Raw genomic sequence first — 461,373 nt, forward strand, 5'->3', positions numbered from 1 at the left:
GGAGGCGCAGATCCGCCAGGTGCTGGACCAGCTGGTCCAGGCCGCGGAGCAGCAGTTCGGCATCGTCGGCGCCCCGGCCGAGGCGCCGGCGGAGGACGCCGGGCAGGAGGCCCCGGAGGCGCCCGCGGGTCCGTACGACAGCGCGCTGGCCGCGGCCCATGAGGCGCTGGACGCGGGCGACCTGGGCGGTGCCGTCCGCGCGTATCAGAACGTGCTGAACGACGACCCGGCCAACGCGGAGGCCAAGCTCGGCCTGGCCCAGGCCCAGTTGCTGGAGCGGGTGCAGGGCCTGGACGCGCAGCAGGTGCGCAAGGCGGCCGCCGACAGCCCTGCGGACTCGGCGGCGCAGATCGCGGCGGCCGACCTGGATCTGGTGGGCGGTCATGTGGAGGACGCCTTCGGTCGCTTGGTCGACGCGGTGCGGCGCACGGCGGGGGAGGACCGCGAGGCGGCCCGGCTCCATCTGCTGAGCCTCTTCGATGTGATCGGCGGTGACGATCCCCGAGTGGTCACGGCGCGTAGCGCGTTGGCGCGCGTCCTGTTCTGACCTCGCGGCTCTCAAACGGAACAGCGGCCGCGCTTTACCAAAACTTGGTAAACGCGGCTGCTGTTACTGCTAGTAAGGCCGGGACGGGGCTTTGTCCGTTCTTGCCGTTAAATCTCCCCGTCTTTCCGGGCGTTGAGCGGCGACCCTGCGTGCCCGGGCTCGACCGACCTGCCGCAGATCGGTTATCAGCCCGTTACTCGCTAGTAACGAACCCCTTGTGCCCCGGCCGTGAATGGACCACGATCGGCCAAGCTCGGTCCATCTTCAACGAAGCCCGGCAACCGGTCGGTGCGGTGCTGCGGGTGGGTCCCCACCGGGCAGGCCGGCGGCAGTGGCGTCGGCCGTGGACAGGGGGGTCTCTGCCCAACGGGCAGGGCCTGTCCAGGAGGTTGCGCGAGAAGCGTGGCCAGTGGTTGTCGCTCGGGGGTGATCGCCGGTGTTTCGGCGGGTGCAGTTCGCGCCTGTGAGACGTGGGCGCTCTCCTTCCCGAGGACGTAGCACTTCTCCCATCCCAGTTCGGGGCCGCGGCCCCGGCCGGAGATGTACGTCCGAGAAGGAGGAAAGTCATGGAGTCCCTGGCTCGTGGCGGGACCAGATGGAAGCGGTTCGCCGTTGTCATGGTCCCGAGCGTTGCTGCCACGGCCGCGATCGGCGTCGCCCTGTCACAGGGTGCGCTCGCGGCCTCGTTCAACGTGTCCGGCCAGCAGTTCAAGGTCGCGGTCGACCGGCTCGACGGTACGGGCTTCGCCCAGTACGGCGCGATAGACACCCAGCACGGCGGGAAGAACATCCCCGTCGCGGTGTCCGCGTTCAAGAGCGCCAAGCTCAAGGGTCTGTGCCAGTCGGTGGTCGTCCCGGTCCCGGTCTTCGGCGACGTGTCGCTGAAGCTGTCGGCCGGTAACGGCAGCAAGACGGTGGAGGCGAAGAACCTCTTCATCGACCTCGACCAGCTGGACGCCGACGCGACGTTCCGCGGCATCGACATCGGTGTGGCGGCGGGCGACGCGAACAAGGGTCCCGGGATCAACAAGGGTGACAAGGCCCTTCCCGGCTCCTTCGCCCAGCAGGCCGATTCGGCGACGCTGACCGGTGTGAAGCAGACCGCTTGGGCGACCAGTGCGGGCACGTTCAAGCTCTCCGGCCTTTCGATGAAGGTCAGCAAGGGCAAGAACGAGTGCTTCTAGAGCGCTGAGCTGGAAGGGTGGGGGGCCGCGGCGCTGCCCCTCACCCGGCATCGCCCAGCAGCGCTTAGGCGCCACGCAGTTCAGTACCGCAGTAGAACACTTGCGATCACCTAGATCGCCAGCCCCAGGGAGCTGTTTTCAATGAGTGCCGAGTCGCCGGGGGCGCGTGACCGTACCAGCCATTGGCGCAAGTCCTTCAGGGCATGGCGCTGGCAGCGCCCGTTCTGGGCGGGGCTGCTCACCACCCTGGCCGGGCTGCCGATCATGTACTTCCCGTACAACAGCCTCAACGCGGGCGGGTTCACGATCAACCTGTCCACCACCGCCGGATCCGCCTCGCTCATCATCGGTGTACTGCTGGTGATGCTGGGTCTGACCATGTGGTTCCAGCCCATGGTGCGGGTGTTCGCCGGGGTCGCCTCGATCCTGCTCGGCCTGGTGTCGCTGCCCGTGTCCAACATCGGCGGCTTCCTGATCGGATTCCTCCTCGCCCTGTTCGGCGGTGGCATGGGGGTCGCCTGGGCGCCGGGCGAGACCCCCACGGCACAGCCGGCCGAGGGGCCGGGAACCGCGCCCAAGGACGGCGCTGACGATGGCGGTGTGCCGGAGCCGGCCGGGGCCGGACCCGCACCGGACCAGGAAGCCACGAATGGGAGGCACCGTGCGGGGTGAAGAGGAGCAGGCCGCGGACGGAAGTCCGCGCCGGGCCAGAACCGGACCGCGGCATGCGGCGCCGAGGAAGTCGATGCTCACTCGCCTTCAGGTGCCCGCGGGCAAGGCGATAGCGCTGGCCGCCATGCCGACGGCCGTGCTCATGGGCATGGGGCTGACCCCGCAGCTCGCGTCGGCCAACACGCGGGCCGAGGACCGGTACAAGGCCGGACCGTGCGTCTCCCAGCCCGACGAGGCCGACAAGGACGACGCCGAGGGCAAGAAGGACGCGTCCGACGGCAAGGACAAGAGCGGCCAGGACGGCACGGACGGTAAGGACACGGACGGCAAGGACCAGGGCTCCAAGGCCCCGTCCGGCTCGTCCGGCTCGTCTGGGGGTGGGGACACCGCACCCGCCAAGCCGACCCCGACCACCCCGACCCCGAGCCCGTCCGGCTCGTCGGGTTCCGGGGACGAGGAGGAGTCCGAGGAGCCGAGCGCGTCACCGAGCCCGTCGGAATCCGAGACCAAGAACCCGCTGGACCCGCTGGGCATCGGGGACAAGCTGCACGACATCTTCACCCCGGACAAGGGCGACGAGGCCGAAGGCGACGACGCCTCGGCCGAGCCCTCCGCCACGCCCAGCCCGTCGGCGTCCTCCGCCACGCCCAGCCCCTCCCCGTCCACCGAGGAGAAGGCCGACAACCCGGTCAACGACACGGTGGACAAGGTCGGCGACGGCGCGAAGGACGCCGTCGACAAGGCGGAGAAGGCGGCCGAGGACGCCAAGGACAAGGCCGACAAGGCCCTGCCGAAGCCCTCCCCGTCCGGTTCCCCGTCCGACGGCGCGGACGGCGGCAAGGTGGGTTACCCCTGCCCCGAGTTCGACGCCGACGCGTACAAGAACGCCGAGGACGAGCCGACCGCCAGCCCGCTGCCCGACGACCCGTGGGTCCTCAAGACCACGATGCTTTCCCTGCACGGCCTGGACTACAAGGGCATCGTCGACGTCAAGACGCACAACGGCCAGTCGAAGAAGGTCCTCAAGTTCACCGCCGAGGGCGTGGACATCAAGGACCTGCACCAGCTGGTCAAGGGCCCGGCCGGGACCACCACCAACGTGGCGGCGCGCGAGGGTTCCACCTCGACCTTCCGCAACGGCACGGTGACGATGTACACGGAGGAGCTGAAGGGCAACCTCCTGGGCATCATCCCGATCACCTTCAGCCCGAAGAGCCCGCCGCCGGTGAACATCCCCGAGGTGTTCTTCACCGATGTGACGGTCACCCAGGCCGGTCAGTTCGGCGGCGAACTGACCATCCCGGGAATGCACGTGTACAAGACCGGGGAATAACCCCGGAAAACCACAAACCTGTTCGGGAGCCGCAAGCCCCTCTTCGGAGGGCACCGCCCGCGGACACCAGGCCGATCGCCCGGTGTCCGCGGGCGCGTTTGTCCGTGCCGGGCTCTATCATTACCTTGAGTGTTCGCATGGACGCGCACCATGCCGCTTGGCGCGCGCCGGGGGAGACGGGGGCAGCGGTGGAGAGCCACATTTCGGTCGACGGCCCGGAGCCGGACGAAAGCTTGGAGCAGCTTGCCGCATGGCTGCGCGACGAGCCCGAACTGGCGGGCCGGGTGAGGCCGAAGACGGCCCCGCCGCGCGACGGCGAGATGGGCGCGGCCGTGGAGCTGCTCGTCGTCTCGCTGGGTGCGGGCGGCGCCCTCTCCGTCCTCGCGGGCTCGCTGCGGGCCTGGCTGTCCCAGCCGCGCCGCTCCGGCATCAAGGTCACGGTCCACCGCCCGGACGGGCAGCGGCTGGAGATCGACGCCCGGCACGTGACCAAGGAGTCCGTCGAGGAGATTCTCCGGCAGGCGCTGCGCGCAGAAGAGGAATAGCCATGCGGTTGCCCGATTCCGAGCGTTCCCGGGCGGTCCTGATCGGCACAAGTCGCTATTCCGATCCAAAACTTCCGGACCTTCCGGCGGTGCGGGACACCATCGAGGATCTGGCCGCAGCCCTCACCCACCCCGCGTACGGGGGCCTTTCGGACCGGCATTGCACCGTGTTGCTGGACCAGGGCGACATTCAGCAGGTGGGCCGTTCCTTACGGGCGACCTCGGCCGGGGCGGAAGACCTGCTGCTGGTCTATTACGTCGGACACGGCCTGATCGCGCCCAGGCGGCAGGACTTGTATCTGTCGCTGGCCGACAGCGAATTCGAGGACCCCGAGTTCGGCTCCCTGGAATACCGCAAACTGCGCGACGTCGTCCTCGACAGCCGCGCCACCTCCAAGGTCATCATCCTCGACTGCTGCTTCTCCGGCCGCGCGCTGAGCGGCACCATGGCCGGGCCGGAGGCCGCCGTGCTGGGGCAGGTCGATGTGGCGGGCACCTATGTGATGGCGTCCTCCCAGGGCAACGAGGTCTCCCTCATCCAGGACGGCGAGAAGAACACGGCGTTCACCGGCCGCCTGATCCGGCTGCTGCGGGACGGCGTGGCGGGCGGGCCCGAACTGCTCAGCATCGACGAGGTCTACCGGCGGCTCCAGACCACCATGACCGCGGAGGGCCTGCCCGCGCCCCTCCAGCGCGGCTCGCGGAACGCCGCCCTGCTCGCCCTCGCCCGCAACCGCGCCCACCGCCTCCCCGACGACCCCGCCCGGCACGAGGCCGCGGTGGCGCTGTGCGAGGCGGGGAAGTACGCGGAGGCGGCCGAGGCGTTCAGCGCCCTGCTGGAGGAGCAGGAGAGCCTGCTGGGCGCCGACCACGTGGCGACGCTGCGCACCCGTCAGTGGCTCGCGCACACCCGCGGCGGGGCCGGGGCGCCCGCGGAGTCGGCGGACCGGCTGCGGGAGGTCCACGCCCGGCAGACCCGGCTGTTGGGCCCCGACCACCCCGACACCCTCCGCAGCCGCCAGTTCCTCGCCGTCAACCTGGGCGAGTCGGGGCGGCGGCCCGAGGCGATACGGATGCTGCGGCTGCTGCTGTTCGACCGGCGGCGCGTCCTGGGCGACGACCACGCCGCGACGCTGCGCACCCGTCATGTCCTGGCCCACAACCTGGCCCGGACGGGCGAGCGCGACGAGGCGGTGGCGCTGCTGCGCGAACTGGCCGCGGACCGGGAGCGGGTGCTGGGCCCGGACCATCCGCACACGCTGCGGGCGCAGCGGGATCTGTCCGAACTCGTGGCTGCGGGGTGAGAGATGTTCGAGCGCTTCACCGACCGGGCGCGGCGGGCGGTGATCCTGGCGCAGGAAGAGGCCCGGGACCACAACCACAACTGGATCGGCACGGAGCACATGCTGCTCGGCCTCGTTCGCGAGGGGGAGAGCCTCGGCACCGAGTTCTTGGCGAGCATCGGGGTGCCCGCGGCCGGAATGCGGGAGCGGGTAGAGCGCACCCTCACCAGGGGAACCACGACCCCGAGCGGGCACATCCCCTTCACCCCGGCGGCCAAGCGGGTGCTGGAGGACGCGGACCGGGAATCCACTGAGCTGGGCATGCACCACGTCGGTGTGGAGCACCTGGTGCTCGGCCTCCTGTGCGAGCAGGACGGCATCGCCACCCGGGTTCTGGGGGCGTACGGCCTCGATCTGGAAGCCGTGCGGGAGCGGGTTCGCAAGCCTGCCGTCTCGGGGAGCGAGTTCTTCGGACGGTTCACCGACCGGGCGCGCCAAGCCCTGATGGCGGGCCAGGAGTCCGCGCGGAAGCTCAACCACAACCACCTGGGGACCGAGCACATCCTGCTGGGCCTGTTCGCGGTGGAGGGCGTCGCCGTCACCGCTCTGCACAACCTCGGCATCTCGCATGACGCGGTCCGCGAGCAACTGATCAGGACCGCCGGTTTCGGTACGAAGCCGCCGACCGATTCCATACCGTTCACGGTCCGGGCCAAGAAGGCGCTGGAGCTGGCGCTCAAGGACGCCTTGACGCTGGGCCACAACTACATCGGTACGGAGCATCTGCTGCTGGGCCTGATGCGGGAGGGCGAGGGGACCGGGGCGCAGCTGCTGCGCGGGTTCGCCCCCCAGGAGCGGGTGCGGGGCGAGGTCATCCGCCTCCTCGCCGCGCCCCCGCCCGCACCGGCCCCCGCGCCCGCACCGGCCCCGGAGCCGCCGCCCGTGGTCGTCGGCCGCGAACCGGAGATCCAGCGCATCATGCAGATCCTGATGCGCAAGTCCCGTAACAGCGCCCTGCTGGTGGGGGAGCCGGGCACCGGGCGCACGTCGATCGTCTCGGGACTGGCCCAGCGCATCGCCCAGGGCGGCGTACCGGCGAGCCTGGCCGATGTGCGGCTGCGGGCCGTCGACGCCACGACGGCGGGGGAGGCGGTGGAGGACCCGGACCGCACGGTGCTGTTCCTGGACGACGTCCGGCCGGGCGACGCCGATGCGCTGCGCGCGCTCGGGCGGGGGAAGCCGCGGGTCATCGCCGTCACCGACCCGGACACCTTCGCGGAATTCCCGGACCTCGGCGCGTACTTCCAGGTGGTCCCAGTCGGTGAACCCACCCATGCCGAGGCCGTCGGCATCCTGAAGCAGCTGCGCCGCGAGTACGAGGCGCACCACCAGGTCACCATCACCGATGACGCCCTCGACGCGGCCGTCGCCCTGTCCGCGCGGCACATCACCGACCGCGTGCTGCCGGGGAAGGCGGTGGAGGTCCTGGACGAGGCGGGGGCCAGGGTGCGGATGACCGACGGAGCCGCGCAGACCGTGGACGCATGCCACATCGCGGAGCTGTTCGCGGACCAGACGGCAGACCAGGCCGCGGACGAGCCGTCCGTCGACGACCGCTACATCTGGGCCATGAGCTGAGCGGCCGGGCCCCGAAGGGACCCGGCCGCTCAGCTGTTCAGCAGGTGCCGGCGGTTACCGGTTCTCGCCGCCCAGGTGGTGCACCCGGACCATGTTGGTGGTGCCGGGGACGCCGGGGGGCGAGCCCGCCGTCATGATCATGATGTCGCCCGCGCTGTAGCGGCCGAGCTTCGACAGCTCGGCGTCCACGAGGTCCACCATCGCGTCGGTGTGCTCCACGTACGGCACCACGAAGGACTCCACGCCCCAGCTCAGCGTCAGCTGGTTGCGGGTCTCCGGGTCCGTGGTGAACGCCAAGATCGGCTGCTGGGCGCGGTAGCGGGAGAGCCGCCGCGCGGTGTCGCCGGACTGGGTGAAGGCGACCAGCGACTTGGCGCCCAGGAAGTCGGCGATCTCGCACGCCGCACGGGCCACCGAACCGCCCTGGGTACGCGGCTTCTTGCCGGGCACCAGCGGCTGGAGGCCGCGCGAGAGCAGCTCCTCCTCGGCGGCCTGGACGATGCGGGACATCACCTTGACCGTCTCGATCGGGTAGGAGCCGACCGACGACTCGGCGGAGAGCATGACCGCGTCCGCGCCGTCCAGGATCGCGTTGGCGACGTCGGACGCCTCGGCGCGGGTCGGCCGGGAGTTCTCGATCATCGACTCCATCATCTGGGTCGCCACGATGACCGGCTTGGCGTTGCGGCGGCACAGCTCGATGAGCCGCTTCTGGACCATCGGGACCTTCTCCAGCGGGTATTCCACCGCCAGGTCGCCGCGGGCCACCATGACGCCGTCGAACGCCGCGACGACGTCCGCCATGTTGGCGACCGCCTGCGGCTTCTCGACCTTGGCGATCACCGGCACCCGGCGGCCCACCTCGTCCATGATCCGGTGCACGTCGCGGACGTCGGCCGCGTCCCGGACGAAGGACAGCGCGACCATGTCGCAGCCCATCGTCAGCGCGAACCGCAGGTCGTCGATGTCCTTCTCGGACAGCGCGGGCACGTTGACCGCCGCGCCCGGCAGGTTGATCCCCTTGTGGTCGGAGATCACCCCGCCCTCGATGACGATCGTCCGGACCCGGGGGCCCTCGACGGCGGTGACCCGCAGCTCGACGTTGCCGTCGTTGATCAGGATCTGGTCGCCCTTGGAGACGTCCCCCGGCAGCCCCTTGTAGGTGGTGCCGCAGATCGTCCGGTCGCCCTCGACGTCCTCGGTGGTGATGATGAACTCGTCGCCGCGGACCAGCTCCACCGGGCCGTCCGCGAAGGTCTCCAGCCGGATCTTGGGGCCCTGGAGGTCGGCGAGGACGCCGACCGCGCGCCCCGTCTCCTCGGATGCCTTGCGAACGCGGTGGTAGCGCTCCTCGTGCTCCGGGTGGCTTCCGTGACTCATGTTGAAGCGGGCCACGTTCATCCCGGCCTCGATCAGCGACTTGAGCTGGTCGTAGGAGTCGACGGCGGGGCCCAGCGTGCAGACGATTTTGGAACGGCGCATGAGGCTGATCCTATCGGTTTGTTTCGGAGCGGAATATTTCTGAGCGAGTCGAAGCCGAGTCGAAGGCTAGTCGCTGACCAGATCGAACGTCTGGCTCGCGATCTCCAGCTCCTCGTCGGTCGGCACCACCGCCACCGCGACCCGGCTGCTCTCGGCGGAGATCAGCCGCGCCGCGGAGCCGCGCACCGCGTTGCGCACCGCGTCCACCTCGATGCCGAATGCGGGCAGATCGCGCAGCGCGGCCTCCCGCACCGCCGCCGAGTTCTCCCCGACGCCGGCCGTGAACGCGATGGCGTCCAGCCGCCCCAGCACCGCGGTGTACGCGCCCACGTACTTCCGCAGCCGGTGGATGTAGATGTCGAACGCGAGCTGCGCGGCCGGGTCTCCCTCGCCCATCCGGCGGCCGATCTCGCGCATGTCGTTGTCCCCGCACAGCCCGATCAGCCCGCTGCGCTTGTTGAGCAGGGTGTCGATCTCGTCCGTCGACATCCCGCCCACCCGGGACAGATGGAAGATCGCCGCCGGGTCGAGGTCACCGGAGCGGGTGCCCATGACCAGACCCTCCAGCGGGGTCAGCCCCATGGAGGTGTCCACGCACACCCCGCCGCGCACGGCGGAGGCGCTGGCGCCGTTGCCCAGGTGCAGCACGATCGTGTTCAGCTCGGTGACGTCCTTGCCCAGCAGCTTCGCCGTCGCCCGGGAGACGTACGCGTGCGAGGTGCCGTGGAATCCGTACCGCCGCACCCCGAACCGGTCGGCGGTCTCGGTGTCGATCGCGTACCGGGCCGCCGACTCCGGCATCGTGGAGTGGAACGCGGTGTCGAAGACCGCGACCTGCGGCAGGTCCGGGCGCAGCGCCCGGGCCACCTTGATGCCGGTGACGTTCGCAGGGTTGTGCAGCGGGGCCAGCGGGACCAGCTTCTCGATCTCCTCGACCACCTCGTCGGTGATCAGGGTGGGCTCGGTGAACCGGGTGCCGCCGTGCACCACCCGGTGGCCGATCGCCGCCAGCTCGGGCGAGTCGAGCCCCAGGCCCTGCCCCGCCAGCTCCTCCGCGACCTGCTTGAGCGCGGCCGTGTGGTCGGCGACGGGGCCTTCCCCGATCCGCTCCACCAGGCCGGAGGAGAGCCGGGCGCCGTCCGCCATGTCCAGCAGCTGGTACTTGACGGACGAGGAGCCGGAGTTGAGGACGAGGACGCGGGAGCCGTTCACGCGGTCTGCACTTTCTGTGGCGGGGTTGTCGGGGTTGTCGGGGCTGTCAGGGCCGGGGCCATCGGGGCGCCGGGTCACCCGGTCGCCGGGGTGGTCGGGGGCGTCTGGGACTGGGCCTGGACCGCGGTGATCGAGACGGTGTTCACGATGTCCTGCACGAGTGCCCCGCGGGACAGGTCGTTCACCGGCTTGCGCAGACCCTGGAGCACCGGGCCGACCGCGACGGCGCCCGCCGAGCGCTGCACGGCCTTGTAGGTGTTGTTGCCGGTGTTGAGGTCCGGGAAGATCAGCACGGTCGCCTTGCCCGCCACCTCGGAGTCCGGCAGCTTGGTCGCCGCGACGGCCGCGTCCACCGCGGCGTCGTACTGGATCGGGCCCTCGACCATCAGGTCCGGGCGGCGCTCGCGCACCAGGTCGGTCGCCTTGCGCACCTTGTCGACGTCCGCGCCGGAGCCGGAGGTGCCGGTGGAGTACGACAGCATCGCGATCCGCGGCTCCACCCCGAACCGGGCGGCCGTGGTCGCCGACTGGATGGCGATGTCGGCCAGCTGCTCGGCGTCCGGGTCCGGGTTGACCGCGCAGTCGCCGTACACCAGCACCCGGTCGGCCAGGCACATGAAGAAGACGGACGAGACGATCTGCGCACCCGGCGCGGTCTTGATGATCTCGAACGCGGGCCGGATGGTGGCCGCGGTGGAGTGCACCGCGCCCGAGACCATGCCGTCGGCCAGGCCCTCCTGGACCATCAGGGTGCCGAAGTACGAGACGTCGGACACCACGTCGTACGCCTCCTCCTGGGAGACGCCCTTGTGGGCGCGCAGCTTCGCGTAGATCTCCGCGAAGCGCTCCCGCAGCGGCGAGGTCTCCGGGTCGACGATCTGCGCCTCGGCGAGCTGGATGCCCAGCTCGGCGGCGCGCTTGCGGACCGTGTCCTCGGCGCCCAGCAGTGTGAGGTCGCACACATCGCGGCGCAGCAGGACGTCGGCGGCGCGCAGCACCCGCTCCTCGGTGCCCTCGGGGAGCACCACCCGGCGGCGGCCGGACCGGGACCGTTCGATCAGCTCGTGCTCGAACATCATCGGGGTGACGCGGCCGGAGCGGGCCACCGCGATGCGGTCGGTCAGCGCGGCGGTGTCCACGTGGCGCTCGAAGAGGCCGAGGGCGGTCTCGGCCTTGCGCGGCGCGCCCGCGTTCAGCTTGCCCTCGATGGCGAACAGCTCGGCCGCGGTCGGGAAGGAGCCGCCCGCCACCGCCGCCACCGGGGTGCCGGGGGCCAGTCGGGAGGCCAGCGCCAGGATGTCGGGTCCGGGCCGCTCGTCCAGGGTGAGCAGCACCCCGGCGATCGCGGGGGCGCCCGCGCTGTGCGCGGCGAGCGAGCCGACGATCAGGTCCGCGCGGTCGCCGGGTGTGACCACGAGACAGCCCTCGGTGAGCGCGGGCAGGAACTTGGGCAGCATCGCGCCGCCGAAGACGAAGTCCCGGACGTCCCGGGAGAGTCCGGCGTGATCGCCGAGCAGCACATCGGCGCCGAGGGTGCGCACGATCTGGGAGACGGTGGGCGCCGACAGCGACCCGTCCTCGGGGAGGACGTAGCCGGGCACCGGGAGCCGGGAGGCCAGCCGCTCGGCGATCTCCGCGCGGTCGTCCGGCACGGCCCGGTTGACGACGACGGCGACGACGTCGCAGCCCTGCGCCTCGTACGCGCGGTAGGCGTTGTGGGCCTCGGCGCCGACGGCCTCGGCGTTCTGGTCCTGGCCGCCGACGACGGTGATCACCGAGGCGCCGAACTCGTTGGCGAGCCGGGCGTTCAGCCCCAGCTCGTCCGGGAGGCTGGTGTCGGCGTAGTCGCTGCCCAGGACGAGGACGTACTCGTACTCGCGGGCCACCTCGTGGAAGCGGTTGACCAGTCGCGAGACCAGCTCGTCGGAGCCCTGCTCGGCCTGGAGGGCGGCGGCCTCCTCGTAGCTCATGCCGCTCGCCGAGGCGGGCGGCTGGCTGAGCCGGTAGCGGGCCCGCAGCAGGTCGAAGAGGCGGTCGGGGTTGTCGTGCACCAGGGGACGGAAGACGCCGACCCGGTCGACATGGCGGGTCAGCAGCTCCATGACCCCCAGCTCGACGACCTGGCGGCCGTCACCCCGTTCGATCCCGGTCACGTACACGCTGCGCGTCACGCGTGCTCTCCGTTTCCTCGGCGTTTTCCTTACATGCATCCTTCGGATACAAATTGGCCGCTTTCGGTGGCCCAGTCCTCTTGACAATACCTTTGGCCATGGTTAAGGCGCTCGGCAGCATGGGATACAGCACTACCCCGCCCATGAAACAATCGGACTGGCTCACATCTACCCGTAGGGAGCAGGAGACACAGCACGATGCGCATCGGAGTTCTCACCGCAGGCGGCGACTGCCCCGGCCTCAACGCTGTGATCCGGTCGGTGGTGCACCGTGCGGTCGCCGGCCACGGGGACGAGGTGATCGGGTTCGAGGACGGCTTCAAGGGGCTCCTCGACGGCCGTCACCGCAAGCTCGACCTCGACGACGTGAGCGGCATCCTGGCCCGCGGCGGCACCATCCTCGGCTCCTCCCGCCTGGAGCGTGCCCGGCTGCGCGAGGCCTGCGAAACCTCCAAGGACCACGCCCGGGACTACGGCATAGACGTGCTGATCCCGATCGGCGGCGAGGGCACCCTGACCGCCGCCCGGATGCTGTCGGACGCGGGACTGCCCATCGTCGGCGTCCCCAAGACCATCGACAACGACATCTCCTCCACCGACCGCACCTTCGGCTTCGACACCGCCGTCGGCGTCGCCACCGAGGCCATGGACCGCCTCAAGACCACCGCCGAATCGCACCAGCGGGTCATGGTCGTCGAGGTCATGGGGCGGCACGCGGGCTGGATCGCCCTGGAGTCCGGCATGGCGGGCGGCGCCCACGGCATCTGCCTCCCGGAGCGGCCCTTCGAGGTCGACGGGCTGGTCAAGATGGTCGAGGAGCGCTTCGCGCGCGGCAAGAAGTTCGCGGTCATCTGCGTCGCCGAGGGCGCGCACCCCGCCGAGGGCGCGATGGACTACCAGAAGGGCGAGATCGACCAGTACGGGCACGAGCGGTTCGCCGGTATCGGCAACCGGCTCGCGGCCGAGCTGGAGCGGCGGCTCGGCAAGGAGGCCCGCCCGGTCATCCTCGGCCACGTCCAGCGCGGCGGCACGCCCACCGCGTACGACCGCGTGCTCGCCACCCGCTTCGGCTGGCACGCCGTCGAGGCCGCCCACCGCGGCGACTTCGGCATGATGACGGCGCTGCGCGGCACCGACATCTCCATGGTGCCGATCGCCGAGGCGGTCACCGAGCTGAAGACCGTCCCGGCGCACCGCATGGACGAGGCCGAGTCCGTCTTCTGAGCCACCACCTCGTACGGTCCCCGCCTGATCCGGTGGTCCGGGGGGACGGAGTCGATCAGGGGGGTAGGGAGATACCGGCGGGATGGGCGGGTTAACGGACCGTGTGTGGCTGCGCTACGCGATCCTCTTCGTACTGATCACGGCGCTGGTCACCGGTGCCGTCATCGCGATCGGCGGCAAGGGCGGCGGCCATCTCGCCGCCAACCGCGACCAGTTACGGAGGGCCTGCGACGGCGCCCTGCCGTACGGCGACCTCGAACGGCTGGTGCGGGACGCCCGGCCCGGTGAGCTGAGACAGCACGGCACCATGCTCGCCCCCGGCCGGGAGAGCCGCTCCCTGCTCGACTGCTCGCTGTCCTGGGGCGGCGGCAACGCGGTCACCGTCCACGCCGAGGCGCTCGTCTCGGACGTGCCCCAGGGCATGGAGACCCGCCAGATCGTGGACCCGGGCCCCGGCGGCACCTTCACGGCGCCCGGCACCACCGGCCGGTACGGGGCGCGGGGCGCCTGGCTGGTCGCCGACTGCCTGGGCGGGCTGGACGGCCGGGTCCGGCCGACGACCGATCTGTACGTCACGGCCAGGGTCACCGACGGACGCACCGGGGCCGACCGTACGACCGCGCTCACCGGCTTCCGTACCGCCGTCCACGTCGCCAACGCCATCACCAGGGCGCAGCGCTGCGGCGGGCGCCCGCTGGACCCGCCGTCCCAGGTCGTGGCCACCGCCCGGACCGCCGGGGACCAGGGCGGGGGCGGCGTCACCGGCCCCTCCGCGCGGCGCTGCGACTGGATCAGCCCGTCCTCGGTGCCGGGGCTCCGGCCCGGGGCGTGGACCACGCGCGGCGACGCACAGGACTCCACCTCCTTGAGCGCCTGCACCGGCGACTGGGACCCGGGCGCCCCGCGGAACGAGGGCGTGACGCCGCAGGACTGGCAGATCACCGGGGTCGAGGCGGCCAGTTGGGCGGGGATCCTGGGCCGGTCCGCGTACGACTCGTACGAACGCGAGGGCCATGTGCCCGGCTGGGGCGCGGACGAGGAGAACCGGCTCGCGAAGGCCGGATCCCCCGACACCGACGCATCGGATGCGGTGGACCGGGTCCCCTCCTACCTCACCCATCCCCAACTCGCCCTGTGGGCCCAGTCGGTGTGCGGCGGCCGGGTCACCTACCACCGCGTCTCCGTCCTGCCCCGGCTGCACATACCCGATGGCGAGACGGTCCCGCTCGGCCCCGGGCAGCGCGCCGCGCTCGCCGAGACCGCGCACACGCTGCTGGCCCGCTATCTGGGCGCCGAGGACGGCTGGCCGAAGTCGGCGGGCTGCCGTGACACGAAGGTGCTCGGGGAGGTGGAGGAGTGGCACTGACGACCGGGCCGCGGTCGCTGCTCACCCGGCGGCAGGTGCGGGGCATCGCGGCCGCCGCGCTCGCGCTGGCCGTCCTCACCGGCGTGATCGTCTGGTTCGCGGGCAGCGACGAGAGGGCACTGGACGAGGCGTGCGGCGGGGCGCTCGCGGCCGACGAGGTGCGCGCGGTGCTCGGCGACAGCGGCGTGGACGTGACCAGCAGCACGAAGGGCGCCTTCGGCGGCGGCCATGGCACGTCCCTCGACGTGCGCTGCCAGGTGACCGCCGAGGGCAGGGGCCGCGTGGGCGTCACCATCTCCGGGGCGCCGCGCCCCCGCGCCGAGTACGGGACCGGCGAGCTGTACACCGCCGTACCCGCCCGCGACACCCTCCCCGTACCCGTAGGCCACGGCTGGTCCGGCCTCCTCGCCACCGACAACGCCCGCCAGGGCGACCCCGGGGACGGCAAGGCCACCGCGGCCGTGCTGCTCGACTGCGCCGGGAGCGGCCGCAGTCTGCTGATCACCGTCGAGACCACGCTCGGCGGCGCCACCCTGGACGACCCCGCCACCCGGCCCGCCTTCGTCCGCACCGCCACCGCCACCGCGCAACGGGCCGACGACCGCTGGGACTGCGGCGCCCGGCTGGGCAAGCAGGTCTATGACGTGGACCTGCCGGTGAACGAGGACGAGTACGAACCGCTGCTCGGCGCCACCGGCACCTGCGCGACCGTCCCCACCGCCGCCCGCTCCGCCGTCTCCACCGCCCGCGAGACCGCCCGGGCCCGCGCCCCGCGCGAGATCTGCGCCCTCGGCGCCCGCGACGGTTCGCCCCGCTACCGCCTGGACGCGTACTACGGGCCGTACGCGGAGGACGCCCGCGCCCAGTACACCCGCAACGACGGCGAGGACGTCACCCCCGCCGAGAAGCCCGCCGGGCGGCTCGGCCAAAGCGCCTACTGGGCCGGGGCGGACTGCCCGGACGGCGCCCCGCGCGCCCTGTACCTGATCCGCGCCGACGACGCCGACGGCGACGCCCGCGCCCGCCCCGACCTCGGCTACGAACGCGCGGCCCTGTCCGCCTTCGCCGCCCGCTCGGCCGAAGACCACGGCTGTGCCAAGCCCGTCACCCCTTGACGGCACCGCCGAGTGTGAAGCCGCCGCCCAGCCGCCGGGAGATGAGCACGTACAGCAGCAGCACCGGGGTGGAATAGAGGATCGAGAACGCGGCGAGCTGCCCGTAGACGATCTGCCCGTGGTTGCCGAAGAAGGTGAAGATGGAGACGGACGCCGGGAGTTGTTCGGGGGTGAGCAGCAGCATGAAGGGGACGAAGAAGTTGCCCCACATCATGATGAAGCTGTAGATCGTCACGACCGTGATGCCCGGGCCCATCAGCGGCAGGATGACCCGTGTCAGGCTCTGCGCCCAGGACGCGCCGTCCGTCCAGGCCGCCTCCTCCAGGATCACCGGCACGCCGTCCATGAAGTTCTTCATCAGCCAGATCGCGAAGGGCAGTTGCGAGGCGGCGAGGAAGAGCGCGGTGCCGGACATGGTGTCGATCAGGTCGACCTGGACGAAGAGCCCGTAGACCGGGACCATGATCGCGGTGATCGGCAGACACGTCGTGAACAGCACGGTCATCAGATACGGCCGCACCAGGCGGGAGCGGAACCGGGACAGCGGATACGCGGCGAGCGCCGCGCACGCGACGGTCAGCGCGGTGGCGCCGCCGCACAGCACCAGGCTGTTGAGCATCGGCGTGAACGTGATCTCGTCCGTCCACACCGCCGAGAAGTTGTCGAGCGTCGGGGTGCCGGGCGCCGACACCCGTAACGTCGCGTCGCCGTCGACCGAGGCGAGCACCAGCCAGGCCAGCGGGAGGACGAAGGCCGCCGCGACGACCAGCAGCGCGGCGTCGGCCGCCAGCCGTCGGCGCAGCCGGGGCGACCAGCGGCGGGGAGGGCGGAGCCGGGGCGACCGGAGCCCGGGGGACCGGAGGGGACGGGACCGCGGGCGGGCGGAGAGCACGGACAACCTCGGACCTCCTCGCGCGCTTGCGAGCGCAGTCGATCGGCGCCGTCGATCAGCGTCCCGTCCATGAAACCGTTCGCCCCGCCGGGAGGGGAAGACGGCGGTGCCGCGGAAACGTCGACGGGGGTGCCGCGGAAAAGCGGCACCCCCTCCCGGCTACTGTGCCGCCGCTGCCGGGCGGCCGGGCAGCGACGGGGGCACGTCCACCGGCTGGTCGTTCTGGAGTTGGCCGAAGAGCCGCTTCGCCTGCACGGTGTCCCACTGCACGGCGCTGCCCTTGGACGTCTTCAGGTTGGTGTTGGACACCGGGACGTTGAGCTGTTTGCCCGCGCCGGAGGTGACGCCCTTCATCGCCTGGAACAGGGACATCAGGGTCTGGAGGTTCATCTTCTTGTCCACGATGAGCGTGTCCAGCCCCGCGCTGACGGTCGGGAACGCCGCGAAGGGGTTGGCCAGAACGCCCGGTGTGGCGGCCTTCTTGGCGAGCGCGGCCAGGAACTTCTGCTGGTTCTGGGTGCGTCCCAGGTCGCCGTTGGCCTCCTGCTTGCGCTGCCGGACGAACGAGAGCGCCTTGCCGCCGTCGAGGGTCTGGCAGCCCTTCTTCAGGTCCAGGCCGGACTTCTCGTCCTTGATGTCGCGGTCCACGCACATCCGCACGCCGCCGACCGCGTTCACGATGTCCACGAAACCGCCGAAGCCGATCTCCGCGTAGTGGTTGATGTGCAGTCCGGTGTTGCGCTCGATGGTCTGGACGAGCAGATCGGGACCGCCCCGCGAATAGGCCGCGTTGAGCTTGTTCTGCTCCTCGCCGTAGCGCTTGCCGGTCTCGGGGCGTACGTACGACGGCACCCTCACCCAGGAGTCGCGCGGCAGGCTCATCATCGTGGTGCCGTTGGCGCCGGTGTGCAGCACCATCATCGAGTCGGTGCGGCCGCCCTCGGCCGAACCGGTGCGGAGGCTCTGCTTGGCCTCCGCGGACAGGCCCGCCCTGCTGTCGGAGCCCACGATGAGGTAGTTGGTGCCCTTGCCGAGCGGCGGGCGGTTCGCGGCCTTGTCGAGGTCGACGTCGCGGTTCATCTGGGTGTCCACCCAGATGTAGGCGCTCCCGGTGGCGACCAGCAGCGCCGAGACCATGACGATCGCCAGCCGGGTGAGGCGGCGGCGCCTGCTGAGCGGCTCCTTGGGGGCGCGCCGCCGTACGACGAGGGGCTCGGCGGCGTCCTCGTCCCGGAACAGGGGCCGCTGGTCGGGGACGTCCGGCCGCATCGGACCGGGCCCGCCCGGGCCCCTGACACCGCCCGGACCTCCGCCGGGGAGACCGCCCCCGCCCGGAACCCCGGCGCCGCCCGGAACCCCGGCGCCGCCCGGAACCCCGGGGCTGCCCGGAACCCCGCCCCCGCCCGGAAACCCGGGGCTGCCCGGGACCGGCGGCGGGGGCGGCGGCGGGTTGGGCGCGGGCGGCACGACGGGGAACGACTCGGTCGGCGCGTTGGCCGTCTCGTAGGCCCGGGCCGCCCCCGCCTGACGCGTCGGCTGCTGCCGGAGGTACGCCGCCGTCCCCTGCCGCTGCTGCTCTCCCTCTGCCCGCCCTTCCCGCCTATCACTCATGGGGGCAGCCTCCCTTCGGGTGGAAACGTCCGTATGCCTGCGCCTGCTGACTACTGATACGGCTGCGGCCGCCCGTTGTCTCGATGTCAGGCTCTCTGGTACGCGGCCGGGTCGCCGATCGTTTCACCGGCCGTCCCCGAGCGCTGGATGCGGTGCCACTTCAGCCGGGCACCGAGCAGCAGGGCGACCACGGACTGGATGACCACCAGATACATCAGCTGCCGGTAGGCGAAGAGCTGGAACGGCAGCGACCACAGGGTCCGCATCCGTTCCCCGTCCAGCCGCAGCGCGTATCCGGCGCACACCGTCTGGATGCCGAGGTACGCGAGCCACACCCCGGCCGACTCGGTGGGGTTCTGGAAGAGGATCCCGTACAGCGCGAAGAGGTCGATCACGGGCGCGAGCAGCGGCAGCACGACCTGGAAGAGCGTGAGGTAGGTCAGCCCGCGGCGGCCGAACCGTCCCACCGAGCCCAGCTCGATCATGGCGCGGCGGTGCTTCCACATGGACTGGAGCGTGCCGTAACCCCAGCGGTAGCGCTGCCGCCACAGCTGGCGCAGCGAGGTGGGGACCTCGGTCCAGGCGACGGCCGTCTCCTCGTACACGACCTTCCAACCGGCCCGCCACAGGGACATGGTGAGGTCGGTGTCCTCGGCGAGGGTGTCCTCGCTGACCCCGCCGACCGCCAGCAGCGCCTCGCGCCGGAAGGCGCCGATGGCGCCGGGGACGGTGGGCATGCACTCCAGCACCTCGAACATGCGGCGGTCGAGGTTGAACCCGAAGACGTACTCCAGGTGCTGCCACCGGCCCAGCAGGCTGCGCCGGTTGCCGACCTTGGTGTTCCCGCTCACCGCGCCGATGGCGGGCTGCGAGAGCGGCTGGATGAGCTGGCGGATGGCGTCCGGTTCGAAGACGGTGTCGGCGTCGACCATGACCACGATGTCGTGCTTGGCGTGCGCGAGACCGGTGTTGAGCGCGGTCGGCTTGCCCGAGTTGGGCTGACGTATCACCAGCACCCGGGAGTCGTTGCTGGCGGCGGCGATCTCGGCCGTCCGGTCCGTCGACCCGTCGTCGATCACGATGATCTGGAGCTTCTGGTGGGTGGAGGCCAGCAGCGACTTGATGGTGCCCTCGATGCCCGCCTCCTCGTTGTACGCGGGGACGAGCACCGTCACCGGGGCGTTCACCACCGGAAGCTCGGGGGCGCCGGGACGGTAGCGGGTCAGCCGCCGGACATGGGCGCGGGCGAACACGACGAGCAGCACCAGCCGCAGCACCCCCAGCGCGCCCGCGATGCCCAGCACCCACGTCATGATGGTCACGAAGGCGCGGCCCACGGCCGCGAGCGAGATCAGGGCGGTGCCCTCCCAGCGCTCCATGGTGGAGGACCGGGTCTCGACCGGCGGCACCCCGAGCCCGCCCGTCACCGTGGTGAACCTCTGTACCCGCGGGTTCTTCAGCAGTCTTTCCGTCTCCTGGTACGCCGTGTCCGTCAGCGAGAGCTGCCGGATCATCCCCTGCGAGGGCCGCCGCGACGGCTTGTCGGCGGCGACCAGCGCGTACCCCTGCGCGGCGACCTTGCGCGCCGCCTGCCACTCGACGCCGCACAGCGTCTCCACGTCGGTGGTCAGCGGCATCCGCATCAGCCGCGGCTCGGCCCCCACGGTGCCCGCGAGCGCCGATTCGGTCAGCGACAGCTCCATCTTGGAGCGGACGGACGACGCCGTGCCCATATCGGCGCCGGTGTAGGTGTTCGAGCCGATCTCATGGCCCTCGGCTCTGATCCGCCGCACCAGATCCGGGTGCTCGGCCGCCTTGGCGCCGTTGAGGAAGAACGTCGCGCGTGCGTTGTTCCTGCGCAGCAGGTCGAGGATGCGCGGCGTCCACTCCGGGTCGGGCCCGCCGTCATAGGTGAGCGCCACCGTTCCGGCGGGCATCCTCACCGTCTTCACCTGGCCGTTGTTGATCTGCACCACCGGGCCGCCGCCGACGATGTCCTTCGGCACCGGGCTGGTGCAGGCGGGCCGCGATTTCGCGGCGTCCACCTCGTGGGTGGTCCAGCCCTGGAACATCAGCAGGCCGAACATGAGGGGAAGGCTCAGGGAAAGCAGCAGCCAGTGCGCGCGCGGGTCACGGGACCGCTTGTGTCGGCCTCCTCGGATCGGGTGGCTCATCGGCTGGATCGTCCCCCAGGGGTCAGGGTCGCATGAGCCACGGCCAAACGTGGCACGTCTTCGGTCGAGGTCGGAGGATGCCGGAGCCGCGTTGGGGCGACCCACGCGGCATCAGACGGGTCTCACCGTAGTGAGGGCGGCTCAGCGCCCCGGCCCAACCGGCGGTAACGGATAAGAATCCGCCGACGCCGCCCTGTTGGGCTGCCGGATCACGTATCGTCTGTCGGCGGCCCACCCATGGCTGTGACGCGCGCACGCAAAAACGGTCCGCCGGTGGAACCGGCGGACCGTCAGGCGCGATCGAGGTTAGGCGACGGCTGTGGCTGTCGCCTTGTGGGCGGTGTTGTTGCCCCAGTATTCGTAGACGACGATGCCGACGGCCGTGTCCTCCAGGAAGAAGTTTCCTTCGATGGATTCGCAGCGTCCGTTGTTGGAGGGGTCGGACGTGAACACCCACACCGAGCCGGAACCGTCCCGACCGCTCACCTCGACCGTGATTCCGCGGCCGTCGGATCTGTTGTCGCAGACGGTGACCTTTTCCACGCCGGGGTGACCGTTGAGGTCGGCGTCGAAGAAGGCGGCGCCGCTCTGGTTACTGGTGTAAATCCAACCGCTGTTCTGCGACGCCTGTGCCTGGGTGGCGAGGCCCATCGTCGACATCATCGCGATGCCGGCCACGATCGGGGCCGTTCGTATTGCTCGCATGGGTTCCTCCCGTTGTTGACGCGCCTCCTGATGAGGGCGACGGCGAGCCACCTTAAGCACCCGGCTTGCCCCAAGGCCAGATCTTTTTTCCCAACTCCTCCTGGCGAGGGGAAAGTTCGGGCTGGCTTCTTCGAGTGCAGGCCCCCGGGTTCAACGGCGCAGGGCGGTTTCCTGTCGCATGTGGGACAGCTTCTCGGGGTTGCGCACGGCGTACAGGCCGGTGATCAGGCCGTCGTCGATGCGCACCGCCAGGACGGTGTCGACCGCGTCGTCCTGCCGGAGGATCAGCGCCGGGTGGCCGTTGACCTGCGCGGGGCGCAGCGATCCCACCTCGGCCATCCTGCCAAGACCGGCGGCCAGCAGGCGGCCCACCTTGTCGGCGCCCACGATGGGCCGCGGGACGGCCTGCTTGATGCCGCCGCCGTCGCCCAGGAAGACGACATCGGGGGCAAGGATGTCGAGCAGGCTCTGAAGATCGCCCGTGTCGGCCGCCCGCTGGAACGCGTCGAGCGCGTCGCGGGTCTCGGCCGGGGACACGGCCCCGCGCGGTCGGCGAGCCGCGACGTGGGCCCGTGCCCGGTGCGCGATCTGGCGGACCGCGGCCGGGCTCTTGTCGACGGCGTCGGCGATCTCGTCGTACCCGAGGTCGAACACCTCGCGCAGTACGAACACCGCCCGCTCGGTCGGCGTCAGCGTCTCCAGGACCAGCAGCATCGCCATCGAGACGCTTTCGGCCAGCTCGATGTCCTCCGCCACGTCCGGGGCGGTCAGCAGCGGCTCGGGCAGCCAGGGGCCGACGTAGGACTCCTTGCGGCGGCCGAGCGTCCGCAGTCGGCTCAGCGCCTGGCGCGTGGTGATCCGGACCAGGTACGCGCGCTGGTCCCGTACGGCGCCGAGATCGACGCCCGCCCACCGCAGCCAGGTCTCCTGGAGGACGTCCTCCGCGTCGGCGGCCGAGCCGAGCATCTCGTAGGCGACCGTGAACAGCAGATTGCGATGGGCGACGAACGCCTCGGTGGCCGTGTCCTGGGTGCGCTCACTGTTCACCGGCTGCTCCTGCCTGCTCGCTCTCGACGATGCCACGCGCACAAGACGCCGGTCGCGGCGATTCTGTGACACCTCCGGCCGGTGGCGCACGTCACACGGCCCGAGGTGTCACAGGGAGCGGGCCGTCGGCATCTCGTGTTCGTCCAGTGCACCACCACGAGAGACGCACGAGAGACCCACACGAGAGGACACCGTCATGGACGCACGGTTCAACCTGTTCGAGAACGAGTTCGGCGCCAGGTTCTCCAAGCGGTTCGCAGGCGCCGGGCTGCTGATCCACCAGTCGTCGCTGCCGAAGTCCACGCAGGAGCTGGTGTCGCTGCGCGCCAGCCAGATCAACGGCTGCGGCTGGTGCATCGACATGCACACCAAGGAGGCCGCGGCCGCCGGAGAGACCGCGGTCCGGCTCAACCTGGTCGCCGCGTGGCGCGAGGCCACCGTCTTCACCGAGGCCGAGCAGGCCGCGCTGGCGCTCGCCGAAGAGGGCACCCGGCTCGCCGACGCCCACCCCGGCGTGTCCGACGAGACCTGGGCCCAGGTGCGCAAGCACTACGACGACGACCAGATCGCGGCCCTGGTCTCGCTGGTCGCCCTGATCAACGCGGCCAACCGGCTCGCCGTGATCGTCCACCAGCGGGGCGGCTCCTACGAGCCCGGCATGTTCGCCGCCGCGGTCGGCTGACCGGCGGGCGTGCCCGGCCCGGGATCATCCGAACCGGGCCGGGCGCCCCGCCCTAAAGGCCCCCTCGCGTCACTTCCGCCAGAACAGGTGGTGCGTCACGCCGCTGCTCGGGCTCGGCACGACGTCGAGGTGGAACCGGTCGCGCAGCTCATCGGGCGATTCCCACAGCCGTACCCCGGATCCCAGCTCCACCGGCGCGACCGCCACGTGCAGGGTGTCGACGAGGTCGGCGTCGAGGAACTCGCGGATGGTGGTGGCCCCGCCGCCGAGCCGGACGTCCTTGCCCTGCGCCGCCTCCCGCGCCCGCGTGAGGGCCGTGGCCGGGTCGGCGTCGACGAAGTGGAACGTGGTGTCGGAGAGCGTGAACGAAGGACGCGGGTGGTGGGTCATGACGAACACCGGAGTGTGGAACGGGGGCTCGTCACCCCACCAGCCGAGCCACTCATAGTCCTGCCAGGGCCCGCGCTGCGGCCCGAACTTGTTGCGGCCCATGATCTCGGCGCCGATGTTGCGGTCGAAGTCTCGCGTGAAGTAGTCGTCCAGACCGCGGCTCCCACCGGCGTCGGTGCGCATGGGCCAGCTCGCCGTGGCCCCGGCCCAGGCGAACAGGGCCCCAGGATCGGCGTCGCCGAACGGCCGCTCCAGGCTCTGGTGCTCACCGGCACCGAATCCGTCCCGCGAGACGGTGAAGTTCTGGACTCTCAGCAACTGCGTCATGTTGCTCCTCCTGTAGGGGGTGACGACAGTTGGACCGCCCGGCCCCGGCAAACTCATCGCCGCGGTCAAAAATGCTGGCTTTCACGGCGTGACGATGCGCTCGACCGCGGCCGCGACGAGGGCGCCCCGCTCGGCCTCCGAGAACATGTCCGGCAGCGTGAGCTGCTCGACGATCAGCCAGTTGAGCGCCAGATGCAGCAGCCGGACCGCCGTCGCGTCGCCGGGCAGGCCGGACTCCTCGTGGTAGGCCAGGTTGGCCGCCATGTCGGCGCGGACGCGCTCGGTCAGCACCGCGCGCAGGGCGGGCCGCCGGGTGGCCTCCAGGCGCAGTTCGAGGAGCGCCAGATAGCCGGTGCGGAAGGCGCTGATCCGGCCGACCAGCTCGCGCATCAGCGCCGTGTACCCCTCCCGGTCGCGGGTGCTCGCCCGCTGCCGGGCGATGGTCGCCTCGTCGGGCTGGAGCCGTTCGTAGACCCGGGCACCGGCCTGGGTGAGCAGGTCGTCGCGGTTGGCGAAGTAGTTGGAGGCCGTCCCCGGCGGCACGGCGGCCTCGGTGTCCACCGCCCGGAACGTCAGCCCTCGCGCGCCCTCCGCGGCCAGCACCTCGATGGCGGCGTCCACGAGGGCCGCCCTCCGCTCGTCGTTCCTGCGGACCATTGACACCACTCCAGTTGTAGTACTACGTTCACACCGCCTCAGTCAGAGTACTACGTATGGAGTGGTTTACGGATGCGAGAACTCGTCTACTACGTCGCCGTCAGCATCGACGGCTATATCGCCGGGCCCGGCGGGGAGTACGACTTCTACCCCGGGGGCGACGAGGCGCAGCACGCCGCCTACATGGGGTCGATGAACCAGCGCTACCCCGAGACCGTCCCCACCGCCATGCGCCCCGCCCACGGCCTCACCGACGCGCCCAACCGGCACTTCGACACCATCCTGATGGGCCTCGGCGCCTACCGCCCCGCGCTGGACGCGGGCATCACGAGCCCGTACGCCCACCTGCGCCAGTACGTCATCTCCACCACCCTCGGCGCCGCCCCCGACCCGGACGTGACGGTGGTCGACGGCGACCCCCTCGCCCTGGTCCGCGACCTCAAGCGGGAGGAGGGCCAGGACATCTGGCTGTGCGGCGGCGGCCGGCTCGCGGGGACGCTGCTGCCCGAGGTCGACCGCATGATCGTCAAGAGCTACCCGGTGGTCGCCGGAGCCGGAATCCCCGCCTTCCACGGCGCGTTCAACCCGACCGTCTTCCGGGTGACCGACCGCGAGTCGTTCGACAACGGCGTGACGGTCACGTCGTTCGCGCGCCGGTGACCGATCTCGTGGCCCTCGGCGGGACACGTCTCAGCCGGTCGGCGTGGCGGGCAGGGGCTTGCCCAGCATGGTGCAGACCGCGGTGTCCACCAGAGCCTTGTTGGCGGCGGCGGCCTTCGCCTCCTTGACACCGAAGTTGGTGATGGTCAGGACCGCGACACTGCGGCGGCCGCTCCCGTCGGTGTAGACCTCACTGGAGTAGCCGGGCTGACCACCGGTGTGGCCCCAGACGGTGCCGCAGGGAGTGTCCACCTTCATCAGGCCCAGTCCGTAAGCGCCGCGCTCCTCGGGCGCGGTGACCATCGTCCGCATCTGCTCCATCTGCGCCTCGGGCAGGAGCCTGCCGGACATCAACGCGGTCTGGAACCGCTGCCAGTCCCGCGCCGTGGAGACCATCCCTCCCGCCGCCCACGCCCAGCTCGGGTCGATGTCGGTGGTGTCGACATTGTCGTGTGGGCGCCCGGGGCCCGCGAACCCGGTGCCCTCGGGCAGTTCCACCGTCGGAGCGAGGATGCGCCGGAGGCGTTCGGAGTCCGGCTCGTAGCCGGTGGCGTGCTTCTTCCCGGAGCCGAAGTCGGCGTTCGCGGCCAGGAAGGAGTCGTTCATCCCCAGCGGCCCCGTGATCCTCTGCTCGATCAGGCGGGCCAGGCCCTTCCCGGTGGCCTTCTCGAGGATCAGCCCGAGGGCCGCGTAGTTGGCGTTGCTGTACGAGTACTTCTCGCCGGGAGCGGCCGGGGGATCCTGCGGAGGCGTGATCGCGAGAAGCTCCTCGGGCCGCCACGTGCGCCGCTCCTGCCCGGTCAGGGTGGGCAGGAATTCCGGTGTCAGCAGGTAGTCGCCCAGCCCGCTGGTGTGGTTGAGGAGCATCTTCACGGTGATGTCCTGCCCGCCCTCGACCAGCCCCGGCAGCCACTTCTCCACCGGGTGGGCCAGATCGACCTTGTGCTCGGCGACCAACTGGAGGATGAGGGCCGCGACGACCGTCTTGGTGTTGGACGCCATCCTGAAGCGGTCGTTCACGGCGAGACGGTGATCGGCCTTGGTCCAGGCGGTCTGACGGGCGATCTCCACGGGCTTCCCGCGGCCCCGGTCCACTCGGACGATCACGCCTAAGGAGCCGGTGTCCGCCGCGGTTTGCGCGAGCCCCGCCAGCTGCCCGTCGGCCGCTGCCGTCACCCTCGTCGTGCCCGAGTCCGCTTCCGAGCAGCCGACGAGTGACCCGCTGATGCCGGTCACCAAGGTCAGCGTGAGTGCCCCACGCAGGATCCGGCGGCTCGATGCCCTGTATGACGACACGGTCGTTCTCCCTCGCAGCTCTCGCCCGGTTGCGGATGGCGATGGTGCTCATCCTTCTCCGCGGGAGATCACAAGGGGATCCGGCCAGCCCGCCGGATCACCGGGGGTTATCCCCCTCCTCATCGGGAAGTGCGGCTTCCCCCAGCACGGCGCTGAGGGAAGCCGCGTCGAGGCTAGAGCACGGCGACGGTGAACGGCCTGTCCGCGGGGGTGCCGCTGCTGTTGCTGGTCACGACCGTGATGGTGTCGGTGGCGTTGCCGCAGTAGCCATGCGGTGCGCCGATGGCGGTGATCTCGCCCCGGTAGTTGTTGAGCGTGGCGACGATCGCCGCGTCGTCCAGGTCATCGCTGACGTTGGGGTCCGAGACCTGGACGCAGTAGACACCCGCGGCGCTCGTGCCGGTCCCCCGGGTGACCGATGCGACGTTCTTGGACGCGAGGACCGTACCGTCCGAGGCCACCTTCGCGGCGGCGCGGGCGTACGGGGCGTCCATGTCGTCGGCCGAGGCCATGCCGGACAGGGCGGTCAGTGACGTCACGGCGCCGAGGACGAGCGCGAGGACGCGGCTGGTGCGGCGTGCTGAGGTGCGCATTGCCTGCTCTTTCTCGGCCCTGGGCGCGCTGTTGAGGCAGCGGTGGGCCGGGATAGCGGATGGGGCTGGGCGGTGTCACCGCCGGAGAAGAGCAGAGCAGAGGGGGGACGTGTTCTCGTCGAGTGCCGGTGGAGGGGCGGCCGGCAAGAAAGCTCGCGGCCTGCGCCCGGCACGGAGCGCCGCGCGCAGGCGCGGGGCGGGCGCCGGGGCCGCCTGCGCCTTCGCACGCGGCCGGCTCGAAGATCAACGGCATGCGACGATGACCGCCATGTCTGGTCAGGTCTGGGTGTCACTCATATCGTTGGGCGGCGTCGTCCTCGGCGGCTTGTTGTCCTACCTCGTCCAGCACAGGACCCAGCTGTCGGCGGAACGCGCTGAACAGGAACGGCAGCACATAGCGCTCTCGGAGACCCGGCGCGCGGAACGGCTGGCGCTGCTGGAGCGGTTCATCGAGGTGTCGGCGGAGGCGGAACGCTGCGCCTACACCCGCCCGTCCGAATGGGAGGACACCGACGACTGGTACCTCACGACCCGAGACGTCATGTACAGGCTGTGGGTCGCGGATCGGCTCATCCGTATCCAGTTCCCCCTGTCCGTGCACGATGCCGCGCACAAACACTTCCTGGACCTCAACCGCACCGTGTGGCACGGCTTGCCCGACGGGGAGAGTGTGCGGGACTACCTGGAGGACAACCGGGCGGCTTTTCTCGACGCGGCTCGCGCGGTGATGAGCGGCCCTGGGGGGTGACCCGGCCGGTCGATGGGACGCAAACTCGCCACTACAGAAGGTGCGTCGGATATGGAACAGCCCGGCCCGGGTCCGCTTGCCCGTACGGCGCCGGCCGGGCTCCCATGCGTTCATCAGGCTCGCGTCCGCGTCGATATCTCCGCGTCCTGTTCCCGCTCGAACGCTGAGCCGTGTCGTAGCGCGCCCCTCCGCTTCCCATCATCGGAGAAGCGGAGGGGCGTTCGTGCCAGCCCGGGTGACGCCGGGACTACGCGTAGACGGTGACGGGGGAGAGGCAGGATTCCCAGTCGCCCTTGACCACGCAGACCTTCATGGAGTGCTTGGAGTCCTCGCCCAGGTTGCCGGTTTTCCAGGGGCTCCAGTAGGGCGCGCCGTGACCGCGAGTCGAGGCCACGCGACCGGTGTCGAGGCGGGCCTCGACGCCCAGACCGTCGCCGGCGCCGTCGTAGGCGATGAGGGCGTCACCAGGGTCGGTCTTGCCGTCCCCGTTGATGTCCCCGCCCGGGTTCTGGCTCCAGATGCCCGTCCCGGCGTAGACGCCGCCGTAGTAGATGTCCACCCCGGTGTACGGGCTCTGGACGCTCTGCTGTCTGAGGACGTAGCTGAGCTTGGGCTTCCCGTCGTCGGCCTGGGCAGTGGCCTGGGTGGCCGCCACGGCACCGAGTGCGAGCAGACCGGCGACGCCCGCCTTCAGAATCTTTCGAGTCATATATCCCCCTTGTGTCTCGAAATGCCTACTGAGTATCAGGGGCACCATGCTTAACCGGGCGTTGACGTGCAACAAGCCTGATTCCGGCCGCCAGTGACAGAGGTATAGGCCATTCCGGTGCGGTCGCGCTCGGTCCGTACTGTGTGTGGCGGCGTGTCACCAGATGTCCGGAGTCGGGATCGCCCGGGTGAAGTCCCCGGCCCGCAGTGCCTCGGTGGGAATCGACCAGTGCATCCAGCTGCCGTCGCCGCCGATGTACCACTCGCCCTGCCCGGACAGTTGGAGCAGGTGGTGGTAGAGGTTCGGGTCTTCGCCGTTCGACAGCATCGGGGAGCTGCCCGTCGGGAATTCCGGTCGGCCGAAGGCGATGTCCTCGGAGTCCAGCGCGCCCGGCCGCTCCGACCAGTCGGTCAACAGTCCGTGTATGTACGTGTCGGGCATGGCCCGGGCTATGTCGTCGGCGTCCGGCCCCAGGTCGAGGGTCTTCCAGGCGGGGTCATAGGTGTCGGGGAACGCGAACCCGGGCGAGGCCGCCCACGGCACCGGATCGAAGACGCTCGCCCGGGCGGGCGGGGCCGTCTCGACGGCGTGCGTGGTGCGGGCCGCGATCACCCGCCCCACCTGCGGGGCCATGAAGTCGTACTTCAGCGACAGCTCCATGGCGGCCGGGTCTGCGTCCTCGGAGTCGCTGTCGAGGGAGAAGAAGTTGAGCAGGCCCGTCCCGGTCGGGAGTACGCCGTCCAGCCAAGGCGCCAGGGCATCGGTGTCGAGGACGGCGATCAGGCTCAGCGGGAGGCCGTCGCAGGTCGGCCACGGCGTGCCCGGTTCGAGCATCGCCCGCCCACCGAAGCGGCTGTGGCCCGCGGCCTCGCCGGGCCCGGCTTCGGTGAGCGCGAACCCCGGCCGGGCGAGGCGGACGAAGCGGGCCGCGAGGTCCGCGCCGAGACGTTCGGCGCAGAAGTCGCGCAGGGCGGTGAGCGTGGTGTTCGGGTCCATGCGGAGGATTCAAGCAGCCGGGTGTGACACCGCGGTCATGGCGAGAACGCGACCGCAGCAGGCGTCGCTTCCACCACCGCGACGTATAGAGGCCCCGGCTACGCCGGGGGCCTCGCCGTGCACACTGCGTCGATCAGGGCAGGAAGTTCTTCTGCCACTCCAGCGAGTTCATGCTCAGTGCGGCGTCGGCGAGGGCCTTCGCCGACGGCGTTTTCAGTGAGGCGAGGCTGGTGTCGATCCAGTTCTGGGTGAGGCTGTAGCCCTGCTCGCGGTACTCCACCGCCTGGACCAGGCACTCCAGCTTGTCCGCGTCGCGGGCGACGATCGCCTCCGGCGTCTGGCCGGCCTCGTACTCGTCGACAGCGCTCTGCACGCCCTCGCGGACAGCCGGGTGGGCGTTGGCGACCTGGTCGGCGGTCACCTCCTGGTTCGGGGCGGCCCGCAGGTACTTCCGGCCGATGTGCGGGATGTCCCCGACACGGGTCTCCTGGCTGTCATGGAACAGGCACATCAGCGCGACCCGCGAGGGGTCGGCGCCTTCCATCATCGCCAGCACCGAGCCGATCACCCCGACCCGGAAGGAGTGTTCGGCGACGGACTCCGGGGCCTTGTTGCCGGTGAACCACCAGCCGGTACGTGCGACGCGCTTGAGCACGCCCATCTCGGAGATGAAGCTCGCCGTGCCCCTGGTGGTGTCGTCGGCCATGCGGTCCTCCGTCGTCAGCAGTTGTGATCGAAAACGTAGTGGACGCGGGCGAGTTCGCGCCGCGACCTTGCTGAGAGCGGCACCTCGTCCAAGAGTGTTGTGAGCTCTGCACCCCAGCGCAACGCGCCCGGCACCGCATGCCGACCCGGGGTACGGCCTGCTGCGCCGCACCAAGAGGCACGCGGGAGGCCCGCCCGGCCGGGAACGCCACACGTGCTCGCGAGGTAGCGCCGGACCGAGTGCAGACACAAGGGAAGTAGCGTCAAGTAGCAGGACAGATGCGGTACGTGTCCCTATCGTGGGCCGTGAGGGACGGTCGGCGCCGTGTACGGCCGGGTTCTGTACGGATGCTGTGTCCGGATGCCGAGCGGAGAGGACGTATCACGATGTGGGGGAACGGGCATGACGGCAACCGCACCATCGGACGGCACATCGGAACCGCGGCCGAGCGCTGAGGGAAACACCGCTTCGGAGCCGAGCGGGCAGGGCGGCGGCTCGGACGAGCCATCGCCGCCCGTCCCCGCGCAGTCCCCGCCGCAGGGGCCTGCCGACGCCGGAAGCGGAGCCAGCCAGAGCTTCGAGGCGATCGCCTCCCAAGCGCTCGGCGTGGACCCCGGAGCCTCCCGGCGCAAGAGGACCCTGTGGCTGTCGGTCACGGCTACGGTCGGTCTCCTGAGCGCCCTGAGCGGGACGCTCCTTGCCTACTACATGATCAAGCCGAGCGTGACCAGAGAGAATGATTCGAACAAGGGGTACGACGCCTCCCAGGCGCCCTTCACGGTGTCCGTGCGGCCGGAGGAGGGCGAGCCCCGTGAGTGGGCCATGGTCCTCGACCGGGAACTGACCGCCGACGAGACGCAGAGACTGACGTCCAGCACGGCCAGTTCGCCCGCCTTCGCCTACCTGAAGAAACTCGGCGGACATCCGCTCGCGTACGCGCCCTTACTGGAGCATGCCCCGAAACGGTACACGCAGCAGCAGACGGCGTCCGGCCGCCTGGAACTCTCCGACACGTTCAAGATCAATGTGCTGAGCGCCCGGGCCTACGGTGTGGTCATCAACGACTGGAAAGTCACCGATGTCACCTGCCGGAAGAGCACCGCGAAGACGGTCGTCTTCTTTCCGCCGCAGGGTGGAGCGGCCTACCAGGGGATCCGCCTGCACATTCCGCCCCGGGCCGACGAGCCGGTGCTGACCGACGAGACCGAGGGGCAGGGTGGTCCCTACTTCGACGGCAACTACATCGAGGTCGGAGGCGGCCAGTCTTCGGGCGGCCTCAGAGTGGAGGCGATCCCGCGGCAGGGACAGTCATGCGAGTGGGGGATCAAGGTCCACTATTCCGACGTCCATCAGGACGGCCGATGGGTCCAACTCAAGGACAGGGGCGGCAAGCCGCTGCGCGTCCGCACGGAGTCCGTCCCCACGGAACCCCAGCAGAAGTGGGTATTCGGCTCCGTGCCCTGGACGCCGTGCCACCTGAAGCCCAAGGGGGAGCTATGCGACCTGGCGTAGTGGGCAAGGCCGTGGCCTTGCTCGTGGTGGCTGCCCTGTGCGTCCAGGCGTGCAGTCAACCGGACAAGGAGAAGCCCGACTCCCGAACTTCCGCCTCCTCGGCGCCGTACCTGGGCAACCGCGGGTACGCCCTACCGGACAGCCCGTTCACCCGCAGGGGCACGGTGGTCACCGCCACGTGCGGCATGGGCGCACGCTGGGCCAGTGTCTCGGTCCAGGCGTGGGATCCCGAGACGTGGCAGATACGCGCGGAGCGGACGTTCCCCATTCCGAGTGACGCCGCGTTCAGCAACGTTCCCGGCCACAAGGCGGTCAACAGCCCTCTCGTAGAGCTCTGCGGAGTGGACCTGTACACCCCTTCTCCCTATGGCGTGTCCACTTCGGAGTACATGGCTCCCCGGATCCGCGCCCTCTTCGACCTGGCGTTCACGCGCATGGCGGTGGTCCTCCGCGACCCCCGGAACAAGAAGGTTTCCCACGTCGGTTACGTCGTGAACGGCGCCAACCTGGGAGAGGTCGTGCGCCTGGGAGGCGCGGCGGGTGACGACGAGCAGAACGCGGTGATGTCGCCGGACGGGCGCAGCGTGTGGTTCACGTACACGGCCTCTGACGGCAAGCAGAGGATCGGATCCCGGTCCGCCGTGGGCGACCACCATCTGACGGACGAGGGCCCGGCCGCCGGACACCGTCTGCCCCTGACCGTCACGGGCAAGCCGGCGCGCGCCGTCCAGGCGAACATGGTGCACTTGGCGCCGAACGGCCGTCGGCTCACGGCGACCGCACCCAAGGTCTTCGGCAGCGTCTTCGACACCTGGAACTCCTCGGGTCCGCTGGACAGGACGTCGGCGCGTGGCGCCGCGCTGCTCCGCCGATGCGTCGGTATCGTGGGCTGGGTCGGTGAGCACCGGGTGCTGTGCCGCACCTCTTCCGGCGTGTTCCGAACCATGGACGCCAGCAGCGGTCGCGCCATCGGCGCCCCGATCAGCGTGGTCGGGCCCCAGGAGGGGATGGCGGCGGACGGGATGCTGGTGTCGGCGGACGGGAAGAGGTTCATCGTCTCCGTCCACCTGCCCAATGCCCAGCAGAACGACGACGATTACAGGTTCTCGGACCCCGACTTCAGAGTCGTGCCGACCACGCCGGGAGGATCGGCGACCCGCCTCGCCGCCCCTTTCCTGGACAGGCAGACCGCCTTTGTGAGCTGGCTGTAAGGGGAGCAGTTTCGCGTATTCCTCTACCGCGTCGGCGACCCCAAGCGCTGGGCACGCAGCCGACCCCGCTCCCCTCCGGCACCACTGACCTGGTCAAGGGTTGGCAGAAGCGGAGAGTAGGGCGAGCCCCGCTGGGGTGGCGGTGTGGCGGGCGTTCTTGCCGTCGCGGAGGAGAGCCGTGAGGCCGGCATTGCGCAGGATGGTGGCGTGTTCGCTGGCGCTGGCCAGGGAGATACGGGCATATTCGGCGAGCTGGGTAGTGGTACCACCGGGATGGTCGGCAATCACGCTCATTACGGTGGCACGGGTACGGCCGAGCAGCGCGGTCAGAGACTGGGACGGTTCTGCTAGCGCAGCTGCGGTGACGCTGGCCGGCTCCGCCGAGAGCCGATGATCTGAGCGGATAGGAAAAGTGATCCACGGCTGTGGCTCCGCCCTGTCACAAAGAGCGGGGTAGTGCGAGCCGAACAGGGTGGGAATGAGCAGCAACCCGCGGCCGTCGAGGTAAACATCGCCACTGCGCCCGGAGGCCATCGTTACGTGCAGCACGGGGGGCTTCCAGATGATCCGGCGCGGGTTGAGCTCACGCAGGAGGCGCTCCACTCCTTGTTCGCTCAGATGCCTCAGACGAAGGGCCCGGTCCGCGTGGGCAAGCCGGTCGATCTGTGGCCAGTATGGTGCGATAAAGCGTTCGTGAGCCTCCTCGACCAAGGCAGCGAGTTGTTGAACGAACAGGGGTTCCTGGCTGGCCCGGTATGTGTCCGGTGACAGTCGCGCAGCGCCCTGCCGGGCCCATTCCTGCAAATCCTTGCGTACACGCTCTATCGGAGTGGAACGCAACTGCTCCACAAGATCGGCCGTGCTCCCTTCGCCGACCAGGCTGAGGAATTCCACCCCCGCACCAGTCGGCGGAATCAACTCGAACAGAGGTCGGAAACGTGGGCGGAGCTGCCTGGCCGCGCGATCTCGCCAGGCGTCAAAGTGCACAGGATGCGATCTCTCCTGCAACAGCCGGATCCCGATGTCCAGCTCAACCAACGGACGAGGACCCGAGGCCAGACGAGTACGGGCCAGGTCCTCGGCGGTGAAATGGATACGCAACGCCACGCCCCATGATTCTTCCCGGTGGCCTCGCTTCGGACGAGACCGAAACGAGTCGACGTGACCACGCCATCAGGCAAGCCTGTAGGTGCAACACGACGACCCGGACGGAACACCAAACGGGTCTGGTCACATCTGGCCCTCGGTCATAGACGGCGCAGCGATTCCCCGTGCCACGCTCCGAGGCTAGGCAAGGGCCACCGCTTATCGCTCAACAGGGTTCAGAAATGCAGTCACATGACGAAGCAACGAAGGAGAAAACATATGCGCGCACATCTGTTGCTCACCAGCGCCGCCATCGGGGCCACCCTGCTGGCCGGCGGGGCCACCACCGCGCAGGCAGCTCCTGTGCCCTCCCAGACCAGCACGACATCGACCGCCACGGCGGCTGCGGGTCGCTGGGTGCACGACGGCAACCGCGGGGAGACGTCTCAGAGTGCGGTGGCGGTGCCCTCCTGGTGCGCTCGCGGCGAGGTGTGGAACACAGACGGGCGAACGGTCGGTGTCCGCTGTGACGTGACCTTCGCGTACTACGCGAAGGTCACGTGCACCAACGGAACGACGAAGAAGGTCGCCCGGGGGGTCACGACGAACGACAACCGCTGGTCGTATGCCTACTGCACCTCGTTCGGAAGCTCGTACCGCGTCGTTGCCGGAACGGCCGGCCCCGTCCGGGCCTGAGCAGAACATCCGGCGTACTGCCATGCACCACCTCTGGCGCAGAGGCTAACGCCCAAGAGGTCCCCGAAGCCGGGGGCCTCTTGGTTGCGCGAGGGAGCCGCCCGAAAGTATCGATCTTCGCTCACCAGGGCGGGCAGCCGCCTCCGCCCAAGCCGGTCAGGCTACTGCCCAGTCGAGCCCGAGGTCGGCGAGCTGCTGCCGCTTCTCGGCGGTGAGTTTGGCGTACGTGGGAGCGGCTGACGGGCCCTGCAGTCCCCGTACGCGCCTTGTACCGCGCCAGACCGCAACACCCCGAAGGCCCCAGAGACCGCCTTGGGCGGCTTCCTACTCGGGAGAACATCGGGGTGAGGCCGAGCTGCGCCAGGCGCCTGGGAGCCGCCCTGGTCGACGACTGCGACCTGCGGCTGACCGAGTTCGACGGCGGGAAGTACCGCACCTTTGGCGAAGACCTCGACGGCAAGTAGCCGCATTCGGGTCATACCTCGGTCGGGGAGTCGGCCAGGTCGAGTTCGGCCCAGATCTCCTTGCCGACGGTGCGCTCCCGTACGCCCCAACGCGTGGCGAGCGCGCGGACGATGAGCAGGCCACGGCCGTGCTTCTCGTCGGGCGACGGCTGTCGGGGCTGGGGCAGGCGTTCGCCCCTGGGGTCGGCGACGGCGATGCGCAGGCTGGTCTTGGTGAGGGTGAGGTAGACGCGGAACAGTCGCCCGGCGACCCGGCCATGCCGTACGGCGTTGCCCGCCAGCTCGGAGACGATGAGTGCGGCGTCGTCGGAGAGGGCGGGGTGCCCCCACTCCGCGACCACCCGCGCGGCGTGCCGCCGGGCGCGGGTCACGTTTATCGGCGTCGGGACGTAGTCGATGCGGTCCTCGTGGACGACGGGGTCTTGGGGTGCGATCGGCATCGCGTACCTCCGTGCGGGCAGGGCGGAGCGAATCCGCCAACTGGTGCCCCTGTGCGAGCGGTTCATCACGGAAGGTAGTCCCAGTGGCTTGTTCGTTGCAATCGAAGCGGGGAAATTTGTAACCGATCTTGCGTGCGGACGGTGTACGGGCACACACTGGGCGTGAAATAGGGAGGGTGTCACGGTGGCAGGGGAGCAGCCCGCTGAGGGGAACCGGGTCTCAACGGTTCTGGGGCGCAAGCTCGGTGGCGAGCTGCTGATGTTGCGGACCGCAGCCGGTTTGACGCAAGGTCAAGCCGCGAAGGCCATCACCGCGTCCACCGGCAAGGTGGCCAAGATGGAGAGCGGCTGGGTTCCCATGCGTGACCCGGACATCCGAGCCTTGTGCGCGTTGTACGGCGCCAACGACCCCGCGACCGTCGGCGGGCTGCTGGAGCTGGCACGCATCGACCGCGAGCGCCGTAAGGCCAAGGGCTGGTGGAACGACGTCGCGCTCAGCAGCGCCATGAGGCAGTACGCGCCACTGGAAAGCGTCGCGACCGAAATCAAGGCGTGGCAGGTGTCGTTCGTTCCGGGCCTGCTCCAGACGGCTGGCTATGTTCGGGCGATGCGTCGCTCCTGGATGCCCGATGAGTCTCCGGAGGATGCCGAAAAGTTCGTGGCTTCCCGGATGGCGCGCCAGCGAAGACTCTCGGGCGAGTCGCCCCTCTCGCTCCGGGTGGTCATCCCAGAGGCCGCATTGCGCATTCCCGCAGTCCATGCCGAGATGCTTCGGGAGCAGTTGGCGAGCCTTCTCGACTGGGGAGAACGGCCCAACATCACCATGCAAGTGCTCCCGTTCAGCACAGGCTTCGTCCCTGGGCTGACCGGTTCCTTCAACGTTCTCTCGTTCGGCGAGCCAGGGGCCATGGACGTGGTGTACGTGGAGTCGTCGCACACCCATGTGTGGGTCGAGGGTGGCGATGGCGCTGCTGAACACGTGAGAATCTTCGAGAAGACAGCGCAGTGTGCCCTGTCCGAGGCCGATACCCGAGCGTTCATCGAGGCGCTGATCAAGGAGCTGTGAGCACGTGACGGCTTTCGTTTTTCGCAAGTCAAGCCACAGCAACCCTTTCGACGAGTGCGTTGAGGTGGCCACCAACATGCCCGATGCCGTGGCGATACGCGACTCCAAGCACCCCGGCGGCCCGATACTCCGCCTGGCCCCCGCCGCCTGGGCGGACTTCCGGGACGCCCTCGTCGGCGGGCGGATCGTGGCGGCACCTCGGGCGTGAGCGAACGGAAACCCGGGCCGGGGGTCCGGCCCCGCTCATGGGGCCGGTGATGGTCGGGCGGCACGGCCCACGCCGCCCGACCATCACCGGGTCGCGATCAGGCCGTGGCGCGGAACGGCCCGGTGACCTCGTAGGTGATGCCCCCCGAGGAGCTGCCCGTCGTACCGCGCTGGCTGGAGAAGTACAGCCGCTTGCCGTCGGGGGAGAAGGCCGGTCCGGTGATCTCCGAGCCCGACTGGCCGGTGATGCGCAGGAACGGCGCGACGATGTCGTCCGGGGTGATGACGCAGATCTCCATGTTGCCGCCGTCCTCGGCGATGAACAGGTCGCCGGAGGAGGAGCCGGTGACGTTGTCGACGCCGGTCAGCGGGGCGGGGCCAGGGTTGACCAGGCTGTCGTCGTAGGCGAGTTCGTAGGTGCTGTTGGCCAGGTTGAGCTGCCAGACGCGGTTGTCGCCCTTGGTGGTGAACCAGACGGTGTCGTTGGCGTAGTGGCAGCCCTCGCCGCCGTTGAAGATCTTGGCGGCCGAGACCTGGTCGCGGGTGGCGGTGGGTGAGCCGTCGGGGTCGGGCACGTTCGCCCAGCGATACGACCCGGAGGTGGCGGCGCCGGCGACCAGCACCTGGAGTTGGCCGGAGGACAGGTTGCCCCAGGTGGTCGGGATGAACCGGTAGAAGCAGCCGTCCGTCTCGTCCTCGGTCAGGTAGATCACCCGGCGCACCGGGTCGGCGGCGGCCGCCTCGTGCTTGAACTTGCCCATGGCGTCGCGGCGGACGGCGGCGTTCACGCCCCACGGGTCGGTCTCGTAGACGTAGCCGAGGGACACCTCCTCGCAGGACAGCCAGGTGTTCCATGGGGTGGCGCCGCCCGCGCAGTTCTGCCGGGTGTTGGACAGGACGCGGTAGGCGCCGGTGATGGTGCCCGAGGAGTTGAACTTGACGGCGCTCGCGCCGCCACTGGGGTTGATCTCCGAGTTGGAGACGTAGATCCAGCCCGTGCCGTCGGCGAAGCAGGCGCCGCCGTCGGGGGCGCTGTGCCAGGCGTACGAGGTGCCCGGCACTGTCTGGCCGGAGCGGGCGATCACCCGGCTGGTGAAGCCGCTGGGCAGCGCGATGCCGTTGGCGTCGGCGGCGAGCAGAGCACCGTACGGGCCCGGGCCCTTCTGGGCCGGGGCCGCGTAGGCGGCGCCGCGCATGAGGGTGCCGCCAAAGGCGGCGGCGGACGCTCCGATGACTGCTCCGCGCAGGAAGACGCGACGTTCCACAGCTACTCCTTCACCAAAGAAGGTCGATGGATGGCTAATTGAGCGACGCCGACTGGTCACGGGGAAGAACCTAGGACCATCGCACCTGGCCGATCAGGCCCCTGTAGGCGAACTCTTCACGGCCAACCGGTGAGTCGGGTGCCGAGTGAGCGCGCAAGGCCCGTGGCGTCTGCTCCGGCAGACACCACGGGCCACAGGGAGAGGTCACCACCACCTGGTGCAGGCGACATCCGGATAGTTGCTTGCCTTACCGCAGGCCCGCATCAGGTTGCCCTTGTTGTTGAACGCGTCGGTGTGGTTGCTGCCGCCCGTGTTGATTTTGGTGATGCTGAGCTGCGTCCAGGTCCGGCCGCGGTCGAAGCTGCGGTCGACCCACACCAGGTCGCCGGGGGAGCCGAAGATCCGGCCCCAGGCGCAGGTGCCGTTGTACCGCAGCTCGATGCCGCGGGAGTGGGTCGAGGCGGACGCGACCGTCCTGGCGTTGTTGGTGTTGCAGCCTTCGGCGGCCTGAGCCGGGGTCACGGTGGTGAGCATGGTTCCGGTGAGCCCGGCTGCGGCGATGGCTCCGAGTACGGCGTTGCGCGTGCGCATGTCTGACGTCCTTCCGGTTGCGTGAATCGCTCATCCAGCGATAAACCGGGTATAGCGTGAGCCCGCCGGGACCGGTCCCGCCCCGCGGAATCCGATGGCGCGACGCCGCGCAGGCGTCAAGAATCGCCGGATGCAGGAAGTGAAGCTGTCCGACGGGTTCGTCACGCTGTCCCCGCTGCACCTGGAGGACGCGGAGGCGCACCTCGCGGGGGAGGACGAGGCGCTGGTGCGCTGGCTCAGCGGCGGTCCCAGCACACCCCAGGGCGTCGCAACCTACTTCCGGCACTGCCGGGAACAGTGGGACACGGCCGGACCGCTCCGCGCCTTCGGCATCCGAGCAGGCGCAGGCGCAGCCGCAGGCGCGGCACTCGCGGGAACGATCGACCTGCGGTTCACGGCCGAGGGCTTGGCACCGGGCCAGGTGAACGTCGCCTACGGCCTCTACCCGTCCTGGCGGGGACGCGGCCTGGCCACCCGCGCCGTCCTCCTGGCCTCCCGGTACGCGGCACGCGAGGGCGGGAAGGAGGCGGTGATCCGGGTGGAGCCGGAGAACACCGCGTCTGCCGCGGTCGCCCGGCGAGCGGGGTTCACCCCCGGCAGGCACACGCGCGGCGGGGACGGGACGCGGCTCGACTGGTACGTACGGGACCTGCGCGCCCAACCCTCGGAGGGATCCCACTGGCTCCGGCGGCACACCGCCCGGTGGCGCCGTTTCGCGCGGGTGACGGTCCGGGTCGTACCGGCGGCGGGGGAGACGACCGTCGAGATCGGGGACGATCCGTACGCCTGGCTCCGGACCGTCTACGGGCCGGACGCCCGGCCGTACGCCAATGATGGCGGCCTTCGTCAGGAGGCGGTCGACGGGGTCCGGTACGCCGTGGAACGGCTCGCCGACCCGGTGCCGCCGGTGCGGGTGATCGTCACCGAGATCATGGACTACCTCGTGGACACCGGGCCCGGCGACGTGAAGTACGCGGCGGCCTACGCGCTCTGGGACGCCCTGGGCGTCGAGCCTCCCGTCCATCCGTACATCGACGAGGACGGGACGCCCGTCTTCCCGGACTGATCGCGCACGGGCCGCCGCATGGCGTCAGAGTGGGGTGAGGACGCAGAACTCGTTGCCCTCCGGGTCGGCGAGGACCGTCCACGACACATCGCCCTGGCCGATGTCGAGGTCGGTGGCGCCGAGGCCCCGCAGCCGGGCCACTTCCGCCGCGTGATCGTCACCGGGGTACGGCCGGAGGTCGAGATGGACGCGGTTCAACCCGGACTTCGCGTCGGGCGTGCGGAGGAACTCAAGATACGGGCCGACATTCTTGGCGGAGCGCAGCACCGCCTGTTCGTCGGTCACCTCGTGCAGGGTCCAGTCCATCGCCTCGCCCCAGAACCGGGCCATGGCCCGCGGGTCCACGCAGTCGACCACCACCGCGGCGATCGGTCCGGTGTCCCGGTAGATCTCGCGCGGCTCCAGCACGCAGAACTCGTTGCCCTCCGGGTCGGCGAGGACCGTCCACGGGACGTCGCCCTGGCCCACGTCGGCGGGCGTCGCGCCGAGCGCCTGGAGGCGCGCGACCAGTTCCGCCTGATGGGCCGCGGAGGTGGTGGCGAGGTCGACGTGCACGCGGTTCTTCACCGTCTTGGGGTCCGGGACGGCAAGAATGTCGATGTAGATGGCGCTGGGGTCGGGATAGGTGACGCCTTCGGGTTCCAGATTGGTCACGCCGGGTTCCTCGCTGGCAATACCCCAGCCGAGCGCCTCCGCCCAGAACCGGCCGAGGGCGGAGTCATCCCGAGCCTTCATCGCAATCTGCACCAGCCGCGTCGCCATGGCGCCGATCTTATGTCCGTGCCGTGCACTTCGGGTTTGATTTTCGGGCCGGAGCGTCAGCCGTTGGCCAGGGCGCGGCCGAGGCTCGCCTTCAGCACGTCCGCCAGGGTCACCGTGGGCCGTCCGAGCAGGCGGGCGAGCGTGGGGTCGGCCGGGGCGAAGTCGCCCCGGCGGCTCGCCGCGAACAGGCCGACGAGCAGGTCGGCCCGAGCCTCCGGCAGGCCGCGGTCCAGCAGGTGCGCGCGGTAGTCGGCGTCGGAGACGACGACCCTGCGGACCGGGCGGCCCGTCAGCCGCGTGACGAGCGCCGCGACACCGGCCAGGTCGATCGCCTCGGGGCCGGTGAGCGCGGGGGTCGGTCCGTCGAGGTCGTCGCCGCCCGCGGTGAGGGCGAGCACCGCCGCGTCGGCGAGGTCGGCGTGGTCGGTCCAGGCGACCGGCCCGTCCTCGGGCGCGACCAGTTCGCCCGTGTCGAGCGCGGCGCCGAGCAGCATCACGGCCGAGGAGGCGTAGAACCCGTTGCGCAGCGCGGTGAAGGGGACGCCGGACGCGCGCAGCGCGGCTTCGGTGGCGGTGTGGTCGGGCATCGGGGCGAAGGGGGAGGCGGGGTGCGCGCCCAAGTGGCTGGTGTAGAGGATGCGGCCCGCTCCGGCCGCCGCCGCGGCGTCAACGGCCGTGCGGTGCGCGCGTAAGGCCGTCTCGCCGGAGGCGTCCGTGGAGACGATCAGGACCTGCGAGGCGCCCTCGAAGGCGTGGGCGAGGCTCGACGGGTCGGCGAAGTCGCCCCGGCGGACGCGTATGCCCCGGGCGCCGAGGTCGCGCGCCTTCTCCACGTCGCGCACGCTGACGCCGATCTCCTCGGCGGGGACGCGTTCCAGCAGCCGTTCGGTGACCGCCCGGCCGAGCCTGCCGTTGGCTCCGGTGACGATGATCATGAGGTTCTCCCCGATCTAGAGGGTGTTTCCAGCGATAACGCGTGGAGCGTATCACTGGAAACGAACAGGCGGTAACGCGATCCTGTTATCGTTGGAAACATGGAGAACGACGACGTCACCGCAGCGAACGGGCACCGGGAGCGCATCGTCGCGGCGGCCGCCCGACTGCTGGCCGAGGGCGGGACCGACGCGGTGTCGACCCGGGCGGTGAGCGCCGCGGCCGGGGTGCAGCCGCCGACCATCTACCGGCTCTTCGGCGACAAGCAGGGGCTGCTCGACGCCGTCGTCGCCCATGGCTTCGCGGCCTACCTGGCCGACAAGACCGCCGCGGAGCCCACCGACGACCCGGTCGCGGACCTCCGCGCCGGATGGGATCTGCACGTCGGCCTCGGCCTGGCCAACCCGGAGCTGTACCTGCTGATGTACGGCCAGCAGCGCCCCGGGGCGTCGTCGCCCGCGGCCCTCGACGCCTTCGACGTGCTCGCCGGGCACATCCGGCGCATCGCCGAGGCGGGCAGGCTGCGCGTCCCCGAGGAGCGGGCCGCGGCCCTCGTGCACGCCGCCGGATCCGGTACGACGCTCGCGCTCATCGCCACGCCCGAGGAGCGCCGCGACCCGGAGCTGTCCCACACCGCCCGCGAGGCCGTCCTCGCGGCGATCACCACCGACGCCCCTGCCGCCCCCGAACCCGGGCCCGCCGCGGCCGCCGTCACCCTCCGCGCCGCACTGCCCCGGACCGACGCCCTGACCGCGTGCGAAAGCGCCCTCATGCGGGAGTGGCTCGACCGGATCGCCGAACAGGCCCGCTGATTCCGCGCTGTGACGCGCATCACCGGAACTCACCTGTCCCCGGCGGCCAGTTGAGAGTGTGACCACAGATACGCGAACCCGGGTACGGGCCGGGGATCCTGACGCCTTCGCGGAGTTGTTCGACACCTACGCGCGCGCGGTGTACAACCACGCCTTCCGGCTGACGGCCGACTGGTCCGTGGCCGAGGACGTCATGTCGGCCACGTTCCTGGAGGCGTGGCGGCGGCATGCGTCGGTCGAGGCCGAAGGGGGTTCGCTGCGGCCCTGGTTGCTGGGGATCGCCACCAACGTCGCCCGGTCGCACTGCCGCGGCAACCGGCGCTACCGGGCCGCGGCCGCGGCTGCCGCCGAGGTGGGGCCCGCGGCCCAGCGGATTCCCGACCACGCCGAGGAGACGGCGGGCCGGGTGGACGACCGGCGGCGCATCAACGCCACGCTGACCGCCCTCGCCTCGCTGAAGCGCGCCGAACGCGAGGTGCTGGTGCTGTGCCTGTGGGAGGGCATGGAGTACGCCGACGTCGCCCGCACCCTCGCCATCCCCCTCGGAACCGTCCGCTCCAGACTGTCCCGCGCCCGTACGAAGCTGCGCAAACTCGCCGATGCCGAACTCGTCAAGAAAAAACGGGAACCCACCTCCCCCGTCCGGCAGATAAGAGGCGATCGCGGCTACGCGATCCGGTCCGCAGAGGAAGGAAACCGATGAACGCCAGCCCCTCCCAGTCGCACCCGGCTGAGTGGCCGGAGACCCAAGCGCTCCGGGACACCACGGAGCGGGGTCTGCCGGCGGGCCGCCACGCGTTTCACAGGGAGCAGCTGATGGCCCAGATCCGTGACGACATCCGCACCACCGCCCCGGTAGCCCTCACGCGGCAGCGCAACCCGTTTCTCCGGAAGGCGGTCCTGCTGCCCGCCGCGGCCTGCGCCCTGGCCGGGGCGATCGTGGGCGGCGTCGCCCTGTCCGGGGATGACGGTGACGGCACGACCCCCCTGGCCACCGGCCCCGCGCTGACCACCCGGCTCGGCACCGTCGACGCCGAGGGCGGCCCCCAGCTGCTGGACCGCATCTCGCTGGCCGCCGCCGACGCCTCCGGGCCCACGGTGCGCGACGGCCAGTTCATCTACATCGCCTCGAAGGTGGCCAGCACCTATCCCAAGACGGTGGACGACAAGACCACGGTGGTCAGCCAGGAGCTGCACGCCCGTCAGGTCTGGCAGTCCCTCGACGGGAAGGACGGCTGGCTGATCGAGCCGGGCGAGACCGATGACGCGGGCATCACCCTGGCCGGTCCGCATGCGAGCAGCGCGGCGTACGACCACCTCGCCACGCTGCCCACCGACCCCGACGCACTGCTGAAGAAGATCGACCGGGAGCTCGACCCGGACCGGGAGGTGCCCCGCGACCAGGCGGCCTTCGTCGCCCTCGGCGATCTGCTGACCGAGAGCTATCCGCCCGCGAAGCTCACCGCCGCCATCTACAAGGCCGCGGCCAAGATCCCCGGGGTCGTCAAGGTGGACGACGCCGTCGACGCCACGGGCCGTCACGGGGTCGCGGTGGCGCGGCTGAACGAGCAGGACGGGCAGCGCACCGAGTGGATCTTCGACAGGAAGACCCTGGCCTTCCTCGGTGAGCGCAGTGTGCAGGTCGAGCCCGACGAGAGCGGGCTGTTCAAGGTCGGCACCGTCACCTTCACCAGCGCCATCATGCAGCGCGCGGTCGTCGACGGCAACAAGCAGATGCCCGCGGAACAACAGGCGGGCTGACGCGATGCCGTCGAAGATGCCGTCGAAGACCGCCACGGCGGCGGTGTGCACCCTGCTGATCTCGGCGGTGCTGACGGGGGCCGCGCTCGCGGCCCCCGGGTCCGGCCTCGGCGTACGGACGGAGGGCCCTGCCACCGCCGACAGCGGGCTCAGACCTCCTCGCGCATCAGCCGCAGATACACCACCGAGAACGCCGCCCCCACCAGCAGCAACAACAGCGCCACCGCCGTGCCGTAGCCGATCAGGGACTTGTTGAACGCCTGGTCGTACATGAACACCGGCAGCGTCTGGCTGCGGTTGCCGGGGCCGCCGCGGGTCATGGCCCAGATGAGGCCGAACACCGACAGCGTCTGCAAGGTGTTGAGCATCAGATTGGTGCCGATGGAGCGGCGGATCATCGGCAGGGTGACGTGCCAGAAGCGACGGAGACCGCCCGCGCCGTCGACCTCCGCCGCCTCGGTGATCTCCTGGGGGATCTCCGACAGGGCGGCGGAGTACACGAGCATCGAGAAGGCCGTACCGCGCCAGACGTTGGCGAACGAGACGGCGAGGATGGGCAGGGTGTACAGCCAGTTCTGGGACGGCAGGCCCAGCCCGTCCAGGAGTGCGTTGAGCGTGCCCTCGCGGCGGAAGAAGGCGTACAGCAGGAAGCCCGCGACGATCTCGGGGACGACCCAGGCCGCGACCACGACCGCCCCGATCAGCGTGCGCACCGGCCTGGACGCGCGCCGCATCAGGGCGGCCAGGGCCAGGCCCAGGGTGTTCTGGCCGAGGAGGGAGGAGACGACCGTGAAGACGAGGGTGAGGACGACCGCGTTGCGGAAGTCGTCGTCCCCGAAGGCGCGGCGGAAGTTGGCGAGGCCGGTGAACTCCGTGGTGGAGGTGCCGGTCAGCTGCATGTCGGTGAAGGCGATGTAGCAGCAGTACGCGATGGGCCCGCCGAGGAAGAGCAGCAGCAGGACGGTGGCCGGGGCGAGCGGGAGCCAGCGCAGGGGGCGGCGCCCCGCCCCCAGGCCCCGGCGCGGCACCCCCACGGCTGGCGCCGCCTTGGTCGCGGTGGTCATCCGCCCACGGCGCCGTCGGTGATGGACTTCAGCTGCTCGTCGTACGCCTTCGCGGCGCCGCCCGGCGAGGAGTCACCCGCGGTCGCCGCCTCCATGGCCTCGCCGATGGCCGAGGAGACCTGGGGGTAGACGGGGAGCGCCGGGCGGTAGTGGGTGTACTTCACCAGGCCGGTGAAGAAGCGGATGCCGGGCATGGAGGAGAGGTATTCCGGGTCCTGCGCGACGTCCTTCCGGACGGCGATCTGGGCGTTGATGATGTCCCACCGGACCGCGTTCTCCTTGGTCTGGAACTGTTCGATGAACTTCCAGGCCAGGTCGGGGTTCTTGGACTTCGCGCTGATCGCCAAGGTCCAGCCGCCGGACATGCTGACCTTGCCGGGCGCCTGGCCGTGCTGGGTCGGCATCGGGGCCTGGCCGAGGGTCTTCGACCACTCGGGCCACGGCTTGCCGCCGGTCTTCAGCCAGTTCTGGCCGAGCCAGGAGCCGTCGAGGGCGATGGCGAGCTTGCCTTCGGGGAGCCATTCGCTGAAGACGGTGGTGCCGACGTTGGGGTCGAGGGCGTCGGAGATGTCCGGGCCGAGCTTCTGGCCGTACACGGTCTTCAGGAACGCCAGGGAGTCCCGGAAGCCCTGGCCGCCGGTGACCCACTTCTTCGTCTTCGGGTTGTAGAGCGGCTCGTCGCCCGCCGCACCCGTCCCGTACAGCAGCATCTCGAAGCCCTGCATGACGGAGGTCTCGCCCGGCGCCTTGCCGGTGTACACGTTGAGCGGGGTGACACCGGGGACCTTCTTCTTGATCGTGCGGGCGGCCTCCAGGATGTCGTCCCAGTTCTTCGGCGCCCAGTCGGCGGGCAGCCCGGCCTTCGCGAAGATGTCCTTGTTGAACCACAGCCCGCGGGTGTCGGTGCCGTCCGGGACGCCGTACGTCTTGCCGTCCTCGGCCTTGGCCGCCGTCTTGGCCGTGTCGACGAACTGGTCCCAGCTCTTCCACTTGGCCAGGTAGTCGTCGAGCGGCCGCAGATAGCCCGCCTTGATGTCCGCGTTGATCCGGAAGGTGTCCTCGTAGACCAGGTCGGGGGCGGTCTTCGGGGACCGCATCATCTGCTGGACCTTGGTGGCGTAGTCGTTGTCCTGCGCCTGGATCGGGAGCAGCTTGACCTTCTTGCCGGGGTTCGCCTTCTCGAACTGCTTCTTCACCGCGGCGAGGTGGTTGTCCTTGAAGCGGATCTTGTTGTCGGTGCTGCGGTTGTACGCGACCTTGACGGTGTCCGGGTCGCTGCCCGAGCCGCCACCGCAGGCGGTGAGCCCGGCGGTGGCGACGAGGGCGGCGGCGGTGAGGATCAGTGGGGCGGTGGTGGGGCGCACGGCACGACCTCCTTGCTGGCCTCTATGGCCTGCGGGCCGACCGTAAGGTCGCCTTCAACGCAAGGTCAATCCCCGTGAAGCGGGATGTGGTTGGCGTGCCGGGCGCTCGAAAGCGGGTTCCATGGAGGGAAGTTCAGCCCGTGTAGCCCGCGAGCGCCTTGGTGAAGTCGTACGTCCCCTGGTTGATGCCGCTGCACGCGTCCGCGTCCGTGCCGGAGCCGCACTTGCGGTCGCGGTTGAGGGACCAGAAGCTGACCCGGGCCAGGTGGTGGCTCTTGGCGTACGAGATCATGGAGTTGAAGTTCGCCAGGGTCACCGTCTCGCCCGCGACGTCCGTCTTGCCGTTCATCGAGGAGAAGCCGACCTTGCGGTAGGCGGCGTCGGAGGAGAGGCCGTAGGCGCTCGCGACGGTGTTCTTCAGGCCGTCGACCGCCGTCCTGGTGGCCGCCGCCATGTCGACGGAGCCCTGTCCGAAGTCGAACGGCATGACCGCCCAGCCGTCCACGTCGAGCCCGGCCTTGGCGCCGCGCTTGACCAGGTCCTTGCCGTTGGCGTCGGGCCCGGTCGTGGTGGTGCCGAAGGTGACGTAGACCTTGATGCCGCTGTTCTTCTGCTTGACGGTCTTCAGCGCGTCGATCACCCGCTGCCGGACCGTCGCGTTCTCGAACTCGGTCGACTCGATGTCGATGTCGATCGCCTTGAGCCGGTACGCGTCGATGACCTTCTGGTACGCGGCGGCGAGCGCGGAAGCGGACGAGCACTTCTCGCCGAGCTTGTTGCCGCTCCAGCCGCCGAAGGAGACGGTGACGTCGCCACCGGCCGCGCGGATGGCGTTGATGGTCGACTGGTCGGTGCCGCCGGTGAGGGCGCGGGAGCCGTCCCACTTGGGGGTGCAGCCGCCGTCGGAGAGCATGAACGCCATCGTGAACTGCCTCGTGCCGGTCGCCGACATCACGTCCGTGGCCTTGGGCGGACTGCCCCAGCCGAGGTAGAGGTACGGGCCGGTCTGGCCGATGGCCGCGGCCGCCGCGGCGTGGGGCGAGGGGGTGGCCTGGGCGGTGGTGGCCGCGCCCGTGGTGAGCAGGGCGACCAGTCCGGTGGCCGCGGCCAGGGTGCGTCTGTGGCGGCGCCGGGGGAGCTGATGCATGACGGACATCCTCCTGGGGGTGAGGGGAGGGGTGCGGCTGAACGCTAGCGAGCCGCCATGACCACGACAAGATGCGGATAGGAAACTTTCCTAATGATCGCCCGGGAGGCTTGCTCGGCGACCGCAGAGGCAGGCGTTCAGTGCTCGCCGAGGCAGGCGTTCAGTGCTCGCTGAGCCAGCGGTAGACCAGCTCCGGGCGGCCGATCGCTCCGTAATGCGGCGTGCGGGCGGCGCGGCCCGCCTCCACCAGGTGCTCCAGATAGCGGCGCGCGGTGATCCGTGAGATCCCGACCGCCTCCGCCGTCGCCGCCGCCGAGACGCCGTCCTCGGCGCCGCGCAGCGCCTCGGTGACCGCCTGGAGGGTGGCCTGGGTGAGCCCCTTGGGCATCGCGGCGGGCTGCGGCGCGCGCAGGGCGGCCAGCGCCCGGTCCACCTCGTCCTGCCCGCTGGCCTCGCCCGCGGTCGACCGGAACTCGGCGTACCGCTGGAGCCGGTCGCGGAGGGTGGAGAAGGTGAACGGCTTCAGTACGTACTGGACGACCCCGAGCGAGACCCCGTCCCGGACCACGGCGAGGTCCCGGGCCGAGGTGACGGCGATGACGTCCGCCCCGTTCCCGGCCGCGCGCAGCGCCCGCACCAGCTGGAGGCCGTGCCCGTCGGGGAGGTAGAGGTCGAGCAGGATCAGGTCGGTGGGGGTGCGCTCCAGCAGCCGCTGGGCGTCACCGCCGGTGCGCGCGGTGCCGACGACGGCGAATCCGGGGACGCGCTCGACGTACATCCGGTGCGCGTCCGCCGCGACGGGGTCGTCCTCGACGACGAGCACCCGGATCGGCTCCGGGGTCGGGGTCGCCGAGTTCGCCTGCGGCGGGCTCATGGCGGGTTTCCTCTCGGGGACAGGGCGGGGCGTGGCCGGGCATGCCGGGGGACGGGCAAAAGCTCGGGGGCCCAATTTACGGAGCGTAATGAAGAGTGGCCAGGGTTACGGCCCTGTGAATCCGCCGTGCGTGGTCATCGGTGCCCGCCCGGCCCGGGTGCTCATGATGCGGGGGCCGCCGTGGCGAGCGGCAGGCGGACGGTGAACTCGGCGCCCGAGCCGGGCGCCCCGGCCACGTCCACGGTGCCCGCGTTGCGCCGTACGGCCTGCTGGACCAGGGCCAGCCCCAGCCCGCGGCCCGCCGACTTGGTGGACCAGCCGCGGCGGAACGCGTCCTCGGTCGCCCCCGGGTCGAGCCCCGCGCCGGTGTCCGCGATGTGCAGGGTCAGCTCGCCGTCGTCCGCGCGGACGGTGACCGTGACGCGGGCGCTGCGGGCGGCGCCGCTGCCCACGCCCTCGGCGGCGGCGTCGATCGCGTTGTCGACGAGGTTGCCGACGATGGTCACCAGGTCGCGGGCGGCGAGGCCGGGCGGCAGCAGGCCGTCGTCGATGCGGCTGTCGGGGGTGAGGACGAGTTCGACGCCGCGCTCGCTGGCCTGGGCCGCCTTGCCCAGCAGCAGCGCGGCCAGCACGGGTTCGGCGACGGCCGCCACCACCTGGTCGGTGAGCGCCTGGGCCAGCTCCAGTTCCGCGGTCGCGAACTCGACCGCCTCGTCCTCCCGGCCCAGCTCGATCAGCGAGACGACGGCGTGCAGCCGGTTGGCCGCCTCATGGGCCTGGGAGCGCAGCGCCTCGGCGAAGCCGCGTACCGAGTCCAGCTCGCCGGACAGCGCCTGGAGCTCGGTGTGGTCGCGCAGCGTGACGACCGTGCCGCGCTGTTCGCCGCTGCTCACCGGGGAGGTGTTGACCACGACGACCCGCTCCGCGGTCAGGTGCAGTTCGTCCACCCGCGGCTCGGTGGCCAGCAGGGCGCCGGTGAGCGAGCTGGGCAGGCCCAGCTCGGAGACGTAGGCGCCGACCGCGTCCCCGGACAGCCCGAGCAGTTCCCGGCCGCCGTCGTTGATGAGCGCGATCCGCCGCTGCCCGTCCAGCATCAGCAGCCCCTCGCGCACCGCGTGCAGCGCCGCCTCGTGGTAGTCGTGCATGCGGCTCAGCTCGGTGGCGTTCATGCCGTGGGTGTGGCGGCGCAGCCGGGCGTTGATGACGTACGCGCACAGGCCCCCGGCGGCGAGCGCGCCGACCGCGACGCCGAGCAGGGCCAGCAGCTGGCGCCGCACCTGGGCGCTGATGGTCTCCACCGTGATCCCGGCGCTGACCAGCCCGGTGATCCGCCCCCCGGCCCGCGCGTCGCGCACCGGGGCGACCACCCGCACCGACGGGCCGAGGGTGCCCGTGTACGTCTCGGGGAAGATCCGGCCCCGCAGCGCGGGCTCGATGTGGCCGAGGTAGCGCTCCCCGATCCTGTCCGGATCAGGGTGTGTCCAACGGATACCGCGCGGGTTCATGATGGTCACGAAGGTGACGCCGGTGTCCCGGCGCACCTTCTCCGCATACGGCTGGAGCCGGGCACTGGGGTCGTCGGACCGTACGGCGTCGGCCACCGAAGGGGAGTCGGCGACGGCAGCGGCGGCGGCCGTGGCCTGGCTGCGCGCGGCGGCCGTGGCCTGGTCGCGGTCGGTGATGTACGCGAAGACGGCGCATCCCGCCACCAGGGCGGCGACCAGCACGACCTGCATCGCGAAGAGCTGGCCGGCCAGGCTCCGCGGGTGGGGGATGCGCATGTCCATCAGTCTGCACACGAATCTTTGTGTGAACGAAATGAACGGAAGGGTGACCCCCGTCACAGCCGTGGGGCATAGTCGCCGGAACCGTTCAAGGCGGTGTGCGAGCCGCACACGGTACAGCGCCGGGACAGTTGGACGGCCGAAGAGAAGGAGGCAGCACCGTGGCTGCGGAGATCACGCCGCCCGCATCGGGACGTACAGAGCCGGAGCGGCCGAAGGCGAAGAAGAAGGAAAGGATCCACTACCTCTACCTCGCCGTGATCGGCGCGGTGGCGCTGGGGATCATCGTGGGCTTCGCCGCCCCCGACACGGCGGTCGAGCTGAAGCCCATCGGCGAAGCCTTCGTGAACCTGATCAAGATGCTGATCTCGCCGATCATCTTCTGCACGATCGTGCTCGGCGTCGGATCGGTACGGAAGGCCGCCAAGGTCGGCAAGGTGGGCGGGCTGGCGCTCGGCTACTTCATGGTGATGTCGACCGTCGCGCTCGGCGTCGGCCTCATCGTCGGCAACATGCTGGACCCCGGCAGCGGGCTGCACTTCACCCAGGAAGTGGCGAAGGAGGGCCAGAGCCAGGTCGAGAGCGGCGCGAGCGAGGGCCTCTCCGAGTTCGTGCTGGGCATCATCCCCACCACCCTGATTTCCGCGTTCACCTCGGAGCAGGTGCTCCAGACCCTGTTCGTCGCCCTCCTCGTGGGCTTCGGCCTCCAGGCCATGGGCAAGTCCGGTGAGCCGGTGCTGCGCGGCATAGGCCACATACAGCAGCTCGTCTTCAAGCTGCTGTCGATGGTCATGTGGCTGGCCCCGGTGGGTGCCTTCGGCGCGATCGCCGCGGTGGTCGGCGAGACCGGTCTGGACGCGCTCAAGGCGCTCGCCGTCATCATGATCGGCTTCTACGTCACCTGCATCCTCTTCGTGTTCGTCGTGCTCGGCGCGATCCTGCGCCTGGTGGCGGGCGTGAACCTGTTCCTGCTGCTGAAGTACCTGGCGCGGGAGTTCCTGCTGATCCTGTCGACGTCCTCCTCGGAGTCCGCGCTGCCGCTGCTGATCGCCAAGATGGAGCACGCGGGCGTCAGCCGCCCGGTCGTCGGCATCACCGTGCCGACCGGCTACTCCTTCAACCTGGACGGCACCGCGATCTACCTGACCATGTCGTCGCTGTTCATCGCCGACGCCATGGGCAAGCCGCTCGCGATCGGCGAGCAGATATCCCTGCTGCTGTTCATGATCGTCGCCTCCAAGGGCGCGGCCGGTGTCACCGGCGCGGGCATGGCGACCCTCGCGGGCGGTCTCCAGTCGCACCGTCCCGACCTGGTCGGCGGTGTCGGCCTGGTCGTCGGCATCGACCGCTTCATGAGCGAGGCGCGCGCCCTCACCAACTTCGCGGGCAACGCGGTCGCGACCGTCCTGGTCGGCACCTGGACCAAGGAGATCGACAAGGACCGGATGACGGAGGTCCTCTCCGGACGGCTGCCCTTCGACAGCGAGGCATTCGCTTACCAGGGCGGCGGCCACGGCCCGGCCGCCGAGGACTCCGAGGGCGCCGACACCAAGGCGTTCCCCGAGCAGCGTGACGGTGACACGGCCAAGGAGCACGTGCCTGCCTGACACCCCACGCCCCTGCGGCCCTGCCCTCCTGAATCGGGGCAGGGCCGCGGTCGTGTTTCCGCCCGGGGCACTTCGAGGAGTGGTGTCCCGCGTCCTCCCCCCGTGGCAGGACACGGGACACCGGCACAGGGAAGGGCGGGTCAGCCCTCTCCGTCCGCCGCCGGACGAAGCTGTTCCGGGAGCGCGGTCCATTCGGGGCCGCCGTGCCGGGGTTTGATCCACGCGATGTTGCCGCCGGCGTCGATGTACGCGACGCGGCCGATGGTCTCGCGCTCGATGTCGTAGACGAGATCGCCTATCCGGGGTCTGCGGCGGGTGTGTCCGGCCGTGGTCATGACGCCAGCGTCCTACGAGCCGCTGATGTACGGCTGATGCCTCGCTGACCTGGCCCCGTGGGTAGGCTGCGGGATTGTCACATGAATCTCTGGTACCGACGGGGGCAGCGCGTGGACGGGACCGGGTTACGCCTCTTGGGGCCCGTGGGGATATGGCGGGACGACCAGCTGCTGGGCCCGACCGCCGCGCAGCAGCGTTCCGTTCTGGCGATGCTGCTGATGGAACCGGGCCGGGTGGTCTCCGTCGACCGGCTGGTCATGGCCATATGGGGCGAGGACCCGCCGGGCTCGGCGCGCAACGCCGTACAGGTCCAGATCTCCAAGCTGCGCCGCATCCTCGCCGCCCTGCCCGAAACCGAACTCACCACCTCCGCCAAGGGCTACTGCCTCACCACCCCGCGCACGGCCGTCGATCTGCACAGGTTCCGGGATCTGGTGCGCGAGGCCCGCACGGAGAACGACGACCGGGCCGCGGAACTGCTGCGCGCCGCACTCCAGTTGTGGCGCGGACCGGCGCTCGCCGACGTGGCGGGCGGCTGGCTGTCCGACACCGTCGGGGCCGGTCTCGAGGAGGAGCGGCGGGCCGCGGTGGAGGAGTGCGCCGCGCTCGACGTACGGGCCGGGCGCCACCACGAGGCCGTCGCGCAGCTGTCCGCGCTGGTCGCCGAACACCCGCTGCGGGAGCGCTCGGTGGCGCTGCTGATGGAGGCGCTGTGCCGGTCCGGGCGGCGGGCCGACGCCCTCGCGCTGTTCCGCGCCACCCGGCAGCGGTACGCGGAGGAGCTGGGCATCGAACCGGGGGAGGAGCTGCAACGGCTCCACCACGAGGCGCTCGAGGCGCGGAGCGGATTCGGGCTCGTGCCCGCCCCCGGGTCGGGGACCGGGCCCGCGCCCGAGGGCCGCGCCGGGTCGGGGCCCGGGTACGAGCCTGGGGATAGCGCCGGTTCTGGCGCCGGGCGCGCCGCCGGAGCCGGACACGAGCCCGGGGCCAGGGCCGGGGACGGCGCGGGGTCCGGGGCCGAGCATGCGTCCGGGGCCGGGCACGGAGCCGGGGCCCGTACCGTTCCCGGACCCGGGCACGCGCCCGGGTCCCGGCCCGCGTCTGGCGCCGGGGGCGCCGCCGGTGCCCGCACCGGTCCCGGGGCCGGGCATGCAGCCGGGGAAGGTGCCGGGTCCGAGGCCGGGCATGTGCCTGGAGCCCGCGGCGAGTCCGGAGCCGGGCACGCGCCCGGGGACCGTACCGCCCCCGGGGCCGGGCACGCGGCCGAGCCCCGTGCCGCGGCGGAGGCGGCCGGGAGCGCGGCCACCGCCCCCGAGGCCGCCCCCGTCGCCATCCCCCAGCAACTGCCGCCCGACGTCGCCCACTTCAGCGGCCGCGAGCGCGAACTCGCCGGGCTGGACGCCCTGCTGCGCACCGGCGCCGCCTCCACCACCGGCCGGTCGCCGACCGCCGCCGTCATCGGGGTGATCGCGGGAAGCGGCGGCCTCGGCAAGACCACCCTCGCGGTGCACTGGGCGCACCGGGTCCGCGACCGCTTCCCCGACGGGCAGCTCTACGTCAACCTGCGCGGCTTCGGCCCCACCGGCTCCGCGATGACCGTGGCCGAGGCGGTCCGCGGTTTCCTCGACGCCTTCCAGGTGCCCGCGCACCGCATACCCGCCACCGTGGAGGCGCAGACCGCCCTCTACCGCAGCCTGCTGGCCGACCGCCGGGTGCTGATCCTGCTCGACAACGCCCGCGACGCCGAGCAGGTACGTCCGCTGCTGCCCGGCTCGCCCGGCTGTCTGGTGGTGCTGACCAGCCGTAACGAACTCACCGGCCTGGTCGTCGCGGAACAGGCCCGGCCGCTGCCGCTGGATCTGCTCGGCCGCGCCGAGGCGCGCGAGCTGCTCGTCGGCCGCATTGGAGCCGAGCGCGCCGCCGCCGAACCGCAGGCCGTGGAGGACGTCGTCACGGTGTGCGCGGGGCTGCCCCTCGCGCTCGCCATCGTGGCCGCCCGGGCCGCCACCCATCCCCGCTTCTGCATCGCGGCGCTCGCCGATGAGCTGCACGACGCCCGCGGCAGCCTGGACGCGTTCGAGGGCGGGGACGCCACCACCGATGTCCGGGCCGTGTTCTCGTGGTCGTACCACACCCTCGGCGACGACACCGCCCGGCTGTTCCGGCTGCTCGCCGTCCACCCGGGCCCGTACATCGCCGCCCCCGCCGCGGCCTCCCTCGCCGGGGTGGACGTACCGCAGGCGCGCAGGCTGCTGAGCAGGCTCACCCGGGCCCATCTGATCGCCGAGCGCAGCCCGGGCCGGTACGCGTTCCACGATCTGCTGCGCGCGTACGCCATGGAGCTGACCCAGGAGTATGACCCGGAGGACGACCGGCGGTCCGCGCTGCACCGGGTGCTCGACCACTATCTGCACTCCGCCATCGCCGCCGGGCGTGCCTTCACCCCGCACCGGGAGCCGGTCGCCGTCGCCCCGGCGCGGCCCGGTGTCACCGTCGAGACGTTCGGCGAACACGCCCAGGCGCTCACCTGGTTCACCCTGGAACACCCGGTGCTGATCGCGGCCCTCCAGCGGGCCGCGGACGCCTCGTTCGAGACCCACGCCTGGCAACTGGCCTGGTCGCTGATGGAGTACCTGGACCAGCTCGGCCACTGGCACGACCAGCGCACCGTCCACCGCATCGCCCTGGGCGCCGCCCACCGCACCGCCGATCCGGCCGGGCAGGCGTACGCCTGCCACGGGATGGGCCTCGCCGATCTGCGGATGGGGCGGTACGACCGGGCCCGCGGCCATCTGCTGCGCTCGCTCAACCTGCACGGCGAGGTCGCCAACCACATCGGCCAGGCCCGCATCCATGTCGCGCTCAACATGACGGCCGAGCGCCAGGGCCGCGACGAGGAACTGCTGTACCACGCCCGGCGCTCGCTGGAGCTGTACCAGGTGGCCGGACACCGCAAGGGCGAGGCGTACGCCCTCAACAACCTGGGCTGGGCGTACGCCAGGCTGGGCGACTTCCAGCAGACCCTGGTGCACTGCGCCCAGGCGCTCGCCCTCCTGCGGGAGGCGGGCGACGGGCGCGGGGAGTCGGCCGCCTGGGACAGCCTCGGATACGCCCACCACCACCTCGGCGACCACCAGCAGGCCATCACCTGCTACCGGCACGCGGTCGCGCTGCGCCGCACCCTGGACGAGCGGGTGCGGGAGGCCGAGTCGCTGCACCGGCTGGGCGACGCCCAGCGGACCGCCGGGGACGTGGCCGGGGCGCGGATGAGCTGGTGCGCGGCGCTGAGCCGCTTCGACGCCCTCGGCCACCCGGACGCGGACCGGGTGCGGGACGAGCTCGCCCGGCTGGGCGAGCCCGGGCCCGACTCCGGTTCCGGAACCGCTAGTTGAAGGGGATGCGGACGAAGGACTGGTTGCCGGTGCCGAGGGTGCTGGCGCCGTTGCCGATGGCGTTCCACACCTCGACCCGGACCTTGCCGCCGCTCATGTTGCCGAGCGAGCCGGTGGCGGATTTGAGGCCGCGGGCCTGGGTGTAGTGCTCGTAGCCCCGGACCGGATCGGTGGCGAAGTACTGGTAGGTCTCGGTGCGGTCCCAGCTGCCGTCGCCCGTGAGGTCGTAACTGACCCTCACCTGCTGCCCGTTGGCGACGGTCGTGCCGGCGTCCACGAACAGGTCGAAGGCCGTCGAGCCGCCGCTGTACGTCCGGGTGATGCCGGACGAGGTGAAGGTCTGCGGCTGGTACGGCGTCCCGTCGTGGTTGGTGCCGCCCGCCGAGGCCAGGGTCGTGGCGCTCGCGGACGAGGAGGCCGCGCCGAGGGCGCCGCCCGTACCCGGGTAGAGCGTGGCGGAGCCGGTGCCGGGGTCGGTGCCGCCGCCGCCCCGGGTCCAGACCGCCACGTAGTCGACGAGCAGGGGGTGGCCGGGGACGGTGGCCGCGGTGGGCGTGGCCGAGCCGTGGACACCGTTCGGGAACGCGCCGCCCATCGCCACGTTGAGGAGCAGGAAGTAGCCCGCGTGGTCGGTCATGTTCGACCAGGTGGTGGCGTCGACCTGGCTCTGGCTGATGCTGTGGAACTGCTGGCCGTCCACGTACCAGCGGAGCTGGTTCGGGGTGGTCGAGCGGTCCCATTCGAAGCGGTAGGTGTGGAACGCGGACTGGCAGCTCGACCCCGGGCAGGCGCGGCTGGCGCCGAGGCCGGTGCTCTCGTTGCAGGCGCCGCCGGGGTTCACCCCGCAGTGCAGCACGCCCCACACGGAGTTGATCCCGTTGACGTTCTCCATGATGTCGAACTCGCCGATGCCGGGCCAGTTCTGGTAGTTGCCGCGGTACGGGCTGCCGAGCGCCCAGAAGGCGGGCCAGTAGCCGAGGGCGGCGGTGCCGGTGACGTTCGGCATCTGGATCCGGCCCTCCATGCGCAGCACACCGCCGGCCGGGGCCTTGAAGTCGGCGCGCTTGGTCTCGATGCGGGCCGAGGTCCAGTTGCCCGCGCCGTCGCGGAGCGGCGTGATGCGGAGGTTGCCGCTGCCGTCGAGGGCGAGGTTGCTGGTGGAGTCCGTGTAGCGCTGGATCTCGCCGGTGCCCCAGTTGCCGGGGCCGCCGGGGTAGCTGAAGCCGGTGTCGATCTGCCAGTTGGTGGCGGAGGGGAGGGTGTTCGCCGCGCCGGTGAAGTCATCGCTCCACTGGAGGGCCCAGCCCGACGGCGTGGGTGGCACATCGGCCCGTACGGACGTGGCGCCGAGGAGGGCGACGGCGGTGGCGGCGAGTGCGGCTAACGCCGATCGGAGGGCGGACCTGAGGGGGGATCTGCGTCTGCGGGGGCGCATGGACGTACCTCCTGAAGGGGGGGTGAGAGCGCTCTCACCCCTCTTTAGGCGTGTCCACGTCAGTCGTCAACCTCTTGAACGCACCCTTGTGCGCCGTGGGTCAGGCCGGGCGCAGCCAGATCGTGGCCAGCGGCGGCAGCACCGGCAGGAGGCTGGCCGGGCGGCCGTGGGCGGCCGTCGGCTCGGCCTTGAGCGGTTCCGGATTGAGGACGCCGCTTCCGCCGTACCGCTCGTCGTCGGTGTTCAGCACCTCCCGCCACAGCGGGACCGTGTCCGGTACGCCCACCCGGTACGCATGCCGCACCACCGGTGAGAAGTTGCTGACCGCCAGCAGCGGGGAGCCGTCCGCGTCGAACCGGAGGAACGCGAACACGTTGTCCTCGTGCCCGTCCCCCTCCACCCACGCGAACCCCTCCGGCACCGTGTCCCGCTGCCACAGCGGCGGCGTCGCCGCGTACACGCGGTTCAGGTCGCGGACCAGGTCGCGCACGCCCCGGTGGTCGGGTTCGGCCGAGTACGAGGGGTCCAGCAGCCACCAGTCGGGGCCGTGCCGCTCCGACCACTCCGCGCCCTGCGCGAACTCCTGCCCCATGAACAGCAGTTGCTTGCCCGGATGCGCCCACATGAAGCCGAGGTACGCCCGGTGGTCGGCGCGCTGCTGCCACCAGTCGCCCGGCATCTTGCTCACCAGCGCCCGCTTGCCGTGCACCACCTCGTCGTGCGAGATGGGCAGGACGTAGTTCTCGCTGTACGCGTACACCATCGAGAACGTCATCTCATGGTGGTGGTACTTCCGGTGCACCGGCTCGTGCGCCACGTACCCCAGCGAATCGTGCATCCACCCCATGTTCCACTTCAGCCCGAAGCCGAGCCCGCCGAAGCCGCTCGCCCCCACGTGGTGGGTGGCCCGGGTGACGCCGTCCCAGGCCGTGGACTCCTCGGCGATGGTCACGACGCCCGGGCAGCGGCGGTAGACCGTCGCGTTCATCTCCTGGAGGAACGCCACCGCGTCCAGGTTCTCCCGGCCGCCGTGCGCGTTGGGCGTCCACTGGCCGGGCTCGCGGGAGTAGTCGAGGTAGAGCATGGACGCCACGGCGTCGACGCGTAGACCGTCGATGTGGAACTCCTCGCACCAGTAGACCGCGTTCGCGACCAGGAAGTTCCGCACCTCCGTGCGGCCGTAGTCGAATTCGAGCGTCCCCCAGTCCGGGTGCGCGGCCCGCAGCGGGTCGGACGGCTCGTACAGCGGCCGCCCGTCGAACTCCGCCAGCGCCCACGCGTCCCGCGGGAAGTGCGCGGGCACCCAGTCCACCAGCACCCCGATCCCCGCTTGGTGCAGCGCGTCGACCAGGTACTTGAAGTCGTCGGGCGGGCCGAGGCGGGCCGTCGGCGCGTAGAAGCCGGTCACCTGGTAGCCCCAGGAGCCGCCGAAGGGATGCTCGGCCACCGGCATCAGCTCGACATGCGTGAAGCCGAGATCCTTGACGTACGCGGGCAGCTGCTCGGCGAGCTGCCGGTAGGTCAGCCCGGGCCGCCACGACGGCAGGTGCACCTCGTACACCGAGAACGGCAGCTCGTACACCCGCCCGCCGTCCCGCCGCGCCATCCAGTCGCCGTCGCCCCAGCGGTGGTGCGAGGCGTGCACGACCGACGCCGTCGCGGGCGGGCACTCGGTGCGCCGCGCCATCGGGTCCGCGCGCAGCGTGCGGCTGCCGTCGGGACGGGTGATCTCGAACTTGTACAGCGCGCCCTCGCCCACACCGGGCACGAACAGCTCCCACACGCCGCTGGAGCCGAGCGAGCGCATGGGGAACCCGGTGCCGTCCCAGTAGCAGAAGTCCCCGGTGACCCGGACCCCGCGCGCGTTCGGCGCCCACACGGTGAACCGCGTCCCGGCCACCCCGTGGTGCGTCATCGGCTGCGCGCCGAGCGCCCGCCACAGCTCCTCGTGGCGGCCCTCGCCGATGAGGTGCAGATCGAGTTCGCCGAGGGCGGGCAGGAAGCGGTACGGGTCGTGGACCTGCACTTCGGCGTCGTCGTACGCCACGAGCAGCTGATAGTCGGGGATGGCGGTCAGCGGCAGCACGCCCGAGAACAGCCCGTCCCCCTCGGCCCGCAGCCGTGCCCGCAGCCCGTCGGCGGTGACGGTGACGGCCCGCGCGTACGGGCGCAGCGCCCGGAACCGGACGCCGCCGCGGACGGGGTGCGCGCCGAGGAGCGCGTGCGGGTCGTGATGCGACCCGGTCAGCAGCCGCTGCCGGTCGCCCTCCCCGAGCGGACTCGCGGCCCGCACCCCGTGGTCGTCGTACGGCCCGGGGTCGGGCGCGGGAGCGGGCGGCCGCGGCGCGGCGGCGGGCGCGGGCTCCGCCGCCCGCGGCGCCCGCGGCTCGGGCGGCGCCCCGTACGACGGCCGCGAGGCGGGCTTGATGCCCGCGGACTCCGGCGAACGGGGATCCCGCCGCGGGGACGCGGACTCCCTCAGCCCGGCTTCGACGTCGGGGCCGGTGGCCGGGGCCGCGGGTCCGGGCGCGTCCGCGCGCGGGCGCTCCGCCCGGGCGGCTCGGCCGGGGAGGAACGTGGGCGGGACCGCCGGGCCCGTCCTGGTGCCGGTGGCGGCCGGGTCGGGGCCCGGGCCCTCGTCGGACGGGTGCTGGCCGGACGGCGGTCGTGCGGTCACGGGGTGGTCCTCCCGGGGGTGTCGGAGGCGGGGTATTGGAGGGGTATCGGCGGGGGGTCAGCGGACGGCGGCGGCCAGTCGGCGGATCGCGGTCATCGGGACCGGCAGCCAGTCGGGGCGGTGACGGGCCTCGTAGAGGACCTCGTACACCGCCTTGTCGGTCTCATGGGCGCGCAGCAGCTCCGGCTCGTCGCGCGGATCCGTGCCGGAGGCTTCCGCGTACCCCGCGCAGTAGGCGTCACGCATGCGCCCGGCCCAGTCCTGCGGGGTGTCGTGGCCGCCCACGGCCGCCGCGTAGTCGAAGGAGCGGAGCATTCCCGCGATGTCGCGGACCGGCGGCTGCGGGCGGCGGCGTTCGGCGAGCGGACGGGACGGCTCGCCCTCGAAGTCGATGAGCGACCACTGCCGTTCCGCCGTCAGCAGGGCCTGCCCCAGGTGCAGATCGCCGTGGATGCGCTGGGCCGCCCAGGTGCGCCCGGTGCGGCCGAGGGCGGCGACGTCCTCGTACGCGGCGTGCAGCGCGGCCCGGTACGGCTGGAGCGCGGGCACCGCGGCGGCGGCCGAGTCGAGGCGTTCGCTCATGGCGGCCGCGAGGTGTTCGATCTGCGGGCGGCGCAGTACGGAGACGGGGAGCGTACGGGCCATCGCGAGGTGCACCTCTGCGGTGGCGTGACCGAGGGCGTGCGCGGCGTCGGTGAAGTCGGCGCGCACGGCGAGGGCGTCGAGGGCGAGCTGCCAGCCGTCGGTGGAACCGGCGAGGTAGGGCTGGAGGACGCCGAGGGTGAACGGCTCCGAACGCGGACCGGGGCCCTCCGGCGGTGGGGCGGCCTCGAACCAGGCGGCGGGGGCGGGCACCCGGGTGCAGCCGGTGCGGGCGAGGGCGAGGGGGAGTTCGAGGTCGGGGTTGGTGCCGGGGCTGACCCGCCGGAAGAGCTTGAGGATGAACGTATCGCCGTACACCACCGAGGAGTTGGACTGCTCGGCCGTCATCAGCCGGGGCGGCAGGATGGAGGGGATGGCGCTGGAGGGTTCGCGTACGAAGCGCAGCGGGTCCAGACGGCCGGGGACGCGGAGCCGCTCCAGGAGGAGCGAGGCGAGGCGGGGGTCGGCCAGCGCCTCGTACACGGTACGGCCGTCCAGCGGGCCGCCGCTGGGGCGGCCGATGAGCGCCGGGGCGAGGGAGGGCGGCAGGGTCGTGCGGACGCCGAGCAGGATCTGGTAGCAGTCGCTGGCGGCCGCACCGCGGCGGTGACCGCAGCCGAAACCGTGGCGGTGGCCGGGCGGTTCCGGCTGCTGGGCGCGGATGAGCAGATGGAGTAAGCCGGGCGTCGTGCCGCCCGGCGGGCTGGGCAGTATCTCGGTCGCGGAGACGAGGGCGAAGCCGGTGACGGGGCGGCCCTTGCCCGCGAACCAGCGCTGTCGGGGGAGCCACTCGGCGAGCAGCGGCGCGAGCGAGCCGAGCAGCCCGGCCCCCGGCCCGTCCGGGCCCCGGGCCGCCGTGCTGGCGGCGGCGGTTGATGCGGTAGCGGTCGGCGGGTGGTGTGCCCCCCGGGAGAATGAAGCTTCCGGCATGGCGTCGCGTCCTTTCCCCGGGCACACGACAGATCAGGGCAAAGTGTCCCGGATTGCGGCATTGACTGTGCGACGGTGCGGGACGTGTCGGGCGAGGATCGTCCGTACGGTGAGTACGGAGTACGCGATCGGCTCCGCCGGTGGCGGTAGTAGTCAGAGTGCCCATGAACCCATGACGAAAACGCCGCCCCCACCCAAAGGGCCACTTTCCCCCACCCCACCCCTCCCCGAACCGGGGCTGTCGCCCCCGCCCCCACCGTGGCTCCGCCCCGGACCCCGCCTGAGGGCTGCGCCCCCGGCCCCGTGGGGCTGCGCCCCTGGCCCGTCCCGGGCCCCGGAGGCGCGGGGGGCCGGGGGTGGAGCCACCGGGGTCGGGGAGGGGCGGGGTGGGGGACAACTCCCCCGGACCCCCGGAGAGGCCGGGGTCAGAGTGGCGGGCGGGTGGGGGTGGGGTCGGCGCGGCGCAGGCGGAACCAGTAGAAGCCGTGGCCCGCCAGGGTGAGCAGGTAGGGGAGTTCGCCGATGGCGGGGAAGCGGACGCCGCCGATCAGCTCGACCGGGTGGCGGCCCGCGAAGGACTGGAGGTCCAGCTCCGTGGGCTGGGCGAAGCGCGAGAAGTTGTGCACGCACAGCACCAGGTCGTCCTCCCCGTCCCGGGTCCGCGGGGCCTCGCGGAGGAAGGCGAGGACGGCGGGGTTGGAGGAGGGCAGCTCGGTGAAGGAGCCGAGCCCGAAGGCCGGGTTCTGCTTGCGGATCTCGATCATCCGCCGGGTCCAGTGGAGCAGCGACGAGGAATTGCTCATGGCGGCCTCGACATTGGTGACCTGATAGCCGTACACCGGGTCCATGATCGTGGGCAGGAAGAGCCGCCCCGGATCGCAGGAGGAGAAGCCCGCGTTGCGGTCGGGGGTCCACTGCATGGGGGTGCGCACGGCGTCGCGGTCGCCGAGCCAGATGTTGTCGCCCATGCCGATCTCGTCGCCGTAATACAAAATCGGCGACCCGGGCAGCGACAGCAGCAGCGCGGTGAACAGCTCGATCTGGTTGCGGTCGTTGTCCAGCAGCGGGGCGAGTCGGCGCCGGATGCCGATGTTGGCGCGCATGCGCGGATCCTTGGCGTACTCCGCGTACATGTAGTCGCGCTCTTCGTCGGTGACCATTTCCAGGGTCAGCTCGTCGTGGTTGCGCAGGAAGATGCCCCACTGGCAGCCGGACGGAATCGCGGGGGTCTTGGAGAGGATCTCCGAGACGGGGTAGCGCGATTCGCGGCGCACCGCCATGAAGATGCGCGGCATGACGGGGAAGTGGAAGGCCATGTGGCATTCGTCGCCGCCCGCCTCGTAGTCGCCGAAGTAGTCGACGACGTCTTCCGGCCACTGGTTGGCCTCGGCCAGCAGCACGGTGTCGGGGTAGTGGGCGTCGATCTCGGCGCGGACGCGCTTGAGGAGCTGGTGGGTGCGGGGGAGGTTCTCGCAGTTGGTGCCCTCCTCCGCGTACAGATACGGCACGGCGTCGAGCCGGAATCCGTCGATGCCGAGGTCTAGCCAGAAGCGCAGGGCGGCCAGTACTTCTTCCTGGACGGCCGGGTTCTCGAAGTTGAGGTCCGGCTGGTGCGAGAAGAAGCGGTGCCAGTAGTACTGCTTGCGTACCGGATCAAAGGTCCAGTTGGACGTCTCGGTGTCGACGAAGATGATGCGGGCGTCCTGGTACTGCTTGTCGTCGTCGGCCCAGACGTAGTAGTCGCCGTACGGTCCGTCCGGATCGGTGCGGGACTCCTGGAACCACGGATGCTGATCGCTGGTGTGGTTCATGACAAAGTCGATGATGACGCGCATGCCGCGCTGGTGCGCGGCGTCCACGAACTCGACGAAGTCGGCGAGATCCCCGAACTCCGGTAGCACGGCCGTGTAGTCCGAGACGTCGTAGCCGCCGTCGCGCAGCGGGGAGGCGAAGAAGGGCGGCAGCCAGAGGCAGTCGACGCCGAGCCACTGGAGGTAGTCCAGTTTGGCCGTGAGTCCCTTGAGGTCTCCGACGCCGTCGCCGTTGCTGTCCTGGAAGGAGCGCACCAGGACCTCGTAGAAGACGGCGCGTTTGAACCAGTCGGGGTCACGGTCCTTGGCGGGGGTGTCTTCGAACTTGTCCGGTACGGGCTCGTTGACGATCATGTTGTGGGTGACCCTCCGATCGGTGAGGACGGTCGCAGGGAGAGCACGTGCGCGGGAGCCATGTCACGCCCAGGCTCCAGGCGTACGTAGTTGTCCCTGCCCCAGTGATAGGTCTCGCCGGTGAGCTCGTCGCGCACCGGGACGGACTCGTGCCAGTCGAGGCCGAGTTCCGGCATGTTCAACGAGACCGTCGCCTCCTGGGTGTGGTGGGGGTCCAGGTTGACGACGGTGAGCACGCACGAGTCGCCCGTGCGCTTGGAGTAGGCGATGACGGAGTCGTTGTCCGCGTGGTGGAATCGCAGGTTGCGCAGCCGGCGCAGGGCGGGGTGCCGCCGGCGCAGCCGGTTGAGCCGGGTGATGAGCGGGGTGAGCGTCGTTCCCGTACGCTCCGCGTCCGCCCAGTCGCGGGGGCGCAGCTGGTACTTCTCCGAGTCCAGGTACTCCTCGCTGCCGGCGCGCAGCGGGGTGTTCTCGCACAGCTCGTAGCCCGCGTAGACACCCCAGGTGGGGGAGAGGGTGGCGGCGAGGACGGCCCGTACCGCGAAGGCCGGGCGGCCGCCGTCCTGAAGGTAGGCGTGCAGGATGTCGGGGGTGTTGACGAAGAAGTTGGGCCGCATCCAGGCGGCCGCGTCCCCGGACAGCTCGGTGAGGTAGTCGGTCAGCTCCTGCTTGCCGTTGCGCCAGGTGAAGTACGTATACGACTGCTGGAAGCCGATCATGCCGAGCGTGTTCATCATCGCGGGCCGGGTGAACGCCTCGGCGAGGAAGATGACGTCGGGGTCGGTGCGGTTGATGTCCCCGATCACCTTCTCCCAGAAGGCCACGGGCTTGGTGTGCGGGTTGTCGACCCGGAAGATCCGCACGCCGTGGGACATCCAGAACCGCAGCAGCCGCTCGGTCTCGCGGACGAGGCCGGGGAAGTCGGCGTCGAAGGCGATGGGGTAGATGTCCTGGTACTTCTTGGGCGGGTTCTCGGCGTACGCGATCGTCCCGTCCGCGCGCCGGTGGAACCACTCGGGGTGCTCGGTGACCCAGGGGTGGTCGGGCGAGCACTGGAGCGCGAAGTCGAGCGCCACCTCCATGCGCAGCTCGTGCGCCCGGGCGACGAAGTGGTCGAAGTCGTCCAGGGTGCCGAGGTCGGGGTGGATCGCGTCGTGGCCGCCGTCCGGGGAGCCGATCGCCCAGGGGGAGCCGACGTCGAAGGGGCCCGCGGAGAGCGTGTTGTTGGGGCCCTTGCGGAAGGCGGTGCCGATGGGGTGGACGGGCGGCAGATAGACGACGTCGAACCCGGCGGCGGCGACCGCGGGCAGCCGCTCGGCGGCGGTGCGCAGCGTGCCGCTGACCGGGCGGCGCCCCTCGATCACCTTGGCGCCCTCGGAGCGCGGGAACAGCTCGTACCAGGAGCCGAACAGTGCGCGCTCCCGCTCGACCTGGAGCGGCATCGGGCGCGAGGCGGTGACCAGTTCGCGCAGCGGATGGCGGTCGAGGGCGGCGGTGACGTCGGGGGCGAGGGCCGCGGCGAGCCGGTCGGCGACCTGGCGGCGCTCGTCGCGCAGCCCGTCGACGGCGCCGAGCACCGCCTCCCGGCCGTCGTTCTTGGGCACTCCGGCCGCGGCTCTCTCGTGCAGCCGGGCGCCTTCCTCCAGCACCAGGTCGGTGTCGATCCCGGCCGGGACCTTGATCCGGGCGTGATGGCGCCAGGTGGCGACGGGGTCGCTCCACGCCTCGACCGTGTACGACCAGCGGCCGGGCGCGGTGGGGGTGACCTCGGCGCCCCAGCGGTCGGTGCCGGGGGCGAGTTCGCGCAAGGGGGTCCACGGCCCCGACCGTCCGGCCGGGTCGCGGAGGACGACGTTGGCGCTGACCGCGTCGTGGCCCTCCCGGAACACGGTGGCACTGACCTCGAAGGTCTCGCCCACCACCGCCTTGGCGGGGCGGCGGCCGCAGTCGATCAGCGGACGGATATCCAAAAGGGGAATACGACCGATCATAGGATCACCTGACGGCGTTGCGGGCTGATGTGCGGAGGGCGCTTGATGGTCGGCGGCGGCCTTTGTCCTTTGTATAGGCTTTACCGCCGGGCGATGGGTTGCGGGCATGACAGCTCCTGTCCGCGTTCACTCTGGTGGGCGGATGGGGTCGGCCATGGGGGGCGCGTTCGGGAAGCCTTCCCACCGGACACCGGGAGACAATCCGGGTTCCCGTTAACTACCGGTTCGTAACGCGGGGTGCATGGCTCGGCCCCGCGCGTATCCGTGCGGGGCCGATGATATGAACGCAATCTCGGGTTGTGTCAGATGCTCCGTTCACCAGATGCTCCGTCAGTCGCCCGCGCGCAGCAGCCGGTTCGGCGAACCGCGGCCCGCGTTCCGTACCGCGCCCTTGGCCGCCTCGGCCGCGAGCGCCGCGCTCACCCGGGCCGGGGTCGCCGAGCGGTGGGCGGCGAGGTAGAGCGCCGCCGCGCCCGCGACATGGGGCGCCGCCATCGACGTGCCCGACAGCGTCGCCGCCGCCGTATCGCTCGTGGGGGACGCCGACACGATCCGGTCGCCGGGCGCGAACAGGTCAACCGCCGGGCCCCAGTTGGAGAACGGCGCGCGGCGGTCGGCCCGGTCCGTCGCGCCCACCGTGATCGCCTGGGGCACCCGGCCCGGCGAGAACGAGCCCGCGGACCGGCCCGCGTTGCCCGCCGCGACCGTGAAGGTGAGACCGGCGCGCACCCCGGCCCGTATCGCGGCGTCCCACTCCGGGACCGGCCCCGCGATCGCCGACCCCAGGCTCAGATTGACCACCGACGGCTTCCGGGCGTGCCGCAGCACCCAGTCCAGACCGGCCAGCACCTCGGCGCTGGTGCCCTCCCCGCGGTCGTCCAGCACCCGTACGGCGACCACGTCCGCCCGCTTCGCCACCCCGTACTGCGTGCCCGCGGCGGTCGCGGCCACATGCGTGCCGTGGCCGTTGCCGTCCTGCGCCACCGGGTCGTCGTCCACGAAGTCCCAGCCGGAGCGGGCCCGGCCGCCGAAGTCCCGGTGACCGGTGCGCACACCGGAGTCGATGACGTAGATCGTCGTCCCGCGCCCGCCGCCGGCCGGTGCCGTGTACGCCCCGTCCAGCGCCGCCCCGGCGGGCTGGTCGATGCGGTCCAGGCCCCACGACGGCGGATACGGCTGGGTCGCGGTGGCGGCGGTGCTGCCGCGCAGGGACACCTCGGCGTCCCGCGTCACCGAGGCGACGCCCGGGTCTGCCGCGAGCCGTCTCGCCTGTGTCTCGTCCGCCCGTACGGCGAAGCCGTTCAGCGCCCTGCTGTACGTACGGCGCACCATCGCCCCGTACCGCTCGACGATGCCCCTGCCCTGCCCGGATTCCGCCGATGCCCCCCGTTGCAGCGTCACGATGTACGTGTGCTGCCCCGCCGCGCCCGCGGCCTGTGCGGGCAGCGCCCCGCCCGCCAGCACCACCGCGGCGGCGGCCAGCGCCCCGGCCGTGCCGAGGCGGCCTCTGCTTCTCCTGTGCGCCATGGACGTTCCCTCCCCGGCCCTCCCCGTACGCGAGGGCGCCAGGGTCTCGTGGGGCGGGGACCCCGACAAGTGCGCATCGGGGGGCGGAACCGGCGCTGTTCCGCCCCATGGGGACGCGCCGCGCCCGTCCCCGGTGAGGGGCGGGCACGGCGCGCGGTGGACCCGTTCCGACGCCTACTTGTAGGAGATGTCGGACTCCTTGTAGATGCAGGTCTTGCCGTCCGGGCCGGAGCCGGTCTCCTCGGGCTCCGCACCGGTGTCGTTGCCCTTGAAGCGGACGCAGGGGTCGATCTTCTTGCCGCTGTCCCCGATGATCGTGATGTTGCTGAGCTTCGCGGTGTCCCCGAAGTTCTCGTTGACGCCGACGAGCGATGTGCCCGGAGCGGTCACCTCCACGCCGTCCACCACCACCGCGCGCTTCTGCTGCTCGGAGCAGTTGCCGCAGGAGCGGTAGAGCTTGCCGAAGTCCTGCACGGCGAAGTCGCGGATGGTGAGGGTGCCGCCGCCGTTGTGCTGGAAGACCTTGTCATCGGCCTTGCGCGCGCCGCCGCCCTCGATGGTGTATTTGGCGTTGGCGCCGCCCAGGAAGGTCGCGGCGTCCTCGCCGACGTCCTCCCACCAGACGTTCTGGAGCGTGCAGCTGCCCTCGCAGTGGATGCCGTCGGCGGCGGGGGAGCCGATGACGACGTTCTTCAGCGTGGCGCCGTCGGCCAGTTCGAACATCGCGGGCTGGCCCTCGTCCTGGCCGCCGTCGCCGAGTTCGCCCTCGCCGATGAAGCGCTGCATCTTGCCGTCGACGACGCCGGAGACCTTCTGGGTCGAGCTGACCGGCTTGTCATCGCCCGGGGTGGGCCACTCGGCGGACGCCGAGGCCGAGGAGAGCATCGTTCCGGCCGTGATCGCGCCGATGGTGAGGGCGGCGGCGCCGAGGCCGCCGATCAGGGCGCGCTTGCGGGTGGGACGCGGTCTGTGGTGCTGCCGTGCCATGTGTATCCATTCCGTGGGGGGAGTGGGGGGATCATGTACGCCCTGAAGTCGCCGCCGCGCCGGAAGACGTTGCCGCCCGGCTCAGAAAAAAATCACCGCAAAAAATCACCGCCCGGCCCGCAAAGAATCACGGACCGGGCGGCGGACCCTCACCTACGCCTCACGTGCGGGCGATGCCTACTTGTAGGTGAGGTCGGAGCTGCTGTACTTGCAGTACGTGCCGTCGGCGTTGCTGCCGTTCTTGGTCGGCTCCTTGCCGGTGTTGTTCCCGATGTACTTCTGACACGGGACGATCTTCTTGCTGCTGTCCCCGACGATCGTGATCTTGCGCAGGGTCAGCGAGTCGCCGTAGTTGGTGTTGATCCCGCCGATGACCTTGCCCGGCGCGGTGATCTCGGTGTTGGTCACGTTGATCGTGCGCTTGTACTGGCTGGAGCAGTTGCCGCAGGAGCGGACGAAGGTCGAGAAGTCCTGTCCGGCGAAGTTGGAGATGTTGAGCGTGCCGCCGCCGTTGAACTGGAAGATCTTGTCCTCGGCCTTGCGGGCGCCGCCCCCGATGACGTTGTACGTCTCGCCGGTGCCGCGGAAGGTGGCGGCGTCCTCGCCGACGTCCTCCCACCAGACGTTCTGGAGCGTGCAGCTGCCCTTGCAGTGCACGCCGTCGGCGGCCGGGGCACCGAGGATGACGTTCTTGAGGGTGGCGCCGTCGGCCAGCTCGAACAGCGGGCCCTGGTCCTCGCCCTGGTTGTCGCTGCCGAGGTCGCCGTCGCCGTAGTAGCGCTTCATGCCGCCGTCGGTGGTCCCGCTGACGGGGATCGTCTTGGTGACCGCCTGCGGGGTGCCGCTGGGCGTGGGCCAGGTGGCGGCCGACGCGGCCGACAGGGACAGCCCGGTGGTGATCGCACCCGCGGTGAGGGCGATGGCGCCGAGGGCGCCGCCGATCGCCCGCCGTCTCATGCGTAATTCAGCCATGTCACAGCTCCTTGTGCGGAAGGGGGTGATGGTGAAGGGGGAAAGTGCTCAGGGGGTCAGGGGGGATCAGGGGGTGGTGATGGTCGGCCGCGGAGGGGTCGCCATCTTGTTGCCGATGAAGAAGCTGGGGTGCGGCGGCTGGTTGTAGCCGGTGTTCTGCCAGGCCAGCGCCTCGCGGTACTGCCGGTCGTGCAGCAGCGTGGTGATCCGCCGGTCGGTCTCGTGGGGCGTGGAGTAGATCCGCAGCGCCTTGTTGTCGCTGGTCGGCCAGATCACCTCCTCGCGCCAGTCGCCGAGGACGTCGCCCGCCAGCGACGGGTTGGCCTTGGTGCCGTTGTTGGAGTGCACCCCGGAGGCGGTGAGCTGCCGGGTCTCGCCCGACGTCCCGTACTTGTCGATGCGCGTACCGTCCAGCAGCTCGCGCACCGGGTCGCCGTCCCACCAGGACAGGAAGTTCATGGACGACGGCTTGCGGCCCTTGGTGGCGCCGGAGGCCGAGCGGATCTGGTCGTCCTTCGCGGACCACATCTCGGCGCCGTCGTTGCCCGCCCAGATGTCACCGGCCACGCCGCGCCCGTTGTCGCCGTTGACCGCGGTCGTCCAGAGCACCTGGCCGGTCTTGGCGTCGGCGAGGTACGAGGACGGCTTGGACGAGTCCTCGTCCACCTTGAAGTACTCCAGGCCCGCCCGGGACGGGTCGAGGTCGCCGAGGTGGGCGGCGTCGCCGTGGCCGTTCTTCGTCGTCCACAGCCCGGAGCCGTTGTCGTCCACGGCCATCGAGCCGTAGACGATCTCGTCCTTGCTGTCGCCGTCCACGTCGCCGATGGTCAGCGCGTGGTTGCCCTGCCCGTCGTAGCCCTTGCCGCTGTTGGTGGAGCTGTTCGTGTCGAACGTCCACTTGCGGGTCAGCTTGCCGCCCTTGAAGTCCCAGGCGGCGATGACGGTGCGGGTGTAGTAGCCGCGCGCCGAGATCAGGGACGGCGTGGAGCCGTTCAGGTACGCCGTCCCGGCCAGGAAGCGGTCCACCCGGTTGCCGTACGAATCGCCCCACGAGGAGACCGTGCCGCGCGCCGGGACGTAGTCCACGGTGTCCAGCGCGGCGCCGGTGCTGCCGCTGAACATCGTCAGGAACTCGGGGCCGCTCAGGACGTAGCCGCCGGAGTTGCGGTGGTCGGCGGACGCGCTGCCGATCGTCTTGCCCGCGCCGTCGACCGTGCCGTCCGCGGTCTTCATCGCGACCTCGGCCTTGCCGTCGCCGTCGTAGTCGTACACCTGGAACTGGGTGTAGTGCGCGCCGGAGCGGATGTTGCGGCCCAGGTCGATGCGCCACAGCCGCTTGCCCTCGAGGGTGTATCCGTCCACGATCGTGTTGCCGGTGACGCCGGACTGCGAGTTGTCCTTCGCGTTCGTCGGCTGCCACTTGAGGACGAGGTCGAGGTCGCCGTCGCCGTCCAGGTCGCCGACCGAGGCGTCGTTGGCCTCGTACGTGTAATCGGAACCGGCGGCCGGGGGCGAGATCGGGACATCGAGGTAGCCCGAGCGGAACTGGAGGGCGGCGGACGAGGCGGACTGCTCGGTGCCGTTCACCACCGCGCGCACCGTGTACGTGTCCGAGGCCGCCGCGCCCTTGTCCAGGTAGTTCGTCGAGCCCGTGATCGGGGACGCGTTGACCTTGGTGGAGCCGCGGTAGACGTTGAAGGCGACATTGGCCGGGTCGGTGGCGAGCCAGCGCCAGCTGACCAGGTTGTCGTTGCCCGAGCGGACGCTGACCAGGCCCCGGTCCAGCTTCTCCAGCTGGGCGGCCGCGGCCTTCGCCTTGGTGGTCGCGCCCTTCGCCGCCGTCGCCCCTTCGGCCTCCGGCTCCGTCTCGGCCGCTCCCGAGATGCTCGCCAGGCCGGTGACGGCCAGCGCGCCCACCGCGAGCGCCGCGACCAGCGTCCGGGGGCGGCCGAGCCGCTCGCGCGCGGCGTGTCTGGGCGGGTGACCGGGTGGGGGCTGCGATCTGTCCCGGATACGCACGGGGCCTCCAAGGCATGGGGGGAAGTGAACGCCCCCTAGTGGTCGCCCTGGCCGGAAAGGTTGCCGCCTCCCGACCGAACTTCGCGAGGCTCGGGCGAAACAGCCGAAACGGGGGCGCGTCGGCCGCTACCGTCGAAGGCGTGAAGGCCATCCGTCGCTTCAGCGTGCGTCCCGTGCTCCCGGAACCCCTACGACCGCTCCACCGGCTGGCGCGCAATCTGCGCTGGTCGTGGCATCCCGAGACCCGCGAGCTGTTCGAGGCCGTGGACCCCGAGCGCTGGCGGGCGTGCCGAGACGACCCGGTGCGGCTGCTGAGCGCCGTGCCCGTCGCCCGGCTGGCGGAACTCGCCGCGGACCGCGGGTTTCTGCGGCGGCTCGGGGCGGCTGCCGAGGATCTGGACGACTATCTGACCGGCCCCCGCTGGTACCAGGGCCGCACGGCCGCCGCGCCGGACCGGACGGACCGGTCCGAGGATGCGGCCCGTTCGGACGGTGCGGTCCCGTCGGACGACGCGGTCCCGGACCGTACGGGCGGGGGCGCGGGACCCGAAGGGCCCCCAGGACTCCCCGCCGCCATCGCCTACTTCTCACCGGAGTTCGGCATCACCGCCGCCCTGCCCCAGTACTCCGGCGGACTCGGCATCCTCGCCGGTGACCACCTCAAGGCCGCCAGCGACCTCGGCGTCCCCCTCATCGGCGTCGGGCTGCTCTACCGCCACGGCTACTTCCGGCAGTCGCTCTCCCGCGAGGGCTGGCAGCAGGAGCAGTACCCCGTCCTCGACCCCAACGAGCTGCCGCTCACCCTGCTGCACGAGCACGAGCCCGGCGCGGGCATGGGCCGCCCGGCCAGGGTCACCCTCGCCCTCCCCGGCGGCCGTCCGCTGCACGCCCAGATCTGGCAGGCCCAGGTCGGCCGGGTGCCGTTGCTGCTCCTCGACTCGGACGTCGAGGGCAACGGCCCCGGCGAGCGCGACGTCACCGACCGGCTCTACGGCGGCGGCAGCGAACACCGGCTGCTCCAGGAGATGCTGCTCGGCATCGGCGGCGTGCGCGCGGTGCGGGCGTACTGCCGTATCACCGGGCACACCGCGCCCGAGGTGTTCCACACCAACGAGGGACACGCCGGGTTCCTCGGCCTGGAGCGGATCCGCGAACTCATGGACACGGCCGGGGCGGACTTCGACGCCGCCCACGAGACGGTGCGGGCCGGGACCGTCTTCACCACCCACACCCCGGTCCCCGCCGGGATCGACCGGTTCGACCGCGAGCTGGTGGCCCGCCACTTCGGGGACGACGGCGAACTGCCCGGCATCGGCGTCGAGCGCATCCTCGCACTCGGCCGGGAAACCTACCCCGGCGGCGACCCCGGCGTCTTCAACATGGCCGTCATGGGGCTGCGGCTGGCCCAGCGCGCCAACGGGGTCTCGACCCTCCACGGCCAGGTCAGCCGCGAGATGTTCGCAGGGCTCTGGCCCGGCTTCGACGCCGACGAGGTGCCCATCACCTCCGTCACCAACGGCGTCCACGCGCCCACCTGGCGCGCCCCCGAGGTCACCCGGCTCGGCGCCCGCCAGTTCGGCCACCTCCCCGCCGGTGAACTGTGGGAACTGCGCCGCACCCTGCGCAAGCAGCTCGTCGCCGAGGTGCGGCAGCGGCTGTACGCGTCCTGGCGGCAGCGCGGCGCGGGCACCGCCGAACTGGGCTGGATCGACTCCGTCCTCGACCCCGACGTCCTCACCATCGGCTTCGCCCGCCGCGTCCCCTCGTACAAGCGGCTCACCCTCATGCTGCGCGACCCGGACCGGCTCACCGAGCTGCTGCTGCACCCCGAGCGGCCCGTCCAGATCGTCGTCGCGGGCAAGGCGCACCCGGCCGACGACGGCGGCAAGCGCCTCGTCCAGGAACTCGTCCGGTTCGCCGACGACGCCGGGGTGCGGCACCGCCTCGTCTTCCTGCCCGACTACGGCATGGGCATGGCCCAGAAGCTCTACCCCGGCTGCGACGTCTGGCTCAACAACCCGCTGCGCCCGCTGGAGGCGTGCGGCACCAGCGGCATGAAGGCCGCCCTCAACGGCTGCCTCAACCTCTCCGTCCTCGACGGCTGGTGGGACGAGTGGTACGAGCCCGACTTCGGCTGGGCCATCCCCACCGCCGACGGCTCCGCCGTGGACGACGACCGCCGCGACGACCTGGAGGCGGCAGCCCTCTACGAGCTGCTGGAGAACCGGGTCGCACCGCAGTTCTACGACCGCGGCCCCGACGGGCTCCCCGGCCACTGGATCGACATGGTGCGCCAGACCCTCACCACCCTCGCCCCCAAGGTGCTCGCGGGACGCATGGTGCGGGAGTACGTCGAGCGGCTCTACGCCCCGGCCGCCCGCGCCCACCGTGCGCTCGACCCCGCCACATCCCGTGAACTGTCCGCCTGGAAGACCCAGGTCCGCGCGGCCTGGCCGCAGGTGGCCGTCGACCACGTGGAGACCCGGATCACCCCACCCGCCCCCGGCGGCGCCGCCGAACTCGGCTCCGCCCTCTCCCTCCGCGTCGAGGTCCGCCTCGGCGGCCTCGACCCCGCCGACGTCGAGGTCCAGGCCGTCGCGGGCCGCGTCGACGAGGCCGACCAGCTCACGGACACCACCCACATCCCCCTCAAGCCCACCGCGGGCCCCGACGACCAGGGCCGCCACCTCTACGAAGGCCCCCTCGCCCTCGACCGCACGGGCCCCTTCGGCTACACCGTCCGCATCCTCCCCACCCACCCCCTCCTGGCCTCCCCGGCCGAACTCGGCCTCACCGCCCTCCCGTCGGAATCCACCTCCGAGGCGGCGGGAGTGCTGATGCGCTGAGCCTCGCCCGGCGTCAGGACAACACGTCACGCGGTGGTCGCTGAACGGACGGCGAACAGTGCGGGATGTTTTGGCCACGGCCGCCCGATGTCCGTTGTGGGCTCGTACATTCGCCCCCCAACACATGCGTCTGACGGGGGAAAAGGCATGGGGTGGCTGGAACGACTGCTGGCTCCGGAGAACTTGCTGGCGCTCCTCGGTGTCGTCGTCACGCTCGGAGGACTGTCGTACGAGCGGCTGATCCCGGGGCGGAAGCGCATCGGGTACCGCGTGCAGATGGACACGCTGATAGACGACAGCGCCGAGGACGGGCAGATGCACCAGCGGCTGCGGATGCTGGAGAACACCCCGGATCTGGCCGGGGCCTCACTGGTGCTGCTGCGCATCGAGAACGACGGCTTCCGCAGCATCGACGTGGACGACTACATCACTGCGCCGTCGACGGAGCCCCGCGGGCTCACCGCGACCTTTCCGAACCGGACCGTCCGGGACGTGGCGGTGACCGAGCCCAGCCATCCCGATCTGCTGCGCCATCTGCCGCAGAACGGCACCGACGAGCGGCCCGGGCTGATCTGTGCGGGCCATGAGATCTCCCTGCCGCGGGTGCCGCTGAACAAGGGGGACCACTTCAAGCTGCTGGTGCTGCTGACGGGGGACGGGACCGACAAGCCGCCGCATGTGGGCGGGCGCATCAAGGAAGGCAGGATCCGGAACAACGAGAAGTTCCGGCGGCCCAGCAACCGGGTGCTGGGGCTCATCGGGAGCCTGCTGGCCCTGCTGATCCTCCAGCCGTTCGGCACGCGGCTGTGGCAGGACGATCCGTTGCCGCGCGGATGCGCCGAGGGGACGCTGACGATCGTCGGCTCGACCGCGTTCAGCCCGGTGGCGCGGGATCTGGGCGGGGCGTACGGGAGCGACTGCCGTGGTGCCCGCATCGAGGTGCGGGCCGAGGGCAGCGGGCGCGGTACCGGCACGCTGCGCGAGGCGGGGGAGGCGGCGAAGGGCGCGTTCCCTTCGTACGTCGCCTTCTCCGACGGCCCGGACGGGGAGGGGGACCCGAAGCTCAAGGAGCATCTGGTGGCGCTGTCCGTCTTCACCATCGTGGTGAACAAGGACGTCCGGCTGCCGGATCTGTCGCTCGACGATCTGCGCGGGCTCTACGCGGGCCGGATCACCAACTGGAGGCAGCTGCCCGGCGGCCCCGATCTGCCGGTGAGGCTGGTGAGCCGGGACGCGAAGTCGGGGACGCGCGGGGTGTTCGAGGGCCGGGTGCTGGGCGGCAACGAGATCTCGCGGACCTCCGACAACTGCCGGACCCCGAAATTCGCCAAGGACACGGTCGTTCGCTGCGAACTCGACAGCACCCAGGAGGTGTTGAAGACGGTGGCCCGGACGCCGGGCGCGATCGGCTACGCCGAACTGCGTTCCGCCGAGGGGAGCGCCACCGGGGGCGATGTCCGGCTGCCGCGGCTGGACGGGCGGGCGCCCTCCATCGAGGCGGTGCGGACGCGGACGTACCCCTTCTGGGAGCCCGAGTACGCGTACACCTACACACGGCCGCCCGCGAACTCCCTGACCTCGAAGTTCCTCGACTATCTGGCGGGGGACACCGGACGGAACGTCATCGAGAAACACGGCCATCTGCCGTGCTCCGTGCCGGAGAACCAGGGGGCGTGCCAGCTGGCCGCCGGGACCCGCTGAGTTAAATGCACGTGCAGAAGGTCGTGCAACCGCACGGTCGCGCCGTATCGTCCTGCACATCGACACGCAACACGTGCGACGAAAGCGAAGAGGGATGACAGCGGACGACGGGTTCCTGGGCCACCTCGAACAGCACCTCGGGGAGATCCGGCACATCGAATCGGGTCACTACGACCTGGTCGAGTTCCACCTGCCGGATCCCGGGATCAGCACGGTGATCACCAATGGGCTGCGCTTCCAGTCCCTCACTTCGACGCGCCCGCAGGAACTGGTGTGCAGTCTGTGGGAGGGGCAGCGGGACATCGCCCGCTACTTCGTCGACAGCATGGCCGGTGTGCTGCTGGAGCAGGGGCGCGGACTGGAGTACGGGGCGGTCGTCGTGAACGACCGGCCGGTCCTGGAGGGCACGGAGATGCACGGCGTGCTCGCGCATCCGAGCCCGTACTTCGGAAGCGACTTCGACCTGTTCCTCGACGCGTCGGGGGAGCCCGCGGTGCAGATCATCACGCTGATGCCGGTGACGGCGCCCGAGGCCGCCCTGGTCGAGGCGGAGGACGCCGACGAGCTGTTCGAGCGCTTCTGGGCGAAGCGCCCCAACCTGCTGGACGTCACCCGCCCGTCCGCCGTCTGACGTCCGGGACGGACGGGCCGGGCCGGACGGACGGGCCGGGCGGGTTCCGGCCGGGCGGGTCACGGGGCCCGCCCGGCCGGAGGCCATCTCAGGGCGTTACTTCACGTTGACGCCGCCCCAGGCGTTGTTGACCGCCTTGTACTCGGTGCTGTTCGCGCCGTACAGCTTCTTCGCGGCGTTGAGCGTCGCGGTGCGGGCCTTGGCGTAGTTGGTGGTCGAGGTCATGTACGTGGTCAGGGCCTTGTACCAGATCTTCTCGGCCTTGGCGCGGCCGATGCCCTTGACGACCCGGCCGTCCTTGGTCGGGCTGTTGTACGTGACGCCACCGATCACCTTGCGGCCACTGCCCTCGGCCAGCAGGTAGAAGAAGTGGTTGGCGATGCCCGAGGTGAAGTGCGGGTCGTCCTCGCCGACGCCGCTCTTCCAGTAGTCGTAGGACAGGCCGTCCTTGCTGGGCTTGTCCATGTAGCGCAGCGGGGTGCCGTCGCCGTTGATGTCGATCTTCTCGCCGATGAGGTAGTCGCCCGGGTCCTTGGCGTTCTTGGCGTAGAACTCGACGGCGGTGCCGAAGATGTCGGAGGTGGCCTCGTTGAGGCCGCCCGACTCGCCGCTGTACTCGAGGTTGGCGGTGGCCGAGGTGAGGCCGTGGCTCATCTCGTGGCCCGCGACGTCGAGCGAGGTGAGCGGCTTCTTGTCGCCCTCGCCGTCGCCGTAGGTCATGCAGAAGCAGTCGTCGTCCCAGAAGGCGTTGACGAACGCCTTGCCGTAGTGGACGCGGGAGTAGGCCGCCTTGCCGTTGTTCTTGATGCCGTTACGGCCGAGGACCTTCTTGTAGTAGTCCCAGGTCATGGCGGCGCCGTAGTGGGCGTCGACGGCGGCGGTCTGGGCGATGGTGGGCTTGCCGTTGCCCCACACGTTGTTGGCGTCGTAGAACGCCGACCCCTTGCCGCTCTCCTTGTGCTTGAGGTTGTACGTCTGGTGGCCACCGCGCGCGGTGTCCTTCAGCAGCCACTGGCTGCCGCTCTTGACCGACCCGACGGTGACCTTGCCGTTGTGCTGGCCGGTGCCGGTGCCGTTCTCGATGGCCTGGTACTCGTACAGCTTCGTGCCGGTGTCGGCGTCCGTGATGACGTGCAGCCGGTTCGGCGTGCCGTCCTTCTGGACGCCGCCGATGACGGTCTCGTACGCGAGGACGGGCTTGCCGGTGGCGGCCCAGATCACCTTGCGCGGGGCGCGCTCGGTGGCGGCGCCGGAGACGTCGGCGGCCTTCGCGGCGGCCAGGGCGGTCCGCTGGGCGCCGGTGGCGGCGAGGGAGGCGCGGGTGTCGGCGACCTTGATGTCGGCGTCGGTCGCCTTGGTGACGCCGTCCTTGGCGCCGCTCGGCGTCTGGTGGACGACCAGGTCGCCGCCGAGGACCGGCAGTCCGTCGTAGGTGCGCTCGTAGCGGGTGTGGGTGGAGCCGTCGGCGTCCTTGACGACATCACGGACGATCAGCTTCTCCTTGGCGCCGAGCCCGAGGGACTTGGCGGCGGAGACGGTGGTCGACCCGGCCTCGCGCAGCAGCTCGGCCCGCGCGGAGGGGGAGAGGCTGACGGCCTGGGCGCCGGTGGAGCCGGACTTCGGAGTGGCCGCGCCCGCGGGGCCGGCGGTGGCACCGGCGGCGAGCAGGGAGGCGGCCAGGGTGGCCGCTCCGGCGGCGAGGGCGGTACGCGAGCGTCTGTGACGGGATATGCCGGATATGGCAGACGTCGAGCGTGAATCCACGCGTATCTCCTGTTGTCATGGGAGGTTGGCCGACGTATCGGTCAACCTGGCAAAGATGTGTCTTTGCTGTGAAGAAAACATACCGGTGCCCGGGGACAAACCCCGGGCACCGGCCGCATGTTGTGCGTTACGCATCGGTAACGCTGCCTGCTCTACTTGACGTTGACCCCGGCCCAGGCGGCGTCCACGCCCTTGGACTCGGCGCTGTCCTTCCCATAGATGTCGTTCGCGGCCTTCAGGGTTGCCTCACGCGCCGCGTGGTAATCCGTGGTGGACGTCATGTACGTGGTCAGGGCCTTGAACCAGATCTTCTCGGCCTTGTCCCGCCCGATGCCCTCGACCTTCTTGCCGTCCGAGGTCGGGCTGTCGTACTTGACGCCGCCGATCTCCTTCGCGCCGCTGCCCTCGGACAGCAGGTAGAAGAAGTGGTTGGCGACACCGGAGGAGTAGTGGACGTCGAGGTCGCCGACCTTGTCGGACCACTCGTCCGCGGACTGGCCGTCCTTGCTGGGCTTGTCCATGTAGCGCAGCGGGGTGCCGTCGCCGTTGATGTCGATCTTCTCGCCGATGAGGTAGTCACCGGCGTCGGTGGAGTTCTTGGCGTTGAACTCGACGGAGGCGCCGAAGATGTCCGAGGTGGCCTCGTTGAGACCGCCGGACTCGCCGCTGTACTCCAGGCCCGCGGTCTTGGAGGTGACGCCGTGGGTCATCTCGTGCGCCGCGACGTCGAGAGCGGTCAGCGGGGCCTTGTTGCCCTCGCCGTCGCCGTACGTCATGCAGAAGCAGGAGTCTTCCCAGAAGGCGTTGACGTAGCTGTCGCCGTAGTGGACGCGGGACGTGGCGGCCTTGCCGTCACCGCCGATGCCGTCGCGGCCGTGCACCTTCTTGTAGTAGTCCCAGGTCGTGGCGGCGCCGTAGTGGGCGTCCACGGCGGCGGTCTGCGGGTCGTCGCCCTTGCCGTTGCCCCAGGCGTCGTCCTCGTCGGTGAACGCCTTGCCCTCGCCGTCCTCCTTGTTCTCCAGGTTGACGGTCTTGTGGCCGCCGCGGTCGGCGTCGGTCAGGGTGAAGCCGCTGCCCTCCTTGGAGGTGCCCAGCTCCACCTTGCCGCTGTACTGGCTCTGGCCGCTGCCGGTTTCGACGCCCTGGCGCTCGTACAGCTTCTTGCCGGTGGCCGCGTCGGTGATGACGTGCAGCTCGTTCGGGGTGCCGTCCTTCTGGACGCCGCCCACGACCGTTTCGTACGCCAGGACCGGCTTGCCGGTGGCGGCCCAGATCACCTTGCGCGGGGTCTGCGCCTTGGCGCCCTTGCTGTCGTCCGCCTGAGCGGCCTTCACCGCGGTGCGCGCGGCGCTGCCGGGGGCGGCCTCGGCCTTGGTGGTGGCGACCTTGACGGTGGCCTTCGTGGCCTTGGTGACGCCTTGTACCTTGCCGCTTCCGGCCTGGTGGACCACCAGGTCGCCGCCGAGGACGGGGAGTCCGTCGTAGGTGCGGTCGTAGCGGGTGTGGGTGGTGCCGTCGGCGTCCTTGATGACGTCCTTGACGACCAGCTTTTCCTTCGCGCCGAGGCCGAGGGTCTTCGCCGTCTCGGCCTTGGTGGCGTTCGCGTCGCGCAGCAGTTCCGCGCGGGCGGACGCGGTGAGCTTGGCGGGCTGGGCGCCCGCCCTGGCGTCCGCGTCGGCCGGTGCGGCACCGGCCGATCCGGTGGTCAGTCCGGTGGCCAGCAGCGCCGCGGTGGCGACCGCGGCACCGGCGGCGATCGCCGAACGGCGCCTTCCGCCCCCGGATATGGGCATGCTGAAGGTCTTGCTCACGCTTACTCCCTCGTTGCTGTGGGGGGTCAGTGCCGGGGCAGCGGGAAGCGCGGCGCGGCACTGAACAAGAGGTACTGGTGCGTAATGCGTGGGCAGACTGTCATACAAGCCGCGGACATGTCACGGGTTTCCTGGCGGGTCTGGCAGAAAATGTTCATGGAGACGCCGCCAGGAGGAGTCGGGTCACCCCTGGCGGCGCCTGGTTCTCGGTGAGTTGGGCTTCCGGCGTTACATCAGAAGGTCAGCTTCCAGCCGTTGAGGGTGCCGGAGTCCTGCGAGTAGATGTCCTGGACCTTCAGGTTCCAGGTGCCGACGGCCGTCTCGGACGAGGCGTCCACGGTGTACGTGGCCTTCACGTCGTCCGCCGAGTCGAAGATGCTGGAGCTCTTGAGCCGGTAGGCCGTACCGTCCGGGGCGACCAGGTCGATCACCAGGTCACCGCGGTAGCTGTGGGTGATGTCCACGGTCACCTGGAGGGCGGACGGGGCGTTCCCGGCCCGGCTCACGGTGATCGGTGAGGTGACGGCGTTGCCCCCGTCCGGAATGGCGACGTCCGCGGTGTTCTCGAAGACGTTGCCGCCGGTGGTGTTGACGGTCCAGGTGAACGACACGGTGGCGGTCCTGCCCACCGAGTCGGTCACCTTCACGGTCACCGCGCTGGAGCCCTCGGTGGTCGGGGTACCGGAGATCACGCCGGTGGCGGAGTCGATCGACAGGCCCGCCGGCAGCCCGGTGGCCGCGTAGCTCAGCGCGCCCGCGTTGGAGCTGGTGGCCTTGATCTGCACGCTGGTGGCCTGGCCGACGATGCTGGTCTGGTCGCCGGGCGGGGTGACGCTGACGCCGTCGACGATGCGGGCGCCGACGTTGACCCCGGCCCAGGCGTTCGCCACCGCGTTGTACTGGGCGCTGCCCTGGCCGTACAGCTCGCCCGCCGCCCACAGCGTCGCCTCGCGCGCGGCCGCGTAGTTGGTGTTGGACGTCATGCGCTGGCTGAGCGCCTTGAACCACACCTTCTCGGCGGCGTCCCGGCCGATGCCGGTGACCGGCAGGCCGTCGGAGGTCGGGCTGTTGTAGCTGACGCCGTTGATGACCTTGGCGCCGCTGCCCTCGGAGAGCAGGTAGAAGAAGTGGTTGGCGACACCGGACGAGTAGTGCACGTCCACGTTGCCGACGCCGGAGTACCAGTTGTCCTTGGACGCGCCGTCCTTGCTGGGCTTGTCCATGTAGCGCAGCGGGGTGCCGTTGCCGTTGATGTCGATCTTCTCGCCGACGAGGTAGTCACCGACGTCGGACGCGTTGTCCGCGTAGAACTCGACCGCCGCGGCGAAGATGTCGGAGGTGGCCTCGTTGAGGCCGCCGGACTCGCCGCTGTAGACCAGCTTGGCGGTCGCCGCGGTGACGCCGTGGCTCATCTCGTGCGCCGCCACGTCGATCGAGGTCAGCGGCTTGGCGTTGCCCGAGCCGTCGCCGTACGTCATGCAGAAGCAGGAGTCCTGCCAGAACGCGTTGACGTAGTTGTTGCCGTAGTGGACCCGGGAGTACGCGCCCACGCCGTCGCCCCGGATGCCGCTGCGGCCGTGCACGTTCTTGTAGTAGTCCCACGTCTCGGCCGCGCCGTAGTGCGCGTCGACCCCGGCGGTGGCGGCGTCGGAGGTGGTGCCGCTGCCCCAGACGTCGTCGGCGTCGGTGAACAGGGTGCCGGTGCCCGAGGAGCCGCGGTTCAGGTTGTACGTCTTGTGGCTGCCGCGCTCGGTGTCGGTCAGGCTGTACGAACCCGCGCTGCCCGAGGTGCCGAGGGTGACCTGCCCGCTGTACTGGCTGTTGCCGGTGCCGTTCTTGACGCCCTGGTACTGGAACAGCTTCTTGCCGGTGGCCGCGTCGCTGATGACGTGCAGCTCGTTGGGCGTGCCGTCCTCCTGGAGGCCGCCGACGACGGTCTCGTACGCGAGCGTCGGCGTACCCGCCGCCGCCCAGATCACCTTGCGCGGCGCCCGCTCCGCCTCGGTCTTCCGCGACCCTTCCGCGTTCGCCGCCTTCACGGCGGCCTTCTCGACGGTGGCGGGCTTCACGGCGGCGTCGGTCGTCGCGACCGCCAGCCGCGCCTTGGTCGACTTCGCGACCGTCTCCACCGCGCCGCCCTTGGCGCGCTCCACGACCAGGTCGCCGCCGAGGACGGGAAGCCCGGCGTAGGTGCGCTCGTAGCGGGTGTGGGTGGTGCCGTCGGCGTCCTTGACGACGTCCCTGACGACCAGCCTTTCCTTCGCGCCGAGGCCCAGCGTCTTCGCGGTGGCGGCCTTCGCGGAGGCGCTGTCGGCGGCGCGGATCAGCGCGGTACGGGCCGCGGGCGACAACTGCGCGGGCAACGCCCCGGGCCGGGCCTTGGCGGCCATCGTGCCGCCCGCGGCCGCGTCACCCGCGCGTGCGGTGGCGGGGCCGGTCTGCACACCGACGACGATCATCGCGGCGGCGGCCACCAGGGCACCGGTCGCGGTGGCACGCCGGTGGGGTCTGTGGGGTCTGAGATGCCGTTGGGGGAAGGGTCTCACGCTGACTCCTTCTGCGCTGGCCGCGCGGTGGCACGGCCGGGACGACCGGACGGCTGGTTCGCCGCCCGGGCAGGGCATGGCGGAGCAGGATGTGGGGGGTTGGGGGGGGGGGGGTGGCCCGAGGTGATGAGCTGTGGAGTTGCTGCACCTCGGTCGAGGGAAGAGTGCCATCATTGGACTCAACCTGTCAGGGGCGCGACAACAAGTTGACCGGAAAGCGTCCGTTGACACGTGTGCTGTATCCGCATACCGGATAGGAAAGTTCAGTCCGAGCCAGCCCGATGCCGGGGCCGACTCGTACCCGCACCGCATGACCCGAGCCGCGCACCCCGCCGACGAGCCGCCCCATTCACCCCGGCTGGACCCCGCGCACCAGGCTCTCCCGCCACGCCTGGTGCAGCGCCGCGAAGCGGCCCTCGCCCGCGGTGAGTTCGGCCGGGGTGCCGTCCTCGACGATGTGGCCGTCGGCCATGACCAGGACGCGGTCGGCGATCTCCACCGTGGAGAGGCGGTGGGCGATGACGACGGCGGTGCGGTCGCGGAGGACCGTGTCCATGGCGCGCTGGACGGCGCGTTCGCCCGGGATGTCGAGGGAGGACGTGGCCTCGTCGAGGATGAGGACGGCGGGGTCGGCGAGGAGGGCGCGGGCGAAGGCGACCAGTTGGCGCTGGCCCGCGGAGATGCGGCCGCCGCGCTTGCGGACGTCGGTGTCGTAGCCGTCGGGCAGGGCGGCGATGAAGCCGTGCGCGCCGATCGCCTTGGCGGCCTGCTCGACCTCGGCGCGGGTGGCGTCGGGGCGGCCGATGGAGATGTTGTCGGCGACCGTGCCGGAGAACAGGAACGCCTCCTGGGTCACCATGACCACGCCGCGGCGCAGGTCGGGCGTGGCCAGGTCGCGCAGGTCGATGCCGTCGAGCAGGACCCGGCCGTCGGTGGGGTCGTAGAAGCGGGCGAGCAGTTTGGCGAGGGTGGACTTGCCCGCGCCGGTCGCGCCGACCACGGCGACCGTCTGCCCGGCGGGCAGGGTGAGGTCGAAGCGGGGCAGCACCTCGCCGCCGGTGCGGTACGCGAAGCGCACCCCGTCGAAGACGACCTCGCGGCCGGGGGACCGGGAGGGGCGCGGCGGCAGGGGGCGGGGGTCGGAGGGTTCGGGGACGGACGGGCGCTGGGCCAGCAGGCCCGCGATCTTCTCCAGGGAGGCGGCGGCGGACTGGTAGGAGTTGAGGAACATGCCCAGGCGGTCGATCGGGTCGTACAGCCTGCGCAGATACAGCGCGGCCGCGGCCAGGACCCCGAGCGCCAGATCGCCCGCGGCGACCCGGTAGGCGCCCCACAGCACGATGACGGCGACCGCCGTGTTGGCGGTCAGCCGGGAGCCGACCACATAGCGGGCCATCTCCAGGATCGCGGTCCCGTTGACCTGCTGGTGGTGGCCGTTCAGCTCGTCGAAGCGGGTGTTGTTGGCGCGCTCGCGGCGGAAGGCCTGCACCGGGCGGATGCCGTTCATGGTTTCGGTGAAGGCGACGATGACCGCGGCGGTGGCCGTCGACCGCTTGCGGTAGACCCGCATCGAGCGGCGCTGGAAGGAACGGATGAGCAGGTACAGCGGCCAGAAGGAGAGCACGGCCGCGGCGCCGAGCCCCCAGTCCAGGTACAGCAGGGTGAGGGCGATGTAGACGACGGACAGGGCGATGCCGAGCAGCTCGTCCAGGCCCTCGTTCAGCAGCTCCCGCAGCGATTCGACGTCCGTCGTGGCGCGGGAGATGAGCCGCCCCGAGGTGTACCGCTCGTGGAAGTCCACGCTGAGGGCCTGGGCGTGGCGGTAGATGCGGCCCCGCAGGTCCAGCAGCACGTCCTGGTTGATGCGGGCGGAGGCGCGGATGAACGCGAACTGGAGGGCGCCGGAGGCGAGCGCGCAGCCCAGGTAGCCGGCGCCGACGGCGATGAGCGGGCCGTGGTCGCCGTCCCGGAAGGCGGGCACGGCGCGGTCGATGGCGAACGCGACGAGCAGCGGGCCCGCCTGCACCGCGGCCTGTTGCAGCAGCAGGAGGACGGCCGCGACCCAGACGCGGGCGCGGCGCGGCGCGAGCAGGGAGCGCAGCAGGGAGAGGGAGGCACCCTTGGGGGCGGGCAGTACGTCGTGGTCGAAGGGGTCGCCCTCGGCGGGGCGCTCCTCCTCGGCCGTGCGCGCCTTTTCGGCCGGGCGTTCCTCCTCGGCCGTCGTCATGGGCCCTCCTCCCCGTCGTTCTCCCCGTCGTGTCCCGACATCAGCGACCGGTACGCGGCGCTGTCCCGCAGCAGTTGGTGGTGGGTGCCGACGGCGGCGATACGGCCGTCCTCCAGCAGCGCCACCCGGTCGGCGAGCAGCACGGTCGACGGCCGGTGCGCGACGACCAGCGCCGTCGTGGTCGCGAGGACCTGCCGCAGCGCGGCCTCCACGCGCGCCTCGGTGTGCACGTCCAGCGCGGACAGCGGGTCGTCCAGCACCAGGAAGCGCGGGGCGCCGACGACGGCGCGGGCCAGCGCGAGCCGCTGCCGCTGCCCGCCGGACAGGCTCAGCCCCTGCTCGCCCACCTCGGTGTCGGTGCCCTTCGGCAGGGCGTGCACGAACTCGGCCTGGGCCACCTTCAGGGCGCGCGCCAGTGCGGCCTGATCGGCGCCGTCCGCGCCCATCAGCACGTTCTCACCGGCCGTCGCCGAGAACAGCGTGGGCTCCTCGAAGGCGACGGCGACCAGGGCGCGCAACTCGTCGCGGGGGAGTGCGGTGATGTCCCGCCCGTCGAGGGTGATCCGCCCGCGCGTCACCTCCAGCAGCCGCGGTACGAGGGCGGTCAGCGTGGTCTTCCCGGAGCCGGTCGCGCCGACGAGCGCCATGGTCTCGCCGGGCCGTATGTGCAGGTCCACCCCGCGCAGCACGGGCGGGGCGTCCGCCGGAGCGTCGTCGTACCGGAACTCCACCCCCTCGAACCGCATCCCGCCCTCGCCCCGCTGCCGGGGCAGCGCGGACGCCCGGTGGAGCACCTCCGCCGGGCCGTCGGCCGCGTCCGCCGGGGTGGCGTCCATGACCTCGAAGAAGCGGTCGGTGGCCGTCGCCGAGTCCTGGCTCAGCGCCAGCAGGAAGCCCAGCGACTCCACCGGCCAGCGCAGCGCCAGGGCCGTGGACAGGAAGGCCACGAGCGTGCCCGCCGAGAGGTCGCCGTCGGCGACCTGGATGGTGCCGAGGATCAGGGCCGCGCCGATCGCCAGCTCCGGCAGCGTCATGATCAGCGCCCAGATGGTGGCCAGCAGCCGCGCCTTGCGCAGCTCGGTGGCCCGCACCCGCTCCGACAGGGCCCGGAAGGCGCGGGCCTGGCTGCGGTGGCGGCCGAAGCCCTTGACGATACGGATGCCGAGCACGCCCTCCTCGACGACCGTCGTCAGATCCCCGGTCTGGTCCTGGACGGTTCGGGTCACGGCCGCATAGCGCGTCTCGAACAGCGAGCAGAAGATCATCAGCGGCACGGCCGGGACCAGGAGCACCAGCCCCAGCGTCCACTGCTGCGCCAGCAGGATCGCGAAGCCGACCAGGATGGTGACCCCGTTGACCACCAGGAAGGTCAGCGGGAAGGCCAGGAACAGGCGCAGCAGCATCAGATCGGTGGTGGCGCGCGACAGCAGCTGGCCCGAGGCCCAGCGGTCGTGGAAGGAGACCGGCAGCCGCTGGAGATGGCGGTAGAGGGAGGCCCGCATCGAGGCCTCGACGGACGCCAGCGGCCGCGCCACCAGCCAGCGCCGCAGCCCGAACAGCCCGGCCTCGGCCAGCCCGAGGGCGAACAGCAGCGCACCGCCCAGCCACACCCCGCCCGGGTCGCGGTCGGCGACCGGCCCGTCCACCATCCACTTGAGGACGAGCGGGATGACCAGGCCCAGGCAGGAGGCGACGACCGCCACCCCCGCGGCCGTGAACAGCCGGGCCCGCACCGGGCGCACATAGGGCCACAGCCGCAGCAGGGAGCGCGTGGTGGAGCGGTGCCGCGGGGCGGCGCCGCCCTCCTGGGCGCGGGGTGGTGTCGTCGTCACAGCCATCAGTGGCGAGACTACGGTCCGCCACCGACAGTGCTCACTCGGTTTTTTGGCGTAGGTCCGCGGTGGTATCCGCGGTGGTGAGAGCGCGCAGCAGCAGAACCGAGCGTTCCGGTAGCTCGATCGACGCACCGGCCGCGTACCGCACGCCAGGTGGCGCGTCCTGGTCCTCCCGCGCGGTGTCCAGGAGGAGTTCGTAGCCCGCGGCCCACGGCGGCCCGGGCAGCGTGAAGGACAGCGGCGCGGGGCCCGCGTGGAGCAGCGCCAGGAAGGTGTCGTCGGTGACCGGCGCGCCGCGCGGATCCCGCTGCGGCAGGTCCTTGCCGGAGAGGTGGACGCCGAGGGCGGTCGTCGGCGCGTACCAGTCGGATTCGGTCATCTCCTCGCCGCGCGGCGTGAACCAGGCGAGGTCGCGCACGCCGTCCGGGGGCCGGGCGCTGCCGGAGAAGAAGGCGGGCCTGCGCAGCACCGGGTGGGCGCGGCGCAGCCGGATCAGCCGGGCCGTGAGGTCGGTGAGCGCCTGCCAGCCGGGGTCGTCCAGCAGCGACCAGTCGACCCAGCCGGTGGCGTTGTCCTGGCAGTACGCGTTGTTGTTGCCGCCCTGGGTGCGGCCCATCTCGTCGCCCGCGACCAGCATCGGGACGCCGGTGGACAGCAGCAGGGTGGCGAGCAGGCCGCGCAGCCTGCGGCGGCGCAGGGCGTGGATGTCCGGGTCGTCGGTCTCGCCCTCGGCGCCGGAGTTCCAGGAGCGGTTGTCGTGGGTGCCGTCGCGGTTGCCCTCGCCGTTGTCCTCGTTGTGCTTGCGGTCGTAACTCACCAGGTCGCGCAGGGTGAAGCCGTCGTGCGCGGTGATGAAGTTGACCGAGGCGCACGGGCCGCGGCTGCCGTGTCCGTACAGGTCGCTGGAGCCGGAGAGCCGGTAGCCGAGGTCGCGCACATCGGGCAGGGCGCCGCGCCAGAAGTCCCGTACGGCATCCCGGTAGCGGTCGTTCCACTCCGCCCACGGCGGCGGGAACGCGCCCACCTGGTAGCCACCGGAGCCCACGTCCCAGGGCTCGGCGATCAGCTTGACGCGGCGCAGCACGGGGTCCTGGGCGATCGCGGCGAGGAACGGGGAGAGCATGTCGACGCCGTGCGTCGCGGTGCGGGCCAGCGCACTGGCCAGGTCGAAGCGGAAGCCGTCGACGCCCATCTCGGTGACCCAGTAGCGCAGCGAGTCGGTGATCAGCCGGAGTACGTGCGGCCGGACGGTCTGGAGGGTGTTGCCGCAGCCGGTGAAGTCGGCGTAGCGGCGCGGGTCCTGCTGGAGCCGGTAGTAGCCGCGGTTGTCGATGCCGCGCAGCGAGAGGGTCGGGCCCAGCTCGCCCGCCTCGGCGGTGTGGTTGTAGACGACGTCGAGGATCACCTCGATCCCGGCGGTGTGCAGGGCGTGCACCATCCGCCGGAACTCGCCCACCTGCTGGCCCCGGGTGCCGGTCGCCGCGTACCCGGCGTGCGGTGCGAAGTAGCCGATGGAGTTGTAGCCCCAGTAGTTGCGCAGGCCCCGCCGCAGCAGATGGTCCTCGTGCGCGAACTGGTGCACCGGCAGCAGCTCCACCGCCGTCACCCCGAGCCGGGTGAGGTGCTCGACCGCGGCGGGGTGCGCGAGCCCGGCGTACGTGCCGCGCAGCTCGGGCGGGACGCCGGGGTGGCGCATGGTGAAGCCGCGCACATGGAGTTCGTAGATCACCGACTCGGCCCAGGGGGTCCCGGGACGGCGGTCGTCGGCCCGCCCGTCCGGCGGCCCGCCCGGGGCGTCGTCGCCCACGACGACGCCCTTGGGGACGTACGGGGCCGAGTCGCGCTCGTCCCGCACGGTGTCGGCGACGTGCTGCTGCGGCCAGTCCCGCACATGGCCGTAGACCTCGGCGGGCAGCGGGCCGCCGTCTGGTGCGAAGTCGCCGTCCACGGCGCGCGCGTACGGGTCCAGCAGCAGCTTGGCCGGGTTCCAGCGGGCGCCGGTCCACGGGTCCCAGCGGCCGTGTACGCGGTAGCCGTACCGCCGCCCGGGCAGCACCCCGGGGACGAAGCCGTGCCAGACCTCATCGGTCTGCTCGGCCAGGGCGTGGCGGACCTCGGTGCCGTCGTCGTCGAACAGGCACAGCTCGACGGCCTCCGCGCCGCCCGCCCACAGCGCGAAGTTGGTGCCGGGCAGCCCGTCGGGCCCCTGGCACACGCGCGCGCCGAGCGGCTGCGGGCTGCCCGGCCAGGCGGCGGGCCCGGTCACGGGTCCTGCGGTGGGTCCGGCGCCGGGTCCGGCTGCGGGGGAGCCGCCGCGCGGGGCGGGCAGCGGCGCGGGCGCGGCGGGGCGGCGGACGGCCGGGCCGCCGGCGGCGGGCGGGGCGGGTAAGCCGTCGGAGGGCTCCAGGGTGTGCTGCTCGACTGCTTTCGACACATGCGCCTCCGGCGGCTCGCACGGACCGGGCTCCGCACCTCCCGTCCGGAGCCCGACGGACCGGGCGGCACCGCCCCGCGGCGTCCCGACCGCGTCCGGCTGTGCCCCGTAGCCCTGTTGTGCCCGCAATCCTGCCGCCCCTCACGTTTCCGCGCCCCGGCGCGGCGGCGGGCGCGCGGGGAGGGCCCGCCGCCGGTCACGCGGGTGATCACGGGCCCGGTCGCGGGGACCGCTCCCACCTGGGACTGAACCGTAACCATCGCAAATGATCCCGCTGTCAGTGCGATGTGATTACCTATCGACAGGCGCGCCTGTGCGCGTCGGTGCGTGTCGGAGCTGCCGCGGGGGGCTGCGGTTCCGCAGAGGGGAGAGAGCTGTGCTGAGGATGCAGCCGATATCGGGGGTGGCGACCGTGCGGGGCGGCAGGGGACTTCTCGCGCTGCTGCTCGGGGCGCTGCTGGCGCTGGTGACCGCATGCGCCGGAGGCGGCGGTTCCGGCGACGACGGCGAGAAGGGCGACGGCACCGAGGCCGCCAAGCCGAGGCCGTCCCGGGCCCGGGTCACGGTCGAGCCGGGGGACGAGGCGAAGGACGTCGCCACCAGCGGCGCGCTCAAGGTCACCGCCGCAAAGGGCAAGCTGACCTCCGTCAAGGTCGAGGACGAGAAGGGCCGGGCGGTCGCCGGGAAGACCGCCGAGGGCGGCGCGAGCTGGAAGCCGGACGGGCGCCTGCGCGCCGACACCACGTACACGGTGGACGCCCTCGCGAAGGACGCGGACGGCCGCGCGACGCGCAAGCACACCACCTTCACCACGCTGAAGCCCGACGAGACCTTCGTCGGCGTCTACAGCCCCGAGGACGGTTCCACGGTCGGCGTCGGCATGCCGGTCTCGCTCCGCTTCAACCGGGGGATCACCCACCCGGGCGCCGTCGAGAAGGCCGTCAAGGTCAGCGCCTCGCCGTCCGTGCCGATCGCGAGCCACTGGTTCGGCAACGACCGGCTGGACTTCCGCCCCGAGGAGTACTGGAAGCCCGGCACCAAGGTGACGCTGAAGCTGGACCTCGACGGCGTCGAGGGCCGCCCGGGGGTGTACGGGGAGCAGGACAAGACCGTGAAGTTCACCATCGGCCGCAGCCAGATATCCGTCGTGGACGCCAAGGCGCACACGATGAAGGTCAAGCGGGACGGCAAGACCATCAAGACGCTCCCGATCACCGCGGGCGCGCCCGGCAACGAGACGTACAACGGCACCATGGTCATCAGCGAGAAGCTGGCCGTGACCCGGATGGACGGCGCGACGGTCGGCTTCAAGGGCGAGTACGACATCAAGGACGTGCCGCACGCGATGCGGCTGTCGGACTCCGGCACCTTCCTCCACGGCAACTACTGGGCGGGCCGCTCCACCTTCGGCTCGGCCAACGTCAGCCACGGCTGTGTCGGCCTCTTCGACCAGCGCGGCGGAGGCGATCCGTCCACCCCGGCGGCGTGGTTCTTCGGCCAGTCGCTCATCGGGGATGTGGTCATCGTGAAGAACTCGGACGACGAAACGATCCAGCCGGGCAACGGGCTCAGCGACTGGAACATGTCCTGGGAGCAGTGGAAGGCGTAGGGGGTGTCCGCCGGGGCGCTCCGCGTCCCGGGCCCACTAATCTGCGGCGTATGACTGTGAATCTTGAGGTCGCCGACGGCGTGGCCACCTTCCGCCTCGACCGCCCCCCGATGAACGCGCTCGACGTCGCCACCCAGGACCGGCTGCGGGAACTCGCCGCAGAGGTGACCCGCCGCGACGACGTACGGGCCGTGGTCGTCTGGGGCGGCGAGAAGGTGTTCGCGGCGGGCGCGGACATCAAGGAGATGCGGGACATGGACCACGCCGCGATGGTGGCCCGCTCCCGCGACCTTCAGGACGCCTTCACCGCCGTCGCTCGCATCCCCAAGCCCGTGGTCGCCGCCGTCACCGGTTACGCGCTCGGCGGCGGCTGCGAGCTGGCGCTGTGCGCCGACTTCCGGATCGCCGCCGAGAACGCCAAGCTCGGCCAGCCCGAGATCCTGCTCGGGCTGATCCCGGGCGCGGGCGGCACCCAGCGGCTGGCCCGGCTGGTGGGCCCGTCCCGGGCCAAGGACCTCATCTTCACGGGCCGTCAGGTGAAGGCCCACGAGGCCGTCGCCATCGGGCTGGTCGACCGGGTCGTACCGGCCGACGAGGTGTACGAGCAGGCGCACGCCTGGGCGGCGCAGCTGGCCAAGGGCCCGGCGATGGCGCTGCGCGCCGCCAAGGAGTCGGTGGACGCGGGTCTGGAGACGGACATCGACACCGGGCTCGCCATCGAACGCAACTGGTTCGCCGGGCTGTTCGCCACCGAGGACCGGGAGATCGGAATGCGGAGCTTCGTCGAGGACGGCCCGGGCAAGGCCCGCTTCTCCTGACCCAGTCCTTGTGCCCGGGTCGGGCATGCCCCGTGCGAGCGAATTTCTTCGCCTGCCGGGCGGCCGCCCGATGGCCGGTTCCGGTACGCTGGGTGATCAGCTGTACGCGCGGTGACACCGCTGGTCAGGTGGGGTGTTTTGACTCCCTGCGCTGCCAATGGCATAGCTGGGATCGGTTTGTGGAGCCTGGGGCTCCGGTGTTCGGAATCCCCTGGTTCCGCCCCGGACGGCCTTTCGGGCGGCCATCATGGGGGGCATGGCGGGCTTGGAGGGAATGGAGCAGCCGCAGCAGCGCACGGGTACGGCTGCGGTCCGGCGGCTGCCGTCCGCCGAGGAGGATCCGGCTCTCAGGGCACTCGAACTGTTCGGGAATCCTGCGGACGAAGAGGTACGGCTGCCGTCCCGGCCCGAATCCGCGGCCACCGCCCGCCGGTTGACCGAATTCGTGGTGCTGCGCGACTGGGGGCTCGCCTGTCAGCTCGCCGAATACGCGGTACTGCTCGTCTCGGAGCTGGTGGGCAACGCCGTACGGCACACCGGTGCCCGCACCTTCGGACTGCGGATGCTGCGCCGCCGCGGCTGGATCCGGGTCGAGGTGCGCGACCCGTCGCGCGGGCTGCCGTGTCTGCTGCCGGTGGGGGCGCTCGACACCAGCGGGCGCGGCCTCATGCTGGTGGATCAGCTCTCCCAGCGGTGGGGCGTGGACCTGCTGCCGTGCGGCAAGACGACGTGGTTCGAAATGCGGGTCACGGAGAGCGCGTGAGACGACCAAGGGCAGAGGTCCCGACCGTCCTCGTGTGACGGTCCGGGGACCTCTGTCCGCCCCGCCGCGGAGCGGAAGGGGTGTGGCTCCGCGGCATTCGGGGAACGACCAGGCCCGGGTCAAAGGGGGTCGCGGTCCTGACTATTGCAGACCCGGCAGATCACCACCAACTCAATCCAAGGTGAGCTGTAACACCTGCCTTGTTAATGGCGGGTAGAGGTGTGAGTTTCCTTTGTTGTTCAACTTGTGCCTGTCGGTTCTTGGCATGGCCCTGCCGACGCTTCACCATGGAACCCGCGCTACGCGCGTCACATCCCGTCAGATCCCTTGTACCGGCACTGCATTCGGGAGCCCCCCATGGAAGCGCACGGCCCTGCCCCCACCCGACGCACCCTCCTCCGATCCGGCGCCGGTCTCGGCGCCGCCGCCCTCGGACTCGCCGCCACCACCGCCACCGCCCACGCCGGTGACAGACGCCCCCGCCGCGCCGCCGCCTATCCCCCCACCCACTGGATCCCGGCCTCCACCTCCAACTACCGCGTCTCCAGCCGCCCCACGGCGTACCCGATCGAGGTCGTCGTCATCCATGTGACGCAGGAGACCTTCCAGGACGCGGTGAAGATCTTCCAGGACCCGGCCCGACAGGTCTCCACCCACTACATGGTCGCCTCGGCCGACGGCTACATCGGGCAGTTCGTCCGCGAGAAGGACGTCGCCTGGCACGCGGGCAACAAGGACTACAACAACCGCAGCATCGGCATCGAACACGAGGGCTGGGTGGACGACCCCGCCTGGTTCACCGACGAGATGTACGCCTCGTCCGCCGCCCTCACCGCCGCCGTCTGCGACCGCTTCGCCATCCCCAAGGACCGCGACCACATCATCGCCCACAGCGAAGTCCCCGGCTCCGACCACACCGACCCCGGCCCGCTGTGGGACTGGGACCGCTACATGGAGCTGGTCAACCAGGGCTGAACGGACGCTCGCCGGACCTCTGGCCAGGGGCCGCTAATCTGTGCGGGTCAGACTCACGCACGAAAGGGGCGGAACAGGTGGCGGACATCGAGGCGGCGCGCAAAGCGTTCGAGCGGTACGACCTCAACGGGGACGGGCTGATCACGGCGGCCGAGTACAAGAGCGTGATGGCGCAGCTGGGGGACCCGTATGTCACGGAGCCCGTCGCCCAGGCCGTGATCAACGCCCACGACGGCAACGGTGACGGTCTGCTCAACTTCGACGAGTTCTGGGCCGCTCAGAACAAGGGCTGACCCATCGGGGTCGGCCCGGGCCGCACGGCGGCGCCGCCGGCGCGTCAGCGCCAGCCGCGCCGCTGTGCGCTCGCCCGCCGCCGGCGGTCGTTGCACAGCAGGCAGCGGCCGTAGCCGGGCGGCAGCGGATCGTCCGGATCCCCGTACAGCGGGTCGACCGCCCCGCGCGGATGCTGGGAGCATCCGGTCGTCCCGTGCTCGGCGGTCAGCGCACCGGCCGCGGCGAGCGCCCGGCGCAGGGCGTCGGTGAGCAGCTCGGTCTCCTGGCCCGACGGCGCGGCGTCGAGCGAGAAGGCGATATCGGACGCGGTCGTGAGCGCGCTGCGGAGTTCGCGGAGGTCTGCGTAGCTCATACCGGAAAGCGTAGGCGCCCCCACCGACAACGCCCCTGACCAGCCCGGACGACGGCCGTCACGCCTCGCTCTGCGTGCGCTCCTCCTCGTCGTCGTCGCCGTCCAGGAGGTCCTCGACCGCGTTCGCCACCCGGGTGACCGTGGCCCAGGTCTTCAGCGACGCCTTGCTGGAGAAGTCCGCCACGTTCTTGTCCACCGGCCGGTCGGTGTACTGGTGGATCCGCCACTTCGCCTTGATCCGCGGCTTGCCCGCCGAGACGTAGTCGGCGATCCACAGCCCGTCTCCGGCGTAGGACGTGGTGTCGTGGTTGAGCCAGAAGTTCCGGTTGCAGTACAGCATCACGCGGTGCGTGGGCCGCAGCTTCTTGACCTCCCGGATGAACCGGTCCTTCTCCGCGTTGCTGGCATACGTCCCCGAGCCCGTGGTCTCCCAGTCCACGGCGAGCAGATCGTGCTTCTGGGAGGCGCACTTCTCGACGAAGTACCGGGCCTGCGCGGCGATGTTCCCGGGCCACAGGAAGTGGTAGAAGCCGACGACGCACCCCGCCTTCCGTGCCTTGGCCGCCTGGGAGGACTGCTTCGGGTTGATGTACGACCGGCCCTCGGTGGCCTTGATGAAGACAAAGGCCAGTCCGTCCGTGTCGAAGCTGGACTGGTGCGAACTCACGTCGATGCCGTGCAGCATGGTTCCTGCCTCAGGGGAGAAGTTGAAAAGGGGAACGGGCGTCTCCCTTGTCATGCCCGGTCCAGAACCCTACGCAACGCTGTCGGGGTCACGCAGGGTATTTGCACGTGCGACTGATTTGGCCGGGAAATGTGTGTTTCTCCCCCGCCGTCATGCTATGCCGCCGCCCCGGACTCACCCTTGCACATGAGTCTGGAGAACATCGCAGGTGTACTGGAACTCCTCCGTCAACCGCGTCGCCTCGATCACCAGCACCCCGTACGGACGGGTGGGGTCGCCCAGCGGCAGACCGTCGCTCTCCGCCTGCTCGGTGACGGTCCGGCGCTGCTCCTGCATGTCCTCGGCCAGCTCGCACAGCTGCGCGGCCTGGTCCCGCAGATGTGTCTCGTCCAGCTGGGCCAGCACCCGCACGATCTCCTCCAGCGCGCCGAGAAAGGTGCCGTAGCACCGCAGGAACTGCCGGTACGTGTCGTCCCGCTCCTCCTCGCGCCACCGCTCCAGGCTCCTGGTGAGCGACGCCAGCTGATACGCGGCCCGCTCCAACGCGTCCAGCACGGCCCGGTAGTTCGCGAACGACGTGCGCCCCCGGTGCTGCGGCAGCAGCCGCCGCGGATTGAACGGAACACTCTCCTCCGCGGTCCGCAGACCCGACCTCGCCTGGGTGACCAGCGCCTGGGCGTGGTTGGACCGGGAACGCCAGTGCCGTGCGTGCTCCTCGGCGAACTCCCCGTCGCGCATCGCCGGTCCCATGTCCGCGAGCAGCGACTCCAGCGCCCCGGCCAGGGCCCGGATCCCGTGCTCCGCGCTCCGGTACCGCAGCGGCGGTACGAGCACCACGTTCACCAGCAGCCCGAGCGAACACCCGATGAGGACGAGCAGCACGATCTGCCCCAGCTGGGTCGCCCGCTCCGTATTGCTCGTCGCGGAGACATACGTGGAGAACGCGAAGAACGCCGCCGTCGCGACCTGCGACCGCTGCGCCCCCAGCGCCCTCCACTGCCCGATCGTCAGCGCGATGGCGGCGACCAGCACGAACGTCACCAGATCCGGCCCCGCCAGAAACCCCAGCGCCGCCTGGACCGCCACCCCCGTCACCACCGCGGCGACATAGCGCAGGGACTGCGTGATCGACTGGTACACCGTCACGTTCATGATGAGGACGGCGGAGAAGGGCGCAAACGCGGGCGACTGCGCGTGCAGCAGGTCTGCCGCCGCGAACCAGGCGAGGGTGGCCGCGAGCGTGCACTTGCCGATCAGCAGCAGCGTGTGCCGCTCGAGGCCGTGCTCCACCGCCGCCCGATGCCCCCACTCCCACAGCCGCCCCCACCTCGTCCGATCCTCGTCATGCCCACCACCTGCGCTCGTCTGGCCGTCCATTCGCCTATGGGTTCCCCCTCGGCGTGATCTCTCACCTGGTCAGACGCCCCGGGCCTCTAGCCTCGCCATCCGGATCGGACACGCACCCGGCGGGCGGCTGGGCCATCCCGGACAGCCTCCGGGCGCCGTACATCCCGGGCCCGAGCAGGTCTTCTCCGCCTGGTTCCCCGCCCCGCAGGGCGCGTTGGAGCTCGGTGACCGCGCTCCCGACGTGGGCGCGCCGGGCGGTCGCTGCTCTACGGGATGGCGCGCGGCGGCCCGGAGCCGAGTCGCTGCACCGTACGGTCGCCTGGTCCGCCGCCCAGATCGACGCCTCGGACCGCGAACACGCCTGCATTCGCCATCACCCGGGAAGCCGCCGTGCACCCCGGGGGAGATGCTTCAGCGGCGTCATCGGGGGAGATGGCTCCTATATCGCGGTGGGCGGACCTGCCAAGGCCCTGAACCTCGCCCGGAAGAGTCTCGGAAACGAGAACGTCCACATCCTTGTTAGGTGAGCAATGAGTGACGGATTTATCTATTGGTACCGGCAAGGATGGGGCACCTCTGATGCCCGGGAGACCATTGAGGCATTGGAAGGCGCCGGGTTTCTGCTCGGCAATCCCGGAAACGGACTGATCACTCTCGTGACGAACGGCCCCGACTCCTGGGGCGAGCAGATGCCTGTTGCGCGGCAGGAACTGATCGAGTCCGCCGGCCTGGTGGCTGCGGACGAAGTGAACTTCCAGCTCTGGCTCAATGCGGACACCGATGTCTTCACCAGGATTCGTCGTGGGGAAAGCCGGAGCGCCGTCCTCGAATTCGGTCTCGACGGTCTCACGGTGGCCGAGCGGGAGTGGGCGATCGGCGCGGTCGCACGCGTGCTCCGTGGCGACCTCGACCATTGCGTCGGATTCGTCGTGGATCGGCGCGGTGTCACGGAAGAGGAAGACTGGGATTCGGTCGTATGGAGGAGGGCGCCGCTGACGTGCGGTTGGCCCGACATTCTCGGAGTGCGATCGGAAAGCGTGGCAGCGCATATACAGCTGGCGCAGGCGGAAGGCTACGCCGAGCCTCCTCTGACGTTCTTCGGCCAACGATTCGGCGAGCTGTGAGCCCGCGCCCCTACGGACCGCGGGCGTGACACCCCGGCCGACCTGTCCGAGCAGGCGGGTGCCTTCGGGGATACAGTCCCGCCAGGGACCGGGTCGGGGCCACGGGAGGGGCTGGTGTGATCGAGATCGTGACGGTGAGTGCGCTCACCGCATTCCTCACGGCGGTGGGCAACGGCGCCGCCGGGGAGGTCGGCAAGCAGGTGCTCGTCTCGACGGGCGCTCTGGTGCGGCGGACCCTGGGGCGGGAGACGCCGCTGCCGGCCAGCCCGGAGGGGTGGGAGCTGCTGGCGCGTCAGATGCATCCGCGGCTCAGCGAGGACCCACGGCGGAACGATGAGCTGGCCCTGCTGCTGCGGAGCCTGCCGGAGGTGGGCTTGCGTCCGGGGGCGGGACTGCCGCCCGCCACGCGGGACTTCACCGACCGTCAGAGCGTGTTGCGGCAGCTGAGGCGCGAGGCGACGCGGGCCGCCGCGGGGCGGCCGCGGGCCGCGCTGCTGTACGGGCCACCCGGCATCGGCACCAGCGCGGTGGCGCTGCACTGGGGCGCCGACCGGATCGCGCAGTACCCCGACGGGCAGTTCTACGTCGACGTGCGCGATGCCCCCGGGGAGAACGGGCTCGAACCGGCCGCCGTCCTGCTGCGCCTGCTCCGGCAGATGGGCGTCCAGCCCGACGACATGCCGCCCACGGAGGTGGGACGCGAAGAGCTGTACCGGCGGTTGACGGCGGGCCGCCGGGCGCTGGTGGTGATCGACCACGCGTCCTCGGCCGCGCAGGTCCGCGGGCTCATCCCGGCCACACCGGAGGTGTTCCTGCTGGTCGTCGCGTCCGGCCCGGCGTTCCTGCTCGAGGCCGAGCGGATCGCCGTACCTCCGCTGAAGGACCGGGACGCGATGGCGCTGCTGCGCAAGGTAGCGGGCCCGGAGCCGGTCGCGCGCGCCAAGCCGCAGATGCCCGCCCTCCTCGACGGCTGCGCGGGCAACGCCTTCGCGCTCAAGGCCGCGGCGGTGCGCCTGCTGACCGGCGAACCGCCCCTCGCCGACGCGACGGACCGGCAACCGGTGCGCGGCATGGCCCGGGACGCCTGCCGCCGTCTGCGGCCGGAGGCGGCGCGGCTGTGCCGGTTGACCGCGCTGGGCGGCTGGCCCGCGTTCGACGCCCGCCTGGCCGGGCACGCCGCGGACGTCGCCCCGGAGGACGCCGCCCGCATGCTCGCCGAGGCGGCGGACGTCCAGCTCATGGAGCCCATGGGGGACGCCCGCTACCGCTTCCGGCCCGAGGTGCGCCGCCATCTGGCCGACGCCGCGGGACCGGAGCACGGGATCGCGGAGTGCGCCGCGGCGGTGTCCCGGGCTCTCGACGGCCTGCTGAACCTGGCCCTCCACGCCGCACACGCCGCCCTGCCGCAGAGCTGGCGCACCGAGCCCGCACCGGCCGAGGGAACCCCGTACGCGGATGAGGCCGACGGCATGGCAGCGCTGCTGGCCGAAGCGGGCAACCTGGTCCAGGCGGTCTCCGTCGCCGAGGAGTACCAGGACATCGACACGGCGCTGCGCCTGGCCCGCGCGCTGTGGCCGCTCCAGCTGAAGGCCGGGAAGGTGGACGACGCGCTGCCCGCCCTCCGCATCGCGGCCCGCTGCGCCGACGAGCACCACCCCCGCACCCGCCTCGCGGGCGCACTGCACTTCCAGCTCGGCCACTGCCTGGGCGAGCTGAGGCAGTGGGAGGCGGCCGAGCGCGCGGTTCGGGCCGCCGTCGACTGCGAGCGCGCGGCGGGGCATGCGCGGGGCGAGGCGTCGTCCGTGGAGATGCTGGGCCTGCTGTGTCTGTACCAGTGGCGGTACCCGGAGGCGTACGAGCGGTTCTCCGAGGCGGAGCGGATCTACGGACGCATCGGCCCCGACCAGGAGGGCGCCCCGGACCTTCCGCGCGCCCTCGCCCTGATCAAGCGCCACCAGGGGCGTGCCCTGCGCGGTATGGAGGAGCTGACGGAGTCCCGTACCCGGCTGGAGGCCGCGCGGGACTTCTTCGCGGAGCGGGGCGAGGCGTACAACCTGGCCCGCACCCTCACGGACCTCGCCGAGACGCTGCACGACGCCGGGGACGACGCCGACGCCCTGACGAAGATCACCGAGGCGGAACGCCTGCTCACCCCGGAGAAGGCGGCTCCGCACCTGGGCTACCTCGCGCGCCTGCGGGAGCGCTGCGAGACGTAACGCCGGCGCCGGCACCCCGGGCCCCGGCCTGGTTGGGGTTTCGCCGCCGGGTGCGGGCCGGTGGCCGGGTTGTGCCCACCCGTTCCGCCCTGCGGAACGATTGCCCACAACCTGGGGAGGGGGCGGGGTTGCGCCCACCCCCGCCCAGCACCACGCCACCGGGCGAACCGGGATCGATTTGGGGGCCGGGGCCACCGGCGGGAGGGGGCGGGGTCGCAGGGGTGGGGTCCTGGACGCTGCCGTGTATTTGTGGCGCCAATTCATCGTTCACCACACGCTCTACGGCACCGGCGCCAAAAATATACGGTCCAGGGCCCCGCCCCGGAGGCCCCGCACCCGGCACCCACACCTCACCCCGGCACCACCCGCACCTCGTGCACCCCACCCGCCACATGCACCCGCAAGGCCCCCGGCACCACCCCGCCGCCCACGCGCCACGCGTACAGCGACGACGCGTACGCCGCAGGATCCGCATCCGCGCCCGCGCCCGCCGACAAACACAGCACGCCATCCCACCCCCGCACCCGCACCACGCACCGGTCCGGGCCGGTCACGTACGCGGCCAGCGCACAGTGCGGGTAGCGGCGCAGGACCTCCGCCGTCCAGCCCTCCGCGCCGCCGAGGCGCGGGTCGTCCCGCGGGCCCTCGCGCACGATCACGTCGGCCCGGGTCAGGTCGCCGGGGTCGCGGGTGTCCTCGTGGACGGCGAGGTGGGCGTCGCCGATCGCGTCGTACGGGTGGCCGGTGGTGCGTTCGATCCAGACGTCGGCGCCGCTCACGCGCGTACGGACGTTCAGGGGTGCCGTGCGCCGCGGCGGGTCGTAGTGCGGCAGGGGCAGCGGCTCCAGGAGGGCGGGGGCCGGGGGCTCGGGCAGGTCCATCTGGGCGTAGAAGTGACGCCGCAGCAGTGCCGCCGACGCGCCCGGGGCCGAGCTGGTGAACTCCGCCGGGCCCGCGGCCGGGTGGTGCCGTGCCAGCAGCCGTTCCACCTGATCCCGCAGCGGGCCGTGGGGATCGAGCCGGGGCGCGTCCCGGACGAAGGCCGCGAGCGGCGCTTCCGGGTCCAGCCGGTCCTGTGCGGCGGACGCCAGCAGTACGGGGGTGCCGAGGGCCGCCGCGTAGTACGAGACCGCCCCGAAGTCCCCGACGACGGCGTCGGCCGCGAGCAGGGCCTGCCGCCAGGCGTGGACGGGGTCGATCAGGGTCAGCCCGCTGCGGAGGGCCCGGTCCAGCCAGACGCGGATCTGGCCCGGTCCGTGGCCGTACCAGATGTTGGGGTGCAGCACGGCCGCCAGCCGGTAGTCGTCGGCGGGCAGTTCGGCGGCGAGGCGGGGCAGCAGCCCGGGCAGGACGTCCTGGTCGCCGCCGTTGCCGAAGAAGCCCTCCGGGTTCCAGGTGGAGTTCAGGACGACGAGGCGTTGGCCCCGGCGCACGCCCAGGGCGCGCCGGAACCGCTCCCGGTGCGGTACGGCGGCCAGCATGCGGTCGAAGCAGGGGTCCCCGGCCAGGACGGACGCGGCCGCGGCCTCGGGGCAGACCCGCCGCAGCCGCTCCAGCTGCTCCGGGTGGGACAGCACGAGCCCGTCCACGAACGGCTGCCCGTCCACCAGGAGCCATTCCGGCGACAGACCGAAGGTCGGCTCACGGCTCCTCACCTCCGGCAAGGAAAGCTTCTTCGTGTAGCCGACACCGTGCGACAAGACGGTCAACTTGCCGTGGAGGTCACTCAGCTGGCCCCCGAAGCTCGCGGAGACGGCCAGATCCACCGGTGTCGCCAGGGCCTGTTCCCACGGCAGCACCGGCAGCCCGAGGTCCGCGAACAGCTCCCGTATCCCGCCCTGGAACGCGGACGACTCGGTCGAGGTGACCAGGAGCTGCACCCGGAAGTCGTCGTGGAAGAGCGGCAGCACGTCCAGCAGCCGCCCGGCGGAGGTGACGTTGTGCACGACGAGCAGGACGCGCCGGTGCGCCGCGCGGCTCGCCCAGCGCTCCGCGTCGTCCCCGACCGGCACCCGTATCGCCGGAGGATCAGCCGACGTCACCGGTCACGCCACCTCAATCCACCTCAATCCACCTCAATGCGTCAGCACTCGATGACGTTGACCGCGAGGCCGCCGCGCGCCGTCTCCTTGTACTTGACCTTCATGTCGGCGCCGGTGTCCTTCATGGTCTTGATGACCTTGTCGAGGGAGACATGGTGGCGGCCGTCGCCGCGCAGCGCCATCCGTGCGGCGGTGACGGCCTTGACCGCCGCCATGCCGTTGCGCTCGATGCAGGGGATCTGGACCAGGCCGCCGACGGGGTCACACGTCAGGCCGAGGTTGTGTTCCATGCCGATCTCGGCGGCGTTCTCGACCTGTTCCGGGCTGCCGCCGAGCACCTCGGCGAGGCCGCCGGCGGCCATGGAGCAGGCGGAGCCGACCTCGCCCTGGCAGCCGACCTCGGCGCCGGAGATGGAGGCGTTCTCCTTGAAGAGCATGCCGATGGCACCGGCCGCGAGGAGGAAGCGGATGATGCCTTCCTCGTCGGCGCCGGGGACGAAGCGGGTGTAGTAGTGCAGGACGGCCGGGATGATCCCGGCGGCGCCGTTCGTCGGGGCGGTGACGACACGGCCACCGGCCGCGTTCTCCTCGTTGACCGCCATCGCGTACAGGGTCACCCACTCCATCGCGCGGGCGGCCGCGTCACCCTCGGAGCGCAGGGCGCGGGCGGCGTTGGCGGCGCGGCGGCGGACCTTCAGACCGCCGGGCAGGATGCCCTCCTGGGAAAGGCCGCGGGAGACGCAGGCCTCCATGACCTGCCAGATCTCCAGCAGACCCGCCCGGATCTCCTCCTCGCTGCGCCACGCCTTCTCGTTCTCCAGCATCAGGGCGGAGATGGACAGGCCGGTCTCGCGGGAGAGCCGCAGGAGCTCGTCGCCGGTGCGGAAGGAGTGCTTCAGGACGGTGTCGTCGAGCTTGATGCGGTCTTCGCCGACGGCGTCCTCGTCGACCACGAAGCCGCCGCCGACCGAGTAGTAGGTCTTCTCCAGCAGCGGATGCCCGGACTCGTCGTAGGCGAAGAGGGTCATGCCGTTGGCGTGGTACGGCAGGGAGCGGCGGCGGTGCAGGATCAGTTCGTCGGACTCGTCGAAGTCGATCTCGTGACCGCCCTCGATCTCGGCGGCGAGCAGCCGCAGCCGCTTGGTGGTGCGGATGCGCTCGACCTCGCCGTCGGCGGCCTCGACGTCGACGGTGCGCGGGGAGTGGCCCTCCAGGCCGAGCAGCACGGCCTTGGGGGTGCCGTGGCCGTGGCCGGTGGCGCCGAGGGAGCCGAACAGCTCCGCCCGCACCGCGGCGGTGGGGGCCAGCAGCCCTTCGTTCTTCAGCCGGCCGACGAACATCCGTGCCGCCCGCATCGGGCCGACGGTGTGCGAGCTGGACGGGCCGATGCCGATCGAGAAGAGATCGAATACGGAGATGGCCACCGGGGACTCCTTTGTCTGCACGCGGGGCGCGTGCGGGTGGTGCGGTGCGGGGGGCGCGCCGGGCGGGCGCGCCCCCCAGGGCGGCGCGCCGGCGGGCGCGCCCCCCGGGGTCCGGGCCCCAGGAGGCCGGACCCGGGTTACTTCGACAGGTGCGGGTACAGCGGGTGCTTGTCGGCGAGGGCGGTGACCCGCGCCTTCAGCGCCTCGGCGTCGTACGAGGGCTTGAGCGCCTCGGCGATGATGTCCGAGACCTCGCGGAAGTCCTCGGCGGTGAAGCCGCGGGTGGCGAGCGCCGGGGTGCCGATCCGCAGGCCCGAGGTGACCATCGGGGGCCGCGGGTCGTTCGGGATGGCGTTGCGGTTGACCGTGATGCCGACCTCGTGGAGGCGGTCCTCGGCCTGCTTGCCGTCCAGCTCGGAGTTGCGCAGGTCGACCAGGACGAGGTGCACGTCCGTGCCGCCGGAGAGGACGGAGACGCCGACCTCGGTCACGTCGGCCTGGGTGAGCCGCTCGGCGAGGATCTTGGCGCCCTCGACCGTGCGCTCCTGGCGCTCCTTGAAGGCGGAGCCTGCGGCGACCTTGAAGGACACCGCCTTGGCCGCGATGACGTGCTCCAGCGGGCCGCCCTGCTGGCCGGGGAAGACCGCGGAGTTGATCTTCTTGGCCAGTTCGGCGGTGGACAGGATGACGCCGCCGCGCGGACCGCCCAGGGTCTTGTGGGTGGTGGTGGTGACGACGTGGGCGTGCGGCACGGGGGAGGGGTGGAGCCCGGCCGCCACCAGGCCGGCGAAGTGGGCCATGTCGACCATCAGGTACGCGCCGACCTCGTCCGCGATGCGGCGGAAGGCGGCGAAGTCCAGCTGGCGCGGGTACGCCGACCAGCCCGCGATGACCAGCTTGGGGCGGTGCTCCTTGGCCAGGCGCTCGACCTCGTCCATGTCGACCAGACCGGTCTCGGCGTCCACGTGGTAGGGCACCACATTGTAGAGCTTGCCGGAGAAGTTGATCTTCATGCCGTGGGTGAGGTGGCCGCCGTGCGCCAGGTTCAGCCCCAGGATGGTGTCGCCGGGCTGGAGCAGCGCGAACATCGCGGCCGCGTTCGCCTGGGCGCCGGAGTGCGGCTGGACGTTGGCGGCCTCGGCGCCGAAGAGCTCCTTGACGCGGTCGATGGCGATCTGCTCGACCACATCGACGTGCTCACAGCCGCCGTAGTAGCGGCGGCCGGGGTAGCCCTCGGCGTACTTGTTGGTCAGGACCGAGCCCTGGGCCTCCATGACGGCGGCCGGAGCGAAGTTCTCCGAGGCGATCATTTCGAGGGTGGACTGCTGGCGGTGGAGTTCGGCGTCGACAGCAGCGGCGACGTCCGGGTCGAGCTCGTGGAGGGAGCTGTTCAGAAGCGACATCAGGGTCCCGATCGAGTAAGGAGGGTCAGTTGTTGGAGAAGGAGGCGTATTCCTCGGCGGAGAGCAGGCCGTCCGGCTCGTCCGTCACCTTCACCTTGAACAGCCAGCCGCCCTCGAAGGGGGCGGAATTCACCAGCGCCGGGTCGTTCACCACGTCCTCGTTGATCTCGGTGACCTCACCGGAGACCGGCGCGTACAGGTCGCTGACCGACTTCGTGGACTCCAGCTCACCGCAGGTTTCACCGGCGGCGACGGTGGAGCCGACATCCGGGAGCTGGACGTATACGACATCGCCGAGCGCGTTGGCCGCGTATTCGGTGATGCCGATCGTCGACACGCCGTCCTGGTCGGCGGCCGACAGCCACTCGTGCTCCTTGCTGTAGCGCAGCTGCTGGGGGTTGCTCATGGTCCGATTCTCCTGGATAGAGGGGAGTGCTTGGGAAACGGGTCTTCAGTGGTGAGACAGACGGGTCACGGGAGGTTTCGGCGCGCGCGGTCGCAGAAGGGGAGGTTTCGGCCCCCGCGGCGCCCGCGGCGGCAGAAAGGGAGGTTTCAGCGTTCGCGGCGGTAGAAGGGGAGCGCGACCACGTCGTACGGCTCCCGGGTACCGCGGATGTCCACCGACACTCCCGGGCTGCCGGGCGCGGCGTGCTCCGCGTCGACGTACGCCATGGCGATCGGCTTCCCCAGCGTCGGGGACGGGGCGCCCGAGGTGACCCGGCCGATCTCCGAACCATCGGGGCCCAGCACGGCGTAACCGGCGCGCGGCACCCGGCGGCCCTCGGCGACCAGGCCGGTCAGCGTGCGCGGCGGCCGGGCCTCGGCCTCGCGCGCCGCGGCCTCCAGCGCCCCGCGGCCGACGAAGTCGCCGGGCTTGGCGAACTTCACCACCCGGCCGAGCCCCGCGTCGAACGGGGTCGTGTCGGTGCCCAGCTCGTGCCCGTACAGCGGCATCCCCGCCTCCAGCCGCAGCGTGTCCCGGCAGGACAGCCCGCACGGCACCAGGCCCGCCGGGGCGCCAGCCTCGGTCAGCGCCTGCCAGACCCGCTCCGCGTCGTCGGGCGCGACGAACAGTTCGAAGCCGTCCTCGCCGGTGTAGCCGGTGCGGGCGATCAGGGCGGGCACGCCCGCGACGGTGCCCGGCAGCCCCGCGTAGTACTTCAGCCCGTCCAGGTCGGCGTCGGTCAGGCCCTTCAGGATCCCGGGGGACTGCGGCCCCTGGACGGCGAGCAGCGCGTACGCGTCGCGGTCGTCCCGTACGGCGGCGTCGAAGCCGGTGGCGCGCTCGGTCAGCGCGTCCAGCACCACCTGGGCGTTCGAGGCGTTGGCCACGACCAGGAACTCCTGCTCGGCGAGCCGGTAGACGATCAGGTCGTCGAGGATGCCGCCCTCGCTGTCGCAGATCATGGTGTAGCGGGCGCGGCCCACGGCGAGCGCCGAGAGATGGCCGACCAGGGCGTGATCGAGGGCGTCGGCGGCCTGCGGCCCGGTGAGAGCGATCTCACCCATGTGGGAGAGGTCGAAGAGCCCGGCGCGGGTGCGCACCGCGGTGTGCTCGTCGCGCTCGCTGCCGTACCGCAGCGGCATGTCCCAGCCCGCGAAGTCGGTCATGGTGGCGCCGAGCGCACGGTGGACCGCGTCCAGCGCGGTGCGGCGGGGCGTGGGCGGGGCGTCGGTCATGGTGCGGCTCCCAGGGTCATGGTCACGGCGATGACGTGCGGGTGGGGCGGATGGGACGACAAGGACGGCACAGCGTCCTCCCCATCTGTCATCGGAACCTGAGAGGTTCGCCGTGACCATTCCCGCGCGGCGGGACTGGCCGGGCTTGCACCTTGGGTGGGGCCACGGACAGCGTGACCCGCTTTTCAGATCTGCCTCATCCGTGCGGTATCGGGGCCTGAGAGATTCAAGGGAGGGCTTGCTCCTTCGGCGCCTCGGACAATTCGGCGGAGCCGGTGACCGAGGACTCTCCCGCGCGGATTCAAGCGGCCGGTATGCAGTTGGCGTATGCGGTTGGCGCGGACATCATCGCACGTCCGCTCCGGAAGGGAACCCCCACTCTGTGAGCGGGGTCGCGCCGGGGCCTCCTTGATGGCCATTACCTTTTCTTGACACTCTCGGGGTACGGAGCCGCTTGACCGACCTTGGAGGACGATCACGGTGCACGGGCAGGGAACATACGCGACAACCCGAGGAACCCTGCCCGCGCGGCAGGAGCGGACGCCGCACGAGCGGACGCCGTCGGGCGGCACGGTCAGACCGGATCGCCGCGCCGCCGTCCACGACCTGCGCGGCGGGGTGGGGGCGGAGCTGCGCTACCCGGCGCGTGACCTGATCATCGCCTCGGGGCTGCCCGGCAGCGGCAAGTCGACCCTGATCAGCCGGGTCGTCCCCGGGTGCGACCCGGGCGGCAGGCCCGTGGTGCGGGTGGACTCGCAGAACACCCGGGAGACCTGGGAAAGACGCATGCCCCGCTGGCTGCCGTACGCCGTCTACCGGCCGCTGGTCCGCTGCGCCCACTACGTGGGGCTGCACCGGGCGGTCCGCTCGGGCGCCAGCGTCGTCGTCCACGACTGCGGCTCACAGCCCTGGGTGCGGCGCTGGCTGGCCCGGGACGCCCGGCGCACCGGCCGCGGTCTTCATCTGGTGCTGCTGGACGTGGACCCCGCGGTCGCCCTGGAGGGCCAGGCCGCCCGCGGCCGGGGCGTCTCCGGCTTCGCCTTCGCGCGGCACCGGCGGGCGATGGACCGGCTGGTGACGCGGGTGGAGGGCGGGCTGCCGCCCGAGGGCTGCGCTTCCGCCGTTCTGCTGGACCGGGCAACCGCGAGCCGGCTGCGGGGCATCTCCTTCGAGTGACATGCGAGTCGGGCACCAGTAAGAAACAAGCCACCGGAAGGTGACCGAACGTAACGGCGCCTTCCGGGGGCATGCCCCCCCGCGCGCTCCCGATGTGCCCCCGGCGTGCCCCGGCGTGAGGAAGTGCTGTGGAGATGCCCGGGCGGCCCATGGCCTTTCGCCGCGCAGCCGTTAGGGTGCTGGTGCAGGTCGGACGAGATGGCGGTTGGACGAAGATGAGTATCCCGGAGCACCAGGGCATAACCCCCGCTCACGGAGGATTTCCCGACGGCGCTTATCCCGCGTTTCCCGGCAATGAGCTGGAAGAGGTGCTCGCCGCCTCGATCGGGGTCGCGGGTGCCGGAGCGCGGATCGTCGAGACGCTCGCCCGCAGCCATGTCTGGATCCCGCTGCCGAACGGGGGCGGCCCCGACAGCCGCAGCCTCGACCTGCCCACCGTGGAGATCGAGGGCCAGGCGTACGTGCCGGTCTTCAGCTCCGAGCAGCAGTTCCTCCAGATCGTCGGCGCCCATATGTCGTTCACGGTCGCCCCGGCCGTCGAGTTCGCCCGCGGGCTGCCGCCGCAGCTCGGCATCGTGATGAACCCGGACGGGCCGGTCGGCGTCCCGCTGCCGCCGTCCGCGGTCGAGGAGCTGTGCAAGGCCGGGCGCAGCGCGCTGGACGGCCCGGCGCGCGGAGGCCGGGTGCGGCTGTTCGAGCCCGACTGGCAGGAGGAGCCGGTCGACTTCCTGGCCGCCGCCGGGATCGAGTTCACGAAGGAGCCCGGGGTACGCACCGCGCGGCGCGCGCTGGCCAGCGTCGAGGGCGATCAGCCTGCGCTCTTCGTCGGTGTCCAGCTGGACGCGTTTGGCCCCGAGGGGCAGGCCCTCGCGGTGGAGGCGCTCGGCCGGGCGCTCGGCGCGGTGCCGGTGCCGTGGACCGTTCAACTCGTCGCGCTGGACGTCGCGCAGGGTGATCCCGTGGCCACGTGGATGCTGGAGCGCGTACGGCCGTTCTACGACCGTGACCTGTGACGCACTCCGGGGACGGTCACGGGGGCCCGTAAGCTGGTTGGATGACCAGGCGGGGCGGCGCGCGTCCCGGTGAGTGCGGGCAAGGCCGAGAGAGGGGCGGACCCAGGTGAGCGCGGGCGCGGATTGGGGGGCGGCTGCCGGTCAGGTCGAGCGGATGCTGGAGCAGGTCGCTCCCGGCCGGTACGACGCCTACGAGGCGCTGCTGCGCGCCCTCGCCGAGGGCCAGGTCTGGATGCTGCTGTGGCACGGTGCGCCCGGCGATCCCGACGCCCAGTACGGCAACATGGACATGGACGGCCACGGTTACGCACCGTGTGTGACCTCCGCCCAGGAACTCGCCGCCAGTGGCTGGAATCGTGCGCATGAAGTGGTGGACGCGCGCCGGATCGCCGACTCCCTCTACCGCGACCACTACGGCCTGTGGCTCAACCCGCACGCCCCCGGCGGCGGCGTCGGCATCCCCTGGCTCGACCTGCGGCGGATCGCGGGCGGGCTGGACCGGCTGCCCGCCGGTCCGCTGCGGGTGACCGATCCGGTCATCGAAATCCCGCAGTTCTACGCCCTGTTGGGGCAGAACGCGCATCGCACCGTCGCGGTGCGCTCGCTGCGCCGGGCCTGGGTGCAGCCCGCGCTGGGCGCCCCGTATCTGGCCATCGGGCTCGATCTGTACGACAACGGCCAGCAGGCCGTGGAGTCGGTGCGGCTGATGATGCAGCAGTCCGTCGGCGTGGTGCCGGAGGGGCTGCCGGTCTCCACGGTCGAGCTGTCGGACGAGCACGACCCGGTGGCGATGTGGATGCGGGCCAACGCCCGGCCGTTCTTCGACCGCGACGCCTACAACGCCGCGCCCGCGCCGCCGCCCCCGTCGTACGGGTACGGCTATCCGCCGCCCCGGCACGCGTACTGAGCCGCCCCGGCACGCGTACTGAGCCGCACCGGCACGCGTGCTGAGCCGACTTTCGCCAACCGCCCCACCGCGAACTTCCCGCGGTGGGGCGTTTGTTACTGATGCGTTCTCGGGTCACAACTGTCCGTATACCGGAACCGCTTACTGCACATCACGGTTAGGCATCCATTGCCCGTGGGTACTGGCGGGTGATCACAAACGCGATGAAGACTCCCGCTCCAAGGGGCGCGGTTCCGTAAAACGACCCCTTTCGCTCACCTTGTGAACTTAAGCCGCCACAGCGGCGAGTCGTGGGCCGGTCACCACCGGTCGAGAGGGGTCCCCACCGCGATGACGGCACCATTGCACGGCACGAGCACCGACGCAGAGCCGGTCGCGACTGCCGATGTGGCGGCGGATGTGGTCAAGGCATCGGTCGAGGGAAGATCGCTGCGACAGATCGCCTGGAGACGCCTCAAACGCGACAAGTTGGCGCTTGCGGGCGGAGCCGTGGTCGTCTTTCTCGTGCTAGTGGCGATCTTCGCGCCGCTGATCGTGAGTCTGCTGGGCCACCCGCCCAACGAGTTCCACCAGGAGGAGATCGACCCCCTCTTCGGCACCCCCAAGGGCAGCCTGGGCGGCATCAGTTCGGACTTCCTCTTCGGTGTCGAGCCCTCCAACGGCCGCGACGTGTTCAGCCGCGTCGTCTACGGCGCGCGGATCTCGCTGCTGGTGGCCTTCCTCGCGGCCCTGGTCGCCGTCGTCCTCGGCACCGTTTTCGGCATCATCGCCGGATATTTCGGTGGCTGGGTGGACTCGGTGATCAGCCGGGTGATGGACATGCTGCTGGCCTTCCCGCAGCTGCTGTTCATCATCTCCCTGGTCTCGGTGCTCCCCAACGACCTGCTGGGCCTGACCGGCAGCGGGGTGCGCATCGCGGTGCTGGTCTCGGTCATCGGCTTCTTCGGCTGGCCGTACGTCGGCCGCATCGTGCGCGGCCAGACGCTGTCGCTGCGCGAGAAGGAGTACGTGGAGGCCGCGCGCAGCCTCGGCGCCGGCCGCCGCTACATCCTCTTCCGGGAGCTGCTGCCCAACCTGGTGGCGCCGATCACCGTCTACGCGACGCTGATGATCCCCACCAACATCCTCACCGAGGCGGCGCTCAGCTTCCTGGGGGCGGGCGTGAAACCGCCGACCGCGTCCTGGGGGCAGATGCTCTCCAAGGCGGTGGGCACCTACGAGGACGATCCCATGTTCATGATCATCCCGGGTGCGGCGATCTTCGTGACCGTGCTGGCCTTCAACCTGTTCGGCGACGGCGTCCGCGACGCCCTCGACCCCAAGGGCACCCGATGAGGCGCCCCGGCCGCGGATGTCAGGCGGCTCCCCGAAGCTTTCCCCGCGCCATGCCACGTACCGCTATCCCGGAGGTTGCAGGAACCATGAAACCCCTACGTTCGTCGAGAAGCAGGCGGATCGTCGGCGCGACGGCTGTCGTCTGCGCCCTGCTGGCCACCGCGGCGTGCGGCGGCGGCAGCGACGACGAGAAAGGCTCCGGTGCCGGATTCAACGCGGGGGCGAAGGGCGTCGCCAACAAGTCCACGAAGAAGGGCGGCACCCTCAAGTTCATCAACAAGCAGAACTTCGACTCGCTCGACCCGCAGCGCCAGTACTACGGCTTCGCGTGGGACTTCTCCCGCTTCTACTCGCGTCAACTCATCACGTACGCGCCGAAGCCGGGCGAGGCCTCCAACGAGCTGGTCCCCGACCTGGCCACCTCTACCGCCAAGATCAGCGACGGCGGCAAGACGTACACCTACACCCTGCGCGACGGGATCACCTGGGAGGACGGCTCGGCCATCACCTCCAAGGACGTCAAGTACGGCATCGAGCGCATCTGGGCCAAGGACGTCGTCTCCGGCGGCCCCGGCTATCTGCGCCAGGTCCTCGACCCCAAGGGCGAGTACCCGGGCCCGTACAAGGACAAGTCCAAGGACAAGCTCGGGCTGAAGGCGATCGAGACGCCGGACGACAAGACCATCACCTTCCGTCTCGCCCAGCCCAACGGGGACTTCGAGCAGATGCTCGCCATGCCCACCGGCTCCCCGGTGAAGCGGGAGAAGGACACCGGCGCCCAGTACACCAACCGGCCGTTCTCCTCCGGCCCGTACAAGGTCAAGTCGTTCACCCCGGGCAAGAGCCTGGCCCTGGTGCGCAACGACAAGTGGAAGAAGTCGTCCGACCCGGTCCGTGCCGCCCTGCCGGACCAGGTCACGGTCACCTTCAACTCCAACCTGGAAGCCATCGACAAGCTGCTCATCAAGGGCGACTACGACGTCTTCCTCAGCGCCACCGGCATGGGCCAGTCCGGCCGCGCCGCCGCGCTCAAGGAGCACAAGGGCAACGTCGACAACATCGAGACGAACTTCGTCCGGTACGTCGACCTCGCCACCAAGGTGAAGCCGTTCGACAACATCCACTGCCGCAAGGCGGTCTTCTACGCGACCGACTACACCCAGCTCCAGACCACCCGCGGCGGCCCGCAGGCCGGTGGTGCCCTCGCCCCCAACATGCTCCCCAAGAGCGTCAAGGGCGCGGACGACTACGACCCGTACGGCGTCCTGAAGCGCAAGGGCAAGCCGGACGTCGCCAAGGCCAAGGACGAGCTGAAGCAGTGCGGCAAGCCGGGCGGCTTCTCCGCCAAGATCGTCTCCCGTGTCGACCAGCCCAATGAGACGGCGGCCGCCGAGGCGCTCCAGGAGTCGCTGGGCAAGGTCGGCATCAAGCTCGACATCAACGAGATCGAGGGCGGCTCGTCCGCCGGTATCACCGGCTCCCCGTCCGTGATGCACAAGCGCGGCTACGGCCTCAACATGACCGGCTGGGGCCCCGACTTCCCGACCGGCCAGGGCTTCTCCCGCCCGCTGTTCGACGGCCGCTTCATCGAGCAGACCGGTAACTACAACGTCTCCGAGACCAACGACGCCGCGATCAACAAGGACTTCGACGACGCGCTCAAGGAGACCGACCCGGCCAAGGCCGGTCAGATCTACACCGACATGAACCACAAGGTCGCCGACCTGGCCATCGCGATGCCGTTCCTCTACGAGAAGAACATCACCTGGCGCAGCTCCCGGCTGACCAACGCCTACTCGTCCTCGGCCTACAACGGCCGGTACGACTACGTGTCCCTCGGGGTCAAGTGACGGTCGGCCACCGGCCACCCCACCCCCACCGTCGCTTCATCCGATAGGCCCGAAGGGCAGGTGATGGCCGCGCGTGGCGGTCCCGGAACCCCGCACCCCGGGGTTCCGGGACCGCCACCGGGCCGCGCACAGTGCTTGCTTACGTCATCCGGCGCTTGTTCGCCGTCGTCATGATGCTGCTGGTCGTCACCCTGACGACCTTCGCCATCTTCTTCGTGATCCCGAAGTGGGCCGGTTCCGACCCCGCGCTGCTCTTCGTCGGCAAACAGGCCGACCCCGCGGCCATCGAGGGCATCAGGACGAAGCTGGGGCTCAGCGATCCGCTCCTGGTGCAGTTCTGGCACTTCGTCGAGGGCCTGTTCGCAGGCCGCGACTACGCCAACGGCTCCGATGTCACCCACTGCGCGAGGCCCTGCTTCGGCTACTCCTTCCGCACCGAGCAGGCGGTGTGGCCGCAGCTGACCGACGCCATGCCGGTCACCCTCTCGCTCGCCGCGGGCGCGTGCGTGCTGTGGCTGGTCGGCGGCATCACCACCGGCGTCGTCTCCGCGCTGCGCCGGGGCACCCTGTGGGACCGCTCGGCGATGACCACCGCGCTCGCGGGTGTCTCGCTGCCGATCTACTTCACCGGTCTGCTCTCGCTGGCGATCTTCAGTTACCAGCTGAAGTGGGTCGACGTGGACTACAAGGGGCTCGGCGACGACCCCGCCAAGTGGTTCGAGAGCCTGATCCTGCCGTGGATCACGCTCGCCTTCCTCTACGCCGCCATGTACGCCCGGCTCACCCGCGCCACCATGCTGGAGATCATGGGCGAGGACTACATCCGCACCGCCCGCGCCAAGGGGCTGCGGGAGCGGACGGTCATCGGGCGGCACGCGATGCGCTCCACCTGGACCCCCATCCTCACCCTGCTCGGCCTGGACCTGGGCGCGCTGCTCGGCGGCGCGGTGCTCACCGAGAGCACGTACAACCTGCCCGGCCTCGGGCGGCTCGCGGTGAACGCGATCAGCGACAAGGACCTCCCGGTCATCCTGGGCGTCACCCTGATCGCCGCGTTGTGCATCGTGGTCGCCAACCTCGTCGTGGACCTCCTGTACGCCGTCATCGACCCACGAGTGAGGCTCGGATGACCGACATCGACAAGCCCGCCACCGCCGCCGTGGGGGAGGTGGCCGCGGCGGGTTCGCCCGCCCCGACGGCCTTCCTCGAGGTGCGCGACCTGCGGGTCCACTTCCCGACCGACGACGGCCTGGTGAAGTCCGTGGACGGGCTCAGCTTCCGGCTGGAGAAGGGCAAGACCCTCGGCATCGTCGGCGAGTCCGGCTCCGGCAAGTCCGTCACCTCGCTCGGCATCATGGGGCTGCACACCGCCGGGCAGTACGGCCGCCGCAAGGCCCGGATCTCCGGGGAGATCTGGCTGAACGGGCAGGAACTGCTGGGCGCCGACCCCGACGAGGTGCGCAAGCTGCGCGGCCGCGAGATGTCGATGATCTTCCAGGACCCGCTGTCGGCGCTGCATCCGTACTACACGATCGGCCGCCAGATCACCGAGGCGTACCAGGTCCACCACGAGGTCACCAAGGAGGTCGCCCGCAAGCGCGCGGTCGAGATGCTCGACCGGGTGGGCATCCCGCAGCCGGACAAGCGGGTGGACAGCTATCCGCACGAGTTCTCCGGCGGGATGCGCCAGCGCGCGATGATCGCGATGGCGCTGGTCAACAACCCCGAGCTGCTGATCGCCGACGAGCCGACCACCGCCCTCGACGTCACCGTGCAGGCGCAGATCCTCGACCTCATCCGGGACCTCCAGAAGGAGTTCGGCTCGGCGGTCATCGTCATCACCCACGACCTCGGCGTGGTCGCCGAACTCGCCGACGACCTGCTGGTGATGTACGCGGGCCGGTGCGTCGAGCGCGGGCCCGCCGAGAAGGTGTTCTACGAGCCCCAGCACCCGTACACCTGGGGGCTGCTCGGCTCGATGCCCCGCATCGACCGCGACCAGACCGACCGGCTGATCCCGGTCAAGGGCTCCCCGCCCAGCCTGATCAACGTGCCGTCCGGCTGCGCCTTCCACCCGCGCTGCCCGTACGCCGACGTCCCCGAGGGCGGCATCACCCGCACCGAGCGGCCGGAGCTGCGCGGGGTGCCGGGCGCGGACGGGCACTTCTCCGCCTGCCACATGGCGCAGGAGGACCGTACGCGGATCTGGACCGAAGAGATTGCGCCGAAGCTGTGACCGACACGAAGGATCCGAAGATGACGGTCCCGGAGCAGGCGACCACCAGGCCCGAGCCCCTGCTCACGGTGTCCGGCCTGGTCAAGCACTTCCCCATCAAGAAGGGGCTGTTGCAGCGGCAGACCGGCGCGGTGCAGGCGGTGGACGGCCTCGACTTCGACGTGCGCCAGGGGGAGACCCTGGGCGTGGTCGGCGAGTCGGGCTGCGGCAAGTCCACCATGGGACGGCTGATCACCCGGCTGCTCGAACCCACCTCCGGGAAGATCGAGTTCGAGGGCAAGGACATCACGCATCTGGGCACCGCCGCGATGCGGCCGATGCGCCGCGACGTTCAGATGATCTTCCAGGATCCGTACTCCTCGCTGAACCCCCGGCACACGGTGGGTGCCATCGTCGGCGCCCCCTTCCGGCTCCAGGGCGTCAACCCGGAGGGCGGCATCAAGGCGGAGGTGCAGCGGCTGCTGGCGCTGGTCGGCCTCAACCCCGAGCACTACAACCGCTATCCGCACGAGTTCTCCGGCGGCCAGCGGCAGCGCATCGGCATCGCCCGGGCGCTCGCCCTCAAGCCCAAGCTGGTCGTGGCGGACGAGCCGGTCTCCGCGCTGGACGTCTCCATCCAGGCCCAGGTGGTCAACCTGCTGGACGACCTCCAGGACGAGCTGGGGCTGACGTACGTGATCATCGCCCACGACCTGTCCGTCATCCGGCACGTCTCGGACCGGATCGCGGTGATGTACCTCGGGAAGATCGTCGAGCTGGCCGACCGCCGGGCCCTGTACGAGACCCCCATGCACCCGTACACCACGGCGCTGCTCTCCGCGGTGCCGGTGCCCGACCCCCGGCGGCGCGCCCGGCGCGAGCGGATCCTGCTCAAGGGCGATGTGCCCTCGCCGATCTCGCCGCCGTCCGGCTGCCGCTTCCACACCCGGTGCTGGAAGGCGACCGAGGTGTGCAAGCGGGAGGAACCGCCGCTGGTCGCCCTCGCCACCGGCCACCAGGTGGCCTGCCACCACCCGGAGAACGCTCCCGGCCAGGCACCCGGTCAGGTGGCCGGACCGGTGCGGAGCGCGACGAAGAAGACCGAGAGCTGAGACGGGGCGGGCGCGGCGGCCCCGTCGATTAACAATGTCGGGTGCTCATCGAACTGGTCACCCCGTCCGTCCAGCACGCGTTCGAGGTCGTCGGGATCTTCGTCTTCGCGATCTCGGGCGCGCTGCTCGCGGTGCGCAAGAACTTCGATGTCTTCGGCATGGCGGTGCTCGCCGAGGCCACCGCGCTGGGCGGCGGGGTGTTCCGGGACCTGGTGATCGGCGCGGTGCCGCCCGCCGCCTTCGTCGACCTCTCCTACTTCTTCACCCCGCTCGTCGCCACCGTGCTCGTCTTCTTCCTGCATCCGCAGGTCGAGCGGATCACGGCGGCGGTGGGCGTCTTCGACGCGGCCGGGCTGGGGCTGTTCTGCGTCGAGGGCACCGTGAAGGCGTATCAGCACGGACTCGGCCTCACCTCGTCCGTCACCCTCGGCATGGCGACCGCGGTCGGCGGCGGTGTGCTGCGCGACGTCCTCGCCCATGAGGTGCCCTCGCTGCTGCGCTGGGACCGGGACCTGTACGCCGTCCCCGCCATCGTGGGCGCGTCCATAGCGGCGCTGCTCCTCCACTTCGACGCGCTGTCCGCGGCCACCAGCGCGCTCGCGGCGGTGGTGGCGTTCACCGTCCGGCTGCTGGCGATGCGGTTCGGATGGCGGGCGCCGCGGGCGTGGAACCGGCGCAGCACGGCGACGGAGGAGATATGAGCCCTTCTTCATTCCCTTGCGGTTATATAGCCCGCGAAGTATGTTCAGGGTCATGCCCATACCGTTCGACGTGCTCGCGGAGCCGAGCAGACGGCAGATCCTGGACCTCCTCCTGGAGCGCCCCCGCCTGGTCGGCGAGCTGACCGACCGGCTCGGGCTGACCCAGCCCGGCACCTCCAAGCACCTGCGCGTGCTGCGCGAGGCCGGGTTGGTGCGGGTGCGCCGGGACGCCCAGCGGCGGTGGTACGAGCTGTGCCCCGAACCGCTGGCCGAGATCGACGCCTGGCTCGCTCCCTACCGGCGGCTGTGGACCGACCGCCTCGACGCGCTCGAACGGCACCTCGACACCATGCCCGAAGTCCCTGACGGATCTGACGGAGAAGAGCCATGAAGGACACCCTCAGCCAGACCGGCGGCGGCCGCTCCGCCCTGCGCCTGGAGCGGCGGATCGCCCACGCCCCGGAGAAGGTCTGGCAGGCCCTGACCGACCCGGCCGAGCTGGCCCACTGGTTCCCCTCCGAGGTCCGGGTGGACCTCAAGGTCGGGGGCCGGATGGGGTTCGTCTTCCCCGGCCGGGAGGCCCCCGACATGGAGGGCGTGATCACCGAGCTGGACCCGCCCCATGTCTTCGCCTTCACCTGGGGCGACGACCACCTCCGCTGGGAGCTGCACCCCGAAGGCGAGGGCTGTCTGCTGATCCTCACCCACACCTTCGGTGACCGCTTCGGCGCCGCGAGCTTCGCCTCCGGCTGGCACGCCTGCATCACCGCCCTCGCCGCGCTGCTCGACGGCGAGAAGGCGAGCCCGGGCGACATGGCCGAGCTGCACGAGTCGTACGTCGAGGCGTTCGGCCTGGCCGAGGGCGCGGTGGAGACCACCGAGGACGGCGGCTGGCGGCTGCGCTTCGAGCGCCAGCTGGTCCGCCCCGCCGAGACGGTGTGGCAGGCGCTGGCCGGACAGACCGGCGCGGCCGGGCTCACGGCCGGCGGCCCCGTCCCCTTCGGATTCCGCACGGACGGCGTCCCGGCGGGCCCGATCACCGAGGCCGAGGCGCCCCGCACGCTGTCCTACGACTGGGAGCGCGCCGGACGCCCCGCAGGCCAGGTCCGCTGGGAGCTGGCCCAGGGCACAGGCCACGGCGCCCGCCTCATCCTCACCCAGACCGGCCCGCCGGACACGGAAGCGGAGCGAGCCCAGTCCCTCACCGCCTGGCGCCGCCACATCGCCCTACTGGCCGCCAAACTGCTCCGCATGCGGGGGTGATCTTGCGGCGCACGGTGCCGCGATAATCCAGCCCGTCCGGCGTTTGAGGACCGGGGTCCGGGGCGGAGCCCCGGCGGGGGTACGGGGGCGGAGCCCCTGGCCGGGGCCGGGGCGGAGCCCCGGTTCGGGAAGGGGCGGGGTGGGGGAGTAGCCCGCCGCAGGCGCACGCTCACCCCTCCGCGAGGAACCCCGCCACCGCGGCCATCAGCTCCGCAGGCGCATCCTCCTGCACCAAATGCCCCGCACCTTCGATCAGCCGCAACCGCGCACCCGGAATCCGCGCCACCATCTCATGCGCATGCGCGACCGGAATCCACGCATCATCCGTGCCCCAGCACACCAGCACCGGCCCGGAAACCTCCCCATACCGCCCCTCGACCTCATCGATGAACCGCTGATCGTTCTGCGCGATCTGCCGATAGAACGCGGGCTGCCCCTCCTCCCCGCACCACGGCTCGACCAGCCGCTCCCACACCGAGGGATGCAGCCCCGGCCCGCTCGCCGAGCCGACGTACTCCCGCACCAGCGCCCGGTGCAGCGCGGGCGGCAGCTGCTCGAAGATCTCGGGGTGGCCGCCGAACAGCTGGTAGGCGGCGGAGCCGAAGGGCGGGAGGGCGACGGGGTCGACCAGGGCCAGCCGCCGGTAGCGCGCACCGTGCAGCAGATGGGCGCGCAGCGCGACGCAGCCGCCGAAGTCATGGGCGACGAGGGCCGGTTCCGCCCCGGCGCCGGTCAGCCCCCAGTGGTCGAGCAGCTCGCCGAAGACCCGGCCCTGGGCGGCGAGGGAGACGTCCTGTCCGGCGCTCTTCTCGGACGCCCCGTAGCCCGGCATGTCCCAGACGAACACCCGGTACCGGTCGGCGAGGCCGCGGGCGAAGGCCCGCCAGACGTACGAGGAGAACGGCGTGCCGTGCAGCAGCACGACCGGCGGGGCGTCGGGCGCGCCGAGGGCGGTCCAACGGACCTCGCCGGAGGCGCTGCGGTAGGTGCGGTCCAGTTTCCAGTCAGCTGTCATGAGTAAAACCCTAGACGCTCCTTACCGAAGAAAAAAAGGGGTCGCGCGCAGTCCGCGCCCACGCGCCCGGTACGGCCCGGCCCTACGGCTCGTAGAATCGAGCCCACCATGGTTTATCTCGACCACGCCGCCACCACCCCGATGCTTCCGGAGGCGGTGCAGGCGATGACCGCCCAGCTCGCCGTCACCGGCAACGCCTCCTCGCTGCACGCCGCCGGCCGGCGCGCCCGCCGTACCGTCGAGGAGTCCCGCGAATCCTTCGCCGAGTCGCTGGGTGCGCGCCCCAGCGAGGTCGTCTTCACCTCGGGCGGGACCGAGGCCGACAACCTCGCCGTCAAGGGGCTCTACTGGTCCCGCCGCGATGCCGACCCGGCCCGCACCCGGGTGCTCGCCAGCCCCGTCGAGCACCACGCCGTGCTCGACGCGGTCGACTGGCTCGCCGAGCACGAGGGCGCGCGGGTCGAATGGCTGCCGGTCGACGCGTACGGGCGCGTCCACCCCGACGCGCTGCGCGAGGCGATCGCCCGCGACCCCGCGGACGTCGCCCTCGCGACCGTCATGTGGGCCAACAACGAGATCGGCACCATCCAGCCGGTGCGCGAACTCGCCGACGTGGCCGCGGAGTTCGCCATCCCACTGCATGCCGACGCGGTCCAGGCGGTCGGCCAGCTCGACGTGGACTTCACCGCCTCGGGCCTGTCCGCCATGACCGTCAGCGGCCACAAGATAGGCGGCCCGTACGGCATCGGCGCGTTGCTGCTGGGCCGCGAATACGCCCCCGTACCCGTCCTGCACGGCGGTGGCCAGGAGCGTCAGGTGCGCTCCGGCACCCTCGACGTCCCCGCCATAGCGTCCTTCGCCGTGGCCGGTGCGCACGCCACCGCGCACCGCGAGGAGTTCGCGCGCGAGATCGGCGCCCTGCGCGACGCGCTCATCACCGCCGTCCGCACCGCCGTCCCCGACGCGGTCCTCGGCGGCGACCCCGATCCGGCCGGGCGCCTCCCGGCCAACGCCCACTTCTCCTTCCCCGGCTGCGAGGGCGACTCGCTGCTCCTGCTGCTGGACGCGCGCGGCATCGAGTGCTCGACGGGCTCGGCCTGCACTGCCGGGGTCGCCCAGCCCAGCCATGTCGTGCTGGCCACCGGCACCGACGCGGACCTGGCGCGCGGCACCCTGCGCTTCTCGCTCGGGCACACGTCGACCAAGGCCGACATCGAGGCGGTGGCGGAGGCGATCGGCCCGGCCGTGGAACGAGCACGCAGCGCGGGGCTCAGCTGACGACCGGACTCAGCTGACCGGCGGCACTCGGCTAACCGAATAGTAACCGAAGAATTCTCGGTGTTCTCCCGGCCATTTCAAATAACCCACGGAACATCAGGCTCCGCTTGAAATCGCGAAGAGCGGTCGGCAAAGATCTACCCCGTCCACGGGCCCGGCATGCACGGAAAAGTGCACGGGCCTCTTAAACGGGGAAAACGGGAGAATCGATGTCGCAGCGTTCGGGCCGACTGGCCATGGCGGCCCTGGTGGCGGGCGGTCTCGTGCTGCTTTCCGCATGTGGGGACAGCGACGACGGGGGGAAGGACGGCGGATCGTCCTCCCAGGGTGCCCAGGCGAAGACGCTGGGCAAGGTCAGCATGCCGAAAGTCACCAAGGACACCAATGCCATGGGTATGTGGGTGACCGGCAAGAATTTTGTGAAGGGCGATATCGACAAGATCGTCGGATATTCCCCGGACGGTGCCAAAACCGACTGGACGATAGAACTCGACGGGGAAATCTGCTGGGCCTCGCCGCACACCACCGAGGACGGTGCTGGTCTGGATCTGAACAAGGGCAAGCTGGTCTGGCAGAAGGAGGGGACGGACACCGAGGGCAACGACGGCGTCGACTTCGACGAGGTCACGATCAGCGGTAACACCATCGCCGCCGGAGGCACCAGCGGCGGCGGTGCCTGGTCGCTCGAGGGCAAGCCGCTGTGGAAGCCGGAGTACATCGCGGACTGCGACGACGACGGCTACGCGGGCGGCGACGGCAAGCTCGTCGCGCTGCGCGGATGCAGCAGCGTGGGCTCCAGCACCGAGACGCTGGAGATCCAGACCGTGGATCCGACCACGCGGAAGGTGCTGTCGTCCTACAAGCTCGACGGGGAGTTCGAGCGCGCCCACGTCCTGTCCACCGCGCCCCTCGTCGTGGCCGCCGACACCGGCGACTCCGACGGCGGCTCGAGCGTCACCGACATCCTGACCATCGACGACAGCGCCAAGCAGGGCAAGCTGGTCAACTCGATCGACGTCCTGGCCAAGGGTTTCCAGCCCGACTGCCCCGCGGTCAACGTGGAGGGCTGCAAGGACCTGGCTCTCGACAAGAAGAGCAGCACGGTCTACCTCTCCTCCGAGGTGGACGTGGACGACGGCGGCCCCGGCGAGAAGATCACCGGCGTGAACTTCAAGACCGGCAAGCAGACCGGCCGGACGAAGATGGCCGAGAGCAGGTCGCTGACCCCCATCAGCACCGAGAAGGACGGCTCGCTGATCGCCTACCAGGGCAGCATGTACAGCGAGGCCGGCGGGGTCGTGCGCATCGACCCCAAGACCTTCGAGGTCACGCAGATCCAGAAGAACCCCGACGCCATGAAGGACGCGGAGTCGGGCATGGAAACCTACGGCGACGCCCGGATGGTCTTCACCGACAAGAAGCTCTACCTCGGCAGCGACACGGCCACGCGGCCCACCAGCGACAGCAGGGGCCGTCCGCTCGCCGTCGTCTTCGGCACCGCGTAAGCGGTCACGCTCATTTCGCGACACGCACCGCCCGCACCAGCTCCAGATAGCGGTCCCAGTCCCAGTGGCGGCCGGGGTCGGTGTGGTCGGTGCCCGGCACCTCCGAGTGGGCCACGATGTGCTCGCGGTCCCTCGCCATCCCGTAGCGCTCGCAGATCGCCGCGGTCAGCCGGGCCGAGGACCGGTACATGGCGTCCGTGAAGTCCTGGGGCCGGGTGACGAACCCCTCGTGCTCGATGCCGATGCTGCGCTCGTTGTACGAGCGGTTGCCCGCGTGGAACGCCACGTCCAGCTCGCGGACCGTCTGCGCTATATGCCCGTCGCGGCGCACCACATAGTGCGCCGCGGCGCGGTGTCCGGGGTCCCGGAAGACCCTCAGCGCGTCCTGGTAGGACCCCTGCACGACATGGATCACCACCCGGTCCACCGCGTAGTCGTACGGCCGGTCGGCGCGCCGGTAGTTGGCCCCGGAGGCCGCCACCCAGTCCGCGCCCGGGTGGTCGACCGCTCCCTCCTCGCGCGGCTGCTCCACCCCCGGCACGCGCCACCACAGCCGCTTCAGCTCGTCCCGCGCGGCGTATCCGCCGATTCCGGCCGCGCCCAGCCCGGCCGCGGTACCGCCCAGCAGCAGGGTGCGCCGGCTCACAGGGCGGCGCACGCCGCCGTTGGTTTCGCTCACGCAGGCTCAACGCGCGGGCCCATGCGTGCGGTTCCGCCGCGGCGGATCATGGCGCGAACCGTATGCCGACGGGTAGCTGAATATTGAACTAACGGCGAGGATTGCCGCCAGCCCAAGGACATCGAGACCCGAGGACGACGAGAACCACGAGGAGCCGCCGTATGCGCATCGGGTTCACCCTTCCCCAGTTCGGTGAGCTGGCCCACCATCCGCAGCACGCCGCACGGTTCGCACGCGAGGCCGAAGCGCTCGGCGCGGACAGCCTGTGGGTCGGCGACCGGCTGCTCGCCCCGGTCGACCCGAAGGTCGGTTACGCCGGTACGGATGTGATCCCACCGGAATTCCGCTCCGCCCTGGACCCGTTCGCCCTGCTGGCCACCGCCGCGGCGGCCACCCGACGCGTCCAGCTCGGCACCAATGTCATCAACGCGCCCTGGTACGCGCCCGCGCTGCTCGCCCGCTCCTTCACCAGCATCGACCTGCTGAGCGAGGGGAGGCTGCTGGTCGGCCTGGGCACCGGCTGGTCGCCCGAGGAGTACGAGACGACGGGCATCCCCATGGCCGAGCGCGGCGGCCGCCTCGACGAGTGCCTGGACGTCCTCACCGCCTGGTGGACCCGGAACCCCGTCGAGTACCGCGGCGCCCACTGGACCGTGCCCGCCAGCCACATCGACCTCAAACCCGCGGCCCGCCCCCGCCCGCCGCTCTACCTGGGCGCCTTCGCCCCCGCCGCCCTCGCCCGGGTCGCCCGGCGCGCGGACGGCTGGCTGCCCATCGCGCCCGTCGGCCGGAAGTACGCCGGGACCGACCCCATCGCCGCCCTCGCCCAGGGCCTGGCCGGGCTGCGGGAGACGGTCGAACGGGAGGGGCGGGATCCGGCCCGCTTCGACGCGATCCTCCGGGTCAACCCCGACGCCGACGCCTCGGTCGAGGACATCGCGGCCACGGTCGTGCGGGCGGAGCGGGAGGCGGGCGTCGGGCACTGTTTCGTCGAGCTGTCGTATCTCGCCAAGGATGTCGATCAGGCCCTTGACCTGGCCCGGCGCGTGCTGCATCGGGCCCACGACCGCTGAGCGGCTAACCCGTTATTCGTTCCCCGCCGAGCGAATTATGCTGGCTGGGTTATGACTGAATTCCCCGGTGCGCCCACAGGTCCCCGCGACGGCCGTCGCCTGCGCGTCCTCGCCGCCATGTCCGGCGGCGTGGACTCGGCGGTCGCCGCCGCGCGGGCGGCCGAGGCGGGCCACGATGTGACCGGCGTCCACCTCGCGCTCTCCGCCAACCCGCAGTCCTTCCGCACCGGCGCCCGCGGCTGCTGCACGATCGAGGACTCGCGCGACGCCCGCCGGGCCGCCGACGTGATCGGCATTCCGTTCTACGTGTGGGACCTGGCCGAGCGGTTCCGCGAGGACGTGGTCGAGGACTTCATCGCCGAGTACGAGGCGGGCCGCACCCCCAACCCCTGCCTGCGCTGCAACGAGAAGATCAAGTTCGCCGCGCTGCTGGACAAGGCGCTCGCGCTCGGCTTCGACGCCGTGTGCACCGGTCACTACGCCACGGTCGTCCGCGGCGACAACGGCGTTCTGGAGCTGCACCGCGCCAGCGACATGGCCAAGGACCAGTCCTACGTCCTCGGCGTCCTGGACGAGCGGCAGCTCGCCCACGCCATGTTCCCCCTGGGCGACACGCTGACCACCAAGGACGAGATCCGCGCCGAGGCCGAGCGGCGGGGCCTCGCCGTCGCCAAGAAGCCCGACAGCCATGACATCTGCTTCATCGCGGACGGCGACACCCAGGGCTTCCTCTCCCGCCACCTCGGCACCGCCGAGGGCGACATCGTGGACGAGGGCGGCCAGAAGCTCGGCACCCACGAGGGCGCGTACGGCTTCACCATCGGCCAGCGCAAGGGGCTGCGCATCGGTCACCCGGCGCCCGACGGCAAGCCGCGGTACGTGCTGGACATCTCCCCGGTGAACAACACGGTCACCGTCGGCCCCGTCGAGGCCCTGGACGTCTCGGCGCTCACCGCCATCAAGCCCCGCTGGTGCGGCGCCGCCCCCACCGGCCCCGGCACCTACACCGCCCAGCTCCGCGCTCACGGCGGCGAGACCGAGGTGACGGCCGAGCCGGTCGGCGGCGAGCTGCGGGTTTCCTTCGCCGAACCGGTCCGCGGGGTGGCCCCAGGCCAGGCGATCGTGCTCTACGACGGCACCCGCGTCGTGGGCTCGGCGACCATCGCGGCGACGGAGCGCTCCCGCCCGGCCGCCCGGCAGTCATAACGCCGGACTCGTGTCCGTTCCGCACTGTTTTGGCGCCCAGAATTCCCCTAAAGTATGACGTTGGACGTCCAGGGGGGATGCTGTGGGGTCTCGACGGCGCACCGCGCACACGATGGTCTTTCTCGCGCTGACCGGTGTCATGATCGGCGGCTGTGCGCGTTCGGGGCCGGACAGACCGGGGCCGCCCTCCCAGGCCGTGTCGTCCGCCGCGACCGGGAGCGCTTCCGCGTCGTCAAACGCCGGGGAGACGGGGGAGTCCGAGGAGAGCGTCCCCGAGTCCGGTGCCACGGAGGCCGGTGCTTCGAGCGATACCGGCGAGGGGGACCCCGGAGTGCCGCCGGTGGCACCGCCGCCGTCCGACACCGGCAAGGACGACCCGTACAACCCCAGCGCCCAGCCCACCGTGGAGGAGCCCACCGGGCCCGCGTGCGAAACGGGCCCGGACTGCAACGGGGGTCAGCCTCCCGTCGAGGAATCCGCCGGCGCCGGGAGCCCGAGCGTTTCGGACAGCGGTTCTCCCGGTCCGACGCCCTTGCCACCGGCCTCATAGCCCGCCGTGACGCGCACCGGGTCACCGGAACCCCGGAGTACCGATTCCCTTGAATGGGTCAACACGGTCGTCGCCACGGGGTCGGTTTTCACGGCCCTCATGTTCTACGCGGGCGCGATGTACAACAGTGCCTACTATTCCTATTTCCGTCTGCGGTCCCTCTCCCTCGGGCTGAGCTTCACCGACATCGCCCTCAAGAGCCTGCAACTCATCACCATGCCGGTGCTCATATCGATGGCCCTGGCGGTGATCCTGCCCGAAATGCCCAGGCTCCTGGTCTCATCAGGGGTGCCCGCGCGGGCCATCCGGCATCTGCGGCAGGCCGGGGGGCTGCTGGCCCGGTGGCATTCGCTGATCGTGCTCGCGGGAGTCTGCCTGATGGCCCTGTGGCCGTACGTCCAGCCCTACGGCTGGACCGCGCCCCTCGTCGTGGCGTGCGGTCTGCTGCTCGGGCACACCGCGACCGCCCCCTCCTGGCGCCGCGGCCTCGGCGCCACCGTCGCGGGGCTGATGCTCGTCTGGGCGGTCGGCATGGCCGCGGGCCAGCAGGGCAGGCGGGCGGCCGAGGGCGTCGAGGAGCAACTGGTCCGCCGCACGGCGGTCGTGCTGCTCAGCACGGACCGCCTCAGCATGTCCGGACCGCCGGGCCCGCTGGTCGAGGACCTCGGCAAGGGGCGCCACTACCGGTACCGCTACAGCGGGCTGCGGCTGCTCGTCGAACGGGACCAGCGCTACTACCTGCTGCCCCTGGGCTGGCGCCATCGCACCGACCCCACCTACGTCATCGCCGACGACGACAGCGTGCGCGTCGAACTCTTCCCGGGTACGCAGTCATCCCACTGAGGAGTGGGAGGCACCCCACGGTGCATGATGGGAAACTCGTTCCGCCATGAGCTACGACTCGCCGCCGTCCCGACGCGGATACGACCGCCTTTAGCACGAAGAAACACCAAAAACAGCATGAAACGGTGTATTCCGGATTGGCCGGTCCGTGTTGCTTTGTATTTACATACAATTTGGCATCGCAGGTGGCATAGATCACGCGAGTTCGGGGAGGCGCACATCCGGACACGGGTGCCGTCGTCCGCTGTCTCAGCACCGGAGGTTTCGCTATTTCTGCGCGATCGGTCCAGAAATTCGGAGACAATCCATTCGAGGTCAGGGACACCGATCACTACACCGAGGAGTACGTACCAAGCTTCGTTGAAAAATGGGACTCACTGATCGACTGGGAAAAGCGAGCAGAAAGTGAGGGCACGTTCTTCATCGACCTCCTTCGGGAGCGTGGCGTAAAAAAGGTCCTCGATGTGGCCACGGGGACCGGCTTTCATTCCGTACGGCTCCTGGAAGCCGGGTTCGAGACCGCGAGCGCCGATGGAAGCGCCGAGATGCTCGCCCAGGCGTTCGACAACGGCCTCAAGCACGGCGAGCACATCCTCCGCGTCGTCCAGGCCGACTGGCGCTGGCTCAACCGCGACCTGCACGGTCCGTACGACGCGATCGTCTGCCTCGGCAATTCCTTCACGCACCTCTTCTCGGAGCGTGATCGGCGCAAGGCCCTCGCCGAGTTCTACGCGATGCTCAAGCATGACGGCGTCCTGATCCTCGACCACCGCAATTACGACGCCATGCTCGATCGCGGCTACTCCAGCAAGCACGTGTACTACTACTGCGGGGAGGACGTCGCAGTCGAGCCGGAGCACGTCGACGAGGGGCTGTGCCGCATGCGCTACAGCTTCCCCGACGAATCCGTCTACCACCTCAACATGTTTCCGCTGCGCAAGGACTACACGCGCCGGCTCATGGAGGAGGTCGGATTCCAGCGGATCGAGACGTACGGCGACTTCCAGCACACCTACCGGGAGGAGCAGCCCGACTTCTTCATCCACGTCGCGGAGAAGGAGTACATCGCGACGGACGAGACGGCCGCCGAGTACTCCCCGGCCGTCGGTACCGCCCGCGACTACTACAACTCCACGGACGCCGACGAGTTCTACTGGCGCGTCTGGGGCGGCGAAGACATCCACATCGGCGTGTACGACCGGCCCGACGAGCCGATCGCCGAGGCCAGCAGGCGCACCGTGGCCCGCATGGCGGGCCGCCTCGACCTCACGCCGGACTCCCGCGTCCTCGACCTCGGAGCGGGCTTCGGGGGCTCCGCGCGCTATCTCGCCGAGACGTACGGCTGCCGCGTCACCGCCCTCAACCTCAGCGAGGTGGAGAACGAGCGGCACCGTGCGATCAACGCCGAGCGCGGGCTCGGCGAGACCATCGAGGTGCTGGACGGCTCCTTCGAGTCCATCCCGCTGCCGGACAACAGCGTCGACGTCGTCTGGTCCCAGGATGCGTTCCTGCACAGCGGCAACCGCCGCCGCCCCCTGGAGGAGGCCGCCCGCGTCCTGCGCCCCGGCGGTCAGATCATCTTCACCGACCCCATGGCGGCGGACGGCTGCCCGTCCGACACCCTGCGGCCCATCCTGGACCGCATCCACCTGGACACCATGGGCTCCCCGGACTTCTACCGCCACGAACTGGCCCGCCTCGGCTTCACCGAGGTCGGCGGTGGCTTCGAGGAGCTGCGCGAACACCTGGTCACGCACTACGCCCGGGTCCTGGAGGAGACCCGCCGTCAGGAGGACCAGGGCCTGTCGGAGCACGTCAGCGCCGACTACCTCGCCCACATGAAGAAAGGTCTCACCAACTGGGTCGAGGGCGGTAAGAGCAACCATGTGACGTGGGGAATCTTCCACTTCACCCGGTAGCCCGGTCCCTCCGGTAACCCGGTAACGGCCGGTGGCAGGCCCCAGCCTGCCACCGGCCGCCTGTTACTTCCGCTTACGGAGCTGGACTCCCAAAGCGATGAAAAACAGTATGGCGATTCCGATCGGCACCCAGAGAGGAACAATGCCAAGCCCTTTGTAGGCTAAGAGAGCCATCATGAATTTCGGGTGTCCCCAGATTCCTGGTTGAACCCGTGTCCACGCCGCTTGTGCTTCGGGGGCGGTCTGTCCCTGCTACTCCGGCCCCTCCCAGGGATTGATGACGAGGGCCCCGGTGCGCAGGACGTGCTTGGTGTTGCGGCTGGCCACGGTCCAGCCGTTGGCGACCCCCCGACTCACCCATCCGCGCTTGGACCAATTACCCCGCCAAGGTCCTGACGAGCCACTAGGATAAGAAGGCAGCGGGCCGAGAACGGCCCGCCCGGTTTCACCGCCGCGCAGAGGTGTCTTTCCCGAGGGAACGGCTGAATGGGCACACATCACGGGCGAGAACTCTGGAGGCGACCGGTGCTCCGGGCCCCCAGCCGCTCCGCCGTGCCCCGAGTTCCGAGGCCGGGCCGCACGAGGCGCATGGCCACCGCCGCGACCATCCTCGCGCTCGCCTGCGGCCTTGCGACAACGGGCTGCGGCGGCGGCACAACGGCCGGTCCCACGGCCACCACGGGGGTGGTCGGAGTGATCACTCCGAAGACCACGCCATTCTGGCGAGCCTACAAAGCCGCCGTCCCTTCGCAGGCCAAGGCGCACGGCGTCAAAATGCTCCCCACAGTGAATTCCCAATCCGACATCCACAAACAGATCTCCGATATCCACACCCTGCTGGTCCAGCAGGTCAAGGGCCTCGTCGTCGGGCCGCTGGATTCTGCGGCGATCCGGCCCGGCTTGCGCGCGGCCGAGCAGGCGGGGGTGCCGGTGGTCGCGGTGGACGTCGCACCGGACAGCGGCAAGGTCGCCATGGTGGTCCGGGCGGACAACCGCGCCTTTGGCCGGAAGTCATGCCAGTACCTCGGCGATGCCGTCAAGACCGGCAAGGTCGTGCAGATCCAGGGCGGCCTGGCGTCGGTCAACGGCCGAGACCGCACGGAATCCTTCCTTGCCTGCATGGCCAAGCACTACCCGCGCATCAAGGTTCTGAACATCCGCGCGGACTGGCAGGCCGGCAAGGCCGCGGTCGGCCTGGATTCGCTGTACCACGCCAATCCCGATATCAAAGGCATCTACCTGCAGGCAGGCGGCGATTATCTGGTACCGGCGCTGTCGATCCTGGAACGAAACAACGCCCTCTTCCCGGTCGGCAACCCCAGACACATCACCATCGTCGCCAACGACGGCATCCCGCAGGAACTCGATGCGATCCGCAAAGGAGAGATCGACGCCACCGTCTCCCAGCCCATCGATCTCTACGCGAAATACGCCATGAGCTACATCAAGAAGGCCATGGAGGGACAGAAGTTCGCACCGGGGCCGACGGACCACGGCAGCACCATCGTCCGCCTGCCCAGCGGACTCCTTGAGGACCGGCTCCCCGCCCCCGTGGTCACCAAGCGAAACGTGAACGACCCATCACTGTGGGGCAACCGCGTGTAGTGGCTCGTCAGAACCATGGCGGGGTAATGGGTTGTTGCGGCGAGACTAACCCGGCGGGCGCGACCACACCGGCGGTCGGCTCCCCGGCACCTGGCTCCACCCCACCGGCTGTCGGTCACCCGGCAACCGGTGGGGCGACTGCGCTAGTTGATCGGCTGTCCGGCCGCGAAGCCGACGAAGGATCGCCAGGCGGGGGCGGTGACGGTGAGGGCCGGTATCGCCGTGTCCTTGGAGTCGCGGACGTGTACGGCGCTGGGGCACGCGGCGATCTCGATGCATGCCTGGCCTTCACCGCCGCTGTAGCTGGACTTGCGCCATTCGATGGCGACTTCGACGCAGGCGTTGCCCGAGCCGCCGCTGTAGCTGCTCTTGAACCAGGCCAGTTCGGTGCTCATAGCTCTCCTGCCAGGAGTCGTTCGATGAAGGCGACCGACGCTTCGGGGTCCAGGGCTTGCGACTGGATCGTGCCATACACGTGGTTCAGCTCGCTGATGTCTTCAGGGTCCGAGAGGAAGTAGCTGCCTCGCTGCCCCTCGACGTACCCGACGATGCAGTGGTTCGGAGTCTCCAGCAAGACCATGGGGCCATCGACGCCAGCGTTGGTCTCACGGGAGTTTGGCATGACTTGTAGCTGCACATTGTGCAGGGCCGCGCACTTGAGGAGATGGCGCAGTTGGCCCTCCCATACCTCCCTGCCGCCGATCATCTTCCGTAGTACGGCCTCTTCCAGGACGAACGCCAGCCTGGGGGCGGGCTTGCGGTAGAGGAGCTGCTGCGTCGCCAATCGCCTTTGGACCGCTCGCTCCACCTCCTCCTCGTCCAAGCTGGGACGCAGCGACTGGAAAACCGCTCGGGTGAAGTCCTCGGTCTGGAGCAGTCCGTGCAGGATGTGGGTCGAGTACACATGGAGTGCCAGGGCATCGGCCTCAAGCTCCAGATACTCCTGCGTCCACTCCGGCGGGCCGTCCTCCCACAACAGCTTCGCCGCCTCCATGAGTAACCCCTGCGCGGCCAGCGCCTCATCCACCGCCACCACATACGGCGGCTTCGGCACCCGCTCGCCGCGCTCCACCTTGGCGATCATCGATTCGGTGTAAGGGACCCGTTTCTCCAGGTCCTTCATCGTCCATCCGAGTCGTTCCCGCATCATGCGGGACTGCGCCCCGAATACCTTCGCGGCCGGTGACGTCTTCTTCTTCCGCTGGGTCAACGTTGCCCCCTCCGCCATCGCACAGATCGCACCGTCGTGGCGCCATCACGCACCGTTACGTCGATTCTGTGACCAGGCTAGACGCGACCTGTGACAGTAGGCACATGTCACGCGAAGTCACCCCAACAACCGGTCTCCGCTTGCTACCCTGGACGACTCCCGACGGCCGCCCCTGCTATCTCTCCACCGACGGCGACGGTCCCGTGGCCGCCCTGGCGGACGAGGTCGAGGACATGCAGCTCTCCACCGGAGACGAACTGCTGACCCACGCCCGCGCGATGCTCGCCGATCCGAAGATCCCACTCGGCGAGTTCCGTTTTCTCTCCGCCCGCCTCGCCGAGGCGCTGCACGATGCGATCCGCGTGGCGCGGAGCCGCGAAGGTGTCCGACCCGGCTCGTAGAGTGACCGCCATGAATATCTGCGTCTTCTGCTCCGCCGCCGACCTCGACGACCGCTACACGGCCCCCGCCCGGGAGTTCGCCGAGCTGATCGGTAAGGGTGGGCACACCCTGGTGTGGGGCGGGTCGGACGTCGGGCTGATGAAGGTCATGGCCGACGGGGTGCAGGAGCACGGCGGGCGGCTGGTCGGGATCTCGGTGGAGTTCCTCGCCGCAAAGGCCCGGGAGGGCGCCGACGAGATGGTGGTCACCAAGGATCTCGCCGAGCGCAAGGCGCAGCTCCTCGCCCGGGCCGACGCGGTCGTGATCATGGTGGGCGGGACCGGGACGCTGGACGAGGCGACGGAGATCCTGGAGCTGAAGAAGCACGGGCTGCACATCAAGCCGGTCGTGCTGCTGAATGCGGCGGGGTTCTACGACGGGCTGAAGCAGCAGTTCCAGCGGATGGAAGCGGAGGGCTTCCTGCCGCGCCCGCTGAGCGACCTGGTGCACTTCGCGGAGAACGGCGTGGAGGCGATGACTTACCTGGAGTCGGTCTGATCCGCCTCGGCGGTGGCCTTTAGGTCGCGCAGCCACTGTTCGAGACCCGCACCGAGGGCCTCGGTCGCCATGGGGACGTTGGACTCGACCTGGTCGCCGGTCCACGTCTCCTCGGTGTGTACGCGCACCCCGCCCTTGATCTTGGTGAACGTCCACAGGTGGACGCCCTCGTCGATGCGCAGCCCGTCACCGATCGCGGGTCCCTTCCACAGGATGCAGGCGCCGTGCCGGAGTTGGCGGACGGTCGAGGTGATGGTCAGGGTGGTTTCGGGCGTGGTGGGGGTGGCCTGCGCCGGGGTGGTCCACCGGAACTGCGAACCCCTCCGCAGGGGGCCGGGGTCGAGGCGCTTCATGGTGAGGACGGGCGCCTGCCAGGCGGGCCAGCGCTCCACATCGGTCTGGAGCTTCCAGATGGTGCTCAGCGGCGCCTTGATCACGGTGTCGGTCCGGTAGCGGATCTGCGCGGCGGGGTCGACGCCTTCTCCACGGCACGTGGACGAACCGCCGGGGGTGGCCTGGGCGGACGGGGCGGCCATCCCGAGGGTGGCGGCGACGGCGAGCGGGATCGCGAACGCTAACGGGCGCATGCTCGGCATGAGGTCTCTCCCTGTTCGGTTATGTGCTCTCGTTGTCGTAATAAGTTCTAACGGGATGCCGGTCGGAGTGTCAATCGCTTTCGTGATAGCCTCAAACTCAATCTTGAGGGTGTAGTTACGCAGGCGCGGGAAGGCGGCAGATCATGGCGGAACCGGGCACACAGACCCCGCGCGAGCGCTACCGCACCCAGGTGCGTGCGGAGATCAAGGAACGCGCGTGGGAGCAGATCGCCACGGCGGGAGCGTCCGCCCTCTCCCTCAACGCGATCGCCAAGCACATGGGCATGAGCGGCCCCGCGCTCTACCGGTACTTCGCCGGGCGGGACGAGCTGATCACCGCACTCATCAGGGACGCCTACCGAAGCCTCGCCGACACCATCGGTGCCGCCGCCGAGCCGGGCGCCGACGTGACCGCGCTGGCGCACGCCCTGCGCGCCTGGGCCCTGGCCGACCCCCAGCGGTACTTCCTCGTCTACGGCACGCCCGTCCCCGGCTACCACGCGCCCGACGACGTCACCACGATCGCGTCCGAGATCATGGCGACCCTGCTCGACGCCTTTGCCGCGACTCCGACGGACGCCCCCGCGACACGGCTCGACGCCCACCTCGAAAAGCACCGCCAGTGGGCGGACCCCCATCCCGCCCCGCCCGCGGCCCTCCGCCGGGCCCTGGCCTTCTGGACCCGGCTGCACGGCGTGCTGTCCCTGGAACTCGCGGGCCACTTCACCGGGATGGGCATCGATCCCGCCGAGCTGTTCGCGTCCGAACTCGACGACCTGCTCGCACACTGACGCGATTCCCTGCGGCCGGAGCAGGTGCGGCAAGCTGGGGGCATGGGAACGCATCTGATCACTGGGGCAGGCTCGGGCATCGGCACGGCGGTCGCCGAGCGGCTGGCCGAGCGGGGCGACGAACTGTGGCTGCTGGCGCGGGACGCCGGGCGGGCGAAGGAACTGGCCGGGCGTTTCCCGGGGGCGCGTACGGTCGTCGGTGACCTGGCGGACCCCGAGAAGCTGTCGTGGGCGCTGAGCCACCAGTCGCTGCCCGACCGGCTGGACTCGCTGCTGCACATCGCGGGCGTGGTCGACCTCGGCGAGATCGGCGAGCTGACCCCCAAGGCGTGGAACCGGCAGCTCGCCGCCAACCTCGTCGCACCCGCCGAGCTGACCCGGCTGCTCCTGCCGCAGCTCCGGCTGGGGCAGGGCCACGTCATCTTCGTCAACTCCGGCGCGGGCCTGCGCGCCAACGCCCAGTGGGGCGCGTACGCCGCCAGCAAGCACGGGCTGAAGGCCCTCGCGGACGCGCTGCGCTGGGAGGAGAGCGGCAACGGCGTGCGGGTGACGACCGTCTACCCGGGCCGCACGGCGACGCCGATGCAGGTGAAGGTGCATCAGCAGGAGGGCAAGGAGTACGACGCGGAGCGCTGGATCGCCCCGGAGACCGTCGCGACGACCGTCCTCACCGCCCTCGATCTCCCGCGCGACGCGGAGATCACCGACCTCCAGGTCCGCCCGCGCGGCTGACGACCGCCGGTCGGGCACGTGCCCGCTCACATAGGCTTTCGGGGTGAGCGAGAAGACCAACAAGCACAGCTGGGGCGCGGCGGCCGCGACCGGGGTCGGGTCGATGCCGGGGGACGACGCGCGGGAGGCCGCGAAGACCGTCACCGGGTCGCTGGAGGCGCTGCCGTATCTGCCGGAGCTGCCCGCGCGGGGGCCCGGTGCGGACATGATCGGGCGGACCGCCGGGATGCTCGTCGAGGTGTACGCCCATGTGGAGCCGAGCGGCTGGCGGATCAGCGACCGGCCGGGGCGGGACACCCGGCGGGCGCGGTCCTGGCTGGGGGAGGACCTGGACGCGCTGGAGGAGTTCACCCAGGGCCACCGCGGGGCGCTCAAGGTGTCGGCCGTCGGGCCGTGGACGCTGGCCGCGGGCCTGGAGCTGCGGAACGGAGAGGTCGCGCTGAGCGACCCGGGCGCCTGCCGCGATCTCACGGCCTCGCTGGCCGAGGGGGTGCGCGCCCATCTGGCGGAGGTGCGCCGCCGGGTGCCCGGCGCCGAGGTGGTGCTCCAGCTGGACGAGCCGTCGCTGACGGCCGTGCTGACCGGAACCGTCCGTACCGCCAGCGGCTACCGCACCCACGCCGCGGTGGACCGGAGCGTGGTGGAGGGCGCGCTGCGGGATCTGGTGGCGGCGGCGCAGGCGCCGGTGGTGGTGCACTCGTGCGCGCCGGGGGTGCCGTTCGGGCTGCTGCGGCGCTCGGGGGCGAGCGGGGTCTCGTTCGATTTCTCGCTGCTCACGGAGCGTGAGGAGGAGGCGATCGGGGAGGCCGTGGAGGGCGGGACGTCGCTGTTCATCGGCGCCGTCCCCGGCACCGACACCGCGTTGTCGGACCCTGCCGGTAGCGTCAGGGGTGTCAGGACGCTGTGGCGCAGGCTGGGGCTGTCACCGGGGACTCTCGCGGAGTCCGTGGTGATCACGCCGTCGTGCGGGCTCGCGGGCGCTTCGCCCGCGTACGCGCGCGCCGCGCTGGCCCACTGTGTCCGGGCGGCGAGATCGCTCGCGGACAACCCTGAGTGACGGGAGGACGACACGGTGGCCGGCGAACAGCAGTCGACGGTGCCCACGGAGGCACGGGATGAGCACGCCAAGCTCGCTGAGCAGGTCGAGGAGCACCGCTTCCGGTACTACGTGAAGGACGCCCCGATCGTCAGCGACGCGGAGTTCGACAGGCTCCTGCGCAGACTCGAGGCGCTGGAGGAGGACCACCCCGAGCTGCGGACCCCCGATTCGCCCACCCAGAAGGTCGCGGGGGCGTACGAGACGGAGTTCACCGAGGTCGAGCACCGCGAGCGGATGCTCAGCCTGGACAACGCGTTCGACGACGACGAACTGGGGACCTGGGCCGACCGCATCGCCAAGGAGCTGGGCACCGGCGCGTACCACTTCCTGTGCGAGCTGAAGGTGGACGGCCTCGCGGTCAACCTCACCTATGAGCACGGGCGGCTGACCCGCGCCGCGACCCGTGGCGACGGGCGCACCGGCGAGGACATCACCCCCAACGTGCGGACCATCGCCAAGATCCCCAACCGGCTGACGGGCGACCGCGTCCCGGCGCTGGTGGAGGTGCGCGGCGAGGTCTTCCTGCCCCGCAAGGCGTTCGACGAGCTGAACGCGCGGCTGGTGGAGGCGGGCAAGCCGCCGTTCGCCAACCCGAGGAACGCGGCGGCGGGTTCGCTGCGCCAGAAGGACCCGAAGATCACCGCCAGCCGTCCGCTGGACATGGTGGTCCACGGGATCGGCGCGCGCGAAGGCTTCGCCATCGACCGGCTGTCGCAGGCGTACGAGCTGCTGCACGAGTGGGGGCTGCCGACCGCGGCCCACTTCAAGGTGGTGGACTCGATCGAGGGCGTGCGCGAGTACATCGCGCACTACGGGGACAGCGAGCGCCGGCACTCGGTGGAGCACGAGATCGACGGCGCGGTCGTCAAGCTGGACGAGATCCCGTTGCAGGGGCGGCTCGGCTCCACCTCGCGGGCGCCGCGCTGGGCGATCGCCTGGAAGTTCCCGCCCGAGGAGGTCAACACCAAGCTGGTCGACATCCGGGTGGGTGTGGGGCGCACGGGGCGGGTGACGCCTTATGCGGTGGTTGAACCGATCACAGTCGCGGGCTCGGAGGTCGAATTCGCGACACTGCACAACCAGGACGTGGTCAAGGCCAAAGGTGTGCTGATCGGTGACACCGTCGTGCTGCGTAAAGCGGGCGATGTCATTCCGGAGATCCTGGGTCCGGTCGCCGATCTGCGGGACGGCAGCGAGCGCGAATTCGTGATGCCCGCCGAGTGCCCGGAGTGCGGGACCCCGCTCCAGCCCGCCAAGGAGGGCGATGTCGATCTGCGGTGTCCCAACAGCCGGTCCTGCCCGGCGCAGCTGCGCGAGCGGATTTTCTATCTCGCGGGGCGGAAATCCCTGGACATCGAGAACCTCGGTTATGTCGCCGCGGCCGCCCTCACCCAGCCGCTGGAGCCCGCCGAGCCGCCGCTGAGGGACGAGGGCGACCTGTTCGATCTGAAGATCGAACAACTGTTGCCCATCCGGTCGTATGTGATGGACCCGGACAGCGGGCTGCCCAAGCGCGATCCGGAGACGGGCGAGGAGAAGGTCGTCACCTTCTTCGCCACCCAGAAGGGCGAGGCGAAGAAGAACGCCCTGGCGATGCTGGCCAATATCGAGGCCGCCAAGCAGCGCCCGCTGGCCCGGATCATCACCGGCCTTTCGATCCGTCATGTCGGCCCGGTCGCGGCCGCCGCGCTGGCCCGGGAATTCCGTTCGCTGGACCGGATCGCCGAGGCCGACGAGGAGGAGCTGGCGGCCACCGAGGGCGTCGGCGGAATCATCGCCGCCTCCGTGAAGCAGTGGTTCGCCGTGGACTGGCACCGCGAGATCGTGGAGAAGTGGCGGCGCGCCGGGGTGCGGCTGGAGGAGGAGGCGGGCGAGGACGAGGGCCCGCTGCCGCTCAAGGGGCTGACCGTGGTGGTCACGGGCACGCTGGAGTCGCACACCCGGGACGGTGCCAAGGAGGCGCTACAGAACCGTGGTGCGAAAGTCACCGGCTCTGTTTCGAAAAAGACCGATTTCGTAGTCGTCGGCGACAATCCCGGATCGAAGTACGACAAGGCCATGCAGTTGAAGGTCCCCGTGCTCGATGACGACGGATTTGCCGTCCTCCTCGAACAGGGCCCCGACGCCGCACGCGAGGTCGCCGTAACACCTCCGGAGGAGTCCGAGGAGGGGGCGGAGGAGAAGCCCGCGGAGAAGCCCGAGGAGTAGTCGAAGACCGCGCGAGGGGCTTACGAGGAGTAGTCAAGCCACCCGTCCGGCGCAGTAGTCCGGCCATCTTCGGCGCCATGACCGCGCAAAGCTGGCCGGAATACGACTGGGAGCACTTCCCGGGCACAGCCAGCGGGCATCACCCTTACAGCGCATACCAGAAGGTTATGGATCGTCGGGCGGCATTCGGGCAACCGCTGCCGATCGCCGCCCACCATGCCCTTCTGCCGCCTACTGTTGAGGTGTGCGCCTGCCGTGGCGCTGGCACCGCCGGCTGTGAGAGGGACGGGTATGAAACCGACCGAAAGCGCCGCACCGGCGTCGCGGCTGCGCCGGGTTCTGCTGCCCGCGTTGCCCGCCGCCGCGGTCGCCATGGCCGCTTTCGCACTCGGCATCGGAGTATTCCGAGTGCTCGACGCGGGCCATGCGCTCTTTCCCGACGGCACCGTGGGCTGGTCGCTCGCGGTCCTCACCGGAATCATCGTCGGCCATCTGGTCGCCCTCGGCCGGGACCGCTGGTGGGGCGGCACCGGATCGGGCGCCGCGTTAACCCTGGCCGCGCTGCTGCTCTACGGCTGGATGCCCGCCGTGCTCGTCAGCCTCGCCGTGGTGGTCCTGGTCGGCGCCGCCCGACGGCACCGCTGGCGGCAGGCCGCCCTGCACGGCGCGGTCGACATCCTCGGCGTCGGCGCGGCCGCCCTCACCCTCGCCGCCTTCGGCACCACCCCCTCCGTCGAACAGCCCTGGCACACCGACACCTGGCACGTCTCCGCCATCCCCCAGACGATCCTCGCCGCCTTCGTCTACCTCGTGGTGACCCGCGCCCTGCTGTGGTACTCCCTCGCCCCACCCGGCGCCGGACTGCCCACCGTCGCCCGCACCGCCCTCTTCCGGCAGGCCCTCGTCGGCATCGCGCTGCTCGGCATCGCCCCGCTCATCGTCGTCGTCGCCGGGGACACCCCGCTGCTGCTCCCGCTGTTCGCGGTGCCGCTGGTCGCCCTCGACTCCACGCTGTGGATCGCCCGGGTGCGGGCCGAGGAGCAGCTGCGCGACCCGCTTACCGGGCTGCCCAACCGCCAGTGGCTGCTGGAGCGCACCTGGACCGCGCTGGACGAGGCCGAGCGGGCCGGGGCCCGCACCGCCCTCGTCCTGCTGGACCTCGACCGCTTCCGCTCGGTCAACGACACCCTCGGCCACCTGGCGGGCGACCGGCTGCTGCTCCAGATCGCCGAGCGGCTGCGGCTGGCGCTGCCCCGCGGGGCCGAGGTCGCGCGGCTCGGCGGCGACGAGTTCGCCGTACTGCTGCCCACCACCGACTCGCTCACCAGCGCCCAGCGCAGCGCCCGCGCCCTCGTCGGCGACCTCGGCTCCCCGCTCGACCTGGACGGGCTGACCCTGGTGCTGGAGGCCAGCGCCGGGGTCGCCGTCTACCCCGACCACGCGCTCGACGCCGAGGGGCTGCTGCGCCGCGCGGACGTCGCCATGTACCAGGCGAAGCGGGACCGCAGCGGCGTCGAGCTGTACGAGGCGCGGCGCGACGGCAACACCCCCGACCGGCTCGGCCTGCTCGGCGATCTGCGGCGCGCCCTGGACGCGGGCGACGTCGAGCTGCACTACCAGCCCAAGGTCGGCTTCGACGGCCATGTCGCCGGGCTGGAGGCGCTGGTCCGCTGGGTGCACCCGGACCGGGGTAAGGTGCCGCCGGACGAGTTCATCTCCATGGCCGAGAGCTCCGGGCTGATGCCCCGGCTGACCGAGTACGTCCTGGAGACCGCGCTCGGCCAGGTCGCGCGCTGGCGCGCCGACGGTCTTGAGGTGCCGGTCGCCGTCAACGTCTCGCCGCGCGATGTGCACACCCCCGGCTTCGCCGGAGCCGTCGCCGGGCGCCTCGCCCGGCACGGGGTCCCGGCCGGGGCGCTCCAGCTGGAGATAACGGAGCACGTGCTGCTGGAGGACCCGCAGCGGGCCGCCGACACCCTCGCCGGGCTGACCGGGCACGGGGTGAAGATGTCCCTGGACGACTTCGGCACCGGGTATTCGTCGCTGGTCCATCTGCGGCGGCTGCCGGTGAGCGAGCTGAAGATCGACCGCTCGTTCGTGGCCCGGCTCGCCGTGGACAACGAGGACGCGGAGATCGTGCGCTGCACGGTCGATCTCGCGCATTCGCTGGGGCTGCTCGTCGTGGCGGAGGGTGTCGAGGACGACGAGACGTGGGAGCGGCTGCGGGATCTGGGCTGTGACGCGGTGCAGGGATGGCTGGTCGCCGCCGCGATGCCGCCCGAGGAGACGACGGCGTGGTTGCGGGCCCGGGGCGAGAGCGGGTGGCGGCGCGAGGAGTCCACGGCCGCTCCTGCGGAGAAGGACGCCGATCAGCCCGTGACGTAGTGCGGCAGCGGTGCTGGCCCTTGCGGTTTCGCTGCCGGGTGCGGGCCGGTGGGTGGGTCGTGCCCACCCGTTCCGCCCCGCGGAACGATGCCCACAACGCGTGTGCATCAAAGCGTTTCGCGCCTCGTGGTGGGGGCGCCATAGGATTGGGCCGAAAACACTTCACACTCACCCTGAGGATCGCTGCATGCCTGGCATCACGCGCGAGGAGGTTGCCCACCTCGCACGGCTGGCGCGTCTGGAGCTGAAGGCCGAAGAGCTGGATCACTTCGCCGGACAGCTGGACGACATCATCGGCGCGGTGGCCCGCGTCTCCGAGGTCGCCGACCAAGACGTACCGCCGACCTCCCACCCGCTGCCCCTGACCAACGTCATGCGGCCGGACGAGGTCCGTCCGTCGCTGACCCCGGACCAGGCGCTGTCCGGCGCCCCGGCCCAGGAGCAGCAGCGTTTCAAGGTGCCGCAGATCCTGGGGGAGGACTGACCCGCATGACCGATCTGATCAGGCTCACCGCCGCGGAGATCGCCGCCAAGGTCGCTTCCGGCGAGCTGACCGCCGTCGAGGTCACCGAAGCCCATCTGGCCCGTATCGAGGCCGTCGACGAGAAGGTGCACGCCTTCCTGCACGTGGACCGCGAGGGCGCGCTCGCGCAGGCCCGCGCCGTCGACGAGAAGCGGGCGCGCGGCGAGGAGCTGGGCCCGCTGGCCGGGGTTCCGCTCGCGCTCAAGGACATCTTCACCACCAAGGGGATCCCGACCACCGTCGGTTCCAAGATCCTCGAAGGGTGGATTCCGCCGTACGACGCGACGCTGACCCAGCGGCTGCGGGACGCGGACGTCATCGTCCTCGGCAAGACCAACATGGACGAGTTCGCCATGGGGTCCTCGACCGAGAACAGCGCGTACGGGCCCACCGGCAACCCGTGGGACCTCACCCGCATCCCCGGCGGCTCCGGAGGCGGCTCCTCCGCCTCCCTCGCGTCGTTCCAGGCCCCGCTGGCCATCGGCACCGACACCGGCGGCTCCATCCGCCAGCCCGCCGCCGTCACCGGCACGGTGGGCGTCAAGCCGACGTACGGGGCGGTCTCCCGGTACGGCATGGTCGCCTTCTCGTCCTCGCTCGACCAGGGCGGCCCCTGCGCCCGTACCGTGCTGGACGCGGCGCTGCTGCACGAGGTGATCGCCGGGCACGACCCGCTCGACTCGACCTCCATCGACGCCCCCGTTCCGGCGGTCGTCGAGGCCGCCCGCAACGGCAGCGTGCGCGGCATGCGCGTCGGCGTGGTCAAGGAGTTCGCGGGCGAGGGCTACCAGGCCGGCGTCATGCAGCGCTTCGAGGAGTCGGTGGAGCTGCTGCGCGAGCTGGGTGCCGAGGTCGTGGAGATCTCCTGCCCGTCCTTCGACAAGGCGCTGGCCGCGTACTACCTGATCGCGCCGTCGGAGTGCTCGTCCAACCTGGCCCGCTTCGACGCCATGCGCTACGGCCTGCGGGCGGGCGACGACGGCTCGAAGTCCGCCGAGGAGGTCACCGCGCTCACCCGCGCCGAGGGCTTCGGCGCCGAGGTCAAGCGCCGGATCATGCTCGGTACGTACGCGCTCAGCTCCGGCTACTACGACGCGTACTACGGCTCGGCGCAGAAGGTCCGCACCCTGATCACCCGGGACTTCGAGAAGGCGTTCGAGCAGGTCGACGTGCTGGTCTCGCCGACCACCCCGACCACCGCCTTCCCGATCGGCGAGCGCGCCGACGACCCGATGGCGATGTACCTCGCCGACCTGTGCACGATTCCGGCGAACCTGGCGGGGAACGCGGCCATGTCACTGCCCTGCGGTCTGGCGCCGGAGGACGGTCTGCCGGTCGGATTGCAGATCATCGCTCCCGCCATGGCCGACGACCGGCTCTACCGGGTCGGTGCCGCGGTCGAGGCCGCGCTCACCGAACGGTGGGGCCACCCGCTGCTTGAGGAGGCACCGTCGCTATGAGCGCGATCAAGAAGGCCAAGGGCTTCAAGAAGTCCAAGCCCGGCACCTACCTGTCCATCGCGACCTCGCTGTTCGGCGCGGTCAGCGTGATCAAGCAGGCCAAGAAGGCCCGCTTCGAGAACGACAAGCTCCAGCTGGCCGACGCGGTGGTCTCCGCCGCCGCCATCGCCACCGGCGTCGCCCTGCTCGTCCGCGAGCTGAAGCGCATGGGCGACGACGACGTCCTCGCGGGTTGAGAGGTTAGTTTTCCGTGACCGTCACTGAACTGGTGTCGTACGAGGACGCCCTGGCCGCCTACGAGCCCGTGATGGGGCTCGAGGTCCACGTCGAACTCGGCACCAAGACCAAGATGTTCTGCGGGTGTTCGACGTCGCTGGGCGCCGATGCCAACTCGCAGACCTGCCCCACCTGCCTCGGCCTGCCCGGCTCGCTGCCCGTCGTCAACGCGACCGGCGTCGAGTCCGCCATCAAGATCGGTCTCGCGCTGAACTGCGAGATCGCCGAATGGTGCCGCTTCGCCCGGAAGAACTACTTCTATCCGGACATGCCGAAGAACTTCCAGACCTCGCAGTACGACGAGCCGATCGCCTTCAACGGCTACCTGGACGTCGAGGTCGACGGCGAGATCTTCCGCGTCGAGATCGAGCGCGCCCACATGGAGGAGGACACCGGCAAGTCCACCCACGTGGGCGGCGCGACGGGCCGCATCCACGGCGCCTCGCACTCCCTCCTGGACTACAACCGGGCCGGGATCCCGCTCATCGAGATCGTCACCAAGCCGATCGTCGGAGCCGGGGAGAAGGCCCCCGAGGTCGCCCGGGCGTACGTCGCCGAGCTGCGCGAGCTGATCAAGGCGCTCGGGGTCTCCGACGCGCGCATGGAGATGGGCCAGATGCGGTGCGACGTGAACCTGTCGCTGCGGCCGCACGGCGCCGACAAGTTCGGCACCCGCTCCGAGACGAAGAACGTCAACTCGCTGCGGTCCGTCGAGCGCGCCGCCCGCTTCGAGATCCAGCGCCACGCCGCGGTGCTGGGCGGCGGCGGGACGATCGTCCAGGAGACCCGTCATTTCCACGAGGAGGACGGCTCCACGACGTCCGGCCGGGTCAAGGAGGAGGCCGAGGACTACCGGTACTTCCCCGAGCCGGACCTCGTGCCCGTCGCGCCCTCGCGCGAGTGGGTCGAGGAACTGCGGGCCACGCTTCCGGAGCTGCCGCGGGTGCGGCGCACCCGGCTGCGGGAGGAGTGGGGCATCTCGCAGCACGAGATGCAGTCCGTCCTCAACGCGGGTGCGATTGAGCTGATCACCGCGACCATCGACGCGGGCGCGGACGCCGCGTCGGCGCGCAAGTGGTGGATGGGCGAGCTGGCCCGCCGCGCCAACGAGGAGGGCGTCGAGCCTGCCGCCCTCCCCATCACCCCGGTCCAGGTCGCCCGGGTCTGCGCCCTGGTCGACGAGGGTTCCCTCAACGACAAGCTGGCCCGCCAGACCATCGAGGGCGTGCTGGCGGGTGAAGGCGGCCCGGACGAGGTCGTGGCCGCCCGCGGCCTGAAGGTCGTCTCGGACGAGGGTGCGCTGGGGACGGCCGTGGACGAGGCGATTGCCGCGAATGCCGCCATCGCCGACAAGATCCGCGGCGGCAAGGTCGCGGCGGCCGGTGCCCTTGTCGGTGCCGTCATGAAGGCCACGCGTGGCCAGGCCGATGCGGCGCGCGTGCGCGAGCTGATCCTGGAGAAGCTGGGCGTCGAGGGCTGAGGCGCTTTCCGCTGGATGCGGTCGGCGGCGGGGTGCGCGGCTCGCACCCCGCCGCCGTCGCGTGTGCGGGGCCCTTGGGTCTCGTTGCCGGGTGCGGCTCGGTGGGTGGGTGCGGGCTGCGCGGCGGGTCCTTGGGTGTCGCTGCCGGGTGCGGGCTGCGCCGGGGCCCTCGGGTTTCGTCGCCGGGTGCGGCCCGGTGGCCGGGTTGTGCCCACCCGTTCCGCCCTGCGGAACGACTGCCCACAACCTGGGGCGCATGCAGCGCCTCACCTTCGGCCCTGGCGGGGGAGCCGGGCCAGGGCGGATGGGCCCTCACTTCCCAGCCCCTCCGGGGGAGTGGCCGCGGGGGCGGAGATGTCCCACCCCCAGCCCCTCCGGCGTTTGAGGAGCGGGGGCCTGGGGCGGAGCCCCGGCGGGGGTGCAGGGGGCGGAGCCCCCGCAACGGGGGCCGGGGCGGAGCCCCGGGTTCGGGAAGGGGCGGGGTGGGGAACGAGCCGCCGCAGGCCCCGGGCTACAGCAGTACCGGGGTCAGGTCCGGTTCCGGCATCTCCTCGTCGAACGGGTACAGCGGCCGCACCACCCGCCGGTGCCCCAGCCGCAGCAGGTCCTGGTCCACCCCACCGGGGGTCAGCGCGAGGCGCCAGTCCGCCGCCATCTCGTACAGCTCCGGCTCCAGGTAGCCGATCTTCACCACCACCAGGTCGTACGTCCGCGGATCCAGCTCCCCGAAGTCGGCCAGCCGATGGAACGGCTTGCGGCGGCTGGTCAGGATCACGGTGACCCCGCCGCACCGCACCGCCGCGAGGTCGCCGCCCACCTCGTCGTCCCGGCGCACCGCGACCACCTCGCCGACCAGCTCGTACGGGCCGCCGTGCGCCGCGGCACCGCTGAAGTGCCCGCCGACCGAAACCGTGACCGTGGCACCGACGCCCGCGGCGAGGCAGCGCGCGACCGCCGCCGGGTCGGTGAGGCCGGGGTGGAGGGCGGTGGCACGACCGGCGGCCAGGTCGTCGTGGGCGAGCAGGCGGCGCAGCATGTACGCGAGGTCACCGGCCCCGCCCGCGGTGGGGTTGTCGCCGGAGTCGCTGATGAGGAAGGGGCGGTCGGGCGAGGCGAGGGCGTCGGCGATGCATGCGTCGGCGCTGCCGGTGGGGCCGACGAAGGCGAAGTCGCGCCGCACCTCCCAGTACTCGCGGGCCAGCGACCGCGCCTGTTCGACGACGAGCGCGGGATCGTCGCCGGTGACGACCACGGTGGCCCGGCAGCGCGGTTCGTCGGCCCAGGCGTAGCCGACCCAGATGGCCGCGTCCACGACCCCGTCCAGCGCCTCGACGGCGGCCAGCCGTCCGTAGAGCGAGGTGGCGGGCTCCAGGCGGGTGCTGGTCTTCTCGCCGGGCAGCAGCACCGGGATCTGCACCCAGGCGATGTGGGGGCGGCCCTTGCCGGAGACGAGGCGTTCGACGAGTTTGCGGGCGGCGCGTTCGCGCGTCTCCCAGGCGTCCTCGTGCGGGGCGAGGCGGTGGGCGGTGAGCAGGTCGAGGCGGTCGGCGAAGCGGCGTGAGACGTTGCCGTGCAGATCCATGGCGGCGGAGATCAGCGCGTCGGGCCCGATGGCCTCCCGTACGGCGTCGGTGAGATCGCCCTCGGCGTCCTCCATGCCGACGACGCTCATCGCGCCGTGGATGTCGTACACCAGCCCGTCGAGGGGACCGGCCGCCCGGATCCGGTCGGTGAGTTCGGCCTTGAGGCGGGCGTACGTCGCGGGGTCGACGGGCCCGCCCGGGAGCGAGACGGCGTGCACCAGGGGCACCCATTCGACGACCTCGCCCAGGTCGCCGTCCGGACGGGTCCAGCCGTAGCGGTCCAGCAGGTCGCCGCCGCGGGTGACCCGGAAGTCGTCGTAGGCGGCGCGGTGGGGGCTGAAGGTGCTGGATTCGATGTGCATGCCGCCGATGCCGATCCGCAGGCGACGGCCTCGGGGGGTGGTGGGTGCCATGCTGCCTCGCTTCCGGTCGGTCCGCGCTCACCTTATGCGTTGGCCGAATGAAGACGGTGTCACAACGGGCCTTCCGTGGTTACCATCCGTGGGTTCCCGTACCAGACGTAACAGAGCCTTGATGTGGTTTCACCGGCGTCCGTACGCGGAGGCAGCATGGGTCGGTCCGAAACGCGAAGACGCTTACGCACCCTCCTCGCCGGGCTGCTCGCGGCCCTGCTGACCGGCGGCTGTTCGGCCGGTTCCGGGCGGGTCACGGACGTGGGCGCGACCGGTGGGACCAGGGTCGAGGGCGGTACGGCGACCATGGCGCTGCCGCCCGCCGCCGGACCCAACTGGATCTTCCCGATCGGCGCCCCCGGCTATCTGGCCTCGTACAACGGCGCCCTCCAGAACCTGCTGTATCCGCCGCTGTACCAACCGGTGCGCAAGGGCGGGAAGCTCACCATGGACAACCCGCGCAACCTCGCCGAGCCGCCCCGCTACGGCGACGGCGACGGCGACACGACGGTGACCGTCACCCTGAAGAAGGGGTACACCTGGTCCGACGGAAGGCCCGTGACCACGGGGGACGTCAGGTTCTGGTTCGATCTGATCAAGGGCAACAAGAAGGAGTGGGGCGGCTACTCGCCCGGCCTCCTGCCCGACAACGTCAAGCGTTTCGAGACCGTCGACGACCGCACCTTCCGGCTCCGGCTGATCCGCGCGTACAACCCCGCCTGGTTCACCGCCAACCAGCTCGGCCAGAACGTCGTCCCGCTGCCGCGACACGCGTGGAATCCGCGGAACGAAAGCCCCCGGAAGACCTTCGCCCGGCTGCTCGGGCACGCCAAGCGGCTGTCGGCGTTCGCCACCGATCCGCTGTGGAAGACCGTTTCCGGACCCTGGAGGATCGAACGGTGGAGTACCTCCGGTCAGGTCTCGCTGGTCCCCAACCGGCGTTACACCGGCCCGGACAAGCCCCACCTCGACCGCGTCATCTTCAAGCCCTTCACCACCGCCGACTCCGAATTCAACGTGCTGCGCTCCGGCGGCGTCGACTACGGCTACATCCCGCCCTCGGTCATGGCCCAGGCCGGGCGGTTCAAGGAGCGGGGCTATCGCGTCGATCCCTGGGAGGGCTGGGCGATCACCTACATCGTCCTCAACCTCAACCACCCCATCACGGGCCCGATGCTGCGTCAGACCTATCTGCGCCAGGCCCTCCAGTACCTGATCGACCAGCGCTCCATCGCCCGGGTCGTCTGGCACGGCACCGCCGCCCCCACCCGCGGTCCGATCCCGGCCGGGCTGCTCGCCCGCGAGCCGTATCCGTACGACCCTGCCCGGGCGCGGCGGCTGCTGGCCGCGCACGGGTGGCGCGAGCGCGGCGGCGTGCTGCGGTGCGTACGGCCCGGGACGGGGCCGGACGCCTGCGGCCAGGGGATCGGGGAGGGGCAGCGGCTGAAGCTCTCGCTGCTCTCCCAGTCCGGCTCGACCGAGACGTCCAACCAGATGCAGGAGATCAAGTCCTCGTACGACCGGGCCGGGATCACGCTCGACATCCGGCAGCAGCCGCTCAACACCGTCCTCGGCACGACCGTCCCCTGTCAGCGGACCGAGCCGCTGTGCTCGGCGTGGGAGCTGGGGTTCTTCGGCACGGCGGGCAGCTGGTACTTCCAGCCCGCCCCCAGCGGGGAACAGCTCTTCGCCACCGGCGCCCCCTCCAACATGGGCAACTGGTCCGATCCGCGCGCCGATGAGCTGATCAAGGCCACCGAGTACTCCGGTGATCCGGCCGCCATGCGGCGCTACGGGGAGTACGTCGCCCGGCAGGTCCCCGTCCTGTGGACCCCCAACCCCGCCTACCAGGTCTCCGTCATCCGCAACGACCTGCGCGGCATCGACCAGAACCCGACGCTCACCCTCGCGCCCCAGGACTGGTACTTCGTCAAGGCGGACAAGAAGAGAGCGGGCCGCGGATGATCCGCTTCCTGGCCACCCGGACCGCACAGGCCGCCATCGTCCTGCTCCTCGTCTCCGTCATCGTCTTCGTGCTGCTGCACCAGCTCCCCGGCGGCCCGGCCCGCGCGATCCTCGGCCCGAAGGCCACCCCGCAGGCCGTCGAACACTTCAACCACCAGCAGGGCTACGACCGCTCGCTGCCCCTCCAGTACGTCCACTACCTGCGCCGCCTGCTCACGGGCGACCTCGGCGAGTCGTACAAGCTCAACCAGACCGTCACCGCCCTGCTGGCCGACCGGCTCCCCAAGACCCTGGTGCTGACCGGGCTGTCGATCGCGCTCGCGGCCGTCCTCGCCGTTCCGCTCGGCATCCTCCAGGCCGTACGCCGCGGCCGGATCGCCGACTACCTGCTCACCGGGGTCGCCTTCCTCGCGTACGCCACGCCGGTCTTCTTCCTCGGCCTCGTCCTCATCCTCGTCTTCAGCCAGCGGCTCCAGCTCTTCCCGGCCGAGGCACCGCAGGCGGACACGGTCGGCGGCATCCTGTCCGACCCGCTCGCCCTGGTGCTGCCGGTGGTCACCCTGGCGCTCGGCATCGTCGCCGCCTTCAGCCGCTACACGCGCTCGGCGGTGCTGGACAACCTGAGCGAGGACTACGTCCGCACCGCGCGCGCCAAGGGCCAGTCCAACGCCCGGATCATGGCCCGGCACGTGCTGCGCAACGCGCTCATCCCGCTCGCGAGCCTCCTCGGCCTCTACCTCCCGACGCTGCTCAGCGGGGCGCTCGTCGTGGAGTCGATGTTCAACTACCCGGGGATGGGGCTGCTGTTCTGGAACGCGGCCCAGGGCTCGGACTTCCCGGTGCTGCTCGGGGTGACGCTCCTCGTCGGCGTCGCCACCGTCCTCGGCTCGCTGATCACGGACGTCGCGTACGCCGTCCTCGACCCCCGGATCAGGAGCGTCCCGTGACCGCCGCGGGGTCCGTGAGCCCCACGGCCGCCACCCCCGGCACCGGCCGCCGCGCGCTGGCCGTCTTCACCCGCGACAAACTGGCCCTGGCGGGCGCGGTGGTGCTGGTGGCGCTCATGGCCTTCTGCTTCCTCGGCCCGCTGATCCGCCCCACCGACCAGGTGCACACCGACCTCGGCCGGGCCAACCTCCCGCCCGGCAGCCCCGGCCACCCGCTCGGCACCACCGACCTCGGCTACGACATGCTGGGCCGGCTGATGACCGGCGGCCAGACCTCCCTGGAGGTCGGCCTCGCTGCGGGGCTGCTGGCCACCCTCATCGGCACCGTGTACGGCGCGGTCGCGGGCTACTTCGGCGGCTGGCTGGACGCCGCGATGATGCGGATCACGGATGCCGCGCTCGCCATTCCGGCGCTGTTCCTGCTGGTCGTCGTGGCCACGATCGTCACCCCGAGCAAACCCGTGCTGATCCTGATCATCGCCTCCGTCGCCTGGCTGTCCCCGGCCCGCCTCATCCGCGGCGAGGCGCTGGCGCTGCGCAGCCGCGACTACATCCACGCCATGCGGCTCATGGGCGGTGGCGGTGCCCGGGCCGTCTTCCGGCACATCGTGCCGAACGCCATCGGCACGGTGATCGTCAACGCCACGTTCCAGATCGCCGACGCGATCCTGTACGTCGCCTATCTGTCGTTCCTCGGCCTGTCCATCCCGCCGCCCGCCGCCGACTGGGGCTCCATGCTCAGCACCGGCATCACCTACACCCAGGTCGGTTACTGGTGGCTGATCTTCCCGCCCGGTATCGCGATCGTGCTTGTCGTCGCCGCGTTCACCTTCCTCGGGGACGGCCTGCGGGACGCCTTCGACGTGCGGCTCCAGAGGCTCCAGAGGATCCGGAGGAACCGCCGATGACCGATTCCCTGCTGCGCATCGACGACCTCCACGTCGAGATCCCGGCCCGTGACGGCGACCGCCGCCGCGCCGTGCACGCCCTCGACGGGGTGTCCCTGGACCTCGCCCCGGGCGAGGCGCTGGGCCTCGTCGGCGAGTCCGGCTGCGGCAAGACGATGACCGCGCTGAGCGTGCTGGGGCTGCTGCCGGGCGGAGCCCGCATCACCGGCGGCTCCGTCGCCTTCGCCGGTACGGTCCTGGCGAGCGCGCCCGAACCGGTGCTGCGGGGCGTACGCGGCAACACCATCGGCATGGTCTTCCAGGACCCGCTGACCTCCCTCAATCCCACCATGGCCATCGGCGCCCAGGTCGCCGAACCGCTGCTGCTGCACAAGGGCGTGGGGAAGGCGGAGGCGTGGCGGCGGGCCGAGGAGATGCTGCGGCTGGTGGGCCTGCCGAAGCCGGGGGAGCGGCTGCGGAGCTATCCGCACCAGCTCAGCGGCGGCATGCGGCAGCGGGTCGCCCTCGCCATGGCGCTGATCTGCGAACCCGCGCTGCTGATCGCGGATGAGCCGACGACGGCGCTGGACGTCACCACGCAGGCCCAGATCCTGGAGCTGATCGACGAGTTGCGGGCGCGACTGGGCATGGCGCTGATCCTGGTCACCCACGACCTCGGGGTGATCGCCCGGCGGGTGGACCGGGTGGCGGTGATGTACGCGGGCAGGACCGTGGAACGGGCCGGTGTCCGCGCCCTGTTCGCGGCCCCGCGCCACCGCTACACCCAGGCGCTGTTCGCCGCCCTCCCGGAACGCGCCGCCGACGCGTCCCAGCCCCTGGCCACGATCCCGGGCCTCCCGCCGTCGTCGGCGGCCCGCCCCGCGGGCTGCCCCTTCGCACCTCGGTGCGGGTTCGCGGGCGAGCGGTGCGAGGCGGAGGAGCCGCCGCTCTCGACGGCTGAGGGGGCGTCCCGCGACGCGCACGCCTTCGCCTGCTTTCATCCCGTACCGCCGGATGCCGACCCCGTCGCCGAGGTGGTCCCGGCCGCCCCGGCCCCTGCCCCGGCCCGTAGCGATGACGTCCTGCTGCGGCTCACCGGCCTGACCAAGGACTACCCCCTGCGCGGCGGCCCGTTCGCCCGCCGCGGGGGCGCGGCGGTGAGCGCGGTGGCCGGGGTCTCGCTCTCCGTGCGGCGCGGGGAGACGTTCGGGATCGTGGGGGAGTCCGGCTGCGGGAAGTCCACGCTCGGCAGGCTCGTCGTCGGCATGGAACCCCCGACCGCGGGCTCCATCCGCTTCGGCGAGCGCGACCCCGCCACGCTGGACCGCCGCGCCCGCAAGGCGCACCGCCGCCAGGTGCAGCTGATGTTCCAGGACTCGTACGCCTCGATGGACCCGCGGATGCGGGTGGCGGCGATCCTGCGCGAGCCGCTGGTCATCCAGGGCATCGGGGACCGTGCCGGGCAGCGCGCGCGGATCGCGCGGCTGCTGGACGACGTGGGGCTGCCGCGCGGTGCGGTGGACCGCTATCCGCACGAGTTCTCCGGCGGCCAGCGCCAGCGGCTCGGGCTGGCCCGGGCGCTCGCGCTGTCGCCCTCGCTCGTCGTGGCGGACGAACCGGTCTCCGCGCTGGACGTCTCCGTACAGGCGCAGATCCTCAACCTGATGCGGGAGCTCCAGCGCGAGAAGGGGGTGGCGTATCTGTTCATCTCGCACGACCTCGCCGTGGTCCGGTATCTCGCGGACCGGGTCGGCGTGATGTACCTGGGCAAGCTGGTGGAAACCGGACCCGCCGCGACCGTGTTCGCCTCGCCCCTCCACCCGTACACCCGGGGTCTGCTGGACACGGCGGAACATGCCGATCCGGGCGTACGGCCGTCGGCGGCGCCGCTCGGTGGGGAGACGCCGTCGGCCGCCGATCCGCCCTCCGGCTGCCGGTTCCGCACCCGCTGCCCGCACGCCCGGGACATCTGCGCGCGCGAGGAGCCGCTGCCCGCCGAACCGGCCGCTCCGGGGCACACGGTGGCCTGCCACTTTCCCCTGGCCCCGGGGGCCGTCTGAGCCGGGCTGCCATGCCGCCGTCATGCCGCGGATGTTCACCGGCCACCTGCCCTTGTTAGCTTCCCCGGCGGACGCACACGGACAGGGGAGGCACAGGTGGCATCGGACATCGCACGCCGGAAGCTGGTCGCACTCGGTGCCGGGGCGACGGGCGCGGCCGCGGCGGGTTCGCTGCTGCCGCCGTCGCTCCAGGCCGTCCTCGCCGCACACCCGGCCCCGCCGCCCGGCGGTCTCGACGCCATCGAGCATGTGGTCCTGCTGATGCAGGAGAACCGTTCCTTCGACCACTACTTCGGCACGCTCCGGGGCGTCCGCGGCTACGCCGACCCGGGCGCCGTCACCCTGCCCGGCGGGCAGAGCGTGTTCGCGCAGCCGAAGCCGGGCGGCGGCCACGTCCTGCCGTTCGGGGCGCGTGAGGCGGCCGAGGCGCAGCGCGAGGACCTGCGGTTCGTGGGCCAGCTCGACCACTCGTGGGACGGCGGGGCGAAGGCGTGGCACGGCGGCTGGATGGACAACTGGATCGCCGCCAAGTCCCCGGCCACCATGGTCCACTTCGACCGTGCGGACATCCCGTTCCACTACGAACTGGCGGACACGTTCACCATCTGCGACGCGTACCACTCCGCCATCCACTCCTCCACCAGCCCCAACCGGAACTACTGGGTCAGCGGCACCACCGGCTACGAGCCGGGGCCGGGCGGCGGGCGCGCGGTCGGCAACGACGCGTACGAGGAGGACAGCCACCCCGGCTACGACTGGACCACCACCCCCGAGGTGCTGGAGCGGGCCGGGGTGAGCTGGAAGGTCTACCAGGAGTGGGACAACTTCCAGGACAACAACATCGAGTTCTACCGGCCGTTCAAGGCCGTGGCCCGCAAGGCGCTGGCCGGGCTGGGCTTCACCAGCACGAACGCGTTCTACACCAAGGTGCGGGAGGCGTCCGGCGCCGAGCGGCGACGGCTCCTCGACGGGCTGGAAGCGGGCCTGGACCAGTTGACGGACGACGAACGGCGGCTGTTCGAGCGGGGCTTGCGCCGGGCCCCGGAGGGCCGCTTCGAGGAGGCGTTCCGCGCCGACGTGGCGGCCGGGCGGCTGCCCTCGGTGTCGTACCTGGTGCCCTCCCCGCTGGACTCCGAGCACCCCGACGTCTCCACCCCCGCGCACAGCGCCACCGTGACGTACGCGGTGCTGGACGCGCTCGCCGCCCACCCCGAGGTGTGGCGCAAGACCGCGGTCTTCCTCACCTACGACGAGAACGACGGCTTCTTCGACCACGTGGTGCCGCCCAACCCGCCCGCCGACGTGACCGAGGAGTGGTGGCAGGGGCGGCCGCTGGGCCTGGGGATGCGGGTGCCGATGCTGGTGATCTCGCCCTGGACGGTCGGCGGCTACGTCTGCTCCGAGCTGTTCGACCACACCTCCGCCAACCGCTTCCTGGAGAAGTGGCTGGGCATCGAGGTGCCGAACATCTCCGCCTGGCGCCGGACCGTGTGCGGCGATCTGACCGGCGCCTTCGCCTTCGGCAGCGCCGCCGCCCCGCAGCCCCTGCGCCACCCGGGGCCGCCCCCGGCGGACCGCGCGCACTGGACGCCGCGGCCGCCCGCCGACCAGCGGATGCCGCGGCAGGAGGAGGGCACGCGTCCGGCCCGCCCGCTGCCGTATCAGCCGGAGGTGTCCGGCGTGTTCGAGCCGCGGGCGGGGGTGATGCGGCTGGCGCTCGCCAACGCCGGGGTGCGCAGCGCGCACGCCATCCTCTTCCCGTACGCGGGCGAGTACGAGGCGCCCCAGCACCGCGACCTGGCGCCCGGGACCCTGTCCACCTGGGACGTTCCGGTGCGGGACGGGGAGTATGACTTCGTCGTCACCGGGCCGAACGGCTTCCGCCGCGAGTTCCGGGGCACGGCCGATGGCGCCGCGGCGGGGCTGCGGGTGCGCGGCGGCATCGACGGCCGTCGTCGGCAGCTGACGCTCACCATCACCAACAAGGGGGAGCGCGCGATCGAGGTCACCGTGCGCCCGCGCGCCTATGTGGCGGACGCGGACGCGCGGCAGCGGACGGTGAGCGTGCGGGCGGGCTCGACGCGGGCCGTGGAGTTCTCGGCGAAGGAGGGCCGCGGCTGGTACGACCTGGTGCTGTCTGCCGAGGGCGACGCCTCCTTCCACCGCCGCCTGACCGGGCACATCGAGAACGGGCGCCCTTCGGTCAGCGGCTGAGTCGGCGACTGACCCGACGGCGATCGGAGGCACTCACTCCGCATGTGGGGAAGCCCACAAAGGGGACAAAGGATCTTTTCCGGCTGACACAGTGCTTTGGTCACAAGCACATCACGCCGCACTTGGTGCACAGACCGGAAAGCAGCCATGGCCGCACTCGCACGATGGTGTATCAGGCGCAGCGCCGTCGTGATCGTGCTCTGGCTGGCCGCCTTCGCGGGGGTAGCGACCGCGGCGGCCGTGACCGGATCCGCGTACTCCAACGACTACGACATCCCCGGCACCGAATCCTCCACGGTCTCGCGCCTGCTGGAGCAGCGGTTCCCGGACCGGGCCGGGGACACCGACACCATCGTGTGGCACACCGCCGACCAGGCCGGAACCGTGCGCTCCGCGGACGTCGAGCGGCGGATGACGGCGGCGCTGGGGCGCGTCGCCGAACTGCCCGGCGTCGGCTCCGTCACGGGCCCGTACGGCACCGACGACACCAGCCGCATCAGCGCCGACCAGCACACCGCCTACGCCACCGTCGTCTTCCGCGAACCCGCCGCCGACCTGGGCGAGGACGAGGTGCGCCGGGTCCTGGACACCGCCCGCTCGGCCGCCGTCCCCGGGCTGGAGATCGAGATGGGCGGCGCGGGCGCCGGGCTCACCGAGACGGCCGGGCCCGCCCATCTCAGCGAGGCCATCGGCGTCGCCGTGGCCGCCGTCGTGCTCTTCCTCGCCTTCGGCTCGCTCGCGGCGACCCTGCTGCCGATCGCCACCGCGCTCGTCGGTGTCGGCACCGCGTACGCGGCGATCGGGCTGCTCGGCCACGCCATGAACGTCGCCGACTTCGCGCCCATGCTCGGCATGCTGATCGGGCTCGGCGTCGGCATCGACTACGCCCTGTTCATCGTCACCCGGCACCGCCGGGGGCTGCGGCAGGGGCTGCCGGTCGCCGAGGCCGCACAGCGCGCGGTGACCACCTCGGGCCGCGCGGTGATCTTTGCGGGCGCGACCGTGTGCCTGGCCCTGCTCGGCATGCTGGTGCTGCGGCTGAGCTTCCTGAACGGCGTCGCGGTCGCCGCCGCGCTGACGGTCGCGCTCACCGTCGCCGCCTCCATCACCCTGCTGCCCGCGCTGCTCGGGCTGATGGGGATGCGGGCCCTGAACCGCCGCGAACGCCGACGGCTGGCCGAGGACGGGCCGCGGACCAGGACGGTGCCCGGCCTCGCCACCCGCTGGGCGTCCTTCGTGGAACGCCACCCCAAGGCGCTGGGCGCGATCGCCGTCGCCGTCATGCTGGGCCTCGCCCTGCCCACCCTCTCGCTCCGGCTCGGCACCTCCGACCAGGGCAACAACCCCGAGACCTCGACCACCCGGCAGGCGTACGACCTGCTCGCCGAGGGGTTCGGGCCCGGCTTCAACGGGCCGCTGACGCTCATCGGCAGCATCGACGGCGCCGAGGACCGGATGGCCCTCACCCGGCTGACCACCACCCTGCGCACCACCGAGGGCGTCGCCTCGGTGAGCGCCGCGGACCTCGGCGGCGGGGGCGACACCGGCGTGATCACGGTCGTGCCCACCACCGCTCCGCAGTCGCCCGACACCTCGGGGCTCGTCGAGCGGCTGCGCACCGACGTCCTGCCGAAGGCCGAGGAGGGCACCTCGCTGCGGGTGTACGTCGGCGGGCTGACCGCGGGCTACGACGACTTCGCGGCGTTGATCGTCTCCAAGCTGCCGCTGTTCGTGGGGGTGGTGGTGGCACTCGGCTGTGTGCTGTTGCTGCTCGCGTTCCGCAGCATCGGCATCCCGGTCAAGGCGGCGGTCATGAATGTGGCCGCCGTCGCTGCGTCCTTCGGTGTCGTGGTCGCGGTCTTCCAGTGGGGCTGGGGGAGCGAACCGCTGGGGCTCGGCAGGGCGGGCCCGATCGAGCCCTTCCTGCCGGTGATCATGGTGTCGGTGCTCTTCGGGCTCTCCATGGACTATCAGGTGTTCCTGGTCAGCCGGATGTACGAGGAGTGGCAACACACCCGCGACAACCGGCTCGCGGTCCGGGTGGGCCTCGCCGAGACCAGCCGGGTCATCAACTCCGCGGCCGTCATCATGATCGCCGTCTTCTCGGCGTTCGTGCTCAGCGGCGACCGGATCATCGCCATGTTCGGCATCGGGCTGGCGGCCGCGGTCGCCCTGGACGCCTTCGTCCTCCGCACGCTGCTGGTACCCGCCCTGATGCATCTGCTCGGCGGCGCCAACTGGTGGCTGCCGGGCTGGCTGGAGCGGATGCTGCCGCGCATCAGCATCGAGGCGCCGGATCCGGACCCGGACCAGCGGCCCCTGCCCGTGCCCAGGCCGCGCGCGCCCGAGGACGACAAGGCCCGCACGCCCGTGCCGTAAGGCACGCCTTCCGGGGTGGTCGGCGCCGTCAGCCCTCGCGGGGGCGGATCACCACATGGCCGGAGTCGAGGTCTATCGGACCCTTCCACGGGGGGTCGCTGTTGCCGACGTCCTCCAGCGTGAACTCCAGCCGGTTGCGCTCCTCTTCGGTGTGCTTGCGACCGGGCGCGAACAACTCCTCGATGAGGTTGAACATGGCGACCCCCGTAGGTGTGGGATGAGGGGGTGTCTTGCCGATCATGCCGGGCTCCCGACGCCTGGCACGGCACCTCGCGGCCCCGCGCTCGTCGCGCGCAGCGCCGCTGCGCTCTCCTCACGCGGGTTGCGATGTACCGCACCAGACGCCGCTCGCTGATCCGGCCTGATCGGCAAGACACCCCCTTGGGCCAGTGTAAGCAGACCGCCCGAAAAGGGGCCGGAACCGCCCGCGTCAGCTGATGTCCAGCCGCAGGATCCGGTCATCGTCCTTGCCCGGCTCACCCCGCCCGTCCGTATTGCTCGTGATCACCCACAGCCCACCGTCGTCCGTGGCGACCACGGTGCGCAGCCGCCCGTACTTTTCGGTGAGGAACGCCTGTGGCTCGGCCACCGGCTTGGTGCCCCGCAGCGGAATCCGCCACAGCCGCTCACCGCGCAGCCCCGCCATCCAGATGGAGCCCTTGGCGAACGCGATACCGCTCGGCGAAGCGTCCTCGGGCTTCCACTGGTCGACCGGATCGATGAACCCCTTCTCCCCGGCCTTGCCCTCCGCCTCCGGCCAGCCGTAATTCTTGCCCGGCCGGATCAGATTCAGCTCGTCCCAGGTGTCCTGGCCGAATTCCGATGCCCACAGCCGCTTCTGGGTGTCCCAGGCCAGCCCCTGCACATTGCGGTGGCCGTAGGAGTAGACGACCGAATCGGCCGACGGATTGCCGTGCACCGGTTCACCGTCCGGGGTCATCCGCAGGATCTTGCCGCCGAACGAGTCCATGTCCTGGGCGAGCCCCCGCTCACCGCTCTCGCCCGTGCCCGCGTACAGCATCTTGTCGGGGCCGAAGGCGATCCGGCCGCCGTTGTGGATCGTGCCCTTGGGGATGCCCTTGAAGATCGTGTCCGGGGCGCCCAGCTGATCGCCCGCGGGGCGCTTGTCGTCGTAGACCATCCGCACGATGCGGTTGTCCGAGTCGGTGGTGAAGTACGCGTACACCATGTGGTCCGTGCCGAAGTCGGAGGAGACCGCCAGCCCCAGCAGCCCGCCCTCGCCCGCGGGGGAGACGCCGGGCACGGACCCCAGCTCGGTCTTCTTCCCCGAGTCCGCCGAGACCTTGAAGATCTTCCCGGTGTCCCGGGAGGACACCAGCAGGTCCCCACCCGGCAGCGGGGCCAGCCCCCAGGGCGATTTCAGCTTGGTGGTGAGCGTGCTCACCACCTTGGCCGACCCCTTCTTCGGTGCCGCCGATTCACTCGCCGAGGGTGCGGCCGACGACGGGGAGCCGCCCTTGGACCCCTCCTTCCCGGGCGGGGGCGAACTCGACTCCTCGAAGGGGGACCGGCCGTCGCCGGTCGAGCAGCCGGTGAGCAGCAGCAGGGCGGCAGTGGCGGCGAGAGCGGGGGCGGCGAGGACAGGGGTGAGGCGAGGACGTCGCACGGTCGGGTTCCTCTCGGTGGGGCACGTGTGCCGCGGCACGGCACTGATTCTTATACACCGCAGCCTCGCGGCGGGTTCCCTTCCCGGAACCAGGGCCCACGCGCCCCCACGGCACCTTCAGTCCCACGACCCCCGGGCGGGCGGCAGCGTGGCTATCTCGGCCAGGTCCTCGGCCGTCAGCATCACCGCCGCCGCCGCGGCGTTCTCCGCCGCCCAGTCCTCCCGTTTGGTCCCCGGCACCGGCACCACGTGCGGTCCCTGGGCCAGCAGCCACGCCAGCGCCACCTGAGCCGCCGTCACCGACTCCCCGTGCCGCCGCGCCACCCGCCGCAGCCCGGCCACGATGGGCTGGTTCGCCGCCATCATCTCCGCCGTGAAGCGCGGGTGCCGGGCCCGCATGTCCTCCGGCTCGAACCCCTGCCCCGGCGTGAGCGTCCCGCTCAGGAAGCCGTTGCCCAGCGGCATCGCCGCCAGGAAGCCCACCCCGCGCGAGGCGCACCACGGCACCAGCGCCTCCAGCGCCTCGGGCGACCACACCGACAGCTCCGCCTGTACGCAGCTCACCGGGAAGACCTGCTGCACCCGCTCCAGCTGGCGCACCGTCGCGTCGTGCATCCGGGCACCGGCCCGCCGCTGGGCCCGCGCCCCTACCGCGCACAGCCCCAGCGCCCGCACCTTTCCCGCCGCGACCAGCTCCGCCATCGCGCCCCAGGTCTCCTCTATCGGCACCTCGGGGTCGGCCCGGTGCAGCTGGTAGAGATCGATCACATCGGTCTGGAGCCGCCGCAGCGAGGCGTCGCACGCCCGCTTCACATAGCCGGGCCGCCCGTTGGCCACGATGTGCTGCTCACCGACCAGCAGTCCGCACTTGGTGGACACGAAGGCGTCCGCGCGCCGCTCCTTGAGCACCCGGCCCACCAGCAGTTCATTGGTGAAGGGTCCGTACATGTCGGCGGTGTCGAGCAGGTTCACGCCCGCGTCGAGCGCGGTGTGCACGGCGCGCAGCGAGTGCTCGCCGTTGCGCTGCGAAGCGGTGTACGCCCAGCTCATGGGCATGCACCCAAGGCCGATCGCACCCACTTCGAGCGCCGCCGCTCCGATTGTCCTGCGCTCCACCTGGTCTGACCCCTCCCGTTTCTCGCACCAAACTAACCTCTGCGGAGAGCCTCACTTCGCATAGCCTCCTGGCATGAGTGCAGATGACAGCGATACGTTCCGGCACCACGATTCGTCTCATGCCGCGCCCGGCGACTCGGCCCGCCCCCTCGCCTGGCTGCCCATCGCGCCGGACGAGATCGAGGGCCTGCCCGAGAACCTGGAGTACGCCCACTGGGACGGCGGCCCCGACTACCCCACCGACCCCGCGCGCGTCGCCTTCTACTGCGCGCCGTACATGAAGAGCCCCGAGGTGCTGGCCCGTCCGCTGGAGGCCATGACGGGCCTGCGGGTGATCCAGACGCTCACCGCGGGCATAGACGGCCTACTGCCCGCCATGTCACGTGTTGTCCCCAATGTGCAGCTGTGCAATGCCCGGGGGCTGCACGACGCGAGCACCGCCGAGCTGGCCCTGACCCTGATCCTCGCCTCGCTGCGCGACATCCCCAACTTCGTCCGCGCCCAGGACGCCGGGGAGTGGACCCCCGGTTTCCGTCCGGCGCTCGCCGACAAGTCCGTTCTGATCGTCGGGTACGGCTCGATCGGCAGCGCGATCGAGGACCGGCTCGAACCCTTTGAGTGCGAGCGGGTGGCGCGCGTCGCGCGCTCCCCGCGTACGACCGAGCGCGGTCCGGTGCACCCGATCGACACCTTGCCTCAACTGCTTCCGGACGCCGATGTCGTTGTCCTGGTGACCCCGCTGACCGACCGGACCCGGGGGCTGGCCGGAGCGGACTTCCTGGCGAAGATGAAGGACGGAGCGCTGTTGGTGAACGTCGCACGGGGCGCGGTGGTGGACACCAAGGCCCTCCTCGCCGAGGTGGAGAGCGGCCGGCTGCGGGCCGCGCTGGATGTGACCGACCCCGAACCACTGCCCGCCGGGCATCCGCTGTGGCACGCTCCAGGAGTGCTCATCACCCCGCATGTGGGCGGTCCCTCGTCGGCCTTCCTGCCCCGCGCCAAGCGGCTGTTGCGCGCCCAGCTGCACCGGTTCGCCGCGGGCGAGCCGCTGGAACATCTCATGATGACCACGGGGTAGACGAGGGGGCAACATGCCCCTGGCAGTACATACAGGCATCGATTGAATGCACTCCGTATACACAACGCCGTAGTCGATTACGGTGAGTAGATGGTCTATGTCCCTGAGTGACCAGTCTGGTGTATCGTCCCGAGCGGGGGCTGCGCCAATGACCTGACGGCGTCAGCGATGGACCGGAACTCGAGGGGGGCGACGGGCGATGTATGGCCAATGGACCAACGACCCGACGCAGCTCAGGCGTCGACCGCGACTTTTCCGCGCAGCCGCGCGGCTCTCGATGACGAGGCTCACGGGGATACGGCTCGCGGAGCCGCGCCCCTTCACACGACGGGCGGCAGTGCGGTGAGCGCCACCGGAGCGGTGCTCGCCCGTCCGGCGGTCTCCGGCGGCGCCCGGCTGCTGCCGCAGGTCGTCCTGGCCCTGGTCTGCGGCGGATACGCGGTGGGCGCGGTGCTCGGCTGGGGATCGTCCGAACTGGCCGTCTTCATGGGCGACTTCGGCCTCGCCGCGGCCGCCCTCGCCGCCGCGGCCTCCTGCCTGTGGCACGGGCGCCGGAACTCGGGGCGGATGCGCCCGGCCTGGCTGCTGTTCGCGGCCTCGTCCGCCATGACCGCGCTGGGCAACGGCACCTGGGGCTGGTACGAGGTGGTGCTGGGCCGCCCCGTGCCCACCCCCTCGTTCGCCGACGTCTGCTTCCTCCTCTTCGCGCCGCCCGCGATCGTGGGGATGCTGGTGCTCGCCAAGCGCCCGGAGAACCGGGCCGGATGGATCTGCCTGGGGCTGGACGCCTGGCTGATCGCCGGATCCCTGATCACCCTGTCCTGGAGCCTCGCCCTCGCCCACACCGGGCCGTTCGGCGGGGACGCCGAGAGCGTGGCCCGCAGGGCCTTCTCGCTCGCCTATCCGCTGCTGGACATCGTGCTGGTCAGCATGGTGATCGTGCTGCACTTCCGGCGCTCGTCGTCGGCCAGTCGGCCGGCGGTCAACACCGCGATCGGCGCGTTCGCCCTGACCGTGCTGTGCGACGCGCTGTTCACGTCGCCGCTGCTGCACGACCACTACCGCTCCGGCCAGATCCTGGACGCGGGCTGGTTCGCCGGGTCGATGCTGCTGGCGTACGCGCCCTGGGTGGCCCGGCGGGACGCCGCCGAGCCCCCGCCGCCCGCTGCGCGCCGCCCCGAGGGGCGGAGCCGTCCCACCGCGGGTGCCTTCGCCGCCCTGGCGCCGTATCTCGCCGCCGCCGTCTGCACCCTGGGCATCCTGTTCAACCTGATGGACGGCCGCCCGGTCGACGGGGTGGTGCTCTTCACCGCCTGCGCGGTCGTGCTCGCCCTCCTCGTCCGGCAGGCGATCATGCTGATGGACAACATCGCGCTCACCCAGGAGCTGGCGCAGGCGGAGAACCACTTCCGCTCCCTGGTGCAGAGCTCCAGCGATGTGATCATGATCGCCGCGCCCACCGGCATCCTGCGGTACGTCAGCCCGGCCGCCTCCGGCGTCTACGGGCGGGACGCGGGCGAGCTGGAGGGCTCCGAACTGGCCTCGCTCATCCACCCCGAGGACCTGGGCCCGGTGGTCCACGAGGTGCGCCGGTTCCTGGCCGCATCGCCGTGCGAGGAGCCCACCACCCGTATCGAGTGCCGCTTCCGCTCCGGCTCCGGCGACTGGCTCAACGTGGAGTCGACGGTCAACCGCCACCACGGCGGCCTGATCTTCAACAGCCGCGATGTCACCGAGCGGGTCCGGCTCCAGGCCCAGCTCCAGCACAGCGCCGAGCACGACCCGCTCACCGACCTGCCCAACCGCGCCCTGTTCACCAAGCGCGTCCGGCACGCGGTCGGCGGGCGCCGCCGCACCGACGCGGGCACCGCCGTACTCTTCATCGACCTCGACGGCTTCAAGGCCGTCAACGACACCGTCGGCCACCAGGCGGGCGACGAGCTGCTGGTCCAGGCCGCCCGCCGGCTCCAGGAGTCCGTGCGGTCCGGCTCCGGCGACTGCGCCGCCCGGCTCGGGGGCGACGAGTTCGCCGCCCTCATCGTGGGCGACGGCGCCGATGACACCAGCACCCGCGAATGCCGCATCCTGGAGATCGCCGACCGGCTGCGGGCCCGGCTCTCCCAGCCGTACCGGGTGGAGGGCGGCACCGAGGTGCGGGTCGCCGCCAGCATCGGCGTCGCCTTCGCCGAGCCCGGCACCAGCCCCGGCGCCCTGATGCGCAACGCCGACCTGGCCATGTACCGGGCCAAGGCCGCCGGGAAGAACCGGGTCGAGCTGTACGCCCCGCAGATGCAGGCCGAGGTGGCGCGCCGCGCCGAGGTCCAGACGCGGCTGCGCGCAGCCCTGCACGACGGCGAGTTCGTGCTGCTGCACCAGCCCGTCGTGGAGCTGGCGACCGGCCGGGTCACCGCCGTCGCGGCGCAGCCCCGCTGGCGCTCGGCCCAGGGCATCCTGTTCACCCCGGCCGAGTTCCTGAGGGTCGCCGACAACAACGGGCGCGGCGGCGACCACGGCCGCGCCGGCGAGGAAGGCGCCCGCACCGCCGAGCTGACCCGCTGGACGCTGGAGGCCGCCGTCGAACAGGCCGCCCAGCGCCGCCGCGACGGCCATGTGCTCCCCGTCTGCGTACGGCTGCCCGCCGGGCGGCTGGTCGACAAGTCGATGCCGCCCAAGGCCGTCGAGACCCTGCTCGCCCGGCACGGGCTGCCGTCCGGTGCGCTGATCCTGGAGCTGACCGACAGCGACCCCAGGGTGCCGCTGGACGAGCTGGAGCACCGCCTCGGCGCGCTGCGCCGACTGGGGGTGCGGATCGCCCTCGACGGGTTCGGCAGCGGCTATGCCGCGATCAGGGCGCTGCGCAGGCTTCCCATCGATGTGCTCAAGCTGGATCAGGGGCTGGTCGAGGGGGTGGTGGAGTCGTCCCGGCTGCACAAGATCACCTCAGGGCTGCTGAGGATCGGCGGCGACCTCGGGATGCAGTCCATCGCGGAGGGCGTGGACCTGCCCGAGCAGCTGGTGACCCTGCGCGGCATGGGGTGCACCCACGCCCAGGGCATGGCCTTCAGCGGGCCGCTGGACGAGCACCGGCTGCGCCGGGCGCTGACCCGCGGCAGCTATCCTGTGCCGCGCTCGGACGCTCCGGTGCTGGTCGGCGGCGGGTTGCCGGTGCGGCACGGCGGATACGGCGGGCATGGGCCCCGCCGCCCGGAGGCGGCGCACACCCACCCGCCGACCCGCTCAAATACTGAGACTCCTGTCCCACCCACTTGACACCTGATACGCGCGGGGGGGAGGGTCGGAGCCATGCGCACCCGAATTCTCGTACTTGGACAGCGCGTCGGCTGAGCAGGCTCATGTTGCAGACCTGCGGACCCTCACCGGCGCGCTCCCCTCGCTTGCCTCACGGCACGAGGGGTTTTTTGTTGCACTGACGCCTGTGCACCGCCTTCCTCCCCGCATCACACCTCATTCGAGAAGAGAATGCCGATGACCGAGCAGGCCTCCGGGGCCCATCATCCCCAGCCGCGGGCCCGTAACGGCGGACCGCAGTCCGCCACCGTCGAGCACGTCACGGGCGCGCAGTCCCTCATCCGTTCGCTCGAGGAGGTGGGCGCCGACACCGTCTTCGGGATTCCCGGCGGTGCGATCCTCCCCGCGTACGACCCGATGATGGACTCCTCGAAGGTCAGGCACGTACTCGTCCGCCACGAGCAGGGTGCGGGCCACGCCGCCACCGGTTACGCCCAGGCCACCGGCAAGGTCGGCGTCTGCATGGCGACCTCGGGCCCCGGCGCCACCAACCTGGTCACCCCGATCGCCGACGCCCACATGGACTCGGTCCCGATCGTCGCGATCACCGGTCAGGTGGCCTCCAAGGCGATCGGCACGGACGCCTTCCAGGAGGCGGACATCTGCGGCATCACGATGCCGATCACCAAGCACAACTTCCTGGTCACCAAGGCCGAGGACATCCCGCGCACGATCGCCGAGGCGTTCCACATCGCCGCCACCGGCCGCCCCGGCCCGGTCCTGGTCGACATCGCCAAGGACGCGCTCCAGGCCAAGACCACCTTCTCCTGGCCGCCGCAGACCGACCTGCCCGGCTACCGCCCGGTGACCAAGCCCCACGCCAAGCAGATCCGCGAGGCCGCCCGGCTGATCAGCCAGGCCGAGCGCCCGGTGCTGTACGTCGGCGGCGGCGTCCTCAAGGCGCATGCCACCGCCGAGCTGCGGGTGCTGGCCGAGCTGACCGGGGCGCCGGTCACCACCACCCTGATGGGGCTCGGGGCCTTCCCCGACAGCCACCCCCTGCACCTCGGCATGCCGGGCATGCACGGTACCGTCGCCGCCGTCACCAGCCTCCAGAAGGCGGACCTGATCGTGGCGCTCGGCGCGCGCTTCGACGACCGGGTCACCGGCAAGCTCGATTCGTTCGCCCCGTACGCCAAGATCGTGCACGCGGACATCGACCCGGCGGAGATCGGCAAGAACCGCGCCGCCGACGTGCCGATCGTCGGTGACGCCCGCGAGGTCATCGCGGACCTGGTCGTCGCGGTCCAGGCCGAGCACGACGCGGGCCACACGGGTGACTACACCGGCTGGTGGGAGGACCTGAACCGGTGGCGCGAGACCTACCCGCTCGGCTATGACCTGCCCGAGGACGGCAGCCTGTCGCCGCAGCAGGTCATCCAGCGGATCGGTGAGCTGGCCCCGGAGGGCACGGTCTTCGCCGCGGGCGTCGGCCAGCACCAGATGTGGGCCGCCCACTTCATCCAGTACGAGAAGCCCGCGACCTGGCTGAACTCCGGCGGCGCCGGGACCATGGGCTACGCCGTCCCGGCCGCCATGGGCGCCAAGGCCGGTGCGGAGGACCGTACGGTCTGGGCGATCGACGGGGACGGCTGCTTCCAGATGACCAACCAGGAGCTGGTCACCTGCGCGCTGAACAACATCCCGATCAAGGTCGCGATCATCAACAACGGCGCGCTGGGGATGGTCCGCCAGTGGCAGACCCTGTTCTACAACCAGCGCTACTCCAACACCGTGCTGCACTCCGGCCCCACAGCGTCCAATAGCGGCTCCGCCGCGGGGGCCACCGCCCAGCCCAGCGCGGGCACCAGGGTCCCGGACTTCGTGAAGCTCGCCGAGGCCATGGGCTGCATCGGCATCCGCTGCGAGGACCCGGCCGACCTCGACGCCGTGATCGAGAAGGCCAACGCGATCAACGACCGGCCGGTGATCGTGGACTTCATCGTCCACGAGGACGCCATGGTCTGGCCGATGGTCGCGGCCGGCACCTCCAACGACGAGATCCTGGCGGCGCGCGACACCCGCCCGGACTTCGGCGACAGCGAAGACGACTGAGGCCCGGGGCCGAGAGAAGAAGAGAGACGCACCGCATGTCCAAGCACACGCTCTCCGTCCTGGTGGAGAACACCCCCGGCATCCTCGCCCGGATCGCCGCCCTGTTCTCCCGCCGCGGCTTCAACATCGACTCGCTCGCCGTGGGCGTCACCGAGCACCCCGACATCTCCCGCATCACCATCGTGGTCAATGTCGAGGAGCTCCCGCTGGAGCAGGTCACCAAGCAGCTCAACAAGCTCGTCAACGTCCTGAAGATCGTGGAGCTGGAGGACGGCTCGGCCATTCAGCGGGAACTCGTTCTCGTGAAGGTCCGCGCCGACAACGAGACCCGCTCCCAGATCGTCGAGATCGTCCAGCTGTTCCGCGCCAAGACCGTGGACGTCTCCCCGGAGGCCGTGACCATCGAGGCCACCGGCAGCAGCGACAAGCTCGAAGCCATGCTCAAGATGCTGGAACCGTACGGCATCAAGGAGCTGGTGCAGTCCGGCACGATCGCCATAGGGCGCGGCGCCCGCTCCATCACCGACCGGAGCCTGCGCGCGCTCGACCGGTCCGCCTGACGAGACCCCCGAACCTTCACCCGCCCGCCCGTCATACGGTGGGACGCACAACCCACACGCTAGGAGAAACCCGAAGTGGCCGAGCTGTTCTACGACGACGACGCCGACCTGTCCATCATCCAGGGCCGCAAGGTCGCGATCCTTGGCTACGGCAGCCAGGGCCACGCCCACGCGCTGTCGCTGCGCGACTCGGGCGTCGACGTCCGCGTCGGCCTGCACGAGGGCTCCAAGTCCAAGGCCAAGGCCGAGGAGCAGGGCCTGCGCGTGGTGACCCCCGCCGAGGCGGCCGCCGAGGCCGACGTCATCATGATCCTGGTCCCGGACCCGATCCAGGCCAAGGTCTACGAGGAGTCCGTGAAGGACAACCTCAAGGACGGCGACGCGCTGTTCTTCGGCCACGGCCTCAACATCCGGTACGACTTCATCAAGCCGTCGGCCAACGTCGACGTCTGCATGGTCGCCCCCAAGGGCCCGGGCCACCTGGTCCGCCGCCAGTACGAGGAGGGCCGCGGCGTGCCGTGCATCGCGGCCGTCGAGCAGGACGCCACGGGCAACGCCTTCGCGCTCGCCCTCTCGTACGCCAAGGGCATCGGCGGCACCCGGGCCGGTGTCATCAAGACCACCTTCACCGAGGAGACCGAGACCGACCTCTTCGGTGAGCAGGCGGTGCTGTGCGGTGGCACCGCGGCGCTGGTCAAGGCCGGGTTCGAGACCCTGACCGAGGCCGGCTACCAGCCGGAGATCGCGTACTTCGAGTGCCTCCACGAGCTGAAGCTGATCGTGGACCTCATGGAGAAGATGCGCTGGTCGATCGAGACCGCCGCGACTACGTCTCTCATCAACGACTCCACCAAGGCCGAGATGAAGAAGATCCTCGGCGAGATCCAGGACGGCACCTTCGCCAAGAACTGGATGGCGGAGTACAACGCCGGCCTGCCGAAGTACAACGAGCTGAAGAAGGCGGACGAGGACCACCTCCTGGAGACCACGGGCAAGGAGCTGCGCAAGCTCATGAGCTGGGTCGACGACGAGGCGTAAGCGCCCGGACGGCGCGGCGGCCGTGCCCCGGGTGTGGCGGGGGTTCCGTGGAACCCCCGCCGCACCCGGTTCGGCTTTGTCCGCCGCGCACCACCACGTGCGGGTGATCCTGCCGCATTGGCGCATTACACAGGCCCGAGCGCTACTACACTTTCCTGCAACAAACGCGTCAGGCTCACAGCGTCGTGCGTCTTCCACGCGGCTGGAACCCTTCACCGCCTGCGGCCGTCGGGACGGCCGTCCGCTGAGGACTAGTGAGGACTGAAGACCACGTGAGCACTGCTTCCCCCGGTAAACCTGTCGTACTCATCGCCGAAGAGCTGTCGCCCGCCACGGTCGACGCCCTGGGCCCGGATTTCGAGATCCGGAGCTGCAACGGCGCGGACCGAGACGAACTGCTTCCCGCCCTTGCCGACGTGGACGCGATCCTCGTCCGCAGCGCGACCAAGGTCGACGCGGAAGCCATCGCCGCGGCGAAGAAGCTGAAGGTGGTCGCCCGCGCGGGCGTCGGCCTGGACAATGTGGACGTCTCCGCCGCCACCAAGGCGGGCGTCATGGTCGTCAACGCGCCGACGTCCAACATCGTCACCGCCGCCGAGCTGGCCTGCGGCCTGCTGGTCGCCACCGCCCGCAACATCCCGCAGGCGAACGCCGCCCTGAAGAACGGCGAGTGGAAGCGCAGCAAGTACACCGGTGTGGAGCTGAGCGAGAAGACCCTCGGCGTCGTCGGCCTCGGCCGCATCGGCGTCCTGGTCGCCCAGCGCATGTCCGCCTTCGGCATGAAGGTCGTCGCGTACGACCCGTACGTGCAGCCCGCGCGCGCCGCTCAGATGGGCGTGAAGCTGCTCACCCTCGACGAGCTGCTCGAGGTCTCGGACTTCATCACCGTCCACCTGCCCAAGACCCCCGAGACGGTCGGCCTGATCGGCGACGAGGCGCTGCGCAGGGTCAAGCCGGACGTCCGCATCGTCAACGCCGCCCGCGGCGGGATCGTCGACGAGACGGCGCTGGCCGCGGCCCTCAAGGAGGGCCGGGTGGCCGGTGCCGGTCTGGACGTGTTCTCCAAGGAGCCGTGCACCGACTCCCCGCTGTTCGAGTTCGACAACGTGGTCGCCACCCCGCACCTGGGCGCCTCCACCGGCGAGGCCCAGGAGAAGGCGGGCATCGCGGTCGCGCGCTCGGTGCGGCTGGCCCTCGCGGGCGAGCTGGTCCCGGACGCGGTGAACGTGCAGGGCGGCGTGATCGCCGAGGACGTCCGCCCCGGGCTGCCGCTGGCCGAGAAGCTGGGGCGGATCTTCACCGCGCTCGCGGGCGAGGTCGCGGTCCGGCTCGACGTCGAGGTCTACGGCGAGATCACCCAGCATGACGTCAAGGTGCTGGAGCTGTCCGCGCTCAAGGGCGTCTTCGAGGACATCGTCGACGAGACCGTGAGTTACGTGAACGCCCCCCTGTTCGCGCAGGAGCGCGGCGTCGAGGTGCGGCTGACCACCAGCTCGGAGTCGACCGAGCACCGCAACGTGGTGACCGTGCGCGGCACCCTGGCCGACGGTGACGAGGTCTCGATCTCCGGCACGCTGGCCGGTCCCAAGAACCTCCAGAAGATCGTCGCGGTCGGGGAGTACGACGTCGACCTGGCGCTCGCCGACCACATGGCCTTCCTCCGCTACACGGACCGTCCCGGCGTCGTCGGCACGCTCGGCCGCATCCTGGGCGAGGCGGGCATCAACATCGCGGGCATGCAGGTCTCGCGTGCCGCGGTGGGCGGTGCGGCGCTGGTCGCGCTGACCGTGGACGACACGATTCCGCAGAGCGTGCTCACCGAGATCGCCGAGGAGATCGGCGCCACGTCGGCCCGTTCGGTCAACCTGGTCTGAGCCGTGTAGCGCCTGCGCGTTCTCAAGGGCCCGGCCTCCGCTTCCCGCGGGGGCCGGGCCCTTTTCGGTTCCCCGGCGAGTTCTTTTTCATCGCCTGTTGAATAAGGTGGCGAGCGGCGCTACGCTCTCAGCTATGTGGAGAAAAAGTCTCCACATAGCTCTGTGTGTGCCCTTCGCAGGAGACCCCCCGTGTCCGATGACGCTCCCCGCATGCGCGCCGACGCGCGCCGCAACCGCGAGCAGATCCTGCGCGCCGCCCGTGAGGTCTTCGCCGACCAGGGGCCGGACGCCCCGCTCGACGAGATCGCCCGGCGCGCCGGGGTCGGCATCGCCACCCTCTACCGGCGGTTTCCCACCCGCCCCGACCTCTGCCGCGGCGTGGCCGCCGAGGTCTTCACCGCGGTGGACGCGGCCGCGCGGCACGCCGCCGAGACGGAGGGCGACCCGGCCGACGCCCTGCGGCGCTTCATGCACGCCGCCCTCGACCTCAAGATCGGCTCGGTGGTGCCGGCGCTGCTGGGCCACTTCACCGCCGACGAACTCTTCGGCCGGATGCACGGCGACGCCGCCGACCCCGTCGAGACCGTCGACCGCCTCCTCGCCCGCGGCCGCGCGGCCGGTGCGATCCGCCCCGATGTCGTCTTCGGCGACATCGTCCTGATGATCATCCGGCTGACGCGGCCGCTGCCCGGCGGGGGCCGCATCCCGGACGATGACGCCCTCGCCCACCGCCAGCTCGATCTGTACGTGGACGGGCTGCGCCCCAGCGGCTCCCCGCGGCCCACCACCGCCCTCGGCGGCCCGGCCGTGGACGCCGCCGCCTTCACCCACATCCGGGAGCGAGTGATCGACGACGCCCGTGCCGCCGTCGACTGATCACCGCCCGACGCCCGCACCGCACGACCAGAAAGGCACCCTCATGTCCGAGCCCTCAGCCATACCGCCCGAGGCCAACCCCCGGCGCTGGCTCGCCCTGCTCTTCATCGGCCTCGCCCAGCTGGTGATCGTTCTCGACATCACCATCGTGAACATCGCCCTGCCCTCCGCCCAGCGCGATCTGGGCATCTCCGCCGGTGACCGGCAGTGGGTCATCACCGCGTACACCCTGGCCTTCGGCAGCCTGCTGCTGTTCGGCGGCCGGATCGCCGACTACACCGGCCGCAGGCGCGCATTCCTGGTCGGTCTGATCGGCTTCGCCGGGGCCTCCGCGCTCGGCGGCGCCGCCCAGGGGCTCGGCATGCTGCTCGGCGCCCGTGCGCTCCAGGGCGCCTTCGCCGCGCTGCTCGCCCCGTCGGCGCTGTCGCTGCTGGCCGTGAACTTCACCGAGGCGCGCGAGCGCGCCAAGGCATTCGGCATCTTCGGCGCGATCGCGGCGGGCGGGGGTGCGATCGGCCTGGTCGTCGGCGGGCTGCTGACCGAGTACCTGGACTGGCGCTGGTGCCTGTACGTCAACGTGCCGATCGCCGTCCTCGCGGCGTTCAGCTGGTCCGTCCTGCCCGCCGACCGGCCCGCGGCGGAGCGGGCGCGCTTCGACATCCCCGGAGTGGTGCTGGCCGTCGCCGGTCTGGTGTCGCTGGTCTACGGATGCAGCGAGGCCGAGTCCGAGGGCTGGGACTCCCGGCTGGTGACCGGGCTGCTCATCCTGGGCGTGGTGCTGCTCGCCGCCTTCGCCCTGGTGGAGCGGCGCACCGCCCATCCCCTGCTGCCGATCCGGGTGGTCGCGGACCGTACCCGGGGCAGCGCCTATCTGGCGGTCGGCCTGTCGGTGGTCGGCATGTTCGCGATGTTCCTCTTCCTCACCTACTACATGCAGATCGTCAAGGGGTACTCGGCGCTGGTCACCGGCGTGGCCTTCCTGCCGATGACCGCGGCGGTGCTGGCCGCCGCGGGCGGCGTCGCGGCCCGCCTCATCCCCAAGGTGCCGCCGCGGGCGCTGGTGGTGCCCGGTCTGCTGATCGCGGCCACCGGGGTGGCGCTGCTGGTCCCGCTGGACGCCACCAGCTCGTACGCGGCGGGCGTGCTGCCCTCCGAACTCCTCGTCGGCTTCGGCATGGGCCTGGTGATGGCCCCCTCGATGAACTACGCGACCCACGGCGTGCGGCCGCAGGACGCGGGCATCGCCTCCGCCACGGTGAACACGGCCCAGCAGATCGGCGGTTCGATCGGCACGGCGATGCTCAACACCATTGCCACCAGCGCGACCTCCGACTACCTGCGCGAGCACGCCCGCCGCATGACGCCGGAGACCGCCAAGGAGGGACTGGTCGAGGGCTTCTCACACGCGTTCGTCTGGTCGTCGGTGATCCTCACGGCGGCAGCGGTGGTGGTGGGCGTACTGATGAACACCCCGCGCCCGCCCCGCGACAAGTCCGCCCACGCCGCCCCGTCCGCCGCCGTACACCTGGGCTGACGCAGGTACGTCAACGCCGGGCCGTCCGCGTGAGGGCCGGTCCCGCCTCGCGCAGCACCGTTCGGATGACCGCCCGCGGCGAATGCTGCGGGCGGTAGCGGTAGACGTCGGCGGGGGTCCAGCCGGGGTCCGTCGTGAAGGTGCGCAGGGCCCACTCGGGTGGTGGGGTGCCCGCGGACTCGGCCTCCGCTCGGGCCTTGGCCGCTTCGGTCTCGAACTTCGCTCGGGCGATGCGGTTCAGGTCGACGCGGCGGCCGTTGTACGAGGCGCCGGTGGCCGAGAACTGGTGGCCGTGGAGGGTGGTCACCGTGATGTCGGGGGAGGCGCCCGGGCCGGTGTGGGTGAAGACGTCGTGTTCGGAGACGATCTTCGACTCGAGCCCGGCGCCCAGGAAGTAGGAGCTGCCGCCGAGGGCCTGACCGCGCATCGGGTAGTCGGGGTCGTCGGTGGAGCCGCGGAAGTAGTTGTTGTACGTGTGCACCTGCCCGAACCGGACGCGGGGGCTGCGCTGGGCGGTGTCGGAGAACAGGTTGTGGTGGAAGGTGATCCGCAGATGGCCGCGGTCGCGGTCGCCCTTGCCGTCGCCGGAGCCGATCAGCAGGGTCTTCTCGTGGTCGCTGAAGCGGTTGTAGGAGACGGTGACGAAGTCCGTGCCGTCCTCCATGTCCAGGAGCCCGTCGTGGTGTTCGACGCGCTTGCCGTGGAATCCGACGGTGGCCCGGCTGGTGGGGTAGCGGCCGTCGGAGAAGGCGCAGTGGTCGATCCAGATGTTGCGGCCGGTGACGATCGACAGCGCGTCGAAGCGCGCGTTCCAGGCGCCGGTCGCGCCGTCGCCCGGGTCCCAGCTGGGGAAGTGGTCGGTGGGGGCTTCGAAGCGAAGGTCGCGGATGACGATGTTCCGGCCGGTGTTGATGGTCAGATGGACGCCGAGCAGGGCCGCGTCCCTGCCCGTGCCCAGGAGCGTGGTGTTGCTGGGCACGGTGAGCTGGATCTGCTGCTTCTGGGCGTTCGAGCCGGTGACGCGGAGCGTACGCATCCGCTTGCACCACTCGTAGCGGTCGTCGCTCCAGGACGTACCGTCGGGACCGAAGCAGTCCATGTAGCGGCGCAGGTCCCAGCCGGGGGCGTAGTCCTGGGCGCCCAGGAGACGGCCGTCGTCGGTCTCGTTGCCGCCCAGGTGCCCGCGCACGCGGATGACCTTGGGCGCGGTCGGATCGCCGTGGTTGGCGAGGGCGGCCTTCAGTTCGGCGCGGGTGCGCACCACATGGACGCTGTCGGGGGCGGCGCCCGCGCCTCCGGTGGTGCCGGGGCCCGCAGTGGCCCAGCCGGTGGGCCGGTCCGGTACGGCCGAAAGGGCTGCGGTGACAGGAGCGCGGCCGTCGCGGCGTACGCGAATCGGCGCATCCGGTGAGGCACCCTCAGCCCGCCATCTCGTACGCGTAGTCCGGTGAGAACGCGCCCGCCGCCCCCGCGCAGCCGTCCAGTTCGCCCGGCGGCTTGACCCACAGGTAGGCGTCGATGGCCGCGTCGCCGGTGGTGGCCGTGGGGTTCTCGCCGACCTTGCGGCCGCGCGGGTCGCACCAGGCGTTGTCGGGCGCGGGACCGTTGCCGTTGCGGCTGGTGTCGATGACCGCGGTGAGGCCCGAGGAGCTGCCGAGCTGGGCGAGCACGCTCTTGGCGAAGGCCACCTCGTCGCCGGTGCGGCGGTAGTTGGAGACATTGCTGTAGATGCCGTCGCCGCTGCTCAGCAGGCCCGCCGAGCGCAGCCGGGAGGCCTGGACGGCGGGGCTGTTCCAGGCGGAGTGACCGGCGTCGAAGTACACCCGGGCCTTGGGCGCGGCGGCGTGGATGGCGGCCGAGGCGCGGGCGAGCGAGGCGTAGCGGCCGCTCAGTTCGGCGGGCGACAGACAGCTGATGAGCGCGATCGAGTCCGGTTCGAGGATGACGATCGAGGGCCCGCTGCCCAGCCCGGCGGCGAAGCCGCGCACCCAGGCGTCGTAGCTCGCCAGATCGGGGGCCCCGCCGGCGGAGGCGCCGCCACAGTCGCGGTTGGGGAGCTGGTACGCGACGAGCACGGGGACCTGGCCCTTGGCGGAGGCGGCCGAGGTGATCTTGCGGACGTCCTCGGTGACGGTGCCGGGGGAGTACCGCGAGAACCAGACGGCCTGGGGCTGGGAGGCGATCCGCGAGGCGATGCGGGCCCGGCGGGAGTCGTTCGGGTTGGCGGCGACCCACTTGTTGACGAGCGACTCGGGGTGGTTGAAGAAGGCGGTGGCGGAGGGGAGTTCGCCCGCGGCGGCGCGGGGTGCATGGCCCGCGCCGGCCAGGATGGTGGTGGCGAGTGCGGCGGCCGCCAACGCTCTGATGAGGCGCACGGTGCATCAGTCCTCTCGCGGACCGGGGGACGGGGACCGGGACTACCTCCTGGTTGCCGCCGCACGCGGGAAGGTTGCCGTCCCCGGCGTCCCGCCATACGGGCGTCTTAGACGCTTGTATGGGGCCGGGATAGGCTGACGCCATGGGACATCGAGAGGATCTGCTCGCCGGGGCGAAGCGCTGCCTGCTGGAAAAGGGCTGGTCACGCACGACCGCGCGGGACATCGTGGCCGCCTCGGGGGCCAATCTGGCGTCCATCGGCTACCACTACGGTTCCAAGGACGCCCTCATGCGGGAGGCGCTGTTCGCGGCCATGAGCGACTGGGCCGACGAGGTCCAGGCGTCCCTCGAGGACGCGGCGGTCGGCGGCGAGTTGACGGAGCGTTTCGAGTCGGGCTGGTCCCGGGCCCTCGAACTGTTCGGCAAGCACCAGGCGATGTGGCGGGCCCAGCTGGAGGCCGTCATGCAGGCCGAGCACGATCCGGCGCTGCGGGAGGCGTTCGACCGCGCCCAGCCGGAGGCACGTCAGGCGCTGGTGGGGCTCTTTCACGGCATCGACGAGCGCGAGGTCGACGAGGAGAGCTCCCGGGTGCTGGGCTCGTTCTACATGACCCTGGTGAGCGGGATGGTCGTCCAGCAGGCCCTGAACCCGGGACTCACCCCCGACGCCCGGGAGCTGATCGAGGCGATGCGCCGCGTCCTCGGCGGCGGGCCGCCGGATCCGTCTGCCTGAGCGAGCGGCGTCAACCCTGAGCCACGGTCCGGAGTCCTTCCCCGTGCCGGAATCCATCCGACGACGGAGGACCCGCATGGCCCCGTACGCCTTATCCCGCCCGCTCCGCCTACCCCGTCTGCCCCGCGCCCTGGCCGTCCTCGCACTGGCGGGAGCGGTCGTCGCGACGGCGGTCGTCCCGGCCGCCGCGGCACCGCGCGCCGCCACCCCCCGTTCCCCTCACTCCGCGACTCACCCCGCGACTCACCCCGCGACTCACTCCGCGACGCAGGACGCCCTCGACGCGATCACCCGCGCGGGCACCCCCGGCGTCCTGGCCCGGGCCGACCGCGCGGACGAGGTCTGGTACGGCGCGTCCGGCGTGGGGGACCTTCGCACCGGCCGCCCGCGGCTGCCGCAGGACCGGTTCCGCGTCGGCAGCGTGACCAAGCCCTTCACCGCCACCGTCCTGCTCCAGCTCGCCGCCGACCCCGCGTACGGCCTGTCGATCGACGACACGGTCGAGAAGTGGCTGCCGGGCCTGGTGCGCGGCAACGGCAACGACGGGCGCCGCATCACCCTGCGCCAACTGCTCCAGCACACCAGCGGGCTCTACGACTTCCTCGACGACGCCGCCCTCCGCGCCAAGTACACCGGCACGGCGTTCTTCGCCCACCGGTACGACGGCGCCACGCCCAAGAACCTGGTGCGGACCGCCCTCGCGCACGAGCCGGTCTTCGCCCCGAACGGTGGCTGGGACTACTCCAACACCAACTACATCCTGGCCGGAATGGTCATCGAGAGGGCCACGGGCCACGCCTACGCCACGGAAGTGGAGCGCCGCATCATCAAGCCGCTCGGCCTGCGCGGGACCGCGCTTCCCGGCACCTCGCCGTGGCTGCCCGGCCCGCACCCGCGGCACTACTCCACGCTCTTCGTCGCCGGCCCCGACGCCCGGGTCCACGACGCCACCGAGTTCAACCCGTCGGTCTCCGGATCCGCGGGCGAGATCATCTCGACCGCCCGCGACCTGAACGTCTTCTTCCGCGCCCTGCTGCGCGGCGCACTGCTGCCTCCTGCCCAGCAGAAGGAGATGTTCACCGGCCGCGACCTGGGGGACGGCAAGGCGTACGGCCTCGGCATCAGGTCGCAGAAGCTCACGCCGTGCGGCGTGACGGTCTGGGGGCACTCGGGCGAGATCCTCGGCGCGGTGAGCCGGACGGCGGCCACCGCCGACGGCGAACACGTCATCACGCTCAACCAGAACGGGGACTGGGGCGATGACGCCCTCGAACAGGCGGCCATCGAGGCGGAGTTCTGCGGCTGAACCCCGCGGCTACCGGAGCCGGGCCGCCTTGAGGGCCATGTGGAGGAGCAGCCGGTCGTCGCCCGCGTCGAGGTCCAGGCCGGTGAGCTGGCGCACCCGGGAGAGGCGGTAGTAGAGCGTCTGCCGGTGGATCCCGAGGATCTGGGCGGTACGGCTCGCCTGGCCCGCGCAGTCCAGGAACGTTTCGGCGGTGCGGGCCAGTTCCGCGTGCGTGCGCTCCAGCAGGGGGCGTACGGCGGCGTCGGGAGCGGTCGGGGGGAGCGTGGCCAGCAGCCGGTACGGGCCGATGGCCGTCCACTCCGCGATCGGGTCGAGCCGGGCGTCCGCCCGCGCGGCCCGGGCGGCGGCCAGCGCCTCGCGCCAGGCGGCGGGCAGCTCGTCCAGCCCGCGCCGCGCCTCGCTGACCCCGGCGGAGCTCTCCCGGCCGCCGCCGCACGGCAGGTCGGCGCCGTGCGGCTCGGCGGCCCGGGCCGCCCCTGCGGCGCCGGGCGCGTGGAGGGGATGGGCGGGCGGCGCACTGTCGGGGGCGGCCGTGCGGGGCGAGCGGAGGAGCTGTTCGGCGGTGGCCCGGGCGGGGGCCAGGGAGGTGGGGGCGCGCAGCCGGACGAGGGCGGCCAGCGCCGTCTCGTCGGGGATCACGCAGGCCGCGGCGATGCCCGGCAGATGCGGGAGGCCGGGGTGGTCCTGGTCCTCGCCCGTGTCCGGAACCCACGGCAGGACGGCCACGAGCGCCAGCGGCCCGTCGGCCGCGCCGCGCAGCGCGGTGTGCAGGCCCGAACAGGCCGCGTCGCGGGTGGCCGGTGGCCCGGTGAGCAGTTCGCGCAGCAGCTCGCCCAGTTCCTCGCCGGCCCGTGCCTCGGCCGCCAGCAGGGCGCCGATCCGGGCCGTGGTCTCCATCGCCCGGACCAGCCGCGGGTCGGGGGGCGGCCCGGCGGGGCCGCCGAGCTCCAGGTCGGAGAGGTGGCCGTCGTCCAGCAGCCAGACATAGCCGTGGACGACGCCGCGGTGCCGCACCGGCAGGCAGATGCGGCCCATGAAGACCCCGGCCCCCGGGTCCGGCGGGATCCGCAGCGGGGCCTGTGCCCGGGCGATCCCGAACGCCTCGAACCAGGCCCGCACCGCCGCCGTGGAACGGCGCTGGAGGATGGAGCGGGTACGGACCGGGTCCAGCGTCGGTTCCTCCGCGTCGTCGCTGTCCTGCGCCCCGAAGGCGATCAGCGCGAAGTCGCGGTTCTCCAGGGTCGCGGGCGCGCCGAGCGTCGCGGTGATCTCGTCCACCAGCTGCTGATAGTCCTCGCGCATGGCGCCCCGGCCTCCTTCCCAAACGGTGACCTCAGCCTCTCATACAGGTGTCTGAGATCCCGGACACGGATGCGTGACAGCTGTCGATGGCCCCGATTCCGCGCGATCCTTAAGTTTCACGGTGAGTTGTTGAAGCCGTTCACCGGCCGTCATCGTGGAGGTGCCCTGTGCTGGGACCCGTGCTGCTCGCCGCTTCGCGCAGCGCTGCCATCCGTCGGATCGTGAGCGGCGCGCCGGTCACACGCCCCATGGTGGATCGGTTCGTCGCCGGGGAGCGGCTGGCCGAATCCATGGCGGCGGTACGGGGGCTCACCTCGCACGGCCTGGAGGTCACCCTGGACCACCTGGGGGAGGACGTTACCGACCGGTCCGAGGCGCTGCGCAGCCGGGACGCCTATCTGGCGCTGACCGAGGCGCTCGCCGGGGAGGGGCTCGGGGCCCGCGCGGAGATGTCCGTGAAACTCTCGGCCTTCGGCCAGGCGCTGCCCGGCGGCCATGACCTCGCGCTCGCCAATGTGACCCCGGTCGTCGAGGCCGCCGCGGAGGCCGGCACGACGGTCACCCTCGACATGGAGGACCACACCACCGTGGACTCCACCCTCGCGATCCTCGGCGAGCTGCGCACCCGGTTCCCGCAGACCGGCGCGGTCGTCCAGTCGTATCTCTTCCGGACCGAGGACGACTGCCGCGCGCTCGCCGGGGAAGGCTCGCGGGTGCGGCTCGTGAAGGGCGCGTACAACGAGCCCGCCTCGGTCGCGTACCAGGACAAGCGCGAGGTGGACCGGGCCTTCGTGCGCTGTCTGAAGATCCTGATGTCCGGCGAGGGCTACCCCATGATCGGATCGCACGATCCGCGCATGGTCGCCATCACCCAGGACCTGGCGCACCGCCTGGGCCGCAAAAAGGACGAGTACGAGTTCCAGATGCTGTACGGGATCCGTCCGGCCGAGCAGGAACGGCTGGTCGCGGAAGGCCACCGTATGCGGGTTTACGTCCCGTATGGAACAGACTGGTATGGGTACTTCATGCGGCGGCTCGCCGAGCGCCCCGCGAACCTCGCGTTCTTCCTGCGCTCGCTCGTCGGCCGCGGCTGACAGCCCTCGGCTCACGACCACCACGACGACCCTCACGACGAAGGAGACAACGGCCATCATGGACGCTGTGACCCAGGTCCCCGTGCCGGTGAACGAGCCGGTGCACACCTATGCCCCCGGCAGCGCCGAGCGCACCCGTCTGGAGGCCAAGCTCAAGGAGCTGGCCGACAACCCGATCGACCTGCCGATGACCATCGGCGGCGAGAAGCGCCTGGGTGGCGGGGAGCGCTTCGACGTCGTACAGCCGCACAACCACGCGGCCCGTCTCGGCACCTACGGGAACGCCACCAAGAAAGACGCCCAGGACGCGGTCGACGCGGCGCTGGCCGCCGCCCCCGCGTGGCGCGCGCTGAGCTTCGACGACCGCGCCGCGGTCATCCTCAAGGCCGCGGACCTGCTGTCCGGCCCGTGGCGCGAGACCATGGCGGCCTCCACCATGCTGGGCCAGTCGAAAACCGCGCAGCAGGCCGAGATCGACACGCCCTGTGAGCTGATCGACTTCTGGCGCTTCAACGTCCACTTCGCCCGCCAGATCCTGGCCGAGCAGCCGGTCGCCAACTCCCCGGGCGTCTGGAACCGCACGGACCACCGGCCGCTGGAGGGCTTCGTCTACGCGATCACGCCCTTCAACTTCACGGCCATCGCGGGCAACCTCCCCACCGCCCCCGCCCTGATGGGCAACACGGTCGTCTGGAAGCCCTCCCCGACCCAGACCCACGCCGCCGTGCTGCTGATGCAGCTGCTGGAGGAGGCCGGGCTGCCCAAGGGTGTGATCAACCTGGTCGCGGGGGACGGCAAGGACGTCTCCGAGGTGGCGCTGACCCACCCGGACCTCGCGGGCATCCACTTCACCGGCTCCACCCGCACCTTCCAGTACCTGTGGAAGACGGTCGGCAACAACATCGAGAACTACAAGACGTACCCGCGGCTGGTCGGCGAGACCGGCGGCAAGGACTTCATCGTCGCCCACCCGTCCGCCGACCCGGCGGTGCTGAAGACGGCGGTGACCCGCGGCGCCTTCGAGTTCCAGGGCCAGAAGTGTTCCGCCGCCTCGCGCGCCTACATCCCGCGCTCCCTGTGGGAGAACGGCTTCAAGGAGGAGCTGGCCGCGGAGGTCGACGGCCTGGCCATGGGCCCCGTCACCGACCTCGGCAACTTCATGGGCGCGGTCATCGACGACCGGTCCTTCGCCAAGAACAAGGCGGCGATCGACCGGGCGAAGTCCGACCCCACGATCGAGATCGTCGCGGGCGGCACGTACGACGACAGCGAGGGCTACTTCGTCCGCCCGACCGTCCTCGTCTCCACCGACCCGGAGAACGAGATCTTCAAGGACGAGTACTTCGGCCCGATCATCGGTGTGTTCGTGTACGAGGACGCCGAGTACGACGCGATGCTGAAGCAGATGGAGTCGGCGTCGGCGTACGGCCTGACCGGCGGCGTCATCGCCCAGGACCGCGCCGCGGCCGCCGCCACCTGCGAGGCGCTGCGCTTCGCGGCCGGCAACTTCTACATCAACGACAAGCCCACCGGTGCCGTGGTCGGCCAGCAGCCCTTCGGCGGTGGCCGCGCGTCCGGCACCAACGACAAGGCGGGCGCGAAGCAGAACCTGATGCGCTGGACCTCCACCCGCTCCATCAAGGAGACGATGGTCCCGCCGACGGACTACCGCTACCCGCACATGGGCTGACCCGCCCGGCGCACCCGCGCCCCCTGGGCCCCGCCCTCGACCTGGCTGCGAGCCGGTCGGGGGCGGCGTGCTGTCAGGGGGTGCAACGGCGGGGCGCAACGGCGTAAAGCTGTGGACGCCCAGGGCATGCCGGTGCTAGCGTCTTGCATTCAAGTCAGCGTTATTTACCGCAGTTTACGTGGGTAACCAGGCAAGTGATCATCCACGAAGCGATGGCTGCGGTCAAGGTGATCGAGGTCGGACGGGGGTCGGCCTCGATCATCACCACGCTTGCGACGTCCCACCCGTGAAGCCGCCGACGGCCGGCTCCGCCCTGCCCGCGTCTCAGATAGTAGGACGTCCGACTAATTGTGCAGACACTGACGCTCCGCTCCCTTACTTTTGTGGAAGCCGAACGTCCCGCTCCATCGAGCGACGGCGGAAGCGGCCCGGTGCAACCGCGCAGGTGACCCCTGCCGCACCCAGGCCCCCGCCCCTTTACGGCAGCCACCTTCTCGGGGATTCCTCCCGGCCGTGCGCCGGGGTTCAGCAGAGGAGACGTGAACCATGGCCGAGCAGACCATCCGCAGGGTCCGCCGCAAGAACGACGACACCGACCGGCGGAACGCCGCCGCCGCGCTCCAGCGCGCGCTCGACCGCCGCGACAACGGCGGCTCCACCGGTCACTGAGCCGCGGGGCGGCTTTCCGGGCCGCTTCTCACATCCCCCGGGGCCGGGTGATGTCGAAGCGGTCCACCCGCTCACCGGACTCCGCCAGCGCCGTGACCATCATGCGCGGAACCGGCCCCGGATCGACCTCCACCGCGAGGAACGAGAAGCCGGTGTAGCGGACCCGTGACCACTCCACGGTGTCCTTGTTCTTCTCGCCGTCCTTCGTCCAGTGGTAGCTCTCCACCTCGTCGAGGTCCTTGACGTGCCCCTCGTAGCTGTCGGGGACCGGGAACTCGTACAGGTCCGCCCCGGCGCCGCCCGCCGTGACGTACACGATCCCGTCCCGCGCGGGGTTCACGTGCTCGCCGATCGGCACCCTCTTGGCCACCTTGCCGCCGCGGATGGCATCGGTGCGCTCGTAGACGTGGTTGTGGCCGTTGATGACCAGGTCCACATCGTGCTTCTCGAAGATCGGCACCCAGGCGTCGCGCACCCCGCCGTCCGAGGCGTGCGAGCTGGTCGTGGAGAACGCGCAGTGGTGGAAGAAGACCACCAGGAAGTCGATGCCGGACCGCTTGCGCAGCTCTCCCAGGCGGCGGTCCAGCCAGCGGGTCTGGTCGCCGCCCGTGTAGCCCTTGTTGGCGGGGATCTCGTAACTGACGTCATTGGCGTCCAGCGCGACGACGCCCACGTTCCCGTAGGTGAAGGAGTAGACGCCGGGCGCCTTGCGGGGGTCGGGCCCGTTGTCCGGCAGGGACCAGCGGGCCAGCTGCCCGCCGTAGCCGTCGGGGGAGTACCACGCCTCCATGTCGTGGTTCCCGGTCGTCACCATCCACGGCACGCTCGCCGCGACCGAGTCGGTCTGGGCGAGGAAGGAGTCCCAGACCCGGGCGTCGTACAGGTCGGACTTCTTGCCGTGGCCGGTGGTGTCCGCGTAGCAGATGTCCCCGGCGTGCAGGTGGAACGACGGATCCTGACCCAGGATCAACTGGTCGTTCGCGAGCGCCTCATAGCTCACCCCCTGGTCGCCGAAGGCGGTGAAGACGAACTTCTCCGGCCGCTTGGGCGCGGTGCTGAACGTGCCCAGCGAGGAGAAGTGACGCGGGTCGGCGGGGTCGTAGCCCTCGTGGCCGACGCCGTAGTAGTACGTGACACCGGGGCGCAGCCCGTCCACCGCGGCGTGCAGGTAGTACTGGTCGACCGCGGGCAGCTTGTCGCCGAGCGAGGGCGTGTGCAGATGGCGGACCTCGGCCTCGACCTTCCGGGTCAGATCCGTCGGCCGCAGCCCGATCCGCAGATACGGCCGCTTCACCGCGAACGGCACCTGCCAGGAGACCCGCATCTGCGTCGTCGGGTCGGCGCCGAGAGCAAGGTGGCGGCCGAAGGGGGCCACTTGGGCGCCGCTGACATTCGGCGTCTTGGAGCGGGGGGCCGCGGCGGGCGCCGGGTCGGGCTTGACGGCGGGGGCGCAGCCCGCGCCGCCCAGCGCCACCGCGGCCGCCCCGGCCGTCGCGGCGCCCCCGCGCAGCACCCGTCGGCGGGGGAGGGCGTCGCGCAGGTACTCGTGCTGCTCCGCCATGGTCATCCGGCTCGCTAGTGGCTCCGGAATGCCGAACCGTGGTGTATGCATGAGCCGGAATCTCCCCCGCGCGGGCGACTTCACGCCGTACTCCGGGTGAACGCGGCCTGACCGATGGACGATCTGTCCGTATGGCGGACGACCGATGTCATGTGATGGGACGAGGAGTAGGGTCCTGGTATGTCTCGCAGCATTCGCCTCGCAGTGATCCCCGGTGACGGTATCGGCCAGGAAGTCGTGGCCCAGGGCCTCAAGGTCCTCGGCGCCGCCCTTCCCCAGGACGTGAAGCTGGAGACCAAGAGTTACGACCTCGGCGCCCGGCGCTGGCACGCCACCGGCGAGACCCTGACGGACGCCGAGCTGGAGTCGCTGAAGGACCACGACGCGATCCTGCTGGGCGCGATCGGCGACCCGTCGGTCCCGTCCGGGGTGCTGGAGCGCGGGCTGCTGCTCAAGCTGCGCTTCGCCTTCGACCACTACGTCAACCTGCGTCCGTCGAAGCTCTTCCCGAACACCACGACCCCGCTGGCCGGGCGCCCCGACATCGACTTCGTCGTCGTCCGGGAGGGCACCGAGGGCCCGTACGTGGGGAACGGCGGCTCGCTGCGGACCGGTACCCCGGCCGAGGTCGCCACCGAGGTCAGCCTGAACACCGCGTACGGCGTCGAGCGCGTCGTCCGGGATGCGTACGAGCGCGCCAACAGCCGCCCGCGCAAGAAGCTGACGCTCGTGCACAAGAACAACGTCCTGGTGCACGCCGGTCACCTGTGGAAGAACATCTTCGACAAGGTCGGCGCCGAGTACCCCGACGTCACCACGGACTACCTGCACGTCGACGCCGCGACGATCTTCTTCGTCACCCAGCCCGAGCGGTTCGACGTGATCGTGACCGACAACCTCTTCGGTGACATCCTCACCGACCTCGCCGCCGCCGTCACCGGCGGCATCGGGCTCGCCGCGAGCGGCAACATCAACCCCTCCGGCGCCTTCCCGTCGATGTTCGAGCCGGTCCACGGCTCCGCGCCGGACATCGCGGGCACCGGCAAGGCCGACCCGACCGCGACCATCCTGTCGGTGGCCCTGCTCCTCCAGCACCTCGGCTACGCGGACGAGGCGGCCCGCATCGAGGCCGCCGTCGCCGAGGACCTCACCGAGCGGGACGCGGCGCGGACCACCGACGAGATCGGCGACGCGCTCGCCACCCGAGTATCCGGCTGACCCCAGCCTGTGCCAGTGCGCGGCTGGGTGCGACCATCGACCTTGGGCCGCGCACTTTCGCACGCATCCGTAACTGACGGCCCCACGTCGGCGATAATCGCTCGTGGGGCCGCCGTGTGCAGGGAAGCTTGGACGTCCTAGTACCGATCACGGGCAGGATGGTGTGAGCGCGGTCCGCCACAACGGAAGTGAAGGACTACCACGAATGACGACGCCCTCGATCGAGCTCAAGCCCTCCTCGCACCCGCTCTCCGACGCGGAGCGGGAGGAGATTCTGGCCAACCCCGGATTCGGCCGCCACTTCACCGACCACATGGTGACGATCAAGTGGACGGAGGGCCGCGGCTGGCACGAGGCCCAGCTCGTGCCCTATGCGCCGCTGTCGCTCGACCCGGCGAACATGACGCTGCACTACGCGCAGACGATCTTCGAAGGGCTCAAGGCGTACCGCCAGCCCGACGGGACCGTGGCCACCTTCCGCCCCGAGCAGAACGCCGAGCGCTTCCGGGCCTCCGCCCGCCGCATGGCGATGCCGGAGCTGCCGGTCGACCTGTTCCTCGCGGCCTGCGACGCCCTGGTCATCCAGGACCGGGCGTGGGTGCCGGGCAGCGGTGAGGAGTCCCTGTACCTGCGGCCGTTCATGATCGCGACCGAGGTGGGTCTGGGCGTCCGGCCCGCCAACGAGTACCTGTTCGTCGTGATCGCCTCCCCGGCGGGCGCCTACTTCCCCCGCGGCGTGCACCCGGTCTCCGTCTGGCTGTCCGAGGAGTACGTGCGGGCGGCCCCCGGCGGCACCGGCACCGCCAAGGCGGGCGGCAACTACGCCGCCTCGCTGGTGGCCCAGGCGCAGGCCGCCGAGCAGGGCTGCGACCAGGTGGTCTGGCTGGACGCCATCGAGCGCCGCTGGATCGAGGAAATGGGCGGCATGAACCTGTACTTCGTGTACGGGAACCGCATCGTCACCCCGGAGCTGTCCGGGGCGCTGCTGCCCGGCATCACCCGCGCCTCGCTGCTGCGGATCGCCGCCGACCTCGGCTACGAGGTGGCCGAGGGCCGGATCTCGGTCGACGACTGGCGCGCGGGGAACGAGGACGGCAGCCTGACCGAGGTCTTCGCCTGCGGCACCGCGGCCGTGATCACCCCGGTCGGCTCGGTCAAGTCCGCCCGCGCGAGCTGGACGGTGGCCGACGGGCAGCCCGGCGAGGTCACGACGAAGCTGCGCAAGGCGCTGCTGGACATCCAGACCGGCGCCGCCCCCGACCCCCACGGCTGGCTGCACCGCGTGGGCTGAGCCTTTTAAGGGCGGAAAGCCCGCATCCTGAGACGGATGGGAGCACGGGGGCAGAATTGTGCTTGACTGCCTCCGTGCTCTCGTTCGCCATGATTATTGGCAGCAGGCGCGCCGGTCCGCAGTGATCGCCCCGTACGACCCGGTACGACGCGACCACCGTGCCCCAGACCCGCGCGCAGACCTCTCGCACCCGCGAGGGGTCTTTTCGTTTTCCGGACCATCCCACCGGATGCGGAGCGTGCGGGACCATGGGAGGGCGCGGAACCGGTTATTCCGGTAGCCCCAGATCCATCCGACAGGAGCCAGACCACCATGAAGGATCGGCCCGACGACAGCTTCCACGTCTTCGACACCACGCTGCGCGACGGCGCGCAGCGCGAGGGCATCAACCTGACGGTCGCCGACAAGCTCACCATCGCCCGTCACCTGGACGACTTCGGCGTGGGCTTCATCGAGGGGGGCTGGCCGGGCGCCAACCCGCGGGACACGGAGTTCTTCGCCCGTGCCCAGGCGGAGATCGACTTCAAGCACGCCCAGCTCGTCGCGTTCGGCGCCACCCGCAAGGCGGGCGTCAGCGCCTCGGACGACCCGCAGGTCAAGGCGCTGCTCGACTCTGGCGCCCCGGTGATCACCCTGGTGGCCAAGTCCCACGACCGCCATGTGGAGCTGGCCCTGCGCACCACGCTGGAGGAGAACCTGGCGATGGTCCGCGACACCGTCGCGTACCTGCGGTCCCAGGGCCGCCGGGTGTTCCTCGACTGCGAGCACTTCTTCGACGGCTACCGCGCCAACGCCGACTACGCCAAGCGGGTCGTCGCCACCGCGCACGAGGCGGGCGCCGACGTGGTGATCCTCTGCGACACCAACGGCGGCATGCTCCCGGGCCAGGTCGACGCCGTGGTCCGCACCGTCCTCGCCGACACCGGCGCCCGCCTGGGCATCCACGCCCAGGACGACACCGGCTGCGCGGTCGCCAACAGCCTGGCCGCGGTCGACGCGGGCGCCACCCACGTCCAGTGCACCGCCAACGGCTACGGCGAGCGGGTCGGCAACGCCAACCTGTTCCCGGTCGTCGCCGCCCTGGAGCTGAAGTACGGCCGCCGGGTGCTGCCGCCCGGCGCGATGGAGGAGATGACCCGGATCTCGCACGCGATCGCCGAGGTCGTCAACCTGACGCCGTCGACCCACCAGCCCTATGTGGGTGTCTCCGCCTTCGCCCACAAGGCCGGGCTGCACGCCTCCGCGATCAAGGTCGACCCGGATCTGTACCAGCACATCGACCCCGAGCGGGTCGGCAACACGATGCGCATGCTGGTCTCCGACATGGCGGGCCGCGCCTCGATCGAGCTGAAGGGCAAGGAGCTGGGCATCGACCTCGGCGGCGACCGGGCGCTGGTGCAGCGGGTGGTCGAGCGGGTCAAGGAGCGCGAGCTGGCGGGCTACACGTACGAGGCCGCCGACGCCTCGTTCGAGCTGCTGCTGCGCGCGGAGGCCGAGGGCCGGGCACGCCGCTTCTTCCGGGTCGAGTCCTGGCGCGCGATCGTCGAGGACCGCCCGGACGGCACCCACGCCAACGAGGCGACCGTGAAGCTGTGGGCCAAGGGCGAGCGCATCGTCGCCACGGCGGAGGGCAACGGCCCGGTCAACGCGCTCGACCGGGCGCTGCGCGTGGGCCTGGAGCGGATCTACCCGCAGCTCGCCTCGATGGAGCTGGTGGACTACAAGGTCCGGATCCTGGAGGGCAAGCACGGTACGGACTCCACGACCCGGGTGCTCGTCTCCACCGCGGACGGCAAGGGGGAGTGGTCCACGGTCGGCGTCGCCGAGAACGTGATCGCCGCCTCCTGGCAGGCGCTGGACGACGCGTACGCGTACGGGCTGCTGCGGGCCGGAGTGGAGCCGCAGGAGTAGCCGCCGGTACGCGAGATTCCGCGGCCCCGACAGAAGTTTTCAAGGGGTGTGGCCCTGCCGGGGTCGCGGAGTGTGCGGGGGTGAACCGAGCCCTGAGAGGCGGATTCAGCCCTGTGCGGTGTTCTTGATCGCGGAGATGTCGAAGGTCAGCTTGGCCTTGTCGCTGACCATCACCCCGCCGGTCTCCAGTGCGGCGTTCCAGGTCAGGCCCCAGTCGGAGCGCAGCAGCTCGGCGCGGCCCTCGAAGCCGACGCGCTCGTTGCCGAACGCGTCGGTGGCCGAGCCGTTGAATTCGAGGTCGATGGTGATCGGGCGGGTGACGTCCCTGATGGTCAGGTCGCCGGTGATCCGGTAATGGTCTTCGTCGACCCGCTCCGCGGCGGTACTGCGGAAGGTCATCAGCGGGTAGGTCTCGGCGTCGAAGAAGTCGGCGCTGCGCAGATGGGCGTCGCGGTCCGTCTTGCCGGTGTCGACGCTGGCGATCGTGACGTCGATCGAGGCGGTCGAACGGGACGGGTCGGCGCCGTCCAGATGGAGGGTCCCCTCATGTTCGGGGAAGGCCCCGCGGACGTTGGTGACCATGGCATGCCGCACCGTGAAGCCGATGCTGCTGTGCGCGGGATCGACGGTGTAGTCCCCGGTCAGTGCGGTGAGATCCCCCATGGCTCCTCCTTGGACACGTACTTTTTTGTTCAATCTTGAACAAGGGTGAGAATAGACCTCTTCGGTTCAAACCTCAACATCCATGGCGTATGGAAGACGGAGAACCCGGGCATCACCCCACCGCCCGTCCGTCCCCGCTGGAGGTCCCATGCCACCGCGCCCGCTCAGACCCTGGTCCCGGCGAGGCTTCCTGGCCGCGGCAGCCACCGGAGCGTTATCCCCGGCCCTCGCCGCGCCGCCCGTGCGCGCCGCTCACGCCGCCGCGCCGGACTTCGCCGCCCTGCGGCGCCGCTGGACCGACCTCACGCTCGGCACCGGCTACGACCCCGCCGCCGAGCCGTACGCCGCCCGCCTCGCCGAGACCGGCCGCCTGGCCACCCGGTTCCGGACGAGCATGGCGCCCGCCGCCGCCTCGCTCTGGCCCGACCAGCCCTTCGACCCGCCCGCGGGCATCACCCAGAGCTACCAGCGGCTGACCACCATGGCCCAGGCGTACGCCCAGCCCGGCACCGGCCTCACCGGCGACCCCGGTCTCGCTGACGACGTCGCCCGCGGCATCGACCACCTCGACGCCACCGTCTACAACCCCGCCACCACCCGCTACGGCAACTGGTGGGAGTGGCAGATCGGCAGCCCCCGGCTGCTCCTGGACATCCTCGCGGTCCTGTACGACCGGCTCGGCGACGAGCGGCGGGAACGCTGTCTGGCCGCCGTCGACCACTTCGTCCCCGACACCATGCTCGGCGACTACACCGGCACCAGCACCGGCGCCAACCGCGTCGACCTGTGCCGCGTCGTGGCCCTGCGCGGCATCCTCGGCGCGGCGCCCGCCAAGGTCGCGCTCGCCCGGGACGCGCTCTCGCCCGTCTTCCCGTATGTGACGAAGGGCGACGGGCTCTACGCCGACGGATCGTTCATCCAGCACACCTGGGTCGCCTACTCCGGCACCTACGGCTACGTCCTGCTCGACGGCCTCGGCCGGCTCTTCGCCCTGCTGGCCGGGTCGGAGTGGGAGGTCACCGACCCGAACCGGCGGATCATCCTGGACAGCGTGGAGCACGCGTACGCCCCGCTGCTGCACGACGGGCTGATGATGGACGCCGTCTCCGGCCGGGCCGTCAGCCGCGGCGTCCAGGTCAACGACCCGCGAGGGATCGTGCAGAGCGACCATCAGCGCGGCCATCTGTTCCTCGCGGCCATCGCCCTGCTCGGCGCGGGCGCGGACGCCGCCGCGCGGGAGCGCTGGAACGGCATGGTCAGGGGCTGGATCGCACGCGACACCAGCAACCCCGTGCTGACCGACCCGCAGTTCGGCGTCGCGGACCTGGCGCGGCTGGCGGCCGTGGCCAAGGGGCCCGGCCCGGCACTGCCCGAGCCCGTGGGCCACACGCTGTTCCCGGCCATGGACCGGGCCGTGCACCGGCGCCCCGGCTGGACCGCCGCCCTGGCCATGGCCTCGGACCGGATCGCGTACTACGAGAACGGCAACGGCGAGCACCCGCGCGGCTGGCACACCGGCGCCGGAATGCTCTCCTGGTGGGCCGGTGAGGGCACCGCGACCCAGTACACGGACGCCTTCTGGCCCACCGTCGACCCCTACCGGCTGCCCGGAACCACCGCCTCCGCCCGGCCGCTCGCCGACAACGAGGGCGGCGGCTGGGGCGAACCCAAACCCGCCGCACGCTGGGTCGGCGGCACCACCGACGGCGAGTTCGCCGCCATCGGCCAGGACCTACGCGGGCTCGGCTCCACCCTGCGCGCCAAGAAGTCCTGGTTCTGCGTGGCCGACGCGGTCGTCTGCCTCGGCGCGGACATCACCGCCCGCGACGGCGCCCCCGTCGTCACCGTCGTCGACAACCGCAACCTCGGCGCCGACGGCACCCCCACCCCCACCCTCACCGTCGACGGCGTCCCCCAGCCCGCCGCACCGGAGCGGACCCGCACGTTCCGCCGGGCGCGCTGGGCCCATCTCGCCGGGCACGGCGGCTATGTCTTCCCCGGCGGCGCCGCCCTGCACACCCGGCGCGAGGCCCGCACCGGCTCCTGGCGGGACATCAACACCGGCGGCTCCCCGGACCCCCTCACCCGCCGCTACCTCACCCTCTGGCACGACCACGGCACCGACCCCGAGGGCGGGGGTTACGCCTACCTCCTGATGCCCGGCGCGGGCCCGGCCGCCCTCGCCGCCCGCGCCGCCGACCGCCGCTGGCTGACCGTGCTCGCCAACTCCCGCGCCCGGCAGGCCATCGCCATCCCGTCGCTCGGCGTCACGGCGGCCAACTTCTGGGCCCCGGGCACGGCCGGTCCGCTGACCGCGGGCGCCCCGGCGAGCGTGCTGCTGCGCCGTACCGGACGGCACACCGCACACCTCGCGATCGCCGAGCCGCTCCGGACCGGGGAGCCGTTCGACGTCCTCTGGGCGCATCCGGTGCGCGCCGTGACGGCCCACGACGCCGCGGTCGAGGTGCTGGCCACCGGCGGTGCCCTGCGGCTGCGCATCACCCCCGGCACGGCCTGCGCCACCCACCGCTGCGAGGTCGCGCTGCGCTAGGGGATGTCTTGCCGATCATGCCGGGCTCCCGGCGCCTGGCATCCGCCCGGCTGCCGACCATCCGGGTGGTAAAGCCCACCGGTTACGGGGTGTCGCCCACAAGATTGTGGGGTGCCGACAGGGCTCCTCACCCTTGCGGGTCCCGGGTAAGGGGAAATCCGCTGTCCAGTTCTGTTCCGCCTGCCCACGAAAACGGGCCCGACGTTGTATGGAATTGACATGCGTTTCCGGGGGTCGGGGAACGTACCGTCGTTCCATGACCAATCTCGAAGGTGCGCCCGTAGAGGCGAGTGACGTCCGCGGGCGCGTCGCCGAGCTGCACGCGATCCGCGAGCAGGCTCGGCGCGGCCCGAGCGAGCGGGCGACCGAGGCCCAGAAGGCCAAGGGCAAGCTGACGGCTCGCGAGCGGATCGATCTCCTGCTGGACGAGGGGTCCTTCAACGAGGTGGAGCCGCTGCGGCGGCACCGCGCGACCGGATTCGGGCTCGAGGCGAAGAAGCCCTACACCGACGGGGTCGTCACCGGCTGGGGGACCGTCCACGGGCGGACGGTGTTCGTTTACGCACACGACTTCCGGATCTTCGGCGGGGCGCTGGGCGAGGCCCACGCCACCAAGATCCACAAAATCATGGACATGGCCATCTCGGCCGGGGCGCCGCTGGTGTCCCTCAACGACGGCGCCGGGGCCCGCATCCAGGAGGGCGTCTCGGCGCTCGCGGGCTACGGCGGCATCTTCCAGCGCAACACCAAGGCGTCCGGCGTCATCCCGCAGATCAGCGTGATGCTCGGCCCGTGCGCCGGTGGCGCCGCGTACTCCCCGGCGCTCACGGACTTCGTGTTCATGGTCCGCGAGACGTCCCAGATGTTCATCACCGGACCCGATGTGGTCCAGGCGGTGACCGGGGAGAAGGTCACCCAGAACGGTCTGGGCGGCGCGGACGTGCACGCCGAGACCTCGGGCGTGTGCCACTTCGCGTACGACGACGAGGAGACCTGCCTGGAGGAGGTGCGCTACCTCCTCTCGCTCCTGCCGCAGAACAACCGGGAGAACCCGCCGGTCGCCGAGGCCGACGACCCGGTCGACCGGCGCGGCGAGTCGCTGCTCGACCTCGTCCCGGCCGACGGCAACCGCCCGTACGACATGCGCAAGGTCATCGAGGAGATCGTCGACGACGGCGAGTACCTGGAGGTCCACGAGCGCTGGGCGACCAACATCATCTGCGCGCTGACCCGGCTCGACGGCCAGGTCGTGGGCATCATCGCCAACCAGCCGCAGTCGCTGGCCGGGGTGCTGGACATCGAGGCGTCGGAGAAGTCCGCGCGCTTCATCCAGATGTGCGACGCGTTCAACATCCCGCTGATCACCTTCCTCGACGTGCCCGGCTTCCTGCCCGGCGTCGACCAGGAGCACGGCGGGATCATCCGGCACGGCGCCAAGATGCTGTACGCGTACTGCAACGCGACCGTGCCGCGGATCTCGGTCATCCTGCGCAAGGCGTACGGCGGCGCGTACATCGTCATGGACTCCCAGTCCATCGGCGCCGACCTGACCTACGCCTGGCCGACCAACGAGATCGCGGTGATGGGCGCCGAGGGCGCCGCCAACGTGATCTTCCGCCGTCAGATCGCCGACGCGGACGACCCCGAGGCCATGCGCGCGCGCATGGTCAAGGAGTACAAGTCCGAGCTGATGCACCCCTACTACGCGGCCGAGCGGGGCCTGGTGGACGACGTCATCGACCCGTCCGAAACCCGTGAGGTCCTGATCCGGTCCCTGGCGATGCTGCGCGACAAGCACGCCGACCTGCCGTCCCGCAAGCACGGCAACCCGCCGCAGTAACGCCCACGAGGGAGACGAAGACACCGTGAGCACGCCCACCGACATCGCCGACACCGCCTCCGCGGCGGCCACCCTGGTCCGGGTCGAGAAGGGCCACGCCGACGCCGAGGAGCTGGCCGCGGTCACCGCCGTGCTGCTCGCCCGCGCGGCCGCCACCGCCGGTCATTCCCGTGACGGCGCCGCGGCCCGCCCGCGCCCCAGCGCCGCGCGCTGGCGCCGGCTGGAGCGCCGCCCGGCGTTCAGCGCCCCGCACAGCTGGCAGGGCTGACGCCCGCACGGCACACGCGAAATCCCCCGCTCTCCGATGGAGGGCGGGGGATTTTCCGTATCCGATACCGGTGGGTACCGGCGCGTTCCGGCTGGTTCCGGCGGGCCGGGGCCCGCCGGAACCGGGCGCGGCTAACGCGCCGGCCGGAACCGGGCGCGGCTAACGCAGCCGGGCCATCAGCGCGTGCTCGACCAGCGTGATCAGCGCGCTCTTGGCCTCGCTGCGGTGGCGCGCGTCCGTGATGATGATCGGCGCGTCCGGGCCGATCTGGAGGGCCTCGCGGACCTCTTCGGGACTGTACGGCTGGTGTCCGTCGAAGCCGTTGAGGGCGATGACGAAGGGCAGGCCGGAGTTCTCGAAGTAGTCGACGGCGGGGAAGCAGTCGGCGAGTCGGCGGGTGTCGACGAGGACGACGGCGCCGATGGCGCCGCGGACCAGGTCGTCCCACATGAACCAGAACCGGTCCTGGCCGGGGGTGCCGAACAGGTACAGGATCAGGTCCTGGTCGAGCGTGATGCGGCCGAAGTCCATGGCCACCGTGGTGGTGGTCTTGTCCGGCGCGTGGGTGAGATCGTCGATGCCCGCCGAGGCGGACGTCATCACGGCTTCGGTGCGCAGCGGGTTGATCTCCGAGACCGCGCCGACGAACGTGGTCTTGCCCACGCCGAAGCCGCCCGCCACCACGATCTTCGCGGAGGTGGTGGAGCGGGCTGCACCGCTAGAGCTTGCGAAGTCCACTGAGCACCCTTTCGAGCAGTGTCACGTCAGGCTGGCCGCCGGCGGACTCGTCGCCGCCGGGCTGGTGAATGGCGACGAGCCCGGCCTCGGCCAGGTCGGCTACGAGGATCCGGGCGACGCCGAGGGGGATGGTGAGCAGTGCGGAGATCTCGGCGACCGACTTGATCTCGCGGCACAGTTGGCAGATCCGCTGGTGCTCGGGCAGCTGGCCCTGGAGCTGGGTGGGATCGGCCGTGGTGTGTACCAGTGCCTCGATGGCGAGCTGGTACCGGGGCCGGGTACGGCCCCCGGTCATGGCGTACGGGCGCACCAGGGGGTTATGCGCGCCTCCCGTGGGGGAAGGTTCCGGTGCGAGGCGCTGAGGCGGCTGTACGGGCTGGATGCGGGGTGGCTGCGGTGGTTCGTACATCGGACTCTCGGGAGGCGCGTAGGAGGGCGCGTAGAGGTCCTGCTGGCCCTGTGGGTTCAGGGGCTGCGGGGGCATCGGCTCCTGGGGCTGCTCGCCGGGGTAATCCCAGGACTGTTCGCCCGGGTAGGGGGAGCGTGCCTGGCGGCTCGGCGCGGAGGGGAAGTTGAAGCGCTTCATCGGGGCTTCTCCGCGCGGTTCGGACGGCTGCCCATGGCCGTACGGATATCCGCTAGGGGGCGTTGCCACGTTTCCTCCTCCAACTCCAACGTGCCTGTCGGCCGGTCGCGCCACCGCACCCTATGGCGCGGTGGCGCGAAACGCACTCCATGTTTGCTAGTTGAGAAGACTGCCTTGCAATTCGGCGCGCAGGTCGGGGGTGAGGACGTTGCCCGCGCGATCGACGAGCAGGGCCATCTCGTAGCCGACGAGGCCGATGTCGCACTCCGGGTGGGCGAGTACGGCGAGGGAGGAGCCGTCGGAGATGGACATGATGAAGAGGAAGCCTCGTTCCATTTCGACGACGGTCTGGTTGACCGCGCCGCCTTCGAAGATGCGGGAGGCTCCGGCGGTGAGCGAGGTCAGGCCGGAGGCGACCGCCGCCAGTTGATCGGCTCGGTCACGGGGGAAGCCTTCGGACATCGCCAGAAGGAGTCCGTCGGCGGAGACCACCACGGTGTGGGACACCCCGGGGGTGTTGTCCACGAAATTGGTGATCAACCAGTTCAGGTTCTGCGCCGCCTGGCTCATCGGGCTCACACTAACGCTCCTGATCGTAGGTGCTGCCGGGGCCGAAGCCCTGTTGGTCATGCTGGTCACGCGGGGTGATCCCGGATCCCGCATCGCGTCCCCGCTGGATGCCGCGGCGCAGGTTGCTGAGCCTGCCGCGGACGTCCTCCGGGGCCCGGGAGACCTGGGGGCCGCCCTGTCCGGTGGGCTCCGCGGCACCCTCGACCAGGTTGGCCTTGGGCACCCTCCGGGGCAGACCGGAGGAGGTGACCCCGCCGGCCTTCGGCTCGCGGAGCTGTTCGGCACGGTGCCAGCGCTGGTCGTTCTCCGACTGCCACCGGTTACCGTCCTCCTGCGGGGACTGCCGCGGCCGTTCCGGCGCCGCAGCCGCCGCCGGCTCCCCGACTGCCGCCTGTGCCCCTGTCTCCTCGATCGGCTGCCACTGCTTGTCGCGGCGCGGGAGCCCCGCGTCGGTCATGGAGTGGACGCCACTCGGAGAGGGGCCCGGACGGTGGAACTCTACGCGGTCCCGCGAAACTTCGGGACCGCCGGGTCCCGATTCCGTTTGCGTCCCGAACTGCGACGCGAAGGGCATTTCAAAAGATCCGGAATCGCCCCACTCTCCCTGCTGGGAAGGTGAGTTGTAGCCGACGTACGGCTGTTGTCCCGGCTCTGTCTGGCTTGTGAAGTCCGCTTCCGGTTCAGAAAAGGCGGAATCCTGGTACTGGGGACCGGCCGGTGCCGGACCGGGCTGGGCCAGCAGATCGGACTCGGCCGGGTCGTGCCGCGGCTCCTGCTCGTGCTGCATGGCCTGGAGCCCGCCGTACTGCCGCGGGGGCTGCTCCTGCCGCTGGAACTGCTCCTGCCTCTGGAGCTGCTCCTGGGCGTACGAGGAGTCGTCGAAGCCCAGCTCGGCGGCCGTGCGCGAGGACAGGGCGGCGTCCTCGGCGGTGTACGTGGGCTGCGGCTCCGGCTCCGGGACGAGCCGGGAGACCGTGAACTCGTCCTGGGGCAGCTCCTCGCCGCCACCGCCGTGGGTGATCGCCTCGGGCAGCATCACCAGCGAGGTGGTGCCCGCCTGCTCACCGGCCGGGCGCAGCTGCACCCGGATGTTGTGCCGGTCCGCGAGGCGGCCGACCACGAACAGGCCCATGCGCTGGGAGACCGCGGCGTCCACGGTCGGCGGCTTGGCCAGCTTGTGGTTGATGTCGGCGAAGTCCTCGGCGGTCAGGCCGATGCCCTTGTCGTGGATCTCGACCACCACCCGGCCGTCCGGCAGCCGGGTCGCGGTGACCCGCACCTTGGTGTGCGGCGAGGAGAAGGTGGTGGCGTTCTCCAGCAGCTCGGCGAGCAGGTGGACGAGGTCGGTCACCGCCGTGCCGTGGATCTCGCTCTCGGAGATCCCGGCCAGTTCGATCCGCTCGTACGACTCCACCTCGGACGAGGCGGCGCGCAGCACGTCGATCAGGGGCACCGGCTGGTTCCAGCGACGGCCCGGCTCCTCGCCCGCGAGGATCAGCAGGTTCTCGCCGTTGCGCCGCATGCGGGTGGCCAGGTGGTCCAGCCGGAAGAGGTGCTCCAGCTGGTCCGGGTCGGCCTCCCGGCTCTCCAGTTCGGAGATCAGGGTGAGCTGTCGCTCGATCAGGCCCTGATTGCGACTGGAAAGGTTCGTGAAGATCGCGTTGACGTTGCCCCGCAGCATCGCCTGCTCGGCCGCGAGACGGATCGCCTCGCGGTGCACCTGGTCGAAGGCGCGGGCGACCTCGCCCAGTTCGTCCCGGGTGTTGATCGGGATCGGGGTGACCCGCGTGTTCACCCGGCCCGGGTCGGTGCGGGAGAGTTGGTCGACCACCATGGGCAGTCGCTGCTCGGCGACGTCGAAGGCGGCGTTGCGCAGCTGGAGCATGCTGTGGCTCATCGAGCGGGCCATCCGGCCGGCCACGATGAACGCCACGAGCAGCGCGACGAGCACGATCGCGGAGTTCACGATCGTGTCCTGCTTTGCGTTCGCGGAGATTTGCGATGCCTCGTTCACGGCCTTGTTCACGAGGTTCTGCTCGGCGTCGCGGTAGGCGTCGAACTTGACCGTGGACGCCGCGAACCACGCGTCCGGAGTGATGCCCTGGTCCGCCAGGTCCTCGGGTGCCGACCCACCGGCAATGGCCTGGACCATCCGGTCCATGGAGGGCGGTTCGGTGTACGTCTTCCCCGCGGCCTCGGCCTTCTGCTTGGCCGCGGCGCTCTGTTCCTCCGCCCGCTTCTTGGCCGCGGTGAGGGTGTCCTCCAGCCGGGTCACGTCCTCCGGGGTGCCCGCGGCGTTGAACTCCCCGAGGGCGATGCCCTCCAGGTAGACATAGCTACCGAAGGCGGTCAGCTGGGTCTTGCGGTCTGCCGCCGACGGACCCGGCTTGACCAGCAGATGCGTACCGATGGAGCGCTGGAGCGACTCGGCGCCCTTGGCCAGCGAGACCGCGTAGACGGTGCGGCCGTAGGAGGTGATGTTGCCGGTGCCCAGGCCCAGTTCGTTGGCGAACTCGATCAGTGAGTGCTCGACGCCGACGTATCCCTCTTCGGTCTTCACCGCGCCCAGCCGGTCGGTGTAGGCGTTCCGCCGCAGCGCCGCCAGCTGGGGTTCGGCCGAGCGGAACGCCTTGAGGCGGCGTTTGAGGGTCGCCGTCTGCGGCATGTCCGCGGCCGCCTGGTCGAACTGCTCCTTCATCGCGTCGGTCGTCGCCCGGACCTTGCGCACCACGTCCTCATTGGTGCCGGTCAGCAGCGGTCCCGCGGTCCGGTCGCGCTCGTCGACCAGCGCGTGGGCGTAGGACTCGGCGGCCCGGACCAGCCTGGCGGTGCGTTCCGCGTCCTGCGCCTCGTTCCAGGTGGCGACCGACGACGACACCTGGAAGCCACCGAAGACCAACGCCACCAGCACGGGGATGAGCAAAATGGCGTACAGCCGCGTGCGCACCCCCCAGTTCCGCGGGGTGATCCGGCCACCGGTGGGGGCGGGCGGATCCGATGCATCTGCGGACGGTGCCGCTGTGCGTGTACGCGGCGGCGGGGTGAAGTTCCCTCGCGCTTCTTGCGCGGGGTCCGGCGTGCTTCGCCTCACTCGACCAACAACCTCTCGGCGTCGGCACCGATCTCGTGCCGTTCCCAGTTGAGCCCTTACTGCCCAGTTCAGCGAATTCCAGCACGCCCCGCAGGTGCTTTCCAAACAGTACGCAAACCGATCAGTCTGTTGTCTAGACCAGAGATAAAACGGGCGTTACGGGTGAGCCATGTCAAATACCGAACTAATTGAGTGCACACCGGAGTCGATCACGTGCGCTCCGTGTCGACGAGCCATGTTTTTCTCTGTCGAAACGTTATGAAGGCAAGAGCGGGCCGTGTCGTTGGACACAGCCCGCTCGTACCTCAGCTGCCGGACAACTTCCGGCGGTCTTCCCCTACTTGAGCCGGGCCATCAGCGCGTGTTCGACCAAGGTGATGAGGGCGCTCTTGGTCTCGCTGCGGTGGCGCGCGTCGGTGGTGATGATCGGAGTGTCCGGGCCGATCTGGAGGGCCTCGCGGACTTCCTCCGGCGCGTACGGCTGGTGTCCGTCGAAGCCGTTGAGGGCGATGACGAAGGGCAGGCCGGAGTTCTCGAAGTAGTCGACGGCGGGGAAGCAGTCGGCGAGTCGGCGGGTGTCGACGAGGACGACGGCGCCGATGGCGCCGCGGACCAGGTCGTCCCACATGAACCAGAACCGGTCCTGGCCGGGCGTGCCGAACAGGTACAGGATCAGGTCGTCGTCCAGCGTGATGCGGCCGAAGTCCATCGCCACGGTCGTCGTGGTCTTGTCCTGCACATGGCTCAGGTCGTCGATGCCCGCCGAGGCGGACGTCATCACGGCTTCGGTGCGCAGCGGGTTGATCTCCGAGACCGCGCCGACGAACGTGGTCTTGCCCACGCCGAAGCCGCCCGCCACCACGATCTTCGCCGAGGTGGTCGCGCGGGCCGGCGGGGCGCCGCCGCTAGAGCTTGCGAAGTCCACTGAGCACCCTTTCGAGCAGTGTCACATCCGGCGTGCCGCCCGTCTCCGAGCTGCCCCCCGGCTGGTGGATGGCCACCATGCCGGCCTCCGCCAGGTCGGCCACCAGAATCCGCGCCACCCCGAGGGGTATGTTCAGCAGCGCCGACACCTCCGCGACGGACTTGACCTCCCCGCAGAGATGGCAGATGCGCTGGTGCTCGGGGAGCAGTCCCGCCAGATGCGCGGGGTCGGCCGTGGTGCTGACCAGCGCCTCGATGGCGAGCTGGTAGCGCGGCCGGGTCCGGCCTCCGGTCATGGCGTAGGGACGCACCAATGGCTGGTCGCCTTCACCCCCGTACGGCGAGTGGTGATGGCCGCCGTACGGGCCGGTCGAGGCAGGGGGCGGGGTCATGGGTCCTCCGGTCGGACAACAAGGTGACGACGTGTGCCGTCGGTCGGTGCCGGTGGGGGGCGCCCGGCCGTACGGCCGGGCGGGCGGTCGGGGGGTCAGTTCAACAGGCTGCCTTGCAATTCGGCGCGCAGGTCGGGGGTGAGGACGTTGCCCGCGCGATCGACGAGCAGGGCCATCTCGTAGCCGACGAGGCCGATGTCGCACTCCGGGTGGGCGAGTACGGCGAGGGAGGAGCCGTCGGAGATGGACATGATGAAGAGGAAGCCTCGTTCCATTTCGACGACGGTCTGGTTGACCGCGCCGCCTTCGAAGATGCGGGAGGCTCCGGCGGTGAGCGAGGTCAGGCCGGAGGCGACCGCCGCCAGTTGATCGGCTCGGTCACGGGGGAAGCCTTCGGACATCGCCAGAAGGAGTCCGTCGGCGGAGACCACCACGGTGTGGGACACCCCGGGGGTGTTGTCCACGAAATTGGTGATCAACCAGTTCAGATTCTGCGCCGCCTGGCTCATCGGGCTCAACTAACGCTCCTGCTGGTAAGTCGGGCCTACGCCGCGATCGTGATTGCCGTCGAGGCCGGTTCCGGCCCGACGACCCTGCTGAATCCCCCGGCGGAGGTTGGTCAGCCTCCCGCGTACATCGTCGGGCGCGCGAGACACCTGGGGCCCCACCTGCTCGGGCTGCTGTGACGGCTGCGCGGCACCCTCCACGAGATTGGCGCGGGGCACGCGCCGTGGCAAGCCGGACGCCGTGATACCGCCGGCGGCGGGCTCGCGGATCTGCCCCGCGCGCCGCCAGCGCTCGTCGTTGGCCGACGACTGCCACGTGGATCCCGGACCACCGCTCAGCCCGTGGAAACCGGCGCCGTTGGTGCCGCCGCCGCGCTGGGCTCCGTTGGTGTCGCCCATGCCGCCGGTTCCGCCTGCCGCGGTTCCGCCCGACCCGGCGGTGTCGTACTCACCGGTGTTCCAGGACGGCTGCTGCGGTTCGCGGCCCCGGGCGGGCGGCACGGCCGAGGCGGGCTGCCCGGGCGCGGGCGGCTCGGGAGCCTGGGCGGGCGGCTCGGCGGGGTACCGCCCGCCGTCGCCCTGGCCGCCCGAGGGCTCGGCCTGGGGGTGGAGCCAGGTGGATTCGATGGTGTCGAATATCGGCGTCCGGCCGTCGCCGGGACCGGCGGGCGGCAGGGCGTCGTCCGTCTGGCGGCCGCCGCGCTCGTTCCGGTCGTCCCGCACCTGCGGGAACTCCCCGGTGTCGCCGGGCCCCTGGCCCAGCTCCGGCCGGGCGAACTCGCCGGTGTCGCCGGGCCCGCGCCCGTAGTCGGGGCGGTTGAACTGCGCGGTGTCGCCCGGACCGCGGCCCTCCTGACCGGGTACGGCGAACTCGCCGGTGTCACCGGGTCCGCGGCCGACGTCGGGGCGCTGGAACTCACCGGTGTCCCCCGGCCCGCGGCCGAAGTCCGGTCGCTGGAACTCGCCCGTGTCGCCCGGTCCGCGGCGCGGCTCGAACAGGTTGGGGCCGTCGCTCAGCTGGGGCAGCTCACCGGTGTCGCCGGGGCCGCGGTTGCCGAACGGGTCGCGGCGCTCGCCCGGGGCGGAGCCGAGGTCCGGGCGGGCGAACTGGTCCGTGGTGTCGGGCTCCTCGTGCCCGCGCGGCCGGTCGCCCGCGTCCCGCCGTCCCGCCGGTCCCGCCGCCCAGTCGTCCTGGGGGCGCGCACCCCAGCTGGTGCCGGGCGCCTGCTGCGGGCCGGGAAGCTCACGTGCCGGGTCGCGCGACGGCAGCTGCGGACGGTTGCCCTGGTCGCCGGAGTCGGCACGGCCGGGCGCACCGGTCGGCGGGGCGACCGTCGGACCCTGGTCGCCGCGCGTGGGCAGCGGGGGACGGTCCGAGGAGGAACCGGCACCGCTGCCGGGCCCGGCCGGGGGTTCGTTCCGCTGAGCCGACCGCCCGGGCGCCTCGAAGAGGTTCGGGCTGGAGGGGGCGCCGCCGGAAGGACCCGATCCGGCACCCGCACCCGCACCGGCACCGGCACCGGCCGGGCGGGTCGGAAGGCCGCCGTTGCCGGGCAGCGCGGTGCGCGGCCCCGCGCCGGGGACCTGCCGCCGCGAGGGCGCAGAACCGAGCAGCCCCGCCGAGCCGTTGCCCGGCCCGCCCTGGCCGCCCGGACCACCCTGGCCGCCGGGCCCGCCGGACTTGCCCCCGGCGCCCTGCGGCGTCGGCTTGCGGCCGCCCTGGGCGACGTCCACCGGCAGCATGACCAGCGCCGTCGTACCGCCCGAGTCGGACGGCCGGAGCTGGATGCGGATGCCGTGACGCAGCGACAGCCGGCCGACCACGAACAGGCCCATGCGCCGGGACACCGACACGTCGACCGTGGGCGGCGAGGCCAGCCGCTCGTTGATCGCGGCCAGGTCCTCCGGCGAGAGCCCGATACCGGTGTCATGGATCTCGACCAGCACCCGCCCGTCGGGCAGCGCGTGGCCGGTGACCTTGACCTTGGTCTGCGGCGAGGAGAAGGAGGTGGCGTTCTCCAGCAGCTCGGCGAGCAGGTGCACGAGGTCGTTGACGACCCGGCCCGCGACCTCGGTCGCCGGGACCGAGCTGAGTTCGATGCGCTCGTACTGCTCCACCTCGGAGGCGGCCGCGCGGAGCACGTCCACCAGCGGGACCGGCCGGGTCCAGCGGCGGCCGGGCTCCTCGCCCGCGAGGACCAGCAGGTTCTCGCCGTTACGGCGCATGCGGGTCGCGAGGTGGTCGAGCTTGAACAGCGAGGACAGCTGGTCCGGGTCGGCCTCGCGGCTCTCCAGCTCGGAGATGAGCGAGAGCTGACGCTGGATGAGGCCCTGGCTGCGGCGCGAGAGGTTGGTGAACATCGCGTTGACGTTGCCCCGCAGCAGCGCCTGTTCGGCGGCCAGCCGGACCGCCTCGCGGTGCACGTCGTCGAAGGCCGCGGCCACCTTGCCGATCTCGTCCCGGCTGTGCACACCGACGGACTCGACGGAGGTGTCCACGTCCTGCGGGTCGGACTCGGACAGCTGCTTGACCAGCTCGGGCAGCCGCTTCTCGGCGACGTCCTGCGCGGTGTCCTGGAGCCGGCGCAGCGAGCGCACCATGGACCGGGCCACCACGAACGCGCCGACCAGCGAGACACCGAGGACGAGAAGGATCAGCGCACCGTTGAGGATCGCGTCCTGCTGGGCGGAGTCGCGCAGCTCACGAGACTTCTGCGTCATCTCGCTGAGCAGCGTCTGCTCGATCTTGCCCATCTCGTCGATCTTGATACTGTCCTGGTCGTACCAGTCCAGGTAGGTGCGCTTCTCGGCCTTGAGGCCGTCCGGGTCGCGCACCGCCCGGTCGGCGTACATGGTCGCCGCCTTGATGTCCGGGCGGCTGTCCAGCGGCTCCAGCAAGTCCTCGGAGTTGCCCTGGCGGATCTGCTTGAAGCTGCCCAGGGCCTCGTTCTCCTTGTCGACCGCGGTCCTGGCGAACCGGCTGTCGTTGGCGGAGAACTCGGCGCCCTTGGGGTCGGCGAGGGCGGCGCTGATGAGCGCGCGCTGGATGGAGGCGTACTCCTTGGCGGAGGAGAAGGTGGCGAGCGCGCGGGTGTTGTTGATCATCGCGCGGTTGCTGGTGGCCTGCGCCATGTCCTGCGACAGCGACAGCAGGGAGTTGATCAGCTCGTTGTAGTCCTGGACCGTCAGCGAGTAGTACTGGCTGTTGCCGTACGCCGTGTCACGGATATCGTTGATCTTGCCGAGCTGGCGGTCGATGTTGACCAGCGTCGACTGCACACCGGCCATCGACTGGTCGCCGGGCTCGACGTTGTCGGTGGCCTTGCGGAAGGCCGCGATCGCGCGGTTGGTGTCCTCGCGCGTGGAGACGACGCCGTCGTCCTTCTCGTTGCCCTTGCTCGCCAGCGGCCCCGCCGACTTGTCCCGCTCCGCCTGGAGCGCGTTCGACAGCTGGGTGGCCTGCTGCGTCATGTCGGTGAGCAGCTTCATCTGGTCGAGCTGCTGGATGTTGTCCAGCGAGGTGTCGATACGGAGCGCCCCCAGCGTGGTCGCGGCGACCACGGGGAGCGCCAGCAGGGACACCAGCCTGGTACTGATCCGCCAGTTCTTGAGGGCCATCCGGGCGCCGGGCCCGCTGGGCGCCGACGCTGTCGTGGACTCGGCCGCGCCGCCGCCACCGCTGGGCGCGCTGGTCTTCGTAGCGCCCTGGGCGCCGGTCTCGGGGCCCTGGTCGGCCGGGGGCCGGCCGCCACCCTGGGCACGCTGGGGCGAGGAACCGCGGTCGGTCCCACCGCGCGGCTCCGGGTCCGCCGAAGTTTCCCCGCGGCCCTGGCGGGCCTGGGGAGACCCCATACCATCCCTCTTGAAACGTCCCTGCACTAGCGTCGCAACCTCTGGACCAGGCGCTCCACCGGGTCAGCGGTGAAGCGGTGTCGAGTCGAGGGGGACCGCGGCCCCCCAATTCGGTCGTGAGTGACCGGCGCGCTTCCTTTCGTATATCGACTAGAGGAGCCCCCGCCGCTCGGCGCCTCCGTCTTGCGCCCCCATGCGCGCCGGCTAGTTCCCACGGCGGTCCCGGGAATTCCAGCACAGTGCCGGATGCTGCAACAAGGGCAAGCGGTAAGGCTGTGACGCGCGTGACGCTCAGTGCGGGCGTTATTACCGGACGTAGAAAGTCATGTCTTCGATAACGGACTTTTGTGAACGAGTCGATCGTGGCCACGGCGTGTCCGGCTAGCGATGATCAAGAGCGGAACGTCTGGTTCGGGGGTGCAATGTCCGTTTCGGGGCGCGCATTGTGTGCCGTGAATGCGGCATTTGCCCGATCATTCGTGAGCAAAATCACATGCCGGTCGAGACTTTTTCTGCGATTCCATGGGAACGGCCGCCCCTAGCCTGACGCTTTACACAACCGGTCGATACGACAACAACGCGAGGCGTAAACCCAGTGAAGACGACGATGATGTTCCGCACGATAGCCAACCCCCGGCGCACCACCCTGGCCCATCTCGAGGACGCCGAGGAACTGCGGACCGAGACCGGCGAGCAGCCGGAGCACTCCGTCGAACTGCCCACCCAGACCGCCAACCCCCGGCGCACCGTGCTGACCGAGGCCCCCGGCCACTGAGGCGGGCGAGCCGACCCGGCGGCGCGCGGGAGGCGGGGCGATAGCCTGGAGCGTCAGTCTCCAGCGAGTCCAGTTAAGGGGCACCAGCTTCCCGTGCGCATCGCCAGATTCTCCATCGATGGCAACGTCGCCTTCGGAGTGGTCGAGGGCGAGCCGTCCGATCAGGGCGGCCCCGTCGTCGACATCATCAAGGGACACCCCTTCGCCGAATTCGAGCGCTCGGGGCAGAAGATCCCCCTCAGCAAGGTCCGGCTGCTGCCGCCCGTCCTGCCCAACAAGGTCATCGGGATCGGCCGCAACTACGCCGAGCACGCCACCGAACTCGACAACGAGGTCCCCGACGTCCCGGTCGTCTTCTTCAAGCCGTCCACCTCGGTGATCGGCCCCGGCGACCCCATCGCGTACCCCTCCTTCTCCTCCGAGGTGCACCACGAGGCCGAGCTGGCCGTGGTCATCGGTCGGATGTGCCGCGAGGTCCCGCGCGAGCGCGTGGCCGACGTCATCCTCGGCTACACCTGCGGCAACGACATCACCGCGCGCGACGCGCAGCGGCGTGAGAAGCAGTGGGGACGGGCGAAGGGCTTCGACGCCTCCTGCCCGCTGGGCCCCTGGGTGGAGACCGACATCGACCTGGAGCGGGCCGCCGACCTCGGGGTCATGTGCACCGTCAACGGCGAACAGCGGCAGCTGGGCCGCACCAGCGAGATGGTCCGCTCGATCGAGGACCTGATCGTGCACATCACCGAGGCGATGACGCTGCTCCCCGGCGACGTCGTGCTCACCGGCACCCCCGCGGGCGTCGGCCCCCTCACCGTCGGCGACGAGGTCGCCGTCACCATCGAAGGCATCGGCACTCTCACCAACAAGGTGATCAAGCGTGGCTAGCGCAAGCTCCCCCGCCCCCGTGCGGGTTCGTTTCTGTCCCTCGCCGACCGGCAACCCCCATGTGGGCCTGGTCCGCACCGCCCTCTTCAACTGGGCGTTCGCCCGCCACCACGGCGGCACCCTGGTCTTCCGCATCGAGGACACCGACGCCGCGCGCGACTCCGAGGAGTCGTACGCGCAGCTGCTGGACGCCATGCGCTGGCTGGGCTTCGACTGGGACGAGGGCCCCGAGATCGGCGGGCCGCACGCGCCCTACCGCCAGTCGGAGCGCATGGATCTCTACGCCGACGTCGCGGCCAAGCTGCTGGACGCCGGTCACGCCTACCGCTGCTACTGCACGGCCGAGGAGCTGGAGGAGCGCCGCGAGGCCGCCCGCAAGGCCGGCCGCCCCTCCGGCTACGACGGCACCTGCCGCACGCTTAACCCCGAGCAGATCGCGGCGCATGAGGCCGAGGGCCGCGCGTCGATCGTCCGCTTCCGGATGCCCGACGAGCCGATCACCTTCACCGACCTGGTGCGCGGCGAGCTGACCTTCACCCCGGACAACGTTCCGGACTACGGCATCGTGCGCGCCAACGGCGCCCCCCTCTACACGCTCGTCAACCCCGTCGACGACGCGCTGATGGAGATCACGCACGTGCTGCGCGGCGAGGACCTGCTGTCCTCCACCCCGCGCCAGATCGCGCTCTACCGGGCGCTCGCCGAGATCGGCGTGGGCGGCGGCCAGGTGCCCGCCTTCGGTCATCTCCCGTACGTCATGGGCGAGGGCAACAAGAAGCTGTCCAAGCGCGACCCCCAGTCGTCGCTGAACCTCTACCGGGAGCGCGGTTTCCTCCCCGAGGGACTGCTCAACTACCTGTCCCTGCTGGGCTGGTCGCTCTCGGCCGACCGGGACGTCTTCTCCCTGGAGGAGATGGTCGCCGCGTTCGACATCTCGGGTGTCAACGCCAACCCGGCGCGCTTCGACCTCAAGAAGGCCGAGGCGATCAACGCGGACCACATCCGGCAGCTGGACGTCAAGACCTTCATCGAGGCGTGCGGCCCCTGGCTCCGGGCCCCGCACGCGCCCTGGTCCCCGGACCGCTTCGACGCGGCCGCCTTCGAGGCGCTGGCCCCGCTCGCCCAGACCCGGCTGACGGTGCTGTCCGACATCACCGCCAACGTCGACTTCCTCTTCCTGGACGAGCCGGTGGAGGACGAGGCGTCGTGGACGAAGGCCATGAAGCCCGGTGCGGAGGCCCTGCTCGCCACCGCCCGCACGAAGATCGCCGAGGCGGACTGGAAGGCCGAGCCCCTCAAGGAGGCCGTCCTCGCCGCAGGTGAGGAGCACGGTCTCAAGCTGGGCAAGGCGCAGGCCCCGGTCCGCGTCGCCGTCACCGGCCGCACGGTCGGCCTGCCGCTGTTCGAGTCCCTGGAGGTCCTGGGGCGCGAGCGCACGCTGGCCCGCATCGACGCCGCGCTGGCGAAGCTGTCGGCGCCGTCGGCCTGACGGGCCGGAGGGGCGCCGCGTGCCCGGCACGCGGCGCCACCGCCCCGGCAATCCGTTTTGGTGGCCCGTCCACCATCGGGTAATGTTCTTCCTGCGCCGCCCGGGCGGGCCGAAAGGCCGGACCGGGGCGCAAGCCAGACAAAACCCCGACAGGGGTGGCGTTTTGGTGGGGTATGGTGTAATTGGCAGCACGAGTGATTCTGGTTCACTTAGTCTAGGTTCGAGTCCTGGTACCCCAGCAAGAGATCTTCTCGATTTCTTCGTGAATCTCTTGATCAAGCAGTACCAAGCCCCCGTTGTGTAGCGGCCTAGCACGCTGCCCTCTCAAGGCAGTAGCGCCGGTTCGAATCCGGTCGGGGGTACGGATCTCCGAGTAACGACGGAGATCGCTAGGGCCCCCGTTGTGTAGCGGCCTAGCACGCCGCCCTCTCAAGGCGGTAGCGCCGGTTCGAATCCGGTCGGGGGTACTGGTCTATACCATGGGCTATGGTGTAATTGGCAGCACGAGTGATTCTGGTTCATTTAGTCTAGGTTCGAGTCCTGGTAGCCCAGCGCAGTACAGGATGTGTGCTGATTCAGGCCCCCGTTGTGTAGCGGCCTAGCACGCCGCCCTCTCAAGGCGGTAGCGCCGGTTCGAATCCGGTCGGGGGTACAGACAGGAAAGGCCCTCCGCGGTGACGCGGAGGGCCTTTTCGTATTACGCCTGGTCGAAGCGGCGGGCGGACTCCTGGGCCTGGGCGAGCCGCCGCAGGCTCAGCAGTACCGGCTCGTACAGCACGGTCAGCGCGACGGACGCCTCGATCTGCTCGCTGGACGTGTCGTACGTCTCCACCACATCCAGTTCGTGGACGGCCAGTTCGGACGCCAGCCGGGCGTACGGCAGCAAGTGGCCGGTGTCATGCGGGTATCCGAGGCGGGCCAGCGACGCGATGGCCTCCACCAGCATCCGGTAGGCGGGGGAGTCGTCGCGGGTGTCCCGGCCGTGGGTCCAGTCGAGCTGGTCCAGCAGGGCGTTCGCCTCCTCCCGCGCCCGGACCGTCTCCGGGGCGCCCGCAGCCCCCTCAATGCCTCCACGGGGCTCCGGGTCGTGCGGCAGTGCCCAGACCGCGGCCCCCAGTCGGAGATGCTGGCTCAGCGACTCGTCCTCGGCGGCCTTCAGCACCTCGCGCGCGGTGGCCACCGGCATCCGCCCGACCTGGATCAGCGCCCGCACCAGCCGCAGCCTGCGCAGATGCTCCTCCCCGTACTCGGCCTTGGTGGCGGTGAGGCGCTCGCCGGGCGGCAGCAGCCCTTCGCGCAGGTAGTACTTGATCGTCGCGGTGGACACCCCGCTGCGCTCGCTCAGCTCCGCCAGTCGCATGCCTCGTGCACCTTCCTCTTGCCGCTTTTCCCTTGCGTTCCCGTATGGAGAGTGCCACTATCCAATCATTGGATAGCTTCACTATCCAGTATGTCGTGACGTCGGAACGAGGGGATCACCATGGGTGCCGATGTGATCGAAGGCCGTATGACCGCCGAGGGGGAGGGCGAGGTGACCGTCTTCCTCATCGGGATGCGCGTCAACCGCTTCCGCGCGCTGCGCAGCTGGCTGCCGGTGTTCAAGGCCATGCCACGGATGCTGCGCGAGCTGTCGCGGGACAAGGAGAGCGGGCTGCTGGGCTACCAGCTGCTGGTCGGCCCGCCGCGGGTGCTGTACGTCGTCCAGTACTGGGACTCGCACGAGAAGCTCCTGGCGTACGCCTCGGCGCAGGACAAGGAGCACCGCCCGGCGTGGGCCGCGTTCAACCGGCGGGCCCGGGAGGGCCGGGGGAAGGTCGGCATCTGGCACGAGACGTACGCCGTGCCGGCCGGTGCGCACGAGGCGATCTACTACGACATGCCGGCGTTCGGGCTGGGCAAGGCCACCGGGGTCGTTCCGGTCGGCCGCCGCGGCGAGCGCGCGGCCGACCGGTTGTCGCTGAAGGGTGCGTAGGGGAGCGGCGCCGGGGGAGCCGGGCGCCGTAACGCCGTGATCAATTTCCCCGGCGCAGCGCGTCGGAGAGGCGGGCGGCCGCGTCGATGACGGCCTGGGCGTGCATGCGGCCCGGGTGGCGGGTCAGCCGCTCGATCGGTCCGGAGACCGAGACGGCGGCGACCACGCGGTTGGACGGGCCGCGCACCGGGGCGGACACGGACGCGACGCCCGGCTCCCGCTCGCCGATCGACTGGGCCCAGCCCCGCCGCCGTACGCCGGACAGCGCCGTCGCGGTGAAACGGGCGCCCTGGAGGCCCCGGTGCAGCCGCTCCGGCTCTTCCCAGGCCATCAGGATCTGGGCCGCCGAGCCCGCCTTCATGGGGAGGGTGGAGCCGACCGGCACGGTGTCCCGGAGTCCGGACAGCCGCTCGGCCGCCGCGACGCAGATGCGCATGTCGCCCTGGCGCCGGTAGAGCTGCGCGCTCTCCCCGGTCACGTCCCTGAGGTGGGTGAGGACCGGTCCGGCCGTGGCGAGCAGCCGGTCCTCGCCCGCCGCCGCGGCCAGCTCGGCCAGGCGCGGGCCCAGAATGAAGCGGCCTTGCATGTCACGCGCCACCATCCGGTGGTGCTCGAGTGCTACCGCGAGTCGGTGCGCCGTGGGGCGCGCGAGACCGGTGGCCCCGACCAGCCCCGCGAGGGTGGCCGGGCCGGACTCCAGAGCGCTCAATACCAGAGCCGCCTTGTCGAGAACGCCGACGCCGCTAGAGTTGTCCATGAAACGATACTCGCGTCTCACACTGTGAAACGCAAGTTCAATTTTTCGGGATACCCGCCACTCTGGTAAGTGGCGGGCCCGCAGGCCAGGGCACGCACTCGACACGAGTTGGGCCGGTGAAGTGGCCGGCCGGAGGGAAAGCGATGGGACGGACACTCGCGGAGAAGGTCTGGGACGACCATGTCGTCCGGCACGCCGATGGCGAGCCGGACCTCCTCTTCATCGATCTGCACCTGCTGCACGAGGTGACCAGCCCGCAGGCGTTCGACGGCCTCCGCAAGGCCGGACGCCAGGTGCGCCGTACCGATCTCACCATCGCGACCGAGGACCACAACACCCCGACCCTCGACATCGACAAGCCGATCGCGGACCCCGTCTCCCGCACCCAGTTGGAGACGCTGCGCAAGAACTGCGCGGAGTTCGGGGTGCGTCTGCACCCGCTCGGCGACGTCGAGCAGGGCGTCGTCCACGTAGTGGGACCGCAGCTGGGACTGACCCAGCCCGGCACCACCGTCGTCTGCGGTGACAGCCACACCTCCACCCACGGCGCCTTCGGCGCGCTCGCGTTCGGCATCGGCACCAGCCAGGTCGAGCACGTGCTGGCCACCCAGACGCTGCCGCTCGCGCCGTTCAAGACCATGGCCGTCACCGTCGAGGGCGAGCTGCCCGAGACCGTCACCGCCAAGGACCTGATCCTGGCGATCATCGCCCGCATCGGCACCGGCGGCGGCCAGGGCTTCGTGATCGAGTACCGCGGCTCCGCCATCGAGAAGCTCTCGATGGAGGCCCGGATGACCGTGTGCAACATGTCCATCGAGGCGGGCGCCCGGGCAGGCATGATCGCCCCGGACGAGACCACCTTCGCGTACCTCCAGGGCCGCCCGCACGCCCCGCAGGGCGAGGACTGGGACGCGGCCGTCGAGTACTGGCGCACGCTGCGCAGCGACGACGACGCGGTGTTCGACCGCGAGGTCGTCATCGACGCCTCGGAGCTGGCCCCGTTCGTCACCTGGGGCACCAACCCCGGTCAGGGCGCGCCGCTGTCGGAGTCGGTGCCGGACCCGTCCACCTTCGAGGACGCCAGCGAGAAGTACGCCGCCGAGAAGGCCCTGGAGTACATGGGTCTGACGGCCGGTCAGCCGCTGCGCGAGATCAAGGTGGACACCGTCTTCGTCGGCTCCTGCACCAACGGCCGCATCGAGGACCTGCGCTCCGCCGCCTCGATCCTGTACGGCCGTTCGGTGGCCGACGGGGTGCGGATGCTGGTGGTCCCGGGCTCGGTGCGGGTCGCGCTCCAGGCCGTGGAGGAGGGTCTGGACAAGGTGTTCACCCAGGCCGGCGCCGAGTGGCGGCACGCGGGCTGCTCGATGTGTCTGGGCATGAACCCCGACCAGCTCGCGCCGGGTGAGCGCTCGGCGTCCACCTCCAACCGCAACTTCGAGGGCAGGCAGGGCAAGGGCGGCCGTACCCACCTGGTCTCGCCGCAGGTCGCCGCCGCCACCGCGGTGCTCGGTCACCTGGCCTCGCCCGCCGACCTGTCCGACGCCGACGTCACCGTTCCCGTGGGGGTCTGAGCAGCCATGGAAGCATTCACCACGCACACCGGCCGGGCCGTTCCGCTGCGCCGCAGCAACGTCGACACGGACCAGATCATCCCGGCGCACTGGCTCAAGAAGGTCACCCGCGACGGTTTCGAGGACGGGCTGTTCGAGGCCTGGCGCAAGGACCCGGAGTTCGTGCTCAACCAGCCCGAGCACAAGGGCGGGACGGTTCTGGTGGCCGGCCCCGACTTCGGCACCGGCTCCTCGCGCGAGCACGCGGTGTGGGCGCTCCAGAACTACGGCTTCAAGGCCGTGATCTCCTCGCGCTTCGCCGACATCTTCCGCGGCAACTCCCTCAAGAACGGGTTGCTGACCGTCGTCCTGCCGCAGGAGACCGTGGACCGGCTGTGGAAGCTGGTCGAGGCGGACCCCGCCGCGGAGGTCACCGTGGACCTCGTCGACCGGCAGGTTCGAGCCGAGGGAATCACGGCTGATTTTGAGCTTGACGAGAACGCCCGGTGGCGACTTCTGGAGGGGCTGGACGACATCAGCCTCACCCTCAGGGAGGAGGCCGACATCGTCGCGTACGAGGGTCGTCGCCCCTCCTTCAAGCCCAGCACGACGGTGGTCTGAGCCCCCGGTTTCCCCTGCACAGAGCGGGTTTGGCATGATGCGCCGCCAGTCCTCGGACTGGCGGCGCATCGTCATGTTGAGGCCCCGTGAAGCGACAACTCGCCTCAGATGGCACAATCAGTGCATGGAACGCGACGGCCAACTCGAGCTCTACGGTCTTGTCGCCGCCCGGCTCAAGGAAGCGCACACAAGGGTGCGCACACTGCAAGTCCCGGAGGGCGTACGGATGGCGCTGTCCCGGAAGCTGCTGGTGATCACGGCAGCGTCAAAACACGATCTCGCAGACGCGGCAAGGCGTCTGGAGCGGTTGATGAACGACCTCGACGAGGGGCGTTTCCCCGAAGATCCCGACTCCTACCGAAGTCCGTGACGACCGAGTGCGTTGCGGCACAAGGGTGATTAGCCCGTTTCGTGTTTGATTTGCGGTATATATCTGCCTAACGTGCGAAAAAGCTTGAACACATTCGTTCCAGCAATGTCTCCGAAGGGGAAGACGTGAACAAGGCGCAGCTCGTAGAAGCGATTGCCGACAAGGTCGGCGGACGACAGCAGGCCGCCGACGCGGTCGACGCGGTACTGGACGCCATCGTCCGCGCAGTGGTCGGCGGGGATCGAGTTTCGGTCACCGGTTTCGGTTCGTTCGAGAAGGTGGAACGGCCTGCCCGGTACGCCCGTAACCCGCAGACCGGGGAGCGGGTCCGGGTCAAGAAGACCTCCGTGCCCCGTTTCCGCGCGGGTCAGGGCTTCAAGGACCTGGTGAGCGGTTCGAAGAAGCTGCCGCGGGGCGGCGAGGTGGCCGTGAAGAAGGCCCCCAAGGGCAGCCTCCAGGTCGCCGCGAAGAAGGCCGCGGCCAAGAAGGCCACAGCCAAGAAGGCGGCTCCGGCGAAGAAGGTGACCGCCAAGAAGGCAGCCGCGAAGAAGGCGCCCGCGAAGAAGGCGCCCGCGAAGAAGGCCGCGGCCAAGAAGGCGGCTCCGGCGAAGAAGACGACCGCCAAGAAGGCCGCCGCGAAGAAGGCCCCGGCGCGCAAGACCACCGCGCGCAAGGCCCCCGCCAAGAAGACCACCGCCAGGAAGCGCTAGTCGTCGCCGCTCAGCGGCACCGTTCACGCGCCGGGCCGGGCTCCCCGAGGGAGCCCGGCCCGCGGTGCGTCACGGGCCCGGAGCCACCGCCCGGGGCTTTCAGAACGTCTGGAGGGTGATGAAGACGACGCGCCGGTCGTCGCCCTCGCCCGCCACCTCGATCCGCACCCGCTGCCCGGGCCGCAGCATCCGCAGCCCCCCGGCGTCGAAGGCCGCCGCGTCGAAGGGCAGGGGCGTGCCGTCGTCGAGCAGCACACTGCCGGTACGGGCGTCGGGGTCGTAGGTGTAGGCCGTTCCCTGCATACCGCCACCCTAGTGCGCGCCACCGCCGCTCCTCCCGCCGGGCACCCGCCGGGCACCCCCTACGTGCCGGGCAGCGCGGCCCGCGGCCCCGGCGGGCAGGCGGTGCCGCACAGCCGGGCCGTGTGGGTGCCCACGCCCAGCGCCAGCGCCGCGCGCAGATCCTCGCCGGTGTCCACGTCGCGCCGTACCGAGTCGACCCCGGGCAGCTCGATCTCGTACGCGCCGGACGCCCGGTGCCGGGCCCGGGAGGCGCCCCCGAAGGCGGGGGCGAGGTCGGTGCCCGGCGCCGCCGCGAGGAGCGTCGTACCGACCCCCGCCGCATCCGCCAGAAAGGCGCGTGAGAAGCCCGCGGCGGCTTCGAGCACCTGGTCGAGGTCGGCCGTCCGCAGGGCCGGGAGATCGGCGTTCAGCGCCGCTACGGAGGCCCTGGGGCGGCTCTCCCGCACCGTCCGGGCGCCGTGCGCGAGCGCCGCGTTCAGCCCGCGCCCCGGCGTATCGGGCAGGATGCGGGCGCCGAGGGCCGCCAGCTCGCGCCCGGCGAGCGGATCGTCGGTGACCACGGTGACCCCGACGACGCGTCGGCCGGCCAGCGCCGCGCCCACCGTGTCCTTGGCGAACGCCAGCGCGAGACCCGGCCGCAGGGCGTCGCCGGCGGCGCCGGAGAGCCTGCTCTTCGCCCGTGACAGGGGCTTCAGCGGCACCACCAGCGTCCACGTCACAGACCTTGCGTCTCTTCCCACGGGCCCCATTCTCGCCTGCTGCCCGACTCGTCCCGGACGGGCGGGGTTACGGTGTCCTCGACAGACCGAGTACCTGGAGCGACACTTGTGCGGCTGCCCGGACGGCAGCAAGCCAGCAGGTCAGCAGGGTCCAAGAGGAGGATGTTCCGAGTGTCCGGCCGCAGAATCGGCTTCTGGTACCGCATGGCGGCGGTCATGGTGAAACCGCCGCTGGTGGTTCTGTTCAAGCGGGACTGGCACGGAATGGAGCACATTCCCGCCGACGGTGGCTTTATCACCGCGATCAACCACAACTCGTATCTCGACCCGCTCTCCTACGCGCACTTCCAGTACAACACCGGACGCGTGCCCCGCTTCCTCGCCAAGGCAGCCCTCTTCAAGGGCGGCTTCGTGGGCACGATGCTGCGCGGCACCGGGCAGATCCCCGTCTTCCGCGAGTCGACCGACGCGGCCAACGCCTTCCGGGCAGCCGTCGACGCCATCAACAAGGGCGAGTGCGTGGCCTTCTACCCCGAGGGCACCCTGACCCGCGACCCCGACCTGTGGCCGATGCGCGGCAAGACCGGCGCCGCCCGGGTCGCCCTGCTCACCAAGGCCCCGGTCATCCCGGTCGCCCAGTGGGGCGCCAACGAGGCCGTGCCGCCGTACGCCAAGGAAAAGAAGGTCAGGCTGTTCCCGCGCAAGACCCTCAGGGTGCACGCGGGCCCGCCGGTGGACCTCTCCGAGTACTACGGCCAGGAGCCCACCGCCGACGTGCTGCGGGCGGCCACCGACACCATCATGGCCGCGGTCACCGAACTTCTCGCCGACGTCCGCGGCGAGCCGGTGCCCGCCCGGGCGCGCGCCCTCCACCCCGAACGGCTGCACGCCGCCGACCAGCCGCGCCCCGTGGCCGAACGCCCCGTGGCCGAAGAGGAGAGCAAGTGACGCGCTGCGCCGTCTACGGCACCGGGTCCTGGGGCACCGCCTTCGCGATGGTGCTCGCCGACGCCGGCTGCGAGGTGACGCTGTGGGGCCGCAGGCCCGATGTCGTCGAGGCCATCAACACCGGCCGCACCAATCCCGACTACTTCCCCGGCATCCGCCTCCCCGACGGGGTACGGGCCACCACCGACCCGGCCGAGGCCGCGCGCGACGCGGAGTTCACCGTCTTCTCCGTGCCCTCCCAGACGCTGCGCGGCAACCTCGCCGCCTGGGCCCCGCTGCTGCCCTCCGACACCGTCCTGGTCTCCCTGATGAAGGGCGTCGAACTCGGCACGGCCAAGCGGATGAGCGAGGTCATCGCGGAGGTCGCCGAGGCGCCCGCGGAGCGCGTCGCGGTGCTCACAGGACCCAACCTCGCCAAGGAGATCGCCGCCCGGCAGCCCGCGGCCTCCGTGGTGGCCTGCCGCGACGAGGATGTGGCACGCCGCCTCCAGACCGCGTGCCACACCCCCTACTTCCGCCCGTATACCAACACCGACGTGGTCGGCTGCGAACTCGGCGGCGCGGTGAAGAACGTCATCGCGCTGGCCGTCGGCATCGCGGACGGCATGGGCCTCGGCGACAACGCCAAGGCGTCCCTCATCACCCGCGGGCTCGCCGAAACGACCCGCCTGGGCCTCGCGATGGGCGCCGACGCGCACACCTTCGCGGGCCTGGCGGGCATGGGCGACCTGGTCGCCACCTGCTCCTCGCCGCTGTCCCGCAACCACACCTTCGGCACCAACCTGGGCCGCGGCATGACACTGGAGGAGACGATCGCGGTCACCCGGCAGACGGCGGAGGGCGTCAAGTCGTGCGAGTCCGTAGCGGATCTCGCGCGGCGCCACGACGTCGACATGCCGATCACCGAGACCGTGGTGGGCATCGTCCACGACGGCAAACAGCCGCTCGTCGCGCTCAAAGAGCTGATGTCGCGCAGCGCGAAGGCCGAGCGGCACTGACGCCGTCCGAACCGCAAGGTAACCTCAACGCGATATGAGCAGCCAGACTCCTTCCTCAAGCCCTGTCCCGGCTTCCTCCTCCGGCGAGCCGCGGAAGCCGCGCGTCGCCGTGGTCTTCGGCGGGCGCAGCTCCGAGCACGCCATTTCCGTGGTCACCGCGGGGGCCGTGCTGCGCGCCATCGACCGCGAGAAGTACGACGTGCTGCCGATCGGCATCACGGTGGACGGCCGTTGGGCGCTCACCGCCGACGCGCCCGAGCGGATGGCCATCGCGGACCGGCAGCTCCCGAGCGTCGAACGGCTCGCCGAGTCCGAGGAGGGGTCGGTCGTGCTGCCGGTCGACCCGGGCAGCCGCGAGGTCGTCTACAGCGAGCCGGGCGCGGTGCCCAAGGCGCTCGGCGACGTCGACGTCGTCTTCCCCATGCTGCACGGCCCGTACGGCGAGGACGGCACCCTTCAGGGGCTGCTGGAGCTGTCCGGGGTGCCCTATGTGGGCGCCGGGGTGCTGGCCTCCGCCGTCGGCATGGACAAGGAGTACATGAAGCGGGTGTTCGTCTCGTTCGGGCTGCCCGTCGGCCCGTACGAGGTGATCCGCCCCCGCGACTGGGAGCGGGACCCGGCCACCGCCCGCGCCCGGATCACCGACTTCGCCGCCGAGCACGGCTGGCCGGTGTTCGTGAAGCCCTCGCGGGCCGGTTCCTCCATCGGCATCACCAAGGTCGACGGCCCGGACCAGCTGGACGCGGCCATCGAGGAGGCCCGGCGCCACGACCCGAAGGTCATCGTGGAGGCGCTGCTGCGCGGCCGCGAGATCGAGTGCGGCGTGCTGGAATTCGAGGACGGGCCGCGGGCCAGCGTGCCCGCCGAGATCCCCCCGGTCTCCACTCACGACTTCTACGACTTCGAGGCCAAGTACATCGACGCGGCCCCCGGCGTCGTGCCCGCGCCGCTCACCGCGGAGGAGACCGAGCGGGTCCAGGAGCTGGCGGTGCGCGCGTTCGACGCGGTGTCCTGCGAGGGCCTGGTGCGCGCGGACTTCTTCCTGCTGGACAGCGGCGAGTTCGTGATCAACGAGATCAACACGATGCCCGGCTTCACCCCGATCTCCATGTACCCGCGCATGTGGCAGGAGAGCGGCGTGAGCTACCCGGAGCTGGTGGACCGGCTCATCCAGGCCGCGCTGCGCCGTTCCACGGGGCTGCGCTAGCGCGACCCGGCCGTCGCGGGCGCGTCGGAGGCGTCAGCCCGCGTCCGTCACACCACACCCGCCGGAACGGTCGTGAAGTGGCGAAGCGGGCTCGGCGGTGCGCCGCCGCAGCCCGTCCACGGTCCTCGGCAGGTCCTCGTACAACGCCCGGCACAGCGCGGCAGCCTGCGCCGGGGGAGTGGGAACCGCGGACGTGCCGGTGGCGTCGCAACCCTCGTCGCAGCCGTCCGCCGCGGCGGGCGGCGGAACGGACCGACGGGTGACAGTACGGTGTGCGGAACTCACCGGCCGAGCATACGGGGGAGCGGGATCTAGATATGGACTACCGGGCAGGTGAGCGTGCGCGTGATCCCTTCCACTTGCTGGACTTTCGCGACCACCATGCGGCCGAGCTCGTCGACCGTCTCGGCCTGGGCGCGCACGATCACGTCGTACGGACCCGTGACGTCCTCGGCCTGTATCACCCCCGGGAGCTTGGCGATGACGTCGGCGACGGTCGACGCCTTGCCGACCTCGGTCTGGATCAGGATGTACGCCTGTACCACGGAACCTCCAGGGCGGCTACGAGGATCATGTGGGGAGAAGGGACGCCACGGTACCGCGTCGCCACGCGGCGCGGGGAGACCCGCGCGGGGTGCGCGGCGCGGCGGGCACAGGGCCACGAGCACGAAGGGGCAATGCGATGAAGGGCACCGTGGGCGAGTTGGGGGAGTTCGGGCTCATCAGGGAGCTCACCTCCCGGCTCACCACCACCTCGGCGGTGAGGCTGGGGCCCGGGGACGACGCTGCGGTCGTGGCCGCACCGGACCGCAGGGTGGTGGCCAGTACGGACGTCCTGCTGGAGGGCAGGCACTTCCGCCGGGACTGGTCCACCGCCTATGACGTCGGCCGCAAGGCCGCCGCGCAGAACCTCGCGGACATCGCGGCCATGGGCGCGGTGCCGACCGCGCTGCTGCTGGGCCTGGTGGTGCCCGCGGATCTGCCGGTGACCTGGCCGGCCGAGATGATGGACGGCATCCGCGACGAATGCCAGGTGGCGGGCGCCGCGGTGGTCGGCGGCGACGTGGTGCGCGGAGACGCCATCACCATCGCCATCACCGCCCTGGGCGACCTGCGCAACCACGAGCCGGTCACCCGATCCGGTGCGCGGCCGGGCGACGTTGTCGCCGTCACCGGCTGGCTGGGCTGGTCGGCCGCCGGACACGCGGTGCTCTCGCGCGGATTCCGTTCGCCGCGCGCCTTCGTCGAGGCGCACCGCCGCCCGGAGCCGCCGTACCACGCGGGCCCGGCCGCCGCCGGACTCGGCGCGACCGCGATGACCGACGTCAGCGACGGTCTGGTGGCCGACCTCGGGCACATCGCCGACGCCAGCCAGGTCCGTATCGATCTGCGCTCGGGGGACATCGACATCCCCACGCAGATGTCGGACATCGGGCAGGCGGTGGGCGTCGACCCGATCCAGTGGGTGCTCAGCGGGGGAGAGGACCACGCGATCGTGGCCACCTTCCCGTCCGACGTGAAGCTGCCCGCCCGCTGGAAGGTCATCGGCGAGGTGCTCAACCCGTCGGCGCTGCCCCAGGTGACGGTGGACGGGGCGCCCTGGGTGCACGCGGGCTGGGACCATTTCGGGGATGACCAGGGCGCCGAGTAGATTCGGCCGTATGGCCATGTCCAGCGATGCTCCCCGCGTTTCCCGTGTCCCCCGCGACCGCCGGGCACCCGTCCGCGTCCTCACCGTCGCCGGATCGGACTCCGGTGGCGGTGCGGGTATCCAGGCCGACCTGAAGACGATGCTGGCCCTGGGCGCGCACGGGATGAGCGTGCTGACCGCGGTGACGGCGCAGAACTCCCAGGGCGTCCAGGGCGCCTGGGAGCTGCCCGCTGAGGCGGTCCGCGCCCAGTTCCGCAGCGTGGTGGACGACATCGGTGTCCAGGCGGTCAAGACGGGCATGCTGGCCACCCCCGAGCTGGTCGAGACCGTCGCCGGGCTGCTCGCGGGGCTGCCCGCCCCGGTGGTCGTCGACCCGGTCGGGGTCTCCAAGCACGGCGATCCGCTGCTGGCCGCCGAGGCGCTGGACGCGGTCCGCACCAAGCTGCTGCCCACCGCCACCGTCGCCACCCCCAACCTGGACGAGGTCGCCCAGCTGACCGGCATCCGGGTCGTTTCGGAGGGCGATCTGCGGCGGGCGGCGCGCGCGGTGCTGGACTTCGGCCCGCGCTGGGCGCTGATCAAGGGCGGTCATCTGCGGGGGGACGCGGTGGACCTGCTCACCGACGGCACCGAGGAGCACTGGCTGCGGGCGCCCCGCTACGACAACCGCCACACCCACGGCACGGGCTGCACCCTCGCCTCGGCGATCGCCACCTACCTCGCGGGCGGTATGACGGTCCCGGAGGCCGTCGGGGCGGCCAAGCAGTACGTCACGGGCGCGATCGCCGCGGGCTTCCCCCTGGGCGCGGGCATCGGCCCGGTCGACCACGGCTGGGGAATCGCCTGAGCGGCTTCAGGGCATGCGTAAAGGCTTCAGCTCATGCGTAAAGGCCGGTCCACCGTCATGTGTGGACCGGCCTCGGCAACCGGAACCCCGCTCGCGCGGGGGTAAGGCGTGCGCCTAGCGCGAGACCTTGCCGGCCTTGATGCACGAGGTGCAGACGTTGAGCCGCTTCGGGGTCCGACCGACCACAGCGCGCACCGTCTGGATGTTGGGGTTCCAACGACGGCGGGTGCGGCGGTGCGAGTGCGAGATGTTGTTGCCGAAGCCCGGCCCCTTGCCGCAGACGTCGCAGTTGGCAGCCACGGGTTACTCCAAAGACGGGTCAGCCTCGCTTCCCGCGAGGAGACAGACACTTAACGGGAACCCCGGCGTAGCCAGGATCGTGGAAGACCGGCGGCGCCAGGGGGAATAGCCCGACTCTCATCGGGCAACCGGAGCAGCATACAACGGCCACTCCCGTACAACGAAACTATCATGGCTGCCCCAGCCCCCGCGGAGGGCGGCGACTAGCCTGCGATGACGCGAAGCCCGACCCCGAGGAGAACGTACGTGCCGCACACGCTCGACGCCGATGCGGTACGGATCTGGTGCGGGCTCGCGCTGGACGCGCTGGGCCGGGCCCGTGAGGACATCGACGCGATCAATGTCTATCCGGTCGCGGACGGTGACACCGGCACCAATCTGTATCTGACCGTCGAGTCCGCGGCCCAGGCCGTCGACGCCGCCTTCGACGGCCACCCCGCCTCGTCGGGCGCCGCCCGCCCCAGCCTCGCCGACGTGGTGCGCGCCATGGCCCACGGCGCGCTGATCGGCGCGCGCGGCAACTCCGGCACCATCCTGGCCCAGCTGCTGCGCGGCATGGCCGACGTCCTGGCCGAAGACGGCGACGGCGGCGAGGGCGGCGGTACCGGGGGCGGGGACGAGGCGGACGGGCTGCGGCGGGCCCTGCGGCGCGCCGTGGACCTGGCGTACCTCGCCGTCGCGCACCCCGTCGAGGGGACCGTGCTGACCGTGGCCGTGGCCGCTGCCGAGGGCGCGGAGCGGGCCACCGGGGACCTCGGCACGGTGGCGCGCGCGGCGTACGAAGGGGCGCGCGCCGCACTCCAGGCGACCCCCGGGCAGCTCGACGTCCTGGCCCGCGCGGGCGTCGTCGACGCGGGCGGCTATGGCCTGGTCACGGTGCTGGGCGGGCTCGCCGAGGCCCTGTCCGGCGAAGCCCCGGCGGCACCGCCCGCCGCCCCCGCCATCCCCGCTCCCGCCTCGGCTTCCCCCCTCACGGCGGAGACCGGAGCCGGGCCGGTGGACTGTTCCGCGGACGGGCCCGCGTTCGAGGTGATCTACCTCCTGGAAGCCGGCGACGGCGCCGTCGCCGGACTGCGCGAGCGGCTGGACGCGCTCGGTGACTCGCTCGTGGTCGTCGGCGGCGACGGACTGTGGAACGTCCACGTCCATGTGGACGACGCGGGCGCCGCCGTGGAGGCGGGCATCCAGGCCGGACGCCCGTACCGCATCCGCATCACCCACTTCGGTGCCCCCGCCGAGCGCAGGCCCGCCGCCCCGGAGCCGGGCCGCCCCGAGCGGCGGCCGGACGGCCCGTCCGGCGAGCGCGCGACCCGCGCCGTAGTCGCCGTCGTCCCCGGCGACGGCCTCGCCGCGCTGTGCGCCGAGGCCGGCGCCACCGTGGTCGCCACCGATCCCGGGAAGCCGCCCGGCGGCAGCGAGCTGGCCGAGGCGATCCGGCGGGCCCACGCCCGCGAGGTGGTGCTGCTGCCCAACGACGCCGAGCTGCGCCACCCGGCCGCGGCCGCCGCCGCGCAGGCCCGCGCCGAGGGCGTACGGGTCGCCGTCATCCCCACCCGCTCCCCGGTCCAGGGCATCGCCGCGCTCGCCGTGCACGAGCCCGCCCGCAGCTTCGACGAGGACGTCGTCGCGATGACCTCCGCCGCGGGCGCCACCCGCTGCGCCGAACTGGCCGTCGCCGAGCACCGGTCCTGGACCATGGCCGGGGTCTGCCAGGCCGGGGACGTCCTGGGCCTGATCGACGGCGACGTGGCGGTGATCGGCACCGAGCTGGCCCGGACCGCCGAGACGGTCCTGGACCGGATGCTGGCCGCGGGCGGGGAGATGGTCACGCTGGTCCTCGGCGCGGACCTCCCCGACGCGATCGCCGAGCGGCTGGAGCGTCACGTACGGGAGGGCCACTTCGCCGTCGACACGATCGTCTACCGGGGCGGCCAGCCCTCCGCGCCGCTGATCATAGGCGTCGAATGATCCCGGACATGATCCCGGAATGATCCGCGCCCGATCCCGGGCATGACCCGGTGAATGGCCCCGCTTGTCGGTGGCGTGGTGTGCAATGGACTGCGTGCCCGTGCTGGATGAACCCCTGAAGAAAGTCCTCGGCGGCAACACCGCGAAGGTGATGGCCGAGCACCTCGGCCTGCACACGGTCGGCGACCTGCTGCACCACTACCCGCGGCGGTACGCGGAGCGCGGCGAGCTGACGCGCCTGGCCGACCTGCCCCTGGACGAGCATGTGACCGTCGTCGCGCAGGTCGCGGACGCCCGGGTGCACAAGTTCAACAGCGGCCGCGGCCAGCGGCTGGAGGTCACCATCACCGACGGCAGCGGCCGCCTCCAGCTGGTCTTCTTCGGCAAGGGCGTGCACAAGCCGCGCGCGGAGCTGCTGCCCGGCAGCCGCGCCATGTTCGCCGGGAAGGTCTCGGTCTTCAATCACAAGCGGCAGCTGGCGCACCCCGAGTTCAAGCTGCTGCGCGCGGACAGCGGCTCGGACGCCGTGGAGGCGTTCGCCAACCAGCTGCTGCCGCTGTACCCGGCCTGCAAGCAGATGGAGTCCTGGCAGATCCAGCAGGCCATCGACACCGTCCTGGGCCCGGCGGGCCAGGAGGACACCGTGCTGGCCGGGCTGATCGACCCGCTGCCCGAGTCCCTCCGGGAGGGCCGCGGGCTGGCCACGCTGCCCGGGGCGCTGCGCCGCATCCACCGCCCGCGCACCAAGGCCGACATCGCCGCCGCGCGCGACCGGCTCAAGTGGGACGAGGCGTTCGTCCTCCAGGTCGCCCTCGCCCGCCGCCGCCAGGCCGACGCGACGGCCCCCGCCGCGCCCCGCAGGCCGGTGGACGGCGGTCTGCTGGACGCCTTCGACGCCCGGCTTCCGTTCACCCTCACCGACGGCCAGCAGCGGGTCAGCGCCGAGATCTTCGCCGACCTGGCCACCGACCACCCCATGCACCGGCTCCTCCAGGGCGAGGTGGGGTCGGGCAAGACGATGGTCGCGCTGCGCGCGATGCTCGGCGTCGTGGACGCCGGGGGACAGGCGGCGATGCTCGCGCCGACCGAGGTGCTCGCCCAGCAGCACCACCGTTCGATCACCGAGATGATGGGCGAGCTGGCCGAGGGAGGGATGCTGGGCGGCGCGGAGCAGGGCACCAAGGTCGTGCTGCTCACCGGTTCCATGGGGGCCGCGGCCCGCCGTCAGGCACTGCTGGACCTGGTCACCGGCGAGGCCGGGATCGTGATCGGCACCCACGCCCTGATCGAGGACAAGGTCCAGTTCCACGACCTGGGCCTGGTGGTGGTCGACGAGCAGCACCGCTTCGGTGTCGAGCAGCGCGACGCCCTGCGCTCCAAGGGCAAGCAGCCGCCGCATCTGCTGGTGATGACGGCCACCCCGATCCCGCGGACCGTCGCGATGACCGTCTTCGGCGACCTGGAGACCTCCGTCCTGGACCAGTTGCCGTCCGGTCGTTCCCCGATCGCCTCCCATGTGGTGCCCGCCAAGGACAAGCCGCACTTCCTGGCCCGCACCTGGGAGCGGGTGCGGGAGGAGGTGGCGGGCGGACACCAGGCATATGTGGTGTGCCCGCGCATCGGAGACGAGGAAGACGAGGAGAAGGCGGAGAAGGCGGCGAAGGCGACCAAGGCGGGGAAGGAGAAGAGCGCCGAGGACGAGGCGGAGAAGCGCCCGCCGCTCGCGGTCCTCGACGTCGCGGACAAGCTCGCCGCGGGCCCGCTGCGCGACCTGCGGGTGGAGGTGCTGCACGGCCGGATGGCGCCGGAGGCGAAGGACGAGGTGATGCGCCGCTTCGCCGCGGGCGAGGTGGACGTGCTGGTCGCCACGACCGTCATCGAGGTGGGCGTCAACGTCCCCAACGCCACCGCCATGGTGATCATGGACGCCGACCGGTTCGGCGTCTCCCAGCTGCACCAGCTGCGCGGCCGGGTCGGCCGGGGCTCGGCCCCGGGGCTGTGCCTGCTGGTGACCGAGATGCCCGAGGCGAGCCCCGCCCGGGGGCGGCTCGGCGCGGTCGCGGCCACCCTCGACGGCTTCGAGCTGTCCCGGATCGACCTGGAGCAGCGCCGCGAGGGCGACGTCCTCGGCCAGGCCCAGTCCGGCGTCCGCTCCTCGCTGCGGGTGCTCGCCGTCATCGACGACGAGGAGGTCATCGCCGCCGCCCGGGAGGAGGCCACCGCGATCGTCACCGCCGACCCCGAGCTGACCGGCTACCCGGAGCTGCGCACCGCGCTGGACGCCCTGCTGGACAAGGAGCGGGAGGAATTCCTCGACAAGGGATGACCGGCAAGACACCCCCTGAGCGCCGCGCGGGGCTCCCGCGCGGCGCCGGACGCCATATCGTGGAGGGGCAGCGGCCCGGCGTACCGCCCGCCGCTGCCCCGAGCACCGCGACGACCACCGCGAAGGACTGCCACACCCATGACCCGCGTGATCGCCGGAGCGGCCGGCGGACGCCGCCTGGCCGTGCCGCCGGGAAACGGCACCCGACCCACCTCGGACCGGGCGCGCGAGGGCCTGTTCTCCACCTGGGAGTCGCTGCTCGGCTCGCTGGGCGGGGCCCGGGTCCTCGATCTGTACGGCGGCTCGGGCGCGGTCGGCCTGGAGGCGCTGTCCCGGGGTGCGGGCCATGTGCTGCTGGTCGAGTCGGACCCGCGTGCCGCCCGCACCATCCGGGAGAACGTACGGGCGCTGGGGCTGCCCGGCGCCGAGCTGCGCACCGCGAAGGCCGAGGCGGCGATCGGCGGCCCGCCCCCGGCCTCCGGCCCGTACGACGTCGTCTTCCTGGACCCGCCGTACGCCGTCACCGATGACGATCTCCGCGAGATCCTCCTCACACTCCGTGGCAAAGGCTGGCTCGCGCCCGAGGCGCTGGCCACCGTGGAGCGCAGCACCAGAGGCGGGGAGTTCGGGTGGCCGGCCGGTTTCGAGGGACTGCGGTCCCGTCGCTACGGCGAGGGCACGCTTTGGTACGGTCGCGCCGCCTCGACGTGCGACAACGCGTCATGACCGGACCCGAGAGCGAGGAATTTCCGTTGCGCCGCGCAGTCTGTCCGGGGTCCTTCGACCCCGTCACCAATGGGCACCTGGACATCATCGCCCGAGCGTCCAAGCTGTATGACGTCGTCCACGTCGCCGTGATGATCAACAAGTCCAAGCAGGGGCTGTTCACGGTGGAGGAGCGGATGGATCTGCTCCGCCAGACGACCGCCGAGTACGGCAACGTGGAGGTGGAAGCCTTCCACGGGCTGCTCGTGGACTTCTGCAAGCAGCGCGACATCCCCGCCATCGTCAAGGGGCTGCGGGCCGTCAGCGACTTCGACTACGAGTTGCAGATGGCCCAGATGAACAACGGGCTGTCGGGGGTGGAAACCCTCTTCGTGCCCACCAACCCCACCTACAGCTTCCTCTCCTCCAGCCTGGTCAAGGAGGTCGCGGCCTGGGGCGGCGACATCTCCCACCTGGTGCCGCCGATCGTCCTGGAGGCGCTGGACGAACGGCTCCGGCGGACGTGACCGCGGGCTGAGGGCTGACGGCGCGTCAGCGGGTGTCGGGCAGGCGCCCGCTGGCCGTACAGTCGGTCCCGTCTCATCCCCTCCGACTCAGACTGCGAGCACCCAAGGTGGACGTGCAGAAGAAGCTCGACGAGATCGTGAGCGCCGTCGGCAGCGCCCGGGCCATGCCCATGTCGGCCTCGTGCGTGGTCAACCGCGCCGAGCTGCTCGCCATGCTCGAAGAGGTGCGCTCCGCCCTCCCCGACTCCCTCGCCCACGCCGAGGAGCTGATCGGCGGGCGGGACCGGATGGTGGACGACGCCCGCCAGGAGGCGACGCGGATCATCGAGTCCGCGCACGCCGAGCGCGCCGGGCTGATCTCGGAGACCGAGGTGGTCCGGACGTCCCAGGAGGAGGCGGACCGGATCCTCGGGGAGGCCCGCCGGGAGGCCGAGGAGATCCGCGCGGAGGCCGACGACTACGTCGACAGCAAGCTCGCCAACTTCGAGGTCGTGCTCACCAAGACCATCGGTTCGGTGGACCGCGGCCGCGACAAGCTGCTCGGCCGTGCGCCCGGCGGCGACGGCATGGACGACGAGCCGGAGCGCAGCGCCGATCCGCACACCCTGCGGCAGCGCGCCGACGAGTACGTGGACACCAAGCTGGGGGCCGTCTCCGCGGTCCTCTCCAAGACCCTGGAGGCGGTCGGCCGGGGCCGGCAGAAGCTGCTCGGCTCCCGCCCGGCCGATGAGCTGGGCGCCCATATGGCCGCGCAGGACGCGACCGCCCAGGCCCTGCGGACCAGCGACGACGACTACTACGCGGAGCTGGCCCAGTCCCAGGGCGCCGCCGCGCAGCCCGCGGCCGTGCCACCGCCCGTCGTCCAGCCCGCCGCCGTGCAGCCCGCCGCGATGGACCCCGCGGCGATGGACCCGGCAGCGATGGACCCCGGGGCGATGAACCCCGCCGCGATGGACCCCGCGGCGGCCGACGCCGGGTACTACGCCCAGCAGGCGGGCTACCCGCAGCAGGACGCGTACGGCTACCAGCAGCAGGGTTACGTCCAGCAGCCGGACCCGTACGCCCAGCAGGCGGGCTATCCGCAAGCGGACGCGTACGGCGGCTGGCAGCAGCAGCCCCAGGGCTACGACCCGAACGGCTACGCCCAGCAGCCCCCGCCGCAGCCCCCGTACCCCCCGCAGCAGCCGGGTGCGGCGCTCGACGAGACCAGCCTGTTCGACACGAGCATGATCGATCTCGATCAGCTGCGTCAGTACGAGCAGGGGCGCTAGAGGCGTCCTGGACCCGATTGGGCCTGGGGCGGCCCGTCCAGTATCCTGGCTCTTCGGTCGCGCGTACGTCCGCGATCTCGGCTGCCCGCTTCAAGTCCGTGTCGGGTGGCCCGCCGCAGCGTAGAAAGCAGGAAGCCCTGAACGCCCGCCTCGACCATCGTGCCCCGCTCGTGTTCGACACACGTGAGCTGGGGCGGCGTCCTGGTGCGATGAAGCGGGTCTCCCGCTCCGTGGCGGCCCCCAAGGATCTCGGCATCGAGGTCATCGGGGTGCGGGAGGGCGCGACCGTGGAGCTTGAACTCCGCCTGGAGTCGGTCATGGAAGGGGTGCTTGTCACAGGCACCGCCCGTGCACCGCTCACGGGGGAGTGCGTAAGGTGTCTGGAGCCGCTGGAGCGAGAGCTCGAAGCGGACTTCCAGGAGATGTACTCCTACCCCGACGCCGACGACCGGAGCCGCGACGCGGACACCGGCGACGACGCCGAGGAGGAGGACACGCTCTTCCTCGAGGCCGACCTGTTCGACCTCGAACCCGTGCTGCGCGACGCGGTGGTGCTCTCACTGCCGTTGCAGCCGGTGTGCCGGGAGGACTGCCCCGGGCTGTGCGCCGATTGTGGTGCGCGGCTCGCGGACGACCCGGACCACCACCATGAAGCCGTCGACATCCGTTGGGCGGCATTGCAGGGACTCGCCGAGTCCATTCAGGACGGCGAGAAGGACAACGCCCCCCGCCAGCGCGGGGATGACCCACAGGAGAAGTAGCCGTGGCTGTTCCGAAGCGGAAGATGTCGCGCAGCAACACGCGCCACCGCCGGTCGCAGTGGAAGGCTGCGGTCCCCACCCTGGTGGCGTGCGAGCGCTGCCACGAGCCGAAGCAGCAGCACATCGCGTGCCCGAGCTGCGGCACCTACAACCGCCGCCAGGTCCTCGAGGTCTGATCGGCGGGTGACAGGCTCTATGTCGGACGCCAGCACGCCGTCCCGCAAGCGCGCGGGTGAACCTCGCGGAGGTCATCAGCGCGGCGGCGATACGGCCCAGGCGGACAAGGCCTCGTCCCACACGATCCTGGAAGGGCGGCTCGGGTATCAACTCGAGTCCGCCCTTCTGGTGCGTGCGCTGACCCATCGCTCCTTCGCGTACGAGAACGGCGGTCTGCCCACCAACGAGCGGCTGGAATTCCTCGGGGATTCCGTGCTCGGTCTGGTGGTCACCGACACGCTGTACCGCATTCACCCGGACCTGCCCGAGGGCCAGCTGGCCAAGCTGCGGGCCGCGGTGGTCAACTCGCGCGCGCTCGCCGAGGTGGGCCGGGGTCTGGACCTCGGCGCCTTCATCCGGCTCGGCCGGGGCGAGGAGGGCACCGGGGGCAGGGACAAGGCATCCATCCTCGCCGACACCCTGGAAGCGGTGATCGGCGCGGTCTATCTCGACCGGGGGCTCGACGCCGCAGCCGAACTGGTGCACCGGCTCTTCGACCCACTGATCGAGAAGTCCTCGAACCTCGGCGCCGGCCTGGACTGGAAGACCAGCCTCCAGGAGCTGACCGCCACCGAGGGTCTTGGGGTTCCGGAGTACCTGGTCTCCGAGACCGGGCCCGACCACGAGAAGACCTTCACGGCTGCCGCCCGCGTCGGTGGTGTCGCGTACGGCACCGGCACCGGCCGCAGCAAGAAGGAAGCCGAGCAGCAGGCGGCCGAGGCCGCCTGGCGCGCGATCCGCGCGGCCGCCGACGAGGCCCAGACGAAGGCCAAGGCGGAGGCCGAAGCCGCGGCGGAAGCCGAGGCCAAGGCGGAGGCTGAAGCCAAGGCGGAGGCTGAAGCCGAGGCAGAGGCCGAGGCGGAGGCCGTCACCGAGGATGCCGAGGCCGCGAGCGCCCCGGCCGCGGACTCGGCCACCACCACCCGTTAGGCACCGCCCCGGCCCCGGTCACCGACCGGGGCCGGAGTGCCGGTGATCCCTCCTTCAGGAGTCACGTTGCCCGAGCTGCCCGAGGTCGAGGTGGTCCGGCGCGGTCTGGAGCGCTGGATCAGCGGCCGTACGGTCGCCGAGGTCCAGGTGCTGCACCCCCGCGCGGTCCGCCGCCACCTGGGCGGTGCGGAGGACTTCGCGGCCCGGCTGAAGGGCCGCCGCACCGGGGCGGTCCGCCGCCGCGGCAAGTATCTGTGGCTGCCGTTCGAGGACACCGCCGAAGCGGTGCTGGCCCACCTCGGCATGAGCGGCCAGCTGCTCGTCCAGCCCGGCGGCGCCCCGGACGAGAAGCATCTGCGCATCCGGGTCCGCTTCGCCGACGACGTGGGCACCGAGCTGCGCTTCGTCGACCAGCGCACCTTCGGCGGGCTCTCGCTGCACGGTTCCGTCCCGGGCGACCTGGAGGGGCTGCCGGACGCCATCGCGCACATCGCCCGCGACCCGCTGGACCCCGCCTTCGACGAGGCGGCCTTCCACCTCGCGCTGCGCCGCCGCCGTACCACCGTCAAGCGCGCGCTGCTCGACCAGTCGCTGATCAGCGGCGTCGGCAACATCTACGCCGACGAGGCGCTGTGGCGCGCCCGGCTGCACTACGACCGTCCGACCGCCACCCTCACCCGGCCGCGCTCCGCCGAACTCCTCGGCCATGTGCGGGATGTCATGAGCGCGGCACTGGCGGTGGGCGGCACCAGCTTCGACAGCCTCTACGTCAATGTGAACGGCGAGTCGGGGTACTTCGAGCGCTCCCTCGACGCATACGGCCGGGAGGACGAGCCGTGCCGCCGCTGCGGCACCGCCATGCGCCGCCGCCCCTGGATGAACCGCTCCAGCTACTTCTGCCCGCGCTGTCAGCGCCCGCCGCGCCCGGCCGGGGTCTCGGCGCTCTCGCCGCGCCGCCCGTCGTAAGCCTCCCGGGCCGTCAGCACCTCCGGCATCCGCTCCTCGACCAGCCCGATCAGCGCCAGCAGCCGCTGGGCGACCGCGTGCCCCAGCGGGGTGAGCCGGTAGTCCACGCGCGGCGGATTGACCGGCTGGGCCTCGCGGTGCACCAGACCGTCCCGCTCCAGCGCGTGCAGCGTCTGGGACAGCATCTTCTCGCTGACGCCGTCGACCCGCCGCCGCAGCTCGTTGAAGCGGCAGCCGCTCTCGGCGAGGGCGGTCAGGGTGAGGCTGCCCCACTTGCCGGTGACGTGTTCCAGCGTGGCGCGGGACGGGCAGGCGCGCGCGAACACATCAAAGGCCTCGTCCCCGGTGGCGTCCCCTCCCGGACGGCTGCCGGCGGTGCGTTCACATTCCATGCACATACCATACGCGCAGCGCTCTCTCCTGGGTTGCGCTGTCATCCGGTGAGCGCAGCGCAACGCGGCCCGGGGCTTGCGTACGCCCGGGCCGCTCGCTCGTCCGCTCCGGCGCTCGTCCTAGTAGCCGAAGTCCTGGGTCCACCAGGGGCCGTCGTCGCCGAAGTGCGCGCCGACGCCGAGGGTCTTGTACTGGCAGTTGAGGATGTTCGCGCGGTGGTCGGGGCTGTCCATCCACGAGTCCATGACGTCCTGCGCGGTGGTCTGGCCGCGGCCGATGTTCTCCCCGCCCAGGTCCAGGATGCCCGCGAGCTTGGCGCGGTCCCAGGGGTCCTCGCCGTCCGGGCTGGTGTGGTCGAAGAAGTCGCGTATCGCCATGTCGTCGCTGAAGTCCTGCGCCAGCTGGGCGAGTTTCCGGTCCTCGGTCACCGGCTGGCAGCCGGCCGCGGCCCGCTCCTGGTTCACCAGTGCGATGACCGCCTTCTCGGCCGCCGCCGCCCGGTCGGGCTTCTCCGGCGGAAGGCTGGGCACCGGGTCGGTCGTGGGCGTACGGGACGGTGTGGTCGAGCCCGAGCCGCCGCCCGAGGGGCTGCCGGGCTTGCTGCCGGACGGGCGCTCGTCCGGGGTCGTGGACGGCGTTCCGGCGGGCTTCGAGGGGGTCTTGGAGGGGGGCGTGGACGGCGCCTGCGGGCTGGTCTCAGCGGGGCTCGTCGACGTCCCCGGACCGGCCGACGGGATCCCGGCGCCCGGGCCCTGGGTGTCCGGGCCGGTGGAGGGCGACCCGCCCGCCTGTACCTGCCCGGCGGGTTCGCTGCCGCCGAGACCCGAGGGGCCGCCCGGAACTAAGCCGGAGGCCATGGCCACAGCGCCCACCGCGACCGCGGCGGACACACTCAACAGCCCGGTCCTCACCGGTGCGAGAGGGCTACGGCGCGGTCCCCGGTGGCGGCCGGCGCCCACCACGGGCGGCGTCGCGGCTCCGGGGGCAGATCGTCGATGGCGGCCCATCTCCTGCCTTCCTTGTGTGCGAGGGAGTCAAATGTGTGGCTCGTGTGGGCAACTCATGTGTCACTCGTGTGAGTGAGTCTTGTTGAGCCGGGACTGTACGCCATGCGGCAGGAGGTAGATGTGCCGAGGCGCCAATTCGCCGGTTAGCGTGCACACATGAACGACAACGTGCGCCTCACCGCGTGGGTCCGCGGCCGTGTCCAGGGCGTCGGCTTCCGCTGGTTCACCCGGGCCAACGCGCTGCGCATCGGCGGCCTCGCCGGGTTCGCCTCCAACCTCTCCGACGGCCGCGTACAGGTCGTCGCGGAGGGCCCGCGTGCGGAGTGCGAACAGCTGCTCGACTGGTTGCGGGAGGGCGACACGCCCGGGCGGGTCGACGGTGTCACCGAGATCTGGGACACACCGCGGGGCGCCTACGACAGCTTCGAGATCCGCTGAGCCGGTGCCCGCGGGACCCCCGGTCGGCCCTCTTCCGGCACCCCTCTGACCACGCCTTCCGTGCGCGCTGTGAGCAGAAATCGGCTGATGGTTGCGAACGGAGCCGCTCCGTGGAAGGCTGCGGAGCGTAGGAAGATCCCCAACCGCTACGGGTCCTCTGGAGAGCGGGCGGCGCAGCTCGTGCCCCCTTGTGCTCTCGGCCCTCGCGGTGCCGGCGGCATGTGATCGTGTTGACCCTCAAACCAATTGGTGAGACTCTGGAAGTCCCCGCGCACCTTAACTTGTCCGCCACCTCAGCACGGCAATATCGGCGGACATCGCGGGTGCGAATCCCTCACGACCCACACCGCTTCGGTCGGTCACTCAGTGTGGAGGACCATCCATCATGGCAAAGGCGCTTCTCGGTTACGTCGGCGGCTCCGACCCCCGAGTCCTCGCCGAGATGCGACGGCTTCAGCAGCGCGTTCAGGATCTTGAATCCGAGCTTGTTCGGATCCAGGCCGAAAACGACGCGCTGTCCGCCGCCGCTCGTCACGGCGACTCGCTGCTCGAAAGCATCGACGTATCCCAGGCGGAGCCTGCGCTCGCCTGACCCAGCCCTCGGGCCGGTCGGGCTGCACCGTCAGCCGCTTGAGAATCTTCAAGGGACGCCTCGGCGTCCCTTCGTCGTTCCCCCGCGTACCTTTGGCTTTCTCTTACCGACTGATGTGCCCCACCCCCTCGCCGGTGAAACCGATCTTTGAGGAAAGCGGGAAAAAGCCGGGGCGGGTCCGCGGCGCCACGCGTTCGGGACGCTGCCGGACGAGGCCCGGAAGGTAGAGTCCAACGGCGTGCACCTGAAGAGCCTGACCCTGCGAGGCTTCAAGTCCTTCGCCTCCGCCACGACGCTCCGCTTCGAGCCGGGTATCACCTGCGTCGTCGGCCCCAACGGGTCGGGCAAGTCCAATGTCGTGGACGCCCTCTCCTGGGTCATGGGGGAGCAGGGCGCCAAGTCGCTGCGCGGCGGCAAGATGGAGGACGTCATCTTCGCCGGGACCACCGGCCGCCCCCCGCTCGGCCGCGCCGAGGTCTCCCTCACCATCGACAACGCCGATGGCGCGCTGCCCATCGACTACGCCGAAGTCACCATCACGCGGATCATGTTCCGCAACGGCGGCAGCGAGTACCAGATCAACGGCGACACCTGCCGTCTGCTGGACATCCAGGAACTGCTGTCCGATTCCGGCATCGGCCGCGAGATGCACGTCATCGTCGGCCAGGGCCAGCTCGACGGCGTCCTGCACGCCGACCCGACCGGCCGCCGGGCCTTCATCGAGGAGGCCGCGGGCGTCCTGAAGCACCGCAGGCGCAAGGAGAAGGCGCTGCGGAAGCTGGACGCGATGCAGGCCAACCTGGCCCGGGTCCAGGACCTCACCGACGAGCTGCGGCGGCAGCTCAAACCCCTCGGCCGACAGGCCGCGGTCGCCCGCCGTGCCGCCGTCATCCAGGCCGATCTGCGCGACGCCCGGCTGCGGCTGCTCGCCGACGACCTGGTCACCCTGCGCGAGGCGCTGCGTGCCGAGGTCGCCGACGAGGCCGAGCTGAAGAAGCGCAAGGAGGCCACCGAGGCCGAGCTGCGCACCGCCCAGCGGCGCGAGGCCGCCCTCGAGGAACACGTGCGGCAGCTCGCACCGCGGCTGCGCGACGCCCAGGAGACCTGGTACGAGCTGTCCCAGCTCGCCGAGCGGGTGCGCGGCACGGTCAGCCTGGCCGACGCCCGGGTCAAGAGCGCGACCACCGCCCCCGCCGAGGAGCGGCGCGGCCGCGACCCCGAGGACATGGAGCGCGAGGCGGCCCGCATCCGGGAACAGGAAGCCGAGCTGGAAGCCGCCCTGGAGGCGGCCAGCCGCGCCCTGGACGACACCGTCGCGCACCGCGCGGAACTCGAACGGAGCCTGGCGCAGGAGGAGCGCCGGCTGAAGGACGTGGCCCGTGCCATCGCCGATCGCCGCGAGGGGCTCGCCCGGCTCCAGGGCCAGGTCAACGCCGCCCGCGGCCGCGCCGCTTCGGCCCGCGCCGAGATCGAACGCCTGGCCGCCGCCCGCGACGAGGCCCAGGCCCGCGCCGCCGCCGCGCAGGAGGAGTACGAACAGCTCAAGGCCGAGGTCGACGGACTGGACGCGGACGACGCGGAACTGGCGGAGCGCCATGAGGCCGCCAAGCAGGAGCTGTCCGAGGCGGAGACGGCGCTGAGCGCGGCCCGCGAGGCCGCCACCGCCGCCGAACGGGACCGCGCCGCGACCGCCGCCCGGCACGATGCCCTGGCGCTCGGCCTGCGCCGCAAGGACGGCACCGGCGCGCTGATGGCCGCGGCCGACCGCCTCACCGGCCTGCTCGGCCCGGCCGCCGAACTGCTGACCGTCAGCCCCGGCTTCGAGGTCCCGGTCGCCGCGGCCCTGGGCGCCGCCGCCGACGCGATCGCCGTCACCGACCCCACGGCCGCCGCCGAGGCGATCCGCCACCTCCGCACCGAAGACGCGGGCCGCGCCGCCTTGCTCCTGGGCGCCCCCGCGGTCCCGGGCACGCGGACGCCCGGTGCCGATGCGGCCTCCGGCGCTGCCGGTGAGCCGTCCGGCCAGGCCGCCGACGTCGCCACGGCCGCAGGGGGCCGGGCCCACGCTGCGGTGCCCGAGGCGGGCGGTGGGGGATCGGGCGCCGCCGCTGCCGCCGTGCCGGGCACGCGGACACCCGGCGACGTGCCGGGGGCGCCCGTTGCCGTCGACGGTCCGCCGCGGGTGGGGGAATTGGTGGACGGGCCCGCCGGGCTGGTGGGGGCCGTGCGGCGGCTGCTCGACGGCATCGTGGCGGTGGGGACGCTGGAGGAGGCCGAGGAACTCGTCCGGGCTCACCCCGAGTTGACCGCGGTCACCGCCGACGGCGACCTGCTCGGGGCGCACTTCGCGCAGGGCGGGTCCGCCGGGGCGCCCACCCTGCTGGAGGTGCAGGCGTCGGTCGACGAGGCGGCGGCGGAGCTGGAGGAGCTGGCCGTACGGTGCGAGGAGCTGGCCGGGGCGCAGCGCGCGGCGAAGGAGCGGCGTACCGAGTGCGCGGCGCTGGTGGACGAGCTGGCGGCCCGGCGCAGCGCGGCCGACCGGGAGAAGTCGCAGGTCGCACAGTCGCTCGGGCGGCTGTCCGGGCAGGCCCGGGGCGCGGCGGGGGAGGCGGAGCGGTCGGCCGCGGCCGCCGCTCGGGCCGAGGAGGCGCTGGAGAAGGCGACCGAGGAGGCCGAGGAGCTGGCCGAGCGGCTGGCCGTGGCCGAGGAGCAGCCGGGCGAGGAGGAGCCGGACACCTCCGTACGGGACCGGCTCGCCGCGGACGGCGCCAACGCGCGGCAGACCGAGATGGAGGCGCGGCTCCAGGCCCGTACGCATGAGGAGCGCGTGAAGGGGCTCGCGGGGCGGGCCGACGCGCTCGACCGGGGCGCGCGCGCCGAGCGCGAGGCGCGGGCGCGCGCCGAACAGCGCCGCGCCCGGCTGCGCCAGGAGGCGCAGGTGGCGTCGGCGGTGGCGGCCGGGTCCCGGCAGCTGCTCGCGCATGTGGAGGTGTCGCTCGTACGGGCGGCCGAGGAGCGGGACGCCGCCGAGCGCGCCAAGGCCGAACGCGAAACCGAGCTGGAGACCGCGCGGAACCGGGGCCGTGACCTCAAGGGCGAGCTGGACAAGCTGACCGATTCGGTGCACCGGGGCGAGGTGCTGGGTGCCGAGAAGCGGATGCGGATCGAGCAGCTGGAGTCGAAGGCGCTGGAGGAGCTGGGCGTGGAGCCGGCCGGGCTGATCGCCGAGTACGGCCCCGACCAGCTCGTACCGCCGTCCCTTCCTGCGGAAGGGGAGGAGCTGCCGGACACTGCGTCCGATAGCGGCTCCGCCGCGGGCGAGCACCCGCGCAACCGCCCGGTGCCCTACGTCCGGGCGCAGCAGGAGAAGCGGCTGAAGGCCGCCGAGCGGGCGTACCAGCAGCTGGGCAAGGTCAATCCGCTGGCGCTGGAGGAGTTCGCGGCGCTGGAGGAGCGGCATCAGTTCCTGAGCGAGCAGCTGGAGGACCTGAAGAAGACGCGCGCGGACCTCCTCCAGGTGGTCAAGGAGGTCGACGAGCGGGTCGAGCAGGTGTTCACGGAGGCGTACCGGGACACCGCGCGCGAGTTCGAGGGGGTCTTCTCGCGGCTCTTCCCGGGCGGGGAGGGGCGGCTGGTGCTCACCGACCCGGACAACATGCTGACCACGGGGGTGGACGTGGAGGCGCGGCCGCCGGGCAAGAAGGTCAAGCGGCTGTCCCTGCTGTCCGGTGGGGAGCGCTCGCTGACGGCCGTGGCGCTGCTGGTGTCGATCTTCAAGGCGCGGCCGAGTCCGTTCTATGTGATGGACGAGGTCGAGGCGGCGCTGGACGACACCAACCTCCAGCGGCTGATCCGGATCATGGAGGAGCTCCAGGAGTCGTCCCAGCTGATCGTGATCACTCACCAGAAGCGGACGATGGAGGTCGCGGACGCGCTGTACGGCGTCTCGATGCAGGGCGACGGGGTGTCGAAGGTCATTAGTCAACGCCTGCGGTGACCGCTTCAATACTTGAAGTCAATGGTGCAAAGCGTGCGATGTAGTGGCGCATAACTTCTTGGCCACCACCTATTGACTTCGAAACTTGAAGGAATAGTCTCTGCAACGTCGCTTTTACCTTTAAGTGGTGGCCGACCTCACACGGCTCGCCTCCACCGGAAGGGTTTGCCCCACCACGTCCGGCAGCGTTGCCGGGCGGGCCACAGGAGTTCACGTTGACCACCACCGTGCAGGCACAGGGGTCCGAAGGCCGTAAGGCCCAGCCGGACCATCTCGGCCACGTCATCTTCATCACCGCGGCCGCCGCAATGGGCGGCTTTCTCTTCGGCTACGACAGCTCGGTGATCAACGGAGCGGTCGAAGCCATCCGCGGCCGGTACGACATCGGGTCCGCGGCCCTCGCCCAGGTCGTCGCCATCGCGCTGATCGGTTCGGCGATCGGCGCGGCCACCGCGGGCCGGATAGCCGACCGGATCGGCCGGATCCGCGTCATGCAGATCGCCGCCGTGCTGTTCACCGTCAGCGCGGTCGGCTCGGCCCTGCCCTTCGCCCTGTGGGACCTGGCCATGTGGCGGGTGCTCGGCGGCATCGGCATCGGCATGGCGTCCGTGATCGGCCCGGCCTACATCGCCGAGGTCGCCCCGCCCGCGTACCGCGGCCGGCTCGCCTCCTTCCAGCAGGCCGCGATCGTCATCGGCATCGCCGTCTCCCAGCTCGTCAACTGGGGCATCCTCAACCTCGCCGACGGCGACCAGCGCGGCAAGATCGCCGGGCTGGAGGCCTGGCAGTGGATGCTCGGGGTCATGGTCATCCCGGCCGTCCTGTACGGGCTGCTGTCCTTCGCCATCCCCGAGTCCCCCCGCTTCCTGATCTCGGTCGGCCGGATCGACCGGGCCAAGGAGGTCCTGAGGGAGGTCGAGGGCAAGACCGTCGACCTGGACGTCCGGGCGGACGAGATCGAGCAGGCGATGCGCAGCGAGCACAAGTCCACCTTCAAGGACCTGCTCGGCGGACGGTTCGGGCTGCTGCCGGTCGTCTGGATCGGCGTCGGTCTTTCGGTCTTCCAGCAGCTCGTCGGCATCAACGTGGCCTTCTACTACTCCTCGACGCTGTGGCAGTCCGTCGGCGTCGACCCGAGCAGCTCGTTCTTCTACTCCTTCACCACGTCGATCATCAACATCCTCGGCACCGTGATCGCGATGGTCTTCGTCGACAAGATCGGCCGTAAGCCGCTCGCGCTCATCGGCTCCGTCGGTATGGCGGTCGCGCTCGCGCTGGTGGCCTGGGCGTTCTCCGCGAACCTGGTGGACGGCAAGCTTCCGCACACCCAGGGCGTCGTGGCGCTGGTCGCGGCCCACGCCTTCGTGCTCTTCTTCGCACTCTCCTGGGGCGTGGTGGTCTGGGTGCTGCTCGGCGAGATGTTCCCGAACAAGATCCGCGCCGCCGCCCTGGGCGTCGCCGCCTCCGCCCAGTGGATCGCCAACTGGGCCATCACCGCCAGCTTCCCGAGCCTGTCGGACTGGAACCTGTCCGGGACCTACATCCTGTACACGGCCTTCGCCGTGCTCTCGATCCCGTTCATCCTCAAGTGGGTGCCGGAGACCAAGGGCAAGGCGTTGGAGGAGATGGGCTAAACCCCCCGCCGCCCACTCCTCACTCCAAGAGAACTGCCCCGCCTCATTCCTTGAGGCGGGGCAGCACTCGTTCCGCGAACAGCCGCAGACTGCGCCAGCCCTCCTCGACCGGCATCCCGCCGCACAGCGGATGCAGCACCAGGCTCGCCTGCTCGCCGCCCTGGTGCGCGTACGCCACGCACTCCTCGGGCGTGACGATCCGGTACACGCCCTCGCGGCGCAGCGCCCCGGCGTCCGCGGCGTGCGAGCGGACCGCCGAGCGCACCGCGCCCGACTGCCAGGACGCGTAGGTGCGCGCCTCGTGCAGCAGATGCGTCCCGTACAGCGCCCAGGCCCGGTCCGGGTCCTCGGCGATGTGCAGCAGCGGGGTGACCGCGGGGGGCATCAGGCACCAGCCCTCGGTGCCGTACTCCATGCGCCGCGCGTGGTAGTAGCCCTCCAGCTCCGGCAGATGAGCGCTCGGGAAGAACGGCAGGCCCAGCCGGGCCGCGCGGCGGGCCGCGGCCTTCGAGCTGCCGCCGACCAGCAGCAGCGGATGCGGCTGGGTGTGCGGGCGCGGGGTGACCCGCACCGTGCGGCCCCGGTACGCGAACGGCTCGCCCGTCCACGCGGCGAGCAGCGTCTCCAGCGCCTCGTCCTGGAGCGCGCCGCGCCCCTGCCAGTCCCTGCCGAGCGCCGCGTACTCCTCCGGCCGGTAGCCGATCCCGGCCACCGTGACCAGCCGGCCGCCGCTGGCCAGGTCGAGCACCGCGATGTCCTCGGCCAGCCGCAGCGGGTCGTACAGCGGCGTGATCAGCGCGGAGACGGTCACCGAGATCCGGCGGGTGGCGCCGAGCACCGTGCCCGCGAAGACCAGCGGCGCGGGCAGCCAGCCGTTCGCGGCGCCGTGGTGCTCCTCGGTCTGGACGGTGGAGATGCCCCGTTCGTCGGCGTAGGCGGCCATCTCGACGGCGGCGCGGTACCGCTCGGCCAGCGAACGCGGAGTGGCGGCGGGATCGACGAGGTTGAGGCGTACGACCGTGACGGCCATGGCGGAGGGTCCCCCTTCGTCGCGGGCGGGCGTGAGCGGGCCACCGGACCGTAGCTGACGGTGCGTCAAATCGCCACCGTGCGGTACCGGGCGGAGCCGGGACGGATGACTCATGCGCCTGGGACGCGGGGCGGGGGATCGTCATCCTGGGCCCGGAGGCGATCCGACCGGCAAGGGCCCGGGAAACGCACCATCACCCGAGGAGGGGCGCATGATCAGCACGGGGGAAACGCTCATCACCACATCCGACATCGACGACCTGGTCGGCCGGGTCCGGCTCGGCGCGGGCGACACCCGGGAACTGGAGGCCGCGAGGGACGCGCTCTTCGCGGGCCGACTCACCCCCGCCGAGGCCCAGCGCATCCGCCAGCGGCTGATGGTCACCGCGCTGCGCCACGGCGGCGACCTCCTCGCCAAGGTGCTCGGGCGGCTCACCCCGCGCGAGACCGCCATGGTGCGCCGCTACGCCCACCGGCTCGCCAACTACCTGGACACGCTGGACATCTGGGCCGCGCAGCCCGTCATGCTCACCCTGATGCGGTTCGGAATCCCCTACGACGAGGCCGAGTCGATCGCCATCGCGATCCTCTTCCAGGTGTGGTGAACCGGAAAGGGTGAACGCGCCACCGGAACGCGGGTGCGGGCGGGTCACCGGTTCGGGTGGGGCATGGCGTCCGCGCACTTCACAGCCGTGAGGCGGGGTAAGGCACGGGCGAGTACCAGGAGGTTGAAGATGCGACTTTCCCGAATCCGCGCCACCACGGCGCTCGGCCTGCTCGCGGGAACCGTCATGTGGACCGCCGGAGCCTCGCCCGCCACCGCGTCCGGAGGCGGCTGGCGCGAGGAAGGACACTTCGACACCCAAGGCGCCTGCCGTAAGGCCGGGGAGGCCGGGGTGGAGAAGAACAAGTGGGACGAGTACAAGTGCCGCCCCGGCCGCAGCGCCAACTACGTCACGCTGTGGGTCCGGGGCAGCGGCGTCCGGCTCGCCGGGCCGACCGCCGGCTGACATGCGGCACGCCCTTCCGAAAGACCGTGCCGTGCAGGCCGCGGGCGGGGTGTCGGCGCTGTTCGTCGTGGTGCTGGCCGGCTGGCTCGCCGGTCTGCTGCGGGTCAACGACGAGTGGCTCGCCCTGTCCTCCACCCGCCTGCGCGGCACCGCGGCCCTCACCTCGGTGGCCGTGGGCGTCCCGGTGCTCGGCGTCGGCGTCCTGCTGCTCGCCGAGCGGTCCGCCCGGCGCTACGGCGGAGTGCTGCTGGTGGCGGGCGCCCTGTGGCTGCTGCCCTCCGCCGTCGCCGACCTGCTGGGGCCCGCCGGGCTCGGACCGGTCGGGGCCGCCGTGTCCCTGCTGCTCGCGGTGGCCGCCATGGTCTGCCGCCCCCTGACCGTCCTGCTGCTGCCGCTGTGGCTCTTCCCCCGCGGCGCCAAGGGGCGCTGGCACTGGTGGGTCATGAGCGCCGCCGCATCCGCCTACTGGCTCGGATACGCCGCGCTGTGGCTGATCAGCGAGCCACGCGTCGGCGCCGTCACCAACCCCGCCTTCCACACCACCGGCGGCCAATGGGCCTTCGACCACCTCGACATCTACGGCGAGGCGGAGCCCTGGGTGCTGCGCACCGTGGCGCTCGCCGTCACGGCCTCCCTGTGCTGCCGCGCCGCCGTCTCCGGCGGCGCCGAGCGGCGCGACTGGGCCCTGCTGGCCGCCGCCTACCCCGCCTGCGTCTCCCTCCTGCTGTCGGAGTGGGGCGAGGGCATGCCCACCATCGCGGCCCGCACCCTCGGCAGCGCGGTCTGGGCGGCCGCCATCTGCCTGGGCGTCGCCCGCACCGGGATCTGGCGGCTCGACCGCTCCACCAGCCACCGGCTCGCCCGCGCCTTCGTCCTCACCTCGCTCGCGGCCGTCGTCGTCTGCGCCGCCGTCGCCGTACAGGCCGGGCTCCCCTCCGTACGCAACGGGACCACCGTCACTGCCGTCGGCGGCGCCCTGCTGCTGGGCTGGGCCCTGCGGCCGTCCGCCCGCTGGCTCACCCTCCGCGTCGAGCGCGCCTTCTACGGGCCCCGGGCCCGGCCGCACGAAGCCGTCAGCGCCCTGGCCGTACGCCTCCAGCAGGCCCCGCACCCGGGCGAGGTGCCCCAGCAGATCTGCCGCAGCGCCGTGGAGGACCTCGGCGTCTCCGGCGCGGCCGTCAGCGTCGACACCCGGGCCGGGCCCCGGCGGCTGGCCGACGCCGGGGCACCGCTCACCGGCCGCGTCCAGACCTATCCGCTGCGCCACCACGGCCGCACCGTCGGCCGCCTCGAAGTCTCCCGCGACGGCTCCGGCACCCCCGCCGAGCGCGACAGCGGGCTGCTGTCCCTCCTCGCCGACCAGGCCGCCCCCGCGCTCGCCGCGCTGCGGCTGGCCGAGGAGGCGCAGGCCGCCCGCGAGCGGCTGGTGCTCGCCCGCGAACAGGAGCGGCGACGGCTGCGCCGGGAGATCCACGACGGCCTCGGACCCCAACTCGCCGCCGTGCGGCTGCGCCTGGACATCGCCCAGACCTCCTGCCCGCCCGGCCACCCGGCCTGCGTCCAGCTCTCCGAGGCCGCAGAAACGCTCGCCGAGGCCCTGGTCGAGGTGCGCCGCATCACCGCCGGGCTCGCCCCGGCCGCCCTCGCCGAGCGCGGCCTCGCCGGTGCGGTGCGGGAACTGGCGCGGCGGCTGGGCGTGGACGGCCTGCGGGTGAGCGTGGCCAGCCGTCCCGCCGTCCTGCCCCCGCTGTCGCCGGGCGTGGAGACCGCGGCGTACCGGATCGCGGCCGAGTCGCTCACCAACGCCGTACGACACGCCCGGGCCCGCCAGGTCCGGGTGGAACTGGCCACCGACCCCGACACCCTCGACACCCTCGACATCACGATCACCGACGACGGCAGCGGACTGCCGGAGACCGCGGTGCGCGGCGTCGGGCTGGCCTCGGTCCGGGAGCGGGCCGAGGAGATCGGCGGCTCCTGCTCGGTCATCGGCTCCGCCACCGGCACCGTGGTGCACGCGGTGCTGCCGCTCGCCGGCCCCGGGGAGAACGAGGACCCCGAAGAACACCTGGAGCACACCGGATGCCGGTCCTGTACGACGCTCATCACCGAGGCCAAGCCCAGGGACATGCCCAGGGAGAGGACGCCCGCCCCGTGACGGCGCCGGTGGGCGCCGCGCAGTGGCGCGTGCTGCTCGTCGACGACCATCCCCTCTTCCGCGAAGGCCTGGCCGCCGCCCTCAACCTGGACGACGCCTTCACCGTCGTCGGCCAGGCGGCCTGCGCGGACGAGGCGGTCGACGAGGCCGGGCGCGCCGCACCCGATCTGGTGGTCATGGACCTCGGGCTGCCCGGCCGGTCCGGTCTGGAGGCCACCCGGCGGATCCTGTGCGCCCGCCCCGGGGCGCGGGTGATGGTCATGACGATGTCCGAGGACGACGACAGCCTGCTGGCCGCCGTACGCGCCGGGGCCCGCGGCTATCTCCTCAAGGGCGCGGGCCGGGACGAGATCCTGCGCGCCCTGCACACCGTGGCGCGCGGCGGCGCCGTCTTCAGCCCGCGCATGGCGGAGCGGCTCGGGGTGCTGCTGGGCGCCTCCGGCGCGGCGTCGGCCAAGGAGGCGTTCCCGACCCTCACCGCGCGCGAACGGGAGGTGCTGGACCTGCTCGCGGGCGGGCTCGGCTACCGCCAGATCGCCCAGCGGCTGGTGGTCACCGACAAGACCGTGCGCAACCACGTCGGCTCGATCTTCGCCAAGCTCCAGGTGCACGACCGGGCCCAGGCGATCGTCCGGGCCCGCGAGGCCGGGCTCGGAGGCGAATGACGAGGCGAATGACTCCCTCCGCCATGTGTCTGATACTGGGTGGGTTATGGAATTCGTCATCCTTGCTGTAGTCATCGCTGTGGTCGCGCTCGGCGCGATCAGCGGGCTTGTGATCAGCAGCCGCAAGAAGAAGCAGCTGCCCCCGACACCGCCGAGCAGCCCGTCCGTCACCGCGCCGCCCGCCGAACCGCACGTCGGCGAGGAGGCCGAAACCCCGCGCGAGGAGCCGCGCAGAACCATCGAAGAGGTGGACCTGCCCGTCACCGAGGCACCGGCCGCGCCCGCGGAGGCCGCCGCCCCCGCCGTGCCGGAGGCCCCGCCGGTCGAGGTTCCCGAGCCGACCGCCGGCCGGCTGGTCCGGCTGCGCGCCCGGCTGTCCCGGTCCCAGACGACCCTGGGCAAGGGGCTGCTGACGCTGCTCTCGCGTGAGCACCTCGACGACGACACGTGGGAGGAGATCGAGGACACGCTGCTGACCGCCGACGTCGGCGTCGCCCCGACCCAGGAGCTGGTCGAGCGGCTGCGCGAGCGGGTCAAGGTGCTCGGCACCCGCACCCCCGAGGAGCTGCGGGGGCTGCTGCGCGAGGAGCTGCTGCACCTCGTCGGCACCGAGGCCGACCGCACCGTGCACACCGAGGGCGGGGTGGGGGCGAACGGCGAGGAGAAGCCGGGCGTCGTCATGGTCGTCGGGGTCAACGGCACCGGCAAGACCACCACCACCGGCAAGCTCGCCCGGGTCCTGGTGGCCGACGGCAAGTCGGTCGTGCTGGGCGCGGCGGACACCTTCCGGGCGGCCGCCGCCGATCAGCTCCAGACCTGGGGCGAGCGGGTCGGCGCCCGTACGGTCCGCGGCCCCGAGGGCGGCGACCCGGCGTCGGTCGGCTTCGACGCGGTGAAGGAGGGCATCGCCGAGTCCGCGGACGCGGTGCTCATCGACACCGCCGGGCGGCTGCACACCAAGACCGGTCTGATGGACGAGCTGGGCAAGGTCAAGCGGGTCGTGGAGAAGCACGGCACGGTGGACGAGGTGCTGCTCGTGCTCGACGCCACCACCGGGCAGAACGGCCTGGTGCAGGCGCGGGTCTTCCGCGAGGTGGTGGACATCACCGGCATCGTGCTCACCAAGCTGGACGGCACCGCCAAGGGCGGCATCGTGGTCGCGGTCCAGCGCGAACTGGGCGTACCGGTCAAGCTGATCGGGCTGGGCGAGGGCGCGGACGATCTGGCGCCGTTCGAGCCGGAGGCGTTCGTCGACGCGCTGATCGGCGACTGATCCGGTCTCTTCCCTCATCGCCGGACGGGCTTGAATCGATGGACGATTCAAGCCCGTCCGGCGTTTCGGCGAACCGGCGTTTCGGCGAACCGTCGCGGGGCGTCAGGCCCCGGCCCGGTGGCTCGCGTAGGCGAGGGTGCCCAGCACCAGCCGGGCGTGCGGCGGCTGCCCCGCGGTGTCGAGGGTCGGCGGGCGCAGCCAGCGCACCGGCCCCAGGCCCCCGAGGTCGGAGGGCGGCGCGGTGATGTGGTCGCCCTTGCCGAGACAGCGCAGATCGAGGTCGGCGTCGTCCCAGCCCATGCGGTAGAGCAGCTCGGGGAGTTCGTCGGCGGCCCCCGGCGCGACGAAGAACTGGGCGCGCCCGTGCGGGGTGACGGCCACCGGGCCGAGCGGCAGGCCCATCCGCTCCAGCCGCACCAGGGCGTGCCGCCCCGCGTACTCGGCCACTTCCAGGACGTCGAACGACCGGCCCACGGGCAGCAGGACGGCCGCGCCCGGGACCTCCTCCCACGCCGCCGCGGCGGCGTCGAGCGTGGCGCCCGCGGGCACGCCGGAGGCGAAGCCGAGCGGATGGGCGCCGGGGGCGGGGCAGTCGGCAGCACCGCAGGAGCATTCGTTTCTGCTGCCGCCCGTGCCGCGCGTGGCCCGGGCGCCCGGCACCACGTCCCAGCCCCACAGCCCGGTGTACTCCGCCACCGTGGTGGACTCGGACGTACGGCCGCGGCGCCGTGAGCCGGACCGCATCTCCCGGATGCCGCCGATCGTGAAGCCCATGCCCCCTCCAACGGGTCGCGCTCTCGATGGTTACGAGCCGGAGCGCGCCGATGACGCTCCGTCGCCGATGTGGTGCGGCAGGTGGTGTGTCGCGGTGTAACGGGTGGTGCGGAACGGCGCATGCGCCCCGCTGTGCACCTCTTCGCGTTCTTCCGGTCGCTCCGTGTCAAGTGAATCGTGCGAATCGGTGATGGGGTTCATTCGAAGGGGTGGCGAATGGTGGCGTTTTCCCGATCCACCTCCCAAGGGGCGTGATCGTAGGATTACTTTCGGTGCACGATCCCCGGTTGCGAGCACTCGCCCGGTCGCGGTCCGGTACTTGCCACTGGCAAGGGCCGGTTCCCGCGGCAGACGGTTGATGCGCCGTATCGCGGGGACAACTGACCGTGACAGAAGGCATTCTGGTGGCGGTCCGGGAAGATTCGTGGGATGGGGGCGTTCCGGTGGGCGACAGCGGCGGCGGTGCTGACAAGCGACCCAATGCGCAGCTGGGATCGTGGTTTGTGCGCAGCGGCTGGTCGAAGGGGGAGCTGGCCCGCCAAGTCAACCGCAGGGCGCGCCAGTTAGGCGCCCATCACATCAGTACGGACACCTCGCGGGTGCGCCGCTGGCTGGACGGGGAGCAGCCGCGCGAGCCGATCCCGCAGATCCTTTCCGAGCTGTTCTCCGAGCGCTTCGGCTGTGTGGTCGGCATCGAGGACCTGGGGCTGCGCCCCGCCCACCGGTCACCGTCCGTGTCCGGGGTGGATCTTCCCTGGGCCGGTCCCGAGACCGTCGCGCTGATCGGCGAGTTCTCCCGCAGCGATCTCATGCTCGCCCGGCGCGGCTTCCTCGGCACCTCCCTCGCCCTCTCCGCGGGCCCCGCCCTCATCGAGCCGATGCAGCGCTGGCTGGTGCCCTCGCCGAGCGGGGCGCCCGGCGGCGTGCGCGCGGCGGACAGCGGCCGCTCACGGCGGATCTCCCGGCTCTCCGAGCCGGAGCTGGAGCTGCTGGAGTCCACCATCACGATGTTCCGCGCCTGGGACGCCCAGTGCGGCGGCGGGCTGCGCCGCAAGGCGGTGGTCGGCCAGCTGCACGAGGTCACCGACCTGCTCCAGGAGTCGCACACCGAGGCGGTGTCCAAGCGGCTGTTCAAGGTCGCCGGGGAGCTGGCCGAGCTGGCCGGGTGGATGAGCTACGACATCGGGCTCCAGCCCACCGCCCAGAAGTACTTCGTCCTCGCGCTCCACGCCGCCAAGGAGTCCGGCGACCGGCCCCTCGGCTCGTACATCCTCTCCAGCATGAGCCGCCAGATGATCCACGTCGGGCGGCCCGACGACGCGCTGGAGCTGATCCACCTCGCGCAGTACGGCAGCCGGGAGAGCGCCACCCCGCGCACCCAGGCCATGCTGTATGCGATGGAGGGCCGGGCGTACGCCAACATGGGCCAGCCCGGCAAGTGCCACCGCGCCGTCAAGATGGCCGAGGACACCTTCGCCGACTGCGCCGCGGGCGACGGCGACCCGGACTGGATCGGCTTCTTCTCCGAGGCCGAGCTGAACGCGGAGAACGCCCACTCGTACCGCGACCTCGCCTATGTCGCGGGCCGCAGCCCCACCTACGCCCAGCTCGCCGACCCGGTGATGCGCAACGCGGTGCGCCTCTTCGGCGAGGAGACCGCCGGGGGTGAGGGCGGGCACCAGCGTTCGTATGCGCTCAACCTGATCGGCATGGCCACCGTCCACCTCCTCCAGAAGCAGCCCGAGCAGTGCGCGGAGGTCGCCGGGAAGGCGCTGCCGCTCGCCCAGCGGATCCGCTCGGAGCGGGTGAACAACCGCCTCCGCAAGACCGTGGACACCGCGGTGCGGCACTTCGGGGACGTGCCCGAGGTCGCCGAGCTGAGCGACAAGCTCGTCGCCATGCTGCCCGACTCGCCGGATGAAGGGGGCGCCCCCCGGGCCGTCTGAGGCGGCCCCGGGAGGGTTGCGGCACGGTAACGGAGCGGAGGACCCCGTACCGGCAATTCATCGGCGCGTAACACGCTGGCGCCCTTCGTCACTGCCGCGAAACATCGAGGGGCATCGACTGAAACGGCACTGCGCCAATCTCGTGGCGAATACCGGCCCTTTTGTTTATTGCCAGCCCGGGCCGTTTCGACAGCGAGGAGACGCCGATGCCAGTGGGCATCACGACGCTTGCCGCGGACAAGATCACGCCCGATGACGCACTCAGCGCGGCCAACACCGGGTTCATGTTGCTGTGCGCCGCGCTGGTCCTGATCATGACGCCCGGCCTTGCCTTCTTCTACGGCGGCATGGTCCGCGTCAAAAGCGTGCTGAACATGCTGATGATGAGCTTCATCAGCATCGGCATCGTCACCGTCCTGTGGGTGCTGTACGGCTTCAGCGTCGCCTTCGACCAGGGCAATGACCTGTTCGGCGGCTTCGACTGGGTGGGCATGCACAACATCGGGCTGACCGAGCTGTGGCCCGGGTACACCATCCCGATCTATGTCTTCGCCCTGTTCCAGATGATGTTCGCGATCATCACCCCGGCGCTGATCAGCGGTGCCCTCGCGGACCGCGTCAAGTTCACCGCCTGGGCGCTGTTCATCGCCCTGTGGGCGACGGTCGTCTACTTCCCGGTCGCGCACTGGGTGTGGGCCGCCGACGGCTGGGCGTTCAAGCTCGGCGTGATCGACTTCGCCGGTGGTACCGCCGTCCACATCAACGCCGGCGCCGCCGCGCTCGGCGTGATCCTCGTCATCGGCAAGCGGGTCGGCTTCAAGAAGGACCCGATGCGGCCGCACAGCCTGCCGCTGGTCATGCTCGGCGCCGGTCTGCTGTGGTTCGGCTGGTTCGGCTTCAACGGCGGCTCCTGGCTCGGCGCCGACGGCGTCACCGCGGCCGCCTTCACCAACACCCAGGTCGCCACCGCCTCCGCGATGCTCGGCTGGCTCGCGTACGAGAAGATCCGGCACGGCTCCTTCACCACCCTGGGCGCCGCCTCCGGCGCCGTCTCCGGACTCGTCGCGATCACCCCCGCCTGTGGTGCGGTCAGCCCGCTCGGCGCGATCGCGATCGGCATCATCTCCGGTGTCGTCTGCGCCATGGCGGTCGGCCTGAAGTACAAGTTCGGCTACGACGACTCGCTCGACGTCGTCGGCGTCCACATGGTCGGCGGCCTCATCGGCTCGCTGCTCATCGGCCTCTTCGCCACCGGCAAGGTGCAGAGCGACGCCAAGGGCCTGTTCTACGGCGGCACCTTCGACCAGCTCGGCAAGCAGGCTGCCGGTGCCTTCGCGGTCCTCGCCTACTCCCTGATCGTCTCCGCGATCCTGGCCAAGGTCGTCGACCTGGTGATGGGCTTCCGGGTGGACGAGGACGACGAGGTCGCCGGGATCGACCAGGTCGAGCACGCCGAGACGGCGTACGACTTCGCGGGCGCGGGCGGCGGCACGTCCCTCGGCAGCCTCCAGTCGGCCGCGCACCCGAGCGGCGAGGCGAAGAAGAAGGACGCGAAGAAGGACCCGAAGAAGGTGGACGCGTGAAGCTCATCACGGCAGTTGTGAAGCCGCACCGGCTCGACGAGATCAAGGAAGCCCTCCAGGCGTTCGGCGTGCAGGGCCTGACCGTCACCGAGGCCAGCGGCTACGGGCGCCAGCGCGGCCACACCGAGGTCTACCGGGGCGCGGAGTACACCGTCGACCTGGTGCCCAAGGTCCGCATCGAGGTGCTGGCCGAGGACGAGGACGCCGACGACCTCGTCGACGTCGTCGTCAAGGCCGCCCGCACCGGAAAGATCGGGGACGGCAAGGTGTGGAGCGTCCCCGTCGACACCGCGGTCCGGGTCCGGACCGGCGAACGGGGCCCGGACGCCCTGTGAGGCGAGTGAGCCGAAGGGGCTGAGGCGCTCCCGAGGCGAACCGAGCCCCAGAAAAGAGGGGCCCCACCGGCCCCACGCCCAGCTGACAGGGAGCAGCCGAGTTGACGGAACGCGTCGAGGCAACGACAGAGACCACCGACTCGGGCCCCGGCGGCTACGCGGCGGCCCGGCTGCGACTCCTCCAGGAGGAGTCGCGGTCCGGGCCGCCGCGCCGTAGCGCGCTGGCCGGACTCACCGACCAGTGGCTGGCCGCGCTGCTCGGCGGCGGCGCCGAGACCTCCGGGATCGGCGGCGGCGTGGCGCTGGTGGCGGTCGGCGGATACGGCCGCGGCGAACTCTCCCCGCGCAGCGACCTCGACGTCGTCCTGCTGCACGACGGCTCCGCCGACTCCGCGGCCCTCGCCGCGCTCGCCGACCACGTCTGGTACCCCGTCTGGGACATGGGGCTGGCCCTCGACCACTCCGTACGCACCCCCGACGAGGCCCGCAAGACCGCCGCCGAGGACCTGAAGGTCCAGCTCGGCCTGCTGGACGCCCGCCATCTCGCGGGAGACGCCGCCCTCACCGCGGGCTTGCGCACCACCGTCCTCGCCGACTGGCGCGCCCAGGCCCCGAAGCGGCTGCCCGAACTGCGCGAGCTGTGCCAGGAGCGCGGCGAGCGCCACGGCGAGCTCCAGTTCCTGCTCGAACCCGACCTGAAGGAGGCCCGCGGCGGACTGCGCGACGCCACCGCGCTGCGCGCCATCGCCGCCTCCTGGCTCGCCGACGCGCCCCGCGAGGGCCTGGACGAGGCCCGGCGCCGGCTGCTGGACACCCGCGACGCGCTCCACCTGGCCACCGGCCGGGCCACCGACCGGCTCTCCCTCCAGGAACAGGACCAGATCGCGGCCGCGCTCGACCTGCTGGACGCCGACGCCCTGCTGCGCCAGGTCTACGAGTCGGCCCGGACCATCTCGTACGCGAGCGATGTCACCTGGCGCGAGGTCGACCGGGTGCTGCGCTCCCGTTCGGCGAGCCGGCCGCGGCTGCGCGGACTGCTCGGCGGCCGTGGACGCGGCGGCTCCGGCTCCGCGCAGACCCCGGCCGAGCGCAGCCCGCTCGCCGAGGGCGTCGTCGAACAGGACGGCGAGGTGGTGCTCGCCCGCGCCGCGCGCCCCGAGCGCGACCCCGTGCTCCCCCTGCGGGCCGCCGCGGCCGCCGCCCAGGCCGGGCTTCCGCTCTCGCTGCACGCCGTACGGCGGCTGGCCGCCGCCGCGCGCCCGCTGCCGGTGCCCTGGCCGCCCGAGGCCCGGGAGGAACTCGTCACCCTGCTGGGCGCGGGCGAGTCCACCGTCGGGGTCTGGGAGGCGCTGGAGGCCGAGGGCGTGATCACCCGGCTGCTGCCGGACTGGGAGCGGGTGCGCTGCCGCCCGCAGCGCAACCCCGTGCACCGCTGGACCGTCGACCGCCATCTCGTCGAGACCGCGGTCCGCGCCAGCGCGCTCAGCCGCCGCGTCGGCCGCCCCGACCTGCTGCTGGTCGCAGCGCTGCTGCACGACATCGGCAAGGGCTGGCCCGGCGACCACTCGGTGGTGGGGGAGACGATCGTCCGGGACGTGGCCACCCGGATCGGCTTCGACCGCGCCGACGTGTCCGTCCTCGCCACCCTCGTACGCCACCATCTGCTGCTCGTCGAGACCGCCACCCGCCGCGACCTGGACGACCCGGCCACCGTCCGCTCGGTCGCCGAGGCGGTCCACGCCCCCGCCACCCTGGAGCTGCTGCACGCCCTCACCGAGGCCGACGCGCTGGCCACCGGGCCCGCGGCGTGGAGCGCCTGGCGCGGCACGCTCGTCGCCGACCTGGTCAAGCGGGTCGCCGCCGTCCTCGCGGGGGAGCCCGCGGCGGACCCGGACAGCCCGCAGCAGATCACGGCGGAACAGGAACGGCTCGCGATCGAGGCGTGCCGCACCGGCGGCCCGGTGCTGGCCCTCCACGCCCGGTCGGAGGCGCTGCCGCCGGGCGAGGCCGCCGGGACGGCGAGCGATGAGGCGACGGAACCGGAACCGATCGGCGTCGAGCTGCTGATCGCCGTCCCCGACCAGCCCGGAGTCCTGGCCGCGGCCGCCGGGGTGCTGGCCCTGCACCGGCTCACGGTCCGCGCGGCCGATCTGCGCGCCGTGGAGCTGCCGTCGGAGCTGGACGGCGCGGACGAGCCCGGAGGCGTCCTGCTGCTGAGCTGGCGCGTGGCCGCCGAATACGGCTCGCTGCCGCAGGCCGCCCGGCTACGGAACGATCTGCTCCGGGCGCTGGACGGCTCGCTCGACATCGTCGCCCGGCTCGCCGAGCGCGAGGCCGCCTACCGCAAGTACCCGCGCCGCCGAGGCGTCCACGCCCCGCCACCGCGGGTCACGGTCGCGCCCGGCAGCTCCCAGCTCGCCACCGTGATCGAGGTCCGCGCCCAGGACGTCCCCGGCCTCCTCCACCGCATCGGCCGAGCCCTGGAGGCTGCCGGAGTCACGGTCCGCAGCGCCCACGTCAGCACGCTGGGCGCGAACGCGGTCGATGCGTTCTACGTCACGGACCCCGCCGGAGCCCCACTCGCCCCGATGCGCGCGGCGGAAGTGGCCCGCGAGGTAGAGCAGGCATTGCGTTAGGGGATTCCGCCGGTCGTCCGGTCCGGTGGCCTCGGCATCGACCGAACCGGACCCCGTCCAGCGTTCACGGAGCGGTGCCCGGGGCCAGAGGAGCCCCATCCCCAGCCTCGCCAGGAGCGCCCCGGTACCCGCGGCCCATCTCAGCCCGTCCGGCGTTCACCGAGCGGCGCCCGGGCGATGCCCCACCCCCAGCCCCGGCAGGGACATCCCAGCCCCTCCGGCGTTTGAGGAGCGGGGTCCAGGGGCGGAGCCCCGGCGGGGGTGTGGGGGCGGAGCCCCCACCCGGGGGCCGGGGCGGAGCCCCGGTTCGGGAAGGGGCGGGGTGGGGATAAGGCATCGTCCGTCCGGACGGCACACGCCCGGGGGCAGACCGTTACCTCAACGTGCGGATACCCTTGGAGGCCGACCGCCGACCCGACATCCGACCGAAGGATTCGCGACCACCGTGTTCGATACCCTCTCCGATCGCCTCGCAGCGACTTTCAAGAACCTCCGGGGCAAGGGCCGCCTGTCCGAGGCGGACATCGACGCCACGGCGCGCGAGATCCGGATCGCCCTGCTCGAGGCCGACGTGGCGCTGCCCGTCGTACGGTCGTTCATCAAGCAGGTCAAGGAGCGCAGCCTCGGCGCCGAGGTCTCCCAGGCGCTGAACCCGGCCCAGCAGGTCATCAAGATCGTCAACGAGGAGCTGATCGGCATCCTCGGCGGCGACGCCCGCCGCCTCCGCTTCGCCAAGCAGCCCCCGACGGTCATCATGCTCGCGGGTCTCCAGGGCGCCGGTAAGACGACGCTCGCCGGAAAGCTCGGCCGCTGGCTGAAGGGGCAGGGCCACGCGCCGCTGCTCGTCGCGTGTGACCTCCAGCGCCCCAACGCGGTCAACCAGCTCTCGGTGGTCGCCGAGCGCGCGGGCGTCGCGGTGTTCGCGCCGGAGCCGGGCAACGGCGTCGGCGACCCGGTGAAGGTGGCCGAGGACTCGGTCGAGTTCGCCCGCACCAAGCAGCACGACGTCGTGATCGTCGACACCGCGGGCCGCCTCGGCATCGACGAGGAGCTGATGCGTCAGGCCGCGGACATCCGTGACGCGGTCAGCCCGGACGAGGTCCTGTTCGTCGTCGACGCGATGATCGGTCAGGACGCGGTGAACACCGCGGAGGCGTTCCGCGACGGCGTCGGCTTCGACGGCGTGGTGCTCTCCAAGCTCGACGGCGACGCGCGCGGCGGTGCCGCGCTGTCCATCGCGCATGTCACCGGCCGTCAGATCATGTTCGCCTCCAACGGCGAGAAGCTGGACGACTTCGACGCGTTCCACCCGGACCGCATGGCGTCCCGCATCCTCGGCATGGGCGACATGCTCAGCCTCATCGAGAAGGCCGAGCAGACCTTCAGCCAGCAAGAGGCCGAGAAGATGGCGGCCAAGCTGGCGAAGGGCCCCAAGGAGTTCACGCTCGACGACTTCCTGGCGCAGATGGAGCAGGTCCGCAAGATGGGCTCCATCTCCAAGCTGCTCGGCATGCTGCCGGGCATGGGCCAGATGAAGGACCAGATCAACAATCTGGACGAGAAGGACGTGGACCGCACGGCCGCGATCATCAAGTCGATGACGCCGTCCGAGCGCCAGGACCCGAACATCATCAACGGCTCCCGCCGCGCCCGTATCGCCCGTGGTTCCGGCGTCGACGTGAGCGCGGTCAAGAACCTGGTGGAGCGGTTCTTCGACGCGCGCAAGATGATGTCGAAGATGGCCCAGGGCGGCGGCATGCCGGGGATGCCCGGGATGCCGGGCATGCCGGGTGGCGGCGGCAGCGCCAAGCGCAAGGGCAAGCAGCAGAAGAAGGCCAAGGGCAAGCAGCGTTCGGGCAATCCGCTCAAGCGGGCACAGCAGGAGCGGGAGGCGGCCGAGCGCAGGGCGTCAGGCCAGCAGGGGGGTGCGTTCGGTATGCCCGGCAGCGGTCAGGGCGCGGAGGACTTCGAATTGCCGCAGGAGTTCAAGAACTTCCTTCCCCCGAAGTGACGCTCCTGGGTGGGGCGCACGTGCGCCCCACCCAGGAAGACCCCGCAGAGCGGCGGGGAGCGGCGCTTCATCGGGTTGCCGCACCGCTGGTTGCCCGGATCACCTCCGCGATGGCGGAGACCAAGCTGCGTTTCCACCGGGCAAGGGTTCCAACGAGCGAGTGTGCGAACCGGTTACGCTCGCAGGCCCTCACGCCCGCGCGATCAGATACCGCAGAACGTTCGGCATCCACACCGTCCCGTCAGCCCGCTGATACGGATGCAGCGCCTCCGCCATCTCCTTGCGCACCTGCGTCGGATCGGTCGCCCGCTCCGCCGCGTCGAACAGCCCCGTCGACAGCAGTCCGCGCACCGCGCTGTCCAGGTCGGCGTATCCGAACGGGCAGGCCACCCGCCCCGATCCGTCCGGCCGCAGCCCGGCCCGCTCCGCGAGCGTCTCCAGGTCGTCGCGGCCGCACGGCCGCCAGCGCGCCGGGGCGCACATCGGGTCGGCGAGCCGGGCGCCCACCCGGAGCACCGATGAGGTGGCGCACCGCTCCGGCGGGCCCCACCCGGCCAGCACCACCGCGCCGCCGCGCTGGGCGAGCGCCGCGGCCGCCGTGAGCGAGGACGCCGCCGCGGCGAGCCCGCCGGGGCCGCCCGCCGCCAGGGCGGGCAGTGGCTCGAAGGCGGTCACCACCGTGAACCCGGACGCCCCCGCCGCCTCCCGCGCGCACGCCGACTCCGGACCGCCGAGGCCCAGCCGCACCGGGTCGGCCAGCCGCTCCCGCGCCAGCGCGAGGCGCGGCCCGTCCGTGTCGACCCCGCAGACGTCCGCGCCGCGCCCGGCCGCCATGAGGAGGGCGAGCCCGGAGCCGCAGCCCAGGCCCAGCAGCCGCGTTCCGGCGCCGATGTCCAGCCGTTCGTACACGGCCTCGTACAGCGGCACCAGCATCCGCTCCTGGATCTCCGCCCAGTCGCGGGCGCGGGCGTGGGGGTCCGCCGTGCGCGGCGGGGAGGGGTGCGGGCGGCGCCGCCGTACGAGCGTAGATGTCATCGAAAGGGCCCCAATCAGCGAAGAGCAGTGCCGTCGTCAGATCCGCCGTTGTGCGCCAGGGGGTGCCGTGTGGATGGTGCCGGGCTCTTCCACAGGACACCCGCTCGTCGCGTCCCACCCCCGTATGCCAGAGAACTCCGCATCCGTCCCCGCGTCCAGAGCTTTCACGGCCGTGCTTGCGTGCCCCCTCCGTGCGCCCCCGCACGCGGTCACGTCCGCCCCGCTCCCGGGCCCGCCCCAGGGCGCCGCGGCCGCCCCCGGGCGATATTCGCCGCGGTCGGCCGCGCCGCCGCCGTACGATCGGCCGCATGGCCAAGGCACCCGTTCTCACCCCGCGCGCGGAGGACTTCCCGCGCTGGTACCAGGATGTGATCAACAAGGCCGAGCTGGCCGAGAACGGCCCGGTGCGCGGCACCATGGTCATCCGACCGTACGGATACGGGCTGTGGGAGCGGATGCAGGGCGACCTGGACGCCCGGATCAAGGCGGTGGGCGTCCAGAACGCCTACTTCCCCCTCTTCATCCCGCAGTCGTATCTGACGCGGGAGGCCGAGCACGTCGAGGGTTTCGCGCCCGAACTCGCGGTCGTCACCCATGGCGGCGGCAAGGAGCTGGAGGAGCCGGTGGTGGTCCGGCCCACCTCCGAGACGATCGTCAACGAGTACTTCTCGAAGTGGGTGCAGAGCTACCGCGATCTGCCGCTGCTGATCAACCAGTGGGCCAATGTGGTGCGTTGGGAGCTGCGGCCCCGGCTGTTCCTGCGGACGACCGAATTCCTCTGGCAGGAGGGCCACACCGCCCATGCCACGTACGAGGACGCCCGGGAGTTCGCCGCCCGCATCCACCGCGACGTCTACGCCGACTTCATGGAGAACGTACTCGCCATGGACGTCGTCCTGGGGCGCAAGACCGCCCGGGAGCGCTTCGCGGGCGCCGTCAACACCCTCACCCTCGAAGGGATGATGGGCGACGGCAAGGCGCTCCAGCTGGGTACCAGCCATGAGCTGGGCCAGAACTTCGCCCGCGCCTTCAACACCCGCTATCTGTCCCGGGACGGCGAGCAGGAGCTGGTCTGGCAGACCTCCTGGGGCAGCACGACCCGCATGGTCGGCGCGCTGGTGATGATGCACGGCGACGACGACGGGCTGCGGCTGCCGCCCCGGCTGGCCCCGGTCCAGGCCGTCGTCCTCGCGGTCAAGGGCGACCCCGCGGTGCTGGCCGCGGTCCGCGAGACGGGCGACCGGCTGGCGGCGGCGGGCGTCCGGGTACAGGTCGACGACCGCACCGACATCCCCTTCGGCCGCCGCGCCGTCGACTGGGAGCTGCGGGGCGTACCGGTGCGCGTCGAGATCGGCCCGCGCGATCTGGAGGCCGGTACCGCCACGCTCGCCCGGCGGATCCCGGGCGGCAAGGAGCCGGTGCGCACCGACCTGCTGGCCGAGGCGGTGCCGAAGGCGCTGGAGGAGGACCAGGCGCTGCTGCTGCGCCAGGCGTGGGAGCGTCGCACGGCGCGCACGGTGGAGGCGCGGACCGTGGAGGAGGCCGCGGAGGCGGCGGCCGCGGGCGGCTGGGCGCGCATCCGGTGGGCCGACCTGGGGCCGGAGGGTGAGGCCGCGCTCGCCGAGCGGGCGGTGTCCGTACGGTGTCTGGTCACCGAGGACGGGGCGGTGCCGGACGCCGATGACGCGCCAGGTAACGTCGCCTATGTGGCGCGCGCCTACTGAGCGGTGGCTCCGAGCGGCACCGAGCGGCCACCGGGCGACGCGGGGCCCGCGAGCCGGTGTCCGCGGGCGGGCCTGGCGTCTACGGGCGGGCCGTACGAGGTGGTACGTACCGCCTTGGTGCGCCGTGGGCGGCTCATCCATGCATGTGCGCACCCGCCCTCGTCGCGACGCATCAGCGCTGAACTGACTGGTACGTGCAAATTATTTGAGATGCCCCGGAATCGGAACACCGGGCGGCTCCTGCTCGTTAGCACGACGTGAGCACGACACCACCTGTACTCGCCGCAGAGCTGGCACAGGCGTGGGCCGACATTCAACGGCACCACCCCGAGCTGCCAGATCTCGCCGCGCCCGAATCGCTGATCGGAGAGTCGTCGTCCGCATGTGGCGCCGAGCTCTCCTTCGAACGGCTGCTGCACGAGGCAGTCCATGGCATCGCCGCAGCCCGCGGTGTCCGTGACACCTCGCGCGCCGGCCGCTACCACAACCGCCGGTTCCTGGCGATCGCCGAGGAGCTGGGTCTTGACCACTCCGAGGAGCCGCATCCCAGCAGCGGCTTCTCGCTGGTCACCCTCAGTCCCGAGGCGAGAAAGCGCTATCGGACCACGATCGACAGGCTGCACCGCGCCCTCAAGGCGCACACCGTCGCGACCGCCGCCGAGACCTCCCGCGCCTTCCGCGGCCCCGCGGCGCGGCACGGTTCGTCCGGGGGCGGCGTCCGGGTCAAGGCGGTGTGCGACTGCGGGCGCAACGTCCGCGTCGTTCCGTCGGTGCTGGCCCAGGCGCCGATCATGTGCGGTGGCTGCGGGAAGCCGTTCCGGATTCCGGACGCGGTGGCCGCGGTCGGCTGACCGGTCACGGTGTGGCAGAATGGTCCGCTGTACTCGACAGCCGACCAGGACCCCTCTCTCCTCCGGCTGACGCGTCCATCGGGCACTCGGGTACCGCAACCCCACGCGGCACTTCGCAGTGCTCAACCACGTCAAGACCAGGAGACACCACTCCCGTGGCAGTCAAGATCAAGCTGAAGCGTCTGGGCAAGATCCGTTCGCCTCACTACCGCATCGTCGTCGCCGACTCCCGCACCCGCCGTGACGGCCGGGCCATCGAGGAGATCGGCCTGTACCACCCGGTGCAGAACCCGTCGCGCATCGAGGTCGACTCGGACCGCGTGCAGCACTGGCTGAAGGTCGGCGCCCAGCCGACCGAGCCGGTGCTCGCCATCCTGAAGGTCACCGGCGACTGGCAGAAGTTCAAGGGCCTGCCCGCCCCGGCTCCGATGAAGGTCGCCGAGCCGAAGGCCGACAAGCGCGCCCTGTTCGAGGCCGCGGCCAAGGACGCTGGTGACGAGCCGAAGGGTGAGGCCATCACCCCGAAGGCGAAGAAGTCCGAGAAGAAGTCGGACGAGGCGGCCGAGGCTGCTGAGTCCACCGCGTCGACCGAGGCCTGAGGATGCTCGAGGAAGCCCTCGAGCACCTGGTGAAGGGCATCGTCGACAACCCCGACGACGTGCAGGTCGCCTCGCGCAACCTGCGTCGCGGACGCGTGCTCGAGGTCCGGGTCCACCCTGATGACCTGGGCAAGGTGATCGGCCGTAACGGCCGTACCGCCCGCGCGCTGCGCACCGTCGTGGGCGCCATCGGCGGCCGTGGGATCCGCGTCGACCTCGTCGACGTGGATCAGGTCAGCTGAGAGGCGATCAATAGGAGCACCGGCACGGGCCGGGGAGGGCTTTGGGCCGTCCCCGGCCCGTGTGCGTGAAAGGGACATGCATCGTGCAGTTGGTTGTCGCGCGGATCGGCCGTGCCCACGGCATCAAGGGCGAGGTCACCGTCGAGGTGCGCACGGACGAGCCCGAGCTGAGGCTCGGCCCGGGCGCCGTGCTGGCCACCGAGCCCGCCTCGGCCGGACCGCTGACCATCGAGACCGGCCGGGTGCACAGCGGCCGGCTGCTGCTGCGCTTCGAGGGAGTGCGGGACCGTACGGGCGCGGAGGCGCTGCGCAACGTGCTGCTCATCGCGGAGGTCGACCCCGACGAGGTCCCGGAGGACCCCGAGGAGTTCTACGACCACCAGCTGATCGACCTCGACGTGGTCACCGTGGACGGCACGGCGGTCGGCCGTATCTCCGAGATCTCCCATCTGCCGTACCAGGACCTGCTGATCGTGAAGCGGCCCGACGGCGGCGAGGTGATGATCCCGTTCGTCTCCGAGATGGTGCCGGAGATCGACCTGGAGGAGCAGCGCGCGGTCATCGACCCGCCGCCGGGACTCCTGGACGACGCCGAGGCGGAGATCGCCACCGGCCGTGAGGAGACGTCGTCATGAGGCTCGACGTCGTCACGATCTTCCCGGAGTACCTGGAGCCGCTGAACGTCTCGCTGGTCGGCAAGGCGCGCGCCCGCGGCGTGCTCGACGTCCGCGTGCACGACCTGCGCTCCTGGACGCACGACCGGCACAACACGGTGGACGACACCCCGTACGGCGGCGGCCCCGGCATGGTCATGAAGCCCGAGCCCTGGGGCGAGGCGCTGGACACGATCATCGCGTCGGGCGAGGGCGAGGGGCTGCCCAAGCCGACGCTGGTGGTCCCCACCCCGAGCGGCCGCCCGTTCACCCAGACCCTCGCGGTGGAGCTGTCCGAGCGCCCCTGGCTGGTCTTCGCGCCGGCGCGCTACGAGGGCATCGACCGGCGGGTGATCGAGGAGTACGGGGAGCGGTTGGAGATCCACGAGGTCTCCATCGGCGACTACGTCCTGGCGGGCGGCGAGGCCGCGGTCCTGGTGATCACCGAGGCCGTCGCCCGGCTGCTGCCCGGTGTGCTGGGCAACGCCGAGTCGCACCAGGACGACTCCTTCGCCCCGGGCGCGATGGCCGATCTGCTGGAGGGGCCCGTCTACACCAAGCCCCCCGAGTGGCGCGGCCGGGGCATCCCGGAGGTGCTGGTCAGCGGCCATCACGGCAAGATCGCCCGGTGGCGCAGGGACGAGGCGTTCCGCCGCACCAGCGCCCACCGCCCCGATCTGATCGAACGCTGCGACCCGGCGACGCTCGACAAGCATGACCGCGCGCTCCTGGCCGATCTCGGCTGGGAGGAGCTGCCGGGGGCGGGCGAAACCGGGGGACGGGCCCGATTTGGGCGGCCGCACCGGGCCGTGGAAGAATAGGCCGCTGCCGTACGTCCGGGCGTGCGCCCCTGCCACAGGGGGACCGACGCTCACCCGATGAGGGCGGCACTCCGAATCAACATTCCGATATGCCGCTGATGACCTGTGGCATCAGCGAAGAAAGCAGACGATCATGTCTCACCTGCTCGACAACGTCGACTCCGCGTCGCTGCGCAGCGACATCCCGACCTTCCGCCCCGGCGACACGGTCAACGTCCACGTCCGCGTCATCGAGGGCAACCGCTCGCGTGTCCAGCAGTTCAAGGGCGTCGTCATCCGCCGCCAGGGCTCCGGCGTGCGTGAGACCTTCACCGTCCGCAAGGTGAGCTTCAGCGTCGGCGTCGAGCGCACCTTCCCGGTGCACACTCCGATCGTCGAGAAGATCGAGGTCGTCACCCGCGGTGACGTGCGCCGTGCGAAGCTGTACTACCTGCGTGACCTCCGCGGCAAGGCCGCGAAGATCAAGGAGAAGCGCACCAGCTGAGTTTTGCTCGACTACTGAGCTCCCGTCGGATGTCCCGGCCGGGCCGGATAGGCTCTCGCCCGATGGACATCGAAGGACGGCTCGCGGAGCGCGATCGCTCCTCCTGTTCCGGCCCGGAGCACGAGGAGCGATCGCGCTCTTCGCATACCCCGGAGGAGCCCTCCGCGGAGCAGCCCCCCGCCGGGCGTCGCCCGCGGGCGGGGGCGCCCGGCGCCCGGCCGTGGCGGCGCGCCGCGCTCCTCGCGGCGGTCTCCATGGCGCTGGTGCTGCTGGTGAGCGGGTTCGTGGTGCAGCCGTTCCAGATCCCCAGCGGCTCCATGGAGAACACCCTGCGCCCCGGCGACCGGGTGCTGGTGAACAAGCTCGCATACCGTTTCGGGGACGATCCGCGCCGCGGCGACGTTGTCGTCTTCGACGGCACCGGCTCCTTCCTCCAGGAGGAGCCGTCCGGGAACCCGGTGACCGGTGTGCTGCGCAAGGCGGCCGCGGCGGTCGGACTCGCCGAGCCCGCCGAGACCGACTACGTCAAGCGCGTGGTGGGCGTCGGCGGTGACCGGGTCACCTGCTGCGACAAGCGGGGGAGGATCGAGGTGAACGGGCGGCCCGTGAACGAGGACTATCTGTACCCCGGGGACACCCCTTCCCAGGTGCCGTTCGACACCGTCGTGCCCGAAGGGCGGCTGTGGGTGATGGGCGACCATCGCAGCGCCTCCCGGGACTCCCGTGACCACCTCGGCGAGCCGGGCGGCGGGACCGTCCCCGTGGACCAGGTGATCGGGCGGGCCGACTGGATCGGCTGGCCGTTCGGCCGGTGGTCCCGCATCCGGGGCCCCGAGGCCTTCGCCCACGTCCCCGGGCCCGGCGGGGCACCGGGCGCGGTCCCGGGCGGTGCGCATGGGTAACCGCGGACGTCCCCGCTCCGGGGCCCGTTCCGGCACCCGCCGGGCGGGCCTCGGCCTTGGCACCGCCCCCGCCGCCGCGCCGTCGCGCGAGCCGGGACAGCGCCGGCTCGCCACGCGCGCGGAGCGGCGCCGGGTGCAGCAGCGGATCAAGCGCAGGAGACGCCGTTCCGCCGTGCGGGAGATACCGATCCTGATCGGTGTGGCGCTGGTGATCGCGCTGGTCCTCAAGACCTTCCTGGTGCAGGCGTTCGTGATCCCGTCCGGCTCGATGGAGCAGACGATCAAGATCGGCGACCGGGTGCTGGTCGACAAGTTCACCCCGTGGTTCGGCTCCAAGCCGACCCGCGGGGACGTGGTGGTGTTCAAGGACCCCGGCGGCTGGCTGGAGGACGAGCGGAAGCCGCCCAAGGACGATCCGCCGGTCATCAAGCAGGGCAAGGAGTTCCTGACCTTCATCGGCCTGCTGCCCTCGTCGGACGAGCAGGACCTGATCAAGCGGGTGGTCGCGGTCGGCGGCGACACGGTGGCATGCTGTGACGGGAACGGCAGGGTCACGGTCAACGGGACACCGCTGAACGAGTCGTATCTGTACCCGGGGAACGCGCCGTCGCAGCGCAAGTTCAAGGTGACCGTCCCCGCGGGGCGGATGTTCATGATGGGCGACCACCGGTCCAACTCGGCGGACTCCCGGGTGCACCTCGACGAGGCGTACCAGGGCACCGTCGCGGACGAGAGCGTGGTGGGCCGCGCCGTGGTGATCGCATGGCCGTTCGGTCACATGCGACAGCTGGAGGAGCCCGGAACGTACGCGTCCGTGCGGGACGCGCCGAGTGGGGCGACACAGGTGAGCGGTGCGCCGCATAGGCTGTCCCCCATGGATCAGCAAGGAATGATCCAGCTCCCGACCCCTGCGGAACTCCCGCTCGTTATGGGAGTGGTGGGCCTGCGCCGTTCGTGGAGCAGGCGGCAGCGGCGTGAGGAGTGAATGTGGGGGACTTGGCGGTCGGCGCCCGATCCGGTCACGAAGAGCCCGAGAGGCGGCCCGGGACGAGGGGAGAGGGGACCGCGGACCAGGCACCGGAAGCGTCCGGGGCGTCCCCGGCACCGGGAGGCGCTCCCACGGCGGAATCGGCTGATACGCCGCCCTCCGGCCCTTCCGGACCCACCGGTCCGCCCCCGCCGGGGCCCGGGGCCGGTGCGGAGCGGGAGACCGGCTCCGAGGAGGAGAGCAAGCAGCCCGGCGCCGGGCGGCGGCCCGCGAAGGGGCGGAAGGTGCGCTCCTTCTGGAAGGAGCTGCCGATCCTGATCTTCATCGCGCTGGTGCTGGCGCTGCTGATCAAGACCTTTCTGGTGCAGGCGTTCTCGATCCCGTCCGACTCGATGCAGAACACGCTCCAGCGAGGCGACCGGGTGCTGGTGGACAAGCTCACCCCCTGGTTCGGCTCGAAGCCGGAGCGCGGCGAGGTGGTCGTCTTCCACGACCCGGGCGGCTGGCTCGGAGAGACCCAGACGCAGGACTCGGGCCCGATCGCCGAGGGCATCCAGGAGGCGCTCAGCCGCGTCGGCCTGATGCCGTCCGCCGATGAGAAGGACCTGATCAAGCGCGTGATCGCGGTCGGCGGGGACACGGTCTCGTGCAAGCGCGGCGGCAACGTGATGGTCAACGGCAAGGCGCTGGACGAGCCGTACATCTTCCCCGGGAACACGCCCTGTGACGAGAAGCCGTTCGGCCCGGTCAAGGTGCCCAAGGACCGGATCTGGGTCATGGGCGACCACCGCCAGGACTCGTTGGACTCCCGCTACCACCAGAACCTGCACAACGGCACCGTCTCGGTGGACGACGTCGTCGGGCGCGCGATCGTGGTCGCCTGGCCGGTCAACCGCTGGTCCGCCCTGTCGATCCCGGGCACCTTCGACCAGCCGGGGCTGAGCGCGGCGGCCTCCATGGCCCCCTCGGCGCTCGGGCTCGCGGGCGCGGTGCCGATCGTGCTGTGGCGTCGTCGCAGGCGGGAGGCGAAGGTGCGGGGGACGGCTGACTGACGCCCCGTACCGCGGGTAAGGTGCGATCCCGTGCCACAGGGCATGTGGAACATGACCTTCTATGTCTGCTGGACACGGTGGGAGCACTGGGATGAGCGATGCCCGAGGGGCGGGGGGCAGCAGGCTGGGCGCCGTGCTGTCCGGGCTGGCGGTGGCCGTCGGCTGTGTGCTGTTCCTGGGCGGCTTCGCCTGGGGCGCGGTGCTCTACAAGCCGTACAGCGTCCCGACGGACTCGATGTCGCCGACCATCGGCAAGGGCGACCGGGTGCTCGCGGAGCGCATCGACGGCGGTGAGGTGCGCCGCGGCGATGTGGTCGTCTTCCAGGACGAGATCTGGGGCGCCCTGCCCATGGTGAAGCGGGTCATCGGCGTCGGTGGCGACAAGGTCGTGTGCTGCGACAAGCAGAACCGCATCACCGTGGACGGCAAGACACTCGAAGAACCGTATCTTCAGGCCAAGGAACCGGCCTCGATGACCCGGTTCTCAGCCACCGTGCCCAAGGGGCGCCTGTTCCTCATGGGCGACCACCGCAGCGACTCCCTCGATTCCCGGGTGCACCTCACCGACAGCAGTCACGGAGCCGTCCCCACGGACGCCGTGACGGCCCGGGTGGACGCCACCGCCTGGCCGCTGGGGTCCTTCGGCATGATGGGGCGCCCGGAGGTGTTCAAGGAACTGCCGGGCGGGGTCTCGCAGCCCGGCCCGCTCCGGCTCGTTTCGGTCTCGGTCCTGACCGGTGCCGTGCTCATCCTGGGAGGTGCGGCCTACGGGCCGGTCGCGCGCCGGCTGGGAGGCGGCACCACTCGGCGGAACGAGACGCGGGAGAAGGTGGCGGCCAGTGGCTGACGGGGCCGGTGAGACCGGCGCGGACGTGACGCCGCTGCGGAAGGTCGCCCGGGTGGTGCTGCTCGACCCGGCGGACCGGGTCCTGCTGCTGCACGGATTCGAACCGGACGACCCCTCGCTGACCTGGTGGTTCACCCCGGGCGGCGGGCTGGAGGGCGACGAGAGCCGCGAGCAGGCCGCCCTGCGCGAGCTGGCGGAGGAGACCGGGATCACCGATGTCCGCCTCGGCCCGCTGCTGTGGCGGCGCACCTGCTCCTTCCCGTTCTTCGGCCGCCGCTGGGACCAGGACGAGTGGTACTACCTGGCCCGTACGGAGCAGACCACGACCCGCCCGGAGGGGTTGACGGAGCTGGAGCGGCGCAGCGTGACCGGGCTGCGCTGGTGGACGCTGGAGGAGCTGGCCGGGGCGACCGAGCCGGTGTACCCGACCCGGCTCGTGGAACTGTTGCGTACGCTGCTCGACGAGGGACCGCCCAGTACACCGGTGATCCTGGAGACTGAGCGCGTCTGACGCACAATGGGGGGACGCACGGCTGAAGGGGAACATGCCATGAGCGCCGAGGACCTCGAGAAGTACGAGACCGAGATGGAGCTGAAGCTCTACCGGGAGTACCGCGATGTCGTCGGTCTGTTCAAATATGTGATCGAGACCGAGCGCCGTTTCTATCTCACCAACGACTACGAGATGCAGGTGCACTCGGTCCAGGGTGAGGTCTTCTTCGAGGTGTCGATGGCGGACGCCTGGGTCTGGGACATGTACCGACCGGCGCGGTTCGTCAAGCAGGTACGCGTGCTCACGTTCAAGGACGTGAATATCGAGGAGCTGAACAAGAGCGACCTCGATCTTCCGGGGGGCTGATCCGCCGGGCTGACCTTCTGGTCTGACCTTCCGGGATCGGTCCCGGCCGATCCCGGCCCATCCCGGACGATCTTCCGGGAGGGCTGACTTTCGGGGTCGGCTCACTCTTCCGGGTGGCCGAGTTGTCCACCCGCGCCGGGCCGTCCACAGAAATCCACCAAGATCCCTGAATTCGGGGCGGGCGCGTCACAGTCGGTGCCGGAGGTGGTGCCGAATGAACGCCCGGGGAGCACTGGGCCGCTACGGCGAGGATCTGGCGGCGCGACGGCTGGCCGAGGCCGGTATGACCGTCCTGGAGCGCAATTGGCGGTGCCGGGACGGCGAGATCGACATCGTCGCGCTGGATGCCGGGGCGCTGGTCGTGTGCGAGGTCAAGACGCGTCGCGCGGAGGGTTACGAACCTCCGACGGCGGCGGTCGGGCCCGGCAAGACCGCCCGGCTGCGCCGGCTCGCCGAGCGCTGGCTGGAGCGGCACGGCGGGCCGCCGCCGGGAGGCGTGCGGATCGACCTGGTGGGCGTGGTGCTGCCGCGGCGCGGCGCGCCCGTGGTCGAGCATCTGCGGGGGGTGGCCTGAATGGGGTTCGCCCGCACCTGCTCGGTCGCGCTGGTCGGCGTCGAGGGCGTGGTGGTCGAGGTCCAGGCCGATCTGGAGCCCGGCGTGGCCGCCTTCACCCTGGTCGGCCTGCCCGACAAATCCCTGGTGGAGAGCCGGGACCGGGTCCGCGCCGCCGTGGTCAACTCCGGAGCCGCCTGGCCGCAGAAGAAGCTCACGGTGGGGCTCAGCCCGGCGTCCGTCCCCAAGGGCGGCAGCGGCTTCGACCTGGCCGTGGCCTGTGCGGTGCTCGGCGCCGCCGAGCGCATCGACCCGCGGGAGATCGCCGATCTGATGATGATCGGGGAGCTGGGCCTGGACGGCCGGGTCCGGCCCGTGCGCGGGGTGCTGCCCGCCGTGCTCGCGGCCGCCGAGGCCGGATACCGGCAGGTCGTCGTCCCGGAGCAGACCGCGGCCGAGGCATCCCTGGTCCCGGGCGTCTCGGTGCTCGGGGTGCGGAGCCTGCGCCAGCTGATCGCGGTCCTCACCGACGAACCGGTGCCCGAGGAGGACGAGCCGCTGGAGGCCGGGCGGCCGGATCCGATGCTCGCGGGGCTCACCATGCCCGGCGCGGGCATGGGCGCCGGGGTGGCCGCGCTCCCCGGGACCGGGACGGGACGGCCCGATCTGGCCGAGGTCGCCGGACAGCGGGCCGCGCGCACCGCGCTGGAGGTCGCCGCCGCCGGGGGCCACCATCTGTTCCTCGTCGGGCCGCCGGGCGCGGGCAAGACCATGCTCGCCGAGCGGCTGCCCGGGCTGCTGCCGCCGCTCACCCGGCAGGAGGCGCTGGAGGTCACCGCCGTGCACTCGGTGGCCGGGGTGCTGCCACCGGGCGAGCCCCTGGTGCAGGCACCCCCGTACTGCGCACCGCACCACTCGGCGACCATGGCCGCCCTGGTCGGTGGCGGCAACGGGCTGCCGCGGCCGGGCGCGGTCTCCCTCGCCCACCGGGGGCTGCTCTTCCTGGACTTTACTCACCGGCCCCAGGCGTGCATGCAACGTGTGTGAGTGACCGATGATCATGGCCAGTATGATCATTTCCTGCACGCTCATTCGACGTGTGTGACGTTCGGGGATGTCGGAGTACGCGTGGCGCGCAGGCTGGTGTTGGGGGACCTGCGAGTGCAGGAGTTGGAGCACTCGTCGGGGCGTGTGTCCTACACGATCTTGGAGTCGGACGGCTCGGTTCGCCGGTTGGCTGACGGCTTCCTGCGGTCCTGTCGCGGTGGGACTGATCGGACCTACGCGTACTTGCTGGTCGACCATCTGAGATGGCTCGAGTTCGAGGGCCTGGCGGTCGAGACGGTGTCGCTGCAGGACCTCAAGCGGTACATGGGGGCCGTTGGGGCGGAGTTCCGGGGTCCGTACGGACGGCCCTGGCGGCAGGGCAAGCGTCCGTACGGGCAGAGCGCCTTGGACACTGCGGCGGCTTGCCTGAAGGGCTTCTACCTCCACGCCGGCGCTCATGGAGGAAGTCGGGAGCTCGCTGAGGAGTTCTCGCGGACGCGGCTGCCGAGCAAGGCTGACCGACGACGGCACTTCCTTGGCCACGCGATCCAGGAGATGCCGACCAATCCGCTGCGACCGACCCGGACGGTCCGTCGACGGCATCCGAAGATGCCGCCCGAGGGTGCCCGGGGAGCGCTTTACGAGGAGTTCCACTCGGCGCGGGACCGGATGATGGTGACCTGGCTGGCCGACGGCGGATTCCGCATCGGGGAGTTCTGCGGCTTCCACATCATCGACCTTCATCTGCGCGAAGGGGCCGCCTGCGGCGAGTGCCGCGGGCCGCACGTCCACATCTGCCACCGGGAGGTCAACCCCAACCGGAGCCGGGCGAAGACCAAGCCGGAATGGACGATCAGAGACGGCGTGGTGACGGGAGGCGCCGTGCGCCGGGCAAGCCCGGCGATGATCCACACCTACTTCGACTACATGACGACGGAGTATCCCCGCGACGCCGGCCACGGCATGCTCATGGTCCAGTTGCACGGGAAGAACAAGGGCCAGCCGTGGTCCACGGCGGGAGCCCGGCAGGTGCTCAACCGGGCCGGCTACCGCCTGCAGCTCGGGAAGATAAATCCGCACGAATTCCGTCACCTCTTTGCGACGAACGTTCTCGACGCTGCCGAGGGCAACACGCTCATCGCGCGGGACGCCGGCGGCTGGGCCTCGGCGACGACCGTTGACGAGATTTATGGCCACGCCGATGTTCATGATCCAAAGTTCGCGGCGGCGTTGGACCGAGTCTGGGAAGAACAGCGATGACCTCTCTGACACTGCTCACCGAACCCGTCAGCCGGGTCAAGAGGGATCGGCTTGAACTGCTGACCGCGGTGATCGAAGGCCCCGGCTTCGACCCGCTCTACTGGCCTGACCTGATGGAGATCCCGCCCCACCACGCCGTCTACGCCTGGCGCTGCGACGTCGTGAAATGCGAACGCTATCGACGCTTGGGCATCCGGTTCTGCGACGCTCACCATCGCGAACGGAAGGCCAGCGGGATGGGGCAGGCCGCGTTCGCCAAGGCCGCGTCGCCGCTCTTCCCGAAGGACGGCATCGATCTGGGGCTCTGCCGCGTCTGCCCAGGACTGCCTGCGAGTTCCAGTACCACGCGGCTCTGCAAATCACATGACGGCCGGTGGCGTTATCAGCAGGAACTCGACCCTCAGCTCCGATTCGAGGAGTGGCTGGAGTCTGCAACGCCCTTCGAGAGCTTCGGTGCTTGCCGGGTCCCGTCCTGCCCTTACCTGGCGGCTTCACCGCCCAGATTGTGCGCGCCGCACCAGGACCGCTATTACCGGGAGGGGAAGCCGGGAGGCGCGGTCGTCCCGTCGCAGTGGCGGCGGACCGCGGCCTCTCGCGGCGAATCGGTACAGGTTTTCTTTGACGACAAGGCCGCCTTCCTGCGGTGGTGCGCGAAGCAGAATCCCGTGCACCGGATGGGCCTGCTCAACCTGACCGGGCTTCACCCCCTGGTCAAGGCGGAGATCAAGTGGGGGCTGAATGCCCACGCCCAGCTCAAGCACCGCACCCACTGGGATATCGGGTCCGTCCAAGGTCTGGCGAATTACTGCCGACAGCAGAAGATGACTTCGCTGGCCGACTTCGCCAGCACCGGGGAGACCGACGGGCGGTCAAGGAAGGGCTTCGACTCACGCGTTCGGATGATCGTCCTGGAGATATCCAACGGTCTGCGCTGCGTCTACTACAGCCCTGCGGACACCAAAGAGGCCGGCTTCATCGAGACCGAGCACTTCGGCCGTCGATTCCCCAAAACTCAGAGCCACTTCGACCTTACGGCCATCTCGCAGCGGTGGCTGCGTGACGTGCTCTGGGAGTACATCGCCGGCATGCTCCGGTCGGCCCAATGCCCGCGCTCTCGCGGCCCGTTCGACTACGCCAGGCGAGCCTGCGTCGAGCTGGGCGCGTTCCTCGAGGTCGACGCGCCGCAAGGCGGCCACGACCCCACCCTGCTGGGCGCCGAGCATGCCCAGCGGTTCGCCGCCGATCTGCTGAACCGGGAACGGCACAGCCTTCCCTCTCTGGGCATCGTCCGGTCTGACGGCAAGCCCTCCACGGTCACCTTCGGCAGCCGCCGCACCACGTTCGTCTACTCCCGCAAGATCATGCTGGACGCGCTGAGCTCCGGCCAGTGCGCCCAAGTCGGCCTGGATCACACCTTCGTCTCCGCACTGCCGACCGGAGGCAAGGACCGCAAGGTCTCCCGGAACCCGTTCACGGACCAAGTCGCCCGGGCCCTGGCCGACGACACCAATCTGAAATCGTTCGCGGCGACCTTCGATCCCAATGACCGGGGCTTGCGCGACATCTGGGAGGCCATCGTCGCGACTGGCCGCCGCTGCAGCGAGATCATCGAGCTCAGGCTGGACTGCACCGGCCGCTACCGCGGCCTGCCGATGCTCTGGCACGACCAGACCAAGGTCGGCAACTACAACGAGGGCATCCGGATCCCCGAATACCTCTACACCCGACTCGGTGAACGCCGGGACAAGACCCTTGCCTCATTCGAGGACCGGAACGGACGGGTCCCGAACCCGGACGAGCGCAAGCAAATGGCACTTTTCCCGACTGATGTCCGCAACCCCTTCGGAGACCTGTCGATCTCCTACGGCTTCTTCAGCTCCTCTTTCAAGGAGTGGGTGGACGGGCTGAACCTCGGCGGGAACGTCATCCACCAGGCCCGCCACACGATGGCCACCAAGCTCCTGGCAGCCGGCGCCAGCCTCGCCCATATCCGCCGCTACCTCGGGCAGGTCAGCGACCGGATGGCCGAGCACTACGCCAAGGTCGCTCCCTCCGACCTCGACGATCTCCTCAGCACTGTCTGGGTCGCCGGGCCGGGAGCCGCCGAGCCCGGGGCGCCCCTCTCCGGAGGGCTTGAACCTCTGTCTCGCGCCGAAGCGCAGGCGCTGGCGATCGACCTCAGCAGAACCAGCACCCCGGCCGAAGGCGGAGTCTGCACCTACCAGCCCGTCGTCAACGGCGACGCCTGCCCCTGGAAGATGAACTGCGAGGGCTGCGACAAGTTCGTCCTCTCGGGCGCCGACCTGCTCTATTGGCGTCGCAAACAAGAGCAGTGGCGTTCATACGCCGAACGTGCTCCCACCGACGAGATCGCGGACTACCTGCACCAGACCTTCGAGCCGACCGCCCGCGCCATCGAGGGCCTGGAGAACGCCCTGGCCGGACTCGGACTCCTCGAACAGGCCCTCGCGCTCGATCTCCGCCGCCCCCAGGACTACTACCAGCGCATCTGGTCGATCAACTTCCGGGCCACCGACCTCGCCGCGGCCGACAACGACCTGCTCGAGGAAGCAACATCATGAACAGTCCCGCACCACAGACCGAGGCCGCCAACGAAGCTCGTCGGCAGTCGACCGAGGCGATGCTCGAACGCATCCAGACCGCTCTCCGTCACATGCGCCGCGACCGGATCCCCATCACCAAGGCCGCCGTCGCTCGCCATGCCGACGTCTCCCGGAGCTTCATCTACCAGAACGACCGGGCCCGCGTGCTGATCGCCAACGCGGCAGAATCCACCGCTCGGGCCCGAAGTGATGACCGCGCCGAGCAGGCCGCTGAAGCCGAGCAGGCATGGAAAGACCGAGCCCTCAACGCCGAAGCCGGCCTCAAGACTGCCTATGCCGAGATCTCCGCCCAGCGAAGCCAGATCGGACAGCTCCTCGCACGCATACGCGACTTCGAGACCGATCTGCCCTCCGAGGCCCACGGCCGGGTGGTCGCTGAGAACACCACGCTCAAGCAGAAGTTCCGTCAGCTCACATCCGAGAACCGAACTCTGACCGATCGCCTTCAAGCGGCCCGTTCCAACGCCAGATTCGCTGACAAGCGGATCTCCGAGCTGGAGATGCTGCTACTCGATTCCGGGGTTGTCCTCGACGGTCATCCCTGACCGGAGCTGGCCTCACCCGCGGCCTCGGTCGTGACTCCTTCGACTCCGTACTTGCCCCATCGCGCTCACGTCACACACATGTCCACGACGTGAATCCGCAGGTCAAAGCCCAAAAGCACCTTTTCGCGTTCGGAAAAATGGCCGAGGCTCCCGAGTTCAGCGGCCGGGCGCTGGACGCCCTGCGGCAGCCGCTGGAATCGGGCCATGTGGTGGTCGCCCGCTCCGCGGGCATGATGCGCATGCCCGCGCGCTTCCTCCTCATGCTGGCCGCCAATCCCTGCCCGTGCGGGCGTCACGGGCTGATGGGGGACGGCTGCGAATGCTCGCCCTCGACGGTCCGCCGCTACCAGTCGCGGCTCTCCGGCCCGCTGCTGGACCGGGTCGACCTGCGGGTCCATGTCGAGGCGGTGAGCCGGGCCGAGCTGACCGGGGCGGGCGGCGCGGGGGAGAGCACCGCCTCGGTCGCGGCCCGCGTGCGCGAGGCGAGGGAGCGGGCCGCCGCGCGCCTCGCGGACACCCCTTGGCGGCTGAACAGCGAGGTGCCGGGCCATGAGCTGCGCACCCGCTGGCAGGCCTGCCCGGGGGCGCTCCGCGAGGCCGAGCGCGACATGGAGCGCGGGCTGCTCACCGCCCGCGGCCTGGACCGGGTGCTGCGGGTCGCCTGGACCGTCGCCGACCTCGCCGGGCACGACCGGCCGCTGGCGCCGGACGTCGCCCAGGCCCTCCAGCTGCGCACCGGAGTGGCCCGCGCGGTGCCGGTCGGCGCGGGGGAGTACTGATGGCCGCCTGCCCGGCGGGAGGCCCGGTCGCGGCGCCCGGGATGCCACCCGCCATGGATCCCGGGCCGGGCGTGGACGACGAGGAGCGGCTCGCCCGGGCGGCCCTCACCCGGCTCGTGGAGCCCGGCGACGAAGCGGTGGGGCGCTGGCTGCGCCGGCTGGGGCCGGTCGGGCTGCGGCGGGCGCTCACCGGGGAGGCCCAGCCGCCGCCCGGGGCGAGCCCGCGGCGGCTGGCCGGATGCGCGCTGCGGGCCGACGGGCTCGACCCCGCGGCCGACCTCGACCGGATCGCCGCCCGCGGCGGGCGGTTCGTCTGCCCCGGCGACATGGAGTGGCCCGGTCAGCTCGACGACCTCGGGGACGCTCGCCCGGTCGGGTTATGGGTGCGGGGCCCCGCGTCGCTGCGGATGTGGGCGCTGCGCTCGGTCGCGGTGGTGGGGGCCCGCGCGTGCAGCGACTACGGCGCGCATGTCGCGGCGACGATGGGCGCCGGGCTCACCGAGCGGGGCTGGGTGGTGGTCTCCGGCGCGGCCCAGGGCGTGGACGGCGCGGCGCACCGCGGGGCGCTCGCCGTGGGCGGGGCCACCGTCGCCGTGCTCGCCTCCGGGGTGGACACCCCCTATCCGCGGGGGCACACCGAGTTGATCGAGCGCATCGCGGAACAGGGGCTGGTGCTGGCCGAGTTGCCGCCCGGAGCGCATCCCACTCGCAGCCGCTTCGTGCTGCGCAACCGGGTCATCGCCGCCCTCACCCGCGGCACGGTCGTCATCGAGGCCGAGTACCGCAGCGGATCGCTGGTCACCGCGCGCCGGGCACAACAGCTCGGCCGGTCCACCATGGGAGTGCCCGGCCCGGTCACCAGCGGGCTTTCCGCGGGGGTCCACGAACTGCTGCGCGGCGAGGCCGTTCTGGTCACCGACGCCGCCGAAGTCGTCGAGCTGATCGGCGGCATCGGGGACCTCGCCCCTGTCCGGGAAGGGCCCCTCGTCGAGCGGGACCTGCTCGATCCCGTGACGGCACGGGTGCTGGAAGCGTTGTCGGCACAGGGCGGCAACGAGGGACGTGAGGTGGCCAGGGATTCCGGGACGAGCTGTGAAGAGGCCGTGAGTCGGCTCTACGAACTGCTCGCCCTGGGTTTCGTCGAACGCCATGGCGATCGCTGGCAGTTGGTGCCGCCCGTGCGCCGTAGTGACGGCGCACGGCGAGGCGATCCCCCATATCGGGGCAATCGGGTGAAAGGGTTGAGGCGATGACCGTATCCGCACACCGCCGAGCCGCTGCCCTTCGCATATCGCGACGCCGCAGTCACGCTACGCTCACAAGGTTTCCGGTGGAAGCGTACGTCCTCACCCATGTCATGGCAGAACGGCTCAAGGCGACGAATGCCCCAGCACATCTCCGGGTCTGACCGCGCGGCGCCGCCCGCTGCCCGCGGCGCGGTGCGCCCCGCGGCACCGTCCTCGCTCGACGAGCTGTGGCGGTCGTACAAAGCCACGGGCGACGGGCGGCTGCGGGAGCAGCTGATCCTGCACTACTCACCGCTGGTGAAATATGTGGCCGGGCGGGTCAGCGTCGGCCTGCCCTCCAACGTCGAGCAGGCCGACTTCGTCTCGTCCGGTGTCTTCGGACTCATCGACGCCATCGAGAAGTTCGACCCCGAGCGCGCCATCAAGTTCGAGACCTACGCCATCACCCGCATCCGCGGTGCGATGATCGACGAACTGAGGGCGCTGGACTGGATCCCGCGCTCGGTCCGCCAGAAGGCCAGGGCGGTCGAGCGGGCGTACGCCACGCTGGAGGCGGCGCTGCGCCGCACCCCCACCGAGGTCGAGGTCGCCGCCGAGATGGACATCAGCGTCGACGAACTGCACGGGGTCTTCAGTCAGTTGTCGCTGGCCAACGTGGTCGCCCTGGAGGAGCTGCTGCACGTCGGCGGCGAGGGCGGCGACCGGCTCAGCCTCATGGACACCCTGGAGGACACCGCCGCGGACAATCCGGTCGAGGTGGCCGAGGACCGGGAGCTGCGCCGACTGCTCGCCCGGGCCATCAACACCCTTCCGGAGCGCGAGAAGACCGTGGTCACGCTGTACTACTACGAGGGGCTCACGCTGGCCGAGATCGGCCAGGTCCTCGGGGTCACCGAGAGCCGGGTCAGCCAGATCCACACCAAGTCCGTGCTCCAGCTGCGTGCGAAACTCGCCGACGTCGGACGCTGAATCGTCCCGCCGGGTCCGCCGCTGCCGTGACGTCACCGTGACGTCTCCGTAGAGTGGTGACGTGCCCAGGATTCGAGCGGCCTCAGTGGCCGAGCACCGGACGATGCAGCGCGGCGCCCTGCTGGAGGCCGCCCGCTCCTTGCTGTCCGAGGGCGGTACGGAGGCGTTGACCTTCCCCGCACTCGCCGAGCGCACGGGCCTCGCCCGCTCGTCCGTCTATGAGTACTTCCGTTCCCGCGCGGCCGTGGTCGAGGAGTTGTGCGCCGTCGACTTCCCGGTCTGGGCCGCCGAGGTCGAGGCCGCCATGGAGGAGGCCGGGACGCCCGAGGCGAAGGTCGAGGCATATGTGCGCCGACAGCTCGCTCTCGTCGGCGACCGCCGCCACCGTGCCGTGGTGGCGATCTCGGCCGGTGAGCTGGACGCGGGTGCGCGCGAGAAGATCCGCGCCGCCCACGGTGGGCTGATCGGCATGGTGGTCGAGGCCCTCGGTGCGCTCGGCCATCAGCAGCCCCGGCTGGCCGCGGTGCTGCTCCAGGGCGTCGTGGACGCCGCGGTCCGCCGCATCGAGCTGGGAGCCGCCGAGGACCCCGAGCGCATCACGGAGGCGGCGGTCGCCATGGCCCTGGGCGGCGTACGGGGCTGACCTCCCGCGGCGTGCGGGGCCGGGTCCGTGGATTGCGCGGCCGCCGGTGAACGCCGGGGCTCCCGCGGGCCCGTGGTGGCGCCCGGTCGCTCCCGCCCGCTCCGGTCGGCGGCGTCTCCGGGCTCGGCCGGACGCCAGGCGGGCCCGGCCGCGCAGTCGGTGCCCGGCCCAGGCGGCCGCGGCGGCCAGCGCCAGGGCCGGTGCCAGGTCCGACGGCCCCGTGGGGGAAGCGGTGGCCCTCAGGCGCGGCCGCCCACCGGCGGCCTCCGGAGGTGATGACGCCGCGGACCCCTGCGCGGGCGGGATGCCGAAGACCGGCAGCAGCCGGGACGGCCCGCCCCGCAGCATCGACCGCGGCAGCAGCGACAGCGGATCCAGATAGCGGTCCCCGCGCCGCAGTCCCCAGTGCAGACAGCCGGCCGGGCAGTGGAACGGCCCCGCTTCCATCACCCCGACCACCTGCCCCGCCGTCACCCGCGCGCCCCTGGACACCGTGGCCCGCACCGGTTCGTAGGACGTCCGCAGCGGAGGGTCGCCGGTCCCGGACAGCTCGATGGTGAGCACCCCGCGCCCCGCGACCGGCCCCACGAAGCTCACCCGCCCCGCGGCCGCCGCCCGCACCGCCTGCCCCGCCCGCGCCGCCAGATCGACCCCGCGATGGCCCGCCGCCCACGGCACGGGCGGCGGCCGCCACGCCCTCAGCACCGAGGGGCGCAGCGCCCCCTCCGGCCCGGCCACCGGCCATGACCGGCCGTCGGAACCCGGGGCCGCCGCCGCGGCCGGGGCCCGGAGGGGAAACATCAGAACGCACAGGGCAAGAGCCCACACCGCACCAAGCCGTCGCATGTCACCCACGGTGACGCCAATCGCCGCATCCGGTGGATCATGGACGCGAACTGGGGACTACCCACGGGTTGTGGATATCGCCGTCACCCGGCACCGCACGGGTCCCGTACACTTCTTATGGCGATCCGGGTCACCGGATTGACTTCGCACGCCCCGCCGCCCGCGCCCCGAGCACGTATCGGCAGCACGGCGGCCGCGCCCCTCGGTCCTCGGACGAGCCCCCTACCAGGGCCCTCGTTCGTGGCAGGCGCGCCGGGGCGTCAGGAGCGGCGGCCGCCCGGCCGCCGTGGAACCGAGTACCTCAAGGAGTACGGCCATGGCCGTCGTCACGATGCGGGAGCTGCTGGAGAGCGGCGTCCACTTCGGGCACCAGACCCGCCGCTGGAACCCGAAGATGAAGCGCTTCATCTTCACCGAGCGCAACGGCATCTACATCATCGACCTGCTCCAGTCGCTGTCGTACATCGACCGCGCCTACGAGTTCGTCAAGGAGACCGTCGCCCACGGCGGCTCCATCATGTTCGTCGGCACGAAGAAGCAGGCGCAGGAGGCGATCGCCGAGCAGGCGACCCGCGTCGGCATGCCGTACGTCAACCAGCGCTGGCTGGGTGGCATGCTGACCAACTTCTCGACTGTCTACAAGCGCCTCCAGCGCCTGAAGGAGCTCGAGCAGATCGACTTCGAGGATGTGGCCGCCTCCGGCCTCACCAAGAAGGAGCTCCTGGTCCTCTCCCGCGAGAAGGCCAAGCTGGAGAAGACCCTCGGCGGTATCCGCGAGATGCAGAAGGTGCCGAGCGCCGTCTGGATCGTGGACACCAAGAAGGAGCACATCGCCGTCGGTGAGGCGCGCAAGCTCCGCATCCCGGTGGTCGCGATCCTCGACACCAACTGCGACCCCGACGAGGTCGACTACAAGATCCCGGGCAACGACGACGCGATCCGCTCCGTCACGCTGCTCACCCGCGTGATCGCCGACGCCGTCGCCGAGGGCCTCATCGCCCGCTCCGGCGTCGCCACCGGCGACGAGAAGGCCGACAAGGGTGCGGGCGAGCCGCTGGCCGAGTGGGAGCGCGACCTGCTCGAGGGTGAGAAGAAGGCCGACGAGCCCGAGGCCAAGCCGGCCGAGGCCGCCGCCGAGAAGCCGGCCGAGGAGGCCAAGCCCGCCGAGGCCCCGGCCGAGGACGCGAAGCCCGCCGAGGCCCCGGCAGCGGACGCCGAGCAGGCCTGACCACTCAGACGGTGTACGACGGCGGGGGACGGTGCGACGGCACCGCCCCCGTCGTTCACCCGTAGAGCTTTCGACTTTCGAGAAGAGATTCACAGATCATGGCGAACTTCACCGCCGCTGACGTCAAGAAGCTCCGTGAGCTCACCGGCGCCGGCATGATGGACTGCAAGAAGGCGCTGGACGAGGCCGAGGGCAGCGTCGACAAGGCCGTCGAGATTCTTCGCGTCAAGGGCCAGAAGGGCGTGGCCAAGCGCGAGAGCCGCAGCGCCGAGAACGGTGCCGTCGTCTCCCTGATCGCCGACGACAACACCTCCGGCGTGCTGGTCGAGCTGAAGTGCGAGACCGACTTCGTGGCCAAGGGCGACAAGTTCGTGGCCGTCGCCGACGCCATCGCCGCCCACGTCGCCAAGACCGTCCCGGCCGACCTGGAGGCCCTGCTCGCCTCCGAGATCGAGGCCGGCAAGACCGTCCAGGCGTTCGTGGACGAGGCCAACGCGACCCTCGGTGAGAAGATCGTCCTCGACCGTTTCGCGCAGTTCTCCGGCGGCTACGTCGCCGCGTACATGCACCGCACCAGCCCGGACCTGCCGCCGCAGGTCGGCGTGCTGGTCGAGCTGGACAAGGAGAACGCCGAGGTCGCCAAGGACGTCGCGCAGCACGTCGCCGCCTTCGCGCCGAAGTTCCTGAGCCGTGACGAGATCCCGGCCGAGACCGTCGAGAACGAGCGTCGCGTCGCCGAGGCCACCGCCCGCGAGGAGGGCAAGCCCGAGGCCGCCCTGCCGAAGATCATCGAGGGTCGCGTCACCGGCTTCTTCAAGGAGAACGTCCTGGTGGACCAGGCGTTCGCCAAGGACAACAAGAAGTCCGTCCAGAAGGTCCTGGACGAGGCCGGCGTCTCCCTGACCCGCTTCGCCCGTTTCCGCGTCGGCGTCTGAGCCGAGCAGCGAAACACCGGCGACACCGATAGGGTCGTAGGCAGCCAACCGTCAACCGGTCGGCCGCAGATGTGACGAGGAGGCCATTGCCGCAGAGGTCGTACCAGGACCCGTCCGGCAGTGGCCTTCTTCGTATGTGCACGAGGAGATCTCCAATGAATCACGGCGCGGACGCCAAACAGGCCGCCGACAAGAACGCGGACGGCCCAGCCCGACACGGCCGTTTCCTGCTGAAGCTGTCCGGCGAGGCGTTCGCCGGCGGCGGGGGACTCGGGGTCGACCCCGATGTCGTGCACGCCATCGCCCGCGAGGTCGCCGCCGTGGTGCGCGACGGCGCCGAGATCGCCATCGTGATCGGCGGCGGCAACTTCTTCCGCGGGGCCGAGCTTCAGCAGCGCGGCATGGACCGGGCGCGCTCGGACTACATGGGCATGCTCGGCACCGTCATGAACTGTCTCGCCCTCCAGGACTTCCTGGAGAAGGAGGGCATCGACTCCCGCGTCCAGACCGCCATCACCATGGGCCAGGTCGCGGAGCCGTACATCCCGCTGCGCGCGGTGCGCCACCTGGAGAAGGGGCGCGTGGTGATCTTCGGTGCGGGCATGGGCATGCCGTACTTCTCGACGGACACCACCGCCGCCCAGCGCGCCCTGGAGATCGACGCCGAGGCGCTGCTCATGGGCAAGAACGGGGTGGACGGGGTCTATGACTCCGACCCCAAGCGGAACCCGGACGCGGTCAAGTTCGATGCGCTGGAGTACGGCGAGGTGATCACCCGGGACCTCAAGGTCGCCGATGCCACCGCGATCACCCTCTGCCGGGACAACAAGCTGCCGATCCTGGTTTTCGAGCTCACCGCCGAAGGAAATATCGCGCGCGCGGTCAAGGGTGAGAAGATCGGCACGCTCGTGAGCGACCAGGACTCACGGGCCTGACGGCTCGTTCGGGGGATGGACAACGGCCTGCCGGTCGGACACCGTGCAGGAGAAGACGCACGCAGGGGCGAGGCTCTGCTTACGGATAACACCAGGAGCAAGTGGTGATCGAAGAAATCCTCCTCGAGGCCGAGGAGAAGATGGAGAAGGCCGTTGTGGTCGCCAAGGAGGACTTCGCCGCGATCCGCACCGGGCGTGCGCACCCGGCGATGTTCAACAAGATCGTGGCGGACTACTACGGTGCGCTGACGCCGATCAACCAGCTCGCGTCGTTCTCGGTGCCCGAGCCGCGCATGGCTGTGATCACCCCGTTCGACAAGAGCGCGCTGCGCAACATCGAGCAGGCGATCCGCGACTCGGACCTGGGCGTCAACCCCAGCAATGACGGCAACATCATCCGAGTGGTGTTCCCCGAGCTCACCGAGCAGCGCCGCAAGGAGTTCATCAAGGTCGCCAAGGGCAAGGGCGAGGACGCGAAGATCTCGATCCGCAGCATCCGGCGCAAGGCCAAGGAGTCGATCGACAAGCTGATCAAGGACGGCGAGGTCGGCGAGGACGAGGGCCGGCGCGCGGAGAAGGAGCTCGACGACCTCACCGCGAAGTACGTCGCGCAGGTGGATGAGCTGCTCAAGCACAAGGAAGCCGAGCTGCTCGAGGTCTGATGAACGACTCTTCCTGGGGGGCCCCACCACGCGCCGGACTCTGGGGACCGACTGATCAGGGCACCTCCCCCGGCTACGGCTGGGAGGTGCCCCCTTCTTCGGCGGGTCCCGCGCACGAGGTGGCCGAAGCGGCGCAGACTCGCCCCATGCCCACCGTGCCGCACGCAGGCGGCGAACCCGGCGACGCCGCCGGTCGCGACCGGGGGGCCGCCCGGCCGGGCGGCCCCTTGTTCCGCGATGAGCGGGAGCAGCGGCCCGGACCGGCGCAGCCCCCCGGGCAGCCGCCGACGCCCCCCGGCCCCGGCCCCGAGTCCGCCGGCAGCGCGCCCGGCAACGGCGGCGGTCAGGGCACGAAGAAGAAGAGCGCGGGCCGCGATCTGCGGGCCGCGATAGGGGTGGGCGTCGGGCTGGGCGTGATCATCGTCGCCTCGCTCTTCATCTACAAGCCGGTGTTCATCGGCGTGATAGCGGTCGCCGTGGTCGTCGGGCTGTGGGAGCTGACCTCCCGGCTGGCCGAGCGGAAGGACATCCGGGTCCCCCTGGTGCCGCTCGCCGTCGGCGGCGTCGCCATGGTCGTCGCGGGCTATGTGCGCGGGGCGCAGGGCGCGTGGGTGGCGGTGTCGCTCACGGCGCTCGCCGTGCTCGTGTGGCGGATGACCGAGCCGCCCGACAACTACCTCAGGGATGTCACGGCGGGCGTCTTCGCCGCCTTCTACGTGCCGTTCCTCGCCACCTTCGTGGCGCTCATACTGGCCGCCGAGGACGGCCCGTGGCGGGTGCTGACCTTCCTGCTGCTGACCGTGGTGAGCGACACCGGTGCGTACGCGGTGGGCTGGCGTTTCGGCAAGCATCCGCTCGCGCCCCGCATCAGCCCCGGCAAGACCCGCGAGGGGCTGCTGGGCGCGGTGGCGTTCGCGATGGTCGTCGGTGCGCTGTGCATGCAGTACCTCATCGAGGACGGCGTGTGGTGGCAGGGGCTGCTGCTCGGCCTCGCCGTCGCGGTCAGCGCGACCCTGGGGGACCTCGGCGAGTCCATGATCAAGCGTGACCTCGGCATCAAGGACATGGGCAAGCTGCTGCCCGGCCACGGCGGGATCATGGACCGGCTCGACTCGCTCCTGCCCACCGCGCCCGTGGTGTGGCTGCTGCTGGTGATCTTCGTGGGCGGCAGCTGAGCCGCGCCCGGCATCGCGCTCCTCAGGCCCCGCGCCGCCCGTGGCGCGGGGCCTTCCGCATGTCTGCGACACTGGTACGGCCATGCCTAAGCCCGGAGAACTCACTTTCGCCGTGCCGCGTGGGGCCAAGAAGCCCCCGCGGCACCTCGCCGACCTCACGCCCGCCGAGCGCCGCGAGGCCGTCGCCGCCCTCGGGGAGAAGCCCTTCCGGGCCGCTCAGGTGTCGCGCCACTACTTCGCCCGCTACACCGACGACCCCGCCCAGTGGACCGACGTGCCGGCCGCCGCGCGCGAGAAGCTCGCGGCCGGGCTGCTGCCGGACCTGATGAGCGTGGTGCGGCACATCAGCTGCGACAACGACACCACCCGCAAGACCCTGTGGCGGCTCTTCGACGGCACGCTCGTCGAGTCCGTGCTGATGCGCTACCCGGACCGGGTCACCATGTGCATCAGCTCCCAGGCGGGCTGCGGCATGAACTGCCCGTTCTGCGCCACCGGCCAGGCGGGTCTGGACCGCAACCTGTCCACCGCCGAGATCGTGCACCAGATCGTCGACGGCATGCGGGCGCTGCGGGACGGCGAGATCCCCGGGGGCCCGGCCCGGCTGTCCAACATCGTCTTCATGGGCATGGGCGAGCCGCTGGCCAACTACAACCGGGTCATCGGCGCCATCCGTCGGCTCACCGACCCCGAGCCCGACGGGCTGGGTCTTTCGCAGCGCGGAATCACGGTTTCGACCGTCGGACTGGTCCCGGCGATGCTGCGGTTCGCCGACGAGGGCTTCAAGTGCCGCCTCGCGGTCTCCCTGCACGCGCCCGACGACGAGCTGCGCGACACCCTCGTCCCGGTCAACACCCGCTGGAAGGTGCGCGAGGTCCTGGACGCGGCGTGGGAGTACGCGGAGAAGTCCGGCCGCCGGATCTCCATCGAGTACGCCCTGATCAAGGACATCAACGACCAGGCGTGGCGCGCCGACCTGCTCGGTCGGCTGCTCAAGGGCCACCGGGTGCACGTCAACCTCATCCCGCTCAACCCGACGCCCGGCTCCAAGTGGACGGCGTCCCGGCCCGAGGACGAGAAGGCGTTCGTCGCGGCCCTGGAGGCGCACGGGGTGCCGGTGACCGTCCGGGACACCCGGGGGCAGGAGATCGACGGGGCGTGCGGCCAGCTGGCGGCCACGGAGCGCTGACCACCGGCTGATACGGTGCCTTCGCACAAGCGCCGTACAACCGTCGTATCGCGGCGGACAAATGAACATTCCGACAGGGGAGCGCGACAGCGCTGAGAGTGCGGCACGGCCGCAGACCCTCCAACCTGATCCGGGTCATACCGGCGTAGGGAGTCAGCCTCACCATGAACAGCCATCTTCGGCGTGCCGTCACCGCCGCCCTCGTCGGATCCCTCGGCACCGGCGTCCTCACCGGCTGCGGTGGGGACGCGGCGGACGGCAAGGACTCCAAGACGGTCACCCTGGTCTCGCACGACTCGTTCGCGGCGTCCAAGGCGGTCCTCAAGGAGTTCACCCGCAAGACCGGCTACAAGGTGCGGGTGCAGGCCGGTGGTGACGCGGGGGCCGCCGTCAACCAGGCGATCCTGTCCAAGGGCCACCCGCAGGGCGATGTGTTCTTCGGCGTCGACAACACCCTCCTCTCCCGCGCGCTCGACAATGACCTGTTCACGCCGTACGAGGCGAAGGGCCTGGACAAGGTCCCCGCGGCCTTCCAGCTCGACCGGGCGAAGCACCGCGTCACGCCAGTCGACTACGGCGACATCTGCGTCAACTACGACCGCGCGTACTTCGAGCGCAAGAAGCTCGCGCCGCCGAAGACATTCGCCGACCTGACCAAGCCCGCGTACAAGAATCTGCTGGTCACCGAGAACGCCGCCACCTCGTCCCCCGGCCTCGCCTTCCTCCTCGGCACCGCCGCCCGCTACGGCGACCACGGCTGGCGCGACTACTGGAAGAAGCTGCGGGCCAACGGCGTCGAGGTGGTCGACGGCTGGGAGCAGGCGTACTACGACCGCTTCTCCGGCTCGGCGGGCGGCGCCAAGGGCGACAAGCCGCTCGTCGTCTCGTACGCCTCCAGCCCGCCCGCCGAGGTGGCGGACGCGAAGTCGAAGCCCGCCAAGGCCCCGACGGGGGTGGCGGACGGCACCTGCTTCCGGCAGACGGAGTTCGCCGGGCTGCTGAAGGGCGCCGGCAACACCAAGGGGGGCAAGGCGCTGCTGGACTTCCTGCTGACCAAGCGCTTCCAGGAGGACGTACCGCTCAACATGTACGTCAATCCGGTGCGCGAGGGCGCCGAGCTGCCGGAGGTCTTCACCCGGTACGGGACCAAGGTCGCCGATCCGGCCACCCTGCCCCCGCGGAAGATAGCCAAGAACCGTGAGCCCTGGGTCAAGGCATGGTCCTCGCTCGTTCTGTAGAGCCTCGCGAGAACCATGAGAAGGGTGAGGCCGATCGCCGCGGGCGGCTGCGCGGCACCGCCCTGCGGCTCGCGCTCATGGCCGTGCCGCTCGCCTTCTTCGGCGTCTTCTTCGCGTATCCGGTGGTCGCGATCGTCACCCGCGGGCTGCGCGTCGGCGGCCGGTGGCAGCTCGAGCGGATACCCGAGGTGCTGGGCGACCCGTCCGTCCTGCACACCCTGTGGTTCACCGGCTGGCAGGCGGCCGCCTCGACCGGGCTGACGCTGGCGGTCGCGTTGCCCGGCGCGTATGTCTTCGCCCGCTTCGACTTCCCCGGCAAGGGGCTGCTGCGCGCCGTGGTGACCGTGCCGTTCGTGCTGCCGACCGTCGTCGCCGGATCGGCGTTCCTGGGGCTGCTCGGGCGCGGCGGGCTGCTGGACGAGCTGTGGGGGATACGGCTCGACACCAGCGTCTGGGCGATCCTGCTGGCCCACGTCTGCTTCAACTACGCGGTGGTCGTCCGCACCGTCGGCGGGCTGTGGGCGCAGCTCGACCCGCGCCAGGAGGAGGCCGCCCGGGTGCTCGGCGCGAGCCGCCTCGCGGCCTGGCGCCGGGTCACCCTGCCCGCGCTGGGGCCCGCCGTGGCCGCCGCCGCGCTGATGGTCTTCCTGTTCACGTTCACCTCCTTCGGCGTGATCCAGATCCTCGGCGGTCCGCGCTACGCCACCCTGGAGGTGGCCATCTACCGGCAGACCGCGCAGCTGCTCGACCTGCCGACGGCCGCGGTGCTGACGCTCGTGCAGTTCGCGGCGGTCGCGGCCGTCCTCGTCCTGCACGCCTGGACCGTACGCCGCCGGGAGGGCGCCCTGCGGCTCGTCGACGCCTCCCGGACCGCGCGCCGCCCGCAAGGCCCGGCGCAGTGGGGGCTGCTCGCGGGGGTGCTGGCCGTCGTCGCGCTGCTGATCGTGCTGCCGCTCGCGGTGCTGGTGGAACGCTCGCTCCACGGGCCGGACGGCTACGGGTTCACGTACTACCGGGCGCTACAGTCCGCCGCCGACAGCGGCGGCACCTTCTTCGTGGCCCCCGTGGACGCCATCGGGAACTCCCTCCAGTACGCGGCCGTCGCCACCGTCTTCGCCCTCCTCGTCGGCGGCCTCGCCGCCGCCGCGCTCACCCGCAAGGCCGGGCGCCTCGTCCGCGGCTTCGACGCGCTGCTGATGCTGCCGCTGGGCACCTCCGCCGTCACCGTCGGCTTCGGCTTCCTCATCGCGCTCGACGAACCCCCGCTGGACCTGCGCTCCTCCTGGGTCATCGTCCCGCTCGCCCAGGCTCTGGTGGGCGTGCCCTTCGTCGTCCGCACCCTGCTGCCCGTCCTGCGGGCCGTGGACCACCGGCTGCGGGAGGCCGCCGCCGTGCTCGGCGCGTCCCCGCTGCGCGCCTGGCGCGAGGTGGACCTGCCGCTGGTGGGGCGGGCGCTGGCGGTCGCGGCGGGTTTCGCGTTCGCCGTGTCGCTCGGCGAGTTCGGCGCCACGGTGTTCATCGCCCGCCCCGACCTCCCCACCCTCCCGGTGGCCGTCGCGCGCTTCCTGGGCCGCGCGGGACAGCTCAACTACGGGCAGGCGATGGCCCTGAGCACGATTCTGATGCTGGTGTGCGCCTGCTCCCTGCTGGTCCTGGAGCGCATCCGCACCGACCGCTTCGGGGAGTTCTGACATGGGGGGAGCCTGATGACGCTGCTGCGACTGGACGAGGTGACGGTCCGGTACGGCCGCAACGACGCGCTCGACGCCGTCGACCTGGACGTCGCCGAGCACGAGACCGTCTGTGTGCTGGGCCCCAGCGGCAGCGGCAAGTCCACGATGCTGCGCGTGGTGGCAGGACTCCAGCGCGCCGCCTCCGGCCGGGTCTGGCTCGCGGGCCGCGACCAGAGCGGCGTACCCACCCACCGGCGCGGGGTGGGGCTGATGTTCCAGGACCATCAGCTCTTCCCGCAGCGCGACGTGGGCGGCAACGTCGCCTTCGGGCTGCGGATGCGGGGAGCCGGGCGCGCGGAGGCGGACCGCCGGGTCGCCGAGCTGCTGGACCTGGTCGGACTGCCCGGCGCGCAGCGGCGCCCCGTCGACTCGCTGTCCGGCGGTGAGCAGCAGCGCGTCGCGCTCGCCCGCGCGCTGGCGCCCCGGCCGCGGCTGCTGATGCTGGACGAGCCGCTGGGCCAGCTCGACCGCGGGCTGCGGGAACGGCTGGTCATGGAGTTGCGCGAGCTGTTCGCCCGGCTGGGCACCACGGTCCTCGCCGTCACCCACGACCAGGGCGAGGCGTTCGCGCTCGCCGACCGGGTCGTGGTCATGGAGGACGGCAGGATCGCGCAGTCCGGCACCCCGCTGGAGGTGTGGCAGCAGCCCGCGAACGAGTTCGTCGCCCGCTTCCTCGGCTTCGACAACGTGGTCGAGGCGATCGTGCACGGCGAGATCGCGGACACCTGCTGGGGCAAGCTGCCGGTGCCGCCCGGCTCCCGGCCGGGCCCGGGACGGCTGCTGGTCCGCCCGGCCGGGGTGCGGCTCACGGCCCCCGCGGACGGGCTGCCCTGCACGGTCGCCGCACGCACCTTCCGCGGCGACCATGTGGCGGTCGTCCTCCAGCCGGAGCACGGGCCCCGCCTGGAGGCGTCCTGCGCGCTGCGGGACGCCCCGGAGGCGGGGGACCGGGTCGGGGCGATCTTCGACTCCGCGGATGTGGTGGTGCTCGACGCGTCGTAGGGTGCGCGGTTCGGCGTAGGGAAGTTCAGCCCGTCGGGGGCGTAGGGAAGTTCAGCCCGTCGGGCGGGTGCTCAGCCCGTCAGGGAGGCGAGCGCGTCCGGGGCCTCGTCCACCGAGTCCACCAGCGCGATGCGGGCCTTCATCGATCGCCCCTCCGCGAGCGCTTCGAGCAGCGGCCAGGCCGGCAGGCGGCGCGTCCAGTGGTCGCGGTCCACCAGCACCATCGGGGTCGGCTCGCCGCGCGACTCGTAGTAGTTCGGCGTGGCGTTGTCGAAGATCTCCTGGAGGGTTCCGGCGGCGCCGGGCAGGAAGACGACGCCCGCGTTCGAGCGGGCCAGCAGCCCGTCCTCACGGGTCGCGTTGGCGAAGTACTTGCCGATGTGCGAGGCGAAGGCGTTCGGCGGCTCGTGCCCGTAGAACCAGGTCGGTATCCCGACCGACGCACCGCCGTCCGGCCACCGCTCCCGCACCGCGAACGCGGCCCCGGCCCAGGCGCCCACAGACGGGCGGAACGAGGGCTGCCCGGCGAGGAGTTCCAGGGCCTCCTTCAGCGCCGCGTCCGGAAGCGGTGCCGTGTACGCGCCCAGGTTGGCGGCCTCCATCGCGCCCGGGCCGCCGCCCGTCGCGACCGTCAGCCCGGACCGCGCCAGCGCCTGCCCGAGCCGGGCGGCGCCCGCGTACCCCTCGGAGCCGCGCTCCAGGGCGTGGCCGCCCATCACGCCCACCACCCGGGCGCCGGTGAGCAGTTCGTCCAGCGCGTCGGAGACGGCGTCGTCGTGGATCGAGCGCAGCATCGAGGAGAAGATGTCGCCGTCCGCCTTGGTCCGCTGGAACCAGGCGTAGGCGCGCGCGTCCGGCGTGCCCGCGTACCCGTCCACCCCGTCGTCCAGTCCCTCGAACAGCTCGGCCGCGGTGTAGAGGGTGCCGCGGTACGGGTCGAACGGCAGGTCCGGCACGGGCGGGAAGACCAGCGCCCCCTGCGCCCGCACCCGCGCCGCGGCCTCCGGTTCCATCGGACAGCCCAGGAAGACCGCCCGGTCGGCGTCGGTGGACAGCAGCGCGGACGTACGGGCCGTCAGATCGACGGACTGGACCCGGTATCCGGCCAGGCTGCCGCGGGCGACGACCTGGTCGAACTCCTCCAGGGACTCTATTTCGACGTCGGGCGCGGTGGTGGAAGCGTCATCGGTCTGCACGGCGTCATGCTAATCACACCGGGCGGCGGCGGGGGCAGGAGCGGTGGAGTCGGGAGCGGTGGAGTCAGGAGCGGGCGACGTCAGGACTGGGTGAACGGCATCGTCGTCAACTGGCCCACGCCCCACGCCACCGGCGCGAGCAGGAGCAGCAGCGCCGCACCGCGCAGCACGGCCGCGCCCCGCAGCAGACGGGCCGACGCACCGAGGCGCAGCAGCGCGGCCGTGGTGCGCCGGCGCGCGCTCCGTGCCTCCAGCGCCGCGTTGAGCACCGTGGTGAACGCGCACACCAGGACCAGAACCACGCCCAGTTCGGTGAGCGGACCGAAGGAGTCGGCGCCGGAGCGACCGTGGGCCGCCGCGTGCAGCCGCAGCGCCCCGTACAGCCCGGCGGCGACCGCGCACAGCACCCCCACCGGACGCCCGATCAGCCCCGCCTCCTGCTGGAGCATGCGCCCCGCCAGCAGCCGCAGCGGGCGCGGCCGCCCCATGGCCAGCAGCCGGCCACAGCCGTGTACGAGCCCGGGTCCGGCCAGGACCAGCCCGGCCACCGTCAGCACCCAGCCGCCCACCACCTCGGGCACGCTGCCGCCGAACCGCCCGGACAGCGACACCAGCGCGCCGGGGGACGGATGCGCCCCGCGCCCCGCGTACGCCTCCAGCGCGAGCCCCACGGCGAGCAGCGCGACACCCCACGGCAGGGCGGACGCCGCGCGGTGGGGCACCGGGGTGAGCGGGCCGGTCGCCACGGTGGGCACGGCCGACCGCGGTGCCCCGGCCCCCGGCCGTCGGGGCGTTCCCGCTCCCGGCGCCGACGGCCGGGGCCACAGCCCCGCCGCGGTCGCCGCGCCCGCCACCACCGGTACGACGGCCACCAGCGTGACCGCCCCCACCAGCGGCAGCGGCCGCTCCCCGCCGAGGGCGCGGCCCGCCGCGCCGCTGCCCGCCCACAGCAGCCAGGACCCGCCCACATCGCCCCGCAGATGGAGGAAGGCCAGCAGCGCCAGCGCGCTCCCGGCCGCGCACGCCGTCGTCGTCGCGACGCCCGCCAGCAGCGCCAGCCGGGCCGGTCCGAGCCCGGCCGCGGCGAACCCCGCCCCCGGGCGGGTGCTGGGGTCGGCCCGGGCGACGGACATGGCCAGCTGCACGGTCGCGGCCAGCGGGACGACGCACCACAGCAGCCGCGCGAGCGCCCCGTCGGGGTCGGCCGGGTGGTTCGCCGCGAACCCCAGGGCGGTCAGCAGCAGAAAGCTCGCGCCCGCCGCCGCGACGGCCACCAGCGACCGTCGCAGCAGGACCAGCGGATGGGAGCCGCGGGCTAGGCGGAGGCTGAGCACGCCGCGATGCCCTCCGCGTCGGGGGACGCCGCCGAGCCCACCAGGCGGCCGTCCAGCAGGGTCACGGTGCGGTCGGCGAGCGTGGCCACCTCCGGGTCCTGGGTGGCGAGGACGACGGTGATGCCGTGCGTCCGCGCCGCCGAGGTGAGCGTACGCAGCACCTGGGCGCGGTCGGTGCGGTGCAGCGGCGCGGTGGGCTCGTCCGCGAACAGCACACTGGGCGTCGGCGCCAGCGCCCGCGCGATCGCGACCCGCTGACGCTGCGACTGGAGCAGCGCGCGGGGGCGCACCCCCGCGCAGTCGGCGACGTCGAGCCGCTCCAGCCACTCGCACGCCGCGCTCCTCGCGGCGCGCCGCCCGGTGCCGCGCAGCATCAGCGGCAGCGCCGCGTTCTCCCACCCGGTCAGCTCCGGCACGAGCTGCGGTTCGGTGTCGATCCAGCCGAAGTGGTCGCACCACAGCCGCTCGCGGCTCAGGGGGGTGAGGGAGTGCACGGCGGTGTCGTTGAACCACACCTCTCCGTCGTCCGGGACGAACTGGCCCGACAGACACTTCAGGAGCGTGGTCTTCCCGCAGCCCCGGGGTCCGGTCACCGCCAGGATCTCGCCCTCGCGGGCGCCGACGGAGACACTGGCGAGGGCGGGCGAGCCGTCATGGGCGTACGACAGGGTGCGTGCCCGGAGCACGTCGTTGTCCGGCGGAGCCACCATCCAGAGCACCTCGCCTTACCTGCGATCGTCTCGTTCCCCCGACGGGGTGAACGAGGCCGGAGCCAATGGGTCACTAGGGGGTGTCTTGCCGATCATGCCGGGCTCCCGACGTCTGGCACGGCACCTCGGCGGCCCCGCGCTCGTCGCGCGCAGCGCCGCTGCGCTCTCCTCACGCGGGTTGCGATGTACCGCACCAGACGCCGCTCGCTGATCCGGCCTGATCGGCAAGACACCCCCTAGCACGGTAAGGACTCCCGCCGGGGCCCGCGCCTGAGGCTCGGCCGGGTGCGGGCCGGGTTCCTCCGATCAGCCCTGGTGCGGTTCTCCGAGGTGGGTGGGCGCGAACATGCGCAGGCGGGCGGGGAGGACGACGACCGAGGGGCCCGGGGCGGCCAGCGCCGCCGCCAGGTCGGTGCGCAGCCGGTCGGGTGCCGTCCTTACGGCCGTCACTCCGAAGGACTCGGCCAGCGCGACGAAGTCCGGGCGGGCCAGTTCAGTGGCCGTCGCCTCGCCGAACGCGTCCGTCATGTACTCGCGCAGGATCCCGTAGCCGCCGTCGTCCACGATCAGCCAGGTCACCGGCAAGTCGTACTGGCGCGCGGTGGCGAGTTCGGCGATCGAGTACATGGCCCCGCCGTCGCCCGACACCGCCAGCACCGGCTGCGTACGGTCCGCGGCGGCGGCCCCCAGCGCGGCGGGAAGCCCGTAGCCGAGGCCGCCCGCGCCCTGGGCGGAGTGCATCGCGCCCGCGCGCGGGTCGAACGCGGACCAAGCCCAGTACGCGAGGATCGTCATGTCCCAGAAGCTGGGCGCGTCATCGGGCAGGGCCTCTCGTACGGCGCCCAGCACCTGCTGCTCCAGGTCCAGGTCCTGCGCCGCGATCCGCTGCCGGACGCGGGCCAGCAGGGTGGCCGCGGTCTCGGCGCCGGTCTTCTGCGGGCGGGGGGTGACCTCGCTCGTCAGGGCGGTCAGGGCGGGCTTGGCGTCGGCGTGGATGCCGAGGGCCGGGTGGTTGGACTCCAGCTTGCCGAGGTCGGCCTCGATCTGGATGACCTGACCGCGGGGCCGGAACGTGTGGTAGTTGGACGAGAGTTCGCCGAGCCCCGAGCCGACCACGAGCAGGACGTCCGCGTCCTCCAGCAGGTCGGTCGTGTGCCGGTCCTCCATCCAGGACCGGAGGGAGAGGGGATGGTCCCAGGGGAACGCGCCCTTCCCGCCGAACGTCGTGGCCACGGGGGCGTCCAGGCGCTCGGCCAGCGTGCGCAGTTCCTCGCACGCCCCCGCGCGGACGACCCCGCCCCCGGCGAGGATCACGGGGCGCTCCGCCGCGCTCAGGAGGTGTGCGGCCCGTTCCGTGAGTTCGGGGCGGGGCGGCAGCGGGCGCGGTGTGGCGGCCGCCGACAGCGAGGTGACGGGCGGTACGGAGGTGGGGGCCAGCAGGACGTCCTGCGGAATCTCCAGCCACACCGGGCCCGCCGGTGCCTCCAGGGCGGACGCCCAGGCGGCGGCGAGGGCGGACGGGATCTGCGAGGCCGAGCGGACCGTGTGGACGGACTTGACGATGTCGCGGAACGACGCCTTCTGGTCGGCCAGTTCATGCAGATATCCCTTACGGCCGCCGCCGAGCCCCGGGGTGGGCACCTGGCTGCCGATCCCCAGCACCGGCGCGGACGCCGCGGCCGACTCCTGGAGCGCCGCCAGCGTCATGAGCGCGCCGGGGCCGGTGGACACCAGCAGCGGGGCGACGGAGCCGGTGACGCGGGCGAAGGCATCGGCCGCGAACCCCGCGTTGTTCTCCACGCGCAGGCCCACGTAGTCGAGGCCGGAGCGGCGCAGGGCGTCGAAGGCGCCCAGCGCGTGCTGCCCGGGGAGCCCGAAGACGGTGGTCGCGCCGAGCGCGGTGAGGGATTCGACGACGAGATCGCCGCCGTGGCGCTCGCGCGGAGCGGTGCGCATGGGGTGCCCTTTCCTGGGGGTGATGTGGGGACTACGCGTTCGCCGGGGCGGGTTCGGGTTCGGGGGCCGGGTCGCCCGCCAGGCGGCGGTGCCAGGCGTTCAGGACCGCCGCGTCCGTCGGCTTCGTGGACAGGCTCACCGCCACGTACGCCACGAGCGAGGCCAGCAGGCCGATGTAGATGGGTTCGCTGGCGAGGACGCCCTTCCAGAGCATCAGCCCGATCACCGCCGTGCCGCCCACGGCCACCGACGCCAGCGCTCCCGCACCCGTGCCGCGCTTCCACAGGAGGCCGCCCAGGATCGGCACCAGGAGCCCGCCGACCAGCACGTTGTAGGCGACGGTCAGCGCCTCGACGACATTGTTCAGCGCGATGGAGATGCCGACCACCGTGACGCCCATGACGAGGATGAACAGGCGGTTGCCCGCGACCTCGTCGTGCGAGGCGTTGGCGGGGCGGCCCCGGAGGCGGGCCCAGATGTCGTTGTTCGCGACCGTGGCGCAGGCGATGAGGGCGCCGGAGGAGGTCGACATCACCGCGGACAGGGCTGCCGCCAGGACGAGACCCTTGACGCCGATGGGAAGGGCGTCCTTGACGATGGTCGCGAACGCGTCGTCGGGGGCGCCGAGGTCGGGGTAGAGGGTCTTCGCCGCCGTACCGATGACCGCTCCGGCGACCGCGTACGCCAGACAGTACGTACCCGCCGCGGTGCCGCCGACGCGGGCGACCTTGTCGTTGCGGGCGGTGAAGACGCGCTGCCAGATGTCCTGGCCGATGAGCATGCCGAAGGAGTAGATGAGCACGTAGGTGAAGACCGTCTGGGCGCCGATGCCCATGGGGGAGAAGTAGCTCGGCGGCAGTTCGGACTTCATCGCGGCGAAGCCGCCCGCCTTGACGACGGCGATCGGCAGCAGGAGGAGCAGGACGCCGACGGTCTTCACGACGAACTGCACCATGTCGGTGAGCGTGATCGACCACATGCCGCCGAGCGTGGAGTAGCAGATCACGATGGCCCCGCCGAGCACGATCGCCACGACGCGGTCGAGACCGAAGATCACGTCGAAGATGGTGGCGTACGCGATGGTCGAGGTGACCGCGAGCATCAGGGTGTACGCCCACATCACGATGCCCGAGATCAGCCCGGAGGACCCGCCGTAGCGCAGGTCCAGCATCTGGCTGACCGTGTAGACCTTGAGTCGGGCGATGCGCGCCGAGAAGAAGACGGACAGGGCGAGCAGGCCGAGGCCGATGGTGAGGACCATCCAGGCGCCCGAGAGCCCGTACTGGTAGCCGAGGCCGACGCCGCCGATGGTGGAGGCGCCGCCGAGCACGATCGCGGCCATCGTCCCGGAGTACATGGCGGGGCCCAGACGGCGGCCCGCGACCAGGAAGTCGCTGGTCGACGTGGTGCGGCGCATGCCCCACCAGCCGAGGGCGAGCATGCCCGCGAGATAGACGACGATCACCGTGTAGTCGACAGCGGTCATGGTGGGGCTCCTCACGGCGGGGACGGTGACCGAGACCCTAGGGTGTCGCCGAAGAGGCCGGGAAGTGTACGTTTCCTCCACTCACGGTTCCCGGGATGGAGGAAAAGGCCATGCCGCCGACAGTGCCCGTGCCCCTCGCCGTCCTGCTGGACCACCCCGGACTGGGGCTGCGGCAGGTCGCCGGGCCGCGCGGCGAGGCGCCGGTGTACCTGGTGCACACGAGCGAGATGGAAGATCCCGTCCCGTATCTGCTGGGTGGCGAACTGCTGCTCAGCGCCGGGGTGCACGGTCCCGAGGCGACGGACGCGTACTGGGACCGCTATGTGGCCCGCACGGTCGAGGCGGGCGCCACGGCGCTGGGGTTCGGCGTCGCGCCGGTGCACCAGGAGGTGCCGCGGGCGCTGATCGAGGCGTGCGACCGCCATGGGCTGCCGCTGGTGGAGGTGCCGCGGGAGACGACGTTCACGGCCGTCGCGAGCGCCGTGTGGGACGCGATGGCCGAGAGCCGCCACCAGGAGCTGCGGCGGATCACGGAGGTGCAGCAGTCCCTCGCGGCCGCCGCCGCGCGGCCCCATCCGGTACCGGCCGTGCTGCGGCTCCTGGCACGGCATCTGGGCGGGTGGGCGGTGCTGTACGGGCCGGACGGTGCGGAGCTGGCGGCGGCGGGACCGCGCCCGTCCCCGGAGGTGCGCGGGGCGCTCGGCTCACTGGCCGCCCGGCTGCGGGCGGGCCCGGCCTCGGCCGCGGGCACGGCGGACGGGGCCTCCCTGAGCGCGTACGGCCTGGGCGGGCCGGAACGGCCGCTCGCCCTGGCGGTCTGCGCGCCGCGGCGCGATGCGACGGAGAGCGCGGTCGTGGGCGTGGCCATGGTGCTGCTCGCCCTGCTGACGGGGCGGCGCACGGCCGACGCGGGCGCCGAACGCACCGCGCTGGTGCGGCTGATGCTGGGCGCCGAACCGGCCGATGTCGCCGGGCTGTTGAACGGCGCGGACGTGTGGACCGTGGTGCGCGGGCGGCGCCGCGGGCGCGGCGACGACGGGCTGCTGGCCGCGGCCGCGCTCGCCGCCGGGCTCGGTACGCAGCTGGTCGACCTGGCCGGGGACGAACTGTGCGCCCTGGTGCCCGGCGACGCGGAGGTACGGGCGCAGCCCGGCTGGACGCTGGGCGCCGGGGCGCCGGTGCCCGCCGACGGACTCGCGCACGGCGGCGCCGACGCGGCCCGCGCGCTGCGCCGGGCGGTCGCGGAGCGGCTGCCCGTGGTGCGGCACGCTCCGTCGCGCGGCGGGGTCGCCTCACTGGTCGACCCGGCCGAGGCCGAGACGCTGGGCCGCGCCCGGCTCGCACCGCTGGACGGTGCGCCCGCCCTGCGCGAGACGCTGCGGATGTGGCTGTCGCTGCACGGCAGTTGGGACCGTACGGCGGTGGCGCTGGACATCCACCGCAACACGGTCCGTCAACGCATCGCCCGCGCCGCGGCCCTGCTGGACGCGGACCTGGGCGACGCGGACGTGCGGATGGAGCTGTGGTTCGCCCTCAAGTGGGGCTGAACACCTCCCGGCGGGGTGGGGAAAGTCAGAGCTTCGTCCACGCCTCCGTGAGCACACCCCTCAGCACCTGCTCGATCTCGTCGAACAGCCCCTGGTCCGCGATCAGCGGCGGGGCCAGCTGGACGACCGGGTCGCCGCGGTCGTCGGCCCGGCAGTAGAGGCCGTTGTCGTACAGCGCCTTGGAGAGGAAGCCGTACAGGATGCGCTCGGTCTCGTCGGCGTCGAAGGACTCCTTCGTGGCCTTGTTCTTGACCAGCTCGATGCCGTAGAAGAAGCCGTTCCCCCGGACGTCACCGACGATCGGCAGGTCGTGCAGGCGCTCCAGGGTGGAGCGGAACGCCGCCTCGGTGTCCAGCACATGCTGGTTCAGCCCCTCGCGCTCGAAGATGTCGAGGTTGGCGAGGGCCACCGCCGCCGAGACCGGGTGGCCGCCGAAGGTGTAGCCGTGCAGGAAGGTGTTGCCGTCCCGGTAGAAGGGTTCGGCGAGCCGGTCGGAGACGAGGCACGCACCGATCGGGGAGTAGCCGGAGGTCATGCCCTTCGCGCAGGTGATCATGTCCGGGACGTAGCCGAACTTGTCGCACGCGAACATCGTGCCCAGCCGCCCGAACGCGCAGATGACCTCGTCGGAGACGAGCAGGACGTCGTACTGGTCGCAGATCTCGCGCACCCGCCGGAAGTACCCGGGCGGTGGCGGGAAGCAGCCGCCCGCGTTCTGCACGGGCTCCAGGAAGACCGCGGCGACGGTGTCCGGGCCCTCGAAGAGGATCTGCTGCTCGATCTGGTCGGCGCACCAGCGGCCGTACGCCTCGGGGTCGTCGCCGTGGATCGGCGCCCGGTAGATGTTGGTGTTGGGCACCTTGTGCGCGCCGGGGACCAGCGGCTCGAAGGGGGCCTTCAGCCCGGGCAGGCCGGTGATCGACAGGGCGCCCTGGGGGGTGCCGTGGTAGGCGACGGCCCGGGATATGACCTTGTGCTTGGTGGGCTTGCCGGTCAGCTTGAAGTACTGCTTGGCCAGCTTCCAGGCGGTCTCGACCGCCTCGCCGCCGCCGGTGGTGAAGAAGACCTTGTTGAGGTCGCCGGGCGCGTAACCGGCCAGTCGTTCGGCCAGTTCGACGGCCTTGGGGTGGGCGTAGCTCCACACCGGGAAGAAGGCCAGCTCCTGCGCCTGCTTGTACGCGGTCTCCGCGAGTTCGACGCGCCCGTGGCCGGCCTGCACCACGAACAGCCCGGCGAGGCCGTCGATGTAGCGCTTGCCCTTGTCGTCGTAGATGTACGTGCCCTCGCCGCGCACGATCGTCGGCACGGGGGCGTTCTCGTACGACGACATGCGGGTGAAGTGCATCCACAGGTGGTCGTACGCCGTCTTGGAGAGGTCCGCGCTCATGGCTATCTCGTTCCCCAGGTGTAGGTCTGCTTCCGGAGCTTGAGGTAGACGAAGCTCTCGGTGGAGCGCACGCCGGGCAGCGTCCGGATCCGCTTGTTGATCGTTTCAAGGAGATGGTCGTCGTCCTCGCAGACGACCTCGATGAGGAGATCGAAGGAGCCCGCGGTGACGACCACGTACTCGACCTCGTCCATGGCGGTCAGCGCGTCCGCGACCGGGTCGAGATCGCCGTCGACGTCGATCCCGACCATCGCCTGGCGCCGGAACCCCACGGTGAGGGGGTCGGTGACGGCGACGATCTGCATCACGCCCTGGTCGAGCAGCTTCTGTACGCGCTGCCGCACCGCCGCCTCGGACAGGCCCACGGCCTTGCCGATGGCGGCATAGGGTCGCCGGCCGTCCTCCTGGAGCTGCTCGATGATCGCCAGGGATACGGAGTCGATCGACGGCGTGCCGTTCTTGTCAGGTGTGGCCACGGCCCTCACTGTGCACGAGCCTCGACTGTCTGGCAACCCTCGATCGATGAATTCCGTTGTGTGGGTGAGAGAAAATCACTGATTCCGTTGTTCTGGTGTGGCGGGTATGTTGAAAGCGTCGTCCTCGCGATTAGGGTGGTGTCTCACCCATCGGACAGCAGACAGGAGGGGTGGCACGTGACCACCGAGCTGCGTCGTTTGCGCAACTACATCGACGGTGAGTTCCGGGACGCCGCGGACGGGCGCACCACGGAGGTGGTCAACCCGGCCACGGGCGAGGTGTACGCCACGGCGCCGCTGTCGGGAGCGGCGGACGTGGACGCGGCGATGAACGCGGCCGCGGCCGCGTTCCCCGCCTGGCGGGACCTGGTGCCCGGCGAGCGGCAGAAGGCCCTGCTGAAGATCGCCGACGCCTTCGAGGCGCGGGCGGAGGAGCTGATCGCGGTCGAGTCGGAGAACACCGGCAAGCCGATCGGGCTCACGCGGGACGAGGAAATGCCGCCGATGATCGACCAGATCCGGTTCTTCGCGGGCGCGGCGCGGATGCTGGAGGGCCGCTCGGCCGGTGAGTACATGGAGGGGCTGACCTCGATCATCCGCCGCGAGCCGATCGGGGTGTGCGCGCAGGTCGCGCCGTGGAACTACCCGATGATGATGGCCGTGTGGAAGTTCGCGCCGGCGCTGGCGGCGGGCAACACGGTCGTCATCAAGCCCTCCGACACCACCCCGGCCTCCACCGTGCTCTTCGCCGAGATCATCGGCGGAGTGCTGGCGGAACTGGGCCATCCACAGGGCGTGTTCAACGTCATCTGCGGCGACCGGGACACCGGGCGGCTGATGGTCGAGCACGACGTGCCCGCCATGGCGTCCATCACCGGCTCGGTGCGGGCCGGTATGCAGGTCGCGGAAAGCGCGTCGAAGGACCTGAAGCGGGTTCATCTGGAGCTGGGCGGCAAGGCGCCGGTCGTGGTCTTCGAGGACAGCGACATCGCCAAGGCCGTCGAGGACATCTCGGTCGCGGGCTTCTTCAACGCGGGCCAGGACTGTACGGCGGCCACCCGGGTGCTCGTCCACGAGTCGATCCACGACGACTTCGTGACCGCCCTGGCCAAGGCCGCCGCGGACACCAAGACCGGCGCCCCGGACGACGAGGACGTGCTGTTCGGCCCGCTCAACAACGCCAACCAGCTGGCCCAGGTCAGCGGCTTCATCGAGCGGCTGCCCGCGCACGCCAAGGTCGAGGCGGGCGGCCACCGGGTGGGCGAGAAGGGCTACTTCTACGCGCCCACCGTGGTCTCCGGGCTCAAGCAGGACGACGAGATCGTCCAGCACGAGGTCTTCGGCCCGGTCATCACCGTCCAGTCGTTCTCCGACGAGGCCCAGGCGGTCCAGTACGCCAACGGCGTGGAGTACGCGCTCGCCTCGTCGGTGTGGACCAAGGACCACGGCCGCGCCATGCGGATGTCCAAGGCCCTGGACTTCGGCTGCGTCTGGATCAACACCCATATCCCGCTGGTCGCCGAGATGCCGCACGGCGGATTCAAGAAGTCCGGTTACGGCAAGGACCTGTCGGCGTACGGCTTCGAGGACTACACCCGCATCAAGCACGTGATGACGTCGCTGGGCTGATCCCGCGTGGGGTCGGTCAGCTGCGGCTGAGCAGGGCGCAGAGGGTGCCGATGCGATTGGTGGTGATCGCGTCGGCACCCGCGCGCAGCAGGCGCCCCATCGAGCGGCGGGTGTCGGCGGTCCAGGCGGAGACCAGCAGGCCGTCGGCGTGGGCGCGTTCGACGAGGCCGGGGGAGACCAGGCCGAAGCGGTAGTTGAGCCAGCGGGGCCGCAGATCGGCCAGCAGGGTGGGCCGGGGCGGCGCGAGGGTGGTCCAGGTCAGGGAGATCTCGGCGCCGGGCTCCGCACGGCGCACCCGGCGCAGCGCGGACAGCTCGCCGCAGTAGTACACCCGGTCCGCGGCCCCGGCCTCGCGCACCTCGGCCACGGCCGCGAGGGCGGCCGACGCGTCGGGCAGGTCGATCAGCAGCCGGGTCCGTCCGGTCGCGGCGAGTGCGTCGCGCAGCGTGGGTATGCCCCCGCCGGACAGCCGCCGTACTTCCTCGGCGGTCAGCGCGGACAGGGGCCGGTCGTGGCCCCACAGCCGCTTGAGGGTCGCGTCGTGGAGGAGGACCGGGACGCCGTCGCAGGTCAGCCGGACGTCGACCTCCACGGCGCCCGCCCCGGCGCGTATCGCCGAGCCGATGGACGCCAGGGTGTTCTCGCGGTGGGTGTACGGGTCGCCGCGGTGGCCGACCGGTATGAAGGCCGCGCCCGCCGCCCTCATCGGGCCGCGACCGCCGTGTAGGCGTCGATCTCCGCGGTCAGCCGCGCCTTGCCCGGTGCGTCCAGGAAGGACGCCTCGACGGCGTTCTTCGCGAGGGCCGCGACGCCCGCCGCGTCCAGGCCGAGCAGCCGGGCGGCGACCGCGTACTCGGTGTTGAGGTCGGTGCCGAACATCGGCGGGTCGTCGCTGTTGATGGTGACCAGCACCCCGGCCTCGACCATCTGCTTGATGGGGTGCTCGTCGAGGGTGGCGACCGCGCGGGTGGCGATGTTGGAGGTCGGGCAGACCTCCAGCGGTATGCGGTGCTCCGCGAGATGGGCGAGCAGCTTCGGGTCCTGGACGGCGCTGGTGCCGTGTCCGATCCGCTCGGCGCGCAGCTCGGTGAGGGCGTCCCAGATCGTCTGCGGCCCGGTGGTCTCGCCCGCGTGCGGAACGCTGTGCAGCCCGGCGGCGATGGCACGGTCGAAGTACGGCTTGAACTGCGGGCGCGGCACGCCGATCTCGGGCCCCCCGAGGCCGAACGAGACCAGCCCCTCGGGGCGCAGGTCGCAGGCGATGCGGGCGGTCTCCTCGGCGGACGCCAGCCCGGCCTCGCCGGGGATGTCGAAGCACCAGCGCAGCACGGTGCCGAACTCGGCCTCGGCCGCCTTGCGGGCGTCCTCGATCGCCTCGGTGAACGCCGCGTCCGGTATGCCGCGCCGGGTCGAGCTGTAGGGGGTGACGGTCAGCTCGGCGTAGCGGATGTTCTGCCGGGCCATGTCGCGGGCGATCTCGTAGGTGAGCAGCCGCACGTCCTCGGCGTCACGGATCAGATCCACCACGGAGAGGTAGACGTCGATGAAGTGGGCGAAGTCACGGAAGACGAAGTAGTCCGCCAGCGCCTCCGGATCGGTCGGCACCTTGGAGTCCGGATGGCGCGCGGCCAGCTCGGCCACGATGCGCGGGGACGCCGAGCCGACGTGGTGAACATGCAGCTCCGCCTTGGGCAGTCCGGCGATGAAGGCGGTGAGATCGGTCAACGAGAACCTCCGGGTGACGGCCGCCGGCGGCGGGCTCCGGTCATCGTAGATGCGGGGGCACGGGGCGCTGTTGCCAGCCCGTAGCATGGGCGGACATCGCTGTGGGGGAGATACATGGCTGACCAGCCCGACCAGCACGAACAACCGCGGCAGCCGGAGCCGCGCGACCACGACCCCTGGGCCCCGCCGGCCCCGCATACGCCCCTTGATAAGCCGGACAAGCCGCCGTCCCGGCCCTCGGTGGCCGAGCAGCAGACGCTCACCTCGCTGCCCACGGGACCGTCCGTCCCGCCCCCGCCGCCCGTGCCGGGGCCCCCGCCCCCCGCCCCCGGTCCGCCGCCTGCCGCGCCGGGGCCGCCGCCGGGCGGCGCGACCCTGCCGAGTGGCGCGACCCTGCCGGGCGCGGTGCCCCCGTCGGGTGCGGTGCCCCCGCCGCCGCCCGCCCCGACGGGGCCGGGCACCCCGAGCGCGTACCAGGGCACGCCGTACGGCACCGGCGGCTACGGTCAGCCGGGCTACGGCGGCCAGGCCCCGTACGCCGGGCCCGGCTACGGCTACCCCGGCGCGGCGTACCCCGCCTACCCGGGCGGTGCCTACCCGGGCGCCGCCTACCCGGGTGCGGGGTACGGCCAGGGCTGGCAGCCGGGCGGGACCTATCTGCCGGACAACGGCACCGGCACAGCCGCCCTGGTGCTCGGCATCATCGGCCTGGTCTTCTTCGCCAGCGTCGTACTGGGCATCATCCTCGGCGTGCTCGCGATCATCTTCGGAGTGCTCGGCCGCGCCAAGGCGGGCCGGGGCGAGGCGACCAACGGCGGCTCGGCCCTCGCCGGGCTCATCCTCGGGGCGACCGCCGTGCTGGCGGGCGTGGTGATGATCTTCGTCTATGTCGCGGCCGCGAACGACGACAGCTCCGACGGCTCCGACAGCTCCGGCTACGCGGATATCTCGGTCGTGCGGGTGCTCCCGCCCGCCGAGATGAGCCGCTGACGCGCCTCCATCAGCGCGAAGCCCAGCAGATTGAGCCCGCGCCAGCGGGCCGGGTCCGCCGCCCGCTCGTCGTCCGCCGCCAGCCCGATGCCCCATATCCGGTCCACCGGGCTGGCCTCCACCAGCACCCGGGAGTTGGTCCCCACCAGATAGTCGCGCAGCGGCGGGTGCTGCCCGAACTTGTGCACACTGCCCTCGACGACCAGCGCGAAGCGGTGCGCCCGCCACCGCGCCTCGTCGAAGCCGCGCACCGAACGGCCCGCGTCCTTGGCCTGTTTGGGGTGCGAGGCGGTCAGCGCCCGCCGCTCGGCGTCCGCGTCGCCGAACAGCCGCGCCTTCCCGGCCATCATCCAGTGCTCGGCGGTCGGGTAGGTGATGCCGTCCACCTCGAACGGCGCGGGCCACCACTGGCTGAAGCACCCGGCGCCCACGCCGCCGTCGCGCCGCGGCCGATGGCCCCAGAAGTACACGTACTTGACGGTCTCGCCGCGCGCCGCCCGGTCCACCAGCTCCTCGACCGAGCGCGGGCCGCCGTCCGCCGTGGCCGATGCCGTCACCCCGTTCGTTTCCATGCCCGGGATTCTCGCACCGGCCACCGACAGCGCCCGGGGCCGCGGGGCCGGTTGTCCTCGCGGGCGATCACTGATTCCGTCGCGAAACCAAAAAGCAACGACGGAATCCCTTGTTGAAGTGCCGGTGCTCTGCCAGGATCATCCCTCGATTCCGGTTGGAGCCACGCCGCTCTCCTCGCGTGAGGGCGGTCCGGCGGAGGAGATCAGGCGATGGATCAGCGATGCGGTCCGACGGAGCGGCGGTTCGCCGAGGGGGCACAGCGTATGGAGTCACGGCACGAGCCCGAGAGCCTGTCCGCACCGCAGCTCGCCGCGATGCGGCGCAGCATGACCGGCGGCCGCATGGCGCTGTCCCGCCGTGGGCTGCTGCGTGCGGGCGGTGCCGGAGCGCTCGCTGCCGGAGGGCTCGGGGCGCTCAGCGGCTGCGGGATCCCGCCCGCCGGGCGCACCGGTGCGGACAGCTCCGCGGATGACCACTCCGCCGAGGAGAAGCGCGTCGCCTTCTCCAACTGGACGGAGTACATGGACGAGACCAAGGGCGGCCGCCGCCCGACGCTGGAGGAGTTCCGGCGCCGCACCGGCATCACGGTGAAGTACACCGAGGACATCAACGACAACGTGGAGTTCTTCGGCAAGATCAAGCCGCAGCTCGCCGCGGGCCAGGACACCGGACGCGACCTCATCTGCGTCACCGACTGGCTGGCCGCCCGGATGATCCGGCTCGGCTGGGTGCAGACCCTGGACGCGGCCAACCTGCCCCACGCCTATACGCACCTGGCGGCGGAGTTCCGCGATCCGGACTGGGACCCGGGCCGCGCCCACTCCTACCCCTGGACCGGCATCCCCGCCGTCATCGCGTACAACAAGAAGGCCACCGGCGGCCGCAGCGTCACCTCCGTCTCCCAGCTCCTGGAGGACCCCCGCCTCAAGGGCCGGGTCGGCCTGCTCACCGAGATGCGCGACACCGTCGGGCTGACCCTTCTCGACATGGGCAAGCGCCCCGAGGACGTCACCGCCGACGACTTCGACGCGGCGGTCGCCCGCCTCCGACAAGCGTCCGACCGCGGCCAGATCCGCCGCTTCACCGGCAACGACTACACCGGCGACCTCACCCGGGGCGACCTCGCCGCCTGCATGGCCTGGGCCGGTGACCTCATCCAGCTCCAGGCCGACAACCCGGAGATCGAGTTCGCCATCCCCGACGCCGGATACATGACCGCCACCGACAACCTCCTGATCCCGGCCGGGGCACGCCACAAGAAGAACGCCGAACGGCTCATCGACTACTACTACGAGCCCAAGGTCGCCGCGAAGATCGCCGCCTACATCAACTACGTCTGCCCGGTCGACGGCGTACGCGCCGAACTCGCGAAGATCGACAAGGAGCTGGCGGACAACCCGCTGATCCTCCCGGACGAGGAGATGGCCGCCAAGTCCCACGCCTTCCGCTCCCTGTCGAGCACGGAGGAGACGGCGTTCGAGGACGCGTTCGCCAAGCTCACCGGCGCCTGACGGCCTGACACGCGAGGAAGTCCACCCATGACCCAGCCCACCACCACCGGCGGCGACGTCCGGCTCGACGGGATCAGCAAGACCTACGGGTCCTTCACCGCCGTCCACCCGCTCGACCTGCACATACCCGCCGGCTCCTTCTTCGCCCTGCTCGGCGCCTCCGGCTGCGGCAAGACCACCACCCTGCGCATGATCGCCGGGCTGGAGGAGCCCACCACCGGCACCATCCGGCTCGCCGGGGACGACGTCACCGCCCTCCCGCCGCACCGGCGGCCCGTCAACACCGTCTTCCAGAGCTACGCCCTCTTCCCGCACCTCGACATCTACGAGAACGTCGCCTTCGGGCTGCGCCGACGGGGCATCAAGTCCGTCAAGAAGCAGGTCGGGGAGATGCTGGACCTCGTCCAGCTCGGCGACTTCGCCCGCCGCAAACCGCAGCAGCTCTCCGGCGGCCAGCAGCAGCGCGTCGCCCTCGCCCGCGCGCTCATCAACCACCCCCGGGTGCTGCTCCTCGACGAGCCGCTGGGCGCCCTCGACCTCAAGCTGCGCCGCCAGATGCAGCTGGAGCTGAAGCGCATCCAGACCGAGGTCGGCATCACCTTCGTCCATGTCACCCACGACCAGGAGGAGGCCATGACCATGGCCGACACGGTCGCGGTGATGAACGGCGGCCGCGTCGAACAGCTGGGCGCCCCGGCCGAGCTGTACGAGAGCCCGGGCACCACCTTCGTCGCCAACTTCCTCGGCACCTCCAACCTCATCGAGGCCGAGATCACCGACAAGAGCGGCGGCGACCTCCTCCTGACCGCCGCCGGGGGCCGCCTCACCCTGCCCGCCGGGCGATGCCGCGCCCCCGCCCGCACGGGCGCCGCGGTGCTGGTCGGGGTGCGCCCCGAGAAGATCTCCCTCACCCCCGCCGAGGACACCGAGGCCGTCCCCGCGGCCCGCAACCGGATGACCGGCCGCATCGCGGACTCCAGTTTCATCGGCGTCTCCACGCAGTACGTCGTGGCCACCCCGGACGGCGCCGAGCTGGCCGTCTACGAGCAGAACATCGAGCGCGACCACCGGCTCGTCCCCGGTGCCGAGGTCGTCCTGCACTGGAGCCCCGCCCACACCTTCGGCCTCGACCCGGCCCAGGACATCGACGCGGGCACCGACACCGGCACCGATGCGGGCACCGACGGGGAGGCGGCGTGACGGCCACGGAGACGCGCGACGCGGCCCCCGCGGCGGCGACCGCCGCGCCCCGCAAGACTGACGTACGCAAGCGGCTGGTGCCCTACTGGCTGCTGCTCCCCGGCATCCTGTGGCTGCTGGTGTTCTTCGTGGCCCCGCTCGTCTACCAGGCGTCGACCTCCGTCCAGACCGGCTCCCTCGAAGAGGGCTTCACCGTCACCTGGCACGTGCAGACGTACTGGGACGCGCTCACCGAGTACACCCCGCAGTTCCTGCGCTCGGTGCTGTACGCGGCCACCGCCACCGTGCTGTGCCTGCTGCTCGGCTACCCGCTCGCGTACCTGATCGCCTTCCGGGCGGGCCGCTGGCGCAATCTGCTCATGATCCTGGTCATCGCGCCGTTCTTCACCAGCTTCCTGATCCGCACCCTCGCCTGGAAGACGATCCTGGCCGACGGCAGCCCGGTGGTGGGGGCGCTGAACTCCCTGCACCTCCTGGACGTGACCAGCTGGCTGGGGATCACCGAGGGGCAGCGGGTGCTGGCCACGCCGCTCGCCGTGGTCTGCGGGCTGACGTACAACTTCCTGCCCTTCATGATCCTGCCGCTCTACACCTCCCTGGAACGCATCGACGGCAGGCTCCACGAGGCCGCCCGCGACCTCTACGCCCGCCCCGTCACCGTCTTCCGCAAGGTCACCTTCCCGCTGTCCATGCCGGGCGTCGTCGCGGGCACCCTGCTGACCTTCATCCCGTCCGCGGGCGACTACATCAACGCCGAGCTGCTGGGCTCCACCGACCAGAAGATGATCGGCAACGTCATCCAGTCGCAGTTCCTGCGGGTACTCGACTACCCGACGGCCGCCGCGCTGTCCTTCCTCCTCATGGCGGCGATCCTCGCGATGGTCACCGTCTACATCCGCAAGGCAGGGACGGAGGATCTCGTCTGATGGCCCTCATCCGCTGGACACGGCGCAACCTGGTGGTCCTCGCGGGGCTCGCCACCCTCGCGTATCTGATCCTGCCGAACGTCATCGTCCTGGTGTTCTCGTTCAACAAGCCCAACGGCCGCTTCAACTACGCGTGGCAGCGGTTCTCCACCGACGCCTGGACCGATCCGTGCGGCGTCCCCGACCTGTGCGGCTCGCTCTCCCTGAGCCTCCAGCTCGCGGTGTGGGCCACGCTCGGCGCGACCGTCCTCGGCACGATGATCGCCTTCGCGCTGGCCCGCTACCGCTTCCGGGCCCGCCCCGCGGTCAACAGCCTGATCTTCCTCCCGATGGCGATGCCCGAGGTCGTCATGGCCGCCTCCCTCGCCACGCTCTTCCTCAACATGGGCGTCGGCTTCGGCTTCTGGACGATCCTCATCGCCCACGTCATGTTCTGCCTGAGCTTCGTCGTCACCGCCGTCAAGGCGCGCGTCATGAGCATGGACCCCCGGCTGGAACAGGCCGCCCAGGACCTCTACGCCTCCCCGGCGCAGACGTTCCTGCGCGTCACCCTGCCGATCGCCGCCCCCGGCATCGCCGCCGGCGCGCTGCTGTCCTTCGCGCTCTCCTTCGACGACTTCATCATCACCAACTTCAACGCCGGATCCACCGTGACCTTCCCCATGTTCGTGTGGGGATCCGCGCAGCGCGGCACCCCCGTCCAGATCAATGTGATCGGAACGGCGATGTTCGCCGTCGCGGTGCTGTGCGTCCTCGCCGGTCAGCTGGCCGGCGCCCGCCGCAAGAGGAGCTGACACCCATGGCCGCAGACGCCATGCCCCGCTCTCCCGGAGGCAGCGACGCTCCCGGACCGCCCGTCCTGGCAGCCCTCGCCGACGTCGCCTACACCCCGTACTGGCTGGACGACCCCGGACGGCCCCGCCCGAATCCCGCCCTGGTCGGCGACGAGCGCTGCGACCTGCTCGTCGTCGGCGGCGGCTACAGCGGACTGTGGACCGCCCTGATCGCCAAGGAGCGCGACCCCGGCCGCGACGTGGTCCTTGTCGAGGGCCAGGAGGCGGGCTGGGCCGCCTCCGGCCGCAACGGCGGCTTCTGCGCCGCCTCCCTCACCCACGGCCTCGGCAACGGCGCCGCCCGCTGGCCCCGTGAACTGCCCGAACTGGAACGGCTCGGCCACCGCAACCTGGACGCCATCGAAACCGCCGTCGCCCGCTACGCCCTCGACTGCGACTTCGAGCGCACCGGGGAGATCGACGTCGCCACCCGGCCCCACCAGGTCGACGAACTGCGTGAAACCGCCGCCCGGGCCGCCGCGCTCGGCGTCCGGGAGCCCGAGTTCCTGGACCGTGACGCGGTGCGCGCCGAGGTCGACTCGCCCACCTTCCTCGCCGGGTTGTGGGACCGCCGGGGCGTGGCCATGCTGCACCCCGCCAAGCTCGCCTGGGGCCTCAAGCGGGCTTGCGCCGAGCTGGGCGTACGCATCTACGAACACACCCCCGCCGAGCAGCTGAGCCGCGCCGGAACAGCCGGAACCGGACCGTCCGGGATGCTGGTGCGCACCCCGTACGGCCGGGTGCGGGCCCGTCACGTCGCGCTGGCCACCAACGCCTTCCCGGCCCTGGTGCGCCGCGTCCGCCCGTACATCGTCCCCGTCTACGACCACGCCCTGATGACCGAACCGCTGACCGGTGAGCAGCTCGCCGCGATCGGCTGGCGGCGGCGGCAGGGCCTCAGCGACACCGCCAACCACTTCCACTACTTCCGCATCACCGCCGACCACCGCATCCTGTGGGGCGGCTACGACATCGTCTACCGCTACGGCGGCGGGGTGCGCGCCGAATACGACCACCACCCGGCCACCTACCGCACCCTCGCCCAGCACTTCTTCCGCTGCTTCCCGCAACTGGAGGGCGTGCGGTTCAGCCACGCCTGGGGCGGCGCGATCGACACCTGCTCGCGCTTCTCCGCGTTCTTCGGCAGCGCACACGGCGGACGCGTCGCCTACGCCCTCGGCTACACCGGCCTCGGCGTCGGCGCGAGCCGCTTCGGCGCGGAGGTGATGCTCGACCTGCTGGCGGGCGACGACACCGAGCGGACCCGGCTGGAGATGGTGCGCAGCAAGCCCCTGCCGTTCCCGCCGGAACCGGTCCGCTGGGCGGGGATCGGCCTCACCCAGTGGTCGATGAGCCGGGCCGACGCCAACGGGGGACGGCGCAATCTGTGGCTGAAGGCAATGGACAGGGTGGGGTTGGGCTTCGACAGCTGAGGCCCGGCGTCAGGTGGGCGGCTTCTTGTTCCGTTCGCGCACGCGGAGCACCACCCACAGCAGACAGCCGCACAGACACCAGCTCCCGACCACATCCAGCGGCCAGTGGTACGCCCGGCGGACCAGACCCGCCCCCACCGCGACGTTGAGCAGGACGACGGCGGCGATCAGCCACCCCCGCAGCCTCCCGCGCAGGAGGGGGAGCAGCAGCACGGCCGCCGCGCCATAGGCGACGGCGGCCGTCGCGGCATGGCCGGACGGGAAGAACCCGGTCTCGCCCGCCAGCGGGCCGGGCGGACCCGGGCGGTCGATCAGCGCCTTCAGCGGTGCGACCAGGGCCGGGACCGCCGCCATCACCAGCGCGGCGGCCAGCGGCCCCGGCCACCACCGGCGCACCACTGCCCGGGTACGCCACACCGCCCAGGCGAGCGCGACGCCGAGGACCGGAAGGGCCACCACCGTATTGCCGAGGTCGGCGAGGAACTCCGCGGCGGGGGAGGGGAGGGGCGATCCGGCGATCGCGCGGCCGAGCCGCTCGTCGAACGCACGCAGCGGACCGTGGGCGGCGACCTGCCAGGCGCACAGCGCGAACACCGCCAGTAGCGCCGCGGGGAGCACGAGCGCGCGGAGGGCCGCGTTGCGGAGGGCATTGCGAAGGGCTTGGAGGAAGACAGACGGCGGCCCCGGAACAGGGGGGGTGGTTCCGGGGCCGCCGTGGCGACCGGTGTGCCGCTCGCCCCGGGGGGTTTGGGGCGGGCGGCCGTCCGATCGGTGAGGAGATCCGGAGCCGGAGGCTCCAGTGGTGTGCGCGAGGGCACAGCCGGGTCGGAGCTGGGGAAGCACCGGCTCGGCATCGCCCGCAGTCCCCTGCGAGCGGGGTGTTTCTCTCATCTGGAACGACCGTACGGCAGCGAGAGGCTGTCGGACAGGCCGATCACCCACCTGTCATCGGCCCCGCACATCTTCTTCACGGTCCCGACGATCCACCCACAGTCACAGCTCGGCGAAGGCGCCCTCGAGGACGTCCAGACCCTCGTTCAGCAGGTCCTCCCCGATCACCAGCGGCGGCAGGAAACGCAGCACGTTCCCGTACGTACCGCAGGTCAGAACCAGCAGGCCGGCGGCGTGGCAGGCCTTGGCGACGGCCGCCGTCGCCTCCGGGTTCGGGTCCTTGGTGCCCGGCTTCACCAGTTCGATCGCGATCATCGCGCCACGGCCCCGGAGGTCGCCGATGATGTCGTGCTTCTCCTGCATCGCGGACAGCCGGCCCTTCATGACCTCCTCGATGCGCCGGGCCTTCGCGTTGAGGTCCAGCTCGCGCATCGTCTCGATCGCGCCCAGCGCCGCCGCGCAGGCCACCGGGTTGCCGCCGTAGGTGCCGCCGAGGCCGCCGGAGTGCGCCGCGTCCATGATCTCGGCGCGGCCGGTGACGGCGGCCAGCGGAAGGCCGCCCGCGATGCCCTTGGCGGTGGTGATCAGGTCCGGGACGATGCCCTCGTCCTCGCAGGCGAACCACTGGCCGGTGCGGCAGAAGCCGGACTGGATCTCGTCTGCGACGAACACGATGCCGTTGTCCCTCGCGAACTCGGCGATCCGCGGCAGGAAGCCCTTGGCCGGCTCGATGAAGCCGCCCTCACCGAGGACCGGCTCGATGACGATCGCGGCCACGTTCTCCGCCCCGACCTGCTTGCTGATCATGTCGATGGCCTGGGCCGCGGCCTCCTCGGCGCAGTTCTCCGGGCCCGTCAGCCAGCGGTAGGGGTAGGCGACCGGAACGCGGTAGACCTCGGGCGCGAAGGGGCCGAAGCCGTGCTTGTACGGCATGTTCTTGGCGGTGAGCGCCATGGTGAGGTTGGTCCGGCCGTGGTAGCCGTGGTCGAACACGACGACCGCCTGGCGCTTGGTGTGCGAGCGGGCGATCTTCACCGCGTTCTCGACCGCCTCGGCGCCCGAGTTGAACAGCGCCGACTTCTTGGCGTGATCGCCCGGCGTGAGCCGCGCCAGCTCCTCGCAGACCTCCACGTACCCCTCGTACGGCGTCACCATGAAACACGTGTGCGTGAAGTCCGCCAGCTGCGCCGACGCCCGGCGCACCACGGCCTCGGCGCTGGAGCCGACCGAGGTCACGGCGATGCCGGAACCGAAGTCGATCAGCGAATTGCCGTCCACGTCCTCGATCACCCCGCCGCCCGCACGCACGGTGAAGACCGGCAGCACACTGCCCACGCCCCCGGCGACCGCCGCGGTCTTACGGGCGAGCAGCTCCTGCGACTTCGGGCCGGGAATCGCGGTGACGACGCGACGCTCCTGGGGGAGGGACGGGCCTCCGGACAGTTCGGTCATGAGGTACTCCACGGGAAGAAAGGGACGTGACAGGGGCTTTACTCGCAGGCTAGGCGCGCGGCGAGCGAAGCGGCATGTTCCGTTCGGGAGCAGTGGGTGTGTCGCCTTGTCCGCGACGGACATAGCCGCAGCCCGGGGACCATCCCGGCACGTCGTGAGGTGCCACCCCGGTGGGGTCGCTGAACTCCCCGGGCGGGAACACTAGATTGAGCGGTGGCGCGGTGGCGCGAAACGCAGAGGCACAGCCGGTCAGGGGGCAAGGGGTAGCAGATGGACACCGAGGGCACGTTCGACTCCCGCAACACCCGACCCACCCCGCCGCCCCGCCCCCCAGCCCCACCCCGGGTGCCCCCGGTGGCCCCCGCGGAGCCCCCGCCGATGCCGCCGGGCGCGCCCACGGCGCCGGGTGCGCCCACAGGGCCGGGTGCGCCCATCGCTCCGGGTGCGCGGCCGTCCTTCGTCGCCTGGCTGCGTACCCCGCGCGCCGAGGCGGCGGGGCCGGGGGTGTGGGCGTATGGGCACAAGCCCAAGCCGCCGGAGGACCCGGACCGGATTCCCACGCGTGGCCTGCTGAGTGGTGCGTTGATCGCGCTCTTGTGTACGTGGCTGCTGTGGTCACTGATCACGCAGGGCTATCTCGGTTCCTACTGGCTGTGGCCGCTGAAGGTGCTCAATGCGGACGAGTGGTTCAACGCGCAGGGCGACAAGGACACCCTTGCGTTGATCGCGAATAGCTACGAGACCCTGTGGTTCTTGATCATCGCGGCCATCTTCAGCCGCGTCGGCCACTGGGCCGAAGTCTGGCGCCGTTACGTCACCCCCCTCTTCCGGCGGGCCTGGGACGAGACGGACGCGGCGGCCGCGCCGAGTCGACCCGAGGCCGATCCCGTCGAGTGGCCGCATCTGCGGGCCGCCGGGGCGCACGGGGCGGCTGATCGGCTGGCGGCCGAGGCGCGGGCCGGGGCGATGAACGATGTCGATCACGCGCGGATCGAGCACGCCTGGCAGTCCGTGCGGGCCGGACGGAAGTCGCTCGCCACGTTCACCGACACCGTGCTGCGCCACGGCGCCGCCTCGCACGGCCATCCGTCCGGCGCCCGGGACCTGCCGGGGCGCACGGCCGAGCACGATCTGCTCGCCCGCCAGGTCCGTCTCGGGACCGCCGTCGACGATCTGCGCAATCCGTACCAGCACCGCGGCGCCGGGCTCGCGCTCGATCCCGATGTGCTGGGGACCTCGTTGCTCGCCGTCGGGCCGCCCGGGTCGGGGAAGACCGGGCGGCTGGTGCGGCCCGTCGTGGAGTCGCTGTGTCTCCAGGCGCTCGCCGGGCGGGTCGCGGTGGTGGCCGTGGGGCCCGCGGGGGCGGGCCTGGGGCCCGACGAGGCGTTCGACGTCGTCGTGAAGATCGGCCGCCCCGACTCCGTCTACGACTTCGACCTCTACGGCGGCACCACGGACCCCGACGAGGCCGCGGGCATCCTCGCCGAGGCGCTGATCGGCGACATGGCCGCCTCGCTGCCCGGTGGCGACAGCCGCCGGGCGGCCACGGCGCTGGCCCAGCTGCTCGGTCCCTATCGCGCCGCCCACGGCCGCTTCCCGTCCGTGCCGGAGCTGCGCGAGCTGCTGGACGGCGCGAAGACGGCGGTCGGCGCGCTGCGCGAGGCGCTCGAGGCGGCGGGGGAGCGGGCGCAGGCGCGTGAGCTGGAGGCGCGGGTGCGGCAGTCCGGGGCGCCCGGGGATGTGGGGGCGCTGCTGGCCGACCGGATCGCGCTGCTGGACCGTCCCGCGTTCGCCGACTTCTTCGACACCGCCGGCGACCGACGGCCGTTCTCCCTCCGCGCCCTCGAACACCCGTTGCGGGTCCGGATCGATCTGCCGGAGCGCGGGCACGCCGAGGCGTCCCGCATGCTGGCCCGTCTCGTGCTCGCGCAGTTCACCGAGTGCGCGGCGGGCCGCGCCGACCGGTCGCTGTTCGCGTGCCTGGTCCTCGACGACGCGTCGCACACCATCACCCCCGAGGCGCTGCGCGGTATCCAGCGCCTCCGCGCCGCCCACGCGGGTGCGGTGCTCACCCTCCGCACCCTCGACGACGTTCCCGAGACGCTGCGCAGCGCGCTGCTGGGGGCGGTCGGCTGCCGGATGGCCTGCGCCGGGGTGACGACGTGGGACGGGGCCCGGTTCGCGGAGGTGTGGGGTACGGAGTGGGTCGAGACCCGGGACGTCACGGACCGGCAGATCATCTCGGACGAACCGTTCACCAAGGTCCTGCACTTCATTCGCAAGGTGGTGACGGGGAAGGCCGTCACCACCCAGTCCGTGACGGTGCGGAAGGTGGAGCGCGAGCGCTGGTCCGCGTCCGAGCTGGCGCATTCGGTCCCGGCCGGGCACGCGGTGCTGTCGGTGACGTCGGTGCGGGGTGAGGGCGGGCCGCCGGTGCTGGTGGATCTGCGCGGTTGAGCCACCATCCGGCTCGAGAGGTGACGTTCTCGGCGCGGATACCACGCATTCGGCCATTGAGGCAGAATCGGCAGTAGCCGTTCATACGGGGCGGTGAAGTCGCATTCGTCGTCGTATTCCGTCGTCGCATCCGCATCGAAGGTGCCATGCCTCCCACGCTCGCCTCACTCGTCCACCACACCGCGCTCAAGCTGTCCGTCCTCGCGGGAGAGGACCGGCTGGAGACGCCGGTGCGCTGGGCCCATGTCAGCGAGCTCGCCGACCCCGTGCCGTACATGGAGGGCGGCGAGCTGCTGCTCATCACCGCGATGAAGCTGGACGCCGAGGACCCGGAGGAGATGGCCCGGTACGTCCGGCGGCTGGCCGACGCGGGCGTGGTGGGGCTGGGCTTCGCGGTCGGCGTCGCCTACGACGAGGTGCCGGCGGCGCTCGTGGCCGCGGCGAAGGAGGAGGGGCTGCCGCTGCTCGTGGTGCCGCGCCGTACGCCCTTCATCGCGATCAGCAAGGCCGTCTCGGCGGCGATAGCCGCCGACCAGTACCGCGCGGTGACCGCCGGGTTCGAGGCGCAGCGCGAGCTGACCCGCGCCGCGATCGGCGCCGAGGGGCCCGCCGCGCTGCTCGCCCGGCTCGCCGCGCACGTCGACGGCTGGGCAGCGCTCTACGACGCCTCCGGCTCCGTGGTCGCCGCCGCCCCCGACTGGGCGGCCCGCCGCGCCGCCCGCCACACCGCCGATGCCGAACGGCTGCGCGCCCGGCCCGCCCCCGCGAGCGTGGTGGTCGGCGGGGGCGGCGTGGAGGCGGGCGACGAGCCGACGGACCGGGTGGAGCTTCAGTCGCTGGGTACGGGGCGCCGCACCCGCGGCGTCCTCGCGGTCGGTACGGGCGCGCCGCTGGGCACCGCCGAACGCTACGCCGTCCACTCGGCCGTGGCGCTGCTGACCCTGACCACCGAGCGGTCCCGGGCCCTGCGGGAGGCCGAGCAGCGGCTGGGCACCGCCGTCCTGCGGATGCTGCTCGCGGGGGAGCCGGACCATGCCCGGGCGGTGGCCGGGCGGCTGTACGGGGGGCTGCTGGACGCCCCGTTCCGGATGCTGGTCGCCGAGGCGGTGCCGGGCGGCGGTACGCACCCGTCGCACGCGGCGTACGCGACGGACGAGACCGCGGCGGAGGCGTCCGCGGACGCCGAAACGGGCACCGGTGCGCCGGGCGACCCGGATCGCGCCGATCCCCTCGGCGTGCTCGTGGACGCCATGGAGGCGGCCGCCGCCCGCGCCGGGGAGGCGGTGCTCGTCGTGCCCGACGGTGAGCGGCTGATCGTGCTGGCCCCGGACGGCGGGGCCGCCGTCGCCGTCTGCACGGAGCACGCCGAGGAGATCGAGAGCCGCCGTGGTACGGGGACCCGCCCCCGCGACCGTGCCGCCGCGGCCCAGGGCGGCGGCCTGGTCGTCGGCCTGTCCGCCCCGGCGGGCCCCATCGCGGCCGCGGCCGCCTACCGGCAGGCGGAGCAGGCCCTGTCGGTGGCCCGGCGGCGCGGCCGGGTGCTGGTCGAGCACGAGCACGTCGCGGCGGGTTCGCTGCTGCCCCTGCTCGCCGACGACGCCGTCCGGGCCTTCGCCGACGGCATGCTGCGTGCCCTGCACGACCACGACGCGACGGGGCGCGGCGATCTGGTCGCCTCCCTGCGCGCCTGGCTGTCCCGGCACGGCCAGTGGGACGCGGCCGCCGCCGACCTGGGCGTCCACCGGCACACGCTGCGCTACCGGATGCGCCGCGTGGAGGAGATCCTGGGCCGCTCCCTCGACGACCCGGATGTCCGCATGGAACTCTGGCTGGCCCTGAAGGCCACGGCCCCGGCGACGCCCGCCCTGAAGTCGAGCTGAGGCGGGCCGACGGCACGCCACGCCATTGCGGTGCGCTGCGGGCGCCGACTGCGCCGCCTCGGACAAACGCGCCACGCGTCCCGCGCGCCTACGGTGGGAGGCAGAGAGACATCCGCACCATCACCCCACCACTTCAGAAGGGTCGGGATCCGCTGTGCCAGACACAAACGAAGCTGTCACCCATGCGTTCTGGCTCGCCGGCCGCGAGGCGACGGGCGAGAGCACGCTCGAGGTCACGTCGCCGTGGGACGGCCGGCGCGTCGGCGCGGTGAGCGTTCCCACCGAGGCGCAGATCGAGGAGGCCGTAGCGGCCGCCGAGGCCGTGCGCGCGGAGTTCGCCGCGACGCCCGCGCACGTACGGGCCGCCGCCCTCGACCACGTGTCGCGACGGCTCGCCGAGCGCACCGAGGAGATCGCCCGGCTCATCTCGGACGAGAACGGCAAGCCCATGAAGTGGGCGCGCGGTGAGGTCGGCCGAGCCGTCTCCGTCTTCCGGATCGCGGCGGAGGAGGCCCGCCGGTTCAACGGCGGGGAGGCCCAGCGGCTGGACACCGACCCCGGCGGCGTGGGCCGTCTCGCGCTGACCCGCCGCTTCCCGCGGGGCACCGTGCTCGGCATCGCGCCGTTCAACTTCCCGCTGAACCTGTGCGCGCACAAGGTCGCCCCGGCCCTCGCCGTCGGTGCGCCGATCATCCTCAAGCCGGCGCCCGCGACGCCGCTGTCCGCGCTGGTCATCGGCGAACTGCTCGCCGAGACCGACCTTCCGGCGGGCTCCTGGAGCGTGCTGCCGGTGCCGAACGACCAGATGCCCGCACTGGTCCAGGACGAGCGGCTGCCGGTCATCTCCTTCACCGGTTCGGACAAGGTCGGCTACGCGATCCAGGCGTCGGTGCCGCACAAGCACTGCACGCTGGAGCTGGGCGGCAACGGCGCGGCGGTCGTCCTCTCCGACTACGCTGCCGACCCCGACCTGGACTGGGCGGCCACCCGCATCGGCACGTTCTCCAACTACCAGGGCGGCCAGTCCTGCATCTCCGTGCAGCGGGTGATCGCGGACGCGTCCGTGTACGAGCGGCTGCTGCCGAAGATCGTCGCGGCCGTCGAGGCGCAGGTCACCGGCGACCCGTCCGATGACGCGACCGATGTCGGCCCGCTGGTCAGCGAGGACGCGGCCAGGCGCGTCGAGTCCTGGGTGGACGAGGCGGTCCAGGCCGGGGCGAAGGTGCTGACGGGCGGTAAGCGCGAGGGCGCGAGCTACGCCCCGACGGTGCTCGCGGACGTCCCGGCGGACGTCACGATCTCCTGCGAGGAGGTCTTCGGCCCGGTGCTGACCGTCCAGAGCGCTGCGGACGAGGACGCGGCGTTCGCGGCCGTCAACGACTCCAAGTACGGGCTCCAGACGGGCGTCTTCACCCGCGATGTGCAGACCGCGTTCCGCGCGCACCGCGCGCTGGAGGTCGGCGGCGTGATCGTCGGCGATGTGCCGTCGTACCGGGCCGACCAGATGCCGTACGGCGGCGCCAAGAAGTCCGGCGTGGGGCGCGAGGGCGTGCGGTTCGCGATGGAGGACTACACGTACGAGCGGGTCATGGTCCTCACCGGGATCGACCTGTAACGAACTCCCGATGGGACCGCCTCGGCTTCTTCCGGACCCTCAACCGGAGAAGCCGAGGCGGGCCAGTCTGAGGGCACCGCGCAGTGTGACGTGGAGGTCGTGCACCCCGGCCGGGGGCGTGGGCAGGGCGGTGCGGACGGTGGTGTACGCGTAGCGGCCGCCGGTGGGCGGGACGGCGACGGTGGTCAGCGGCGTGCCGTCGGCGAGGTGGAGTTCGACCACCGCCTCGACCGCGGTCCCGCCCGTCCCCTCGGCCGTCGCCCCGGCCGTCACCCCGTCCGTCCCCGCGACCGTTCCCTCGCGGGCCGCCTCGACCGTGACCGCCGTCGCGCCCGCGCCGAAGTCGCAGGCGCGGAAGAGCAGTCGGCCGACCGCCTCGTCGCCGCAGGCCACCGCGTCACCGCGGGCCTTGGTGCGGTCGACGAGCACGGTGCCGTCCGCCGCGTCGTGGTCCGCGGCCTCCAGCCCGCGCCGCAGCACCGGGCGCGGGGCGGGCGGCGGGCCGTCGAGGGTGAGGGCGGCGGTGCGGCGGATGTCCGCGCTGGAGGCGCCCGCGTGGATCTCGTACCGGCCCGGGTCGACGGTCCAGCGGCCGTGCGCCACGTCCCAGAACCCCAGCGCCTCGTCCACCGGCACGGTGAAGAACAGCCGCACCCTCTCGCCCCGGCGCAAGGACACCCGGCGGTGGGCGATCAGCAGGCGGTGCGGGCGCGGCACGCGCGCCCCCGGGGCGCTCGCGTAGATCTGTACCACCTCGTCCCCGTCGCACGGGCCGGAGTTGGTGATCGTGCACTCGACGGCCAGCGCCCCGGCGGCGTCCCCGGCCCCGTCCTGCCGCACCAACAGGTGGTCGTAGTCGAAGCGGGTGTACGACAGGCCGTGGCCGAAGGGGAAGAGCGGGGCGCCGTCGAAGTAGAGGTAGGTGGCGCGGGAGGCGATGATGTCGTAGTCCAGCAGGTCCGGCAGATCGTCCTCGGACGCGTACCAGGTCTGCGGCAGCCGCCCGGCCGGTGAGACGTCGCCGCACAGCACCCGGGCCAGCCCGGTGCCCGCGGCCTGGCCGCCGTGCGCGGTCCACAGCAGGGCGGGCAGCGCGTCGGCCGCGTCCCCGACGGCGTACGGATAGCTGCTGGTCAGCACCAGCGCGGTGCGCGGGTTGGCGGCGTGGGCCGCGCGCCACAGCCGGTCCTGCCCGGCGGGCAGGGCGAGGGTGGTGCGGTCCTCGGTTTCGCGGCCGTTGATGTGCGGGTCGTTGCCCAGGACGACGACGACCGCCTCGGCGCCGGCGGCGGCGCGCGCGACGGCGTCCTCGCCGCGTTCGACGACCTCACGGTGGAAGACCTCGGCCCGGGACCGGTCGGCAACCTTCAGGCCGTCGGCGGCGACACAGACATACCCGCCCGTCCCGCCGTGCCTGAGGAGATGTCCGTCGCCGTGCCGCTCCAGCGCGAACGTCTCCTGGACCACCCAGCCCCCGGGCTGCTCGGCGGCGGCCCGTACGAAGCCGTCGTCGGCGACCGTCAGATAGCGGCCGGAGGGGGCGCGCAGCGTGAACACGCCCCCGCCCCAGTCGGCCAGGGCCAGGTCGGTGGGGGTGTCGCCGATGGTCAGCGGCGGCAGGTCGGTGCGCCCCGTCGCGTGCGCCGGGTTGAGCGACGCCTCGCGCGCCCGCTCCTCCGCCACGACACCGGGTGGCACCCGTACCCAGCCCGCCGCGGTGCGCAGCCGTACGGTGTCCGTCCCGTCCACGAACACCACACGGTCCGCGCCGAGCCGCGCGGCCAGTCCCTCGCGCGGCGAGCTGCGGCGCAGCAGGCTGCCGCTGTACCAGTCGAGCTTGCACTCGTCGGCGAGCGGACCGACCACCGCCACGGTGCCGGTCGCGGACGGGGACAGCGGCAGCAGCCCGTCGTTCTTGAGCAGGACGACGGCCTGTTCGGCGGCCTCCAGGGCGAGCGCCCGGTGCGCGGGCGTGTCGAAACCGGCGCCCCGCGGGTCGGCGTACGGATCGTCCTCCCCGTCGAACTCGCCCAGCGCGCACCGCATCGTCAGCAGCCGCCGCACCGCCGTGTCGACGACGGACGCGTCGATGAGCCCGCGCGCCAGCGCGCCCCGCACCCGGCCGATCGTCTTCGAGGAGTCCTGGTCGTGGTCGGTGAAGCTGTCCACCCCGGCCAGCAGGGCGGCCGCCACGCCCTCCTCGTGGGTGTCGAAGTAGTGCTCGGAGTCGACCAGGTTGGAGGGCGCGCCCGCGTCCGAGCAGACCACCAACTCCTGATCGGTCCAGGTGCGCAGGTGCTCCCGCAGATACGGGGAGACGTGGTTGGGCCGCCCGTTGACCAGGTTGTACGCGGGCATCACCCCGGCCACCGCGCCCGCCCGCACCGCGCCGCGGAACGCCGCGAGGTCGTACTCGTGCAGGACGCGCGGGCGCACGGAGGACGACGTGGTGTCGCGGTCGGTCTCGTTGTTGTGCGCCAGCCAGTGCTTGAGGACCGGGGCGGTGCGCCGGCGGTCCGGGTGGTCGCCGCGCAGCCCGCGGGTGTAGGCGGCGGCCAGGGCGGAGGTGAGGTACGGATCCTCGGCGTACCCCTCCTCGTTGCGGCCCCAGCGCGGATCGCGCAGCAGGTTGACCACGGGCGCCCACACGTTGAGCCCGACCCGCGGGTCGCGGGCGCGCATGGCCCGCACCTCGGTGCCGACCGCCTCGCCGATCCGCCGCACCAGGTCCGGGCTCCAGGTGGCGCCGAGCCCGACCGCCTGCGGGAACACCGTCGCAGGACCCATCCAGGCGACGCCGTGCAGCGCCTCCTGCCCGGTGCGGAAGGCGGCGAGGCCGAGCCGCTCCACCGCGGGCGCGTACTGGTGGAGCATGGCGATCCGCTCGTCGGGGGTGAGCCGGGTGAGCAGGTCGTCCACGCGGGTGCCGAGCGGCAGCCGCGGATCGCGGAAGGGCGGACGGGTCGCCGGCTCACCGTGCTCGCAACCGCTCACAGGTCTCCTCGCGGAGGTCGGAGGTGTGATTCGAAGCGCTTCGATGCTGCGGGCCCAGGGCCCGCCCTGTCAAGGCTCAACGGCTCAACGCCCCTTTCCCGCCATCCCGTTGCGGAAAGGCGAGAAATAACGGAACGCCAACGACTGCTTCCCGCCCGGCCCTTGCGCGACCTGACCCCCCGACTTAATCTCAGCGCAATATCGAAGCGCTTCGACCATTGGTCGTACGGCGGGCTCGCCACGAAGGGTTGACGCAATGCCGAACTCCCAGGCTTCGGCCTCCACTTCCCCTCCCAGCCGGAGAACCTTCCTGGCCTCCACGGCGATCGCCGCGGCGGCCGTGACGGGAGGCGTTCCGCTGTTGTCCGCGTGCTCCACGGAGAGTGGCGGCAACAAGAAGGGGACCACCTCCGGCAAGGAGCTGAAGAAACTGCTCCCGGCCTATGTGGCCTCGAAGGTGGCGGACCCGGATATTCCGAGTGTCAACGGCTCCAGCCCCGGCTATACCAAGGCCCCGCCCCCCGCCGAGCTGGTCGGCTCCGTGCGGGGCAAGCCCGGGCACGGCGGCAGCTACACCATGTTCGAGCCGCTGTGGGGCACTCCGCCGCCCAAGAACAACGCCTATTACCAGGCCGTCAACGAGGCGCTCGGCGCGAAGATCAAGCTTCAGCCGCAGGACGGCAACACCTACGGTGAAAAGCTCAGCGCGGTCCTCGCCTCCGGAGACATCGCCGACATCGTGATGATTCCGCTGTGGGAGATGGGCGGAAAGATCCACGGCGCGGTCAGCGCCAAATTCGCCGACCTCGGCCCGTATCTCTCCGGCGACAAGGTCAAGAAATACCCCAACTTGGCCGCCATTCCCACCGCCGCCTGGCAGATGTCCGTCTTCGGTGGCAAGCTCCGCGGTCTTCCGATGCCCTCCCGTCCGCTCTCCGGGGTCATCCCGTACTATCGCGAGGACCTGTTCAAGAAGAACGGATATCAGGTCCCGAAGAGCCCGGACGAATTCCTCGCCCTCGCCAAGGAGATCACCCGGCCCAAGAGCAAGGTGTGGGCGTGCGACGACATGTGGTGGGCGGCACAGCGGTTCTTCGGCTGCCCGGGCGAAAAGCCGTACTACTGGGTGGAGAAGGACGGAAAGCTCGTCCACAAGGTGGAGACCGACAACTACCTGGAAGCCCTGGAGTGGTGCCGCAAGCTCTTCGCCAAGGGCTATGTCCACCCGGACGCGATCGCGGGCAAGGCCAATGACGCGCTGACCCGCTTCACCTCCGGTCAGACCCTCATCTACAACGACGGCGACGCCAAATGGTACGGCGCCACCTTCGAACAGGCCGAGCCCAACCCCGACTTCAAGATCCAGGGAATGGACTACTTCGGCCCCGACGGCGGCGACCCGGTCCTCTATCTCGAACCGCCCGCCGCAATCTGGTCCTTCCTCAACAAGAAACTCGCCAAGGAGGAGATCGAGGAAATCCTCGCCCTCGCCGACTTCATCGCCGCCCCCTACGGCACCAAGGAGCAGCGCCTCATCGACTACGGCGTCGAGGGCGTGCACCACACCATGAAGGACGGCGTCCCGGTCAAGAACGCCACCGGCGTGCGGGACGTCCAGGACACCTACCGCTTCATCGTGTCCCCCCAGGCCAGCGTCGCGTATCCGGACTTCCCGCAGATGGTCGAGGACTACTGCGGCTGGATGCAGCGCAATGGCGAGTTCGCGAAGAAGCCGCTCTTCTACGGCATGCAGATCCAGGAGCCCAACCGGTACGCCTCCCTCTACACCCCCTTCGAGGACCTGGCCAAGGACGTCACCCGCGGCCGCAAGTCCATCAAGGACGCCCAGCGGGCCATCAGCGACTGGCGCAGCGGCGGCGGCGACCGGCTCCGCGACTGGTACGCCAAGCTCCTGGAAGAGAACGGCAGCGGCGCCTGATGGCGGTGCACCTCCGCGACCGGAACCCCCGCGACCGGAACCCCCGCGGACGGACGGCGACCGGCGACCGGACGGCGCCCGGCGGCCGCCGGGGCGCCCGCGGCCGCCCCGCGGACCGTGTCCGGTGGTGGCACCGGCTGCGCCGCGACCGCACCCTGCTGCTGATGACGGCCCCCGCCGTCGGGCTGCTCGTGCTGTTCACCTATGTCCCGCTGCTGTGGACCACGGTCGCCTTCAAGGACTACGACCCGTTCACCCAGGGGCTGTGGACCAGCCCCTGGATCGGGTTCGAGAACTTCACCCTGCTCTTCCAGGACAGCCGCTTCTGGGACGCCTTCGCCAACACCCTCAGCATCACCTTCATCCAGCTGGTGCTGTTCTTCCCCGTTCCGGTCGCGCTCGCGCTGCTGCTCAACAGCGTGCTCAGCGACCGGCTCCGGGGCCTGGTGCAGTCGATCCTGTATCTGCCGCACTTCTTCTCCTGGGTGCTGGTCATCACGATCTTCCAGCAGATGCTCGGCGGCGCCGGGCTCCTCGCCCAGCAGCTGCGGTCCCATGGGTACGAGGGCTTCGACCTGATGACCGACCCGGGTGTCTTCAAGTTCCTGGTCACCGCCCAGCTGGTGTGGAAGGACGCGGGCTGGGGCGTGATCGTCTTCCTCGCCGCGCTGTCCGCCGTCAACCAGGACCTGTACGAGGCCGCCGCCGTGGACGGGGCGGGCCGTTGGCGCCGCATGTGGCACGTCACGCTGCCCGCGCTGCGCCCGGTGATCGCCCTGCTGCTGGTGCTGCGCGTCGGCGACGCGCTGACCGTCGGCTTCGAGCAGATCCTGCTCCAGCGCGACGCGGTGGGGCCGGGCGCCTCGGAGGTCTTCGACACCTATGTGTGGTGGGTCGGCATCGCCAACACGGACTACGGGATCGCCGCCGCGGGCGGCCTGATCAAGGGCGTCTTCAGCCTCGTCCTGGTCCTGATCGCCAACAAAGTCGCCCATATGCTCGGCGAGCAGGGGGTTTACCGGAAATGACCGTGACCGAGCGGCCCGCTGCCCCGGCCGCGACACCCTCCGGCGAACCGCTGCGCCGACGCGGCCGGGAGAAGCGCCCGGTGTGGGAGGAGGAGCCGGGCAAGGTCGGTCAGGGGATCAAGGGCATCACCCTGACCGGGGTGTGCCTGGCGATCCTCGGCCCGCTGTGGGTGGTGGTCGTCACCAGCCTCTCCGACCAGAAGACCATCACGGAGGCCGGTGGTCTGGTCATCGTCCCCAAGACGATCACCTTCCGGGCCTACACCGAGCTGCTGAGCGGCGGCACGGTGACCCGCGCGACGCTCGTCAGCCTCGCGCTCACCGCGGTGGGCACCGCGATCAGCACCGCCGTCTCGGTGCTGTGCGCCTACGGACTCTCCCGCTCCGGGTCGTTCCTCCACCGTCCGATCCTGATGCTGCTGCTCGTCACCATGTTCTTCAACGCCGGGCTGATCCCCACGTATCTGCTGGTCACCGGCGTCGGCCTGGAGGGCAGCTACTGGTCGATGATCCTGCCGAGCGCCATCTCCGTCTTCAATGTGCTGGTGCTGCGCGCCTTCTTCCAGGACACCGCGCCGGAGCTGGTCGACAGCGCCCGCATCGACGGCGCGGGGGAGTGGCGGATCCTGTTCCAGATCGTGATGCCGCTGTCCAGGGCGGTGATCGCGGTGGTGTCGCTGTTCTACGCGGTCGGCTACTGGAGCCAGTGGTTCAACGCGATGCTCTACCTCAACGACCAGCAGATGTGGCCGCTCCAGATGATCCTGCGCCAGCTCGTCATCAAACAGCAGGCGCCGCAGGGCATGTCCCAGATGATCTCCACCCAGCAGATCCCGAGCCTGGCCGTGCAGATGGCCGTCATGGTGCTCGCGCTGATCCCCGTCGCGGTGCTCTACCCGTTCGTCCAGAAGCACTTCACCAAGGGCATGCTCATCGGCGCCGTCAAGGGCTGACCGAGCCGGCCGTCCCGTTCCACTTCCACACGCCGGCCCCGACCCGAAAGAGCAGGTATGCCCGACCTGAACGACGCCACCCGCGGCCGCATCCTCTACGGCGCCGACTACAACCCCGAGCAATGGCCCGAGAGCGTCTGGCACGACGACATCCGGCTGATGCGCGAGGCGGGCGTCACCACCGTCACGGTCGGCGTCTTCTCCTGGGCAACGCTCGAACCCCGCCCCGGGGCCCGCGAGTTCGACTGGCTCGACCGGGTCCTGGACCTGCTCCACCAGGGCGGCATCGAGGTGTGCCTGGCCACCCCGACCGCCTCCCCGCCGCCCTGGATGGGCGCCCGCCACCCCGAGACCCTGCCGCGCGACGAAACCGGGGCGACCGTCTGGTACGGCTCGCGGAACCAGTTCTGCGCCTCGTCCCCCGTCTACCGCGACTACGCGCTGCGGATCACCGAGGACCTGGCCGACCGCTACGGCGGCCACCCCGCCCTGCGGATGTGGCACGTGGGCAACGAGTACGGCACCCACTGCTGGTGCGACACCACCGCCGCCCACTTCCGCCGCTGGTTACGCGCCAAGTACGGCCGCCTCGACGCGCTCAACGAGGCGTGGGGGACCGCCTTCTGGAGCCAGCGCTACGACTCCTGGGAGGAGATCATTCCGCCGCGTCGGGCCCAGTACCTGGGCAACCCCGCCCAGGCGCTGGACTTCCGCCGCTTCACCAGCGACGCGCTGCTGGAGTGCTTCGCCGCCGAGCGCGACGCGCTGGCCGCCCGCACCCCGCACATCCCGGTGACCACCAACTTCATGCCGCTGTTCATCGGACAGGACGGCTGGGCCTGGGCCGCCGAGGAGGACGTCGTCTCCGTCGACGTCTACCCCGACCCCAAGGACCCGCACGGCGGCGCGTACGGAGCGATGATCCACGACCTGACCCGCTCCCAGGCGGGCGGGCCGTGGATGCTGATGGAACAGGCCGCGGGCCCGGTCAACTGGCGCGGCGTCAACCACCCCAAGCCGCGGGGCCTGATGCGGCTGTGGTCGCTCCAGGCCGTCGCCCGCGGCGCCGACGGCGTCTGCTTCTTCCAGTGGCGGCAGTCCCGGCAGGGCAGCGAGAAGTTCCACTCCGGGATGGTCCCCCACGCCGGGGAGCACAGCCGTACGTATCACCAGGTGCGCGAGCTCGGCGCCGCTTTACGCGAGCTGGGCGGCGCCGCGGGCAGCGAGGTCCCCGCCCGGACCGCCATCCTCCACGACTGGCACGCCTGGTGGGCGGGCGTCCAGGACGGCCGTCCCTCCTCCCGGCTCCACTACGACCAGGTGCTGCGCGCCTGGCACCAGGCCCTGTGGGAGCAGAACCTCACCACCGACTTCGCCCATCCGCACGCCGACCTCGCCGACTACGCCCTGGTCGCCGTCCCCCATCTGTATCTGCTGACCGACGAGGCGCTGGAGAACCTGGCGGGTTACGTCCGCGGCGGCGGCACCCTCGTCTGCGGCTTCTTCACCGGCGTCGCCGACGAGGACGACCGGGTCCGCCCCGGCGGAGTCGACCAGCGGCTGCGCGACATCCTGGGCCTGCGCACGGTCCACGAGTGGTGGCCGCTGGACGAGGACGAGACCGTGACCGCCGAGAGTCCCTGGCTCGGCCCGTTCACCGGCACCCTCTGGTCCGAGGACCTGGAGACGGCCACCGCCGAACCGGTCGCCCGGATCAAGGGCGGTGAGCTGGACGGCCGGCCCGCCGTCACCCGCAACGCCTACGGCGACGGCACCGCCTGGTACGTCTCCACCCTCCCCGAACCCGCCGCCCTGCGCGCCCTGCTGGGCCGCGCCGCCGACGAGGCCGGGCTGGCGCCGCCGCTGCCCGGCATCCCCGAGGGCGTCGAGGCCGTACCGCGCGGCGACCTCCTCTTCCTCCTCAACCACGGCCGCTCCCCGGCGGTCGTCCCCCTCCCGTCCGCGCGCACCGATCTGCTGACCGGCCGCGCGTACGACACCCAGGTCAGGCTGGACCGCTTCGCGGTCGTGGTCCTGGCGCCGCTCTGATCCCCGTCGATCCCCGGGACACCCGAGATCCCCGGAATCCCCCCACCCGAAAGGAATCGGCATCGTGCCAAGACGAGCCGTGCGTTCGCTTCTCCTGACGCCGTTACTGGCGCTCCTCGCCGTGGTCGGCTTCGCCGCCGCCCCCGCCCAGGCCGCCACCTGGTCGTCCTCCGAGCAGTGGGGCAACTGGTCCACCGGCGGCTACACGCTCTACAACAACATCTGGGGCTCCGGCGCGGGCTCCCAGACGATCTGGGCCAACTCCGCCAGCGACTGGGGGGTGTGGGCCAACCACCCGAACACCGGCGGCATCAAGTCCTACCCCAACGCCAAGAAGGTCGTCGGCAAGAAGATCAGCGCCATCAACAGCCTCACCAGCAACTACAGCGTGACGGTGCCGTCCTCCGGCGCGTACAACACCTCGTACGACATCTGGGACAGCAACTACGACTACGAGATCATGCTGTGGGTCAACAAGACCGGCGCGGTCGGCCCCCTCGGCACCTCGCAGGGCACCGTCACCCTCGGCGGCCACACCTGGGCCGTCTACAAGGGCAGCAACGGCGCCAACGAGGTCTTCTCCTTCATCCGCAGCTCCAACTCCAGCTCCGGCACCGTGGACATCAAGCCCATCGTGAACTGGATCAAGAACACCAAGGGCTGGTTCGGCGATGTGACCATCGGTGACGTCCAGTTCGGCTACGAGATCACCTCGTCGGCCGGCGGCCTGGACTTCCGCACCAAGAGCTTCGGCGTCAGCGCGAGCTGACACCCCGCGTACCGCCGCCGCTCTCCGTGGCGGCGGTACGCGCCCCCTGCGGCGGTCAGTCCCGCACCGGCAGCCGGGCGCCGTCCCGCAGGAACAGCGGGATGCGGTCCAGGGGAGCGGGGACGGTCACCGGCCGCCCGCCGTCGTACTCCTCGCCCGTCCAGGCGTCCGTCCAGCGCGCGCCCGCCGGGAGGTACGCCGTCCGCTCGACCGCGCCCGCTTCCATGACCGGGGCGACCAGGAGGTCCGGGCCCAGCAGGTAGGAGTCGGCGATGTCCCAGGCGGCCGGGTCGTCGGGGAACTCCAGGAAGAGCGGGCGCAGCGGCGGCAGGCCCTCCTCGTGGGCGGTGCGCATCTGCGCCAGCAGGTACGGCTTCAGGCGCTCGCGCAGCCGCAGGTACGAGGCCAGGATCCGCTCCGCGTCCTCGCCGTACGACCACACCTCGTTCGGGCCGCCGGTCATCTGCGGGCCGAGTGGCAGCCCCGGGGCGCGGTAGCCGTGCAGCCGCATCACCGGGGACAGCGCGCCGAACTGGAACCAGCGGATCAGCACCTCGCGGTAGGCCGGGTCGTCCGGGTCCCCGCCGTGGAAGCCGCCGATGTCGGTGTTCCACCACGGGATGCCGCACAGCGCCACATTGAGCCCGGCGGCGAGCTGGCGGCGCAGGGTCGGGAAGTCGGTGCCGATGTCGCCGGACCACAGGACGGCGCCGTAGGCCTGGCTGCCCGCCCAGGCCGAGCGGATGAGGGTGACGACGTCCTCCTCGCCCGCCGCCCGCATCCCGTCGTACAGCGCGCGGGCGTTCTCGCGCGGGTAGAGGTTGCCGACCTCAAGCCCGGGACCCGCGTGGTAGCGCAGGTTCGCGGAGAAGCCGGGCTTCAGCTCGGGCTCGCAGGCGTCCAGCCAGAAGGCGCGGATGCCGTACGGCTCCAGATAGTTCTGCTTCACCCGGGACCAGACGAACTCCCGCGCCCCGGGGTGGGTGGCGTCGTAGAAGGCGACCTGGATCCGCTCGCCCTCCCGCCGGTCGGGCCAGTCGGCGTGCGCCACGGGGCCGTACTCGGTGCCGATCAGGAAGCCGCGCTGCTCCATGGTGGCGTGGTTCTCGCTCAGCGGCGAGACCGACGGCCACACCGACACCATCAGCCGGATGCCCAGCTCGTCCAGCTCCCGCACCATCGCGGCCGGGTCGGGCCAGGCCACGGGGTCGAACTTCCAGTCGCCCAGATGCGTCCAGTGGAAGAAGTCGCACACGATGACGGAGATCGGCAGCCCGCGCCGCCGGTGCTCGCGGGCGACGCTCAGCAGCTCCTCCTGGGTGCGGTAGCGCAGCTTGCACTGCCAGAACCCGGCCGCCCACTCCGGCAGCATGGGGGCGCGGCCGGTGACCGCGGTGTAGCGGCGCTGGGCGGTGGCCGGATCCCCGGCGGTGATCCAGTAGTCGATCTGGCGGGCGCTGTCGGCGACCCAGCGGGTGCCGGTCGCGCCCAGCTCGACGCGCCCGATCGCCGGGTTGTTCCACAGCAGCGTGTAGCCGCGGCTGGAGGTCAGGACGGGGATGGTCACCTCGGAGTTGCGCTGGACGAGGTCGACGACCGCGCCCTTCTGGTCGAGCAGCCCGTGCTGGTGCTGCCCCAGCCCGTACAGTTTCTCGCCCTCGTACGCGCGGAAGCGCTGCTCCAGGCGGTGGTAGCCGTTGCCGGTCGCGGTCCGCAGCCGTGGCCCCGGCCACCAGAAGTGGGCGCGCTCCTCGGCCAGCAGCTCCGCGCCGTCCGCGGTCCGCACGAAGCGGATCATGCCGTCCGCGGCGACCTCGGCGGTGAGCGCGCCGTTGGTCAGCGCGGCGTGCCCCTCCGCCACCTCGACGGACGCGGCGGACGGCGGGGCGTCCCGGAGCGCCCCGGGCAGTCCGTCGAGGACCGGCCCGCCGAGCCGGGCGCGCACCCGGATCGCGTCGGGCCCCCACGGTTCGAGCCGTACGGTCTCCTGGCGTCCGCTCCACTCCAGGGCGCCGCCGCGCTCGGCGAAGGTGCCGACGGTGGGGGAGGACTGGGCGAGCGCGGAAGAGACCGACGTGACGGAAGAGGCGGGCGAGGCGGGGATGAGCGGCGACGGGTTCACGGATGCGCTCCTCGGGGGTGCGGCGGTGAGGGGTCGTACGGCCGGTGCGTACGGGTCGCGGCGTCGGCGGTGCCAGCGGCGTCGGCGGTGCCGGTGGCGTCAGGACGGCGGCGGGCCCGAGCTGGCCCGTACGGTCAGCTCCGGGGGCAGCAGCGCCACCTGCTCGGAGGCGTCGCCCTGGAGCTTGGCCACCACCAGCTCGACGGCCCGCCGCCCCATCTCCTGCGCGGGGATGGCGACCGAGGTGAGCCGCACGGACGCACTGGTGGCCACCTGGTCGGGGCAGATGGCGACCACCGAGACGTCCTCGGGGACCGCCCGCCCCTGCCGCCGCAGCAGGCTCAGCAGCGGGTCGATGGCGGCCTCGTTCTGGACGATGAAGCCGGTGGTGCCGGGGCGCTCGTCGAAGATCCGGGACAGGGTGCCGTCCATCGACTCGTAGCTGCCCTCGCACGGGCGGTGCAGCACCCGCAGCCCCAGCTCGCGGGCGGCCGTGCGCAGCCCGTCCAGGGTCCGCTCGGCGAACCCGGTGTGGCGCTCGTAGACGGCCGCCGCCTCGCCGATCACGGCGATCTCCCGGTGGCCGAGGGCGGCCAGATGCTCCGCGCACAGCGCGCCGGTGGCGGTGAAGTCGAGATCGACGCAGGTCAGGCCGATGGTGTCGGCGGGCAGCCCGATCAGCACGGTGGGCTGGCGGGCCGCGTGCAGCAGCGGCAGCCGCTCGTCCTCCAGCTCGATGTCCATCAGGATCATGGCGTCGGCGAGCCCGCTGCCGGTGACCCGGCGCACCGCCGCGGGGCCCTCCTCGCCGGTGAGCAGTAGCACGTCGTACCCGTGCGCGCGGGCGGTGGTGGCGACCGCGATGGCGACCTCCATCATCACCGGTACGTAGATATCGGTCCGCAGCGGCACCATCAGCGCGATGATGTTGGAGCGGCTGCTGGCGAGGGCGCGGGCTCCGGCGTTCGGGTGGTAGCCCAGCTCCTTGATGGACCGCTCGACGCGCTCCCGGGTGGGCGCCGAGATGGAGCGCTTGCCGCTGAGGACGTAGCTCACCGTGCTGGCGGAGACTCCGGCGTGGCGGGCGACCTCGGCGAGCGTGACCATGCGGGGACTCCGTCCGGCGGGAAGGGGCAGCGAAGCGCTTCGACGCAGACAGTAGACCTGTCCAGCGCGAGCTGTCCATAGATTGTCGAAGCGCTTCACCAGCGCTGCACCCGCGCTTCGTCGTGCCGCACCACTTTGCCGACCCGGCCCGCCGGAGGCACACTGAACAGCGGTACGTGCCGGTAATGTCACGAGATCGTCATTTGCGGCAAGGGAGCACCGATGACCGCATCATCCGTCAGGCCGGTGTCCGAGCGTGAAGCGCGCCAGGTCGCCGAGGCCGCACGCGAACAGGTATGGCACAAGCCGAGCTTCGCCAAGGAGCTGTTCCTCGGCCGCTTCCGTCTCGATCTGATCCATCCGCACCCCGCGCCCGCACCGGACGATGTGCGCCGCGGCGAGGCGTTCCTCGCCAAGCTCCGCGAGTTCTGCGAGACCCGGATCGATCCCGCCCGCATCGAGCGCGAGTCGCAGATCCCCGACGAGACCATCCAGGGCCTCAAGGAGATCGGCGCGCTCGGCATGAAGATCGACACCAAGTACGGCGGCATGGGCCTCACCCAGGTCTACTACAACAAGGCCCTCGCGCTGGCCGGCTCCGTCAGCCCCGCCATCGGCGCGCTGCTCTCCGCCCACCAGTCCATCGGCGTGCCCCAGCCGGTCAAGCTGTTCGGCACCCAGGACCAGAAGGACCGCTTCCTGCCGCGCTGCGCCCGCACCGACATATCGGCCTTCCTGCTCACCGAGCCGGACGTCGGGTCCGACCCGGCGCGGCTCGCCACCACCGCGGTCCCCGACGGGGACGACTACATCCTCGACGGCGTCAAGCTGTGGACCACCAACGGCGTGGTCGCCGACCTCCTCGTTGTCATGGCCCGGGTGCCCAAGTCCGACGGCCACAAGGGCGGGATCAGCGCCTTCATCGTCGAGACGGCCGCCGAGGGCGTCACCGTCGAGAACCGCAACGCGTTCATGGGGCTGCGCGGCATCGAGAACGGGGTGACCCGCTTCCACCGGGTCCGGGTCCCCGCGGCCAACCGCGTCGGCCCCGAGGGCGCCGGTCTCAAGATCGCGCTGACCACGCTCAACACCGGGCGGCTCTCGCTGCCCGCGATGTGCACGGGCGCCGGGAAGTGGTCCCTGAAGATCGCCCGCGAATGGTCCGCGGCCCGTGAGCAGTGGGGCAAGCCGATCGCCCGGCACGAGGCCGTCGGCGCCAAGATCTCCTTCATCGCGGCGACCACCTTCGCGCTGGAGGCGGTCATCGACCTCGCCTCCCAGATGGCCGACGAGGACCGCAACGACATCCGCATCGAGGCGGCGCTCGCCAAGCTCTACGGCAGCGAGATGGCCTGGCTGATGACCGATGAACTGGTCCAGATCCGCGGCGGCCGCGGCTTCGAGACCGCGGCCTCGCTCGCCGCCCGCGGGGAGCGGGCGGTCCCCGCCGAGCAGATGCTCCGGGACATGCGCATCAACCGGATCTTCGAGGGCTCCACCGAGATCATGCACCTGCTGATCGCCCGGGAGGCCGTGGACGCGCACCTGTCGGTGGCGGGCGACCTCATCGACCCGGACAAGTCCCTGTCGGACAAGGGCAGGGCGGCCGCCAAGGCGGGCGGGTTCTACGCCCGCTGGCTGCCGGGCCTGGTCACCGGCCCCGGCCATCTCCCGCGCGCGTACGCCGAGTTCGCCCCGCCCGGCCACCGGGACCTGTCCCCGCATCTGCGCTACGTCGAGCGTTCGGCGCGCAAGCTCGCCCGGTCGACGTTCTACGCCATGTCCCGCTGGCAGGGCCGGATGGAGACCAAACAGGGCTTCCTCAGCCGGATCGTGGACATCGGCGCGGAGCTGTTCGCGATGAGCGCGGCCTGTGTGCGCGCCGAGATGCTGCGCAGCCGCGGCGACCACGGCGCCGAGGCGTACCAGCTGGCCGACGTCTTCTGCCGGCAGGCCCGCATCCGCGCCGACGAACTCTTCGGCCGGCTGTGGACCAACACCGACGACCTCGACCGCAAGGTGGTCTCCGGGGTGCTCGCCGGCTCGTACGAGTGGCTGGAGGCGGGCATTCTCGACCCCAGCGGCGAAGGGCCGTGGATCGCCGACGCCACCCCCGGGCCCTCGACGAGGGACAACGTCCACCGCCCCGTCCACTGACGCCGCCCGGCGCCGCTCCCGCCGTGCGCGGGGGCGGCGCCGGTTTAGGCGCACGAAGCGGCTGACGCAACAATGGGCAGATGACGGATTCCCTGGCTGACCCGCATCTGCGCCCCCCGGCAGCCCCCGCCGACCCCGGGAGCCCCCGCCACATCGTGATCCTGGGCTCGACCGGATCGATCGGCACCCAGGCCATCGACGTGATCCTGCGCAACCCGGACCGCTTCCGGGTGACCGCCCTGTCCGCCGCCGGAGGGCGGGCCGACCTGCTCGCCGAGCAGGCCCACCGGCTGAAGGTGGCCACCGTCGCGGTCGCCCGCGAGGACGCGGTGCCCGCGCTGCGCGCGGCGCTGTCCGGGCGGTACGGCGCGGGCGAGCCGCTGCCGGAGATCCTGGCCGGGCCGGACGCGGCCGTCGAGGTGGCCCGCTCCGCGTGCCACACCGTGCTCAACGGCATCACCGGCTCCATCGGCCTCGCGCCGACCCTGGCCGCCCTGGAGGCGGGGCGGGTGCTGGCGCTCGCGAACAAGGAATCGCTCATCGTGGGCGGCCCGCTGGTCAAGGCGATCGCCAAGCCCGGCCAGATCATCCCCGTCGACTCCGAGCACTCCGCCCTCTTCCAGGCGCTGCTCGGCGGCACCAGGGCGGAGGTCCGCAAGCTGGTCGTCACCGCGTCCGGGGGCCCCTTCCGGGGACGTACCAAGCAGGAGCTGACGAAGGTCACCCCCGCGGACGCGCTGGCCCACCCCACCTGGAACATGGGGCCGGTGATCACGATCAACTCCGCGACCCTCGTCAACAAGGGGCTGGAGGTCATCGAGGCCCACCTGCTCTACGACATTCCCTTCGAACGGATTGAGGTGGTCGTCCACCCTCAGTCGTATATCCACTCGATGGTTGAATTCACCGATGGCTCGACGCTCGCCCAGGCGAGCCCGCCCGATATGCGGATGGCGATCGCACTCGGTCTCGGCTGGCCCGAGCGGGTGCCGGACGCCGCCCCCGGCTGCGACTGGACCAGGGCCCACACCTGGGAGTTCTTCCCCCTCGACACCGAGGCCTTCCCCTCGGTCGACCTCGCCCGGCACGTCGGCGGCCTCGGCGGCACCGCCCCGGCCGTCTTCAACGCGGCGAACGAGGAGTGCGTGGACGCCTTCCTCGACCGGAAGCTGCCCTTCAACGGAATTGTCGATACGGTCGCGGAAGTGGTTGCCGAGCACGGCGCCCCCTCCGCGGGAACTCAGCTCACCGTCGCGGACGTCCTCGAAGCCGAGACGTGGGCCCGTGCCCGCGCCCGTGAACTGGCCGCCCGCGCGGCGAAGGCGACCCCGGAGGGTCACGCATGACGACATTGATGACGGTCCTCGGCATAGTCGTATTCGCCGTCGGCCTCGGGATCTCGATCGCCTGGCACGAGCTCGGCCACCTCTCCACGGCCAAGCTCTTCGGCATCCGGGTCCCGCAGTACATGGTCGGCTTCGGGCCGACGCTCTTCTCCCGCAAGCGGGGGGAGACCGAGTACGGCATCAAGGCGATCCCGTTCGGCGGCTTCATCCGCATGATCGGGATGTTCCCGCCCGGCGACGACGGCAAGGTCACCCAGCGGTCCACCTCCCCGTGGCGCGGCATGATCGAGGACGCCCGGTCGGCCGCCTACGAGGAGCTCCAGCCCGGCGACGAGACCCGCATGTTCTACACGCGCGCGCCGTGGAAGCGCGTGATCGTGATGTTCGCCGGGCCGTTCATGAACCTCGTCCTCGCCGTGGTGATCTTCGTCGGCGTGATGATGAGTTTCGGCGTCAACACCCAGACGACCAGTGTCGGCACCGTCTCCGCCTGTGTGGTCCCGGCCTCGTCCTCGACCGACAAGTGCCCCAAGGGCGCCAAGGACTCCCCGGCCAAGGCCGCGGGGCTCCAGCCCCGGGACAAGATCGTCGCCTTCAACGGTCACCGCGTCGCGGACTGGAGCACCCTCCAGCAGGACATCCGCAAGACCACGGGACCCGCGACGATCACCGTCGAGCGGGACGGCGCCCGCAAGACCCTGAACGCCGACCTCATCACCAACAAGGTCGCCAAGTCCGACGGGAACGGCGGCTACGTCGAGGGCCAGTACGTGAGCGCCGGGTTCCTCGGCTTCACCCCGGCCAACGGCGTGGTGAAGCAGTCCCTCGGCCAGTCCGTGGACCGCATGGGCACCATGGTCGAGGACGGCGTCCAGTCCCTGGTTGCCCTGCCCTCCAAGGTCCCCGACCTGTGGAACGCGGCCTTCGGGGACGCGCCCCGCAAGGCGGACTCCCCGATGGGCGTCGTCGGCGCCGCCCGGGTCGGCGGCGAGGTCGCCAACCTCGACATCCCGCCCTCGCAGCGCGTCGCGACGATGCTCTTCCTCGTCGCCGGGTTCAACCTCTCGCTGTTCCTGTTCAACATGCTGCCGCTGCTGCCGCTGGACGGCGGCCACATCGCGGGCGCGGTGTGGGAGTCCCTGCGCCGCCGCCTCGCGCGCCTGGTCCGGCGGCCCGACCCCGGTCCGTTCGACGTGGCCAAGATGATGCCGGTCGCCTATGTGATCGCCGGCATCTTCATCTGCTTCACGCTGCTCGTTCTGGTGGCCGACGTGGTGAATCCCGTACGAATTTCCTGATGATGTGACCTGTCCCGAAGTTCGCCTTTGGGTGGACTTCGGGCCCGGAGTGTGCTGGGGCGCCACCCGGTGCCGTAATCTCGGACCCGGAGCCCGCCGATCTCGGGCCACTCAAACACCTTCTTGGGGCTACGAACCAGATGACTGCGATCTCACTCGGAATGCCGTCCGTACCGACCAAGCTCGCCGACCGCCGGGTCAGCCGGAAGATCCACGTCGGGCCGGTCGCCGTGGGCGGCGACGCACCGATCTCGGTGCAGTCGATGACGACGACGGTGACCGCGGACATCGGGTCGACGCTCCAGCAGATCGCGGAGCTGACGGCGTCGGGCTGCCAGATCGTGCGGGTCGCCTGCCCGTCGCAGGACGATGCCGAGGCGCTGCCCGTGATCGCCAGGAAGTCGCAGATCCCGGTCATCGCGGACATCCACTTCCAGCCGAAGTACGTCTTCGCCGCGATCGACGCCGGCTGTGCGGCCGTGCGGGTGAACCCGGGGAACATCCGGCAGTTCGACGACAAGGTCAAGGAGATCGCGAAGGCGGCCTCGGACGCGGGCGTGCCGATCCGCATCGGCGTCAACGCGGGATCGCTGGACAAGCGGCTGCTGGAGAAGTACGGCAAGGCCACGCCCGAGGCGCTGGTGGAGTCGGCCCTGTGGGAGTGCTCACTGTTCGAGGAGCACGGCTTCCGGGACATCAAGATCTCGGTGAAGCACAACGACCCGGTCGTGATGGTCAACGCGTACCGCCAGCTGGCCGCCCAGTGCGACTACCCGCTCCACCTCGGCGTCACCGAGGCCGGGCCCGCGTTCCAGGGCACGATCAAGTCGTCGGTGGCCTTCGGCGCGCTGCTGAGCGAGGGCATCGGCGACACGATCCGGGTCTCGCTGTCGGCGCCGCCGGCCGAGGAGGTCAAGGTCGGCATCCAGATCCTGGAGTCGCTGAACCTGCGGCAGCGGCGGCTGGAAATCGTCTCGTGCCCGTCGTGCGGGCGTGCCCAGGTCGACGTCTACAAGCTGGCCGACGAGGTCACGGCCGGGCTGGACGGCATGGAGGTCCCGCTGCGGGTCGCCGTGATGGGCTGCGTCGTCAACGGCCCGGGCGAGGCGCGCGAGGCGGACCTCGGTGTGGCGTCCGGCAACGGCAAGGGGCAGATCTTCGTGAAGGGCGAGGTCATCAAGACCGTGCCGGAGTCGAAGATCGTGGAGACCCTGATCGACGAGGCGATGAAGATCGCCGAGCAGATGGAGAAGGACGGCATCGCCTCCGGCGAACCGCAGGTCTCCGTCGGCGGGTGACGGCAGCCCGGGGAGGGCGTGCACCCCGGCGGGGGCCCTCCCAGCGGTAGCCGGGGGAGGAACGAGCCATATCAGAGGGGGCGGTACAGTGCGGGGAATCGAGTCCCCTCCGGCCCGCAGGCCCGCAACCGGTGAGGCAAACCGACACGTGCTGACGACGTCCACCACCAGGGTCCTCGAGCCCCAGGAGCTCGACTCGGCCCTCGCGGTGCTCAACCGCGACCCCGTCTCCAACGCCTTCGTCGCCGCCCGCGTCCAGGTCGCCGGCCTGGACCCGTGGCGGCTGGGCGGCGAGATGTGGGGCTGGTACAGCGGCGGACGGCTCGAGTCGCTCTGCTATGCCGGGGCCAACCTGGTCCCCATCTGCGCCACCCCCGAGGCCGTGCGCGGCTTCGCGGAGCGCGCCCGCCGGTCCGGGCGGCGCTGCTCCTCGATCGTCGGCCCCGCCGACACCACGGCCGAGCTGTGGTCCCTGCTGGAGCCCAGCTGGGGCCCGGCCCGTGAGGTCCGCGCGCGTCAGCCGCTTATGGTCACCACCTCGATGCCCGCCGACGTCCCGCCCGATCCGCGGGTGCGCCGGATCCGCAAGGACGAGATGGACGTGATCATGCCCGCGTGCGTGGCGATGTTCACCGAGGAGGTCGGCGTCTCACCGCTCGCGGGCGACGGCGGACTGCTCTACCAGGCGCGGGTCGCCGAACTCGTCGCCGCCGGGCGCTCTTTCGCCCGCGTCGAGAACGGCCGCGTCGTCTTCAAGGCCGAGATCGGCGCCGCCACCCCGCACGCCTGCCAGATCCAGGGCGTCTGGGTCGCCCCCGAATACCGCGGCCGCGGGCTCTCCGAGACCGGCATGGCCGCCGTGCTGGGCTACGCGCTGAACGAGATCGCACCGGTGGCCAGTCTCTACGTCAACGACTACAACACCGCGGCCCGCGCCGCGTACCGCCGCGTCGGCTTCCAGGAGGTCGGCGCGTTCATGAGCGTGCTGTTCTGATCGCCGGACCGGGCCAGTAGGGTGCCGCCCATGCTGGAGATGCCCGGGGAACATCCCCCGGACCCCCGAGGTGTCGTCGTCGGCCCGCTCGACCTCGCCGCACGCGTGGACGACGCGCTGGCCGTGCAGGCCGTGGCCTTCGGGCTGACGGACGAGGAGATCGGCGTACGGCGGCACATCGTGCTGCGCCACCTCACCAGCCCCGGCGCCCGCGCCCTCGGCGCGACCACCCCGGAGGGGCGGCTCGTGGGCTTCGTCTACGGCATGCCCAACGACCGCACCCACTGGTGGTCCACCATCGTCCAGCCCTATCTGCGCGCGGCCGGGCACGAGGACTGGCTGGACGACGCCTTCGTCATCACCGAGCTGCACGTCCACCCCGGCTACCAGAACCGCGGCATCGGCCGCCGGCTGATCACCGCCATCACCGACGGCGCCGTGCAGCCGCGCTCGATCCTCTCCGCCATCGACACCGACAGCCCGGCCCGCTGCCTCTACCGTTCGCTGGGCTACCGCGACCTCGCCCGCCCGGTGCTCTTCCCCAGCGCGCCCAGCCCGTACGCCGTCATGGGCGCCCCCCTGCCGCTGCGCCGCTAGGGGGGTGTCTTGCCGATCATGCCGGGCTCCCGACGCCGCTCGCTGATCCGGCCTGATCAACAAGCCCCCCAGCGTGCCCCTACGGAGCGCATTTCCGGGTTGCGTCCCCGGGCGGCTAACCTCCTGACATCCATCTCGTACGCAGGAGAAGACCCCATGGCCAACGCCGCCCACGTCCAGCGCATGTCCACCTTGATGCTGAAGACACTGCGCGAAGACCCGGCCGACGCCGAGACCGCCAGCCACAAGCTGCTCGTCCGGGCCGGCTACGTCCGCCGCGCGTCCGCGGGCATCTGGACCTGGCTGCCGGTCGGCAAGAAGGTCCTGGAGAACGTCTCCCGGATCGTGCGCGAGGAGATGGACGCGATCGGCGCCCAGGAGGTGCTGCTGCCCGCGCTGCTCCCCAAGGAGCCGTACGAGGCAAGCGGCCGCTGGGAGGAGTACGGCGACCTGCTGTTCCGGCTCAAGGACCGCAAGGGCGGCGACTACCTCCTCGGCCCCACCCACGAGGAGATCTTCACCCAGACGGTCAAGGACCAGTGCACGTCCTACAAGGACCTGCCGGTCATGCTCTACCAGATCCAGACCAAGTACCGGGACGAGGCCCGGCCGCGCTCGGGCGTGCTGCGCGGCCGCGAGTTCCAGATGAAGGACTCGTACTCCTTCGACACCAGCGACGAGGGCCTGGCCGAGTCCTACCGGCTGCACCGCGAGGCCTACCAGCGGATCTTCGAGCGCCTGGGCCTCGACTACCGCATCGTCTCGGCCGTCTCCGGCGCGATGGGCGGCTCCGCCTCCGAGGAGTTCCTGGCCCCCGCGGCGGCCGGTGAGGACACCTTCGTGGACTGCCCGAACTGCGACTACGCGGCCAACACGGAGGCGGTCACCACCGCCGTCCCGGCCGTCGAGGGCGCCGAGCACGGGCCGGTCGAGGAGCTGGACACCCCCGACACCCCCACCATCGAGACCCTTGCCGAGCACCTGGGCGTCCCGGCCTCCGCCACCCTCAAGAACCTCCTGATCAAGGTCGACGGCGAGATCACCGCGGTGGGCGTCCCCGGCGACCGCGAGGTCGACCTCGGCAAGCTGGGTGAGCACCTGGCCCCGGCCGAGATCGAGCTGGTCACCGCCGAGGACTTCGAGGGCCGCCCCGACCTGGTCCGCGGCTACGTCGGCCCGCAGGGCCTGGCGGGCAAGTCCTTCCGCTACATCGCCGACCCGCGGGTCGCCCCCGGCACCGCCTGGGTCACCGGCGCCAACAAGCCCGACACCCACGCCCGCAACGTCGTCTGCGGCCGCGACTTCGAGGTCGACGACTACCTGGACGTGGTCGTCGTCGAGCCCGGCGACCCCTGCCCCAAGTGCGGCACGGGCATCGCGCTCGACCGGGCCATCGAGATCGGCCACATCTTCCAGCTCGGCCGCAAGTACGCCGACACCTTCCAGCTCGACGTGCTCGGCCAGAACGGCAAGCCGGTGCGGGTCACCATGGGCTCGTACGGCATCGGCGTCTCCCGCGTGGTCGCCGCCCTCGCCGAGCAGACCCACGACGACTCCGGCCTCTGCTGGCCCCGCGAGGTCGCCCCGGCCGACGTCCACATCGTCGCGGCGGGCAAGGCCCTCCAGACCGAGCTGGCCCTGGACCTCGCCGAGAAGCTCGGCACGGCGGGCGTCCGGGTCATGGTCGACGACCGCGCCGGCGTCTCCCCGGGCGTGAAGTTCACCGACGCGGAGCTGATCGGCGTCCCGACGATCCTGGTCGTCGGCCGCGGCGCGAAGGACGGCGTGGTCGAACTCAAGGACCGCCGCACCGGCGACCGCGAAGAACTCCCGATCGACGAAGCGCTGTCCCGTCTCACCTCCTGACCCAGGAGCGAGCCCCCGCCCCCACCGGGCCGGGGCTGCCACCGTGCCGGACCGGGGCCGCGGCCCCGCCCCACGCCGGGGCTCCACCCTGCTCCCCGCCGGGGCCCGGCCCGAGACGGGCCTCCGCCCACGCCCGCGACCGGGACTGCCCGCCGCATCGCGTCGGGGCGCTGTCTCCGGTCCGGGCCGTGTGCTCCCGCACCGTGCCGGGGGTTCTGGCGCCTGCTCCCCGCAGGGATCGCACCCAGGCCCCCCGCAGGGCCCGGACTGCGCGCCGCGCCGGGCCTCCGGACCGTAGGGCCGAATCCGGCGCGGCCCGGGGTGTCGGGGTCCAGGGGCGGAGCCCCTGGGTTCGGGGAGGGGCGGGGTGGGGGACTACAGCCAGCCCGCGAACTCCAGCAGGAGCTCGGCCCGGCGCCGGTCACCGGCTGCCCCGTGGCGCAGGCCCGTCTCCACGGCGCGGAAGAGGGACCAGCCGCGCAACCGGTCGCGGTCGACGTCCAGGGAGTCGGCCAGCTTGGCGATCCGGCGCCGCGCGGCCGCACCCGGGCCGGGGCCCGCGGCCAGGTCCTCGCAGCGGTCGAGGACCAGCCGCGCCAGGTCGTACGCGCGCTCCCCGACGACCGGTCGCGGGCCCACCGCGAGCCATGGCGTCCGCTCCCCGGACAGCACCTTGCCCTGCCGGAAGTCGCCGTGCAGCAGCAGCCGTTCGGGGGGCTGGGCGGTCAGGCCGGACCGCAGTTCCAGGGCCTCGTCGGCGAGCGGGCGTACGTCGGCCGCCCATGCCCCCGAGGCGAGCGTCGGCAGCACCTCGGCGGCCGCCCCCGTCCGCTCCTCGACGGTGCCGAACGCGTCCTCGGCGGGCGGCGGCACCCACAGCCGCCGTACCGTGCCCGCCGCCTCCAGCAGCGCCTTCGCCTCGGGCAGCGAGCGCAGCGACACGGCGGACTGGAGCCGCTCGATCAGCAGCGCGCCGTCCTCCTGGGAGGCGCGCAGGAGCCGGGCGGCGCCCCAGCCGTTCCAGTGCGCGAGCGCGGCCGCCTCATCGCCCTGGCCCGGGCCCGGTACGGGGAACTTGAGCGCCGCCGGGGTGTCGTCCGCCTGCCGTACGAGCACGATCAGGCCGCCGCGGCCGCCGGGCGTGACGACCCGCTCGGGGGCCAGCTCCCATGCGCGCAGCCGCCGCGCGGCCAGCTGCGGCAGGCTGTCCAGCCAGCTCCGTACGGGCTCCGCCGGATCGTCGCCCACCGCGTCCACCAGCCGCTTCGGCACCTGGAGGGGTCTCGCGTCCCCCGTGTCCGCTGCCATTCCCGAGCTGCCCCCTGTCGCCTTCGTACTCTCGGACCATCAGACCCCGTCGGCGGCTCCGCTCGCAGACGGGGACGGGGCGCCCGGCGCGGCGCGCTCGGTGAGCCCAGGGAAGGCTACGCCGCCGCCCCGCCAGCGCACCGACCGGACCGCCGCCTCGCGCAGCGCGCCCGCCGCCTGCCGCCGCAGGGCGCCGTCGGAGGTGCGTACGAGGTCGGCGTAGACGGCGGCCACCCGGTTCTCCAACTCGGCGGCGAGCCGGACCGCGGCGGCCGAGTCGGGCACCGCGAACGGCAGCGCGTACGCGGGGGCCGCGCTCTGCGGCGTACCGCCCATGTCGCGCACGGTGCGCACGAGGTCGTCGCGGCGCGACCGGTGCGCGGCGTACCCCTCGCGCGCCTCGGCGAGACGGTCGTCGCCGATCCGGCCGCCGACGACGCCGTATCCGTACACGGCGGCGTGCTCGGCGGCGAGCGCGGCCTGGGTGGCCTTGAGCGTCGCGGAGCGGTTCATCCGGGTACTCCTTCCGCGCGGAGGGTGCTGAAGGTGGTGTCACAGGGGCTGACGGGGACCGTCATGAGCCCGGGCCGCCCTGGGTGAGGAGATACACATGGGCGGCGCCGCAGGCCGCGACGGAGGCCAGCAGCCGGGCCAGCTCGGGCGGCGCGCCGACGAGCGCCGTGGTGCGGCTGTCGGCGGTGTGCCGCTCGGCCTGGGCGAGGGCGCCGAGGGCCTTCTTCTCGTCCTCGGGCACCGCGGGCAGCCGCCGCCCGCCCGCGGCCGGTGAGCGGGACGCGGTCGCCGAGGCGGACGCGGAGGGGTCCTTGGAGCCGAACGCCGCCATGTGGGCCGCCGTCTCCGCCCGCAGCGGCCGCAGCCGCTCCGCGAGCCCGGCATGGGCGTCGATGGTCGCGTCGTAGCGCGCGAGGAGCGCGGCCGAGTCCCGTACGCCCCGGGCGCGCAGCGCCGCGGCGTCCGCGGAACCGGATGACCGGTGTCCGTCGTCCGAGTCACCGGAGCAGCCGGCGAGCAGCGCGGCGGCGCCCGCCGAGCCACCGGCCAGCAGCAGACTTCGCCGCCGCGGGGACGCGGTCTGGGGGAGGGACGGGGACGTGGGGCGAGGTGGGGGATTCGTGATCGACACGTTCCTCTTTCCGGGCTGCGGCAGCTCCCGGCCGCCGTTAGTGATCACAGCAGGCGAGCGTACCCGCGCGGGGCCGGAATGCCGGGCAGCGGCCACCGAATCGTCAGCTCGGTGCCGGAACAGATAGGCTTTGAGCTGACACGCGACCTTCCCACAACAGCACACGCGGCCGAGGAGTCACCCGGATGAGCACGACCCAGAGCGAAAGGCTGCGCGGACTGCTGGAACCGCTCGTCAGCGCACGGGACCTGGATCTGGAAGAGGTCGAGGTGACACCGGCCGGGAAGCGGCGCGTCCTTCGCATCGTGGTGGACTCCGACGACGGCGTGCAGCTGGATACGTGTGCTGAGCTGAGCCGGGCGATCTCGCAGACGCTCGACGAGTCGGACGCGATGGGCCAGACCCCGTACGTCCTGGAGGTCACCTCCCCCGGCGCCGAGCGCCCCCTGATCGAGCAGCGCCACTACCGCCGGGCGACCGGGCGGCTGATGAAGGCGCAGCTGGTGGAGGGCGGCGAGCTGATCGCCCGGATCATCGCGGTCGATGACGAGGGGCTGGATCTGGAAGTCCCCGGAGTGAAGGGGCGCAAGCCCACCGCCAGGCGGCTGGCCTTCAAGGAGATCTCCAAGGCACGCGTGGAGATCGAGTTCAACCGCAAGCCCGAGGGCGACGAGAGCAAGGAGGAGGCGTAGCCGTGGACATCGACATGAGTGCCCTGCGGGGTCTGGTGCGGGAGAAGGAGATCTCGTTCGACCTGCTGGTCGAGGCGATCGAGTCGGCTCTCCTCATCGCTTACCACCGCACCGAGGGAAGCCGCCGGCGGGCCCGGGTGCAGCTGGACCGCAACAGTGGCCATGTGACGGTGTGGGCCCGGGAGGACGCCGACGATCTCGAGGAGGGCGAGGAGCCCCGCGAGTTCGACGACACCCCCTCCGGCTTCGGCCGGATCGCCGCCATGACCGCCAAGCAGGTCATCCTCCAGCGGCTGCGGGACGCCGAGGAGGAGATCACCTTCGGCGAGTACGCGGGGCGGGAGGGCGATGTCGTCGCGGGCGTCGTCCAGCAGGGCAAGGACCCGAAGAACATCCTGGTGGACATCGGCCGGCTCGAGGCGATCCTGCCGTCGCAGGAGCAGGTGCCCGGCGAGGACTACGCGCACGGCACCCGGCTCCGTACGTACGTCGTACGAGTGGTCAAGGGCGTGCGCGGGCCGTCGGTGACCCTTTCGCGTACGCATCCCAATTTGGTGAAGAAGCTCTTCGCGCTCGAGGTGCCGGAGATCGCGGACGGCTCGGTGGAGATCGCGGCGATCGCCCGTGAGGCGGGGCACCGCACCAAGATCGCCGTCCGGTCCACCCGTTCGGGCCTGAACGCGAAGGGCGCGTGCATCGGCCCGATGGGCGGCCGGGTGCGCAGCGTGATGGCCGAGCTGCACGGTGAGAAGATCGACATCGTCGACTGGTCGGACGACCCCGCCGAGCTGGTGGCGAACGCGCTGTCCCCCGCCCGGGTGAGCAAGGTCGAGGTGGTTGACCTGGCGGCCCGGTCCGCGCGGGTCACCGTGCCGGACTACCAGCTGTCGCTGGCGATCGGCAAGGAAGGGCAGAATGCCCGGCTCGCGGCCCGGCTCACGGGCTGGCGGATCGACATCCGGCCGGACACCGATCAGTCCGCCGAGCAGGCCTGAACAGGGTCGATCAAGGCTGATTCAAGCCGCGGACACCCGGGATCCAGCCGAAATCGAGTGACGGTTCGATCACTCCCCCCAAGGGGTGAGGTCGGCGCAGGGAGGTAGACTTAAGCAGTGTCTGGCCGCACACGAGCTCGTGCCTGCCCTGAGAGAACCTGTGTGGGATGCCGGGACCGGGCGGCCAAGGACGATCTGCTGCGCATCGTGGCGGTCGAGGGCGTTTGCGTCCCCGATCGGCGCGGTACGCTGCCCGGTCGGGGAGCTTATATGCACCCGACACGGATCTGTTTCGACCTGGCGGTTCGCCGCCGGGCCTTTCCCCGGGCCTTCAGGGGACCGGGGGCGCTCGACACCACGGACGTGCGCCGCTATGTCGAGCACCAGGGTGACCAGTCACCCCAGTAAGAAGCTGGAAGAACGGCACGGGACAACCGTGCGGTCAGGTACCTCGCGAGTCGGAAGTAGGTCGAGATTGCGATGAGCACTCGATGAGTACGCGATGAGTACGCCCATGAAGTAGCGACGGTCCGGCGGTAACCCGGACCTAAAAGGAGCGAAGTGGCTAAGGTCCGGGTATACGAACTCGCCAAGGAGTTCGGCGTTGAGAGCAAGGTCGTCATGGCCAAGCTCCAGGAGCTCGGTGAATTCGTACGTTCGGCGTCCTCGACGATCGAGGCGCCGGTTGTCCGTAAGTTGACTGACGCTTTCCAGGGTGGCAACGGCTCCGGCCGTGCCTCCGGCAAGCCCTCGGCGCCGCGCAAGGCGACGCCCAAGCCCCCGACGCCGGGTCCGGCGTCGGCGGCCCGTCCCGCTGCCCCCAAGCCCCCGACGCCCGGCCCCAAGCCGGCCGCCGCCGAGGGCCCGCGCAGCACGCCGTCCGCGGCGCCCACTCCGGGCCCGCGCCCGACCCCGGGTGCCCGCCCGACGCCCGGCCCCAAGCCGGGTCCGGCGCAGCCCGCGACTCCGGCGCAGCCCGAGTTCACCGCCCCGCCGGCCACCCCCGGCCCCAAGCCCTCCCCGGCCAAGCCGGGCCCGGGCGGCCCCGGCAAGCCGGGCGCCACGCCCGGTCCGCGCCCCGGCGCCCGTCCCGGCCCCGGTGGTCAGGGCGGCCAGGGCGGCCAGGGCCAGGGTGGTCAGGGTCAGGGCGGCCAGGGCGGCCGTTCCGGCGCCCCGCGTCCGGGCCAGGAGCGCCCGCGTCCGGGCGGCGGCCGTCCGGCCGGTCCGCGTCCGGGTAACAACCCCTTCACCTCCGGTGGCTCCACCGGCATGGCGCGCCCGCAGGCGCCCCGTCCCGGCGGCGGCGCCCGTCCGGGCCCCGGCGGCCAGGGCGGTGCCGGTCCGCGTCCGCAGGGCGGCGGCCAGGGCGGTCCCGGTGCCGGTCGCGGCCAGGGTGCGGGCGGTCCCCGTCCCACTCCGGGTTCGATGCCGCGTCCGCAGGGCGCCCAGGGCGGCGGCCCCCGTCCCGGCGGCGGCTCCGGCGGCCCGCGTCCGAACCCGGGCATGATGCCGCAGCGTCCGGCCGCGGGTCCGCGTCCGGGCCCCGGTGGCGGCGGCGGTCGTGGTCCCGGCGGTGCCGGTCGTCCCGGTGGTGGCGGCGGTGGCCGTCCGGGTGGCGGCGGCGGTTTCGCCGGTCGTCCCGGTGGTGGCGGCGGCGGCCGTCCGGGTGGCGGCGGCGGTTTCGCCGGTCGTCCCGGTGGCGGCGGTGGCCGTCCGGGCTTCGGCGGTCGTCCGGGTGGTCCCGGTGGCCGTGGTGGCACGCAGGGTGCGTTCGGCCGTCCCGGCGGTCCGGCGCGTCGTGGCCGTAAGTCGAAGCGGCAGAGGCGCCAGGAGTACGAGGCCATGCAGGCCCCGTCGGTCGGCGGCGTGATGCTGCCTCGCGGCAACGGCCAGACGGTCCGGCTGTCGCGTGGTGCGTCGCTCACCGACTTCGCGGAGAAGATCAACGCCAACCCGGCGTCGCTGGTCGCCGTGATGCTCAACCTCGGCGAGATGGTCACCGCGACCCAGTCGGTCTCCGACGAGACGCTCCAGCTCCTCGCCGACGAGATGAACTACACCGTCGAGATCGTCAGCCCGGAGGAGGAGGACCGCGAGCTTCTCGAGTCCTTCGACATCGAGTTCGGCGAGAACGAGGGCGGCGAGGAGATGCTCGTCGCGCGTCCGCCGGTGGTGACCGTCATGGGTCACGTCGACCACGGTAAGACGCGCCTGCTGGACGCGATCCGCAAGACCAACGTGGTCGCGGGCGAGGCCGGCGGCATCACCCAGCACATCGGTGCGTACCAGGTCTCGACCGAGGTCAACGAGGAAGAGCGCAAGATCACCTTCATTGACACCCCGGGTCACGAGGCGTTCACCGCCATGCGTGCCCGTGGTGCCAAGTCGACCGACATCGCGATCCTCGTGGTGGCGGCCAACGACGGTGTGATGCCCCAGACGATCGAGGCGCTGAACCACGCCAAGGCGGCCGACGTGCCGATCGTGGTCGCGGTCAACAAGATCGACGTCGAGGGCGCGGACCCGACCAAGGTGCGCGGTCAGCTGACCGAGTACGGCCTGGTGGCCGAGGAGTACGGCGGCGACACCATGTTCGTCGACATCTCCGCCCGTCAGGGTCTGAACATCGACGAGCTGCTCGAGGCCGTGGTCCTCACCGCGGACGCCTCGCTCGACCTGCGCGCCAACGCGGAGCAGGACGCGCAGGGCATCGCGATCGAGGCGCACCTGGACCGCGGCCGCGGCGCCGTGGCCACCGTGCTGGTCCAGCGCGGCACCCTGCGGGTCGGCGAGACGATGGTCGTCGGCGACGCGTACGGCCGCGTCCGGGCGATGCTCGACGACAACGGCAACCAGCTCCAGGAGGCGGGTCCCTCGACCCCGGTCCTGGTGCTCGGTCTGACCAACGTGCCGGGCGCGGGCGACAACTTCCTCGTCGTCGACGAGGACCGCACCGCCCGTCAGATCGCCGAGAAGCGCGCCGCGCGCGAGCGCAACGCCGCCTTCGCCAAGCGCACCCGCCGGGTCTCCCTGGAGGACCTGGACAAGGTGCTCAAGGCCGGTCAGGTCCAGCAGCTCAACCTCATCATCAAGGGCGACGCGTCCGGTTCGGTGGAGGCCCTCGAGTCCTCCCTGCTCCAGCTCGACGTCGGCGAAGAGGTCGACCTGCGCGTCCTGCACCGCGGTGTGGGTGCGGTCACCGAGACGGACATCGACCTGGCGACCGGCTCCGACGCCATCGTCATCGGCTTCAACGTGCGCGCCGACGGGCGTGCCACGCAGATGGCCGAGCGCGAGGGCGTGGACGTCCGCTACTACTCGGTCATCTACCAGGTGATCGAGGAGATCGAGGCGGCCCTCAAGGGCATGCTCAAGCCGGAGTACGAAGAGGTCGAGCTGGGCACGGCGGAGATCCGCGAGATCTTCCGCTCGTCCAAGCTGGGCAACATCGCGGGTGTCCTCATCCGCTCCGGCGAGGTCAAGCGGAACACCAAGGCCCGCCTCCTCCGGGACGGCAAGGTCATCGCGGAGAACCTCAACATCGAGGGCCTGCGCCGCTTCAAGGACGACGTCACCGAGATTCGCGAAGGCTTCGAGGGCGGTATCAACCTCGGCAGCTACAACGACATCAAGATCGACGACGTCATCGCGACGTACGAGATGCGCGAGAAGCCGCGCGGCTGACGCGCGCCTCTCATCCGGGGCCGGTCGGCGGAGAATTTCCGTCGATCGGCCCCGGCCCTTGCGTGTACGGTTCGAGAAGCCTGAACCTCGAAGGCCCCACGGGTGGCTTGACCCGGACCGCATGTATGTAGGGACGTTGTCCTTTGACCTGCTTCTCGGCGACGTACGGTCGCTGAAGGAGAAGCGCTCCGTCGTCCGCCCGATCGTCGCCGAGCTGCACCGCAAGTACGCGGTGAGCGTGGCGGAGGTCGGCGACCAGGACCTCTACCGCAGGGCCGAGATCGGCCTCGCGGCGGTCTCCGGGGACGCGGGCCACCTCAACGACGTCCTCGACCGCTGCGAGCGGCTGGTCGCGGGGCGGCCGGAGGTGGATCTGCTGTCGGTGCGACGGCGGTTCCACGGTGGCGACGACGAGTGAGGGCCGGGGAATCGGCGGCCGGTCGATGACCGTCCCTGTTCATCGATGACTGAAGCGAAGAAGAGAGAAGAAGACGCATGAGCGACACCGCGCGGGCACGCAAGCTGGCGGACCGCATCCGGGTCGTGGTCGCGGAGACCCTCCAGCGGCGGATCAAGGACCCGCGGCTCGGCTATGTGACCATCACCGACACCCGGATCACCGGTGATCTGCGGGAGGCGACCGTCTTCTACACGGTCTACGGCGACGACGAGGAGCGCGCGGCCTCGGCCGCCGCCCTGGAGAGCGCCAAGGGCGTGCTGCGGTCGGAGGTCGGACGGCAGACCGGGGTGCGGTTCACCCCGACCCTGACGTTCGTCCCGGACGCCCTGCCGGACAACGCCCGCACGATCGACGACCTCCTCGCCAAGGCCAAGGCGGCCGACGCCGAGGTCCGGGAGGCGTCCTCGGGCGCCACGTACGCCGGTGACGCCGATCCGTACCGCAAGCCGGGCGAGGAGGAGGCGGACGGGGACGACGACGAGTCTCCCTCCGACGGCAAGGGTGCCGCGGACGCATGACACGCAAGGGCAGGGCCGGTTCCGGTGCGCCGGACGGCCTGGTGATCGTCGACAAACCGGCCGGGTTCACCTCGCACGACGTCGTCGCGAAGATGCGCCGCTTCGCCGGTACGCGCCGCGTCGGGCACGCCGGGACGCTGGACCCGATGGCCACGGGCGTGCTCGTGATCGGCGTCGAGAAGGCGACCCGGCTGCTCGGCCATCTGGCGCTGACCGAGAAGGAGTACACGGCCACGATCCGGCTCGGCCAGACCACGGTCACCGACGACGCCGAGGGGGAGATCACCTCCTCCGGCGGGGCGGCGGGGACCGCGCTGAGCGCCGTCGAGGCCGGGATCGGCGAGCTGACCGGGGACATCCAGCAGGTGCCGTCCAAGGTCAGCGCCATCAAGATCGACGGCAAGCGGTCCTACACCCGGGCCCGGGAGGGCGAGGAGTTCGAGATTCCGGCCCGGCCTGTCACCGTCTCGTCCTTCGTCCTCCATGAGGCCCGCGAGGCGAAGGCCGAGGACGGCACCCCCGTCCTCGACCTCGACGTCACGGTCGTGTGCTCCTCGGGTACGTACATCCGCGCCCTGGCCCGCGACCTCGGCGCCGGGCTCGGCACCGGCGGCCATCTGACGGCGCTGCGCCGCACCCGCGTCGGCCCGTACGGGCTGGAGGCCGCGCGGAAGCTGGAGCAGCTGGAGGAGTCCCTCCAGATCATGCCCATCGCCGAGGCCGCGGCCGCTGCCTTCCCGCGCTGGGACGTCGACGCGCACCAGGCCCGGCTGCTGGGGAACGGCGTACGGATCGACATGGCGCCGCGCGAGGGCGCCGGAGCGGGCCCGGTGGCGGTCTTCGGGCCTGACGGGCGCTTCCTGGCCCTGGTGGAGGAGTCGAAGGGCCGGGCCAAGAGCCTCGCCGTCTTCGCATAGGGGTTCCGCGGGCCCCCGCCGACCGGCCTCCGGTGCACGGCGGGGGCAGGCGGCATGGCAGTCTTAGACCTGCGAAAGCAAAAGCGAAAGCGATAAGTCGGCAGTCGAAGGTTCGGGCGAGGAGCGGGCATAGTGCAGCGCTGGCGTGGCTTGGAGGACATCCCCGAGGACTGGGGGCGCAGCGTCGTCACGATCGGTTCCTACGACGGAGTGCACCGCGGGCATCAGCTGATCATCGGCCGCGCGGTGGCCCGCGCGCGGGAGCTGGGCGTACCGGCGGTCGTGGTCACCTTCGACCCGCACCCGAGCGAGGTCGTGCGGCCCGGCAGCCATCCGCCGCTGCTCGCCCCGCACCAGCGGCGCGCGGAGCTGATGGCGGCGCTGGGCGTGGACGCGGTGCTGATCCTTCCGTTCACCCAGGAGTTCTCGCGGCTCACCCCCGCCGACTTCGTGGTGAAGGTGCTGGTCGACAAGCTCCACGCGCGGGTCGTGGTGGAGGGCCCCAACTTCCGCTTCGGCCACCGGGCCGCCGGGAACGTCGACTCGCTGCGCGAACTGGGCACCACCTACGACTACGAGGTCGAGGTGATCGACCTGTACGAGCGCGGCGAGGCGGGCGGCGGCGAGCCGTTCTCGTCCACCCTGGTGCGCAGGCTGGTCGCCGAGGGGGACGTCACGGGCGCCATGGAGGTCCTGGGGCGGCCGCACCGCGTCGAGGGCGTCGTGGTCCGCGGCGCGCAGCGCGGCCGCGAACTCGGCTTCCCCACGGCCAATCTGGAGACGCTGCCGCACACCGCGATCCCGGCCGACGGGGTCTACGCGGGCTGGCTGACGGCCGAGGGCGAGTCCATGCCCGCGGCCATCTCGGTCGGCACCAACCCGCAGTTCGACGGGACCGAGCGGACCGTGGAGGCGTACGCGATCGACCGGGTCGGTCTGGATCTGTACGGGCTCCATGTGGAGGTGGACTTCCTCGCCTTCCTGCGCGGCCAGGAGAAGTTCGACTCGATCGAGGCGCTGCTGGAGCGGATGGCGGCCGATGTGAAGCGGGCGAGCGAGCTGGTGGAGGAGTACGACAGCAACCGCTGAACGCAGTCATACGACGGCGATCGCCCCGCCGGGCCGGTTCATCCGGTCCGACGGGGCGATCGCCGTTCGTACGGGGCTACTGCTGGGGCGGGGGCGGCGGCTGGTGCTGCCACGGCTGCCCCTGCTGGCCCTGTTGCTGAGGCGGCTGCGGCTGCCCCTGCTGCGGCGGCTGCCCCTGCTGCGGCGGCTGCGGCTGGCCCTGTTGCGGCCCGGTCTGCCAGGGCTGACCGGGCTGGGGCTGCTGCTGTGCCTGGTTCGGCTGCTGCGGCGGGTACCAGCCCTGCTGCGGGCCGGGCTGGCCGGGCTGACCGGGCTGCCCGGGGTAGCCCGGGTGCTGCGGCGGCTGCCCCTGCTGCGGATAGCCGTACCCGTACGGCGGCGGCTGCTGGCCCTGCTGCGGCGCGTACGGCCCCGGGTAGGGCTGCTGGCCCTGCCCGGGCAGCGGCGGGGCCATCTGCGGCGGCTGGGCGCCGCCGTCGGCCGTCCACAGCCCCTGCGCCTGCTGCGCGCGGGAGAAGTCCTCGGCGACCATGGCGGAGAGGTTGAAGTACGCCTCCCGGGTCTTCGGGCGCATCATGTCGAGGTCCACCTCGGCGCCCGCCGAGAGATGCTCGTCGAACGGCACGACGACCACCCCGCGGCAGCGGGTCTCGAAGTGCGACACGATGTCCTCGACCTTGATCATCTTGCCGGTCTCGCGGACCCCCGAGATGACCGTGATGGAGCGCTGGACGAGGTCGGCGTAGCCGTGCGCGGACAGCCAGTCGAGCGTGGTGCTCGCGCTGCTCGCACCGTCCACGGAGGGCGTGGAGATGATGATCAGCTGGTCGGCGAGGTCGAGCACCCCGCGCATCGCGCTGTAGAGCAGACCGGTGCCCGAGTCGGTGAGGATGATCGGGTACTGCTTGCCCAGGATGTCGATGACGCGGCGGTAGTCGTCGTCGTTGAAGGTCGTCGAGACCGCCGGGTCCACGTCGTTGGCGAGGATCTCAAGACCGGAGGCCGCCTGCGAGGTGAACCGCCGGATGTCCATGTAGCTGTTGAGGTACGGGATCGCCGTGACCAGGTCGCGGATGGTCGCACCGGTCTCGCGCCGCACCCGGCGGCCGAGCGTGCCCGCGTCGGGGTTGGCGTCGATCGCGATGACCTTGTCCTGGCGCTCGGTGGCCAGCGTCGAGCCGAGCGCGGTGGTCGTCGTGGTCTTGCCGACGCCGCCCTTGAGGCTGATCACCGCGATGCGGTAGCACGAGAGGACCGGCGTACGGATCAGCTCCAGCTTGCGCTGCCGCTCCGCCTCCTCCTTCTTGCCGCCGATCTTGAACCGCGAACCGGCGGCGTTGTTCTTCTTGGGCTTCTGCTTCCCGCGGATGAGCCGGTCCGAGGACAGCTCGACCGCCGCCGTGTACCCGAGCGGGGCGCCCGCGTTGCCCTGTCCGGCGCTCGGGCGCTGCTGCCGCTGGTCGGGCGCGGCGACGGGCCAGCCGCCGGTACGGGGATCGGCCGCCGGGGCGCCGCCGGCGTCGGGGCGCGGGTAGCCGTAGCCGTCCTGCGGCTGTGGCGGCTGCGGCTGCTGCTGATGCGGGGCGGGCGGCGGGTACGGGCCCTGGCCCTGGCCCTGCTGAGGCCCGGGTGCGGGTGCGGGTGCGGGCGCGGGTGCGTCGGGGCGCGGATAGCCGTAACCGTCCGGCGCGGGCGCCGGGGGCTGCCCGGCCTGCGGATAGCCGTACTGCGGAGCCTGGGGCGCCTGAGGTGCCTGGGGTCCCTGCGGGGCCGGGGGAGGAGCCTGGGGCCCCTGCGGAGCCTGCGGGTGCTGCGCACTCTGCGGCCCCTGGGGACCATGCGGCCCCTGGGGACCATGCGGCCCCTGGGGACCATGCGGCCCCTGGGGACCATGCGGCCCCTGGGGACCATGCGGTCCCTGGGGACCGTGCGGCGCCTGGGGGCCCTGCGGGCCGGGCGCGGCAGGCCCGCCCTGATGAGGGTAACCACCTTGCGGGGCAGCCGGGTTCGGCGCCGCGGGCTGCGGCCCGGGCGTCCCGGCGCCCGGACCGGGGGCGGGCTGGCCCTGCGCACCCGCGGCCGGCGGCGCCCAGGGACCGGCCTGCGGCGGCAGCGGCCCACCGGCCGCGCCGGGCCCGCCCGTACGCTGCTCCGGAACCTGGGCCGGGCCCCCGCCCGTACCGCCCGACTCCGGCGCGGCGGGCTGGAAGTCCGGCGGCAGGGGCGGCAGCCCGGACTGCGGAGCGGCGGGCGGCGCCCAGTTGTTGCCGGTCTCCTGCGGCGGCGTGGCGTCGGCCGCCCCCTCCTGCGGCTCTCCCTCGGCGCTCGCCGCCTTGGCGCGCTCCTCGGCCTCCCGGCGCAGCGACGCCGCGGAGAAGCGCATGGTGCCCTCGCTGCGCACCTCGCCGGTCCCGGCGTCGGAGTCGCCGTCGGCCCCGGCGGCGCCGGATTCCGCGTCGGCGGCCTGCTTCCGCTCCGCGATCTCGCGTCGCAGCGAGGCGGTGGAGAACCGCACCGTGGAACTGCCCGCCACGGCGCCGCTGTCGTCGCGCTCGTCGGCGTCGGCGCCCGCCTCGGGGGCCTCGGGCGTCTTGGGGGAGGCGACCGGCGGGACCGGGGGCGCGGCGGGCGCCAGCGCGTAGTCGTCGTCCTCGGCCGAGGCGTCGGGAAGGTCGGACGCATGCTGCTCGACCCGGCCGCCTTCCGGCTCGCCGTCAGCCGGGGCCGGAGCGGCCGGGCTTGAGGCGAAGCCGGACGAAGAGGGTGTTCCGCCGGTCTCCTCGGCCCGCGACCTGACCTCCGCCTCCGCGTCGTCCGCGTCCTCGGCCGTCCCCTCCGGCGCGGCTTGGTGCACGGAGGCATCGCCCGGCGCGGGCTCGGCGGAAGGCGCCGGGGGCGGGGGCGTCCACGCCCCCTGGAACCCGTTCGGGTCCGGCGGCCCGGGTACGGACACCGGGGTGCCCGTCGGCGGAGGCGGCGGCGGGGGCGGCGTCGTCCCGGCCCCCGTGTCCGTCCCGGGTCCTGCGGCGGGTGGTGCCGACGGCGAAGCGTTCTGCGTGTACCAGGCAGGTGGGGTGTAGTCGATGGTGAACTCGCCCGTGTGCTCGGTCTCGGCGTCGGACCGATCATCGCCGGGTGTGGTTCCGCCCGTGCGGATCTCGTCCCGATCGCTGCTCACAATGCCTCCTGGTGTGGTCGAACACCCTTGAAATTCATGGCGAGGCCGATCTGTTGCCGATCGCTACTGTCGTCCGACCGTTCGGCTTTCCCCTTTTGTGACGCCGGGGACACCTGATCAGGTTCGTCACCGTGCGCATACCAAGCCTAATCACGAGAACCGCCCGGACGGCAGGCCCGTCCCGGCGCTCGCAAGCGTCCGATGGGTCACGTCTCCTCGCCGTACCGAGAGATGATCAGTACGGAATCCCCTCGAATCACCCCAAGGGCGGACTAGTCGACTCGGCGCGGCGATCCCAGCAGCCCCGTCTCGGCGTCGGTCGCCTGGAGCGCCACGGCCTGCCGTGCCTCCCGGGTGCACCACAGGGTGACCCAGTCCTGGAGGGTTGACAGCGCGGTGACGTCGGGTCGGGGGAGGGCCATGATCCTGCCTATCTCCTCCGCCTCGTCGGGCGAGACGCGCTGGATCCCGACCAGTCCCGCGTGCTCCAGGAGCCGGGGCGCGACCGGGCTCAGATACGGCAGCAGGGTCAGCACCGACTGCCACGGCAGGGCGGACACCCGGCCGCGCGGCGGGCGCATGCCACAGTCCCGGATGACCAGCACCGGGCTGCCCACCGACGGCCCTTGGGGCGGGACCCGGCCCACGTCGAAAACGGTCATGCACTGCTGCCCGCCGCCCGCGACCTGCACCAGGTTGGCCCACAGATGCGGCCGCCCGGTCTCGATGGCGACCCGGGCACCGGTGGCTGCCGCCCGGAAGGCCAGCACCTGCGCGGTCCACAGCCCCCCGACGAGCACCACGTCGAACGGCTCGGGCCGGTTGAAGCCCAGCACGGCAGGCTGGTTCTGGCCGTCCACGCCGATGATGACGCCGTCGTCACCGACCGGCAGGGCGAGCGCGTCGAGCTGGTCCGCGGTGAGCGTCTGGCGGCCGCGGCGGGGTCCGATGAGTCCGAAGCCGGGGCGCGTCCTGTGCCCGCCCGACGCGGCCGGGGGGTTGGGGGCGGGGGTGGACGGAGAAGAGGTGGACGGAGTGGAAGTGGCCATGGCCATCAGCGAGTACCTCCCAGCGGAAGCGTGGCGAGCACGCCGGGCAACTGCTCGCGATCGAGACGTACGAGCCCGACCCGCACCCCGCGCGCCGCGCGCTCCAGCGCCTTGCGGGCGGTGATCAGATCGGTGTCATTGCGGCCGGTGATGCGGATGTGTCCGTTGACCGTGGAGGTGTTCCGGCCGCCCTCGCCCTGGGTGAGCGTCAGGCTGAAGGTGCTCGCGAGGGCGGGCATGGAGGTCAGCAGCGCCACCAACTGGGGCAGCGGCACGGCTCCCGTGCCCACCTGCGGCCACCGGCCCACCCAGTAGGTGGTGTGCCAGCGGTCGTCACAGCGCCAGGCGCGCGAGGTCTCCGCGGTCCGGCGCGCCGGAGTGCTCGCGCGCCCCGCCTGGGTCGTCGCGTTCGGGTTGACGCACGCCGAGGTGGCGATGGCCGTGGCCAGTTCGCCCTCGGCCAGCGCCCTGGCCGTGAAACCGGCTCCGGTGAGGCGGCTGGCCAGCTGGTCGACCGAGCGCAGCAGACAGCGCTGAGCGCCCTCCAGGCCGCCGCCGCGCGCCTCGATGGCCTCCGGGCACAGCTCGGGATGGAGCTTGAGCGCCACCCAGGTCAGCCGGACGGCGGGCGCCCCGGCGTGCTCCTGGAGCGGGGCGTAACTGCGCGCCGCCGCGGCCTGCTCCGGCAGATGCGGCGCGGGCGCGGGCTGCGCGTGCTGGACGACCTGTACGGACTCCAGCCGGATCCCGTCCACCTCCAGCGCGTCGTGCAGCAGCGCGAGGGGGAGCGGCCGCTTGTCCCGCATCGGCCGCAACGGGGCGTCGTGCGACTGGACCTGGAGAATCGCCGTGAGGAACGTGCCGTCGCCGATCATGCCGATCTCGCGCCGGTCCCGGGAGAGGTACGCGTACGTCCGCAGTGCCGGATCGCATTCGACGGCGGGGGCGAGCGAGGGGTCGAGACCGGCCGGAACGGGCTCCTTGGCGAGCCGCTGACGGGCCCGGAGCGCGCTGATGGAGATGAGCCAGTCGGTGAACGGCTGCTGCCGGCGGCGCAGCACCGCGAGCAGCACGAGCACCAGGGCGACCACCCCGGCGGGAACGAGCAGCAGCGAGTCGACGGTCCAGGCGACGACGAGGACCGCGGCGGCGACCTCCACCAGCACGAGTTGGTGCAGCCGTACGGGGCCGAAGCTCCCAGTGCGTGAGGGCTGGCGCGGTGCGGCGGTGCGCGCGTGGGTGGCAGAGCTCATCAGGGAGGCCGCCCCTTGTCCTGGTCTCGTCCTGGTCGATTGTGTGATTACGGTATCGGAAAGGCCGCGTGAGGGTGGCGCGGGTATCAGCTGGGCCGAGTGGGTGAGTAATCTCCCCTGTGGCGACCAAGCGCAGGCACGTGCGCAAGAACAACACGGGGAGAAGCGGGCTAAGACATGGCATCGCGGCGGGATGAGCTCAGCGCCTACACCTTTGCGAAGAAACGAATGGTTGCCTCGTTTGTGCAGCCATCGCCCACCGTCATGGATGACGGCGCTCCGCGCCCGGTGCGCGCCTTTCTCCCCGGCGTCATCGTGGGCGCGCTGGTCCTGGCGGGTTTCGGGGCCTGGGGAATGTTCAGGCCGACCGCGCCGCAGGGCTGGGACGACACCGCGGCCCACATCATCGTCGGCAACGAATCCACGTCGCGTTACGTGATTCTGTCGACGGACGGAAAGAAGCAGCTGCATCCCGTCCTCAACCTGGCCTCCGCGAAACTCGTCCTCGAGTCCGGCAAGTCGGACATCATTCGGGTGAAGGACTCGCAGCTCGACAACGGCGACATACCGCGCGGCCCGACGATCGGAATTCCGTACGCACCGGACCGCATGCCGGCAGCCGATGACGCCGTCGAGCAGAAGCGCTGGGCGGTCTGCGAGCAGCCCGGTGGCGGGCAGGACAAGTCCACGCAGAAGGCGGTCTTCCTCTTCGCCGACCGGGAGGCGTCGAAGGTCCAGGGTGCGCAGCGGCTGCGCGGCAGCCAGGCGATGTACGTCGAGGGCAGCAAGGGCCGCTACCTGGTGGACCCGTCCGGCAAGAAGTACCTCCTGGGCGGTCCCCAGGGGGAGAAGAGCATGACCCCGCAGCAGTACGACCTCCTGCTGCGGACCCTCTTCAAGCAGGGCGCCGAGCCGCAGAAGGTGACCGACGACTGGCTGGACACGCTGAAGGACGGCGCGCCGGTGGAGTTCCCCTCGGTGCCGGGACAGCCGGGCGCGTCGGCCGGGGTCGACTCCCTGCCGGACGAGGCCGACAAGGTGGGGACGGTGCTCCAGGCCCAGACGGGCGGCGGCACCCAGCACTACGTCGTGTTGCGGGGCAAGGTGCAGCCGGTTTCGGGCTTCGTCGCCAATCTGCTGCTCAACAGCGAGCAGCTGTCCAGCCTCAACCAGCTCGGCAAGCCGATGAAGGTCAACGCACAGGACTTCGTCTCCGACTCCGAGGTCTTCGCCGAGGACACCGCCTGGCCCGCCGAGGCGCCGAGCCAGGTCAACTCCGTGGAAGGGACGGCCGGTTCCCAGGCCAGGGACACCGTCTGCAACGTCCTCACCAAGGTCAGCGCCAACGGCACGCCCACGCTGGAGACCTGGGCGGGCGCGGACTACCCCGCGCCCGTCGTGGACGGTGGCAGCAGCGCGTACGTCACCCCCGGTACCGGCCTCTTCTACCGGCAGTACCAGGGGCGGGCCACGAACACCGGCCAGACCTTCCTCATCACCGACACCGGCCTGCGCTACCAGGTGCAGTCCAACAGCGACAGCAGCGCGGGCAAGTCCAAGATCGGCGGTTCCGCCGACGAGCAGAAGGCCATGACCGAGGGGCAGAGGGCGGCCAACGAGGCGCAGACCAGGCTGGGTTACGGCGACGTGAAGCCGGTGCCGGTTCCGCAGAACTGGTCGCAGTTCCTTCCGATCGGGCCACGGCTCGACCTCAACAGCGCCCGACAGCCGCAGGGTTCGTGACCATGGGAAACCGACACATGAGGCGGGCGGCCGCACTGTCGTCCGCGACCGTACTGGCGTGCCTCACCGGGGCGACGGGCGCGACGGAGCCCGTCGCCGCCGCGGCCACGTCCGTGGACGGCAACGGCCAGTGCACGTTCCCGATGAAGAAGCAGATCAAGGGAACGCCCTGGTCGCTTCAGCGGCTGGTGCTGGACCGGCTGTGGGAGGACACCAAGGGCAAGGAGAAGGACGGTGACCCGGTCAAGGTCGCCGTCATCGACACCGGCGTGGACAACACCAACGTCCAGCTGAAGTCCGCGGTCGACGCGTCGAGCGGCGCGAACTACCTGTCCGTGCCGAAGGACGTCTCCGGCGCCGACCGCAAGCGGGCGCAGAGCCCCACGTACGACGAGGTCGGGCACGGCACCAAGGTCGCGGGCATCATCGCGGCCCGGCCCCGTCCGGGCACCGGTTTCGTCGGCCTGGCCCCGGACGCGAAGATCATCCCGCTCAAGCAGAACAACGCCGAGGGCAAGGGCACGCCGGAGATGATGGCGCGGGCCATCCGCAAGGCGGTGGACGAGGGCGCCCGCGTCATCAACATCTCCCAGGACACCAAGGGCGCCCGCTCGCAGCAGGACTTGGAGCTGGCGATCGCCCACGCGATCGACAACAACGTGGTCGTGGTCGCCTCCGCCGGGAACGACGGCGCCGACGGCAAGTCGAAGCGCACCTACCCGGCCTCCTACCCGGGGGTCCTCGCCGTCGCCGCCTCCGACCGCAACAACGAGCGCGCGTACTTCTCGCAGAGCGGCGACTTCGTCGGGGTCGCGGCGCCGGGCGTGGAAATGGTCTCCACCGTGCCCAAGGGGGGCCAGTGCGTCGACAACGGCACCAGCTTCGCCGCCCCCTACGTGGCCGGTGTCGCCGCCCTCATCCGCGCCAAGCACCCGGACTGGGAGCAGAACGAGGTCGTCGCCCAGATCGAGCAGACCGCCGAGCGCGGCGTCAACGGCCGTGACCGCTACATCGGCTGGGGCGTGATCGACCCCGTCAAGGCCCTCACCGACGACGAGCAGGCGATCCAGCGGCCCACCGTCGACAACGGCTCGGCCAAGAACATCCCGAAACCCGATCCGGGCAAGCTCATCCTGGGCGAGACCCCCCACGAGCGCAGCGTGCGCCTGGCCACGTACGCCCTGGGTACGGGCGTGGTCGTGGTGGCCATCACCGCGGGCGGCGCGATCGTCCTCCGCGATTGGCGGCGCCGACGCGGGGTGTGAGTCCCACGTTCCCCATCCGTTCCACTCGTTCCAGCCCTGTAACAACCCGACGGCCCATGGTCATGGACACGGGGACGGTGGCTAGAGTGGTGCCTTGACAACTTCGATCCGATGTACACGGGGTGGCTGGTCGATGGGACGCCCCGAGGCATCCGATTCATGGGGGAAGGTGTGCCATGTCGGAAAAGCTCCGCGTAGAAGGCCATGATTTCAAGACGCTGGAAAGCGCCATCGATTGGATGGAGGGCCAGCTGACCCAGCGGGTCGGCAAGCTCAACGGTGTGATCGACGAGATCGAGGGGCACTGGAAGGGCATCGCGGCCGGCGCCTACAACAACCTCCAGACGGAGGTCAACAACGACGTCCGCCGCGTCAACCAGCTGCTGAGCTTCACCAAGGAGCTGGTGAAGGCGAGCCGGGACGGCTTCGACGCCGAGGAACAGGAGCAGCTCAGGAAGATCAACAGCGTCGGGGGTGGCCAGAGCGGCATCCTGGGCTCCTTCCACGCTTCTTGATCCTTCTTGACCCTTCCGCTTCGTATCAGGAGTTAGTGCTCAATGGAAATCACATACGAGGGTGTCGTCAACGCCTCGACCACGGTCAAGAGCGAGGCCGACCAGCTCAAGACCGACCTCGACACCATCATGAGGAAGTGCAAGGCCGTCTCCGAGTCGTGGTCCGGTGAGGCGCAGCGGGCGTTCAACGAGCGTCAGCACGAGTGGAACCAGCGCGTTAACCACCTGCACACGACCCTCGTCGAAATCTCGAAGAGGCTGCTGGAGGCGACGGAGGGCTACAAGGCCAATGACCACCGTCAGGGCCAGCGCTTCGCGCAGGGGTAAGAGACGCAGCGCACAACCTGCGGTCGTGTCGTGGGTGCGGGACATCGCGGCCCTGGCCGCGTGTCCCGCACCCACGACTGCCGTATGTCGATACACGGAGGAGGTGTTTCATGGCTGAGTCGGTACCGGACGGGGGGAGCTCTGCTAAGTCTCCTTCGTCGCCGAAACTCGACGCTCCCAGTGAGTCCTTGCAGGAATTCAAGAAGCGCGTCGACAGACTTCTGACGGAACTGGACAAGTCGACCGCCGCGCACGGCAAGCTGAGCGAACAAAAGGTGGCCGCCACCGCCTACGGCGCCTTCGAGCAGGCGACGACGCTTGCCGAGGCGTACAACAAGGCGCACAGCCGTCTGCAACTGCTCTCCCGCATCCTGGGTGAGCAACTGGAGGCGATGGGCATCACGGTGGGCGCGGCCGACGGCGACTACCAGGAGATGGACCAGGAGCACGCGCGGCGCCTCAAGGCGATTCAGGCGCGCACCAGCAAGTACTACGAGCAGTATCAGAAGGAGCACGGTCATAAGGGCGGCGGCAAGCCTGATGACGGTGTCGAGACCGGCAACGGTAAGCAGGCCGAAGACGGCGGCATTTGATCGGGAACGGGGGATCAGGACATGAGCGAGCCGAAGATGTGCTACAGCATCACGACTTTCGACGGAATGTCCTTCGAGAAGATGCTCAGTTTGGTCGCCGGTACGGATGAAGAAGAGATCATCCGTAAGGGCAACGCCCTCACTAGCGCGGGGGCTGAGCTGGACAAGATCGGCGACGAGCTCAAGAAGCGTGTCGGCAGGGTTACCTGGGACGGCGAGGGTGGCGACGCCTTCCGTGAGTGGGGTGACGACTTCGCCAAGCAGGCGCTGAAGCTGTCGAAATACGTCGGTGACGTCGGCAAGGCCATGGAGCACGCGGGCGAGACACTGACCCAGGTGAAGAAGGCGATCCCGAAGCGTCCGGATGGCACGGGTGTGTGCTACGCGGACGCGGACAAGGAGAAGGAACGCCTCGAGACGCTGAAGGAGCTGGAGCCCGAAACCCGCACGCAGATGTTGAGGCTGGCGGGCAGCTACGGGACGCAGGCGGGGGCCATGGACCTCTCCGGGCAGGACGAGCCGGTCTTCAAGCCGCTGCCGAATGCGGCCATACCTGACAGTTTCATTGAAGGCGGGCAGGAGTCGTACGGCTCCTCCGGCGGCTCCGCAGGAACCGTGTCCTCGGCAGGTGGCGGGGCGCCGAGTGCCCAGCATGCCGTCCAGGACTCGACATTCTCCCCGGGGCATGTCACCAATCCATCCGCTCCGGGGGGAGGTGGCCATGTCACCGTTCCGGACGCGACCCACACCAACATCGACGGTGTGAAGGACCTGCCGCGCACGGATCCCGCACCGGCTCCCTCTGCGCCCCCACCCACACCCACGGGGCAGCAGGGGCCCGGCCGCGAAGTCACGGGCCTGCCGGTCACTCCGCCTGTCTCCCCGTCCCCGGGGCTGGGCAGGTCCGGTCCGCCCGTGAGTCCGGTCGGGCGGACGGGCGGCCCCAGGCTGGGAGGCGGCAAGGGGCTCGAGTCCATCAACGCCCGGCCCGTCACCAACCCCATGCGCGCCGACAGGGAGGTCGTCGGCGGTATGCCTCCCCGCCAGACACCGACGAGCGGCGATGCCCGGACCGCTCGCGGCCCGGTCATCGGCGGCGAGCAGGGCCGTACCACCGGCCGCACAGGAGCCCCGACGACCACCGGCCAGGGTGTCGTGGGCGGACGGCCCGTCACGGGTGCCCCGTCCCGCGGGTCGGCGTCCTCGGCCCGTCCGGGCAGGATGGCCCGTTCCGCGAGCGAACTCAGGGTCAACGGGGAGTTCACCCAGGGAGGAAGTGGTCTCGTCCGGGGCGGCACCGGAGTGTCCGGTGCGCCGTCGAAGAACGATTCGCGTCGGTCCAAGAAGCGTGACGGCGGAGAAACCCCCGACTACTTGACCGAGGACGAGGAGACATGGACCGGGGGAGAGCGCCGAAACGTGCCTCCCGTGATCGAGTAAGGCCCGCCGCCCGCACAAGCCTCTGATGACGAGCACAGGACGAACAGGCACTATGGAACAAACGCTCACTCAGGTCCGGAGCCGGGCATCGGCAGTCCTCGCGCTGCTGGCGTCCTTGCTCGTCATCATGGGGCTCGTCGCGCCCTCCGCGCTGGCGGAGAACATGCGGGAACGCCAGTGGTACCTGGACGCCATGCAGGCAGAACGCATGTGGAAGGTCAGCTCCGGCAAAGGCGTGACCGTTGCCATGCTCGACAGCGGTGTCGATGCCTCTGTGCCGGAGCTTCGGGGGAAGGTTCTGCCGGGGAAGAACTTCGTCGAGCCCGGTGCTGACGCCCGTACCGACCCGAAGGGGCACGGCACGGCCATCTCGCTGCTCATCGCCGGAAATGGAGCCGGTGGCCAGGGCGTCAAGGGCCTCGCTCCCGATGCGCGCATTCTCCCACTCACGGTGACCGGCTCGACGAAGGAATCCGGGAACACCACTGTTCCGAGCCTCACCAAGGCCATTCGATACGCGGCCGACAGCGATGCACAGATCATCAACATGTCCCTGGCCTTCCAGGACTACTCGCTCGAAAAGGGTGAGAGGGAACAGCTCCAGAAGGCGGTCGACTACGCGATCGGACGCGGCAAACTGCTGCTGGCCGGTTCGGGCAACGACGGAAATACGTCGAACGACGTCACCTATCCCGCGGCCAGTGACGGCGTGGCCGGAGTCAGCGCCATCGACAAGTCTTTGGCGGCGACCAAGTTCTCGAACCACGGCTCCTTCGTGGCTCTCGCGGCACCGGGTGAGGATATTCCGACCAGTTGTATCGGGAAATCCGGGTACTGCAAAACCTGGGGCACCAGCCAGGCCACCGCCATCACCTCCGGCGCCGCCGCCCTCATCTGGGCCAAGCACCCCAAGTGGACCGGAAACCAGGTACTCCGGGTCATGATGGAAACCGCCGGCAAGCCCGCCGACGGCAAAATCCCCAGCCGCTACCTCGGCTACGGCACGATCCGCCCGCGCTACAACGTCCTGGAGAACAAGGGCGACCCGGGCCCGGCCGACGTGAATCCCCTCGTGGCCGCCAAGAAGCCGGATTCCCCCTCCCCGTCCAAGGACGCCCCGTCCACCGCCCCGAAGGGCGGTGCCGAGGCCGGTACCGCCGCCGAGGGCACCGAGGACGGCGGCGGCAGCGCGATGCCCTGGATCCTGGGAGCGGGGGTTGCCGTGGTCGTGGTCGGCGGTGGGGCCTTCGTCTTCCTTCGCCGCCGTAGCGCTCAGCGTTTCTGACTGTCCTTCAAAAATATCCGGCGACGAGCTGAATTCGTCATGCGCGCGTTCACCCACTCATCATCGAGGTCGCTTTCGGTATGCCCTGAACCGTGGGCGTGCTAGCGTGCACGACACGTTTGAGCCACGCGCTCTGCAAATGCCTCGTAAACGGTCAGATAGGGGGAAGCGTGACTGACGAGATCTTTCGAGGAATGCAGGAGTTCCAGCAATATGCGGAGAAACTCCAGCAGCTCATGACGGATATGCAGGATCAGGTTCCGCAGCACGCCACGGGCGAGGACGCCCAAGGTGCCGTCAGTGTGACGCTGGGGCCTGATCGGCTGCCCGAGTCCATCAAGGTCGCGTCCGACTGGCAGCGTCGGCAGCCTCCCGAGAACCTCGGCCCGTCCGTCGTCGACGCGTACGGCTCCGCCATGAGCGAGCAGATGGAAGGCTGGTCGCGCACCCTCGAGCAGTCGGGCTGGGAGGAACGGGCCGCGGAACTCGAGGGCATGCCCGACGTCCCCGGTTCGGGAGCGGGGCCCGTCGCGCCTCCGGAGGTGCCCCGGCAGGATCGGGACCCCGTCCGTCCGAGGCCCATGGAGGACGTGGTCGAGGACACCCTCTCCGGGCTCGACGCCCTGGACGGGCTGGACGTGGACTCGTTCCGGGCTCCGGAGGTCACGGGAGAGGCGGCCGCCCGCCGGGTCGTCATCGGCCTCACCGCGCACACCCTGGTCTCCTGCGAAGTGGATCCGCAGTGGGCCGCCCAGCAGTCGTCCATCCGGTTGAGCCAGGCGCTCAACGAGGCGCTGAGCCATGCCCGGGCCAAGCTGGAGGACGTCCAGAGTCCCGGCGCGGCCCAGATCGCGGACCTGAACCCACAGGGCCTCATGAACGAGTTCCTGGCCATACTCAACGACCCGCAGCGGCTGCTCTGACGTGTTCACTGGCTCGGAAAGGAACTGAAGCCCCATGGCGAAGGACCGTCTCAAGGTCATCACGGACGCCATTCGCTCCGAGGCCGGCATGTGGGACAAGCAGGCCACGGCGATCGGCGAAGTCGGCACCACCATCAAGGGCATGCGGCCCAGCCGGCTCGAGTACGGCATGTATCAGATATTCGTCGGTGCCTATCAGGACGTCATCGATCACCTCTCGGCTCGTTGTGCCGAGGGGGAGAAGCGGATGACGGAAATCGCCGACGCCTTGGTCAAGAACGCGAAGGCGTACGACAACCACGAAGCCGACACCAAGAAGTCTGTGGAAGAAGCCTACTAGTACCGAACGGTGCTCGGGGAACGGGGAGAGTAATGGCATTCAGTCAATCGGCATTCGAAGACCTCATCGAAAAGATCAACGAGAAGTTGAAGAAGGCCGGTGAGCTGTTGGACAAGATGGTCGACGGAGTCAACGGCTTCGCGGGCAAATGGTACATTCCCGATTCTGTGGCGAAGCCGATCATCGCCGCCGCGAACAAGCTCGTCGATTTCGTCAACTGGATCCTCAAGAAGATCGGCGAATTCTTCAAGGGCGTCGTCGCCCCGGTGATGCTCTTCCTGGACTCCCTCGACTGGCAGGACAAGAAGGTCCGCGGCAAGGCGAGCACCGCCTCCTCCACCACGGCGAAGGGCAATCTCCAGGCCCCGAAGGAGTGGAAGGGCGAAGGAGCCGACGCCTATACGGGTGCCATCTGGACTCAGTCTTCCGCCGCCGGCCAGGTCAGCAGCAACGCCGACTCGGTCGCCACCAGTCTCCTCGTCGCCGCCGGAGCGGGACTCGCCTTCTACGGAGCCATCGCCCTCTTCCTGGTTCAGTTCATCCCTGCCCTGGGCGCTGCGGCCGCCGCCGGCGCGACCGGTATCGGTCTGATCCCCGCCGCGATCGCCGCCATCGGAGAAGGAACCGCCGGGTGGGTGCTTCTCACCACCGCCTCGATCGCTCTGGCGACCGTGCTCGGCGACCAGGTGCAGACCCTCGCCGAGCTGAAGGGCCAGGCGGGCGACAACAGCGCGTTCCCGAACGGCCACTGGCCGATCGGCACCGCCTGACCGGACCACTTTTGGAGTGAACCTGTGTACGGACCTCGTATCGCCGGAGTGAGCATCGCCGTACTGGCGTTGCTGTGGCTGATGATGCCGGTCCTCACCGACTGGGCGGTCGTACCGTCCAAGCCGGTGGGGGTGATCCTCTGCGTGCTGGTCGTGGCCTGTCCGGCGATCGGCGAGGTGTTCACGAAACGGCAGCAGCAGCGCAACCGCCGCTGACCACAACCGCACAGCGGTAGGGGCTCGTCGAAGATTCGACGAGCCCCTACCGCTGTCCGGTCCCGCTGTGCGCGGCCGCCTTACTCCTCCGGCAGCCACGCCGTCTGGATCAGCGACGCCCCGCCGCGCCGCGAGACGAACACGCCCCGTCCCGGCGGCAGCGGACGCGCCTTGACCTGCCCGAGCAGCTCACCCTCGCCGGGCGAGCCCGACAGGACGACGCCCTGCGCGCCCAGCTCCTTGAACCGCTGCATGAACGGCTCGTACGAGGAGCGCCCGGCGCCTGCCGTCGTCCGCGCGACGATGATGTTGACGCCGGCGTCCCGCGCGTAGGGAAGGTTGTCCACCAGCTCGGACATCGGGTTTCCGGACGACGTGGCGACCAGGTCGTAGTCGTCCACCACGATGAAGGCCCGCGGCCCCGACCACCAACTGCGGTTGCGCAGCTGCTGCGGGGTGACGTCCGTCCCCGGGATGCGCTGGCTGATGAGGGTGTTCATGTCGGCGATGTACTTCTCGAACGCGTCCTGCGTCGTGCCGTAGCCGACCAGATGGGACTGCGGTGCGACCTCCAGCAGGCTGCGCCGGTAGTCGCCGACGACGATGAGTCCCTCTTCCGGCGTGTACCGCTCGGTGATCTGCTTGATGAGCAGGCGCAGCAGCGCCGTCTTCCCGGACTCCGTCTCGCCGTAGACGGCGAAGAAGGGGTCGCTGTCGAAGTCGACGAAGACCGGCTCGAGGTTCATCTCGTCGATGCCGATCGCGACGCCCCGCTGCGGCTGCTCGTGCCCGCCCGGGATCTCCCGTACCGACAGCATCCGCGGCAGCATGCGCACCTGCGGTGCGTGCGGGCCGGGCCAGTTGTCGACCGTCGCCTTGACGAACTCGGAGGTCGCGTCGGCCAGGTCCTCGGCGTTTCCGGTGACGCCGTCGATGCGCGGCAGGCTGCTGAGGAAGTGCAGCTTGTCGGGGGTGAGACCGCGGCCCGGGTTGCCCACCGGCACGTTCGCGGCGATCTTACGGTTCAGCTCCGAGTCCATCGGGTCGCCGAGCCGCAGCTCCAGCCGGGCGAGCAGCTGGTCCTTGAGCGCCGCTCGCATCTCCATGTAGCGGGTGACGGTGACGACCAGGTGCACACCGAGTCCGAGGCCGCGGGTGGCGATGTCGGCGACGACCGGCTCGAGCATCTCGTAGTCCGTCTTGAACGACTGCCAGCCGTCGATGACCAGGAAGATGTCGCCCCAGGCCTCGCCCGGCAGCTGCCCGGCCGCGCGCATCTGCCGGTAGGTGCCGATCGAGTCGATGCTGTTGTCCCGGAAGAACTCCTCGCGCCGGTTCAGTACGCCGGTCACCTCGGCGATCGTACGGCGGATCTTTTCCGGGTCCAGCCGCGAGGCGACCCCGCCCACGTGCGGCAGCCCCTGCACCGCGACCATGCCGCCACCGCCGAAGTCCAGGCCGTAGATCTGCACCTCGTGCGGGGTGTGGGTGAGCGCGAAGGCCCCCATCAGGGTGCGCAGCAGGGTCGACTTGCCGGAGCGCGGGCCGCCGACGATCAGCATGTGGCCCTGCGCGCCCGAGAAGTCGTGGTAGAGGATCTCCCGGCGCTGCTCGATCGGCTTGTCCACCATGCCGAGCGGCACGCACAGACCGCCGCTGCGGGCGTAGCCGCTCGCGTGCAGCCCGCGCTCGGTGGAGACCGCCAGCTGGGGCACCAACTGGTCCAGCGGGGACGCCTCGGTCAGCGGCGGCAGCCACACCTGGTGCGCCGCCGGGCCGCGTCCCTCCAGACCGCGCACGATGACGTCCAGCACGGTGTCGGCGAGCGCGTCGTCGACGCGGTTGCTCTCCGGGGTGTACGTGTAGTCCGGCTCCGGCTCGGCGAACCGGACCGGCACCGGGGAGGCGGTGAACAGCACCGGCCGGCGGTCGGTCGGCAGCGGTCCGCTGCCCGTGATGGTCGTCGTCGTGGACCGGTAGACCCCGGACACGTACGCCGCCTTGAAGCGGACCATCTCCTCGGTGCCGAACTTGAGGTAGCCGGAGCCGGGCACGGACGGCAGGTGGTACGCGTCCGGCACACCCAGGGCCGTACGGGACTCCGCCGCGGAGAACGTCCGCAGACCGATGCGGTACGACAGGTACGTGTCCAGACCGCGCAGCCGCCCCTCCTCCAGGCGCTGCGAGGCCAGCAGCAGGTGCACACCCAGGGACCGGCCGATGCGGCCGATCTGGATGAACATGTCGATGAAGTCGGGCTTCGCCGTCAGCAGCTCGCTGAACTCGTCGATGACCAGCACGAGCGAGGCCAACGGCTCCAGCGGACTGCCCGCGGCACGCGCCTTCTCGTAGTCGTGCATGTTGGCGTAGTTGCCCGCGGAACGCAGCAGCTCCTGGCGGCGCTGGAGCTCACCGGTGATCGAGTCGCGCATGCGGTCGACCAGCGTCAGATCGTCCGCGAGGTTGGTGATGACCGCCGCGACGTGCGGCAGTTCCGCCATGCCGGAGAAGGTCGCGCCGCCCTTGAAGTCGGCGAGCACGAAGTTGAGCGTCTCCGAGGAGTGGGTGACCGCCAGGCCCAGCACCAGCGTCCGCAGCAGCTCCGACTTGCCGGAACCGGTGGCGCCCACGCACAGCCCGTGCGGGCCCATGCCCTCCTGGGCCGCCTCCTTGAGGTCCAGCATGACCGGGGCGCCGCTCTCGCCGACGCCGATCGGCACCCGGAGCCGCTCCGCCGTCGAGCGGGGCCGCCAGGTGACCGCGGTGTCGACGGACGCCGCGTCGCCGAGCCCGAGCAGATCGGTGAACTCCAGGTTGGTCAGCAGCGGCTCGTCGTCCCCGCCGCCGCTGGACACCCGCATCGGGGAGAGTTGCCGGCTCAGCGCCTCGGCCGCGGGCAGCGGCAGCGCGTCCGGCACGCCCTCGTACACCGCCGACGCCGACTCCACCTGAAGCAGACCCGGTCGCACGATCAGCGACAGGCCGCCGCGCAGCTCGTCCAGCTCGCCCCGGATGACCTCCAGCACGGTGACGCCCTGGAGGCCCTCCTGAGCGGCCAGCATCGAGTCGGGCGGTACGAAACCACCGTCCAGGATGACCACCACGTGCGGCTGGTCCAGCAGCGGCTGCCCGTCCCGGTTGAACCGCGAGCGGCCCTCCAGATGGCTCTTCAGCAGGTCCTCGACCTCGGCCAGGTTGTCGCCGAACAGCCGCTTGGTGCCCGCTCCGTCCACCGTTCCCGGCACCTGCGTATGCGGCAGCCACTTGACCCAGTCCCACTCGTCCGTGGCGCCCGAAGCGGCCACCACCGCGATCACCAGGTCCTCCGGAGAGTGCAGCGCGACCAGGCTCGCCACCAGCGAGCGCGCGGTGCCCAGGGTCGTCTCGGGCTCCCCGGAGACCGTCATGTGGTAGAAGGCGCGCAGGCTCACGGCCATCGGCATGCCCTCGAGCGTCCGGTGGGCCGCTATGAACTGCTGCATCGCGCCCGCCGACAGCGGCTCCAGCTCCTCCACCGGGGCCGTTTCCGGCGCCACCAGCGGCGTCCACAGCTCCTGCGGGCCGAGCCCGATCCGCACCTGGACGAAGTCGTCGTCGGTGATGCGCCGCTCCCACAGCCGGCTGCCCTCCGCCACGAGCGACCAGAGCTGCTCGGGGGAGGGGTGCAGATAGAACTGCGCGTCCCGCTGCTTGCGCGCGGTGCGCTGCACCTGGCGCCGCGTCTTGGTGAGGTACTTGAGGTAGTCGCGGCGGCCCTCCACGGCCTCGCCCTGCGCCCCCTTGCGGTACCGGATGAGCTGAGCGATGGCCATCGCGACCGTCGACAGCAGCATCATCACGCCCATGATCTTCATGAACGGTGCCGAATTCGGCATGAAGAAGAAGACCACCGACGAGCCCATGCCCAGCATCGGCAGCAATTGCATCGCCATGCCCTCCTGATCGCCGCGAGGCAATTCAGGAGGTGATTCGAGCCGGAGCTCATCCGCGGACATCCCGGGCGGAGTCACCCTAGGCGGGCGTTTCACGATGATGTGGCTCATCGGCCTATCTATCCCCCGATGCGGGCTGAACGATTGACGACCGGTCGAGGCCGGCACCCACGCTTCAGGGCGCGTCCTGGTGGCGCCTGCCCGGCAATGTGCTGATCCTACGTGTACGGACGACAAACGGCGCCGGGTAGGGTGACGTTCCGCACGCGCAGCCACAATCGCGTCCGCGAAAGAAGCGGAGACACGGGGAATGAGAGGGTTCCGCAGGTGAGTTCGACCACAGCGACCGGTTTCTGCCGAGTGACGGTCGTCGCACCCGACAGCCGCATAGATGTCGCTTTGCCTGACGACATTGCCCTTGCCGACCTGTATCCGGAAATACTCCGACTGACCGGCCAGACACAGCCCGCCGGCGCACCGGTCGGCTACCACTTCGTACGCCGCGACGGCACCGTCCTGGAGGGCGCCCGCTCCCTCGCGGCCCAGCGCGTACTCGACGGCGACGTGCTGTCCATGCGCCCCTTCGCCCAGTCCCTCCCACCCGTCGTGCGCGACGACGTCTCCGACGCCATCGCCTCGGCGGTCTCCGGCGACCGCACCCTGTGGAACGCCGACTACCTGCGCGTCAGCGGCCTCTTCGGCGGGGCGCTGCTGCTGGTCTTCATGGGCTTCGTGCTCTGGTTCGCCGACCCGGTGCGGCACGACATGCACAGCCTGCCCGGCATCATCGCCGGCGCCGTCGGCCTGCTGCTCGCCGTCTTCGCGGGCGTGCGGGCCCGGGTGTACGACGACCGGGGCTCCGCCATCGCACTCGGCCTCGCCGCACTCCCGCACGTCATGATCGGCGGTTCCGGAGTGCTCGCCCTCGACCGCGGCGAGGGTATCGGGCGGCTGCAATTCCTGCTCGGCTGCGTCGCCGTACTGGTCGTATCGGTCGCCCTGGTCGCCGCCATGCCCTCCGGTGACGCCCCCTTCGTCGCCGCGGTCGTCCTCTCGGCCTTCGGCACGGTGGCCACCTTCTGTCAGATCCTCGCCGAGATCGACGCCTCGGGCACCGCGGCCGTCTGCGCGGCCGTCGCCATCGGCACCATCGCTTTCCTGCCCGGCCTGTCCGCACGCGCCGCCCGTCTGCCCATCGGTTACGTCGCCCCCCGCGACTCCGCGCGCAACGACTACGGCGGCGGCACCGACCCGGACACCACCACGGCCGCCTCCGCCCCGATCGACAGCGAGCGCATCGCGACCCAGGTCCGGCGTGGCCACGAACTGCTGCTCGGCCTCGTCGGCGGCTGCGCCGCGGTCGTCGTCGGCTCCGCAGCGGTGCTCGGCTTCTCCGACAACGCCTGGGCCCAGGTCCTCGCCCTCGCCGCAGGTGTCGCCATGCTGCTGCGCGCCCGGCTCTTCCGCTACACCTGGCAGGTCGCCTGCGTCCTGGTGTCCGGCATCGTGTCGCTCGCCCTGCTCGTCCTGGGCCTCGCGCTCAACCCACCGGCGAGCGCCGTGGTCGACCTGCTCAGCGGCGACAGCGGCCCGCTCGACATCCGCACGGTCTGGCTGACCGCCTCCGTCGCTTTCGGCTCCCTGCTGCTCATCGCCATCGCGCTGATCGTGCCGAAGAAGAGCGTGACGCCCTTCTGGGGGCGCTTCGGTGACCTGGTGGAAGGCGCCATGCTGCTGGCGGTCACGCCGCTCGCGCTGGCCGTCCTGGACGTCTACGCCACGGCGCGGGGTCTGGTCAGCAAGTGACTTGCTCCTCGGGATGAATCCCGAGGATTCTGGCCTTCTCTCCCGAAGCCTGTGCCGCTACGCGGTACGGGCTTCGGGAGGGAATCCGTGGCTTCCTGCTTCGTTGCGCTGTGCCAGGACGGGGTCTGGTCTTATCGGCGCTCCACAGGCTGATACCGCCAGTCCGGCGGCCTTTTTCACGTTGCGTGCGGAGTTGATGTCCCGGTCGAGGAGGGCTGCGCAAGCGGGGCAGGTCCATTCCCGGATGTGGAGAGGTTTGGGGCCATCCACGTGGCCGCAGTACGAGCAGGTCCGGCTGGTCGGCACGAACCGGCCGACCTTGATCAGGGTGCGTCCGTATCGGTCGGCCTCGTACACGAGCATGGCCACGAACTGTGACCAGCCCGCATCGTGCACACTCTTGGCCAGTCCGGTGCGTGCCAGTGCGTTCACCGCCAGGTCCTCCACGCCGATGGCTTGGTTCTCGCGGATCAGCTTCGTGGAGAGCTGGTGGTGAAACTCACGGCGCGCATCGGCGACTTGGGCATGCGCCCGGGCGACCTTCAGGCGGGCTTTATCCCGGTTCCTGGATCCCTTCTGCTTGCGGGACAGCTCCCGCTGGGCTTTCTTCAGCTTCTTCTTCGCGCGGCGCAAGAACCGCGGAGAGTCGATCTTCGTGCCATCGTCGAGGATCGCGAAGTGCGTCAGCCCCAGATCGATGCCGACGCTCTGGCCGCCCTCGGGCATCCGGGCGGCGTCGGCAGCCGGGTCGGTGTCGATGACGAAGGATGCGAAGTACCTCCCGGCCGCGTCCTTGATCACGGTGACGGAGGTGGGGGTGGTGGGCAGGGTGCGTGACCACTTCACCTTGACGGTCCCGATCTTCGGCAGGCTCAGACGTCCGCCGCCGGTGACCGACCAGCGGGCGTTGGCGGTGAACCGGATCGACTGCCGCGCATCCTTACGGGACTTGAATCTCGGTGCCCCCAGTTTGGGCCCCTTGCGCTCGCCCTTGAGGGAGGCGAAGAAGTTCTTGTAGGCCGTCTCGGCATCGCGCAGGGACTGCTGGAGCACGACCGCGGAGACCTCGCCCAGCCAGGAGCGGGCCTCGGTCTGCTTGGCCTGGGTGATCAGGCGCGTGGACAGCTCCCCGGTTTCGGGCACGGGCCTCCCGCCGCTCTGGCGTCCTCGCGGGCGCGCACGGCGTCGTTAAACACCACGCGGGCGCACCCGAATGCCCGAGCCAACGCGCCGCGTTGGGCATGATCCGGGTACAGACGAAAGCTGTACCGAAGCCGCATGAGAGCCACCGTACGGACGTGGGCCATGGGGAGATGCAGGAGATCAGAACTGGTCGCACTGCGTTTTCGTGATGCATGCGCACGTGGTCTTCGTGACAAAGTTCTGGCACAACGTGTTCACGGACGATCACCTGGGTCAAGGGCGTCTCCTCACGTCACCTGCGTCAGGAGTTCCCGGACCTGGTACGCCATTGCTGGCGGGCCAACAAGCTGTGGTCGAACTCCTCCTTTGCCGGGACTGTCGGCGGCGCCCCGCTCTTCGCGGTCAGGCAGTTCATCGGGCAGCAGAACCGGCCGGTGTGAGCCCTGCCCGGCTCCGCCGGACCAGGTCCGGCGACACTCCATGCAGCCATCCTCAGACTCGTTTCACCCCGTGGCTGCACATGGCAGCGGAATGGTTCGACCCGCACGTGGCCGCCGCCCTGCCGGCCCTGCACCGCGGTTGCCACAGGGACGCCTGAGCAGGGACATAACAATCCGGAGCACCGCGTCCAGCATGCCGCCCTATGCCCGGAAATCGCCGGATGCATGCTCACCACAACGTAGTTGGGAGCTGCACGCTCCGCGACTACAGTGGTGCCGATCGCCGTATACGCCGTAGGGGGGAAGACGATGAGCGAGGGGCGTCAGGTCTCGGCGACCGACGCGAGCGCGAGCCGAGTGCGCACGGGGAGCGGTGAAAGCGGCCGGAGCGGCAAGCGCGCGGACCTCAAGGTCGAGGCAGAGACCCTGGCGAGCTTCAAGAGCAGGATCGACAAGATCCTGCTGGACCTCGAAGAATCGCCGGCGGCCCGCAGCAAGATCAGCGACCAGACGGTCGCGCACGCCGCCTTCGGCGCGGAATTCACCGCGGCCGCCGACCTGGCCGGCGCCTACGAGAAGCTGCACGCCCGCTTGGAGAAGTTCTCCAGGACCCTGGGCGACCAGCTCGAAGCCCTGGGCATCGCCGTCCAGATCTCGGACCGCGGCTACGACAGCGTCGACGCCGAACAGGCCGCCCGCCTCCGCGCCATCCAGAAGCGCACCGCCGAGTACTACGGCCCGAACGCGGACGACCGGCCCGGCACGGGCCACGACAAGAACGCACCGAAGCCCGGCACGGGCAAGTCCGGCACCGCCGACTCGGACTTCAGCTAGGGGGGAACCATGGCGAACGGAGAGTTCGACGGCCTGTCGGTGGACAACCTACGGGCCATGCTGGCCGGCGCCGACGCCGACAAACTGACCGCCGCCGGCACGGCCCTGGGCGACGCGGGCCCGAAGATCCTCGACATCGGCTCCGACCTGCGCCACCACGTCTCCCGCGTCGAATGGACCGGCGAGGGCGGCTCCGCCTTCCGCGAATGGGCCCACGACTTCGCCCTCGAAGTCATGCGCTTCGGCCAGTTCACCACCACCGTCGGCAAACACGTCGCCCAAGCCGGCCAGACCCTCTCCGAAACCAAGTCCGCCCTGCCCGCCTCCAGGGACCCCCGAGCGGCCCACGAGGACCCGGCCGCCCAGAAGGCCGCCAGCCAGGAGGCCGAAGAGGCCCGCCACCAGCTGGAGCGCCTCTCCTCGGCCTACCGGGCGGCGCAGCAGACGATGGAGGCGGAGCGGGAGCCGCAGTTCAAGGTGCTGCCGGGGGTGGACGGCATCGACGGTGCCCCCGCTCAGGGCACAGCTACCGGAGGCGCGAACACCGGTGATGGTGGTCATTCACCCTTGAGGGCGTCGAGCCCGACGGGCGGTGGGTCGGCAGACGTCGCACAGCGGCCGGAGCCGGCACCAGCCGATCGTGAGTCGACAAGGACAGGCATCGACTCCGTCACTACCGATCCGAAACGGGAAGTGAACACGCTCGGAGAGAGGGGGACGCCGGTTGCCGATCCCCCCAAGCGCACCAGCCCTGAAGTGGTGCCCACGACCCCGGGTGTGCCCGCACCGTCGACCTCTCCACCGTCACCGCGTGGAGGGGGCCGCGGGTTGGATCGCCCCCCGCGTATGGGCCGATCCGGCGGTGGCGCACAGGAAATCCCGGCCCGTCCGGTATCTCCTCGTAGTTCGACGGGGGGTGACCTCATCAGTGGTCAGCCACGTTCCACAGGCAACCCTTCCAGGACCCGACTCCCGCGGGGGATGGTGGTGGGAGAAGACCATTCGCCGATGTCGCGGGGGCCCATGACCGGGAGTACCCCTCTCTCGCCTGGCGTCGGTGGGTCTGTTGAAGAAAGGCCCGCCGGAAGGCGATTGGTTTCGGAGGCAGGTGGACAGGTCAGTGGGCCACGCATGCCTGCCGCGAACAGTGGCGTCAATCCGCGTGGTGCGGCGATCGGCGAGCAGCGTGGTGTTACTGGACGAGGGCCCCTGCCAGGAGCCCTCCGCCCCATCAGGTCAGAATCCGCCGACGGTGCTTCGGGCGAGACAGCCGCAGGACGCAGACTCGCGTCGGAACCGGGAGGATCGGTCGCTGATCCCCATACGTCCTCGCGACGGCGGCCCGCATTCACTCGTGGCGGTACGGGACTCGTGCGATCTGGCGACGACCTGGCGCCCACAGACCTGGAGTCCGGGGCCAGCCACCTCAACCGTCGCCGAAACGAGGATGAACCGGGGGATGCAAGCGGGGAGGACGGCTCCTGGACCCTTGGACGACGAGACACCATGCCTCCCGTCCTTGAGTAACCCGTATAGCAATTGAGGGATCGGGAGATTTTGTAGAGATGTCAATATCGTCCAGCAACAGCCACCGGCGTTTGGCTCGAGGGTGGGCGCTACTCGGTGCCGTGACCGTCAGTCTGGGATGTCTCACATCTCCGGTAGCGGCCCAAGATGTGCGCTCGCGCCAGTGGTACCTGGATGCCATGAAGGCCGAAGACCTATGGCGGACCAGTACCGGAAAAGGGGTAACTGTCGCCGTCATAGATAACAAGGTTGACGACTCGACCCCTGAGTTGCGTGGTCAGGTCTTGGCGGGGAAAGATTTCACTGAGACACAGGACTCAAGTGTTCGCAGTAGCAGTCATGGCACCCAGATGGCTGCGCTCATTTCAGGATCGGGTCGATCGGGCGGCATCAAGGGAGTGGCTCCCGATGCCAAGATCCTTCCCTTGAAGACAAGCGGACTGGACGATCATTCCGTTGATGACCCCACAGACAAGTGGGTCAAAGCCATCAGGTACGCCGTGAGCAAGGGCGCCCGGATCATCAATATGTCCGTACGCGCTGTCGGTCTGCTGGATGGTTCCGAGGAGAAGCTGCAACAGGCCATTGACGAAGCGAACGCAAAGGGCGCTCTCGTCTTCGCCGGCATGGGGAATGATGGAGACATCGGTGATGGAGCTGGATACCCTGCGCTACTCAAGGGCGTAGTAGCGGTATCTGCTGTGGATAAGAGCGGCACCGCTGCAAAATTTTCGACACACGGCGCCCAAACGGCTCTGGCAGCACCCGGTGCGGAGATTCCCGGACGTTGTCCGACGAGTGGCAGCTGGTGTCAGGGGCAGGGAACCAGCCAAGCCACCGCCATTACCTCAGGATCGGCCGCCCTCATCTGGTCCGCCCACCCCAAGTGGACCGCGAACCAGGTCCTGCGCGTGATGATGCAAACGGCAAGCAAGCCCAAGGGCAAGGTCCCCAGCGAGTACATCGGCTACGGCATCATCCGTCCCGCCCAAGTCCTGCTCGACGGAAAGGGAGACCCGGGCCCGGCGGACGTCAATCCGCTGTTCCCCAAGTACCAACCCGGGAATGCATCCTCCGCGTCGCCGTCTTCACCCGCGAAGGGTGACGCCCCGTCGGGTGCTGCGGACGCAGACAGCAAGGCCCCTGCGTCCTCCGCAGCGGGTGGCGATGACGGTAGCGACACCACGCTCGTCTACGCCGGAATCGGCGTCGCCGCAACCCTGGTCATCGGAGGAGGGGCGTATGCGCTCATTCGCCAGCGTAGGCGGGCCTGAGAGGGCGAGGCGTTATGAACGTCGTGGGTCTGGATAACGTGGCCTCATGACCAAGTACGACCCTCCAGTGTACGAAACATACCTCACCCGTACTCCCCTCCAACTCCTGCTCGGAGTGGGCTGGAAGCGCATCGTGATGCTCCGGGTCGACCAAGATGGTGTGACTCTTGGCGGTACTCCCAAGCAAACGGCTTTCGTGCCGTGGCAGGACATTACTTCCGTGGTGCTATGGCGAAGGTATCTGCGGGATGTCACCACACTTGGTAAGACTCACTCGCTCGTGCCCACGGACGACTGGACAGACTTCGTTGGCCTTCGTCGTCGCCCTGGTGCGCCGCCGCTGCCTGGACCGAATAGCAAGTTGAGCGCCGAGCAGACGGAAAAGCTGGCACGGCACATCGATCACGATCTCTTTCTTGCCAGCCGTGCGATCCGTCTCTGGAAACTTGATCCGGAACGTCTTCAGGCTGCCGTAGGAGCCTTTTCTCCCCGTGTGCCGCTGCATGATGAACGACACGCGCGGTAGCAGCTTGGGGTGCGATCATTCGGCGTCCAATTTTTACCAGCTATCGAAAATAACGAAAACAGAAGGTGCTCGGAAGACGCTGTCGCTGCCGATGCCTTCGGCATGGACTCGGAAAATGCCGTAGATGGAGCGGCGCGAGGGAAGGAGACACGGGTGGTGGGCAACCATGGTGAACTGAAGGTCACCAAGGAGGCCGAGGAGCGCATCACCAGAAGTCTGCGGTCAGCGTTGCATGGTCTGGAGGGAGCCGGAAAGGGCACAGGTTCCGCGCGGTGCGACAGCCTGAGCACCATGAGCCTGTCGGCAACGGAGGCCAGCGGTGAGGGACTTTCTGGTACTTTCTCGAATTTCTGTGAGTTCTGGCAGTTGGGCATCAACATGCTGGAGCAGACTGCCAACTCGCTGGGAACCCAGCTGAGTCAGGCCGCCGGGGTCCTGTGGGAGGAAGACCGGAGCAGGGCAGGGGCACTGAGGGCTGGCCTCGGCAACGCCGCCGTGGGCGCCGCGGTGGGCCCGGGCGGGGCGGGGGTCAGTGGAATTCTCGGGAACTTCGGTGGCCCTTCCGACTCCGGCGTGTCTGACTACCGCACGGAGCCCTATACGCAGACCGGACCGCAATCGTCGCTTTGGGACTACGTCGGTACCGGCGGGAACGGGCCCGGGCGACACAAGGGCCCCGGCGAGGCTGAGGGGAGCGGGAGCTGATGCCGACCAACGGTCACGCCTCGACTGCTGCGGACCCCGCTGCGAGGAATCCTGGTCCGGCTGGTGCCGGGGTTGAGAAACATGTGGGCTGGGGCGCGGGAGAACTGGAGCTGGGCCAAACCGAGGTGCCCAAAGAGCTGATCCATGGCGACGCGTCCAAGCTCCGGTCGAACGCCGCGCAGCTGAGGGGTCTGGCCAAGGGCCTTGAGTCGGTCGGTGAGGGGCTACGAAAGCTGAACTCCCATGAGATCAAGGGGGAGACGGCAGAAGCCTTCCGCAAGCGGGTGGCCACTGAACCGAAGAAGTGGTTCCAGATCGCGCACGCGTGTCATCGAGCGAGCGGGGCACTGACGGATATCGCTCACACCGTGGAATGGGCTCAACGCCAGGCTCGGGAAGCGATCGATACCTTTGCCCGGGGCAAGCGTGCCTCTGAGCGGGCCCGCGAGGCCCACCACGACAAGGTCAAAGCCCATAGCCAGGCAGTCGACGCCTACAACAGCAATCCTGCCGTCGACGACACGGTGTGCGCGGCTCCTCCCAAAGCTCCGGGCGCATTCCACGACCCGGGCGCTGCGTACATGGAAACCGCTCGAGAGATCCTGGCCGAGGCTCGCCGCCAGCGTGACACGGCACACGACAGGGCCCAGACTGCGGTCAAGGGCACATATGACGAAGACCAGGCCGGAGCGTCCAGGGCTGGAACGACCGAGCTGAATTTCTTGGAAAAGATACAGAACAGCGAGCAGTATAAGAAGTACAAGGAATTCAAAGAGGGCTATCACAAAATCAAGAAGATCTCCAAGATCCGGGGGTCTATCTCCGCCACCATGGCCCTTTGGCAGCAGTGGACGAAGGGCGGCAAAGCCGCCGAGGAGTGGCTGGCGAAGATGGGGCAGGGCCCGGCCTGGCTCTCAGATGCTGCGGCAGGCGACGGGAGACTTGCGGGTCTCGCCGCCCGCGGGGTCGGTGCGGCTAACGCCATGGGGAAGATCAGCAAGGCCATGATGCCCTTGGCCATCGTCGGCGGACTCAAACAAGCGATAAGCCCAGACCATGGCGGAGGCCATGGTGTGGCAGACCGAATTGCCGGGGGCGCACAGGCGTTGGGCGGGGGAGCCGTGCTGTCAGAAACCGCGTTGGGTGGCGGTCTCCTCGCTTCGGAGGCTGTTGCTGCCAGCATCCCGGTCGCTGGCTGGGCGGTGGTGGGTGCCACAGGTGCGTATTTCGCGGGCAGCTATATCTACGACAAGTGGGGCGATGACATCGCCGAGGGTGCCAAAACCGCCTGGAACACCACGTCAGATGCCGTGGGGAGCACGGTGGACAGTGTGGTTGATGTGGCCCGCCATCCCACACAGTCGGTAAATGCGGCGGTGGACAGCACAGTCGACACGACGGTCGACGCCGCTCTCCATCCCTCTCGCGCGGTGAAGACCGCGGAACACGCCGTGAACGGCACAGTCGACTCAGTCAAGAAACTGAAGTTTTGGTGAGCAAGAAAGAGGTCGTTCCCGTGCCACAGACCCACGAAGGTGGCGCAACGCTCGAGGAGATTCGTCGGGATCTCGGCAAGGTCCTTGCCGAAGAGGGATCGCGGACGCTGCTCCGGTTGACCGATGAAGAGCTCGCCGTGCTGAGTCCGGCAACGGAGGGCGGAAGCACGATCGTTGCCGCTCCCCATCTGGAGGGGATGTCCGCTCAGGAGCGGGACTGGGTGCTCGCGACCGCGCTGCGGTCGCTGGTGTCGAGGGACCTGGTGGAGATCGCCAACACCGCTGAACTCGACGCGGCCCTACGGCAGGAGAGCCAGTCCGCCGACGTCGAGATGGACATGCGTTTCTCCCCGGACCTGGAGTTGGCGCTGACTCTGCGCAGGACTGCGGAGCGCGTCCTGGCGGTGGAGCGGACCACGTCCGAGGGCACCTCCTACGCCTATGTCTTCATCCACGGCGCCGACGTGCTGCTGATCGAGGACGTCACCGGCGGCGGTATGCACGCGTTCACTCTGGTGGCCACGGTGCCTGAGGCGGCGGAGTCCATCCGCCGGCTGATCGACCCGCACGAGTCCGCCGGACACGACGGCCCCACCCAGGAGCTGGATCCCGAGGCTCTCGAACGGGACTCGATGGCTCCTCCCATGAAGGACGTCATCGACAACGCCCTTGTGGTCGGCCAATTGGTGTTGCTCGCCGATACCCCTGGACCACTGCTCATGACGTACGCCACCGCGGAAGAGCTGTGGACGGTGAACGTTGACGCGCCGCACGCTCCCTCGGGCATCACGGCACGGAGCGTGGGGGAGCAGACTCTCGTCGACAGCGTTTCTCGCCTGCTGACGCCGACTGCTGTGGCGGCATAGCGGAGTTGGGTGAGCCGGGGGCGTGGCGCCAGCGCCCTCGGTCGCCTCAACGGTCCGCGACGGTGACTGTCTCAGGGGCGGGGTATGTGACCTTGTTCTGGCAGGACAGACGACCTTCCAGGTCGGTGAACCTCTGTGCGGATTTGGTCAGGATGCTGACCTCGGCGCGGTTGGAGAGGCCCACGTTGTCGGTGAGCGTGACCTGAAAGGCGAGCATCTTCTTGTCCTTGGACTTCTGGGCCAGATCGGGACGTTGGCAGTCGACCAGGAGCTCGGCGCGCTTTCCGTTGCCGGTTTTGCGTACGCTGTAGGACGCTGTCTTGCCGCTCTTCCTTTCGGTCGCAGGGAAGGAGTTGGGGCCCCAGTTCACCGTAATGTTGAACAATTTCTTCTTGGCTGATTCGTCAAGGATTGCGCATGGTTGTCCACCGAACGGCTTGAAGGTTTTCATGTGCTTGTTCATGTCGATACTGATCGGGATGGTTAAGTCGCTCCCAGTGCGGGGTTCGGTGACCTGCCGCAGGTCGTGATCATGCTTCGCCTCGATCACGGATTCCTTGTCAAAGGTGCCCCGGCAGGTCCTCTCGCTGAAGGTATTAAGGTATGGGTTCCTGGTTTGTTGTTCTTCGTTCTGTTGCGGGCCGTCATCTCCTCCACCGCAGGCGGTGATGGTTAAGGCCAGCAGGCACGTCAGTGGAATGACGGTGCGAAGAGGCCTCGCGAGGGAATGTGGTGGGATCGCAATCATCCTTCGGTCTTCTGTCATGTTCCGCTGCCGGTGAGCCTGCTATTGCCTGCGCCGCGATCGTAGCCATTCTTTATGGATTCGTCGGCTCGGGCGTACCACGATGAGTTGTCGACGTCCGGATGGACTGCGACGTATGAATCGAAAGTCATCGCTGATCTGCGTTGGCCCTTCTCGATGAATTCCTTCTTCAGGTCGCTCGCGTCCCTGTCGATCTTTGTGTCAAATTCTTCTTGGTGTCGCTCCATTTCTCTGTCGATCTCGATTCCTTTGTGTGTTTCCATGGCTCCGCCTATGCCTTCGATGAATGGGGTGACGAAGGGGGCGTGCCTCGCCGTCTCAAGAGGCAGGGTGATGAGACTTGTGGCGCTACTGATTCCTTGGCTGACGCCGTACTTCTTCCACTCTGCCGCCTCGGATAGCTTTCTTGCCTGCTCGGCTTTGCTGTCCTCGGCGCTCGATGTGATGGCATCGGCCCGTGCTTCATCGAGGATTCCCTGAGTCTCGGCGGCGGTTCCAAAGATGGTGATAAGGGAATCGTCTGCTTGAGGATGGGCCTTGACGGCGCTGGCGGTGAACTCTTGTTGCGCGACCGAGAGGATCTTGTAGCTGTCGTCGTCGCGGCCCACTGCGGAAAGGAAATCCTTGGCGCTCTCGTGTGTGACAAAGATGTCATCTCCACCGATACTGCCGAAGGCGGCGTTTCGAATCTCGTCGCCCGAATTCTTGTCACCGTAGTTCGCCGTTGCCCAGTCCAGGTTATCCATATACCCTGCACCCATTCTGGCAAGACTGTCGCTGAGCTCTGGTTTATCCGCAACTAGCCCGGAATTCTCGGCGACCATGACAACTGCCTGAGTCATCACGTTGGCGCTTTCAGGTGTCCTGTGCAGTCCCAGTTCGGGCTGGTCGTACGGATGGCCGAGGGTGGCGGCCTCGAGGGCGTGTCCCAATTCGTCATACCCGTACCCTCGGTCGTTGGCGGCGAGGAGGTTACCGTTAGGCCAATTCCGGTCCTGTAGGAGATACTTGAGATCGGGGTCAGGATCCCCAGAAAGACTCTTGTTATAGCCCTCGCGATAAAAGAGCGCCTGCGCCGCCTCCGGATTGCGCCCAAGCGCCTCCATGTACCCCGCCATGGGATCCATGCCCTGGTCGCTTCCCTTGCCGAAATTGAGGTAGGCCGCATACCCGCTGGGGCTCCACAGGCCCTTGAGGTCGTCCTTGTGCTTGCGGTCGAACTCGATCAAGCCTCCCGTGCGGCCGTCCTTCTCGTGGCTGCGCGGGTCCTTGTAGCCCTTGCCGTAGTCCAGCAGGAAGTTCTTGTCGTACTCTCCGTGCCGCAGCAGGCTGCTCATCACCTGAAAGCCGTATGGGCCCTTGCCGAACGGGCCGCCGTCGGAGTGGGTGTTGTCGAGCCGCTGGGGGCCGAGTCTGATGACGTCTCGCTTCCACTGCTCGATCGCTCTGCTGTGGGAGTGGGAAGCCGTGGCCAGGGTGAAGCCCAGGGACCTTTGTAACTTCTCCAGCGCCTTCGTTCGGTCGCCGCCCCTCTGGGTTTCATCGGCGGCGTGTTCCCAGAACTGTAGTGTGCCCTTCGCGCCGAGTTGGGTGGCGAACTTTTCCGAGAAGAGGGGGTCCCCTTCGTGCCGTGAGAGGATCGAGTTGACCTGCTGGAGCTGGGTCGTGGACAGGTCCGCTTTCGACTGTGCGAGTTCGGTGACGGTCTTGAGGTCCCTGAACGCCTGCTCGCGGCCCCGCTTGGCGCCCTTGAGGCTGTTGAAGCCATCGCCCGTGAACCCCTTGCCCCGACCGTTGAAATCCTGGGCGAGGGCCCATTGGAGGATCTCGTCGGCCGTGGTGGCGTCCGAGATCACCTGCATGATCTGTTCGTTGTAGCCGTATACCGCCTCGGAGTATCTCTTGGCTTGCAGACCCTGCGCCTGTACGGAGAGGTCGTCGAGGTTCGTTGGCTTGTAGGACACATGGCCCTGCTTGTCGATCGCGAGATTCTTGTCCGCTTCGATGTCGTCCCGGTAGTCCTTGAGTTTCTTTTGGGCGCTCTTGAAGCTGGTGTGGGCGTCGCTGAGAAGGCCGTGCACATCCCTGGCCTCAAGGGCGGCCTGCTCCATCTGCTTTGCGACCGCCTTGATCTTGTCGGCTGCTGCCTCTGCGGCCTTGCCCTCCCAGTCGGAATTGGCGATGGGGGATCCGACCTGCTTGGAGAAGGTGGTGCTGACCTGGAGGAAGTGTTCCGGCAAACCGCGCCACTTGTCGACGGCATCGGAGAGCGGTTGCAGGTTCACCGTGAGGAGGTCGTGGTAGGAGACCATTGCCCGTCTTACGCTCCATGCCCTTATGTCGATGTGGGGTAGTGCCTCGGAAGGTGCTATCTGGCGACGCGCTTGTTCCCGTCGTGGTCCCGGAACGCGTCGGCCGTGTCCTTGTTGCCGATCTGGAAGTCCGCGGCGGCGTTTCGCAGGGCGCCGGCGACGCCGTGTTCGAGCAGACCTTGGACGTGGCGCATCTGGGCCCGCCAGCGATCCTCGAACGTGTCGAAGGCGGCGGCGCAGTCGAATCCCTTGAGGCTGCCCTTGACCTGGCCGGTCTCCTTGATGGCCTGATTGTCGGCCTTCGCGAAGCTCCTGCGCGTGCCATCGGCCTTGTCGGCCATGTCGCGGAGCACCTTCGAGGTGACCTTGAGCTTCTCCTTGGGGGAGGCGGCGCCGCCGTCGTGGAAGGTGTTGATCTGCATGCGGGTCGCCTGGCGCTCGGCCGCTTGTGTGCGGAGCGCTGCCCATTGCTCGTCGAACGACACGGTCTCCCCTGGTGGCGCGTCAACTTCGGTGATGACAGGCGTCAATGGCCGTTAAAGTAGCGCGTTCCGTACCCGTGGCGCACGGTCGATTCAGCAACTATTTGGTCTCCAACTGCGGGGTAAGCCAGCCGAGTTGGACGAGCGGGGTGCCGCCCTTGCGGGTGATCAGGGTGGCGCGGCCCGGGGGGAGGCGGCGGGGGCGGATGCCGCCGAGGAGGTCGCCTTCGCCGGGGTCGCCCGAGAGGATGACGCCCTGGGCGCCCAGTTCCTTGACGCGCTGGAGGAAGGGCTCGTACGAGGTGCGCGAGGCGCCGGCCGTGCTGCGGGCGATGATGAGGTGGACGCCGACGTCGCGGGCGAAGGGGAGGGCGCTCAGCAGGTGGTCCAGGGGGTTTCCGGCGCTCGTGGCGACCAGCTCGTAGTCGTCGACGATGACGAAGAACCGCGGCCCGCTCCACCAGTCGCGGGCACGGAGCTGTCGCGGGGTGACGTCGGGGCCCGGGGCCCGGTGTTCCATCAGGGCGCTCAGCGCGTCCATGTGCATTTCGAGGGCGGGGGCGGCCGGGGCGTACTCCAGGAGGTGGGATTCCGGGACGGCCTCCAGGAGGGTGCGGCGGTAGTCGCCGACGACGATCCTCGCCTCGTCGGGGGTGTACCGCTCGCAGATCTGCCGGGCCAGGAGGCGCAGCAGGGACGTCTTGCCCGACTCGCTTTCGCCGAAGATCAGGCAGAAGGGGGCGGTGTCGAAGTCGAGGAAGACCGGGGCGAGGCTGTTCTCGTCGATGCCGATCGGCAGGCCGAGGTGCGGGTGGTCGAGGGGCTTCGGGAGCTGGTCGGCGGGGAGTTCGCGGGGGAGGACGCGGACCTCGGGGGCGGCGGGACCGGGCCAGTGGGCGCTGACCGCGTGGACCAGGGCGGAGGTGGCTGCGGCCGCTGCCCTGGCAGAGGCCGCCGCCCCGGCGGTGGCCGCTGCCCCGGCGGTGGCCGCTGCCCCGGCGGATGTCGCTCCTCCGGCAGAGGACGCTCCCCTGGCAGAGGCCGCCCCTCCGGCGGCAGCCGGTTCCGCGGCGGCAGTCGGGTCGGTTCCGGCCGCCGGGTCGGTCTCGGCGGTGGCGGCCAGGCGCGGCTGCGCCGCCAGGAAGTGGAGGCCTTCGGCGGTCTGGCCGCGGCCGGGGACGCCCACCGGCACGTTGGCGGCCGTCCTGCGGTTGAAGTCGGAGTCCAGGGGGTCGCCCAGGCGCAGCTCCAGGCGGTTCAGGAACTGGTCCTTGAGCGCCGCTCGCACCTCCATGGAGCGGGAGGCGGTCAGGATCAGGTGGACGCCGTAGCCGAGCCCGCGGGTCGCGAGGTCCATGACCAGGCCCTCCAGCGCCTCGTGCTCCTGCTTGAAGGCGCCCCAGCCGTCGATGACCAGGAAGACGTCGCCCCAGGACTCGTCGGGAAGCTCGCCGACCGCCCGCTGCTTCCGGTACGTGGCGATCGAATCGATGCCGCGCGTGCGGAACAGTTCCTCGCGGTCGGTGAGTACGCCGGTGACCTCGGCGACCGTACGGCGCACCCGCTCCGGGTCCAGCCGTGAGGCGACCGTGCCCACGTGCGGCAGGCCCGCGATCGCGGACAGTCCGCCGCCGCCGAAGTCCAGGCCGTAGAACTGGGCCTCGCGCGGGGTGTGGGTGAGGGCGAAGGACGCGATGAGCGTCCGTAGGAGGGTGGACTTGCCGGACTGGGGGCCGCCCACCACCAGCAGGTGGCCCGCGGCGTCGGAGAAGTCGCGGTAGAGAACCTCGCGCCGCTGCTCGAAGGGCTTGTCGACCAGCCCGACCGGGGCGATCAGGTCGCCGGGACGCGCGTAGTCCGGCGCGTGCAGACCGCGGGCCGGGGAGACGGCCAGCGGGGGAAGCAGCTCGTCGAGCGCGGGGGACACGTCGAGGGGCGGCTGCCACACCTCGTGCGCTGCCGGGCCCTGCCCCTCCAGCCGACGGACGATCACATCCAGCACCGTGTCGGACAGGGCGTCGTGCGACCGGGCGTCGTCCGGCCGGGCCGTGCCCCCGGTGGGGGCGGGGGAGGCGTACGAGGCCGGGACCGGCTTCGCGGTGAACAGCGCGGGCCGCCGGTCGAGCGGGGGCCCGCCGTCGCCGCCGTCCAGCGCCGGGTCGTAGGTGCGGTACGCGCCCGAGACATACGCCGCCTTGAAGCGCACCATCTCGTCCGTACCGAACTTCAGGTAGCCGGAGCCGGGCAGCGTGGGCAGGTGGTAGGCGTCCGCCACACCCAGCGCGGCCCGCGACTCCGTGGCGGAGAAGGTGCGCAGGCCGATGCGGTACGACAGGTAGGTGTCCAGGCCGCGCAGCCTGCCCTCCTCCAGGCGCTGGGAGGACAGCAGCAGATGGACCCCGAGCGAGCGGCCGATGCGCCCGATCTGGATGAACATTTCGATGAAGTCCGGCTTGGCGCTGAGCAGCTCGCTGAACTCGTCGATGATCAGGAGGAGGGTGGGCAGCGGCTCCAGCGGGGCGCCCGCGGCCCGCGCGCGCTCGTAGTCGTGGACGTTGGCGTAGTTGCCCGCACCGCGCAGCAGCTCCTGGCGGCGCTGGAGTTCGCCGCGGATGGAGTCCTCCATGCGGTCCACGAGCGTCAGGTCGTCCGCGAGGTTGGTGATGACCGCGGAGACGTGCGGCAGCTCCGCCATGCCGGTGAAGGTCGCGCCGCCCTTGAAGTCCGCCAGGACGAGGTTGAGGTGTTCGGAGGAGTGGGTGACCGCGAGCGCCAGGACCAGCGTCCGCAGCAGCTCCGACTTGCCCGAACCGGTGGCGCCCACGCACAGCCCGTGCGGGCCCATGCCGCCCTGCGCGGCCTCCTTGAGGTCGAGCATCACCGGTTCGCCGTCCTCGCCGACCCCGATGGGGACCCGCAGCCGTTCGGCCGTCGTACGGGGGCGCCAGGCCCGGGTGGCGTCCACGGAGGCCGCGTCGCCGAGGTCCAGGAGGTCGGTGAAGTCCAGTTCGGCCAGCAGCGGTTCGTCCTGGTCGCCGCCGGCGCCCATGCGCAGCGGCGCGAGCTGGCGGGCCAGCGCCTCCGCCGCCTCCAGCGGGAGAGTGTCCGGCTCGCCTTCGTAGACCAGCCCGGCGGCCGACCGGAGGACGAGCCGCCTGGGGCGTACGTCGACTGACAGGCTGCCGCGCGGCTCGTCCAGCTCGCCCGGCACCACCTCGATGACGGTGACGCCCTGTATGCCGTCCGCGTGAGCCAGCAGCGCGTCGGCCGCGACCGTGCCGCCGTCCAGGACGACGACCACATGGCGCGCGTCGAGGACCGGCGGGCCGTCGGGGTCGAACCGGGGGCGCCCGGCGAGCGGGCCTCCCGGGCCGTCCGCGGACAGCAGCGCCTCCAGCTCGTCCGCGTCCCGGCAGAACAGCCGCCGCGTGCCCGCCCCGTCCAGGGCGCCGGGGACCTGGGTGTGCGGCAGCCACTTCGTCCAGTCCCAGCGTGCGACGGCGTCCGGGCCGCCCGCCAGGACGGCCACGGCCAGGTCCTCCGGTGCGTGGAAGGCGACGAGCTGGCCGACCAGGGCGCGCGCCGTGCCCTGCGCGGTGTCCGCGTCCCCGGCCACCGTGAGGTGGTAGAAGCGGCGCAGCGACACCGCCACCGGCAGCCCGTCCACCGCCCCGTGCAGCATCAGGAACCTCTGCATCGCGCCCGCCGCCAGCGGCTCCAGCTCGTCGATGGGGGCCGTGGTCGGGGCCACCAGCGGGGTCGACAGCTGCTGCGGGCCGACGCCGACCCGGATCTGGCCGAAGTCCTCGTCGCCCAGCCTGCGTTCCCACACCCTGCCGCCGTCGGCGACCATCGCCCAGAGCTGGTCCGGCGCCGGGTGCAGATACAGCAGCACGTCGAGCTGGGTACGGGCGGTACGGCGCACACCTCGCCGGGTGTGCGCGAGATACGTCAGGTAGTCCCGGCGCGCCCCCGCCGTCCGGCCTTCCGTGCCGCGCCGGAAGCGCACGATCTGGGCGGCGACGGTGGCGAGGGCCGACACCAGCATCATCCAGCCCATGACGCGCATGAAGGGCCCCGCGCCCGAGTTGAAGAAGTAGACCACCGAACCGCCCATGCCGAGCAGCGGCAGAAGCTGCGTCAGCAGGCCGCCTTGCTCCGCTCGCGACAGCTCCGGGGGCGCGGTGAGCTGGAGTTCGTCCGTGGGCACATCGGGCGGCAGCGCCCGGGGAGGACGCTTGACGACAATCTGGCTCACCGGGCGGTCAGTCCCCCCTTATTCAGCTTCCCTGCACAGAGCAAGATCTGGTACACGTCACGCCGGTGCCGCGATGACGTCGTCCCCCGAACCCTGTGAGCCTATCGCTACGCCCCGTCACCGCAGGGGACGACCCCCTGGGGCCTTCGCGGGGAGCCTCCGCGGGGAAAGCCGCCGCACACGCCGAGGGGGCGTACACCGGCCGGTGTACGCCCCCTCGGCGCGCATCGCGCGAACCGCGCTCCGCGCAGGTGCTCAGTGCACGTGCTCAGCGCACGTCGAATTCCCCGTCCCGCGCGCCGAGCACAAAGGCGCGCCACTCGGCTTCCGTGTAGCGCAGCACCGTCTCGGGGTCGGCCGAGTTGCGCATGGCCACGGCCCCGTTCGGCAGATAGGCGATCTCCACGCGTTCTTCGGTGGTGCTGCCCGGCGCACTGAGCCACTCGACACCGGAGATGTCGAGGGCGTACAGCTCTGCCTTCTCTTTGGCGTCAGCCATCGGTGGAGAACCCCTTCGCATTACCGCGGGAACAAACCCGCAACCACAGCCCTTGACGGACAGTCTCTTCCACCGGTGTGCACGGCGGCAATCGAACACCGTCAGTACGGACCGGAAGGAGGCGTCCCGGAGCCGCCGGGTAGGGTTGGCTGCCGCGCGCATGACATTGACACGGGCAGGAGAAGCGGTTCAACGAGGGGGCCTTGCACGTGAGTACGTTCGCCACGACCGATGTCGGCGCGGGCACAGCCGCAGGTACAGGCGACGCAGACAGCGGAGCCTGAGTCGTGGCTGATGTGCCGCACCTTCCCGTCGGCGGCGGGAGGCGCTCGTGGAACCGCTGAGCCGGGACGACCCGCGGCGGATCGGGCCGTATCACCTCATCGCGCGGCTGGATCCGGGGGAGGGGGACGCCGCGGCGGCGGCGCGGTGCTTCGTCGCGCGCAACGGCGGTGGCGACCGTACGGTCCTCCTCAGCGCACCGCCGTTGGCGTCGGCGGACGACACCGGGTACCGGGAACGGTTCCGGGCGGAGGCGGAGAGCGCGCTGCTGCTGGCCGGTGCCTCGCGGTGCCGCTGGATCGTGCCCGTCGCGGAGGTCACGGGCGACGGTACGCGCGTAGGCAACGGTACGCGCCCGGGTGACGGTACGCGCGCCGGTGGCGGTACGGAGCCGCCGTGGAGCGCGTCCCCGTATCTTCCGATGCTCCCGCTGCCCGCCGCGCTGGAGGCGCATGGAGGGCCGCTGCCGCTGCGTACCGTACGGGCGCTCGGCGCGGCGCTGGCCGAAGCGCTGGATCAGGTGCACGAGGCGGGGTTCACGCATGCCGGGGTCGCGCCGGGCACGGTGTTCCTGGCGGGCGACGGCCCCCGGCTGGCCGGGTTCGGCGCCGTCCGCGCCGCCGGGCCGGACGGTGCGGCGCGGACCGGGCTGCCGGGGCTGGACGCCGACGCCCTGCCCCCGGAACAGCTCGCGGGCGGTCGGCCCCGCCCGCTGGGGGACGTCTTCGCGCTGGGCTCGGTGCTGGCGTACGCCGCGACGGGGCAACACCGGCCCGAAGCGGACGCGCTGCCGCCGGAGTTGAGGGACACGCTGCGCTCGTGCCTCGCCCCGGACCCGGCGGACCGCCCGACGGCGCGGGCGCTGCTGGACGAGCTGATGCGCGGCGTACGCGCCCCGCTGCCCGCCGCGAGCGCGGCCCGGACACCGGCGGGGGTGATGCCCTCGGTCGTCGACGGCGCTTCCGGCGGTCCGTCCGCGACGCATGGCGGCGGGCCGGGGGCGACAGCTCTGGACGCCGGGATCAGCCGGGCCGCGGGCTTGCTGGGACCGGGCTGGCTGCCCGGGCGGTTGATCATCGCGCTGTCCGAGCAGTCCTCGACGGTGCTGGCGGCCGAGATCGAGCCGGACCCGGTGCCCGAGGCCGAGGCCGGGACGGCGGCGGGCGCGCTGTCGGCGGAGGTTGCGGAAGCGTTCGGCGGGACCGCCGCGGGGACGTCCGTGTCCCCGGAGGTCCTCAGCCCCTCTCGGCGTTCCCTGCTCGTGGGCGCCGCCGGAGGCGCGGCGGGTCTCGCCGTGGGCGGCGGCGTCACCTGGGCGGTGACGGAGCCGGACCCGCCCGCGCCGCCGACCCCGGCCCAACGCCTCGCCGCCGCCCGCCCTTCGCGGCGGCGTACGGAGGGCGCGCCGCCCACGCCCGCGTGGCGCTACGACATCGAGGGCGCGGCCCCGGTGTACGCCCCGCTCATCTGGCGTGACGCGGTCGCGGTCATCACGGGGGAGCGGTTCGTCGCGGGGATCGACCTACGGACCGGCAAACGACTCTGGACGCAGGACGGGCTCCGGCCGAAGGGGCAGCCCTGGGCTGGCGGCGGGGACGCGCTGTTCGTGCCGGGGGACGGGATCGCGGCGCTGGAACCGCGGACCGGGCGTATCCGGTGGCAGTCGAAGGAGTTCCGGCGGGGCACGCCGACGTCCTTCGCGGGGCTGCTCGCCGTCGACGGGACCACGGTCTGGTTCACGGCGGAGGCCCGGGGCGGGACGGCGGAGACCGGTGGCCGGGTCGTCGTCGCCTACGACATCGGTCAACGGCACGAGCTGTGGCGCGCCCGCCTTCCGGGTGGTTTCTCCGAGGGACGCCTTCTGAGGGACGCGTTCGTGCTGAGGGGTGCCCGAAAAGGAGCCCAGCAGGCCCTGGCCTTCGGCCGGACCACCGGAAAGAAGCTCTGGCAGCGGGTTTATCCCGGCGTGGGCGCAGAAGGGCTGGTCACCACCGATGGTGACCACACCCTGATCGCCGCCGTCGGAGCCACCTTGCGGGGGTTCGAGGCGACAGAGGGCGCCAAGGGGCTCTGGTCCGTCGCCTCTGTCGGTGAGGGCGCCGAAGGCCACCGCGCCGACTTCGGGCTCCCGTTCGTGCGCGGCAGGACCGCGTACGCCGGTGACGGCGGCTACGCCCTCCACGCGATCGAGGCGGCGACCGGCCGGATCCGCTGGCAGCGCACCTATGGCTTCGGCACGCAGGGTGTGCCGGCGCGACGCATCCCCGAACCGGTGGTCACCCCTGAGGGGCACCGGATCCTGATGGCCGGGTCGCTGGGGGTGAACGCGTTCGACACCGAGGACGGGGCGTTGCTGTGGCGCTTCACCGACGTGAGCCCGGCCAGGGAGCCGGAATCGACGCGCCGCAAGGTGACGGCCACGGACGACCACGCCGTCGTGATCGGTCACAAGAGCGTGTACGCACTGCCGTTGGACTAGGGGAAGGGCATATGGAATCGCCGCACGTCGACGGCAGGGCCGGTGCGACCGACCACGATGGTACGGAGCGGATCGGCCCGTACCGCGTCCTCGCCCCATGGGACGGGAACAGGAACGGCGCGGCCGAGGACGCGCGCCGCTGCGTCGCGCGTGACGACCGTACGGGCCGCACCGTCGTCCTGACGCTGCCGCACGCGGCGTTGGCCGACGATCCGGCCTATCGGGTGCGGTTCCGGGCGGAGGCCGAGAACTCCCGTCGGCTGGGCGGCCGTTGGACAGCCCCCGTCGCCGGGATCGCTCCGACCGACGCCCGGCTTGTCTGGGTCGCCCACGACTGCTTCCCCGCCCTCACGCTCCCCGCGGCGCTGGCCGCGCACGGCGGCCCGCTCCCGGAGCCCGTGGTCCGGGCGCTGGGCGCGGCCCTCGCCGAGGCGCTGGCGGGCGCGCACGCCAACGGCCTGGTGTTCGCCGGGATTTCGCCGGGCGCGGTGCTGCTCACCAACGACGGCCCGCGGCTGACCGGCTACGGGTTGGTCCGGGCCGCGGCGCTGGACCGGATCGGGCGCGCGGGACTGCGCGGCGTGGACCCCGCCGCCCTGCCGCCGGAGCAGCACGCGGGCGAGCTGCCGCGGCCCCACGGTGACGTCTACGCGCTCGGCGCGGTGCTGGCCTACGCCGCGACGGGCCGGGCGCCGGGCGACACTGGAGCCGTCCCCGACGGGGCCGCGGCGCTGCCGGAGGCGCTTCGGGCGGCGGTCTCGGCCTGCCTGTCCGCGGACCCCGCGCACCGACCCCGGCCCGCTGACCTGCTTCAGGCGCTCCGTACGCCCACGGGCCCGGGCCACGGCCTGCCGGAGCCCGTGGCGACAGCCCTCGCCGAACAGGCCGCGCGCCACCCCGTGGAGGTGGTGCCGGACGAGACGGAGCCCACCGGCCGGGCCGCGGGCCGCGGGCCGTCCCGGCGTTCGCTGACCATCGGCGGACTGGCTGGGGTTGCCGGGCTTGCCCTGGGGTCGGGTGGGGTGGCCGCCTGGCGTGCGACGGCGGACGACGGGCCCGGCCGCCCGGCTCCGCTGTCCGTGCGCGGGACCGCCCCCGCCCCGCTGTGGCGGCGTGACATCGATTTCGAACTCGAAGGCCCGCCCGTGCTCTGCGGCGGGAAAGTCGCCCTGATGGTGGGCACGAGTACGGTGACGGCGGTGCGGCTGCGGGACGGCAAGAAGCTCTGGACCCGCCAGAACATGTGGTCCGCGGACGAGCTCATGCCGCTCGCCGGAGGGCTCTTCCTGAATCCCAGCGGTACCACGGGCGATAGCGTGTTCTCGGCCGTCGCGGTGCGCACCGGAAAGGTCACGTGGACCGAGCGGAAATACGACGGGAGGAAAAACCCCGCGTTCTTGAGCCTCTTGGCGACACACGGAAATACGCTCTGGTTCCTTGCCGGGGGCGGAGGGAGATCCACCGACCGCGTGAAGCCGGTGGTGATCGCCTATGACCTCGAGAAGCGCGCCGAGCTGTGGCGCACTCCGCTTCCCTCCGCGGGCTCGGCAGGCGGCGAGCAGGATTCCGGAGTGCTGCTCGACGGCGCCCTCATCGTCGAGAACAACGGCCTGCCGGGCAGCGACCCGATCGGGAGCGAGGAGAAGCCCTGGTCGTACGCGGCGCTCCGGCAGCGGGACGGCAAGAAGCTGTGGACGCGTACCTATGACGGAGTGAGCACCGACGAGCCGGGGGCCTTCCGGACCATCGCCCCCGGAGGTCTGCTGATCGATTGCAAGGACAAGACCGTCCGCGCCCATGACCTCACCAGTGGCAAGCGGCGCTGGCTGTTCACGACCAAGGGATACACGTACACCAAGCCCGCCGTCCGCAGCCGCACCCTCTGTGTCACCGACGAGGACAGCGTCACCTACGCCGTCGACACGCGCACCGGTGATCTGCGGTGGCGGCGCGCGGCGACCGTCGGGGCCGCGGATGCGATGCGCTACAGCGAGACCGTGATCAGCCATGCGGGCCGGACCGTGCTCCAGGCCAACGCCTCCGAGGTCGAGGCGCTCGACGCGGCCGACGGATCGCCGCGCTGGCGCTTCGCCCCTGTGGGCAGCGGCCAGGGCGCCGGCGGCTTCGGCGGCTATGTGGACACCGCGCCCGGTCTGGCCCTCGTCATGAACGGACGTTTCCTCTATGCACTGCCGGTGGACTGATTCGTACATGGCGCATCCCCTCACCCACGACGACCCTCAGCGGCTCGGTTCGTACGCCCTCGTCGCCCGCCTCGGCAGCGGCGGCATGGGCACCGTCTACCTCGGCCGTTCGTCCGGCGGGCGCACGGTCGCGCTGAAGACCATGCACCGGCAGTTCGCGGCGCAGACCGAGTTCCGCACCCGCTTCCGGCTGGAGATCGACGCCGCCCGCGTCATCGGCGGACAGTACGGCGCCCAGGTCGTCGACGCCGATCCGCTCGCCCCGACGCCCTGGCTCGCCACCGAATACGTCCTCGGCCCGCCGCTCGACGACGCGGTGGCCCTCTGCGGCGCGCTGCCCGAACCGGCCGTACGGGCGCTCGGCGCCGCCCTGTGCGACGCGCTCGCCCAGCTGCACCGGTCCGACGTCGTACACCGCGACCTGAAGCCGTCCAACGTCCTGCTGACCGCCCGCGGTCCCAAGGTGATCGACTTCGGCATTGCCCGGGCGGCGGGCGACGACCGGCTGACCCGTACGGGCGCGGCGGCCGGAACGCCCGCCTATATGTCGCCGGAGCAGGCGGTCGGCGGCGAACACCCACCGGCAGGCGACGTCTTCGCCCTCGCCGGGGTGCTGGTCTTCGCGGCGACCGGCCGCCCGCCCTTCGGTAGCGGACAGCCCGCGGACCTGCTCTACCGGGTGCGGTATGCGGAGCCGGACCTGACCGGCGTGCCGGACGGGCTCCGCCCGGCCCTGGAGCAATGCCTCGCCAAGGACCCGGCGCGGCGCCCGGGCACGGCGGAGCTCGGCGCGCTTCTCCACGACGGCGCCGCCGACGGAACCGGCGACATAGTGGACCGCCTTCCCGACGTGGTGCTCGCGGACATCGCGCAGCGCAGCGCGGCCGTATGGGAGCTCCAGCCCTCCCGACTGCCCGCACCGGAGGAGGAATTCACCACCCTGACGTCCTCGTCGCGACGGCCCCGCGTCACCCGCCGCAGCCTGCTCACCCTCGGCGGCGGCGTGCTCGCCGCGGGCGGCGCGGCTGGCGCCTGGGGCCTGCTCGCCCCCGATGACGACACGGCGGGCCCCGCGCGGAAGAAGCAGTCCCAGACCACTCCGGGAGGAGCGCCGCGCCTGGTGTGGAAGGCATCCGTCGAGTTCGAGGGCACCGGAGACATCGTCCCGCTCCCGGTCGGAGACGACGTGGCGCTGGTTGCCGAGGGCCGCCTGCTCTGCGTCGATGCGAGAACCGGCGAGCGGCGCGCGGAGAGCGAGCTGGTGGGTGACCCGGAGACCGTATTGTCGGACGGTGAGCGGCTGTTCGCGCTGGACGGCAGCGACCCGCAGCACCTCGTCCCCGTCGACCTCACCACGGGCAGCTTCCGGGCGCCGCTGGCCCGGCTCGACGGCCTCGACGCACTGGAGACGCGCCTGGTGATCGCGATCGGCCGCTCCCTGGTCCTGGAAGGGAAAACCCGCAAGGGCTGGGTGCGGTTCGCCGTCGACTCCCGGACCGGCAAGGAGGTGTGGCGCCGCCGGATGCCCACGCCGGCCGACACCTTCGACGACCTGACCGTGACCCCCATGGGCTCGTCGTATCTCCGCACACAGGGGGAGTCGGTCTCCCGGATCGACGCCCGCACCGGGGCGACCCGCTGGTCGGTGCGGGTCCCCAAGAAGAACACGGGCGGTCTGTGGGCGGGGAGGCGGCATGCCGTCTCCCCGGACCACCTGTTCCTCGGCGCCGAGGAACTGCTCGCGCTGCGGCTCTCCGACGGCAGGACCACGTGGAGATTCGGCAAGGGCCGGAAGATCGGCAAGGACTACGACCCGTCGGCCGACCACTACGGCCCGCCGGTCTTCAAGGACGATGTCGTCTACACGACGGAGCGCGACAACGGCCTCATCGCCTTGGACGCCCGCGGCGGCCGTCTGCTGTGGGAAGAGGACAAGGCCACCGCGTCGTCGCTCTCCTTCGCCGCCAACTCCACCGTGAGCGGGAGGTACTTCTACGCTTCGCCGGACAACGACGCACAGTGGATCGCCGCGATCGACCTGCGGGCCCACCGCGTGGCCTGGACCTTCCAGAGCCCCCTCGGCGACCGGGGCGGCGTATCCCCGACGATCATGACGCTCCCCAAGGCCAAGCGGCTCATCGTCGTGCGCGGTACCGGCGTGTGCGCCCTTCCACTCGACGCGTAGTGGACGCGTAGACGAGCAGCGCCGGGCCATCCGCTCATCGACCATCCCCACCCCACTTCAGGAGCCCCATGAACCCCCTCGGCATCGGCGACCCCGTCCGCCTCGGCCCGTACCGCCTCACCGGCGTGCTCGGGGCGGGCGGTATGGGTCAGGTGTACCTCGGGCGGGACGCTGCGGGCCGGACCGCGGCCGTCAAGGTGCTGCGGCCCGAGCTGGCGCACGATGCGGAGATGGCCCGGCGCTTCCTGCGCGAGGCGTACGCGGCGCAGGCCGTGCGCAGCGGCGGGGTGGCGCGGGTGCTGGCGGCGCAGACCGAGGGCGGACGGCCCTGGATCGCCACGGAGTTCCTGGTGGGCCCCACGCTCGACCAGGCCGTCGAGCGCTACGGGGCCCTCGGCGAGCCCGCCGTCAGGGCGCTGGGCGCGGCGCTGGTGACGACGCTGCGGGAGATCCACGGGGCCGGTCTTGTGCACCGCGACCTCAAGCCGTCGAACATCGTGCTGACCTCCCGCGGCCCCAGGATCATCGACTTCGGCATCGCCCGCCCCGAACACGGCCTCACCCTCACCACCACCGGACAGTCGCTCGCCACCCCCGGCTACGCCGCGCCCGAACAGGTGCTGGGGCGGCGGACCGGGCCCGCGGGGGACGTGTTCTCCCTCGGCGTGGTCCTGGCGTACGCGGCGGGCGGACGGCCGGTCTACGAGGGCGGGCACGTGGCCGCCGTGCAGTACCAGGTGGTGCACGGCGAACCGGAACTCGGCGCGGTGCCGGAGGACATACGGGCCCTGGTCGCCCCCTGCCTCGCCAAGGAGGCTGCGGAGCGGCCCGCCCTCGACGCGATCGCCGGGGCGCTCGCGCCGCCCCGCGGCGCCGACCGCGCCTGGCGCACCGGACCGCTCGCGGAGGACATCGCACGGCGCGAGACGGATGCCCGCCGGATGGCCACCATGCCCGGCGACGAGCCGTCCCGCCCCACCCGGCGCAGGCTGCTCACCACCCTCGCCGCGGGCGGCACGGTGCTCGCGGGGGGCGCCGGGGCCGGGGCGTGGTGGCTGCTGCGCGGCGACGGGGACGCGGCGGACGGTACGCGGCCCTGGGACGGGAAGCCGCTGGCGAAGTACGAAGAGGGCGTTGCGCCCGTGCCCCTGTGGGGCCCTGTCGACATCGGCTCCCTGGACCGCGCCGACCAGGCCGTGCCCGCGCCGCTCCCCGTCCGTGATCTCGTCGTCGTCCCGGCCGAGGACGGCCGGCTGCGCGCCTATGGCGTACGCGACGGAAAGCCGCGCTGGACCTCGAAGATCACCGGTCTGACGGGACGCGCCCTCGCGGTCCCCGGCGATCCCGGGAACACGGACGGCAGCGGTGGCACGGTCCTCGCCGCCGACACCGAAGGCGCGGTACGGGAGCTGCGTGCCGCGGACGGCAAGCAGCGGTGGCAGGCGGCCCGGGCGAACGCGCGCGCCCTGCTCGCAGCCGACGACCGGGCCGTCTACCTCACCACCCGCGACGGCCGGATCCGCGCCGTATCGCTCGCCTCCCGCGCCACCCTGTGGACCGCGCCGGGGCCGGAAGGCCGGACCGCCCCCGCCGCGGTGGCGGCGGGTGACCGGCTGGTGGTCCACGGTGCCGACGGCAAGGTGACCGGGCACGACACCGCCAGCGGCAAGGCCGTCTGGCACCGCGACGGGCAGGGCTCCACCCCCCTCGCCCCGGCCGCCGCCGACGGCACGGTCTATCTGGGCGGGCGTACCCTCGCGGCACTCTCGCTCGCGGACGGCAAGGAGAAGTGGGCACGCGCCGCCACCGGCGATCTCGGCTGGAGCGCGCCGGCCGTGCACGACGGTGTCGTCCACGCGGTCGACGCGACCGACCTGACCGCCCACCGGGCGTCGGACGGTTCGGACACCTGGACGGTGACCGTCGCGTCCGAACAGCATCCGCTCGCGCCGCCGGTGGTGCAGGGCAACAGCGTCTGGGCGATGATCGACGACCTCGGTCAGCGGGGCATCGTGGCCGTGGACGCCCGCAGCGGAAGTGTCGCCTGGCCGTACGCGCAGGGCGGCGCGGGCAGCTGGCGACTGACCGGAGCCGGAAACCGGGTCTTCCTGCTGCACAACGAGAAGCTGACAGCCATGCCGGTGTTCTAGAAAGGCCCCGGCCCTCCGGTCCGTTACCCGCCTGCATCGTGGGCTCAACCCCGCGGTGATCCCAGGCTGATTGATTCACCGCCACACCGACGCGATCATTCGGAGACACCCTTGGACAGCGACGCGCTGGACGCGTACATACGGGCCCGACTGGCACTGGCCGGGGTCGACATCGACCAGCTCCCCGACGTGGCCGACCCCGAGACCGGCACCCCCACCCGGGCCGTGATCATGGTGGCGCTGCGCGAGTTCGTCGCCACGACGCCTGGCGCGCTGGCCGAGTGGACACCGCCGACGGGTGTCGTGGGCGGCGCGCTGGGGGCGGCGTACGCGCAGCAGGAGGCCGCCCCGCTCGCGTACCCGTCGATCACCACCGCCTGGACCGGGGAGGCGGACGGCTGATGGGCCGGGACCTCAACCGCCGTACGTTCCTCGCCGCTTCGGCCGCCGCCGGGGCCGGTGGTGCCCTGGCCGCGTCCGCCGCGCCGGCCGCCGCGGCCCCGGCCCGTACGCCCGACGCGCCCGCCGCCCCCGAGGCGCCCCCCGCCCCCGACGCGCCCGCCGTCGACGTGCCCGACCTGCCGGTGCGGGAGGCGGCGCGGCACGACCCCACGGAGGCCACGCTCGCCGAGGCCGTCGTCCTGATCCGCACCGGCCGCCTCACCTCCGCGGATCTCGTCCAGGCGTATCTGGACCGGATCGAGAAGTACGACAAGACCTACCAGGCGTACGCCGAGGTGACCGGGAAACAGGCGCTGCTCGCGGCCTACGCGGCAGATCGGGCGAACCGCAGCGAGGACAGAAAGCCCGCGCCGCTGGCCGGGGTTCCGCTGTGCGTCAAGGACAACTACTTCACCAAGGGCGTGCCCACCCGCGCCAACTCCTTCATCTTCGAAGACTTCGTGCCGGTCACCGACGCCACCGCCGTCGCCCGCCTCAAGGAGGCGGGCGGCATCCTGCTCGGCAAGGGGCAGATGGGACCGCTGGCCACCACCCGTGCCACCACGCCCAACGGCATGATCACCACCGTCAACGCCTGGACGCCCGACAACCCGCTCACCGACCCCGGCGGTTCGTCCACGGGACCGGCCTGCGCGGTCGCCGGCCGGATGGCGTCGTCCTCCATCGGCACCCAGACCGGCGGCTCCATCGTCAACCCGGCCAACCGGCAGAACCTCACCGGGCTGAAGCCCACGATGGGCCGGGTCTCCCTGAACGGCGTCATCCCGCTGTCGTACACCCGGGACCACTGCGGTCCGATCGCCCGCGACGCGATGGACGCGGCGATCATGCTGACCGTCATGGCAGGGCCCGACGCCGAGGATCCGCGGACCCGGGGCCTGCCGCGGCTGCCCAACCTGGTGCGCGCGGCCACCCCCGTGGTCTCGCCCAAGGGGAAGGTACGGCTCCGCCGGCGCACCCGGATCGGTGTGCCGCCGGGGTTCACCGACGGCATCGCCCGGCGCTCGGCGCTCCTGGACACCCTGGCGGACCTGCCCGGCGTCACCCTCGTGGAGATCCGTTACCCCACGGACTGGTCGCTGCTGACCGGTGGCGCGTTCAACGCCGCACGCCTGAGCGAGCGGACCGAGCCGTTCCGGCACTGGCTGCGCAAGGATCTGACGAAGTTCGGCGTCTCGGTGCTGAGTTGGCTCCAGGGGCTGATGCTCTCCGGCGATGAGTGGATCACCGCGCAGCGCGCCAAGCACCACTTGCTGCGCGCGGTGCTCGACGGTCCGTTCGACCACTGCGACGTGCTGCTCCAGACCAGCCCGGTACCGTTCGACATCCTGGGCCTTCCGGAGATCGGCTTCCCCATCGGCTTCACGGCCGGCATACCGACCGGCGCGATCCTCGGCGGCGCCCCGTACGAGGAGGACCGTCTGCTGGAGGTGGTTGCCGCCTATCAGGCCGTCACCGACTGGCACCGGCGGCGTCCGGCGGATCCGGTCCTGGAGCCCGTCAAGCGGGTCGTCCGCCCGCTGCTGACCGCCGTGGAGGCCGCGGCGGCCAGTGCCTGAGGTTGCCTCCGGAGCCGGGTCCGGACACTGGTACTCTGTGTGCTGGCCGTTTGCGTACGCGCCCCCGGAGCCTTCCCCGAAGGTCCTGGAGACAGCGCCCAGCGGACCCCGCCTTCCGAGTCACGGAAGATCCCCTGAGACAAAGACCAGGGGCACTCGGCGGCTGAAACAGAGAACCAAGGAGTACGTGTGTCGCTCGACGCCGCTACGAAGAAGCAGATCATGACCGAGTTCGCCACGAAGGAAGGCGACACCGGCTCCCCGGAGGTCCAGGTCGCGCTGCTTTCGCGCCGCATCTCCGACCTGACCGAGCACCTCAAGACCCACAAGCACGACCACCACTCCCGCCGTGGTCTGCTGCTGCTGGTCGGCCAGCGCCGCCGGCTGCTCCAGTACCTGGCGAAGAAGGACATCACGCGCTTCCGTGCGCTGGTCGAGCGCCTCGGCATCCGTCGCGGTGCGGCGGGCGCCAAGTAAGTCGTCGTGAAGGGAGCGGTCCCCGCGTCAGCGGGCCGCTCCCTTTGCCGTACGCGGCTCCTTGCGGCCGTACGCGGCTCATCGCGCCGCCTCGCGCGGCCCCGTGCGGAGCGTATTTTGTCCGCTACGTCCCGTACGCGCCAGACCACACAGCCATCGTGATGATGGCCGAAGCTTTGTAGTCTGGTCCCAACAACGCCATAACGCACGAGGAGGAGCGCCTCATTCCCGCCGCTCCGGCGCCATAGGAGCCGGTCCTCGGTAGTGGCTCCCGGAACTGGCAATTCCGGTGGCTTCGATCGAAGACCGGCCCGGCCGCCGGACAGCAAGGCCCGGAGGCGCTGCTCCACCACCGTCCACCGTCATACGGACGGGGACGCAGAAGAGGAGATTTCCCTGGTGGAGAACGAGACCCACTACGCCGAGGCCGTCATCGACAACGGCACCTTCGGCACCCGCACCATCCGTTTCGAGACGGGCCGCCTGGCCCGTCAGGCCGCCGGCTCGGCCGTGGCCTACCTGGACGACGACACCATGGTGCTGTCGGCCACCACTGCTTCGAAGAACCCCAAGGACCAGCTCGACTTCTTCCCGCTGACGGTCGACGTCGAGGAGCGGATGTACGCCGCCGGGCGCATCCCCGGCTCGTTCTTCCGCCGTGAGGGCCGCCCGTCCGAGGACGCGATCCTCACCTGCCGCCTGATCGACCGCCCGCTGCGCCCGTCCTTCAAGAAGGGCCTGCGCAACGAGATCCAGATCGTCGAGACGATCATGGCGCTCAACCCCGACCACCTCTACGACGTGGTCGCGATCAACGCCGCCTCCTGCTCCACCCAGCTCGCGGGCCTGCCCTTCTCCGGCCCCATCGGTGGGACCCGGGTCGCCCTGATCAAGGGCCAGTGGGTGGCCTTCCCGACCCACAGCGAGCTGGAGGACGCCGTCTTCGACATGGTCGTCGCCGGCCGGGTCCTGGAAGACGGCGACGTCGCGATCATGATGGTCGAGGCCGAGGCCACCCAGAAGACCATCCAGCTGGTCAAGGACGGTGCCGAGGCGCCGACCGAGGAGATCGTCGCGGCCGGCCTCGAGGCCGCCAAGCCGTACATCAAGGTGCTGTGCAAGGCCCAGTCGGACCTCGCCGCCAAGGCCGCCAAGCCCACCGGTGAGTTCCCGGTCTTCCTGGACTACCAGGACGACGTCCTGGAGGCGCTGACCGCCGCCGTCCGCGACGAGCTGTCCCAGGCGCTCACCATCGCGGGCAAGCAGGAGCGCGAGGCCGAGCTGGACCGCGTCAAGGGTCTGGCCGCCGAGAAGCTGCTGCCGCAGTTCGAGGGACGCGAGAAGGAGATCTCCGCCGCGTACCGCTCGCTGACCAAGTCCCTGGTGCGCGAGCGCGTCATCAAGGAGAAGAAGCGCATCGACGGCCGCGGCGTCACGGACATCCGTACGCTCGCCGCCGAGGTCGAGGCGATCCCGCGGGTCCACGGCTCGGCGCTGTTCGAGCGCGGCGAGACCCAGATCCTGGGCGTCACCACGCTGAACATGCTCCGCATGGAGCAGCAGCTCGACACGCTCTCGCCCGAGACGCGCCGTCGCTACATGCACAACTACAACTTCCCGCCGTACTCCACCGGTGAGACCGGCCGCGTCGGCTCCCCGAAGCGCCGCGAGATCGGCCACGGCGCGCTGGCCGAGCGGGCGCTGCTGCCGGTGCTGCCGACGCGCGAGGAGTTCCCGTACGCCATCCGCCAGGTCTCCGAGGCGCTCGGCTCCAACGGCTCGACCTCCATGGGGTCGGTCTGCGCCTCCACGATGTCGCTGCTGAACGCCGGTGTGCCGCTGAAGGCCCCGGTCGCGGGCATCGCGATGGGCCTGATCTCCCAGGAGATCGACGGTGAGACCCACTACGTCACCCTCACCGACATCCTCGGTGCGGAGGACGCGTTCGGTGACATGGACTTCAAGGTCGCCGGCACCAAGCAGTTCGTGACCGCCCTCCAGCTGGACACCAAGCTGGACGGCATCCCGGCCTCCGTCCTGGCCGCGGCCCTCAAGCAGGCCCGGGACGCGCGGCTGCACATCCTCGACGTGATGATGGAGGCCATCGACACGCCGGACGAGATGTCCCCGAACGCGCCGCGGATCATCACCGTCAAGATCCCGGTGGACAAGATCGGTGAGGTCATCGGCCCGAAGGGCAAGATGATCAACCAGATCCAGGAGGACACCGGCGCCGAGATCACCATCGAGGACGACGGCACGATCTACATCGGTGCCGCCGACGGCCCGGCCGCCGAGGCCGCCCGCGCGACCATCAACGGCATCGCCAACCCGACGATGCCCGAGGTCGGCGAGCGCTACCTGGGCACGGTCGTGAAGACCACCACCTTCGGTGCCTTCGTGTCCCTGCTCCCGGGCAAGGACGGGCTGCTGCACATCTCGCAGATCCGCAAGCTCGCCGGTGGCAAGCGCGTGGAGAACGTCGAGGACGTGCTCGCGGTCGGCTCCAAGGTGCAGGTCGAGATCGCCGAGATCGACCAGCGCGGCAAGCTCTCGCTGCACCCGGTCATCGAGGGCGAAGAGGACGACGACGAGGCGAAGGCCGAGGCGAAGCCCCAGACGAAGGACGAAGCCGCCAAGTGACGTCCCGCGACGACGTGACGACGGCCCGCACCTCCTCGGAGGGGCGGGCCGTCGCCCGTACCCAAACGCTTCTCGCGGGCGAGAACGGCATCGGGACGGTCCGCAGGACCACCCTCCCGAGCGGCCTGCGCATCCTCACCGAGACCCTGCCGTCCGTGCGCTCGGCCACCTTCGGCATCTGGGCGCACGTGGGCTCCCGCGACGAGACCCCCACGCTGAACGGCGCCACCCACTATCTGGAGCACCTGCTCTTCAAGGGCACCCGGCGGCGCAGCGCACTGGACATCTCCGCCGCGATCGACGCCGTCGGCGGCGAGATGAACGCGTTCACCGCCAAGGAGTACACCTGCTACTACGCACGGGTGCTCGACACCGATCTGCCGCTGGCCATCGACGTCGTCTGCGACATGCTGACCGGCTCGGTGATCGATGCGGCGGACGTGGACGCCGAGCGCGGCGTCGTCCTCGAAGAGATCGCGATGACCGAGGACGACCCGGGCGACTGCGTCCACGACCTGTTCGCGCACACCATGCTCGGCGACACCCCGCTCGGCCGCCCGGTCCTGGGCACCGTCGACACCGTCAACGGGCTCGGCCGCGATCAGATCGCCCGCTTCTACAAGAAGCACTACGACCCGACCCACCTGGTCGTCGCCGCCGCGGGCAACGTCGACCACGACACGGTCGTCCGGCAGGTCAGCGACGCGTTCGAGCAGGCGGGCGCCCTGACCCGCAGCGACGCGGAGCCGGTCGCCCCGCGCTCCGGTTCCCGGGCCATCCGCACCGCGGGCCGGGTCGAGCTGCTGAACCGCAAGACCGAGCAGGCGCACGTGATCCTGGGCATGCCCGGCATCCCGCGCACCGACGACCGGCGCTGGGCGCTCGGCGTGCTCAACACGGCGCTCGGTGGCGGCATGAGCTCCCGGCTCTTCCAGGAGGTCCGGGAGAAGCGCGGCCTCGCCTACAGCGTCTACTCCTACAACTCCGGCTTCGCCGACTGCGGCCTCTTCGGCGTCTACGCCGGCTGCCGTCCGAGCCAGGTGCACGACGTCCTCAAGATCTGCCGCGACGAGCTGGACCAGGTCGCCCGCGACGGACTCACCGACGAGGAGCTGCGGCGCGCCATCGGCCAGCTCTCCGGCTCCACGGTGCTCGGCCTGGAGGACACCGGCGCGCTGATGAACCGCATCGGCAAGAGCGAACTGTGCTGGGCCGACCAGATGTCGGTGGACGACATGCTGGCCCGGATCCAGTCGGTCACCCCCGACGAGGTGCGCGAGGTGGCCCGCGATGTACTGGGGCAGCGTCCTTCGCTGTCGGTCATCGGCCCGCTGAAGGACAAGCAGGCGGCCCGGCTGGACGAGGCCGTCGCCTAGCCGGAGAAGCCGCCGGCCGGAGAAGACGCCAGCCGGAGAAGACGAAGGAAGAGGAACGATGAGCAAGCTGCGCGTGGCCGTCCTCGGTGCCAAGGGCCGGATCGGCTCCGAGGCCGTACGAGCCGTCGAGGCCGCGGAGGACATGGAGCTGGTCGCCGCGCTGGGCCGGGGCGACAAGCTGGAGACCATGGTCGAGGCGGGCGCCGAGGTCGCCGTCGAGCTGACCGACCCGGGCTCGGTGATGGGCAACCTCGACTTCTGCGTACGGCACGGCATCCACGGCGTCGTCGGCACCACCGGCTGGACCGACGAGCGCCTCGCGCAGCTGCGCGGCTGGCTCGACGGCTCGCCCCGCACCGGCGTGCTCATCGCCCCGAACTTCTCCATCGGCGCCGTGCTGACCATGCGCTTCGCCCGCCAGGCCGCGCGCTTCTTCGAGTCGGTCGAGGTCATCGAGCTGCACCACCCCAACAAGGTGGACGCCCCCTCGGGCACCGCGGCCCGCACCGCCCAGTTGATCGCCGAGGCCCGCCGCGAGGCCGGCTGCGCCCCGCAGCCGGACGCGACGTCCACGGCGCTGGACGGCGCGCGGGGTGCCTCGGTGGACGAGGTGCCGGTGCACTCGGTACGGCTGCGCGGGCTCCTCGCCCACCAGGAGGTCCTGCTCGGCGGCGAGGGCGAGACCCTCACCATCCGCCATGACTCGATCCACCACAGCAGCTTCATGCCGGGCATCCTGCTCGGCGCGCGGCGCGTGGTCACCACCCCCGGCCTGACCTTCGGCCTGGAACACTTCCTCGATCTGGACTGAGGGCACACCGGTGCGCGCAAAGATCACGTATTTCGTCCTCGCGGCCGTCCTGGTCGTCTACTTCGTGCTGGTCGGCGACCGCGGGGTGCTCCTCATCCAGCAGGGCACGCCGGTGACCATCGCCTACGGCGCGGCCGTGCTGGTGCTGCCGCTCATCGGCGGCTGGTTCCTGTGGCAGACCACCCAGTTCGCGCGCAACGCCGATCGGCTCGCGCGCGAACTGGACGCCGAGGGCGGACTTCCGGTCGACGAGCTGGTACGGACGCCCGGCGGGCGCATCGACCGGGACTCGGCGGACGCGGTCTTCGCGAAGCGGCGGGCCGAGACGGAGGCGTCGCCGGAGGACTGGCGCTCCTGGTTCCGGCTCGCCATCGCGTACCACGACGCCCGCGACACCGCCCGTGCCCGCAAGGCGATGCAGCGCGCCATCGCCCTCCACGACGGCAAGCCGGTCCGGGCCGACAACAGCTCCTAGCGCCCGTGCCGGGCCGCCCACCCGTCGAGGGCGTCGGCGGCCGCCCGGAAGGCCTCGGGACGCCCGAGGAAATCGGTGTCGTGGCTGGTGATCAGGGTCAGCGGGGTGCCGCCCGACGTCCGCTCGGCGAGCACCACCTGACCCTGCACGGTGCGCGGCAGCCCCAGCCAGCGAACCGGCTGCTGGACCGTGCGTATCGACGCGACGTCCTGCCAGGCGACCGTGGTGGAGGTGATCAGCCCGGTCCGCCGCAGCTCCCGCGCGTTCACCCGGACGCCCGCCCCCACCATCCGCACCGCGAAGGCGATCACCAGCGCCGCCGCGGCGACGCACACCCCCGCGGCGGAGCCGGAGCCCGCCAGGACGATGATCAGCGCCGAGAAGAGGAGATACGAGGCGAGCAGCAGGAGCACCGCCGCCCCGCCGACCCTCCAGGGACCCGGCCGGTACGGACGGCGCCGGCGCTCCGGGTCCTCGTAGGCGACATCGGCATACGTGACGTCGGTACGCGTGAGCGGGGCCGCTTCGGGCCCCGCTCGGTCGTCGTCATGTGCGCGGTCTGCTGTCAGGAAGGGCAGTGGCACGGGATGTCCTCACTCACACACACGTCCAGATGGTCTGTGCTGAGTGAGGCTATCTCAGTGCAGCTCAGCGCCCGTTCGAGGCCTCCTGCACCTGCTGGGCAGGGTGCGATTGGCTGTCGAGTGCGGGCATCCCGAACATCAGAGCGCCGACGAACCCGGCGACGATCGTCAGCCCCATCAGCGTCCGGCCGGTTATCTCGGTCCGGGACGCCCGGGGACGGGGCGGAGGGGTGACATTACTGCGGAAACGGTCGGCTTCGGCGACGAAGGCGAACGGTACGGGCTCTCGCCGGCGGAACATGAGCGGGCTCTCCTTGGAACCTCGAGCGCGGGCACTTCAGTGTGTAGGACGTGTGAACGACCGTCCTGGTGCCCTGTTTCAAGAACTTCAGTCAAAATTTTCTGCGGGGATCCGGCGGTGCGGCTCTGTCGGTGGTGGCCCGTAAGCTGGGCCCGCCCCGAGCGATGCGATATGGAAGGACCCGTCGGTGAGCGAGACCCCCGCCGAAACCCCCGCCGAAACCCCGGCCGCGACCCCGGTCGAGACCGAGAAGGCCAGTTTCCGCAGCGATGTGACCGTCGAGCTGGTGAAGCACAGCGCCGCCGACTCCGACGTCCTGTGGGCCGCGAGGGTGTCCACCGCGGGTGAGCAGTCCCTCGACGAGCTGACGAAGGACCCGGAGCGCTCCAAGGGCCTGATCAACTTCCTGATGCGCGACCGGCACGGCAGCCCGTTCGAGCACAACTCGATGACCTTCTTCATCAGCGCCCCGATCTTCGTCTTCCGCGAGTTCATGCGGCACCGCGTGGGCTGGTCGTACAACGAGGAGTCCGGTCGCTACCGCCGCCTGGAGCCGGTCTTCTACGTGCCCGGCGAGGACCGCAAGCTGGTCCAGCAGGGCCGCCCCGGCAAGTACGAGTTCGTCGAGGGCACCCCCGAGCAGCACGCGCTGACCGGCCGCGCGATGGAGGACGCCTACCGGCACGCGTACGAGGCGTACCAGGAGATGCTGGCCGCCGGGGTCGCCCGCGAGGTGGCCCGCTCGGTGCTCCCGGTCGGTCTGTACTCCTCGATGTACGCGACGTGTAACGCACGCTCGCTGATGCACTTCCTGGGCCTGCGCACCCAGCACGAGCAGGCCGCGGTGCCGTCCTTCCCGCAGCGGGAGATCGAGATGGTGGGGGAGAAGATGGAGGAGGCGTGGGCCGGGCTGATGCCGCTCACGCACGCCGCCTTCAACGCCAATGGCCGGGTGGCGCCGTAACGCGGGCGAAGTGTCCGTATTGCGGCGTTTCGAGAAGTTCATCTAGGCTGAACAAAGGGACCCGGTACTGCTTGAACCCCCGAGCAGGCAGTGCCGGGTCCTCTCTGGTGACGCTGTTCCGGCGCCCCGAGGGAGCGCCGCGGGGCGCGCTACGAGTAGCGTGGTGCCCATGGCACCGACATCCACATCGCAGACCCCTTTCGGGCGGGTGCTGACCGCCATGGTCACGCCATTCACCGCTGACGGAGCGCTCGACCTCGACGGCGCCCAGCGGCTCGCCACTCATCTGGTGGACGCCGGCAATGACGGCCTGATCGTCAACGGCACCACCGGCGAGTCCCCGACCACCAGCGATGCGGAGAAAGCCGAGCTCGTACGAGCCGTGGTGGAGGCGGTCGGCGACCGCGCCCACGTCGTAGCCGGAGCCGGCACCAATGACACCGGGCACAGCGTCCAGCTCGCCCGCGCGGCGGAGCAGGCGGGTGCCCATGGCCTGCTCGCGGTCACCCCGTACTACAGCAAGCCGCCGCAGGAAGGCATCTTCCGCCACTTCACCGCCATCGCGAACGCCACCGGCCTGCCGGTCATGCTCTACGACATCCCCGGCCGCAGTGGTGTCCCGATCAGCACCGAGACGATGGTCCGGCTCGCCGAGCACCCGCGCATCGTCGCCAACAAGGACGCCAAGGGCGACCTCGGGCGTGCCAGCTGGGCCATCGCACGCAGCCGCCTCGCCTGGTACTCCGGCGACGACATGCTGAACCTGCCGCTGCTGTCGGTCGGCGCCGTGGGCTTCGTCTCCGTGGTCGGCCACCTCGTCAGCCCGGAACTGCGCGCGATGCTCGAAGCCCACCTCCAGGGCGACGTCGCGAAGGCAACGGAGATCCACCAACAGCTGCTCCCGGTCTTCACCGGGATGTTCCGCACCCAGGGCGTCATCACGTCGAAGGCCGCGCTCGCCCTCCAGGGCCTGCCCGCGGGGCCGCTGCGCCTGCCGCTCGTGGAGCTGACCCCCGAGGAAACGGAACAGCTCAAGCGCGATCTTGCCGCTGGCGGGGTACAGCTCTAGTCAAAGACGCGATAGTCGCACCTTCATACTTCACAACTGCATACAGACACATCAGCAAGTGCACGAATGTCACGCGCGCCATGTGCCCCAGGGGGCATGTGGCGCGCGTGGTGAGGAGAGTCTTTTGAGTCATCCGCATCCTGAGCTCGGTCCGCCGCCGAAGCTCCCGGAGGGTGGCCTGCGCGTCACCCCGCTCGGGGGCCTCGGCGAGATCGGCCGCAACATGACGGTCTTCGAGTACGGTGGCCGGCTGCTGATCGTCGACTGCGGGGTGCTCTTCCCCGAGGAGGAGCAGCCCGGAGTCGACTTGATCCTGCCGGACTTCACGTCCATCCGGGACCGTCTCGACGACATCGACGGCATCGTGCTCACGCACGGCCACGAGGACCACATCGGCGGCGTGCCGTTCCTGCTCCGCGAGAAGCCGGACATCCCGCTGATCGGCTCCAAGCTCACCCTCGCCCTGATCGAGGCGAAGCTCCAGGAGCACCGGATCCGCCCGTACACGCTGGAGGTGGAGGAGGGGAACCTCGAGCGGATCGGGCCCTTCGAGTGCGAGTTCGTGGCGGTCAACCACTCCATCCCGGACGCCCTCGCGGTCGCCATCCGCACCCCGGCCGGTCTGGCCGTGCACACCGGCGACTTCAAGATGGACCAGCTGCCGCTGGACGGCCGCCTCACCGACCTGCCCGCCTTCGCCAAGCTCGGCGAGGAGGGCATCGACCTGCTCCTGGTGGACTCCACCAACTCCGAGGTCCCCGGTTTCGTCCCGCCGGAACGCGACATCTCCAACGTGCTGGGCCAGGTCTTCGCGAGCGCCCAGAAGCGCATCATCGTCGCGAGCTTCGCCAGCCACGTGCACCGCATCCAGCAGATCCTCGACGCGGCCCACGAGTACGGGCGCCGGGTGGCCTTCGTCGGCCGCTCGATGGTCCGCAACATGGGCATCGCCCGTGACCTGGGTTATCTGCGGGTCCCGGCGGGCCTCGTGGTGGACGTGAAGACCCTGGACGACCTCCCGGACGACGAGGTGGTGCTCGTCTGCACCGGCTCCCAGGGCGAGCCGATGGCCGCGCTGTCCCGGATGGCCAACCGCGATCACCAGATCCGCATCGTCCCGGGCGACACGGTGATCCTGGCGTCGTCGCTCATCCCGGGCAACGAGAACGCGGTCTACCGCGTCATCAACGGGCTCACGCGCTGGGGCGCGAACGTCGTCCACAAGGGCAACGCCAAGGTGCACGTCTCCGGCCATGCCTCGGCCGGTGAGCTGCTGTACTTCTACAACATCTGCAAGCCCAAGAACCTGATGCCGGTCCACGGCGAATGGCGCCATCTGCGCGCCAACGCCGAGCTGGGCGCCCTGACTGGGGTTCCGAAGAACCGCTGTGTCATCGCCGAGGACGGAGTGGTGGTCGACCTGGTCGACGGCATCGCGAAGATCACCGGCAAGGTGCAGGCGGGCTATGTGTACGTGGACGGCCTCTCCGTCGGCGACGTCACCGAGAGCTCGCTCAAGGACCGCCGCATCCTGGGTGAGGAGGGGATCATCTCGGTCTTCGTGGTCGTGGACAGCACGACCGGCAAGATCGTGGGTGGTCCGCACATCCAGGCGAGAGGATCCGGCATCGAGGACGGGGCCTTCTCCGCGGTCATCCCGAAGATCGAGGACTCCCTGGCCAAGGCGGCCTCCGACGGCATCGCGGAGACGCACCAGATCCAGCAGCTCGTGCGCCGCGCCGTGGGCAAGTGGGTGTCCGACAGCTACCGTCGGCGCCCGATGATCCTCCCTGTGGTGGTCGAGGTCTGACACGGCCTCAGCTCCAGCAGGCGCTGAACCCCGGGCGGGGCTCCTCGATTTGCATCGAGGAGCCCCGCTCCAGTACGTTTACGGCTCCGCCAGAGGGGGAACCCGGAGCACTCAGACCGCTTCGGAGGAGCCTGGAGGCGGGGGTGGAAATCCGGCTCAGAGAATTCTGATAAAGTCGGAGACACCGAAAGGGAAGGCCCTCCAACGGCCACCGGAAACGGAATTCGGACCGGAAACGGAACGGAAAACGGATCTGGTAAGGTTGGAAACACGAAAGGCCGAAAGGCCGGAGGGAAGAGCCCGGAGAAACCGGTGATACGGTTTCAAAGGAAGCGTCCGTTCCTTGAGAACTCAACAGCGTGCCAAAAGTCAACGCCAGATATGTTGATACCCCGTCCGCATCATCGATGTGGTCGAGGTTCCTTTGAAGAAAAAACACAGCGAGGACGCTGTGAACCATCGGACTATTCCTCCGGTGGTTCCGCTCTCGTGGTGTTCACCAGGATTACCTGGAAGCATTCACGGAGAGTTTGATCCTGGCTCAGGACGAACGCTGGCGGCGTGCTTAACACATGCAAGTCGAACGATGAACCCGCTTCGGTGGGGGATTAGTGGCGAACGGGTGAGTAACACGTGGGCAATCTGCCCTGCACTCTGGGACAAGCCCTGGAAACGGGGTCTAATACCGGATACGACACACGACCGCATGGTCTGTGTGTGGAAAGCTCCGGCGGTGCAGGATGAGCCCGCGGCCTATCAGCTTGTTGGTGGGGTGATGGCCTACCAAGGCGACGACGGGTAGCCGGCCTGAGAGGGCGACCGGCCACACTGGGACTGAGACACGGCCCAGACTCCTACGGGAGGCAGCAGTGGGGAATATTGCACAATGGGCGCAAGCCTGATGCAGCGACGCCGCGTGAGGGATGACGGCCTTCGGGTTGTAAACCTCTTTCAGCAGGGAAGAAGCGAAAGTGACGGTACCTGCAGAAGAAGCGCCGGCTAACTACGTGCCAGCAGCCGCGGTAATACGTAGGGCGCAAGCGTTGTCCGGAATTATTGGGCGTAAAGAGCTCGTAGGCGGCTTGTCGCGTCGGATGTGAAAGCCCGGGGCTTAACCCCGGGTCTGCATTCGATACGGGCAGGCTAGAGTTCGGTAGGGGAGATCGGAATTCCTGGTGTAGCGGTGAAATGCGCAGATATCAGGAGGAACACCGGTGGCGAAGGCGGATCTCTGGGCCGATACTGACGCTGAGGAGCGAAAGCGTGGGGAGCGAACAGGATTAGATACCCTGGTAGTCCACGCCGTAAACGTTGGGAACTAGGTGTGGGCGACATTCCACGTTGTCCGTGCCGCAGCTAACGCATTAAGTTCCCCGCCTGGGGAGTACGGCCGCAAGGCTAAAACTCAAAGGAATTGACGGGGGCCCGCACAAGCGGCGGAGCATGTGGCTTAATTCGACGCAACGCGAAGAACCTTACCAAGGCTTGACATACACCGGAAACGTCTGGAGACAGGCGCCCCCTTGTGGTCGGTGTACAGGTGGTGCATGGCTGTCGTCAGCTCGTGTCGTGAGATGTTGGGTTAAGTCCCGCAACGAGCGCAACCCTTGTTCTGTGTTGCCAGCATGCCTTTCGGGGTGATGGGGACTCACAGGAGACTGCCGGGGTCAACTCGGAGGAAGGTGGGGACGACGTCAAGTCATCATGCCCCTTATGTCTTGGGCTGCACACGTGCTACAATGGCCGGTACAATGAGCTGCGAAGCCGTGAGGTGGAGCGAATCTCAAAAAGCCGGTCTCAGTTCGGATTGGGGTCTGCAACTCGACCCCATGAAGTCGGAGTCGCTAGTAATCGCAGATCAGCATTGCTGCGGTGAATACGTTCCCGGGCCTTGTACACACCGCCCGTCACGTCACGAAAGTCGGTAACACCCGAAGCCGGTGGCCCAACCCCTTGTGGGAGGGAATCGTCGAAGGTGGGACTGGCGATTGGGACGAAGTCGTAACAAGGTAGCCGTACCGGAAGGTGCGGCTGGATCACCTCCTTTCTAAGGAGCACATAGCCGACTGCGAGCGAATGACTCGCACGGTTGCTCATGGGTGGAACGTTGACTATTCGGTGGATCGGCTGAGCTGCCGTCTTCAGTACTGCCCCTTCGGGGCGTGGAAAGAGACCGTGGTGAGGAAGATCTGCCGGGCACGCTGTTGGGTGTCTGAGGGAATGACCCCTCGGAGGCCGGAGTCCACGAAGTCTGTGGGCGACTGGTCGTTGTTTGAGAACTGCACAGTGGACGCGAGCATCTGTGGCCAAGTTTTTAAGGGCGCACGGTGGATGCCTTGGCACCAGGAACCGATGAAGGACGTGGGAGGCCGCGATAGGCCCCGGGGAGCTGTCAACCGAGCTTTGATCCGGGGGTGTCCGAATGGGGAAACCCGGCAGTCGTCATGGGCTGTCACCCGCTGCTGAACACATAGGCAGTGTGGAGGGAACGCGGGGAAGTGAAACATCTCAGTACCCGCAGGAAGAGAAAACAACCGTGATTCCGGGAGTAGTGGCGAGCGAAACTGGATGAGGCTAAACCGTATGTGTGTGATACCCGGCAGGGGTTGCGCATGCGGGGTTGTGGGATCGTACTTCAGTCGTCTGCCGGCGGCTGGGTGAGTCAGAAATTGTTGATGTAGGCGAAGGGCATGCGAAAGGCCCGGCGTAGAGGGTAAGACCCCCGTAGCCGAAATGTCAGCAACTTGCTTGTGCGACACCCAAGTAGCACGGGGCCCGAGAAATCCCGTGTGAATCTGGCGGGACCACCCGCTAAGCCTAAATATTCCCTGGTGACCGATAGCGGATAGTACCGTGAGGGAATGGTGAAAAGTACCGCGGGAGCGGAGTGAAATAGTACCTGAAACCGTGTGCCTACAAGCCGTGGGAGCGTCGCCGTGTTCTTCGGAGCACGGTCGTGACTGCGTGCCTTTTGAAGAATGAGCCTGCGAGTTTGCGGTGTGTTGCGAGGTTAACCCGTGTGGGGAAGCCGTAGCGAAAGCGAGTCCGAATAGGGCGGTTTAGTAGCGCGCTCAAGACCCGAAGCGGAGTGATCTAGCCATGGGCAGGTTGAAGCGGAGGTAAGACTTCGTGGAGGACCGAACCCACCAGGGTTGAAAACCTGGGGGATGACCTGTGGTTAGGGGTGAAAGGCCAATCAAACTCCGTGATAGCTGGTTCTCCCCGAAATGCATTTAGGTGCAGCGTCGTGTGTTTCTTACTGGAGGTAGAGCACTGGATAGGCGATGGGCCCTACCGGGTTACTGACCTTAGCCAAACTCCGAATGCCGGTAAGTGAGAGCGCGGCAGTGAGACTGTGGGGGATAAGCTCCATGGTCGAGAGGGAAACAGCCCAGAGCATCGACTAAGGCCCCTAAGCGTATGCTAAGTGGGAAAGGATGTGGAGTCGCAGAGACAACCAGGAGGTTGGCTTAGAAGCAGCCATCCTTGAAAGAGTGCGTAATAGCTCACTGGTCAAGTGATTCCGCGCCGACAATGTAGCGGGGCTCAAGCGTACCGCCGAAGTCGTGTCACTGCAGCAATACCTCCAACGAGGGCTGTGGTGGGTAGGGGAGCGTCGTGTGCCGGGTGAAGCAGCGCCGGAAGGTAGTTGTGGACGGTTCACGAGTGAGAATGCAGGCATGAGTAGCGATACACACGTGGGAAACGTGTGCGCCGATTGACTAAGGGTTCCTGGGTCAAGCTGATCTGCCCAGGGTAAGTCGGGACCTAAGGCGAGGCCGACAGGCGTAGTCGATGGACAACCGGTTGATATTCCGGTACCCGCTTTGAAGCGCCCAATATCGAATCCTCTGATGCTAAGGCCGTGAAGCCGCCCTGATCTCTTCGGAGTTGAGGGGAGTGGTGGAGCCGCTGATCCAAGGTGGTAGTAGGTAAGTGATGGGGTGACGCAGGAAGGTAGTCCAGCCCGGGCGGTGGTTGTCCCGGGGTAAGGGTGTAGGACGTCACGCAGGTAAATCCGTGTGGCATGTGTCTGAGACCTGATGCCGAGCCGATTGTGGTGAAGTGGATGATCCTATGCTGTCGAGAAAAGCCTCTAGCGAGTTTCATGGCGGCCCGTACCCTAAACCGACTCAGGTGGTCAGGTAGAGAATACCGAGGCGTTCGGGTGAACTATGGTTAAGGAACTCGGCAAAATGCCCCCGTAACTTCGGGAGAAGGGGGGCCATTGCTGGTGATCACTCTTGCAGTGTGAGCTGGTGGTGGCCGCAGAGACCAGCGAGAAGCGACTGTTTACTAAAAACACAGGTCCGTGCGAAGCCGTAAGGCGATGTATACGGACTGACGCCTGCCCGGTGCTGGAACGTTAAGGGGACCGGTTAGCTCCATTTCGGTGGGGCGAAGCTGAGAACTTAAGCGCCAGTAAACGGCGGTGGTAACTATAACCATCCTAAGGTAGCGAAATTCCTTGTCGGGTAAGTTCCGACCTGCACGAATGGCGTAACGACTTCTCGACTGTCTCAACCATAGGCCCGGTGAAATTGCATTACGAGTAAAGATGCTCGTTTCGCGCAGCAGGACGGAAAGACCCCGGGACCTTTACTACAGCTTGATATTGGTGTTCGGTTCGGCTTGTGTAGGATAGGTGGGAGACTGTGAAATCATGACGCCAGTCATGGTGGAGTCATTGTTGAAATACCACTCTGGTCGTGCTGGATGTCTAACCTGGGTCCGTGATCCGGATCAGGGACAGTGTCTGGTGGGTAGTTTAACTGGGGCGGTTGCCTCCTAAAGGGTAACGGAGGCGCCCAAAGGTTCCCTCAGCCTGGTTGGCAATCAGGTGTTGAGTGTAAGTGCACAAGGGAGCTTGACTGTGAGACCGACGGGTCGAGCAGGGACGAAAGTCGGGACTAGTGATCCGGCGGTGGCTTGTGGAAGCGCCGTCGCTCAACGGATAAAAGGTACCCCGGGGATAACAGGCTGATCTTCCCCAAGAGTCCATATCGACGGGATGGTTTGGCACCTCGATGTCGGCTCGTCGCATCCTGGGGCTGGAGTCGGTCCCAAGGGTTGGGCTGTTCGCCCATTAAAGCGGTACGCGAGCTGGGTTTAGAACGTCGTGAGACAGTTCGGTCCCTATCCGCTGTGCGCGTAGGAGTCTTGAGAAGGGCTGTCCCTAGTACGAGAGGACCGGGACGGACGAACCTCTGGTGTGCCAGTTGTCCTGCCAAGGGCATGGCTGGTTGGCTACGTTCGGGAGGGATAACCGCTGAAAGCATCTAAGCGGGAAGCCTGCTTCGAGATGAGGGCTCCCACCCACTTGATGGGGTAAGGCTCCCAGTAGACGACTGGGTTGATAGGCCAGATATGGAAGCCGGGTGACCGGTGGAGTTGACTGGTACTAATAGGCCGAGGGCTTGTCCTCAGTTGCTCGCGTCCACTGTGTTGGTTCTGAAATAACGAACTGTGTTGATATCCGGTTTGTTTGTTTCATAGTGTTTCGGTGGTCACAGCGTTAGGGAAACGCCCGGTTACATTCCGAACCCGGAAGCTAAGCCTTTCAGCGCCGATGGTACTGCAGGGGGGACCCTGTGGGAGAGTAGGACGCCGCCGAACAAATATTGGAGAGAGGCCTGTCGGAACTTCGGTTCCCGACAGGCCTCTCTTTTTGTTGTGTTGCGAGCCACTCGGTGTTCATGTTGCGTGGGCAACATGCCGTTCATGGGGACTCCAACGGATGAGCTGTGGCGTGAGTTGACCCGGTCGGGCGTACGGCCGGGCGACGAGGTGATCGTGCCGTCCTACGGCACACCCGAAGCGGCGGAAGCGGTGCTCCTCGCCGGCGCGAGGCCGGTGTTCGTGGACATCGACGCTCACACTTTCTGCATAGACCCGAACGCGGTGGCCGAGGCGCTGACGCCCCGCACCGCGGCCATCGTGGCCATACACACCTTCGGACACCCGGCCGACATGGCCCGCCTCACCGAGCTGGGACAGCGGCACGGAGTGCTCGTGATCGGACACGGCGCCGTGTGCGAGCCGGTCGGCGAGATCCTGCGTCGACAGGCGAACGCGGCCTATCTGAACGGAAAGCTGCGCGGGGTCGTCACCCCCGCGTCCAAGCCCGGCATGGAACACACTTATCAGCAGTACGTCGTGAGGGTGCCGGGCAACGGGCGCCCGGACCGGGACGCATTCGCCCGTACGCTGCGGTCTCGCGGCGTCGTGTGCCACGTCCCCATTCAGACCCCGGCGCACCGCACAGCGCGCTTCCGGCGCGATCTGTGGCTCGCGGAGACGGAGCGCGCGGCCGACGAATGCCTCGCGCTCCCCGTCGATCCCACCATGTCCCGGCGGGAGTTGCAGCGCGTCGTCTCGGCCTGCAACGCACTGGGAGGGTTGTTGCAGTCAGCGGCCTGAGCGGTCGAGGGGCGGGTGGTCGAGAGCGCACTCGAGTTCGGGTATGATCTATCCCGTTGCCGCGCCCCAATAGCTCAGTCGGCAGAGCGTCTCCATGGTAAGGAGAAGGTCTACGGTTCGATTCCGTATTGGGGCTCTCCTGCGAAAGGCCCCCGCCAATTGGCGGGGGCCTTCGTCATGTTGAGCGGCGCCGAGGAAGCCGGGGCACCGGCGGTGCCCCGGCCCCGGCCGGTCAGGCGTCCTGCGGCTCGGGGACGCGCATCGCGAGGATCGCCATGTCGTCGGACGGCGGTTCGGCCGCGAACCGCTCGACCGCGCGCAGCACCCGGGCGGCCACCGCTCCCGCGGTGAGTCCGGTGCAGGTGGTGAGGACGTCGACCAGGCCGTCGTCGCCGAGCATCCTGGTGCCCTCGCGGCGCTCGGTCACCCCGTCGGTGACGCACAGCAGGACGTCGCCGGGGTCGAGCGTCACCGTCTGCTCGTACAGCTCCAGGTCGTCCATGACGCCGAGCAGGGGCTGCGGTTCGGCGGCCGCCTCGACGGAGCCGTCCTGGCGCAGCCGGAGCGGCAGCGGGTGGCCTGCGCAGACGACCTTGAGCACCGCGCCGCCGTCCTGCTGTGGCCACAGCTCCCCGTAGAGGAGGGTGAGGAAGCGGCTGCGGGCACCCTCGTCGAGGATCGCCGCGTTGAGCCGCTCCAGGACCGCCGGGCCGCCGAAGCCCTCGCGGGCGAGCAGCCGCAGCGCGTGCCGGGCGAGACCGGTGACCGCGGCGGCCTCCGGCCCGGTGCCGCAGACGTCGCCGATGGCGAAGCCGTACGCGCCGTCGCGGATCGGGAAGAGGTCGTAGAAGTCACCGCCGACCTCGTTGCCCTCACCGGCGGCGCGGTAGATGACCTCGACCTCGACTCCGGGGACCTCGGGCTGCTCGGGCGGCAGCAGGCTGCGCTGGAGGGACTGGCTGATGGCGGTGCGCTCCGAGTAGAGCCGCGCGTTGTCGAGCGCGAGCGCGGCCCGGCGGGAGAGATCCTCGGCCAGCTCCAGGTTCTCCTGGCGGAAGTGCTCGTCGGTGGGCTTGCCGAGGGTGAGCATCCCGATGACGCGGTTACGGGCCACCAGCGGCAGGACGACCGTCTCGCCGCCGACGGCGGACGCGGTCGCGAGCGAGGCGCCCGGGCCCGAGGAGGGCCGGGCGGAGTCACCGAGGCTCAGGCTGCGCAGCGAGGTGCGCAGCGCGGCCGCGTGAGCCGCCTCGTAGGGGCCGGTCCAGCCGCGGGCACCGCCGGTGGGCACCTGCTCCGGTGGGTCGATCTTGGTGAGCAGGGCCTTGAGGCCGTCGATCCGGTCCTCGTCCTCATGCAGGACGTACGACAGCTCGGGGTCGGAGGCCTGGTCGGCGACCGTATAGACGGCGCACCAGCTGGCCAGGGTGGGCACCGTCATCTGTGCCATGAGAGCCAGTGTCTGATCGCGGTCGAGGGTGCCCGCGAGGAGGTCGGACGCCTCGACGAGGAAGGAGAGGGAGCCGCGGCGCAGCTTCTCCAGCTCGGTGAGACGGGCGCGTTCGACGGCGAGGGCGATGCGGTCGGCGGCGAACTGGAGCCGCAGTGCCTCCTCGTTGCTGTAGCGGCTGGGGGCCTCGGCGGCGACGCCGAGCGAGCCGGTGAGCCGGCCCTCGACCTTGAGGGGGACGGTGACGACCGAGCGCATACCGGTGTTGATGAGCAGGGGGACGGCGCCCGGCACGGCGGACAGATCCTCGTGGACGGAGGGCATCCGAGCCGACCCGTAGCGCCCGGTGCCGGCCTCGACGGGGACGCGGGCGAAGCGCTGCCGGGCGGACGGCAGGCCGGTGGAGGCGCGCACCTCCAGCTCGGTCTCGTCGTCGGTGGCGAGCAGCAGATAGGCGGCGTCCCCATCGAGCATGTCGCGAGCCCGTTCGACGGTGCGCTGGAGGAGTCCGTCGAGGTCGTCGGGGGCGGGCGAGCCGATGAAGACCTCGAAGGCGTCGCTGGCCGGGCCGCGCTCGGAGGAGTCGGAGGTGTCGGCCGCGGCGCCGCGCATCGGGCTCTGCAACACGGCGCGCTCGCGGTCGCGGACCAGCAGACAGACGGTGGAGGCGGCGCCGTCGGCATCGCGGATGCGCAGGTGGGAGGCGTAGACGGGGGAGACCCGGCCGTCGGCGCCGCGGATGCCGTACGAGCCCTCCCAGCGGGAGAGCTGGAGCGCCTCGGCGACGCCGGTGCTGGTGCCGGGGGTGTGCGGCCAGGCGGCGAGATCGGTGAGGGGCTTGCCGACGATTTGTTCCGGGCTGTAGCCGAACAGTTCCTGAGCGTCGTCGTTCCAGGCGCTGACGAGGCCGTCGCTGTCGACCTGGACGACCGCGACGCGGACCCGGGAGTCGGCGATCGGCAGGGCGCTGGAGGGCAGCGCGGGCCCGGCGGCCCGGGTGCCGGCCGGCCGCTCGGGGAAGTCGAGCTGGAACCAGACCTGCTTGTGGGTGGCCGTGTACTCGACGCCCCAGCGTGCGGCGAGTGCGGCGCACAGTAGCAGACCGCGGCCGCCCTCGCGATCGGGGCTGCCGAAGTGGTGGCCGCCGTTGCTCTGGAGCGGAACTTCCCGTTCGGGGTAGCGGTCGGCGACCTCGACGCGGACGCCGGTGTCCGCGCGGATGCACACGACATCGGCGGTGGTGCCCGCGTGCACCACCGCGTTGGTGACGAGTTCGCTGGTGAGGACGACCGCGTCGTCCACGATGTCGGTGAGGCCCCAGCCCTGGAGGGTGTCCCGGACAAAGGTGCGGGCGGCGGCGACCGAGCGTCCCACCGGCTCGAAGGTGGCGGCTGCCCGCGCGGTGATCACAGGTCTCCTCATATGTGTCTCGGCGAACTGCTCACCCATGTCGCAGCGCCCCTCCGATGCCTGGCCGGATGCCAGGTTACTTACCTCAACCGCCCCCGCGAATGCCGGTCCGCCGTGATTCCACCCGGAGGGGGCTGGCGCCGGTATGCGATGCTGCCGAACTGTTATGGCCTGGTTGGGCCAGGGTGAAACACTGGGCAAGCTGGAAGAAGAACCCGACGAGGACGGTCAACCCTGCGGGAGGGACACGGTGGAGTCTGGCGCAGCGGCGCGGGGCACGAATACGCGCGCGAAAGGCGGACGGTCCCGGAGCAATGGGACGACCGAAGTGGATACGGCGGCCCTGAACCGGCTGCTGACCGCGATGACGGCGATGCGGGACGGCAACTTCCGCAAGCGGCTGACGGTCTCGGGCGAGGGCGTCATGTCCGAGATCGCCGCGGTCTTCAACGAGGTCGCGGAGCGGAATCTCCAGCTCACGGGCGAGCTGACCCGGGTGCGGCGGGTGGTCGGCCGTGAGGGAAAGCTCACGGAACGGCTGGAGACCGGCGCCTGTGAGGGGCAGTGGGCGGCGGCTATTGACGCGTCCAACGCCTTGGTGGACGATCTTGTGCGGCCGGTGTCCGAGGTCGGCCGGGTGCTGTCCGCGGTCGCCGAGGGCGACCTGGAGCAGCGCATGGACCTGCGGGCACAGGGTGCCGACGGGTCGGCGCATCCGTTGCGCGGTGAGTTCCTCAAGGTGGGGCGCACCGTCAACGGGCTGGTCGATCAGCTCTCGGCGTTCACCGACGAGGTGACGAGAGTCGCCAGTGAGGTCGGCACCGAGGGCAAGCTGGGCGGTCAGGCCCGGGTGCGCGGCATGTCGGGTTCGTGGAAGGACCTCACGGAGTCCGTCAACACGATGGCGTCCCGGCTCACCGCCCAGGTGCGGGACATCGCCCTGGTGACGACGGCGGTGGCCAAGGGTGATCTGTCCCGGAAGGTCACGGTTCATGTGTCCGGGGAGATGCTCGAGCTGAAGGAAACCGTCAACACGATGGTGGACCAGCTCTCCTCGTTCGCCGCCGAGGTGACCCGGGTCGCCCGTGAGGTGGGCACCGAGGGCGAACTGGGCGGCCAGGCGAAGGTGCCGGGCGTCGCGGGCGTCTGGAAGGACCTGACGGACTCCGTCAACCTCATGGCCGGGAACCTCACCGCCCAGGTGCGCGGGATCGCCCAGGTCACCACGGCGGTCGCCAACGGTGATCTGTCGCAGAAGGTGACGGTGAGCGCACGCGGAGAGGTCGCGCAGCTCGCCGACACGATCAACACGATGACGGAGACGCTGCGCACCTTCGCGGACGAGGTCACACGGGTGGCCAGCGAGGTCGGCGCCGAGGGGCTGCTCGGCGGTCAGGCGCAGGTGCCGGGTGCGGCGGGGACGTGGAAGGACCTGACGGATTCGGTGAACACCGCCTTCCGCAACCTGACGGCCCAGGTGCGGGACATCGCGCAGGTGACGACCGCGGTGGCGAACGGTGATCTGTCGCAGAAGGTCACCGTGGACGTGGCCGGCGAGATGCTGGAGCTGAAGAACACCGTCAACACGATGGTGGACCAGCTCCAGTCCTTCGGTGCCGAGGTGACCCGGGTGGCCCGGGAGATCGGTGTCGAGGGTGAGCTGGGCGGTCAGGCGCAGGTGCCGGGTGCGGCGGGGACGTGGAAGGACCTGACGGATTCGGTGAACACCGCCTTCCGCAACCTCACCGGACAGGTGCGCAACATCGCCCAGGTGACGACCGCGGTGGCGAACGGCGATCTGTCGCAGAAGGTCACCGTCGACGTCTCCGGCGAGATGCTCAAGCTGAAGAACACCGTGAACACCATGGTGGATCAGCTCTCCTCGTTCGCCGACCAGGTCACCCGCATGGCGCGGGACGTGGGCACCGAGGGCCGGCTGGGCGGCCAGGCCCGGGTGGACGGCGTCAGCGGCACCTGGAAGGACCTGACCGACTCCGTCAACTCGATGGCGGGGAACCTGACCTCGCAGGTGCGCGGTATCGCCCAGGTGACCACGGCGGTCGCCCGGGGCGACCTGTCGCAGAAGATCGAGGTGGACGCGCGCGGCGAGATCCTGGAGCTGAAGAACACCATCAACACGATGGTCGACCAGCTGTCCGACTTCGCCGAGCAGGTGACCCGGGTCGCCCGCGAGGTGGGTACGGACGGCCGGCTGGGCGGTCAGGCGCAGGTGCCCGGTGTCGCGGGCGTCTGGCGCGACCTGACCGACTCGGTGAACGGCATGGCGGGCAACCTGACCGCCCAGGTCCGTAACATCGCGCAGGTCGCCACGGCGGTCGCGCGCGGTGACCTCTCGCAGAAGATCGACGTCGACGCCCGGGGCGAGATCCTGGAGCTGAAGAACACCCTGAACACGATGGTCGACCAGCTGTCGTCCTTCGCGGAGGAGGTCACCCGGGTCGCCCGCGAGGTGGGCACCGAGGGCCAGTTGGGCGGCCAGGCCGAGGTGCAGGGGGTCTCCGGCACCTGGAAGGACCTGACCCAGTCCGTCAACGGCATGGCCAACAACCTGACGTCCCAGGTGCGTTCGATCGCCGAGGTGACGACGGCGGTCGCCAAGGGCGACCTGTCGAAGAAGATCACGGTGGACGCCAAGGGCGAGATCCTGGAGCTCGTCACCACCGTGAACACCATGGTGGACCAGCTGTCCTCGTTCGCCGAGCAGGTCACCCGGGTGGCCCGTGAGGTGGGTACGGAAGGCCAGTTGGGCGGTCAGGCGCGGGTGCCGGGCGTGACCGGCATCTGGAAGGACCTCAGCAACAACGTGAACCTGATGGCCAATAACCTGACCATCCAGGTGCGCAACATCTCGCAGGTCTCGGCCGCGGTCGCCAACGGCGATCTGACGAAGAAGGTGACGGTCGAGGCGCGCGGCGAGGTCGCGGCGCTGGCCGACACCGTCAACACGATGGTGACGACGCTGTCCTCGTTCGCGGACGAGGTCACCCGCGTGGCGCGCGAGGTGGGCACGGACGGCATCCTGGGCGGCCAGGCGCGGGTGCCGGGCGTCTCGGGGACGTGGAAGGACCTCACCGAGTCCGTGAACTCGATGGCGTCCAACCTGACCGGACAGGTGCGCAACATCGCGATGGTCACCACGGCGATCGCCCAGGGTGACTTGACCAAGAAGATCGACATCGAGGCGCGGGGCGAGATCCTCGAACTCAAGACCACGATCAACACGATGGTGGACCAGCTGTCGTCCTTCGCCGACCAGGTGACCCGGGTGGCCCGTGAAGTAGGCACCGAGGGGCAGTTGGGCGGCCAGGCGCGGGTGCGGGACGTGGCCGGCACCTGGAAGGACCTCACCGAGTCGGTGAACGAGATGGCCGGGAACCTGACCCGTCAGGTGCGCGCCATCGCCGAGGTCGCGACCGCGGTGACCCGCGGCGACCTCAACCTCAAGATCGACGTGGACGCCTCCGGTGAGATCCAGGTCCTCCAGGACCACATCAACACCATGATCGCGAACCTGCGCGAGACCACGCTCGCCAACAAGGAGCAGGACTGGCTGAAGGGCAACCTCGCCCGGATCTCCGGTCTGATGCAGGGACGGCGCGACCTGGAGGACGTCGCCCGGCTGATCATGAGCGAGCTGACCCCGGTGGTCTCCGCCCAGCACGGCGCGTTCTTCCTGGCGGTCCCCGCCGGGGACGGCACCGAGGTGGTCGCGGACAGCACCGCCGAGGAGGGCTACGAGCTGCGCCTGATCGGCTCCTACGGCTACTCCATCGGCTCGATGCCCACGTCCTTCCGGCCGGGCGAGACGCTGATCGGCACGGTCGCCGAGGAGAAGCGCCCGATCCTGGTGGAGAACGTGCCGCCGGGCTACCTCAAGATCGCCTCGGGGCTCGGCGAGGCCGCCCCGGCCCATGTGATCGTGCTGCCGGTGCTCTTCGAGGGGCAGCTGCTCGGCGTGATCGAGCTGGCCTCGTTCCAGCCCTTCGCGCAGATCCAGAAGGACTTCCTCAACCAGATCGCCGAGATGATCGGCACCAGCGTCAACACCATCAGCGTCAACACCAAGACCGAGGTGCTGCTCAAGCAGTCCCAGGAGCTGACCGAGCAGCTGCGGGAGCGGTCCGCGGAGCTGGAGAACCGGCAGAAGGCGCTCCAGGCGTCCAACGCGGAGCTGGAGGAGAAGTCCGACCGGCTGGCCCGGCAGAACCGCGACATCGAGGTCAAGAACACCGAGATCGAGGAGGCCCGGCAGGTCCTGGAGGAGCGCGCCGAGCAGCTCGCGGTCTCGATGCGCTACAAGAGCGAGTTCCTGGCGAACATGTCGCACGAGCTGCGCACACCGCTCAACTCGCTGCTGATCCTCGCCAAGCTGCTCGCGGACAACGCCGAGGGCAATCTGTCGCCGAAGCAGGTGGAGTTCGCCGAGACGATCCACGGAGCCGGTTCGGACCTGCTCCAGCTGATCAACGACATCCTCGACCTGTCGAAGGTCGAGGCGGGCAAGATGGACGTCAGCCCGACGCGGATCGCCCTGGTCCAGCTCGTCGACTACGTGGAGGCCACGTTCCGGCCGCTGACCGCCGAGAAGGGCCTCGACTTCTCCGTCCGGGTCTCGCCGGAGCTTCCGGCGACGCTGCACACCGACGAGCAGCGGCTGCTCCAGGTGCTCCGCAACCTGCTGTCCAACGCGGTGAAGTTCACCGACGGCGGCGCCGTGGAGCTGGTCATCCGGCCGGCCGGGGTGGACGTGCCGAACGCCATCCGGGAACAGCTGCTGGAACACGGCGCGTTGCGGGACCCGGAGGCCGACATGATCGCCTTCTCGGTCACCGACACCGGTATCGGCATCGCCGCGAGCAAGATGCGGGTGATCTTCGAGGCGTTCAAGCAGGCCGACGGGACCACCAGCAGGAAGTACGGCGGCACCGGCCTCGGCCTGTCCATCAGCCGGGAGATCGCCCGGCTGCTCGGCGGCGAGATCCACGCGGCCAGTGAGCCGGGCCGCGGCTCGACCTTCACGCTGTACCTGCCGCTGTACCCCAGCGAGCTGCCGCCGCAGGGCTATCCGCAGCTCACGCCGGGCAGCGCCGGTCCGCCGGCGCTGGAGCCGTACGACCCGGCCGAGGGCGCGGAGGACGACGAGTCCGGGGCCGCGGCGGAGCGGGAGCCCGAGCACGACGTCACCGCCGACGCCACGGCGCAGCGGACCCGCGGGGCCGCCGGGCTCTTCCGGCGGCGTCAGCGGACCGAGCAGGAGCCGTCACAGGCTTCCGAGCCGCAGACGGCCGCCCCGGAGGAGGCCCGCCGGAACGGCGGCCGGTCCGGCAGCCGGCAGCCGCAGGCGTCCGAGCCGTGGATGCTGGGCGGCCAGGATCTGGTGGCTCCGGAGCCGGCGGGCGGCTTCCACGGTGAGAAGGTGCTCATCGTCGACGACGACATCCGTAACGTCTTCGCGCTCACCAGCGTGCTGGAACAGCACGGGCTCCAGGTGCTCTACGCCGAGAACGGGCGGGAGGGCATCGAAGTCCTGGAGCAGCACGACGATGTGGTGCTCGTCCTGATGGACATCATGATGCCGGAGATGGACGGTTACGCCACGACGGCGGCGATCCGCAGGATGCCGCAGTTCGCCGGGCTGCCCATCATCGCGCTCACCGCGAAGGCGATGAAGGGCGACCGGGAGAAGAGCATCGAGGCGGGCGCGTCGGACTATGTCACCAAGCCCGTCGACACCGATCATCTCCTTACGGTGATGGAGCAGTGGATGTCGGATGAGTGACCAGGTGAAAGGCAGGGGAGTGTCCGATGGGACACCGGACGCCATCGTGGTGTTGACTGACTGTCGCCGAACACGTGTGGGAACGCGGGAATCGGGGAACCTTCTGGTCTCCCACCGCGTTTCTGCTACGTGCACAGTGACATCGCGGTGACAGGGTGTGGCGAACAGCGGGGTGCGGCTACCATGACCGGCACAAGGACGGGCGACGCAAGGGAGTCGTCCCCTGGGGCGGCGCCCGGTGCTTCCCCCAGCGCTTCGAGCTGGGGAGACCCCAAGCCGGGACGAGGAGGACGGGGCATGGTGCAGAAGGCCAAGATCCTCCTGGTCGATGACCGGCCGGAGAATCTGCTGGCGCTGGAGGCCATTCTCTCCGCGCTCGATCAGACCCTGGTGCGGGCATCGTCAGGGGAGGAAGCGCTCAAGGCGCTGCTGACGGATGACTTCGCGGTGATCCTGCTGGACGTCCAGATGCCGGGCATGGACGGATTCGAGACCGCGGCGCACATCAAGCGGCGGGAGCGGACCCGGGACATCCCGATCATCTTCCTCACCGCGATCAACCACGGCCCGCACCACACCTTCCGGGGGTATGCGGCGGGCGCGGTCGACTACATCTCCAAACCCTTCGACCCCTGGGTGCTCAGAGCGAAGGTCTCGGTCTTCGTCGATCTGTACATGAAGAACTGCCAGCTGCGGGAGCAGGCCTCCCTGCTGCGGCTCCAGTTGGAGGGCGGCCAGCCGGCCGCCGGTGACAAGGAGTCGGCCGGGCTGCTGGCCGAGCTGTCCGCGCGGCTCGCCGCCGTGGAGGAGCAGGCCGAGGCGCTGTCCAAGCAGCTGGACGAGTCGGCGGACGCGGCGGCCGTGGCCACCGCGGCCCATCTGGAGCGCAAGCTCACCGGTCTGCGCCGCGCCCTGGACGCGCTGGAGCCCGGCGCGGGCAGCGGAGCCGGTCAGGTCCCCTCGCAGAACTAGGGGGTGTCTTGCCGATCATGCCGGGCTCCCGACGCCTGGCACGGCACCACCGCGTGGTCACCCGGCCGTTGACGTCCTGTCACCCTCCCTTCACCGTCCGGCCGGTGTCGCGCCCGGATGCGACACGGGTGTGACCTCAGTGGCGCCGGATGCCCATGCCATACGTGCTCCGTACGGCGGACGCGGGTAATCTCGCCCCCATGGCCTCTCGTACGTCCGGCAAGGGTTCCCAGAGCACGGCGGGCACCTCGAAGAAGCGCGCCGGGCAGTCCGGAGGCGCTGTGAAGAAGGCGCCCGCGAAGAAGGCGGCGGCCAAGAAGGCGCCCGCCAAGAAGGCAGCCGCGCCCGCGAAGAAGGCGGCCCCGAAGAAGAAGGCGGCCGCCAAGGCAGCCCCTCCGCCGCCCGCGCCCTACGCGACCAGCGGTGTGTATCGCGCCGCGCGCGCCGTCTGGATGGGCCTTGCGCGCGCCGTCGCGGCGATGTTCCGTTCCATAGGGCGCGGCGCGAAGGGGCTCGACCCGGCCCATCGCAAGGACGGCAGCGCGCTGCTGTTGCTCGCGCTGGCCCTGATCGTCGCGGCCGGGACCTGGTCCAGCCTCCAGGGTCCGGTCGGCGATCTGGTCGAGATGCTCGTCACCGGCGCCTTCGGTCGCCTGGACCTGGTGGTGCCGATACTCCTGGGCGCCATCGCCGGGCGGCTGTTCCTCCACCCCGAACGCCCCGAGGCCAACGGGCGGATCGTGATCGGCCTGTCCGCGCTGGTGATCGGCGTCCTCGGGCAGGTCCACATCGCCTGCGGCGCCCCCGGGCGCGGCCAGGGCGACGCGGCGATCCAGGACGCGGGCGGGCTCATCGGCTGGGCCGTCTCCCGGCCGTTGATCTACGCGATGGGCGACGTGCTGGCCGTACCGCTGCTGGTGCTGCTCACCGTCTTCGGGCTGCTGGTCGTCACCGCGACACCGGTCGCCGCGATTCCGCAGCGACTGCGGGCGCTCGGCGTCCGGCTCGGCCTGGTGCGGGACGAGGAGGGGGCGTACGGCCACGACGGCGACGCCGCCGGGGAGTACGCCGACGAATGGCGCGAGAAGCCCGCCAGGCGGCCTCGCAGGACCTCGCTGGAGAAAGAGTCCACGGACGGCGCGAGCGACCCTGAGCAGGCCGAGGAGGAGGCGCTGCGCAAGCGCCGGCGTTCGCGTCGGCAGTCGTCCGTCCAGCCGCCGCTGGACCGCCCCATGGACGCCGTGGACGTGGCGGCCGCCGCGGCCGCCTCGCTGGACGGCGCGGTGCTGCACGGCGTCCAGCCCTCACCGCTCGTCGCCGGGCTCAGCAGCGGCATCTCGGGCGAGCACGACGACGAATCCGGCACCGGCAGCGGGTCCGTCACGCAGGACTCCGGCCACTCCGGCAAGGCCGCGCCGGGCAAAGCGGCACCGGACAAGGGCAAGAAGGGCCGGGGGGACGATTCCGCCGCGTCGGAGCGGTCCGAGGTCCCCGACCTCACCCGGCCGTACGCCGAGCCGGGCGAACCGCTGCCGCCGCGCGCCGAGCAGCTCCAGCTCTCCGGCGACATCACCTACGCACTGCCCTCGCTCGAGCTCCTGGAGCGCGGCGGCCCCGGCAAGACCCGCAGCGCCGCCAACGACGCCGTGGTGGAGTCGCTGTCGAAGGTGTTCTCGGAGTTCAAGGTGGACGCCGCGGTCACCGGCTTCACCCGCGGTCCGACGGTCACCCGCTACGAGGTGGAGCTGGGCCCGGCCGTCAAGGTCGAGCGGATCACGGCGCTGACCAAGAACATCGCGTACGCCGTCGCCAGCCCCGATGTGCGGATCATCAGCCCGATCCCGGGCAAGTCGGCGGTCGGCATCGAAATCCCCAACAGCGACCGCGAGATGGTCAACCTCGGGGACGTGCTGCGCACGGCCGACTCGATGGGCGAGACGCACCCGATGGTCGTCGGGCTCGGCAAGGACGTCGAGGGCGGCTACGTGGCGCACAACCTGGCCACGATGCCGCATGTGCTGGTGGCGGGCGCGACCGGTTCCGGTAAGTCGTCGTGCATCAACTGCCTGATCACTTCGGTGATGGTGCGCGCCACCCCGGACGACGTGCGCATGGTGCTGGTCGACCCCAAGCGCGTGGAGCTGACCGCGTACGAGGGCATTCCGCATCTGATCACACCGATCATCACCAACCCCAAGCGCGCGGCCGAGGCCCTGCAATGGGTCGTCCGCGAAATGGATCTCCGCTACGACGACCTCGCCGCGTTCGGCTTCCGCCACATCGACGACTTCAACGCGGCGGTGCGCGCCGGAAAGGTGAAGCAGCCCGAGGGCAGCGAGCGGGAGCTCAAGCCCTATCCGTATCTGCTGGTGATCGTCGACGAGCTGGCGGACCTGATGATGGTCGCGCCGCGGGACGTCGAGGACTCGATCGTGCGGATCACGCAGCTGGCCCGGGCGGCGGGCATCCACCTGGTGCTGGCCACCCAGCGGCCGTCCGTGGACGTCGTCACCGGTCTGATCAAGGCGAACGTGCCCTCGAGACTCGCCTTCGCCACCTCCTCGCTGGCCGACAGCCGGGTCATCCTGGACCAGCCCGGCGCCGAGAAGCTGATCGGCAAGGGCGACGGGCTGTTCCTGCCGATGGGCGCGAACAAGCCGGTCCGGATGCAGGGCGCGTTCGTGACCGAGGCCGAGGTGCAGGCGATCGTCGCGCACTGCAAGGAGCAGATGGCGCCGGTCTTCCGGGACGACGTCACGGTTGGGACGTCGAAGAAGAAGGAGATCGACGAGGAGATCGGCGATGATCTCGATCTGCTGTGCCAGGCCGCTGAGCTGGTGGTTTCCACGCAATTCGGGTCGACGTCGATGCTCCAGCGCAAGCTGCGGGTGGGCTTCGCCAAGGCGGGCCGGCTGATGGATCTCATGGAGTCGCGCGGGGTGGTCGGGCCGAGCGAGGGCTCCAAGGCGCGCGATGTTCTCGTCAAGCCGGATGAATTGGATGGCGTGATCGCGGTGATCCGCGGTAAGGCTCACTCGTAAGGGTATGGCGGGCAACCGTTTCCCCCAGGTCGAGGACTGACGTCCCACCTCCCAGCAGGTGGCTACACGCTCGAAAGGCGCCCCCGTGTCCATCGGCAACGATCTCGAAGACGGCAACTCCCCCGAAGAAGACCGGCCTTCCGTCGGTCGCGCCCTCCAGCAGGCCCGCATCGCCGCGGGGCTGACCGTCGACGAGGTCAGTTCCGTCACCCGGGTGCGCGTGCCCATAGTGCAGGGGATCGAGCAGGACGACTTCTCCCGCTGCGGCGGGGACGTGTACGCCCGGGGGCACATTCGTGTGCTCGCGCGCGCCGTCCGGCTCGACCCTGAGACCTTGATCAACCAATTCGACGCCGAGCGCGGCGGCCGGCCCGAGCCGACCCCGGCGGCGCCGCTGTTCGATGCCGAGCGCATCCGTCCCGAACCGCGCCGCCCGAACTGGACGGCCGCGATGGTCGCCGCGATCGTCGCCGTCGTCGGATTCGTCGGCTTCACGCTTTTCAGTGGCGGCGACAAGAACGACGGCTCCTCGGTCGCCGAGGAGACCCGCTCGGCCAAGCCGACCGCGTCCACCTCCACGAGCCCCAGCGCCAGTCCCAGCAAGTCCGGCGAGCGGAAGCCCGAGCCGTCCGAGAGCGCCATCGCGGGCGTCCCCGCGGACAAGGTCACCGTCAAGCTGACCGCGGAGGACGGACAGAGCTGGATCTCCGCCCAGGACCACAACGGGCGGCTGATGGAAGAGGGCGTGCTGCGGAAGGGCCAGTCCAAGACCTTCAGCGACAGCAAGCGCATCGACCTGGTGCTGGGCAACGCCGGGGCGATCAAGCTCTTCGTGAACGGCAAGGAAGTCAAGAACCTGAGCGACAGCGGCTCGGTTCAGCGTCTGAGCTACACCAAGGGCGATCCCGAAGCGGGCTGACCAGCCCGGCGGGCGGGGTGGGAGACCTGGCAGCGGAGGGCGGGGCTGCGACAAAGTAGTCTGAGCCCATGCCCGAACGCCGCACTGTCGCCCTTGTCACTCTTGGCTGCGCCCGTAACGAGGTGGACTCGGAGGAGCTCGCAGGCCGCTTGGCGGACGACGGTTGGGAGCTCGTCGAGCAAGCCGCCGACGCCGACGTCGCCGTCGTCAACACCTGCGGCTTCGTCGAGGCCGCCAAGAAGGACTCGGTCGACGCCCTGCTGGAGGCGAACGATCTGAAGGACCACGGCCGCACCCAGGCGGTCGTGGCCGTCGGCTGCATGGCCGAGCGGTACGGCAAGGACCTGGCCGAGGCGCTGCCCGAGGCCGACGGGGTGCTCGGATTCGACGACTACGCCGACATCTCCGGCCGGCTTCAGACCATCCTCTCCGGCGGCATCCACGCCTCCCACACCCCGCGTGACCGGCGCAAGCTGCTGCCGATCAGCCCCGCCGAGCGCCAGGACACCTCCTCCGTGGCGCTGCCCGGCCACGCCCAGGACACCCCGCCCGAGGACCTGCCCGCCGGTGTCGCCCCCGCCTCCGGTCCGCGCGCCCCGCTGCGCCGCAGACTCGGGAACAGCCCCGTCGCCTCCGTGAAGCTCGCCTCCGGGTGCGACCGGCGGTGCTCCTTCTGCGCCATCCCGTCCTTCCGCGGCTCGTTCATCTCCCGCCGTCCCTCCGATGTGCTGGGCGAGACCCGGTGGCTGGCCGAGCAGGGGGTGAAGGAGATCATGCTGGTCTCCGAGAACAACACCTCCTACGGCAAGGACCTGGGCGACATCCGGCTGCTGGAGACGCTGCTGCCCGAGCTGGCCGCGGTGGACGGGATCGAGCGGATCCGGGTCAGCTACCTCCAGCCCGCCGAGATGCGGCCCGGGCTGATCGACGTGCTGACCTCCACCGAGAAGGTCGCCCCGTACTTCGACCTGTCCTTCCAGCACTCCGCGCCCGGGGTGCTGCGCCGGATGCGCCGCTTCGGCGACACCGACCGCTTCCTGGAACTGCTGGAAACGATCAGAGGCAAGGCGCCGCAGGCAGGCGCCCGCTCGAACTTCATCGTCGGATTCCCGGGCGAGACCGAGGACGACCTGGCCGAGCTGGAGCGTTTCATCAGCGAGGCGCGGCTCGACGCGATCGGCGTCTTCGGGTACTCGGACGAGGACGGCACCGAGGCCGCGGGCTACGAGGACAAGGTCGACCCGGACGAGGTCGCCGACCGGCTGGAGCACATCTCGCGGCTCGCGGAGGAGCTGACCGCCCAGCGGGCGGACGAGCGGCTCGGCGAGACCGTCACGGTGCTGGTGGACGAGATCGACGACACCGGTGCCGTACTGGGCCGGGCCGCCCACCAGGCGCCGGAGACCGACGGGCAGACCCTGCTCCGCACCTCGGCGCGGCCCGCCGCGGGACGTATGGTCGAAGCGAAGGTGATCGCGGCGGAGGGAGTGGACCTCGTCGCGGAGCCGCTGGAACCGCTGGAGCAGGCGGACGGCGGCGCATGTACGGAGGAGGCGGACAGATGACAGGCGTCCCGGCCTCCGCCGCGGGGAGCCACCACCGGGCCGCTGCGGCCGCCCGGCCCGCCGGATTGTGGAACATCGCCAACATCCTCACCATGGCGCGCTTGGTCCTGGTGCCCGGGTTCGTTTTGTTGATGCTCCACAACGGCGGCTACGACCCGGCCTGGCGCGCCTATGCCTGGGCCGCCTTCGCCATCGCCATGATCACCGACCTGTTCGACGGGCATCTGGCCCGCCGGTACAACCTGGTCACCGACTTCGGCAAGATCGCGGACCCCATCGCGGACAAGGCGATCATGGGGGCGGCGCTGATCTGTCTTTCGGCCCTCGGCGATCTGCCGTGGTGGGTGACGGGTGTGATCATCTTCCGTGAGCTGGGGATCACCCTGATGCGGTTCTGGGTGATCCGGATCGGGGTCATCCCGGCCAGTCGCGGCGGGAAGATGAAGACCCTCGCCCAGGGCGTGGCCGTGGGGATGTACATCCTCCTGCTCACCGGGCCGCTGGCCACGCTGCGGTTCTGGGTGATGGCCGTGGCCGTCGCCCTGACCGTCCTCACCGGTCTCGACTACGTACGGCAGGCCCTGGTGCTGCGCCGGGCGGGCCGCGCGGCGGAGAGAACCGGTGCGGGGGAGGAGCCCGGGCAGGAACCGGCCCGATGAGCGGCGACGAGACGGCGGCGGCGCGAGACGGTGCCGCCGAGGCGAGCGCGGCCGAGGTCCTGGCGCTGCTGCGGCGGCGCGGGCAGACCGTGGCCGTCGCCGAGTCCCTGACCGGCGGCCTGGTGGCCGCCGAGCTGACCGCCGTGGACGGGGCCTCCCACGCCTTCCGCGGCTCGGTGACCGCGTACGCCACCGACCTCAAGCGTGAGCTGCTGGGCGTGGACGGCGCGCTGCTGGCCGAGCGCGGGGCGGTGGACGCGGAGGTCGCCCGGCAGATGGCGGGGGGCGTACGGCGCGCGCTGGGCGCCGACTGGGGCGTGGCGACCACCGGTGTGGCGGGTCCCACACCGCAGGACGGAAAGCCCGTGGGCACCGTCCACGTGGCCGTCGCCGGGCCCTCGAACAAGCCCGCGGCCGCGGCGCTGCGGCTGGAGGGGGACCGGGCCGGAATCCGCGCAGAGAGTGTCCGCGCCGCGGTCAAGCTGCTGTTCAGCGAATTGATCGCGACAGCGGGGGCACAGGATACGGAACAACACGACGAATTTTGATGTTTGCAGCCCTGAGTGAACACGACATCGCTCCCCGCACGGGCACAGCCAGAGGCGGTACGGTGGGGCGAGAAGGATCCGGATCCGAGGTCCGAGGAGGGAGCCAGCGATGATTCTGCTCCGTCGCCTGCTGGGTGACGTGCTGCGCCGGCAGCGCCAGCGCCAGGGCCGTACTCTGCGCGAGGTTTCCTCCTCCGCCCGGGTGTCGCTCGGCTATCTGTCAGAGGTCGAGCGCGGGCAGAAGGAAGCCTCGTCCGAGCTGCTGTCGGCGATCTGCGACGCCCTGGACGTACGGATGTCACAGGTCATGCGCGAGGTCAGCGACGAGCTGTCGCTCGCGGAGCTGGCGGAGTCGGCCACGGCGAGCGAGAAGGTGCCCGCACCGATGCGGCCCATGCTCAATTCGGTGTCCGTCACCTCTGTGACGGGCGTCCCGGACGAGCGGGTGACCATCAAGCCGCCCAAGGAGGCTGTGGACGTCGTGGCGGCCTGACGGCCCCCACGTCAGCGCGGAAGCTCTTCGAGCCCCGGCCGGTAGCGATACCGGCCGGGGCTCGATGTTTGACCGGCGCCTTTCCGGTCACCTGACTGGTGAGAGGTAATCAAGGGGGGCCAAACGGTCGAACAGGAGGAAGTGGATGTCTGTGGTCAAGAGCCCGCTCGCCGAGGAGAACCTCAAGGTCGTCAGCGACGCTCTGCAAGGCGCCCTCGTCGACCTCGTCGACCTCGCCCTGGTGGGCAAGCAGATCCACTGGACGGTCATCGGACCGCGTTTCCGCACGGTTCACTTCCAGCTCGACGATGTGGTGTCGACGGCCAGGACGCACGCCGACACGGTCGCGGAGCGCGCCTCGGCACTCGGGATAGCGCCGGACGGACGGGCCGAGACGGTGGCCAAGCAGAGCGTCATCGGCAACGTCAAGGAGGGCTGGACCCAGGACACGGACGCCGTGAGGACGCTCGTGGACGCACTCGGATCCGTGATCTCGCGCATGCGCGAGCGCATCGCCGCGACGGACGAGCCGGATCCGGTGACCCAGGACATTCTCATCGGGCTCACCCGGGACCTGGAGAAGCACCACTGGATGTTCCAGGCGGAGAACGTCAACGGACACTGAGCGACGAGACAGGCAAGGGCGGTACTTCCGCTCGCACCCTGTGTGGTCATCGCCGGGGCACGGCCCCCCGGCCCCGGCGATGGCCGCACAGTCTGCGAGCTGACGGACGTCGGCTCATGGGCCCGCCACGGGTGTGCCCCGCTCTGGGTGCGCCCCGCGGTGCGGCTGGGCACACTGAGGGAGCGCGGGGGTCCGACACGCGCTGACGGGCCTCCTGTGCGCCCTCCCGCCGCGTGCGAACAGACGTCTAGCGTCGCCCGCTAGCGTCGCCCGAAGGAGGCAGCATGGCAGCCGTGGGAGGGGCCGGCACCCTGCGCCGAAGGCCGGTTCGATGGGTGATCGCGCTCGTTCTCGGCGGTCTGTGGTGGTGGTCCGTGCTCCGGCTGGCGGTGCAGCCGACCGGGACCGGACCGGTCGAGGGAGCGTTCGCCGTCGGCGGGTGGGGGCTGAGCCTGCTACCCGTGCACTGCGGTCCCTCGCCCCGGCGCGGAGGCGTGCGCGAGCGGCTCACCAGGGCATCGCGACTCCGCCATTCGGGCGCAGAATCTGGCCGGTCGTGAACGCGGAGGCGTCCGACGCCAGGTGCAGCACCGCATGGGCGACGTCCTCCGGCTCGCCCACCCGACCCAGCGGGGCGTGGCGGACCATGGGCGCCTCGGCGCGCCGCTGCTCCTCAGCGGTGCCGCGCCGCGTCATGGGCGTACGGACCCAGCCGGGGGCGACCGCGTTGACGCGGACGCCGTGCGGTCCCACCTCGGCGGCGAGGGTCCGGGTCAGCTGGACCACGGCGGCCTTGGCGACGCCGTAGCACAGCAGCCCGGGGGTGCCGGAGTCGATCGCGCCGGATGCCATGGTGACGATGGACCCGCCGGCACCGTGGTCGATCATGGCGCGGGCCGCCTCCTGGCAGCCGTACAGCACGCCCTTGAAGTTGACCGCCAGCACCCGGTCCAGATCGTCCTCCGCGGTCTCCAGGACCGTGCTGCGGTGCATGATCCCGGCGATGGCCGCCATCACGGCGAGATGGCCCCCGGCGCGGACGGCCGCCGTGGCGGCGGCGGAGACGACGGCCGCGACCTGGGCGCGGTCGGTGACGTCGAGGGGGTGGGCGTGGGCGCTGCCGCCGTCGGAGGTGATGCGCTCCACGGTGCGCCGGGCGCCCTGCTCGTCCAGATCGGCGCAGTGCACGACCGCCCCGGCCGCCGCCAGCAGGACGGCGGTGGCGCGGCCGATGCCGCTCGCGGCGCCGGTGACCAGTGCGGTGCGGCCCGTGAGGTCGTACGCCGTGACGGTCATGGGCCGACCGTACGACCGGATCTGACGGCCCGTCAATTACCGTGACGGGTCCGGGACGGGCGGCTCCGGCTGGCACACCGGGCACCAGAAGGTCGTACGCTCCTGACCCGCGCGGCCCTGGTCCGCCGCGCGCACCGGCGTACCGCAGCGCAGACAGGGGCGCCCGGCGCGGCCGTACACCCACAGCCGGCGGTCGGGGCGCGCGTGCGCCGTGGTGACCCGGGCCCGGCGCGTCCGGTTGGCCTCCAGGAGCCGCTTGGCGAGGTCCACCAGGCGCTCGGGGGAGGGCACGCGGCCGATCGGCAGCCAGGGCGGGATCCGCAGCACGAAGCACAGCTCGCACTTGTACACATTGCCGATCCCGGCCAGGTTGCGCTGGTCCAGCAGCGCCTCGCCCACCGGGCGGCACGGGTCGGCGAGCAGCCGCCCCAGCGCCTCGTCCGGATCCCAGTCCGGGCCGAGGAGATCGGGCCCGAGGTGGCCCACCGCACGGTCCTCGTCCGCGGTGCGCAGCAGCTCCAGGACCGGGAGGCGGTAGCCGACGGCGGTGCGCTCGGCCGTGGCCAGGACGGCACGGATCTGGTGGTGCGGACCGCCGCGCCAGCGCTCGCCGTGGCCGTACACCAGCCACGCGCCGTCCATCCGCAGATGGGAGTGGAGGGTCAGCCCGCCCTCCACCCGGGTGAGCAGGTGCTTGCCGCGCGCGACCACCTCGAGGACCCGGCGGCCGGTGAGGTCGACGGTCGCCAGCCGGGGCACCCGCAGATCACAGCCGGTGAGCGGCGGGCCCGCCAGGGCGTCGTCCAGGAGCCGGGCCGTCTGCCAGACGGTGTCTCCCTCGGGCATCTCGCCCCCTCAGGGACGCAGCCGCAGGCCGCGCGGGGTCGCGTGGAAGCCCGCGGCCTCCAGGACGCGGCCGATCGGCGAGGACAGCGCCGCGGCGCCGTTGACCCGCTCGACGGTCACCGAGCCGAGGGCGCCCGCGCGGGCGGACTGGGCCAGGGCCTCCACCGCGGTACGCAGCCGGGCGTCGTCCTCCGGGGACGCCGCCTCGGCCTCGCCCGCGGGCCAGGCGAGCAGGGTCTTGCCGCCGCGCTCCATGTAGAGGGTCAGCTCCCCGTCGACCAGCGCCACCAGCGCGCCCGCCTTGCGGCCCGGCCGGTGGTTCGCGTCCTTGGGCGGATCGGGCCAGGGGAGGGCCGCGCCGTACGCGTTGGCGGGGTCGGCGGCGGCGAGGACGGTGGTGCGCGCGGACGACTGCCCCGGCGGACCGCCGGGACGGCCCGGGCCGCCGTAACTGCCTTGGGCGCCGAAGGCCGCGCCCGCCGCCCGGTCGCGCGCCGTGCTGACCGCGCGCAGCCGGTCGACCGCCCCGTCCATCGCGAACTGCGCGGCACCCAGCCCCTCCACCACATAGCCGCGGCGCGCCTGGCCGGTCTCCTCGAAGGCGGACAGCACCCGGTACGCGGCGGAGAAGCCGCCCTCGACCCCCTCGGCGGCGACCGCCCCGCGGGTGACCACCCCGTGCCGGTCCAGCAGGGTGCGCGCCAGGGCGTGCGCCCGGTGGGTGGGCTCGGGCTCGCGCTCGGGCAGCAGCGACCAGCGCCCGGCGACGGTCGGCGGCCCGCTGCGCGAGGCGGTGGGGCGGCCGGTGCGCCCCGTCAGCGTGCCGTACCGGCCCCGGGGGACCGTGCGCTTGGCGCGGTGAGCGGTGGCGCCCGCGGTGCGGCCCGAGCCCAGCAGGGAGCGCAGCGGGGCCAGGGTGTCGCCGGTGAGCCGACCGGACCAGGCCAGGTCCCATATCGCCTCGGCGAGCTGGGCGTCCTGGAACTCGTGACCGGCGGCCCGGACCTGATCGGCGATCTGCCGGAAGAACAGCCCGAAGCCCCCGGCCAGCGCGTCCAGCACGGCCTGGTGGAGCGGCCCCGCCTCGAAGGGGTGCGGGGTGTGCAGGAGCAGCGGCGCGGTCTCGGCGAGATGGAGGCTGACCCAGCCGTCCTTGCCGGGCAGCGCGCCCGCCCCGGCCCAGACGACCTCACCGGCGGCGGTCAGCTCGTCCAGCATCGTCGGGCTGTAGTCGCCGACCCGGGAGGGCAGGACCAGCTTCTCCAGGGCCGACGCCGGGACGGGTGCGCCCTGGAGCTGCTCGATGGCGCGCACCAGCCCGTCGATGCCCCGCAGGCTGTGGGTGCCCAGATGCTGCCACTGGGGGAGGAAGGCGGCGAGCGCCGAGGGCGGTACGGGCTCCAGCTCCTGGCGCAGCGCGGCCAGCGAGCGCCGTCGCAGGCGGCGCAGCACGGTGGCGTCGCACCACTCGTGCGCCGTGCCCGCCGGATGGAATTCGCCCTGGACGACGCGGCCGCTCGCGGCCAGGCGCTGGAGGGCGCTGTCGGTGACGGCAGTACCCAGGCCCAGCCGGGTGGCCGCCTCGGCGGAGGTGAACGGGCCGTGGGTGCGGGCATAGCGCGCCAGCAGATCGCCGAGCGGGTCGCCCACGGGCTCGGTGAACGCCTCGGGGACGCCCACCGGCAGGGCCGTGCCCAGTGCGTCACGCAGCCGCCCCGCGTCCTCGACGGCCGCCCAGTGCTCCTCGCCCGCGATGCGGACCCGGATCGCGCGCCGAGTCCGCTCCAGCTCCTCCGCCCACGCCGGGTCGGCGCCGCGCCCGGCCAGCTCGGCGCCGGTGAGCGGGCCGAGCAGCCGCAGCAGATCGGCGACGCCCTCGGCGTCCTTGACCCGGCGGTCCTCGGTGAGCCACTGCAACTCGCGCTCAAGCTCGTCCAGGACGTCGGCGTCCAGCAGCTCGCGCAGCTCGGCCTGGCCCAGCAGCTCGGCCAGCAGCCGCGAGTCGAGGGAGAGGGCCGCGGCGCGCCGCTCGGCCAGCGGCGAGTCGCCCTCGTACAGGAACTGCGCCACGTAGCCGAAGAGCAGCGAGCGGGCGAAGGGGGACGGCTCCGGGGTGGTCACCTCCACCAGCCGCACCCGCCGGGCCTCTATGTCGCCCATCAGCTCGGTGAGGCCGGGCACGTCGAACACGTCCTGAAGGCATTCGCGGACGGCTTCCAGCACGATGGGGAACGAACCGAACTCGCTCGCCACCTGGAGGAGCTGGGCGGCACGCTGGCGCTGCTGCCACAGCGGGGTGCGCTTGCCGGGATCGCGGCGGGGCAACAGCAGGGCGCGGGCGGCGCATTCGCGGAACCGGGAGGCGAACAGGGCCGAACTGCCGACCTGGTCGGTGACGATCTGGGACACCTCGCCCCGGTCGAAGGCGACATCGGCCGCGCCGATGGGGGACTGCTCGCCGTCGTACTCGGTGCCCTGCCGCATCGGATCGGTGTCGAGCAGGTCCAGGCCCATGAGGTCCGCGTCGGGCAGCCGCAGCACGATGCCGTCGTCCGCGTGCATCACCTGGGCGTCCATGCCGTACCGCTCGGACAGCCGCGCCGCGAGCGCGAGCGCCCAGGGGGCGTGGACCTGCGCGCCGAAGGGGGAGTGGACCACCACGCGCCAGTCGCCCAGCTCGTCACGGAAGCGCTCCACCACGATCGTCCGGTCGTCCGGCACATGGCCGCAGGACTGGCGCTGTTCGCCCAGGTACGCGATCACGTTGTCGGCGGCCCAGGCGTCGAGCCCGGCGGCCAGCAGACGCTCCCGGGCCTTCTCCGGGACGAGGGCGCCGACCTCCCGCAGGAACGCGCCCAGCGCCCGGCCCAGTTCGAGCGGGCGGCCGAGCTGGTCGCCCTTCCAGAAGGGGAGCCGGCCGGGGACGCCGGGAGCGGGGGAGACCAGGACGCGGTCACGGGTGATGTCCTCGATCCGCCAGGACGTGGTGCCCAGGGTGAACACATCGCCCACCCGCGACTCGTACACCATCTCCTCGTCCAGCTCCCCGACCCGGCCGCCGCCCTTCTTCGGGTCCGCGCCCGCCAGGAAGACGCCGAACAGCCCGCGGTCGGGGATGGTGCCGCCGGAGGTCACCGCGAGCCGCTGCGCCCCCGGCCGCCCCGCGACCGTCCCTGCGACCCGGTCCCACACCAGGCGCGGCCGCAGCTCGGCGAAGGCGTCGGAGGGATAGCGGCCCGCGAGCATGTCGAGGACCGAGGTGTACGCCGACTCCGGGAGCGAGGCGAACGGTGCGGCGCGGCGGACCAGGGCCAGCAGCTCCTCCACATCCCAGCTGTCCATGGCCGTTATGGCGATGAGCTGCTGGGCGAGCACGTCCAGCGGGTTCGCGGGCACCCGCAGCGACTCGATGGCCCCCTCCCGCATCCGCTCGGTGACCACCGCCGCCTGCACCAGGTCGCCGCGGTACTTGGGGAACACCACACCCGTGGAGACCGCGCCCACCTGGTGCCCGGCCCGGCCCACCCGCTGGAGCCCGGACGCCACCGAGGGCGGCGACTCGACCTGGACGACCAGGTCCACCGCGCCCATGTCGATGCCCAGCTCCAGACTGGAGGTGGCGACGACGGCGGGCAGCCGACCCGCCTTCAAGTCCTCCTCGACCACGGCTCGCTGCTCCTTGGACACCGAGCCGTGGTGCGCGCGGGCGAGCAGCGCGGGCGCACCACGGGCCGCACCGGCCTCGGCCATCAGCTCGGCGGGGGAGTGGTCCTCGGGCAGTGCCTCACCGGTGGCCCGCTCGTAGGCGATCTCGTTGAGCCGGTTGCACAGCCGCTCGGCCAGGCGGCGGGAGTTGGCGAAGACGATCGTGGACCGGTGCGCCTGGACGAGATCGGCGATCCGCTCCTCCACATGCGGCCAGATCGACGGCTTCTCGCCCGGCTGCCCGTCCTGGGCCGGGGAGCCGCCCAGCTCTCCCAGGTCCTCGACGGGGACGACCACCGACAGGTCGAACTCCTTGCCCGAGGGCGGCTGGACGATCTCCACCGCGCGCCGCGGCGACAGGAAACGCGCCACCTCGTCCACCGGGCGCACCGTCGCCGACAGACCGATCCGCCGGGCGGGCCGGTCCAGCAGCTCGTCCAGCCGCTCCAGGGACAGCGCGAGATGCGCGCCGCGCTTCGTCCCCGCGACGGCGTGCACCTCGTCCAGAATCACCGTCTCCACCCCGCGCAGCGCCTCCCGGGTGGCGGAGGTGAGCATCAGGAACAGCGACTCGGGCGTGGTGATCAGGATGTCCGGCGGGCGGGTGGCCAGGGCGCGGCGCTCGGCGGCCGGGGTGTCGCCGGAGCGGATGCCCACCCGGATCTCCGGCTCGGGCAGGCCGAGCCGCACCGACTCGTGCCGGATGCCGGTGAGCGGGCTGCGCAGATTGCGCTCCACATCCACCGCCAGCGCCTTCAGCGGCGACACGTACAGCACCCGGCAGCGCTTGCGGGGCTCGGCGGGCGGCGGCTCGGCGGCCAGCCGGTCCAGCGCCGCCAGGAACGCCGCCAGCGTCTTGCCGGAGCCGGTCGGGGCGACCACCAGCACGTCCGAGCCCTCGCCGATCGCCCGCCACGCCCCCTCCTGCGCGGCCGTGGGCGCGGTGAAGGCGCCCGTGAACCACCCTCGGGTGGCCGGGGAGAATGCGTGCAGCGCCGACCGTGCCATGCCCCCCATCGTGCACCGCCCCACCGACAACGGGCCGTCTCCGCAGGTCAGCGCCGTACTCCCTCAGACCGCCCGCCCGTAGGCGCGCAGCGTGAGCAGCGCCTCCACGGTCACCACCGGCCGCCACTCCAGCGCCGCCCCCGGGGTCCAGGCACGCCGCCGGGCCGGCCAGCCGCCGTCCTCGCGCTGCGCGGCCGCCAGGAAGTCCAGCGCGCGCTCCACCTCGGCGTCGGTGAACCAGCGGCGGGCCAGCGAGCCGGGCGCACGGGCGACGTCGTACACGAAGCTGTGCTCACCGGGGCCGTGGCCGGGCGGCAGCGGGCCGTCCTCGGCGCGCTCGGGGTCCAGCACCACCAGCCGCCGCTCCCGCACCCGGCGGCCCAGCCGCTCCGCCACCTCCTCGGCGCGCGCCCGGTCCGGTGCGCCGTCCAGGAAGGCGACGGCCGCCGCCACCTCGTACGGACGCGCCGGGGCGCCCTCTTCCAGCGCCGTCACCGCCGCCCAGCAGAAGTCGGTGGCCCGGAACAGCCAGGCGTGCCACACCTCGTTGCGGTGCAGCAGCCCCACCACCGGCCCGGTGGTCAGCAGATCGCCGCGCGGATGGTCCGACGGCCGGATCCAGGGGGCGGCCGGGTAGTCGCGGAGCGACGGGTGGCATGCGGGCAGCGCGCCGTCCCGGGTGGAGATCGCGGTCAGATAGCGGCACAGCCGCTCCACCCGCTGCCCGCCGCAGCGGCCGATCCCGTCGAGCACCCGCAGGGCGTGCGCGACGTGCTGCGGCTGGCTCACCGGGCCGCGCAGATCCGGCTCCAGGGCGTGGCCGTAGCCCCCGTCGGCGCCCAGGTACGCGGCGAGCGCGGTCTCGACCGGCTCGGCGTCGGCGTCCTGGAAGTGATACGCGAACCGGCGCTGCTCGAGCACGCGTGCGGTCAGCCATACGAACCGCGCGGCGCGCGCGAGCGGCGAGGCGGGCGCGGGCGGCGCGGACGGGGAGGAGGGGACTGCTGCGGATCGATCCATGGGACAGACCGTAGGGCGGGAAACGCCTGCGGAAGGGGGCTCACGCCCCGGTGCACCCCGGGAGCGCGATACTGGTCGCATGCGGTTGACGGTCTTCTGGCAGCGGATGGCGGATCACTTCGGTGAGGCGTACGCCGACTCCTTCGCGCGCGATCATGTGATGTCCCAGCTCGGCGGCCGGACCGTCCACCAGGCGCTCGCCGCGGGGTGGGAGGCCAAGGACGTCTGGCGCGGGGTGTGCACCGCGATGGAGATCCCTCCCGAGAAGCGCTGACGAGCACCGGGCGGGGGCCGGGACGTGTGAGAGGGAGCGCACTCCCGGGGTGGCCGGATTTTCCGGACGGGTGTACGCCACACTTGCCGGGTGGCCCCGACCGAAGAGACCCTCTCCCCCGACGCCGACGGCGTCCCGACCTCCGCACAGGCCCCTGAGGACGCACCGGCCCCCAAGGACGCGCCGGCGCAGTCCGCGCGCATGCCGCGCTGGCTGCCCCGCGCCATGGTGCTCGCCCTTGCCCTGGTGGCCTGTTACCGGCTTGCCACCTGGGCCTTCGATCAGCTGACCGGGCTGCTGCTGAACGTCCTGATCGCGTTCTTCCTGGCACTCGCGATCGAACCGGCCGTGGACCGCATGGCCGCGCGCGGCGTCCGCCGGGGCCTGGCCACCGGAATTGTCTTCATCGGCATCCTCATCACCGCCGCGGGCTTCTTCACCCTGCTCGGCTCGATGCTGGCCGACCAGATCATGACCATGGTCGAGGACTTCCCGAAGTACCTCGATCAGGTGGTCAGCTGGATCAACGACACGTTCCACACCCGGCTGTCGCGGCTGGAGATCCAGGACAGCCTGCTCCACTCCGACTGGCTACAGAGCTATGTGAAGAACAGCGCCGACAATGTGCTGGACGTCTCCGCGCAGGTGCTCGGCGGGCTGTTCAGGCTCCTCACGGTGACGCTGTTCGCCTTCTACTTCGCCGCCGACGGCCCCCGGCTGCGCCGCGCGCTGTGCTCCGTCCTGCCGCCGAACCGGCAGACCGAGGTGCTGCGGGCCTGGGAGATCGCGGTCGCCAAGACCGGCGGCTACATCTACTCGCGCGGGCTGATGGCGCTGATCTCCGGTGTCGCGCACTACATCCTGCTGGAGAGCCTGGGCGTGCCCTACGCCCCGGCGCTGGCCGTCTGGGTGGGGCTGATCTCGCAGTTCATCCCGACCATCGGCACCTATCTGGCGGGCGCCCTGCCGATGCTGATCGCCTTCACGGTCAACCCCTGGTACGCGATCTGGGTGCTGGTCTTCGTCGTGGTCTACCAGCAGTTCGAGAACTACCTGCTCCAGCCGAGGATCACGTCGCGGACCGTGGACATCCACCCCGCCGTCTCCTTCGGATCGGTGATCGCGGGCACGGCGCTGCTGGGCGCGGTGGGGGCGCTGATCGCGATTCCGGCGACCGCGACGCTCCAGGCGTTCCTCGGCGCGTACATCAAGCGCTACGACGTGACGGACGATCCGCGGATGCACGGGCGCACGCGGCGGCGCGGTGCCTCCGCGCTGGCGCGCATGCGACACGCGCTGTCCCGGCGCAGTTGACACAAAATTCGAACATCCATTCTCATGGAGGCCCGGCCCGGTTATCCACAGGCCGAGCATGTCCGGGCCGCTTGTCAGTGGCAGGCGCTAGCGTCATGGACGTGAAGCGATCGACTCAAGCAAACCGGGTGGAACCCATGGCAGGAACCGACCGCGAGAAGGCGCTCGACGCCGCGCTCGCACAGATTGAACGGCAGTTCGGCAAAGGCGCCGTGATGCGCATGGGCGAGCGGCCGAACGAGCCCATCGAGGTCATCCCCACCGGGTCGACCGCTCTCGATGTGGCCCTCGGCGTCGGCGGGCTGCCGCGCGGCCGCGTGGTGGAGGTGTACGGGCCGGAGTCCTCCGGTAAGACGACCCTGACCCTGCACGCGGTGGCCAACGCCCAGCGGTCCGGCGGCACCGTCGCCTTCGTGGACGCGGAGCACGCCCTCGACCCCGACTACGCGCAGAAGCTGGGCGTGGACACGGACTCGCTGATCCTGTCCCAGCCGGACAACGGCGAACAGGCGCTGGAGATCACGGACATGCTGATCCGTTCCGGCGCCCTCGACCTCATCGTGGTCGACTCCGTCGCCGCGCTGGTGCCGCGCGCGGAGATCGAGGGCGAGATGGGCGACTCCCATGTCGGCCTCCAGGCCCGGCTGATGAGCCAGGCACTCCGTAAGATCACCGGTGCGCTGAACCAGTCCAAGACCACCGCGATCTTCATCAACCAGCTCCGGGAGAAGGTCGGCGTCATGTTCGGCTCTCCGGAGACCACCACCGGTGGCCGGGCGCTGAAGTTCTATGCCTCGGTCCGTCTGGACATCCGCCGCATCGAGACCCTCAAGGACGGCACCGACGCGGTGGGCAACCGCACCCGCGTCAAGGTCGTCAAGAACAAGGTCGCGCCGCCCTTCAAGCAGGCCGAGTTCGACATCCTCTACGGCCAGGGCATCAGCCGCGAGGGCGGTCTGATCGACATGGGCGTCGAGCACGGCTTCATCCGCAAGTCCGGCGCCTGGTACACCTACGAGGGCGACCAGCTCGGCCAGGGCAAGGAGAACGCCCGCAACTTCCTGAAGGACAACCCCGATCTCGCCAATGAGATCGAGAAGAAGATCAAGGAGAAGCTCGGCATCGGCGTGAAGCCCGCGGACCCGGCCGCCGAGCCGGGCCCGGACGCGGCGGGTGCCGTGCCCGCCGCGGAGCCGGCGAAGCCCGTGGCGGCCCCGGCGGCCAAGTCCGGGTCGAAGGCGGCCAAGACCGCCGCCGCGAAGAGCTGATCCATGACACGGCGGACCGACTGGCAGGACGGCCCGGGCCGTCCGGAGCCCCCGGACCGTCCGGATCGCGGCGCCCCCTCCTCGTCGAGGGCCGAGCAGGGGACGCCGCTCGGCCCGGAGGAGCAGGCGCGGGCGATCTGCCTGCGCCTGCTCACCGGGACCCCGCGCACCCGTCAGCAGCTCGCGGACGCCCTGCGCACCCGCGGGATCCCCGATGAGGCGGCGGAGGAGGTGCTGTCCCGGTTCGAGGACGTCGGGCTGATCGATGACGCGGCGTTCGCGGAGGCCTGGGTGGAGTCCCGGCATCACAGCCGGGGCCTGGCCCGCCGCGCGCTGGCCCGGGAGCTGCGCACCAAGGGCGTCGACTCCGCGTTGATCGCCGATGCCGTGGGGCAGCTCGACGCCGATCAGGAGGAGCGGACCGCCCGCGAGCTGGTCGAGCGCAAGCTGCGCACCACCCGCGGCCTCGACCGGGAGAAGCGGCTGCGCCGCCTCGCCGGAATGCTCGCCCGCAAGGGATATCCCGAGGGGGTGGCACTCCGGGTGGTGCGGCGTGCGCTGGAGGAGGAGGGCGAGGACCCGGAGCTGCTGGAGCACCATCTACCCGACGCCTGACGCTCCGGCCGACGGTCGGACCCTCCGGCTCACGTCCGACCCTCCGGCCGACGTCTGGTCGACGCGGGACCCTCCGGCCCACGGGGCGCGGGCCGGGGAAGTCAGTGCACCGGGAGACCGGCCGCCCGCCAGGCCTGGAAGCCGCCGGCCAGATCGGTCGCCCGGGTCAGGCCCAGTTGCCGCAGCGAGACCGCCGCGAAGCTCGACGCATAGCCCTCGTTGCAGACCACCACCACCTGAAGATCGTGGTGCGTGGCCTCGGGCAGTCGGTGGTCGCACTGCGGGTCGAGCCGCCACTCCAGCTCGTTCCGCTCGACGATCAGCGCCCCGGGGATGGTGCCGTCGCGCTCGCGCAGCGCCGCGTACCGGATGTCCACCAGCAGCCCGCCCGCGGACTGCACGGCAGCGGCCTCCTCGGGGCCGAGGCGGTCCAGCCCCTGGCGTGCCTCGGCCAGCAGCTCGTCCACGCTCCGCTTCGTCACGTGTGCCGTGCCCATCGCGTTACTCCCATTCCTGCGGCTGCTCGACCTGCTCCAGCCGCAGCACCTGGCCGGTGCGGCTGTAGCGCCGCATCAGCGGCAGCGGCGGAAAGTAGGCGTGCACCGACACCGCATGCTGTTCCGACGACGGGTTGATGACCTCGTGGACATGGTGTGCACCGAAGGCCCGGCCGCGCCCGGCGGACAGCCGCCGTTCGCGGTCCACGCCCTCGGCCAGTTCGAGGGTCTTCCAGCCCTCGGTGGGCAGGCGGACGGCCAGCGACTGTTCGTTCAGCTCACCGGCCGCCGTCACGAACGCCCCGTGTGAACCGCCGTGGTCGTGCCAGCCGGTGCCGGTGCCGGGCGGCCAGGCGATCAGCCACGCCTCGCTGCCGCCCGGGCCGTCCAGCCGCAGCCAGGTGCGGCCCTCGGGATCGAGCGGGAGCGAGGCGACGAGTTCGGCGTCGGCGGCGGTCCGGCGGACGAAGTCCAGCAGATCGGCCTCGCTGGGCGGCGTGGCGGGACCGGCCGAGGGGCGCGCGGGGGAGAGAAGGGGTGCGTCAGACACGGAAACCGTCCTGGATGATCGCGAAAGGGGCGCGGCCGGGCCGCGCGGGAGGAAAAGCGGATCAACAGGACGGACGACACACGCAGCCCGCGTAGCGGAGGAGGTCCAGATGGACCCTCCGCCAGAAGCGAGGCAGGCCGGTGTCAGTCACGCTCCGCAGTGAAGCATGAGCCGGACGGGGAGGTCAATCACACCGGGTGCGCCCCGGGACGGCCCACAGACCGGCGTACGACGTCAGCGCCATGATGGGCGCGGGGGCGCGTGACGCACTCCTCACTACCGCTACCGGCGTGCCGTGGCCTCCGCGTCCCGGTGCTCCCCCCGGGCGGTGTCCCCGCCCCGCGCCGCGTCCGCGCACGCGTACAGCTCGGCGGGGCGTACCCCGGACAGCGCCGCGGCGAGATGACCGTCCGGCCGCACCAGCAGCACGGTGTGGGCCGGAGCCCCCGGGTACTCCTCGGCGACCAGCAGCTCCGTACGCATCGGCAGGGCCGACACGGCCGCCGCCAGCCGGGGCATCAGCCCGGCGCGCATCCAGTGGCGGCGGTCCCACACCCCGGTGCCCGGGGCGACCAGCACCACCAGCAGCTCCCGGCCCAGCCGTTCCCACAGCCGCACCACCGCGCCGTCCGGCGCGGTCACGCGGACGTCGGCCACCGGCCCTCCGGTGGGCGTGCCCACCGTGACGGAGCCCTCCGGGGGCGCCGCGGGAGCCAACGGGGAGCGGCTGTAGGCGGGGGGAGCGCCCAGGGGGCCATGGCCGAGGTGACCGTCGGTGAGCAGCGCGTCATGGCCGCGCGTGCCCCCCGGCAGCACCGTGCGCCGTACCGCGCGCCACCCCCCGGCCGCCCGGACCAGCGGTAGCGCCTGGTCGGCGGTGCGCAGCCGCGCGGCGACGGCCGTCCGCCGCTCCGCCTGATAGCTGTCGAGCAGGGCGTCGGAGGCGCCGTGGTGCCAGGCGAGCGAGAGCTTCCAGGCCAGGTTGCCGACGTCCCGCAGCCCTTCTTCGAGCCCCTGGGTGCCCAGGGCGCCGTGCAGATGGGCGGCGTCCCCGGCGAGGAAGGCGCGGCCCACGCGCCAGCGCCGGGCGAGCCGGTGGTGCACGGTGTGCACGCCGGTGTCCAGAAGCTCGTAGGGGATCGCGGTTTCCTCGCACCACCCCGCGAGGGTGTCGCGCACCCGGACCATCAGGGCGTCCGGGGTGACGAGGTCGCGGCCCGGCGGGAGCAGCCAGTCGATCCGCCAGACGCCGTGCGGCAGCGGACGGGCGGCCACCTCCGCGTCGATGCTGCGCCACGGCGGCGAGCGGTGCAGTACGGCCTCGCCGGGCCAGGGGAGGTCGGCGCGCAGGGCGGCGACGGCGTGCCGTTCCACCGCCGTACGGCCGGGGAAGCGCACCCCCAGCTGCTTGCGGACGGTGGACCGGGGGCCGTCGCAGCCGACCAGGTGGCTGCCCCGCCACCAGGTGGCCTGGGCGCCCCGGGTCCGTACGCTCACCCCCCGCGCGTCCTGCTCCACGGTCTCGACGCGGGTGCCGGGGACGATCCGTACGAGGTCCTCGTCGCCGATGGCGGCCAGCGCCGCCCGCAGCGCCCGGGTCAGCTCGTGCTGCGGCAGATGCAGCGGGGAGGACACCGGCGCCTCGGGTTCGCCGTCCCGAGGGGTTCCGTCCCGAGGGGATCCGTCCCGCGCGGCCCCGTCCCGTCCGTCGCCGTCTTCGCGGGCCGCCGGGGGAGGGGCGCCGAAGAGCGGGCCGGGCACCAGGGGCACATGCCGTACGAGCTGGCGGCGGCGCAGGGTGCGCCATCCCGTCCACGGCCGCGCCCCGGCCGTGGCCCGGCAGCCGAGCCGCTCCAGCAGGGCGGCGGTGTCCGGGCGCAGCACGACGGTGCGGGCCAGGCGCGGCTCGTCGCCTCCGGTGGTCTCGTCGAACAGCACGACAGGGACGTCCAGCCGGGCGAGTGCGAGGGCCAGGGTGAGCCCGACAGGGCCCGCCCCGGCGACGATCACCGGGTCCACGGCGCGGTTCCCATGGCCCTGCGGGGCGTACGTGACGTACGGAAACTGGCAGTTGAAACCCGGTGAGCGATCACAGAAAGCATGCAACCGACTGCGAGTGCCCGCGTCAAGCGGCGACGGGCGGTGGCGCAGCGCCACCGCCCGTCAGGACCCGGTTGCCTCAGCCGGTCTTACCGGCAGGCTGCTCCGGCCCGGACTGGTCCACCGTCTCGAGCGCGTCGCCCGCCGCGAGCGGCTGGGCGGCGTCCGCGACCGGGATGCCGGTCTTGGCGCGCCGGCCGCGCCGTTCGATCCAGGTGGCCAGGGAGGAGAGGGCCAGGCACAGCGCGATGTAGATGGTGCCCCCGACGATGATCACCGGGACGTACGGGTTGTCGTCGTTGACGACGATGTTCCCGGCGAGCTGCTGGAGCTGGAAGAGAAGCTCCTGGTAGGTGATCACGTAGCCGAGCGAGGTGTCCTTCAGGGTCACCACGAGCTGGCTGATGATGGTCGGCAGCATCGCCCGGACGGCCTGCGGAATCAGGACCGTCGTCATGACCTGGGTCTTGCTCATGCCGAGGGCGTAGGCGGCCTCACGCTGCCCGCGGGGCACCGCGTTGATGCCCGCCCGCAGCACCTCGGCCTGCACCGAGCCGTTGTAGACGGTCAGCCCGACGACCAGCGCCCAGAAGCCGGTGCTGTCTCCGGTGAGGCCCAGGTCGGTGCGGTAGGTGAGGAGGAGCACCCACAGCACGTAGATGGTGATGAGCAGCGGGATGGCCCGGAACAGCTCGATGAATCCGGTCGCGAGCCAGCGCACGGGCTTGTGGTCCGAGAGCCGGGCGACCGCGAGCACGACGCCCAGGACCAGCGAGAGCACCGACGCCACGGCGAACACCTGGAGGGTGGTGAGCACGCCGTCGCGGATGCTGGTCCGCACGCCCGCGTAGTTGAAGATGTCCCACATCTCCGGCGCGAACTGACCCTTGGCGTTCAGCCGCACGACCGCGAAGGCGATCAGGCCGAGGACGGCGAGGGTGCCGAGGACCGAGTAGACGCGGTTGCGGATACGGGCCTTGGGGCCGGGCGCGTCGTACAGGACGCTCGCGCTCATCGGGCCACCTCCAAACGGCTCTCCAGCAGTCGGAAGGCACCGCTGATGGTGAAGGTGATGACGAGGTAGCACAGGGCGATCCACAGGAAGATCCACCCGATCGCGAAGCCCTTGTCACTGAGCAGCTTCGAGATGCTGAACAGCTCGGTGTTGCTGAAGGCGCCCGCGATGGCCGAGTTCTTCGTCAGAGCGATGAAGATGCTGCTCATCGGAGGGATCACGGTGCGGGTGGCCTGCGGAAGGACGATCATCCGCAGCGTCTGGGCGAAGGTCATGCCCAGACTGCGGGCGGCCTCCGCCTGGCCGAGCGGCACGGTGTTGATACCGGACCGCACGGCCTCGCAGACGAAGGACGACGTGTAGCAGCCCAGCGCCAGCATCGCGAGGACGAACGGACTCGTCCCCGGGAAGAAGATCTGCGGGACCACGAAGAAGGCGATCAGGAAGAGCAGGGTCAGCGGGGTGTTGCGCAGCAGGGTGACCCACGCCGTGCCGAAGGCGCGCAGCGGCGGTATGGGGGACACCCGGAAGCCGGCCATGATGATGCCCAGGACGAGAGCGAGCGCCGCACTGGCCGCCGTGAGGGCGAGGGTTCCCAGGAACCCCTCGCGGAACTGGGGCAAATGATCGAGGAGTACGTTCATCGATTCTCCGCGGTAGCGGTCGGGTCAGCGGCGTGCGGAGCGCACCGGCTTCACGGGTGAACGGGGGACCTGACCTGCTCAGTAGCGGGGCAGCGGAGTCTTCGGCGCGACGTAGGTGGAGCCGGACTTGCCGATCGTGCCGACGTAGGCCTTCTTGTAGTCACCGTTCTTGATGTGCTTCTCGAGCGAGTCGGTGATCGCGTCGCGCAGCACCTTGTCGTTCTTGTTCATCCCGATGCCGTACGGCTCCTCGGTGAACGGCTTCTCGACCAGCTTGAGCTTCGACGGCCGCTGGGCCGCGTAGCCCTTGAGGATCGCGTCGTCGGTGGTGACCGCGTCGACCTGGCCGTCGAGGAGCTGCTTGACGCAGAGCGAGTACTTGCTCAGCTCGGAGGTCTTGGCCCCGTACTTCGGCTTCTTGATTTCCTGGAGCGGGGTGGAGCCGACGATCGAGCAGACCTTCTTGCCCTTGACGCTGTCCGGGCCGGTGATGCCCTTCTCGTCCTTGCGGACCAGCAGATCGGCACCGGCCTGGTAGTACGGGCCCGCGAAGCCGACCTGCTTCTTGCGCTCGTCGTTGATCGTGTAGGTGCCGACGTAGAAGTCGACCTGGCCCTTGGAGATGGAGGTCTCGCGGACGTTGGTGTCGACCGTCTTGAAGGTGATCTTGTCGGCGGAGAAGCCGAGGTCGGCGGCGACCATCTTGGCGATCTCGATGTCGAACCCGGTGCGCTTGCCCTCGGTGTCCACGAAGCCCAGGAAGGGCTGGTCGGCCTTGGCGCCGATGACGATCTTGCCGCGCTTCTGCGCCGCCTTCAGGGCCGGCGAGTCCAGCTTCACGTCCTTGGCGACGGTGTACGAGCCGTCGTAGACCTCGCCGCCCTTCGGCTTGTCGCCTGCGGTGCCCTTCTCGCCGCCACAGGCGGTCGCGGTCGCCGCCAGAGCGAGTGCCACCGCTGCGGCCGCTGCCGTGTTACGCATCCTCATGGTGCTGCCCCATCCTTGGTTCCGTACGTCTTCGCGGACTTGACGTCATCGCTGCCTTGACGCGCTTGCGTCGCCGTGGGCTCAGTGGTGGAGGATCTTCGAGAGGAAGTCCTTGGCCCGGTCGCTGCGCGGGTTGTTGAAGAACTGGTCCGGCTCGGCCTCTTCGACGATGCGGCCGTCGGCCATGAAGACCACGCGGTTCGCTGCGGAGCGCGCGAAGCCCATCTCGTGGGTGACGACAACCATCGTCATCCCGTCCCGGGCGAGCTGCTGCATGACCTCCAGCACCTCGTTGATCATCTCCGGGTCGAGCGCCGAGGTCGGCTCGTCGAAGAGCATCACCTTCGGGTCCATGGCCAGCGCGCGGGCGATGGCCACGCGCTGCTGCTGACCGCCGGAGAGCTGGGCGGGGTACTTGTCCGCCTGGGCGCCGACGCCCACCCGGTCGAGCAGCTTCCGGGCCTTGTCCTCGGCGGCCTTCTTGTCCGCCTTACGGACCTTGATCTGGCCCAGCACCACGTTTTCGAGCACTGTCTTGTGCGCGAAGAGGTTGAAGGACTGGAAGACCATCCCGACGTCCGCCCGCAGGCGGGCCAGCTCCCTGCCCTCCTGGGGCAGCGGCTTGCCGTCGATCGTGATGGAACCGGCGTCGATCGTCTCCAGCCGGTTGATCGTGCGGCACAGCGTGGACTTACCGGATCCCGACGGTCCGATGACGACGACCACCTCGCCGCGGGATATGGTCAGGTCGATGTCCTGGAGGACATGCAGCGCGCCAAAGTGCTTGTTGACTCCGGACAGCGCGACCAACGCGTTCGCCACCGGCGCGGCGTCCTTGGTCACCGATACTTCGCTCATTCGGCTTTCCGCTCCCGTCCTCCTTGGTTGGGAGGACATTAATGAGCAGCCACAATCAGCGTCATTACATCTGAGCGGAAATTGAGGATAACGATCTGGCTTCGGCGCGGCACTCTGTGTAAAGGGCCTCAGGGGCGTCGTACCGGCTGCATAACGGAAACCTTCCTGTGACTGTATGCGTCTTGACGCATGCGCGTGTATCGGAGTGGATTCCTTGGGGCCGTGTCTTCGGTCACGTTTCGGGGCCGCGCAGGCACAGGGCGCGCACCCATGAGAGGGAAGGTGGAGGAGGGGCCGGTGAGGCTGCTGCTCGTCGAGGATGACAACCATGTGGCCGCGGCCTTGACCGCGGTGCTGTCCCGGCACGGCTTCGACATCACCCACGCCCGCGGCGGCGAGGAGGCGCTTCAGGCGCTGCTGCCCGGTGCGGGTGCGCCCTTCGGCGTCGTACTCCTCGACCTCGGACTGCCGGACCAGGACGGCTTCGAGGTGTGCGGCCGGATCCGCAAGCTCACCGCGACGCCCGTGATCATGGTGACCGCGCGCTCCGACGTGCGGTCCCGCATACACGGGCTCAACCTCGGCGCCGACGACTACGTGGTCAAGCCGTACGACACCATGGAGCTGCTCGCCCGTATCCACGCCGTCAGCAGGCGTACCCTCCCCTCCGACTCCGGTGCCGGGGCCGGTACGGAGGAGAGCGGGGAGGGCCCGCAGCCTCCGCTGCGGCTCGGCCCGGTCACCATCGAACTGCCCACCCGCCAGGTCTCGGTCGACGGCACGACGGTCTCGCTCACCCGCAAGGAGTTCGACCTGCTCGCACTGCTCGCCCAGCGCCCCGGCGTGGTCTTCCGCCGTGAGCAGATCATCAGCGAAGTGTGGCGCACCAGCTGGGAGGGGACCGGACGCACCCTGGAGGTGCACATCGCCTCGCTCCGCTCCAAGCTGCACATGCCCGCCCTGATCGAGACGGTCCGCGGCGTGGGCTACCGCCTCGTCGCCCCGGTCGGCTGAGCGGCCAGGGCCTCCCGCGTGCGCACCCGTCTCCTCCCGCTGCTGATCATCCTCATGGCGGGCGTCCTGCTCGCCCTCGGCTTCCCGCTCGCCGTGAGCCTGGCCGCCCGTGAGCAGCAGCGCGTGGTCGTCGACCGGATCGACGACACCGCCCGCTTCGCCGCGCTCGCCCAGTTCGTCACCGCCGGGCCGACGGCCGTGACGGGCGCGAAGGACGGTGAAGGTGGTGAGGGCAACGAGCGGCTCAATACGCTGAGTTCGGAACTCGCGCGCTATCACGATCTGTACGGCATCCGGGCCGGGGTGTTCTACCGGGACGGCCTGCGGATGGCCAAGGCGCCCGCCGACTGGCGGCTGCCCCGGGACGGGAACGGCGCCGAGGCCTTCGACGAGGCCCTCGCCGGGCGCCGCAGCCACGATCCGCCGCAGGTGTGGCCCTGGCAGCAGGGCAGGCTCACCGTCGCGTCCCCCGTCGTACGGGACGGGGACGTGGTGGCCGTCGTCGTGACCGACTCGCCCACCGGCCGGATGCGCTCGCGCATCCTGCACGGCTGGCTGGTCATCGCGGGCGGGGAGTGCGCCGCGATGCTGCTCGCGGTGGGGGCCGCGTTCCGCCTCACCGGCTGGGTGCTGCGGCCCGTACGCATCCTGGACACCGCCACGCACGACATCGCGACCGGGCGCATGCAGTCGCGGGTCGCGGCCGCCTCGGGCCCGCCGGAACTGCGGCGGCTGGCCCGCTCGTTCAACGAGATGGCCGACAACGTCGAGGAAGTCCTCGAGCAGCAGCGGGCCTTCGTCGCCGACGCCTCCCACCAGCTGCGCAACCCGCTCTCCGCGCTGCTGCTGCGCATCGAGCTGCTGGGGCTGGAGCTGCCCGACGGCCATGAGGAGATCGCCTCGGTGCGCACCGAGGGCAAACGCCTGGCCCGCGTCCTGGACGACCTCCTCGACCTCGCCCTGGCCGAGCACACCGCGGCCGACCTGCGCCTCACCGATATCGCCGAACTGGCCGCCGACCGGGTGGACGCCTGGCTTCCGGTCGCCGGGCGCGGGGAGGTCGGTCTCGCCTACACGGGCCCCCCGGCCATCACCGGCTGGGCCGATCCGGTGGCCCTGTCCAGCGCTCTGGACGCGGTCGTCGACAACGCGCTGAAGTTCACGCCCCAGGGGTCGCACGTGGAGGTCTCGGCGCGGGCCGACGGCGAGACCATCGCCCTGACCGTCGCCGACGGCGGCCCCGGCCTCACCGAGGACGAACTGGCCCGGATCGGCGACCGCTTCTGGCGCAGCAACCGGCACCAGAACGTCTCGGGTTCCGGACTGGGCCTGTCCATCTCCCGTGCGCTACTCACGGCGGGCGGCGCCACCATCACCTACGCGCCCAACGAGCCCCGCGGACTGTGCGTCACCATCACCGTGCCGCGCAGCAAGCCGTAGAGAGGCGCAGTGAGGTGCCCTGCCGTCAGGTGCTTCACACGTCAGGTGTTCACGGCTTCTCCGAGCGGTAATAGCGCGCGGCGCCCTTGTGCAGCGGCAGCGGATCGGTGAATACGGCCGTCCGCAGGTCCACTTTCTGTGCGGCGTGCACCTTCGCCCCGATGCGGTCCCGGTTCTTTATCACCGTGTGGGTGACGCCCTTCGCCAGCTCAGGGTCCACCCGGTCCGTGGTGACCAGGAGATTCGGTACCGCGATCGTTTTGACGTCATCCGGCTGACGTATCTCCTGATACGCGTCGGCGGGCACGGTCGCCGCCCGGTAGTAGCGCGTCACCCCGCCCTGCCGGTGCAGCGGGCCGATGAGGTCGCCGAGCTGGACGAGCCGGATCGGATACTCCTGTGCCAGGGTGCGCACCGCGGTGGTCGGCAGTCCGCCCGACCAGAAGAAGGCGTCCAGCTTCCCCTTCCGCAGCAGCTCAGGCATCGTGTCGATACCGGAGCGCACGGCCGTGATGTCCTTGTCGAAGTCGAGTCCGGCGGCCTTGATCAGCCCCCGCGTGATCAGCTGTACGCCCGAGCCGTCGTCCCCGACGCCGACCCGCAGCCCCCGCAGATCCCGCGCCGAGCGCACCGTGGAGCCGCGCGGCACGATCAGCTGCATGTAGTCGTCGTACAGCCGCGCGCAGGCACGCAGCCGCCCGGCGTCCCGACCGTGGTAGGCAGCGACGGCGTCGGTGGCGGCGATGGCGAAGGTGGCCCGGCCGCGGGCCAGCCGCTCCACGTTGTCGGGCGACCCCCGGGTCTCCAGGAGCGTGACGTCCACATCGGGGAGGTCCCGGGACAGGTCCCGCTTCAGCATCTCGCCGTAGGTCTGGTAGACGCCGGTGGACACCCCCGTCGCGAAGGTCACCTTCCCCTCGGGCTTCTCCCCGCCGCCGACCGGCAGGAGCCACCACAGCAGCAGCGCGAGGACGACCACGCCCGCCGCGGCGGACTGTAGGGCGCGGCGCCGGTCCGGGCGCGGAAGAGTGACGGCCATGGGCAGGATCCTGCCAGCCCCCGCCGCGGGAAGGGAGGGGCGGGGGAGCGGGACGAGCACGTACCCTGGTCGATTGAGATGAGTGCGAAGACTTACGAGGTGCGCACCTACGGGTGCCAGATGAACGTCCACGACTCCGAGCGCCTGTCCGGCCTGCTGGAAGGCGCCGGTTACGTCCGTGCGCCCGAAGGCACCGGTGAGGGCGAGGCCGACATCGTCGTCTTCAACACCTGCGCGGTGCGGGAGAACGCCGACAACCGGCTGTACGGCAATCTCGGCCGGCTCGCACCGATCAAGGCGCGGCGCCCGGGCATGCAGATCGCCGTGGGCGGATGCCTGGCCCAGAAGGACCGCGACACCATCGTCAAGAAGGCCCCCTGGGTCGACGTCGTCTTCGGCACCCACAACATCGGCAGCCTGCCGGTGCTGCTGGAGCGCGCCCGGGTCCAGGAGGAGGCCCAGGTCGAGATCGCCGAATCGCTCGAAGCCTTCCCCTCCACCCTGCCGACCCGTCGCGAGTCCGCGTACGCCGCGTGGGTCTCGATCTCCGTCGGCTGCAACAACACCTGCACGTTCTGCATCGTCCCGGCGCTGCGCGGCAAGGAGAAGGACCGCCGCCCGGGCGACATCCTCGCCGAGGTGGAGGCGCTGGTCGCCGAGGGCGTCACCGAGATCACCCTGCTCGGCCAGAACGTGAACGCGTACGGCTCCGACATCGGCGACCGCGAGGCGTTCAGCAAGCTGCTGCGCGCCTGCGGAAACGTGGAGGGGCTGGAGCGGGTCCGGTTCACCTCGCCGCATCCGCGCGACTTCACGGACGACGTCATCGCCGCCATGGCGGAGACGGAGAACGTGATGCCGCAGCTGCACATGCCGCTCCAGTCCGGTTCGGACACCGTGCTGAAGGCGATGCGCCGCTCGTACCGGCAGGAGCGCTACCTCGGCATCATCGAGAAGGTGCGCGCCGCGATGCCGGACGCCGCCATCTCGACCGACATCATCGTCGGCTTCCCCGGCGAGACGGACGAGGACTTCGAGCAGACGCTGCACGTGGTGCGCGAGGCGCGGTTCGCCCAGGCGTTCACCTTCCAGTACTCCAAGCGGCCCGGAACGCCCGCCGCCGAGATGGACGGGCAGCTGCCGAAGGCGGTCGTCCAGGAGCGGTACGAGCGGCTGGTCGCCCTCCAGGAGGAGATCTCCTGGGAGGAGAACAAGAAGCAGGTGGGCCGGACGCTGGAGGTGCTGGTCGCCGAGGGTGAGGGCCGCAAGGACGACGCCACCCGGCGGCTGTCCGGCCGCGCCCCCGACAACCGGTTGGTGCACTTCACCCGGCCCGACGAGCCGGTGCGCCCCGGTGACGTCGTCACCGTCGACGTCACCTACGCCGCGCCGCACCACCTGCTGGCCGAGGGCCCGGCCCGGGGCGTCCGGCGCACGCGCGCGGGCGACGCCTGGGAGCGGCGGAACGCGGCCGAGGAGAAGAAGCCGGCGGGCGTGATGCTCGGGCTGCCCACCATCGGCGCCCCGGCCCCCGCCCCGGCGCCCGCGACGGGCTGCGGCTGCGACTGACCGACCGCGACCGCGGGGCCCGGCCCGCCGGATAGGCTGGCGATCATGCTGATCGCCGCCGCCGTCTGTCCGTGTCCGCCGCTGCTGGTGCCCGAGGTGGCCGCCGGAGCGGCCCCCGAGCTGGACGCGCTGCGCGCGGCGTGCCTGGACGCGATCGCGGCGCTGGCGGCGGCCCGGCCCGAGCGGCTGATCGTGGCCGGTCCGGCGGAGCACTCGGGGCGAGGGCCGCATCCACAGGGCGCGACCGGGTCGTTCCGCGGCTTCGGCGTGGACGTGGAGGTACGGCTCGGGGGCGCGGCGCCGGTGGGCGCTGAAGGTGGCGCCGGGGACTGGATGGCCGGGGACAGTGAGGACTGGGGCAGCGAGGACTGGGGCAGCGGGGCTGCGGGCGGGGTGCCCGGGCGGCCGCTGCCGCCGTCGCTGGCGGTCGGCGCCTGGCTGCTGGAGCGCGCGGGGTGGGACGTGGCACCCGTCGAGGGGCTGGGCGTGGGGGAACCTTTCGCGGCCGAGCGGTGTATCCGTGTCGGAAGGAAGCTCGCCGCGTCGGCGGAGCGGGTCGCGCTGCTGGTGATGGGCGACGGCAGCGCGTGCCGGACGCTGAAGGCGCCGGGCTATCTCGACGAGCGTGCCGCCGCGTTCGACGCCGAGGTGGCGCGGGCGCTGGCGTCGGCCGACACCGCGGCCCTCGCCGCGCTCGACGAGGCGCTGGCCCACGAGCTGAAGGCGGCGGGCCGTGCCCCGCTCCAGGTGCTCGCGGGGGCGGGCGAAGGGGCGGGGCTGAAGGGGGAGTTGCGGTATGACGAGGCGCCATACGGCGTGGGGTATTTCGTGGCCCGCTGGGCGTAGCGCGGGCATCGCCGACCGCGGGCGCCGGACCACGGCGTCCCGGGGCGAACCGCCGGAGCGGCGAGGCGTGCTGCTGCGCGGGGTACGGCGGCTTGGGGTAGGGCGGCTCGGGGTAGGGGCGCAGGGCCGCCGCGGCCGCGAGGCATCGGCTTCGCGGCCGCGTACCGGCGGGGGTCAGGCGCTGTCGCCGCCCTGGTCCTTGGGCTCGCTCCCGCTGCGGTTCTGGTTGCGGTCCTCGTTCCGGTGGGAGAAGCGGTTGAGGGCGTCCTTCGCCTTGCCCGTGCCGGTCTCGATCTTTGCGCTGTACTTGCCCTTGGTCCTGGTGTCGACCGTCTTGGCGGCCTTGTCGAGACCCCGCTCGATCCTGGCCTCGTGCTGCTGCGCGAAGTTGCCCGCCCGGTCCTTCATGACACCGGCCTTGGCCTTGAGATTGTCCAGCAGGCCCATGGGCCACCTTCCCTCATCGGATCCCTTATGTGCGGGCGCCCTCACCGGCCTCGCTGTCGGCCGTCTCGGCCGCGGACTGCTGCTTCGGGATCGCCGCCCCCTCGCCCGCCGCGGGCTCCTCCTCGCTCCGCTCCGGCTCCGTCTCGGCGGCGGACTCGGCGGCCGGTGCCGCCGTCACGGCGTCGGCCGCGGACTGCTCGGAGGGCACCTCTGCGGACGAACGGCTCTCCTCCCTCGACACTCGACGAAACCTGGAAAACACGCCCATATCTACTCCATAGCCTACTCGTGTGGGCGAAATCCCGTGCCGCTCGGAGCGTCCCATTGCGCCGCTCGCGGGGACCGGTTTCCCGAACCGGTCCTCGGAACCTCGCAACAGGCAACGACCACGACCGTCCCCCGTCACGTCGCTCGTTCGAGGAGGCCCCCCGGGGTTTGCGAGACTGGGCGGGTGAATACAGCAGGCCATCCGCCGCGAGTCATCGCCGTCGTCGGCCCCACCGCGGCCGGTAAGTCCGATCTGGGCGTCGCCCTCGCCCGGCACCTCGACGGCGAGGTCGTCAACGCCGACTCCATGCAGCTCTACCGGGGCATGGACATCGGCACCGCCAAACTGACGGAGGACGAGCGGCAGGGCGTGCCGCACCGTCTGCTCGACATCTGGGACGTCACTCAGACGGCCAGCGTCGCCGAATACCAGCGACTGGCCCGCGCCGAGATGGACCGGCTGCTCGCCGAGGGCCGTACGCCGGTCCTGGTCGGCGGCTCGGGCCTGTACATCCGCGGGGCCATCGACGCGCTCGACTTCCCGGGCACCGACCCCGCCGTGCGGGCCAGACTCGAGGCCGAGCTGGAGGAGCTGGGCCCGGGGGCCCTGCACGCCCGGCTGGCGGCCGCCGACCCCGAGGCGGGCCGGGCGATCCTGCCCAGCAACGGCCGGCGGGTGGTGCGGGCGCTGGAGGTCATCGAGATCACCGGTCGCCCCTTCACCGCCAACCTCCCCGGTCACGAGGCCGTCTACGACACCCTCCAGATCGGCGTGGACGTCGAGCGGCCCGAGCTGGACGAGCGGATCACCGTGCGCGTGGACCGGATGTGGGAGGCCGGGCTGGTGGACGAGGTCAGCCGGCTCGAGGCTGCCGGGCTGCGGGAGGGGCGTACCGCCTCGCGGGCCCTCGGCTATCAGCAGGTGCTCGCCGCCCTCGCCGGAGCGTGCACGGAGGACGAGGCACGGGCCGAGACCGTGCGCGCCACCAAGCGGTTCGCGCGCCGTCAGGACTCCTGGTTCCGCCGCGATCCGAGGGTCCACTGGCTCAGCGGAGCGGCCGCGGACCGGGAAGAACTCCTGGCGAACGCGCTCTCGTTGGCTGAACGGGCGGTCACAGCCTGATCACGTGATGGCATCGGGACGCTCCGCTCGTCATGGAGGCCCCCGCGGGCATGCCATCATCAAGCTCCGATCGTGCCGTGGTGTCTGGAGTTGGGAGGGCGTGTGGCGATGGAGGCCGGCCCTCGCAACGCATCGCAGCAAGCAGCGCGGGACTCGCCGCAGGGCGATCACGGGCCGCTGACCCCGGACGGCCCCGACGAGACCCCCGCGCTGCCCGAGCTGGGCAGCCCGGCTCTCGACGAGGCGGGCGAGCCGGGTGAGCCGGGCTCCGGGGAGTCCTTCCGCGAGCTGCGCCCGCCGCGTCGCCTGCGGATCTGGCAGATCGCGCCGATCGTCGGCCTCGCCATCCTCGGCTCGCTGATGTTCGCCTTCCCGCTCGCCTTCGAGTTCGGCGACGGAGGCGCGGTCGTGGCCATGTTGGGCCTGCTGCTCAGCTGCTGCGCGGCGGGCTGGGGTCTGATGGCCGCCCGCCGGGTGGGCTACACCTGGCCCGGCCTGCCGCCCCGGGGCTCCGGCCGCCGCCCGGACTGGCGCTTCGTCGTGCTCTACGTGGTGATCGTGGTGCTGCTCGCGGCCCTCACCTTCTGGCGCGTGGCCCGCCTGCGCTAGTCGTGCCCTGGGGCCTGTCCGGCCAGGGCGACGGCCCGCGCGGTGCCCCGTAGGATCGAGGGATGAGCAACGCGCCCCGGCTGCGGTTCCTGAAGGGCCACGGCACTGAGAACGACTTCGTCATCGTCCCGGACCTGGACGGTCGGCTGGAGCTGTCCGCGGCCGCCGTCGCCCGGATCTGCGACCGCCGCGCCGGTGTCGGCGGCGACGGGCTGATCCGCGTCGTACGGTCGTCGGCGCACCCCGAGGCGCGGGCCATGGCAGCCGAGGCCGAGTGGTTCATGGACTACCGCAACAGCGACGGCAGCATCGCCGAGATGTGCGGGAACGGCGTCCGGGTGTTCGCCCGGTACCTCCAGCGGGCGGGGCTCGCCGAGGAAGGCGATCTGACGATCGCGACCCGGGCCGGACTGCGGCACATCCACATCGCCAAGGCAGCCCCGGAGGGCGCCCCGGACAGCGGCGCGGTCACCGTCGGCATGGGCAAGGCCGTGCTGCCCGAGCCCGGCCCCGACGGCGGTATCACCGTCGCGGTCGGCGACCGGACCTGGTCCGCCCGCAACATCAACATGGGCAACCCGCACGCGGTCGCCTTCGTCGACGACCTCGACCAGGCCGGGAACCTGTTCACGGCTCCCGCCGTCCATCCCGCCTCCGCGTACCCGGACGGCACCAACGTCGAGTTCGTCGTCGACCGCGGCCCGCAGCACGTCGCGATGCGCGTGCACGAGCGCGGCTCCGGAGAGACCCGTTCCTGCGGCACCGGCGCCTGCGCCGTCATGGTGGCCGCCGCGCGCCGCGACGGCGCCGATCCGGGCGTCACCGGGCGCCCCGTCACATACACGGTGGACGTACCCGGTGGGCGACTTGTGATCAGCGAGCGGCCGGACGGTACGGTGGAGATGACGGGCCCTGCCATGATCGTCGCCGAGGGGGAAGTGGATCCCGTGTGGCTGGACGCGGCCCTCGACTGACTCGTCCCTCTCATGGGTGATCCGTTTCACTCTGGGCGAGAGCCGGTCGGCCGTGCGTGGTGGGCTCGATAGCATCAAGCACCGGCCCCGGGGGAGTGCCCACGCCGGTTGACGCTCGACGCCGCCGGAGGTGCCCATGAGCGCAGAGGCCCCAGATCAAGCCGCTCTCGGCCGCAGGCGCGGCCTCCCCCGTATCGATCTGCGCAATATCCGCAGATTCGGCCGGGCCGCGCTGCTGGGACCGGCATCCCGGGACCGGCTGCCGGACGCGATCGAACACGTCGCCAAGGTGCACCGCGCGTACCACCCGGGCGCCGATCTGGACGTGCTGCGCAAGGCGTACGTCCTCGCCGAGTCCTCCCACCGCGGCCAGATGCGCAAAAGCGGTGAGCCGTACATCACCCATCCGCTGGCCGTCACGCTCATCCTCGCCGAACTGGGAGCCGAGACCACCACGTTGACGGCGTCCCTGCTCCACGACACGGTCGAGGACACCGAGGTGACGCTCGACCAGGTGGGGGAGCAGTTCGGCGAGGAGGTGCGCTATCTCGTCGACGGCGTCACCAAGTTGGAGAAGGTCGACTACGGGGCGGCGGCCGAGCCTGAGACGTTCCGCAAGATGCTCGTCGCCACCGGCAACGACGTCCGGGTGATGTCGATCAAGCTCGCCGACCGGCTGCACAACATGCGCACCCTCGGCGTGATGCGCCCCGAGAAACAGGCCCGCATCGCCAAGGTCACCCGCGATGTGCTGATCCCGCTGGCCGAACGGCTCGGCGTGCAGGCGCTCAAGACCGAGCTGGAGGACCTGGTCTTCGCGATCCTCCACCCCGAGGAGTACGCCCGCACCCGGGAGCTGCTCCAGTCCCACGCGGACCGCCCCGACCCGCTCGCCCGCGCCGCCGGGGACGTACGGGCCGTGCTCCAGGAGGCGGGCATCACCGCTGAAGTCCTGGTCCGCCCTCGGCACTTCGTCTCGGTCCACCGCGTCGGGATCAAGCGCGGCGAGCTGACCGGATCCGACCTCGGGCGGCTTCTGGTCCTCGTCGCCGACGACGCGGACTGTTACGCGGTCCTCGGCGAGCTGCACACCTGTTTCACCCCGGTGATCTCGGAGTTCAAGGACTTCATCGCCGTCCCCAAGTTCAACCTCTACCAGTCGTTGCACACGGCCGTGGCCGGGCGCAGCGGCGAGGTCGCCGAAGTCCTCATCCGTACGCACCAGATGCACCGGGTCGCCGAGGCCGGGGTGATCGCCCTCGGCAATCCGTACGCCCCGACCGAGGCGGCCGCCGCTCCCGAGGGCGAGCGGGCCGACCCGACCCGCCCCGGCTGGCTGTCCCGGCTCCTCGAATGGCAGAGCGCCACCCCCGACCCCGACATCTTCTGGACCGCGCTGCGCGACGACCTCGCGCAGGACCGGGAGATCACGGTCTTCCGGTCCGACGGCGGCACCCTGGGCCTGCCCGCGGGCGCGAGCTGTGTGGACGCCGCGTACGCCCAGTACGGCGAGGACGCCCACTCCTGTATCGGGGCCAGGGTCAACGGGCGGATCGCGACGCTCAGCACCGTGCTGTGCGACGGCGACACGCTCCAGCTGCTGATGGCGGGTGACGCGGCCTCGTCCGGGCCCTCGCCGGAATGGCTCGACCACGCCCGTACCCCGGCCGCGCGCATCGCCATCAACCGCTGGCTGGCCGCCCATCCGGCCGATCCGGCGCACGAGCCGCCGCAGGGCGAGGCGCCCGGCGCCGAGCATCTGCACGCCCCCGTGGAGCCGGAAGAGGCTGAGCTGGAGGGGGCCGAGCTGGAAGGGGTCGATCCGGAAGGGGCCGATCCGGAAGGGGCCGAGGAAGACGCCGGGGACGCGCTCCCCGTGGCCCCCGCGGGCCGCCCGGAGGCGGGCATCGTCGTCGACCTGCCCGGTGTGATCGTACGGCTGGCCCGGTGCTGCACCCCCGTACCGCCGGACGCCATCACCGGCTTCGCGGTGCGCGGCGGCGCCGTCACCGTCCACCGCGAGCGGTGCCCCGCCGTGGCGCGGATGACCGCCGCCGGGCGGGCCCGGGTCGGGGTGCGCTGGTCGGAGGAGGACGACGGCGACGGGGGCGACTACCGGGTCACCCTCTTCGCGGAGGCGTTCAGCAGGCCCCATCTGCTCGCGGACCTCACCGAGGCCATCGCCGCGGAGGGCGCCGAGGTGGTCGCCGCCGCCGTCGAACCGCCGCGTGAGCAGCGGGTTCGCCATACGTACACGCTCCAGCTGTCCGATGCGGGCCGACTGCCGACGCTGATGCGGGCCATGCGCGACGTCCCCGGCGTCTACGACGTGACCCGGGAGGGCCGCCGGGTGGCGACCGCCCGTTCCTGAACTCCTTCGGGTGGATCGGGCCCGGGTGGGACTGCGTCCCCGCCCGGGCGCTGATAGCCGTAAAGGCATGACGCAATCTCCGGGCCCCGGCCCCCTTCCGCGGTCGGCCGATCCCCTTCCGCGGATGGCCGGTCCCCTCCCTCGGACGGGGCGCCGCAGGACCGCCCTCGTGGCCGTCGCCCTGGCCGCCGTTCTCGCCTCGGTCGGCCCGTCCTCCGCCGCCGGGCCGGTGAGCCCCGCGGGCCCGCGCCCGCTCGGCATCGGCGACCCGCTCTACCCGCGGCTCGGCAACCCCGGCTACGACGTCACGGCGTACGACATCACCCTGGACTACCGCCGCGCGGACCGGCCGCTGGACGCCGTCACCACCATCGACGCCCGTGCCACCGCGGGATTACGCACCCTCAACCTGGACTTCACCCAGGGCACCGTGCGCTCCGTACGGGTCGACGGCGCGCCCGCCGCGTTCGCCACCGCGGGCGAGGACCTGGTCATCACCCCGCGCACCAGGATCGGGCGGGGCGCGAACTTCCGGGTCACCGTCCGGCACACCAGCGACCCGGGGGACGGCGCGAGCGGTGGCTGGGTCCGTACCCGGGACGGACTGGCCATGGCCAATCAGGCCGACGCCGCCCACCGGGTCTTCCCGTGCAACGACCATCCGTCCGACAAGGCGCGCTTCACCTTCCGGGTCACCGCGCCGAAGAACCTCACGGTCGTCGCAGGCGGTCTTCCGGCCGGGCGCGTCCGCGAGGGCGCGCGCACCACTTGGGCGTACCGCCTCGCCCACCCCATGGCCACCGAGCTGGCCCAGGTCTCCATCGGCCGGTCCGCCGTGCTCCACCGCACCGGCCCGCACGGGCTGCCGGTGCGCGACGTGGTGCCCGCCGCGGACCGCGAGAAGCTCGAAAAGTGGCTCGCGCGCACTCCGGGGCAGCTGAGCTGGATGGAGAAGAAGGTCGGTCCGTACCCGTTCGAGGACTACGGAGTGCTGATCTCCCACGCCACCACCGGCTTCGAGCTGGAGACCCAGACGCTCTCGCTCTTCGAACGCGGTCTCTTCACCGGCGACGAGTTCCCGCGGTGGTACGTGGAGTCGATCATGCTGCACGAACTGGCGCACCAGTGGTTCGGTGACAGCGTCAGCCCGCGCCGCTGGTCCGATCTGTGGCTCAACGAAGGCCATGCCACCTGGTACGAGGCGCTGTACGCGGAGCAGTACGGCAAGGAGAGCCTGGAGCGCCGGATGCGGCTGGCCTACGAGCAGTCCGACGCCTGGCGCGCCGCCGGAGGGCCGCCCGCCGCGCCCCGGCCCGCCGAACCCGGTGAGCAGATCGGGCTCTTCCGCCCGATCGTCTACGACGGCAGCGCTCTGGTCCTGTACGCGCTGCGGGAGCGGATCGGCCGGGCGGGCTTCGAGCGGCTGGAGCGGCAGTGGGTGGTCCGCCACCGCGACGGTGTGGCCTCGACCGCCGACTTCATCCGGCTCGCCTCGGAGGTGGCGGGCAAGGATCTGAGCGGCTTCCTGCGCCCCTGGCTGTACGGCAAGAAGACGCCGAAGATGCCCGGGCACCCCGACTGGAAGCCCGCCCCGAAGCCGGACGCGAAGCCGGGGGCCAAGCCAAGCGCGAGGCCGGGTGCCAAGCCGGGCGCGAAGCCGGGGGCCAAGCCCGCGGCCCGCTCCACCCCGCATGGCCCAACGGCGCGCCATACCGTGAAACCCGAGTGACGGTCCCGCCGCCGCGTGCGACCATCGAGGGGTCGGCGTCGCGGCCGGAGCGGTGGGGAATCCCACGGGCCGGTCGTGCGTTGTCGACAGTGACGATGTCCCTCGACGTAAGGATTCCTTTGACCCACTCCTCTTCCCTTCCGCAGGACCGGCAGCGCCTCGCCGAGAGCCTTCGGGCCGACGCCCTGATGGAAGAGGACGTCGCCTGGAGTCACGAGATCGACGGGGAGCGTGACGGCGACCAGTACGACCGCTCGGACCGTGCCGCGCTACGGCGCGTGGCGGGACTCTCCACCGAGCTCGAGGACGTCACCGAGGTCGAGTACCGGCAGCTGCGCCTGGAGCGCGTGGTGCTGGTCGGCGTCTGGACGTCCGGCACGGCGCAGGACGCGGACAACTCCCTCGCCGAGCTGGCCGCGCTCGCGGAGACCGCGGGCGCCGTGGTGCTCGACGGTGTCATCCAGCGCCGTAACAAGCCGGACCCCGCGACGTACATCGGCTCCGGCAAGGCCGAGGAACTGCGCGACATCGTGATCGAATCCGGTGCCGACACCGTCGTGTGCGACGGTGAGCTGAGCCCCGGCCAGCTGATCCATCTCGAGGACGTCGTCAAGGTCAAGGTGGTCGACCGCACCGCCCTGATCCTCGACATCTTCGCCCAGCACGCCAAGTCCCGCGAGGGCAAGGCGCAGGTCTCGCTCGCGCAGATGCAGTACATGCTGCCGAGGCTGCGCGGCTGGGGTCAGTCGCTGTCCCGGCAGATGGGTGGCGGTGGCTCCGGATCGTCGGGCGGCGGCATGGCCACCCGTGGTCCCGGTGAGACCAAGATCGAGACGGACCGGCGCCGCATCCGCGAGAAGATGGCGAAGATGCGCCGCGAGATCGCCGAGATGAAGACCGGCCGCGACATCAAGCGGCAGGAGCGCAGGCGTCACAAGGTTCCGTCGGTCGCCATCGCCGGATACACCAACGCGGGCAAGTCCTCGCTTCTCAACCGGCTCACCGGCGCGGGCGTGCTGGTGGAGAACGCGCTGTTCGCCACCCTGGACCCGACCGTGCGGCGGGCCGAGACGCCCAGCGGTCGGCTGTACACGCTGGCGGACACCGTCGGCTTCGTCCGCCATCTGCCGCACCACCTGGTCGAGGCGTTCCGTTCCACCATGGAGGAGGTCGGCGACGCCGACCTGATCCTCCACGTGGTGGACGGCTCGCATCCGGCGCCGGAGGAGCAGCTGGCCGCGGTGCGCGAGGTGATCCGTGACGTGGGCGCGGTCGACGTGCCCGAGATCGTGGTCATCAACAAGGCGGACAAGGCCGATCCGCTCGTGCTACAGCGACTGCTGCGCATGGAGCGGAACGCGATGGCCGTCTCGGCCCGCTCCGGGCAGGGCATCGACGAACTGCTCGAGGTGATCGATCACGAGCTGCCCAGGCCGCAGGTCGAGATCGAGGCACTGGTGCCGTACACCGATGGCAAGCTGGTCTCGCGTACGCACGCCGACGGCGAGGTGATCTCCGAGGAGCACACCCCGGAGGGCACGCTGCTCAAGGCACGGGTGCACGAGGAGCTGGCCGCCGAGCTGCGCCGGTTCGTACCGGCCGCGGCAGGTACGCGGCAGTAGAGCACCGAACGGCTCACGGCGAAGGCCCGCCCCCTCCATTCCGGGGGGCGGGCCTTCGCCGCTGCTGACCGCGGGTGACTACTGACCCGCGAACTTCTTGCTGACCGCGTTGTAGACGCCCTTGGCCTCGGGGCCCAGGTGGGGGCCCGCCAGCCAGGTGGCGTTGGACGGGCCTATCGAGGTGTTGGACACCAGCGCGGGCTTGCCGTCCGCACCGTTCGCGACCCAGCCACCGCCGGACGAACCGGCGGTCATCGTGCAGCCGATGCGGTACATGGTCGGCTGCTTGGCGTCCAGCGACAGCCTGCCCGGCTTGTCGGCGCACTGGTTCATCTTCTGGCCGTCGAACGGCGGGGCCGCCGGGTAGCCGGTGGCCGTGATGTCGTCGATGGACTTCACGGCCGGTGCGTTGAAGTCGACCGGCAGCGCGCCGCCGACCGTCTCCTCCAGCGACTTGCCGCCGCTGACCTCGGGCTTCACATGCATGACCGCGAAGTCGTACGGTGCG

At 71.1% G+C, this 461,373-nt stretch carries 370 protein-coding genes, 6 tRNA genes, 3 rRNA genes, 6 pseudogenes and 2 riboswitches (2 of these 387 cut by a window edge); of the genes and pseudogenes, 252 read left to right on the forward strand and 133 right to left on the reverse strand.

Annotation, left to right across the window (positions count from 1 at the left end; genetic code table 11):
- The 7 genes from HYQ63_RS29170 to HYQ63_RS29200 form a co-directional block, all read left to right on the forward strand.
- Positions 1-547, forward strand: the 3' portion of a protein-coding gene (locus tag HYQ63_RS29170) for a tetratricopeptide repeat protein (protein ID WP_179936825.1). 416 nt of this gene lie to the left of the window's left edge; the window shows 547 of its 963 coding nt (coding positions 417-963); the start codon falls outside the window, past its left edge; its stop codon occupies positions 545-547.
- Between the two features lie 566 nt (positions 548-1,113).
- Positions 1,114-1,731 carry a DUF6230 family protein gene (locus tag HYQ63_RS29175; protein ID WP_009714968.1) on the forward strand — a complete coding sequence of 206 codons (618 nt, stop codon included), beginning with the start codon at positions 1,114-1,116 and terminating at the stop codon, positions 1,729-1,731.
- 141 nt (positions 1,732-1,872) lie between these two features.
- Complete coding sequence (locus HYQ63_RS29180) at positions 1,873-2,403, forward strand: DUF6114 domain-containing protein (RefSeq protein WP_179936826.1); 531 nt, start codon at positions 1,873-1,875, stop codon at positions 2,401-2,403.
- 73 nt (positions 2,404-2,476) lie between these two features.
- Entirely contained in the window at positions 2,477-3,736 is a 1,260-nt protein-coding gene (locus tag HYQ63_RS29185) for a hydrogenase expression protein HypF (protein ID WP_257232232.1), read from the forward strand.
- A gap of 188 nt (positions 3,737-3,924) precedes the next feature.
- A complete protein-coding gene (locus HYQ63_RS29190) occupies positions 3,925-4,281 on the forward strand; it encodes a hypothetical protein (RefSeq protein WP_179936828.1) in 357 nt (118 codons plus the stop codon).
- A 2-nt stretch (positions 4,282-4,283) separates the two neighbouring features.
- The gene (locus HYQ63_RS29195; RefSeq protein WP_179936829.1) at positions 4,284-5,585 is read left to right on the forward strand and encodes a tetratricopeptide repeat protein; all 1,302 of its coding nucleotides are present in this window, start codon (positions 4,284-4,286) and stop codon (positions 5,583-5,585) included.
- Between the two features lie 3 nt (positions 5,586-5,588).
- Positions 5,589-7,202: an ATP-dependent Clp protease ATP-binding subunit gene (locus HYQ63_RS29200; RefSeq protein ID WP_179936830.1), complete on the forward strand. Its 1,614-nt coding sequence runs from the start codon at positions 5,589-5,591 to the stop codon at positions 7,200-7,202.
- 54 nt (positions 7,203-7,256) lie between these two features.
- Here HYQ63_RS29200 and pyk read toward each other — a convergent pair whose 3' ends face one another.
- The 3 genes from pyk to pta all read right to left on the reverse strand — a co-directional run bounded on the left by pyk (position 7,257) and on the right by pta (position 12,067).
- A complete protein-coding gene (pyk, locus tag HYQ63_RS29205) occupies positions 7,257-8,684 on the reverse strand; it encodes a pyruvate kinase (RefSeq protein ID WP_179936831.1) in 1,428 nt (475 codons plus the stop codon).
- Between the two features lie 66 nt (positions 8,685-8,750).
- The gene (locus tag HYQ63_RS29210; protein WP_179936832.1) at positions 8,751-9,896 is read right to left on the reverse strand and encodes an acetate kinase; all 1,146 of its coding nucleotides are present in this window, start codon (positions 9,894-9,896) and stop codon (positions 8,751-8,753) included.
- A 74-nt stretch (positions 9,897-9,970) separates the two neighbouring features.
- The gene (gene pta / locus HYQ63_RS29215; RefSeq protein ID WP_179936833.1) at positions 9,971-12,067 is read right to left on the reverse strand and encodes a phosphate acetyltransferase; all 2,097 of its coding nucleotides are present in this window, start codon (positions 12,065-12,067) and stop codon (positions 9,971-9,973) included.
- 198 nt (positions 12,068-12,265) lie between these two features.
- On the opposite strand from pta, the gene HYQ63_RS29220 reads away from it, so the two are divergent.
- The 3 genes from HYQ63_RS29220 (at position 12,266) to HYQ63_RS29230 (ending at position 15,772) form a co-directional block, all read left to right on the forward strand.
- On the forward strand, positions 12,266-13,291 hold the full coding sequence (locus HYQ63_RS29220) for an ATP-dependent 6-phosphofructokinase (RefSeq protein WP_179936834.1): 1,026 nt from the start codon (positions 12,266-12,268) through the stop codon (positions 13,289-13,291).
- An 82-nt stretch (positions 13,292-13,373) separates the two neighbouring features.
- Entirely contained in the window at positions 13,374-14,657 is a 1,284-nt protein-coding gene (locus tag HYQ63_RS29225) for a hypothetical protein (RefSeq protein WP_179936835.1), read from the forward strand.
- Positions 14,648-15,772, forward strand: coding sequence for a hypothetical protein (locus HYQ63_RS29230; RefSeq protein ID WP_257232233.1), 1,125 nt, complete (start codon positions 14,648-14,650; stop codon positions 15,770-15,772). The genes HYQ63_RS29225 and HYQ63_RS29230 overlap by 10 nt, the downstream gene beginning before the upstream one ends.
- Here HYQ63_RS29230 and HYQ63_RS29235 read toward each other — a convergent pair.
- The 5 genes from HYQ63_RS29235 to HYQ63_RS29255 all read right to left on the reverse strand — a co-directional run bounded on the left by HYQ63_RS29235 (position 15,762) and on the right by HYQ63_RS29255 (position 22,237).
- Positions 15,762-16,670, reverse strand: a complete 909-nt coding sequence (locus HYQ63_RS29235; protein ID WP_373689153.1) for a carbohydrate ABC transporter permease — start codon at positions 16,668-16,670, stop codon at positions 15,762-15,764. The genes HYQ63_RS29230 and HYQ63_RS29235 overlap by 11 nt on opposite strands.
- A 153-nt stretch (positions 16,671-16,823) precedes the next feature.
- A complete protein-coding gene (locus tag HYQ63_RS29240; protein ID WP_179936836.1) occupies positions 16,824-18,275 on the reverse strand; it encodes an LCP family protein in 1,452 nt (483 codons plus the stop codon).
- A gap of 86 nt (positions 18,276-18,361) precedes the next feature.
- Complete coding sequence (locus tag HYQ63_RS29245; RefSeq protein ID WP_179936837.1) at positions 18,362-20,449, reverse strand: glycosyltransferase; 2,088 nt, start codon at positions 20,447-20,449, stop codon at positions 18,362-18,364.
- Positions 20,450-20,755: 306 nt separating this feature from the next.
- Positions 20,756-21,154 (reverse strand): hypothetical protein, encoded by a 399-nt coding sequence (locus HYQ63_RS29250; protein WP_179936838.1) that lies wholly within the window; start codon positions 21,152-21,154, stop codon positions 20,756-20,758.
- Between the two features lie 150 nt (positions 21,155-21,304).
- Positions 21,305-22,237 (reverse strand): RNA polymerase sigma-70 factor, encoded by a 933-nt coding sequence (locus HYQ63_RS29255; protein WP_179936839.1) that lies wholly within the window; start codon positions 22,235-22,237, stop codon positions 21,305-21,307.
- Positions 22,238-22,397: 160 nt separating this feature from the next.
- Here HYQ63_RS29255 and HYQ63_RS29260 point away from each other — a divergent pair, with 160 nt between their 5' ends.
- Positions 22,398-22,883, forward strand: coding sequence for a carboxymuconolactone decarboxylase family protein (locus tag HYQ63_RS29260; RefSeq protein ID WP_179936840.1), 486 nt, complete (start codon positions 22,398-22,400; stop codon positions 22,881-22,883).
- Between the two features lie 69 nt (positions 22,884-22,952).
- On the opposite strand, the gene HYQ63_RS29265 is transcribed toward HYQ63_RS29260, so the two are convergent.
- The gene (locus HYQ63_RS29265) at positions 22,953-23,600 is read right to left on the reverse strand and encodes a dihydrofolate reductase family protein (RefSeq protein WP_179936841.1); all 648 of its coding nucleotides are present in this window, start codon (positions 23,598-23,600) and stop codon (positions 22,953-22,955) included.
- 81 nt (positions 23,601-23,681) lie between these two features.
- Entirely contained in the window at positions 23,682-24,257 is a 576-nt protein-coding gene (locus tag HYQ63_RS29270; protein ID WP_179936842.1) for a TetR/AcrR family transcriptional regulator, read from the reverse strand.
- Between the two features lie 72 nt (positions 24,258-24,329).
- Between HYQ63_RS29270 and HYQ63_RS29275 the strand changes: the two genes are divergently transcribed.
- Positions 24,330-24,917 (forward strand): dihydrofolate reductase family protein, encoded by a 588-nt coding sequence (locus HYQ63_RS29275; RefSeq protein WP_179936843.1) that lies wholly within the window; start codon positions 24,330-24,332, stop codon positions 24,915-24,917.
- 30 nt (positions 24,918-24,947) lie between these two features.
- On the opposite strand, the gene HYQ63_RS29280 is transcribed toward HYQ63_RS29275, so the two are convergent.
- Together HYQ63_RS29280 and HYQ63_RS29285 are read right to left on the reverse strand one after the other, a co-directional pair.
- The gene (locus HYQ63_RS29280; protein ID WP_373689154.1) at positions 24,948-26,153 is read right to left on the reverse strand and encodes a serine hydrolase domain-containing protein; all 1,206 of its coding nucleotides are present in this window, start codon (positions 26,151-26,153) and stop codon (positions 24,948-24,950) included.
- A gap of 233 nt (positions 26,154-26,386) precedes the next feature.
- Complete coding sequence (locus HYQ63_RS29285; RefSeq protein ID WP_179936844.1) at positions 26,387-26,806, reverse strand: hypothetical protein; 420 nt, start codon at positions 26,804-26,806, stop codon at positions 26,387-26,389.
- Positions 26,807-27,065: 259 nt separating this feature from the next.
- Between HYQ63_RS29285 and HYQ63_RS29290 the strand changes: the two genes are divergently transcribed.
- Complete coding sequence (locus tag HYQ63_RS29290) at positions 27,066-27,554, forward strand: hypothetical protein (protein WP_179940637.1); 489 nt, start codon at positions 27,066-27,068, stop codon at positions 27,552-27,554.
- A gap of 247 nt (positions 27,555-27,801) precedes the next feature.
- Here the strand turns inward: HYQ63_RS29290 and HYQ63_RS29295 are convergent, their stop codons facing one another.
- The 3 genes from HYQ63_RS29295 to HYQ63_RS29305 form a co-directional block, all read right to left on the reverse strand.
- Entirely contained in the window at positions 27,802-28,263 is a 462-nt protein-coding gene (locus HYQ63_RS29295) for a hypothetical protein (protein ID WP_179936845.1), read from the reverse strand.
- A gap of 156 nt (positions 28,264-28,419) precedes the next feature.
- The gene (locus HYQ63_RS29300; protein WP_179936846.1) at positions 28,420-29,259 is read right to left on the reverse strand and encodes a DUF1963 domain-containing protein; all 840 of its coding nucleotides are present in this window, start codon (positions 29,257-29,259) and stop codon (positions 28,420-28,422) included.
- Between the two features lie 133 nt (positions 29,260-29,392).
- Entirely contained in the window at positions 29,393-29,965 is a 573-nt protein-coding gene (locus tag HYQ63_RS29305; RefSeq protein WP_179936847.1) for an HD family hydrolase, read from the reverse strand.
- Between the two features lie 402 nt (positions 29,966-30,367).
- Here HYQ63_RS29305 and HYQ63_RS29310 point away from each other — a divergent pair, with 402 nt between their 5' ends.
- Both HYQ63_RS29310 and HYQ63_RS29315 read left to right on the forward strand, forming a co-directional pair.
- A complete protein-coding gene (locus HYQ63_RS29310; protein WP_179936848.1) occupies positions 30,368-31,477 on the forward strand; it encodes a hypothetical protein in 1,110 nt (369 codons plus the stop codon).
- Positions 31,462-32,688, forward strand: coding sequence for a hypothetical protein (locus tag HYQ63_RS29315; RefSeq protein ID WP_257232235.1), 1,227 nt, complete (start codon positions 31,462-31,464; stop codon positions 32,686-32,688). The genes HYQ63_RS29310 and HYQ63_RS29315 overlap by 16 nt, the downstream gene beginning before the upstream one ends.
- 93 nt (positions 32,689-32,781) lie before the next feature.
- On the opposite strand, the gene HYQ63_RS29320 is transcribed toward HYQ63_RS29315, so the two are convergent.
- A complete protein-coding gene (locus HYQ63_RS29320; RefSeq protein ID WP_179936849.1) occupies positions 32,782-33,795 on the reverse strand; it encodes a helix-turn-helix transcriptional regulator in 1,014 nt (337 codons plus the stop codon).
- A 258-nt stretch (positions 33,796-34,053) separates the two neighbouring features.
- On the opposite strand from HYQ63_RS29320, the gene HYQ63_RS29325 reads away from it, so the two are divergent.
- The gene (locus HYQ63_RS29325; protein ID WP_179936850.1) at positions 34,054-34,470 is read left to right on the forward strand and encodes a hypothetical protein; all 417 of its coding nucleotides are present in this window, start codon (positions 34,054-34,056) and stop codon (positions 34,468-34,470) included.
- A 475-nt stretch (positions 34,471-34,945) separates the two neighbouring features.
- Here the strand turns inward: HYQ63_RS29325 and HYQ63_RS29330 are convergent, their stop codons facing one another.
- Entirely contained in the window at positions 34,946-35,374 is a 429-nt protein-coding gene (locus HYQ63_RS29330; protein WP_179936851.1) for an ATP-binding protein, read from the reverse strand.
- A gap of 184 nt (positions 35,375-35,558) precedes the next feature.
- Between HYQ63_RS29330 and HYQ63_RS29335 the strand changes: the two genes are divergently transcribed.
- Together HYQ63_RS29335 and HYQ63_RS29340 are read left to right on the forward strand one after the other, a co-directional pair.
- Entirely contained in the window at positions 35,559-36,440 is an 882-nt protein-coding gene (locus HYQ63_RS29335; protein WP_179936852.1) for a helix-turn-helix transcriptional regulator, read from the forward strand.
- A 4-nt stretch (positions 36,441-36,444) separates the two neighbouring features.
- Entirely contained in the window at positions 36,445-36,648 is a 204-nt protein-coding gene (locus HYQ63_RS29340; RefSeq protein WP_179936853.1) for a DUF397 domain-containing protein, read from the forward strand.
- Between the two features lie 97 nt (positions 36,649-36,745).
- On the opposite strand, the gene HYQ63_RS29345 is transcribed toward HYQ63_RS29340, so the two are convergent.
- Positions 36,746-37,912 (reverse strand): alkaline phosphatase PhoX, encoded by a 1,167-nt coding sequence (locus HYQ63_RS29345; RefSeq protein ID WP_179936854.1) that lies wholly within the window; start codon positions 37,910-37,912, stop codon positions 36,746-36,748.
- 204 nt (positions 37,913-38,116) lie between these two features.
- Positions 38,117-38,503 (reverse strand): DUF2690 domain-containing protein, encoded by a 387-nt coding sequence (locus HYQ63_RS29350; RefSeq protein ID WP_179936855.1) that lies wholly within the window; start codon positions 38,501-38,503, stop codon positions 38,117-38,119.
- Positions 38,504-38,633: 130 nt separating this feature from the next.
- Here HYQ63_RS29350 and HYQ63_RS29355 point away from each other — a divergent pair, with 130 nt between their 5' ends.
- The gene (locus HYQ63_RS29355) at positions 38,634-39,569 is read left to right on the forward strand and encodes a GNAT family N-acetyltransferase (RefSeq protein WP_179936856.1); all 936 of its coding nucleotides are present in this window, start codon (positions 38,634-38,636) and stop codon (positions 39,567-39,569) included.
- Positions 39,570-39,593: 24 nt separating this feature from the next.
- Here the strand turns inward: HYQ63_RS29355 and HYQ63_RS29360 are convergent, their stop codons facing one another.
- Together HYQ63_RS29360 and HYQ63_RS29365 are read right to left on the reverse strand one after the other, a co-directional pair.
- Positions 39,594-40,331: a VOC family protein gene (locus tag HYQ63_RS29360; protein WP_179936857.1), complete on the reverse strand. Its 738-nt coding sequence runs from the start codon at positions 40,329-40,331 to the stop codon at positions 39,594-39,596.
- A gap of 56 nt (positions 40,332-40,387) precedes the next feature.
- Positions 40,388-41,266 (reverse strand): NAD(P)H-binding protein, encoded by an 879-nt coding sequence (locus tag HYQ63_RS29365; protein ID WP_179936858.1) that lies wholly within the window; start codon positions 41,264-41,266, stop codon positions 40,388-40,390.
- A 99-nt stretch (positions 41,267-41,365) separates the two neighbouring features.
- Here HYQ63_RS29365 and HYQ63_RS29370 point away from each other — a divergent pair, with 99 nt between their 5' ends.
- Genes HYQ63_RS29370 through HYQ63_RS29380 form a run of 3 tightly spaced genes read left to right on the forward strand, consistent with a single transcriptional unit; the run spans position 41,366 to position 43,837 of the window.
- Positions 41,366-42,076 (forward strand): TetR/AcrR family transcriptional regulator, encoded by a 711-nt coding sequence (locus tag HYQ63_RS29370; RefSeq protein WP_179936859.1) that lies wholly within the window; start codon positions 41,366-41,368, stop codon positions 42,074-42,076.
- Positions 42,077-42,134: 58 nt separating this feature from the next.
- On the forward strand, positions 42,135-42,779 hold the full coding sequence (locus HYQ63_RS29375; protein ID WP_179936860.1) for an RNA polymerase sigma factor: 645 nt from the start codon (positions 42,135-42,137) through the stop codon (positions 42,777-42,779).
- Positions 42,776-43,837, forward strand: coding sequence for a CU044_5270 family protein (locus tag HYQ63_RS29380; protein ID WP_179936861.1), 1,062 nt, complete (start codon positions 42,776-42,778; stop codon positions 43,835-43,837). Before HYQ63_RS29375 ends, HYQ63_RS29380 begins: the two co-directional genes overlap by 4 nt.
- A 149-nt stretch (positions 43,838-43,986) precedes the next feature.
- On the opposite strand, the gene HYQ63_RS29385 is transcribed toward HYQ63_RS29380, so the two are convergent.
- The 5 genes from HYQ63_RS29385 to HYQ63_RS29405 all read right to left on the reverse strand — a co-directional run bounded on the left by HYQ63_RS29385 (position 43,987) and on the right by HYQ63_RS29405 (position 50,067).
- Positions 43,987-44,901, reverse strand: coding sequence for a carbohydrate ABC transporter permease (locus HYQ63_RS29385; protein ID WP_179936862.1), 915 nt, complete (start codon positions 44,899-44,901; stop codon positions 43,987-43,989).
- Positions 44,898-46,265 (reverse strand): ABC transporter substrate-binding protein, encoded by a 1,368-nt coding sequence (locus HYQ63_RS29390; RefSeq protein ID WP_179936863.1) that lies wholly within the window; start codon positions 46,263-46,265, stop codon positions 44,898-44,900. Before HYQ63_RS29390 ends, HYQ63_RS29385 begins: the two co-directional genes overlap by 4 nt.
- Before the next feature lie 133 nt (positions 46,266-46,398).
- Positions 46,399-47,412 (reverse strand): chitinase, encoded by a 1,014-nt coding sequence (locus HYQ63_RS29395; RefSeq protein ID WP_179936864.1) that lies wholly within the window; start codon positions 47,410-47,412, stop codon positions 46,399-46,401.
- Between the two features lie 160 nt (positions 47,413-47,572).
- Entirely contained in the window at positions 47,573-48,286 is a 714-nt protein-coding gene (locus HYQ63_RS29400; RefSeq protein ID WP_179936865.1) for a response regulator, read from the reverse strand.
- Positions 48,287-48,447: 161 nt separating this feature from the next.
- Positions 48,448-50,067, reverse strand: a complete 1,620-nt coding sequence (locus tag HYQ63_RS29405; RefSeq protein ID WP_179936866.1) for a sensor histidine kinase — start codon at positions 50,065-50,067, stop codon at positions 48,448-48,450.
- Between the two features lie 176 nt (positions 50,068-50,243).
- On the opposite strand from HYQ63_RS29405, the gene HYQ63_RS29410 reads away from it, so the two are divergent.
- On the forward strand, positions 50,244-51,677 hold the full coding sequence (locus HYQ63_RS29410) for a cation:dicarboxylate symporter family transporter (RefSeq protein ID WP_373689219.1): 1,434 nt from the start codon (positions 50,244-50,246) through the stop codon (positions 51,675-51,677).
- A 140-nt stretch (positions 51,678-51,817) separates the two neighbouring features.
- Here the strand turns inward: HYQ63_RS29410 and HYQ63_RS29415 are convergent, their stop codons facing one another.
- Positions 51,818-52,012 (reverse strand): hypothetical protein, encoded by a 195-nt coding sequence (locus HYQ63_RS29415; protein ID WP_179936868.1) that lies wholly within the window; start codon positions 52,010-52,012, stop codon positions 51,818-51,820.
- A gap of 144 nt (positions 52,013-52,156) precedes the next feature.
- Between HYQ63_RS29415 and HYQ63_RS45695 the strand changes: the two genes are divergently transcribed.
- Positions 52,157-55,405 carry an AfsR/SARP family transcriptional regulator gene (locus HYQ63_RS45695; RefSeq protein ID WP_306664846.1) on the forward strand — a complete coding sequence of 1,083 codons (3,249 nt, stop codon included), beginning with the start codon at positions 52,157-52,159 and terminating at the stop codon, positions 55,403-55,405.
- Here HYQ63_RS45695 and HYQ63_RS29425 read toward each other — a convergent pair.
- From HYQ63_RS29425 to HYQ63_RS29465, 9 genes are all read right to left on the reverse strand, one after another.
- Entirely contained in the window at positions 55,398-56,840 is a 1,443-nt protein-coding gene (locus HYQ63_RS29425) for a glycoside hydrolase family 16 protein (protein WP_179936870.1), read from the reverse strand. The genes HYQ63_RS45695 and HYQ63_RS29425 overlap by 8 nt on opposite strands.
- A 100-nt stretch (positions 56,841-56,940) precedes the next feature.
- Positions 56,941-59,517: a 1,4-alpha-glucan branching enzyme gene (gene glgB, locus HYQ63_RS29430; protein WP_373689155.1), complete on the reverse strand. Its 2,577-nt coding sequence runs from the start codon at positions 59,515-59,517 to the stop codon at positions 56,941-56,943.
- A 57-nt stretch (positions 59,518-59,574) separates the two neighbouring features.
- Positions 59,575-61,089, reverse strand: a complete 1,515-nt coding sequence (locus tag HYQ63_RS29435; protein WP_179936871.1) for a maltokinase — start codon at positions 61,087-61,089, stop codon at positions 59,575-59,577.
- 425 nt (positions 61,090-61,514) lie between these two features.
- Positions 61,515-63,254 (reverse strand): maltose alpha-D-glucosyltransferase, encoded by a 1,740-nt coding sequence (gene treS / locus HYQ63_RS29440; RefSeq protein ID WP_179936872.1) that lies wholly within the window; start codon positions 63,252-63,254, stop codon positions 61,515-61,517.
- A complete protein-coding gene (locus HYQ63_RS29445; RefSeq protein ID WP_179936873.1) occupies positions 63,251-65,245 on the reverse strand; it encodes an alpha-1,4-glucan--maltose-1-phosphate maltosyltransferase in 1,995 nt (664 codons plus the stop codon). The genes treS and HYQ63_RS29445 overlap by 4 nt, the downstream gene beginning before the upstream one ends.
- A gap of 330 nt (positions 65,246-65,575) precedes the next feature.
- Positions 65,576-66,772: a S8 family peptidase gene (locus tag HYQ63_RS29450; protein WP_179936874.1), complete on the reverse strand. Its 1,197-nt coding sequence runs from the start codon at positions 66,770-66,772 to the stop codon at positions 65,576-65,578.
- Between the two features lie 174 nt (positions 66,773-66,946).
- Entirely contained in the window at positions 66,947-67,759 is an 813-nt protein-coding gene (locus HYQ63_RS29455; protein WP_179936875.1) for a pectate lyase, read from the reverse strand.
- A gap of 177 nt (positions 67,760-67,936) precedes the next feature.
- Positions 67,937-68,731, reverse strand: a complete 795-nt coding sequence (locus HYQ63_RS29460; protein WP_179936876.1) for a pectate lyase — start codon at positions 68,729-68,731, stop codon at positions 67,937-67,939.
- Positions 68,732-68,797: 66 nt separating this feature from the next.
- Positions 68,798-70,750, reverse strand: coding sequence for a rhamnogalacturonan lyase (locus HYQ63_RS29465; protein ID WP_179936877.1), 1,953 nt, complete (start codon positions 70,748-70,750; stop codon positions 68,798-68,800).
- 140 nt (positions 70,751-70,890) lie between these two features.
- Here HYQ63_RS29465 and glgP point away from each other — a divergent pair, with 140 nt between their 5' ends.
- The 3 genes from glgP to HYQ63_RS29480 all read left to right on the forward strand — a co-directional run bounded on the left by glgP (position 70,891) and on the right by HYQ63_RS29480 (position 75,928).
- A complete protein-coding gene (glgP, locus tag HYQ63_RS29470) occupies positions 70,891-73,596 on the forward strand; it encodes an alpha-glucan family phosphorylase (protein WP_179936878.1) in 2,706 nt (901 codons plus the stop codon).
- A gap of 147 nt (positions 73,597-73,743) precedes the next feature.
- Positions 73,744-75,297 carry a phosphate ABC transporter substrate-binding protein gene (locus tag HYQ63_RS29475; protein ID WP_179936879.1) on the forward strand — a complete coding sequence of 518 codons (1,554 nt, stop codon included), beginning with the start codon at positions 73,744-73,746 and terminating at the stop codon, positions 75,295-75,297.
- Positions 75,298-75,391: 94 nt separating this feature from the next.
- Positions 75,392-75,928, forward strand: a complete 537-nt coding sequence (locus HYQ63_RS29480; RefSeq protein WP_179936880.1) for a suppressor of fused domain protein — start codon at positions 75,392-75,394, stop codon at positions 75,926-75,928.
- Positions 75,929-76,024: 96 nt separating this feature from the next.
- Here HYQ63_RS29480 and HYQ63_RS29485 read toward each other — a convergent pair whose 3' ends face one another.
- The 6 genes from HYQ63_RS29485 to glgX form a co-directional block, all read right to left on the reverse strand.
- A complete protein-coding gene (locus tag HYQ63_RS29485; RefSeq protein ID WP_179936881.1) occupies positions 76,025-77,692 on the reverse strand; it encodes a M4 family metallopeptidase in 1,668 nt (555 codons plus the stop codon).
- A gap of 152 nt (positions 77,693-77,844) precedes the next feature.
- A complete protein-coding gene (locus HYQ63_RS29490) occupies positions 77,845-79,503 on the reverse strand; it encodes a M4 family metallopeptidase (RefSeq protein WP_373689156.1) in 1,659 nt (552 codons plus the stop codon).
- A 233-nt stretch (positions 79,504-79,736) separates the two neighbouring features.
- Positions 79,737-81,962 (reverse strand): M4 family metallopeptidase, encoded by a 2,226-nt coding sequence (locus HYQ63_RS29495; RefSeq protein ID WP_179940645.1) that lies wholly within the window; start codon positions 81,960-81,962, stop codon positions 79,737-79,739.
- A gap of 436 nt (positions 81,963-82,398) precedes the next feature.
- The gene (locus tag HYQ63_RS29500; protein ID WP_179936882.1) at positions 82,399-84,276 is read right to left on the reverse strand and encodes an ABC transporter ATP-binding protein; all 1,878 of its coding nucleotides are present in this window, start codon (positions 84,274-84,276) and stop codon (positions 82,399-82,401) included.
- On the reverse strand, positions 84,273-86,114 hold the full coding sequence (locus HYQ63_RS29505; protein ID WP_179936883.1) for an ABC transporter ATP-binding protein: 1,842 nt from the start codon (positions 86,112-86,114) through the stop codon (positions 84,273-84,275). Before HYQ63_RS29505 ends, HYQ63_RS29500 begins: the two co-directional genes overlap by 4 nt.
- Positions 86,115-86,148: 34 nt before the next feature.
- Positions 86,149-88,545, reverse strand: coding sequence for a glycogen debranching protein GlgX (gene glgX, locus HYQ63_RS29510; protein ID WP_257232236.1), 2,397 nt, complete (start codon positions 88,543-88,545; stop codon positions 86,149-86,151).
- A 385-nt stretch (positions 88,546-88,930) separates the two neighbouring features.
- Between glgX and HYQ63_RS29515 the strand changes: the two genes are divergently transcribed.
- The 5 genes from HYQ63_RS29515 to HYQ63_RS29535 all read left to right on the forward strand — a co-directional run bounded on the left by HYQ63_RS29515 (position 88,931) and on the right by HYQ63_RS29535 (position 93,003).
- On the forward strand, positions 88,931-90,154 hold the full coding sequence (locus HYQ63_RS29515; protein WP_179940648.1) for an Ig-like domain-containing protein: 1,224 nt from the start codon (positions 88,931-88,933) through the stop codon (positions 90,152-90,154).
- A 50-nt stretch (positions 90,155-90,204) separates the two neighbouring features.
- The gene (locus HYQ63_RS29520; protein ID WP_179936884.1) at positions 90,205-90,972 is read left to right on the forward strand and encodes an enoyl-CoA hydratase/isomerase family protein; all 768 of its coding nucleotides are present in this window, start codon (positions 90,205-90,207) and stop codon (positions 90,970-90,972) included.
- A gap of 256 nt (positions 90,973-91,228) precedes the next feature.
- Positions 91,229-91,735: an ATP-binding protein gene (locus HYQ63_RS29525; RefSeq protein WP_123102261.1), complete on the forward strand. Its 507-nt coding sequence runs from the start codon at positions 91,229-91,231 to the stop codon at positions 91,733-91,735.
- Positions 91,736-92,092: 357 nt separating this feature from the next.
- A complete protein-coding gene (locus tag HYQ63_RS29530) occupies positions 92,093-92,710 on the forward strand; it encodes an N-acetylmuramoyl-L-alanine amidase (RefSeq protein WP_179936885.1) in 618 nt (205 codons plus the stop codon).
- Positions 92,711-92,787: 77 nt separating this feature from the next.
- On the forward strand, positions 92,788-93,003 hold the full coding sequence (locus HYQ63_RS29535; RefSeq protein ID WP_179936886.1) for an EF-hand domain-containing protein: 216 nt from the start codon (positions 92,788-92,790) through the stop codon (positions 93,001-93,003).
- 44 nt (positions 93,004-93,047) lie between these two features.
- Here HYQ63_RS29535 and HYQ63_RS29540 read toward each other — a convergent pair whose 3' ends face one another.
- From HYQ63_RS29540 to HYQ63_RS29550, 3 genes are all read right to left on the reverse strand, one after another.
- A complete protein-coding gene (locus HYQ63_RS29540; RefSeq protein WP_063728090.1) occupies positions 93,048-93,356 on the reverse strand; it encodes a hypothetical protein in 309 nt (102 codons plus the stop codon).
- 58 nt (positions 93,357-93,414) lie between these two features.
- A complete protein-coding gene (locus HYQ63_RS29545; protein WP_179936887.1) occupies positions 93,415-94,041 on the reverse strand; it encodes a glycoside hydrolase family 25 protein in 627 nt (208 codons plus the stop codon).
- Between the two features lie 174 nt (positions 94,042-94,215).
- Positions 94,216-95,418: an aromatic acid exporter family protein gene (locus tag HYQ63_RS29550; RefSeq protein ID WP_179936888.1), complete on the reverse strand. Its 1,203-nt coding sequence runs from the start codon at positions 95,416-95,418 to the stop codon at positions 94,216-94,218.
- Positions 95,419-95,918: 500 nt separating this feature from the next.
- On the opposite strand from HYQ63_RS29550, the gene HYQ63_RS29555 reads away from it, so the two are divergent.
- Together HYQ63_RS29555 and HYQ63_RS29560 are read left to right on the forward strand one after the other, a co-directional pair.
- Entirely contained in the window at positions 95,919-96,512 is a 594-nt protein-coding gene (locus HYQ63_RS29555; RefSeq protein WP_179936889.1) for a hypothetical protein, read from the forward strand.
- A 116-nt stretch (positions 96,513-96,628) separates the two neighbouring features.
- A complete protein-coding gene (locus tag HYQ63_RS29560) occupies positions 96,629-98,728 on the forward strand; it encodes an ATP-binding protein (RefSeq protein WP_179936890.1) in 2,100 nt (699 codons plus the stop codon).
- A gap of 350 nt (positions 98,729-99,078) precedes the next feature.
- On the opposite strand, the gene HYQ63_RS29565 is transcribed toward HYQ63_RS29560, so the two are convergent.
- From HYQ63_RS29565 to gcvT, 5 genes are all read right to left on the reverse strand, one after another.
- Positions 99,079-100,770, reverse strand: coding sequence for a hypothetical protein (locus HYQ63_RS29565; protein WP_257232237.1), 1,692 nt, complete (start codon positions 100,768-100,770; stop codon positions 99,079-99,081).
- A 41-nt stretch (positions 100,771-100,811) separates the two neighbouring features.
- Entirely contained in the window at positions 100,812-102,194 is a 1,383-nt protein-coding gene (locus HYQ63_RS29570; RefSeq protein ID WP_179936891.1) for an L-serine ammonia-lyase, read from the reverse strand.
- 137 nt (positions 102,195-102,331) lie between these two features.
- Complete coding sequence (glyA, locus tag HYQ63_RS29575) at positions 102,332-103,597, reverse strand: serine hydroxymethyltransferase (RefSeq protein WP_179936892.1); 1,266 nt, start codon at positions 103,595-103,597, stop codon at positions 102,332-102,334.
- Positions 103,598-103,622: 25 nt separating this feature from the next.
- The gene (gene gcvH, locus HYQ63_RS29580) at positions 103,623-104,003 is read right to left on the reverse strand and encodes a glycine cleavage system protein GcvH (protein ID WP_179936893.1); all 381 of its coding nucleotides are present in this window, start codon (positions 104,001-104,003) and stop codon (positions 103,623-103,625) included.
- Between the two features lie 146 nt (positions 104,004-104,149).
- Entirely contained in the window at positions 104,150-105,277 is a 1,128-nt protein-coding gene (gene gcvT, locus HYQ63_RS29585; protein WP_179936894.1) for a glycine cleavage system aminomethyltransferase GcvT, read from the reverse strand.
- 195 nt (positions 105,278-105,472) lie between these two features.
- A riboswitch (glycine riboswitch) is annotated at positions 105,473-105,581 on the reverse strand.
- Between the two features lie 176 nt (positions 105,582-105,757).
- On the opposite strand from gcvT, the gene HYQ63_RS29590 reads away from it, so the two are divergent.
- The 11 genes from HYQ63_RS29590 to HYQ63_RS29640 all read left to right on the forward strand — a co-directional run bounded on the left by HYQ63_RS29590 (position 105,758) and on the right by HYQ63_RS29640 (position 116,849).
- Positions 105,758-106,453, forward strand: a complete 696-nt coding sequence (locus HYQ63_RS29590) for an AAA family ATPase (RefSeq protein WP_179936895.1) — start codon at positions 105,758-105,760, stop codon at positions 106,451-106,453.
- 215 nt (positions 106,454-106,668) lie between these two features.
- Complete coding sequence (locus tag HYQ63_RS29595) at positions 106,669-107,466, forward strand: enhanced serine sensitivity protein SseB (protein ID WP_179936896.1); 798 nt, start codon at positions 106,669-106,671, stop codon at positions 107,464-107,466.
- Positions 107,467-107,572: 106 nt separating this feature from the next.
- Complete coding sequence (locus HYQ63_RS29600; protein WP_179936897.1) at positions 107,573-108,373, forward strand: enhanced serine sensitivity protein SseB C-terminal domain-containing protein; 801 nt, start codon at positions 107,573-107,575, stop codon at positions 108,371-108,373.
- A 330-nt stretch (positions 108,374-108,703) separates the two neighbouring features.
- Entirely contained in the window at positions 108,704-109,708 is a 1,005-nt protein-coding gene (locus HYQ63_RS29605) for an ABC transporter permease (RefSeq protein ID WP_179936898.1), read from the forward strand.
- Positions 109,709-109,794: 86 nt separating this feature from the next.
- Positions 109,795-111,558, forward strand: a complete 1,764-nt coding sequence (locus tag HYQ63_RS29610; RefSeq protein ID WP_179936899.1) for an ABC transporter substrate-binding protein — start codon at positions 109,795-109,797, stop codon at positions 111,556-111,558.
- Between the two features lie 155 nt (positions 111,559-111,713).
- Positions 111,714-112,688, forward strand: coding sequence for an ABC transporter permease (locus HYQ63_RS29615; protein WP_373689157.1), 975 nt, complete (start codon positions 111,714-111,716; stop codon positions 112,686-112,688).
- On the forward strand, positions 112,685-113,794 hold the full coding sequence (locus HYQ63_RS29620; protein WP_179936901.1) for an ABC transporter ATP-binding protein: 1,110 nt from the start codon (positions 112,685-112,687) through the stop codon (positions 113,792-113,794). The genes HYQ63_RS29615 and HYQ63_RS29620 overlap by 4 nt, the downstream gene beginning before the upstream one ends.
- Positions 113,795-113,814: 20 nt before the next feature.
- On the forward strand, positions 113,815-114,885 hold the full coding sequence (locus HYQ63_RS29625) for an ABC transporter ATP-binding protein (RefSeq protein WP_179936902.1): 1,071 nt from the start codon (positions 113,815-113,817) through the stop codon (positions 114,883-114,885).
- A 41-nt stretch (positions 114,886-114,926) separates the two neighbouring features.
- On the forward strand, positions 114,927-115,586 hold the full coding sequence (locus HYQ63_RS29630; protein WP_179936903.1) for a trimeric intracellular cation channel family protein: 660 nt from the start codon (positions 114,927-114,929) through the stop codon (positions 115,584-115,586).
- 52 nt (positions 115,587-115,638) lie between these two features.
- Positions 115,639-115,977, forward strand: a complete 339-nt coding sequence (locus tag HYQ63_RS29635) for a helix-turn-helix transcriptional regulator (protein ID WP_179936904.1) — start codon at positions 115,639-115,641, stop codon at positions 115,975-115,977.
- Complete coding sequence (locus HYQ63_RS29640) at positions 115,974-116,849, forward strand: SRPBCC family protein (protein WP_179936905.1); 876 nt, start codon at positions 115,974-115,976, stop codon at positions 116,847-116,849. Before HYQ63_RS29635 ends, HYQ63_RS29640 begins: the two co-directional genes overlap by 4 nt.
- 169 nt (positions 116,850-117,018) lie before the next feature.
- Here HYQ63_RS29640 and HYQ63_RS29645 read toward each other — a convergent pair whose 3' ends face one another.
- Positions 117,019-117,864, reverse strand: coding sequence for an alpha/beta fold hydrolase (locus HYQ63_RS29645; protein WP_179936906.1), 846 nt, complete (start codon positions 117,862-117,864; stop codon positions 117,019-117,021).
- A 108-nt stretch (positions 117,865-117,972) separates the two neighbouring features.
- On the opposite strand from HYQ63_RS29645, the gene HYQ63_RS29650 reads away from it, so the two are divergent.
- Positions 117,973-119,142: a cysteine desulfurase family protein gene (locus HYQ63_RS29650; RefSeq protein ID WP_179936907.1), complete on the forward strand. Its 1,170-nt coding sequence runs from the start codon at positions 117,973-117,975 to the stop codon at positions 119,140-119,142.
- A gap of 209 nt (positions 119,143-119,351) precedes the next feature.
- Entirely contained in the window at positions 119,352-120,647 is a 1,296-nt protein-coding gene (locus HYQ63_RS29655) for a hypothetical protein (protein ID WP_179936908.1), read from the forward strand.
- A 10-nt stretch (positions 120,648-120,657) separates the two neighbouring features.
- On the opposite strand, the gene HYQ63_RS29660 is transcribed toward HYQ63_RS29655, so the two are convergent.
- Positions 120,658-121,326 carry an N-acetylmuramoyl-L-alanine amidase gene (locus HYQ63_RS29660; RefSeq protein WP_179936909.1) on the reverse strand — a complete coding sequence of 223 codons (669 nt, stop codon included), beginning with the start codon at positions 121,324-121,326 and terminating at the stop codon, positions 120,658-120,660.
- 161 nt (positions 121,327-121,487) lie between these two features.
- Here HYQ63_RS29660 and HYQ63_RS29665 point away from each other — a divergent pair, with 161 nt between their 5' ends.
- The 5 genes from HYQ63_RS29665 to HYQ63_RS29685 all read left to right on the forward strand — a co-directional run bounded on the left by HYQ63_RS29665 (position 121,488) and on the right by HYQ63_RS29685 (position 128,522).
- Positions 121,488-122,399 carry a TIGR03619 family F420-dependent LLM class oxidoreductase gene (locus tag HYQ63_RS29665; protein ID WP_179936910.1) on the forward strand — a complete coding sequence of 304 codons (912 nt, stop codon included), beginning with the start codon at positions 121,488-121,490 and terminating at the stop codon, positions 122,397-122,399.
- 51 nt (positions 122,400-122,450) lie between these two features.
- Complete coding sequence (gene mnmA / locus HYQ63_RS29670) at positions 122,451-123,605, forward strand: tRNA 2-thiouridine(34) synthase MnmA (protein ID WP_179936911.1); 1,155 nt, start codon at positions 122,451-122,453, stop codon at positions 123,603-123,605.
- 667 nt (positions 123,606-124,272) lie between these two features.
- Positions 124,273-124,998, forward strand: a complete 726-nt coding sequence (locus tag HYQ63_RS29675) for a hypothetical protein (protein WP_257232238.1) — start codon at positions 124,273-124,275, stop codon at positions 124,996-124,998.
- A gap of 464 nt (positions 124,999-125,462) precedes the next feature.
- Positions 125,463-126,917: a class I SAM-dependent methyltransferase gene (locus HYQ63_RS29680; RefSeq protein WP_218929586.1), complete on the forward strand. Its 1,455-nt coding sequence runs from the start codon at positions 125,463-125,465 to the stop codon at positions 126,915-126,917.
- A 588-nt stretch (positions 126,918-127,505) separates the two neighbouring features.
- Positions 127,506-128,522, forward strand: a complete 1,017-nt coding sequence (locus HYQ63_RS29685) for a sugar ABC transporter substrate-binding protein (RefSeq protein WP_257232239.1) — start codon at positions 127,506-127,508, stop codon at positions 128,520-128,522.
- Positions 128,523-128,665: 143 nt separating this feature from the next.
- Here the strand turns inward: HYQ63_RS29685 and HYQ63_RS29690 are convergent, their stop codons facing one another.
- Together HYQ63_RS29690 and HYQ63_RS29695 are read right to left on the reverse strand one after the other, a co-directional pair.
- Positions 128,666-128,917 (reverse strand): DUF397 domain-containing protein, encoded by a 252-nt coding sequence (locus HYQ63_RS29690; protein WP_179936914.1) that lies wholly within the window; start codon positions 128,915-128,917, stop codon positions 128,666-128,668.
- Complete coding sequence (locus HYQ63_RS29695) at positions 128,914-129,732, reverse strand: helix-turn-helix transcriptional regulator (RefSeq protein ID WP_179936915.1); 819 nt, start codon at positions 129,730-129,732, stop codon at positions 128,914-128,916. The genes HYQ63_RS29690 and HYQ63_RS29695 overlap by 4 nt, the downstream gene beginning before the upstream one ends.
- 104 nt (positions 129,733-129,836) lie before the next feature.
- On the opposite strand from HYQ63_RS29695, the gene HYQ63_RS29700 reads away from it, so the two are divergent.
- Together HYQ63_RS29700 and HYQ63_RS29705 are read left to right on the forward strand one after the other, a co-directional pair.
- On the forward strand, positions 129,837-130,133 hold the full coding sequence (locus HYQ63_RS29700; protein WP_257232240.1) for a hypothetical protein: 297 nt from the start codon (positions 129,837-129,839) through the stop codon (positions 130,131-130,133).
- Positions 130,134-130,143: 10 nt separating this feature from the next.
- The gene (locus HYQ63_RS29705) at positions 130,144-130,671 is read left to right on the forward strand and encodes a TIGR00730 family Rossman fold protein (protein ID WP_179936917.1); all 528 of its coding nucleotides are present in this window, start codon (positions 130,144-130,146) and stop codon (positions 130,669-130,671) included.
- On the opposite strand, the gene HYQ63_RS29710 is transcribed toward HYQ63_RS29705, so the two are convergent.
- Positions 130,653-131,267 (reverse strand): SRPBCC family protein, encoded by a 615-nt coding sequence (locus tag HYQ63_RS29710; RefSeq protein ID WP_179936918.1) that lies wholly within the window; start codon positions 131,265-131,267, stop codon positions 130,653-130,655. The two genes, HYQ63_RS29705 and HYQ63_RS29710, sit on opposite strands and share 19 nt — an antisense overlap.
- A 143-nt stretch (positions 131,268-131,410) precedes the next feature.
- On the opposite strand from HYQ63_RS29710, the gene HYQ63_RS29715 reads away from it, so the two are divergent.
- From HYQ63_RS29715 to gatB, 9 genes are all read left to right on the forward strand, one after another.
- On the forward strand, positions 131,411-132,058 hold the full coding sequence (locus HYQ63_RS29715) for a TetR/AcrR family transcriptional regulator (protein ID WP_179936919.1): 648 nt from the start codon (positions 131,411-131,413) through the stop codon (positions 132,056-132,058).
- 42 nt (positions 132,059-132,100) lie between these two features.
- On the forward strand, positions 132,101-132,790 hold the full coding sequence (locus HYQ63_RS29720) for an SDR family oxidoreductase (RefSeq protein WP_179936920.1): 690 nt from the start codon (positions 132,101-132,103) through the stop codon (positions 132,788-132,790).
- A 43-nt stretch (positions 132,791-132,833) separates the two neighbouring features.
- Positions 132,834-133,847: a methionine synthase gene (locus HYQ63_RS29725; protein ID WP_179936921.1), complete on the forward strand. Its 1,014-nt coding sequence runs from the start codon at positions 132,834-132,836 to the stop codon at positions 133,845-133,847.
- Between the two features lie 15 nt (positions 133,848-133,862).
- Positions 133,863-136,097 carry an NAD-dependent DNA ligase LigA gene (gene ligA / locus HYQ63_RS29730; RefSeq protein WP_179936922.1) on the forward strand — a complete coding sequence of 745 codons (2,235 nt, stop codon included), beginning with the start codon at positions 133,863-133,865 and terminating at the stop codon, positions 136,095-136,097.
- Between the two features lie 291 nt (positions 136,098-136,388).
- Positions 136,389-138,482: a bifunctional diguanylate cyclase/phosphodiesterase gene (locus HYQ63_RS29735; RefSeq protein WP_179936923.1), complete on the forward strand. Its 2,094-nt coding sequence runs from the start codon at positions 136,389-136,391 to the stop codon at positions 138,480-138,482.
- A gap of 187 nt (positions 138,483-138,669) precedes the next feature.
- On the forward strand, positions 138,670-138,966 hold the full coding sequence (gatC, locus tag HYQ63_RS29740) for an Asp-tRNA(Asn)/Glu-tRNA(Gln) amidotransferase subunit GatC (protein ID WP_009714835.1): 297 nt from the start codon (positions 138,670-138,672) through the stop codon (positions 138,964-138,966).
- A 5-nt stretch (positions 138,967-138,971) separates the two neighbouring features.
- Positions 138,972-140,465: an Asp-tRNA(Asn)/Glu-tRNA(Gln) amidotransferase subunit GatA gene (gene gatA, locus HYQ63_RS29745; protein WP_179936924.1), complete on the forward strand. Its 1,494-nt coding sequence runs from the start codon at positions 138,972-138,974 to the stop codon at positions 140,463-140,465.
- A complete protein-coding gene (locus HYQ63_RS29750) occupies positions 140,462-140,701 on the forward strand; it encodes a hypothetical protein (protein ID WP_179936925.1) in 240 nt (79 codons plus the stop codon). Before gatA ends, HYQ63_RS29750 begins: the two co-directional genes overlap by 4 nt.
- 14 nt (positions 140,702-140,715) lie before the next feature.
- Positions 140,716-142,221, forward strand: coding sequence for an Asp-tRNA(Asn)/Glu-tRNA(Gln) amidotransferase subunit GatB (gatB, locus tag HYQ63_RS29755; protein ID WP_179936926.1), 1,506 nt, complete (start codon positions 140,716-140,718; stop codon positions 142,219-142,221).
- Positions 142,222-142,732: 511 nt separating this feature from the next.
- Here the strand turns inward: gatB and HYQ63_RS29760 are convergent.
- On the reverse strand, positions 142,733-144,217 hold the full coding sequence (locus tag HYQ63_RS29760) for a M81 family metallopeptidase (protein ID WP_179936927.1): 1,485 nt from the start codon (positions 144,215-144,217) through the stop codon (positions 142,733-142,735).
- A 156-nt stretch (positions 144,218-144,373) separates the two neighbouring features.
- Here HYQ63_RS29760 and HYQ63_RS29765 point away from each other — a divergent pair, with 156 nt between their 5' ends.
- The 6 genes from HYQ63_RS29765 to HYQ63_RS29790 all read left to right on the forward strand — a co-directional run bounded on the left by HYQ63_RS29765 (position 144,374) and on the right by HYQ63_RS29790 (position 154,669).
- Positions 144,374-146,182 (forward strand): peptide ABC transporter substrate-binding protein, encoded by a 1,809-nt coding sequence (locus HYQ63_RS29765; RefSeq protein ID WP_179936928.1) that lies wholly within the window; start codon positions 144,374-144,376, stop codon positions 146,180-146,182.
- The gene (locus tag HYQ63_RS29770) at positions 146,179-147,129 is read left to right on the forward strand and encodes an ABC transporter permease (RefSeq protein ID WP_179936929.1); all 951 of its coding nucleotides are present in this window, start codon (positions 146,179-146,181) and stop codon (positions 147,127-147,129) included. The genes HYQ63_RS29765 and HYQ63_RS29770 overlap by 4 nt, the downstream gene beginning before the upstream one ends.
- A complete protein-coding gene (locus HYQ63_RS29775) occupies positions 147,126-148,037 on the forward strand; it encodes an ABC transporter permease (RefSeq protein WP_179936930.1) in 912 nt (303 codons plus the stop codon). The genes HYQ63_RS29770 and HYQ63_RS29775 overlap by 4 nt, the downstream gene beginning before the upstream one ends.
- On the forward strand, positions 148,034-150,076 hold the full coding sequence (locus HYQ63_RS29780; protein WP_179936931.1) for an ABC transporter ATP-binding protein: 2,043 nt from the start codon (positions 148,034-148,036) through the stop codon (positions 150,074-150,076). Before HYQ63_RS29775 ends, HYQ63_RS29780 begins: the two co-directional genes overlap by 4 nt.
- Before the next feature lie 96 nt (positions 150,077-150,172).
- Positions 150,173-152,290, forward strand: a complete 2,118-nt coding sequence (locus HYQ63_RS29785) for a phosphocholine-specific phospholipase C (RefSeq protein WP_179936932.1) — start codon at positions 150,173-150,175, stop codon at positions 152,288-152,290.
- Positions 152,291-152,437: 147 nt separating this feature from the next.
- A complete protein-coding gene (locus HYQ63_RS29790) occupies positions 152,438-154,669 on the forward strand; it encodes an efflux RND transporter permease subunit (RefSeq protein WP_179936933.1) in 2,232 nt (743 codons plus the stop codon).
- A gap of 28 nt (positions 154,670-154,697) precedes the next feature.
- On the opposite strand, the gene HYQ63_RS29795 is transcribed toward HYQ63_RS29790, so the two are convergent.
- The 3 genes from HYQ63_RS29795 to HYQ63_RS29805 all read right to left on the reverse strand — a co-directional run bounded on the left by HYQ63_RS29795 (position 154,698) and on the right by HYQ63_RS29805 (position 157,412).
- Positions 154,698-154,910, reverse strand: a complete 213-nt coding sequence (locus tag HYQ63_RS29795; protein WP_179931905.1) for a DUF6191 domain-containing protein — start codon at positions 154,908-154,910, stop codon at positions 154,698-154,700.
- Between the two features lie 189 nt (positions 154,911-155,099).
- Entirely contained in the window at positions 155,100-156,296 is a 1,197-nt protein-coding gene (locus HYQ63_RS29800) for a sorbosone dehydrogenase family protein (RefSeq protein ID WP_179936934.1), read from the reverse strand.
- A gap of 117 nt (positions 156,297-156,413) precedes the next feature.
- Entirely contained in the window at positions 156,414-157,412 is a 999-nt protein-coding gene (locus HYQ63_RS29805; RefSeq protein WP_179936935.1) for an aldo/keto reductase, read from the reverse strand.
- Positions 157,413-157,485: 73 nt separating this feature from the next.
- Between HYQ63_RS29805 and HYQ63_RS29810 the strand changes: the two genes are divergently transcribed.
- The 8 genes from HYQ63_RS29810 to HYQ63_RS29845 all read left to right on the forward strand — a co-directional run bounded on the left by HYQ63_RS29810 (position 157,486) and on the right by HYQ63_RS29845 (position 169,736).
- On the forward strand, positions 157,486-158,490 hold the full coding sequence (locus tag HYQ63_RS29810; RefSeq protein WP_179936936.1) for a 2-hydroxyacid dehydrogenase: 1,005 nt from the start codon (positions 157,486-157,488) through the stop codon (positions 158,488-158,490).
- A gap of 342 nt (positions 158,491-158,832) precedes the next feature.
- Entirely contained in the window at positions 158,833-161,760 is a 2,928-nt protein-coding gene (locus HYQ63_RS29815) for a bifunctional diguanylate cyclase/phosphodiesterase (RefSeq protein WP_257232241.1), read from the forward strand.
- Positions 161,761-161,970: 210 nt separating this feature from the next.
- Positions 161,971-163,854, forward strand: coding sequence for an acetolactate synthase large subunit (locus tag HYQ63_RS29820; RefSeq protein ID WP_179936938.1), 1,884 nt, complete (start codon positions 161,971-161,973; stop codon positions 163,852-163,854).
- Between the two features lie 35 nt (positions 163,855-163,889).
- On the forward strand, positions 163,890-164,414 hold the full coding sequence (gene ilvN / locus HYQ63_RS29825; protein WP_044569623.1) for an acetolactate synthase small subunit: 525 nt from the start codon (positions 163,890-163,892) through the stop codon (positions 164,412-164,414).
- Between the two features lie 75 nt (positions 164,415-164,489).
- On the forward strand, positions 164,490-165,452 hold the full coding sequence (gene ilvC, locus HYQ63_RS29830; protein ID WP_179936939.1) for a ketol-acid reductoisomerase: 963 nt from the start codon (positions 164,490-164,492) through the stop codon (positions 165,450-165,452).
- 272 nt (positions 165,453-165,724) lie between these two features.
- Positions 165,725-167,326 (forward strand): phosphoglycerate dehydrogenase, encoded by a 1,602-nt coding sequence (serA, locus tag HYQ63_RS29835; RefSeq protein WP_179936940.1) that lies wholly within the window; start codon positions 165,725-165,727, stop codon positions 167,324-167,326.
- Between the two features lie 189 nt (positions 167,327-167,515).
- Positions 167,516-168,202: a TetR/AcrR family transcriptional regulator gene (locus tag HYQ63_RS29840; protein ID WP_257232242.1), complete on the forward strand. Its 687-nt coding sequence runs from the start codon at positions 167,516-167,518 to the stop codon at positions 168,200-168,202.
- Between the two features lie 43 nt (positions 168,203-168,245).
- Positions 168,246-169,736 (forward strand): MFS transporter, encoded by a 1,491-nt coding sequence (locus HYQ63_RS29845; RefSeq protein WP_179936942.1) that lies wholly within the window; start codon positions 168,246-168,248, stop codon positions 169,734-169,736.
- 10 nt (positions 169,737-169,746) lie between these two features.
- On the opposite strand, the gene HYQ63_RS29850 is transcribed toward HYQ63_RS29845, so the two are convergent.
- Both HYQ63_RS29850 and HYQ63_RS29855 read right to left on the reverse strand, forming a co-directional pair.
- Positions 169,747-170,997, reverse strand: a complete 1,251-nt coding sequence (locus HYQ63_RS29850; protein WP_257232243.1) for a polysaccharide lyase family 1 protein — start codon at positions 170,995-170,997, stop codon at positions 169,747-169,749.
- A 157-nt stretch (positions 170,998-171,154) separates the two neighbouring features.
- Positions 171,155-172,111: a glycoside hydrolase family 6 protein gene (locus HYQ63_RS29855; RefSeq protein ID WP_179936943.1), complete on the reverse strand. Its 957-nt coding sequence runs from the start codon at positions 172,109-172,111 to the stop codon at positions 171,155-171,157.
- Between the two features lie 143 nt (positions 172,112-172,254).
- On the opposite strand from HYQ63_RS29855, the gene HYQ63_RS29860 reads away from it, so the two are divergent.
- Positions 172,255-172,845: a TetR/AcrR family transcriptional regulator gene (locus HYQ63_RS29860; RefSeq protein ID WP_179936944.1), complete on the forward strand. Its 591-nt coding sequence runs from the start codon at positions 172,255-172,257 to the stop codon at positions 172,843-172,845.
- 76 nt (positions 172,846-172,921) lie between these two features.
- Entirely contained in the window at positions 172,922-174,151 is a 1,230-nt protein-coding gene (locus tag HYQ63_RS29865) for a serine hydrolase (RefSeq protein WP_179936945.1), read from the forward strand.
- Between the two features lie 9 nt (positions 174,152-174,160).
- Here HYQ63_RS29865 and HYQ63_RS29870 read toward each other — a convergent pair whose 3' ends face one another.
- Complete coding sequence (locus HYQ63_RS29870) at positions 174,161-175,453, reverse strand: CdaR family transcriptional regulator (protein WP_179936946.1); 1,293 nt, start codon at positions 175,451-175,453, stop codon at positions 174,161-174,163.
- Positions 175,454-175,620: 167 nt separating this feature from the next.
- Here HYQ63_RS29870 and HYQ63_RS29875 point away from each other — a divergent pair, with 167 nt between their 5' ends.
- The 3 genes from HYQ63_RS29875 (at position 175,621) to HYQ63_RS44985 (ending at position 178,906) form a co-directional block, all read left to right on the forward strand.
- On the forward strand, positions 175,621-176,547 hold the full coding sequence (locus tag HYQ63_RS29875; protein WP_179936947.1) for a proline dehydrogenase family protein: 927 nt from the start codon (positions 175,621-175,623) through the stop codon (positions 176,545-176,547).
- Positions 176,548-176,605: 58 nt separating this feature from the next.
- Entirely contained in the window at positions 176,606-178,237 is a 1,632-nt protein-coding gene (gene pruA, locus HYQ63_RS29880; RefSeq protein WP_179936948.1) for an L-glutamate gamma-semialdehyde dehydrogenase, read from the forward strand.
- A 546-nt stretch (positions 178,238-178,783) separates the two neighbouring features.
- Positions 178,784-178,906: a hypothetical protein gene (locus tag HYQ63_RS44985; RefSeq protein WP_086015790.1), complete on the forward strand. Its 123-nt coding sequence runs from the start codon at positions 178,784-178,786 to the stop codon at positions 178,904-178,906.
- A 28-nt stretch (positions 178,907-178,934) separates the two neighbouring features.
- Here HYQ63_RS44985 and HYQ63_RS29885 read toward each other — a convergent pair whose 3' ends face one another.
- Positions 178,935-180,518, reverse strand: a complete 1,584-nt coding sequence (locus HYQ63_RS29885) for a metallophosphoesterase family protein (RefSeq protein ID WP_179936949.1) — start codon at positions 180,516-180,518, stop codon at positions 178,935-178,937.
- A gap of 129 nt (positions 180,519-180,647) precedes the next feature.
- Here HYQ63_RS29885 and HYQ63_RS29890 point away from each other — a divergent pair, with 129 nt between their 5' ends.
- From HYQ63_RS29890 to cimA, 3 genes are all read left to right on the forward strand, one after another.
- Entirely contained in the window at positions 180,648-181,685 is a 1,038-nt protein-coding gene (locus HYQ63_RS29890) for a 3-isopropylmalate dehydrogenase (RefSeq protein WP_179936950.1), read from the forward strand.
- A 205-nt stretch (positions 181,686-181,890) separates the two neighbouring features.
- The gene (locus tag HYQ63_RS29895; RefSeq protein ID WP_179936951.1) at positions 181,891-182,976 is read left to right on the forward strand and encodes a branched-chain amino acid aminotransferase; all 1,086 of its coding nucleotides are present in this window, start codon (positions 181,891-181,893) and stop codon (positions 182,974-182,976) included.
- Positions 182,977-183,288: 312 nt separating this feature from the next.
- A complete protein-coding gene (gene cimA / locus HYQ63_RS29900) occupies positions 183,289-184,887 on the forward strand; it encodes a citramalate synthase (protein WP_179936952.1) in 1,599 nt (532 codons plus the stop codon).
- A 105-nt stretch (positions 184,888-184,992) separates the two neighbouring features.
- Here cimA and HYQ63_RS29905 read toward each other — a convergent pair whose 3' ends face one another.
- Positions 184,993-185,550 carry a YceI family protein gene (locus tag HYQ63_RS29905; protein WP_179936953.1) on the reverse strand — a complete coding sequence of 186 codons (558 nt, stop codon included), beginning with the start codon at positions 185,548-185,550 and terminating at the stop codon, positions 184,993-184,995.
- Between the two features lie 148 nt (positions 185,551-185,698).
- Here HYQ63_RS29905 and HYQ63_RS29910 point away from each other — a divergent pair, with 148 nt between their 5' ends.
- The 3 genes from HYQ63_RS29910 (at position 185,699) to HYQ63_RS29920 (ending at position 190,209) form a co-directional block, all read left to right on the forward strand.
- Entirely contained in the window at positions 185,699-188,101 is a 2,403-nt protein-coding gene (locus HYQ63_RS29910; RefSeq protein WP_179936954.1) for a polysaccharide lyase 8 family protein, read from the forward strand.
- 256 nt (positions 188,102-188,357) lie between these two features.
- Complete coding sequence (locus HYQ63_RS29915; RefSeq protein WP_179936955.1) at positions 188,358-189,941, forward strand: acyl-CoA carboxylase subunit beta; 1,584 nt, start codon at positions 188,358-188,360, stop codon at positions 189,939-189,941.
- Between the two features lie 25 nt (positions 189,942-189,966).
- The gene (locus tag HYQ63_RS29920; RefSeq protein ID WP_179936956.1) at positions 189,967-190,209 is read left to right on the forward strand and encodes an acyl-CoA carboxylase subunit epsilon; all 243 of its coding nucleotides are present in this window, start codon (positions 189,967-189,969) and stop codon (positions 190,207-190,209) included.
- A gap of 159 nt (positions 190,210-190,368) precedes the next feature.
- Here the strand turns inward: HYQ63_RS29920 and HYQ63_RS29925 are convergent, their stop codons facing one another.
- The 8 genes from HYQ63_RS29925 to HYQ63_RS29960 all read right to left on the reverse strand — a co-directional run bounded on the left by HYQ63_RS29925 (position 190,369) and on the right by HYQ63_RS29960 (position 200,868).
- Positions 190,369-190,947 carry an ATP/GTP-binding protein gene (locus tag HYQ63_RS29925; RefSeq protein WP_078510301.1) on the reverse strand — a complete coding sequence of 193 codons (579 nt, stop codon included), beginning with the start codon at positions 190,945-190,947 and terminating at the stop codon, positions 190,369-190,371.
- Positions 190,928-191,602 (reverse strand): DUF742 domain-containing protein, encoded by a 675-nt coding sequence (locus HYQ63_RS29930; protein ID WP_179936957.1) that lies wholly within the window; start codon positions 191,600-191,602, stop codon positions 190,928-190,930. Before HYQ63_RS29930 ends, HYQ63_RS29925 begins: the two co-directional genes overlap by 20 nt.
- Before the next feature lie 87 nt (positions 191,603-191,689).
- Entirely contained in the window at positions 191,690-192,103 is a 414-nt protein-coding gene (locus HYQ63_RS29935) for a roadblock/LC7 domain-containing protein (protein ID WP_009714795.1), read from the reverse strand.
- Positions 192,104-192,113: 10 nt separating this feature from the next.
- Positions 192,114-195,050, reverse strand: a complete 2,937-nt coding sequence (locus HYQ63_RS29940) for a nitrate- and nitrite sensing domain-containing protein (RefSeq protein ID WP_257232244.1) — start codon at positions 195,048-195,050, stop codon at positions 192,114-192,116.
- A 481-nt stretch (positions 195,051-195,531) separates the two neighbouring features.
- Positions 195,532-196,119, reverse strand: a complete 588-nt coding sequence (locus HYQ63_RS29945; RefSeq protein WP_179936959.1) for an ATP/GTP-binding protein — start codon at positions 196,117-196,119, stop codon at positions 195,532-195,534.
- The gene (locus HYQ63_RS29950; protein WP_009714792.1) at positions 196,100-196,510 is read right to left on the reverse strand and encodes a DUF742 domain-containing protein; all 411 of its coding nucleotides are present in this window, start codon (positions 196,508-196,510) and stop codon (positions 196,100-196,102) included. The genes HYQ63_RS29945 and HYQ63_RS29950 overlap by 20 nt, the downstream gene beginning before the upstream one ends.
- A gap of 95 nt (positions 196,511-196,605) precedes the next feature.
- Positions 196,606-197,019 carry a roadblock/LC7 domain-containing protein gene (locus HYQ63_RS29955; RefSeq protein WP_009714795.1) on the reverse strand — a complete coding sequence of 138 codons (414 nt, stop codon included), beginning with the start codon at positions 197,017-197,019 and terminating at the stop codon, positions 196,606-196,608.
- Positions 197,020-197,028: 9 nt separating this feature from the next.
- A complete protein-coding gene (locus tag HYQ63_RS29960; protein ID WP_179936960.1) occupies positions 197,029-200,868 on the reverse strand; it encodes a nitrate- and nitrite sensing domain-containing protein in 3,840 nt (1,279 codons plus the stop codon).
- 595 nt (positions 200,869-201,463) lie between these two features.
- Here HYQ63_RS29960 and HYQ63_RS29965 point away from each other — a divergent pair.
- From HYQ63_RS29965 to HYQ63_RS30000, 8 genes are all read left to right on the forward strand, one after another.
- Entirely contained in the window at positions 201,464-201,643 is a 180-nt protein-coding gene (locus HYQ63_RS29965; RefSeq protein ID WP_179936961.1) for a hypothetical protein, read from the forward strand.
- A 93-nt stretch (positions 201,644-201,736) separates the two neighbouring features.
- A complete protein-coding gene (locus HYQ63_RS29970; protein ID WP_179936962.1) occupies positions 201,737-202,528 on the forward strand; it encodes a fumarylacetoacetate hydrolase family protein in 792 nt (263 codons plus the stop codon).
- Positions 202,521-204,017 (forward strand): glutamate--tRNA ligase, encoded by a 1,497-nt coding sequence (gene gltX, locus HYQ63_RS29975; protein WP_179936963.1) that lies wholly within the window; start codon positions 202,521-202,523, stop codon positions 204,015-204,017. The genes HYQ63_RS29970 and gltX overlap by 8 nt, the downstream gene beginning before the upstream one ends.
- Before the next feature lie 167 nt (positions 204,018-204,184).
- Positions 204,185-204,256 (forward strand) — tRNA-Gln (locus HYQ63_RS29980).
- Between the two features lie 50 nt (positions 204,257-204,306).
- Positions 204,307-204,379: transfer RNA gene (locus HYQ63_RS29985), tRNA-Glu, on the forward strand.
- 32 nt (positions 204,380-204,411) lie between these two features.
- Positions 204,412-204,484 (forward strand) — tRNA-Glu (locus HYQ63_RS29990).
- Between the two features lie 13 nt (positions 204,485-204,497).
- A tRNA-Gln gene (locus HYQ63_RS29995) sits at positions 204,498-204,569 on the forward strand.
- A gap of 27 nt (positions 204,570-204,596) precedes the next feature.
- Positions 204,597-204,669 (forward strand) — tRNA-Glu (locus HYQ63_RS30000).
- A 45-nt stretch (positions 204,670-204,714) separates the two neighbouring features.
- Here the strand turns inward: HYQ63_RS30000 and HYQ63_RS30005 are convergent.
- On the reverse strand, positions 204,715-205,377 hold the full coding sequence (locus HYQ63_RS30005) for a MerR family transcriptional regulator (protein ID WP_179936964.1): 663 nt from the start codon (positions 205,375-205,377) through the stop codon (positions 204,715-204,717).
- 120 nt (positions 205,378-205,497) lie between these two features.
- Between HYQ63_RS30005 and HYQ63_RS30010 the strand changes: the two genes are divergently transcribed.
- A complete protein-coding gene (locus HYQ63_RS30010) occupies positions 205,498-205,989 on the forward strand; it encodes a DUF4188 domain-containing protein (RefSeq protein ID WP_179936965.1) in 492 nt (163 codons plus the stop codon).
- 40 nt (positions 205,990-206,029) lie between these two features.
- Here HYQ63_RS30010 and ndgR read toward each other — a convergent pair whose 3' ends face one another.
- On the reverse strand, positions 206,030-206,746 hold the full coding sequence (gene ndgR / locus HYQ63_RS30015; protein ID WP_055547339.1) for an IclR family transcriptional regulator NdgR: 717 nt from the start codon (positions 206,744-206,746) through the stop codon (positions 206,030-206,032).
- A gap of 143 nt (positions 206,747-206,889) precedes the next feature.
- Here ndgR and leuC point away from each other — a divergent pair, with 143 nt between their 5' ends.
- The 4 genes from leuC (at position 206,890) to HYQ63_RS30035 (ending at position 210,000) form a co-directional block, all read left to right on the forward strand.
- Positions 206,890-208,320, forward strand: coding sequence for a 3-isopropylmalate dehydratase large subunit (leuC, locus tag HYQ63_RS30020; RefSeq protein ID WP_179936966.1), 1,431 nt, complete (start codon positions 206,890-206,892; stop codon positions 208,318-208,320).
- A 6-nt stretch (positions 208,321-208,326) separates the two neighbouring features.
- Positions 208,327-208,920, forward strand: a complete 594-nt coding sequence (leuD, locus tag HYQ63_RS30025; RefSeq protein ID WP_179936967.1) for a 3-isopropylmalate dehydratase small subunit — start codon at positions 208,327-208,329, stop codon at positions 208,918-208,920.
- 124 nt (positions 208,921-209,044) lie between these two features.
- Positions 209,045-209,290: a hypothetical protein gene (locus HYQ63_RS30030; RefSeq protein ID WP_179936968.1), complete on the forward strand. Its 246-nt coding sequence runs from the start codon at positions 209,045-209,047 to the stop codon at positions 209,288-209,290.
- A gap of 125 nt (positions 209,291-209,415) precedes the next feature.
- Positions 209,416-210,000: an HU family DNA-binding protein gene (locus tag HYQ63_RS30035; RefSeq protein ID WP_179936969.1), complete on the forward strand. Its 585-nt coding sequence runs from the start codon at positions 209,416-209,418 to the stop codon at positions 209,998-210,000.
- 99 nt (positions 210,001-210,099) lie between these two features.
- On the opposite strand, the gene HYQ63_RS30040 is transcribed toward HYQ63_RS30035, so the two are convergent.
- Positions 210,100-210,303: a hypothetical protein gene (locus HYQ63_RS30040; protein ID WP_179936970.1), complete on the reverse strand. Its 204-nt coding sequence runs from the start codon at positions 210,301-210,303 to the stop codon at positions 210,100-210,102.
- A gap of 59 nt (positions 210,304-210,362) precedes the next feature.
- A complete protein-coding gene (gene cofC / locus HYQ63_RS30045; RefSeq protein WP_373689158.1) occupies positions 210,363-211,052 on the reverse strand; it encodes a 2-phospho-L-lactate guanylyltransferase in 690 nt (229 codons plus the stop codon).
- A 141-nt stretch (positions 211,053-211,193) separates the two neighbouring features.
- Between cofC and HYQ63_RS30050 the strand changes: the two genes are divergently transcribed.
- From HYQ63_RS30050 to HYQ63_RS30060, 3 genes are read left to right on the forward strand one after another with little or no spacing between them, the layout of a single operon-like run.
- Positions 211,194-211,970, forward strand: a complete 777-nt coding sequence (locus tag HYQ63_RS30050; protein WP_179936972.1) for a 1-acyl-sn-glycerol-3-phosphate acyltransferase — start codon at positions 211,194-211,196, stop codon at positions 211,968-211,970.
- Positions 211,967-212,968, forward strand: coding sequence for an NAD(P)H-dependent glycerol-3-phosphate dehydrogenase (locus HYQ63_RS30055; protein ID WP_123099085.1), 1,002 nt, complete (start codon positions 211,967-211,969; stop codon positions 212,966-212,968). Before HYQ63_RS30050 ends, HYQ63_RS30055 begins: the two co-directional genes overlap by 4 nt.
- A gap of 34 nt (positions 212,969-213,002) precedes the next feature.
- Positions 213,003-214,175: a D-alanine--D-alanine ligase family protein gene (locus HYQ63_RS30060; RefSeq protein WP_179936973.1), complete on the forward strand. Its 1,173-nt coding sequence runs from the start codon at positions 213,003-213,005 to the stop codon at positions 214,173-214,175.
- A gap of 33 nt (positions 214,176-214,208) precedes the next feature.
- Here HYQ63_RS30060 and HYQ63_RS45700 read toward each other — a convergent pair whose 3' ends face one another.
- Together HYQ63_RS45700 and HYQ63_RS30070 are read right to left on the reverse strand one after the other, a co-directional pair.
- Positions 214,209-214,460: a hypothetical protein gene (locus tag HYQ63_RS45700; protein WP_179936974.1), complete on the reverse strand. Its 252-nt coding sequence runs from the start codon at positions 214,458-214,460 to the stop codon at positions 214,209-214,211.
- A gap of 26 nt (positions 214,461-214,486) precedes the next feature.
- Complete coding sequence (locus HYQ63_RS30070) at positions 214,487-214,720, reverse strand: Lrp/AsnC family transcriptional regulator (RefSeq protein ID WP_009714774.1); 234 nt, start codon at positions 214,718-214,720, stop codon at positions 214,487-214,489.
- Positions 214,721-214,857: 137 nt separating this feature from the next.
- On the opposite strand from HYQ63_RS30070, the gene HYQ63_RS30075 reads away from it, so the two are divergent.
- Complete coding sequence (locus tag HYQ63_RS30075; RefSeq protein WP_123099087.1) at positions 214,858-215,826, forward strand: thiamine-phosphate kinase; 969 nt, start codon at positions 214,858-214,860, stop codon at positions 215,824-215,826.
- Between the two features lie 16 nt (positions 215,827-215,842).
- Positions 215,843-216,673: a bifunctional hydroxymethylpyrimidine kinase/phosphomethylpyrimidine kinase gene (gene thiD, locus HYQ63_RS30080; RefSeq protein ID WP_179940653.1), complete on the forward strand. Its 831-nt coding sequence runs from the start codon at positions 215,843-215,845 to the stop codon at positions 216,671-216,673.
- Between the two features lie 114 nt (positions 216,674-216,787).
- Here the strand turns inward: thiD and rpmB are convergent, their stop codons facing one another.
- Positions 216,788-216,973 (reverse strand): 50S ribosomal protein L28, encoded by a 186-nt coding sequence (gene rpmB, locus HYQ63_RS30085; protein ID WP_009714771.1) that lies wholly within the window; start codon positions 216,971-216,973, stop codon positions 216,788-216,790.
- 213 nt (positions 216,974-217,186) lie between these two features.
- Here rpmB and HYQ63_RS30090 point away from each other — a divergent pair, with 213 nt between their 5' ends.
- The 9 genes from HYQ63_RS30090 (at position 217,187) to mutM (ending at position 226,643) form a co-directional block, all read left to right on the forward strand.
- Positions 217,187-218,941, forward strand: a complete 1,755-nt coding sequence (locus HYQ63_RS30090; protein WP_179936975.1) for a DAK2 domain-containing protein — start codon at positions 217,187-217,189, stop codon at positions 218,939-218,941.
- Between the two features lie 85 nt (positions 218,942-219,026).
- Positions 219,027-221,267, forward strand: a complete 2,241-nt coding sequence (gene recG, locus HYQ63_RS30095) for an ATP-dependent DNA helicase RecG (RefSeq protein WP_179936976.1) — start codon at positions 219,027-219,029, stop codon at positions 221,265-221,267.
- A gap of 138 nt (positions 221,268-221,405) precedes the next feature.
- The gene (gene rsmD / locus HYQ63_RS30100) at positions 221,406-221,993 is read left to right on the forward strand and encodes a 16S rRNA (guanine(966)-N(2))-methyltransferase RsmD (RefSeq protein ID WP_179936977.1); all 588 of its coding nucleotides are present in this window, start codon (positions 221,406-221,408) and stop codon (positions 221,991-221,993) included.
- A gap of 26 nt (positions 221,994-222,019) precedes the next feature.
- Entirely contained in the window at positions 222,020-222,499 is a 480-nt protein-coding gene (gene coaD / locus HYQ63_RS30105) for a pantetheine-phosphate adenylyltransferase (RefSeq protein WP_218929587.1), read from the forward strand.
- Positions 222,500-222,606: 107 nt separating this feature from the next.
- Complete coding sequence (locus tag HYQ63_RS30110) at positions 222,607-223,770, forward strand: cell division initiation protein (RefSeq protein ID WP_179936979.1); 1,164 nt, start codon at positions 222,607-222,609, stop codon at positions 223,768-223,770.
- Between the two features lie 170 nt (positions 223,771-223,940).
- A complete protein-coding gene (locus HYQ63_RS30115; protein WP_179936980.1) occupies positions 223,941-224,531 on the forward strand; it encodes a DUF177 domain-containing protein in 591 nt (196 codons plus the stop codon).
- Between the two features lie 2 nt (positions 224,532-224,533).
- Positions 224,534-224,707: a 50S ribosomal protein L32 gene (rpmF, locus tag HYQ63_RS30120; protein ID WP_009714764.1), complete on the forward strand. Its 174-nt coding sequence runs from the start codon at positions 224,534-224,536 to the stop codon at positions 224,705-224,707.
- Between the two features lie 19 nt (positions 224,708-224,726).
- Positions 224,727-225,677, forward strand: a complete 951-nt coding sequence (gene rnc / locus HYQ63_RS30125) for a ribonuclease III (RefSeq protein ID WP_179936981.1) — start codon at positions 224,727-224,729, stop codon at positions 225,675-225,677.
- A gap of 66 nt (positions 225,678-225,743) precedes the next feature.
- A complete protein-coding gene (mutM, locus tag HYQ63_RS30130) occupies positions 225,744-226,643 on the forward strand; it encodes a bifunctional DNA-formamidopyrimidine glycosylase/DNA-(apurinic or apyrimidinic site) lyase (RefSeq protein WP_179936982.1) in 900 nt (299 codons plus the stop codon).
- Here the strand turns inward: mutM and HYQ63_RS30135 are convergent.
- Both HYQ63_RS30135 and HYQ63_RS30140 read right to left on the reverse strand, forming a co-directional pair.
- Entirely contained in the window at positions 226,586-227,035 is a 450-nt protein-coding gene (locus tag HYQ63_RS30135) for a helix-turn-helix domain-containing protein (protein ID WP_179936983.1), read from the reverse strand. The two genes, mutM and HYQ63_RS30135, sit on opposite strands and share 58 nt — an antisense overlap.
- Before the next feature lie 120 nt (positions 227,036-227,155).
- Positions 227,156-228,043 carry a CAP domain-containing protein gene (locus tag HYQ63_RS30140; RefSeq protein WP_179936984.1) on the reverse strand — a complete coding sequence of 296 codons (888 nt, stop codon included), beginning with the start codon at positions 228,041-228,043 and terminating at the stop codon, positions 227,156-227,158.
- A 156-nt stretch (positions 228,044-228,199) separates the two neighbouring features.
- Here HYQ63_RS30140 and HYQ63_RS30145 point away from each other — a divergent pair, with 156 nt between their 5' ends.
- The 4 genes from HYQ63_RS30145 to HYQ63_RS30160 all read left to right on the forward strand — a co-directional run bounded on the left by HYQ63_RS30145 (position 228,200) and on the right by HYQ63_RS30160 (position 234,704).
- Entirely contained in the window at positions 228,200-228,481 is a 282-nt protein-coding gene (locus HYQ63_RS30145; protein WP_009714759.1) for an acylphosphatase, read from the forward strand.
- A 385-nt stretch (positions 228,482-228,866) separates the two neighbouring features.
- Positions 228,867-229,073 carry a hypothetical protein gene (locus tag HYQ63_RS30150; RefSeq protein WP_055547295.1) on the forward strand — a complete coding sequence of 69 codons (207 nt, stop codon included), beginning with the start codon at positions 228,867-228,869 and terminating at the stop codon, positions 229,071-229,073.
- Positions 229,074-229,311: 238 nt separating this feature from the next.
- Positions 229,312-233,070, forward strand: a complete 3,759-nt coding sequence (locus HYQ63_RS30155) for an AAA family ATPase (protein ID WP_179936985.1) — start codon at positions 229,312-229,314, stop codon at positions 233,068-233,070.
- Positions 233,071-233,285: 215 nt separating this feature from the next.
- The gene (locus HYQ63_RS30160) at positions 233,286-234,704 is read left to right on the forward strand and encodes a sugar porter family MFS transporter (protein ID WP_179936986.1); all 1,419 of its coding nucleotides are present in this window, start codon (positions 233,286-233,288) and stop codon (positions 234,702-234,704) included.
- A gap of 43 nt (positions 234,705-234,747) precedes the next feature.
- Here HYQ63_RS30160 and HYQ63_RS30165 read toward each other — a convergent pair whose 3' ends face one another.
- The gene (locus tag HYQ63_RS30165) at positions 234,748-235,734 is read right to left on the reverse strand and encodes an LLM class flavin-dependent oxidoreductase (protein ID WP_179936987.1); all 987 of its coding nucleotides are present in this window, start codon (positions 235,732-235,734) and stop codon (positions 234,748-234,750) included.
- Between the two features lie 211 nt (positions 235,735-235,945).
- Between HYQ63_RS30165 and HYQ63_RS30170 the strand changes: the two genes are divergently transcribed.
- From HYQ63_RS30170 to ftsY, 5 genes are all read left to right on the forward strand, one after another.
- On the forward strand, positions 235,946-236,338 hold the full coding sequence (locus HYQ63_RS30170) for a hypothetical protein (RefSeq protein WP_257232245.1): 393 nt from the start codon (positions 235,946-235,948) through the stop codon (positions 236,336-236,338).
- A 129-nt stretch (positions 236,339-236,467) separates the two neighbouring features.
- Positions 236,468-236,743 carry a hypothetical protein gene (locus HYQ63_RS30175; protein ID WP_257232246.1) on the forward strand — a complete coding sequence of 92 codons (276 nt, stop codon included), beginning with the start codon at positions 236,468-236,470 and terminating at the stop codon, positions 236,741-236,743.
- A 1-nt stretch (position 236,744) separates the two neighbouring features.
- The gene (locus HYQ63_RS30180; protein WP_179936990.1) at positions 236,745-238,901 is read left to right on the forward strand and encodes a sensor histidine kinase; all 2,157 of its coding nucleotides are present in this window, start codon (positions 236,745-236,747) and stop codon (positions 238,899-238,901) included.
- A complete protein-coding gene (locus HYQ63_RS30185) occupies positions 238,898-239,566 on the forward strand; it encodes a response regulator transcription factor (protein WP_179936991.1) in 669 nt (222 codons plus the stop codon). The genes HYQ63_RS30180 and HYQ63_RS30185 overlap by 4 nt, the downstream gene beginning before the upstream one ends.
- Before the next feature lie 46 nt (positions 239,567-239,612).
- Positions 239,613-240,839 carry a signal recognition particle-docking protein FtsY gene (gene ftsY / locus HYQ63_RS30190; protein ID WP_179936992.1) on the forward strand — a complete coding sequence of 409 codons (1,227 nt, stop codon included), beginning with the start codon at positions 239,613-239,615 and terminating at the stop codon, positions 240,837-240,839.
- Between the two features lie 102 nt (positions 240,840-240,941).
- Here the strand turns inward: ftsY and HYQ63_RS30195 are convergent, their stop codons facing one another.
- A complete protein-coding gene (locus tag HYQ63_RS30195) occupies positions 240,942-241,613 on the reverse strand; it encodes a bifunctional DNA primase/polymerase (RefSeq protein ID WP_179936993.1) in 672 nt (223 codons plus the stop codon).
- Positions 241,614-242,056: 443 nt separating this feature from the next.
- Between HYQ63_RS30195 and HYQ63_RS30200 the strand changes: the two genes are divergently transcribed.
- From HYQ63_RS30200 to ffh, 5 genes are all read left to right on the forward strand, one after another.
- On the forward strand, positions 242,057-243,559 hold the full coding sequence (locus HYQ63_RS30200) for a hypothetical protein (protein WP_179940655.1): 1,503 nt from the start codon (positions 242,057-242,059) through the stop codon (positions 243,557-243,559).
- 206 nt (positions 243,560-243,765) lie between these two features.
- The gene (locus HYQ63_RS30205) at positions 243,766-245,142 is read left to right on the forward strand and encodes an ammonium transporter (protein ID WP_179936994.1); all 1,377 of its coding nucleotides are present in this window, start codon (positions 243,766-243,768) and stop codon (positions 245,140-245,142) included.
- The gene (locus tag HYQ63_RS30210; RefSeq protein WP_009714745.1) at positions 245,139-245,477 is read left to right on the forward strand and encodes a P-II family nitrogen regulator; all 339 of its coding nucleotides are present in this window, start codon (positions 245,139-245,141) and stop codon (positions 245,475-245,477) included. Before HYQ63_RS30205 ends, HYQ63_RS30210 begins: the two co-directional genes overlap by 4 nt.
- Positions 245,478-245,578: 101 nt before the next feature.
- A complete protein-coding gene (locus tag HYQ63_RS30215; protein WP_179936995.1) occupies positions 245,579-248,113 on the forward strand; it encodes a [protein-PII] uridylyltransferase in 2,535 nt (844 codons plus the stop codon).
- 445 nt (positions 248,114-248,558) lie between these two features.
- Positions 248,559-250,124: a signal recognition particle protein gene (gene ffh / locus HYQ63_RS30220; RefSeq protein ID WP_179936996.1), complete on the forward strand. Its 1,566-nt coding sequence runs from the start codon at positions 248,559-248,561 to the stop codon at positions 250,122-250,124.
- 189 nt (positions 250,125-250,313) lie between these two features.
- Here ffh and HYQ63_RS30225 read toward each other — a convergent pair whose 3' ends face one another.
- The gene (locus tag HYQ63_RS30225) at positions 250,314-251,159 is read right to left on the reverse strand and encodes an SAM-dependent methyltransferase (RefSeq protein WP_179936997.1); all 846 of its coding nucleotides are present in this window, start codon (positions 251,157-251,159) and stop codon (positions 250,314-250,316) included.
- A 308-nt stretch (positions 251,160-251,467) separates the two neighbouring features.
- Here HYQ63_RS30225 and proS point away from each other — a divergent pair, with 308 nt between their 5' ends.
- The 22 genes and pseudogenes from proS (at position 251,468) to HYQ63_RS30335 (ending at position 270,848) form a co-directional block, all read left to right on the forward strand.
- Positions 251,468-252,883 (forward strand): proline--tRNA ligase, encoded by a 1,416-nt coding sequence (proS, locus tag HYQ63_RS30230; protein ID WP_179936998.1) that lies wholly within the window; start codon positions 251,468-251,470, stop codon positions 252,881-252,883.
- A 257-nt stretch (positions 252,884-253,140) separates the two neighbouring features.
- Positions 253,141-253,734 (forward strand): hypothetical protein, encoded by a 594-nt coding sequence (locus HYQ63_RS30235; protein ID WP_009714740.1) that lies wholly within the window; start codon positions 253,141-253,143, stop codon positions 253,732-253,734.
- Positions 253,735-253,889: 155 nt separating this feature from the next.
- Entirely contained in the window at positions 253,890-254,333 is a 444-nt protein-coding gene (gene rpsP / locus HYQ63_RS30240; protein WP_009714739.1) for a 30S ribosomal protein S16, read from the forward strand.
- A gap of 2 nt (positions 254,334-254,335) precedes the next feature.
- Positions 254,336-254,575 (forward strand): RNA-binding protein, encoded by a 240-nt coding sequence (locus HYQ63_RS30245; RefSeq protein ID WP_003958958.1) that lies wholly within the window; start codon positions 254,336-254,338, stop codon positions 254,573-254,575.
- An 83-nt stretch (positions 254,576-254,658) separates the two neighbouring features.
- Positions 254,659-255,210, forward strand: coding sequence for a ribosome maturation factor RimM (gene rimM, locus HYQ63_RS30250; protein ID WP_179936999.1), 552 nt, complete (start codon positions 254,659-254,661; stop codon positions 255,208-255,210).
- Positions 255,207-256,049 (forward strand): tRNA (guanosine(37)-N1)-methyltransferase TrmD, encoded by an 843-nt coding sequence (trmD, locus tag HYQ63_RS30255; protein ID WP_063728299.1) that lies wholly within the window; start codon positions 255,207-255,209, stop codon positions 256,047-256,049. The genes rimM and trmD overlap by 4 nt, the downstream gene beginning before the upstream one ends.
- 133 nt (positions 256,050-256,182) lie before the next feature.
- Positions 256,183-256,533, forward strand: coding sequence for a 50S ribosomal protein L19 (gene rplS, locus HYQ63_RS30260; RefSeq protein WP_123106328.1), 351 nt, complete (start codon positions 256,183-256,185; stop codon positions 256,531-256,533).
- 62 nt (positions 256,534-256,595) lie between these two features.
- Positions 256,596-257,435: a signal peptidase I gene (gene lepB, locus HYQ63_RS30265; protein ID WP_179937000.1), complete on the forward strand. Its 840-nt coding sequence runs from the start codon at positions 256,596-256,598 to the stop codon at positions 257,433-257,435.
- Positions 257,428-258,517, forward strand: a pseudogene (lepB, locus tag HYQ63_RS30270) (signal peptidase I); the annotation flags it as partial. The gene lepB (HYQ63_RS30265) and the pseudogene lepB (HYQ63_RS30270), both read left to right, overlap by 8 nt.
- Positions 258,423-259,475, forward strand: coding sequence for a signal peptidase I (gene lepB / locus HYQ63_RS30275; protein WP_257232247.1), 1,053 nt, complete (start codon positions 258,423-258,425; stop codon positions 259,473-259,475). The pseudogene lepB (HYQ63_RS30270) and the gene lepB (HYQ63_RS30275), both read left to right, overlap by 95 nt.
- 91 nt (positions 259,476-259,566) lie before the next feature.
- Positions 259,567-260,322 (forward strand): signal peptidase I, encoded by a 756-nt coding sequence (gene lepB, locus HYQ63_RS30280; RefSeq protein ID WP_179937002.1) that lies wholly within the window; start codon positions 259,567-259,569, stop codon positions 260,320-260,322.
- Positions 260,315-260,833: an NUDIX hydrolase gene (locus tag HYQ63_RS30285; protein ID WP_257232248.1), complete on the forward strand. Its 519-nt coding sequence runs from the start codon at positions 260,315-260,317 to the stop codon at positions 260,831-260,833. The genes lepB (HYQ63_RS30280) and HYQ63_RS30285 overlap by 8 nt, the downstream gene beginning before the upstream one ends.
- 39 nt (positions 260,834-260,872) lie before the next feature.
- Positions 260,873-261,181: a DUF2469 domain-containing protein gene (locus HYQ63_RS30290; protein ID WP_009714730.1), complete on the forward strand. Its 309-nt coding sequence runs from the start codon at positions 260,873-260,875 to the stop codon at positions 261,179-261,181.
- 214 nt (positions 261,182-261,395) lie between these two features.
- Positions 261,396-261,755 carry a YraN family protein gene (locus HYQ63_RS30295; protein ID WP_179937003.1) on the forward strand — a complete coding sequence of 120 codons (360 nt, stop codon included), beginning with the start codon at positions 261,396-261,398 and terminating at the stop codon, positions 261,753-261,755.
- Positions 261,756-262,742, forward strand: a pseudogene (locus HYQ63_RS30300) (YifB family Mg chelatase-like AAA ATPase); the annotation flags it as partial.
- Positions 262,743-262,781: 39 nt separating this feature from the next.
- Positions 262,782-264,041 carry a tyrosine-type recombinase/integrase gene (locus HYQ63_RS30305; RefSeq protein ID WP_257232249.1) on the forward strand — a complete coding sequence of 420 codons (1,260 nt, stop codon included), beginning with the start codon at positions 262,782-262,784 and terminating at the stop codon, positions 264,039-264,041.
- Positions 264,038-266,623, forward strand: a complete 2,586-nt coding sequence (locus HYQ63_RS30310) for a site-specific integrase (RefSeq protein WP_179937005.1) — start codon at positions 264,038-264,040, stop codon at positions 266,621-266,623. The genes HYQ63_RS30305 and HYQ63_RS30310 overlap by 4 nt, the downstream gene beginning before the upstream one ends.
- Positions 266,620-267,210, forward strand: coding sequence for a DUF6262 family protein (locus tag HYQ63_RS30315; protein WP_179937006.1), 591 nt, complete (start codon positions 266,620-266,622; stop codon positions 267,208-267,210). Before HYQ63_RS30310 ends, HYQ63_RS30315 begins: the two co-directional genes overlap by 4 nt.
- A gap of 143 nt (positions 267,211-267,353) precedes the next feature.
- Positions 267,354-267,989 (forward strand): annotated as a pseudogene (locus tag HYQ63_RS30320) (ATP-binding protein); the annotation flags it as partial.
- A 53-nt stretch (positions 267,990-268,042) separates the two neighbouring features.
- A complete protein-coding gene (gene dprA / locus HYQ63_RS30325; protein ID WP_179940663.1) occupies positions 268,043-269,242 on the forward strand; it encodes a DNA-processing protein DprA in 1,200 nt (399 codons plus the stop codon).
- Between the two features lie 129 nt (positions 269,243-269,371).
- The gene (gene whiG / locus HYQ63_RS30330; RefSeq protein WP_009714726.1) at positions 269,372-270,205 is read left to right on the forward strand and encodes an RNA polymerase sigma factor WhiG; all 834 of its coding nucleotides are present in this window, start codon (positions 269,372-269,374) and stop codon (positions 270,203-270,205) included.
- 103 nt (positions 270,206-270,308) lie between these two features.
- Positions 270,309-270,848, forward strand: coding sequence for a TetR/AcrR family transcriptional regulator (locus HYQ63_RS30335; protein WP_179940665.1), 540 nt, complete (start codon positions 270,309-270,311; stop codon positions 270,846-270,848).
- 381 nt (positions 270,849-271,229) lie between these two features.
- On the opposite strand, the pseudogene HYQ63_RS30340 reads toward HYQ63_RS30335, so the two are convergent.
- Positions 271,230-271,694, reverse strand: a pseudogene (locus HYQ63_RS30340) (peptidoglycan DD-metalloendopeptidase family protein); the annotation flags it as partial.
- A 316-nt stretch (positions 271,695-272,010) separates the two neighbouring features.
- Here HYQ63_RS30340 and rpsB point away from each other — a divergent pair.
- From rpsB to HYQ63_RS30385, 9 genes are all read left to right on the forward strand, one after another.
- Positions 272,011-272,922 carry a 30S ribosomal protein S2 gene (gene rpsB / locus HYQ63_RS30345; RefSeq protein WP_179937007.1) on the forward strand — a complete coding sequence of 304 codons (912 nt, stop codon included), beginning with the start codon at positions 272,011-272,013 and terminating at the stop codon, positions 272,920-272,922.
- 98 nt (positions 272,923-273,020) lie between these two features.
- Entirely contained in the window at positions 273,021-273,857 is an 837-nt protein-coding gene (tsf, locus tag HYQ63_RS30350; protein WP_123105823.1) for a translation elongation factor Ts, read from the forward strand.
- Positions 273,858-274,012: 155 nt separating this feature from the next.
- A complete protein-coding gene (pyrH, locus tag HYQ63_RS30355) occupies positions 274,013-274,792 on the forward strand; it encodes a UMP kinase (protein ID WP_123105825.1) in 780 nt (259 codons plus the stop codon).
- Between the two features lie 104 nt (positions 274,793-274,896).
- Positions 274,897-275,454 carry a ribosome recycling factor gene (gene frr / locus HYQ63_RS30360; RefSeq protein WP_009714720.1) on the forward strand — a complete coding sequence of 186 codons (558 nt, stop codon included), beginning with the start codon at positions 274,897-274,899 and terminating at the stop codon, positions 275,452-275,454.
- Positions 275,454-276,629: a phosphatidate cytidylyltransferase gene (locus HYQ63_RS30365; protein ID WP_179937008.1), complete on the forward strand. Its 1,176-nt coding sequence runs from the start codon at positions 275,454-275,456 to the stop codon at positions 276,627-276,629. The genes frr and HYQ63_RS30365 overlap by 1 nt, the downstream gene beginning before the upstream one ends.
- A gap of 82 nt (positions 276,630-276,711) precedes the next feature.
- Positions 276,712-277,818 (forward strand): 23S rRNA (adenine(2503)-C(2))-methyltransferase RlmN, encoded by a 1,107-nt coding sequence (rlmN, locus tag HYQ63_RS30370; RefSeq protein ID WP_179937009.1) that lies wholly within the window; start codon positions 276,712-276,714, stop codon positions 277,816-277,818.
- A gap of 65 nt (positions 277,819-277,883) precedes the next feature.
- Positions 277,884-277,987: riboswitch (TPP riboswitch) on the forward strand.
- Positions 277,983-279,056: a thiamine ABC transporter substrate binding subunit gene (locus HYQ63_RS30375; RefSeq protein WP_179937010.1), complete on the forward strand. Its 1,074-nt coding sequence runs from the start codon at positions 277,983-277,985 to the stop codon at positions 279,054-279,056. (Overlaps the previous riboswitch by 5 nt.)
- Positions 279,035-280,747: an iron ABC transporter permease gene (locus HYQ63_RS30380; protein ID WP_179937011.1), complete on the forward strand. Its 1,713-nt coding sequence runs from the start codon at positions 279,035-279,037 to the stop codon at positions 280,745-280,747. The genes HYQ63_RS30375 and HYQ63_RS30380 overlap by 22 nt, the downstream gene beginning before the upstream one ends.
- A gap of 15 nt (positions 280,748-280,762) precedes the next feature.
- Positions 280,763-281,791: an ABC transporter ATP-binding protein gene (locus tag HYQ63_RS30385; RefSeq protein WP_179937012.1), complete on the forward strand. Its 1,029-nt coding sequence runs from the start codon at positions 280,763-280,765 to the stop codon at positions 281,789-281,791.
- 71 nt (positions 281,792-281,862) lie between these two features.
- On the opposite strand, the gene HYQ63_RS30390 is transcribed toward HYQ63_RS30385, so the two are convergent.
- The 5 genes from HYQ63_RS30390 to HYQ63_RS30410 form a co-directional block, all read right to left on the reverse strand.
- Positions 281,863-282,987 (reverse strand): LOG family protein, encoded by a 1,125-nt coding sequence (locus HYQ63_RS30390; RefSeq protein WP_179937013.1) that lies wholly within the window; start codon positions 282,985-282,987, stop codon positions 281,863-281,865.
- Between the two features lie 80 nt (positions 282,988-283,067).
- On the reverse strand, positions 283,068-284,321 hold the full coding sequence (locus HYQ63_RS30395) for a hypothetical protein (RefSeq protein WP_179937014.1): 1,254 nt from the start codon (positions 284,319-284,321) through the stop codon (positions 283,068-283,070).
- On the reverse strand, positions 284,303-285,031 hold the full coding sequence (locus HYQ63_RS30400) for an ABC transporter ATP-binding protein (RefSeq protein WP_179937015.1): 729 nt from the start codon (positions 285,029-285,031) through the stop codon (positions 284,303-284,305). The genes HYQ63_RS30395 and HYQ63_RS30400 overlap by 19 nt, the downstream gene beginning before the upstream one ends.
- A 306-nt stretch (positions 285,032-285,337) precedes the next feature.
- On the reverse strand, positions 285,338-286,987 hold the full coding sequence (locus tag HYQ63_RS30405; RefSeq protein WP_179937016.1) for a thiamine pyrophosphate-binding protein: 1,650 nt from the start codon (positions 286,985-286,987) through the stop codon (positions 285,338-285,340).
- 31 nt (positions 286,988-287,018) lie between these two features.
- Positions 287,019-288,473, reverse strand: a complete 1,455-nt coding sequence (locus HYQ63_RS30410) for a sodium:solute symporter (RefSeq protein WP_179937017.1) — start codon at positions 288,471-288,473, stop codon at positions 287,019-287,021.
- A gap of 110 nt (positions 288,474-288,583) precedes the next feature.
- On the opposite strand from HYQ63_RS30410, the gene HYQ63_RS30415 reads away from it, so the two are divergent.
- The gene (locus tag HYQ63_RS30415) at positions 288,584-290,020 is read left to right on the forward strand and encodes a PucR family transcriptional regulator ligand-binding domain-containing protein (protein WP_373689159.1); all 1,437 of its coding nucleotides are present in this window, start codon (positions 288,584-288,586) and stop codon (positions 290,018-290,020) included.
- A gap of 25 nt (positions 290,021-290,045) precedes the next feature.
- Here the strand turns inward: HYQ63_RS30415 and HYQ63_RS30420 are convergent, their stop codons facing one another.
- Together HYQ63_RS30420 and HYQ63_RS30425 are read right to left on the reverse strand one after the other, a co-directional pair.
- Positions 290,046-291,407 carry an aspartate aminotransferase family protein gene (locus HYQ63_RS30420; RefSeq protein ID WP_179937019.1) on the reverse strand — a complete coding sequence of 454 codons (1,362 nt, stop codon included), beginning with the start codon at positions 291,405-291,407 and terminating at the stop codon, positions 290,046-290,048.
- Positions 291,408-291,409: 2 nt separating this feature from the next.
- Positions 291,410-291,883 (reverse strand): Lrp/AsnC family transcriptional regulator, encoded by a 474-nt coding sequence (locus HYQ63_RS30425; RefSeq protein ID WP_123106308.1) that lies wholly within the window; start codon positions 291,881-291,883, stop codon positions 291,410-291,412.
- A 177-nt stretch (positions 291,884-292,060) separates the two neighbouring features.
- Here HYQ63_RS30425 and HYQ63_RS30430 point away from each other — a divergent pair, with 177 nt between their 5' ends.
- Positions 292,061-293,512, forward strand: coding sequence for a gamma-aminobutyraldehyde dehydrogenase (locus tag HYQ63_RS30430; RefSeq protein ID WP_179937020.1), 1,452 nt, complete (start codon positions 292,061-292,063; stop codon positions 293,510-293,512).
- 16 nt (positions 293,513-293,528) lie between these two features.
- On the opposite strand, the gene HYQ63_RS30435 is transcribed toward HYQ63_RS30430, so the two are convergent.
- The gene (locus HYQ63_RS30435; RefSeq protein ID WP_179937021.1) at positions 293,529-294,218 is read right to left on the reverse strand and encodes a glycerophosphodiester phosphodiesterase; all 690 of its coding nucleotides are present in this window, start codon (positions 294,216-294,218) and stop codon (positions 293,529-293,531) included.
- Positions 294,215-295,237 (reverse strand): adenosine deaminase, encoded by a 1,023-nt coding sequence (locus HYQ63_RS30440; RefSeq protein ID WP_179937022.1) that lies wholly within the window; start codon positions 295,235-295,237, stop codon positions 294,215-294,217. Before HYQ63_RS30440 ends, HYQ63_RS30435 begins: the two co-directional genes overlap by 4 nt.
- 114 nt (positions 295,238-295,351) lie before the next feature.
- Here HYQ63_RS30440 and HYQ63_RS30445 point away from each other — a divergent pair, with 114 nt between their 5' ends.
- Positions 295,352-296,227, forward strand: coding sequence for a DUF4190 domain-containing protein (locus HYQ63_RS30445; protein ID WP_179937023.1), 876 nt, complete (start codon positions 295,352-295,354; stop codon positions 296,225-296,227).
- On the opposite strand, the gene HYQ63_RS30450 is transcribed toward HYQ63_RS30445, so the two are convergent.
- On the reverse strand, positions 296,173-296,799 hold the full coding sequence (locus tag HYQ63_RS30450) for an NADAR family protein (RefSeq protein ID WP_179937024.1): 627 nt from the start codon (positions 296,797-296,799) through the stop codon (positions 296,173-296,175). The genes HYQ63_RS30445 and HYQ63_RS30450 overlap by 55 nt on opposite strands.
- Positions 296,800-297,063: 264 nt before the next feature.
- Between HYQ63_RS30450 and HYQ63_RS30455 the strand changes: the two genes are divergently transcribed.
- From HYQ63_RS30455 to HYQ63_RS30475, 5 genes are read left to right on the forward strand one after another with little or no spacing between them, the layout of a single operon-like run.
- The gene (locus tag HYQ63_RS30455) at positions 297,064-298,311 is read left to right on the forward strand and encodes a spermidine/putrescine ABC transporter substrate-binding protein (RefSeq protein WP_179937025.1); all 1,248 of its coding nucleotides are present in this window, start codon (positions 297,064-297,066) and stop codon (positions 298,309-298,311) included.
- Positions 298,312-298,338: 27 nt separating this feature from the next.
- On the forward strand, positions 298,339-299,511 hold the full coding sequence (locus HYQ63_RS30460; protein ID WP_179937026.1) for an ABC transporter ATP-binding protein: 1,173 nt from the start codon (positions 298,339-298,341) through the stop codon (positions 299,509-299,511).
- On the forward strand, positions 299,508-300,437 hold the full coding sequence (locus tag HYQ63_RS30465) for an ABC transporter permease (protein ID WP_179937027.1): 930 nt from the start codon (positions 299,508-299,510) through the stop codon (positions 300,435-300,437). Before HYQ63_RS30460 ends, HYQ63_RS30465 begins: the two co-directional genes overlap by 4 nt.
- Positions 300,437-301,231: an ABC transporter permease gene (locus HYQ63_RS30470; protein WP_179937028.1), complete on the forward strand. Its 795-nt coding sequence runs from the start codon at positions 300,437-300,439 to the stop codon at positions 301,229-301,231. The genes HYQ63_RS30465 and HYQ63_RS30470 overlap by 1 nt, the downstream gene beginning before the upstream one ends.
- Positions 301,232-301,236: 5 nt before the next feature.
- Positions 301,237-302,703 carry an NAD(P)/FAD-dependent oxidoreductase gene (locus HYQ63_RS30475; RefSeq protein WP_373689160.1) on the forward strand — a complete coding sequence of 489 codons (1,467 nt, stop codon included), beginning with the start codon at positions 301,237-301,239 and terminating at the stop codon, positions 302,701-302,703.
- A gap of 9 nt (positions 302,704-302,712) precedes the next feature.
- On the opposite strand, the gene HYQ63_RS30480 is transcribed toward HYQ63_RS30475, so the two are convergent.
- A complete protein-coding gene (locus tag HYQ63_RS30480; RefSeq protein ID WP_306664847.1) occupies positions 302,713-303,321 on the reverse strand; it encodes a phosphatase PAP2 family protein in 609 nt (202 codons plus the stop codon).
- 375 nt (positions 303,322-303,696) lie between these two features.
- Positions 303,697-305,046 (reverse strand): 4-aminobutyrate--2-oxoglutarate transaminase, encoded by a 1,350-nt coding sequence (gene gabT, locus HYQ63_RS30485; RefSeq protein ID WP_179937030.1) that lies wholly within the window; start codon positions 305,044-305,046, stop codon positions 303,697-303,699.
- A 270-nt stretch (positions 305,047-305,316) separates the two neighbouring features.
- Between gabT and HYQ63_RS30490 the strand changes: the two genes are divergently transcribed.
- The 3 genes from HYQ63_RS30490 to HYQ63_RS30500 all read left to right on the forward strand — a co-directional run bounded on the left by HYQ63_RS30490 (position 305,317) and on the right by HYQ63_RS30500 (position 310,998).
- Positions 305,317-307,503, forward strand: coding sequence for an ATP-binding protein (locus HYQ63_RS30490; RefSeq protein WP_179937031.1), 2,187 nt, complete (start codon positions 305,317-305,319; stop codon positions 307,501-307,503).
- A gap of 146 nt (positions 307,504-307,649) precedes the next feature.
- Entirely contained in the window at positions 307,650-309,383 is a 1,734-nt protein-coding gene (locus HYQ63_RS30495; protein ID WP_179937032.1) for a PucR family transcriptional regulator, read from the forward strand.
- 154 nt (positions 309,384-309,537) lie between these two features.
- Positions 309,538-310,998, forward strand: a complete 1,461-nt coding sequence (locus tag HYQ63_RS30500; protein WP_179937033.1) for an aldehyde dehydrogenase family protein — start codon at positions 309,538-309,540, stop codon at positions 310,996-310,998.
- A 39-nt stretch (positions 310,999-311,037) separates the two neighbouring features.
- On the opposite strand, the gene HYQ63_RS30505 is transcribed toward HYQ63_RS30500, so the two are convergent.
- Positions 311,038-313,992 carry a glycoside hydrolase family 3 C-terminal domain-containing protein gene (locus tag HYQ63_RS30505; RefSeq protein WP_179937034.1) on the reverse strand — a complete coding sequence of 985 codons (2,955 nt, stop codon included), beginning with the start codon at positions 313,990-313,992 and terminating at the stop codon, positions 311,038-311,040.
- Positions 313,993-314,248: 256 nt separating this feature from the next.
- Here HYQ63_RS30505 and HYQ63_RS30510 point away from each other — a divergent pair, with 256 nt between their 5' ends.
- The 5 genes from HYQ63_RS30510 to HYQ63_RS30530 all read left to right on the forward strand — a co-directional run bounded on the left by HYQ63_RS30510 (position 314,249) and on the right by HYQ63_RS30530 (position 320,730).
- Positions 314,249-315,931: an extracellular solute-binding protein gene (locus HYQ63_RS30510; RefSeq protein WP_179937035.1), complete on the forward strand. Its 1,683-nt coding sequence runs from the start codon at positions 314,249-314,251 to the stop codon at positions 315,929-315,931.
- Positions 315,931-316,959 carry a sugar ABC transporter permease gene (locus HYQ63_RS30515; protein WP_257232250.1) on the forward strand — a complete coding sequence of 343 codons (1,029 nt, stop codon included), beginning with the start codon at positions 315,931-315,933 and terminating at the stop codon, positions 316,957-316,959. The genes HYQ63_RS30510 and HYQ63_RS30515 overlap by 1 nt, the downstream gene beginning before the upstream one ends.
- Positions 316,956-317,912 (forward strand): carbohydrate ABC transporter permease, encoded by a 957-nt coding sequence (locus HYQ63_RS30520; protein ID WP_123104260.1) that lies wholly within the window; start codon positions 316,956-316,958, stop codon positions 317,910-317,912. Before HYQ63_RS30515 ends, HYQ63_RS30520 begins: the two co-directional genes overlap by 4 nt.
- 57 nt (positions 317,913-317,969) lie before the next feature.
- On the forward strand, positions 317,970-319,961 hold the full coding sequence (locus tag HYQ63_RS30525; protein ID WP_179937036.1) for a beta-galactosidase: 1,992 nt from the start codon (positions 317,970-317,972) through the stop codon (positions 319,959-319,961).
- Positions 319,962-320,040: 79 nt separating this feature from the next.
- A complete protein-coding gene (locus tag HYQ63_RS30530; protein WP_373689161.1) occupies positions 320,041-320,730 on the forward strand; it encodes a hypothetical protein in 690 nt (229 codons plus the stop codon).
- Between the two features lie 55 nt (positions 320,731-320,785).
- Here HYQ63_RS30530 and HYQ63_RS30535 read toward each other — a convergent pair whose 3' ends face one another.
- Positions 320,786-322,834 carry a TIM-barrel domain-containing protein gene (locus tag HYQ63_RS30535; protein ID WP_179940669.1) on the reverse strand — a complete coding sequence of 683 codons (2,049 nt, stop codon included), beginning with the start codon at positions 322,832-322,834 and terminating at the stop codon, positions 320,786-320,788.
- A 117-nt stretch (positions 322,835-322,951) separates the two neighbouring features.
- Complete coding sequence (locus HYQ63_RS30540; RefSeq protein ID WP_179937038.1) at positions 322,952-323,959, reverse strand: LacI family DNA-binding transcriptional regulator; 1,008 nt, start codon at positions 323,957-323,959, stop codon at positions 322,952-322,954.
- 222 nt (positions 323,960-324,181) lie between these two features.
- Between HYQ63_RS30540 and HYQ63_RS30545 the strand changes: the two genes are divergently transcribed.
- The 7 genes from HYQ63_RS30545 (at position 324,182) to HYQ63_RS30575 (ending at position 333,515) form a co-directional block, all read left to right on the forward strand.
- Complete coding sequence (locus HYQ63_RS30545; protein WP_179937039.1) at positions 324,182-326,116, forward strand: acyl-CoA dehydrogenase family protein; 1,935 nt, start codon at positions 324,182-324,184, stop codon at positions 326,114-326,116.
- Between the two features lie 80 nt (positions 326,117-326,196).
- Positions 326,197-327,462, forward strand: a complete 1,266-nt coding sequence (gene dxr, locus HYQ63_RS30550) for a 1-deoxy-D-xylulose-5-phosphate reductoisomerase (RefSeq protein ID WP_179937040.1) — start codon at positions 326,197-326,199, stop codon at positions 327,460-327,462.
- The gene (locus tag HYQ63_RS30555) at positions 327,459-328,760 is read left to right on the forward strand and encodes an RIP metalloprotease (RefSeq protein WP_179937041.1); all 1,302 of its coding nucleotides are present in this window, start codon (positions 327,459-327,461) and stop codon (positions 328,758-328,760) included. Before dxr ends, HYQ63_RS30555 begins: the two co-directional genes overlap by 4 nt.
- 140 nt (positions 328,761-328,900) lie before the next feature.
- Positions 328,901-330,058, forward strand: coding sequence for a flavodoxin-dependent (E)-4-hydroxy-3-methylbut-2-enyl-diphosphate synthase (gene ispG / locus HYQ63_RS30560; protein ID WP_179937042.1), 1,158 nt, complete (start codon positions 328,901-328,903; stop codon positions 330,056-330,058).
- 148 nt (positions 330,059-330,206) lie between these two features.
- The gene (locus HYQ63_RS30565; protein WP_123104274.1) at positions 330,207-331,052 is read left to right on the forward strand and encodes a GNAT family N-acetyltransferase; all 846 of its coding nucleotides are present in this window, start codon (positions 330,207-330,209) and stop codon (positions 331,050-331,052) included.
- A gap of 30 nt (positions 331,053-331,082) precedes the next feature.
- Complete coding sequence (locus HYQ63_RS30570) at positions 331,083-331,649, forward strand: GNAT family N-acetyltransferase (protein WP_179937043.1); 567 nt, start codon at positions 331,083-331,085, stop codon at positions 331,647-331,649.
- A 156-nt stretch (positions 331,650-331,805) separates the two neighbouring features.
- The gene (locus HYQ63_RS30575; RefSeq protein ID WP_179937044.1) at positions 331,806-333,515 is read left to right on the forward strand and encodes a proline--tRNA ligase; all 1,710 of its coding nucleotides are present in this window, start codon (positions 331,806-331,808) and stop codon (positions 333,513-333,515) included.
- 375 nt (positions 333,516-333,890) lie between these two features.
- Here the strand turns inward: HYQ63_RS30575 and HYQ63_RS30580 are convergent, their stop codons facing one another.
- The 3 genes from HYQ63_RS30580 to HYQ63_RS30590 form a co-directional block, all read right to left on the reverse strand.
- Entirely contained in the window at positions 333,891-334,823 is a 933-nt protein-coding gene (locus HYQ63_RS30580) for an aminoglycoside phosphotransferase family protein (protein WP_179937045.1), read from the reverse strand.
- Positions 334,824-334,862: 39 nt separating this feature from the next.
- Positions 334,863-335,336, reverse strand: a complete 474-nt coding sequence (locus tag HYQ63_RS30585; RefSeq protein WP_179937046.1) for a ferritin-like domain-containing protein — start codon at positions 335,334-335,336, stop codon at positions 334,863-334,865.
- Between the two features lie 61 nt (positions 335,337-335,397).
- Positions 335,398-335,961, reverse strand: coding sequence for a hypothetical protein (locus HYQ63_RS30590; protein WP_179940671.1), 564 nt, complete (start codon positions 335,959-335,961; stop codon positions 335,398-335,400).
- Between the two features lie 191 nt (positions 335,962-336,152).
- Between HYQ63_RS30590 and rimP the strand changes: the two genes are divergently transcribed.
- The 8 genes from rimP (at position 336,153) to HYQ63_RS30630 (ending at position 344,322) form a co-directional block, all read left to right on the forward strand.
- Positions 336,153-336,659, forward strand: coding sequence for a ribosome maturation factor RimP (gene rimP / locus HYQ63_RS30595; protein WP_179937047.1), 507 nt, complete (start codon positions 336,153-336,155; stop codon positions 336,657-336,659).
- 2 nt (positions 336,660-336,661) lie between these two features.
- On the forward strand, positions 336,662-337,654 hold the full coding sequence (nusA, locus tag HYQ63_RS30600) for a transcription termination factor NusA (RefSeq protein WP_179937048.1): 993 nt from the start codon (positions 336,662-336,664) through the stop codon (positions 337,652-337,654).
- 117 nt (positions 337,655-337,771) lie between these two features.
- Complete coding sequence (locus HYQ63_RS30605; RefSeq protein WP_179937049.1) at positions 337,772-338,062, forward strand: YlxR family protein; 291 nt, start codon at positions 337,772-337,774, stop codon at positions 338,060-338,062.
- A 153-nt stretch (positions 338,063-338,215) separates the two neighbouring features.
- The gene (gene infB, locus HYQ63_RS30610) at positions 338,216-341,338 is read left to right on the forward strand and encodes a translation initiation factor IF-2 (RefSeq protein WP_179937050.1); all 3,123 of its coding nucleotides are present in this window, start codon (positions 338,216-338,218) and stop codon (positions 341,336-341,338) included.
- A gap of 121 nt (positions 341,339-341,459) precedes the next feature.
- Positions 341,460-341,756, forward strand: a complete 297-nt coding sequence (locus tag HYQ63_RS30615) for a DUF503 domain-containing protein (RefSeq protein ID WP_179937051.1) — start codon at positions 341,460-341,462, stop codon at positions 341,754-341,756.
- Between the two features lie 77 nt (positions 341,757-341,833).
- Positions 341,834-342,316, forward strand: a complete 483-nt coding sequence (gene rbfA / locus HYQ63_RS30620; protein ID WP_179937052.1) for a 30S ribosome-binding factor RbfA — start codon at positions 341,834-341,836, stop codon at positions 342,314-342,316.
- Positions 342,313-343,233, forward strand: coding sequence for a tRNA pseudouridine(55) synthase TruB (gene truB / locus HYQ63_RS30625; RefSeq protein WP_179937053.1), 921 nt, complete (start codon positions 342,313-342,315; stop codon positions 343,231-343,233). Before rbfA ends, truB begins: the two co-directional genes overlap by 4 nt.
- A 132-nt stretch (positions 343,234-343,365) precedes the next feature.
- Positions 343,366-344,322, forward strand: a complete 957-nt coding sequence (locus tag HYQ63_RS30630; protein WP_179937054.1) for a bifunctional riboflavin kinase/FAD synthetase — start codon at positions 343,366-343,368, stop codon at positions 344,320-344,322.
- Positions 344,323-344,398: 76 nt separating this feature from the next.
- On the opposite strand, the gene HYQ63_RS30635 is transcribed toward HYQ63_RS30630, so the two are convergent.
- The 3 genes from HYQ63_RS30635 to eccE form a co-directional block, all read right to left on the reverse strand.
- Positions 344,399-347,500, reverse strand: a complete 3,102-nt coding sequence (locus HYQ63_RS30635; RefSeq protein ID WP_179937055.1) for an SCO5717 family growth-regulating ATPase — start codon at positions 347,498-347,500, stop codon at positions 344,399-344,401.
- Positions 347,501-347,772: 272 nt separating this feature from the next.
- A complete protein-coding gene (locus tag HYQ63_RS30640) occupies positions 347,773-348,555 on the reverse strand; it encodes a hypothetical protein (RefSeq protein ID WP_373689162.1) in 783 nt (260 codons plus the stop codon).
- Positions 348,555-349,802 carry a type VII secretion protein EccE gene (eccE, locus tag HYQ63_RS30645; RefSeq protein WP_179937057.1) on the reverse strand — a complete coding sequence of 416 codons (1,248 nt, stop codon included), beginning with the start codon at positions 349,800-349,802 and terminating at the stop codon, positions 348,555-348,557. Before eccE ends, HYQ63_RS30640 begins: the two co-directional genes overlap by 1 nt.
- 177 nt (positions 349,803-349,979) lie before the next feature.
- Between eccE and eccB the strand changes: the two genes are divergently transcribed.
- The 11 genes from eccB to HYQ63_RS30700 all read left to right on the forward strand — a co-directional run bounded on the left by eccB (position 349,980) and on the right by HYQ63_RS30700 (position 359,219).
- On the forward strand, positions 349,980-351,545 hold the full coding sequence (gene eccB, locus HYQ63_RS30650; protein ID WP_179937058.1) for a type VII secretion protein EccB: 1,566 nt from the start codon (positions 349,980-349,982) through the stop codon (positions 351,543-351,545).
- 17 nt (positions 351,546-351,562) lie between these two features.
- Complete coding sequence (mycP, locus tag HYQ63_RS30655; RefSeq protein ID WP_257232253.1) at positions 351,563-352,810, forward strand: type VII secretion-associated serine protease mycosin; 1,248 nt, start codon at positions 351,563-351,565, stop codon at positions 352,808-352,810.
- Between the two features lie 176 nt (positions 352,811-352,986).
- Positions 352,987-353,325 (forward strand): WXG100 family type VII secretion target, encoded by a 339-nt coding sequence (locus HYQ63_RS30660; RefSeq protein ID WP_179937060.1) that lies wholly within the window; start codon positions 352,987-352,989, stop codon positions 353,323-353,325.
- Between the two features lie 42 nt (positions 353,326-353,367).
- Positions 353,368-353,652, forward strand: a complete 285-nt coding sequence (locus tag HYQ63_RS30665) for a WXG100 family type VII secretion target (RefSeq protein WP_179937061.1) — start codon at positions 353,368-353,370, stop codon at positions 353,650-353,652.
- A gap of 110 nt (positions 353,653-353,762) precedes the next feature.
- A complete protein-coding gene (locus tag HYQ63_RS30670; protein ID WP_179937062.1) occupies positions 353,763-354,245 on the forward strand; it encodes a hypothetical protein in 483 nt (160 codons plus the stop codon).
- Between the two features lie 21 nt (positions 354,246-354,266).
- Positions 354,267-355,685: a WXG100 family type VII secretion target gene (locus HYQ63_RS30675; protein ID WP_179937063.1), complete on the forward strand. Its 1,419-nt coding sequence runs from the start codon at positions 354,267-354,269 to the stop codon at positions 355,683-355,685.
- Positions 355,686-355,710: 25 nt separating this feature from the next.
- Positions 355,711-356,970 (forward strand): type VII secretion-associated serine protease mycosin, encoded by a 1,260-nt coding sequence (gene mycP, locus HYQ63_RS30680; RefSeq protein WP_257232254.1) that lies wholly within the window; start codon positions 355,711-355,713, stop codon positions 356,968-356,970.
- Between the two features lie 170 nt (positions 356,971-357,140).
- Complete coding sequence (locus HYQ63_RS30685) at positions 357,141-357,893, forward strand: hypothetical protein (RefSeq protein ID WP_179937064.1); 753 nt, start codon at positions 357,141-357,143, stop codon at positions 357,891-357,893.
- Between the two features lie 34 nt (positions 357,894-357,927).
- Positions 357,928-358,233, forward strand: a complete 306-nt coding sequence (locus HYQ63_RS30690) for a type VII secretion target (RefSeq protein ID WP_179937065.1) — start codon at positions 357,928-357,930, stop codon at positions 358,231-358,233.
- A 32-nt stretch (positions 358,234-358,265) separates the two neighbouring features.
- Entirely contained in the window at positions 358,266-359,003 is a 738-nt protein-coding gene (locus tag HYQ63_RS30695) for a hypothetical protein (protein ID WP_179937066.1), read from the forward strand.
- 48 nt (positions 359,004-359,051) lie between these two features.
- Positions 359,052-359,219 (forward strand): hypothetical protein, encoded by a 168-nt coding sequence (locus HYQ63_RS30700; protein ID WP_179937067.1) that lies wholly within the window; start codon positions 359,052-359,054, stop codon positions 359,217-359,219.
- 80 nt (positions 359,220-359,299) lie between these two features.
- Here the strand turns inward: HYQ63_RS30700 and eccCa (HYQ63_RS30705) are convergent, their stop codons facing one another.
- Positions 359,300-363,262 carry a type VII secretion protein EccCa gene (gene eccCa / locus HYQ63_RS30705; protein WP_179937068.1) on the reverse strand — a complete coding sequence of 1,321 codons (3,963 nt, stop codon included), beginning with the start codon at positions 363,260-363,262 and terminating at the stop codon, positions 359,300-359,302.
- Positions 363,263-363,478: 216 nt separating this feature from the next.
- Between eccCa (HYQ63_RS30705) and eccD the strand changes: the two genes are divergently transcribed.
- Positions 363,479-364,957, forward strand: a complete 1,479-nt coding sequence (gene eccD / locus HYQ63_RS30710) for a type VII secretion integral membrane protein EccD (protein WP_179937069.1) — start codon at positions 363,479-363,481, stop codon at positions 364,955-364,957.
- A gap of 57 nt (positions 364,958-365,014) precedes the next feature.
- On the opposite strand, the pseudogene HYQ63_RS30715 reads toward eccD, so the two are convergent.
- A pseudogene (locus tag HYQ63_RS30715) lies at positions 365,015-366,237 on the reverse strand (RNA-guided endonuclease InsQ/TnpB family protein).
- A gap of 123 nt (positions 366,238-366,360) precedes the next feature.
- On the opposite strand from HYQ63_RS30715, the pseudogene HYQ63_RS30720 reads away from it, so the two are divergent.
- A pseudogene (locus HYQ63_RS30720) lies at positions 366,361-366,540 on the forward strand (transposase); the annotation flags it as partial.
- A gap of 309 nt (positions 366,541-366,849) precedes the next feature.
- A complete protein-coding gene (locus HYQ63_RS30725) occupies positions 366,850-367,374 on the forward strand; it encodes a hypothetical protein (protein WP_179937070.1) in 525 nt (174 codons plus the stop codon).
- Between the two features lie 48 nt (positions 367,375-367,422).
- On the opposite strand, the gene HYQ63_RS30730 is transcribed toward HYQ63_RS30725, so the two are convergent.
- On the reverse strand, positions 367,423-367,935 hold the full coding sequence (locus tag HYQ63_RS30730; protein WP_179937071.1) for a hypothetical protein: 513 nt from the start codon (positions 367,933-367,935) through the stop codon (positions 367,423-367,425).
- Between the two features lie 1,067 nt (positions 367,936-369,002).
- Between HYQ63_RS30730 and HYQ63_RS30735 the strand changes: the two genes are divergently transcribed.
- The 5 genes from HYQ63_RS30735 to HYQ63_RS30755 all read left to right on the forward strand — a co-directional run bounded on the left by HYQ63_RS30735 (position 369,003) and on the right by HYQ63_RS30755 (position 373,768).
- Positions 369,003-370,175, forward strand: a complete 1,173-nt coding sequence (locus HYQ63_RS30735; protein WP_179937072.1) for a S8 family serine peptidase — start codon at positions 369,003-369,005, stop codon at positions 370,173-370,175.
- A 46-nt stretch (positions 370,176-370,221) separates the two neighbouring features.
- Complete coding sequence (locus HYQ63_RS30740) at positions 370,222-370,701, forward strand: hypothetical protein (protein ID WP_179937073.1); 480 nt, start codon at positions 370,222-370,224, stop codon at positions 370,699-370,701.
- Positions 370,702-370,854: 153 nt separating this feature from the next.
- A complete protein-coding gene (locus tag HYQ63_RS30745; protein WP_179937074.1) occupies positions 370,855-371,406 on the forward strand; it encodes a hypothetical protein in 552 nt (183 codons plus the stop codon).
- Positions 371,406-372,902: a putative T7SS-secreted protein gene (locus HYQ63_RS30750; protein WP_179937075.1), complete on the forward strand. Its 1,497-nt coding sequence runs from the start codon at positions 371,406-371,408 to the stop codon at positions 372,900-372,902. The genes HYQ63_RS30745 and HYQ63_RS30750 overlap by 1 nt, the downstream gene beginning before the upstream one ends.
- Positions 372,899-373,768, forward strand: coding sequence for a hypothetical protein (locus tag HYQ63_RS30755; RefSeq protein WP_257232255.1), 870 nt, complete (start codon positions 372,899-372,901; stop codon positions 373,766-373,768). The genes HYQ63_RS30750 and HYQ63_RS30755 overlap by 4 nt, the downstream gene beginning before the upstream one ends.
- A 46-nt stretch (positions 373,769-373,814) precedes the next feature.
- On the opposite strand, the gene HYQ63_RS30760 is transcribed toward HYQ63_RS30755, so the two are convergent.
- The 5 genes from HYQ63_RS30760 to HYQ63_RS30780 form a co-directional block, all read right to left on the reverse strand.
- A complete protein-coding gene (locus tag HYQ63_RS30760; protein WP_179937076.1) occupies positions 373,815-374,516 on the reverse strand; it encodes a hypothetical protein in 702 nt (233 codons plus the stop codon).
- Positions 374,517-374,530: 14 nt separating this feature from the next.
- Complete coding sequence (locus tag HYQ63_RS30765) at positions 374,531-376,846, reverse strand: hypothetical protein (protein ID WP_179937077.1); 2,316 nt, start codon at positions 376,844-376,846, stop codon at positions 374,531-374,533.
- Between the two features lie 56 nt (positions 376,847-376,902).
- Positions 376,903-377,331: a hypothetical protein gene (locus HYQ63_RS30770; RefSeq protein ID WP_179937078.1), complete on the reverse strand. Its 429-nt coding sequence runs from the start codon at positions 377,329-377,331 to the stop codon at positions 376,903-376,905.
- Positions 377,332-377,428: 97 nt separating this feature from the next.
- Positions 377,429-381,586 carry a type VII secretion protein EccCa gene (gene eccCa / locus HYQ63_RS30775; protein ID WP_257232256.1) on the reverse strand — a complete coding sequence of 1,386 codons (4,158 nt, stop codon included), beginning with the start codon at positions 381,584-381,586 and terminating at the stop codon, positions 377,429-377,431.
- Between the two features lie 268 nt (positions 381,587-381,854).
- The gene (locus HYQ63_RS30780) at positions 381,855-382,085 is read right to left on the reverse strand and encodes a DUF397 domain-containing protein (protein WP_055556888.1); all 231 of its coding nucleotides are present in this window, start codon (positions 382,083-382,085) and stop codon (positions 381,855-381,857) included.
- Between the two features lie 331 nt (positions 382,086-382,416).
- Here HYQ63_RS30780 and HYQ63_RS30785 point away from each other — a divergent pair, with 331 nt between their 5' ends.
- The 11 genes from HYQ63_RS30785 to HYQ63_RS30835 all read left to right on the forward strand — a co-directional run bounded on the left by HYQ63_RS30785 (position 382,417) and on the right by HYQ63_RS30835 (position 399,188).
- Positions 382,417-384,846, forward strand: coding sequence for a PQQ-binding-like beta-propeller repeat protein (locus HYQ63_RS30785; protein ID WP_179937079.1), 2,430 nt, complete (start codon positions 382,417-382,419; stop codon positions 384,844-384,846).
- Positions 384,847-384,857: 11 nt separating this feature from the next.
- The gene (locus tag HYQ63_RS30790) at positions 384,858-387,050 is read left to right on the forward strand and encodes a PQQ-binding-like beta-propeller repeat protein (protein ID WP_179937080.1); all 2,193 of its coding nucleotides are present in this window, start codon (positions 384,858-384,860) and stop codon (positions 387,048-387,050) included.
- Between the two features lie 7 nt (positions 387,051-387,057).
- On the forward strand, positions 387,058-389,235 hold the full coding sequence (locus tag HYQ63_RS30795) for a PQQ-binding-like beta-propeller repeat protein (protein WP_179937081.1): 2,178 nt from the start codon (positions 387,058-387,060) through the stop codon (positions 389,233-389,235).
- A gap of 68 nt (positions 389,236-389,303) precedes the next feature.
- Positions 389,304-391,385: a PQQ-binding-like beta-propeller repeat protein gene (locus tag HYQ63_RS30800; protein ID WP_179937082.1), complete on the forward strand. Its 2,082-nt coding sequence runs from the start codon at positions 389,304-389,306 to the stop codon at positions 391,383-391,385.
- A 111-nt stretch (positions 391,386-391,496) separates the two neighbouring features.
- Positions 391,497-391,787 (forward strand): hypothetical protein, encoded by a 291-nt coding sequence (locus HYQ63_RS30805; RefSeq protein ID WP_179937083.1) that lies wholly within the window; start codon positions 391,497-391,499, stop codon positions 391,785-391,787.
- Positions 391,787-393,406, forward strand: a complete 1,620-nt coding sequence (locus tag HYQ63_RS30810; RefSeq protein WP_179937084.1) for an amidase — start codon at positions 391,787-391,789, stop codon at positions 393,404-393,406. Before HYQ63_RS30805 ends, HYQ63_RS30810 begins: the two co-directional genes overlap by 1 nt.
- A gap of 189 nt (positions 393,407-393,595) precedes the next feature.
- The gene (gene rpsO / locus HYQ63_RS30815; RefSeq protein ID WP_009714645.1) at positions 393,596-393,883 is read left to right on the forward strand and encodes a 30S ribosomal protein S15; all 288 of its coding nucleotides are present in this window, start codon (positions 393,596-393,598) and stop codon (positions 393,881-393,883) included.
- A gap of 399 nt (positions 393,884-394,282) precedes the next feature.
- Positions 394,283-396,526 (forward strand): polyribonucleotide nucleotidyltransferase, encoded by a 2,244-nt coding sequence (locus tag HYQ63_RS30820; protein ID WP_179937085.1) that lies wholly within the window; start codon positions 394,283-394,285, stop codon positions 396,524-396,526.
- Positions 396,523-397,902: a pitrilysin family protein gene (locus HYQ63_RS30825; RefSeq protein ID WP_179937086.1), complete on the forward strand. Its 1,380-nt coding sequence runs from the start codon at positions 396,523-396,525 to the stop codon at positions 397,900-397,902. Before HYQ63_RS30820 ends, HYQ63_RS30825 begins: the two co-directional genes overlap by 4 nt.
- 58 nt (positions 397,903-397,960) lie before the next feature.
- Positions 397,961-398,713, forward strand: a complete 753-nt coding sequence (dapB, locus tag HYQ63_RS30830; protein ID WP_179937087.1) for a 4-hydroxy-tetrahydrodipicolinate reductase — start codon at positions 397,961-397,963, stop codon at positions 398,711-398,713.
- Positions 398,714-398,723: 10 nt separating this feature from the next.
- Positions 398,724-399,188: a tetratricopeptide repeat protein gene (locus HYQ63_RS30835; RefSeq protein WP_179937088.1), complete on the forward strand. Its 465-nt coding sequence runs from the start codon at positions 398,724-398,726 to the stop codon at positions 399,186-399,188.
- Here the strand turns inward: HYQ63_RS30835 and HYQ63_RS30840 are convergent.
- Positions 399,185-399,772, reverse strand: coding sequence for a hypothetical protein (locus tag HYQ63_RS30840; protein WP_179937089.1), 588 nt, complete (start codon positions 399,770-399,772; stop codon positions 399,185-399,187). The two genes, HYQ63_RS30835 and HYQ63_RS30840, sit on opposite strands and share 4 nt — an antisense overlap.
- Before the next feature lie 64 nt (positions 399,773-399,836).
- On the reverse strand, positions 399,837-400,073 hold the full coding sequence (locus HYQ63_RS30845) for a hypothetical protein (protein WP_123100985.1): 237 nt from the start codon (positions 400,071-400,073) through the stop codon (positions 399,837-399,839).
- Between the two features lie 187 nt (positions 400,074-400,260).
- Between HYQ63_RS30845 and thyX the strand changes: the two genes are divergently transcribed.
- The 8 genes from thyX (at position 400,261) to HYQ63_RS30885 (ending at position 410,472) form a co-directional block, all read left to right on the forward strand.
- Complete coding sequence (gene thyX, locus HYQ63_RS30850) at positions 400,261-401,037, forward strand: FAD-dependent thymidylate synthase (RefSeq protein WP_179937090.1); 777 nt, start codon at positions 400,261-400,263, stop codon at positions 401,035-401,037.
- Between the two features lie 169 nt (positions 401,038-401,206).
- A complete protein-coding gene (gene dapA / locus HYQ63_RS30855; RefSeq protein ID WP_179937091.1) occupies positions 401,207-402,106 on the forward strand; it encodes a 4-hydroxy-tetrahydrodipicolinate synthase in 900 nt (299 codons plus the stop codon).
- Between the two features lie 124 nt (positions 402,107-402,230).
- Positions 402,231-403,916 carry a ribonuclease J gene (locus tag HYQ63_RS30860; RefSeq protein ID WP_179937092.1) on the forward strand — a complete coding sequence of 562 codons (1,686 nt, stop codon included), beginning with the start codon at positions 402,231-402,233 and terminating at the stop codon, positions 403,914-403,916.
- 518 nt (positions 403,917-404,434) lie between these two features.
- A 16S ribosomal RNA gene (locus HYQ63_RS30865) occupies positions 404,435-405,963 on the forward strand.
- Positions 405,964-406,220: 257 nt separating this feature from the next.
- A 23S ribosomal RNA gene (locus HYQ63_RS30870) occupies positions 406,221-409,341 on the forward strand.
- A 74-nt stretch (positions 409,342-409,415) separates the two neighbouring features.
- A 5S ribosomal RNA gene (rrf, locus tag HYQ63_RS30875) occupies positions 409,416-409,532 on the forward strand.
- The 16S, 23S and 5S rRNA genes sit together here, the layout of an rRNA operon.
- Positions 409,533-409,637: 105 nt before the next feature.
- Positions 409,638-410,336: a DegT/DnrJ/EryC1/StrS family aminotransferase gene (locus tag HYQ63_RS30880; protein WP_179937093.1), complete on the forward strand. Its 699-nt coding sequence runs from the start codon at positions 409,638-409,640 to the stop codon at positions 410,334-410,336.
- Positions 410,337-410,399: 63 nt separating this feature from the next.
- Positions 410,400-410,472, forward strand: a tRNA-Thr gene (locus tag HYQ63_RS30885).
- A gap of 96 nt (positions 410,473-410,568) precedes the next feature.
- Here the strand turns inward: HYQ63_RS30885 and HYQ63_RS30890 are convergent.
- Positions 410,569-413,196 (reverse strand): SpoIIE family protein phosphatase, encoded by a 2,628-nt coding sequence (locus HYQ63_RS30890; protein ID WP_179940677.1) that lies wholly within the window; start codon positions 413,194-413,196, stop codon positions 410,569-410,571.
- A 250-nt stretch (positions 413,197-413,446) separates the two neighbouring features.
- Here HYQ63_RS30890 and HYQ63_RS30895 point away from each other — a divergent pair, with 250 nt between their 5' ends.
- The 9 genes from HYQ63_RS30895 (at position 413,447) to HYQ63_RS30935 (ending at position 427,818) form a co-directional block, all read left to right on the forward strand.
- Positions 413,447-418,996, forward strand: a complete 5,550-nt coding sequence (locus HYQ63_RS30895; RefSeq protein WP_179937094.1) for a HAMP domain-containing protein — start codon at positions 413,447-413,449, stop codon at positions 418,994-418,996.
- A gap of 297 nt (positions 418,997-419,293) precedes the next feature.
- The gene (locus tag HYQ63_RS30900; protein ID WP_009714629.1) at positions 419,294-419,968 is read left to right on the forward strand and encodes a two-component system response regulator; all 675 of its coding nucleotides are present in this window, start codon (positions 419,294-419,296) and stop codon (positions 419,966-419,968) included.
- Positions 419,969-420,168: 200 nt separating this feature from the next.
- Positions 420,169-423,009, forward strand: coding sequence for a DNA translocase FtsK (locus HYQ63_RS30905; protein WP_179937095.1), 2,841 nt, complete (start codon positions 420,169-420,171; stop codon positions 423,007-423,009).
- A gap of 85 nt (positions 423,010-423,094) precedes the next feature.
- Positions 423,095-423,928 carry a helix-turn-helix domain-containing protein gene (locus tag HYQ63_RS30910; protein ID WP_179937096.1) on the forward strand — a complete coding sequence of 278 codons (834 nt, stop codon included), beginning with the start codon at positions 423,095-423,097 and terminating at the stop codon, positions 423,926-423,928.
- 68 nt (positions 423,929-423,996) lie between these two features.
- A complete protein-coding gene (rimO, locus tag HYQ63_RS30915; protein ID WP_179937097.1) occupies positions 423,997-425,493 on the forward strand; it encodes a 30S ribosomal protein S12 methylthiotransferase RimO in 1,497 nt (498 codons plus the stop codon).
- Complete coding sequence (gene pgsA, locus HYQ63_RS30920; RefSeq protein WP_179937098.1) at positions 425,490-426,152, forward strand: CDP-diacylglycerol--glycerol-3-phosphate 3-phosphatidyltransferase; 663 nt, start codon at positions 425,490-425,492, stop codon at positions 426,150-426,152. Before rimO ends, pgsA begins: the two co-directional genes overlap by 4 nt.
- Positions 426,149-426,700, forward strand: a complete 552-nt coding sequence (locus HYQ63_RS30925) for a CinA family protein (protein WP_179937099.1) — start codon at positions 426,149-426,151, stop codon at positions 426,698-426,700. The genes pgsA and HYQ63_RS30925 overlap by 4 nt, the downstream gene beginning before the upstream one ends.
- A gap of 109 nt (positions 426,701-426,809) precedes the next feature.
- Positions 426,810-427,193, forward strand: coding sequence for a helix-turn-helix domain-containing protein (locus tag HYQ63_RS30930; protein WP_123107066.1), 384 nt, complete (start codon positions 426,810-426,812; stop codon positions 427,191-427,193).
- 145 nt (positions 427,194-427,338) lie between these two features.
- The gene (locus tag HYQ63_RS30935; RefSeq protein WP_179937100.1) at positions 427,339-427,818 is read left to right on the forward strand and encodes a Dps family protein; all 480 of its coding nucleotides are present in this window, start codon (positions 427,339-427,341) and stop codon (positions 427,816-427,818) included.
- 507 nt (positions 427,819-428,325) lie between these two features.
- On the opposite strand, the gene HYQ63_RS30940 is transcribed toward HYQ63_RS30935, so the two are convergent.
- From HYQ63_RS30940 to HYQ63_RS30955, 4 genes are all read right to left on the reverse strand, one after another.
- Positions 428,326-429,114, reverse strand: coding sequence for an SDR family NAD(P)-dependent oxidoreductase (locus HYQ63_RS30940; protein ID WP_179937101.1), 789 nt, complete (start codon positions 429,112-429,114; stop codon positions 428,326-428,328).
- 36 nt (positions 429,115-429,150) lie between these two features.
- Positions 429,151-429,960 carry an Fpg/Nei family DNA glycosylase gene (locus HYQ63_RS30945; RefSeq protein WP_179937102.1) on the reverse strand — a complete coding sequence of 270 codons (810 nt, stop codon included), beginning with the start codon at positions 429,958-429,960 and terminating at the stop codon, positions 429,151-429,153.
- Between the two features lie 9 nt (positions 429,961-429,969).
- Positions 429,970-434,673 (reverse strand): ATP-dependent helicase, encoded by a 4,704-nt coding sequence (locus HYQ63_RS30950; RefSeq protein WP_179937103.1) that lies wholly within the window; start codon positions 434,671-434,673, stop codon positions 429,970-429,972.
- 63 nt (positions 434,674-434,736) lie between these two features.
- Positions 434,737-435,693: a hypothetical protein gene (locus HYQ63_RS30955; RefSeq protein WP_179937104.1), complete on the reverse strand. Its 957-nt coding sequence runs from the start codon at positions 435,691-435,693 to the stop codon at positions 434,737-434,739.
- Between the two features lie 79 nt (positions 435,694-435,772).
- On the opposite strand from HYQ63_RS30955, the gene HYQ63_RS30960 reads away from it, so the two are divergent.
- From HYQ63_RS30960 to recX, 4 genes are all read left to right on the forward strand, one after another.
- A complete protein-coding gene (locus tag HYQ63_RS30960) occupies positions 435,773-435,967 on the forward strand; it encodes a DUF3046 domain-containing protein (protein ID WP_123107059.1) in 195 nt (64 codons plus the stop codon).
- Between the two features lie 90 nt (positions 435,968-436,057).
- Entirely contained in the window at positions 436,058-437,281 is a 1,224-nt protein-coding gene (locus tag HYQ63_RS30965; RefSeq protein ID WP_179937105.1) for an AI-2E family transporter, read from the forward strand.
- Between the two features lie 137 nt (positions 437,282-437,418).
- Positions 437,419-438,549: a recombinase RecA gene (gene recA / locus HYQ63_RS30970; protein ID WP_179937106.1), complete on the forward strand. Its 1,131-nt coding sequence runs from the start codon at positions 437,419-437,421 to the stop codon at positions 438,547-438,549.
- 3 nt (positions 438,550-438,552) lie between these two features.
- A complete protein-coding gene (recX, locus tag HYQ63_RS30975; RefSeq protein WP_179937107.1) occupies positions 438,553-439,164 on the forward strand; it encodes a recombination regulator RecX in 612 nt (203 codons plus the stop codon).
- A gap of 101 nt (positions 439,165-439,265) precedes the next feature.
- Here recX and HYQ63_RS30980 read toward each other — a convergent pair whose 3' ends face one another.
- The 8 genes from HYQ63_RS30980 to HYQ63_RS31010 all read right to left on the reverse strand — a co-directional run bounded on the left by HYQ63_RS30980 (position 439,266) and on the right by HYQ63_RS31010 (position 445,815).
- Complete coding sequence (locus HYQ63_RS30980) at positions 439,266-439,661, reverse strand: rhodanese-like domain-containing protein (RefSeq protein WP_179937108.1); 396 nt, start codon at positions 439,659-439,661, stop codon at positions 439,266-439,268.
- A gap of 4 nt (positions 439,662-439,665) precedes the next feature.
- The gene (locus HYQ63_RS30985; RefSeq protein WP_179937109.1) at positions 439,666-440,211 is read right to left on the reverse strand and encodes a cysteine dioxygenase; all 546 of its coding nucleotides are present in this window, start codon (positions 440,209-440,211) and stop codon (positions 439,666-439,668) included.
- A gap of 61 nt (positions 440,212-440,272) precedes the next feature.
- Positions 440,273-440,362: a putative leader peptide gene (locus tag HYQ63_RS46110; RefSeq protein ID WP_324618140.1), complete on the reverse strand. Its 90-nt coding sequence runs from the start codon at positions 440,360-440,362 to the stop codon at positions 440,273-440,275.
- A gap of 131 nt (positions 440,363-440,493) precedes the next feature.
- Positions 440,494-442,230: an FAD-dependent monooxygenase gene (locus HYQ63_RS30990; RefSeq protein ID WP_179937110.1), complete on the reverse strand. Its 1,737-nt coding sequence runs from the start codon at positions 442,228-442,230 to the stop codon at positions 440,494-440,496.
- A 160-nt stretch (positions 442,231-442,390) separates the two neighbouring features.
- Complete coding sequence (locus HYQ63_RS30995; RefSeq protein ID WP_179937111.1) at positions 442,391-443,326, reverse strand: amino acid ABC transporter permease; 936 nt, start codon at positions 443,324-443,326, stop codon at positions 442,391-442,393.
- Complete coding sequence (locus HYQ63_RS31000) at positions 443,323-443,970, reverse strand: amino acid ABC transporter permease (protein WP_179937112.1); 648 nt, start codon at positions 443,968-443,970, stop codon at positions 443,323-443,325. Before HYQ63_RS31000 ends, HYQ63_RS30995 begins: the two co-directional genes overlap by 4 nt.
- A 78-nt stretch (positions 443,971-444,048) precedes the next feature.
- A complete protein-coding gene (locus HYQ63_RS31005; protein ID WP_179937113.1) occupies positions 444,049-444,957 on the reverse strand; it encodes a glutamate ABC transporter substrate-binding protein in 909 nt (302 codons plus the stop codon).
- An 81-nt stretch (positions 444,958-445,038) separates the two neighbouring features.
- Positions 445,039-445,815 (reverse strand): amino acid ABC transporter ATP-binding protein, encoded by a 777-nt coding sequence (locus HYQ63_RS31010; protein WP_009714604.1) that lies wholly within the window; start codon positions 445,813-445,815, stop codon positions 445,039-445,041.
- Between the two features lie 297 nt (positions 445,816-446,112).
- On the opposite strand from HYQ63_RS31010, the gene HYQ63_RS31015 reads away from it, so the two are divergent.
- Both HYQ63_RS31015 and HYQ63_RS31020 read left to right on the forward strand, forming a co-directional pair.
- Positions 446,113-446,829, forward strand: coding sequence for a response regulator transcription factor (locus HYQ63_RS31015; protein ID WP_179937114.1), 717 nt, complete (start codon positions 446,113-446,115; stop codon positions 446,827-446,829).
- 18 nt (positions 446,830-446,847) lie between these two features.
- A complete protein-coding gene (locus HYQ63_RS31020) occupies positions 446,848-448,269 on the forward strand; it encodes a HAMP domain-containing sensor histidine kinase (RefSeq protein ID WP_179937115.1) in 1,422 nt (473 codons plus the stop codon).
- Positions 448,270-448,318: 49 nt separating this feature from the next.
- On the opposite strand, the gene HYQ63_RS31025 is transcribed toward HYQ63_RS31020, so the two are convergent.
- Complete coding sequence (locus HYQ63_RS31025; protein WP_179937116.1) at positions 448,319-449,308, reverse strand: TAXI family TRAP transporter solute-binding subunit; 990 nt, start codon at positions 449,306-449,308, stop codon at positions 448,319-448,321.
- Positions 449,309-449,386: 78 nt separating this feature from the next.
- Here HYQ63_RS31025 and miaB point away from each other — a divergent pair, with 78 nt between their 5' ends.
- Together miaB and HYQ63_RS31035 are read left to right on the forward strand one after the other, a co-directional pair.
- Positions 449,387-450,877: a tRNA (N6-isopentenyl adenosine(37)-C2)-methylthiotransferase MiaB gene (gene miaB, locus HYQ63_RS31030; protein ID WP_179937117.1), complete on the forward strand. Its 1,491-nt coding sequence runs from the start codon at positions 449,387-449,389 to the stop codon at positions 450,875-450,877.
- 45 nt (positions 450,878-450,922) lie between these two features.
- Entirely contained in the window at positions 450,923-451,723 is an 801-nt protein-coding gene (locus HYQ63_RS31035) for a class III extradiol dioxygenase subunit B-like domain-containing protein (protein ID WP_179937118.1), read from the forward strand.
- A gap of 174 nt (positions 451,724-451,897) precedes the next feature.
- Here the strand turns inward: HYQ63_RS31035 and HYQ63_RS31040 are convergent, their stop codons facing one another.
- Positions 451,898-452,170 carry an antitoxin gene (locus HYQ63_RS31040; RefSeq protein WP_179937119.1) on the reverse strand — a complete coding sequence of 91 codons (273 nt, stop codon included), beginning with the start codon at positions 452,168-452,170 and terminating at the stop codon, positions 451,898-451,900.
- 25 nt (positions 452,171-452,195) lie between these two features.
- Positions 452,196-452,411 carry a gliding motility protein gene (locus HYQ63_RS31045; protein ID WP_257232258.1) on the reverse strand — a complete coding sequence of 72 codons (216 nt, stop codon included), beginning with the start codon at positions 452,409-452,411 and terminating at the stop codon, positions 452,196-452,198.
- Positions 452,412-452,621: 210 nt separating this feature from the next.
- Between HYQ63_RS31045 and miaA the strand changes: the two genes are divergently transcribed.
- From miaA to hflX, 6 genes are all read left to right on the forward strand, one after another.
- Entirely contained in the window at positions 452,622-453,560 is a 939-nt protein-coding gene (gene miaA, locus HYQ63_RS31050) for a tRNA (adenosine(37)-N6)-dimethylallyltransferase MiaA (RefSeq protein ID WP_009714597.1), read from the forward strand.
- Positions 453,561-453,668: 108 nt separating this feature from the next.
- Positions 453,669-454,169 (forward strand): hypothetical protein, encoded by a 501-nt coding sequence (locus HYQ63_RS31055; protein ID WP_179937121.1) that lies wholly within the window; start codon positions 453,669-453,671, stop codon positions 454,167-454,169.
- Between the two features lie 62 nt (positions 454,170-454,231).
- Positions 454,232-455,143 carry a diaminopimelate epimerase gene (gene dapF, locus HYQ63_RS31060; RefSeq protein WP_179937122.1) on the forward strand — a complete coding sequence of 304 codons (912 nt, stop codon included), beginning with the start codon at positions 454,232-454,234 and terminating at the stop codon, positions 455,141-455,143.
- Positions 455,144-455,279: 136 nt separating this feature from the next.
- Positions 455,280-457,514, forward strand: coding sequence for a bifunctional (p)ppGpp synthetase/guanosine-3',5'-bis(diphosphate) 3'-pyrophosphohydrolase (locus HYQ63_RS31065; RefSeq protein WP_179937123.1), 2,235 nt, complete (start codon positions 455,280-455,282; stop codon positions 457,512-457,514).
- 124 nt (positions 457,515-457,638) lie between these two features.
- Entirely contained in the window at positions 457,639-459,243 is a 1,605-nt protein-coding gene (locus HYQ63_RS31070) for a M1 family metallopeptidase (protein ID WP_179937124.1), read from the forward strand.
- Positions 459,244-459,362: 119 nt separating this feature from the next.
- Entirely contained in the window at positions 459,363-460,865 is a 1,503-nt protein-coding gene (gene hflX, locus HYQ63_RS31075) for a GTPase HflX (protein WP_179937125.1), read from the forward strand.
- A gap of 78 nt (positions 460,866-460,943) precedes the next feature.
- On the opposite strand, the gene HYQ63_RS31080 is transcribed toward hflX, so the two are convergent.
- Positions 460,944-461,373: the end of a serine protease gene (locus HYQ63_RS31080; protein ID WP_179937126.1), read on the reverse strand. Its footprint extends 746 nt past the window's final position; the window shows 430 of its 1,176 coding nt (coding positions 747-1,176); the start codon falls outside the window, past its right edge; it ends in the stop codon at positions 460,944-460,946.

It is taken from the genome of Streptomyces sp. Rer75, from assembly GCF_013414305.1.
Lineage (GTDB): Bacteria > Actinomycetota > Actinomycetes > Streptomycetales > Streptomycetaceae > Streptomyces > Streptomyces himastatinicus.

Coding starts and splice junctions, on each gene's coding strand:
- HYQ63_RS29175 (WP_009714968.1), top strand. CDS start 1,114: ATGGAGTCCCTGGCTCGTGGCGGGACCAGATGGAAGCGGTTCGCCGTT.
- HYQ63_RS29180 (WP_179936826.1), top strand. CDS start 1,873: ATGAGTGCCGAGTCGCCGGGGGCGCGTGACCGTACCAGCCATTGGCGC.
- HYQ63_RS29185 (WP_257232232.1), top strand. CDS start 2,477: ATGCTCACTCGCCTTCAGGTGCCCGCGGGCAAGGCGATAGCGCTGGCC.
- HYQ63_RS29195 (WP_179936829.1), top strand. CDS start 4,284: ATGCGGTTGCCCGATTCCGAGCGTTCCCGGGCGGTCCTGATCGGCACA.
- HYQ63_RS29200 (WP_179936830.1), top strand. CDS start 5,589: ATGTTCGAGCGCTTCACCGACCGGGCGCGGCGGGCGGTGATCCTGGCG.
- pyk (WP_179936831.1), bottom strand. CDS start 8,684: ATGCGCCGTTCCAAAATCGTCTGCACGCTGGGCCCCGCCGTCGACTCC.
- HYQ63_RS29220 (WP_179936834.1), top strand. CDS start 12,266: ATGCGCATCGGAGTTCTCACCGCAGGCGGCGACTGCCCCGGCCTCAAC.
- HYQ63_RS29225 (WP_179936835.1), top strand. CDS start 13,374: ATGGGCGGGTTAACGGACCGTGTGTGGCTGCGCTACGCGATCCTCTTC.
- HYQ63_RS29240 (WP_179936836.1), bottom strand. CDS start 18,275: ATGAGTGATAGGCGGGAAGGGCGGGCAGAGGGAGAGCAGCAGCGGCAG.
- HYQ63_RS29245 (WP_179936837.1), bottom strand. CDS start 20,449: ATGAGCCACCCGATCCGAGGAGGCCGACACAAGCGGTCCCGTGACCCG.
- HYQ63_RS29250 (WP_179936838.1), bottom strand. CDS start 21,154: ATGCGAGCAATACGAACGGCCCCGATCGTGGCCGGCATCGCGATGATG.
- HYQ63_RS29260 (WP_179936840.1), top strand. CDS start 22,398: ATGGACGCACGGTTCAACCTGTTCGAGAACGAGTTCGGCGCCAGGTTC.
- HYQ63_RS29265 (WP_179936841.1), bottom strand. CDS start 23,600: ATGACGCAGTTGCTGAGAGTCCAGAACTTCACCGTCTCGCGGGACGGA.
- HYQ63_RS29270 (WP_179936842.1), bottom strand. CDS start 24,257: ATGGTCCGCAGGAACGACGAGCGGAGGGCGGCCCTCGTGGACGCCGCC.
- HYQ63_RS29275 (WP_179936843.1), top strand. CDS start 24,330: ATGCGAGAACTCGTCTACTACGTCGCCGTCAGCATCGACGGCTATATC.
- HYQ63_RS29285 (WP_179936844.1), bottom strand. CDS start 26,806: ATGCGCACCTCAGCACGCCGCACCAGCCGCGTCCTCGCGCTCGTCCTC.
- HYQ63_RS29290 (WP_179940637.1), top strand. CDS start 27,066: ATGACCGCCATGTCTGGTCAGGTCTGGGTGTCACTCATATCGTTGGGC.
- HYQ63_RS29295 (WP_179936845.1), bottom strand. CDS start 28,263: ATGACTCGAAAGATTCTGAAGGCGGGCGTCGCCGGTCTGCTCGCACTC.
- HYQ63_RS29300 (WP_179936846.1), bottom strand. CDS start 29,259: ATGGACCCGAACACCACGCTCACCGCCCTGCGCGACTTCTGCGCCGAA.
- HYQ63_RS29305 (WP_179936847.1), bottom strand. CDS start 29,965: ATGGCCGACGACACCACCAGGGGCACGGCGAGCTTCATCTCCGAGATG.
- HYQ63_RS29310 (WP_179936848.1), top strand. CDS start 30,368: ATGACGGCAACCGCACCATCGGACGGCACATCGGAACCGCGGCCGAGC.
- HYQ63_RS29315 (WP_257232235.1), top strand. CDS start 31,462: ATGCGACCTGGCGTAGTGGGCAAGGCCGTGGCCTTGCTCGTGGTGGCT.
- HYQ63_RS29325 (WP_179936850.1), top strand. CDS start 34,054: ATGCGCGCACATCTGTTGCTCACCAGCGCCGCCATCGGGGCCACCCTG.
- HYQ63_RS29330 (WP_179936851.1), bottom strand. CDS start 35,374: ATGCCGATCGCACCCCAAGACCCCGTCGTCCACGAGGACCGCATCGAC.
- HYQ63_RS29350 (WP_179936855.1), bottom strand. CDS start 38,503: ATGCGCACGCGCAACGCCGTACTCGGAGCCATCGCCGCAGCCGGGCTC.
- HYQ63_RS29355 (WP_179936856.1), top strand. CDS start 38,634: ATGCAGGAAGTGAAGCTGTCCGACGGGTTCGTCACGCTGTCCCCGCTG.
- HYQ63_RS29360 (WP_179936857.1), bottom strand. CDS start 40,331: ATGGCGACGCGGCTGGTGCAGATTGCGATGAAGGCTCGGGATGACTCC.
- HYQ63_RS29365 (WP_179936858.1), bottom strand. CDS start 41,266: ATGATCATCGTCACCGGAGCCAACGGCAGGCTCGGCCGGGCGGTCACC.
- HYQ63_RS29370 (WP_179936859.1), top strand. CDS start 41,366: ATGGAGAACGACGACGTCACCGCAGCGAACGGGCACCGGGAGCGCATC.
- HYQ63_RS29380 (WP_179936861.1), top strand. CDS start 42,776: ATGAACGCCAGCCCCTCCCAGTCGCACCCGGCTGAGTGGCCGGAGACC.
- HYQ63_RS29385 (WP_179936862.1), bottom strand. CDS start 44,901: ATGACCACCGCGACCAAGGCGGCGCCAGCCGTGGGGGTGCCGCGCCGG.
- HYQ63_RS29395 (WP_179936864.1), bottom strand. CDS start 47,412: ATGCATCAGCTCCCCCGGCGCCGCCACAGACGCACCCTGGCCGCGGCC.
- HYQ63_RS29400 (WP_179936865.1), bottom strand. CDS start 48,286: ATGAGCCCGCCGCAGGCGAACTCGGCGACCCCGACCCCGGAGCCGATC.
- HYQ63_RS29405 (WP_179936866.1), bottom strand. CDS start 50,067: ATGCGCATCCCCCACCCGCGGAGCCTGGCCGGCCAGCTCTTCGCGATG.
- HYQ63_RS29415 (WP_179936868.1), bottom strand. CDS start 52,012: ATGACCACGGCCGGACACACCCGCCGCAGACCCCGGATAGGCGATCTC.
- HYQ63_RS29425 (WP_179936870.1), bottom strand. CDS start 56,840: ATGCGCCCCCGCAGACGCAGATCCCCCCTCAGGTCCGCCCTCCGATCG.
- HYQ63_RS29435 (WP_179936871.1), bottom strand. CDS start 61,089: ATGCCGGAAGCTTCATTCTCCCGGGGGGCACACCACCCGCCGACCGCT.
- treS (WP_179936872.1), bottom strand. CDS start 63,254: ATGATCGTCAACGAGCCCGTACCGGACAAGTTCGAAGACACCCCCGCC.
- HYQ63_RS29445 (WP_179936873.1), bottom strand. CDS start 65,245: ATGATCGGTCGTATTCCCCTTTTGGATATCCGTCCGCTGATCGACTGC.
- HYQ63_RS29450 (WP_179936874.1), bottom strand. CDS start 66,772: ATGGCGCACAGGAGAAGCAGAGGCCGCCTCGGCACGGCCGGGGCGCTG.
- HYQ63_RS29455 (WP_179936875.1), bottom strand. CDS start 67,759: ATGGCACGGCAGCACCACAGACCGCGTCCCACCCGCAAGCGCGCCCTG.
- HYQ63_RS29460 (WP_179936876.1), bottom strand. CDS start 68,731: ATGGCTGAATTACGCATGAGACGGCGGGCGATCGGCGGCGCCCTCGGC.
- HYQ63_RS29475 (WP_179936879.1), top strand. CDS start 73,744: ATGGGGTGGCTGGAACGACTGCTGGCTCCGGAGAACTTGCTGGCGCTC.
- HYQ63_RS29480 (WP_179936880.1), top strand. CDS start 75,392: ATGACAGCGGACGACGGGTTCCTGGGCCACCTCGAACAGCACCTCGGG.
- HYQ63_RS29495 (WP_179940645.1), bottom strand. CDS start 81,962: ATGATCGTCGTCGGTGTGCAGACCGGCCCCGCCACCGCACGCGCGGGT.
- HYQ63_RS29500 (WP_179936882.1), bottom strand. CDS start 84,276: ATGACGACGGCCGAGGAGGAACGCCCGGCCGAAAAGGCGCGCACGGCC.
- HYQ63_RS29505 (WP_179936883.1), bottom strand. CDS start 86,114: ATGGCTGTGACGACGACACCACCCCGCGCCCAGGAGGGCGGCGCCGCC.
- HYQ63_RS29515 (WP_179940648.1), top strand. CDS start 88,931: ATGCAGCCGATATCGGGGGTGGCGACCGTGCGGGGCGGCAGGGGACTT.
- HYQ63_RS29520 (WP_179936884.1), top strand. CDS start 90,205: ATGACTGTGAATCTTGAGGTCGCCGACGGCGTGGCCACCTTCCGCCTC.
- HYQ63_RS29525 (WP_123102261.1), top strand. CDS start 91,229: ATGGCGGGCTTGGAGGGAATGGAGCAGCCGCAGCAGCGCACGGGTACG.
- HYQ63_RS29530 (WP_179936885.1), top strand. CDS start 92,093: ATGGAAGCGCACGGCCCTGCCCCCACCCGACGCACCCTCCTCCGATCC.
- HYQ63_RS29540 (WP_063728090.1), bottom strand. CDS start 93,356: ATGAGCTACGCAGACCTCCGCGAACTCCGCAGCGCGCTCACGACCGCG.
- HYQ63_RS29545 (WP_179936887.1), bottom strand. CDS start 94,041: ATGCTGCACGGCATCGACGTGAGTTCGCACCAGTCCAGCTTCGACACG.
- HYQ63_RS29550 (WP_179936888.1), bottom strand. CDS start 95,418: ATGGACGGCCAGACGAGCGCAGGTGGTGGGCATGACGAGGATCGGACG.
- HYQ63_RS29555 (WP_179936889.1), top strand. CDS start 95,919: ATGAGTGACGGATTTATCTATTGGTACCGGCAAGGATGGGGCACCTCT.
- glyA (WP_179936892.1), bottom strand. CDS start 103,597: ATGTCGCTTCTGAACAGCTCCCTCCACGAGCTCGACCCGGACGTCGCC.
- gcvH (WP_179936893.1), bottom strand. CDS start 104,003: ATGAGCAACCCCCAGCAGCTGCGCTACAGCAAGGAGCACGAGTGGCTG.
- gcvT (WP_179936894.1), bottom strand. CDS start 105,277: ATGACCGACGCCCCGCCCACGCCCCGCCGCACCGCGCTGGACGCGGTC.
- HYQ63_RS29595 (WP_179936896.1), top strand. CDS start 106,669: ATGAGTATCCCGGAGCACCAGGGCATAACCCCCGCTCACGGAGGATTT.
- HYQ63_RS29605 (WP_179936898.1), top strand. CDS start 108,704: ATGACGGCACCATTGCACGGCACGAGCACCGACGCAGAGCCGGTCGCG.
- HYQ63_RS29610 (WP_179936899.1), top strand. CDS start 109,795: ATGAAACCCCTACGTTCGTCGAGAAGCAGGCGGATCGTCGGCGCGACG.
- HYQ63_RS29620 (WP_179936901.1), top strand. CDS start 112,685: ATGACCGACATCGACAAGCCCGCCACCGCCGCCGTGGGGGAGGTGGCC.
- HYQ63_RS29625 (WP_179936902.1), top strand. CDS start 113,815: ATGACGGTCCCGGAGCAGGCGACCACCAGGCCCGAGCCCCTGCTCACG.
- HYQ63_RS29635 (WP_179936904.1), top strand. CDS start 115,639: ATGCCCATACCGTTCGACGTGCTCGCGGAGCCGAGCAGACGGCAGATC.
- HYQ63_RS29640 (WP_179936905.1), top strand. CDS start 115,974: ATGAAGGACACCCTCAGCCAGACCGGCGGCGGCCGCTCCGCCCTGCGC.
- HYQ63_RS29645 (WP_179936906.1), bottom strand. CDS start 117,864: ATGACAGCTGACTGGAAACTGGACCGCACCTACCGCAGCGCCTCCGGC.
- HYQ63_RS29650 (WP_179936907.1), top strand. CDS start 117,973: ATGGTTTATCTCGACCACGCCGCCACCACCCCGATGCTTCCGGAGGCG.
- HYQ63_RS29655 (WP_179936908.1), top strand. CDS start 119,352: ATGTCGCAGCGTTCGGGCCGACTGGCCATGGCGGCCCTGGTGGCGGGC.
- HYQ63_RS29665 (WP_179936910.1), top strand. CDS start 121,488: ATGCGCATCGGGTTCACCCTTCCCCAGTTCGGTGAGCTGGCCCACCAT.
- mnmA (WP_179936911.1), top strand. CDS start 122,451: ATGACTGAATTCCCCGGTGCGCCCACAGGTCCCCGCGACGGCCGTCGC.
- HYQ63_RS29675 (WP_257232238.1), top strand. CDS start 124,273: ATGTACAACAGTGCCTACTATTCCTATTTCCGTCTGCGGTCCCTCTCC.
- HYQ63_RS29685 (WP_257232239.1), top strand. CDS start 127,506: ATGGCCACCGCCGCGACCATCCTCGCGCTCGCCTGCGGCCTTGCGACA.
- HYQ63_RS29690 (WP_179936914.1), bottom strand. CDS start 128,917: ATGAGCACCGAACTGGCCTGGTTCAAGAGCAGCTACAGCGGCGGCTCG.
- HYQ63_RS29700 (WP_257232240.1), top strand. CDS start 129,837: ATGTCACGCGAAGTCACCCCAACAACCGGTCTCCGCTTGCTACCCTGG.
- HYQ63_RS29705 (WP_179936917.1), top strand. CDS start 130,144: ATGAATATCTGCGTCTTCTGCTCCGCCGCCGACCTCGACGACCGCTAC.
- HYQ63_RS29710 (WP_179936918.1), bottom strand. CDS start 131,267: ATGCCGAGCATGCGCCCGTTAGCGTTCGCGATCCCGCTCGCCGTCGCC.
- HYQ63_RS29715 (WP_179936919.1), top strand. CDS start 131,411: ATGGCGGAACCGGGCACACAGACCCCGCGCGAGCGCTACCGCACCCAG.
- HYQ63_RS29720 (WP_179936920.1), top strand. CDS start 132,101: ATGGGAACGCATCTGATCACTGGGGCAGGCTCGGGCATCGGCACGGCG.
- HYQ63_RS29735 (WP_179936923.1), top strand. CDS start 136,389: ATGAAACCGACCGAAAGCGCCGCACCGGCGTCGCGGCTGCGCCGGGTT.
- gatC (WP_009714835.1), top strand. CDS start 138,670: ATGCCTGGCATCACGCGCGAGGAGGTTGCCCACCTCGCACGGCTGGCG.
- gatA (WP_179936924.1), top strand. CDS start 138,972: ATGACCGATCTGATCAGGCTCACCGCCGCGGAGATCGCCGCCAAGGTC.
- HYQ63_RS29750 (WP_179936925.1), top strand. CDS start 140,462: ATGAGCGCGATCAAGAAGGCCAAGGGCTTCAAGAAGTCCAAGCCCGGC.
- HYQ63_RS29760 (WP_179936927.1), bottom strand. CDS start 144,217: ATGGCACCCACCACCCCCCGAGGCCGTCGCCTGCGGATCGGCATCGGC.
- HYQ63_RS29765 (WP_179936928.1), top strand. CDS start 144,374: ATGGGTCGGTCCGAAACGCGAAGACGCTTACGCACCCTCCTCGCCGGG.
- HYQ63_RS29770 (WP_179936929.1), top strand. CDS start 146,179: ATGATCCGCTTCCTGGCCACCCGGACCGCACAGGCCGCCATCGTCCTG.
- HYQ63_RS29780 (WP_179936931.1), top strand. CDS start 148,034: ATGACCGATTCCCTGCTGCGCATCGACGACCTCCACGTCGAGATCCCG.
- HYQ63_RS29790 (WP_179936933.1), top strand. CDS start 152,438: ATGGCCGCACTCGCACGATGGTGTATCAGGCGCAGCGCCGTCGTGATC.
- HYQ63_RS29795 (WP_179931905.1), bottom strand. CDS start 154,910: ATGATCGGCAAGACACCCCCTCATCCCACACCTACGGGGGTCGCCATG.
- HYQ63_RS29810 (WP_179936936.1), top strand. CDS start 157,486: ATGAGTGCAGATGACAGCGATACGTTCCGGCACCACGATTCGTCTCAT.
- HYQ63_RS29820 (WP_179936938.1), top strand. CDS start 161,971: ATGCCGATGACCGAGCAGGCCTCCGGGGCCCATCATCCCCAGCCGCGG.
- ilvN (WP_044569623.1), top strand. CDS start 163,890: ATGTCCAAGCACACGCTCTCCGTCCTGGTGGAGAACACCCCCGGCATC.
- HYQ63_RS29845 (WP_179936942.1), top strand. CDS start 168,246: ATGTCCGAGCCCTCAGCCATACCGCCCGAGGCCAACCCCCGGCGCTGG.
- HYQ63_RS29860 (WP_179936944.1), top strand. CDS start 172,255: ATGGGACATCGAGAGGATCTGCTCGCCGGGGCGAAGCGCTGCCTGCTG.
- HYQ63_RS29865 (WP_179936945.1), top strand. CDS start 172,922: ATGGCCCCGTACGCCTTATCCCGCCCGCTCCGCCTACCCCGTCTGCCC.
- HYQ63_RS29870 (WP_179936946.1), bottom strand. CDS start 175,453: ATGCGCGAGGACTATCAGCAGCTGGTGGACGAGATCACCGCGACGCTC.
- pruA (WP_179936948.1), top strand. CDS start 176,606: ATGGACGCTGTGACCCAGGTCCCCGTGCCGGTGAACGAGCCGGTGCAC.
- HYQ63_RS44985 (WP_086015790.1), top strand. CDS start 178,784: ATGGCCGAGCAGACCATCCGCAGGGTCCGCCGCAAGAACGACGACACC.
- HYQ63_RS29885 (WP_179936949.1), bottom strand. CDS start 180,518: ATGCATACACCACGGTTCGGCATTCCGGAGCCACTAGCGAGCCGGATG.
- HYQ63_RS29890 (WP_179936950.1), top strand. CDS start 180,648: ATGTCTCGCAGCATTCGCCTCGCAGTGATCCCCGGTGACGGTATCGGC.
- HYQ63_RS29895 (WP_179936951.1), top strand. CDS start 181,891: ATGACGACGCCCTCGATCGAGCTCAAGCCCTCCTCGCACCCGCTCTCC.
- cimA (WP_179936952.1), top strand. CDS start 183,289: ATGAAGGATCGGCCCGACGACAGCTTCCACGTCTTCGACACCACGCTG.
- HYQ63_RS29905 (WP_179936953.1), bottom strand. CDS start 185,550: ATGGGGGATCTCACCGCACTGACCGGGGACTACACCGTCGATCCCGCG.
- HYQ63_RS29910 (WP_179936954.1), top strand. CDS start 185,699: ATGCCACCGCGCCCGCTCAGACCCTGGTCCCGGCGAGGCTTCCTGGCC.
- HYQ63_RS29915 (WP_179936955.1), top strand. CDS start 188,358: ATGACCAATCTCGAAGGTGCGCCCGTAGAGGCGAGTGACGTCCGCGGG.
- HYQ63_RS29935 (WP_009714795.1), bottom strand. CDS start 192,103: ATGAGCCAGGCGGCGCAGAACCTGAACTGGTTGATCACCAATTTCGTG.
- HYQ63_RS29950 (WP_009714792.1), bottom strand. CDS start 196,510: ATGACCCCGCCCCCTGCCTCGACCGGCCCGTACGGCGGCCATCACCAC.
- HYQ63_RS29955 (WP_009714795.1), bottom strand. CDS start 197,019: ATGAGCCAGGCGGCGCAGAATCTGAACTGGTTGATCACCAATTTCGTG.
- HYQ63_RS29960 (WP_179936960.1), bottom strand. CDS start 200,868: ATGGGGTCTCCCCAGGCCCGCCAGGGCCGCGGGGAAACTTCGGCGGAC.
- HYQ63_RS30005 (WP_179936964.1), bottom strand. CDS start 205,377: ATGCGACTGGCGGAGCTGAGCGAGCGCAGCGGGGTGTCCACCGCGACG.
- HYQ63_RS30010 (WP_179936965.1), top strand. CDS start 205,498: ATGGGTGCCGATGTGATCGAAGGCCGTATGACCGCCGAGGGGGAGGGC.
- ndgR (WP_055547339.1), bottom strand. CDS start 206,746: ATGGACAACTCTAGCGGCGTCGGCGTTCTCGACAAGGCGGCTCTGGTA.
- leuC (WP_179936966.1), top strand. CDS start 206,890: ATGGGACGGACACTCGCGGAGAAGGTCTGGGACGACCATGTCGTCCGG.
- leuD (WP_179936967.1), top strand. CDS start 208,327: ATGGAAGCATTCACCACGCACACCGGCCGGGCCGTTCCGCTGCGCCGC.
- HYQ63_RS30030 (WP_179936968.1), top strand. CDS start 209,045: ATGGAACGCGACGGCCAACTCGAGCTCTACGGTCTTGTCGCCGCCCGG.
- HYQ63_RS30040 (WP_179936970.1), bottom strand. CDS start 210,303: ATGCAGGGAACGGCCTACACCTACGACCCCGACGCCCGTACCGGCAGT.
- cofC (WP_373689158.1), bottom strand. CDS start 211,052: ATGGGGCCCGTGGGAAGAGACGCAAGGTCTGTGACGTGGACGCTGGTG.
- HYQ63_RS30060 (WP_179936973.1), top strand. CDS start 213,003: ATGAGCAGCCAGACTCCTTCCTCAAGCCCTGTCCCGGCTTCCTCCTCC.
- HYQ63_RS30075 (WP_123099087.1), top strand. CDS start 214,858: ATGAAGGGCACCGTGGGCGAGTTGGGGGAGTTCGGGCTCATCAGGGAG.
- thiD (WP_179940653.1), top strand. CDS start 215,843: ATGTCCAGCGATGCTCCCCGCGTTTCCCGTGTCCCCCGCGACCGCCGG.
- HYQ63_RS30090 (WP_179936975.1), top strand. CDS start 217,187: ATGACGCGAAGCCCGACCCCGAGGAGAACGTACGTGCCGCACACGCTC.
- recG (WP_179936976.1), top strand. CDS start 219,027: ATGGACTGCGTGCCCGTGCTGGATGAACCCCTGAAGAAAGTCCTCGGC.
- rsmD (WP_179936977.1), top strand. CDS start 221,406: ATGACCCGCGTGATCGCCGGAGCGGCCGGCGGACGCCGCCTGGCCGTG.
- rnc (WP_179936981.1), top strand. CDS start 224,727: ATGTCGGACGCCAGCACGCCGTCCCGCAAGCGCGCGGGTGAACCTCGC.
- HYQ63_RS30135 (WP_179936983.1), bottom strand. CDS start 227,035: ATGGAATGTGAACGCACCGCCGGCAGCCGTCCGGGAGGGGACGCCACC.
- HYQ63_RS30140 (WP_179936984.1), bottom strand. CDS start 228,043: ATGGGCCGCCATCGACGATCTGCCCCCGGAGCCGCGACGCCGCCCGTG.
- HYQ63_RS30145 (WP_009714759.1), top strand. CDS start 228,200: ATGAACGACAACGTGCGCCTCACCGCGTGGGTCCGCGGCCGTGTCCAG.
- HYQ63_RS30150 (WP_055547295.1), top strand. CDS start 228,867: ATGGCAAAGGCGCTTCTCGGTTACGTCGGCGGCTCCGACCCCCGAGTC.
- HYQ63_RS30165 (WP_179936987.1), bottom strand. CDS start 235,734: ATGGCCGTCACGGTCGTACGCCTCAACCTCGTCGATCCCGCCGCCACT.
- HYQ63_RS30170 (WP_257232245.1), top strand. CDS start 235,946: ATGATCAGCACGGGGGAAACGCTCATCACCACATCCGACATCGACGAC.
- HYQ63_RS30175 (WP_257232246.1), top strand. CDS start 236,468: ATGCGACTTTCCCGAATCCGCGCCACCACGGCGCTCGGCCTGCTCGCG.
- HYQ63_RS30180 (WP_179936990.1), top strand. CDS start 236,745: ATGCGGCACGCCCTTCCGAAAGACCGTGCCGTGCAGGCCGCGGGCGGG.
- ftsY (WP_179936992.1), top strand. CDS start 239,613: ATGGAATTCGTCATCCTTGCTGTAGTCATCGCTGTGGTCGCGCTCGGC.
- HYQ63_RS30195 (WP_179936993.1), bottom strand. CDS start 241,613: ATGGGCTTCACGATCGGCGGCATCCGGGAGATGCGGTCCGGCTCACGG.
- HYQ63_RS30205 (WP_179936994.1), top strand. CDS start 243,766: ATGCCAGTGGGCATCACGACGCTTGCCGCGGACAAGATCACGCCCGAT.
- HYQ63_RS30225 (WP_179936997.1), bottom strand. CDS start 251,159: ATGACATCTACGCTCGTACGGCGGCGCCGCCCGCACCCCTCCCCGCCG.
- proS (WP_179936998.1), top strand. CDS start 251,468: ATGGCCAAGGCACCCGTTCTCACCCCGCGCGCGGAGGACTTCCCGCGC.
- HYQ63_RS30245 (WP_003958958.1), top strand. CDS start 254,336: ATGCTCGAGGAAGCCCTCGAGCACCTGGTGAAGGGCATCGTCGACAAC.
- trmD (WP_063728299.1), top strand. CDS start 255,207: ATGAGGCTCGACGTCGTCACGATCTTCCCGGAGTACCTGGAGCCGCTG.
- rplS (WP_123106328.1), top strand. CDS start 256,183: ATGTCTCACCTGCTCGACAACGTCGACTCCGCGTCGCTGCGCAGCGAC.
- lepB (WP_179937000.1), top strand. CDS start 256,596: ATGGACATCGAAGGACGGCTCGCGGAGCGCGATCGCTCCTCCTGTTCC.
- lepB (WP_179937002.1), top strand. CDS start 259,567: ATGAGCGATGCCCGAGGGGCGGGGGGCAGCAGGCTGGGCGCCGTGCTG.
- HYQ63_RS30290 (WP_009714730.1), top strand. CDS start 260,873: ATGAGCGCCGAGGACCTCGAGAAGTACGAGACCGAGATGGAGCTGAAG.
- HYQ63_RS30295 (WP_179937003.1), top strand. CDS start 261,396: ATGAACGCCCGGGGAGCACTGGGCCGCTACGGCGAGGATCTGGCGGCG.
- HYQ63_RS30310 (WP_179937005.1), top strand. CDS start 264,038: ATGACCTCTCTGACACTGCTCACCGAACCCGTCAGCCGGGTCAAGAGG.
- HYQ63_RS30315 (WP_179937006.1), top strand. CDS start 266,620: ATGAACAGTCCCGCACCACAGACCGAGGCCGCCAACGAAGCTCGTCGG.
- dprA (WP_179940663.1), top strand. CDS start 268,043: ATGGATCCCGGGCCGGGCGTGGACGACGAGGAGCGGCTCGCCCGGGCG.
- whiG (WP_009714726.1), top strand. CDS start 269,372: ATGCCCCAGCACATCTCCGGGTCTGACCGCGCGGCGCCGCCCGCTGCC.
- HYQ63_RS30335 (WP_179940665.1), top strand. CDS start 270,309: ATGCAGCGCGGCGCCCTGCTGGAGGCCGCCCGCTCCTTGCTGTCCGAG.
- rpsB (WP_179937007.1), top strand. CDS start 272,011: ATGGCCGTCGTCACGATGCGGGAGCTGCTGGAGAGCGGCGTCCACTTC.
- tsf (WP_123105823.1), top strand. CDS start 273,021: ATGGCGAACTTCACCGCCGCTGACGTCAAGAAGCTCCGTGAGCTCACC.
- pyrH (WP_123105825.1), top strand. CDS start 274,013: ATGAATCACGGCGCGGACGCCAAACAGGCCGCCGACAAGAACGCGGAC.
- HYQ63_RS30365 (WP_179937008.1), top strand. CDS start 275,454: ATGAACGACTCTTCCTGGGGGGCCCCACCACGCGCCGGACTCTGGGGA.
- rlmN (WP_179937009.1), top strand. CDS start 276,712: ATGCCTAAGCCCGGAGAACTCACTTTCGCCGTGCCGCGTGGGGCCAAG.
- HYQ63_RS30375 (WP_179937010.1), top strand. CDS start 277,983: ATGAACAGCCATCTTCGGCGTGCCGTCACCGCCGCCCTCGTCGGATCC.
- HYQ63_RS30380 (WP_179937011.1), top strand. CDS start 279,035: ATGGTCCTCGCTCGTTCTGTAGAGCCTCGCGAGAACCATGAGAAGGGT.
- HYQ63_RS30385 (WP_179937012.1), top strand. CDS start 280,763: ATGACGCTGCTGCGACTGGACGAGGTGACGGTCCGGTACGGCCGCAAC.
- HYQ63_RS30400 (WP_179937015.1), bottom strand. CDS start 285,031: ATGGTGGCTCCGCCGGACAACGACGTGCTCCGGGCACGCACCCTGTCG.
- HYQ63_RS30405 (WP_179937016.1), bottom strand. CDS start 286,987: ATGCGCACCGCTCCGCGCGAGCGCCACGGCGGCGATCTCGTCGTCGAA.
- HYQ63_RS30410 (WP_179937017.1), bottom strand. CDS start 288,473: ATGACCGCTGTCGACTACACGGTGATCGTCGTCTATCTCGCGGGCATG.
- HYQ63_RS30415 (WP_373689159.1), top strand. CDS start 288,584: ATGCCGCCGACAGTGCCCGTGCCCCTCGCCGTCCTGCTGGACCACCCC.
- HYQ63_RS30420 (WP_179937019.1), bottom strand. CDS start 291,407: ATGAGCGCGGACCTCTCCAAGACGGCGTACGACCACCTGTGGATGCAC.
- HYQ63_RS30435 (WP_179937021.1), bottom strand. CDS start 294,218: ATGAGGGCGGCGGGCGCGGCCTTCATACCGGTCGGCCACCGCGGCGAC.
- HYQ63_RS30445 (WP_179937023.1), top strand. CDS start 295,352: ATGGCTGACCAGCCCGACCAGCACGAACAACCGCGGCAGCCGGAGCCG.
- HYQ63_RS30450 (WP_179937024.1), bottom strand. CDS start 296,799: ATGGAAACGAACGGGGTGACGGCATCGGCCACGGCGGACGGCGGCCCG.
- HYQ63_RS30455 (WP_179937025.1), top strand. CDS start 297,064: ATGGAGTCACGGCACGAGCCCGAGAGCCTGTCCGCACCGCAGCTCGCC.
- HYQ63_RS30460 (WP_179937026.1), top strand. CDS start 298,339: ATGACCCAGCCCACCACCACCGGCGGCGACGTCCGGCTCGACGGGATC.
- HYQ63_RS30470 (WP_179937028.1), top strand. CDS start 300,437: ATGGCCCTCATCCGCTGGACACGGCGCAACCTGGTGGTCCTCGCGGGG.
- HYQ63_RS30475 (WP_373689160.1), top strand. CDS start 301,237: ATGGCCGCAGACGCCATGCCCCGCTCTCCCGGAGGCAGCGACGCTCCC.
- gabT (WP_179937030.1), bottom strand. CDS start 305,046: ATGACCGAACTGTCCGGAGGCCCGTCCCTCCCCCAGGAGCGTCGCGTC.
- HYQ63_RS30490 (WP_179937031.1), top strand. CDS start 305,317: ATGGACACCGAGGGCACGTTCGACTCCCGCAACACCCGACCCACCCCG.
- HYQ63_RS30495 (WP_179937032.1), top strand. CDS start 307,650: ATGCCTCCCACGCTCGCCTCACTCGTCCACCACACCGCGCTCAAGCTG.
- HYQ63_RS30510 (WP_179937035.1), top strand. CDS start 314,249: ATGCCGAACTCCCAGGCTTCGGCCTCCACTTCCCCTCCCAGCCGGAGA.
- HYQ63_RS30515 (WP_257232250.1), top strand. CDS start 315,931: ATGGCGGTGCACCTCCGCGACCGGAACCCCCGCGACCGGAACCCCCGC.
- HYQ63_RS30520 (WP_123104260.1), top strand. CDS start 316,956: ATGACCGTGACCGAGCGGCCCGCTGCCCCGGCCGCGACACCCTCCGGC.
- HYQ63_RS30525 (WP_179937036.1), top strand. CDS start 317,970: ATGCCCGACCTGAACGACGCCACCCGCGGCCGCATCCTCTACGGCGCC.
- HYQ63_RS30540 (WP_179937038.1), bottom strand. CDS start 323,959: ATGGTCACGCTCGCCGAGGTCGCCCGCCACGCCGGAGTCTCCGCCAGC.
- HYQ63_RS30545 (WP_179937039.1), top strand. CDS start 324,182: ATGACCGCATCATCCGTCAGGCCGGTGTCCGAGCGTGAAGCGCGCCAG.
- dxr (WP_179937040.1), top strand. CDS start 326,197: ATGACGGATTCCCTGGCTGACCCGCATCTGCGCCCCCCGGCAGCCCCC.
- HYQ63_RS30555 (WP_179937041.1), top strand. CDS start 327,459: ATGACGACATTGATGACGGTCCTCGGCATAGTCGTATTCGCCGTCGGC.
- ispG (WP_179937042.1), top strand. CDS start 328,901: ATGACTGCGATCTCACTCGGAATGCCGTCCGTACCGACCAAGCTCGCC.
- HYQ63_RS30570 (WP_179937043.1), top strand. CDS start 331,083: ATGCTGGAGATGCCCGGGGAACATCCCCCGGACCCCCGAGGTGTCGTC.
- HYQ63_RS30575 (WP_179937044.1), top strand. CDS start 331,806: ATGGCCAACGCCGCCCACGTCCAGCGCATGTCCACCTTGATGCTGAAG.
- HYQ63_RS30580 (WP_179937045.1), bottom strand. CDS start 334,823: ATGGCAGCGGACACGGGGGACGCGAGACCCCTCCAGGTGCCGAAGCGG.
- HYQ63_RS30585 (WP_179937046.1), bottom strand. CDS start 335,336: ATGAACCGCTCCGCGACGCTCAAGGCCACCCAGGCCGCGCTCGCCGCC.
- rimP (WP_179937047.1), top strand. CDS start 336,153: ATGAGCACGACCCAGAGCGAAAGGCTGCGCGGACTGCTGGAACCGCTC.
- HYQ63_RS30615 (WP_179937051.1), top strand. CDS start 341,460: ATGTATGTAGGGACGTTGTCCTTTGACCTGCTTCTCGGCGACGTACGG.
- rbfA (WP_179937052.1), top strand. CDS start 341,834: ATGAGCGACACCGCGCGGGCACGCAAGCTGGCGGACCGCATCCGGGTC.
- truB (WP_179937053.1), top strand. CDS start 342,313: ATGACACGCAAGGGCAGGGCCGGTTCCGGTGCGCCGGACGGCCTGGTG.
- HYQ63_RS30640 (WP_373689162.1), bottom strand. CDS start 348,555: ATGGCCATGGCCACTTCCACTCCGTCCACCTCTTCTCCGTCCACCCCC.
- eccE (WP_179937057.1), bottom strand. CDS start 349,802: ATGAGCTCTGCCACCCACGCGCGCACCGCCGCACCGCGCCAGCCCTCA.
- eccB (WP_179937058.1), top strand. CDS start 349,980: ATGGCATCGCGGCGGGATGAGCTCAGCGCCTACACCTTTGCGAAGAAA.
- mycP (WP_257232253.1), top strand. CDS start 351,563: ATGAGGCGGGCGGCCGCACTGTCGTCCGCGACCGTACTGGCGTGCCTC.
- HYQ63_RS30660 (WP_179937060.1), top strand. CDS start 352,987: ATGTCGGAAAAGCTCCGCGTAGAAGGCCATGATTTCAAGACGCTGGAA.
- HYQ63_RS30665 (WP_179937061.1), top strand. CDS start 353,368: ATGGAAATCACATACGAGGGTGTCGTCAACGCCTCGACCACGGTCAAG.
- HYQ63_RS30670 (WP_179937062.1), top strand. CDS start 353,763: ATGGCTGAGTCGGTACCGGACGGGGGGAGCTCTGCTAAGTCTCCTTCG.
- HYQ63_RS30675 (WP_179937063.1), top strand. CDS start 354,267: ATGAGCGAGCCGAAGATGTGCTACAGCATCACGACTTTCGACGGAATG.
- mycP (WP_257232254.1), top strand. CDS start 355,711: ATGACGAGCACAGGACGAACAGGCACTATGGAACAAACGCTCACTCAG.
- HYQ63_RS30690 (WP_179937065.1), top strand. CDS start 357,928: ATGGCGAAGGACCGTCTCAAGGTCATCACGGACGCCATTCGCTCCGAG.
- HYQ63_RS30695 (WP_179937066.1), top strand. CDS start 358,266: ATGGCATTCAGTCAATCGGCATTCGAAGACCTCATCGAAAAGATCAAC.
- eccCa (WP_179937068.1), bottom strand. CDS start 363,262: ATGAGCCACATCATCGTGAAACGCCCGCCTAGGGTGACTCCGCCCGGG.
- HYQ63_RS30725 (WP_179937070.1), top strand. CDS start 366,850: ATGAGCGAGGGGCGTCAGGTCTCGGCGACCGACGCGAGCGCGAGCCGA.
- HYQ63_RS30730 (WP_179937071.1), bottom strand. CDS start 367,935: ATGACCACCATCACCGGTGTTCGCGCCTCCGGTAGCTGTGCCCTGAGC.
- HYQ63_RS30740 (WP_179937073.1), top strand. CDS start 370,222: ATGACCAAGTACGACCCTCCAGTGTACGAAACATACCTCACCCGTACT.
- HYQ63_RS30750 (WP_179937075.1), top strand. CDS start 371,406: ATGCCGACCAACGGTCACGCCTCGACTGCTGCGGACCCCGCTGCGAGG.
- HYQ63_RS30760 (WP_179937076.1), bottom strand. CDS start 374,516: ATGATTGCGATCCCACCACATTCCCTCGCGAGGCCTCTTCGCACCGTC.
- HYQ63_RS30765 (WP_179937077.1), bottom strand. CDS start 376,846: ATGGTCTCCTACCACGACCTCCTCACGGTGAACCTGCAACCGCTCTCC.
- HYQ63_RS30780 (WP_055556888.1), bottom strand. CDS start 382,085: ATGGCTGACGCCAAAGAGAAGGCAGAGCTGTACGCCCTCGACATCTCC.
- HYQ63_RS30790 (WP_179937080.1), top strand. CDS start 384,858: ATGGAATCGCCGCACGTCGACGGCAGGGCCGGTGCGACCGACCACGAT.
- HYQ63_RS30795 (WP_179937081.1), top strand. CDS start 387,058: ATGGCGCATCCCCTCACCCACGACGACCCTCAGCGGCTCGGTTCGTAC.
- HYQ63_RS30800 (WP_179937082.1), top strand. CDS start 389,304: ATGAACCCCCTCGGCATCGGCGACCCCGTCCGCCTCGGCCCGTACCGC.
- HYQ63_RS30810 (WP_179937084.1), top strand. CDS start 391,787: ATGGGCCGGGACCTCAACCGCCGTACGTTCCTCGCCGCTTCGGCCGCC.
- dapB (WP_179937087.1), top strand. CDS start 397,961: ATGAGCAAGCTGCGCGTGGCCGTCCTCGGTGCCAAGGGCCGGATCGGC.
- HYQ63_RS30845 (WP_123100985.1), bottom strand. CDS start 400,073: ATGTTCCGCCGGCGAGAGCCCGTACCGTTCGCCTTCGTCGCCGAAGCC.
- dapA (WP_179937091.1), top strand. CDS start 401,207: ATGGCACCGACATCCACATCGCAGACCCCTTTCGGGCGGGTGCTGACC.
- HYQ63_RS30880 (WP_179937093.1), top strand. CDS start 409,638: ATGGGGACTCCAACGGATGAGCTGTGGCGTGAGTTGACCCGGTCGGGC.
- HYQ63_RS30900 (WP_009714629.1), top strand. CDS start 419,294: ATGGTGCAGAAGGCCAAGATCCTCCTGGTCGATGACCGGCCGGAGAAT.
- HYQ63_RS30905 (WP_179937095.1), top strand. CDS start 420,169: ATGGCCTCTCGTACGTCCGGCAAGGGTTCCCAGAGCACGGCGGGCACC.
- rimO (WP_179937097.1), top strand. CDS start 423,997: ATGCCCGAACGCCGCACTGTCGCCCTTGTCACTCTTGGCTGCGCCCGT.
- pgsA (WP_179937098.1), top strand. CDS start 425,490: ATGACAGGCGTCCCGGCCTCCGCCGCGGGGAGCCACCACCGGGCCGCT.
- HYQ63_RS30925 (WP_179937099.1), top strand. CDS start 426,149: ATGAGCGGCGACGAGACGGCGGCGGCGCGAGACGGTGCCGCCGAGGCG.
- HYQ63_RS30930 (WP_123107066.1), top strand. CDS start 426,810: ATGATTCTGCTCCGTCGCCTGCTGGGTGACGTGCTGCGCCGGCAGCGC.
- HYQ63_RS30935 (WP_179937100.1), top strand. CDS start 427,339: ATGTCTGTGGTCAAGAGCCCGCTCGCCGAGGAGAACCTCAAGGTCGTC.
- HYQ63_RS30940 (WP_179937101.1), bottom strand. CDS start 429,114: ATGACCGTCACGGCGTACGACCTCACGGGCCGCACCGCACTGGTCACC.
- HYQ63_RS30945 (WP_179937102.1), bottom strand. CDS start 429,960: ATGCCCGAGGGAGACACCGTCTGGCAGACGGCCCGGCTCCTGGACGAC.
- HYQ63_RS30950 (WP_179937103.1), bottom strand. CDS start 434,673: ATGGCACGGTCGGCGCTGCACGCATTCTCCCCGGCCACCCGAGGGTGG.
- HYQ63_RS30955 (WP_179937104.1), bottom strand. CDS start 435,693: ATGGATCGATCCGCAGCAGTCCCCTCCTCCCCGTCCGCGCCGCCCGCG.
- HYQ63_RS30960 (WP_123107059.1), top strand. CDS start 435,773: ATGCGGTTGACGGTCTTCTGGCAGCGGATGGCGGATCACTTCGGTGAG.
- recA (WP_179937106.1), top strand. CDS start 437,419: ATGGCAGGAACCGACCGCGAGAAGGCGCTCGACGCCGCGCTCGCACAG.
- recX (WP_179937107.1), top strand. CDS start 438,553: ATGACACGGCGGACCGACTGGCAGGACGGCCCGGGCCGTCCGGAGCCC.
- HYQ63_RS30980 (WP_179937108.1), bottom strand. CDS start 439,661: ATGGGCACGGCACACGTGACGAAGCGGAGCGTGGACGAGCTGCTGGCC.
- HYQ63_RS30995 (WP_179937111.1), bottom strand. CDS start 443,326: ATGAGCGCGAGCGTCCTGTACGACGCGCCCGGCCCCAAGGCCCGTATC.
- HYQ63_RS31000 (WP_179937112.1), bottom strand. CDS start 443,970: ATGAACGTACTCCTCGATCATTTGCCCCAGTTCCGCGAGGGGTTCCTG.
- HYQ63_RS31005 (WP_179937113.1), bottom strand. CDS start 444,957: ATGAGGATGCGTAACACGGCAGCGGCCGCAGCGGTGGCACTCGCTCTG.
- HYQ63_RS31010 (WP_009714604.1), bottom strand. CDS start 445,815: ATGAGCGAAGTATCGGTGACCAAGGACGCCGCGCCGGTGGCGAACGCG.
- HYQ63_RS31025 (WP_179937116.1), bottom strand. CDS start 449,308: ATGGCCGTCACTCTTCCGCGCCCGGACCGGCGCCGCGCCCTACAGTCC.
- miaB (WP_179937117.1), top strand. CDS start 449,387: ATGAGTGCGAAGACTTACGAGGTGCGCACCTACGGGTGCCAGATGAAC.
- HYQ63_RS31035 (WP_179937118.1), top strand. CDS start 450,923: ATGCTGATCGCCGCCGCCGTCTGTCCGTGTCCGCCGCTGCTGGTGCCC.
- HYQ63_RS31040 (WP_179937119.1), bottom strand. CDS start 452,170: ATGGGCCTGCTGGACAATCTCAAGGCCAAGGCCGGTGTCATGAAGGAC.
- HYQ63_RS31055 (WP_179937121.1), top strand. CDS start 453,669: ATGGAGGCCGGCCCTCGCAACGCATCGCAGCAAGCAGCGCGGGACTCG.
- dapF (WP_179937122.1), top strand. CDS start 454,232: ATGAGCAACGCGCCCCGGCTGCGGTTCCTGAAGGGCCACGGCACTGAG.
- HYQ63_RS31065 (WP_179937123.1), top strand. CDS start 455,280: ATGAGCGCAGAGGCCCCAGATCAAGCCGCTCTCGGCCGCAGGCGCGGC.
- HYQ63_RS31070 (WP_179937124.1), top strand. CDS start 457,639: ATGGCCGGTCCCCTCCCTCGGACGGGGCGCCGCAGGACCGCCCTCGTG.